Genomic DNA, 459,986 nt, shown 5'->3' on the forward strand with positions numbered 1-459,986 from the left:
TGATCTTTTAACCTATCTGAAGAACATTTGCCTCGTTAAACATTTAGCTGTTTTCCTAAGCGGCTGCAAATATACAACCCCTTTTATTTAAATTCCTAACTTTTTATTAATAAAATCGAAATAAAAATAAAGAAATTAATTAATCCTTTACTAAACAACATCTTACAATATATTAAAATTAAAGAAACATTACCTCAGTTAGAAAACCCTTATAAAATGACATTATCTTCATCTCGAGGAGAAGCCAACAAATATTTATATCGATAATACATTAATCCAAATGAAAGAGTTAAACCTGTTAATAATCCTATCCAAATCCCTTGCAAGCCTAAATCAATATACTTACTTAGTACATATGATATAGGTAAACCAATCACCCAATAAGACACGAAACATATAAGGCTAGGAATCCAGACATCTTGTAGTCCTCTTAGTGCACCTAACATTACGACTTGAAAACCATCACTAAGTTGAAAAAAGGCAGCTATTAAAAGAGCTCCTGCTGCTAGTTGCACAACCTCCCAGTCATCGATATATAAATACGGAAGTTGATTTCTGAATAAAATGAAGCACAATGCAAAAAACAGTTCAACAATAAGGGTCAACAAAAATATAGACTTGACAATCCTTTTCAACTCGTCAAATTGATTCAATCCTTTTTGATTACCGACTCTAATAGTAGCCGTCACACCTAATCCTACTCCAACCATAAAAGTTAATGCTGATAGATTCAATGCTATTTGATTTGCAGCCTGACTACTAGTCCCAAGCAATCCAGATAAAATAATCGCAGCTGTAAACAAGCCTACTTCAAAAAACATTTGCAGAGCAGTAGGAAAACCTAGGTTTAACAATTTTGTAGTAATACCTGTAGATTTGACCTTTACGAAAACGAGGTATTGTTTCAATTCCTTTTTAGTTAACAAGAATGCTAGAACTATCAACACCATTACTATTCTAGAGATAAACGTTCCAATCCCTGCACCTTCTACCTCTAATCTTGGAAAACCGAACTCTCCATATATAAACAAAAAATTCAAAAATACATTTATCAGATTAGCTATTATAGAAGCTGTCATGGAGTAGACCGTTTTTGATAAGCCATCAATAAATTGCTTGATAGCCTGAAACATCATTAACGGAATCAAAGACAATGCAACCCATCTCATATAAGGGATAGCCAATTCCACAACTTCTTTAGGTTGATCTAACATAGACAAAATAGGTTCACAAAGAAGAACCACAAAAGTCAATAGCACACCTATTATCGTACATAATATAAAACCTTGCTTAAAAATTGAGCCTATTCTACCTATATCCTTTTTAGCATCTGCTTCTGAAACAAGTGGGGTTATCGCAAATGAAAAACCTATACCTATGGAAAGAGCTATAAAAATTAATGTATTTCCTAAAGATACAGCAGCTAGTTGTGCTTTACCCAACTTACCTACCATAACATTATCTGCTAGCGCCACTAGTAAGTGTGCTATTTGCCCTACCATAATAGGTACAGCTATTTTTAAGTTTGTAGAAAACTCTCTTGTATAATCTTTTAGTGCCATCTTGAATTGTAAAGAGGCGCAAAAGTAGTGAGATTCAAGATCTATACAACCATCTAATCCATGCTATTATCAACCACTCCATACTGGTCAAAAAGATAAATTAAGCTAGTCATTGTAGCCGCTCCTAATTCTAATTCTCTTTTATTAACCGCATCAAAAGTATCATTTGCAGCGTGATGAAAATCAAAATATCTTTGAGAATCAGGGCGTAGACCAGCCAGTACTGTACCACTATCTTTTAGTGGACCTACATCTGCACCACTACCTCCTTTTTCAAAGTAATGAATTAGGTAAGGTTTGAAAAGCTTTTTCCATGAATGAACGACCTTCATTTGATCCTCTGTCGCATCAAAGCTAAAACCTCTAGGCGAAAAACCACCTGCATCACTTTCTAAAGCAAAAATATGATTTTCGTTTTTTGCCTTTGCTTGTTTTGCATATTCACGAGCTCCTTTTAATCCATTTTCTTCATTCATGAATAACACGACTCTTATTGTTCTCAAGGGCTGGTAATCTAATTTTTTCAATGTTTCTAAAACCTGCATAGATTGCACTACACCAGCACCATCATCATGACTACCATCACCTAAGTCCCAAGAATCTAAATGACCACCTACTATAATTACTTCATTAGGGTACTTAGTTCCCTTAATCTCTCCTATTACGTTATAACTTTCTACATCACCCCAAACTGTGCAGTCTTGTTTTAAGAAAAACTGAAGATTCTTATCTAGAGACAAGTAAGTATGCAACTTTTCAGCGTCGTTTGTACTTATTGCTGCAGCCGGAATATAATTCTCTACATCTAGGTCTCCATAACTCATTGAACCTGTATGTGGGTAATCGTCCAGTCTCAAATTCATTGATCTAACTATGACACCTACAGCACCGTATTTACCAGCTTCTTCTGCACCACTGTATCGTTGATCTACACAGCCACCGTATGCCTCAAAAGTTTGAATTTTTGTAGGATCCATAGGTCTGTTATAGAACACTATTTTACCTTCTATTTCTTTTCTCCCTATTTGGGCTAATTGCTCTAAAGAAGTAACCTCTACCACTCCAGCCTTTATACCAGCCTCTCTAGTGGGAATAGAACCACCTAATGCACACACATTAACATTAATAGTTGAAAAATCATTTAATTGTATGTATGCAAATTCTGGAGTACCTCGCGTCCATTTAGGCACCATTACAGATTGTAATTCTGTACGAGAAGCAAATTTTGCTATTTCCTTTTCTGTATACTCAACAGCTCTTTGAGCTTGTATAGAACCAGATAATCTTCCTCCTATATTATTAGAAAGATAATCTAACCACTCATAACTTTTGGACTCTGTAAGGCTATAGTCATAAATACTCTTAAGCATTAATGAATCTGCTTGAGATGTTTGTACTAGTTGCGCTTTCGCGTAAGCGGAACACAACAAAATAAAGAATCCAATAGTATGTAGTTTATTCATTTTCTAGTTCTTCAATGTATTTTTTGATATTTCCTGAAACCTCATCATCTATTTGAGGTGGCTGAATATACTCTTTTTGAGTAAGAGCATCCACCAGTATTTTTGCGACTAATAATCTCGCCATAGGTTTATCGTCTGCAGGGATAATGTGCCATGGAGCAACGTCTGTATGCGTGTGCCTAATAGCCTGTTCATAACAGTACATGTATTTATCCCACAGTTTACGTTCTTTAAGGTCATCTTTTGAGAATTTCCAATTCTTTTCTGGTGTTCTCAATCTTCTTAACAAGCGTCTCTTTTGTTCTTCTTCACTTAAATTAAGGAAAAACTTAAAGATAAAGGTCCCGTTTTGAGTTAGTTCCTTTTCAAAATTATTGATCTGATTGTAACGCATTTGCCAAAAGTCTTCTGTCGCGTCTTCTGGCCCATTAAAATCAGGCAAATTCTCTGCCATGAGATATTCTGGATGTACACGAGTAACTAAGACATTTTCATAATGAGTTCTATTAAAAATCCCAAAATGCCCCTTAGAAGGTAGCGCGATATAATGCCTCCACAGATAACCGTGAGATAATTCTAAATCTGTAGGGACTTTAAAACTGTGTTGTACAACACCTCTTACATTAAAATCTTTAAACACCTCTCTTACCAGACTGTCTTTACCAGAGGTATCCATACCTTGAAAACACACCAGTACTGCATGTTTATCATGAGCATAGAGTCTCGCCTGAAAATCTGCAAGTTCTCTTCTTACTTTTTCTAGTTCCTTTTTTGCTTCTTTTTTTGAAAGCACCTCCTTAGGTAACGTAGAATGTTCTTTAAGCTGCAACTTTGTAGATGCCTTGAATTCTTCTGAATGAATTTTATACATATTATTTACTTGCAAAAAGTTTTACGTCGGACTCGCTTATTTCTTCACCACCTAATATAATGAGTCGTTCTACAACGTTGCGCAACTCTCGTATATTACCTGTCCAATCGTATTCTTGTAATAATTTAAATGCTTTGTTCTCAAATTTCTTTGCTGCATTACCTTGCTCTTTGGCAATTTTTGCTGCAAAATGATTAATGAGCAACGGTATATCATCACGTCTATCATTAAGAGCAGGTACATTAATTAATATTACTGCTAGTCTATGATATAAATCTTCTCTAAATTTTTTATCCTCTATCTCTTGTTTAAGGTCTTTGTTAGTCGCTGCAAGAATTCTTACATCTACCTTTATATCCTTATCACTACCTACACGTTGTATTTTATTTTCTTGCAAAGCCCTTAATACTTTGGCTTGCGCTTTGGCACTCATGTCCCCTATTTCATCTAGAAAAATAGTACCACCGTTTGCTGCTTCAAATTTTCCTGCTCGGTCTTTATTTGCACCAGTAAAACTACCCTTTACATGACCGAATAACTCGCTTTCTATTAACTCGCTAGGTATAGCAGCACAATTTACTTCTATAAAAGGGCCTTTTGAACGGTCGCTTTTTTCATGTAACCAGTGGGCAACAAGTTCTTTACCTGTTCCGTTTTCTCCCGTGATTAAAACTCTTGCGTCTGTAGGCGCTACTTTTTCAATGATATTTTTGATAATAACGATTAACTCGCTTTCTCCTATCATCTCATAGTTTTTACTTACTTTTTTCTTGAGACGTTTATTCTCTACAACTAGCTTTTTATTATCTAGCGCATTGCGTACCGTGTTTAAAAGCCTATTTAAATCTGGCGGCTTTGAAATGTAATCAAAAGCTCCTAAACGCATCGTATTTACTGCCGTATCTAGATCTCCATGTCCTGAGATCATGACGATAGGGATTTCTGGCTTTATTTTCTTAACAGCCTCTAGAACCTCTACACCATCCATTTTAGGCATTTTTATGTCACAAAGAACAAGATCATAATCGTTATCCTTTATTAACTCTATACCTTCTAGACCATCTACTGCCTCTACTACATTGTAATCTTTACTTTCTTCAGATAATATTTTACTTAAAACGCGACGTATCGCGCCTTCATCTTCTATAAGGAGAATATTTGCCATTATTATATTTTAAACTTTATTCCTATTCTAGAATAAAACGTATTAGTATCATTAAGTGTTACCACATCATCACCATTATCATCTCTAAGTCTGATGTCATTGATAAATGTATAACCTGCATAAATATAAGCCGAAATATGCTTAGTAAAATTATGCTGATAACCAGGCCCGAACATTGCAACGGTCATTGAAACATCTTCTGCAACACCTCTTGTGGTAGGCTCGTCATTTTGAATATTTGCATAAAAACCATCTAGACGCGCATATAATTGCACATCATTTTTTTCATTGAATCTATATTTAAGATTCATTTTAGGAGCACCTAATGTAAAACTCCAGCTTTCATTAAGTTCTCTATAGTAATTAAGATACGGTAATGGGAAAGGTCTACCAGCTGTGGTGGAGTATTGCACTCCTACCACTAGTTGCCATGGTTTACCACCATCTTCTCTTTTCTTCTCGTTTTTAATAAAATAAACACTACCTACAAAAAAGTAGTCGTCGCTACGTGCTTTTCCCTCATCAAAATTTGATGCTACTAGAACACCGGTTCTAGATCCAAAACGCCAGTTATTTTTCATAGGAAATGTATAGCCCAGCGCCACTTGAAAACTCTCGTATCTATCAGAACCAAAATCTGTGGCTCTAAAATTATCTTTAACTAAATATTCTACGTTTCGGTATTCTAGGTAAGGAACGAGATAACTGGCCTCTCCTACTTTGAGTGGTACATTTACAAAAGTCCTGAATCTTCTAAAACTGTTATCAGAATTACTCTGAGGAAAGTATGTGTACTCTGCTCTAAAAAGATCTGTTCCTTGTGAGTACGCTTTCGCGAAAGCGAAAACACAAAATACTATACAACTAGTTCTAATAATCTTATTTAATCTAGTCATTTTTCCTATTGTTAGATTCTTCATTTATTGAAGATTTATTTATAATATGAATATCTCTTTGTGGGAAAGGAATACTCACGTTGTTTGCTCTGAACGCTTTATCTATATCAAATCGTATAGCACTTTTAATACGAGGCTCTGTAAAAGCATCTTTTACAAAAAAATAAACCGCAAAATTTAATGAACTGTCGCCAAATTCATTGAACATGACAAATGGCTCGGGACTTTGCAGTACTCCTTTTTGATTACTGACACATTCTATAAGTAATTTTTCTATTAATCTGGTATCACTACCATAAGCAACGCCCACATTTACTTGCTCTCTGGTTTTAGGATGGTTTTGAGTATAATTATAAACTATTTCTGACATAAAAAGATGATTAGGTATAATCAATATTTTATCGTCACGAGTAATTATTCTCGTACTCCTTAATTTCACCTCAAAGACACGACCTACTTTGTTATTAATTTCAATAACGTCATTTACTAGAACAGACCTATCTGTTAAAATAGTTACCCCAGCAATTATATCTTTAAACAGATCTTGCAGTGCAAAACCTAAACCTACAAATAAGGCGGCACTAGCTGTTAAAAGCCCTGTCAGGTTTACACCACTAGAATGCAAGACTGATATAATTACAATTATATAAACAATGTAATTAAAGAATTTAAAGGCACTCTCAAATTTAAGTTTATCTGGAATATCCATCTTGCGTGTAACTACTTTTCTAATACCTCTCAATATTAGTGTGGTTACTAAAATGGCTAATACAGCAAGAATAAGCATCCAGGTATTTAAATGAAAACCTCCATTCTTACCTGATGATATAATCTCATAAGTGAGAAACTCCTGTATCTTATCCCAATTCAAACTCATAATTAGTATCGCAGCCATTTATACAGCTCTTTCCAATTTGTCTTTTTACCGTACATTAAAATTCCTATTCTATAAATTTTTGCAGCTAGCATCGCTACACCTATTATACTTATGTATAACAACAACATACTTAATGCTATTTCCCACCACGCGATCTCGCCAAAAGGTATTCTCATTAACATCACTATAGGTGAGGTTAATGGAATGTATGAAAATATTACTGCCACAGTACCATGAGGATTATCCATGACTGAAAAGAAACCTACATAAATTGCTAACATTAATGGTAAAATTACCGGCAACATAAACTGCTGTGTATCTGTTTCATTATCTACAGCGGCACCTATCGCTGTATAAATAGATGCATATAAAAAGTAACCTCCCATAAAGTAGATAAAGAAACAAATCAATATTTTGAGAATAGGCAGTTGAACAATGTCATTTGCAATTAACTGAAACTTATTAGGATCTTGTGCTTGTGCAAGCATGTCTGCATTTGCAGGTGTAGAAAATGCGTCTACTCCAAAAAAGGTGGTCGCAACTATCATTAATATAAAACCGACTATTACCCAAATTATAAATTGGGTGATACCAGCTAAAGAAGTTCCTGTTATTTTACCTATCATAAGATAGATAGGTTTCACACTACTTACTATAATCTCAATAATACGATTTGTTTTTTCTTCTATCACAGATCGCATCACCATATTACCATAGATGATAATGAACATCATTAACAAATAACCAGCGATACCACCTGCAGCTATTTTAATCCAGCCAGACATTTTACTGGTCTTTTCTCCTGTAAAATTTTGTACTTGAATCTCCTTAGTTACTTTACGACTATTGATCACATTAATATCAATACCAGCATCTTTCAGATTATTAGCGGTAGCCTCTTTATTAATTTTATCTTCAATAGATTCTAAAAAACCTTGAGATGGAGAGTCGTCCGAGTAGAAACTTAGGTCAGCTAATTGTCCTTTTTGCGCTTCTATTAATATCAAACCATAGTAATCTGCTTCTTTACTTGCAGTTATCGCAGCTTCTTTAGAAATACCATTAAGTTTAATATACTCGTTGCGGTTATTTGATTCAAATAATGAAATATAATTATCTTCTGTTTGATCTAAGATGGCAATTTTTCTACTCGTATCAGAATTTATACTTGTTAACCATCCTATCAATAAAGCAACACCCACAAATATTAACGGACTTACAAAAGTCATGATAATAAACGTTCTATTTCTTACTTTATTAAGGTATTCTCTTTTAATAATGAGCCACAATTTATCCATGTTGCTGTACAGTTTGAATGAAGATATCATTAACGCTAGGAATTACCTCACTAAAATGGGTTAATTCTCCTAATTGTGTTAATCGATTTAATGCACTAGGTACATCTATATGAGTAGGTATTTGAATTTGAACATCTAGCGTATTATCTAATCCAGATAAAACTATAGGTTGCGCATTAAATTCTACCGGTATTTGTTGAAAAGCAACGTCATTATTTTGACAAATTAAAGACACCGCATATTTGCGATCTCTATAGCGCTGTTTTACATCGCTTAGCTTGCCTTGTAAAACAAGGTTAGATTTATTAATAAGTGCTATATGGTCACACATTTCTTCTACACTTTCCATACGGTGAGTAGAAAAAATGATAGTTGCTCCATCATCTCTTAATTTTAAAATTTCGTCTTTAATAAGATTTGCATTTACTGGGTCAAAACCAGAAAATGGCTCATCAAAAATCAATAAACTAGGCTCGTGCATGACAGTAACAATAAATTGTACCTTTTGCGCCATTCCTTTAGAAAGTTCTTCTAGTTTTTTATTCCACCAGCCTTCTATACCTAATCTGTCAAACCAGTATGTCAGTCTATCTTTTGCCTCTGCTCTTGACAGACCTTTAAGCCTGGCTAGATAAATGCACTGCTCACCTACCTTCATAGATTTATAAAGCCCACGCTCTTCTGGCATGTACCCTATATCTTCTATATGATTAGGTTTTAATTGCTCGCCATTAAGAAGGATCTTCCCTTCGTCTGGCATTGTAATTTGATTTATGATTCTTATAAGTGAGGTTTTACCAGCACCATTAGGTCCTAACAAACCATAAACACTTCCTTTGGGTACTGAGATAGATACATCATTTAATGCTGTATAATCCCCATATACCTTTTTTATATGTATTGCTTCTAATGCGTTTACCATCTATCTATTAATTGCGCTAAATTAACAAGAACGCTACGGTATTGCTAAAGATTTAGAATAAATTAATAGGAATGCCAGTTAAAAAAAATATGTAGATCATGTAAATATGTAGATTCTATAATTTAAAACCCTATTAATTACAAAAGGTCATAAAAAAACCCACCTCCCTAAAAATAGGGAGGTGGGAAAAATTGCTATGAAAAAGAAAAATAACAAATGGTTGGTTGACCATTCGTTGGCATAAATATATACTATTTTTTCTAATTCATTAAGTTTTCTTTAAGAAAACATGTCTTTCACTTTTTCAAAGAAAGATTTATCTCCTTTTTCAGGAGCTGGATCAAAATTTGAATCTGTCATCATGCTTTCAAAAAATTCTTTTTGCTCTTTAGTTAAATTACGAGGCGTCCATACATTTACATGTACTAACAAATCTCCGGTAGCATACCCATTAAGATTAGGCATTCCTTTACCACGTAATCTTAAAATCTTACCACTCTGTATTCCTGCTTCTACCGGTATGCGTACTTTTCCTGTTACTGTCTGGATTTCTTTAGAAGTTCCCAAAACAGCTTCAGGTACACTTACATATAGATCATAATGAAGATTGTTCCCCTCACGCTGTAACTCTGCATGTGGTTTAACTTCTATATCAACAAGTAAATCTCCACTAACTCCATTTCCTGGTGCGTCATTTCCTTTTCCAGAAACTTTAAGACGCATGTCCGACTCTACACCTGCAGGAATTTGAATAGTTACTGTTTCTTCAGTAGCTATCATTCCTTGAGCATCTGCTCCAGCTGGTTTGTTATTTAAGATTTGTCCTGCACCACCACATGTATTACATGGCGCAGCAGTTTGCATGCGACCTAGTATAGTGTTTTGAATTCTAGTAACCTGACCGCTACCATTACAGGTAGTACATGTTTTATAAGAAACTCCAGGAGCTTGTTTTTTACGTTTTACTTTAACTTTTTTATCGACACCGTTTGCAGCTTCTTCTAGTGTAAGAGAGACACGTATACGTAAATCTTTTCCTTTTACTCTGCGCTGGCCTCCACGACCACCGCCGCCGAAACCACCAAAACCGCCGCCGCCGCCGCCGAAAATATCACCGAACTGACTGAAAATATCGTCCATGTCAAAACCTCCAGCACCGCCACCGCCGCCGAAACCGCCTGCGCCTCCAGAAGTATATGCCTGGTGACCTAACTGGTCATAACGAGATTTTTTTTGTGGATCACTTAAAGTTTCATAAGCCTCTGCAGCTTTTTTAAAGTTCTCCTCTGCTGCGTCATCTCCAGGGTTTTTATCAGGGTGGTATTGAATTGCTTTTTTTCTATAAGCTTTCTTTATCTCTGCCGCTGTTGCACCTCTTTGAATATCTAATATGTCGTAGAAATCTGCCATAATTATTGTCCTATAACTACTTTAGGAAAACGTATAATTTTGTCTCCTAGTTTATATCCTTTTTCAATCACGTCTACTATTTTACCTTTCATATCATCACTAGGTGCTGGTATTTGAGTAATTGCCTCGTGTACGTCTGCATTAAAGGTATCTCCTGCTCTCACGTCAAATTCTTCTAGACCTTTATTATTTAAGGTATTAGTTAATTTGTTTGCAATTAACTTTACACCACTTGTCAGTTGCTCGTCTTCAGATTTATTGATCTCTACCATTGCTCTGTCAAAATCGTCTAAAACTGGCAGCATGTCTTTTAAGACACCTTCTCCTGCGGTTTTAAATAACTCTATACGCTCCTTTGCAGTACGTCTTTTAAAGTTCTCAAACTCTGCAAACAGACGTAGGTATTTTTCTTTTTCTACTTGTAATTGATCTTCTAGAATTTCTACATCGCTGCGCTCGTCTTGTACCTCTTCAGTTACTTCTTGCTCCACAACCTCAGGTGCTTCCTGATCTTTCAAGTCTTTTTCGTTTTTATTCTTTGCCATCTTCTGACGATATATTTTAAATAAATTCAACACTTTTTTATCGAGGTGTTTTTAAGGGTTACGCTTTCGCGAAAGCGAGATAGCCACAATAATTTTCACCTACCTAGACGCGATAAGGCAAAAGTGTTGCCATTTAAATTTGTGTGTCAAAATGTCACCGAGAATAATTAATATAGATTTAACGATGTTATTTGTCTATACATTTAGTTTTGTGATTCAATTAAACATAAGAATAATGAAACGTAATTTATTGAAAATCGCAGGTATGGCTCTAGTTGTTGCTTTTACCGTAGCTTGTAAAGAAAGTAAGAACGAAGTAGAAGCAATGGATAGTGAAGAAGCTGCTGTTGCAACTGTAGAGGCTGTTACTTTTAATGTAGATACTGAAGCTTCTAACATCGCATGGATAGGTTCTAAGCCTACTGAAGATCATACTGGTAACATTTCTCTTGCTAGCGGTATAGTTAAAGTAAATGGTGATGTTGTTGAGAGTGGTGAATTTACTATAGACATGACTTCTATCGAGGTGACTGACCTAGAAGGAGATGCTGCCGGTAATTTAAAAGCACACTTAGAAGGTACTGTAGAAGGAAAGGAAACTGACTTTTTTAATACTCCTAAATACCCTACTGCAAAATTTGTAGTAACAGGTCTTAAAGCGACTGATAACAATACGACTCTAGAAGGAAACCTTACTCTTAAGGATGTTACTAAGAAAATCGCTTTTGACGTTACTGTAAAGTATGATGGTGATAAAATGATGCTTACTAGTGAAGACTTTACGATAGATAGAACAGACTGGGGTATCCAGTATGGCTCTAGTAACTTTACTGATATAGTTGCTAACAAAGCAATATCTGATGATATTACATTAACTTTAAACATAGTTGCTACTAAGTAATTATTCTTTTAAAGTCTTAATTTTAAAAGCCTTGCAATCTTAGATTGCAAGGCTTTTTTATTTATGGGTAAGATGGTATTTTTACTCTCTCAACTTTTTCCATGAAAAACTTTTTACTCTCCACGCTTTCCATATTTTTCTTTATCACTACTACTGCACAAGAAGTAGAGTTTATGGATCCTGATTTAATCAACACGTTATATGATTATGAGCAGGTAGAGATAGACTCTGTTCTCACTATAAAATTACCGTCTGATTTTTTTGAAACTACCGAGAGTGAAGATGGAATTGAGTCTCACTACTGGTTCGGTTATGGAGAGAATGACGTGGTTTATATGGTACATCGTGCTAGAATAGATGAGAGAATATGTCTATCTAACAGGCGTGAGTTAAAGAGTTACTATGATAACACCTTAAATGACTGGACCAAAGATGAGGAAATCAAAGTGGTCAAAGATAAACGTGTTGTAGAGAACGACGTGTACCAAGCTTATTATATCTATAACGAAATGGATGAAGACGGAGAAGAGATGATCCAGAATTCTTATCGATTAGTCCAGATTAAAGAAACTCTTTATCAGATAGGCGTTACACAACCTTTAAAAACTAAGGACAGATCTGTGGATGAAGATTTTTTTAATAGTATAGTGATACAACCAAATTTTGCTTTAAAAAATCAATATACAGCGTGTGGCAATTTTGATTTAATTTTTGGTGATGAAGATGACGACTCTTCTACTACCGCTTATGAAATAGGTGAAATTTTAGGTGGCTTTGCTTGTGTTGCTATATTCTTATTACTATTCGGTCTAGTAATATTTTTTATGGTTAGAACTAATAGAAAGAATAAGCAAAAGGAATGGGATCAATTTAATAGTTAAGCTATTGCTTTACTTTAAATAACTCCTTAAAGCTGCTTCTAATTCTGGGTATTTAAAAGAATAGCCTTTTTCTTCTATTCTTGAACTACTAGCATGCTGACTAGCAAGAACTATAGAAGACATTTCACCTAGCATTACTTTCATTATAAATTCTGGTACGTTAGGGAGAAACACTGGTTTACCCATCACTTTTCCTATCCTATTCATCATAGGTCTATTTCTTACAGGATGTGGAGCAACACCGTTATAGACGCCTTCTAGATCGTGATTAAGTATGTGGATGAAAATACCAGATAAATCGTCTATAGCGACCCAACTTTGCCACATTTTACCGTTCCCAAATCCTGATCCTGCATAAAACTTAACCGGTTTAGACATTTGCTCTAACGCACCACCTTTGCCAGAAAGTACTATTCCTATGCGCACGATGGCATGAGTGAGGCCTAGTTCTTTAAATTGAGTTCCTATTTTTTCCCAAGCGATACAAACATCTGCTAAGAAATTTGTTGCCGTAGGTGGTATCTCATCTTCTCTCAATGCTTTACCGTCTTGATCATCTGGATAAATACCTATAGCGCTAGCTGTAACCACATGCTTTACTTGATGTTCATTCTCTTTAAGTAAATTTAAAAGCAAGTTAGTGCTGTCTATACGACTGTTGAGTATGCGTTTTTTTGCTGAGTCTGTCCATTTTTGAAAAACAGTCTCACCTGCTAGATGCACGATAGCATCTACACCATCTATACACTTTGCATCTATAGTCATCTCTTTTACATTCCATAAAAAGCCTTTATGATTACCGCTGCTTTTTATGGCGCTCTTTCTGGTAGTTAAATAATGAACCGTATGTCCTTGAGACAATAAATCTTCTGATATTTCTGAGCCCACTAGACCTGTTGCTCCTGTAATAAGTATAACCATGCTACGAAGTTAATTCTCAAACTAATGCGATAACATTATGTTTTAAATTAATTAACAACAAATAATAATCCTGACCCAATGTGCTTTAATAAAGGTAGATGGGTCAGGTGTAAGCATATTATAATCGCACTGCAATTTCTTTATCACTTTCTATAGTAATTTTTGCATCATCCCAAGAAGGTGGGCCGTAACTCATAGGGTTATTACTCATACCATAAGCCTCCTTAGGCATTCCTTGATCTGTAAAATCCATTTGATTATTACCGTTTTTATCATGTAATACCATAACCGCATATTCTCCAGCTGGAATATTTTCAAATATCGCAACAGCAACACCGTCTTTAATTTCTACGGTTGCAGATTGTAATGGGGCAGCTTTCATGAATTGGTTTTCGGTACTTAGACTGTAAACCATAGTACCTTGGTCATTCTTTGCATTATCGACAGTAACTTTTAAAGTAAAAGTCTCTTGTGCACTTAGAGCCATAGAAAATAATAAAACGATAATAGTAGTAAAAAGAGTTTTCATAAGTAATTATTTTAATTTGTTAGACAGGACAAATATGCAGCACTTTTCTAGTTGAGAATAATTGCATTAACTCAACTGTAGTATTTCCTTACTCAATTGTAAAAAGAGGATACCAACAATAGTATCAACAGTTTAGTTTTAAATTAATGACATGATAACATAGAGATAAAACCAATGGAATAAAAAACTGCTTATTTTGAATAAACCGATTTTGTGAAAAAACGTCCCGTAGAACTCGTAGTAATTTCTGACTCACATCTAGGTACTTATGGCTGTCATGCGTTAGAGCTTAATCAGTATCTCAAATCCATACAACCAGCACATTTAATTCTCAATGGAGATATTATAGACATATGGCAGTTTAGAAAAAGTTATTTCCCTAAAGAACACCTTAAAGTCATTAAGAACATTATTAAACTAGCCAGCAAAGGGACTAAAATCACCTACATCACTGGTAATCATGATGAGATGTTACGCAAATTTTCTCCTACCATAATCGGTAATATTACACTAGTGGATAAAGTAATTCTAGATCTAGACGGTAAGAAAACTTGGGTTTTTCATGGAGATGTATTTGACGCCAGTATACAGCACAGTAAATGGCTAGCAAAACTAGGCGGTTATGGTTATGATTTTCTAATAGTTTTCAATCAGCTTATAAATTGGTTTTTATTGCGGCTAGGTAAAGAGAGATATTCATTATCTAAAAAGATCAAAAACTCTGTAAAAGGTGCTGTAAAATTTATTTCAAATTTTGAAAAGACAGCTACAGATCTTGCGATAGAAAATGGATATGATACGGTAATATGTGGGCATATCCATCAACCACAAAAAAGAATGGTTTATAATGACAAAGGAAAAGTACTGTATTTAAATAGCGGTGACTGGATAGAAAACCTTACTTCATTAGAATACCATAATGGAACCTGGCAAATCCTTACCCATCCACCTTACCATAAAAAAGAATCATCTATAGAAGTCGATGATATAGAAGAAATTAATCTGCCTAGTCTTATCGCATCTATAAGTTCTCCACATTGATTATAGAATATTATTAAATAAACCGACTATTTTCATTTTTTAAATAAGGCATCTAATATCTTTACCTTATGAATAGATATGTGCTCGTTTTACTTTCCCTTTTTACTTTGATTTCTTGTCAGAATCAAGAACAAAAGATAGATACATCTACCGTATTTAGATATAATGAGCATGCAAATGTGACTAGTCTAGACCCAGCTTTTGCAAAGGACCAACGTAATATATGGGTTTGCAACCTGCTTTATAATGGCTTAGTAAAACTAGATAATCAGCTAGAAGTGGTGCCCGATCTTGCTAGCCACTGGGAAATTGATAGTACTGGTACTTCTTATAAATTCTATATTAAAGAAGGTATTTATTTTAATGACGCTTTCGCGAAAGCGAGAACCGTAACAGCAACAGACTTTAAATATTCTCTAGAACGATTAACAGACCCAGCGCTAGCTTCTAATGGTGCCTTTGTTATGAAAAATGTGACAGAAATCAATGTTTTAGATCCATTGCAATTAGAAATTAAATTAAAGCAACCATTCCCTGCTTTTTTAGGCTTGCTTACCATGAAGTATTGCAGTGTCGTACCAGACGGAAGCTCTAATTTAAGAGAGCAACCTATAGGCACAGGACCTTTTTATCTAAAAAAGTGGCAAGAAAATGTAAAGATGGTATTGCGTAGAAATAATAACTATCATGAAAAAGACATAGACGGTAATGCCCTACCCTATTTAGAAGCCGTTGCGATTACTTTTAAAACAGATAAGCAAAGTGAATTTCTAGAATTTGCTCAAGGCAACTTAGATTTTATAAATGCCATAGACCCTAGTTACAAAGATGAATTGTTAACTACTAGTGGTGATTTAAAAGAAAAATACATTCCTACCGTAAATTTAAAAAAAGCTCCTTTTTTAAATACCGAATACTTAGGCTTAAAGATAGATTCTAAAACTACTGAATTACAAAGTCAGCAATTGCGCCGAGCAATTAATATGGGATTTGACAGAAAAAAAATGATCAAATACCTGCGTAATAACATAGGTACACCAGCAGTGCATGGTTTTATACCTAAAGGAATACCTGGTGGTGGCATAGTAAAAGGCTACTCCTATAACCCTACGCAAGCTAGAAATCTAGTGCAAGAATACATAGCAGCATCTGGTAACCAGTCTCCTTCTATAACTATAAGCACAGGTGCTAATTATCTAGATTTATGTGAGTTTATTCAAAAAGAATTACAAAAAATAGGTATCAACACTGCCGTAGATGTAATGACACCATCTACATTAAGAGAAGCTAGAAAAGCTGGGCAATTAGACATTTTTAGAAGCAGCTGGATTGCAGATTACCCTGATGCCGAAAATTATTTATCGCTCTTTTACTCTGGTAATTTTGCTCCTAACGGTCCTAATTATACCCATTTTAAAAATAAAACTTTTGACTCCTTATATAAAGAAGCGTTATCTACCGCAAGCGCTTCTACTAGAAAACAGTTATACATTAAAATGGATAGTATAATTATTAAAAATGCGCCTATTGTACCCTTATATTACGATCAAAGTGTACGTTTTATATCAAAGAATGTAGAAAACTTAGAGAGTAATGCCGTGAACATGCTCGATCTGACTAGGGTAAAAAAGAAATAATTATAAGTTACATAATCTATAGGAAAAAACGCACATTTAAGTTGATCTCATAAAGTTATAACAACTATAAAGGTCTAATCAATTCAAATTTAGATATTTGTATCCTTAATGTGTTTCTACACATTTACTTTTGAATCATTTTAAATCTTTAATCTTACCGATAGCAAGACCTAAAGAGATAATAATGGATAAAAAAGAGCTTAAAATAAGAAACTGTAAAGCAATCTATACCTTATCTTTCCGCCTATGATGGTCAACAATGTATTATTTGATTTTGATTCTAAAAGCGATTTAGAAAACTGGAGTGTCTTAAACGATACGGTAATGGGAGGTACTTCAAAAAGTTCTTTTGAACTTAATGAAGAAGGTCATGCTGTTTTCAGTGGTAAGGTTAATCTTAAAAATGATGGTGGTTTTGCATCGGTAAAATACGATTGTCCTGACACTAAATTAGGAGACACATCGATTGCTGTCTTAAGAATCAAAGGTGATGGTAAAAATTACCAGTTACGTTTTAAAGAAACTGAATCTGACTATCATTCTTACATCATCTCTTTCCCTACTACTGGAGAGTGGGAAACTATAGAGTTAGAAGTAGATGAGATGATACCATCTTATAGAGGCCGTCAGTTAAATATGGAAAACTTTCATCACACCATGATAGATGAATTAACGTTTTTCATAGGTAATGGTGAAGAAGAAACTTTTGAACTTCTTATAGATAAGATAGAGTTTAAGTAAAATCAAGTTGAGAGATTTATTTTATAGCACATTAAATAACTATACAAATGATATAGATTACGTTAATGATTGCTATAGTTATATCATAAATCAATACAACTCTAGCTCTAGGTTTTACCACAATATAGATCACTTAACATTCATGTTCAAGGAATTAGCTCAATCGAGTATTCTTCCTTTAAACCGTGATGCATTAATCTTAAGTATTTTCTACCATGATGCTATTTATAAATCTACCAAAAAAGATAATGAGTATCAAAGTGCGTTGATTCTTGAAAAGCACTTTGCTAAAACTAATTTTAAACATGTAGAGCTCTGTAAAAATCAAATTAATGCCACTAAGAATCATGCAACCAGCTTAATAGATCCTGACACTAATCTACTTATAGATATAGACCTTGCCATATTAGGCCATAAAAAAAACGTTTATCAATTATATACTGAAAACGTAAGAAAGGAATACAGCATATACCCTAAATTCATTTACAACCCTGCACGTAAAAAAGCGATGCAGCATTTCTTAGAACAAGATCGCATCTTTAAAACCGACGAGTTTTATAACCTTTATGAATCTATAGCTAGAGATAATTTAACTAGAGAAATAAATAATTTATAAGAGTCCGCCCTAAGACAGACTCTTATTATAAATTAAGTTATAATTTAAAGCTTAAAGCAACAATAATTTGCTCTGGTCTAGTATCTATGGTTACCGGTCCTCCTATAGATATATTATTATTTATAAAAGAAACCTCGTTGTCATTAAAACCACGTTCATATCGCACGTCTATACCTAGATTACCTAGATTTACTCCTACACCAAATTGGGCTCCTACAGTAAAATCTTCTGACACATCACTTAGTTCTACGTCTTCTAAATCTGTATCAACTACATACTGTAAAGATGGACCTGCAAATACATGTAGTGGACCTATAATATTAAACCCTACTAAAATAGGAGCATCTAGTTTCTGTAAGTCAAATGTTACTCCATTATATTCATTACTCAATTTTGTATATTGTATTTCTGGTCTTAAATAAATAGGCCCTAAATCTAGCTTACCGAATACACCTATATGATATCCCAACTTTTCATCTGGGTTATCGATTATAGTACTTCCATTTTCTTTTAAATCTCCAGTAGATCCATAGTTTAATCCAGCTTTGATACCAAAACCGTCATCTGTTTGTGCTACACCTATCGTCCCGATAAGCAATAAGCAAATCATTAAAAATTTCTTCATAGTAGTTTAGTTTTAATTATAACGCAGTAAACATCTTTATTATTGAGTAAATGTCATAATCAAATTACGCAATATTTCTTGACATTTTTGTAAAATCAACTTTAACATTTTCATATACTTAAATCAATTATTCTTAAATACATTTGTACCAACAACTAATACAATAGTAAATAACTAATATGATTATAAATGATTCTTCTGTTCCGCTTTCGCGAAAGCTAATAACTACCATCATAAAGAAAGGAGCCAAAGTCACTGAGACCATAAGTTCTACAGTTAAGGAACAAGGCATCACTTTACAACAGTTTAACGTATTGCGCATCCTGAGAGGTCGCAAAGGGAAAGCTGCAAGTTTACAAGACGTAAGTAAAGATATGATTCACGCAAATTCAAATACAACAAGAGTTATCGATAAACTAGTCGATAAAAAATATGTAGATCGCATACAATGTCCTAATGATAGAAGACAAATAGAACTTACTATCACAAAGAAAGGACTAGATGTACTAGCTATTCTAGATAATAAAGTAAACAATGCCGAAGCCGAAATAACTAAAGGTCTAAATGAAGAATCTATGACCTCTTTAATTAATGAATTAGAAAAAATATAAAACATTTACCTTAATACTTGTATAAACAAATAACATATAAACAATTAATTTAATACCTATGAACATTATCCTAAAATCAGCTATGATACTTGCCGTTGTTGCAGGAACTAGCTTAATCACTAAAGAAGTAAAAACAGTAAACGTTGAGACCAGCACAGCAGTATGGACAGGTAAGAAATTTGCCGGTAGCCATAGTGGTACTATTGACTTAAAATCTGGACAACTAGAGTTTAACAATAAACAGCTTACTGGTGGTGAATTTATTATAGATATGAGCAGTATAGAAGTTACAGACCTATCAGGTGGTACTAAAGCTAAATTTGAAGGACACTTAAAAAGTGATGACTTCTTCTCCACTTCAACGCATGAAACAGCTACTTTAAAAATAACCAAAGTAGATAACACAAGCTCTCCTTATAAAGTTAGTGCTAACTTAACTGTAAAAGGCATCACAAACCCCATCACCTTTGACCTTACTACTACAGAAGACACTGCTACAACACAAATAGTGATCGATCGCAGTAAATACGACGTAAAATATGGTTCTAAAAGTTTCTTCTCTGGTTTAGGGGATAATTTTATATATGATAATTTTGAAGTTGATATCACTTTAAAATACTAACAATACGATTATGTAATTATAAATCTCAAGAGCAATCTTGAGATTTTTTTTTGTTTACCACTTACCTTTCTTTTAGAATACCACTTCCCTATCTTTGATGTTTAACCTAAATTATGATTCCGTTTTTATTCATTAGTGGAATGGCCGTGTTGTATTTTTTAGGCACTGCTAGTAACAATGCTTTTAAAAGATCCAACAAGAAACGAGATTATAAGAAGAGATTTTATAAACGACGCAATGAAAATATATACTAAAACAGGAGACAAAGGTACTACAGCACTATTCGGTGGTACACGAGTACCTAAACATAATTTAAGAATAGATAGTTACGGTACTGTAGATGAGCTCAATTCATGGATGGGACTTATAAGAGATCAAGAAATATCAGTACATACCAGTAAAATCATCAACCTCATTCAACACCATTTATTTACACTAGGTGCTATTCTTGCTACTCCTCCAGAAAAGGAAACGCTTAAAAACGGCAAAGACCGACTTAACATCTCAAAAATTAGTGATGAAGAAATAAACATGTTAGAAACCGAAATGGACGATATGGACAAGGAATTACCACCTATGACTCATTTCATCCTTCCTGGCGGCCATCCATCTGTGTCATATTGTCATATTACAAGAACAGTTTGTCGTAGGGCAGAACGCTTAGCGTCAGAACTTAATGAGATCACACCTATAGACCCACAAGTTTTAAGATATCTCAACCGACTATCTGACTACCTATTTGTATTGGCACGTAAATTGTCTAAAGATTTACAAGCCGAAGAGATAAAATGGATCCCAAATAAATACTGATTTTCATTTTATTCAGAAACTGTAACTAGCGCTCGTAAGTCGCGATAACAGTAACATCTGTATAAAAGAAAATAACAATGTGGGGCAACTGATGAGCATTTTCAGCAAACATTTTGATTTTCAAAAGCTTAGACGCTCTTGTAAATCTTGAAATCAAAGTAAAAATAACTTGCATAAATCGACGAGAAGTTTATTTTTGCAAAAAACTTAACGAGTAAAAATATGTATTGGACACTAGAACTGGCATCTTATTTAAGTGATGCGCCTTGGCCTGCAGAGAAAGATGAATTGATAGATTATGCAATTCGTACTGGAGCACCTTTAGAGGTAGTGGAAAATTTACAAGCCATTGAAGATGAAGGTGACTTATATGAGTCTATTCAAGAGATCTGGCCAGATTATCCTACAGACGACGATTACCTCTGGAATGAGGACGAATACTAACGATCAGAGTATCGGATAAAAAGTCTCCAAAAGAGGCTTTTTTTTTGCTTTAATTTCAGATATTAGCACGAGCAGTTTGCATTTTTTAAACTGTTATAAATCAAATAAATAAAAACCATGGGACTATTAGATTCCGTTTTAAAAGTATTCGTAGGCGATAAGTCTAAGAAAGATATAAAAGAATTACAGCCTATTGTAAACAAAATTCTCAAATTTGAGCCTCTTCTAGAGCAACTTACCATTGATGAATTAAGACACAAAACAGTAGAATTTAAAGAAAAGATTGCTGCTGCAAAGGCTGACACGCTATCTAAAATAGCATCACTTAAAGAAACTGCAGAGAACGAAGAAGACATCGATAAACGTGAAGAAATCTATAATGAAATAGATCAATTACAAGATGTAGCTTATGAGCAAACTGAAGCCGTTCTTAATGAGATCATGCCAGAGGCTTTTGCTGTAGTTAAAGAAACTGCAAAACGTTTCTTCCATAATTCTGAATTAAGAGTTGCCGCTACCGCTAGAGATCGTGAATTATCTGGTACAGTAGACTATGTTAGTCTAGATAACGACCATGCTATATGGCAAAATTCTTGGGATGCGGCTGGTAAAGCAATCACATGGGACATGATTCATTATGATGTTCAATTAATAGGTGGTGCAACTTTACACAGTGGTAAAATAGCCGAAATGCAAACTGGAGAAGGTAAAACACTTGTTGCTACCTTACCTGTTTACCTTAACGCACTTACCGGTAATGGTGTACACGTAGTTACTGTAAATGATTACCTAGCAAAACGTGATGGTGCATGGATAGGACCTCTATTTGAATTCCATGGTCTTACTATAGACTGTATCGATTATCACAAACCTAATTCCGAAGAAAGACGTCAGGCATATCTTGCAGATATTACTTATGGTACGAACAACGAGTTCGGTTTTGATTACCTGCGTGATAACATGGCACATGCTACTAAAGACCTAGTACAACGCAAGCACAACTACGCAATTATTGATGAGACCGATTCTGTTCTTATAGACGACGCTCGTACTCCATTAATTATTTCTGGACCGGTACCACAAGGTGACCGTCAAGAATATGATGTATTAAAAGCTCCTGTAGATAACATCGTTAATGTACAGAGAAAAGAACTGGTACAAACTCTTGCACAAGCTAAAAAGCTTATTGCAGACGGCGATGCAAAAGAAGGTGGTAAACAATTACTACGTGTATTCCGTGGATTACCTAAAAACAAAGCATTAATTAAATTCTTAAGTGAAGAAGGTATCAAAACGTTACTTCAAAAAACAGAGAATTTCTACATGCAAGATAACAACCGTGAAATGCCTAAAGTTGATGAGGCACTTTACTTTGTTATAGATGAAAAAAACAACCAAGTAGAACTTACCGATAAAGGTATAGAATTCTTATCTGGTGAAGACCAGCCTGACTTCTTCGTTATGCCAGAAGTAGGTATGGAAATTAACCGTATCGAGAATGCAGGCCTATCTGCAGAGGAAGAAGCTGAGAAGAAAGAAGATCTTTTCCGTGAATTCTCTGTTAAGTCAGAGCGTATTCACACCCTTAACCAATTACTTAAAGCCTATACTCTTTTTGAAAAAGATACAGAGTATATCGTACAAGGTCAGGATATCAAAATTGTAGATGAGCAAACTGGTCGTGCTATGGAAGGACGTCGTTATAGCGACGGACTGCACCAGGCTATTGAAGCAAAAGAAAATGTAAAAATTCAAGATGCTACTCAAACCTTTGCCACTATTACCTTACAGAATTACTTCCGTATGTATAGAAAGTTATCTGGTATGACTGGTACTGCGGTAACTGAAGCTGGTGAATTCTGGGAAATCTATAAACTAGATGTAGTAGAAATTCCTACTAACAGACCTATCGCACGTGATGACAGACAAGATCTTGTTTATAAAACTAAACGTGAAAAGTACGGTGCAGTTATAGAAGAAGTAACTAAACTTAAAGCAGCTGGACGTCCAGTACTTATAGGTACCACTTCTGTAGATATTTCAGAGCTTCTTAGTAGAACACTACAAAGAGCAGGAATAGATCATAACGTATTGAATGCAAAGCAGCACAAACGCGAGGCAGACATCGTTGCAGAGGCTGGTAACCCAGGACAGATAACTATTGCAACAAACATGGCCGGTCGTGGTACAGATATTAAATTATCAGACGAGGTAAAAGCAGCTGGTGGTCTTGCCATTATAGGTACAGAGCGTCATGACTCTCGTCGTGTAGACAGACAGTTACGTGGTCGTGCTGGTCGTCAGGGTGATCCAGGAAGTTCTCAATTCTATGTATCTCTAGAAGATAATTTAATGAGACTATTTGGTTCTGAGCGTATGGCAAAGACTATGGATAGATTAGGAATGAAAGAAGGTGAAGTAATTCAGCATTCTATGATTTCTAAATCTATTGAACGTGCACAATCTAAGGTAGAAGAAAATGCCTTCGGTGTTCGTAAAAGATTATTAGAGTATGATGATGTAATGAATGCGCAACGTGAAGTAATTTACAAGCGACGTCACAATGCATTATTCGGTGATCGTCTTGCGGTAGATATCGCAAACATGATTTATGATATATCAGAGAACATTACTAACGGTAATAAACAAGCTCAAGACTTTAAAAACTTTGAGTTTGAATTAATCCGTTATTTCTCAATGAGCAGCCCTATTACAGAAGAAGAATTTGCTGCCAAAGATGATAAGACGATAACAGATATTATATACTATGCAGCTTATGAACACTATAAGCAAAAAATGGAGCGTACTGCTGCAGAGGTATATCCTGTTATTAAGAACGTAATGGAAAATGACGAGCGCAACTATGAGCGCATCGCTGTTCCATTTACAGACGGTATTAAAACTCTTAATGTTGCAACTAATTTACAAGAAGCATATGATTCTGAAGGACGTTCTTTAGTAACTGACTTTGAGAAAAACATTACTCTAGCCATTATAGACGAAGCGTGGAAAACACACCTACGTAAAATGGACGAGTTAAAGCAGAGTGTACAACTAGCTGTTCACGAGCAAAAAGACCCTTTACTTATCTATAAGTTTGAAGCTTTTGAATTATTCAAAGTAATGATTGACAAAGTGAATAAGGACGTAATAGGTTTCATGTTTAAAGGTGATTTACCATCTAGAGATGCCGCAGCAATAAGCGAGGCAAGACAGAAACAAGCAGAAAAGACGAGTACGCAAAAAGAAGAAGTTCTTAATAGTGACGAGCAAGCTGCAAAAGCTAGAGCCGTAGGCGCTGGCGCTAGTCAACAGCAACAACGTCCTCAAGTAACAGAAACGATCACTCGCGACCAACCTAAAATAGGTCGTAATGATAAGGTGATTATCAAAAACGTTATGACAGGAGAAACTAAAGAAGCAAAGTACAAAGCTGCGCTACCTTTAATCAATTCTGGACAATGGGTTTTAGATAAAAAAGCATAGTTAGAATATATTTCCGCTTTCGCGAAAGCGAGAACAAAAAAATGCCTTACTGAAAAGTGAGGCATTTTTTATGTAAAGAAAACTGAAGTTATCTAACCAGTTTATTTCTTGAATAAATTATCTAAAGACCAACTGTTTAAATGTAAAAACCAAATAAGAAAAGCAAAAAATGCTGCATGGATCAATTGCGAATTTATAACCGCCCAGTTTTCTACCAAACAACTCCCAAAAATTAAAGAGATCATTACCACCATACCACCCACTGAAGCTTTTTTAGTAAATAAACCTAGTACTAATAGAATCCCTATTACAAACTCTGCAACGGTAAGTGCATACCCAAAAGGAGAAACAAGAAAATCAGGCAACATAGAGTCGGCAAATTTCTTTACCATTCCTTCACTAAATTTTGCGATTTTAGGCAACCGCACCAGCCCATGGCCCAGCATACTTACTCCTATAGTTATTCTAGTTAAAACGTAGACAAGGTTTTTATTTTCCATCATATTTAAAATTTAAACAGCAACAATACCTGTATTTAATCCTAGCTAATAAATCTTCTTGTTCTATAACATACAAGAATTAAGCTTGGTCTTATCCGACAATCTGTAAAACTGTTTTATCAATACATAAAGTTAAAACAATAATGCTTTCAAAGTTTCATCATTAACATTATGGTATGATTTTATAACAGTTCGCTCTGTCCTCACACATCCCAGAAATTTGCTCAAGCAAATTATCAGGGACTAAGGCGAGGAGCAATTAAAACTCAAAATACTTAAAAGCTCCTTTCCTTAGACAAGGAAAGGTGGGCAAAACGAGCCATTGCGAGTTTTGCTCGGAAAGGTTGAGGCGATGTTTGAAATGATTCTAAGACCTTTCTTAATACCAGCACTTTTCAACCACTCCTGATTGCATCACGGCTGGTGCCGCGAGGCCAATCTGTCCTCGCCTTTTCTAAGGCGAGGAGCCATTGAAACTCCAGATACTCAAAAGCTCCTTTCCTTAGGTAAGGAAAGGAGGGCAAAATGAGCGGTAGCGAGTTTTGGTCGGAAAGGATCGACACGATGTTTGAAATGAATCTAAGACCTTTCTTAATACCAGCACTTTTCAACCACTCCTGATTGCATCACGCTTGGTGCCGCGAGACCAATCTGTCCTCGCCTTTTCTAAGGCGAGGAGCCATTGAAACTCCAGATACTTAAAAGCACCTTTCCTTGGATAAGGAAAGGTGGGTCGCGGCATAGCCGAGAGTCGGAAAGGATCGACGGGATGTTTGAAATAATCGCGACGATTTTATTATATTCATATCATGAAGCAAAGGAAACCTATTCATGATTTACCACATCTTAAAAATCATCGTAAATCTTTGCGTAAAAACTTAACACCGGCTGAGGCATTTTTATGGACTGAATTAAAAACTCAAAAATTTCATGGTTTAAAATTTAGAAGACAACATTCTATTAAAAATTATATTATTGATTTCTATTGTGCTAAATTTAAATTGATCATCGAGTTAGATGGTAATTATCATGATGAACCTAATCAATTTCAGAAAGATGAAAAAAGAGATGCTGATTTAACCAATTTGGGTTTCACTATTTTAAGGTATGAAAATAAGTATGTCTTTGAAGAATTAGATCATGTACTATCAGATATTAAGAAGCATTGTGGTTTAAAATGAACTTAGTTAGTGATTTCCATCATTTTTCAACCACTCCTGATTGCATCACGGCTGGTGCCGCGAGACCAATCTGTCCTCGCCTTTTCTAAGGCGAGGAGCCTACTATATTCTTGACATTTAAAAGCTCCTTTCCTTGGATAAGGAAAGGTGGGTCTCGGCATAGCCGAGAGTCGGAAAGGATCAATGCGGTGTTTTAATTAAATCTTAAACTATGAAAAAGAAAAGAGCTATTTTTAAATCCTGAAACCAACTATTATGAAACCTCTTTTTAGAAATATAATAGCCGTAATAGCAGGCTGGCTTATAGGTAGTGCCATAAATATGGGCTTCATTACTTTAGGTCACAAGATTTACCCTATAGAAGGTTTAGATCCCAGCGACATGGAGGCTTTTGCACAAGTTATGCCTACTCTAGACGCTCAATATTTTACATTTCCATTTCTAGCACACGCATTAGGCACTCTGGTAGGTGCTATCATTGCAGCACTTATCGCGGCAAATCATAAAATGAAATTTGCTCTTGCTATAGGTATATTGTTCTTATTGGGTGGTATTGCCATAAACATCATGTTGCCTGGACCGCTATGGTTTACCGTGCTAGATATAGTAGTAGCTTATATTCCTATGGCTTTTATAGGTGGGAAAATCGCTTTAAGTTTTACTAAAAATTAATAACACAACTCTTATGAAGAAAAGGACGGTTCTTATCTCGCTTTCGCGAAAGCGGAATCTAAAAAACTCTTTTAAATCTGTAAAATCTAATTACTTAGATCAAGCAAATTTTTCTTTCAACTTAGAAATATTACAAGCCAATTTAGGAGTAAACTGTGACTGTGCATATTGGGTATAGAAATGATGATTTTCTAGAAAGGACAGGTTTAAATCTAACCATTCTTGATCTGTAAAATTTAAAGACATCGTGTGCTGCCACTCTGCACGTAAACTGCTGTTTAAATCCATAAAATTCACACTACCTAAATGACTTAAATCAGAATCACACATGATTTGTTCTAGGTGATTTTGAGGAGTCTGCGGTAGTTTAGTCACTTTAATTAAATTCTTTATGGTAAGAATTTTATCTTCTGGATAATCATGCTTTTTGAGAAATCTCTCGGCAAATGTGCAACTCAACTCTTCGTGACCTTCTATAGTTATCGCATTACCTGTATCATGAAAATAAGCAGCAATAATCAGTAACTCTCTAGAGGTATTATCCATTTCTTCTTGCTGTGCAATTTGAGAGCAAGCAAGAGCGACATTGCGAGTATGCAACCAGTTATGAAAAGAATAGTTTTTACAATGACTATTCTCGATAAGGTTTTTACAATACTCTTTTACTATTTCAATTAATTGATCATTCATAAAAATGTACTTTATAAATTGGCCTCGTCTAGTTATGGATAATAAGACCACAATTTTAACGGCCGTTAAAGTCATATATTATTTAAAATGGTGGATTTTATCGTAAGAATTTACGCTGTAATATTCAAGTGCCTATAAGTATTGTATAGAAATTTTAAAGTGCGTCATTTAATTTTATAACTTCACTTAAATTTGTTAATCAATCAGCCTTTAAACACCACCGACTTGTCTCAAAATTCTCATATCAATCCTAATTTAAAACGTAAGAAAGAAGCGGTAAATGTGAATCGCCTTTTTAACGACCTACATTCAGGACAGGTAAGCGCATTGAGTCGTGCGATAACTCTAGTGGAGAGCACAGCTGGTGGTGATTCCGCTTTCGCGAAAGCAATAATTAAGCAAGCTCTACCCTACTCAGGAAACTCCTTTAGATTAGGAATTACCGGTGTGCCAGGCGTGGGAAAATCTACCTTTATAGAATCGCTGGGAAGACAGCTTATAGAACATGGCAAGAAAGTAGCCGTGCTCGCCATAGATCCATCCAGTAACATCTCACGAGGCAGCATTCTAGGCGATAAAACCAGAATGGAAGAACTGGTTAAAAGCGACCAAGCCTTTATCAGACCGAGTCCAGCAGGAACCACATTAGGCGGCGTGGCACGTAAAACACGTGAGGCTATTATTTTATGTGAGGCAGCAGGATACGACTTTATCATAGTAGAAACCGTAGGTGTAGGACAAAGCGAGACCGCAGTCCACTCCATGACCGATTTCTTTTTACTCCTAAAACTGGCAGGCGCCGGCGATGATTTACAAGGTATAAAACGCGGTATCATGGAAATGGCAGATGCCATAATCATCAATAAAGCCGATGGCGATAACCAACTAGCCGCAAAACACGCCAGACGCGAATTCAAAAATGCCGTTCATTTAATGCCTAGCAAAGATCACAACTGGCCTACTCAAGTACTTACTTGTAGCGGTTTAAATGGTGTCGGAATTACAGAAGTCATAGAAGAAATCAACAACTATAAAGCACACGCAACCGATAACCAAAGCTTTACCAATAAACGCAACGCACAAGAACTCTACTGGTTCCACCAGACCATAGAAGACGCCATTAAAACCAACTTCTACAACCGACCAGAAGTGATTGCAAAACTGGCTGTTTTAGAACAAGAGGTTTTGAGTAAAGAGAAAAGTCCTTTTGATGCTGCTGGAGAATTGTTGGGGTTGTGAAAGATTAAACCTCATTAAAAGGTAATATATTTGTAAAATACTAGAATAGTTTCTAAAATTATAACATGAGCGAGAAAAAAACATATATTGATTTGTTTGCAGGATGCGGCGGACTCTCGTTAGGGTTATTCAATTCAGGATTATGGAAAGGTCATTTCGCCATTGAAAAAAGTCCAGATGCTTTTAAAACATTTAATCACAATTTAATAGAAAATAATAATCATTTCGATTGGCCTGATTGGTTACCTAAGTCAAATCATGACATCAATGAGATCATAAAGAATTATCCTTCTGAACTTAAAGAATTAAGAGGCAAAATAGATATGGTAGCAGGTGGCCCACCATGTCAAGGTTTTTCAACCGCCGGAAAAAGAAATGAAAATGACCTAAGAAATAAATTGATTAAATCTTATATCAGGTTCATAAGACAGGTACAACCTAAAGTAATCTTCTTTGAAAATGTAAAAGGATTTACGCAAAAGTTTGATAAGAATAAGATGAAAGGATTAGTTTATTCTGAATATGTAAAGAGAGCTTTGCGTTATACACCAAAAAATAAAAATTATTTTGGTTATAAAGTAGAAGGAAGACTTATAGATTTTTCTGAATATGGAGTGCCACAAAAAAGAACGCGATTTATTCTAGTAGGAATAAGAAAAGATATTGCAGAGCAAACAAGCCCAGAAGAATTCTTTGCTTCTATAAAAAAAGAAAGAGATCAATTTCTCGTTAGAAAGGGAATTGGCTTAACAAATACTCTTGAAGATGCTATTTCTGATTTACTCAGAAAAAATGAAGCTATTTCACCAGATACGGCATCGTTTAAAACTAGTTTGTATAATAAAACCAACTCAAGTTATCAGAAACTTTTAAAAGGAGATATAAACACAAGAATACCTGATAGTCATAGGTTTGCAAAACATACAGATCATACTGTTAAAAAATTAAAATACATCTTAAAGTATGCAGATAAAAACAGAACGCTATCTGATGAAATAAAAGAAAAATTTAATCTTAAAAAACGCACTATAATTCCATTATCTGGAGACTCTCCTTCTCCAACCATTACAACTTTACCAGATGACTACGTGCATTATTGTGAACCTAGAATTTTCACAGTTAGAGAATATGCGAGAATTCAATCCTTTAACGATTGGTACGAGTTTAAAGGTAAATATACCACAGGCGGAAAGAGAAGAACACAAGAAGTTCCTAGATATTCACAAATTGGAAATGCTATACCACCTTTGTTTGGAGAACAAGCTGGACATATTTTAAACTCAATTATATAATGGCTAAAGTTAGTTTTAGAACAAATATCCTCTTAAAAAGTATAATTGGAAAAGATTTAATTACAGATGATAATATCGCTGTTTTAGAGTTAGTCAAAAATTCCTTTGATGCAGGTTCAAATCAAGCAAAACTAATTTTCAGAGATTTATTAACTGGGGTATCTACAAAAGATTTTAAAAAACATAACGAGTCTAAAATTATACTTCGTGATACTGGCTCAGGAATGTCAGAATATGACCTTATCAACAAATGGTTAAACATTGCTTATTCCGAAAAAAAATCAAAAAAAGAAGAGTTTAACAGGCAGTTAGCAGGTAATAAAGGAGTTGGTAGATTTTCCTGCGATAGATTGGGTAAATCCTTGGTTATTTACACTAAGAAAAGTGGAAAACCATTATTAAAACTTTCAATAGACTGGACTGAATTTGAAAAAGTTGATGACATTGAAAAAAACATTCAGGATGTAGATTTCGAACTAGATGAAATTTCAATTGAACAATATGTCAACGAAACTAAGCTTGAAAAATTCGTTACGGGAACAACTTTGTTCATCAGTAACTTAAGAGAAGAATGGGACTTATCAAAAATTCAATCACTAAAAAGGCAGCTTGAACGTTTTATTAATCCAAATCAAAACTTTGAAGCTGAATCTTTCGATGTAGTAATTGAAGCTGATGAATTCAAAAAAGTTGAATTGGGTTTGTCAGAAAGTGAAAAGGTAAATGGTATTGTTAAAAATAGGATTTTTAACAAATTGGACTTTAAAGCAACCTACATAAAGGCGAACATTTCAAAAGATGGAAAAACTATAACTACCACATTAAGAGACCGAGGTAATGAAATATTTACTCTAACAGAGAACAACGTTTACAGCTTATTAAAAGATATTGAGATTCATATTTATTACCTCAATCCATATTCAAAAGCCTATTTCAAAAGACAAACAGGAATAAGGTCAAAAGAATTTGGTTCTATTTTTCTATTTATAAATGGTTTTAGAATTCCACCCTATGGCGATGATGGCAATGACTGGTTAGGCATGGAATTAAGAAAAGGGCAAGGGTATAATAGATTTTTAGGGACACGCGAAGTAATTGGAAGAATTGAAATAAATGGAGTTGAGTTTGATGAAGATGAGGATAATTTTTTCATTATTTCAAATCGCTCTGGCGTTGATAACAACAGACATTTCGAACAACTTACTAAAAACGATTCCCCTTACGGTCTTTATTTTAAAACTTTTAGAAGATTAGAAAGATTCGTAGTTGAAGGGATTAATTGGGATAGTGTTCCAAAAGAAATTGAAAATAAAATTGAGAGTAAAGTTCTCAATGATAAAAATTGGAATGAAGAGAAAGAAGAATATAAAGAAGATTTATTAACCAGAAATAGACGTGTAATCTCTGTTATAGAAAAAATCATTAATAGTAAAAGTGATGAAATAATTTCTTTGTCAATCAACAAAGGTTTAGTTTCTGAATTAGCTAATGAACAAGCAAAAAAGGCAAAAGCAGAAATAGACTCAATTGTAGGGCAACTGAATAATAAAGCTCTTTCGTCTGAACAGATTTCTAAACTAATAAATGAATTAAGTAGTTCTGAGAATGAGATAGAAAGTTTCCCTGGTAAAGAGAATCAAATCGAGCTTCTCAAAAAGGAATTAGGCACATTGAAATCGGAACTTCAAAAGAAGTTTGGAGAAACAAAAGAACTTGAAGACGAAACCAAGAGATTGGAAGATGAAACAATAAAACTTCAAGAAGAACTAGAATTAGAAAAAGAAAAAAACACCTACTTAAAAACATCATCTAGAACGCTTACCGAAGATGCTAAAGGTCTCGTACATAACATAAAAATTACTTCGAGAAAAATTAGTAGTAGTATAGATAATTTATATGATAAGATATTAAACAATTCTTATACTAAAAATTCCTTACTAAAATCTTTAGGTGCAATTAAGTTTCAATCTGAAAAGGCAAATAAGATTAGCAAAATTATTACACGCTCCAACTTTAAAACAGATAGAAATGCTCAAATAGCTGATGTTGTACTTTATATTAAACAGTACATTGAAATTTATTCTGATATCTACCCAAGAAACGAACTTGGGTTTCAAATTATTGAGGAGAATGCGACATTAACGAAGAAATTTAGTGTTTTAGATATGTCTGTTGTTCTTGACGACCTAATATCAAATTCTGAAAAAGCAGATGCTAGTTTAATTGAGATTGAAATGACTAATCCTTTAAAAGAAGAATTAAGAATTCTCTTTTCTGATGATGGAAATGGTGTAGCTGAAAATTTTTTGGAAAATGAAAAGTCAAAAAATAAAATCTTTGAACTAGGTATAACAACAACAAATGGCGGTTCTGGAATTGGTTTAAACTCAGTTAGAGAAGGTTTAAAATCTATGAATGGAACTATTAAATTAATTGGCAATAATATTAAACTTAAAGGTGCCTGTTTTGAAATTATAATTAAATGATAAAAAGAAGTTGTTTAATCATAGATAACGATGACCAAACTGAAGAAATTAAGCAATTGGTTAGAGATGCAAGCCATAAAGGAATTGATTTAGATTGCAGACAATTTGATGTTGGGAATACCGCATTTACTGAAGTTCTTTCTTTAGGGAAAATTGATATCGTTAAAGTAGAAAAAGAAGCAAAAAAAAGGTACAAAAATCTAGTATTCGACATTATTGCTTTTGATTATGAATTAGATGATGAGGATATTAATGGAGTAGAACTTTTACGCAATTTTAATAACAAAAGATTATTTAGGTACACACCTAAATTAGTTTACTCTGGTGTTTTAGACCAAGTTCTTAAAAATATTATTGAACCTAACTTAGGAATTCTAAAAACACCGAGCGAACCAGACAGAGCAATAATAAAACAAAAGGGATTAGGAAAAATAAAGTCATTAATTAAATATAGTGTACACGAATATTTAGATAGAGATGACAGGGATTCCATAATTTTAAAGTTTCTAAAAGATGATATTCAATCTACAGAATTAATTGTAACACAAGCCTTAAGATTATATCCTGATTTTGTTTTTGAAAATAATTTTATAGCCGAAAAATTTAATGGGATGTCTTACGCAGAAGTTGCAGACATCTTAGAGAAGGATGATATTCTTGGAGTTGAGTTTAAAAGAGAAATCATTCAGCAAGTCATTGCATATCTTACAGAAAAGATTTAAGTATGAGCAAAAAGGTTTTAATTATTCATCCTTATGATAAATCAACTAGTTTCTTAGATAGAATAAAAAATCATTTACTTGCTGAATTTCATGATAGCGTACATTATTTTAGTATTAAGCCTAATGAAAGGTCTCACAAGGAATGTTTAGAAGTTATTAAAAAATTTTCTGGAAATGGATTATTACTTTTTATGGGACATGGAAAAAGTAATTGTTTGTATGGTGCTAAAGCAGATAATTACGGCACTTTAGAAAATGAACTTATTAAAGCTGAGCAACCAGACAGTTATTTTTATGAAGACAATTTCATAAACATCCATAATATTGAGGTTTTTAATGAAAAAAAAATAATTTCTTTGTCCTGTAATTCTAATGCTCAATTAGGAAAAAAATCAGTTGAAAATGGAGCAAAAGTTTTTTTAGGATTCGGAGATCTACCTACCTCGATAGAGGAACTTAAAGAACAAGGTGAAGAAAGCAAAAATGGTATTTCTCTTGGAAAGATTGAACAAGCCCTAAAAACCGAGATTAACGACATTATCAAAAAGAGTATTAGAATAGGGATCAATAAAGACTACAACTTTTTAGAATTGGTTAAACTTATCCAATTTATTACTAATCAAAAAATAAGTCACTACTTAGTTAATCAAAAAAAGTTAAGTGAAAGAAAATTAATAGCAAATTATCTTTATACATTTAAACAAGAAATAAAGGTGTATGGTGACGGTAATGAAAAATTAATCTAAGATTTTATACATTTTATAATCTTAAGCCTTTTTAAAAATGAAAAACCTAATAACCCTAATAACCTGCCTATTCATCGTAACATCTTGCTACCAACCCAAAGAATATAATGAAGTTGAAGAAATAGGTAAAACCTACCTAGAAGAATCCCATTCCTACGCACAACCTAATGATGCAGTAACTACACATCTAGATCTCGATATTAATGTAGATTTTGAAACACAAGTAATTAGCGGTACGGCAACTTATGAAATTTTCAATAATGGTGCGACGCAAATCATTCTAGATAGCAAATTCTTAGAAATTGAAAGCGTTACTCAAAATGGTGAAGAAACTGATTTTGAATTAGGTGATTTTGATGAATCATTAGGACAACCGTTAACCGTTGTTATTAAAGAAGACACTAAACAAATTGCTGTCACCTACTCTACCACGGCAAAAACAGAAGCCTTACAATGGCTCAACGCTCAACAAACAGCAGACAAGACGAATCCATTTTTATTTACACAAGGTCAAGCCATTTTAACTCGAACATGGATTCCTATTCAGGACAGTCCGCAAGTGCGTATTACTTATGATGCGACTGTAAAAGTTCCTGCACAGCTTATGGCAGTTATGAGTGCTGAGAACCCTAAAGAGAAAACAGCAGATGGCGTTTACAAATTCAAGATGGAACAACCTATTCCGGCATACCTCATCGCTCTTGCCGTAGGTGATATAGAATACAAAGCGATAAGCAAACGTACTGGTGTTTATGCTGAGAAATCAATGCTGGACAAGGTGCACGAAGAGTTTTCTGATATGGAAAAAATGGTCGTTGCAGCAGAGAATTTATACGGAGTTTATGATTGGGAACAGTTTGATGTGATTGTGTTGCCGCCTAGTTTTCCTTTCGGTGGTATGGAAAATCCGCGATTGACATTTGCTACGCCTACAGTTATTGCAGGAGATAAAAGTTTGACTTCTCTTGTGGCACATGAGTTGGCCCATTCTTGGTCCGGTAATTTAGTGACTAACGCGACATGGAATGACTTCTGGCTTAATGAAGGTTTTACCGTTTATTTTGAAACTAGAATTATGGAAGCGCTTTACGGTAAGGACCGAGCTAATATGCTTGCATTAATAGGTCGTCAGGATCTTGAAGACGAGTTAGAAGCATTGAGTGAGTCACCTAATGACACAAAGTTAAAACTAGATCTAAAAGGCCGCAATCCAGATGATGGTATGAACAGCATCGCTTATGACAAAGGCTATCTGTTTTTACGCACGCTAGAAGAAAGCGTAGGGCGAGCAAAAATGGATGCTTTCTTAAAATCATATTTTAAGAAAAATGCATTCTCCACTACAAATACAGAAGACTTTATCACTTACCTCAACGAAAATTTACTGGAGAAAAACAACGTTACTTTCAATACTGAGGAATGGATTTACCAGCCTGGTGTGCCAGAAAATGCAGCAATCATAGAGTCTGATGCGTTTTCTAATGTAGAAATTACACTAGAGCAGTTCTTAGAAACAAATAAAATAGACACTGCCGTAACACAAAACTGGACACCACAAGAATGGGTGCATTTCGTACGTAATTTCCCTCCAGGTATAACTTTAGAACAAATGAAACAGCTAGACGACACCTTTGATTTTACCAACTCTAGCAATTCATATATCAGTATGGTATGGTTTGAACAGTCTATTTTAAACGGTTATGATGGTAATAATGTTGATTCTAAAATTTCAGAATTCTTGAATACAGTAGGAAGACGTTGGTATGTTACTACTCTTTTTAACGCTTTCGCGAAAGCGGACAGAATAGACGAAGCCCTAGAAATTTACAAAACCGCTAGAGGCAACTATCACAGTGTGACCGCAAATACGGTGGATGAGATGTTGGGGTACAAATAGTTTATTTCCAAATTCACTATTTATTCTAACAGCTCATTTTCTAATTTAAGGAAAGGTGGGCAAAACAAGCGGTAGCGAGATTTGGTCGGATAGGTTGATACGATGTTGGTAATTAAATCTAAGCTTTTCTTTATACAAGCATCCTTCAACCACTCCTGATTGCATCACGGCTAGTGCCGCGAAGCCAATCTGTCCTCGCCTATCCCAGAAATTTGCTCAAGCAAATTATCAGGGACTAAGGCAAAGAGCCTATTACATTCTTAACATTTAAAAGCTCCTTTCCTCAGATGAGGAAAGGTGGACAAAACGAGCGGTAGCGAGTTTTGGTCGGATAGGTTGACACGTTGTCGTAATTAAATCTAAGCTTTTCTTTATACAAGCATCCTTCAACCACTCCTGATTGCATCACGGCTGCTGCCGCGAGGCCAATCTGTCCTCGCCTATCCCAGAAATTTGCTCAAGCAAATTATCAGGGACTAAGGCAAGGAGCATCTGGTATTCTTTATATTTATAAGATCCTTTCCATAGGTGAGAAAAGAACTCAATTCATAGAATACGTTAAATGTTGGTTCATAATTAATTTTTAAAGTATCTTTTATCATTCTTAAATCGCATTGATAATTTAAAATTAAAAGCATGTCAGTTTCCATACAAGATCCCTTATTACCATTCTTACCTTTATTATATATCGCATGGGCTGATGGTGTTCTGGAAGAGACCGAAATAAATTTTATCAATAAAAAGATTAATGAGAACAAAACCATAAAAAAAGAAACCAAAGATATGGTTTGTAAATGGTTGAATCCTCAAAATCCACCATCTGCTAGAGTACTGGCTTATTGGAAAAACTACATAAAACAAAATGCAGATCTTTTAAATCCATCTGAAAAATCAGATTTATTTTCCATTGGTGCACAACTTGCAAAGAAGGAAGACACAGAGGATTGGGTAAATGATGAAACTAAAGAATCGCTCCATTTAATAGAAGATTATCTAGGGATAGTAAGTCGTGAAGCACTGCGATCTGTTTATGAAAACGATCCTGTCACCTCAACATACTTACCTACAGAAAACTTATCTGAAAAGGCATATTCTAAACCTTTAAAAGCTCTTTTACAACATGGTTATCCGGACATTAAATCTAGAGTCCAAAGTATTCTTGACCCTCATAAAGAAGCTATAGAAAGTTATGACGACGATTTAAAAACGCGCAAAGAAAAAGTACTAAAATGGTGTAAAGAACTAGCAAACGCAGGTTTAGGAAACCTAGCCTATCCGCCAGCTTATGGTGGATCTGGCTCTATGCCAAAATACGCTGCTGTTTTTGAAGAGGTATCTAAGTATGATTTGAGTTTAACAATCAAGTTTGGAGTTCATTTTGGATTATTCGGTGGTAGTGTAGAATCTTTAGGTACTAAAATCCATCATGATAAGTATTTAAAAGATATAGGTACGATGGCATTACCAGGTTGTTTTGCCATGACTGAAATGCACCATGGTAGTAATGTAAAAGCATTACAGACCACAGCTATTTATCAACCAGATGATAAGACCTTTATCATTAATACTCCATCACAATACGATAGAAAAACATACATAGGTAATGCTGGCATGCATGCTCAAATGGCAACCGTGTTTGCTCAACTTATAGTGAATGAAGAAGAGCACGGTATTCATGCTTTTCTAGTGCCTATTAGAGATAGTAAAGGAAATACCTTAGATAATATTACAATAGGTGATAATGGTCATAAGATGGGATTAAATGGTGTGGATAATGGTACGTTACATTTCAATGCTGTAAAAATTCCAAAAGAAAATTTGCTGAATAAATTTGGTGATGTGGACGAAGACGGTAAATACAACAGCCCTATAAGCAGTTCTTCAAAACGTTTCTTTACCATGCTAGGAACTCTAGTGGGTGGTAGACTTTGTGTCCCTATTGCAGGACAATCTGCTGCAAAAAAAGCTTTGAATATGGCTGTTTATTTTGCACTAGAACGCAAACAATTCGGACCACCAGGAAAAGAAGAGCAATCTGTTATGGATTATCCTACACATCAAAAGAAATTGATGCCGTTAATTGCAAATGTCTTTGCTTATGACTTTGCTCATGATTTCTTATTAAATGATTATTCAAATAATAAAGAAGCAGATAGCCAGCAAGTAGAAGCACTAGCTGCAGGATTAAAAGCACTGAGCACATGGAACACTACAGAAACTATACAGATATGTAGAGAATCTTGTGGAGGAAAAGGCTATTTAAGTGAAATGTATTTTGATCTACTTAAAGCAGATACAGACATATTTACCACATTTGAAGGAGATAATACCGTGTTGTTACAATTAACAGCTAAAAGTCGTTTGACCTATTTTAAAAAGCAATTTGGTAAAATGGACTGGTGGGATACTCTCAAATATATATCTAGTATTGCTTCCACTAATTTAAGTGAGTTGAATCCTCTCGTGACTAGAGACACGTCTGAAGGTCATTTATTAAGCAACGAGTTTCAGATCGATGCCTTTACGTATCGAGAAGAGTTCTCTTTACGCACACTTGCTATGCGATTAAGTAAGAAAATTAAAAATGGAATGGATAGTTATGATGCCTTCCTAGATGTTCAAGTACATTTAATTGATATGGCGAGCGCCTATATAGATCGAGTGGTTCTAGAACGATTTATCGTTACTATTGATGAACAAAAGGACGATAGTGTTAAAGAAGTACTGACATCACTTAAAAACCTATATGCTTTACACCTAATTGAGAAAAATAAAGGCTGGTACTTAGAACATGATTACATATCAGGATCAAAGTCGTTGGCCATAAATAAGCTTGTTGCAAAGCTTTGTAAAGAGTTAAAAGAAGAAAGTCAGCAGTTAGTTGATGCCTTTGATATACCTAGACACATGACAAAAACAGCTTTGAAGTTTTATTAAAATCTGAAAATCCATCTTTAAAAACGAGTATTAAATCTTGTTCTTAAAGATGGATTATATAATAAGTAATTAAAGATTATTGTTCGTTTTGTAATGTCTTTACATCTGCTATAAGATGGTTAATCGATGTGGTGTTTAAACCATTATAAATACCTCGTATATGTCGGTTTTTATCTACTAGAATAAAGTTCTCTGTATGTAAAAAATCATCATTACTTTTTATTTCTCCCAGATCTTCTTCTACAAAGTATTCATTTCTTCCTAGATTATAAATGACTTCCTTATCTCCAGTGACTAGATGCCATTTATTAGGATTCACCTTTTTTCTTTCCGCATATTTTTGTAAAACCTCTGGTGTATCAAAATCTGGAGTTACAGAATGAGAAAGTAACATAACATCGTCACTTTGTAAAAACTCCTCTTGAATACGAGTCATATTTTCGGCCATTTTAGGACATATACCTGGGCATACTGTAAAAAAGAAATCTGTGATATAGATTTTATTATCAAAGGTCTTATTAGTAACGATTTGCCCATTTTGATTAGTCAACTCAAAATCAGGAATTTTATGAAAATCTTTTAGAGAATCGCTATCACTAGAAAACCATTGTGGAGTAAAACTAGCCTCACCATAATATGGCAGTGCCTCTACTCTACTTTCATTTTTTTGTATTCTTAATGTCGTTGTTTTTTCAGGTTCTGTTTTACAGCTAGAAATAAATAAAACACTACAAAGTATCAGACACCACAGACTGGTTCTCGAGGTTAAAGCAAAGAGTTGCTCTTTTAAGACCAAAGATTCTGCCATTTTTTGCTTCATAATTATTGTAGATTTTTCCGTTTTCGCGATAAGCGGTTTGCATGCCGTCTTCACGTCCATTAAGTAGATTCATTTCTTTAAAAATAGAACCAGACTTGTAATATTGGGTCTGTTTACCTTGTGCTATACCATTTTCAAATAAAGCTACAGATCTTAAATTCCCATTACTCCACCACGATCTAGTGGTTCCATCTTGTAAACCGTTTTTATAATTAGATTCAAAACTGAGCAATCCTGTTTCAAACCACTTTTTATAAATTCCATTACGTTTACCATTAAGGTAGGCGATCTTCTCTGCCATGACATCTTTATTATAATGTTGCACCGCATATCCTGTAAAGGGCTGCTCTTTAAAAAGAAGAAGCCCTTCATTAGGTTTTAAAGTCAATTCCTTTTTATCCACTTCTACCAGCTGTATTGAATTCTCCATTTGAGAATCATTTTTACAACCTATCGTTAAAGCGATAATAAATAAGAATATACTACTGTATGTTATTTGCTGTACCTTGATAATCTCCTGGGAATATGATGTAATACTGACTTAAATATAACTCGTTTTGAATGTGGTAATGATACTCTGCAGTAGTTGTGTGCTGCGTTGTAGATGTATGACCGCCAGACGCATCAAGATCTGTAGGATATGTACCTGTAGAGTTACATTTTCTACCGTAGATAAAGAAACCATCAGATATAATACCTATTAACGCATCATCATCATCAGAAAAAGCCTTAGGTTCTAAGTGGTAATGATAACTCTGTGGACCTGTGTGTGCAGCTGTATAATCTAGAGAACCTACTGCATTATCAAGAGGTACATTAGGACCTTCTTCATCATTATAAATAACAGAACCACTTACAGCAATTCCTATAGCACCTAATCCTGTAGCAGATGAACTAGAAGCTAACGCTGGAGATGCAGGAACTGTTAATGTGTAAGAACCATTAAAATCGTCAATATTACCAGGTGCCATTTCTGCCTCACTAGTTACAGTAGGGTCTACATATAATACGTGATCTGTAGCCGCTGGCCCAGTTACTACCACGTTTCCATCTGGACCTGTTAAAGAACGTGTGTTAGTATTAGACCAGTATGGAGAAGTATGATTAGGCAAACCGTTAGTTTCTATAACAAAATTAGAACCACTTACCATCGCTGTCACATTATTAGAATCAAAGTCTGCAAAGGCAGCGTGTAATTCTGTAGTGGCAACACCACCGTCATCATCTGTTGGAGTGCCTGATGACGCATCGTCGTCAGACCCACATGAAGTTAATAGAGCTCCTGAAGTTAACCCTAGTACTAGTAGGTTCAACATTATTTTTTTTGAAAGTAATTTCATAGTCAATAATTTTAAGTGAAAGAGGTACTTCCCGTACGTCATTAAACTATTAGACTTACAAAATACATAAAGGTTTAATTAATTCTTAAATAAATTATAAAATATTAATCTTAACAGTTATTTTAATCTTAAAATTAATAGAATTTGCAATAAAACAAAGTTGGTGTGCTTTTTCATGCAAGCTTATCGCTAGAGATTTTTGATCGTTATTTTTAATAGTAACTACAGGATTTAACTGGACTGTTTTAAAACCGCCACTAGCATCGGGATGTAACTCGAGTATTCCACTTGCTGTGTCTTTATAACCCATAATTTCTATCCCTTCCTGCTGGCATACATAGAAGTAAGACATCATATGACAGGAAGAAAGTGCGCTAAGTAGTAAATCTTCTGGATTACGTTTATCTGGCTCGCCTTTAAATTCTCTAGCGGCGCTGACGTTTATACTCTCCTTTCCATCAATTGTAGAAGTATGAGTTTTAGGATTAACAAATTGATTTTTTTGCCATTGGGTATGGACTTCAAAATGAAATTCCTTTTTCATCTATTTTTAAATTATCGTTGTAGATATTCCGTATCTCGCTTTCGCGAAAGCGTACAACCAGACAAAAATTAAACCTAAAATAAGCCCCATAAAAGCGCCCATAAGCACATCTCCTAAATAGTGAACCCCTAGGTAGACACGGCTATAGGCTACTAATACTGACCAGACGATCATAACGGTACCTATCGTTTTATGTTTTCTCTTTAATAGAAACCACAAGAATGTGGCTAGCGCAACGGCGCTGCTGGCATGACCACTATAAAACCCATAAGTACCGCCACTCTTACCTACTTTAGAAATAAGTCCTTCTAATGCTGGCTCTCTAAAAGGGCGGAATCTTTCCATGCTGTCTTTAAAGAAACTAGCTAGTTGATCGCTACAGGTTATTAGTAACGCTATAGCTATTAATGCAATAACTAGATTGCGTGTACCCAGTTTCTTATATAAAATATATAAAACAAAGAGATATAAAGGAATCGCGTACAGCTTATGAGTGATAACGTTAAAGAATAAATCTACAGCATCATTACCCCAATCGTTAAGAAAAAGTGTCGCGTCCCAGTCTAATTGTTTGATATCTTCCATTTACTTTTCGTAAAGTTCCATTTGCTCATCATAGAATCTGCTCGCTTCTTCGATAAGATTTTTAGTTTCTTCTTCTAGCTCCTCAGCATCTTCTTTAGTCACCTCTTCTAGAAACTCTACCTCATCATCTTTAAGGTTGATGATAAATCTTGGGTAATCTAGGTGAATGACAAAAATATCTTCAGGATAATGAACGTTATCGCCCATAAGAAATCTAGGAAGTTCCATTAGTTGTTTTTATTAGGTAAAAATATCGTTTTAGTATCGATTAATCTCTTTTAAAACCAGCTTTACCTTATTTAATGATGCAATCTAATAAATTCTGAATATAGAATTCACTATATAGAATTGAAAAAACTAAATTTGTTCCATGCGAAAGAAACTAAGAGCTGATAATTTACAGAAATCCTATAAAGGTCGTCCGGTAGTTAAGGGCGTGTCTTATGAAGTGAATCAAGGAGAAATAGTAGGATTATTAGGACCTAACGGTGCTGGTAAAACCACTTCTTTTTACATGACAGTAGGACTGGTAAAACCTACTGGTGGTGACGTGTGGCTGGACGATAAAAAAATCACACAATACCCTATGTACAAACGTGCGCAAAATGGTATAGGTTATCTAGCACAAGAGGCTTCTATCTTTAGAAAATTAACCGTAGAAGAAAATATACTAGGTGTATTACAACTGACTGACCTTTCTAAGAAAGAACAAAAAGAACGTTGTGAAAAACTTCTAGAAGAATTTAGTTTGCAAGACCGTCGCAATAGAAATGGTGATTTATTAAGTGGTGGTGAGCGACGCCGTACAGAAATAGCTCGCGCGCTAGCAACAGACCCTACTTTTATATTACTAGATGAGCCGTTTGCAGGTGTAGATCCAGTTGCGGTAGAAGACATACAGAGAATAGTTGCACAACTGACTAAGAAAAATATAGGTATTCTTATTACTGACCATAACGTGCAAGAAACGCTCGCTATTACTGACCGTACGTACTTAATGTTTGAAGGTAAGATCCTAAAACACGGTTCTCCAGAAGAACTTGCTGAAGATGAAGTGGTACGTCGAGTTTATTTAGGACAGAATTTTGAGTTGAGAAAGAAGAAGATTTTTGAGTAGAATTTATATCTAATCAAAAGTTTACAGAAATTGATTTCTCTTATGCATTTCAGAAATCCGAATGCGTTGATCAATTTTCAAATCATGAAAATCTGGATATTTATAGTCTAAAATTTCCTTTCCTATTTTTTGATTGTTTATCAGTTCCTTTCTTTTAGTTTCAAAAATCACTCCCCATTTTTCATATTCCTCATTATCATGGAGTATCAAAGAATTAATAGCATTAAGAGAAACAAAAGAGATATCATTGTTGATTGTTTTACAAATTTCTTTATATACCAAATCATTATCCTTTGCAAATTTTGATAATTCAATAACCGATTGAACTCTTATTTTAAAGTCTTTAGATTTTAAGCCTAGAAATAAAAAAACAATATCACCATCCTTTGATGCGTCTTCAATAACTGAACTCGTAATTTTCAAAACACCTTTCTTATATAAAAATCTAATAGGTTTAATCATGCTTAACGAGGTTTCAAGACTTCATACTTTTCTCAACTATATTTTGAAAGCTTTTCTACTCATCACATTATTCACCACACTCATCAAGATATAAATCACGATAATGCAAGGCACTGCATAAATTTGAAGTGTTGCTATCAATGTAATACACAAAGCGATAAAGATCCAGCGTATTTCATTTCCTTTCCAGCCGAAGTTTTTAAACTTTAAAGCAAATAGAGGCAATTCTGCATTGAGAATATAAACACTTAACAATGTTATAACCGTTAAAACATAAGGATTAGTCAGCGCCTCTGTAACCCAGCCAGCGTTGTAATCTTGTGCGATAATACCTAATGAAATAATCAAAATCGCATTTGCCGGTGTCGGTACTCCTATAAAAGAATCGGTCTGTCTGGTGTCTATATTGAATTTCGCCAGTCGGTAACAACTACCTAAAGTGATTAAAAAACCTATTACTGGCACAAATGGATGTGCATACCACTGCTCTGGTGGTGCTGCCTCAAAACTTGTTATCGTATTTGTCAGGTTATATCCTACAGCATCGCTCAACATTTGATACATGACTATTCCTGGTACAAGACCACTAGTAACCATGTCTGCAAGAGAGTCCAGTTGTTTACCTAGCTCGCTAGAAACGTGGAGCAATCTCGCGGCAAGACCATCAAAAAAGTCAAAAAATATTCCAGCTGCTACAAAAATCCCAGCCAGAATAAGCTGGTCATTAAACGCATAAATAGCTCCTATACATCCACAAAGCAGATTCAATAATGTAATAATATTAGGTACCCAATTCTTCATGATACAAATATGCAGTTTTTTACTGATGTGTTTTGCCTACTTTTGAGGCAATATCCACAGATTATCATAGTTATTAACTCAGAAACTAAGATATTTGTGACTTACTAAAATTTGTACTTGAAAAATTATTACTTTTTACTATTTGCTTTATGCTCTGTATGTGCCCAAGCGCAGACATCTAGAGCCTATTCTAACGAATTTTTAAATATAGGAGTAGATGCCGCAGCTCTAGGAATGAGTAATGCTGTAGTCGCAAGTACAGATAATGTAAACTCTGTTTACTGGAATCCTGCTGGATTAATAAGAATGGAAGAGCAAGAACTATCCTTAATGCACTCGAGCTACTTTGCAAACATTGCTCAATTTAATTATGGAGCATATGCCATGCCTATAGATGATCAAAGTGCTTTTGGCTTTTCTGTCATACGATTTTCTGTAGATGATATTTTAAATACCACACAGCTTATAGACGATCAAGGAAATATAAACTACGATCGTATTTCTACCTTTTCTACCGCAGACTGGGCTTTTACATTCTCCTATGCTAGAGAGTCAAAACTAGATGGTTTTTCTTATGGAGCAAATGCCAAAGTTATACGCCGTGTCATAGGTGAATTTGCAAGCTCATGGGGTTTTGGATTTGATGTAGGGTTACAATTTAAACGTGGCGACTGGCAGGTAGGTTTTATGGCACGCGACATTACAACTACCTACAACACATGGGCTATTGATGAAGAGAAGTTTGCCGAAATAAGCGGTGCTGTAGAAAATCAGAATCAGGAATTACCAGAAACTACCGAGATTACATTACCTAAATTACAATTAGGACTAGCGAGAACATTTACATTTCACTACGACCACGTTCTTACTGCCGAGGTTGATCTGAACATGCGATTTATACAAACTAACGATATTATTTCTAGCAGTGCCGTAAGTGCTACACCAGCGCTAGGTCTAGAATATGGATTTACCGACTTAGTATTTGTGCGTGCAGGAGTAGGTAATTTTCAAAACGTGCAACAACTAGACGGTAACGACAGTGTCACCTTTCAACCTAATATAGGTATAGGTTTTAAGTACAAAGGAATCGCAGTAGACTATGCACTTACCGATATAGGAGATTCTAGCGAGGCGTTGTATTCTAATGTCTTTTCAGTCAATATCGACCTATCTGTTTTCAGTAAGTAAGAGATTAACTTCCTATTCGATTTTTAATTATATGCAAAGACCTTAACTTAGCAACAGATTAATTTATACATGAAACTTACCAGCATATTACTAGCCATTTTATCAGGAATTCTATTATGGTTAGGATGGCCTACTTATGGGTTTGCAGGGCTATTATTTGTCGCATTTGTGCCATTACTTATTTCAGAACGTAAATTGCGTTTAAGCGATGGTAAAAAAATCGCTGGAAAAGTATTCTTACACTCCTATCTTACTTTTTTCATTTGGAATATCGCAACAACATACTGGTTGTATTTCTCCACGCCATTTGGTATGTGGTTTGCTGTTTTAGTAAATACAGCGTTAATGAGTCTGGTTTTTTTAGGTTATCATTACCTAGCTAGAAAAGCAACACAAGGCGCAGCACTTACCTTTCTCGCCTGTTTATGGATCAGTTTTGAGAGATTGCATTTGGACTGGGATTTTTCATGGCCTTGGCTCAATTTAGGTAACGGTTTTAGCGAGACTACCTCTTGGATTCAGTGGTATGAGTATACTGGTACCTTTGGCGGTTCTTTATGGATATGGCTGGTTAATATATTTATTTTTATTGCTCTGTTACGCTTTCGCGAAAGCGGACTTACCACAAAGCGCAAATTCATTATCAAACGCTCTATAGTACTTACAGCTATAGTCATAGTTCCTATACTTATTTCACAGGCCCTAGTCATAGATAGTATATCCTTTCAAAAAGGTGATGGTACAAATGTCGTGATCGTACAACCTAATATTGATCCATATGAGGAGAAATATTACCTCACTAACGATAGTATTATTCAAACTATCATGAGTCTGGCAAAACCAGAAATGGACCAGTTTACCGATCTAATTATTACACCAGAAACCGTACTAGCAGATGACGTACGGCTGAATAACCTCACTCAACTTAAATTCCACCCTACAGTACTTTCCGTAAGACAAGAATTATACGATTACCCTAATACCAATTATCTAGGTGGTATTTCTATAGATGAAGTGTTTACAGATAAACGTAGAGCGACCGGTCAGACTAATTTATTTAGAGATGGGAGAACGCTTTACAACAGTTACAATAGCGCTATGTTTCTATCTGCTAGTGGCTCTTTAGGATTGTATAATAAATCAAAACTAGTCGTAGGTGTTGAAAATTTCCCCTACAAGAGTATACTGCAACCTATTTTAGGTGACGCTATGCTAGATTTAGGCGGTACCGTTTCTACTAAGACTACTCAAGAAGATAGAACTGTATTTACGGCTATCGATTCTACCGTGGTTGCTCCGGTAATATGCTACGAGTCTGTTTATGGAGAGTATGTTACTGATTATGTGAAAAATGGCGCACAAATTTTAGCCATTATCACCAATGATGCCTGGTGGAATGATACACAAGGACACAAACAACATTTAAGCCTGGCTAGATTGCGAGCGATAGAAAATAGAAGATGGATAGCGCGTAGTGCAAATACCGGTATAAGTGCTATCATAGATGATCGTGGTGCTATTAAACAATCATTAGGTTATGAAGATCAAGGTGTTTTAAAGGGAACTTTACTGCCTAAAACAGAGCTCACATTTTACACCACTCATGGAGATTATATTGCTAGAATAGCCACAGTAATGGGATTGTTTGTACTTCTCTTCAGTATTTTTAGAAGAGGAAAAATGAAGCGAAAATAACTACTGACCTTTAAAGAAGATTACTGTACTTAGTGTTTTTACTATTATTCTTATATCTAAAAACACACTGCGTTTTTTGATATAAAATAGATCGTACTGCAGTTTTCTTAAGTGATCTTCGTCAGTAACACCATATTTAGTCTTTACCTGTGCCCAACCTGTTAAACCTGGTTTTACGACATGGCGCGTTTCATAAAAAGGAATTTTTTCTGACAGTTGTTCTACAAATATCTCTCTTTCTGGTCTAGGGCCTATCACACTCATATCCCCTTTTAGGATGTTTAAAAATTGAGGGAATTCATCAATACGTGTAGCTCTCAAAAACTTACCGAACTTTGTAATACGTGCGTCATTTACAACAGCAAATTGTGCTCCAGATTTTTCTGCATCAGTAACCATTGTTCTGAATTTAATAATCTTGAATAGTTTTCTATTAAGACCTACTCTTTCTTGTGTATAAAATAAAGGACCTCTATTGCCTATTAAATTCCCTAAAAAAACAAATGGAACTAATGCTATACCTATAAGGATACCTAAAACAGAAGCTACTAAATCAAATAAACGATGGTATACTAAATACAATCTATTTTGATTATTACGTGCAAATGGAAAGTACCTATAAAAATCTTTACCTACATATTGTACAGGTACTCTATCTGTCATTTCTTCATACACTTGAGTGTATTCTCTAACAGAATAGCCGTTTTCTACTAGTTCAATAAGCCATTTATAAAGATTAGAAGTTATTCCTTCTACCTCATTACTAGCCACGACTATCTCTGTAACCGACTGATCATGTAATAACTCGTGAGCATCTTTTATACCTATAGATTTAACTCCTACTATATGACCTTGCTCTATTGCTGGACCTGTATTTATAAAGCCGCTTATATTATAATTAGGATCTACGTCTTGCAAAGTTTGAGCTACCAATGCTGCATCACTGGAGTCTGCAATGATTATGATATTCTTGTTAAATCTAGAACTAGCAAATAACTTTATATAAACAGCTCTCCATAAAAGCAATGGTAAGGTAACTGCTAGATAGAAGTATAAAATCTGTATTCTATTTTCTGGTAGTACCGGTGTAAAAAACGGTGTCAGTAAATACACTAACGATGTTACCGATCCTGTACTTACAGCACTTCTTAGAGTACCAGTAATACGACTGGCTCTTTGAAGGTTATACATTTCAAAAACTGTAGCAAAAAACAATAAATAACCTGCGAGAATCACAGACCACATCCACTGTCGCTCATTGATCAAAAAATAATCAAATTGAAAAATGATTCCTAATAAATACAATGCACTTAAAACCACTATAACATCAATAAAACGCAACAGTATTTTGCGTTCAGACATTTCAAAATGAATAGGTTTTGACACTTTGGTTAAGCTTTAAGCATGTAAATATACATTTTTATACGTCTAGCAATGCTCTCCAATCTTTACTTACTTCACTCCATGAAAATTGATGAGCGTACTTTTTTGCTGTTTTAATGATGGTGTCACACTCTAACGGACTAGTTATCAACTCATCTACCGATTTCACCATCGCATTAACATCATTATCCGGAATTAATTTACCAGTAATTCCATTATCAATAAGATAAGAAATACCACCTACATTAGTGGATATGATAGGTAAACCTACTGCCATAGCTTCTATTAAACTTACCGGTAAGTTGTCAAAATGCGTCGTATTGATAAAAATGTTCTGTGATTTACTTAATTCTACCCATTGTTTTTTAGATAATAATCCTGTAAAAGTCACTTTTATATCTAGACTATTAGCCAGTCTTTTACATGCCACTTGGCTACCATCTTTATCTGGACCAACCATAGTTAGACTAGCTGTGGGATATTTTTCTTTAAGTTCTTTTAAAACCAGTACTGCCATTTGCGGATTATAAATTTCGGCAAATGAACGTACCCAAAGTAATTTAGGCTCTGTTATTGATCTTTCTGTAAAAGGATAATTTTCTATTTCAATAAAGTTATTGATCTTAATAATATTATTAAACCCTGCATTTATAAATGCTGAACTTAAAAAATCACTTGGACTTATTACTTTATAAGCGTTATCAAGAAAATGTTTAATGGCTTTAGGATTTTTCTCTATCCTGCTAGGTAAATTACCTCCATGTAATATAGGAATGTACTTAATATTTAAGGACTTACAAATACGCGAGATAGTGATTGCATACCAAAAGTTCTTAGTACTATACGTATCAATTAACACCACGTCTGCCCATTTTCTATTTAAGTAGGTCATGCGCATCATGTGCAACATGCGTTTGCTTATGTTTTTTACAGAAGAAGCATACCTTACCTGATAACCTTCTTTTTGTAACAATGGCCCTAAGGTATCTATAGTTGTAGCTGTTGCACCGTGTTGTGCTAGTTTGTTACCTATGTAGAGGATATTCTTCATTAAGCTACTGCAATAATGGGAGATTCTAATTCAGTTTTTTGTTTTTTCTTAACCTTAGGTTTAAACACATAAAGTAGTGATAATCCATAGAAAAAAGCAGGGGCTGCAATACGCATCGCACTGTGATTAATAGTAGCAATCCAGAAAATCAGGAACGCATAAAAATAGATATTTCCTTTATGTGAAAGCCGGAATATGAGTGGTGTAAATATTAAAACCAGTAAAGACAGTATACCTATACTGCCATGCTCAGAAAGTAATCTACTGGTCTCGTTATGAGATGCGGCCAGAATACCATCTTTTTTTGCCCTATAGTATTTTACCTGACCTGCTCCTATACCTGCAATAGGATTCTCTAAAAAGGCCTCAATTTCTATCGATATTAATTTTGCCCTTCCTGTAGATAAATCAGACTTAGCCCTTCCTGCCGCATCTTCATTTGCATATCGTTTATCTATAAGACCATTAGTTACAAGAGAAGTAAAACCCCATGCTAGTAATAGCCCTAAACCTATTACCGCTAACTTGGGTAAAAATGAAATCCTAAACTCAGATCTTTTTAAAATAAATAAGGTCCCTATAACGGCTATAATCATTAAGAACGCCGTAATAACTCCACCACGTGAAAAGGTAACCCAACCTCTATATGTCATTCCTAATAATAGAGTAATATCCATGATATTATACCACATATTTTTAATACGTAAAAAACGTACAAAGCAAATAAACATACCTATACCTAATGCTGTTGCGACCTGATTAGGCCCATAACCACCAGAAGCTGCAAAGTTAGAAGCCGTATCTGTAATCACGTCACGTATATCTGGTGTCACCACAAATAGATAAAACATGAGCATGACTATAGGCCCTACACTCAATTTTAAAATCTCGTCTAGTCTATCAGTACTTATTCTACGCTGGAAACAGTAAATAGCGACTATACCTAGCGTTACCGGACCACTTAAATTAAAAGCTACCGCTTTTCTTAAAGACTCTGATATAGGTATATTTTGTGATGCAACCACGATACTGGGGACCAACAGTAGTAAGTAGAACACAAAGGGAATCGATTTCAGTGAAAAACCACGCAGCAATATTCCAGCCAGCATAAAGGCTATCACTAGATATTTAATCATCTCATAGAAAAACAGCGCACTATTCATACGCAAGAAAACCTCTAAGCAGGATAGATAACAACAGGCCAGTATAACCTCCATGTTCTTATCTGCACTTGTAAATAGTCTTAGTATAAAATATATAATTGCTCCATAAAAAAACACCTTAATTAAAAATGGAAAAGCGATCATAAAGATCGTGATCAGAATATGGCCTGCTATTATAAACGGATAAGGCAGTTTCTCAAACTTGATCATTAAAAATGGGAGGAATTAAGTGTCATCACAAAACGCAAATTTACTGTAATAAAAATAAGGCTTATTATTTTTGGTAAATCTAGATTATAACTGTGCTTTAATTTTAAGCAACTCGGCTTTAACATGTTCTAGTTTGCTTATTATTTCAAAGGTATTAAGCTCATTTTTATGATTTTTCATATAATCTTGAGCACCATCTAGTGTAAAACCTTTTTCTTTTACTAGATGATAGATGGTTTTAAGGTTTTCTATATCCGTTTTAGAAAACTTGCGATTACCTCTTGAATTTTTTTTAGGCTTTAAAACGTCAAATTCTTTTTCCCAAAAACGCACCAAAGATGCATTTACTTGAAATGCTTTGGTTACTTCTCCCATGGAGTAGTATAATTTTTCTGGAAGTTCTATATGCATGATATGCTTATAACGTGTTTAAATATACTTTCATATTAATCTAGAGAAATATTTTCCTGTTGCGATTTTTGTAGCAACGCATTGAACTCATCTGGTGTTAGATTACCATAATAAAAGTTGATAGGGTTAATACGTTCTTTGTCCTTAAACACCTCATAATGTAAATGTGGCGCTTGTGACCTACCGGTACTACCTACATAACCTATAATATCACCACGTTTCACCTTTTGTCCCGGACGCACATTATAAGGTTTGGACCTTCTTAAATGCGCATAAAGCGATACATAACCAAAACCGTGGTCTATTCTTATATGGTTTCCATAACCAGAGCTATTAGCATCTGCTCTTTCTACCACACCATCTCCTGTTGCAAATACTGGTGTCCCTCGTGGCGCTGTAAAATCCATCCCAAAGTGAAATTTTCTAGTCTTGTTAAAAGGATCTGTACGGTAACCATAACCACTCGCCATACGAGTTAAATCTTGATTACGCACCGGTTGTATAGCAGGTATAGATGCCAGTAATTTCTCTTTATCTTCTGCAAGAACTGCTATTTCTTCTAGCGATTGTGACTGTATTGCTGTTCTTTTTTTAAGTCTATCTATAGATTCTCTTAACGCAATTATCTTTTTTGCACTAGGTTCTCCCTCATATTCCTTATAACGATTCACCCCACCAAAACCTGCCTGACGCTGCTCTGCAGGAATAGGGTTTGCGTCAAAGTAAATGCGATAAATATTATTATCACGATCTTCTATATTTTCAATAACTGTAGACAGTCTAACCACATCATCCTGTACATCATCTAGTTGCAGCTCTAGATATTCTATTTTATCGCGTGATTTTTTTAATTCTGGAGATTCTAAGAAAGCATCAGCAAAGAAAAAACACCCCAAACCGAAACAAAAACTCACTACTAAAAACAGCAAGCTGCGGAAAAAAAACCTCCTTTTCTTAGTCTCTACCTTACGGTAAGAAAGCGTTTCAGAATCGTAGTAATACTTGACCTTTGACATATGGTTTATTATGCTATTTTTGTGACACTCTACGAGATAAAAATAAGTAGAAAAAAGTTAGTAATTATTCCGCTTTCGCGAAAGCGAGATCATAACCTACTTTATCACGTATAGCAAAAATAAGAAAATTGAATTAACCGCTAGTATAGCCAGAATGAAGTCAAAACAAATACGCCAAACATTTCTTGAGTTTTTTGAAAACAAAAAACACCAAATCGTTCCAAGTGCACCCATGGTGATCAAAAATGATCCTACCCTGATGTTTACTAACGCTGGTATGAATCAATTTAAAGAATACTTCTTAGGAAATTCTGATCCTAAAAATAACCGTATTACAGATTCTCAAAAATGCTTGAGGGTAAGCGGTAAACATAACGATCTAGAAGAAGTAGGTGTAGATACGTATCACCACACGATGTTTGAGATGCTGGGTAACTGGAGTTTTGGCGATTACTTTAAGAAAGATGCGATTTCATGGGCGTGGGAATTACTGACTGAAGTTTATGGTATCGATAAAGACTGCCTTTATGTAACCATTTTTGAAGGTGATAAAAGTGAAGGCCTAGAACGTGATACAGAAGCTTATGATTACTGGAAAGAACTTATTGCCGAAAACCGTATTCTTAACGGTAATAAAGCAGATAACTTTTGGGAAATGGGCGCACAAGGACCTTGTGGACCTTGTTCTGAAATTCACGTAGACATAAGAAGTAAGGAAGAAAAAGCAGCTGTAGATGGCGCTACTCTTGTTAATATGGATCACCCACAGGTGGTAGAAATATGGAATCTAGTTTTCATGCAATACAACCGCATGGCAGACAGTTCTCTTAAAAATCTACCTAACCAACATGTGGATACCGGTATGGGCTTTGAGCGTCTTGCGATGGTATTACAAAATGTACAGTCTAATTATGATACAGATGTTTTTACACCTCTTATTAGAGAAATAGAAACCATAACTGGACATACGTATGGAAAAACAACTCAAGAAGATATCGCAATACGTGTTATTGCAGACCATTTGAGAGCTGTTTCATTCTCTATTGCAGACGGACAACTGCCTTCTAACAATGGTGCTGGTTATGTAATACGTATGATATTGCGTCGTGCGATACGTTATGGATTTACTTACCTAGGTAAAAAAGAACCATTTATTTACCAGTTAGTAAATACACTTTCTAAGCAAATGGGTGATGCGTTCCCAGAGCTTAAATCTCAAAAGAACTTAATACTTAATGTGATTAAAGAAGAAGAAGCTTCTTTTTTAAGAACACTAGAAAATGGACTTACTCTTCTAGATTCTATGATCTCGGGCATGAAGTCTGCTGGTTCTAAAACTCTAGATGGTAAAAAAGCATTTGAGCTTAATGATACTTATGGGTTCCCTAAAGAACTGACTCGTCTTATATTAAGCGAGCAAGGTCTAGAAATGGACGAAGAAGGATTTGCCATTGCTCTTAAAAAACAACAAGACGACTCTCGTAAAGCTAGCGCGACAGAAACTAGTGACTGGACTGTTCTAGTAGATGACGATACACAAGAGTTTATAGGTTATGATAAACTAGAGGCAGATGTGCGTATATCTCAATACCGTAAGGTAACGAGTAAGAAAGATGGCGAGTTATACCAAATAGTATTTAACATGACTCCGTTTTATGGAGAAAGTGGTGGACAGACAGGTGATAAAGGTTATCTAGAAAGTGCTAGTGGTGACACGGTTTACATCATAGATACTAAAAAAGAAAACGGCCAGACCGTACATTTAACTAAGAACCTACCTAAAGAAATAGGTGGTACTCATAAAGTAGTGGTAGATGCAAAGCAACGTGCACGTACTGCTGCAAATCATACAGCTACTCACCTACTGCACCAGGCGATGCGTAAGATATTAGGTACTCATGTAGAGCAAAAAGGTTCTATGGTAAGAAGTGCTAGTTTAAGATTTGACTTCTCACACTTCTCTAAAGTAAGTGCAGAAGAACTAGTAGAAATAGAAAACTTTGTAAACGCACGTATTAGAGAACAATTATCTCTAGAGGAAAATAGGAACAACACCTATGACCAGGCAATGGAAGATGGTGCTATAGGATTATTTGGTGAGAAATATGGTGACGTAGTTCGTACCATTAAATTCGGTGAGAGTAACGAGCTTTGTGGTGGTACTCATGTAAAAAACACTGGAGACATCTGGCATTTTAAAATCACTAGTGAAAGTGCTGTTGCATCTGGAATACGACGTATAGAGGCAATTACTAGCGACGCAGTAAAAGATTTCTTTACAGAGCAATCAAAAAGCTTTGAAGAAATTAAAGCCGTCTTAAAGAACCCTACTAAAAACCCAGCAGAATCTATTGCTGCGCTACAAGATGAAAATGCTTCTTTGAAAAAAGAAATCGAGCAACTTCTTAAAGCAAAAGCTGGAAACCTAAAAGGTGATTTAATAGCAAGTGCAAAAAGTATTAATGGAGTGAACTTTATCGCTACAAAAACTGATCTAGATTCAAAGTCTGTTAAGGAGCTAGCTTTTGATATTGAGAGAGAAATGGAAAATCTTTTCTTAATTATAGGAGCAGCAAACGGAGAGAAAGCAACTCTAACGGTAATTCTAAGTAAGAATCTAGTAGAAGAAAAATCACTAGACGCTGGTAAAATAGTTAGAGAATTAGGGAAACACATTCAAGGTGGTGGCGGTGGCCAGTCTCATTTTGCAACGGCTGGTGGTAAAAATGCTGCTGGAATAGATGCGGCACTTGTTGCTGCTGAAGGGTTGATATAATTTTCTTTTTATCATTACAAAATGAAAGAAGTAGAGATAAATTATAGAGTTGAAAAGAAGGAGTTTGTTAATCATAGGATGCGCATGCTCTTAAAACCAAGAAATATCATAATTTTCGGTTTATTTATAGTACTCTTACTATCATTCAAATTTATCGTACCACTTATTAGTCCAGTGCAAAATGTGGCTCCTGAGCAAGATTTCACCTCGATAATGATTAGTGTTTTACCACTTATTATTGTGCCCATTCTGATTGTTCTGTATTTAAGGTATCAGTTTAAAAAAGTATACGATAATACCGCAGACTTTCAGCAAGACGTAAAGGTCGTTATGGATGAGAACGGTTATTTTGGAAAGTCTGCCTCTTCAGAAGGAAGAAAAGATTGGAGCGCTATCCATAAAATTATTCAACAAAAAGAAATGTTAGATATATATTTTTCTAAACAACTTTGCGCTTCTATTCCTATGAGGTTTGTGAGTTCTGAAAAAATAAAAACCTTGAAAGAAATTCTTAATAAAGCTCAGGTAAACAACAACCTATAAAACAAATGGTCTATTTAAATTTAAATGGACCATTTGTTATTTCACGTCACAGACTGTAACATTTCTTCATTAAAAGCTACTCATATTATATGGGAGTAGCCACTAAACATTTACTAGATAAAATAGACCGCATACGTGCAAAGGGCGACCAGCGTAGAGCAGACCGTATACATGATGCTCGTTTTGCTACTGCATCTTTGTATAAGACAGCTGGCAAATGCAAGGTTTTTACTCCACAAGAAGTAGCAGCTGCCAAAGAAGTATACCAACAGAAATTACAAAAAAGTAGAATAAAACACAAAATCATCTGGATCTTAACCATAATCCTAACACCAGTGTGCTTTTATCTAGGTTATTTATTTCTATTCATGTTTGACTTTTAAAATTATAGAATATGGGATCGCTAGCATTTATTACAGCCATAAAAACTAATGCAAAACAGTTAAAATCTAGGTCTAAATTTAAAGGACTAGATGCTGACACTGGCATCTACAAAGGAAATATTAATAAAAAAGACTTTTCACCAGAACAAATACAGGCCGCAAAAGATGCCTTTCAATTGCAGGTAAAAGCAGAGAAAAAGAAAACACTTATAGTACTACTCCTTACCATAGTATTAGTCCCTATTTTGATATATGGACTTATAAAACTCTATCTATTTACATTTGTTTAAACCTTAAATTAAGATCGTACCTTTGAATGAATTGATCTTAATACCCCATGAAACTTAGCACACCTGTTCCTATTTTAAAACTATCCAACCCTATAGATTACAACTCTAAAGTGGTTCTATTAGGTAGCTGTTTTACCGAGAACATAGGTTCTAAGCTATCCTATTATGGCTTTGATACGAGTATAAATCCTTTTGGGATTATTTTTAATTCCACTAGTTTAAGAGTTTTAACAGAACGAGCTATTCACCATAATCCGTTTACACGAGAAGATATAGAAGGTGATTATTCTTATCTAGCGCATTCTGATCTTAATAATAAAGATCAAAACCTACTATTAAATCAATTAAACACCGCTTTAAAAAAACTGGAAACAGATTTAAAACAAGCTTCTCATCTATTTATAACTCTGGGTACTGCATGGGTCTATCGTCATATAGAAAAGGATATAATAGTTGCCAACTGTCATAAGCAACCGCAACAGTTATTTACTAAAGAACTGCTCGATACAGAAACCATAAATAAGGATCTAACGTATATTTATCAATGGATAACAGAGGTGAATCCAAAAATAAACATCACCTATACCCTATCGCCGGTGCGTCATATTAAAGACGGTTTTATAGAAAACACACGTAGTAAATCGAGATTACACGACGCGATACAGACTCAAGTAGATTTAAATAACGCCACTTATTTCCCTGCTTATGAAATTGCGATGGACGAGTTGAGAGATTATAGATTCTATGCTCGTGATATGATACATCTTAATGAAATAGGTGTGGATTTTATATGGTCTCGCTTTCGCGAAAGCGGACTTAATAACAACACCCTAACACAACAAAAAGCGGTAGAGAAATATAGAAAACTATCTCAACATCGTGCTACAGATACAGAGGCACATCAACTGCAAATGCAACAGATGCATGCTAAAATAAGTGCGCAATATCCTGATATAAAATTATAATGAAAGACATATTTAAATACATTATAAGTGGTTTAATAGCAGTTGCTATATTTTATTTGGGCTCTAGATTGCTAGATAGAAATGAAGATCGTGAGTTATTACTAGCGCAAACGGCACTGATACAAAAGGAAATTAACAACACGAGTAAACTGGTGGTCACAGAAATGAAATATGCTAAGGTATTTACCTATGAAGGTACAAAATCCTATGGTTGGGACTTTTTTAGAAGTCAAAAAAGCGCGATAATAATTTCAAATGCCGAGGCTCAGATATCATATGACCTTAAGCAGTTAAAACATGAACTAGATCCTGAATCAAAAACTATTTTTATTACTTACATACCTCAACCAGAAATTAAGGTTAATCCCCATTTAGATTATTTTAAAATGGATGACGGTATCTTAAATAAATTTGAAGCTAAGGATATCAATAAGATAAACAGACAGATAGAGACTCAACTTAAAGAAGATATTCTAGATGATGAAGTTATAAAAAATGCTCAAAACAGATTATTAACTGAATTGAGCAATATTTATATATTGAGCAGTTCTATGGGCTGGAAAATGGTCTACAATGACACAGAGATTAACAGCACAAAAGAAATGAATACTATCTTATTCTAGATCGTATTATTCTTTGATCTCATAAGCCTCTGCAGCTTTATCAAATTCTGCTTCTAGTAACTGGTAATATTTATTATAGATCTCTTTTTTAATATTACACAACTTACCATTGCTCTCTAATGCGGTAGAAAACTCTTCTTGAGTAATTTTCTTATCCATAAAGTCTGTAGTTAACTGCGGGCGTTCTTGTTTACACGCTGCATAATTGTTGTATGCCTGTACATATAACTTATACGTTTCACTGCTTTTTATAGGATCTTGTGTATCAGTTTGAGAATCTGATGGTGTTGTGTTGCAACTAGCAAATAATGCAATACAAAGAATGATAAGAACTCTTTTCATAGGTATAGTTTTATGCGTTAAAAATAAAGAGTTGTTATTTTTTATCAAAATTAGAATTGCATAAAATAGGTCCCAAAAGCGAAAATCCCTTTCTGAATTAACAGAAAGGGATTTTCTAAACTAACCAAACCAAATTATTTATTACGTCTGCGCTCTTTGTATTCTCTAATCATTTTACGCCTGAAATCTAATTCGGCCTTTTTTAATTTAAGAAATCGCTTTGCGCCTATTACTTGTATTATTTCATTGTGCTTGTAATCTAAATTAGTAGCACCTATTTTTTGATCTAATTGAACCATCTCATCCACATAAGCAACTGCTTGCTTCTCTGTCATGGTATCAAATTCTCCTTCTAGTTTTTTGATAAGATTTTTCTTTACTTTTTCTAGACGAGAGCGTTCATCTTTTACCTCATTATATAAAGGCCAGAATTTTTCTGCTTCTTCAGAAGATAGATTTAACTCCTTATTAATGTGTGCTATGGCAAGACTCTTAATCTTATCATGCATTTCTTTATTGCTGTGATTATCACGACCTCCTTCTGGGCCTTGTGCTTTTACCACAAAGGAAAAAAGCAGTACGAATACTATTATTAAATTTTTCATTCTCTTATAATTTGATCTAATGTTGCGTCTTCCATAAGGTAGTCTAACAACTCGTTATCTGTAAATTCTTGTTCTATTTCAGTATCGTTAAGTATGCTATTATCTGCATATAATATCTCTACAGACTCTTCATCTTGTAAAAAATTAACGTCTACTATGTAATCTCTCAACTCTTGATCATTAAGGTCTGCAAAAGTAACCTCGTCTGTAGAAAACAGACCATTAATAGTTACAAAACCTATAAATATAGCTGCCATTGCTAACAATGGATACACCCATGTATTATTTTTTGAAGTTTTTAAAGTAACTACTTTTACCTCCTTATCTTCTTGTACTTCTTTTAAAATACGATCTTCTAGAGTAGAAAAATAATCTTTAGGAACACTAAAACCAGCGTGTTCTACGATCTCGTCTTTTTGTGTGTTTTCTAACACACGATCTGTAAGTGAATCAAAGTAACCTTCTGGCACTTTAAACCCTGCTTGTGTATGTTGATTATTGTTTTTCATATCCTTATGACTGTGTTTAAGTCAATTAGTTTAATTCACTTTAATAAATTGTTCCACTTTCTTTGCTGCTATGTGGTACGTACTTTTCACAGCACCTTCACTTAAATCCAGTATCGTCGCAATATCTTTAAATTTAAGATCGTCATAATACCTATAGTTAAATACCTCTCGCTGTCTATCTGGTAATTGTGCAAGTGCTTTTTTAAGAGCTAGCTCTATCTCATCACTTGTAAAATAAACATCTGCCTCTAGTTTTTCAGTTAAATGATCTTGCAGTTCTTGAGAAGATATTTGTAAAGTCTTTCCTTTCTTAGTTAAAAAAGTCATGCTTTCATTATAGGCTATCCTAAACATCCATGTAGATAATTTACTATCACCTTTAAAGTTTTTTACTCCTTTAAAGATTTTAATAAACACATTTTGCAACACATCGTCAGCGTCATCATGGACTATTACTATTTTCCTAACCTGCCAGTATAACTGTTCTTGATATTGAGATACCAGCAGTCTGAACCCTTTATTAGCCGTAGCCTCATTAAGGATCAAAGAAATTATTTCTTGGTCTGGTGTTTTACTCATATATCTAAGACTCGCGCAAAGTGTAAAGGTTTAACAACTATAAAAATAATTTAAATCATTCATTAACATTAGGATAAAACATAATAATTATCTTCACGTTTTAATATAACTATGAATCAAGACCACACACCACATTACGACACCTCTTTCCAGCCACTATCTATAGTGAATGACGAGGCAAGAGCAATTTTTTATAAGAAGACCTATGGACATGTTGCTATCGCTACATTACTATTTGTGATTATAGAAGCAATTTTATTGCGCATAGAACCCCTAGTTAATTTTATGTTTAGTCTAACACAAGGCTGGACATGGTTGCTAGTATTAGGTGCATTTATGATGGCTACCTCTTATGCAGAAAAGATGGCGCATAAATCACATGACCGTACGCAACAGTATCTAGGCCTGTTATTATTTGTAGTTGCAGAGGCTGTTATATTCCTACCGCTTATTGCGATGGCTCTAAAATATCAAGAAGCTTTGTCTGGCACATCAGACTCTCACCTTATTAGTCAAGCGGCGATACTCACATTATCTTTATTTGCAGCATTAAGTGCGGTAGTTTTAATTACTAAAAAGGATTTTTCTTTCCTTAAAAGTATTTTATCTGTAGGTTTTATTATCGCAATAGGATTAATTATCGCAGGAATGATTTTCGGATTTGATTTAGGACTTTTCTTTAGCGGTGCTATGGTACTTCTTGCTGCTGGTTCAATACTTTACCAGACATCTAATCTGGTACATAAATACCACACAGATCAGTACGTAGGTGCAGCCTTAGGTTTATTCTCTTCTTTGATGTTACTTTTTTGGTACATCTTAAGAATTTTTATGTCTCGCGATTAATTTCTTAAATCTCATATCGCTTCAAGCAAATCCTAATAGTGAAACATTATGGATGGGACCCTACGTCATAGCTGGTATGATAATAGGGCTAGTTCTAGTAATAATTCATTTAAGTCTACGTGTTCTTCAAAGAAAGCGCGACTTTATATGGTACAGACAGTTATGGAGCAATGCACGGTTACCGCTTTCGCGAAAGCGAGTCCTAGAAACATATCCTTTTTACATCCATCTCTCTGAAAAATATAAAAAGCAATTTGAACATAGGGTGGCCACCTTTATAAAACAGAAAGATTTTAAACACAGGTATCAAGACACGGTAACTGATGAACAAGTGGTTTTAATAGCTTGTGTTGCATGTCGTTTAACCTTCGGTAGGCGCAATTACCTTTTTCCCAGGTTAAATACTTTATTACTTTTTCCAGAACCGTTTAAAAGTCCTGCTACACAAGAATACCATAAAGGTGAATACAATCCTATAGCAAAAGTTCTTGCTTTTTCATGGCCCGATTTTAAAGAAGGAATGGATATCGTAAATGATAACCTGCACTTAGGCCTGCATGAATTTACACACGTACTTCATATAGAAAGTGAGCGCAGTAGTGAGATAGATGCTTTACGTTTCAAAAAATTTACACGCAATATTCTTAGAGAACTCATGAAGCCGGCAGTGCGCAGCAAACTAGACAACACAAAGTTTTTTAGGGATTATGCTTTTACAAATCAGTACGAATTCATGGCTGTTCTTATAGAGTACTACTTTGAATCTAATAAAGATTTTAAAGAACAATTTCCATTAATGTATAGTCATCTAACTAAGGCACTTCTTTATGAAGAAGAATGGATTATTTCTTAATAGGCATTTAAAATATTAAGATTGTAAAAAAATCGACCGAGTAGACTTACTCTATTTATAAAAGATCACCTAATAACGTCGCATATCATTACGTCCTAAAAAGATAGCTCCTAGACCTGCTATAATAGGTGTGCTTATCAACCATGTACTTAAACCCTTACTTAAAAAAAGAGATATAACTGGTAATAATAAACCTAGAACAACAGCCACTATACCTCCATAAAATAATGCTTTACCTCTACTATGCAGGCCTTTTAATTGATCTAGACGTATAGCTCTTTTATCCACTCTTTTAACTATGTGTGCTATATCTTTTTGATCTGTGCCTTGTTCTTTTAGTGTATTGCGCAATTTTGAAAAATCCATTCTCTTTTCAGAAATTTCTTTTGCATAATGTTCTATCTGTACTGAAATGTCGGTATACTTATCAACCATTATTTAAACTATTAAGGAGTAAATCTAACTTATTAATAGAGAACCTAATTTAATATTAATGCCAAATAGTCTCATTAAAAAACCCCAAAGGTTTTAAAAACCTTTGGGGTAGTTATATAACAACTAAGAAAAGAACTAGTCTCTAGTTAATTTCTTATAACGTATTCTCTTAGGAGCGTGATCACCTAAACGTTTTTTCTTATTCTCTTCATATTCTGTAAAACTACCTTCAAAAGAATAGATTTGAGAATCTCCTTCAAATGCAATGATATGCGTACAAACTCTATCTAAGAACCATCTATCATGCGATATAATTACTGCACAACCAGCAAAGTTATCAAGACCTTCTTCTAGTGCTCTCAAAGTGTTTACATCTAGATCGTTTGTAGGCTCATCAAGAAGTAAAACATTTCCTTCTTCTTTAAGCGTCATGGCTAGATGTAAACGGTTGCGCTCTCCACCAGAAAGCGTTGCTACCTTTTTGTTTTGCTCACTACCTGAGAAATTAAAACGACTTAAATATGCTCTAGAATTAACCATTTTACCACCCATCATGATCATGTCTTGACCATCAGAAAAGTTTTCCCAAATAGATTTATTTGCATCTATATTAGAGTGCGATTGATCTACATAAGCCAGTTGTACTGTTTCTCCTACCGTAAAAGATCCTTTGTCTGGTTGTTCTTGATCCATGATCATTTTGAAAATGGTCGTTTTACCAGCACCGTTAGGTCCTATAATACCTACTATACCATTTTGTGGTAATACAAAGTTCAAGTCTTCATAAAGCAATTTATCGCCAAAGGCTTTACTCACTCCATTTGCCTCAATAACATTTGTACCTAAACGTGGTCCATTAGGAATATAGATCTCTAGCTTTTCTTCTTTAACTTTTTGATCTTCATTTAAAAGCTTATCATAATTACTTAGACGTGCTTTTTGTTTCGTCTGGCGACCTTTAGCTCCCTGACGTACCCAGTCCAGTTCTCGTTTAAGAGTTTTTTGTCTTTTAGACTCTGACTTTTCTTCTTTTGCAAGACGGTCTCCTTTTTGCTCTAACCAGCTAGAATAATTCCCTTTCCATGGAATACCTTCTCCACGGTCCAGTTCTAGAATCCATCCTGCTACGTTATCTAAGAAATATCTATCGTGAGTTACCGCAATTACAGTTCCTTTATATTGAGCAAGGTGTTGTTCTAACCATAATACAGATTCTGCATCAAGGTGGTTAGTAGGCTCATCCAGTAATAGAATTTCTGGTTGTTGTAATAATAATCTACAAAGTGCTACACGACGTCGTTCACCACCAGACAGGTTTTTAATTTCTGCATCTCCAGGTGGAGTACGCAATGCATCCATGGCTATTTCTAGTTTAGTATCTAGTTCCCATGCGTTTAATGCATCTATTTTATCTTGAAGAACAGCCTGACGATTCATCAATTTCTCCATTTTATCTGCATCAGTATAAACCTCTTCTAGACCGAAGTCGTCGTTGATTTTATTATACTCATCTAGTACAGCAACAGTCTCTGCCACACCTTCACGTACTATTTCCATTACGGTTTTAGTCTCGTCTAATTGTGGTTCTTGTTCTAGATAACCTACATTATAACCTGGCAAGAAATTAATATCACCTTGATAGTTCTTTTCTATCCCAGCGATAATCTTCATCAGTGTAGATTTACCAGAACCGTTCAGTCCTAGAATACCTATTTTTGCACCATAGAAAAAACTAAGGTGAATATTTTTTAAAACTTGTTTTCCAGTACTTTGATAGGTCTTTGAAAGACCTGACATGGAAAAAATTACTTGTTTATCGTCGCTCATTTGATGTGCTTTTTTCTTGTAATATTTTATGTAATTGGGTTAAGGAATTGTCTTGATATCGCTTTCGCGAAAGCGTAACCGCATCCATCCCTTTAGATTTAATATAAAGACCTTTTTCAGAAAGATCCAGTTGTTCTAATTCTTTAAAGGTAAAACCAAAAGTTTTTCTACCTATTAATTTTACCGTAATCGATTTAAGACTGTAAGAAACAGAATTGCGTGTGGTAAAACCATCAAAATTAAGAAAGTAAAATAAAGTTACTGCTATAAGTGCTGTTATAGAACTGTACATTCTTAAGTCATTAAAGAAGAATACCGCAGCGCAAATAAGCATTATAAAGGCTAGCCCTAATATAACTTTATGACGCAAGGTGTTTAAATCTTTAAAATGAATAACTTCTCTCACTTACACTCTACCTTTAAGTGCATTAAAAACCCAGGCTATTGCAAAGAAACCTAGTCCTATTGCTGCAAATCCAAATCCTACATCTGTATAACGGTATGCGCCTAATGCTATTAAACCTATTCCTATAATTATCATGACTAACGTAGCCCAACCTAATACCCCATTCTTGTTCAATGCCATAGTTCAAAATTAGTTTGCAAATATACACAGTAAACTAAAGCTTTAGGCCTTTTAAGCAATCGTTAAACGGTAGTTTATGCCGATAGACAGAAATACGTTGAACTTGTTTTGAGGTTTTATTAGAAATGTAGATGTAAAATAAATTTACCAGCTACCACCAGCGCCACCGCCACCAAAACCACCGCCGCCGAAGCCGCCAAAACCACCACCGCCAAAGCCACCTGAAGAGCCACCACCGAAGCTACCGCCGCCAAAACCGCCGCGCCCCATATTACTTAAAATAATAATGTCGAGTAATGAACCACCAGAACCACCTCTACCTCCATTATTGTCATTTCCTTTGTTTTTAACATTCATAATAATGAAAAATAAAAACACTGCAAATATTAACAAAACACTCCATGGAAATGGTTGTCCACTGCCAGCTGTACCTTGAAACTCGCCTTGTAGGGTTTCAAAAATAGCGTCTGCACCTAGGTTTAAACCGTTGTAATAATTGCTATTCTTAAAATTAGGAATTAAAACTCTATTTACTATACGCTCTGCATCTCTATCTGACATTATAGATTCTATACCATAACCTGTATTGATATCTACCTGTCTATCATTTATAGCTAGAATGAGCAATATTCCATTATCCTTACCTTTCTGGCCTATACCCCATTCTTGTCCCCATCTAGCGCCTAAACGATCTAGCTCTTCACCATTTGATGATTTTATGGTTGCAAAAACTAGTTGAGTAGATGTGGTGTCTGCATAGCGTTTCAGTTTATTATTGAGAGATGTTCTTTGAACAGGTGTAAGCACCTGGCCAGCATCATAAACATATGGTGTTTGTGAACTGCTACCTGGCTTTGCTGGAATGGTAAATTGTCCAAAAGCAAGATTTGAAAATCCTATGAATACGATTAAGATTTGGAATAAATACCTCATTAACTTACAGATATTTCGTCAGGCAATTCATTAACATCATTTACATCCCATGGAAAATAGGTCGCAAGTTTTTCACCCACGAGCTCTATTCCTTGAACAAGTCCGTTTTGGAATTCGCTTTCGCGAAAGCGAGACAATACAACATCTCTAACAGACGTCCAGAAGTCATCACCTACTCTAGCGTGTATTCCTTTATCACCTATGAGGGCAAATTTCTTATCATCCACGGCTACATAGAAAAGAATCCCATTCTCTTCTTTAGTATTATCCATTTTTAATAAATGAAACAATTCTTGTGCGCGAGTGATAGGCTCATCACAGTGCGATTCTAGATGCACACGTATCTCACCACTAGTTAGCGACTCTGCTTTACGTATGGCATCTACTATTGCTTTTTCTTGTGATGCTGTAAGGAAATCTTCTACTTTAACTGACATGATTAATCGTCGCCAAATAAGTCACCTACATCTGGAGCTTTTTCTGAACCTGCGTCTGCCTGATAGAATCCTGAAGGATTAAAATCAAAAATGCCTGCTAGTAAATTACCAGGGAATTTTTTAATGTGAATATTATAAGATCCTACAGCGCCATTATAGCGATTGCGCTCTACGTTAATGCGGTTTTCTGTGCGCTCTAATTCATTGATCAATTCAAAGAAATTTTCATTTGCTTTTAAATCTGGATAGTTCTCATAAGTAGCAAGTAATCTTCCTAAACCAGAACTTACCTGACTCTGCGCCTGTGAGAATGCCGCAAGGTTTTCTTCAGTAAGATTAGTTGCATCTACATCTATAGCTACTTGAGTAGCTTTGGCTCTTGCTTCTATAACACCTATTAAAGTTTCCTGCTCAAACTCTGCATATTTCTTAGCTGTAGAAACAATGTTAGGAATTAAGTCGTTACGACGTTGATAACTACTCTCTACATTTGCCCATGCGCCGCCTACACCTTCACTTAAACTTACTGCACTATTGTACCAGTAAATACCATAAATAACTATTAATCCTAGTATTATTCCAGCTAGACCTAATCCACCACCTATTTTTTGCATCTATATATTTTTTAATTCTTTTGTTAATACTAAAATCAAAGTTACATGAAAATTAGAAATCTGTTTTTCTTAAATAGTTAAGTCGGTATTTTTAGGTTGTAAACTTTGTAAATACTCTGGCGTTTTTAACAGTCTAGAACCGTACCAAGAGAACAATTCACCATCTACCACCTTAAAATCTGGTGTAACGTTAGGTTTTATAGGGTCCTGAGATGGTGCTGTTAGAAAGGCTAGTTTCATCTCAGCAATATCGTCTGTAGTAAATGGATAAGGTTCTGAAGATAAGAAAACAGCATCTGGCTGTAACTTAATCATCGCCTCCATATCAAGTTCTGGATATCTGGTAAGATCTTGAGCCGCATTAGAAAAACCTGCTCTTGCTAGCATGTCATTAATAAATGTACCTGTACCGACTGCCATGTATGGCTTTTTCCAGATAAGGTAAAGAGCTTTATGATTTACTTCTGGCTTAGGCAATGTTTTAAATGCGCTAGAAATATTACGTATCAGGGATTTTGCTTTAAACTTAGTTCCTGTTATTTCTCCTACATCTGCTATCATCTCTAGAGCTTGTTCTAGAGTGTCAATGTCAGAAACATAGGTAGGTGCTATGTGATCACAAAATTCAACGATCTTCTGATTATTTTCTTCTCTATTACAAATAATAAGATCTGGCTGTAATTCTATAATGCGAGATTCTACTATTTTTTTAGTTCCACCTACTACGGTTTTCTCATCTATTAATCCTGCTGGGTGTATGCAGTAACGAGTCACACCTACCAGCCTGTCTGCTAGACCTAAGTCTATAAGTAATTCTGTCTGAGATGGTACTAGTGATATGATACGTTGTGGTAGCTGATCTAACTCGATCATTCTACCTAATTGATCTGGTATTTTACAAAACATTAATCTAGTGCATTTTTAGTTACCCATAATTTGTATCCAAAAATTGCCATTTGCAATTTACTTGCTTTAGCTAGATCTAATCGCTTTTTTGTAAAGCTGGGTAAAACCGCTTTATTTAATCGAGCTAGTATTTTGAACACATCTTTCTTCATACATCAAATGTAAGGTTTTGTAAGCCTTTACTTAAGTATTAAATAGTAAAACCCATTCTAAAGGCTAGAATGGGTTTTACAGGTAATCCAAATGAAGTTTTAATTACTTAAACGGCACCATGCTTATAGATGGCGAGTCTGATCCTTCTTTAAAGACAATTTTTAATTCTTTATAGCCAGCAGTAGATTGATATGCATATTGAGAACCATCGATATCAAACTTTAATTTCACTAAGCGATCGTTTTTCATGCGATGTGTTTTTAGTTTAAAAGTATGCCCAGCATCTTCTAGATCTTTTTTAAGGCTATCAAATTTCTTTTCAGAAACATCGGTAAGGTAAAATGTTTTTACAGCAGCGTTATCAGTATCTGTCTGTGGAAAATCTCCTTGAACAGAGTTCTTAACAACTCCAACTTGATAAGAATATCCTGTTTCTGGTCTTAAAGCATTCAATACCTCTTTAGGCGTTTCTTGCATAAAAACAGGTTCTTTTATCACCTCTGCTTTACCATTGTAAAAATTACCCTCGTTATCATATAAGGTGATGAACGCGTTGTGCACTTCTACATTTAACTCTTTATTTTCTAAAGTTATTGAATCAGAAATATCATTTTCCCCATTCATTACACCATCTATAGAAAATATTTTAATTCCCCAACGATTATAAATTTCGGTACTTTTTCCTTTTACTCGATAATAATGAACTTGACCGTTTATATAAGCATAACTTGAACCTTCTGGTTTATTTACATCATTACTTGAAGATTGATACTGAACATCACTACTATATTTAACCGTACTCTTCTTCATTTCTGCTCGCTTCTCTTCCATCTCTGCACGTCTCGCTTCTTTGATTTCTGTCCTTTTATTAATTAAAGAATCTCTTCTTTGTTGGTATTGTAACCTTCTTCCTTCTTTAACTTCTGTCCTTTTATTTATTAAGGAATCTCTACGAGCGCTGTAGTCGGCTTTCATTTCTTCACGTCTCTGAAGCATTTCTTGTTTTTTGGACATTATCAAGGCTTGACGATTATCCATATCAGTATTTTTAGTGGTAATAAGAACGACACCATTTGTTGCTTTCTCACCATAAAGAGAAGTAGCTTCTTTATTTTTAAGAACAGAAACACTCTCAATAAGCTTAGGGTCGATAAGATTTGCAATTTCTGCATTGGTCTCTTTTCCATTAACTATCATTAAAGCTGAATTTTCACCTAGATCTAACTTTTCAATACTGACGTTTTTTGTTATAGTAGTAGAAACACCGTTCTTACTCGTGTGCACAGTTTTTGGATAATCAAAATAGATAACATTTAAAGAGTCTAGCTGAACGTTTTTCAATCTTGCCTGTATCTTATTTTTAAGAGAATCTACATCATCAAATTGAAATGAATCAATGTTTAACAAGCTATCTATATTTTTGCCATTAGTAGATTCCATCATTGAAAAAATAACTGCATTCCTTGCTTCTTCTCGAGCAATCAGCTCTTCCATTTGTGCTATTGTTATTAAGCTGTCACCACTTTTCACTAAAGAATCAGAATCTGATGTATACGTGTAAGATGAGGTAATGGTAGAATAAGAGTTTTTATTTGCAACACCTTTACAGTCTCCCATACTCCACGACTTAGAATCTCCCTTAATTACTCCTTTCACACAAATTGATTTTATACCACTTGTAGCACTGTATTCCTGAGAACCTTTGTAACCGTTATTGTCATCTAGCGAAATCTTGATTCTTACTATTTCCCCTCTTTTGATTTTTAACTTACTGTAATTAAAATCTACATTGTATTCTTTCTTTAAATAAGTCTTCTTTTCATCAAGATATTCTTTTGTAGAAGTAGGTTCTATTGAGAAATTTATGGTGTGGTCAAAATCTAAAATAGGATCTTCACTCCACAGTTCTTGTGCTATTCCTACCTCTTCTTCTGAAGTAGTTGTTGCATTTTCAATTGTATCAATAATAGAGGATTCATCATTATTATTTGTGACAGAATCCATTTGTAGAGCATTTTCATTTTTAACATACTCTATTTCTTCTACGACATTAAAGCTGTATAAGAATAAAACTATAACTGGTAAGATGAGTGCATATTTATAGGCATTCCAGTTGGCAGACGCTTCTTTTTGTAACATAACAATTCGTTTTTTGATAAATGGTGTGAAAAAATTATTAGCCAGTGCTGGTTGCATATGACTTGCAGCAGCACTTAATAAAGTGCGCTCGTAGCTTATTCCTGTAGTGTTTTTAACTTTGGCTTTTGAGTCGGCAATAAATTCTAAGTTCTCACCTATCTGCCTCTTTAACAACCACACTAGTGGATTGATCCAGAATAGGGCTTTAAAAAGATGCGACGCTATTAAATCTATAGAATGCCATTCTCTAGCATGGACTTTCTCGTGTTCTAGAATTAAATCTAGTTCTGGCGATTGCTGGTCTGACGTAGAGTAACATATATAGTTAAAGAAACTGAAAGGTGTCAGCTTTCGCGAAAGCGTAACTATAACAAACTTACCAGATCTCTTTTTATCACCAGAGCTTATTAAGCTGCGCAGCGAACTTAATTCTACTATCATTTTACCTATAAAAAATATAGAAATAGCAATGTATAGATAGAAGAATAGCAGGGCATAGTCAAAGGCTACTGCAGTTTCTTCTACCATAGACTGCTGTAAAACAGATGCCATAGGTGTTGCTAGTTGTTGGGGCAAATAGACCACTTGTTCTGGTTGCTCTACATAAACGGTTTGGGTAATTTCTACTAGCGGAAACAATATACTTGCTGCTATACCTGCCAGTAAAAACCATCTGTTTGCGTTAAAAAATGTGAGCCTGCGTAGTAAGAAATGATAAACAAGTACAAATATGCTAAGTACTCCGGCGCTTTTTAAAAGATATTCTATAGCTGTTTCCATCTTATTTTTCTTTAGATTCTATCATTTCTAAAATCTCTCTCAACTCTGTCGCGCTTATTTTCTCTTCTTTGGCAAAAAAGGAAACCATGTTTTTATAAGAGTTATTAAAATAACTGGTCATGGCATTATTTACAAACTTGTTGCGATAGTCATCTTTTTTTACCACTGGAAAATAACGATGTGTTTTACCGAATGCCTCATAACCCACATACTTCTTCTCTTCTAGCTTGCGCACGATAGTAGAAACAGTATTGTAATGGTTAGTCCCTTTTAAATGAGGTACTATTTCTTTTACAAAGGCTTTTTCTAGATGCCAAAGCGCCTGCATTACCTCTTCTTCTTTTTGCGTTAATTTTTCCATTTCTATATGATTTACTTTGAAACTACTTTTATTGATGAAACAAACATATAACTATTATTATAGTTATCAAACTATTTATTTAGTTATTAAACTAATCGCATAGTTAATTATTGTTGTTAAAACATAAAACATGTAAATCTTGTACTACTTTATGTAAAGTTTATTTTACTTTTAATCAACTTTACATTACTTTTGGACTTAAATAATTTAATCATGAAGAAAACATATTTATTTCCAAACAAATTTAAATTACTCGGTATGGTATTGTTTATATCTAGTTTTACATTATTTATTCTAGCATTTATAATGCAGTACGATATAGAGCTATCTTTCTTTGATGTCACGATGCCTGTTATTAGTTCAAACCCTATTTTTGGAGATCGAGAATTTTTTACTACGGTAGACACTAACATCACTATTCATCTAATCATCATGTTAGTAATAATAGGTGGACTTGTTTTTGGGTTTTCTAAAGAACGTATAGAAGATGAATTGATAAGTGATATCAGAAAAAACTCATTGATATGGGCTGTTTATTTTAACTATACCTTATTGATAATATCTTTATTTCTACTCGCTGATTTAGACATGATCGCAATGATTGTATTTAATGTTTTTACCTTATTATTAATTTTTATTATAAGATTTGAATGGAAAAAACATCAACTTAAATCAGCAAGTAATGAAGAATAAACTCAAAGTATTACGTGCTATGCAAGATCTCACACAGCAAGAATTAGCTGATAAAATTCAGGTAAGCCGTCAGACTATTAATACTATAGAAAAAGGAAAATACATTCCTTCTACTTTGCTAGCTTTAAAAATGGCAGCTGTTTTTCAAGTCAATGTTTTAGAAATTTTTGAAATTGAAGAAAGTGATTGGAGTAAAAATTAATATTGATTAAGATTATATATTGATTTAAGTTTTGAACAAAAGTTACTTTACGTTAATGATTATTAATTAATCATTAATCATTAATCACTTATCATTTAATGTAACTTTGCATTAAAATCAAGTATCGTGCGCATAGACATTATAACCGTATTACCAGAATTAATAAGAAGTCCCTTTGAAGCATCCATTTTAAAACGTGGTATAGAAAAAGGTCTAGTAGAAGTGCACATGCATGATTTAAGAAAATACGGACTTAATAAATACAATCAAGTAGACGACTATCAATATGGTGGTGGCGCTGGTATGGTAATGATGATTGAGCCACTGGATAAATTAATACATGAGCTTAAAGAAGGTCGTGAGTATGATGAGATTATCTATATGACACCAGATGGTGTGACTCTTAATCAAAGAATGGCAAACCATTTATCCCTTAAAGAGAACATCATGATTATTTGTGGTCATTATAAAGGAATCGATCAACGTGTGAGAGATCTTTATATTACCAGAGAGATTTCTATAGGTGATTATGTACTATCTGGTGGCGAGTTAGGTGCAGCAGTTTTGTGCGATGCGCTGATAAGATTAATTCCTGGCGTGATTAGTGATGAGACTAGTGCATTAACCGATAGTTTTCAAGATGGTTTACTTGCTCCACCGGTTTACACGCGTCCTGCCGATTATAAAGGACATAAAGTGCCGGATATTTTATTAAGCGGTCATTTAAAAGCGATAGAAGAATGGAGAGAAGAAAAAGCCTTTGAAAGAACACGTGAACGAAGACCTGACCTTTTAAATGAGGATTAGTATCAAAAATCGGTTAAAAAGTTTTAACTTTACGATACAATATTATTATGAATAGAATTTTACTCTTTATTTTATTAAGCGTTTTTACGTTATCACAGAGCACTGCTACTTTGCAAAAAGACAGTAATGACTCTACTATTACTGTGAAAACAGATAAGGAAAAAGAAAAATTAACCGTTCTTACTAATCCTGTAAAGGATGGCTATTTAAAAATAACTTTTACTAGTGCTCATAGTAACGACATTACTCTTACTATAATTAACTCCTTAGGTAAACAAGTGTATAATGCAAAAAGAGGTGTAAACAGCGATGTACAAACCTTTGATGTATCTAAGCTTACTGCTGGTATATACTTCTTAAGAGTGAGTACTTCTTCTTCTAACTTTGTGAAAAAGCTGATCATACGATAATTGATATTTAAAAACTCTTGTTTTTATTTGTCAGTTTATAACAAGTTTGTATTTTTGCAGCTCGTAAAAATTAACCTCTGACGATAATCGTGCATGTTATTCATTACTCAATCTAATTAATTCCTATTTACATGGAAAAGTTAATAAAATTCGTACAAGACGAATTCGTAGAAAAAAAAGATTTACCTAAATTCTCAGCTGGAGATACTATCACTGTATACTATGAGATTAAAGAAGGTGAAAAAAGTCGTACTCAGTTCTTCCGTGGAGTTGTTCTTCAATTAAGAGGTACTGGAGCTACAAAAACTTTTACAATTAGAAAAATGTCTGGTAACATAGGTGTAGAGCGTATCTTCCCATTAAACTTACCAGCTATTCAGAAAATCGAAGTGAACAAGTATGGAGCTGTACGTAGAAAGCGTATCTTCTACTTCAGAGAACTTACTGGAAAGAAAGCACGTATCAAAGAAGCGCGCAGAAAGTAATCTTTCTACCACATATATTAAAAAGCTGTCCACATCGGGCAGCTTTTTTTGTGCTCTAAATTTAAATATAGAAATCTTATCGCCAATTTTAACTGTGGCATGATGCTGTTATACTCTAAAACAAACCATCTATTTAATTTATTCTCACGGTAAAAAACCTATATAATCACACATCGATAATATATATAGAATTAAACCGCTCTTATTTTCAAATTAATAAAATAAAGGTATTTAATTTATCAATTTCGCAATCCAGTTTACTATGCTAAGGATAAGCTAAATCTGTTTTAAAAACCTAGTCAAAACCTTATATTTGTGTACCGCATATTTACATCGCAAACGATTGAATATGCTACATTAATTTTTAACCTTAACCCTATACAACATGGCAGATCAACCTAAGATCATATATACAAAAACAGATGAAGCACCAGCACTAGCAACTGCTTCTTTCTTACCTATCATTAAAAAATTTATCGCTCCTGCAGGAATTGATATTGAGACTAGAGATATCTCACTTGCTGGTAGAATACTTGCTGTTTTCCCAGAAAGATTAAAGGAAGATCAAAAACACGATAACGCTCTAGCAGAATTAGGTGACCTAGTTAAGCAACCTGATGCTAATGTTATCAAATTGCCTAACATATCTGCATCGGTACCTCAACTTAACGACGCAATAGAAGAATTACAGGCAAAAGGATATGATATTCCTAACTATCCTGAAGATCCACAAACTGACGAGGAGAAAGATGCTAAGTCTCGTTATGATAAAATAAAAGGTAGTGCGGTAAATCCAGTATTACGTGAAGGAAACTCTGACCGTCGCGCTCCTAAGCCAGTGAAGCAATACGCAAGAAATAATCCACACTCTATGGGTGCCTGGAGTAGTGATTCTAAATCTCATGTTTCTACTATGACAGCAGGGGATTTTGCACACAATGAAAAAAGTTTTACAACTAGCAAAGCTACTACTGTAAATATACAACTGGTAGATAAAGCAAACAGAACTCACGTACTTAAAGAAGGCCTTGAATTATTAGAAGGCGAGATTCTAGATGGTACCTTTATGAGTAAAGATGCTTTAATAGAATTTCTAGAAGAACAAATAGATGACTCTTTAGAGAAAGATGTACTTTTCTCTCTACACATGAAAGCAACTATGATGAAGGTCTCTGACCCTATCATCTTTGGTCACGCAGTAAAAGTATTCTTCAAGCCGTTGTTTGAAAAATATGCTACAGTATTCAATAAATTAGGAGTTGACGTAAATAATGGATTTGGTGATCTATTAAGTAAACTTCATGAATTACCTGAATTAGAAAGAGAAGAGATTCAAGACGAAATACGTAAAGTATTAGAACACAGACCATCTCTTGCTATGGTAAATAGTGACCATGGTATTACTAACCTACACGTACCTAGTGATGTAATTATTGATGCTTCTATGCCAGCAATGATTAGAAACTCTGGTCAGATGTGGAATAAAGAAGGTAAGTCTCAAGATACTAAAGCCGTTATCCCAGATAGCTCTTATGCTGGTATTTATGACGCAACTATCGAATTTTGTAAAAAGAACGGTGCATTTGACCCTGTAACTATGGGAACAGTACCTAACGTAGGGCTTATGGCTCAAAAAGCTGAAGAATACGGTTCTCATGATAAGACGTTTGAAATAGGTTACGGTGGTAAAGTACAAGTAGTAGACGCAGATGGTACTGTATACCTAGAGCACGATGTAGAGGCTGGAGATATATGGAGAGCATGCCAGACTAAGGACGCACCTATACAAGACTGGGTAAAGCTAGCTGTTTCTAGAGCTCGCGCGACTAATGACCCTGCTATTTTCTGGTTAGATGAAAATAGAGCTCACGATGCTGAAATCATTAAAAAAGTAAATCTTTATCTTAAAGATCACGATACAGAAGGACTAGACATAACTATCGCATCTCCTATTAAAGCAACAGAGCGTACTTTAAGAAGAATGAAAGATGGTGAAAACACAATCTCTGTAACTGGTAATGTATTAAGAGATTATAATACAGATTTATTCCCTATTCTAGAAGTAGGTACTAGTGCAAAAATGCTTTCTATCGTACCATTAATGAATGGTGGTGGTCTTTTTGAAACTGGTGCTGGTGGTAGTGCTCCTAAGCACGTACAGCAGTTTGAACAAGAAAATCACTTACGTTGGGATTCTCTAGGAGAGTTTCTTGCACTAGCGGTTTCTTTAGAACACCTTGCTATTTCTAATAAAAATGAAAAAGCACAAATTATTGCTGACGCACTAGATAGAGCCACTGAAAAATTCTTAACTAATAGAAAATCTCCATCTCGTAAAGTAAACGAGCTAGATAATAGAGGTTCTCATTATTACCTTGCAACTTACTGGGCACAAGAACTAGCAGACCAAGATCTAGATGAAGAACTTGCTGCACAATTCTCTCCTCTTGCAAATAAACTTGTAGAGAATGAAGAAACGATTACAAGTGAGTTAATCGCTGTACAAGGAAAACCTATGGACATAGGTGGTTATTACTTACCTAATTCAGAAAAAGAAGAAGCTGCAATGAGACCTAGTGCTACATTAAATGCTATCATAGACTAATTATAAAAGTATAAAAGCTTTTTAATTATCAGTTTTAAAAATCCTCAAGCTTTGCTTGAGGATTTTTTTTATCTCTCGATATGACAATTCAGTAATCTATTTATACAAGTCAGGTAATTATTAAATATCAAAGCTACTCCATACATTTATATTTGATAAAAAATCTACCAACATGGAAAACCACTACACCACGTTATATTACACTTTAATGTACATACATTTAATCACGGTAATCCCATGTGTATTTATAGGCGCATACCTTCTACTCTTCAGTAAAGGGACTATCTGGCACAGAAATTTAGGTAAGTATTACATGATCTCTATGATGGTAACCGCGATAGTTTCTCTTTTTATGCCTGCCATGGTAGGACCGCAATTCTTAAACCACTTTGGTTACATTCACTTATTCAGCCTTCTTACTCTATGGTCGGTTCCTACTGCCTACATCGCAATTAGAAAAGGACAGGTTAAAAAGCATAAATTGAAAATGATTTTTCTTTACATAGGTGCATTAATCATAGCAGGCGGCTTTACATTCATACCTGGTCGTTTTATGTACGAAGTCTTTTTTGGGTAGTATGATTTTATAGAACTCGCTTTCGCGAAAGCAGAATAAACATCATTATCCTATTAAAAATACTGCCCTATCCCAAAGACAAAACCCTGCGTAGCGTCAGGCGTGACTCCTACACCATAATCTATTCTAAAAATAGTATTGAAGATACGTTTATGAATAAAACGCAAACCTATACCTGGATATACTCTTATGTTTTGAGACTCACCAAAATCGGTTAATTCTCCTCCTGGATTTCTCCACGTCCCAGCATCTACAAAGGCATTTCCTTGCAGTACAAACCAGTCCTTATCTATAAAAGAATGACGGTATTCTGTATTTAAAACAATTGCCGCCGTACCTCTATCGATGGTATTACCGACACCGCGTATATTCAAATTATTATCTACCGCAAATGGCGCAAAAGGAGAATCGTCATTAGTAGAAAAACCTACTCTTAAACGATTTGCCCAGTTACCACGCTCTCCTATTCTATGAAAATAGGTGAAATCATTTCTCCATATAGTAAAACTAGGCAACGCACTATCAGAACTATCTACATATTGTAAATTAAAGAGACTCTTAAATCCTTCATGATACTGGTAGTAACTATTTACACCATTGTATTCATAAATTAACTTAGCCAAAAATTTACTTACCTCTAAGTTTTGTGGGACCGCAGTAGATGTGGCACCACTTAAATAATTGTATTTCTCAGTAAAGGTGCTCAACGCTATTTCGGCACGATGATTTAAACTTAACTGATGTAAAACACCAGCGGTAAAAGAGACATTATTATATTTATACTGCGCTACCTGATTATTAAAAAAAACAGGCTCTTCAGTTGTGAGCGATTGTGCCATAAAGGATAATCCCCAATTTTTATTAATTAAATAAGGTGCTCTTACATTAAGACCATAAGAATCAAAGATATCTTTTTGATAAAAAATACCTACGGCTACACCTTTACCAAATGTATTGAACTCGGTAACACCTAATCGGTAAGCTACCTCATCTTCATCTGTGGTATAAAAATTAAAATATGGGATAATGGTAAAATTCTCTTGTACACCGTAAACTATTTTATAATCACTATCTACTTTATGCACTTGATAATAAGCATGTGCAATCCCAGCTTCACGTTTTAATCTTATAATATCATTTTCTAATAGTGTGCTATCTAGTTGCTGTCCTATCTTTAAATTAATGATAGATTTTATATAAGGTGTTTTAGTCTTTTTATTATCCTGTATTACTATTTCTTGGATAGTCTGGCTATAAGAAAAGACACTTACCACTAGCATCGCTAGAGTGATAAATGTCTTAAATTCTTTATGAAACAATGTTTCTATTTTTAAAGTACAAGTCGCAAACCTAAATTAAAAGTCTCTCCTAGTCCTGTATTATTACCTCTTACAAAGTTAGTATAAAGTGTCTCTACATTAAGCTCTTTAGTTAATTGATATTTAAGACCACCACCTAATGCCGTAAAATCCTGTTCAAAATTATTTCCTAAATCGATACGTTGCGAGTGTTGTGCTAGTGCTAGAATAGTAAATTTAGAAGACGGGAAATAACTCAAGAATATACCTGGTGTTAAGTTTAAACTGTTATTTGCAAAACTACCATCTACTTGTACACCATCGCTATTAAACTCTGCATCTTTACCTAAGCTGAATTCAGAATTCAACTCAGCAAATATTTGCCAGTCTTTACTTGGGAAAGTGTAATCGTAGAAAAATCTATTCTGAATACGGAAACTTTTCTGAGCTAGAAAAACACCATCCTTTACCTCATCTTTAACGAGCGGTATAAACACAGAACTCTGAATAGAAAAATTATTTATAGATTCAAAAGGAACGAATTTTACAGAAGGTGCAAATGCAGTAAGACCAGATGCTCGCTCACCTTCTATATTCTGAAAACGTAAAGTTTCTAACGGCCATTTATCTCTTATTACATTACTACGCAATTCTAGAATTACACCTACATTCCATTTCTTATTATTACCTACTCCGGTATATGCCTCTAGAGTAGAAGTAAAAAATGTCTGTCTTGCTTCTCTCCCATCACTGAAGGTACTTTCTGTCTGAGTATAAAGGTTATTGAACCACTTTATATCATATTGTCCTTTACCTATCAACTTTGATGGTGTTAGTGTCTGTATTACAGACCCTTCTTCTTCACTACTCTCTTGTGCCTGTACATTTACACATAAAGAAATTACAAATGCTGCAAGCAGCCATAAGTTGGTTGTTTGAATTTTCATGGTTTTATTTTTTATTGATTTTCCAGTTATATGGGTAATATGTGATTTTTGTTTTAGCGGCAAAAGGCTCTTTTCTATACTTATTTATAAAATCTATAGTTTTGCCATCTTGCTCAAAGTCTGCCTTGTACCATTCAAATATTTGAGATACTGCTACTTTCTTACCTGGCTTTATAAATTTATCGTTATTAATTGCAAGCTTAGTCTGTTGCTCTAATTGTGCATTTAATGTAGCCGGCAAATAAGCCTTAGATATTAAAGGTGGACAACCTACAGCGCCACAAACTAATACAAAATGAAATCTTGCATCCTTAAATTTTGCACGCAGCATCTTATTCTCAATATCATTTAAAGTAATGTTCTCACCAGCGATGGAGTACTTTGTCTTATCAAAAAAACCAGACTTATCTAGTGGTGAAGAAATAGGATAATTATCTACCAGACCTTTTATTACATGTAGATTATAAGCATTAATCCAGAATGCTTGAAAATCACTCGCACTAGATGTCTTAACTCTTATCTCCTGAGATAAAGAAACTAATTGATCTAATTCACTTCTATCAGCATGTATAGCGCTATAATCTACTTTACCACTTTTTACATGTTTCCCTAAAAAGGAATCTAGTTTATTGTGAAAAGAACTTAAATTCTGTGCGGTTCCCGTACTTGCTATGAGCAGTATTATTAAGAAACTATATAATTGGTTTTTCATGTTTTTAATTTTTATCAAAATTAGACTTGTTTGTTATAATTAGCGTTCTTTAAGTTATCATTTAAACTTCAAGTATTATCACAAGATTATAACAGTTAGTTACCACCTTGCTTATAACGCTAGATTACACTGCAAACATAGTTTCATATACCGGTTGCTATTTGACATATTATGCCTTTACGATGCTATATTTTTCCCGTTTAATGGTTTATGACTATGTAATTTTAAGATATACGCTTTCGCGAAAGCGAGAACAACACTATCAATACCACATATTAAGACATAAAAAAAAGGGAAACACCACTAGAGCATTTCCCTTTTATTTTAAAGCTTAAAAATCCTAAACTATTCTGTAGCTGCAGGATACCAGTTTAGAAGAGTTACCTCTATATCACTGTTGGTATCATTAATCATTTGTTTAAATTTTTCTACATCTTGAAAACCGTCTGTACCGCGGTAGTGATATGGCACTACTTCTTTAGGCTGAAATTCTAAAACAGCATTTGCCGCCTGATCTATGTCCATAGTGTATGGTAAATTCATACATACAAAGGCTTGGTCTATATTTTTCAAAGCTCTCATTTCTGGAATATCTTCTGTATCACCAGATATATAGATACGGTATCCATTTTTCTCTAGCACATATCCATTACCTCTACCTTTAACATGTTTATCTAATCGACCTTCAGTAAGGTTATACATAGGTATCGCTTCTATAGTTAATTCATTAACCGTAGTAGTATCACCATTATTAAGTACAAATGCAACCTGATCTTCTTTAATCTTTTCATTTACAGCGCTAGGCACAACTAGCTCTGTACCGTCAGTTCTTACTGCCGCTAGAGTTTCTGCATTGAGATGATCTCCATGAATATCTGTTACTAGAACAAGGTCTGCGGCAGGCATTCCTTCAAAGGCAGCAGCGCCACCTATTGGGTCTATATAAATAATTTGCCCATTCCAGTCCAGTACAAATGTAGCGTGTGATATAGGTGTCACTTTTACATCATTAGTCTTAACAGCATCCTTCATATCTACTTGCTCCATCGTAGAAGTTGCGTCTTCTATAATTGTTTCTTCCTTGTTTTCTTTACAAGAGATTGCCATTATAGAAACAGCTGTTAATGTGATCCATACTTTTTTCATCGTTTCTTTTTTTAAGTAAATCAAATTTAAGAACAGTACAATTGGTTTTACATAAAAAAAACTAAAATGATTGATTCAACAACTAACACTTTAAGATTAAGTAAGATAAACACATTCTATAAACCTTAAATTAAAATAGATAACCATTCTATAACTTTAAACAGGGCGATCGATAACAAATTTGTAAAACAAGCTTCATCTTGAGTTCTCATGTTTTAAATCAGTTAAAAATAAATTTGGCCAACTAAAAAACAACTAATAAAATGAAAACAAAATCTTTACTTTTTGCTGCTGCAGGAATAATAGGACTAACAGCATGTAATGATGACGATAATCAAGTTATCAATACACAAGCTGAAAACGTAGAATTAAGAGCACACTCAATTACACCTAATTTCTTAAAAACTACTTCAGATTTTTCTTCTGTAAATGTTTACCCTATACTTTCCAGTGAAGATCAACTAACAGAAACTCCAGAATTCGTTTACGGTTCTATGGCAGACGGTCTAGGATTAATTTATAATGCAGACCAGCAAGACTACACTCTAATTAACAATATAGAAGCTGACTATTCTATAGCACGTATAACATTAGATAACACATTTAAACCAGTTGCTGGAGAATATATATTAAATGAAGAAGCAACAGGTTCTACAGCACAATGCTCTGGTTCTTTAATTACAGTAGACGAGCATGGTTTCGGTCCTCTTTACCTTTCTGGTGGAGAATGGGGTGGCGCATCAAAAGGTGTTTTTGCAACTGAAATCACTAAACACACTTCTTCTAGAATGTTTCCAGAAATGCTTACCGCAATGGGACAGTGGAGTACAGAAAACGCAGTAGCAATAGGTAAAGATGCTTATAATGACAAAACTGTTGTATTTATAGGTGATGACCACTCAGATAACAACACACCATCTGGACAGTTAGGTATGTATGTAGGTGATCGTGGTGATTTATACAATGGTAGTGTTTATGGTTTAAAAGTAGATACTGCAGGCATCAACTTTGAGATGGATATGGTAGAAGGACAGTCATATGACGCTTCTTTTGTTGAATTAACAGAAAAAAACATAGACCTACTAGATGCTGAGGCAAAAACTAAAGGCGTTATGGGCTTTTCTAGACTAGAAGACATAGACTGGAGACGTGGCGATGACGGTAATCAAAGAGAGATTTACTTTGCAGTAACTGGACGTAAACAAGACGCTCTAGTAGGTAAAGGTTCTTTATACGGTCGTGTATATAAGGTAGAATTAAATGAAACTGATCCTACTGGACCTGCAAAAATTACTTGCGTTCTAGATGGTGATAAAATAGGTGGCGCTGCATGGGGTTTCCATAGTCCAGATAACATTCTTGTGACAGAGAACTATGCTTATATTCAAGAAGATCCTAATGGTTATTTTGATGATGCTGTAAGAAATCACTACGCTAGATTATATCAATATAATTTAAACACTGGTGAACTTAAAGTAGTCTTAGAATGTGACCAGGTTAGTGCAACTGCAGCAGGAATAGGTAGTGAAACAAGTGTATGGGAAATAACTGGAATGATAGACGTATCTGAACAGGTAGGAATAGACGGTACTTTTATGGTAGTTACCCAAAATCACGGTTGGGAGCCTGCAGACGGTAGTTCTTTTTCTGACCCTAATGCGGTAACTAACGTTGCTAGCAGTAGAAAAGAAGGTAGTATGTTATATGTTCTAACTGGATTAGATAGATAAGATGACACTATTTTACTTAAATGTAATAAAGAAGACCTGCTTTACCGCAGGTCTTCTCTTATTAATGATATCTTGTAAACAAGAGTCACCTCAATACGTTACACAAGTAGAGCTGCAGCCTTCTTTACAACTGCAAGAACTATTTATCAATGACCTTACCACGTGCAACAGCTATATAGATTCTCTTAAATCAACGACTCATACAGACAGCTTAAAATTCTATTTTAAAAAAGCGCGTGTAGAGTTTAAAAAGATGGAACCTATTCTATCTTTTCAAGATTTAAATAATTATAATTTTTTAAACGCTCCTAATATTGTTAAAGTAGAAGAAGAAGATCTTACTGATATAAAAATCAGCAACCCTAGTAGCTTTCAGACACTAGAAGAAAACATCTTTAGCGATGCTCCAGACGTTGCATCTATTCATAATACAGCTGCTAAATTACAGTCTAGATTACAGGTTCTAATAAGAAATACCGACATAAAATTTTTTAAACCTTACCACATTTTATGGTTGATACGTAAACAGTTTATACGCACCGCGACTACTGGGGTAACCGGTTTTGACTCACCTGTTTTAGAAAACAGTTTGATGGATGCTGTTACCGCTTTCGCGAAAGCGGAACAAATATTAAACCTTTATGATCATAACTTTAAAAACGACCAATTAAAAAGAAGCTGGAAGCAAAAATTTCAAGATTCAAAAGAATTCCTAGAAGCTAGTAACTTTGAGGAATTTAATAGGTATGAATTCATAAAACTACACATAGATCCTATGTTGGTATTATGGAACAAAACCGCAAAAGACTGGCAGGTGCAATTCCCTTTACAAATGGCCATAGATAATAACGCCACTAGCTTATTCTCTAAAGAAGCTCTCTCTATAGATTATTTTGCAGGGCATAAAGTAACACCATTAACAGAGGATAAAATAGCTTTAGGAAAACGTCTTTTTAATGATAATCAATTATCTACTTCTAAAGAAATAAGCTGTGCCACTTGCCATAAAAGTGATATCGCTTTTACTGACGGACTAGCCATACCCAAAGGTCTTACTCGCAATAGTCCTAGCCTCACCTACAGCTCTTATCAACAAGATTTTTTCTATGATAAAAGAGCCGGTAGTCTAGAAGGACAAATAGTATCTGTTATTAATAATACACAAGAATTTCATTCAGATTTAAAACGCTTTACAGAGCATATTAATGAAGATGCAGCATACATAACAGCCTTTAAAACCGCTTACAACACTACTATCGATCAAAATACGGTAAGAACAGCTATTGCAAACTATGTACGCAGCCTTAATTATTGGAATTCAAAATGGGATCGCAATATCAGAAATGAGGTCAATACGCTTACCTATTCAGAAATTAATGGTTTTAACCTCTTTAATGGTAAAGCAAAATGTGCTACCTGTCATTTTGCCCCTGTATTTAACGGCACCGTTCCACCAGATTTTATGGAAACCGAATTAGAACACCTAGGTGTACCTACAAAATCTGTGACCGAAAATGCTGTTATTGATGAAGATCTAGGAAGATTTAATGTCTATAAAACAGAGAATAGAAAACACTTCTTTAAAACACCTAGCCTTAGAAATGTTGCTATTACTGGACCATATATGCATAATGGAGCTTATAAAACTCTAGAAGAAGTTATTGAATTTTACGATCTAGGTGGCGGTTATGGAATAGGCATTACAGATCAAGAATACCAGACACTCCCGACAGACCCATTGAACTTAACAGATCAGGAAAAAACAGATCTTATCAACTTCATGAATACACTGACTGACGAAGAGTTTTTAAAAGAATCCTACACAACTAAGTCGATCTAACTTATTCAAGAAGCGCAATTCAAAAAATTGCGCTTCTTTTCTATCACTTCAATATAAAGTAAACAGCTATATATAAAAGTATGCCGACTATAAGCGCTATAATAGAACGCCATATATATTTCTTCTTTAAATCCTCGAGCAGCAACACACCTAATTCTGAAGATCTATCTCTCCTCTCCATCTTTTGAAACTCTTTTCTAAAAGACGACAGATTCCTTAAAACATAAAGCAACCAGAAAACAATTAAAAAAACCGGCAAAAACATAAACTGCCATTCTTCAATAAGCGTAGTAGATTGCATCATATTATGGAAGATCATTAACTAGAGTAGCAAGTGCTTTACCTACCTGATTTGGGTAACCGTACTTTGGTGCAGCCTCACAAATATGAATGTATCTAGGTAATCGATTTGATTGTTTAATTATTTCATTAATCATACTTCGCATTTCCTGAAAAGAATATCCCACAGGTGATTGCGCACTAGATGGAAAATTTGCAACGGCATCCATGTCTACTTCTAGAGCAAAATAATCAGAATCTATATGCTGTAACGCCATTTTTACTTCTGCATTCACATCCACATGTTGATGATTAAACTTACTGTAATCGATAACATCATTCTTACTAATTAGATCAATCATGGGCTGGCTCAAATAATTCTCTTGAATCCCTATCATAAAATAAGATTTCAAATATCCTTCTTGAATCGCGTGACTAAAACCGTTACCACTATGCCTTCCTTTTGCTGCTCTCAAATCTGTATGAGCATCTATATTGATACAGTCTATAGGTCTTGTATAACCAAATGCTCTCAATAAGGGATAACTATTATTATGTCCACCACCTATTACAACTGGTATTTTACCTGCCTCTATAATTCTAATAACAACCTCACTTACTCGCTGATCTAGTGTTTTTACTAGATGACTTAATTGCAGCCTATCATTATGTAACGAAGCATCTAGACCTTGAGCTTGCAGCATAAGATCTTCGGTAATTACATTTCCTAAAACGCAAAATCTACTCACAGCATTTAAAGATGTATTCTGTAAACCTAGAAAGGAATTTAAAAAAGAAGACCATGCCTCACTCGCTCCTGCTCTACCTAAATTTGCTCGCACTCCTATATCTTCAGGTATTCCTATTATAATATAAGTAGCTTTTAAATCAGCTAGATTTTCTAAATCATCACTGATTTCTATTTCTTGGGCATAAGTTCTAGAAGTATCTTCTAATTCAGAAACACCTTCTTCATTAAGGTCAAATCGCTTAGAAACAGATTGATCTAAATTTTCTCTGGTAAATAACTCAAAATGCGACTTCATAGACTTTAAATAAATTCACTATCAACAACTACCTGATCAATAATCACCTGACCAAAGTTATAAGGTATAGCAGCAATACCATCTATATTTTTAAACACCATTAAATTAGCTCTTTTACCTATCGTTATACTACCCAACTCATCATGAACTTCTAGCGCATGTGCTGCATTTACAGTCAGCGCATTAAAAGCACGTTGTGGTGTCATTCTCATTTTAATACAAGCAAGAGAAAAAACAAAGTTCAAATTACCTGATGGTGTACTACCAGGGTTATAATCACTCGCAAGAGAAACAGCTACATTTTGATCAATCATTTCGTTCACTGGAGCATAATCTAACCCCAAAAAAAATGAACAACTAGGTAAAGCTGTGGCAATAGTCTTTGCCCCAGATAACGCAGTAAAGTCTTCATTTCCCATTACTTCTAGATGGTCTACACTTACCGCACCTGCTTTAACAGCTGCATCTATAGCACCTAATGATGTGAACTGATTCACATGTACCTTAGATTTAAGACCATAAGCACTACCTGCCTCTATAATACGCAACATTTCATCTACAGTAAAATAATTCTTTTCACAAAACACATCTACATAATCTGCCAGTTGCTCCTCAGCTATTTTAGGCAGCATTTCTTCAATTATCAACTTAATATATTCTTCACGATTTTCTTTGTATTTGACTGGAAAAGCGTGTGCTCCCAAGAATGTAGCTTTAATAGGTATGATACAATTATTACTAGTACCACTTTTTTTCAATCGTGATACGACTCTTAAAATTTTTAATTCACTTTCTACACTTAAGCCATAACCACTTTTAATCTCTATGGCAGTTGTTCCTTGCGCCACTACATTATCCAGCCTCAGGCGTGCTTGTTCATAAAGCTCATCTTCCGTCATTTTCTCTAACGATGCAGCACTATTTAAAATCCCTCCACCGCGAGCAGCTATTTCTTCATAAGTAAGACCGTGAATTCTATCCTCAAATTCTCGCTCGCGTGTAGCTGCAAAAACTAAATGGGTATGACTATCCACATATCCAGGTGTGATGATTTTATTTGTACAATCATAAACCTCTTCTGCAGGATGTGGTAAAAAGTCGTCCATGCTCCCATAATCCTTAATTAAACCATCTTCTAGCCATAAATAAGCATTTTTAATAGACGGTAAATCATCCATCTCTTTCCCTCGTAAAGGTTCATTGGTATGTTCCCTTACTTGTAATAGTTCTTTTATATTTGTAAATAGTATACTCATACTGTGAAGATAATTAACTCTTCAAGAAATCAAGGAATATTCTACCAGCTTTTATTTGCAATTATTTCAATTATATATTTCACTTTTAATTTACATTTAGCAAGAACTATCTTATTAATTTCGGCAACATGAAAGAAAAACACAACTATAACTACCTCTGTGTTCACGCAGGTCAGCTTAAAGATGACGTTTACGGTGGTGCAACTGCTCCTATATACACCTCAACTGCTTATGATTACCGCGGCGAGGGAACAAATTTATACCCACGATATTTCAATACGCCTAATCAAATCGCATTAGGTAAAAAAATGGCCGCTCTAGAAAATACTGAATCTGGTATGATATTCGGTAGCGGTATGGCAGCTATCAGTGCCGTTTTCTTAGCGTTTCTTAAAACAGGTGATCACGTAATTATTCAACGTGCTATTTATGGTGGTACTGCACATTTCATATCAGCCGAATTTAAAAATCTCGGCATAGAGTACACCATGATGGAACATGTAGATCAACAGAGTTTAGATGCTAGCAAGCAGCCTAACACAAAAATGATCTATATGGAGACACCTAGTAATCCTTTGTTAGAAGTTACAGACATGGATTTGGTTTCCGCTTTCGCGAAAGCGAACTCCTTAACAAGTGTTATAGATAATACATTTGCCTCACCTATTAACCAGAATCCTGCAGATTTTGGAATCGACATAATCATACATAGTGCTACTAAATATTTAGGCGGTCACAGCGATATTTGCGCCGGTACCGTTAGTTGCAGTCAGGTAAACATGGATAGAATATGGAATACTGCAAAAAATTATGGTGGTAGTTTAAGCGATCAAACTGTGTGGCTTTTAGAACGCAGCATAAAAACTCTTGCTTTGAGAGTTAAAAAACAATCCAAAAACGCTAAGAAAATTGCTAAGTTCTTAGAAAAACATCCAGATATTAAAACGGTTAATTATCCTGGTTTAAAATCTCATCCACAATATCAACTGGCCAAAAAGCAAATGAGAGCATTTGGTGGTATGATGTCTTTTGAGCTGAAAAACCATATAAATCAAACTGAGTTTTTAGAAAATCTCAACATTATATTCCCAGCACTTAGCCTTGCAGGTGTAGAAAGTACAATTCTAGCCCCTAGCACAACATCTCACAGTTTATTAACTCCACATGAAAGGTCAGAACAAGGCATTTCAGATAAATTACTTAGGTTTTCTGTAGGTATTGAAGAGGTAGATATTCTTATTGAAGATTTAGAAGGAGCCATGGAAAAGAGTCGTAAAAAAAAATAATATGAAATTAGACATACTTGCCATAGGCGCACATCCAGATGATATAGAATTAAGTTGTTCTGGTGTACTACTTAAAGAACAGTCTTTAGGAAAAAAAACAGGAGTACTAGACCTAACAAGAGGTGAATTAGGCTCAAGAGGTAGCGCTGAAATAAGAGATCAAGAAGCTGCTGCTGCTGCAAAAATCCTTAAACTATCAGTTAGAGAAAACCTAGCCTTCAAAGATGGTTTCTTTACAAATGATGAAGCACACCAATTAGAAATTATCAAAATAATTAGAAAGTACCGTCCAGAAATCATACTCTGTAACGCTGTTAAAGACAGGCATCCTGATCATGCTAAAGGTTCTGAATTAACTAGTGTTAGCTGTTTTCTATCCGGATTAAAAAGAATAGAAACTACATTAGATGGTATAGCACAAGAACACTGGAGACCTAAGCATGTCTATCATTATATTCAGTGGTTAGATATAGAGCCTGATTTTGTAGTTGACATATCTGGATTCATGGATCAAAAAATGGCATCGGTTCAAGCTTATGGAACACAATTTTTTAATCCCAATGATAGTGGACCTAAAACACCTATCAACTCAAAGAACTTTTTAGATTCTATAATGTATCGCAGCGCAAATTTCGGTAGGCTTATAGGTACTGAATATGCAGAAGGCTTTACATCTGAAAGACATCCTGCAGTGAATAGTATTTTTGATTTGAAATAATTTTCAAAAAAAAACAAGAAATTCGTTCACAGTATTAAGAATTATATTAAATTTGCATCCGCTAAACGCGAGTGGTTGAATTCTAGAGTTCCACTTTAAAAAACTCACATTGATATGGTGGTTGTAGCTCAGTTGGTTAGAGCGCTGGTTTGTGGTGCCGGAAGTCGCGGGTTCGAATCCCGTCTTCCACCCTAAAAGGTCTTAGTTTTTACTAAGACCTTTTTTTATTTTATAGAATCTCAAACTATAACATTGTACTTCTACTCTATTAAAAAAATAAATTAGAACATAATACAGTTCTTTTATTGCTACATAAATACTCAGTGATTTATTATAAGATTCTTAATATTATCAGATAAACGTAAACTATCCTTAAAACAAAGTTATAAAGCAATAAAGTGCACAAATGATAATCAAAATAAGCACTATTTATTCTACATTAATTCATTGCCACCACAATTCAATAAAATAACATTTGTTAAAATTTATTACATGTGGATCATATTTGCGTTTACAATAGGTATTTAAAATCGAACAAAACATACACTATTAAACCCCTTAAAACTTCCTATTAGAGCTTTATTGATAGAATTCTCGGTTCTAACCAACTTAACCCTACTAAATTAATAGGGAATTAAACTTAAATCTGTTAACCATCGATAAATTTTAACACACTTATCGATCGTATATTTTAAATCAAAAATGCATTTCATCGAAAAAAATCGACGTTTAAAAGCATAAAAAAAACCTCTGATCCATGACTATCAATAGGAATATGATAATATTTACGTTAAATAAGACTATTTCAAGTTTTATTTAAATATCTAGAATCATATGAAATTTCCTATACTTTTAAATCACCAAATAAATAATTTTTCAAACCCTTAAATCTTTTTATTATGAAAAAATCACTAATCAAACTTTCATTAATCGGACTAGCATCCTTTGCAATGCTATTTACTTCATGTGAACAAGATCAAGAAATCACAGTTGATCAAAAGGAAAGTACCTTAGAATTAGCTAAAAAACACGCTGAAAAAATAGGTTATAATCCAGACGATATTGACATCCGTGATTTTCACTATCCAGACGGTACCATTGAAAAAAGAATCTATATAGAAGATGACATCGCTCTATTAGAAGAACAGTTTTTTGCACTAGAACAAATTAACAGTTTCACAAAACAGTTCAGAACTAACAACCTTGTTACAGGTAATAACAGGACTATAGACATAGTAGGCTATACAGGTAATAATCAATACGGTCTTTCTAGCAAAGCTCAAACAGGTCTTAGATGGGCAGTAGCTAACTACAACAGACTTAACAATGTGACCCTAAATTTCAGATTAACTTTCGGAACTAATTTAAACAATGCAGATATGTATGTTTACGACACTTCGTTTAACACTTCTGATCAGGGTGGTGTTGCAGGTTTCCCTGATTCTAGCGGTAGACCTCATGATGCTATTCAAATTTACAACCTAGAAAGCTTTTCAACTAATGTAAATGAACACGTTATCACTCATGAAATAGGTCACTCTATAGGCTTTCGTCACAGTGATTGGTTTTCAAGACAGTCTTGTGGACAGAGTGGTGAGTCTGCAGGGTCTAATGGTGCAAACTACATCAGCGGTACTGTCAATGGATGGGACCCTACTAGTTTAATGAATGCTTGCTTCTCTGCTCAAAGTGATGGAGAATTTAATGCTAATGATAAAATTGCATTAGATCAAATGTACTAATCCAAAAACTATCATTCAATTAGCCTCAAGCTCGACCCTCACAGGTCGAGCTTTTTTAATTCCATTAATTCACATCCAATAAAACAATTTATCTATTTTCATCCTAATACTAATAACTTTAAGAGACATTTTTCAATAATCAACACTTCATTGACACACTGAAAAACCTTAAATAATCACACTAAATAACTTTTTTAACAATACCTTATATCTTAAAGGTTCGGTTTGTTCCGAACTTAATTAATACTTTTGTACCATAAATATTGAACTTATAAATAAGTTTTAAAAATGGAAAGTAACGTTTGTAAAAAAAGAATGGATTTAGTTGAGAAGCTAGGTGTACATTTAGAAGGTAGAGAACAACTTGCTCCTGTTGCGGCTCGCATCTTATCCTACATTATTCTAACTGGTAAAAAAGGAACCACATTTGAAGATATGGTACTTACACTTTGCGCTAGTAAAAGCACAGTTTCAACTCATTTGAATCATTTACAAGATTTAAATAAGATTAAATACTTCACTAAAACTGGCGATCGTAAAAAATATTTCGTGATTAATAAAGATACCATCATCCAACACATTGATAAAATGGTAAAACATTGGCGAGAGGAACGTGAAATTCATGAAGAAATAAAGGTGTACAAGGAATTACAAAACACCGATAAAATCGAAAATGAAGATGAAAAATTCGATTTGAGCTTTCATGATAATTATATCAACTTCATAGAAGATGCAAGCGCCTCTATACAAGCTTTAAGAAAAAAAATAACTGAAAATAAAATCAATATTTAAATACAAATAATAATGAAAAAGAATAATATATATTTCATACTAATGCTTAGTGTATTTTTCACATTAGCAGGTTGTGGTAGTAAAGAAGACCAAGCACCACCACAAGCACCACCTCCTAGCCTACCAATTACTACATTACAATTAAAGACAGTGACAGGCTACACGGATTACCCAGCAACTATAGAAGGTATAGTAAACAGTGATGTGAGAGCAAAAACATCTGGGTATATTGAAAAAGTATATGTAGATGAAGGTCAAAAAGTGCGTAAAGGCCAGCTATTATTTAAACTAGAGACACAATCTCTAAGTCAAGATGCTGGTGCTGCTAAAGCACGAATTAACGTTGCACAAGTAGAAGTTGATAAACTAATACCTCTTGTTGAGAAAAATATCATTAGCCCTGTGCAATTAGAAACAGCTAAAGCAAATCTTGCTCAAGCTAAAGCTAATTATAGTGGCGTTGCAGCAAATATTGGTTACGCAACAATAAAGAGTCCTATAGATGGATATGTAGGTTCCATTAACTTTAGGGAAGGGGCATTAATAAGCCCTAATGATGCAACAGCGTTAACTACAGTAAGTGAAATTGATCAAGTTTATGCTTTTTTTAGTTTTAACGAAGCTCAATACATAGATCATTTACAAAGATCTAAAGGAAAGAATAAAGAAGAACGTATTAAGAACTCACCTGACCTAAGCCTAATCTTAGCAAACGGAAAAGAATATTCTGAAAAAGGACGTATTCAAACTAGCACTGGGCAGATTAATCAAAATACAGGTACTATTCAAATAAGAGCAGCTTTTGCTAATCCTAATGAAATATTAACCAACGGTAATAGTGGTAAAATTAGATTCCCTATAGAATATAAAGATGCGATAGTAGTTCCGCAAAGTGCAACTTTTGAACAACAAGGAGATGTTTTAATATTCAAACTAGGTAAAGACAATACAGTTTCCACTACTATCTTAAAAGTACAAGGTAGTGTAGACAATTTATACGTTGTTGAATCTGGCTTAGAGATTAATGATAAAATCGTTATTTCAGGCGCTAGTAAATTGAAAAATGGAATGACCATTTCTCCGGTGGAAACTTCTTTTGAAGAAGCTACTAAACCTGTACCAACCTTATTTAGAAATTAGATTATAACTAAACATATTTATCATGTTAAAAACATTTATTGAAAGACCAGTACTTTCAACAGTTATTTCTATAATCATAGTTTTGTTAGGTGCAATAAGCATCGGTACATTACCTATAGAAGAATATCCTGATATTGCTCCTCCTACTATAAAAGTAACAGCTAGTTACACAGGGGCAAATGCAGAAACCGTATTAGAAAGTGTAATCATACCGATAGAAGAACAAATCAACGGTGTAGAAGGTATGACCTACATCACATCAACTGCATCAAACAATGGTACAGCAGAAATCACTGTTTACTTTGATCAAGAAATCGACGCAGATATTGCAGCTGTTAACGTTCAAAACCGTGTTGCTAGAGCAACACCTTTATTGCCACAAGAGGTTACACAAACAGGTGTAATTACTCAAAAGCAAGAAACGAGTGCATTAATGTTTATATCAATGTATTCTGACAGTGAAAATTACGACGCTACTTTTATTCAGAATTATTTAAAGATTAATGTAATTCCTGCTATGCAACGTATTAGTGGTGTTGGTGATGTTTCTGTATTCTCACAACAAGATTATGCAATGCGCATCTGGTTAAACCCAGAAAAACTAGCTTCTTATAATTTAATTCCTTCTGATATTTCTGCTGTATTAGATGAACAGAATCTAGAAGCTGCCGCCGGTTCATTAGGTGAAAATAATGGAGCCTCATTCTCATATGCTTTAACTTATAGCGGTCGTTTTAAATACGAAAGTCAATACAGTGATATTGTAATAAAAGCACTTGGAAATGGTGAGTTTTTAAGACTAAAAGATGTTGCAACCATAGAGTTAGATGCACAATCTTACTCTTCAAATGCAATGAGTTTAGGCCACCCTGCCGTTTTCATGGGAATCTTTCAAACTAAAGGTTCTAATGCACAGGAAATCATAGAAAACATAAAAATAACATTAGATGGGATTGAAAAAGATCTTCCTGATGGCTTAAATATTTTTGTACCTTATGATACTAGTTTATTTTTAAATGCATCCATTGAAAAAGTAATTCATACTTTACTAGAGGCATTTGTACTTGTATTCTTAGTAGTTTTCTTATTCCTACAAGACTTTAGATCTACTCTAATTCCTGCGATTGCCGTACCAGTTTCTATAATAGGTACTTTCTTCTTCCTAAATGTTTTTGGTTATTCGATTAACTTACTAACGCTATTTGCATTAGTCCTCGCGATAGGTATTGTGGTAGATGACGCCATTGTTGTTGTAGAAGCGGTTCATGCTAAACTAGATGAAGGTGAAAAGAATCCTAAGAATGCTACTCTAACTGCGATGAATGAAATCTCAGGTGCCATTATATCGATCACATTGGTAATGGCTGCTGTATTCATTCCAGTAACGTTTATAACTGGTCCTACTGGAGTATTTTATGAGCAATTTGGTGTTACTCTAATTATTGCAATTTTAATTTCTGCTGTTAATGCATTAACACTAAGTCCTGCTCTTTGTGCGCTATTATTAAAAGGCCACAATGAAGATGAAGAACTGAAAAGCAAAGGTCCTGTAAAACGTTTTTACGCTTTATTTAACCGTGGATTTAATGCTACTATAGAAAGGTATGGAAGATCAATTCAGTTCTTATATAAAAAGAAAATCATATCTGGAATATTATTGATTATTGCTGTGGTTGGAATCTATTGGGCTGCAAACACTACACCTACTGGTTTTGTACCTAATGAAGATAGAGGTATAATCTTTGCCAATATAGAACTTCCTGCTGGAGCATCATTAGATAGAACAGATGCTGTTGCGAGACAATTGTATTCTAAAATTGAAGGTTTAGAAGGTATAGTAGGTGTTAACTTTATTAAAGGTAGAAGTATCATTAATGGTTCTGGTAGTAATTATGGTTTTGGAATTATTAAATTAGAAAACTGGAGTGATAGAGAAGATCCATCACTATCTGCTCAAGCTATTACTGGAAAACTATTTGGAATTTCAGCAAGTATACCTGAAGCAAATATCATTTTCTTCTCACCACCTAGTATTCGTGGGTTTGGTAATGCTTCTGGTTTTGAAGTAAATTTATTAGATAAATTTGGAGGTGAATTCAAAGACCTGGATCAAGCAAATAAAGATTTTGCTGCCGCGTTAATGCAACATCCAGAAGTGAAATATGCACAATCTGCATTTAGCACTAACTATCCACAATACGAAATGGAAGTTAATGTACCATTAGCTAAAGAAAAAGGAGTGTCTGTATCGAGTATATTTTCAACACTACAAGGTTATATAGGTGGTGTTTATGCCTCAGATTTTTCAAAATTCGGTAAACAATTCAGAGTATATATTCAGGCATTACCAGAAGATAGAGCTGATGTAAGTGCATTAAATAGCATGTATGTTAGAACGGACTCTGGCGAAATGACACCTATTACACAGTTTGTAAATTTAAAACGTGTTTATGGCCCACAGTCGGTAACTCGTTTCAACCTATTTAATTCTACAAGTATTACTGGTGCTACTAACGATGGCTTTAGTACAGGTGATGCAATTAGAGTTATTGAAGAAGAAGCTGCAAAATTACCGAGTAATTATACCATTGCTTATTCTGGTTTAACTCGTGAAGAGGTGAGCGCTGGAAGTCAGACAATATTCATATTCATTTTAAGTATTGTATTTGTTTACTTCTTGCTTAGTGCACAATATGAAAGTTACTTATTACCATTTGCAGTCGTACTATCCCTACCTTTTGGAGTATTCGGAGCTTATATAAGTACTAAGTTGTTAGGACTGGAAAATAATATATATTTTCAAATAGCATTAATTATGCTTATCGGTTTATTAGCTAAAAATGCCATACTTATTGTGGAGGTTGCGTTACAAAAACGTAGAAACGGTGAGTCTATAGTAGACGCAGCTATCGATGGAGCAAAATCTCGTTTACGTCCTATTCTAATGACATCATTTGCCTTTATACTCGGACTAATGCCTCTTGTACTAGCATCTGGAGTAGGATCAGAAGGAAATAAATCAATAGGTACTGGTGCAGTAGGTGGTTTACTTATAGGTACCCTAATAGGTGTATTTGTTATTCCTATCCTATTTATATTATTTCAATGGTTACAAGAAAAAATTTCTGGTCAACCACAGGTAAAAACTATTGAAGATTAAAAACTATGAAATTTAAAATATCACATAGAATTGTAAATAAAGGAATCTTATTATTAATCATCTTGGTAACACTGCAAAGTTGTTTTGTTGCCAAGGATTATGTAAGACCTGAACTTACTAAAGAGACAGAAGCTCTTTATAGAACTGAAAACCTACCTTCAGATAGTGTCTCTATTGCAAATTTATCTTGGAAAACCTTGTTTAAAGATCCATACCTTCAACAGTATGTTGAAGATGGTCTTAAAAACAACATGGATGTACGTATAGCAATACAACAAATGATTGCCGCACAAGCTTATGCAAAACAAGGAAAAGCAGGGTTCTTGCCTACTTTGAATGTGGGTCCTAATTACACGAGACAGGAGTTCTCTGAAAATAGCCAGTTTGGCTCTATTTTTAGTGGAGGGTTAGACACTTATGACGTTACTGCAAATTTATCTTGGGAAGCAGATATCTGGGGTAAAATAAGAAGTAATAAAAGAGCCACTCAAGCATCATATTTGCAAAGTGTTGCAGCTCATCAAGCAGTTAAGACCCAGCTTATATCTAGTATTGCAAATACTTACTATAACTTATTAGCTCTAGACGCTCAATTAGAAATAACTAAGAAGACTATTGAAACTAGACAAAGTGGTGTAGAAACTATAAAAGCATTAAAAGATGCTGGACAGGTAACGCAGGTTGCTGTAGATCAGAATATTGCACAATACAATAATGCAAGAGCTCTACAAGTAGATATTGAAACAGCTATTTTCAAAACTGAAAACATGCTTAGTATATTGCTAGGGAGATCACCTCAACATTTTGAAAGAAGCTCACTCGATCTTCAAAATCTAGAACAAGAAACCATGTTAGGTGTACCAGCTACATTGTTAAGCAATAGACCAGATGTAATGGCAGCAGAGTATAGTCTAATTCAATCTTTTGAGTTGACTAACGTAGCTAATAGTAGTTTCTACCCATCTTTAACATTAACTGCATCAGGAGGTTTACAAAGTTTACAGCTAGAAGATTTATTTAAAACTAATTCTTTATTTGCAAATATAATAGGAGGATTAACACAGCCTCTTTTAAACCAGCGTAAACTTAAAACTCAAAAAGAAGTAGCCCTAGCAAATCAAGAAAGCGCTCTTATTAATTTTAAGAAAACGCTATTGACTGCTGGTAATGAAGTATCAAATGCTTTATATAGTTATGAAAACGAGGTCAAAAAATTTGAGTTCAGAAAAAACGAAGTCGAGGCTTTGAGAACTGCCGAAACAAATTCTGAAGAGTTACTCAAAAATGGGTACGCTACCTATTTAGATTTATTAACAGCTAGAGAAAGTGCCTTAACGGCAGAGCTTAATGTAATCGACAGTAAACTATTACAGCTTACATCTATAGTAGATCTATATGAAGCTCTGGGAGGTGGATGGAGATAATAACTACTAAGTGAGTAGTATATTTATTGTACTAGCAATAATATAAAAGGAGGATTGGGGTATGATTAGTCACACTCAATCCTCCTTTTTTTTTACTTTATTTCAAGTTTTATAAGATTACTTATATGAAAGAGCATGGCTTATATTAAAATGACCACTCACTTTCATTGAAAATTACATTACAATGATTCCAAGAATCAATATTCAAGACATAAAAAAAGACTTATCATTTTAAATGATAAGTCTTTTGTTGTGACCTCGACAGGATTCAAACCTGTAACCTCTTGAGCCGTAATCAAGTGCGCTATTCAGTTGCGCCACGAGGCCATTTTTAATTACTTTAAGGTAGCAATTTAAAATAAGTTTTAAACTTATCACCTTTGCCTCCGAACATATCATTCTTTAGCGGCTGCAAATATAGTTTAATTTAAAAATACAACAAGGCTTTTTTTGAATAAATTTTAAAAAATAAATTTTAGAGTATCAATAACCCCTTCTACTTCTAATTAAATACCACTTCATAACCTAATACAGTAAACCCTTTTTTATATTTATCGCATGAATAACACAACTCTCTCTAAATTTATTAAAGACATACCTAACTTTCCTAAAGAAGGAATCGTTTTTAAAGATATTTCTCCTCTACTAGCCTCAAAAGAAGCGAGGGAATCGATGACTCAATCTCTTATTGCGCCTTATAAGGATAAAAATATAGACGTAGTAATAGGCATAGAATCTAGAGGTTTTCTTTTTGGAATGTTAATGGCCGATGCTCTAAACGCAAAATTTGTAATGATGCGTAAACCTGGTAAATTACCAGGAGAGATCATATCTCAAGAATATCAATTAGAATACGGCACAGATACTCTTGAAATACAAAAAGACAGCTTATCATCACGCGATAATGTCTTGATCCATGATGATGTACTTGCCACTGGTGGTACTGCAGCAGCTGCCTTATCATTAGTAGAACAAACTGGTGCCACAACAGTAGGCTACAGTTTCATAATAGAACTGGACTTTTTAAAGGGTAAAAATCTTTTAAAAAATCCTAACGTCCATTCTATTTTACACTATTAATTAAGAGCCAGACTATTCCAGCTAGACTGAAAATCTTTATCAAACAAAATAGCTTTGTGCTTTGCGGTTCTTAAACCCTTATATCTTTTATATTGTTTAGGGCTTAAGAATTGTATTGCATTATTTTTCATCCCCAATGCGCTATTAATTTTGGTACGTTGTAATTCACTTAACGGTAAGTATTTATAATCGCTATGCTTGAGGTAATAGTCCTCATCTTTGCTCGATGCATAATAGGATTTATCAAGGCCTATTAATTTCATATCTCTACGGCTGGCAAATTGATCTAGCTGCTCATTACTAGTCACTGTATCATCATAAGTTACCTTTACGACCTCATATCCCTTCATAAAACCAGCCTCTGTATTTAACACCCCTAGTTGTGAACCCAGTTCTTTCTCTCCAGTCCAGAAACAGTACATACTATAATAACGATCTTGTTGACTAGCACTACTCACATGCAGCTCTTCTCCTAACAGTTTCATATAAGCAGGCACTTCTTTCTTATAAATAACCAGCGCCTCTTCCATAGCGGTGTAAAGTCCTTGGGCTGTATAATTACCTGCTACACGTTTTACCATTTTATCTCCTTTATCATTTACAATGTTAACCACAGGATTGTTCCAGGCACTTTCTGTATATTTTTCTAAAATTACACGATCCTTACCTCCTTTATTATTATAAATGGCAAGTGGTACAAATTCATTTTCGATAACTTCCGTCATTAAGGGATTACTCAATACATCCTTACCATAGTTTTGGCAAGTAGAACAGCCTGGTACCTCTTGAAATAAAATTAAAACTGGCTTTCCAGACTCTTTAGAGCTTTTAAGAGCCTGATCATAATCTCTATACCATGAAACTTTACCTAACTCTGTAGGTTGATTAGATGGATTTGTACGTGTTTGCGCTGTGGACATTGCTATACCAACTAATAAAAATGCGCAACATTGAATTGTCTTTAAAATATTCATATCTTTTTCCTTTGATTTAAAGGTAAATGAAGAATATATAAGAAGTATCACGGTAGTATAAACTTTGTACTATCTATTATGTTTATTGGGTTTCCGCTTTCGCGAAAGCGAGAATCAAACTAACCCTATTCACCTAACACTTCTGATGCCCACTCAATAGCTTCTAAAACAGTAGAAGCCACCATAAATCTCTTTGCATAAAATTTACTCTCAAAAAGTGCTGTTTTCTTACCTATTAAGGAAGTAGTGATAATACAAACTCCTAGTAGGTTATCAATTTTTGAAGTTTCTAAGTAGGTTATAGGATTTACAGTATACTCCAGCGTACGATTAGAAATGTACACCCAATTTTTATCTGTAAAATGATTCAAGATAATGTCTCGCATCTCGTCATTATTCTCTGGCTTAAGAACAACACCTTCATTTATTTGAGCAATTACATAATTCCCAAATATAAAAAGCTCACCATAATCTAGATTATGATATAAAATTCGTGACATAAATAGGTTAGTTTATTGCCGGCAAAACTAACATTAACTTTTATCACCAACTCCATCTACTATACTAAATAGCAATTAATTAACATTTAAGATTACCGTGATCGATTTTTTTCAAGGACACGATCCATACAATTAATCCCATCTATTCCAGCACTAATAATACCACCGGCATATCCTGCACCTTCTGCACAAGGATAAAGCCCTTTAATATCAACATGTTCGAGAGTTATAGGGTCTCTAGGTATATTGATAGGTGAACTGGTTCTACTTTCTGGGGCATGCAATACAGCATCATTAGTATAATACCCTTTCATCTTTTTACCGAATGCTACAAAAGCAATCCTTAAACGACTCGCTAACATGTCTGGCAATACTTTATTTAAATCTACACTAGTTAATCCAGGATGGTAAGAAGTTTTAGGGAAATCTGTAGATACCTTTCCTTCTACAAAATCCATCATGCGTTGTGCCGGTACTCGTTGCGTTTTTCCTGCTGCAACCCAACAATCGTATTCTACTTGTTTTTGAAAATCTAGTGACACAAATGGATCGTTAGGGTTATTAGGGTCATAATTAGGAAGATCTTCTGGAGAGACGCTTACCACTATCCCACTATTAGAATAAGGATTATTACGTTTACTAGGGCTCCAGCCATTAGTAACTACCTCTTCTGTATCTGTAGCACATGGAGCAATTATACCGCCAGGACACATACAGAAAGAGTAAACACCCATACCATCTACCTGCTCTACTAGGCTGTAACTAGCTGGAGGCAAATATGGATTTTGATCGTCTCCATGGTATTGAATCTGGTCTATAAGCTCTTGTTGATGCTCTATTCTTACCCCTATTGCAAATGGTTTTGCAAGAATCTTTACATCTCTTTTATGCAGTAAATTGAATATATCTCTAGCAGAGTGTCCAGTAGCTAGAATTACATTATCGTACTCCTTCCACTCTACATCATTAACTTGTATCGCTTTGATTTTATTATTCTCATGACGTAGGTCGGTCATTTTGGACTCAAAATGCACCTCTCCTCCAGCCTCAAGAATAGCTTCTCTCATAGAGGTAATAATTTGTGGCAGTTTATTAGTCCCTATATGTGGATGCGCATCTACTAGAATATCTGGCGTCGCACCAAAATCTACAAACCACTCTAACGCTTTAAGAACGTTACCTCGTTTCTTTGATCTAGTATATAATTTACCATCACTATAAGTACCTGCTCCACCTTCTCCATAACAGTAATTTGATTCTGGATTAACAGTATGATCTTTATTAATCGCAGCGAGATCACGTCTTCTAGAACGTACATCTTTACCTCTTTCATAAACTATAGGTTTAAGACCACCTTCTACAGCTCTTAAAGCGGCATATAACCCAGCTGGTCCAGCACCTATTATAGCTACTTCAGTGGCAGCAGCAACATCTTGTATTTTATAGACTTCTCTTTCAGGGATTTCTTCTCCTGTAAGCCATAATTCTATTTGCAAGTTGTACTTTACTTTCTTCTGTCTCGCGTCTATAGATCTTTTTCTAACGTTCCATTTTTGAACGTCATCCATACGCAGGTCTATTTTTTCAAAAACCTTATGTAGTATATGATCTTCGTCTTCAAGGTGATGCGGTAAAACAGAAATTTGCACTAGTTTGCTCATGTGACAAAGGTAATAGAGAACATACCAATAAAAGGAAAACATATAAATGAAAAAAAGCCTTTTCCACAAATATGAAAAAGGCTTTTATTAAAACAGTATATAGATTTATTTACTGTACTTCTTTAAATTCTCTATTTGTGTTTCTATGGCTGTTTTAAATTCTGCCTTCATTCTATTGAGTAAGTCAGTTACTGGTACCGAATCCTTAATGGTAGCACTACCTTGTCCTGCGCTCCATATCGTTTTCCATGCTTTGGCCTCGGTATTCATTTCCTTACCAAAGTCAATTTTTACCTTGGCCTTCATTTGCTCTTCTGTAATACCAGCTGCATTTAAACTAGCGCCTAAAAAGTTTGCACTAACTCCAGAAATAGCAGCTGTATAAACTATATCGCTGCAACCAGCCTCGATAATCATATCACGATAATCATCTGTCGCCTTAGACTCATCTGTATTTATAAAACGTGTACCCATGTAAGCGAGATCTGCACCCATTTGTAATGCACTAGCTACATCCTGACCAGAGCTCATCGCGCCAGAAAGTAAAATAGTTCCTTTAAAAAACTCTTTAGTCTCTCTTATAAAAGGCATAGGATTATTAGTCCCAGCATGACCACCTGCTCCTGCACAAACTAATATTAATCCGTCCACACCAGCTTCTTGAGCTTTTTGAGCATGACGTTTCTTAATTACATCATGAAATACAATTCCTCCATAACTATGTACAGCATCTACCACATCGCTCACAGCACCTAATGAGGTGATAATAAGTGGCACTTTATGTTTTACACACAGTCTTAAATCTGCTTCTAATCTTGGATTACTTCCATGAACGATAAGATTAACACCAAAAGGTGCCGCCGTCTTTCCTGTTTCTTTTTCCCATTGGGATAATTCCTCTTTTATCTGTATCAACCATTCTTCAAAACCTTCACTAGAACGCTGATTAAGTGCTGGAAAAGTACCTACGATACCATTTTTACAGCAAGAAATAACTAATTCTGGTCCAGAAATTAAAAACATAGGTGCTGCAACAACTGGCAACGATAGTTTATTTGTGAATTGTGAAGTGGTCATAAATATTGTTTTCATCAAAGTTAACAAAGTATTACTATGTATGCATAATAAATTAAACAGATCTTTAAAAAACTACCTTCTGCACGAACTAATCACAATAGACATTACATTTGTAACAAATTGATTGTGCCTCCGTTATTTTATAAATTGTAACCTCTAGCCATTGAAAAAGTTTATATTATTAAGTGTTTTTAGTGTTCTCGCTTTCGCGAAAGCGCACTCACAAAAAGCAACTCTATCAGGAACTATTACCGAAGAAGCATCTGGGGAAACCATGCTTAACGTAAATGTTATTATCACAGATTTACAAACAGGTACGATAACAAATGAATATGGTTACTACTCTATCACACTGCCTGTAGGAACCTACAACATTCAATTTACCAGTATAGGTTATGCTACGATAGAACGTAGGGTTTTACTAGAAGAAAATCTCAAATTAAACATCTCTCTTAAAGAACAAGGAGAAGAATTAGATGCGATTATACTGACTAACGATGTAGAAAAATTAAGCACAAAATCACCTCAAATGAGTGTGAATGCTCTTTCTATAGAAACTATAAAAAAAATACCTGTCGTACTAGGAGAGACGGACTTAATAAAGTCTCTTACTTTATTACCTGGTGTTACTAATGCTGGCGAGGGCGCAAGTGGTTTTAATGTACGAGGTGGCGCTGCCGACCAAAATCTGGTTCTACTTGATGAGGCTACTCTTTATGGAAGTGATCATTTATTTGGTTTCTTCTCTGTATTTAACCCAGACGCTATTAAAGATCTTAAACTGTATAAAGGTGGTATACCGGCTAGATATGGTGGTCGAGTTTCTAGCGTGCTGGACATCTATCAACGTGATGGAAATAAAAATAAACTGAGCGGTACTGGTGGTATAGGACTAGTGGCAAGTAGATTGCTATTAGAAGGTCCTATTATTAAAGAAAAAGCATCTTTTTTAATAGGCGGTCGCAGTAGTTATGCTCATTTATTCTTACCACTATTCGACGTGGATAATGTCGCTTATTTCTATGATTTAAACGCTAAGGCTAGTTTTAATCTGGACGATAGTAACCGTTTGTATATGTCCAGTTATTTTGGTCGTGATGTTTTTAATGTAGATAATCTTTTCAGTAACACTTTTGGTAATAGTTTTGTAAACCTGAGATGGAACCACCTTTTTAATGATAAGTGGTTTTCTAACGCATCGCTTATTTACAGCGATTACAATTATGGATTAGAATTAGACTTTGTTGAATTCACCTTTGACAGCGGTATTTCTAATCTTAATGCAAAGTATGACCTCACCCATTTTGTAAATGATAAGGTGAAAATGAGATATGGAATCAACACCATTTACTATGAATTTGACCCAGGAAAAATTAAACCTACCAGCTCTACCAGTGGCATCAATGAAAGACAACTCGTTAAAAAATATGCGTGGGAAAACGGCATCTATGCAGACGGCGAGTTTACCCTAAGCGATAAAATTAATATCAATGCAGGTTTAAGAATAAGCAGTTTTAATAGATTAGGGCAGGAAAGCCTTAATATTTATGAAAATAATGAAGCACTTTCTTATAATGAAGAGTTAGAAATCTATGAAAGTGAAGATGCCGTAGATACTTTTTCCAGCAGTCGCAGTGAGACACTAGAATCCTTTATTAATCTAGAACCTAGATTTTCTATAGCCTATTCTATAGATGACGACACGAGTATTAAAGCCAGTTACCAGCGTATTAATCAATACATACATTTAATCTCTAATACTAATGCACCTACCCCATTTGACTTATATGCACCTAGTGGTACATTTATTAAACCACAAAAAGGAAATCAAGTAGCTGCAGGTTTTTTTAAAAACATAGGTGATTATTCTATTGAAACAGAGGTTTTTTACAAAACAGTAAAAAATAGACTGGATTATATAGACGGTGCAGATCTTATTGCAAACGATGCTGTAGAACAAATACTATTAGAAGGCGAAGCCAGAGCGTATGGTCTAGAATTTTTATTCAGAAAAAACGAAGGGAAATTACAAGGCTGGATAGCCTACACACTCTCAAAAAGTGAACAGCGCACTCCGGGAAGAACAGCCGTAGAACCAGGCATTAATAATGGTGAATGGTATAATGCTGCGTGGGATAAAACCCATGATCTTACCATAACAGCAAATTACGACCTGAATAAAAAATGGGACCTTGGCGCAAATTTCACTTTACAAACAGGACAGCCAGTCACCTATCCTAATGGACAGTATGAGTTTAACGGTTTATTTGTTCCCACATTTGAGTCTAGAAATAGTAGTAGACTGCCTATCATTCATAGACTGGATTTTTCGGCAACTTACACACCTCAACCTAATAAGAAAAAAGGATGGCAATCGAGCTGGGTTTTCAGTTTATACAATGCCTATAATAGACGCAATGCAGTAAGCATCTCATTTGCCGAAAATGAAGATACTGATAGAAATGAAGCTACACGATTATCCATTTTTGGTGTCGTACCAGCCGTCACTTATAATTTTAAATTTTAAGAAAATGAAAAAGTCACCTTACATAATTATCGCTCTACTTTTTCTCATATCCTGCTCTGATGTGGTAGAATTAGATCTTAATAATTCAGACCCTAGACTAGTTATAGATGCTAGACTAGAACTACAGGAAGACGGCACCACTAGTTCTATTGTAGAATTAACTCGCACGGCAGGCTTTTATATAGAAGAAAATCCTAGCGTTACTGACGCTACCGTTTTTATAACTGAAGATAACGGTACAGTACACAATTTCACAACCACAGGTAATCAAGGCATCTATACTAATAACACTATAAACCTGCAGGATAGCAACATCTACACACTAACCATTGTGGACCAAGGAGACACCTATACCAGCAGTGAGCAACTAGAGCGCACTTCTACTTTTACAGGTGTAGAGCAAGAATCTTTTGACGGTTTTGATGACGAGTTTTTACAAATAACGGCATCCTTTGATGATCCTGCAGGACTAGGCGACTTTTATCTATTTAAGTATGACGACATAGATAATGACCAGGTAGATATAGGTGATGATGAATTTATAGACGGTAATAATGCTGATACCATATTCTTTGTAGAAGATGCTGTACCAGGTACAGTTGCAACTATAAAAATAATGGGAATAGACCAGAGATGCTTTAATTTTTATGAGGTATTATTACAACAGGCCGGAGATAGCGGCAGTCCATTTGCTACTCAACCTGCAGTAGTCAGAGGTAATATTATTAATTCTACAGATTCAGATCGTTACCCATTTGGATATTTTAGAATATCCGAAGTTTTTGAAGTAGAATACACCATTCAATAAATAACTAAGTTACTCGCATATTACATAAGGCACATAATTCTAAACAAAAAAAGAGTGACTTATTAAAAGTCACTCTTTTTATTATTTAGTCTCATGTTATAATTGACAACTTATAATCTGAAAATAGATTTATTCTCATCCATAAAACGCCAGTGATAGCGAGGGTCATTACCACTAAAACGTTCTACTCGATTGCGTTCTGAACCTCTATAATCTAGAGCGATTATAGTTGGATACTTTACTTTATATTTATCTGAGAGTTTTTTATTGGTCTTTTTCTCATTCTCTGAAATGATATCATCGCGATAAGGATTATCTAAATACACGATATGATATTTTGCAGATTCTTCTACAAACTTATCGGTGTGAAAAAAGTATTTTTCTAGTTTAACACATGGTGTACACCAGTCACTACCTGTAAAATAAACCAAGATAGGTTTTTTAGTTTTTCTAGCCTCTTTCTTAGCTTCGTCTAGACTAGTTAACCATTGTAAATCATAAGTCACTTCTTCACTATTAGCAACTTGAACATCGTTAGAAGCCTCGTCTTGCGCACTAACGGCCATGGAAAAAAGTAAAAACGGAAGAATAAAAAGTAGTCTCATTTGTTTAAATTTTCAATTCAAAGGTAAATTAATAGTAGATAACAGACAATTATCTTGCCACTTTCTAAACGTATGAAATCATTTCTTGTTGCGGCTTGCGCACTTTTTTAAGTTGAGCCATAAAATCGTCAGTAGAGCGATGTCCCACAGGAAGCAATAACACACTTTTTAATCCTTTACTTTTTAGGTTCAAAAGCTCATCCATTTTCTCTGGCACAAAACCCTCCATAGGACAGGAATCTATCTGTTCATGGGCACAAACTGTAAGTAGATTACCTAAAATAAGATAAGCCTGACTCCTTGCCCATTGCTCAATTTCTAATGTATTTTTATTTGAAAAACTATCTATTAAAAACTCCTTAAAAGGATTTAAAATCTCGTCTGGAGTGTTGCGTACTTTTTTAACCAGCTTAAAATAAGAATCGATAAACGGTTCATCTACCTCTGTAATGCATATCACAAGTACCGCGCTAGCGCCCTTAACCTGCAACTGGCCATAAGAATGTGCCACCATTTGGTCTTTTACCTTTTGGTCTGTAACGATAACTAACTTACAAGGTTGCAAACCATAAGAAGTTGCTGTTAAGTTAAATGCCTGCGCTAGTACATCTAACTGTGCAGACGATAACTTTTTATCAGCATCAAATTTCTTTGTTGCATACCTCCATTGTAAACTTTCTATACTATCCATATGTATGATGCGTTATATTTGTGATCGAGAGATGGATGTTAGTTTCGCTTTCGCGAAAGCGGAATCTACATCAAACATCTTCCTTATTTAAACGTAAAAATAACCTACGGAAAAGATCTTTTATTAGCTTTCCAATAACTTATTTCAATGCAAGACATCGATACACGTATTAAAGAATCAGAAACAAGTATTTTTAAAGCCGTTTTTCCTAATACAACAAATCATTACGATACCCTTTTTGGTGGTACCGCGTTGCATCTCATGGACGAAGTTTCTTTTATATGCGCTACGAGGTTTTCTAGAAAAAAGGTAGTGACTATTAGTACTGATAAAATAGATTTTAAAAAACCTATTCCTCAAGGTAGCATTATTGAGCTGGTAGGGAAAATATCTAAAGTAGGTAACACGAGTTGTGTGGTAGAAACCAGCATTTATATGGAAGACATGTACAGCTACTCTAGAGAAAAGGTAGTAACAGGTACTTTTACATTTGTCGCAATAGACGATAATAAAAACCCTACCTCCATCCTATAATATGCGCAGACTCTTAAACATACTAGTATTCGGTATTATAATAGGTCTCGCTGGTATACTTATTTTACAATTACATGTAAAACGTACCTCTAGAGACGTTATCACAACTCATGTTAGCGAGTTAAAAACGGCTTATACCGGTATCGTTCTAGGGGCTAGTGTAAAACCAGACAAGACACTTTCTCCTATTTTACAAGATCGTGTAGATGCGGCACTACTAGCCTATGAAAATAAAAAGTTTAAGAAATTTCTACTCAGTGGTGATCATGGTGAGAAAAACTATGACGAAGTAAATGCCATGAAAAATTATCTAAATGATAAAGGCGTACCAGACGAGGATATCTTCTTAGATCATGCAGGTTTTGACACCTACGACACCATGTTTAGAGCACGCGATGTTTTTAAAGTCGACAACGCTATCATATTCACACAAGAATTTCATTTACCACGTGCTGTTTACATCGCAAAAAAAATGGGGTTAGATGTTCAAGGTTATGTTGCAGATAATCGTGAATACCCTGGCAACAGTCATTTTGCAAGAAGAGAATGGCTTGCTAACATAAAAGCATGGATGGAACTTAATATAGATAAATCACCTACGTACACAGGCAAGGTGATCCCTATTACAGGAGAAAGCAGCTTATCACACGATAAAAATTAAATTTCACGTTTTTTCCCCTTATAATTAGGTGAGTGAAGAATCTATCGTATTTATTTAAACAAATCACCTGGTTACAACCTTTTAACTATCAACCCATTAATAATAAATTAAAATTAAAACCTTTATTTTATTTCAAAAATAGCCGATTTTTAAAAGTTTAATTATATATTTGCAACCGCTAAAACAAAAAGCTTTTTTTTTGTTTTAATAGACTGGAGAAGTGGCAGAGTGGTCGAATGCACTGGTCTTGAAAACCAGCGAGGGTCACACCTCCGGGGGTTCGAATCCCTCCTTCTCCGCTGCAACCCTGATAATCTTTTGATTATCAGGGTTTTTTATTTTCTATCTATTTACAATTTAATTAGACATTCCGCTTTTGCAAAAGCGAGACAAACATCCATCTACTCATTAAGGTAAAACCACCTACTTATTATCTATCTTTAGAACAACAATTTCTACAGGAATGAAAAATAAAGATTACGACCTTATATGTGTAGGCGCAGGAATAATGACTGCTACACTAGCTTTAATTACCAAAATATTAAAACCAGATCATAACATATTAATTCTAGAACGTCTAGATGACGTAGCCCTAGAAAGTAGCGCCGCATGGAATAATGCCGGTACAGGACATAGTGCACTATGTGAGCTTAATTACTGTCCCGAAAAAAACGGAACGGTAGACATTAAAAAAGCGGTGGATATTTGTACACAATTTGAGATGTCTAAGCAATTCTGGAGTTTTCTAGTAGATCAAAATCTTATCAAAGACCCTCAATCTTTTATCAATCCTGTACCACATAACAGCTGGGTTCACGGTAAGGATAACGTAGAATATCTAGAGCACCGATATGAAAAAATGAAGGAACACTTTATGTTTAACACCATAGAATATAGTACCTCCATTGAAAAGATGAAAGAGTGGTTTCCGTTAATTATGGAAGATAGAGATGGTAGCGATATTATGGCTGGATCACGTATAGATCGTGGTGCAGAGATGAACTTTGGAGCGCTGACTAGACATTTATTTGACATTTTAGAAAACGAATATGGCATTACTGTTAGTTGCAATGAAGAGGTACAAGATGTAGATCCTGATGATAATATAGAATGGGATGTCATTACAAAGAATACCATTACTGGTAACGAGAGACATTTATGTGCTCATCATGTATTTATAGGCGCTGGTGGCGGTAGTTTATTGCTACTTCAAAAAGTAGAAATAGATGAGAAAGAAGGTTATGGTGGTTTTCCAGTAAGTGGTGCATGGCTAGTCTGTAAGAATGAAGAAATTATTAAACAGCACCTAGGTAAAGTATATTCTAAGGCAGGACCTAACGATCCACCTATGAGTACACCGCATCTAGACACTAGGTATGTGAATGGAAAACGCGAGTTGCTATTCGGTCCATTTGCTGGTTTTAGTCCTAAGTTTTTAAAGAAAGGTTCTTATCTAGATCTGTTTAAATCTATTAAAACAGGTAATATCAAACCTATGCTAGATACCTTTTGGGACAACCTACCTCTTACCCAATACCTGATCCATCAAGTATCCATGTCTTTTGATGACCGTATGGATGATTTGAGAAAATTCTATAAAAATGCAAAAAATGAGGACTGGGAATATAAAGTTGCCGGACAGCGCGTTCAAATAATTAAGAAAGACGATTATAAAGGCGGACAGCTACAATTTGGTACAGAAGTAATATCAAGTAAGGACGGCAGCATCACTTGCTTACTAGGCGCCTCTCCAGGAGCATCTACATCGGTAAAAATAATGCTAGATGTTCTAGAAAAAGCTTTCCCAGAAATAGCAGAAGACCCAAAATGCTTAGAAAAACTACAACAAATGATTCCGTTTTATAAAACAGATGTTACTGAAGAATTGTTCCATCAAGAACTAGTAAAAGCACAGCAACTACTAGAACTAGACAAATCAATAGTATAGATTCTTACCTATCTTGATTTAATAATAAAAAAGGAAAGCTGTAACTAGCTTTCCTTTTTTTCTATAACTCGCATTTAAAAATACGAATGACTCAGACTATTAAACATTACGATAAGGAATCTCACTTTGTTTTAATAAAATCTTTCCATTTTTTTTATTAAGACTTAGTTTCTTGCCTTTTTGATTTAAAATTAAATTTAAAGAAGTTTTCATTTTTTCCAAACTTAAACAAGGCCCCAAAATAATTTCAGTTAAACACTCAAAAGGAAATTCAATCTCTTTATAAGGCTTATAAATACTATCAGTAACCTGAAATTTTAAACTTGATAACTCACTAATCTTATTAGGAATAATTAATCTGCATTCTTTTTCATATGCATAACCTTTATCTTTTAATATTGGGAGGTATTTAAAATGATCCTGAAGTATGCTAGAATCAAAATCTTGAGTAAAACCTATACTATAAGAATCAACTTCTGTAGATTCATGAAGCTTCTGTATATTTTGTTTTAAATATTCTTCATATCGTGAAGAGTCATACTCACATTTTTCTAAGCGATAATCCTCATTCAATTCTGCTAATAGACTTTTATCAAATCCCAAAGCTATGCCTTTAGACTTATCTGCGTAAGTATTCCACATAGGCAAACTATCACCACATTCCGAAAAAGATATAATATGCGGATACAATTCATCAATTTCTTCATTTCTAAAAAAACTCATCCTCTTATCATTGAGGGTTTTTGAAAAATTCTTCGAATCATTGGACAGAGTATTATCGTAAGATATTAATTCTTTCTTCAATAATCCAACTGCAATAGTATGTTCTGTAAAGTCATTTAAAAAATCAACATGTGTTGCTCTTAGAGTTAAAGAGTTTACAGTTGATTGATTAATTATATGGAATAATGTTTCTAATGTGGTATAATGATAAACAGTTTCCTCTCGCATCAAATTAAATTTAAATAAACAGTAATAAAAATTATTATCAAGTCTTTTGCTTCTTCTTTCTAGCGGCAGGGAACAATACGTTGTTTAAAATCAAGCGATATCCAGGACTATTAGGGTGCAAACTCAATTCTGTAGGTGGGTCTCCTACTCTATGCTGGTAATCTTCTGGATCGTGACCACCGTAAAAGGTAAAGAATCCTTTACCGCGTATTCCATGTATGTATTTTGCTTCTTTGTTGGCTCTATTTTCTCCTAGAACGAGCACATTTTTCTTTACTTCAGGTCTGTAAAAACTAGTGGTCTGTCCCATAAAACCTTTAACTAGACTGGTGTGATTTTGATTTAACATGGTAGGAATAGGATCCCATTTTGCGCTAAAATCCATTAAAGAAAAGTAATCCAACTCTCTTTTAATATCACGCTTTGTAGTCATGTCTATAGAGCTAAATTCATACACCATAGGAGAACGCTCTAGTTTATAATCGGTAAAGGCAAACGTCTTAGAATAGTCTATCTTATTTTGATAACCGGCCTCACTTGCATCGCCATCAAACATAGGCTCTGCAATATCGACACCTTCAGCACCTAGCGCTATGTCAAAACTGTCTGTTGCACTACACATCGCAAACATAAAACCACCACCTACTACGTAATCTCTAATTTTAAGAGCTACATCTCGCTTTTCTTCACTTACTTTATTGTAACCTAATTTTTGAGCTAGTTCTTCAGCCTTTTTCTTTTCTTCTATATACCATGGTGCTGCTCTATAATTGCGGTAAAACTTACCATACTGACCAGTAAAATCTTCATGATGTAGGTGCAACCAGTCGTATAACAATAGCTCGTCTGACAGTACTTTTTCATCATATACCTTTGTATACGGTATCTCTGCATAGGTAAGAACCATGGTGACCGCATCGTCCCATGGCAATTTACCGCTAGGCGTATAAACAGCTATTTTAGGTGCTTTTTCTAGCAAGACTTCTTGCATATTTTGCGATGGACTAGCGACTAGTTCTAGGATAGAGCTAACCTCTGCCTCAGACATCTCTTCATAGCTCACACCTCTCACTATCAGCTCGTTTTTAATCTCTTGCACGTTAGGCACTAGAAAAGAACCACCACGATAGTTGAGCAACCACTTTACTTTGGTCCCTTTAGAAAGTACCCAATAAGAAATCCCATAGGCCTTTAAATGGTCCGACTGTGTGTCTGCATCCATTGGGATAAATAAATATTGTGCCTGTGCAAATAGCCCACTTGCACATAGTAATAACAGTAAAAAATATCTTTTAAACATTCTTGATAATTATGTTGATCTCGCTTTCGCGAAAGCGGAATTATAACCCACTAATTCCTAAATTATAAAAGCAGTCCACTAATATAAGAATTGAAAACGAGATGTAAAGCAATAATTAAACCAAGTCTTAGAACTAGAAAGGCATGTCGTCGTTAGGGATGTCAAATGCATCTCCTGGACTTGCAGCCTTAGGAGAGTCAAATGCGTCTGGTTTAAATGTGTCGTCGTTTGCGGCATTCATTTTAGAACCAAATTCTTCTGGAGCTCCAAAAAACTGATCGAGGTTATCAAACTTACCGAACTGACCTAAGAACTTTAAACGTATAGAGTCCGTCGCACCGTTACGGTGTTTTGCTACTATAAATTCACCTTGATCCTTAGTCGGACTGCGGTCATCGTCATCCCATTCTTCTAGGCCATAATATTCTGGTCTATAGATAAAGGATACAATATCTGCATCTTGCTCGATCGCACCAGATTCACGCAGGTCAGATAGTAGTGGACGTTTAGACCCACCACGAGATTCTACCGCACGAGACAGCTGTGATAGTGCTATTACTGGTACAGAAAGTTCCTTAGCTAGTGCTTTAAGGTTACGCGAGATAGTTGAAATTTCTTGTTCACGGTTACCACCTTTGGCACCTGTTTGCGCGGTCATTAACTGCAGGTAATCAATCATGATTAACTTGATACCATATTGAGAGGCAAGTCTTCTACATTTTGCACGCAGGTCAAAGATAGAAAGCGATGGTGTGTCATCAATAAAAATAGGAGCACGTTCTAAATCTTTTACTTTTACGTTTAACTGTTCCCACTCATGCGCTTCTAACTTTCCTGTTCTAAGCTTTTCAGAACTCAGTCCAGTTTCTGAAGATATTAAACGTGTAATTAACTGTACCGAACTCATCTCCAGAGAGAAAAATGCCACCGGTATATTACTACCTACAGCCACATTACGAGCCATACTTAGTGTAAAAGCTGTTTTACCCATACCTGGACGTGCAGCGATAATAATTAAATCGGACGGCTGCCATCCACTCGTTAATCTATCTAGATCTGTAAAACCGGTAGGTATACCAGATAGACCATCACGATTTGCAATTTCTTCAATACGTTCTTTTGCCTGACGTACTAAGTCCATGGCAGTTTCTGTACTTTTTCTTATGTTACCTTGGGTAACCTCGTATAGTTTTGATTCTGCTTTATCAAGTAAATCAAATACGTCTGTAGACTCTTCATAAGACTCGTTAATAATCTCTGTAGAGATCTTAATAAGACTACGTTGTATGAATTTTTGAAGAATAATTCTTGCGTGGAATTCAATGTGCGCTGTAGAACTTACTAATTGAGATAACTGTACAAGATAGTGGTCACCACCAGCAGCCTCTAGTTTTTCAATTTTACGCAATTGAGCACTAACGGTTAATAAGTCGACTGGTTTTCCTTCTTTAAAGAGTAGATCAATGGCTTCAAAGATAAATTGATGGCTTTTTTGATAAAAAACATCTGGAGAAAGCAGGTCGATAACCTCATCTACTCCTTTACCATCAATCATCAACGCTCCTATCACAACCTTCTCTAAATCAACTGCCTGAGGCGGTATTTTACCTTTCTCTAGGGTGACAACAGAGGTGTTTCCTGATACATTATTAGCGCGTGCTTGAACTTTTTCCATAGAACTCAAAAGTAGGTTTTAAATAAGGTTTATTAGAATAGGGTTATGATAAGGTAGTCAACAATCGCACCATAAAACACGTTGATAACATGTTGATAACCACGATTGTTTTTTGAAAGCTAGTAAACTTCACTACTACCAAAAAATAATTATTGATTTATAATACGCTTGTTAAGTTGATAAGTCTTTTAACTTTAAAATTAAAAACAAGCGGTTAAAAAAGCTACAAAATTATAGATATAACTTTGTAGCTTTATGATATAATATGGTTTTGTAAAAGGAAGGATTATCCTTTATAAACACCCATGTTTGCATATTTATCCATACGACTATCTACTAGTTCTTTTGAATCTAGATCTTTAAGGTCGTCGTACTGTCTAAGAATACAATCTGCAACAGATTTAAATATAGTCTCTCTATCTTTATGCGCTCCTCCTTGTGGCTCGCGTAAGATCTCATCTACTAGCTTCAACTTTTTCATATCAGTTGATGTCAGTTTAAGAGCATCGGCAGCTTTTTCTTTGTATTCCCAGCTTCTCCATAAAATAGAAGAACAAGATTCTGGTGAGATTACAGAGTACCATGTATTTTCTAACATGACTACTTTATCTCCTACACCTATACCTAGTGCTCCACCACTTGCACCTTCACCTATAATCATAACGATAATAGGTACTTTAAGGCGTGTCATTTCAAGAATATTTCTAGCAATAGCCTCACCTTGACCGCGCTCTTCAGCTTCTAGACCTGGATAAGCTCCTGGAGTGTCCACTAATGCTACGACAGGCACACCAAATTTTTCGGCACTTTTCATTAATCTAAGTGCCTTGCGGTAACCTTCTGGATTTGCCATACCGAAGTTGCGGTACTGACGTGTCTTTGTGTTAAAACCTTTTTGCTGACCTATAAACATGAAACTTTGCTCGCCTATTTTACCTAGACCACCTATCATCGCTTTGTCATCTTTAACATTGCGATCACCGTGTAGTTCTAACCAGGTATCACCACATATAGCTTTTATGTAATCTAAGGTGTATGGACGGCTAGGATGACGTGACATTTGTACACGTTGCCATGCCGTAAGGTTAGCATATATATCTTTGCGAGTTGCTTTAAGCTTTTTCTCTATTTGTTTAATGGTTGCACTAACATCTACATCACTTTCCTGTCCTATCGCTAGTGTTTGCTGAAGCTTTTCTTCCAGCTCTTTAATCGGTAATTCAAATTCTAAATACTCCATATTAGGGAATTCATATTTTGGGTCAACAAATATAGTGATATGAGTTGAAGTATACGTCTAATTGATTTTGAAACTATACCTAATTCTAAAACAATCATGACTTCTACACTTTAAAATAACACACTAAAAAACTGATTTAAAGATATTTGAACTTCAAAACAACAACTTTTCAAAACGATATAAAATAGCAATGAATTCTTTACTTAAAACGGAATGACCCTAGATGAATAATAAAGCTCAATATTCACTAAAGACGTAAAGTCTCCTACTATAAAAGAGTACTGCCTGCCTATGTCATTAAATAGGAAACAACCTCTATTTCTTAGCCAGTCGTGTTTTCAATATTCCATTACTTATGATTACCGCTAGAATAACTAAGGCACCTATATAGAATTGTGGTGTCATTTCTTCAGAATCTCCTAGAATAAGATAGGCTAGAAAAATCCCATAAACCGGTTCTAAATTTGTGGTTAACATAACCGTATAAGCACTCAACACCTTCATCACTTTTACACTTGCTATAAAAGCATAAGCAGTACAAACTGAAGCTAGAATACCTAACCACAACCAGTCCATTTGAGTAAGTGCTGTAGGTAGTACAAAATCTACTGGCAAGAATATAAAAAAGGTAGAAAGCAATACCACACCGCTAGACAATTCATAAAATGATATCAACGATGGCGGATGATCCTTTGCCCATTTTACATTCATAATAGAAAATACAGCACTCAAAAAAGCACTTATTAACCCTAATATCATACCTGTTACATACTCCGTCTCTATCTGGAAAATATAATATAGTGCACCTATTATCACTGCTCCAAAAATAAGCTCGTACCACACAAATTTCTTAGAAGTAAATATAGGTTCTAGCAACGCTGTGAAAAACGCTCCCATACTCAGCATAGCCAGTGTTACAGAAACGTTAGATTCTTTTATTGCACCAAAGAAAGTAACCCAGTGCAATGCTATTACCACGCCTGCTAATAAGAAACCTAGAATACGTTTGCGCGGTAAAGCTCCTTTACCTATTAACTGTAATGGAATTTTTTTCCATTTCATATAGATAAATATGAGTGCTACTGCAATACTCATGCGCCACCATACTAGCGGTATAGAGTCGATACTTATTAATGCACCTAATACTGCGGTAAAACCCCAAATAAATACTATAAGATGTAAGTGAAGGTAATTGAGTAGTTTATCGTCTCGCATTTCTTATCAGGAAAAGTGCCACTATGGCAAAGAATATATTAGGAAACCATACGGCTATCCATGGATCAAAGGTACTTTTCTCTGCAATGGTACCGAATACCTTATCGAGAAAAACATAAGTCATCGCTATCACTATACCTATAGCAAGATTAATTCCCATACCACCACGCTTTTTAACAGATGACACTGCGACTGCTATTATGGTAAAAATAAAAGCACTTACCGGTATCGAGGTACGCTTGTACTTCTCTACATAGTAAATATTCATATTTGCATTACCACGCTTTTCTTCTAACTCTATAAATTCATTGAGCTTTGCATACTGGTAGGTTTCCGCTATATATTCTGATGGTGTGAGTTCTGCAATGTCAAAATCAAAGAGCGTGTCTTTTTTCTGCTCACGTTCTATTTTCTCTCCATTTTCAAGAATGATTCTTTTCTTGTAACCACTCAAGGTATACATACTGTCCTTAAACTTTATACGGTTGGCATAGATTTTATACTTCAACTCATTTTCTTCAAAATGTTCCAGTGTAAAATCAAAACCTGTCTGACTAGAAGACTGGTAATTACTTACATAAATGTAATCGTTATCATTTATTTGCCTAAAAACATTGGTCGTTTTTTTATCACCTCCACGTTTAAAGTATTTGTACTGAAACTCATTAAACCCTGCGGCAGAGTCCGGTACAAATACAGCACTAAAAATCAACGCACCCACACAGACTATACTCGCACCTATTATATAAGGACGTAAAAATCTATTAAACGAAACACCAGAACTTAAAAAGGCAATTATCTCTGTATTCATCGCAAGTTTTGATGTAAAAAACATGGTAGAAATAAAGAGGAATAAAGGAAATAAGAAATTAGAAAAATACACAGTAAAATCTAACAGATACACAAAAACCTCACCAGCAGGAACATCCTTACTTATGATTTTCCCCACCTTTTCTGCAATATGCACTGTTACCATAATAGGTAAAAACAATGCCAGTAAGAGCAAGAATGCACCTAAGTACCTTTTTAATATGTATTTATCTAATATACTTAACACTAGAGTCTGTTATCTAATTGTTTTACCATTTTATCCTTCCACGTAGAGAAATCTCCAGCAAGAATATGCTTGCGCGCCTCTCTCATTAACCATAAATAGAAAGAAAGATTGTGTATGGTACAAATTTGTCTACCTAGCATTTCATTAACCGTAAATAGATGACGCACATAAGCCTTAGTATAAGCCGTATCTACCCATGCATAATTTGCAGGATCTAGTGGAGAAAAATCTTCTTCCCACTTCTTGTTCTTCATATTCATAGTACCGTGAGCCGTAAAGATCATACCATTACGACCATTACGAGTAGGCATTACACAATCAAACATGTCTACACCTAATGCTACGTTTTCTAATAGATTAATAGGCGTACCTACACCCATAAGGTAACGTGGCTTCTCTTTAGGTAAAATAGCAGTAACCACTTCAGTCATGGCATACATTTCTTCAGCAGGTTCACCTACAGAGAGTCCACCTATGGCGTTACCAAATTGCTCTGTTGCTGCGATAGCCTCGGCACTTTGCTTTCTTAAATCTATATAAGTACTACCTTGTACAATAGGGAAAAGCGTTTGCTTGTGTCCATAAAGATCTGGCGTCTCGTCAAAACGAGTTATACATCTCTTCAACCACCTATGAGTCATATGCATACTACGACGTGCATAATTATAATCACAAGGGTAAGGTGTACACTCATCAAAAGCCATGATAATATCTCCACCTATACTGCGCTGTATATCCATCGCACGCTCAGGAGTAAACGTATGGTAAGAACCATCGATGTGAGACTTAAACTTTACACCTTCTTCTTTTATCTTTCTATTAGAACTTAAAGAATACACCTGGTAACCACCAGAATCAGTTAGAATAGGTCTATCCCAATTCATAAACTTGTGCAGTCCACCAGCTTTTTCTAGAATATCAGTTCCTGGGCGCAAGTACAAGTGATATGTATTACCCAAAATTATATCTGGATTAATCTCTTGTTCTAGCTCTCGCTGGTGAACTCCTTTAACCGTACCTACCGTACCTACCGGCATGAATATAGGCGTCTCAATTTTCCCATGGTCAGTGTGGATTACTCCAGCTCTCGCCTGACTCTTTGGATCGTTTTGTAATAAATCAAATTTCATGAATGGCAAAGATACTATTTGTTAGTTATGAGTTAAGAATTAAGCGTTAAGAGTTTTTGATATGTTTCGCTTTCGCGAAAGCGAGAACAACATCCAGCCCATTCACTACCTTATAACTAGCATACTTTTTACATATTTACGTTCTATTGTTCACAAAACCTATCATATCGTTAATAACTGACCAAAATATTAAACCATCTTATAAGTCAATAGTCTTATTTTTGAAGGATCATTTAAAAACTCCAAAATGGCTGATACACAGCACTTAAAAGATTTAGTAACGCAAGTACGTCGCGATATCGTTAGACAAGTACACGCCGTAAGTAGTGGACACCCAGGTGGATCGCTAGGTTGCACAGAATTTCTAGTAACTCTATACAACGAGGTTATGGATCACGACCCATCTTTTAACATGGATGGTGTTAATGAAGACTTATTCTTCTTATCAAACGGCCACATATCTCCAGTTTTCTATAGTGTATTAGCTCGCTCAGGATATTTCCCTGTAGAAGAGTTAAGTACTTTTAGAAAATTAAACACAAGATTGCAAGGTCACCCAACTACACATGAAGGTTTACCTGGTGTACGTATAGCAAGTGGCTCTTTAGGTCAAGGAATGAGTGTTGCTATAGGTGCAGCTGCTGTAAAGAAATTAAACGGTGACACAAAAACTGTCTTTACTTTACACGGTGATGGTGAATTACAAGAAGGTCAGATCTGGGAAGCTGCTATGTATGCTGCGGCAAACGATATAGATAATCTTATTTCTACTATAGACGTTAATGGACAGCAAATAGACGGTAGCACAGACCAAGTTCTTGCTCTAGGCGATCTAAGAGGTAAATTTGAAGCCTTTGGCTGGAAAGTAGTTACGGTTACAAAAGGTAACGATGTAGACGCTGTTCTTGCAGGTATAAAAGAAGCTCTTACTCTTACAGGTAAAAAGCAACCTATATGTATTTTATTACACACTGAAATGGGTAATGGAATAGACTTTATGATGGGATCTCATGCATGGCATGGAATTGCTCCTAATGACGAGCAACTTGCTGAGGCATTAAGACAGAATCCAGAAACCTTAGGCGACTATTAATTTAAAAGAGCATCTGCCCGGCAGATTTTAGATATGAAAATTTACGAAAACACAGGAAGTAAGGACACGAGATCCGGATTTGGAGATGGACTTACTGAACTAGGACAAAAAAACGAAAATGTAGTAGCACTTTGTGCAGACCTTACTGGATCGCTTAAAATGAATGCTTTTGCAAATAATCATCCAGAGCGTTTTTTCCAAGTAGGTATTGCCGAAGCTAACATGATGGGAATGGCAGCTGGTATGACTATAGGTGGTAAAATACCTTTTACTGGTACGTTTGCAAACTTTTCTACTGGTCGTGTATATGACCAGATCAGACAAAGTATCGCTTACTCTGACAAGAATGTAAAAATATGTGCTTCTCACTCTGGATTAACTCTAGGTGAAGATGGTGCAACACACCAGATTCTTGAAGATATAGGATTGATGAAAATGCTACCAGGCATGACAGTAATCAATACTTGTGATTATAATCAAACTAAAGCGGCAACTCTAGCTATCGCTGACCACCACGGACCTGTTTATTTAAGATTCGGTCGTCCTAAGGTAGCAAACTTTACTCCAGAAAACGGAGAGTTTAAAATAGGAAAAGCTGTCTTACTACAAGAAGGAACTGATGTAACTATTATCGCTACTGGACACTTAGTTTGGGAAGCGCTAGAAGCTGCAAAAGCTCTTAATGAAAAAGGAATAAGTGCAGAGGTAATTAACATTCACACGATAAAACCTCTGGACGAAGAAGCTGTAATCAAATCTGCTAAGAAAACAGGTTGCGTAGTGACTGCTGAAGAACACAATTTCTTAGGCGGTCTAGGTGAAAGTGTTGCGAGAACTTTATCTCTTAACCATCCTACTCCACAAGAATTTGTCGCGACTAACGATACCTTCGGTGAAAGCGGAACACCAGCACAATTACTAGAAAAATATGGCTTAAATGCTGAAAATATCGCTCTTAAAGCTGAAGCGGTAATTAAAAGAAAGTAATTTACTTACACTCATAAATCAAAAGAGTCTTTAATATGTTATTAAAGACTCTTTTTTATTTAGCCTATTTTAAAAACGATAGGCTATTTTTGGAACTATAGAAAAAGAATTTAAATCTCTAGTAACAGCTCTCTCCATCTTAAATGGTGTGTATTGAACGTCCATAGAAAATTGCACCATAGAACTATCATTAAAGGTATGGTCCCAAGATAGACCAGGTGCTATCAATACAGAGTTGATACTGTCATAATTTAGCGCTTGCGTTCCTGCAGTTTCTAGCGGATCAACAAATATAGAAGCTATCCCTAGAGCAATACCCAAACCTAGCTTATCATTAGATTTTTGATAGATATACTTATTAAACTTTATATATCCATTAATAATAGATGTTGCTTCTATCTCAAATTGTTCTATTCCATCTGTTATTAGAAAAAACTCTATTTGCTGTGGTACAGCCAGCTGTATTCCTAATTCAAAAGATCTATTTCTTTTTAAATCTGGCACAACGTAAGCCAATTCAAACAGAGGTGAATTATCAATAAATTGAGATAACTCTCCATTGGGCAACCAATAACCTACACCTATTTTCAAAAATGAGTTTTCTAAAGAAGATTCGAGAGCATCAACCTCATCATAGTCATAATAATCTTGAGCAGATAAGGAACATGCAGCTAGTATAGCTATCGTAGTAATAAGAAATGCTTTCATAAGTTGTAATTTTATAATTCAAACTTATAGCGATAATCACATTTAAATTTGCAATAAATCAAACCTAAAGAAATATTATTTGCGATAATCACAACTGAATTGAAATAAAAAAAGGAGCTTCATGTAGAATGAAGCTCCTTTTTATAAAGTCTTTTATGAGAAGTATTATCTATGAATCTGCATCTAGATAATCAGGGATACCATCACCATCAGAATCTAAAGCGTCATCTGGATTTCCATTACCATTAGGATCTGCATTTTCTAAAGCTGTAGGTATTCCATCACCATCATCGTCATCATCTAGATAATCTGGGATACCGTCTCCATCTGTATCTTGTGCATCGCTAGGATTACCATTACCATTAGGATCTGGACCTTCAAATCTATTTTGGATACCATCACCATCTATATCGATATTTACCTCATTAGAGTCTAAATAACCAGGTATTCCATCGCCATCAAGATCTTCAGCATCGCTAGGATCACCATCACCATTAGGATCTGGGTTCTCAAAGATAGTAGGCACTCCATCTCCATCATCATCTGCATCTAGATAGTTAAAACCACCTATTAAATCTTCATCAGTATTATCTCTATCGTCAGGAGATTGTAAATCTAAATCACCATCCAGGTCTTCAAATCTTGAAAGAATACCATCACCATCATGATCAGACAAATTAACTTTTCTTAATTGGTAAGTAAAAATAATAGGAGAATAAGCAGGTATACCTGTAAGAGATGTACTAAAATAAGCCAATCCAGAAGGCATAAAAACTGCTCCTACTCCAGAGTCTGTAAAAGAAAAAGTACCATCAGCATTTGCTGTTATGGCAGTTGCCTCATTCAATTCTGACACACCAGCAGCAAATCCATCTACCACACCACCAAAGACACTTGCTCCAGGTAAATCAAACCATATAGAATTAGTAGACCCATCAAACACACTGTTATCCAATAACAACCCTTCATAAGAAACCAGCGTACTGTCTGCAAACGTAGGACTCAAAGCACCACCACCCTGACGTACGTTTAATGTAAAGTAAGTATAATCTATACCATCTCTAGTTAAAACCCTAGAGTTAACCTGGCTTGCAAGTGGCGTTTTACCAGCATTTACATCTGCTATAGTGTCAAATACTATATTAAAATCTGCACCTGCAGGGTTAGTTGCAAATTCTTCATAGTTATAAAAATGAGTATTTAAATACTCCTGCAATTCTGCAAGATCTTCTGTATACACCTCATTCCTATCTCTTATTACAACATCGTTATCATCATCAGACCCACAAGAGACCAACACCATTCCTATTGCAAGAAAGGATAATAAATACTTAATTTTTTTCATCATCATTTTTTAAAGCGATCAAAGATAGTATTTTCAACTATTTTTGTAGTGATGTGATAACGTTTAATAACAAAGCTTCTTATGCGAGTAGACAAATATTTATGGAGTGTACGATACTATAAGACCAGAAGTAAAGCGACAGATGCCGCAAAAAAAGGTCGTATTAGAGTAAATGACTCTATTGTAAAACCTGCTAGAGATGTATATCCTGGCGACATTATTCAATTGCGTAAAGATCAAATAGAATATAAGGTAGAAGTACTAGATCTACCAGACGGCCGTGTGGGTAACAAGATTGTTAGCCTATATAGACTAGATCGTACGCCTCAAGAAAATTTTGATGCAAAGAAACTTATAGCCTTAAATCAGGATTACTACAGGATTAAAGGAGAAGGACGACCTACTAAAAAAGATCGTAGAGATCTTACTAATGTCTTGAACCAAGAGGAAGAAGAATGAAACACAGTAAAATTTATTGGGAAAACAGATATAAGAACAACTCTACCGGTTGGGATCTAGGCCATCCATCTTTACCGCTTACCCATATTATAGATAATTTGCGTGACAAGAACAGTAAAATACTAATTCCTGGAGCTGGCAATTCTTATGAAGCGATTTATTTAATAGAATCAGGTTTTAAAAATGTTACCGTACTCGATATTGCTAGCCAGCCTTTAGAGTCGCTTAAAAAGAAGTTTTTACTTAATGATAACCTTAAAACGGTGCAAGATGATTTCTTTCAACACACTGGGAAGTATGATCTAATATTAGAACAAACGTTCTTTTGTGCTTTGGAAACTCGCTTTCGCGAAAGCTATATAGAAAAATGTCATGATCTATTAAATGAGAATGGTCATGTAAAAGGTGTTCTATTTGATTTTGACTCTCAAAGAACGGAACCGCCATACACAGGAAATAAAGAAGAATATATCAAGTTGTTTGAGAAAAAATTTGATATCATTGAAATGAATAGATGCCAGACATCTGAAGATTCTAGAAAAGGAAAGGAACTCCTAATAAATATGAAAAAGAAATGATTAAAAATGAAATTCTAGACCATAATCAGGTACAACATAAAATAAGAAGAATTGCTTATCAAATAGCCGAAGTATATTTAAACCACGACCGCATCATACTAGCAGGAATAGTGGGCGGCGGTTATACATTTGCAAAAGAGCTTAAAAAGGCTCTATCTAAAATAATAGACACAGAAATTGTTTTGTGCAAAGTAACCATAGATAAGACCAACCCACTTGCAGCTATTCAAACCAGTATACCTACTAGTGACTACGAGAACAAAGGTGTAATTATTTGTGATGACGTCCTGAATAGTGGTACTACCTTAATATATGCGGTAAAGCACTTCTTAAATGTACCACTAGATCGTTTAAAAACAGCTGTATTAGTAAATAGAAACCACAAGAAATACCCAGTAAAAGCAGACTTTAAAGGCCTTTCTCTTTCTACTACTATAGAAGAACATATAGAGGTACAGTTAGAAAAGAAGCCTTTTAGTGTGATGCTAGAATAAACTAGTCGCTATTTGCTGTGCAACTTCACTTGCAGTTTCTTCATCTACTTTTATTTTTAAACTGGCCTGATTATAAAATGGTCTACGTTCAAATAAATGCTTTCCTATAAATTCTAACATCTCTTCTTCAGAATTCACATTCTGTAGAAGAGGTCTTTGGTCTTTCTCTTTCATCAACCTATCAGATAATATAGGTATAGGAATATCTAAATAAACCGTCTTTACATCTTCTAGATTATTTAGAAAATTCATAGAATCAAAATAACATGGTGTACCACCACCTAATGATAAAACCATGTTTTTATCTAAACTCATTAATTTTTCTAAAACTTCTTTTTCCTTCTTTCTGAAGTAAATTGCACCTTTCGTCTGAAAAATTTCAGAAACTTTAATTTTTTCTTCTTTTTCTATTTCAAAATCTAAATCTAAGAAATCAAAAGAGATATCGCTTGCAAGATACTGACCTACAGTAGATTTGCCCGACCCCATATATCCTAATAAGATTATTTTAAACGCCATTTTTTATATTTTTCTAATTAAAAATAAGATTTTTTAAAAATAATCTAAAAAAAATTAGGTTGGAAGAAATAAAAAGCGGTATATTTGCAGCCGCTAACACGAAGATCTGGTAGCTCAGTTGGCAGAGCATCTCCCTTTTAAGGAGAGGGTCCTGGGTTCGAGCCCCAGCCAGATCACAACAATTGTTAACGAGAAAGTCCTTAATTTATTAAGGACTTTTTTTATTTACCTGGGTGCTGAAATTGGTAGACAGGCACGGTTGAGGGCCGTGTGTACTTTGTACGTGTGGGTTCAAGTCCCATTCCAGGTACAACACAAAAGCTAGATAATATTTATGTTATCTAGCTTTTGAATTTTAATACCTTTTCTTAATCATTTTTACATAAGCCCCTGTCGCATTCCATATCTATTTTAAGAACCATAGAGACACTTTGTGATTTTATAAAGTTAATAACGTAACATATGTTAATTAAGCGGTTAAAACACCTTAAACGCTCTGCATACATAAATACTCATTCCTACCAATAGATCAACCTGCTTTATACTATCATCTATTTAATAATTGATTGCTTTTAAATGAAATCGGTACTTGATTTTTGCTAGGTAAAATAGAGAATCATAGATAAAGAAATACTTGCAAGAATCCGGTTTACCATCACCCTGTTAGTAATAGGACTCCTCTAGTACGAGGCTAGACCTTCATTATACATAGAGCATTTGCTTAAAAAGTACAGTTAGACGACTATAGTTACTAATTGAGTTACGCTTTCGCGAAAGCGAATTCAAAACCATCACTGCACCTAATTATATAGCAAGGCCTTTTTTACTCTAAACAGAAAACCAGTTCATGCAGAATCAATAAAAATGAATCGCATATAGTTTATCAATAATTTACTTTAATAGTTAATTAAATATCAATTTAGTTCGTGATAAGTAATTTTGTTTAACTTTACCGAGTAATAAGTAAACAAATTAGTTTTGATAAAAAGTAAGTTCAGTATTAAAGACCTAGAGAATTTGAGTGGTATCAAATCTCACACGATAAGAATCTGGGAGAAACGATACAATCTATTAGAACCAGACAGAACAGAAACTAATATAAGAACTTATGACCTCAGTGCATTGCGCAAGATTTTAAATGTTAGCTATCTTAAAAATGCTGGTATAAAAATTTCTACAATTGCTAGTTTAACGGGCAGTGATATTGAAAATCAGGTGCGTAATCTAGCTATAAGAAATAATAAAAACGACCACGCCATACAAGAGTTAAAACTTGCGATGGTTAACTTTGACCAGACCATGTTCAGTAGAGTTTATGACTCTGTACTGCAAGAGGTAGGTTTTACAGGTGTTTTCTATGATTTGTTCATTCCCTTTCTAGAGGAATTAGGTTTCTTATGGCAGTCTAAAACTATCAATATTGCGCATGAACATTTTATCAGTCATTTGATTAAACAAAAGGTTCTTATCAATTTAGAGAAAGTTCAATATCGATCTAAAAATGATAGCGACAGTGTTTATGTCCTATTTCTACCTGAAAATGAAATGCATGATCTAGGATTATTATTCTTAAATTATGAGTTATTAAAAAGAGGCCATAAAACTATTTACCTAGGTGCCAGCATGATACTAGATGATTTGCCTTTCTTCAAAAACAAAGGTGTTAATCCTACGTATATAACCTACGTAACTGTACAACCTGTAGAAAAAGAGCTGCCATCTTTCTTAAAGAAATTTAACCGTAAAGTGAACCGAGATAGTGATATAGAACTTTGGATTTTAGGACAAATGGCTCAAAAAATAAAATCAGAACAGTTATCTGATAATCATAAGGTCTTTAAAGGCATATCAGACGTTATAAATAATATACCTCAATTAGTAGAAGCATGAACAAAGTAGCAGTTATAGGATCTGGGTTTTCATCACTTGCAGCAGCTTGTTATCTAGCAAGAGACGGCTACGAAGTTACTATCTATGAAAAGAACGACACTGTCGGTGGTAGAGCGCGCAGGCTTGTTAAGGATGGTTTTACCTTTGACATAGGTCCATCATGGTACTGGATGCCAGATATTTTTGAGAGATTCTTTGCAGATTTTAATAAAAAACCTTCTGACTATTATCAGTTAGATAAGCTTAACCCTGCATACTCTGTTGTTTTTGAAGATGATAAAATTGAAATAGCAGATAATCTAGAAGACATTAAATCTACTTTTGAAAAAGTAGAAAAAGGTAGTTCAAAACCTTTACAACAATTTATGTCTAAGGCTGAGGAAAACTATGAGATCGCGATTAAAAATCTTGTTTATAGACCTGGAGAGTCTCCACTAGAATTAATTACCCCACAAACTGCTCAAAAAGTAGGAGCTTTTATAGGCAACGTTTCTAAAGATGTAAGAAAGAAATTTACTAACCCTAAATTAGTTAGTATATTAGAATTTCCTGTTTTATTTCTAGGGGCTACACCACAAAACACACCTAGTTTTTATAACTTCATGAACTATGCAGATTTCGGTCTAGGTACATGGCATCCTAAAGGTGGTATGTATGAAGTAATTCTAGCTATGAAAAAACTTGCCGAGGATCTAGGTGTAGTAATTAATACAGAGAGTCCTATAGAAGAGATTCTTGTTGATGAAAAAGGTAGAATAGAAGGACTAATTACTAAAGGACAAAAACACCTTTACCCTATTGTTCTTTCTGGTGCTGACTATCATCACTCTGAAACACTATTGCCTAAAAAACACAGACAGTACTCTGAATCCTATTGGGATAAAAAGACTTTTGCTCCTAGCTCATTGATCTTTTATGTAGGTTTTGATAAGAAGTTAAAGAATATAGATCATCACAATTTATTCTTTGACACTGATTTTACAAAACATGCAAATGAAATATACGAAGACCCTAAGTGGCCAGAAGAACCTTTGTTTTATGCAAATTTCACGTCCCTAACAGATCCTTCTACAGCACCAGAAGGCTGCGAGAATGGTTTTTTCCTTATTCCGCTAGCACCAGATTTAGAAGATACTCCAGAATTAAGAGAAGAGTATTTCAATAAAATCATGAAAAGATTTGAATTGCGAACAGAACAAAATGTAACAGATCATATTATATTTAAAGAATCATTTTGTGTTAATGATTTTATATCAGAGTATAATAGCTATAAAGGTAATGCCTATGGAATGGCAAACACTTTATTACAAACTGCTTTTCTTAGACCTAATTTAAGAAGTCGCAAAGTAAAAAACCTATATTTTACAGGTCAGTTAACAGTACCAGGTCCTGGAGTGCCACCGTCACTTATATCTGGAAAACTAGCAGCTGAACTTATTAAAAAAAATGACCACTAATGAAAAGCTTATTTGATAAAGTTTCAAGAGAATGCAGTAGAGCTGTAACACATAATTACAGCACATCATTTTCACTAGCCAGTAAAATGTTAGGACCTAGCATACGTCAGGATATCCATAATATTTATGGATTTGTAAGATTTGCAGACGAGATCGTGGACACCTTCCACGATTATGATAAACGTGACTTGTTAGATCGTTTTGAAGAAGATGTAAAAAGAGCTGTCGACGATAAGATCAGCCTAAATCCTATTCTTAACTCGTTTCAAGAAACAGTTAATAAATACGATATTACACCAGATATGTATGGTGCCTTTATTCACAGTATGCGTCTGGATCTAGATAAATCCATTTATCTAACTGACGAAGAATATAGAAATTACATCTATGGAAGCGCAGACGTCGTAGGACTTATGTCTTTAAAAGTCTTTGTAAAAGGTGATATGGAGAAGTACAACGATCTTAAAGATGACGCCATGAGATTAGGTAGTGCCTTTCAAAAGGTGAACTTTTTGAGAGACCTTAAAGCAGATCTTGACACGCTAGAAAGAAGCTATTTCCCAAATACAGATCTTCATGATTTAAGTGAAGAGGACAAAGCCAGACTTATTCAGGAAATAAAGGAAGACTTTGATGCTGGTCTCAAAGGTATTCAAAGATTACCTATAGAAGCAAAATTAGGAGTTTATACCGCATACACATATTATAGAAGACTTCTTACTAGATTAGAACGCACTCCTTCTAAAGAAATTAGAAACGCAAGAATACGCGTGCCTAACTACGAGAAAATATTTTTATTGTCCAAAGGCTATATGGCCTATAAACTCAATATGATCTAAACATGGATGTACTATACTGGATAGCCATATTTATTGCCACATTTTGCATCATGGAATTTAATGCCTGGTGGATGCACAAGTACGTCATGCACGGTTTTTTATGGAACCTGCATGAAGATCACCATCATAAACAACACGATAGCTGGTTTGAAAAAAACGACTTCTTTTTTGTCTTTTATGCTGCAATAAGCATAGGTTTAAAACTAGTCCATAGTTTTTATGACATCTGGTGGACGTTGCCTTTAAGTGCTGGTATACTAGCTTATGGTATTGCATACTTTGTGGTGCACGATGTTTTTATACATCAACGTTTTAAGTGGTTGCGTAAAGCAAATAACAAATATGCCAAAGGATTGCGACGTGCTCATAAAATGCACCACAAGCACTTGGGTAAAGAAGATGGTGAAAACTTCGGTATGCTAATTGTCCCGTTCAAGTATTTTAAATAATTTATGAAAACAGCCATAGTTATAGGCGCTGGAATAGGTGGTCTTGCCATAGCATTAAGGCTTAAAAAACAAGACTATCATGTTATAGTAATTGAAAAAAATGACTATGCAGGTGGTAAATTACATGCCATAGATCAAGATGGATATCGATTTGATTTAGGTCCATCTTTATTCACATTACCTCACCTTATTGACGATTTATTACAACTGTTTCCAGAACATGAAAACTTATTTTCTTACCGTTCTAAACAAATAGCTTGTCATTATTTTTGGGAAGACGGCACCGTTTTTAAAGCCAGTACAGATTCACAAGAATTTGTCGGTACTGCGGCTGCCATATTTAATGAAAATGAGAAAACGCTATACTCCTATCTTCAAAAAAGCAAAAAGAAATACAATCTTACCAAAAGTCTATTCTTAGAAAAATCACTTCACAAAGCATCTACTTATCTGTCAATGGACACGGTAAAAGCTTTGATCAACACCCCTTTTTTAGGGATTTCAAATACACTAGATCAGGAAAACCGAGTTTTCAAAAACCCCAAACTGACTCAGCTATTTAATAGATATGCCACTTATAATGGATCTTCTCCTTATCAGACACCTGGTATTATGAGTATGATTCCTCATTTAGAATTGGGTCTAGGCACCTATTATCCGCACGGTGGTATGCACAGCATTTCACAATCATTGTTTGAAATGGGTGAAAAGGTGGGAATAGAATTCCGCTTTCGCGAAAGCGTAACTCATATCAATCACCTCGATAATCAAGTAACAGGCATCACAACAGATCGTGCAACTTATGAAGCAGATCTCGTTGTTTCCAACATGGATATTTATCCTACCTATCGCAATTTAATGAAGGATATCAAGGCTCCAGAAAAGACACTCCAGCAAGAGCGATCTAGCAGTGCACTTATTTTTTATTGGGGAATCGATAGAGTTTTCTCAGAACTGGACCTGCACAACATTCTATTTTCTGAAGATTATCATACAGAATTTGAACATATATTTGAGCTCAAGACCTTGTCAAAAGATCCTACTGTTTACATTAATATAACTAGTAAAGAATCACAAGAAGACGCTCCTGCAGGACATGAAAATTGGTTTGTGATGATTAACGCACCTGGAGATTATGGTCAGGACTGGGAACAAATCGTGCAAGAAGCAAAACAGGACATTATCAAAAAAGTTGAAAAATGTCTAGGTGTAAATATTTCAAATCATATTAAAACAGAATATATCCTGACACCTCAAGGTATCGAGGCTAATACTAGTTCTTATCGTGGTGCTCTTTATGGCGCAGCTAGTAATGATAAATTTGCTGCATTTTTAAGACATCCTAATTTTAATAAAAGGGTTAAAAATCTGTATCACGTAGGTGGATCTGTGCATCCAGGCGGTGGTATTCCCTTATGCCTGTTAAGCGCACAAATCACATCAGACCTTATCTCTAAAGCTAATTCATGAGAATAGCAATCATCTTTTTATGGATCATTCATATAGCTGCCATTATAGGCATCGCTTTAGGATATAAAGATTTTTTCTTACCTAAGTCACCGTTTACGATGATTTACTTGTTATTTCTATTGATATTCTTTTTCAAGATAGAATCACGTAAGGCTGTACTGTTATTTATCGCTTTTATGTTCACCGGCATTCTCGTAGAATGGATAGGTGTGCATACAGGTAGCTTATTCGGTGATTATTATTACGGTATAAATTTTGGTCCTAAAATAGATGGAATCCCTGTACTAATAGGTGTCAACTGGGCTTTGCTTACCTTTACCACACATGTTATTTCAAAGAAGTTTTTTACATCACCTATAGCCATTATAGCTAGTGGCGCGGCACTTATGGTAGGTCTAGATTTCTTTCTAGAACAAATATGTGATTTTGCTGGATTCTGGCATTTTAAAAATGGTGCCGGCTGGTATAACTATATTTGCTGGTATGTGGTAGCTGCTATTTTACATGCCATAGCGTTACATTTTAAACTTAAAGGAAATAAAATTCTTTCTTATCATTTATATGGTGTACAACTACTTTTTGCAATAGGTCTATGGATAGTCATTACGATATAGCCATAATAGGCATGGGGTGCGCTGGCAGCCACATTGTGCAAGAATTACTGCGCCGTAAAACCGATCTTAACATCGTTATTATAGATGATTTTAAGGCTTTGTCGTTAGATAAAACTTGGTCTTTTTGGGAAAAAGGAAATGGTAAATGGGATCATTTAATCTCTCACAATTGGAAAAAAGGCAGCTATATAATGCCTGATGATTTTATACCTCTCGATCTCGATCCTTATGTGTACAAGACTATTGAGAGTCGTGATTTTATCGCTTTCGCGAAAGCGGAATTACAACAAAAATCTAATTACACTTTAATTGAAGAGAAAGTTCAAAGCGTGTCCGGCGCCGAGATTAAAAAGATAGTTTGTGAACAAGCTACTATCAACGCTTCTATAGTTTTAGACAGTCGTATAGATCCCAAGTTTTTTAAAGATACTGAAGCCACAACTTTACAGCAACATTTTAAGGGTTGGGTGATTAAAACAGAGCGACCTACTTTTGATCCAGAGGTGTTTACCATGATGGATTATAGATTAAGAGATGCTGGCACGACTAGCTTTACCTACGTCTTACCTTATTCTACAACACAAGCTCTTATAGAATTTACCTATTTTTCTAAAGATGTGGTAAGCGATGATACTTATGAAAAGTATCTCCAAGAATATATTGCAAAGTACTTGCAGCTTACTAACTTTTCTATTGAAAAAACAGAGCAAGGTGTTATACCTATGACCTCCTATAAATTTGAGCAGCACCATAGAAAAAACCACTTAAAAATAGGCACCGCTGGTGGTTGGGTAAAACCATCTACTGGTTATAGTTTTAAAATGAGTGAGAAAAAAGCAGCACAATTAGTAGATAATATTATTTTAAAACGAGAGCTGAATCATGGTATGATTTCTAAGAAATTTCGCTTTTATGATGATATCATGCTCGATGTATTACACAGTTATAATGCTCGAGGACCTGAGGTTTTTCATACTTTATATAGAAAAAACAAGATACAGACTATATTCAGTTTTCTAGACCAAGAGACTAGTTTAAGTCAGGAGCTAGGTATTATGCTGCCCATGACATCAGTACCATTTTTAAGTGCTTTCTTTAAAAAGTTATTTTAAGCTTTGAGGTATTTCAAAATCTGCCCATGTTCCTTTAATACTATAGGGTTGGAATCTAGTAAATAACTCTTCTTTATACCATTGCAATGCCTGTGTTTGTTGTACTGCATGTCTATGATTCTGACTGCGGTAAGCAAATTTCTTTAAAGCTCTTGCGTCGTTCCAAAGGCTGAAAGTAGCCATTTGAGTTACTGGTCGTTCTCCTACTCCTGCAGTGAATAGTAAGTTAGGGTTATCAATTAAATCTACTTGTGATTTAGGCACATAATCCCAAAACTTCTTAAGCATATTTAGTTTAATAGTGGCTCTAGTAATAACGGTTATAAACTCGTTATATTCATCTAAGTTCTCACTCACCTTAAACGGATTTTTCTTAGACCACTGTCCATGCGCTTTTATACATTTCATATAGAAAGTAAGCTCATTAGAACTGTGCTTTAAGTATCTACTGTATAAATTTGAATTGGCAAAAAAGCTTTTTGCAGACTCTTCATTCTCCCATACTTGTAATAATCCATAAACACTCCAGTCTGGTTTTGGATCAAAATTCTCCTTTCCTGAACCTAACAACTTATAGAACTCTAGTCCAGCTGTCTTTTTTAATGGACCGTGTGTAAATTGCATCATTCCAAAAGCCCAAACTTTTTGTTTAAAGCTAGGATATTTAAAAAAAGTAAGCGTTGTGATTTGTTGAGACATAAGAACAAAGATAGATGCCTCTTACTTTAAATGAATAAAATGTTGTGGTAAATTAATATTTGGAAATAAAAACTTATAGCACCGTCTTTTATAAGTCTGCCTTCATTAATTGATAATCAACTGATCTATTACTTCTCTTATTTCGGTACTATTCCAGTCTACCGCACCTTGTTCTTTAATTATAACTTTACCTGTTGCATCTATAATATAGCTGGTAGGTATGCTAGATTCATAAAGTTCTTCAGGTGTATTCATTTGTGGTAACACAACTGGTATATCAAACTCTTTTTCTTTTAAAAATCGTTTTACTATTTCTGGATCTTCATTAGTAATTAAAAGAAAATCTATTTCATTACCATAATCTTTAAACAATTTATCGATACTAGGAAATTCTGCAATACAAGGAGGACACCATGTCGCCCAATAACTTATAAAAGTCACACGTCCTTGTCCTATTTCAATTCCTTTGGAAATTCCATCGAGCGTTCTCAAATGATAAGTAAAAGGCTCAAGCTGTTGTTGATCTTCTTTATCTAACTTAGTAGGAGAAAACAACTGTACTCTTATTTTTTGAAGCGCTACCTGAATAGGCTTTCTAGTTTGAGGAATAATAAGTAATGCTATTACAACAATAAAAATTATATTACTGAGAGAAAGCTTTTTCATAAACTATTCTATAGATTGCTATTACTTAGCTAACAAAGATAAATGGCTGTACAATTAAAATCGTTAATTTACTGTTGTAAATATGAACCATCCTTTTAAATAATGAAACACATATTGATAGTAATAGTACTGTTTTTACTTTCTTGTAAACAATCTGATAGTGACAAAGAACCTATTTCCGTTATACATGAAACTGTTGTTATAAAAAAAGAATTGATAGTAGAACGTAAGAAATCGATTCCGACTGCAACTCATTTTGATTATCCGGTAGGCAAACCAAATGCAAAGGGATACTACAATGCACAAAAATTTAGTGAAAACGATCATTTAGGTGATGACTGGAATGCTATAACTGGTGGCGATTCAGATTTAGGAGACCCTATATATGCAATAGCAAATGGTCAAGTCACTTTTGCAAAAGATATAGGCAGCGGTTGGGGAAAAGTAATTAGGATATCACATAAATTACCAGACAGTACTTATATAGAATCACTTTATGCTCATTGCGATCAAATTTTAGTTTCAACAGATAGCATCATTAAACGTGGAGATCAAACAGGTACTATAGGAACTGCAAATGGTGCTTACCTCGCACACTTACATTTTGAAATTAGAGATAGCCTAGAAATGCATATCGGTGGTGGTTATTCCGAAACTACGGAAGGTTATTTGAATCCAACTAAGTTCATTAAGGACCATCGATGAAATTAAGTCAGGTTGCAAGGCATAGTGAAAGCGAATACAACAATCAACAAAAAAGCCTTTTGGTTTCTCAAAAAGCTTTTTTTTTGTAGCGCGCGTTTGCAACGCGTTCTCAACAAGCTGAGCATTTGTAATGCGATTCACAATAAGCTATCTTGCTACTATGTCGGAACGATACAAAGTAAAAGATCAAGAAGAAAATTATTTTATCACATTAACGGTTGTAAAATGGATTGATATATTCACTAGAGATCGATACATTCATGTTTTAGAGGACTCATTAAATCATTGTATTAAAGAAAAAGGACTTATTGTTTATCCCTATGTCATAATGCCCAGTCATGTACACATGATAGTAGGAACTACTGGTAAACCAATAAATGATATTATTAGAGATCTTAAAAAGTTCACTTCTAAAAAAATAATTGTTGCTATCAATGAACCTGGAGAAAGTCGCAAAGAGTGGTTGTTAGGTACTTTTTCTTTTCTCGCTGATAAGTCCAAAAGACATTCTAATTATAAAGTTTGGCAAGATGGCTTTCATCCTAAAATAATGGATAGAGTTAAAAAGTTAGAAGCCGCTTTTAACTACATCCATTACAATCCTATAGAAGCAGGTTATGTGAAGGAAGAACGCCATTGGATTCATAGTAGTGCTAGTGCATATCTAGATGATGGAACTAGTAATGTTGAAATTACTAAATGGTATTAAAAGTTGAATTAACTTTGTGAATCGCATTGCAAATGCTTAATTAAAACGAACGCGTTGCAAACGCGCGCGACGAGAGAACCAGAAGATTAAAATTTGATCTTTAAAAATGTCTTTAAATTTATTCCGCTTTCGCGAAAGCGGAACTACAACAAACAAAAATGCCTCTTGAAATCTCAAGAGGCATTTTAATATAATAGAAAACGTGGTATTAAGCAGCGTTATCTTCTTTAATTTTATTCAATGCACTTCCTTTACGGTACCACTCAATTTGAGCAGCATTATAGGTATGATTAACTTTTATGGTATCCTTAGAACCGTCTGCATGAGTTACCTCAATGGTTAATGGCACATCTGGCGTGAAGTCTGCAAGATCTACAAAGTTGAAGTTATCATCTTCTTGGATCAAGTCATAGTCTGCCTCGTTTGCAAACGTAAGACCTAACATTCCTTGTTTTTTCAAGTTCGTTTCATGAATACGTGCAAATGATTTTACAATAACCGCAACTACACCTAGGTGACGTGGTTCCATTGCAGCGTGTTCACGAGAAGATCCTTCTCCATAATTGTGATCTCCCACTACTACTGAAGGGATCCCTGCTGCTTTATAAGCTCTGGCAGTTGCTGGTACAGCTCCATACTCGCCATCTAACTGATTCTTAACAAAGTTAGTCTGCTTATTATAGGCATTTACAGCACCTATTAAACAGTTGTTTGAAATATTATCTAAGTGACCTCTATAACGCAACCATGGTCCTGCCATAGAAATGTGATCTGTGGTACATTTACCAAATGCTTTGATCAATAATTTTGCTTCAGAAACATCTGTCCCAATAGGTGTAAATGGTTCTAATAATTGAAGACGATCAGAGTCTTCGCTAACTTTTATCTCCACACCACTTCCATCTTCTTGTGGAGCTAGGTAACCATCATCTTTTACTTCAAAACCTTTAGGAGGCAACTCCCATCCTGTAGGCTCGTCTAGCATTACTTCTTCTCCATCTTCATTAATCAACTTATCCGTGATAGGATTAAAGTCTAGTCTACCTGCTATAGCAATGGCAGCAACCATTTCTGGTGATGCTACAAAGGCATGTGTGTTAGGATTTCCATCGGCACGCTTTGCAAAGTTTCTATTAAATGAATGTATGATAGAGTTTTTGGGCGCGTTTTTGGGATCTTCATAACGTGCCCACTGACCGATACATGGCCCACAAGCATTGGTGAATATCTTAGCATCTAGATTTTCAAATATTCCTAAAATACCGTCACGTTCTGTCGTGTAACGCACTTTTTCTGATCCAGGATTTATACCAAAATCTGCTTTAGTTTTTAATTTTTTATCAATTGCTTGTTGTGCTATCGAGCTTGCACGAGAAAGGTCTTCATAAGAAGAGTTCGTACAAGAACCTATAAGTCCCCATTCTACTTTAAGTGGCCAGCCATTTTCAGTTGCTTTTTCATTCATAGAACCAACTTCAGTCGCTAGATCTGGAGTAAATGGCCCATTTAAATGGGGCATTAAGGTATCTAAATCGATTTCAATTACTTGATCAAAATATTGCTCTGGGTTTGCATACACCTCATCATCACCAGTAAGATATTCTTTAACTTCATTTGCAGCGTCTGCAATATCAGCTCTATCAGTTGCGCGCAGGTAACGTTCCATTGAGGCATCATACCCAAATGTAGAAGTCGTTGCTCCTATCTCTGCTCCCATGTTGCAAATTGTTCCTTTTCCTGTACAAGAAAGGTTTGCAGCACCATCACCAAAATATTCTACAATTGCGCCTGTACCACCTTTTACGGTAAGGATTTCAGCTACTTTAAGAATTACATCTTTTGGCGCTGTCCAACCTGATAATTTACCAGTTAGTTTAACACCTATAAGTTTAGGGAATTTTAATTCCCAAGCCATTCCTGCCATAACGTCTACAGCATCTGCTCCACCTACACCTATAGCTACCATTCCTAATCCACCAGCATTTACGGTGTGAGAATCTGTCCCGATCATCATACCTCCTGGGAATGCATAGTTTTCAAGGACTACTTGATGAATGATACCTGCTCCTGGTTTCCAAAAACCGATACCATATTTATCTGATACGGACTCTAAAAAATTAAAAACCTCGTTAGAAGTATTCAAAGCATTTTGAAGGTCAGAACTAGCGCCGTTTTTTGCTTGGATCAAGTGATCACAATGTACTGTGGTAGGTACAGCAACTTCTGTTTTACCAGCTTGCATAAATTGCAATAAAGCCATTTGTGCAGTGGCGTCTTGACATGCGATACGATCTGGTGCAAAATCCACGTAATCTTTTCCTCTAGTGAAGGGTTTTCCTGGAATTCCATCCCAAAGGTGTGAATACAAAATCTTCTCAGCGAGTGTAAGAGGCTTACCAGTTAGTTCTCGAGCTTTATTAACACGAGACGGTATCTCACTATACACTTTCTTAATCATATCGATATCAAATGCCATAAGGTATATTATTAGTTTTATTAGTGTTTTAAATATACAAAATTATAGAAGTACTATTTATAATATAAATATAAAATTGACCACTGCACTGATAGTTAAAATTAATAACAAGTAGAAATAATAGTAATCAAAAAAGCCTGAATCTAATGATTCAGGCTTTAATTCTATTAAATAGTTTGTTGTTTTAAGCAACAACTAAGTTCTTAGTAGAAGGCTTGAATTTAGTTAAAACTATACCTTCAACTGCTGCTTCATATTCTTCCATTGTAGGTGTTCTTCCTAAAATTGTAGATAATACAACTACTGGAGTAGAAGATAATAAAGACTCACCTTTTTTACCATCTGTATCTCTTACCACTCTACCTTGGAATAAACGAGTAGAAGTAGCCATTACCGTATCACCTGGCTCTGCCTTTTCTTGGTTACCCATACAAAGGTTACAACCTGGACGCTCTAAGTATAACATATTTTCATACTTAGTACGCGCTAGTCCTTTAGGCGCGTTATCATCAAATTCAAAACCTGAATATTTAACTAAAACATCCCAGTCTCCTTCTGCTTTTAATTCATCTACGATATTGTATGTAGGAGGAGCCACAACTAGAGGTGCATTAAACACTACTTTTCCTTGTTGTCTCTCGATATTCTTTAACATCTGAGCTAAGATTTGCATATCTCCTTTATGAATCATACATGACCCTACAAAACCTAAATCTACTTTCTTAGTACCACCATAATAAGATAGTGGTTTAATATTATCATGCGTATAACGTTTAGAAACGTCTTCATTATTTACATCTGGATCTGCTATCATAGGCTCTACAACCTTATCTAAATCGATAACTACTTCAGCATAATACTTTGCATCTCCATCTGGCTTTAAAGCAGACTTCACACCTGTTTTAATCTCAGTAATACGGTTATTTGCTTTATCAACTAGACCTTTAAGATCTTGTTTTGGGTTATCCATACCCTTATCAATCATAATCTGAATACGATCTCTAGATATTTCTAACGATTCAATTAAAGTCTCATCTTCAGAAATACAGATAGAAGCTTTTGCTTTCATCTCTGCTGTCCAGTCTGTAAACGTAAATGCTTGATCAGAAGTTAAGGTACCAATATGTACTTCAATAATCTTTCCTTGGAAAACGTTTTCTCCTTCAAATTGATCTAACATTTGCTCTTGAGTAGCATGCACTACATCACGGAAGTCCATGTAAGATTTCATTTCTCCCTTAAAGGTAACCTTTACTGATTCTGGAATAGGCATAGTAGCCTCTCCTGTAGCAAGAGCTAAGGCAACGGTTCCTGAATCTGCTCCAAAGGCAACACCTTTTGCCATACGAGTGTGAGAATCTCCACCGATAATAACATCCCAGTCATCAACTGCAAGGTCATTAAGTACTTTATGAATAACGTCTGTCATTGCATGATACTTCCCTTCTGGGTGACGTGCTGTTACTAATCCGAAGTCGTTCATGAACTTCATTAATCTAGGGATATTAGCCTTAGACTTATCATCCCATACAGAAGCTGTATGACAACCAGATTGATAACCACAATCAACGATAGGAGAAATAACAGTCGCTGCCATCATTTCTAATTCTTGAGAGGTCATTAAACCAGTAGTATCTTGAGAACCTACAATGTTTACTTCTACTCTTACATTAGAACCAGCGTGTAACGTTTTTCCTGGTGTTGAACCTACTGCATTTTTATTGAATATTTTTTCAACTGCAGTTAAACCTTGTCCTTCTACAGATACTTCTTTTGCAGTAGCATATACTTGAGGAACGTCTATATCTAAAACTTTACAAGCAAAGGTTTGTAATTTTTTACCAAAAACAACTGCATAAGACCCACCAGCTTTGATAAACTCCATTTTAGGTGGAGTTAAAGCTGTAGAGATATCTTTTAATTCTTTATCTCCGTTATATAATTTCTTGGTTTTTGTATTGATAGTAAGAACCGTACCAGTAGCTACAGAATATTCTTCTTTAAGAATAGCCTCACCATCTTCATCGACTATCGTATTACCGTCTGCATCTTTTTGCTTAACCCAGTTTTTTAAATCGATACCTATACCACCAGTTACTCCTACGGTAGTTAAGAAAATAGGTGCAATACCGTTAGTACCTGCGATTACTGGAGCGTAATTAATAAACGGTACATATGGACTAAAAGGAACACCAGTCCATAGCGCTACATTATTCACACCAGACATTCTAGAAGAACCTACTCCCATAGTTCCTTTGTCAGCGATTAACATCACTCTTTTATCAGGATGTTGCTCTTTTAAAGCTAACAATTCATTCTGCATGTCTTTATTATGCTCAAACATACACTGACCATGTAATTCACGGTCTGATCTTGAATGCGCGTCTGCACCAGGGGATAATAAATCTGTAGAGATATCACCTACACCTGCAACAAAAGTTACGATCTCTATTTCTTCTTCTACATCTGGTAACTTAGTAAAAAACTCTGCCTGTGCATAGCTCTCTATAAGTTCCTTAGCAATAGCATTACCATCGTTAAAAGCTTTTTCTAACTTTTCAGTATCTGCTTCATATAAGAATACTTGAGTTTTTAAAACTTTGGCAGCATCTTGAGCAATTTGAGCATCATTACCTAAAGCAAGATCTAATAAAACCTCTACAGAAGGTCCACCTTTCATATGAGATAATTGTTCAAAAGCAAAAGCTGGTGTAATTTCTTTTACCGCTTCCTGACCTAAAATAATTTCTTTTAAAAACTTAGCTTTAACAACAGCAGCACTAGTCGTACCTGGTAAAACATTATAGATAAAAAAGTTAAGAGACTGCTCTCTAAACTCGTTATTTACGTCTTTAATTTGCGATATAATTTCGCTTAATAATTCAGCTCCATCTATAGGTTGTGGGTGAAGTCCTTGTTCTTTTCGGTCTTCAATTTGCTGAAGATAGTTCTTATAAGTATTCATATATTTTATAATAGTATTCGGTTCAATGTAAATTAAGATATGTCTTTATGATGTAAACTTTTTCTTACTGACAGTCTATCATCAGAAGCCATAATCATAAAAATAATTTATCATTTTTAATGGATTGCGAAGCTACAAAAATGAGCCGTTAAATGAAAGTTTAACACAGTATCACAGTAGTTTAGACATTATCAAAATAGCGAGGTTTTAAAAGGATAGATTTTATCAAATTGACAATTTAAACAACCTTAAATTATCAATTTGATAAATAACTATATCGATAGTAGTATTTTAGCTTTCGCGAAAGCGTAATTGTTTATGCTTATACCGCTATTAAATAATATTGAATATAAAAAAAGCACCTCGTAAAAGGTGCTTTTTTATAATTTAAGTCAGAAAACTGATTATAGAATCTGCGCGATAATACTTTCTTCTGTATGACCTTCCGCTTCTGCTTTGTAATTTTTAATAATTCTATGTCTTAAGATACCTGTAGCAACCGCTTTTACATCCTCAATATCTGGACTGTATTTACCGTTAACCGCAGCATGTGTTTTTGCAGCTAGAATTAAATTTTGCGATGCTCTAGGACCGGCACCCCAATCTATATATTGCTTAATAATTTCTGGAGCCTCATCACTTTTAGGCCTCGTTTTACCCACTAATTTAACTGCATACTCAATAACATTATCTGCAACAGGAATGCGCCTTACTAGTTGTTGAAAATCTACTATTTCCTTTGCCGTGAACAGTGCATTTATCACCGGTTTTTTATCACTAGTAGTCGCCTTTACTACATCCACTTCTTCTTGATAAGAAGGATATTGTAAAAAGATAGAAAACATAAATCTATCTAACTGTGCTTCTGGCAATGGGTAAGTACCTTCTTGCTCAATAGGGTTTTGTGTAGCCAGTACAAAATAAGGTGCATCTAACTTATACTTATGACCAGCAACTGTTACAGATTTCTCTTGCATCGCTTCTAGAAGAGCTGCTTGAGTTTTAGGTGGTGTACGGTTAATCTCATCTGCAAGGATTATGTTAGTAAACACAGGTCCTTTAATGAATTTAAACGTTCTATTCTCATCGAGAATTTCACTTCCTAAAATATCACTAGGCATTAAATCTGGTGTAAACTGTATACGTTTAAAATCTAATCCTAGAGCTTGCGATATCGTATTAACCATTAAAGTTTTAGCCAGTCCTGGAACACCTACTAGAAGTGCATGACCACCAGAGAAAATAGAAATCAATATTTCATTGATTACGTTCTCTTGACCTATTATTACTTTGGCTATTTCTTTTTTAAGTTCCTGATGTTTTTTTACCAGGTTATCAATCGCAGCTACATCTGACATGTGGTGGGGTTGGTTTATTAACTATTTAGTTCCAGGCATTCAGAATATCGCACTCATTATATTCTGATCCTATTTTAATATAAGTATCGGCTATTTTTTCATTACGCCATTTATTGATAGCTTTTACTTGCTTATCTTTTAATGCAAGATCCTTAATCTTTAAATAATCTTGAGCATAATTTGCTTTATGGTCTGGAATTTTATCGATAACATAAACTAGCTTAAAAGATTTTGCTCCTGTTGGACTTTTTTCTTCTATAATACCACTTACATCTCCTTTTTCAAGAAATTGTAATGTGGATGCCATATCAGACTCAAGTCTAGTGATCTCTACTCTACCAGTTCCTGTGTTAGGATTAATAATTTTACCACCATTTTGAGCTGTTCTTTCTTCGTCACTTATTTCTTTTGCAGCCTCGCCAAATTCGATCTCCTTAAGAATGATACGATCACGCATAGCATTTAATTCTGCTTTTGCTTTTTCTATCTGACTTACCGATATATATGGTATTAATAGAATGTGTCTCACCTGTCTTATCTGTCCTATAACTTTCTCTACATAAAGAATGTGCCAGCCGAATTGAGTCTCAAAAGGCTCACTGATTTCTCCTTCTCTTAATGAAAATGCTTGATCTTTAAATTCTTTTACAAATGGACTAGATCTTTGTAATTCTAAAACACCACCAGCACGTTCTGTCCCAGTATCATCAGAATAAAGAGTTGCCTTTGCGGCAAAATCTGCACCATTATCAAGAACATCTTCTCTATATTCTTTAAGTTTATTAACGACTATATCTATTTCACTTTGTTCAGCCTCAGGAATAACGACTATTTGCGCCATTTCTACTTCTGTATTAAAAAGAGGCAATTCTTCTTCAGATATTTTACTGAAAAACTCACGCACTTCTTCTGGTGTAATCTCTACCTGCTCTGTAATTCTTTCTTGCATGCGCTGTGCTAGCAATACATCACGATTTAATCTATTAAGAGCTTCTCTTACCTGAGCTATATTATCCTTTTTATAGAAATCGGCTACTTTTTGCTCATCAGTAGTCTGTAAACCATTCTTAAAATATTGAATAGTTTGCTCTGTTCTACCTTCTATCTCACGATCGCTTATGGTTATACTATCTTGAATTGCATGGTGGGCATACATTTTTTCTGACAGTAGGCTTTCCATTAATTCACAATTTGAAATATTAGCTATTCCAGACTGTCTATTTGCTTGCTGCTTAGCACTTACAATATCAGATCCTAAGATTACATAATCTCCTATCACACCAGCGACACCTTCTATAAGGAATCGTTTCTTTACAGGTTTTACACTATCCATAGCGGCTAGAGTTTCTGCAACGATCTGGTTATCTACATCTACAACATCATTATCTGTCGTAGTTGTTTGTGCGGTTACCGCTTTCGCGAAAGCGAGAACGATAAAAACACCTAGGTATTTAATTGTTGATTTTAAGTTTATCACTGTTAATAGCGTCATTTAATAAATCTTTTTCTAATTTTTTAATATAGGCAAGCTTGCTTTTATTGAGCAAAACCTGTTTTACTGTAGGCTTAACATAAGATAAAGGCGCACGATCACCGCGTTTGAGCACTTTATTGAAGCGCACCAAATATACACCAAGACTATCTTCTAGTTTCCAAATTTTATTCTCTTTTATATATAACTTTTCATTTACAGGGTTGATTACATTCATGGCGTCAAAAAGATGGCTCTTTTTAACCCATATGCTATCATTTAAAAAGTAATTGCGGTACGATAATTTTAAACTATCGATCTTTCTCAACGAAGGTACATCTCCTTTATTGAACCATTTAGTTATTTTTTGCAAATCAGTGTTAAGAGGATCTAATTGCAGGTATCTAAACTGTACTAAATCTTCATTTAATTTAAAGTCTTCTTTACGTAATTCATAAAATGCTTTAATTTGATTTTCTGAAATTATAGTATCCAGATTTTGCTTAGTTAGATCTTTTAAATATTCTTGAGCATATAATTCTACACGATAATTCTCTACTAACTCTTCTAATTCTTGCTGGCGGTTTTGACCTATATTATCTCGAGCATTATCTAACAACAGATAATCTGTAGCCCATTTATTGATATAAGCATCCATAATTCTTGTGCTATCTGCCACGGTATAATCAGATGGCAGGATGCGCATTACATCACTTTTATCTAAATAATGCTTTCCTAAACTAACTACAGCGTCTGGCTCTGTTTCTTTTTCAAAAAACTGACAGGATGCTAGACTAGCTGCTATTAATATGTATATAAATCTTTTAATCAAGTTGATTTTCTATTGCTTTTTTTACTTTTTTAAACACTTTTTTACTCACCTTAATTTGATGGCCATTTCTTAAATTATCTAACCAGTTCTTTTCTAGTTCTTGCTGGTAGTCGTTTACCACACTACCTCTAGCCTCTTCTAGTGTTTTATTTGTAGGCTCTTTAATTCCTTTAACATCTATCACCTTATAAAAGCTATCGCCGGCATCGTGATAAACAGAAGAAACTCCCAGTTTTATTTCAAAATTATCTGGCAACCTATTATAAGTTTCTTCTACCTCTCCACTAGAAACAATAACTTGAGTCTTATTATCGATATTTAATATGCTTTTTATATCATCTATCGCTACTTTTTTAATGAGCTGCTGACGTACGTTTTCAGCTATATCACGAGACACATTTTGAGTTAATACGATGTCTAGTCTTCGTTTCCATTTATAATCCTCTCGGTGATTATTAAAATATTCGTTTAAACCTATAGAATCGTTTTTTGCCTTGTTCCATATTTCTGTCTCAATGAGATCAAAGACTAGAAAACCCTCTTTAAATTCATTGTACAAAAATCTAAATTCTTTATTATCTCTCTCTAGATTTTTATCGTAGTAAGACATTATTTGATCATTGCTATATTCTGTACAATAGGCATCTAACTTTGCTTTCTTAGATGGATAAGGTTTAAAATCCTTAGCCATTTTAGTTTCTACATACTTTAAGAAATCTCCTATTTTATAAGAAACCTCGTTGATAGTAAATAGCTTTTGATCCAGACCTGTTAGCTGATCATCAAATTTATACTTTCCAGAAAGTAGTAACGTATCGTTTACCATCGTATACACGTTTTTTGGCAACGCATTTTGACCTTCTATGTTATAGAGGGTCTTTAATTTATTTATAAAGCCTTCTGTTATTTTTCTAGATCTTGGAGATTTTTTAATTTTATTCTCTAACTCCTTTTTTAAATCATCATAAGATTTAACAGGATGTTTTTCTAACAATTTAATAATGTGCCAGCCAAATTTAGTTTTTATAGGCTCACTATAATCTCCTACATTTTTCAATGCAAACGCAGCGTTTGCAAACACCTCGTCCACACCACCTGTGCCAAATTTATTTAATTTACCACCACGAGCAGCGCTATTACCATCGTCAGAGAATTCACGAGCTAATTGTTTAAAATCTTTGCCCGATTGTACCTGTTTATAAATCTCTAGAATACGCTCTTGAGCATTTTTACTATCAGAATCTTTTTTATCAAAAGCCATGATATGCGCCACTGTTAACTCACCAGGGTTAGGTCTTGTATCATTAACATAAACTATATGATAGCCAAAGTCTGTTCTAAATGGTTTAGAAAAACTGCCTTTTTCTGTTTCAAATGCAGCATTTTCAAATTCATATACCATTCTAAAAGAACCGAACCAGCCTAGATTACCTTCATTACCTGCGCTAGGGCCCTCACTTTTAGTTCTTGCTAGAGAAGAAAAACTAGCACCATCTTTTAATTCTTGTTCGACATCATGGATTTTATTCCATGCCTTTAACGTGTCTGCAGGTGAAGCTGCACGATCTACTTTTATGAGAATATGACTTGCATTTACCTCTTTATTACCTCGCTCATAGGCCTCTCTCACTAACTGATCTGACACCTCGTTATCAGTTAAATATGCCTGTGCAATACTAGAACGAGTGCTCTCTATTTCTTTAAGGTAATCTTCTTTTTTATGTAAATCTAGGCTATAAGCCTGCTGCAATTTAAGACGATAATCAATATAAAGATCGAGATAATTATCAATGTTTTTTTGATCTTCATCTTGTACTATATCTATGTTTTTAAAGTAAAACTTCATAAATGTTCCAGCGTCATAATCTGTACCATCTATGGTAAGCAACGTTTTATCTCCTATGTCTTGTGCCGTTGCTTTTACCGTCAGAAAAAAAACACTTATCAATAATAGACTACTTATATACTTCATATAGTTCCTTTTCAAGGATTGCAAAAATAGTTATTTAAGATTGCCTTTCAAAACGCTAGAAACTAGCAATTATTTTAAGGTTACCGTATAAGTTTTAGATGCATTTTACGACTGCTCTTCCATGATAAAAAGTGAGAATGTAATCGAGATACTTTTACCCATTAATCAGGTGATGGAACTATTTAAAAATGAAGACTTTTTTCAACACTGGCAAAAAGGGTTAGTAAGCTCAAGACCTCTATCTGGCGAGCCCGGAAAAGTAGGTAGCACTCGTGATATGAAAATTATGGTAAGCGGTGCTATTATTAACATGAAAGAAGAGATTACTGCTGTAGACTTGCCACATCTCTGGGAAGCCACTTACCGTACTAGTGGTGTACTTAACTTACAGAGTAATCGCTTTCGCGAAAGCGAAACTATCATAAAAAACAAAGTAGTAAAATCTACCCTATGGAACGCTACCAGCATTTTTAAATTTACAGGTATGATGAGAGTAATAGCTAAAACAAGACCACAACTCTTTACTAACCAAACCTATCAACACATGAAAGATTTTAAGATATTTGCAGAAAGTAAAATACCAGTAAAGCAATACTAATTTATGAGACAACTAAAATTAATTTGGGATTTTAAGGGTCCTGATGCTCAAAAAACTGCAGCTCACCATCTTATTCATCTAGATGAATATGTAAAGGAAAATAAAGTAGAATCTCTAGCAACTGGTACGGAACAAATAAATAAGAATCATTTTATAGCATTTCTAGCGCTAGAAGAGTTATTCATGCCAGCAGTGCGAGATGCACTAAAACCACACCGCGGACAATTATGGCAACCGTCTAATTAAGTTTATTCACTTCTAATTTAGAAAAATGCTCAACTGCTCGTCTCCCCAATAAATGGACTAAAGATCCCCATACTAAAAGATAGAAAATACGAGTGAGGTAATAAAAATCTATGATATCGCTGTAAAAGGCCACTAGAAGAAAAGTGTTAGACAGTAAAAAGCCGAATGATATATATAGATAATTACCATTTCCTGTACGGTCATCTACTTGTAAAAATGATATTATTGTAATAGAACAATATATCATTCCTGTTATCGCATAAATATTATACAGATGCAATAGCCAGCCCTCTATATCTAGAACTACAATTTCTAATAAGTAGTTTAAGAAATAATACAACCCTGCATTAGTTAAAATTAAAAGTAATACGGTAGTCTTACTGATTGATTTCCATTTAATAAATTGATTAATAGAAATAACAAACAATAAAAATGCCGCCGTAGAAGCTACTAAATACAGTAGATGCGTTACTGTGAAATTGAGATAGATGTAAAAAACATCGGTAAGCACTAATAATAATGTACCTAATAGAAATCTGGGTATTAAATATATTTTATACCTAGACACCAAATAACCGCACCCCACAACACTTGTTAATAACCTACTCCATCTTATCAAAGATAAATCTTCAATATAAACGGAAGCAAAGTTTAATAACAATAAGGTTGCTATTATTACTATAAATTCTTTATGTAAAAACTTGCTAGGCAACTATTAATTCCTTTTGGACAAAAATAAATTATTAATCCTTTGTGTGGTAAATTACATATAAAACCTGAATTAAACATCGTTTAAAAACCTATTTTAAAGATTAAACGTTGATAAAGATTTATTACACACTCTATAGTCATTAAAATTTTATAATGAAATATACAAACTTAATAGATAAGCTTGATTTTAATTGAACTATAGAGTATTCTAAAGAGTCTTGTTTTAATTAATAAACTTTAGATTTGAAACTATATTATATTTTCATACGTTTCATAGATTTTCCGTTTATTTAATTACTTTTCTCAAATGTCTATTACCTCCTTATTCACTACCATTTTAAAATCAGATCAGATTTTAGGGCCTGATGATCTATCACATCGATATCATCATATATGGCACATGGATCAACCATTAAATGCTCTATGCGTTCTCCTACCAGAAACAACGCAACAAGTAAGCGAGATCATGAAAATTTGCTATGCACAAGAGCTGCCGATAGTCGTTCATGGAGGCCTAACTAATCTAGTAGGTAGTACAGAGACAACAGGCAACGAGGTAGTTATTTCTACAGAAAGATTAAATAAAATTGAGGAAACAGATACAGCAAGCCGAACTATGACTGTACAAGCAGGTGTTATTCTAGAAAATATACATAACGCAGCTACAGAAGAAAGCCTCTTATTCCCTTTAAATTTTGGAGCAAAAGGGAGCGCACAAATAGGTGGCATTATTTCTACTAACGCTGGTGGATTAAGGGTTCTCAAATACGGCATGACTAGACAACTTGTATTAGGCCTCGAGGCAGTAACCGCAGACGGGACTATCATCTCTTCTATGAAAAAGATTATTAAAGACAATAGCGCTTATGATCTAAAACAATTATTTATAGGTAGTGAAGGGACACTAGGTGTTATCACTAGAGCTATACTTAAACTAGAAGAAGCTCCACAAAGCCGTAATGCAGCCTATATCGCATTTGATGAATATGAAGATGTGGTAAAATTTCTTAAATACATGGATAGCCATCTAGCAGGAAAAATGAGCGGCTTTGAACTGATCTGGAAAAACAGTTATCAGCAAATGACAAGTGTAAGTGATGCAGTAAAACCACCACTACCTTATGATTATAATTATTATGTACTAGTTGAAGCCTTAGGTAGTGATCAAATAAAAGACCAGGAAGAGTTTCAACAAATTTTAGAAAACGCATTAGAAAATGATCTTATTCTAGATGCCGTAATGGCGCAATCTCCTAGTGATATAGAATGGTTTTTTAGAATTAGAGAAGACGTTAATAATCTAGTAGACTTCATGAAACACGATCAACACTTTGATATAAGTCTACCTATACCATTAATAGGTTCTTATATAAAAGAAAGGTATGAGACGCTTGCATTAATAAATGGCGTTGAGCAGGTATATGCCTTTGGCCATGTGGCAGATGGTAATATACATTTCATGATAGGCAAAGAGAATTTGAGTGTCGATCTGAAAAAAGAAATCGACCACTGTATCTATGGTGGTTTAAAGGAAATAGGTGGTTCTGTAAGTGCAGAACATGGTATAGGAACGCACAAAAAAGATTACCTAGAACTATGTAGAACAAAAGAAGAAATATCTTTAATGAGATCACTTAAAACATTAATGGACCCTAAAGACTTATTGAATCCTGGGAAGATTTTTTGAGTATTGCCACCGCTTTAGCTGCTTCTTTTTGCAAATATGCCATATAAGCGTGTCGTACTAAAAAGAACAATGCAAACAAATAAGCTGCTCTATCGATTAGAAAAAACAGTTTAGGCTCAATTTTATAATAAAATGCAAGCATTGCAACAAAATCTGAAAATATTAAACCAAATAAAGCATACATAAAGTAAGCTGTTCTAAAACTCAGACGCGTTGCATTCAGAAACGCAGACAATAGACAAGAAATCAATCCTGTATAACCAGTCATCTTTATTAAATAATAAGCTAGTCTAGTTTCAAATAATTCCCTTATATCTGACACTGTGAATTCTAAAATGTAAATATTAAAAAGAAAAACCAATATAAAAACAATGTAATCTAAGCTAGTAACACGCCTCCATTGTATTTTTCTCAAAGCAGAAATACTTAACGTTAGATAAATAGCGATAGACCACAAAGTATATGTGATTAAACCCAAATAATGCTCATAAAAAACCATGGAAACATCAGAACAGACTAACATGATGAAAATACTGTATATAATTCTGTTTTTATAACTTATGTAGAAATGAAAGTACAGTAATGCGGTAATTGAAGATAAGAGTCTAACTAACCTAAATTCAATAAGCTCAAAAAAGAATATGGTTATGATGTTTAAAACAATGAAAATCATTGCTATATAAAGCATCTGTTTATTTTTAGATAGTCTAGCTAATCTATTCATGGACCTCTGTCTAATAAACAAAAATAGTCATAAAGTGATATAAATTACATGAATACAAAGTGCTTATTTACCCTTTAAGATTATTAAGAAACATTCTAAACCTAACGCTGCATTATACCTCTTTTCTATAATAAAATAGTCTTTTTAAAAATTACCGTTTATCCGACTTTGTGTTTTTAGGCGATAAAAAGAATCAACTCTAGCCACATAAACAGCTCAAATAATTAAACAAAAAAAAAGGATGTCTCTTATAAAAAAACATCCTTTTTTTTGATTTATTAGGATAAATCTACCCATTAAAACCTCTCAGCTTTATAGCCGTAAGAACTTTCTTTGTGTATAGAGGGAAATCTGCATTCTGAATCCAGCTGTAGTAACCAGGTTCTTTTTCTAGAACATCAACAATTCTTTTTCCTTTATGTTTCCCGAAGTTAAAACACTCTTCTCCTTGATCATTAAACGCAAGCATCCCAGCAAAATCAACAGGTTTTCTACGTGTAGAGAATTCTGCAAGCGATTTCATATCGTTATCTAATTCTGGATAGCGATCTAACTGTCCTTTAAGAACCTCATAAGTAGCGATGGTATCAGCCTCTGCACTATGTGCGTTAGTAAGATCTTTGTCACAGTAGAATTTATAAGCAGCCACTAGTGTACGTTGTTCCATTTTATGAAAGATGTTTTGCACATCTATCGCATTGCGATTACCCATATCAAAATCCACACCGGCGCGCAGCATCTCTTCAGCAAGAAGTGGTATATCAAATCTATTAGAATTGAAACCTGCAAGGTCAGAGTCTTTGATAATATTATGTACCTCGTGCGCTCTTTCTTTAAAAGTCGGTTCATCTTTAACCATATCATCGCTTACACCGTGTATAGCAGTAGTTTCTGGCGGGATAGGAATAGTAGGATTCACCTTAAAAGTATACGTTTTTTCTTCTCCATTAGGAAAAACCTTATGTATAGAAATCTCAACGATTCTATCTTTAGAAATATTGGTTCCTGTTGTTTCTAGGTCAAAAAAGCAAATAGGTCTGTTGAGTTGTAAATTCATAATAATACTGGATATTTATTTTAAAGGATCCGCTTTCGCGAAAGCGGAACAACCACTATCACTGATACAGAAATTAACTAACTTTACAAATATAAGTTTGTGTAAGGCAGCTAGGCATAAAATTTGAATGCATTTATTAAAATATTATCATGAAACTCATTACTATTCTTTTTTTACTATTATTCATTACACCAGAACAAAATTCTCATAAAGGCATAGATATCACTGTGCGCAATGAGCGTAAAAGTATTGTGTATGTAGCAGAGAATACGACTGGAAAGGATATAGACCTATTCTTCAGGGTAGAGAGTTCTGGTTTTAGACGCAGTGCAGACCGACCTATGATTACCACCATACCAGCAAAAAAGAAAATAGACCTAATAGAATTAATACCTCTTAAAGGTGCTGACACTGTACATTCTTACATGGCAATAGTTACTGAAAAGGATAACAGCATGATGTTTAAAAAATCAGACACAGTGGTTAAACAAATAAGACGCGAGGCATCTAATGGTAATTAAACTACTTTTATTTTACTAAATAGTTCTTTGCGCAGTAAAACTAACAAAACGACTAGATAGAATAAATAATTACCTAAATAGGCTATTACCACACCTTCTTCTTGATAAATAGGTATAAAGTATATTGATAGCAAATAAAAAGATAGAATACTTAAAACCTCAGCAGTTAAGTAACGCCACAAGTCATTAATCGCAATAAATCTGAAAGCGATTACTGTGGTGATTACTCTTATAAAATCTCCTAATAATTGCCATTTAAATAAGGGTTGGGCACCATTAAACTCTTCAGTAAAAAGTATGGAAAGAATTAAATTTCTAGAAAGATAAATAGTCACTAGTCCTGCTATAACTATAGGTAGCATCGTTTTATAAAAATGTACTATCGTTATTCTATAATTCTTAAGGCTGCTATCTTTACTTAGATTAGGTAATACATAAAGACTCACTAGGCTGGTTACAAAAAGCATGTAATAACCAGAAATACGCACTACAGCTTCCCACCACCCTGCAGCTACATCACTCACCTCTACCCTAACCGTATTACGTACTAGAATATTAACAAAAGGTATAAGCAATGTACTAAATAATGCCATCGCACTATATTTTAATAGTTGCCCACTTGTGCGTTTATCAAAATTTAAAGCTAGCAATTCTTTAAGTGCTATTTGAGCTTTTACCCTAGTAAACCAAAACAAAACTCCTACTAAACATTGTGTAAATGGAACTAACGCAATAGCATAAAGTGCTCCAGTTAAATTATGCTCAAAGCTTAAATAAGCTGATATTAAAAAAACAATTAAGCTAATTATAATATTGAGCGTTATGAATTTCTTATACCATTCATATCCTTGCATTAAGCTAGTTATAAAAATGAAAAGAACATAAAATGGCAACCCTATGGCAAACAATTTAAATACTAGAGAAAAATCTGCATCTACAGCAATGAGTTCTTGATCCAGCCATCTTGCCGAAAAAAAAATAACAATAGCAGCAACCATGCTTGTTATAATAGACATGGTCCAACCAGTATTTATAACCTTTTTTAAAACTACTGGATTCTCCTTATGTTCTGCAGTGTTTTTAACGAGTCCATTTTCAAGACCTAAAGAGGCAAAGCTCCATACTCCTTGTGTAAAATTGCGCAAATTACCTAAAACACCCATTCCTGCCGCACCTACATAATTTGCAAGAACCCAAGACATAACGGTACCAGTTCCTATTTTTATAAGTATATAAATAGAATTGAATCCTGCTACTTTAAGAAGTAGGTTTTTATTAAGTTTATCGAGCAGTCTTCTCATTTAATAAGCATTTACTGCTTTTACAATAAACTCTACATCTTCATTACTCAATAAAGGATGACATGGTAAACTCACCTCGGTACGATGTAATTCTTCGGTAACAGGAAAACTAAGATGATTCAACTCTTTAAATGCCGCTTGTTGATGTGGCGGTATTTCATAATGCACACTTGTTCCTATTCCTTCATGATCGAGGTAATCCATAAAAACTTTTCTATTAGCAACATATACAGGAAATACGTGTGACACACAGTTGTTCAAAAAATCAGACGGTAATAGTTTTACTTTTACGTTATTGATATGCTGGTAATAATAGGTAGCTATTTCTATTCTTCTGGTATTATCTGCATCCAGCATTGGTAATCTGTTATATAAGAAAGCCGCTTGCAATGGATCTAATCTAGAATTAACACCTATAATATTATTTACAAATCTACTCTCTCTACCATAATTAGCCACTTTACGACACATGTTTGCTAGTTCAAAATCGTTGGTAGTTATTGCACCTGCATCACCTATTGCACCTAAATTTTTAGTAGGGTAAAAAGAAAAGGCACTAGCCCTAGCTAGATTTCCAGATCGTTCACCTAATTTATTTGTAGCACCATGAGATTGTGCGGTGTCGCAGTAAATGGGTAAAGAATTATCTTTTGCAAAAGCATACACCTCATCATCTACTAATTTTCCATAAATATCAACAACGATGATCGCATCATACTCTAGAGTTACCTTGCGCAACACATTTGCAGTTAAGGTAAGTTCTTCTACATCTACAGGCACAGGTCGCATACCTGCATGGATAACACTTAAAAACGTAGCTATGTACGTATGTGCTGGTACCAGTATAGAAGCGTTTTGTGGTAAGTTACCTAGAGCAACTTCGGCCTTTAAAATAATAGTTAAAGCATCTAATCCATTCCCAGTTCCTATACAATGACTAGTACCACAATAGACTGAAAACTCTTTTTCAAATCGGTCTACATATTCACCTCCTATAAATCTGCCAGAAGCATGAATTTCTTTAAATGACAAGAGGTCTTCCTGAGCAAACCTATCGTTTAAAGGTTTGAGGTCTAAGTATGGAATGTGTGTTTTAATAATTTTTAAATTTACTTTTCATTAACCTTATAACGTGATTCGGATAATTTTTGCCCAACTATTGTATAGTTTTCAAAATTTAATTGAGCTTCAAGATCATAATCCCAACTATTAAAAACCAATTGCTCCAATTTACCTTTTTCTTCATAAGATTCAGTATTAAGTAAACTAGACAGTATAACTCTAGATGCAATAAAAGCTAGAATTATCGAATTAGAATCTAAATGTAAACCTATAACTTTATCTATAATAACTTTCAAACCTATATATTTATCGTCAAGCTTACTGTAGGCATATTCTATTCCATAAAAAACTCCTTTTTTCCAATCCTTGTATCCTTTTGAAGGTATTGACTCAATCATTTCTGACTCTGTTCCTTTAAAATAATCATAAGGGTAATTCTCTATTATTTCTAATACAGGTTCCTTAATGAATAAAATTCTCACACCAATTACTCCAAAATGAAGAAGTCCATTTTTAAATTCCTTTATTTCATGCTCTAATTCTATCATCACAATATCGTAAACTTAAAAACGAATATATCAAAACAAAAGTGCTTTAACTAAAAGCATTTACTATGTCTACCAGATTACCCAATAATCCTATGACTAATAAAATGAAGAAAAAAGTATTGATCCCTATACCCACGTACTTTTTCCAATGGTACTTTTCTTTAATACTCAACAAGCTTAAAACAAAACCCATAACCACAGTAACAAAAAACAAGGTCATCAAATAACCTGTAATATCATTGATATTATTTCCTGCAGTTCTAGTCGTATAAGATAGTAAAGTAAAGACTAACAGTAGCACACTAGAAATAATGGCCATGTGAAAAGATCGCTTTGTATTCTTCATTTGTTAATATTCTGTTGCAAACATAACTGCTTTTTTCAATTTTATAGATAACACTACTTAACATTGCTTAACGACACGTTAGCATCTTAAACTTGGTCATTGCATTAAATTTGTACCATCATAAGATAAGAAGTTCTTGTTTAGATTATTGAATTAGCCTTTAATTAATTATAAACACCTCGATATATTATGAAAAAGAAAAATAAGTTAAGTTTGGTTGGTAAACCGCTAGTGAATAAGTGTCTGATAGCACCTTTTTACTAGTGGTTTTTATCATTTATAGAGTTTTTAAAGCTCAATCACCCATCTTTTCCACTCTTCTTCTACACAACCCAATTGCTTCTTAAAACGCAACAATCCCTCATTAATAGCTCCGTCACGTTCATTTACAGGCCCATAATCCATTATAGAAAATCCTTTTTCTTTAAACTCTTTCATCGCTTCCATATAAATAAAACCCACTGCATCGGTTTTCATACCTTTTAATGAACTAGATGCATATTGCGATTTCACTACTTTATCTTTTATAAAAAATGTAATTCCGGCCAGTAATTCTCCATCTCTCCATGCGTTGTGTTGAATTATTTGTTCAGGAAATCTAGAGTGCAATAATTCTATCTCTTCCACATTATGTACTGGCTTAGATGCATGTCTAGATTCTAGTTGTGGTACAAGTACAAAGTCCCAAAAAGATTTAAAATCACTTCCTTTATGAATTGATAAACCATCAAATTTCCCATTACGGTAACCTATACTCTTTTTAGGAGAAACATTAACCTCTTCCTTTAGGTTCACATATTGATTATGTAAAACACGATTTATCTTAAACCCATAATTTTTTAAAGATTTTACTATTTCACTATTTATAGTTTTGTAGGATAAAGGTGGCGGTTGTAATTCCGCTTTCGCGAAAGCGTGCCCCTTAACATACTCCACAAATAACTCTAACACTAAGTCTATATTCTGGGCGCTGATTTTGTTTAAAATCAAACCTCCATAACTCAAACCACGATGGCTATAAATAGAATCCTCAACCGTATGTGCAGGAATACAACAAATTAATGCGTCCTCATTAAAAACCAACAGACTATGATCTTTAAACCGATCGTGATGGTAGTCCATAAAATCTCTATGCAATAAAAATGTCCCATTGATAGAATGATCTATAAAATCATTCCATACTCGTTTAAGATCAGGATGGTATTGTTGTATCGTTAAAGTCAAAAACTAGTGTAATTTAATGCTAAGATAAGAGAATGCTACACCTTTAAACAAGCTTAGTAGTTAGTAAAAGTATAGAGCAAAAAAAAGCAGATTCTTGCGAATCTGCTTTTTCAATATAATTAACTTAATCCGAGATTAAGAAAGTTGTTTTCCTGCGCGTTTACGCTCACCCTCATCAAGAATAACTTTACGTATTCTCAAGAAGTTAGGAGTAACCTCAACATATTCATCTTTCTGGATGTATTCTAGAGCTTCTTCTAGAGTAAATTTCACTGGTGGAGCGATCTTTACTTTATCATCATTACCTGCACTACGCACGTTAGAAAGTTTCTTAGTTTTAGTAAGATTAATTGCTAGATCATCTGGCCTAGAATTTTCACCTACTACCTGACCACCATAAATCTCTTCACCTGGTGCGATAAAGAATCTACCACGATCTTGTAATTTATCCATAGAATAAGGAATAGAAGTTCCTTTTTCCATAGAGATCATAGAACCGTTGATACGACCAGCGATTTCACCTTTATAAGGTTCAAAACCTACAAAACGGTGATTCATAATAGCCTCACCAGCAGTAGCAGTGATCAATTGGTTTCTTAAACCTATAATACCACGAGAAGGGATTTTAAATTCACAAACCATACGCTCACCTTTAGGAGCCATACTGGTCATTTCACCTTTTCTTAAAGTAACCATTTCAACAGCTTTACCACTTACCGCTTCTGGTAAATCGATAGTAAGCTCTTCTACTGGTTCACATTTAACACCATCTATTTCTTTTATGATAACCTGTGGCTGTCCTATCTGTAATTCATAACCTTCACGACGCATCGTTTCAATTAATACAGAAAGGTGTAATACCCCACGACCGAAAACCATAAATTTATCTGCACTACCAGTATCGTGTACCTGTAGAGCAAGATTCTTTTCTAATTCTTTAGTAAGACGGTCATTAATGTGACGAGATGTTACAAATTTACCATCCTTACCGAAGAAAGGAGAATCATTAATAGTAAACAACATACTCATTGTAGGCTCATCGATAGCGATAGTTTCCATCGCTTCAGGATTTTCAAAATCAGCAACACTGTCACCTATTTCAAAACCTTCTAGTCCTACTATAGCACAAATATCACCAGCCATTACTTCTGTTACTTTGGCTTTTCCCATACCATCAAAGACATAAACTTCTTTGACTTTAGTTTTAGTTTGAGAACCGTCACGCTTACAAAGAGTCACGTTTTGACCTTCTTTAATAGAACCTCTTTTAATACGTCCTATCGCGATACGACCTGTATAGTTAGAGAAATCTAGAGAAGTAATTAATAACTGAGTAGTTCCTTCTTCTACAACAGGTGCAGGAACATGCTCGATTACCATGTCTAGAAGAGGCTCGATGTTAGTCGTCTCATCTTTCCAGTCATCAGACATCCAGTTATTCTTTGCACTACCGTAAACAGTAGGGAAATCTAGTTGCCATTCTTCAGCACCTAATTCAAACATTAGATCAAAAACAGACTCATGTACTTCATCAGGAGTACAGTTTTCTTTATCTACTTTATTTACAACAACACAAGGTTTTAAACCTAAGTCTATTGCTTTTTGTAACACAAAACGAGTTTGTGGCATCGGTCCTTCAAATGCATCTACTAGAAGTAGCACACCATCGGCCATATTTAATACACGTTCTACTTCACCACCAAAATCGGCGTGACCAGGAGTATCAATAATATTGATTTTAGTTCCTTTGTACATTACCGATACGTTCTTTGCTAGGATAGTAATCCCGCGTTCACGCTCGATGTCATTGTTATCAAGGATCAATTCTCCAGTGGATTCATTCTCACGGAAAATCTCACAGTGGTGTAAAATCTTGTCTACTAACGTAGTCTTACCGTGGTCTACGTGAGCAATAATTGCAATGTTTCTAATGTCTTTCATAAAAATAACGCTTGTTAGCGGCTGCAAAAATAGGCTTATTTATTGGTTTTTAGCGGTTTATTAGCATAATTAAGCCATTTCTCTCAAATACCTGATTTTCAACCATATTTATTGTTATTAGTTTCGCTTTCGCGAAAGCGGAAACAACATTTAAACCATTCTCATTTTTACAAGTCACAGTATCATAATTATTTCTTAAAATCGAATACTATGAAAAAGTTAACCTTGAAATTATTGAGCTTACTACTATTAGCAACTGTACTGTATTCTTGTGAATCTGACGATGACACTACTACTGATGGTACTACAGATACAGGTGCTGACGTCGCAACTGTAATAGATGTCGATTCTTCTTTATTCATTACCTCTACAGTTACTTCTATAGTCACAACACCTTGTACTCTGTCTGACGGTACTGTGACAGACTGTTATGAGATCACCACCACTAGCCTAGCAGATGATCACAACATGGGACCGTGGTGTCCTGATAATATAAACGACGACGCTAGCCAAGGCGGAATATGGCTGGAAGGTGGAGAAGTTTATGATGTCGATGGGGCATTTATACAAAATCTAGCTACATTTTATAACGATAATACTTGGAATATGTACGACGCAAATGGTGATATTCAAAAAACAGAGACTCTACAAGAATGTGAAGAAGCAGCAAATCCTAATGTAGGTGCGCAGTATGAGAATTATTGTGTAGAATGCCTACCGTCTTATGTGGCAAACCTAACGCAAACTTATTTAATACCTATCACACCTATAAAAACTACTACCGCTACACAATTCGGTATGGGAGGCGGCGGTCCTGGTGGGCCTGGCGGTGGAATATCTCAAAGAGGTCTGGCTTTTAATGGTGTGGTATTTGACGCGCCTGCTCCTACTAATGCGATATTGAGCGCTTATACTCTAGCACCTTTTGATGATGCTGGTGGACATATTAATCTTACTGCTGGATATCACTATCATGCAGCAACCGGTTTAACTACTCAAATCGCTCAAAATGATGGACACTCTGCCATGATAGGTTATGCGATGGATGGACATGGATTATATGAAAGACTAGACAGTAATGGCGTAGAACCTACTGACCTAGATGAATGTAGAGGACATTATGACGAGATAAGAGGTTATCATTATCATGTAGCTGCTCCTGGAACTAACAGTTTTATAGACTGTTTATATGGTGCAACGGTTAACTAATATAAAAACAAGTATAAAAGTGGTCCTATAACTTATCGTTTTAGGACTACTTTTTCTTAGATTAAAAAATATGAAATTACTCAAAATCACCATAGTATTTATGTTGATGAGCTTAACGGCAGCTGCCCATCAACCTACTACATCTACCACTATGTTTTCTAAAACTGAAAACGGCACGTGGGTACTGCAAGTAAACTCTTCATTAACGGCTTTTGAAAGTGAAATTCACTATCATTATGGAAAGGATAGCTATAAAACAGCACAAGAATTTGAAGAGTTAGTAATAAAATATCTTAAAAAACACATCGTAGTACTAGCTAATAATAAAATCGTGATTAAATTAAATCAGGCTTATGTAAAATTAGGTCATGAGACTAATGTTGTTTTTGAAATAGATGCCATCCCAACTCCCCTAAAATCGATGATGGTTACTAACAATAGTTTTAAGGATATTAACCGTAGTAAAAGTGCTTTTATAATTTTAATGGATGGTTATGAAAAAGATCATTTTGTTCTAGAAAAAGACAACAATTTCACAGCTTCAATAATCAATACTGGTTCAAAGTTTGAATTAAAAGAGGTTTCTGAAAAACGAAATAGAAATGTTATAATCTATTCCTTATTAGCTATTTCCCTTATAATATTAGTATCTTTATTTACATATTTTTACTTTAAAAACAAAAAATAAACCGTACCTACTCAACCATTATAATTATGAAATTAATAATTAAAATAGTACAGCTAATTTCACTGGCATTGATTACAGTTTCAATAACTAACTGCAAGAGCAATACAGGTACAGATAAAGTAATAAGCAGTGAAGCACAAGTCGATAGCTCTCTCTTTTTAAAAGAAAGTGTTTTATCAATAACAAAAACTCCTTGCACCTTATCTGACGGCACTATTACAGAGTGTTATGAAATAGTCACCAACAGCACACCACAAGACCATCAAATGGGTCCATGGTGTCCTACATCCATAGATGACGATGCTAGTAAAGGTGGTATATGGTTAGAAAATGGAGAGGTTTATGATGTAGATGGTGATTTCGTTAAAAATATGGCGACCTTATATAACGACAGCAAATGGAAAATGTATGATGAAGACGGAATTATATATAGAACCAAAACAATAGAAGAATGTAGAGAGGCTGCTAACCCTAACGTAGGTGTAGAATATGAGAACTTTTGTGTAGAGTGCTTACCTTCTTATGTAGCAGACCTTACACAAACTTATTTAATACCTATCTCTCCGGTAAAATTAGATCAACCTTATTCTCTAGAATCCAGAGGCGGTGGTCCGAGAGCAGATGGACATCCTCCAGTGGATAGAGAAGGAAATGGTCCACCACCAGAACGTCCAGAAAATGGCGCTAGACCAGATTTTAATGCTAGAGGTCTTGCCTTTAACGGTGTCAGATTTGACGCACCAGCACCGACTAATGCTATTTTAGGTGCATATACACTTGCTCCTTTTGATGATGCTGGAGGACACATCAACCTGAACGCAGGTTACCATTATCATGCTGCCACAGGTATATCCACACAAATAAAACAAGAAGATGGTCACGCCACAATGATAGGTTATGCCATGGACGGTTACGGCATGTATAATCAGCTAGATGAAAATGGCAAAGAACCTACAGATCTAGACGATTGTAGAGGACATACCGATGAAAAACGCGGCTACCATTACCATGTAGCTGCAGCAGGCTCGAACAGTTTTATCAATTGTTTTACAGGTGCCACAGCCATGAACTGAATCTATAAACCAATTAACAGGTCTTACTAGCTAGTAATCGTTGTACTTTATAAACATCTACACCTTTTGAAAATTTCTTACTTACACTAGGTAAATTTTCACTGCTTATCCATATTTTAAGTTCGGCATCTAAATCAAATGTACCAGCAGTTTCTAGCGAAAACCTAGAAACACTCTTATAAGGCATGGATTTCATTTCTATTTTCTTACCTGTTAGACCTTGCTTATCGATTAAAATAAGTCTGCGACTGGTAAACATGAATACATCTCTCATAAGAATAAATCCCATTTCTATAACCTCTTCATTGATTAACAAATGTCCATACTCTTTCATTAATTTATCATGCTCTACCTCTCCAGCATTGCCTAAAATCTTATCAAATAATCCCATCTTAATTTTATTTCTAATCTACCATAAAATAACAACATCTCACAACCACTATTTTCATAAATAAGACCTAATCGTTAAGTCTTTATTAATCTAAGAAGATTGTATGCAGATAGTTTTTCTTAGGTATTTGTAAATCATACCTTTGCAGCTGATACAAAAATATCAATTTTTATGAGTCAAGTTAAAGCAGATGACACTATCAAAGTGCATTACACAGGGAAATTAAAATCTACCGGACAGGTTTTTGACAGTTCTTTAGACAGAGAGCCATTAGAGGCTCAACTAGGTCAAGGAGCGTTGATACCAGGTTTTGAAAAAGGTCTTGTGGATATGAAGGTTAATGAAAAGAAAACTATTGAAATCCCTAAGGAAGAAGCTTATGGAGAAATCATTCAAGAGCTTTTCCATAAAGTACCTAAAGACCAGCTACCTCAAGAAGTAAAGCCAGAAGTAGGTATGGGATTGATTTCTCAAAACCCTGATGGTTCTGAGCGTCAGTTGCGTGTTGCACAGGTAGAAGAAGATCACATTATAGTAGATGCAAATCACCCACTTGCAGGTCACGACCTTGTATTTGAATTAGAGGTTTTAGAGATTAACTAATTCTCTATTTATTTCATAAAAAATCCCATCGAGTTTATTCTCGATGGGATTTTTGTTTTTTTTTTTATAATTGACCTTTTTCTAAAAAAACTTGTTATGGAGTGAAAAATTAAAGAAACATCCCCTGTAAAGGGTATTTTTAGACAAATAAAATCAATGTAACTTTAGAGCCCTCTTAAAACCTTTTAAATTATGAAAAAATGGATTCTTACAGCATTAATTATATGCTTGGCTAGTAGTAATATTTATGCGCAGGCAAAGAACTTTGATGGACTATGGGAAGGAAATATTGAAAGTACGGATGGCGAAAGTGTTTTCATACGACTCTTTATAGAGGATAATAATGTCTACCTGACAGATACAGATGAGGATGGTGACCTAGCCAAAAATTTTTCTAAAGAAGTTATAGTAAGTAAAGGTTACGGCGGTCAACTTAACGCATTCTGGATGGATTCTGGTGGTGTATGGACAGAAACTCAATTCTATTCTTTATCATGGACCTCTAGTAATAAATTATCCATCTATCACACTAGACATGTTTCTAATGAGTCTGACGATACAAATGGCTATACAGACTGGGGCTACTCTGCAGTTGGGACCCTTATCAGAAATGATGATTATTAAATAAAATTAATTAAGAGCGTTTATAATGAATATAAACGCTCTATTTTTTTTACTCAAATAACATATTTTATACTTGTTCCGCTTTCGCGAAAGCGAGATTAAAATAAAAAAATCTTAATAGACACGCATTGAGAACACGTATCCATTAAGATTTAAAAATTGTATTGGATTAAATTTAATCAATAACCGTTGCTCTTGTTATAGGAGTATCGCTTTTTACAACAACAAAAGAAGATATAGGATAAAAAGACTCATCTGTAGTAGTGTTAGTCCAGTCTTCAAAATCATATTCAAAAGTAAACGTAGTCCCAGCCATACTCGATGTAAAATTATCTATTCTAGTAGGCACTTCCATACCGGGACACCATCCTGCTCTATCTGGCATCCAGTTTCCTGGTGCCTGGTTATTCACAGGGTTACTGGCACAGCCTAATGGTGCTAGGTCGTGTTGAAACATATTTGCTCCATTAATTAATACGTCATGAGTTCTGAAACACCACTCAGCACAGGTACGACCGTCTGCATCTCCAGATGCTGCCTGTCCCCAACCTGAGATAATGGTTCTTAAATGTGTGCTTTGTGCATTTGCAGGTACAGAAATGGACCTAGTTAAATCTTTAGTATGTGCCACTCCATAAGGAACACCTGCTGCAGAGCCGTTATCATAATTCAACACGCGTGTAATACCATAATAAGCATAATCTGGAGTACCTTCTATATAATCAAAATCAACACTTACCTCATAACCTCTAGCATTCCAGCATTCTGTTCTTATTCTTAATTCTACATTACCATTTAATAAAGACTTAAAATCGGTAACATCAAATTCAAAACCTCTAGCAAGTTGGCTATTATCATTCCAATAAGGAGTAATAAATCGCGCTAACTCATAACGCTCTCCAGACGCTACATCAGTCACTTTTACATTTGCATAAACATCCCACTCATCACAACCACCTGTTGGACAGGTTAGTTTTACATACATTTTAATTGTCTCAATATTAGTAAGGTCATTATGTAAGTTATATGACTGCACTGAAGTTTGAGAAAAACCACCACCGAATGCCACACGCTCTCTATTAAAGGTTTGGTAATTATGGATAACAGGTACTCCATTACCACTTAATGCCACTTGTAAATCGGTAGAAACATCAGCACTTTGAATGGTTACAACACCTTGAAAAGCACCTATCGCATCAGGAAGGAATTTAACATAAATCGTGCTAGATCCATTTACATCGTTAGGAACGATACTTAGATTGCTAGAAAAATTAACCGCATCACTAGAAATTTCAAAATTTCCAGTAGCAGAAAGATCTATTTGTGACACAAGAGAAGAACCAGTTATAGAAAAAGATCGATCTTGTGAGGTTTCATTTGCAGCTGTGTCACTAAAATTTAACTGACTTACTGATGTTGTTAAGGTAACACTGTCTGTAGTACCATCACCAGCAGTGTCGTCATCACCACTACAGTTTATAATTATGAAACAAAGAGTGAGTAAACTGAGTAAATTAAAGGCTGTTTTGAGAGTTTTCATTATAGTTTTTTAAGTTTCTGCAATATACACAAATTAAGTTTTTTAACATTTATTATAAGTATTCTTCAATAATTTAAGAGTACCATTTCGTTTTCAAAACTCACTTATTCTCAATAAAAACCTCATTAAAAATTACTAGTTTATTTAAGATGAATTTATAATCGCAACAAAGACATCTTATTCTCTTTTATTTCATTGATAACAAAGCACTTTAAAATCTTGAACTTAAAGGCATGAAATAGTATCTTTGCTATCTTCTAAAATTGAGTCAAAAAATATGTTTGATAATTTAACTGACAAACTCGATAAAGCGATGCACGTCCTTAAAGGACATGGAAGCATTACCGAAGTTAACGTTGCAGATACTCTTAAAGAAATACGTCGCGCACTAGTAGATGCCGATGTTAACTATAAAATCGCAAAAGAATTTACATCTAGAGCTAAAGAAAAAGCTATAGGTCAAGGTGTATTAACTACTCTTAAACCAGGACAGCTACTTACAAAAATTGTAAAAGACGAGCTTACTGAATTAATGGGTGGTGATGTTGCTGGAATTAACTTAAGTGGTAATCCTAGTATTATTCTTATGTCTGGTTTACAAGGTTCTGGTAAAACTACTTTTTCTGGTAAACTCGCAAATTTTCTTAAAACTAAAAAGAGTAAGAAGCCTCTTTTAGTAGCCTGTGATATCTATCGCCCAGCGGCAATAGACCAGTTACACGTAGTTGGAGAAAGTGTAGGTGTAGAGGTTTTTTCTAATCGTGAAGAGAAAAATCCGGTTAAGATTTCTGAAGCGGCTATCGCATATGCAAAACAAAATGGCTTTAATGCTGTAATTATAGATACAGCTGGACGCCTAGCTGTTGACGAGCAAATGATGACCGAAATTGCTGACGTACACGCAGCGATTAAACCACATGAAACTCTTTTTGTAGTAGACTCTATGACAGGGCAAGATGCTGTAAACACAGCAAAAGCCTTTAATGATCGTCTTAACTTTGATGGTGTAATCCTTACAAAGTTAGATGGTGATACTCGTGGTGGTGCTGCACTTTCTATTAAATCTGTTGTTGATAAACCTATCAAATTTATAGGTACTGGTGAGAAAATGGAGGCTATCGACATTTTCTATCCAGAACGTATGGCAGACCGTATTCTAGGTATGGGAGATGTTATCTCGCTGGTAGAACGTGCCCAAGAACAATTTGATGAAGAGCAAGCTAGAAAGCTGAGTAAAAAAATCGCAAAGAACCAATTCGGTTTTGATGATTTTCTTTCTCAAATCCAGCAAATCAAAAAAATGGGTAACATGAAAGATCTTATGGGTATGATTCCTGGTGCAGGAAAAATGCTTAAAGATGTAGACATAGACGATGACGCATTTAAAGGTATTGAGGCTATTATACACTCTATGACTATAGAAGAGCGTACAAAACCACAAGTAATCAATGGTTCTCGTAAAAAACGTATCGCAAAAGGTAGTGGTACTACAGTTACAGAAGTAAATCAACTGCTCAAACAATTTGACCAGATGAGCAAAATGATGAAAATGATGCAAGGTGGTAAAGGAAAAGCGATGATGAATGCTTTAGGAAAAATGAAATAAACAACATTCTTTCACCCTTATCAAATAAAAATTCAATCCCAAGTTAACGCTTGGGATTTTTTTTATCTCATTTATATAGTAACGCAAACCTTATCGTTAACAAGTAGATAATAAGTGTAGACGATTAAATTTCTTAATTTCACTCTTATTAACCAATTTTACAACGGAATTAACCATCACACACAACTTATGATTATTCTCGACGGAAAGAAAACAAGTAATGATATTAAGAACGAGATCACAGATACCGTTCAAGCAATGAAAGATAACGATGAGAAGGTACCTCACCTAGCAGCTGTTATCGTAGGGAATGATGGCGCAAGTCTTACATACGTAGGTTCTAAGGTACGCGCTTGTGAACGTGTAGGTTTTGAAAGCACTATGGTGCGCATGCCTAACACAACTAGCGAGACAGAGCTACTTAAAGAAATTAAAAAGTTAAACGATAATCCAGAAATAGATGGGTTTATTGTACAACTTCCTTTACCTAAACAAATTGATACTCAAAAAGTATTAATGGCAGTAGATCCAGATAAAGATGTTGATGGCTTCCACCCTACTAACTTTGGTAGAATGGCACTAGACATGAGTACTTTTATCCCTGCAACACCATTCGGTATTCTAGAATTATTAGATCGTTATGGTGTAGACACACAAGGTAAACATACCGTGGTAATAGGTAGATCTCACATAGTAGGAAGACCTATGAGTATCTTAATGGGTAGAAAAGGATTTCCTGGTAACTCTACAGTTACCCTTACACACAGTCATACAAAGAACATTACTCAAATCACCTCACAAGCAGATATTATCATAACAGCATTAGGAGTTCCTGGATTCTTAAAGGCAGAAATGGTAAAAGATGATGTAGTTATTATAGATGTAGGTATTACTCGCGTACCAGACGATTCTCGTGAGCGTGGTTATTATATCACTGGTGATGTAGATTTTGAAAACGTATCAAAAAAAGCTAGTTACATCACACCTGTTCCTGGTGGTGTAGGCCCTATGACTATCGCCATGTTATTAAAAAACACGTTGCTTGCTAGAGAACGTCACAGAGCAGCAAACAGATAATCAACAAGAGTTTTATACAAAGTGCCTGTCTAGAAATTATTATAATTCTAGACAAGCATTTTTATTATTATAACTTACCACATGAATTGAAGGCACTGAATAAAATCAAATTACACTCATTAACGTGATTTATCAACTCTTTATCGCTATAACCACTACTTATACCGATTAACAGAATAAAAAGAATAAATACTCACCTATAGTGCTCCATTAAAATTATTTTTGTCCTCAACACATTTATAATATGAAAAATACTTTTAAACTCATACTAGCTTTATTATTTGTAACCACTCTTGCCAGCGCGCAGAAAAAAGAATCTTATCAATCTCTAATGATGGAATACTTTTCTGTCAGTGGTATTGATGCAGAATATGAAGGTGCTTATGATGGTATGGTTAAAATGGTACAAGATGCCTATCAAACTCAAGAAGTACCAGCAGACACATGGCAAAAATTTTACTCCAACAAAAATGCATCTGTTGCAAAATTTAAAGGAATTCTAGCATCAGAATACCGTGCTGTTTTTGAAGATAAAGAAGACCTACGCAATTTGATTAAGTTCTACTCTTCTGATACTGGTATCCAATACAGAAAAAACAGAGAAGGAATGACAGATAGTCAAAGAGCAGAATTGCAAACTTTCAAAAAATCTAATACAGGATTAAAACTATTCGGTCGTATTGCTCAAATTAATAAAGCAAAAGAAAGTGCTAGTGTATACTGGTCTAGAGAGTTAATTTGCTCTGTTACCACCCAACTTAAAGAGCAAGGTTATCAAAGCTCTATGCACATGCCTAGCTGTAATTAATGGAAGATTTTCTTAAGAAACTGCCACATCTAGCGCAGCAAAACAAAAAAGAAAACACAGATTACTTTAAAAAACTACGCAAGAAAAAACCTAAAGGTCTAGACGGCGCAGTTCAAGAAATACACAACGAGGTATTTGAAGAAGTTGATTGTTTAAAGTGTGCCAATTGTTGCAAAACTACTGGCCCACTTTTTACGCATATAGATATCAATAGAATTTCAAAACACTTCAGAATGAAACCTAGTGACTTCATCGATCAGTTTTTAAAAGTAGATGAAGATCAAGACTATGTCTTACAACAAACTCCATGTCATTTTTTAGGCGCAGATAACTATTGCTCTATTTATGAAGTAAGGCCTAAAGCATGCAGAGAGTACCCACACACAGATAGAAGAAAAATTTATCAAATAGGAACACTTACCGTTAAAAATACGAGTATTTGTCCAGCTGCTTATAAGGTCGTAGAACTTATGAAATCACGTATTAAATCCTGATTACAAGAAGTTTCGGACATTTAAAATGTTATATTTTTTCTAAAACATAGCTAAGAATAGTTAAACCATGATTAATTATTCGATCACAGCGCTATATTTGTTTAGATGAACAAATTACTAACTCTTTTTGTACTCCTAACTATTTGCACAGCCTGTGACAACAGACCTATAGCAACAGTTACAGCTATTGGTCAAGACGGTCTTAGAGAAACAGTTTTACCTGGTGATAAGGTTAAAGTGATTAACTTTTGGGCCACATGGTGCGCACCTTGTGTAGAAGAATTACCTTATTTTGAAAGTATAGGAAGTTCTTACCTAGAAGATGTAGATATGATATTTATCTCTCTAGACGAAAAGAAAAATATTCAAACTGCCGTAGAGCCATTTCTTAAAAAGAAAGAAATTAAATCTACGGTCCTCCTATTAGACGACCCATATGCTGCAGAATGGATCCCCATAGTAGACCAGCATTGGGATGGTGCAATTCCTGTGACTTTAATCGTTTCAAAAAATAAAAAACAATTTTATAATAAAGCTTTATCAAAAGCTGATTTAGAAAAAGCTATAAAGGAATTCTTATGAAAACTTTAAAAATATTAACTGTCGCGGTGGTAGGCGCCATTGCCATCGCAGTAGTGTCGGGCATGTTAGACACGCACGAGCGTACTAACCTATTTGCTGAGCGTCCAGTGCCTAATCAAAATAAAAAGCAAACTCCTGTAAAAGAAAAAGCAACTGTTCTTAAAGGATATCATATAGGTGATGCTGCAACAGACTTCTCACTAATAAACATAGATGGAGAAAAAGTTTCCCTTAAAAATTATGACGATGCTAAGGGTTTTATGGTCATCTTTACCTGTAATCACTGCCCGTACAGTGTCGCATATGAAGATCGCATTATTGCACTAGATAAGAAATACAAAAACCTTGGCTATCCGGTAATAGCAATTAACCCCAATAATCCTGATGAATATCCTTCAGATAGTTTTGATGCAATGAAGGTTAGAGCAAAGCAAAAAGGGTTTACCTTTCCTTATTTAGTAGATGCTGGTCAGAAGATTTACCCACAGTACGGCGCCACAAAAACCCCACATGTTTTCTTACTTAAAAAAGAAGGAGATCAAAACATCGTTAAATATATCGGTGCGATAGATGATAATTATCACGATGAAAATGCAGTGAAAAACAACTATCTAGAAGACGCCCTGCAGTCTCTAATACGTGGAGAAAAAATAGCTGTAACCACCTCAACAGCCATAGGGTGTCGCATTAAGTAAACAACTATAATTAATTTCTATACTAGCCCATGATGTACTCATGGGCTTTTTACATTTCTGAGCGTTATAAATCGTATTTTTGCATAAAATTTAACTAATGATTCTTGAACAGTATTATACGAAGTGTCTCGCTCAAGGAACCTACTATATCGCTTCAAATGGTGAGGCTGTAATCATAGATCCTTTAAGAGAAGTACAACAGTACATTGATCGTGCAGCACAAGATGGTGTAAAGATTAAGTATATTTTTCTGACACATTTTCACGCAGACTTTGTTTCTGGTCATGTAGATCTAGCAGATAAAACAGGTGCTACCATTGTAATAGGGCCTAATGCTGTTACTAGTTACGCTTTCGCGAAAGCGGAACACCTACAAACTTTTAACGTAGGAGACATAACTCTTCAATTACTGCACACCCCTGGACATACCATGGAATCTTCTTGCTATTTATTAAGAGATGCCGAAGGAAAGGAACAAGCGCTTTTTAGTGGAGACACTCTATTTATAGGCGATGTAGGAAGACCAGATCTTGCTGCAAAATCAGATCTAACTACTGAAGATCTAGCCGGTCATTTATACGACTCTCTTAGAAATCATATCATGCCGTTACCAGATCACGTGATTGTATATCCAGCACATGGTGCAGGTAGCGCTTGTGGTAAAAGCATGAGTAAAGAAACTAGCGACACGTTAGGTAATCAAAAGAAGACCAACTATGCGCTTAATCCACAACTGGACAAGCAGGCTTTTATAAAAGAAGTAACCGACGGTATCGCGCCTCCACCAGGCTATTTTCCAAAGAACGTATCCATGAATAAAGGGGTAAATTCTAGCATAGATGAGATTATCGCTAGAGGAATCACTCCACTTAAACTGAACTCTTTTAAAGCACTGGCTGAAGATGATGACTATCTAGTTCTAGATGTGAGATCACCACAAGAATACACCGCTGGCTCTATTCCAGGATCATGGTTTATAGGTCTCGATGGACAGTTTGCTCCATGGATAGGAGCTCTTATTGAAGACATAGATCAAAAGATAATAATCGTTGCACCTAGTGGTAGAGAAGAAGAAACGGTGACTAGACTTGCTCGAGTAGGTTATGATAATGCTCAAGGTTATCTAGAAGGTGGTTTTGATACTTGGAAAAATAGTGAGAACGAAATTTCTAAAATAGAAAATATTACAGCTCAAGATTTTATAGACGGCCTAGAAGATGGCAGTATTAAAAATCCTATCGACAGTCGCAAACCTGGAGAATATGAAGCTGGCCACATAGGTAATGTGCCTATGCATACTCTAGACTTAGTTCATGAAGAGGTGAAAAAACTTAATTCTCAAGATACCTATCACGTACATTGTGCTGGTGGTTATCGCTCGGTAATTTTTTCTAGTATAGCTGCAGCTAACGGTATACCACATATGGTAAATGTAGAAGGTGGATACGGAGCAATCAAGAAAACAAATCTAAAAAATCAAAAAATAGTTGCTACGAGCAGCTGTTCCCTATAAATTATGACAAATTTAAATAACCAAGAGTGGAAAGAGCAAACAGCTCAAGATGATAATTCTATTATACTAGATGTGCGTACCGATGACGAGGTGAGTGAAGGTATGATTCCTAATGCGCTACATTACGACATCTTTAAACCACAAGAGTTTATGGAGGCCGTTAATGGAATGGACGCAGATAAAAATTATTATGTGTACTGTCGTGCTGGTAGTCGCAGCATGCAAGCCTGTCAGATTATGGAACAACTTGGGATTAAAAATACATTTAATCTAACAGGAGGTTTTAGTAACTGGGATGGAGATACTGCAATGAAATCATAATGAAAAGGTTACTCAACTTCATTATTGTATTACTGCTAGCGCTAGCATTTCACAGCTGTGTAGAAGAAAAAGATGGTACCATTAATAAAGTATCTATACAACAAGCTGAAGAAATTATCGCTGTAGAAGGTGTAAAGGTCGTGGATGTAAGAACTAAGTCAGAGTTTACTGAGAAGCACATCAAAAATGCTGTAAATATCGAGGTAGAAAATGACGATCTTAATTCCTATCTAGACACTATGGACAAAACCCAACCTCTATTAGTGTATTGTAATAAAGGTGGTCAAAGCGCTAGATGCGCAAAAATCTTGCAGGACAAAGGTTTTACTCTCATATATGATATGAAAGGTGGTATAACCAAATGGGAAGAAAGCGGTAGAGAAGTTATCGTTAAAAACTAATAAAAAGCATTTATGGAACTTAATAAAATACCTAATATAAAACATACAGATTCAGACAATTTCTTTTTACTTGCTGGACCTTGTGCCATAGAAGGTGAAGAAATGGCACTGCGCATTGCAGAGAAAGTCTTGAAAATTACAGACGATCTTAAGATTCCTTATGTTTTTAAAGGAAGTTTTAAAAAAGCAAATCGCAGTCGTATTGATAGTTTTACTGGAATAGGTGATGTAGAGGCTTTAAAAATATTACGTAAGGTTTCTGAAACTTTTCACATACCTACAGTTACCGATATCCACGAGGTAAGTGATGCCGCTCTAGCAGCGCAGTATGTAGATGTATTACAAATACCTGCTTTTTTAGTTAGACAGACAGACCTAGTGGTTGCAGCCGCAAAAACTGGTAAAGTAGTAAATCTTAAAAAAGGTCAATTCATGTCTCCTGAGGCTATGAAACATGCGGTACAAAAAGTAAAAGATTCTGGTAGTGATAAAGCATGGATCACAGATCGTGGTACTATGTTCGGTTATCAAGATATGATCGTAGACTTTAGAGGTATTCCTACCATGAGAGAGTTTGCTCCTACTGTACTAGACGTAACGCATAGTTTACAACAACCTAATCAATCTAGTGGTGTTACCGGCGGTAGACCAGATATGATAGAAACTATAGCAAGAGCCGGAATTGTAAATAACGTAGATGGGCTTTTTATAGAGACTCATTTTGATCCTGCAAATGCAAAAAGTGATGGTGCAAACATGCTAGACTTAAAACATTTAGAAGGATTATTGTCTAGATTAGTTACTATTAGAAAAACGATTAATTCGTTTTAATAAAAACCTTGATTTTATTAAGCGGTGCTATTTAACTTATTAAATAGCACCGCTTTTTTGTGCTTATTATTCTCAAAAAGTAACATTAAAAATTATGTTAAATAGAATAGAACTAGCTTAAATCTGCCGTTTTGATAGTTTTCTGCCACCTAAATGCGCTGACTTTTATTATAAAAAAGAAGTGTAAACCGCATATTTTAAACATTTTAACAACTTTTAACAAATCACCTGAGCCTCACTAAAATAAGGTGTTTAACATTTCATTTGTTGCTAATTTCACATAATAACGTGAACAAATTGTAAAGCTCTTACACAACGATGAAACAAAAGAGATATTTGCATGTCTATTAAGTAAGCTATTAACACTTAAAACTTTAAAACATGAAAAAGCTAATTTTATTAACCGTTATTCTTTTCGCAGGTATATGTACTGCACAATCTATTCAAGAAGTAAGTAACTTCTCAAAAATCAAAATTGATACCGATGCACAGGTAGAGATAGTTTACTCTTTCAAAAATCAAGTTGCTATCAATAAAGATACTCAGGATCTAAGTATTTCAACAGAAGGTAAGTCCTTAACAATAAAGCAAAATTCTAATGCTAAAATTGAAGACTTAAAAATCAGAATCTACACAAATGATTTGATAGCTCTTTCTGTAACAGGAGATACTAAAGTAACGTTATCAAAATTCAAGTATCAAAATAAAATGGTAATTCTTGTAAAACAAGGTGCTATAGTTGATACCGGAGATACAGAAATAAAAGATTTACAAATCATACGTACTGACGACAGTAAAGTTATTGCAGCAAATGCAAAAAACACTAAAGAAACAGTAGATGGTGTTCTAGTTGCGTTCAACTAGAAATAAATACTTATTCTTAATTAAAGGCTTCTTGTAAAATCAAGAAGCCTTTTTTTGTTTAGAAAATTTTAACAAACTTAAGCTTTTCATTAAATGGTGAGTCATAATAATAAATGACACCATGAAGGCCTTCCCTATTTTATTATTAGCTATTTTATTTCTCACTACTTCTTGTGAAAATGATGAGGAAGAATACATCGCTACAGATCAATCCATTCTCAACGCTGTTTTTGGTGATAACATAGATCTAGAGCATACAGTAGAATATCAAAATTTTGATGTTCCTTCTTATATCAGGTTTACTGCTAGTGGCAATACAATAGATAATAAAAAGGCTCTTTTGGGGCGTATTTTATTTTATGATCAACAGCTTTCTGTTAACAACAGTATTTCTTGTGCAAGCTGTCATCATCAAGAAAACGCTTTTGGCGATACGCCAACCGCTAGTGTCGGTGTAAATGGACTCACTGGCAGGCATAGTATGCGATTAATAAACGCTGGTTTCCAGCCTAGCACAAACTTTTTTTGGGATGAAAGAGTAACATCATTAGAAGAGCAGGTGACACAGCCCATAAGAGATCATACAGAAATGGGATTTAGTGGTGAGCAAGGCAGTCCTAGCTTTGATGAGTTGCTTTTAAAATTATCACTTATAGATTATTATCAAGTTTTGTTTAATGAGGTTTATGGAGATCAACTAGTTACCGAGGCCAGACTACAAGAAAGTTTATCACAATTTGTATTAAGCATTCAGTCTTTTGATTCTAAGTACGACGCAGGTTTAATGGCTACCGGCAATTTAGGAGGTATATTCCCTAATTACAACACATCAGAAAACAGAGGTAAATTTTTATTTACGACAACTCCACAAAACGGTGGGGCTGGTTGTGTAAGCTGTCATGTCCCACCAGAGTTTGCCATTAAAGATAATATTCAAAATAATGGTGTTATTACCACTATCCAAGATGCATCTGTTTTTGATCATTCTAATACTAGATCTCCTAGTTTAAGAAATATTACAAATCCTGATGGAGCATTAAATGGTCCACTCATGCATAACGGTTCTTTCACCACTATTATGGATATGATAGAACATTACAACGCTATCGATTTAACAAACCAGCAGTCCATAGACCCTATTTTATTACAAAACAATGGAACTACTGGGCAACAATTACGCTTATCAGATACCGATAAAACAGCACTGGTAGACTTTTTAAAAACATTAAGCGGTGATGATGTATATACTAATGTAAAATGGAGCAATCCATTTCTAAATCGATAATATTAAGGAACGAGCAAAGCGTTATATTTATTTAAAGAACCCCTAAACACATTGGCATCTACTAAGGTTTCTACTCCATTTATTAGCATGCGATCTGTATACTGCCAGAAATCCCAGTCTGCGTCAGGTAAATCCACACGATTATAATTTGCAATCCACAAATTAGGATACGATTTAAAATAACTGTCTGGTTCTAGAAAAGAATTATAAAAACTATCGCCCGTATATATAATTGGTTTTACTCCATAATGATCTTCTACCAGCTGTATCCAGTTTTTCAATCCTTTTCTTAACGAAGTCACATTTTGAATAGAACTTATATCTTCTATATCCAGCACTGGTGGCAAATCTCCTTTTACTAGTTTTACCGTTTCTATAAAATGATTTGCTTGCGTGGTACTATTTACATCGCTCCAGTAATAATGATATGCGCCTCGTGATAATTGTGTATTACCAGCGCCGTTCCAGTTTTCTGTAAAGCGATTATCCCTATCTATTCCTACTGTGGCTCTTATAAACACAAATTTTAATTCTTGTGTAGTATCAGGATGTTTTATCTCATCCCAGTCTATCTCTCCTTGATGGTGTGAGATATCTATCCCTTGAATTTTATATTTTTTAATACGGCTATGCAAATAAGCATTCGTCGGTTTTCTAGAAGAATTGTGGTACGAGTAACGCTCCATGACCACTATCGCAGTAATAGTTGTAAAGATTAAAAACACAACAACCAGCAAGATCCATTTACTTCTACTCATTTCTTTTTCATGGATTTGCGTATGACACTTAACTCTTGTAAAGTCTCAATAATAATAGTGTCATTGATATCCTCTAGATTTTTAAATCTTAGAGATCTCAACATTTTTCTACCTTCTCCAGCCATTAAAACACCGTGCTGATTACTTAATCTATCTCCATAACTCAGTCCCAAATCAACAAAGGTCTTCCTAAAATTAAAAAAACAAAACATCGTTTTATCGTCTAGATAATAAAAAGGCATGCGCCATTTATACTTCAGTTGTATCTCAGGAAAATTTGATTCTATTAAAAACTGCAAGTGTAGCATTACCGCACGATACGGCTCTGGTTTGTTATTGATATACTCTTCGGCTGGATTCATGGTTTAAAGTTAGAAGTTATTCCGCTTTCGCGAAAGCGAGATCTCAACAAACTTTACTCCACTTAAAATAAATAATAAAAAGCTTTCATACTATCCTGAAATACATTTACTTTGTATTTCAAAGTACTTTAATTATGACAACAGATAAATATCTAGACGACATTAAAGAGATTAAATCGCTCATGAATAAATCTACTCGGTTTATATCATTATCTGGAATGAGTGGTGTTATGGCAGGAATTTATGCTTTGATAGGTAGTGTTTTTGGATTTTTCATCATAAATAAGGCACGAATGTGTTATACTTGTGAATATCCTTACCAATGGAATAGATTCTTTACATATCCATGGGATCATAATTATCCTTTGCAAATATTATTGATTGCTGCTGCTGTTTTATTCATGGCTGTACTTACTGCATTTTTTCTCACTAAGGCAAAAGCATCAAAACACAAACAAAAAGTATGGACCAAACAGTCCATAAGACTGGTGGTTAATTTTATGGTACCACTTAATATAGGAGCCTTATTCACACTGGCTTTATTACAATATAATTTAATAGGTCTAGTAGCGCCAGCCATGTTAGTTTTTTATGGACTAGCCTGCATGAATGCAGCACAATTCACTTTGGGAACGGTAAAATACTTAGGCTTGAGCTGTGCAATTTTAGGGTTAATCAACACACAATATATAGGCTACGGATTGTATTTCTGGACAGCTGGTTTTGGATTGTGTCACATCATTTATGGTGCAGTGATGTATTATAAGTATGATAAAAAATAAGTTAAGGGTTAAAAGATATGTTTAAAAAGATAACTTTTACAATCATTATTATAATGGTATTGAGTTTTTTAATATATGTTGGTTATGTAATATTTGGCTTCATATCCTTTAGTAATACGTTTGATAAATGCGGTATGAACGACGGTCCTTTTACAGCCCAAAAAATAGAATCTGAGTTTATCGAAAATAAAAATGATATTAATTTAAAATTGGAAAACAAATACACCTTAATAATTCAAAATCGGACAGATTCCTTATCACCATTAATCACATTAAAAAAAAGCGATAAGGTAGAGTGGACACTTGATACAAACGTTAGATTTACCCAAAGTTTTGAATCTTCATTTTTATCAAGAATTGAAAATGTCACCGTGGAGAAATCAACTGAATTTATAGAATTGAGATTTACTGGCTATTGGACCTATGGAGCCGAATCAGGATATATAAGAATCAATAGAAATACTGCCGAAAACTTTTTCTGCCTAAGCTGGTAAAACTTAAAATTAAATATAAAGAATTTGAGTCTCATAAACAAACTAAATAAAGCATTTGATCACCGTATACGACTGGGCATTATGTCTGTGCTCGTAGTAAACGATCATGCCGATTTTAAAGAACTCAAGGAGCTACTCGATGTGACAGATGGTAACCTGGCCAGTCATACTAAAGCTCTTGAAAAAGAGGCATATATAAGAGTAGAAAAGAGCTTTATAGGTCGTAAACCGAACACTAAATATATCGCTACAGATGTAGGTAAACTAGAGTTTAAAAAACACATCGAGGCGTTGGAAAAATTAATAAGTGGTTAAAGATATATGAATACTTTAAAGCAAGTATCTGTTCCATAACATTAAACAGTGAGATATCTGTGAAACTTAAAATTAGAAATAAAACTGATTTAGTTGTACTGCCCATAAGACTCGGATCAAAAACTATAACCCAAATTAAAACAGCATGAAGAATCCATCACACATACCTAAAATTATGAAAACATTTTTTTTACACCTTTACTTTGAAATTCAAAGTACTTTAGTAGTGTTAAGGGAAGTCTTCGTTAATTTTTCTTTTGAGCTAGCCAGTACGGTTTATATAAAATTTAAAACAGGTCCGTCATGGAATGTGCATACTAAGCAACTACTCTCCTATCCGCCAGATAGTTTAGGATATCACTTAGGCTGCTTTTTAATTCAACATAAATTAGAACCTCAACCTAGATGTGAAGATCACGATGTCTTTCATGTTCTCACAGGTTATAGAATAGATACCGCTCAAGAAATAGCCATGCAATACTGGTTATGGGGCAATGGAAAGCGCAGTCCTTTTGTAGTGCTTGCCATGCTCGTAGGTGTCATTCTTTATGTAGATCAATACAGCTTATTCATTATTGCCATCGAGGCAGGACATAAAGCATCTCCTATTCATGATATAGATTTTAAACAAAATTTATACTCTCCTATATCTCTTATCAAACCCATTAGTATCACTTCAAACTAAAACCATGAAAAAAACAATTATCATCATTCTAGGCGGGATCGTATTCTCGACCTTATTTTACACACAAGATTTAGGAATTAACGCCTTCATTTATTCCCTATTCCTCATCATTGCATTGGCTATTTCTAGGCATCAAATACTATTAAAAAGCACCATTATATTAAGTGCATTAGGAATGCTGGCCAGTGCCGTTGCTATCACCATCCATGGTTCTGCATGGAGCATAACCGGTTATTTTTTAAGCACCTTATTATTTATAGGTTATGTTGCCAGTCATCAAACCAGTATTTATTTGAGTTGGCTCAATGGACTTTACAATACCATTCTGGGTGTTTTTCATTCGTTTTTTTATCAAATAGAAGAACCTGAAATCACAACACCTAAAAAAGCCGTAGATGTAGAACAACTAGTTAAAGTGATTTTTGTTCCTCTAGTTCTAGTAGTAGTCTTTACTCTTTTATATAGTACAGCAAATCCTGTTTTCAGTGATTTCCTTACGGCTATAGACCTATCGTTTATTGATATATTCTGGGTGTTTACCGCAGCTTTAGGCGCTTTAATTATGGCAAATATTCAATCGCCGCAACCTATAATCGAAATTACAGATCAGGATATTAATTACCCAAATGAACTGGCTCCTAAAAAATTAAACGATCTACAACTGCTCACTGTAAAAAACGAAAAGCAAATAGGCTTTATCTCTATCATCTGTCTTAACATCTTACTAGTAGTTGTATTAATAACTGAGGTTTTATTTATAACCAACATGTCTGGATCTAGTAAAGCCAGTGTACTATCTGACGCAGTACATCAAGGTGTGTATGCTTCTATAGTCAGCATTATACTCGCTATAGGTGTGATAGCATTTATATATCGCGGTGACTTAAATTTTATTAAAAACAATGAAAAACTAAGAATACTCACCTACAGCTGGATAGCTCTTAATGCATTACTAGTAATCAGTATTTTTATTAAAAACTATGCCTATATCACAGACCATGGATTAACCCATAAACGTATAGGTGTGCTGGTGTATTTACTACTTACCATTATAGGGTTAGTCACCACATACTTAAAGGTTAGTTATCGTTTAAACTTTGTTTATTTAATAAGACGCAACATGGCCATAGGATATACAGTCATCGCTATCTACGGACTCATAAACTGGTCTGCTATCATTACAGATCACAATATTAACGTACAACAGGTAGACCGTCCTTATCTAGAGAGTCTATTGCCTCAAAATGCGCTAGTCCTTAAAGATCATGGCCTTTATGAAGAGTACACAAAACAAGTATACCGCAGTGGTAGCAGTCGCGATAGATATTATGAGTCTAAATTTTTAAATCGCAACTGGCAAGAGTTTAATTATATCGCTTATAAAATTAAACAAGACCAGCATGAGATTACTAAATAGATTAACTAGCGTTAGTCGCTTATCGTTACAATTTGCTATAGCTTCTTTTACTTTAGGAACCTTAATTCTAGGACTCTATTTAATTACGGCAAATAATGTATTTGCCGTCCTAGGATTTGGTTTTCTAGTAATTGCCGTACCGTTTAATTCATTAATACTATTAAGCGTTTTTATACAATTATTGACAGGTAGATTAAGTATCAAAGAGTTCTTTTTCAGCAGTTATGTATTATTACTTAACGTACCTATCGCCCTGTTTTATTTTCACATAGTCACCACATACACACGTTTATAAAATGAAAGAATTTATCTCACATCGGTTTACAGAGTTTAAACAAATTAGTTTACTGACCCTATTAAGTGTTTTTCTACTCGCATTGCGCATGAAAATTACACACGACTTCTTTTTACTTTTCTTAATCTGGAATTTGTTTCTTGCTTTTATTCCTTATTTAATGGTGGTTAGGTTACGCTTTCGCGAAAGCGTATCTACAACAAACATCATTCTTACTGGCATAGTATGGCTCACCTTTTTACCTAACGCGCCTTACATCATTACCGATTTAATTCATGTACGACATGCGAGTAGTGAGTGGATGGTTTATGAAGTATTAATGCTAGTTAGTTTTGCCATTACAGGATTATATCTAGGATTTTTAAGCCTGAGAGATATGAGCGCCGTTCTCCAACAAAAAGGCTGGATTACTACCTCACAATACCGCTCACTTTTTGAATATACTATTCTTGCACTGTGCGGTTATGGCATTTATTTAGGACGTGTATTGCGATGGAATAGTTGGGACATTATACAACGTCCAGAAAAATTATTTTATGACATGGGAAATCTTTTTATACATCCCTTTTCAAATCAAAGAGCATGGTTGCTTATTATAAGTATGAGCTTATTTTTAATCGTTATATTTTCACTTTTTAAAAACAACACCATTGTTACTAAAACTGCACCGTAAACAAAGATGGCTGTACATAGCTGCTGCCGTCTTTTTATTAATTATAGAAGTACTTATAGAACGCTATGTGCACGATAATTTTGTAAGACCTTATTTAGGTGATCTACTTGTAGTGATATTGATCTATGCCATAGTCATGGCCTGTAGTAAAATTAAAGTATGGACCGGTGCGATAGCCACCTTACTATTTAGCTATGCCGTAGAAACAGCACAATATTTACAACTAGTGAATCTATTAGGACTAGAAGAAAACAAATTTGCCCGTATAGTTATAGGTACAAGTTTTTCTTGGTGGGATATGCTCATGTACACTCTAGGTTTTATAACGGTTATTATACTAGAGAAAACTATTTCTATGAACAGCTACTAGAACTGTGCAACACTCTTAAATCAAAAAGCGAGTTACTTAACAGTAACTCGCTTTTTCAAATATCTTGAAATAATAGTTTTAGAACTTAGTCTGCTCTCCATAAACATAATCGTGTAAATATGAAAAACGCTCTGTTAGTTTACCATCGCTAGTAGTCATTTGTGCTCTCTCTAGAATACCATCTTTATCGCCATTAAAAAATGACGGTATCACATACTTTTCAAACATCTCGCCAAAACCTTCACTCGCATCCTTAGGTAACTCACATGGTAAATTATCTACCGCCATGACCGTAATCGATCCTGGAGTTTTAAATGCGACCTCTTTTTCACCTTGAGCGTCATAACCATAAATAGGGTCGGCTATGGTGCTAGGTCTTAAAGTAGACGCAATAGGACCATCTATATCACAACTCACGTCTGCCACTAGGCTTATTTTAAAATCAGATTGTTTTGCATCTTCTCTTGTAAACAAATAAGGTGCGTTATTTCCATAAAAATGCCCAGTGATTAACATATCAGTCACTTTGGCAAATTTCACAAAATCACTTGCCAGTAATTCAGGATTATTATAACACTCTGTTTTAGTAGGTTGCAAACCGTCTTTGCGAGTATAATAATCTTCTACGTCTAGTATGGTAAAAGTAGTTTGATCATTTTTAAACTGACCTAGTTGTAAATATTCCTTAGGCTTTAATTCTTTAATTTCTAGCTCTTGTAAAATCTCTAGAATACCACCGGCAACTTTTCCATTACCTGTCATTGCTATATTAATAGCTGGCAATAGATTTTTAATGCTTTTTAATTGTGCTTTAAGAGCGGCATAATCTGGCAAGGATTCTACCTTAGGTAAATCATATAAACCATCTCGCAAACCTAGTGCTCTAAAACCGTTGTACGCTCCTACTATACCAGCATATCTACCAAAACCGATTAATCGCGCACCATTTTCTCTAGTAATGGTTTCATGATCATACAGTTCTATTTTTTTATCCAGTATGGTTTTAAGCAACTCTCTATTATAAGGTTGCTTTTTAATAGTATGAGAAAAGAAAAAATACTTTTTATTGGGTATCAACGCCTCTTTAGGTACTTCCTTTACACCTATCATAACATCAGCCGCAGTTACATCTTCTTGTACTGCAATACCATGAGATGCGTACTGACTATCTGGAAAGATTCTTATCGGTGAGGATTCTACTATAAATTCCGCTTTCGCGAAAGCGAGATCTAAACGACTCAATTGCTCTGGAGTAAAGACTACTCTTCTATCCGGCGGGCTCTTTCTTTCTCTTATGATCGCAAATTTCATGGGCTAGGTTTTATTGCAGCAAGATAAGGAAATAGCTCAAAAATTGCGAGTAGGGAAAAAATGAATAGTAGTAGGGAAAAAAGACCCAATATCGCACTGGTAAAGCGTCGCATCTTTGCCATGTAAATAAAAACAATAATTAAAATAAATAAATCATGAAAAAATTAATCGCACTAGTAGTAATCGCTTTAGGAATGGGTATGACATCACAAGCTCAAGATAAAATGATGAAAGAAAAAATGATGGACCAGACGGTAAAGACTATCGCTCTAGAACAAGTAACTGGAGAATTTGTACAAAAACAAATTACGGTAGACGCTGGTACATATGTATTTGACATTAAAAACAACAATGTAGGTCACAATGTAGGTTTTGTACTTGTAAAAAAAGGACAGGATATTTCTAACCCAAAGAATCACATTAAAACTGCTTATGTAACTGAGCAAGTTGCAAATAACGGTACACAACATTCTAATGCGACAAAATTAGAAAAAGGTGAGTACGTATATTTTTGCCCATTAAATCCTACTTCTACAGATAACTTACTTATCGTAAAGTAATACGAGTGAAGTAATAGCTTTCCCCTCGATTGAGACTATTAGTCTGTTTAACTAGTTTCAATTTTAAATCCCAGTTTTAATTAACTGGGATTTTTTTTATGTAAGTATTTGGCATAGTTTTTACAGTAGTATGTGTGGTAGATTCTTATATTTGCCATCCGTGTTTTGAAATGTAAGTTTTATACGAGCATTTTAAAACAGGTGATTCATTTTCTTTTTATCATTAATGAGAATGAAAAAAAAATGGGGTCGACTGGTTTTGACAGCGAGACCGACTTGATTGTAAGCATGTAGAGCGCTGGGAAACAGCTCTTAAATCTCATTTTTCAAACTTTTTTAAACGGCGAGAATAACTACGCCCTAGCTGCATAATCCGAATTACAGTAGGATAGTGCCTCGGTCTACTAGGTAGACAAGCAGGAAATCTCTCGGGAGCCTTGATTTACGGCGACTGATTTTGAGATTTCGTAAAAGTAAATCTATTCTCATCAGGGCTTTGATGGTGAGAAGAAACTCAATTGAAGACAAGCGTAAAATTGGTAGTTCTTGACCGGCTTTACGACTGAAATTAATTAAGAACTAAACATGTAGAAAGCGATGAATTCGCTCGTTTGGACGAGAGTTCGATTCTCTCCGACTCCACTTTAATAAACCTTAATTAGTTAATTATTATCTAGTTAAGGTTTTTTTTACGCTTTAAAATGTACGATTATTGTACGGTAAGATGTTTTAAAGTAACACTATTAAGTTTTTGTATAAACAAAATATTCTTTTTTGAGCACCTTTGCTACACTTGGTGCATATGTATAGAGATATTGAACTTCTATCTTCTCTTACAATAATATTCAGGACGCACCAGTAAATTATTCGTCTTAAAAATTCTCTTCACTACTATTTTACTTTCAGTACATTATACCCTATTTCTATAAACACTAACCCATTGGATTCAAGCTAAAAACGTGCATGCATCTAGAGACATTTAGATAAATACGCAACTTATTTATTTAAAACCCCATTTTATGATAACTTTTGTAACAGCTGTTAAAGATTCATTAAAAGTGGTCATTAAGCTAGTTTTAAACACAAACGGTGCTGTATCAATATATATATTTGCCTTTCTCAAAAAACAACCAAGTAATTTATTATCAAAGTTTTACGCTTTAATATAAATTAAAACAGCCGATATGAAAGCCAAACTCCTAAACTTTACCCTGTCATTCTTACTGTTATCCTTAATAGGTGTTTCTACTTGTTTTGGTCAGGAAATAAAAAGGTATGACGGTAATTTAAAAATTGCATCTTATAAAGGAAATGCCTATTATAATTACTTCCTGAAAAATGGTGACTCCATTAAAACAGGTCCATTTTTGTTTAATAGCAAACAGGGAACAGAGTTGGACACCAATCCCTTTATGATTAGTGGGTCCTTTAAAGAGGGTTTGCCAGATGGAAAGTGGGAATTTAAGTTTGGCAACTATTCGCTTCAAGCAGAAAAAAAGTTCGTAGATTATCAATATGTGGTTCAGGTTAACGGTGTGCAACGACACATTACAGGTTCTTTTAAAAACGGAATTCCCACAGGAGATTGGTTTATAGAAATAGACAGTCTTAAAAACTCTGCAAAAACCACTTCTCTTTTTAAAAGTAAAGTTTCTTTTAAGGACGGTATTCCACAACAATCTTTCCGTATAGAGAATACAGATAGTTACATGATCGGTAGGTTATTAAGAAATGGTGATGCACATGACTCCTGGTCTTTATTTACCAAAGATGGTATAGACGAATTAGAAAATTGGAAATTTGACAAAGGCACACTGCAAGAAATTACACAGTATCGCGATAGTGTAGAAAATAAACTATCCATACCTGCAAATATCAAAGTTGCCGAGAAAAGTATTTATCTAGACCAACATTATATAGAAGTATTAAAGTTGAGCTTAATGGACAAAAACAGTGGACTCCAACTGGACGCTGGTCTTAGTAAGCTATTAAAAACTAATGCACGACACTACCACCATATAGAAGATATATTTAAAAATTTAGACCTTAATATTTTGCTGACTAACATTTCTGTTAATGTCCCAGAATATCCTATCGCTGAGCAGGAAGAACAACAATTTTCAAAAATCAACACTAACTATAAACAGTCTAAAGAAATAATAGACTTCCTATTATCAGACACTCAGGTCAACTTACTAAAATTAAGGGATTCCGTTATTAAAAACCAATACGAATATGTAGGTCATTTACAAGAACAGTATGTAAACCCTATAGAAAAACTAATGGTTTACCATAATGAAAGCATCACTAAACATATTCAAAGACCTGTTTTAATAAAAGGACTATTTAACGATGAGCAATCTCTAGCTTCTACCATGGTTATGGGAGACCCTGAACTACCTCATCTTAAATTAGAAAAATATGACCTTACCGAGGTGACTGATTTGAGTGATCGATTACTAGAAACATTGCGCATCCTACAGCAAAAACTGGACGGTCAGGTTTTAAAAACTAACAAAGAAGACAAATACATCCACCAGGAAAAAGGACTTATTGAACAAGCAAATCTGGTGAAAAATGCGGTAGATTCGGTACAAAAAAAGGACCATTCTAAGAACGTCAGAAAAGCACTAGAATCAGTTAATGAATTTATAGACCAGACCTTAACCGCCTATTCTGTCATGTCAGAAAGTGAACAGAAGATAAGAAGATCTGAAGAATTAATCACCTGCTATAAAAATGCTATAGAGCTTACACATACGCTATCACAGCTAGATCAAGAGCACAAAAAGATTAAAAAGCTCTATCAAGATCAAGTATGGAATCCATTTACCGCCACTATAATGGATGAAGACGTAAAGAAAAAAATCACCAAAGCTTATTTTAAAGAAATATCTCCCTATTTAATTTCAATAGTAAAGAAAGACATGTCCTGCGAGGACATCACAATGATAGATAATACCTTTAAGGAACTCGACGCTCGTTTAACTCTGTTAAGAGAAGAAGATACCGAACGACTAGAGAGAAAAATAAAACGAACTAAAGACCCTACTAGCCTACTACAGCTTTTTGGACTTATACAGCAACAACCATAATGAAAAGTACTCTATATATGCACACAAAAAACATAATGGTCGTGATCTTGTTGCTATGTTTCGCTTTCGCGAAAGCGCAAGAAGAACAAATTGAACCGACAGAATCTAAGTTTAAAGAGCCTAAAACTAAATATTGGGTAAACACCTATGGCAACATGAGAATATCCAAAAGACTTTTTTGGGTTGCTCAAACGCACTTTAGGTTTGAAGAGACTAAGGACACTCCATTTGTAGGACAACTTGGGCAAATTTATAATCGACATGCCATAGGTTACATCTATAATGAGAAAGCAAACTTTGCACTCGGTGGTGTATTAAGGCTTAATTTTAATACCAGTGAAGATGGTAGCGGTCCTAATATGATCCCAGAATACCGTATCTGGCATCAATATCAATTTGCAGTTCCATTATGGACTTCTATGGCTTATCATAGACTGCGTGTAGAACACAGGTGGACAAAGGGATTTGGAGAAGATGATGATTTTATCTTTAGAAATAGATGGCGCTACATGTTCCGTCTCAAAATACCGCTCAATACACCTAAGTTGCAATCAAAAACACTGTACATCGCACCAGAGTCAGAATTGATCTTACAAAGTGGTAAAACAGTCATAGGTAGCCCGCTAGAAGATCTACGTCTCAACGCCACAATAGGTTACATCATAAACCCTAGGCTCACTGTAGCAGCCGGATTTATGTATTCCTTTGGACAAACTCTAGAAGATGGAGGTATATATAATCAAAATTATACCGCACGTATGCACATTTACTTTTCTCCAGATTTACGTAAAAGAAAAAACAAACTGCCTGAAATCCATTTCAGAGACTAAAAACTATGAAGATGAAGAGATTTTTGCCTTACCTATTAGTACTTGTATCCATTGCCTTCGCCATTTATTACATGATGCGATCAAATGATTTGCAGAGTGCACTGAATGAAAAAGAAACCACCGCACATATACCAACCGTAACTGACAACCAGCTAGAACTAGAAATTGCAGATTCTCTATTGGCTGTAGGTAATTATCGTGAAGCTCTACACATGTATAGCAGCATGGAGAACACTACTAGTACAGATCTAGAACTTAGAAAAACTGCTTCTACAGCATTATTACAACTTCAAGAAGATCAAAACAAGAAGGCTGTTAACGTGCAAAGCACAACTTCATCAAACGATGAGAAAAGTAGGATTTCCACGCCAGAAATCATGCAGTACGACTCACTTTCTTATGCATTAGAAAAAGCACAATTGCAGCTTAAAAGTATAAAAGGCCAGTTGCGTCAGAAAGCCTTTGGAGAATACCTAACCTTTAAAAGTAAAAAAGGCAACCGACTCCATTACGTAGGTCAGGTAAAAAACAAAAAAGCAAACGGACAGGGAATTGCCATATTAGATTCTGGTAGCCGTTATGAAGGTGACTGGATGAATAACATGCGCCACGGACAAGGAATCTTTTATTGGATCGATGGAGAACATTATGAAGGCAGTTATGTTAACGATCAACGTAGCGGTCTAGGAACATATTACTGGACTAATGGAGAAAAGTATGAAGGCAACTGGAAAGACGACCAGCGCAATGGTCGCGGTACTTTTTATGATGTAAATGAAAAAGTAGTCACCAGCGGCATATGGAAAGATGACAAGCTGGTTGAGGAAGATTGATTTTTTCATACTTCTCTAGTCTGTAAATAATTGTTTTAAAATTTCGCTTTCGCGAAAGCAAGATGAACACTAACATTCCTAAAATTTCACAAACAGTCAAAAGTTAGAAAATCATCACAAAAAAGATTCCTTTTTAAAATGCTAAAATTTTAACTACATACTTTATTGAAAAAATTCAAACTCTTTAGTTGAAAACCAAAAATTAACGCCGCTATCTTGATGATAGCAGCGTTTTTTAATTATTGTTTAATTAGAAGCGTTTATTTTCAATTATTCTGACACGAGAACCTTTTCACCAGACAAGTCAGTAGCGAGAGCTACACCGTTGTAAAACGGCTCTAATAATAAATACCTTTCTCTGTATATAGGTTTACCTTTTAAGTCGATATGACACCAGCCCAAATTATCTTTCGCACAAGCATGCCCTTTATGATATACGTTTAGATCCTTAAAAAGTTTGTTATGTACTCTTGAGCCATCTTTATAAATGTGAGTGAAAAGGTTGTTATAAAGCTGTACACAAGCTATATTTTCTCTGAAATCTCCAGCATATTTATAATTATCATTATACAGCCTTTCTCCTTTTGAATTGATATGATAATAATTTTGTGAACCGTCTTTTACAGTGCAGATTTCCTGTTGATAGTTCCCTGTCCACAGATATTCTTCCTTATAAATGCGATTTCCTTTCATGTCTATATGAAAAGCCTTTCCTTTTAATAAAACAGCAGCTTTTTCATAATAATAACCGAAAGTTCTAGTGTAACGTTGCGTATAAATGGAATCACCATTCATATCAATATGATAAGCTCCAGAAGCATCCTTTACCGCGGCTAAACCTTCTTTATGAAAGTTGAGTGCGTTTAAAAACTGTTTTTCAAATAAAGTTTGCCCGTTAAAAGAATAACCTGTTTGATCTTCATTTAACTCTATATCTTTCCAATTCATTGCCTAGTAAATGTTAATATGGTTTGTAAATCATTTAAGGCTGTTGCTTTTTGAAAAATGAAACCTGACTTGTTAGCCATTGCTATGTATTCATAAGATGTTCTTTCAAAGCTTTCGCACATTGCTAGCATATTTAGTGATAAAAGTGAAAGATCAGCTGCTATTTTATCTGAGCAGTTTTCGATAATATACAGGTATCCACTTTTTGGTAAAGCGTCATAAGTATTCTCTAGTATTTGATGTGCTTTTTCATCATTCCAATCGTGTAAAATTCTCGAAAGAATAATTGCCTCAGAAACTTTTGGTATCTCATCAAAGAAATTACCTGGTTTGAGTATTATGTCGTTGTCAATATCACAATTATCAATTACTGATGGAAGGTCAAATAAATAACAATCTAGTGAAGGAAAACTATCTTTAATTTGCGATATCGCTGCTCCATAACCTGCTCCAACGTCCATTATACTTTTATGATGGCTAAAGTCGATTTTATCAGTAATGTTTTGGTAATCGTCTTTCGCGTAAGCAAACATAGCATTATGATAATGATCTAATTTTTCGTTATCCTCGTTTATATATTTGAAAAAATTTACTCCATAATTATTCTGAAAAAAGCTTTTGCCAGTCTTAATTGACTTATCTAAATCCATCCAAGCTTTTAAATGATCTCCAGACCAATTGAGACAAGCATATTTCATAGTCTCTGGATGCTTGCCAATAAGTAATTCTGACAATTCACTCAAGGTATACCTGTCATCAACCTTGAGCAAAAAATTGATACTTACTAGACCATTTAGAAGTAAATCTAAATTCTGCTTGGGTACATTTAAAAGTTCTGATATTTGAACAGATGACTTTCCTATAAAGTCTAAAGAGTCAAATAGATTTAGTTTACAAGCTGCACTCACGGTCATGTATTTCCAATGCTCCGTAAAAAATGATTTTAAAAACTCCTTGTTAGTCATTTCGTAATTTGCCTTTTAGGTTAGAAATTTGATCTATAGTTAACCCACAAGACTTCAAGTAATCAGAAATCCCTCCTTGGTTCTCAATGATATCTATAGCAATATTCAATTTATCCATGGAGACATCCATTTCACTAGCTAGATAATCTGCGGTTAAATTATCTTCTGATGATTCTAGTAATAAATGTAACATTGAAAACAGTATGCCTGTGCGATCTTTTCCTGCATGGCAATGAATCGCAATTGCACCTTCCTCATGACCTAAAATAGTTTCAAACACTTTCTTTACAGAGTCTTTACATCCCATTGCAAAAAACCGATAAGCAATCTCGTGATTAGAGCCTTCATTATGCTTTTCTTTAAACCATTCTGGTTGATCCCAAGGATCGAATTGAGCTTTTACATATTCTACATTTTTTATAAGATCTTGGGAATATGGGATTTGTTCTATCTCTCTATCAGCTCTTAAATCAATGATAGTTTTAATGTTATGCTCTTTTAATAAATCATCCAACTGTAACGTATTTTGAAACAACGATAATGTAGATGTTCTATAAATCAAACTTTTTTTAATCTTAGGATTATATAAATTAGAATCTCTAAAATTCCAGAAAAAATCTCTTTTATAAATCCACTCACAAAATTCATTTAACTCTTTATACTTATCATTTGAAACAAGACGCTCTACAGAATTGTAAAAAAAGTCTAGTAACGCTCTTTTCCGTTTGTTAGCCTCTGGTAAAAAAACGGTCCCGCTCAATTCTCTAAAATTAGCTTGCTCTGCTGACGATAATTCAGCAGTCATGAAGTTTTTAGGTAAGAAGTAATATTCCTTTTTCCCTTTAGCTAGATAATGAAGTTGAACCGCTAGGTGAAAAGCGATATTATAGAAGTAATAAAATTGATAGCCATCACTACGACCATGTTTTGAAGAACAACTTTCAAATTCATAAACAAACTTATCAATGAGGTCGTTTATTGTATGTTTATCTATTTCTATATTTCTTTTTAAGGTTATGAGGTGTTTTAAATAGGCTTCTATTTTAGTTGTTTTAGGGTTCCTTTCAAATAAAATAATATCTTCAATAATCGTTATTTCAGATCCTAAAAAATCTCTTTTTATAGATTCAGTGTCATAACATATTCCGAACTCTAACTTTGGTGCGTCATTGAAATAAATAACAATTTTATTTCTTAATTCTATATGTTTTATACTTACAAAGCGTCCCTTAAATTCATTCTGTAATAGAGAAATAAAACTTCTCGAATCAAAAGTTTTATCTACGATTAGTTTGACATCTAAATCTGAATTTCCACTAAAATCCTTTCTGGCATAAGATCCATATAGTAGTGCTGCATCTATATCTTCAACCTTAGTTAGAAAAGTTCTCAAGGTTTCTATGGTTTTAATATGTCTCATATTGCCATTGGTTTTCTCATTACACAAGTTTTACATACTTCTTTTGTTTTATAATTAGCAACTAGATCTAAGTAGCGCTCACTATTTAAAACCTCCTCAATAGAGTAATCTTTAATATTACCAAAATCTCCCAACGATTGCCTTAAATTATCTGGTGCACAACAAGGCGATATTTTTCCTGTTGCAGATATCCATAACTCTTGCGTTAAGAATGGGCATTCATAATCTATGGGCACTTCTGTGATTTCACTATCTTCTATGGGAATAACATTTTCTAATAATACCTTCTCTCCATTTGGTTTTCTATACGTATCTGCGGCACTATGAGCTTCCTTAACGTATGTATTCCATTTTGCCACACTTTCTGCAGTTGCTCTCATAGAAAGTGACTTAATCTCGTCAAAATGGTCCCATAATTGGTGCCCTTTAACTCGATCCACTCCTAAGGATGCTGCTAGTTTTACAATATCTGCTAGCTCATGCATGTTATTTTGCATGAAAGTGAGTTGAAGTGTTACTCTACAAAACACCCCAGTTTCATTGAAGTATGAGTCTCTATAAGCTATAAATTCTTTTACATTTTCCACCGCTTTCGCGAAAGCGAGACCTAACATAATCTTTGCACTAGTCTCAGCAGTTGCACCATTCCAACTGATTTTAATATCTGACGTATGTGGCACGATTAATTTTGCCCATTCTAAGACGCTCTTTTTAGGGAAAGTTCCATTTGTAGTTAAGTTAATCTTAATGTTGTGCTGCTTCGCTAGATCAAATATCTGGTCAAATTGTTTATACAGTAGCGGTTCCCCCATAGTAGATGGAATTATCTCTCCAACTCCTAATGATGCTGCTTGTTCAAAGATTTGCTCAACAGTTGCAAAATCCATGCGTCTACGTTTTACACCAGTTTCTTTATATAAGTTTTCAATAAAATTGCTATAAGGGCTGTGTTCTTCACACATGATGCACTTTAAATTACAATCCTCTGGATTAGTATCAATGGTTACTCTCCAGAAGTTTTTCGGAATAGTAAAGCGGTTGTATATATTCATTAATTGATCACAATGTTCTTTAATATCTGGAACATTCCCACTGTCTGAATACAGATAACCTCGCTCTCCTAAAATCTTCATTTGATCAGGATGAGTAACTGCGTGATTTAATTGTGCTGCCAGAGCATCTATATCTCTATGCTTAAAAAGTAATCCGTTAACCTGATGTTTCACGTATTCCTTCATTCCACCATAATCGGCTGTAATAACAGGAATTTTACAAGCCTGCGCCTCATGAATAACAAGAGGTGAATTCTCTCCCCATATAGATGGAACAACGATGCAGTCTACGTGTGCAAAAACGTCATTAGCCAGATTATGGTTGACGTATTCTCCCATAAATTCTACTTTATTTTCACTTCTCGCTGCCATCATTTTTAAAGCAGCAGTACTTTGTCCGTTCTCACGTCCATAAATCTTTAAGACTGCCGGCTCCTTAACTTTACTAAACGCTTCTATTAGCTGGTTAATTCCTTTAGCAGGAATATGAGTACCTATATAGCCAAAAGTGAAAAGCTTTTTAGTAACTGCTTTTTCAGTTTGAGTTAAATAGTGAGTAGGAAAACCGTAATCTAAATAGGTGATTTTTTCTTGTGGTATATCAAATTCTGATACAAATCTATTTTCAAGATATTTAGATGGTGCAATAAACAGGTTTACTTTATCAACTATAGATTTTGTTTCTTTCATTCTCCTAGAAACCCAGTCACTCCAGGAATCGACATCTTGTTGTCGCTCTTCTTTTTTACCACTAAAGTAAACCTCGTAACAACTCTTTGCACATTTTTGATCCTGTTGACCTGAACAAAGCTGGTTGTTATTTTCCAAGCCTATACTGCGCGTTAAAAACTGACCACGAGGACACATCAACCAAAAGTCATGAAGTGTAAAAACTATCGGTATTTCTAGTTCATTCAATTTATCAACTATACCTGTAGATAAATGATTTAAATGTCCTATGTGGGCAATATCTGGTTGTAATTTCGCTACAAGGTTTTTGAAATTATCATCAATGGTTTGATGTCTATAGCCATCTTTTCCGTTGGGGTTATTTATATAGTAAATGTTCAAATTAGCACTTACTAGCTCGTGTCTTATTTCCAAATCTGTTGCATAAGGATTCTCCTCTCTGGTAAAGACGGACACTTTATTATTCCTAGACAGTTCGTTACAAATGGACTGGCTATAAACTTCAGAACCTGCATTGTAGTTAGGAGGATAGCCATGAATTATTTTTAAGATGTGCATGCAATGTTTTTAAAATGATTAAAATAGTATTTTTTAAGTATGATTTGAAATGAAAATCAAGTTTTAATGCTCACTAATTCCAGTATCTCCGCATCTTACAAAAACGGTTATTAAAATATTTGCTCTTGTTACTACCGTTAAACTAGTCATACAAATACAATCTTTAGTAAGTAAATAACCTTGTTCTATCGCTTGTATCATCATTTCTTTGGAAAGTGTATATTCTACTTTAGATTTTTCTTTAGATTTTTTATCTCCTTTTACAAGGCACATAGAAATCAAAAATGGATCTATTTGTCGCTGTGATAATCTCTCTTTAAAATGTTTAGTCAGTTTATAATTCAAGATATTTTTCATGTCGTGAAGTTTTAATTTTGAATCTCGCCTTTAAGAAAAAGGCGAGATTCAACTAATAATTACTTATCAATATTTCTAGCCACTGCACGTTCTGCTCTAGCTGCAAAACTTCCTTTTGGTACACTTCCTGAACTTGATGTTTTTACAGTGCTTCTTTTAATTCTAGCTACTGCTGCTTTTGACATTGGTTTTTGTTTACTCATAATATTTATTGTTTTATTAATTATGTGACAAATAACAATAAAATGAGTCGTTTCATTTTAAACACGCAATTAATACATTAATTTACGCAAATAAATACATTCTATGAATATTGATAGTTTATTAAGAGAAGAAAATAGCCGAAGAAAGAAGGCTATTAAAAAATTGAATTCTTACTTGACTAATCCTGGACGGTTTTCAATTTTAGTTATAGGACTTAGAGGAACGGGAAAAGCGCACTGGTTGACGCAATTGCAAAAACATCATGAAGCTTATTCTAGAAACTTAGAGAGCATTACTTTCATTAATGCATTAAAATCTAATCACTTCACTATAACAGATTGGGAAAGCACATTTAAAAAGTCCAACAATGGTTTGCTAGTTCTTACTGATATTGAAGAATTAAACAAGGAAGGTCAAGCCACTTTATTTGAAGGTATCTCTACAGGAGAAGGTGGGAAATTTGGGTTTAATGAAAAGATATACGATATAAGAATTGCATTTACTTCTACAAAAAGCATTTCCTCATTAAGAGATAGCCAAGCCTACTTAACTCATAAATTTTTTGATCGTATCTGTCAGTTTGCAGTGAAATTTCCCTCTTATCATCAAGGAGATAGAAATACATGGAAAGATTTTAAAAAAACCTGGAGTAAAATGTCCTTTGAAGAACACAATCACCTACCAGGAATAGAATTAAAGGAGTGGTTAGAAAATGGAAGCATTATTCTTCATGGAAACTTTAGAGACCTTGATAAATTAGCGATAAATTGGCATAATTACAGACTTCAAGATGGTATTGAAGAAGAGCATATATTAGAGTTAGTCAAGTCTGATTTCAATGATTTTTATAGATTTCCAGAACATAATGACAATTTGAAAAGAGAATTTGAAATCTCAGAAGACATAACCTGGAACGACAACTTAGATAATTTCAAAGAAGTCTATACTAGATTTATAAAAGAAAAATACGGATCATTAAAACAAGGTGCTCAAAAAGCAGGGATAAGCTATAGAACAATGGAACGATGGGCCAATGGTCGTGGAAAGAAAATAGAGTAGTATGACCTTCGATTTCGCTCAAAGCCAAAAATTAACGCCGCTATCCTAAATATAGTTATATTAATATTATCTAACATTTTATTTTGAAGGCTTTAAACTATCTGATTAGCCAAACTAATCATTGATTTTTCTAGATCTATAATCTCGAGTTGAGAAGATTTTATTTCTTCTCTATGAGAAAACTCTTTGTTTTTTTCTATTTCATATGCATTGACACAAACCTCCTTTTCTCGCTCCAACTGATTTACTATTCTCTTCTGAACATCTAATTCTCTATTTTTCTCGGTAATTAATCGCATTTTTTCATTAACAAGAGATATTTGGATAGTCTGATTTTTCTCAGTTTCTTTAATTCTATTAATTACTTCTATTTTTTGAAGCTCATATTCACCAAACTTCATCAATCTTACAGCAGCGATGTACTCAAAGATTCTAAGAGCATTTTCTGTGTTACCAGTAATAATATTTTTGAATCCAGACCCTATATTTTTAACCTTGCCCCATGCTTCCTCTAAAGATTTAACATTTTTAAAAGTTTTATATAATGGAATACTCGCAAGAATAATTCCGACTGGACCTATAGCATAACTTATCACTGAAGACATCGCTGTATAAAATCCAAATGAAAGAGTTGCCCCAAAAAAACCAGCTACTGCACTAACTGTAGAACTAGCTAGCATATATACACCAAAGCCTGAAAGTTGAGCAACTGCAATAGTCGATAAAGAAGCTACTGAACTTGCTTCAGCAGGTGACATTCCTTTCTTAATTAATTGCTGTTGAAATTCTTTCTTTTCTTGATCTGTTTTCCTCTCATAACCTTGTTGGAATAATTTTAAAAAAAGCTCTTTCTCTCTCTTGGCTTTAAAACTTTCTTTTAAGTTAATTCCCTTTTTTGTTGCTAAGTAATCGATTAGTTCACTGTATTTTATACCTTCTTGTAAAAAACCACCAACAGATAATGTTAGTTTAGATATTTTATCATCAACTTTTCTAAGGCAATCATTATTGTTGGAATCAACGTCAAACGCTTTATAAAGAACATTTAATTCTTCAACAGTAAAATTTGAAATAGGATTTTTAAGATTAGAATTGATTCTATTACTCTGAATTATTTGTGGTAAATCTGAACTCATATTTTAATTCGGTTATATATAGCTACCAAGATTCATCATATGATCATGGCCAGGCTGTTTTAAATGGCATGATAAGCGAGGAGCTTTTAAATTTCTAATTCTGTTATTGCTTTTATCTCAATCAAAGTGCTGATACAATAATGATTTCCTTTTTCGCTCTTAGAAAACCATCTTCTATGAGATCATTTAATTTATCTCCTGTGTAAAAGTCACTCATAATTCTATTCCTATCTATTCCTTTTAAAATTCTCTGCTTGTTCTAATATTTCTTTGCCACTTCTTGCATCTTATTTCTAGGAAACAAAATGGCTTTGACTAATCTATTGGTCAACTCTGATTCTCGTATGCTTGTAGGAGAACCGTCAGGTAAAAATATTTGTATGGTTTGTGGTCTGGTCATATTTTTTTCTCTATTTATTCTGTTTTAAAACCACCTTCTTGATACCAATTAGAATTAAATAATGCTTCATAAGTAGCAGTTTGCCAGGAATTAATATTAGCATTTTTCATACTTATCCAACTATCTTCGAGAAAATTTTTAACAGATTGAGCTCCTCCTGAGGCAAACAATTTATTTATTCGAAAATAATTCATTGCCAATTCTTCACCACTGTGTGATGCGTATAATTTTTCTAATCCAAATAATCTAAAATGATTTTCAATCCTTGCGTATTTAATGTCGTCCCAACTATCAGGTTCCACAGTATAAAATCTTAAGGAAGCAGGTTTTAACTCAATAACTTCAGCTTTTAACCATAATTCATCTTCTACATTATCAAAATATGGATGAATATGATCTGTTTCTGGAGAATCAGATATTGCATCTAATTTAATTTTATTGCAAGAGCTACAAGCTGGAAATATGTTGATTGGTACCACGGAATAAATAGGGTAATGACCTTTTGGCAAATGGTGATCTAAAGTGTCTGTTGTTCTTTGAGCGCACAAAGGGCAAATATTATTAGGAGCTGAAGCTCTCCATTTATCATAGATATAACGACCAGGAGCTGTAGCTCCAACCATCCTATCTGTATAAACTTTTTTCATTTCATCTTTAGTAACATTTCCATTAATTGAATCATGAGTAGCAATTGTATTAAGCTCAATATTTGGAGCTTTAGTTTTATAGTCAGTTTCAGCATTTACTATTAATGGCTTACAATTTTGTAGTCTCTCTTTTAAGCCAAGATTTTGGACCTTACTTATACATATATCAAATACATCTGTGGCGTCTTCAACTGGTAAATTAAGTCTTCGCATAAATTATTAGTTTTTTGTATTTAATAAAGCACGAATAATAGATTGTGCCTCCAAACCCAACTCTCCATTAAACTTTTCGTAAACTTCCAAGTAAGTATAGCTGTCATTTACAACATCAGATACCAACTTATGAAAACCTGAATCAGTTACTTCAAACCCAAATACTTCTCTTGTTAATGCGCCTAAATTTTCTCCGTAAGATTCAAGAGATAATCGTTCTGCTTTTGAATAGGTTCCTGACCTACTAAATTTCCAAACACAACTTTTAGGGACTTCTTGCAAAACAACTGGAGAATGAGTAGCTATTATAGCCATAGCATTTCTTTGCCTAAGTAAATTTGACAGCGCTTTCATAAAAGCAGATAATAAAGGTGGATGCAAATGCGTTTCTGGCTCATCTAATAAAACCAAACTTCTCTCTTCAATTGTATCAATAAGCCTCACTATTGTTAACAACACTATTTTATGGCCTGAACTTAAAGCTCTAAATAGATCTCCTATTTCCTTGTTTATATTAGACTCTATTTTCAACAAATCGTAATTCTCAATTACTTCAATAAAATTAGATTGACTAAAAACAGGATCTGATGATAAAATTGAAAGTGCCGACTTTAAACGTCTCCATTTTGCACCTTTTAAAATAGATTCTATACTTCTAATAAATTCATTTTTTAAAATTGTTGTGCTTTTAGGCGCTGTATTTTTCTCAGAACTTAATCGCTTTAACCCTATGTATGAGTAATTTATACTTTCTGACTTGTCATTTCTTTCCTCCGGTGGATCTCTATCGTCAAACGCACTAAATGAAACAGAAACTAAATTGGCAAATATTTCATCTGACTCTGTTACAGATGTAAAATATCCATATTTAGAATTTGATTTAGAATTATTAAGTAAAGCATCTATCATATTATTTAAATGATAGGTTTTACCTACTCCATTACTACCTATCAAAACATGAATGTTTGTTGTAGGTAAACTTTTTGGTACTACATCAAAAGTAATTGGAGGTCTTGAAGGAATACTCGCTTTTGTATTGGGGAAATTATATTGAAACATGTATTCAGAGAGAATAGCATCGCCATTTGCTAAACTTCTAAATTCACCAATAACATCTTCTATCGCAACACCTCTTAAAAGAGAAGTTGTAGTAACATTTTCGCTTATTACTTCATTAAAAATATCTTCATTTAAAGCAATGTCATTTAAAGCTGTTAGTATAAAATCTCTAACTGTTTCGCCTAAATTACTTAAGTTTTCATAGTAAATTTTATCAAGTCCTAATGAAAAAAAATCTTCATCTAATCTCTCGAAACTATCAGGAACAATTGTGGACCCTTCTGATAATTGTTTATTAGCAATTTTAACTGTACCTATATTTTTAAACTCTCTATTCTCATTGTAAAATTCCAAATCAAAAGTTGTCTTATAATGCCAATCATCCCAATTATCTTTAAATAAATAAAATTCATTGATGTTATAAGAACTCTGGCTTTTGTATAGATTAACTTTCATTATATATTTAGGTATTAAAATTATATTTTACCAACCTCTTTTCCATCCTCAAAAACCTCCTTCAAAACACTCTGCATCATCATCTCGCTATGTTGCTGGTTTTGTTGTACTTCTTGCTCTAACGCATCACATAAACCCATTAAAGCATTTACTTTTTCTACAATGGCTTTCTTGTTGTCTTTTGCTTTAATAATCGCAATAGGAATGTTTGATTTGTAATAAAGTATATAATCAGCTCGTTTGCTTTTACCACGAGTATGCAAATTACCTTGCACAATAATTCGACCATCCGTAAAAGAAACCTCTTCTCTTACTTGCGTGCGCATATTCCATCCTGCCTTTTGAATTGCTGGATTAATAAATTTAGTGCAAATATCTCTTTCCGATAGATTCTTTTTGTTCATAGCTGGTGGTTGTTACCGCTTTCGCGAAAGCGAAACACTTAAAATTAAAAACCCTAAAACACACTTATCCAGCGTTATAGGGATAAGTGTGTTTTAGGGGTATGTGAAGATAAGAATTTATAGTATAATTCCTTTTCCATAGATCTATAAAACGCATGCTTGCAGGAGCTGTTTTAAGGATGTCAAGTGACCGAAAATATACCATGGTTTTAAACTCTTGTTCTTTAAAGAATTTAAAATTAATCTATCTGGTTACCATTTTATTGAGGGAAACCGTAATGTGGCAGTTTTATTATTTCAGCACAACGTGATGCCGCACTTTATCAACTATGTATTTCTTAATAAAGAAGCTTTCAAATTATCTATTTAATTATGATTTAGGTGATTTTAAACAAAAAATAGAAATTCCGTAAAAAATTAACAACTCTATTTATCGAGTGTCACTTCTAGTATTGCGCCGTGGTTGCCCTTACCTTCTGTAGAGATATATAAAGTGCCGTCTGGAGCAAACGTGATGCCTTCTGGTTGTGGAAAATTCTTTTTATCTAGCTTATAGAAATTCTTTATCGCACCTGTTTTATCCATTATAATAAGTCTAGGTGTTTTACCTTCTAGCACATAATAATCTCTGGTAATGGGATGTATCGCCACGTCAGAGGGATTAAAACTTTTATAAGCTTTCTTCTTTTGATACTCTTTTAACGCGTCGTCCTTCATGCTTATTTTTAAAATGGGATTCGCGTCCATTTCTTTAGTGTCCAACGGTATTTGATACAGTCCTTTATAGTCGTCACTGTATGGATCGCGGTCTTTGGTAATAGTGATTAAACGATTGTTTTTACTGTCCATGGTAAGACTCTCCATGTTATTCTTGATGGTAAAAAGGGTTTTAAAATGGCTGGTCTCGATGGCATCACTACGGTACTGAGCTACTTGAAAAATAACGCCGTCACTTCTCAAAATATAAGCGTCTTCTTTGTCTACTGCTATACCCTCATAATCTCCTGGAGTACCAAATTTGATTTGCTCCTCGATTTTTTCTGTCTTGAGGTCATAAATAAAAATGATACCATCTTCATCTTCTATACATGCCAGCTTATTATTAGGCAACCATGCTATACCACTTATCTCTTCTAGAGAGGTAGGTAACTCCCACAATCGATTAACGGTATACTCTTTTTTATCTGAGTTTTCTGGACGCTCTACTGCCATTTTACAAGAGATCATGCTAATCATAACGGCTAAAACAGCAAAAAAACCGATGACGTATTTCTTAATCTGACTCATGATCTTTGATTTTTAAATAATTTTTTAACTTTTTTAGTTCATAAATTTACGAACTAATATTATATTTGTGCGGTAACTTAACAGTACTTTAAATTTGAAATTAGGGGATTTTATGTTTATAATCTATAAGTTACTCTTAAAATTAGTGGTTTGAACAAAAGAAAGTTCTTAAGGTCTTCTTTTTTCTTACCACTTTTTCTTTTTTATAACAGTTCTTCTAGCAGTTATTTGATGGTCTAGATAGATCTTTGCAACTGTTATAAAAAAATAGCGATCTACGTTATTTAAAACCGCAACAGCTTTCTAATTATTTTATGGAAAAGAAATTGAGCAATTCCTTATTGTACTTAATGAGTACATCTGCCGGTCTAGTAGTTGCAAATCTTTATTACAACCAGCCTTTGCTGCACAAAATGTCTGTAGAATTACAGGTAAGTGAGGCTGCAATAAGTAATGTAGCGCTAGCGACACAATTAGGATATGCCGCTGGTTTATTTTTTATCATTCCTCTAGGTGATAAGATTTCTAACAAGCAAATTTTAAAATTTGATTTTGCTTTAATGATTCTTTCCTTAATAGCAGCTTCTGTTTCTAACACACTTGTTCTATTAATTATAAGTAGTTTTTTTATAGGTTTTTCTAGTGCGATACCTCAACTGTTTGTACCCATGGCAGCACAACTCTCTGACGATACTAACCGAGGCCGCGCCATAGGAATAGTAATGAGTGGTTTACTGATAGGTATTTTAGGTAGTCGCGTCATAAGTGGTCTGGTAGGAGATCAATACGGATGGAGAGTCATGTACTATGCCGCCACTGTACTCATGGCTGCATTGTTTTTAATCTTGCATTATAAACTACCTAAAATAACACCAGTTTATAAAGGCAGCTACGGTAGTTTACTTAAATCCATAGGTTATTACTTCAGGACAGAACCTACTGTAAGACTGGCAGCATTGCGCGGTGGACTGGCTTTTGCAGGTTTAAGCGCCTTCTGGACGACATTAGTTTTTCTTATGGAGGTCAACTTTGGTTATGGTAGTGCCGTTACGGGCGCCTTTGGTTTAATAGGTATTCTAGGTGCGCTTACTGCTGCAGTGGTAGGCAAATTAAATGACCGCATGAGCAAGAATAAAATAATCATGTATGCCGCTCTTAGTCTGGTAGTTTCCTGGATTATTTTCTATTTTTCTAGCTATTCTATACTAGGTATTATGATAGGTGTAGTACTGGTAGATCTAGGTGTACAAGCCTTGCATATTACCAATCAAAATATCATTTTTTCTAAAAATCCTGACGCTAGAAATAGAGTCAACACCATTTACATGGTGAGCTTTTTTATAGGCGGCGCGTTAGGTACCACTCTAGGCGCCTATTCCTGGGAACATTATAAATGGACTGGTGTTTCTACTTTGGGTATCGCGCTATCCATTAGTATTATTGTGGTGCATCTTATGTTCAGGAAAAAGGCATTTTAAGAAATTGCTCTATTATTAAGTCATTGGATCGTAAAAGAGATGGATTATGGATCCGCTTTCGCGAAAGCGGAACAACCACCTACTTTAAGAACCTAAATAACGATAGTTCTTAAGGATAGAGTTCGCTACTTGCCGAACTAGATGTATATTAGCTTTTTTTTAGAATAAAACGATTTTAATGTCAGAGCAAACTGAACAACAATTACTGATTGAGGAATTAGGAATAGGAATTCAAGATTTATTGAACTTATCACCTCTAGCCTCGCGCATATATGCATTACTTATATTATGCTCTTATGACGGTCTAACCTTTGAAGAGATAAGAACAATCATCAAAGCTAGCAAAAGCTCTATATCTGTAAACATCAATGTATTAACACAGTTAAACTACATTACTTACCAGACTAAACCTGGTGATAGAAAACGATACTTTAAACTGGCCAGATACTCTTCTATTATATCACTAAATGCATATCATACAGCGATAGAAAAGGAAATTAAAATAGTAGGCGAGGTAAATGCCTTTAATGAAACCTACCATCCAGAAAAATTTAACAATGAAGAGTCTCTAGGAATCATCTATCAAGATTACCTTAAAGAAAAGCTGCAATTAGTTAAAAAAACAGCCGATAAAATGACTCGCTTTCTAGAAAATGAAAAATAGAATCAAGTTTTAAACAGACATCTAGCGATACTACATAAATTATGGAAGAGTTTATAACCACGTATAAGTCCCAAATTATCTGGATACTGTCTGTTATAGGTACGGTTGTTCTATTACATTTTATAACTAGATTTTTATACCGCTGGTTATTAAAAAAAGAAAAAGAACGTTTTCCTGGTGAGAAAGCTACCTCTATTAAGCTAGTGAGAGTCATACTTAATGCGTTATGGATCGTTTTAGGTGCTATCTCTATAGGTTTTGTTTTTGTGGATAAAGAGGATAATGACGCTATGGTGGCCAATTTTAAACTGGCTCTTTATCTAGGGTTTTTATCTGTCATTACTATAGTTATCGCGGCGACTATTAACATGTGGTTTCTAGGTACTATAAAAAAGAAAATAAGAGCAAATGAAGACCCTACCAGTTATAAATTCTTTAGGTATCTAGTCGTTATTATAATTTACTTTACTGGTACTCTTTTTGGTTTACTAGCCTTTCCTTCTTTAAGAGGCGTCGCACAAACCGCATTAGGTGGTGCTGGTATTCTAGCACTAGTCGCTGGTATTGCATCACAAGAAGCACTCTCTAATCTTATAGGTGGTATTTTTATAATCTCTTTTAAGCCTTTTAAAATAGGTGATATTATACGCGTTACCGACACCATGGTAGGTACGGTTACAGATATTACTTTGAGACATACCGTAATACGCAATTTTGAAAACAAGATGATCGTTATTCCTAATGCGATAATTAATAAAGAAAAGCTGATTAATTACGATCTAGGAGAGCATAAATGTTGTGAACATGTAGAGATGGGAATTTCTTATGATAGTGATGTACAAGTTGCCAAAACTATTATGAGCGAGGTGTGTGAAAACCACCGATTGAGCATTGATAACCGCACACAAGCTCAAATCATGGATGGTGTCCCTATGGTAAGAACTGCCATGACTAAAATTAATGACTCTACCTTAACTATAAGAGCCTGGACCTGGTGCCGCAATTTTCAAGACTCCTTTGACTTGAGATGTGATGTAAATGAAACGATCAAAGAAAAATTTGACGCGGCTGGTATTGATCTAGCCTACCCTACTCGTACGGTTATATTAAGTGACAGTGAGTTAAAAATTAAAGATAACAATGTGCCTATAACTAAGGATAAAAAATAAGTCTTTCTTACTTTTTAAAGCTTTTGTGTACGCTACAAAACATTGAAAATAACAAATTGTTTATTAGGCTACCGCAATGCCGTATACTAACCCTTTACTAGATAACAACTTTTACGTAAATGTAACTGCAATGTATGATCCACTAGAACTGTCATTGCTCACGATAGCATTTAATGAATAACTGATTCATGAAACATTACAAGTATATTATTATAGGTGCTGGACTATCTGGTCTTACCACTGCTTTTCAATTAAAAAGACTAGGCGAGAATGATGTTCTTATTCTAGAATCTCGTGAACGCATAGGTGGTAGAATTCTCACCCAAAAAGGCATAGACCTAGGAGCCACTTGGTTTCAAGGTCATCACACTCATGTAAAAGATGTACTCCAACTTTTAAAAATACCAGCTTTTAATCAGTATGTAGATGGTAACAGTATACTGGTTTATAACGCCATGGCACCAGCTCATTATTTTAAAAGTGATTCTAATGCTCCTGCTTCTCAACGTATAGTAGGTGGTAGTACTTCTATGATAGAAGCTTTATCCAGCTCGATAAAAGACTGTATTAAGACCAACACCACAGTCCATAAAGTTATAGAAAAGGACAACTTTCTTGAGGTGCACACGGCAAATGAAAATTTTACCGCAAACAAAGTTGTAGTAACTATACCGCCGCGCATTGTATCTCATATAGATTTTAAACCGCAATTACCTGAACGTCTACAAACTGCTATGAACGCAACGCACACCTGGATGAGTCATGCCATTAAAGCGGGAATAACTTTTAAAAAACCATTCTGGAGAGAACGAGATTTATCTGGCATGCTCATAGGACAGATAGGTCCCATGACAGAGCTTTATGATCATTGTGATCCATCAACTGGAATTTATTCTTTAATGGGCTTTGTTAATGAAGGATTAAGAGATCTCCAGCCGGCAGATAGAAAAGCTATTATCTTGAAACACATTGCGACGTACTTAGGTCCAGAAGTGTATGATTATCTAGAATACGTAGAAAAGGACTGGTCTATAGATCTCCACACATCTTCTAGAACTCTTAAAAATGATGGATTAAATCCAGGTTATGGCAACCCTATTTATCAAGAAGAATACTTCGATGGTAAACTGATATTTTCTGGTACAGAAACCTCTCCTCTAAATGGTGGCTATATGGATGGCGCTATTTATTCTGGGATTCATGCTGCAAATAAAGTTGCTGTTTCTTAAAAAGCAACTAGCAAACGTATCCATACCTCAGCTCCTTTTATTGTATAAGTGCTAGAACACTTGTAGGTATTACTTAAATAATATAGAGATAGATGGTTTTTATCTCGCTTTCGCGAAAGCGGAATAACAACAAACCCTAACTATTATTCTTCTCTCTTATTCTTTTATATAATTTAAATAAGAGCATTAAAATGACTGCAAAAACTAAAAGGCCAACCAGACCATAAATCCAATTGATAGCACTTTGAACAATGACTAAAAACACTACTGAAAATAAAATTAAAGTTGCTCCCTCATTGTAAATGCGCATACCGTTAGAAGTCCATTTAACAATATCCGTTTGCAGTTCTTTTTGAATAAAATGAGTTTTTATGTGGTAAATAAATAGTAGTAAAACAAAACCTAACTTAATATGCATCCAGCTGTACTCTAGTAATCCTGGTCTCAAAATTAATAACCAGACAGCAAAAAAAACGGTTAGAACAGCACTAGGCCAGGTGATAATAAACCACAACCTACTGGTCATTATTTTCAATTGTTTAAGAAGTATGCTTTTATCTGGTTCTGGCTTTGCATGTGCTTCAATTTGATACACAAAAAGTCTAGGAATATAAAACAAGCCTGCAAACCACGTCACTACAAAAATGAGATGTAATGATTTTACATAGTTATAAAATCTGAATTCTAATATCTCATTTAAAAAGTCCATAACCTTCCTTATCTAGTTGCAAATTTAAGTCATAAAGGGTAGAATACTGCATCTATAATAGTGGCAGTACTTTATTCTTATCTCTATTATAAATTATAATTGAATAACTTAATTAGGTTTAATAACGGTAATTTTGCAGTTCAAATTTGAATTATGGATTTTACCTTCGGTACAGAAACATTAGATTTAGTAGGATATGCAGCGAGTGTAGTCGTATTAATATCCTTTTTTATGAAAAACATCAATACATTGCGTATTGTGAATTCATTAGGTTGTGCGATATTTATACTTTATGGTTTCTTATTTGACACCGTTAACATTCCCATCATCATTACTAATCTAGGTATTTTAGTGGTGAATGGATATTATTTATTTATTAAGAAGAACGACGAAATAAAAGAAGTAAAAGAGTAAAAAAGAGTAAAATAAATGAAAATAGGTATTGCACTTTCTGGAGGTGGTGTTAGAGGTATTGCTCATGCTGGTGTTATAAAAGCACTGCAAGAGAATGATATTACTGTCCATCAAATAACTGGTACAAGTGCTGGTGCGCTGGTGGGTGCGCTGTATGCTATGGGAATAGATGTAGATGATATATTCAATTTCTTTGAGCAGTCTAATCTTTTTCACCCTAGAAAATTTGCTTTTAGACAGGCTGGTTTTATCAACTCTTCTGTATTTATAGAGAGTTTATCTCATTACATTCCAGAGAACAGTTTTAAATGTCTAAAAACGCCATTATCTGTTACGGCTACAGACCTCAATACAGGTAAACTTAAAGTGTTTAAAGAAGGAGAAATATATGCCGCAATTCTAGCCAGTGCTGCTTTTCCTGGTATTTTTACACCTATAGAAATAGATGGTAATCTCTATGTAGATGGCGGCGTTATCAATAACTTTCCCATCGATTTATTAGACGATTGTGATCTTAAAATAGGAAGTTATGTAAATAAGGTAGACCTAAAGAGTCGTAAATTAAAACACTCTTATGATGTGGCTAGTAGAGCCTATGCGATTAATCAATACCATCAAGACAAAATAAAATTTACACAATGTGATCTTCTTATAGAACCAGATAAACTATATAATTATGGTTTATTTAATTTTAAAGCCTTGCGAGAAATATTTGAGATAGGTTATGAAACAGCCTCTCTAGAACTGGAAAAAACAGATATTTTTGATAGATAAAAAAAGCGTCTTTTACAACATGTAAAAAACGCTTTTAAATATCAACAAAGTAAAGTGCTATTTATAAAAAATCTACTGCTCCTGTTGCAACATTGTACATTGCTCCTACTATTTTTATATCACCATCATCTTCCATCTCTTTAAGAACAGGACTTTCTTTACGTATTCTATCGATGGTCAGTTCTACGTTCTTTGCAGAAACGGCATCCACAAATTCTAGATTTTTAGAATTACGTTTTTCTTCTTCTTGAGGTTCTTTTACTGCGTCTACTGCAGGTTCTATCTTCTGTATTAACTTAGTAAGATTACCTAGTCTCGCATGGTCACAGGCTCCTTTTATCGCACCACAACTTGTATGTCCTAGAACGACTATTAATTTAGTACCAGCTAGTTTTGAGGCAAATTCCATGCTTCCTAGAATATCCTCATTTACAAAGTTACCTGCGATACGTACACTAAAAATATCACCTAGACCTTGATCAAAAACAAGCTCTGCAGACACTCTAGAATCAATGCAGCTTAATATGGTAGCAAAAGGAAATTGTCCCTCACTAGTATCGTTAACTTGTTGTAATAGGTTGCGATTTGCTTTTAAATTATTTTGAAATCTCTCGTTTCCTTCAGATAAAAACTGGACTGCTTTTTCTGGTGTCATGGTAGATTGAGATTCTTTAGTATGTGCTTTCATCTTTTTATCTTTTAAATTTAAATTTATCTTGAATAGGTCTTAATTTGAAAAACTCTAAGAAACTATCTGGATTCTCAATAATACCTCTTTCAGATATCAATTTAATATTAATTTTACGGTTTTTTGCCTTTTCTCTAAAATCGTCAAGTATTTCTATAACATCATGATCTAGATAATTAGTTTTTCTAACATCTAATTCTAGAAATGTATTTTGAGGTAAATTGTCCAACTCCTTTAATATAGTTGCTTTATTAAAGAAAGTAACCTCTTCTGCAAGGACCATTTTTACTTCATTTCTACCATCTTCATTACTTTGTGTAGCATGAAGAAAGTGAGAGTTTTGAAAACTCTGATAAAGTGTAACTATAATTCCTATAGCAAGCCCTACTCCTACTCCTAACAGGAAATTAAAATACAACAACACAACCGTTACAATAAATGGTATAAACTGTCTCCAGCCTGCTTTCCACATTTGTTTAAATGTTGACGGCTTTGCTAGCTTGTATCCTACTACTAAAAGTATGGCCGCAAGAACAGACAAAGGTATTTTATTCATTAAAGTCGGAATCAAAATTACTGATGCCAGTAACAAGAAACCATGTAAAATAGCACTCATCTTTGTTCTACCACCAGATTGAATGTTTGCACTACTTCTAACAATAACCTGTGTTATAGGCAATCCACCAACTAGACCAGAGAGTATGTTACCAGTTCCTTGTGCTATCAATTCTCTATTGGTAGGTGTTACTCTCTTACGCGGATCTAATTTATCAGTCGCCTCAACACATAATAAGGTTTCTAATGATGCTACAAGGGCAATAGTAAAACCAACTAAAATAACATCACCTCTTAAAGCCTGAGAAAAATCTGGAAACCTAAACTGCCCTACAAAAGAATCAAAATCTTCTGGTACGGGAACTTTTACTAAATGATCTGTAGAAATACTCCAATATCCTGCATCCATTGTAAGAACATAATATATAATCCCAACAACCACGGCAACTAATGGTCCTTGAATAATTTCAAAGATCTTTGACTTACCATTCAAGACGTTATTCCAAAGTAATAGTATCCCTAGACCTATAAAACCTACAAGCGTAGCTCCTGGACTTATAAACTCTCCTATCCTTAAAATCTCAGTAATAGTATTCTCTCCATCTTCTTGAAAGAAATCCCAAGCTCCTTCATAATTTTCATCTAGTCCAAAAAAGTGAGGAATCTGTTTAGATATAATAATAACTCCTATACCAACTAACATCCCTTTAATAACTGATGATGGAAAGTAATAACCGATAATTCCTGCTTTTAATAAGCCTAGAACAATTTGTATCACTCCACTCATCACCACGGCGACCAATAAAATTTCAAAACCTCCATTATCTAGACCACCAAAGTCCTTAATCGCAAGGGCAACTATAGAAGCAAGTCCAGCAGCCGGACCACTGACACCTATATTAGAGCCACTTATAGAACCTACTACTATACCACCTATAATACCAGCTATAAGTCCAGCAAATGGTGGCGCACCACTAGCTAGTGCAATACCCAGACATAAAGGTAAAGCAACAAAAAACACCACGACACTAGCCGGGATATCATTTTTAAAATTTTTAAACGGATTTGAATAATGCATAAAATTTGTGTTATCCCCTATAAATAAAGGAACTTTAAAAATTGATTTAACTGTAAAATCAATTCATTGATAAATATAAAATTTGAGATATTACCTCTACGGATGTTATGCTAGCATCCCTTTAGGCGGCGGTATAAGAATTTCTTGAGAATGACTTTCCCAAACTAAATCGATTAAATAATTTAAAACAATTTTATTTAGAATCTCGTCATTTGAAGCTACAAAATAGAAGTCATTAAAAGTTGACTCGTCCTCTAGCTCTTTTTTTGAGTTCTCTTCTACATCAAAATCACTGTCCACATCTGTATCGATAACGGTAATATTATTATCAAGTTTTACAAATACCTCTATCACTGGTTGACTTAAAACCAAAGCGCATATAATTATCATGCACGTATGCATGAAAAAATTAAATCGTTTTGTAGGTATTGACATATGTTATGTAAAGGGGACTATTGTATAAACAAATATAATATGGTTCTCCATCCATATTAAACAATGTTAAGAAATTTAACATAATCTACCTTAAGAAAATCCAAAAAAAAAGTCACTTCTATAGAAGTGACTTTTAAATAATAACGATTAAGTCTTAGTTAGACGGCATAGGAATACCTAATTCTCTAGCTACATCCTGACTGATGTTAGTTTCTTCAGTTGCAAAAGCGATAGAATTAATATCTACTACTACTTTATAACCTTTGGCAAGAGCTACTTTTTTAATCGCCTCATTCAACTTAATAGTAAGAGGAGTGATTAATTTGTTTTGTTTCTCACCAAGTCTTTGCTCTGCGATTCTTTTACTATTCACTAACTCGCTCTCGATAGCAGCTGCTTGTGTTTTGTAAACCTCTACTTCTTTGTTAAAAGCAGCCTCATCTGTTGCTGTTTTAGAAAGCTCTTGTACTTTTTGTTGCAACTCTGCCATTCTAGTTCTAGCATTGTTTTCTGCTTTTACATCATCAGCTTTAATAGACTCTGCATATTTAGTGATTTCTTGTTGCGCTGTTTGAAATTCTGGCATAGATTGAAGAAGAGCTTCAGATGCTACATAACCAGTTTGTGCCATTGCTGTTCCAGCGGCTAAAAATAATACTAAAAGTAATTTTTTCATTTTCTTTAAATTAAGGTGTGCAATATAGTTAAGTCCTCTTACACTTTCGGACATATTCTACCATCACTTTTCAACTATTAGACCACTTTTAAGTCGTTTAGTGTTAATTAGTGTTATGGTTGTTGAAATTCCGCTTTCGCGAAAGCGAACTTATTAAAATAATCATTTCTAATACGAGCGATAAATTAATCCACCGTCTTAACGTTTTACTGCAAAGAATCCCTTTTCTAAAACTGTAACACCATTATAGGTATATTCAAAACTATACCAATAACTAGAAGATGGTAATGGGTTATTATTATAAGTAGCGTCCCAACCTGGCCCGTCTATGGAAAGTTGCTTGAGTAATTTACCGTACCTATCAAAAATATAGATATTACTGAACTGAACGGACGGTTCTAAAACCTCTATTTGCCAGTAATCATGATACCCATCATTATTAGGTGTCATGTAATCTGGCACATGAAACAACTCAACCTCTGGCTCTGGGATAATTACATCTTCTGTTATTACCAGATTAAAACTAACCTGATCACTACAGCCTGAGGCATTTACATCATAGGCATAAATTGTAATTGGATAACTAGCAAATTCTATTCTATCTATTACATCTCCAGCATTATAAGCTGTTCCTAAGCCGTCTGGCTGTGTAAAGAACATCTCATTACCGCTCAAGTTCATACCTGTGATAGTAGGAAATGTAAATGTGGTGGTGCTGTTTTGATTATTTATTACATCAATAACTGGCACATCGATTACATTAATTGTTATGGTAGAAGTTGCCGTATTATTAGTAGTTAATCCACTATCTGTCACCGTGCATTCATAAGTAGTATTTACTAAAGGTGTTACCGTTAGAGTATTACCTGTAGATAAAACGGCCGTTGTGCCTTGCTCTACCCATTGATAGGTGTACGTTCCTTGCGCCATTGCAGGATTAGGTGTGGCAGTTAAATTTGTTATTTCTCCGGCACAAAAATCATTTGCCGTAGCGTTTATAGAAACCGTTAACGATATAGGTGTATCAAAGTTGAGTACAAAACTTTCTTGATCTTCACATGCACCGTTAGTGTCATACATATAAAGGGTTACCGGTAACGTTGTAAAATCTGACGCATTAACAATATCACCTGCATCATATACAGTTCCCATACCATTAGGTTGTGTATAATAACGCTCTGCAGTGGTTAATCCGGTTCCATTAATAGTTGGAAAAGTAAAAGTAGAAGTCGCAGTCTGATCAGTAATAGCTGTTATATCAACTGGTGTCAAGACATTGAAATCTGTCATATCAAATCCCATATCTACACCGTTTTCTACACCAGAGTCATTTACCATTACCGCTACCGTAGTATCTACTGTTGCCGTAAAAACTATAGTATCTGTATTAGGATAAACCGTGTTTTGAGAATCGGTCCAATTATAAGTGTAAGTTCCATATGCTGTTGCTGGAGTAGGTGTGGCAGTTAGAGTCACTGTTTCTCCTGCACAAATATCTTGTATACCGCCTGGTGCTATTGTTAATTGTACGTCTACAAATTCTAGATCAAACTGTCCTGTTATTTCACAACCGTTAGTCTCATCTCCATAAATATATAAAGTGACCGGATTAGTTATAAAATCAAGTTCTGTAACTACATCTCCTATATTATATAGTATCCCTGTTCCATTAGGACCTGTATAATAAGCACTGTTAGCAGGCACATTAGTTCCTGTAATTCCAGGTAGTGTATAGGTTGAGTTTACATAGATATTACCTAGTGGCGTCCATGTAGGCATAGGTTCTACAATTATAGTAATCGCATCTACTGCAAAGTTATCTGGTGGTGCAATACCACTATCTGTTATCGTACATTCATAAACAGTAGTTGTATTAATGTTTATAGGTAATGTGCTGTTAGTTCCTATAATCATAGTACTACCTTGCTCTCGCCATTCATAAGAATAAGTTCCTAATGCTACGGTAGGATCTGCATTTGCACTTAAAGTCGTAGTTGCCTGACTGCAGTAAGAAGTAGGATCAGGACTCATGCGTGTGGTATCAATAATTTCTACATTGATAGGACAAAGTATGTCTGATGTTACCTCTGCAGCTCCAAAAATATCTGAAGGTGAAAAACTAGTACAGTTATTAGTAGTATTACCGTTAGTTACATCAACAAATTTAGTAGTACGTCCACCAGTTGCAACTAGTTCTATGGTAGGTGTAGCAGAGCACGGATTTGCTGTTATTATAGTAACTACACCAAAAACATTTCCAAAACCACTGCTAGCCATACTACCTATTAAGAAAGAGGCACTTGGGTTTGCTACATTAACTTGTACCAGTTCACTATTTGTCGCACTTAGATAAAGATCTCCATCAAAGTAGGTTAAATCTCCTGCGCTATTGAAACCTGTTGCTCCTAAATTAGTGGCGGTAAGTGCGGCTACATCAATTCTGAATAATTCTCCTTGGCCATTTTTATTCACCCCTAGTAAAACACCATTTTGCTCTTTTACCAGCGAGTCTACCCTAAAGCTACCACTATGTCCTATGATTGTAAGACTACCTAATAAGGTAAAATTACCTGTATTAAGATTTATTAAATACAACTCTGTATCACGTATTCCATAAAGAGTAGTAGCGCTATCACCTTGCGCTATGTCAAACATGGACTGAGTATTTGTAGCAACTACCGTAGAACTACAAGAACTTAAATCTGCAAGAACTATATCTCCATTACTTAAACACAAATATGCCGTGTTTACAGCTTGTGCATTTACAAATGTTGCACTTAAAATTATGAAACAAAAAAATAATAGCTTCTTCAAATTAATTTAATTTTTCGCGAAAATAAGATTTTCAGACGCTTACATAAGTAGATACCTACATTAAGAAATTGTTACCAGAATAATGACACCACTTTAAAAATGAAAGTACTAAAGCATGAAGAACTATAAAATAGTATTATTTTTTACGACGTCTATTTGCTCCTTTATCACCACGCGTTTTAGGTTTTTTATATTTAGCTGCTATGATACGGCGGTAACTACCTCCTTCATTAGTCTTAGAATTCTTCTCACTTTTTTCATGAAAAGCTGCTCCACGTTGCTCTTCTATTACTTTATGAGGGTTAAAAATCTCACGTACTACAGGTTTCTCTTCTGGTGTTTTTTGTTTTGAAATCTCAACTTCTTCAGGAAACTCTATTTCAGGAATTTTATAACTCATCAATTCCTCTATGTTCTCCTTATCTTCTTTTTCTTTTTCTGTGTAGAACAAGATAGATCTACCCTTTTCTTCAGCACGACCTGTTCTACCTATACGGTGCATATAATTTTCAGGAAACGCAGGTACATTTAAGTTAATAACATGCGATATTTTATCAAGATCCAGTCCACGCGCCATCACATCTGTAGAAACTAGAATACGACTCTCACCACTATCAAAAAGTTCAATAGAACGCAATCTATAATTTTGTGTCTTGTTAGAGTGTATTACAGATATTTCTCCACCATAATGGGGACTAAGCACTTCTTGTAATCTATCTGCGCTTTTCTTATTACCCACAAAGACCAGTACTTTGTGAAACTTTTCTCTATCACTCACTAAGTGCATGAGTAGATTTGCTTTAGTGTAAAAATTTTCTACAGCATAAGCGGTCTGTTCTATATTCTCTAAACGTGTACCAGAAACAGCAATAGAAATCTTTTCAGGATTATAGAAATATTCCTTAATAAAACCTTCTATCTGATCTGTCATCGTTGCAGAGAACATTATATTCTGACGTCTCTTAGGTAAGTGATCAAAGATATTAGTTAATTGAAATCTAAAACCTAGATCCAGCATTACATCTACCTCATCTATTACTACCTTTTTACAGTTCTTTAAATTTACCGTTTGACTTATAATAAGATCATACAGTCTACCAGGTGTAGCGACTAGTATATCCACACCGTCAGCATATGCCTTTTTCTGCGTATTGATATTTGTCCCTCCATAAATCCCCAACACACGTAAATTAAGATACTTTGAATATTGATTTATATTTTCAGTTACCTGTACTACCAGCTCTCTAGTAGGTACAAGAACTAATACTCTAGGATCATTAACTTGAGCATATTTAAGTTCATGAAGCAATGGCAACATGTAACCTAGCGTTTTACCAGTACCTGTTTGCGCGATACCTATCATGTCTCGACCTGAAAGAATAACTGGAAAAGCCTCTTCTTGAATAGGCGTCATGGTCTCAAAACCTAATTCTTCTAATCCATTAATTAATGGCGTTTTAAGATTCAGATCTACAAAGGATTTCATACTGGTAATTTTTTGCAAAGGTAGTTTATTAGGTTGAAGACAGCAGTATGAGAAATGCAGTTCCGTTTTTAGTGAAATAACCAGTCTAGTATTGTTTTTTATCTTCATTAAAATTGAATGATACTAGAATAACTTTGAAGTACATTATAGGTAATAACATTTTACTTAAAGTATCTTTGCATCATGCATTTAAGAAACATACATAGATACGGTTACGACTTTAAAAAACTAACTGAATCACACCCAGAATTAGAACAACATATAATTGAAAGCCCTACGGGAGCAGCCACCATAGATTTTAGTGACGCTAGCTCTATACTAGAATTCAATACCGCTTTATTAAAACATCATTATAAAATCAAATACTGGAAACTTCCAGAACAATCCTTATACCCACCTATTCCAGGTCGTGCAGACTACATACACCACATTTCTGACCTTCTTGAAAAAGGTGATAGAACAGGTCTAGACATAGGCTGTGGTGCCAGTGCCATTTACCCTATTTTAGGTAATGCTATTTACGACTGGAAAATGGTAGGCTGTGATGTAGATGACGACAGTGTAGGATTTGCAAAAAAGAATACCTCAAAAAATGATGCTATAGAAATACGTCATCAAATTGATAAAGGAAATATTTTTAAAGGTGTTATTCTAGAAGGTGAAAACTATGATTTCACGATGTGTAACCCTCCTTTTTACACTAGTGAAGAAGAAGCTATAAAAGCAAATATCACTAAACAAAGAAAACTAGGTACTAGAGAAGAGATACGCAACTTTGGCGGTCACTCGCACGAGCTTTGGTGCAATGGTGGTGAAGCACTTTTTATAAAGCGTATGATTAAAGAATCTGTAGCTTTTAAAAATCAGGTAGGATGGTTTACGTGTTTGCTTTCGCGAAAGCAAAACCTCATCAAACCTCTCAAACAACTTAAAAAGCTCAAAGCAGACGTAAGAGTTGTAGAAATGACTACCGGTAATAAAGAATCTCGCTTTGTTGCATGGAGATTTAAAAACTAAAAATGCCCCTATTTGAAAATCTATTGAAGAAAATAAATGGACGATAAGACTATTCAAAATTTAAGAGAAGCACTAGAATTCTCTCCAGATAATATCCCATTGAGATTACACCTGGCCGAATCACTGCGACTAGCTAACATGCTAGAAGAAGCTGAGGAAGAATATGAAATTATTTTACAGTACAAGGCAGAGCCCAAAGCTAGAATAGGTCTCGCTCTTATTTCTTATAAACAGAAAAATTATTCTAAGGCCATCGTTATCTTAGAAAGCCTGATTCAAGAAGGCAATAAAGATCTAGACACTCATTTATTCTACACACGTGCATTAGTGAGGTCTAATGACACTCGACAGGCGATAGATGCTTATCAAGATTTATTGAAATTTCATCCCGATTTTAGTGATGACGAGTTAGATAAACAATTAAGAAGACCATCTACTAGTGAAGGTGATTATGAAGAAGGTGATGAATATGATGACGACTATGACGATGGATTTAATGAAGCAAGCGTCTTTATAGAAAAACCAGAAATAAGTTTTAAGGATGTAGGCGGTATGGATAATGTAAAGCGCGAGATCGATTTAAAGATCGTGCAGCCTTTATTACATCCAGAAATTTACAAAGCCTATGGTAAAAAAATAGGTGGCGGTATTTTACTTTACGGACCTCCAGGATGTGGTAAAACTTACATTGCCAAAGCTACTGCAGGACAAATCAACGCAAAATTTATATCCTTAAGTCTCAATGACATTCTAGATATGTGGATAGGTAATTCTGAAAAAAACCTACACCGCATTTTTGAAGTTGCTAGAAATAATACGCCTTGTGTTTTATTTATTGATGAAATAGATGCTCTAGGTGCTAGTCGTAGTGACATGAAACAAAGCGCAGGTAAAAATTTAATCAATCAGTTTTTACAAGAGCTGGATGGAATATCTAATGATAATGAAGGTCTACTTATTTTAGGAGCGACTAACATGCCGTGGCATCTAGATACTGCCTTCCGACGTCCAGGAAGATTTGACCGCATACTTTTTGTACCGCCGCCAGATGCTCCAGCACGTGAGGCCATTTTTGACCTAAAACTAGAAGAGAAACCTACTAAAGATATAGACACTAAAGCACTTGCTAAAAAAGCTCCAGAATACTCTGGTGCAGACATAGAAGCTGTGATAGATATCGCAATTGAGAACAAACTAGAAGACGCAATTAAATTAGGAGCACCACAACCCCTGGTTACAAAAGATCTTTTAAAATCTCTCAAACAACATAAACCTAGTACTAAGGAATGGTTTACCACTGCAAAGAACTTTGCTGTATATGCAAATGAATCTGGGCTTTATGACGACATACTGACTTATTTGAAGATTAAAAAGTAATGATAGAAGCCTTATACGAAAGAGCCTATTTACTTTTCCAGCAAAGACGCTATCCACAGGCAGAGCAGTTACTTAATCAGGCACTGACTCAAGATCCTAATAGTATATCCTGTCTGCATTTACTGGCCGAAGTAAACCTAGCTCAAGACGACCCTAAAAAGGCAAATCACTTTATAGACATAGCTATAGGGTTATCACCATCTACAGATTTATTATACGCCACTAAGGCGAGAATAATGCTAGATGTAGAGCGTTATGATGATGCCGAAGAATTACTGAAAGAAGCGATAAGTTTAAATCCACATGAACCACAAAACTATGCAATGTTGGCTCATATATCGCTTTCGCGAAAGCGGTATAAAGAAGCAGAACAACTGGCTGAAAAATCTTTATCTCTAGATCCAGCTAACTTGCTCGCTTTAAATGTAAAAAGTACGGCACAATTAAAACAGAATAAGAAAGCAGAGTCTGAAGAAACTTTAAAAGGTGCGCTGGGAGAAAATCCAGAAGATTCTTATACCCACACAAATTACGGCTGGAACAAGCTAGAAACGGGACAGCACAAAGAAGCGCTAGAGCATTTTAAAGAGGCTCTACGTTATGACCCAAATAACTCTTATGCTCAATCAGGAATGATGGAGGCGTTACAGGCTAAGTATTTTGTATATCGATGGTTTTTAAAATACCAATTCTGGATAGGTAATATGGCTGCAAAATATCAATGGTATTTTATCATAGGTTTTTATGCAGGGACTAGATTATTAAGATATGTTGCAGACTCAGTACCTGCGCTGGAGCCTTTTCTCTCTCCTATTGTAATACTACTAGCACTGGTTGCTTTGAGCACATGGATTATAGGCCCTATTTCAAAATTACTTTTCAGCTTTAATAAATATGCAAAGTTCTTATTAAGCAAGAAAGAAAAGCAAGCCGTAATATTTACCGGTATATGTGTATTCACCTCACTTAGTGGTGTGGCTGCTTATTTTGCACTAGAAGATGGTAGGTTTTTAATGGTTGCCATAGCTGGACTTATATTAATGATTCCGTGGAGCATGTTCTATCTAGAGACTAAACCTAAATACATGATGCCGCTCGCTGCTGGTATCATGACTATTATCGCTTCTGTTGCTTTATTTATAAGCTTTACTACTGGTAATATAGATAACCCTTTTGTTATCGGTTTTCTAATTAGTTTCTTTGCTTTCCAGTGGTTTGCAAATGCTGTTAGTATTAAAAGGGGTAATATATAGACCTCAACTAAAATTAAGAAAGAGCAGTACGTATATCTACACCAGATATTCTTACTGCTCTTTTTTATTGCAAAAAATGCAATAGAAAAACTTAAAAGAAAGGTATAAGAATCATCACGACTACTTTTAAAACTACACACCATGTTCGGATTATTTAAAAAGAAAACAGAAATAGAAAAACTGCAGTCTCAATATGAGAAGCTCATGAAAGATTACCACACACTTTCTACAACAGATCGCACAGCGAGTGATAAAGCATATGCAGAAGCTGATAAGGTTCTTAAAAAAATGGGCGCATTAAAATAGAGTAAAAACAGAACTAATATCCTGTTTTTAAATTCTTCTTAGAAATAAAAAAGCCTCTTCAAAACTTAATTTGAAGAGGCTTTTTAACGTTAGTAGATTTTTAAAATCTAGATACCAAATTCATATTTGACACGCAACCCTACCATATTAAGAGTCACTTTATCAAATAATGGTGCATTACCTATAGTAGAGTTTAAGCTACTGTTATTGATAAAATCTGTAGGTGTATTCTGGTTGTATTCTATCAGATTAGAGTTATTGTTTTCCAACAAATCGTTAAGTCCATACTCTGCAAATAAACCTATGTAAACCCAATTATTAGAACCAAATTTTTCCTTCACTCCTATTTCTAGAAAAGCATTAAAACTGTTCTTAATGTCTAGGTCGTTTTCAGAAAATTGAATTTCATCAAAGGTTCCAAAACCAGCAAATGCCGGTGCAGTAAGTACAGCATTGAACCTTTCAAAGTAACCACTAGTAGTCAGTCTGTTTGCCCTACCTTCTACCTTAGGGCTAAGAAACACATTTACACTGGCACCAGCTTTAGAGTAAAATCTAGTCTGACTTCCTTTAGACTCATACTGTACTCCTACAGGAATAGATAGCATGGTGCTTTTCTGCCTTTCAGAATAATTCTCAAGCCTATATCTAAATTCAAAGTTTTCACCCTCAAAATCTGTTGCAGCCGCTTGGTCACTATAATTTGAACTGTTATTGCTAGTTTCTATATAGCTTATTCCTATACCAGAATGTAAACTCCAGCTTTCATTAAGTCCATAAGATATGCCTAGATTAAAACCTGCTCCAGGATCTGTAGAGGTGTTTAATGTACTCTGGTCTGCTCTAAGTTCTGCAAAGGACATTTGCCCTCCTACAGATGCTTTCCAGTCCGACTGCGCATAAGAACTATACATTCCTAATAAAGCAATAGATAGTAATGGTAATTTTAAGAACCTTCTTTTAAACTGGCTCATAGGTACTCTGGGATTTTGTTTGTTATACATAATAAAGTCAGATTAATTTTTAATGAAGTTTACAGATTCTGTTCTTTGTGAAGTAATAAGAACAAGTCTATATAATCCCACGGGCAGACTCTCTGAAAGTCTAATTTGAGATTCTAATCCTTGAACACTCACTGCCTTAATAAACTGCCCATGAGCAGAATATATTTGATACATCGCATGGTCTAACTCTGCTGCAGGATAATCTGCTCTTACTTGTAACAAACGTCCTTGAATAACAGGATTTTCTAAAACAGTAAGTGAGAATGTATTTCCTAAACTCACACTAGATATACAAGTCTGTAAAACCTCACCAGCATCTGTAGTCATTCTTACATAGTAAGTTGCTGTAGGATCTAGAAGATCAGAAGCGTTATCACCTTCAGAAAAGAACTGTTCTGTACTTACTAGTCTACCGTTCTTAAACCATTCATAAGAAACGAAGTTATAACCTCCATTGTTATCAAAGTTATTATTAACTACTAGAGTGTTATTATACTTCTGCTCTACGATTTCATCAAACTCAAATCTTCTTTCTACTGTGATGATATAAGATCTAGTATTGCGACCATTATCTGCAGTAACCGTTACTTCTTGAGTATAGATACCTGGACGTGGCGTTGCAATACTAAAGGTTGCACCTGGAGTAAATGTTGCTCCATCAGAATTTGATAAATTCACCTCAACAGAATCTGTACCTGTACCACAATCTATAAGATAATAAACCTCACTAGCTGGGTTATTAGTAATATTACCATCTATAGATATTGAATCTAAATCTGCATTATCACCTAGATAAACCTCTAGTACTTGTTGCACTGCAGTTGCAGGTAAGTAATTTGAATTACCAGCCTGACTTGCAGATATAAGAACCTCACCTTCGGCAAGTAAGTTTACAAATCCAGTATTGCTTACCGTTGCAGCAGCTGTTGCACCTGTAAAACTGAAATTGTATTCTACTGGTAAACCTGATGTACTACTAGCCATAAGCTGGAAGTCTGGATCTACATTTAATCTTCTACGTATGAGAGAATCAAAAGTAATGGTCTGTGGTGCTCTATCTATAACCATAGTAGCGGTAAGAACTACAGAATTACAACTAGATGTTGCAGATGTAACTGTTGCTGTTACTGTATAAGTACCAGCATCTACCTGATCATTATTAGTATAAACTACCGTTGCTGTTGCTGGTATATTTTCCACTGCTATAGAATGAGTAGTACCGTCATAAGTAAAACTAGCATCGTTAAAAGTTGCTCCTAAAACATCGCTAGGTGTAATATTTACAATAAATGACGTCTCGTCGGTGCAACTACCGCTCGCATCTTCTGCATATACAAATATGGTTTGTGTCGCATCGATCACTGTACCTGGATTCATTAGTGTACCATTTCCACCAGGGAACGTGTAGTAATCACCAACACTTAATACTGGTAAAATATATTTCTCACAAATTGTGACATCAGCAATAGGGCTTAATACTGGCGACTCATTAATGGTTAATAAGAAGCTCGTTTCGGCACTACAACCTGTTGCAGCATCTACATCATAAGCATATAATGTAACTGGATATACTGCAAAGTCTAGGTAATTTAATACATCCGCTTCCGCGAAAGCGATACCATTACCACCACTTTGAGTATAGTACATTTGAGAACCAGTTAAGAAATCTCCAGAGATGTTAGGCAAGGTATATGTATCACAAACCGTTACATCAGAAATAGCATCCATAGCTCTAAGTTCTACCACCACCAGTTGATCTTGAGAACTTACATTTCCATTACCATCATCATAACTCCAATTTACTAAAGTAGAAGATGTTAAAGGGAATATCACTGTATTAGTAGCTGTAATAGTTCCTGCACAATTATCTGTAGAAGTAGGCGCTGTTAATGCAGTCACTTCACAGTTAAAATTAAGTGTAGGAAGAGCAGCTACATCTGCAACCGGTGCAGTAACGTCATCTATAACTACATTTTGTGTTTGTGTAGATGTGTTACCGTTTCCGTCATCATAAGTCCAAGTTACTACTGTTGTAGTTCCTTCTCCTGTGATTGGGAATACAGCATCGTTAGAAACAAGCACTGTTGCGTTTGCACAGTTGTCTGTTGCTGTTGGTGCAACTAGACTAGTTACTTCACATTCTGCAATTACATCTGCAAGTGTAGCAACATCTGCAACTGGCGCAGTAAGGTCATCTATAATTACATTTTGTGTTTGTGTAGATGTGTTACCATTACCGTCATCATACGTCCAAGTTACTACTGTTGTAGTTCCTTCTCCACTGATTGGGAATATAGCGTCGTTAGAAACAACAACTGTTGCGTTTGCACAGTTGTCTGTTGCTGTTGGAGCTACTAAAGTAGTTACTTCACATTCTGCAATTACATCTGTAAGTGTAGCGAGATTTGCAACTGGTGCAGTAAGGTCATCTATAATTACATTTTGGGTTTGTGTAGATGTGTTACCGTTTCCGTCATCATACGTCCAAGTTACTACTGTTGTAGTTCCTTCTCCTGTGATTGGGAATATTGCGTCGTTAGAAACAAGCACTGTTGCGTTTGCACAGTTGTCTGTTGCTGTTGGTGCAACTAGGCTAGTTACTTCACATTCTGCAATTACATCTGCAAGTGTAGCTAAATCTGCTACTGGAGCAGTAACATCATCTATGATTACATTTTGTGTTTGTGTAGATGTGTTACCGTTTCCATCATCATAAGTCCAAGTTACTACTGTTGTAGTTCCTTCTCCTGTGATTGGGAATATCGCGTCGTTAGAAACAAGCACTGTTGCGTTTGCACAGTTGTCAGTTGCTGTTGGTGCAACTAGACTAGTCACTTCACATTCTGCAATCACATCTGTAAGAATAGTAGCATCTGCAACTGGAGCAGTAAGGTCATCTATAACTACATTTTGCGTTTGTGTAGATGTGTTTCCATTACCGTCGTCATACGTCCAAGTTACTACTGTTGTAGTTCCTTCTCCTGTGATTGGGAATATCGCGTCGTTAGAAACAGTTACTGCTGCGTTTGCACAGTTGTCTGTTGCTGTTGGTGCAACTAGGCTAGTTACTTCACATTCTGCAGTTACATCTGTAAGAATAGTAGCATTTGCAACTGGCGCAGTAACATCATCTATTATTACATTTTGGGTTTGTGTAGATGTGTTTCCATTACCGTCGTCATAAGTCCAAGTTACTACTGTTGTAGTTCCTTCTCCTGTGATTGGGAATATCGCATCGTTAGAAACAACAACTGTTGCGTTTGCACAGTTATCAGTTGCTGTTGGTGCAGCTAGACTAGTTACTTCACATTCTGCAGTTACATCTGTAAGTGTAGCGACATCTGCTACTGGTGCAGTAACATCATCTATGATTACATTTTGTGTTTGTGTAGATGCGTTACCGTTACCGTCATCATAAGTCCAAGTTACTATTGTTGTAGTTCCTTCTCCTGTGATTGGGAATATCGCATCGTTAGAAACAAGCACTGTTGCGTTTGCACAGTTGTCTGTTGCTGTTGGTGCAACTAGACTAGTCACTTCACATTCTGCAATCACATCTGTAAGTGTAGCGACATCTGCAACTGGCGCAGTAACGTCATCTATAATTACATTTTGTGTTTGTGTAGATGTGTTACCATTACCGTCATCATACGTCCAAGTTACTACTGTTGTAGTTCCTTCTCCACTGATTGGGAATATAGCGTCGTTAGTTACTGTTGCGTTTGCACAGTTGTCTGTTGCTGTTGGTGCAACTAGGCTAGTTACTTCACATTCTGCAACTACATCTGTAAGTGTAGCGACATCTGCTATTGGAGCAGTAACGTCATCTATTATTACATTTTGTGTTTGTGTAGACGTGTTACCGTTTCCGTCATCATACGTCCAAGATACTATTGTTGTAGTTCCTTCTCCTGTGATTGGGAATATCGCATCGTTAGTTACCGTTACTACAGCACTACAATCATCTGTCGCAGTAGGTGCTACTAGAGTAGTCACTTCACATTCTGCAACAACATCTGCAAGAACAGTTGTGTCTGGTGTAGGCGCTACATTATCTTCGATGGTGAAACTTACCGTTGTTGATTGCGGGCAATCACCGTTAGTTGTATAAGTAACTATATAAGTACCTCTCATAGAAGTATCTAGATCTACACTTCCTGTTGCCGCATTAATAACTAACCCTGCTGTAGAAGTAAAAGTACCTCCAGCAAGTCCTGTTATAGTAGGCGTAGGATTTATAGCACTAGGACAATAAACCGTAGTGTTATAATTAAATGACGCATCATCTAACGGTAAGATAGTTACTGTAAAAGTCTCTTGATCTGTACAGTTTCCTGATACATCTTCTGCATAAACGAATAAAGTTTGCGTCGCATCGATCACCGTACCTGCATTTAACAAGCTACCGTTACCACCTGGGAAAGAATAATAAGAACCTACACTTAATACAGGTAATACATACTCATCACAAGCCGTCACGTCCATAATCGGATTTATAACTGGTGTTTCTGTAATAGTCAACTGGAAACTAGTTTGTGCACTACAACCTGACATATCAGTATCATAAGCATATATAGTCACCGGATAACTTGCAAAATCAGAGAAGTTTATAGTATCCGCTTCCGCGAAAGCGATACCATTACCATCACTTTGCGTATAATATAATTGAGAACCAGTTAAATAGTCACCGGTTATAGTGGCTAGGGTAAATGAATCACAAACTGTAACGTTTGCAATAGCATCTATAGCTCTTTGCTCGATAATTACTAATTGGTCTTGAGAGCTCACGTTACCGTTACCGTCATCAAACTGCCAAGAAACTACCGTAGTTGATGTAATCGGGAAAGTAGCTGTACCAGTTACCACTCCAACACAATTATCTGTTGCTGTAGGTGCAGTTAAACTAGCTACCTCACAATTAAAAACTAAATCAGGTAGTGAAGCAGCGTCTGCCACAGGTAACGTTACATCATCTAAAATCACATTTTGTGTTTGTGTAGATGTATTTCCATTACCGTCATCATAGGTCCAAGTTACTACCGTTGTACCTTGAACTGTAATAGGCAAAGTCACGTTATTAGTAACCGTTACTATACCTGCACAGTTATCTGTTGCAGTAGGTGCAACTAGACTTGTTATTTCACATTGAGCAGTTACATCCATTAGAGTTGTTGCGTCTGCTACTGGAGCAGTTACGTCATCTATAATTACATTTTGTGTTTGAGTAGATGTATTACCGTTACCGTCATCATAAGTCCAAGTTACTACAGTTGTAGTTCCTTCTCCTGAGATAGGTAATGTTGCATCGTTAGTTACCGTTACTGTTGTAGCACAATTATCTGTTGCAGTTGGAGCAGTTAAACTTGTTACTTCACACTCTGCAGTTATGTCCGTTAGAGTTGTTGCGTCTGCTACTGGAGCAGTCACGTCATCTATAATTACGTTTTGTGTTTGTGTAGATGTATTACCGTTTCCGTCATCATAAGTCCAAGTTACTACTGTTGTAGTTCCTTCTCCTGAGATAGGTAAAGTAGCATCATTAGTTACCGTTACTGTAGTTGCACAATCGTCAGTTGCTGTTGGTGCAATTAGACTTGTTACCTCACACTCTGCAGTTACATCGGTTAGCGTTGCAACATCTGCTACTGGAGCAGTAGTATCTGCTACTATTACCACATCAAAACTACAAGAAGCTGTGTTACCTGAACGGTCTGTTATAGTAAATGAATTTGTAGTGGTACCAACTGGAAATGTACTACCAGAAGCTAAACCTGCTGTCTGATTTATAGAGAATGACTCTACTTCTATCAGGTATCTAACAAGAGTTTGTGCTTGTATATCATTCCATCTTCCACTAGTTGTAAAACCTGTATAATCCTCTTCGTTAGCATTATTAGGTTCAAATGTATTCCAATTTGTATACGTAGAAGTTGAACCGTTTTGCCAAACAAAAGTACCTTCTGAGTTTACATCATTGAAACCAAATAATATCTCACCTCCTAAACTACTTACCTGGTTGTATAAAAAGTCATTTTCTTCAAGATTATTTATAGTAACCAAGTTATATCCATTTGTTGCAGCTGCTGCAAAAGCATCTACAGAAGAAACTGGAGTGTTTGAGATATAATATGCTTTACCATTTAGGTTACCAAGACTTGTAAAGTCTGCACCTATTTCTCTCGCTTGTAAACTACAGTTATCTGTTACCGTAGGTAGTACATAGTTTACTACGGCGCTGTCTGAACATGTAATTAAAACATCACTAGGACAAGTAACCACTGGAGCAGTAACGTCATCTATAATCACATTTTGGGTTTGCGTAGACGTATTTCCATTACCATCATCATAAGTCCAGGTCACTACTGTAGTTCCTTGAGTTGAGATAGGTAAAGTTGCGTCGTTAGTTACCGTTACTGTAGCTGTACAATTATCTGTTGCTGTTGGAGCGGTTAAACTAGTCACTTCACATTCTGCAGTTACATCTGTTAGAGCTGTTGCGTCTGCTACTGGAGCTTCACTATCTGTTACCACTACATCAAAGCTACAAGTAGAAGTATTACCGCCAGCATCTGTAACACTAAATGTATTAGTTGTAGTTCCTACAGGGAATGTACTCCCTGAAGCTAGACCTGCTGTTTGTACTATTATCGTTTGCCCTGTTGAATTAAAAGCAAAATTCAATAAAGCTTCGTAGTATCCTGAACCTGGGGTTGACCAAGAGGGGAAAGAAGTCCCTCCAAATTGGCCTGAAGATACCCAAGCAATTTCTCCACCAGCAATATCATTAATCCCCCATTCTGCGCCACCATTAGCTAATCCAGGCAGAACAACGATTACTGAAGGTAGTAAACCGTTAATATTATCTTGGTCACCATTTGGAGCGGTGATAGTCATTCCTGTAATGTTTGCAAAACCGGTCGTAAGATTATTCGGCCCTAGTAAGGTGCCATTTGAACTAGATATATCATTTCCCAAAGTACCACCTAAGAATGAAATCATTTCATTGTCAATGGGGCTAACGACAACATCATAACCCGTTACAAATACATTACCTCCATTAGCTACAAAAGCGTTTAGATTTGTGAACGTTGCTGCATTATGCGTTTCTCCAAAACCACTAGCGCCAGAGGCATGCCAGTAAATAAGGTCATAGTTCGTAAGCGTACCTTGTAAGGTTGTGTTATTCCCAGATGTATAATCATTATAAACAGAAGTAACATTATAGCCTTCCGCTACTAATGTGGCAGGAATCTCAACTGCATCACCATTATCAGACACAAATAAAATATTTGTAGAAGCTCCACCTGTAGTACAATTATCAGTCGCAGTAGGAGTTGTAAACGTAACAATTGCACCACAATCTCCTGTATCATTTACCTGAGTAATATTACTAGGACAGGTAATCACCGGAGCAGTTACATCATCTATAATTACATTTTGAGTTTGGGTAGATGTATTTCCGTTTCCATCATCATAAGTCCAGGTTACTACTGTAGTTCCTTGATTTGAGATAGGTAAAGTTGCGTCGTTTGTTACCGTTACTATACTTGCACAATTATCTGTTGCTGTTGGTGCTGTAAGAGTAGCTACTTGACATTCTGAAGTTACATCTGTTAGAGTTGTTGCGTCTGCTACAGGAGCTACATTATCAGAAATAGATAATGATACATTAGATGTATTTATACATGATCCATTAGTTGTGTACGTTATCGTATAAGTTCCTTGTGTAGAAGAACTCAAATCTACAACACCAGTATTTGTATTTATATTTAATCCTGTAGTTGAAGTAAATGTTCCACCTGACAGCCCTGAAATATTAGGAGTTGGATCTGGATCACTAGGACAATAACTAGAAGAACTGTAACTAAAAGTTGCATCATCTAATGCATTAATTAAAACTTGAATTTCTGAACGAACACTTTCACAATCACTAGCATCTGCTTGAGAAACCCAGTAACTTGTTGTACCAACACTGGCAGTGGAAGGAGTAGGAGCTGTAATGCTAGGAAAACCTCCTGTTTGAGTAGTATACCATTTTAATCTAGTTCCAGTATCAGACAAAACCCCAGTTAAAGGAGAAGCTGATTCTCCCATACAATAAGTAACGTTATTTGTGGTGGGGCCTGAGCCAGGCATTGAAGAAATAGGCGAGAGTACATTTAATTGTACACTATAAGTAACGCTAGAGATAGAAGCTCCTAAGCCAGCATAATACTGATTTACCCTAACGGTTTGAAATGGAATATAGGAATCTAAATTATAAACCATACTACTAGGAGTAGATGAAGCTCCTAAAACTTGACCACTAGCTATCGGAGTTCCATCAACTAAAACATCAAATTTTGATCTAGCACTGCCACTTGCTGTGTTAAATACATTATTATTCACCGCAACAGTTAAGGAGGAAGAGTTTTGACATTCAGATATATCATTAAAATCAAAAAAGAAATTAGAATTTACTCTATCAGTAATAGTTGAACCATAATTATGTGTAAAAGTTGTCGTTAAACTACTCTGCACATCACCAGTTAAAGAATCAAAACCATTTACTCCACAACCTCCTGCAGGAGTAGCGTCTGTCCATGTTCCTAAAGATAAGTCTGGTGGATTGGGTAAAGATGGACTCGTATTGAATTGGATCAAATTCTCTCCATTAAAAATGATAGCATCATCACCATCGTCTGCAACAAGTTCCCATCTATTATTTGTAATACTCCATGAAATCTGAAGTTCGCAAAAGCCCAAAGGACAAGATTGAATATCTGCTGGTGGTAAAGGTGTCGTTTGATATATATTTCTTCCCGTAGCGTCTGTTCCTACATTATTAAATATAAAGTCTTGATCTCCAAATACAACATCACACCCATTAAGAGTTATCTGTCCATAAGTTAATGAGCCAGTAAGAAATATCAAACCGACCCATAAGGTTTTATAAAAATTTCTCATGACTAACTTCTTGAAGGGAAAATTCCTTGTAAACAAATGATGTAATGCATACCTAAAGAAGGTTGTTTGATACTGACTGACTGACCACCACCAGTGTATCCTATCATACCTGCATGCATTGGAGTAGATGTTCCAGTTCCATATTCGTTATCAAAAACACCTGAATTTGCAGGATAAGCTCCTGAAGGAACATTAGTAGTTCCTACTTCTGACACACCATTTACCGCATGATTATGTGATGGTAAATTTGCCGTTGTTAAGGTCACAGTTTCAGCTCCTGATCTTTGTCCCCATTGGACAGGAGATAATCCTGGACCAGTTCCAACTCCTTCTGGTACTCTACCACGTAAATCTGGTAATCCAAAAGTAGTACGACCATCACCACCATAAGTGGTTCCTATTATACTAAATAAAGCTGAATTTTGAGCAATAGGTAATAATTGACCTTGACAAAGCGCCCATCCTCTAGGAGCGAAATTCCCAGCAAACATTTTCACTTCGCCTATAAAGTCATCTTGTGCACTCACATTATAAATGCTTCCTAAAAGCATGAATAATAAAATAAAAGTAGTTTTTTTCATAATAGTAATTTCAGGTTATATTTTTAAGGTTTTGAGACGCTAAAAATACACTTGAAAAATGCCTGCTATGACCTGTTATCAGGGCGATGACTTAAAATTACGTACTTACACCCATAACCTAATGGGTATAAATACCCAAATACAGCTGAAATCACATAAATTAGGATGTCATTCGTCTAAAAGATTAGACCAACTCAGTTCTTAAAACTTGAATTAAATCATCTAATTCTAGTAAATGATGAGAATAATTGAGAGAAAGAGTCCGTTCAATGAATTATCTATAACAAAAAAAGCTTCTTCTTAATTCACGATGAATTAAAAAGAAGCTTAGTACTAATATATATTAGTCTTACTATATTTTACATTTGTTCAGGAACTTCTATTCCCATGAGGTGACAAGCGCTTTTCACAACCGCTGCTGTCTTATAACATAATAACAAACGGAATTGCTTCAAGTCTGCATTATTTTCTTCTACTATTTTAGGTACGTTTTGATAGAAAGAATTGAATTCTTTTACTAACTCGTACACATAGTTTGCAATTAATGCTGGACTGTATTTATCTGCCGCAGTTTGTATCATGGTAGGATATTGCTGCAATGACATTATCACTGCGGTATCCTTATCTGTCAACTCTAAATTTGTGGCAGTCATTAATTTATTAGAATCAAATCCTGTTTTCTTTAATATCGACTGAATACGAGCATGTGTATATTGAATAAAAGGACCGGTATTCCCTTGAAAATCTACCGATTCTGCTGGATCAAACATCATGTTTTTCTTAGGGTCTACTTTCAGCATAAAGTATTTTAAAGCCCCTAAGCCTATCATATTATACAGACGTTCTTTCTCATCTTCAGAAAGACCTTCTAATTTTCCTTGTTCTTGTGCAATGGTTTTTGCAGTTGAGGTCATTTCTTCCATCAACTCGTCAGCATCTACCACCGTTCCTTCACGAGATTTCATTTTACCAGAAGGAAGTTCTACCATACCATAACTCAGGTGGTATAAGTTCTCTGCCCAGTCAAAACCTAGTTTCTTAAGTATTAAGAAAAGTACTTTAAAGTGATAATCTTGTTCATTACCTACGGTATAAACCATAGAATTAATGTTGTGATCTTTTACTCTCTGTATAGCTGTTCCTATATCTTGAGTCATGTAAACTGCAGTTCCATCACTACGTAAAACAATTTTTCTGTCTAAACCATCTTCTGTAAGATCTATCCATACAGAACCATCAGGATCTTTTTCAAAAACACCTTTATCAAGACCTTCTTGTACGACATCCTTACCTAATAAATACGTATTACTTTCGTAATACAAACTATCAAAGTTTACTCCTAGATTTCTATACGTAGTTTCAAAACCGTCATAAACCCAGCTGTTCATCTTTTCCCATAGTGCAACTACCTCAGCATCGCCTTGCTCCCATTTTTGAAGCATTTCTTGAGCTGCTAGAATAGACGGAGCTTCTTTCTTTGCTTCTTCTTCGGTTTTACCTTGAGCAATAAGAGTTGCTATTTCCTTTTTATATTCCTGATCAAATTTCACATAGTAGTTACCTACTAATTTATCTCCTTTTAAACCTGTAGATTCTGGAGTCTCGCCATCTCCATATTGCTCCCATGCTAGCATAGATTTACAAATATGAATTCCACGATCGTTTATAATTTGTGTTTTGTTTACTGTGCGTCCAGTCGCCTCAATAATATTTGCTACAGAAAAACCTAATAAGTTATTTCTAACATGTCCTAAGTGAAGCGGTTTATTTGTGTTAGGAGAACTATATTCTACCATAACACCAGGTTGGGTAGTATCTTGATTTTTTACACCATAATTTGCATCACTAAGTATTCGGTTAAAGTCTTTTAAGAATGCTGTTGCAGCAACTGTTATGTTTAAAAAACCTTTAATGACTTCTATATCGGTAACTAAATCAGTATTCTCTATTAGATACTCTCCTATTTGTTGACCTATCGCCGCTGGATTACCTTTAATATGACGTAACATAGGAAATACCATGATGGTAAAGTCTCCGTTTTGATCCTTTCGCGTAAGCGTAATTTCTACATTATCTAATTCTATAGAAAAAATAGATTTTACAGCTTCTTTTGATGCGTTCTCCAGTTGTTGAAAAAGTGTCATAATAAAAATTTAAGCCCGCAAAGATAAGGATTATGAAAGGCTTAGGGAATTACTACTACTAAGAAAGTAACTTTACGATATGCTACATAATGTCTCTTACAATAATCCTAAAATTGAACGCACTATTTCTAGCGAGGTAGGTGCTATTCTCACTTTAAAAGAAAGGTGGAAATTAAAAGGATCTGGTTCTCCTAAGCTTTTTATAACCGCATGCAGCATACAGATTCACAACCTATTAGTACTGGATAACAACATTAATTCTTGCAACATGGAGTTGAGGAAAAACGGTGTGATATTAAGATTTAGATCTTTACTAGAAACCTATGCCCTGCCTATTCCCTATTATAAACTGGTTATTTATAAAGGAAAAGCCCAAGAGTATAGCATACATAGAGATAACTACTTTATTAAAGTAAAGGCAGATCATAAGAAGATTCATAAGTTTTTTGAAAAGCTAGCTCAATTAAAATCTGACCAAGGTTTTGAATACATAGATGATTTATAATCGGCGTCTTTATAAGAGAAAAATGTAACGTATTGGATGAAGGAGACACTAACTCTTTAAATAATAAATTTCAATCACATGATTCTCAGTTTAAAGAATGTTTCTAAAACATATAGTAATGGTGTAAAAGCGCTAGATAATGTAACGATAGATATCAACGCTGGTATGTTCGGTTTACTAGGTCCTAATGGTGCTGGTAAATCTTCCTTAATGAGAACTATTGCTACTTTACAGTCTCCTGACTCTGGTAGTATACATCTAGACGGATTAGATATTTTAAATAACAAGATTGAATTTAGAAAAAACTTAGGTTATCTACCACAAGAATTTGGTGTGTATCCTAAAATGAGTGCACATGATTTATTGCATTATTTTGCTAGTTTAAAAGGAATTACCAATAAATCTGAACGTAGAGCCATAGTAGAAAAAGCTCTTGAGGTGACTAATCTTACTGATGTCCAAGACAAACATGTAGCTGGTTATTCTGGTGGTATGAAACAGCGTTTTGGTATCGCTCAATTATTATTAAATAACCCAAAACTTATTATAGTAGATGAACCTACTGCTGGACTAGACCCTGCAGAGCGTCATCGCTTTTTAAATGTTCTTAGAGAAATAGGGACTAACCACATTGTTATATTTTCTACGCACATTGTAGACGACGTAAAAGAATTATGTACCGACATGGCTATTCTTAACGGCGGTAAAATACTTGCACAAAGCACTCCTAAACAAATGGTTGCAAGCCTACAGGATAAAGTATGGACTACCACGGTAAATCGTGAGGCTATAGAAAAAATGCAAAAAGATTATAATGTTATTTCTTCTAGTTATAATGAAGACAACATGCTTAATGTGCGTGTTTATGGAGATGTTAGCCCTGGTGCAGCTTTCGCGAAAGCGAATCCAACACTAGAAGACGTTTACTTTACCACACTAAGTAGTGACAAGTTTACTACCCAACCAGAAATAGTTTAATTATGTTCTCTACCATATTTATTCACGAGATAAAAACGTGGTTTAAGAAACCGCTTTTTTATGTATTTGCTGCAATCTTTTTGATTTTAGGTATGCTAGTGATGGCAATACCTGCAGGCTTTTTTGACGGTGATAATGCAACAACCACGAGCAATTCATTTATAAACAGTCCATTTGAGATTTTAAAATCTATTTCTATAATTTCCATTTTCTGTTATTTGATGATTCCCACATTTGTAGGGAGCACCATTTACAGAGATTTCAAGAATAACATGCACAACGTGCTTTATTCTTATCCCATAAAAAAATGGGAATACTTACTGGCTAAATATTGTGCTGGTATTTCTATCTACTTAATCCTTATTTTTCTAGTAGTCGTGGGGTTAATGATAGGTGGTTATCTACCTGGAACAAATCCAGAACTTCTCGGTCCTTTTAAACTATGGAATTATGTACAACCATTTCTCATAGTTGTAGTTCCTAACGTGATTTTTTATAGTGCTATAGTATTTGCCATTATCGTTTTTACTCGCAATATGAATGTGGGTTTCATGTCTATTCTTACTCTGATTATTGCGCAATTAATAGTGACCTCTTATGTAGATCAGGTAGAAGATCCATTCTGGCTCGCTCTTGCAGACCCACTAGGAATTGTGGCTACTGGCCAGACTACAAAATACTGGACACCTATAGAACAGAGTTTCCGTATGTTACCATTTGAAGATATGATTCTATGGAATAGAGTCCTATGGGCTGGTATTTCTATACTTATTCTAGGTCTCGTTATTGCAAGATTTAATTTTGCTCAAAATGCAGCGACTTTATTTAAATCTAAAAAATCTAAAAAAGTAACTAAAGAAAACACTAGCGGGATAAGCAAAATAATCTTGCCTACTGTCTCTACAGATTTTTCTTTAAAAGGCCAGCTTTCTACTTTATGGCTTCTTATTAAAAGCGATACTAAATACATCATTTATGGATGGCCATTTATCATTATTGCTTTTCTCGCCATAGTATTAACTTTTGTAATGATGTTTAATAGTGGTCTTATTTTCAGCACGCCATTATTGCCTAAAACGTGGGTTATGCTAGGTATTCCATCTACGTATGTGCTGTTATTTTCCTTTTTATTGATCTTCTTGTATTCAGGATTTTTAATAGATCGTTCTAACTCTGCTCACATTAAACAAATAGTAGATGTGACACCTACTAAGAGCTGGTTATTTCTAGTTTCTAATATTGGTGCACTAGTCCTCATGCTAGCAGTTTTACAAGTTATTCTTATAATTTGTGGAGTAGCTACACAATCACTTTTATCCTTCCATGACTACCAGATAGACCTATATTTGTTTCAGGCATTCTTCCTTAATATCTGGAAATACATCCCATGGATTTTAATGTCTCTGTTAGTACATACACTAATCAAAAACAAATGGTTAGGACTCGCTGTATTAGTAATTCTAGGGGTGGCTATACCTACAGTAACCGGAGCCATAGGAATAGACCAAGCTATTTTTGACTTTAATTCTGTAGGAGAACCCAGCCCATCAGACTTTAACGGTTATGGAGATGCGCTCGCGCCATATTATACCTATCGAGTGTATTGGATTCTATTCGGCATCGTGTTACTTTGTGTTGCTTTATTATTCTACAGACGTGGTATGAGCACAGATGTTGCTGGTCGTATCGCTTTCGCGAAAGCGAGATTATCAAAATCAATTATAACCATTGCATCCATTTCTTTATTAGGTTTTATAGGTTTAGGTGGTTACATATGGAAAATAAACAACTATGACAATGAGCGTCTAACCGGTAAAGAACAAGAAGAACGTCGTGTGAATTATGAAAAAGATTTAGGACAATATTTAAACATTGCACAACCTAGACTGGTTGCTGTAAATACGTTTATGGATATCTTTCCTGAGACAAAGGATTTTAAAGCTGGTGCTACCTATACATTGATTAATCAGACTATGGTTGCGATAGACACTCTTCATGTAAATGTAACAGATTATCCTGTAGAATTTACACTAGACAGAGCTACTGAAGTGGTCTATGATAACGAAGATTATCAATATAGAATGTATCAATTTAATGAAGCATTGCAACCTGGTGACACGCTTATCATGAAATTTACCATGCATAATGAGGAGAATAGATTTATGGACAATAAATCTCCTATTGCTAGTAATGGTACTTTTTTAAATAACAGCATGTATCCATCTATAGGTTATAATGATGCATATGAATTGCGCAATGTAAAATTAAGAGAAAAGTATGACTTACCTCCTAAGGATAGGTTACCTGCAGCTACTAGTCCTGGTGCAACCGATAATAATTATATAGGTGGTAATAGTGACTGGATAGATTTTGAAGCTACAGTAAGTACCTCTCCAGATCAGATAGCCATCGCACCTGGGTATTTAATTAAAGAATGGGAAGAAAATGGACAGAAGTATTTTCATTATAAAATGGATTCTAAGATGCTTAATTTCTATTCGTTTTTGAGCGGTAGATATGAAGTGGTTAAAGAAGTTCACAATGGAGTGAATCTAGAAATATACCACCATCCAGATCACACCTATAACCTAGATCGTATGATGAAGGGTTTAAAAGAAGGACTGGATTATTACAATGAGAATTTTACGCCTTACCAGCACAGACAGGCACGCATTATTGAATTCCCTAAGGGATATGGAAGTTTTGCACAGGCGTTTGCAAATACAATTCCTTTTAGTGAAGGTGTAGGTTTTATAGCCGATGTTGATGATACCGATAAGGATGCTGTAGATTATCCACTAGCAATTACAGCGCATGAACTGGCACACCAGTGGTGGGCACACCAGGTAATAGGTGCAAATGCAAAAGGTGCGACTCTTCTTTCTGAAAGTATGTCTGAGTACAGCTCTCTTAAAGTACTAGAGAAGGTCTATGGTAAAAATCAAATGCGCAAATTTCTTAAAGATGCACTAGATGGTTATCTGTCTGGTCGTACTGGAGAGTCTATTAAAGAAAACCCATTGATGTATAATGAGAACCAACAATACATACATTATCAAAAAGGATCTCTAGTATTATATGCTATGAGCGATTACATAGGAGAAAAGAAATTTAATGGAGTCATTAAAAGATTTGCCGAAAAGCATCAATTTAAAAGCGCCCCTTACCCTACTGCTATAGAATTTGTAGAAGACATAAAATTAGTTACTCCAGATTCATTACAGTATGTAATAAAGGATATGTTTGAGACCATTACTCTTTATGATAATGAAATAACAGATGCAACCTACACAAAGATCAATGAAGATGAATATCTGGTGAACATAAAGAGTCTGGTAAGCAAATACAGGTCTGATAAAAGAGGTGATAAATCTTATGCATCAGTTGCCGGAGATAGTCTTAACTTTACTCCAAAAGGTAAAAAGAAAGCCATTTCTTCACTACCGCTTGCCGACTATATAGAAATAGGAATCTTTGGAGAAGAAAATGAAGAAACCGGTGAAGAAGAAGTGCTGTTCTTAAAGAAACTAAAATTTACTGATATTGAGAATAATCAATCTATACTCGTTACTAAGAAACCTGTAGAAGTAGGTATCGACCCTTACAACAAACTAATAGATAGAGGTACTAATGATAACCGTAAAAAAGTAACCGAATCTGACAGCAAGAAAAAAGAAGAGTAAAATACTTTTATAATAGTCTTAAAACGCCATCTTCACCAGATGGCGTTTTTTGTTTTAACAAACTATTGGTCGAGGTACCTATCTAGTGTAGTATCTTTAAGACATGAAAGTATTACTTACAGGTGCCAACGGTTATATAGGAGTCCGTTTATTATATGAACTTCTTAAAGCAGATCATAAAGTGGTTTGTGCAGTGCGCAATGCGGCAAGACTATCTGTGCCACAAGAAATACGCGATCAAATAGAGATTATAGAAGTAGATTTTCTAAAGGTAGAATTAAATCAAAAATTACCTCAAGATATAGATGCTGCCTATTATTTGATCCATTCCATGACATCGAGCACAGAAGATTTTGATCAACTAGAAGCGCAAAGTGCTCAAAACTTTGTAAAATTAATTAGAGAAACAGACTGTAAACAAGTTATTTATCTCTCCGGAATAGTAAACGAGGATAAATTGAGTAAGCATTTGCTTTCGCGAAAGCGAGTGGAAGACATACTTTATACAGGAGATTATAACCTCACGGTATTAAGAGCTGGAATAATTGTGGGTAGTGGTAGTTCTTCTTTTGAAATAGTACGCGACCTATGTGAAAAGTTACCTGTAATGATCACTCCTAAATGGGTGAATACTAAAACGCATCCCATCGCTATACGCAATGTGATGAGTTTTTTAATAGGTGTTTTAGGTAGAGAAGATTGTTACCGTCAAAGTTTTGATATAGGTGGTAAAAGCATTTTAACTTACAAGGAAATGATGCAGGGATATGCCAAAAACCGAAACTTAAAACTAGCTATAATCACGGTACCAGTTATGACGCCTAAGTTGAGTAGTTACTGGTTGTACTTTGTAACCAGCACGAGTTATAAACTTGCTCAAAATCTAGTAAACAGCATGGCTATAGAAGTGATCGCTTCTAAGAATGATCTTGCTCAACGATTAGGCATAGAATTATACGATTATCAAGAAGCGCTTACTATGGCTTTTGCAAAAATTGAGCAAAATCAGGTAGTCAGCAGCTGGAAAGATTCTATGGTGAGCGGTAGATTTAAATACAATCTCAATAAATATAAACAGGTCCCAAGTTATGGATGTCTTAAGGATGCTCAAAAACTAGCAGCTAATGATCCTGACGCGGCGCTGGAAAGGATCTGGTCCATAGGCGGTAAAAACGGTTATTATTACGCAACGTTTTTATGGAAAATAAGAGGTTATCTGGATAAGCTTTTAGGTGGTGTAGGCTTGCGACGCGGTCGTACAAATCCTACCACTATCTATGCTGGAGATGCCTTAGATTTTTGGCGTGTTCTTGTTGCAGACCGTGAGGGAAAAAGGTTACTACTATTTGCCGAAATGCGTGTGCCTGGAGAAGCCTGGTTAGAATTTGAAATCGATGAGAACAATGTCGTACATCAAACAGCGACTTTTAGACCCAAAGGAATTTGGGGTAGACTATACTGGTACTCTATGCTACCGTTTCATTACTTTATTTTTGCTGGTATGATGAAACATATCGCAACTGGGAAGTAGTATTAAAATACTCACGAGAGGTTAATTTAACTCTATCTCTCGTGAGCATATTTTTTTAAATAGAGGTTACAACTTTTTCCATAGGTAATCTAGATTTAGGACTACGATCTATTTGATTACTATCATTTTCATCACGGTACCCAACGGCAACAGCGACTACAGAATGATAACCCTCATGCCCTAAAATTTCATTATACCTTTCTGCATCGATACCTTCCATAGGTGTTGCATCTATTTTCATTTGAGCACAAGCGCTCAATAGTACACCTATAGAAAGATAAACTTGCTTATCAAACCATGTAGTTATATCTTTCTTAGATAATGGCTTTAAAACATCTTTATAATACTCTACAGAGCCATCTGGCAATGAGTTTTCTATTTGCTCTTCAAACAATTCTAAATTATCAACTCTGTTAAAGACAACTAGAGTATCACAATCTTTAATTTTATGTTCATTAAAATAAGAAGCTGCGGCTAATTTATTTTTTAAATCGGCATCATTTACAAATGTAAAATTCCACGGCTGGCTATTAATAGAAGAAGGTGATAACCTAAGAATCTCTTTCAATTCTTCCATTTTATCTACCGCCACTTTCTTTGAAGGATTATATCTTTTTGTTGAATACCTCCATTGCATCGATTCTAAAAAACTCATATATTAAATTTTAAGATTTATGTATTACGCTTATTTCTATGAATTTAAGCATTCCTATTATAGATGCCACAAGTTTATAAATAAACGCAACAACTTTAACAGTGGTTCTTAAAACAACATCATTTAAAAGTTAAAAAAGAGTCGAAAAAATTAATCTAGAAAATCAAAAGCATCTATACCTTAGGTAAAAACACCTCGGCCATCATACATCTTACAGAGCCACCACCTAAGGTTTCAATAGTAGAAATAGATGGATGTAAAATCTCGTTATATTTTTCTAATTTTTCAATTTGCATAGGAGTTAACGACTTATATGCCTGGTCACTCATTACTAGAATGCGATCACCTTTATCATTATGAACCTGCATCATGTTACCTGCAAACGCATTCACTTGCTCTTCGGTAATCTTTATTACTTCTTTACCGTCTTCTTTAAGGTGATTTAGAACGTTTTTAGCTTCTTTCTTATCATCAATGGAATCTAGGCAAATTACTGCATAATCTTCTCCTAGAGCCATCATTACGTTAGTATGATAAATAGATAGACGCTCTTCTCCTACTGTTTGATAAGCTTTGAAGATAACAGGTGTGTATTCAAAATCTTCACAAAATTCGATCATCAGTTCTTCGTCTGCACGAGCAGATAAACTACAGTATGCTTTACGATTTACACGATCTAATAACAAACTACCAGTTCCTTCTAGAAAGATCCCTTCGTCTTCAGCACTTGTGTAATCTATAACGTTGTTGATCTGGAAACCTTCTGCTTCCATTAACTCCATAGCGTCTGGTCTTCTCTCTCTACGTCTGTTCTCGGCAAACATAGGATATAATGCGATGTCTCCGTTTTCATGAGTAGAGATCCAGTTGTTAGGAAATATAGAATCTGGCGTGTCAAATTCTATGCGATCTTGTACTACTAATACATGAATTCCTTTTTCTTGTATTGCTATTACAAAAGCGTCAAATTCATCTTGAGCTTTCTTGTTTTGATCAATGATCTTTACGCCTTCATCTTGATAATAGTTGTTTACGGCAGTTTCTTCGTTTAAACGGAACTGTATAGGGCGTACCATGAAAATGGTATCAGTAATTTGTCTCATTAATCTCTAATTAAGGGTAAGGTAGAACATCTTAAAAGACCTTCTTGTTTTGATATTTCAGCATATGGCACTTCTTCTACGGTGATACCGTGACTGCGCAACCATGTATTTAATCTTGTAAAATTCTTTTCTGACACTACTACGTCCGGAGCGATAGAAAAGATATTTGAATTCATGTAATACATCTCTTCTTGAGATATTTCAAAGCAATTTTCTGGTCCGAAGAAATCAATTAAATATTGATACTCTTCTTCTTGTAAAAATCCGTTTCTATGTATAATACATTTACCGTCACCTACAGGCTGGAAACAACAATCTAAATGCAATGCGTTATTGTATGGATCGTGATTATCTTTTCTTAAATTAAAAGAGACCACTTTCTTATTAGGAAAAGTTTTTTCTAGCCATTCCACACCTTGCACATTAGTGCGAGCTATTATATAATCTGCATAGTCCTCTCCACGATAAGTCCCCACAAAAACATGATCGTTATATAACATAACATCACCACCTTCTATATGAACCTCTTCTGGAGGTCGTACTACGTTGTCAGGATTAATTAGGTCTATTACGTATTGTATAGCCTCTATTTCTTCCTCACGATCTGGGAGAATATTTGCCTTCACAAAAACATTATCGATTACAAAACCTATATCACGTGTAAATATCTGATTACAGTCTTCTATTTGTTCAGGTCTAAAAACCTTTACATCATATTTCTCAAACACAGCAGCAACCGCTTCCATTTCTCTTACCATATCCTCATTTTTAGGATAAGTACCTGCTATGATGTGTTCTCTAGACTTAGGGTCATAGGCATCTACTAGATCTGGCACTGGACCATTGCTTTTAGCTGTACCTAAAATTACCGACCTTAACCTTGAGGTCTCGTTATTAACATGAAGATTAATTTTTTCCATAATGCGAATTTAATAATTACCACTAGTCTTTTCTACTAATATCACAATGCTTTTATCAACTCTTTATAATCATTTAAAGATCAACTTATAAAGTTTATAAAATTAAAAAACTCCCAAAAGCATTTACTTTTGGGAGTTTTAAATATCTAATTTAAAAGAGATTATCTGTCAGATGCTTCTTTAAAAGATCTTAAGTTTTCACCTGTATAAACCTGACGTGGTCTACCTATAGGTTCTTTATTTTCTCTCATTTCTTTCCATTGTGCGATCCATCCTGGAAGACGTCCTAATGCAAACATAACTGTAAACATTTCAACTGGAATTCCCATTGCACGGTAAATAATACCAGAATAGAAATCTACGTTAGGATATAATTTACGATCTACAAAGTAAGGATCGTTAAGAGCTTCTTGTTCTAGACCTTTAGCAATGTCTAAGATAGGATCTTCTACACCTAATGCTTCAAGAACCTCGTCTGCAGCTACTTTTATGATCTTAGCACGTGGATCAAAGTTTTTATAAACTCTGTGTCCGAATCCCATTAAACGGAATGGATCATTCTTATCCTTAGCCTTAGCCATATACTTTTTAGTATCACCACCATCTTCTTTAATTGCTTCTAGCATTTCAAGAACTGCCTGGTTAGCACCACCATGAAGTGGTCCCCAAAGTGCAGATATACCGGCACTTAAACTTGCAAAAAGACCTGCATGAGAAGAACCTACGATACGTACTGTACTTGTTGAACAGTTTTGCTCATGGTCTGCATGAAGGATTAATAATTTATCTAGTGCGTTAGAGACAATAGGGTCTACTTTATATTCAGAATTAGGTTTCTTAAACATCATTTTAAGGATGTTATCTACATAACCTAGACTATCATCACCATAATCAAGTGGCTGTCCTGTACGTTTTCTTAATGCCCATGCTACAAGAACTGGGAATTTACCCATGATGTTCACGATAGCTTTGTACATATCTTCTTCACTATCTACATTTACTGAAGATGGATTAAATGCTATAAGCGCACTTGTTAAAGAAGAAAGCACTCCCATAGGGTGAGCCGTCTTAGGAAAACCATCTAAGATTTTCTTTACATCTTCATCTACATGAGATTGAGCTTTAATGTCACTGTGAAACTTCTCTAATTGAGTAATTGTAGGTAACTCACCAAAGATTAATAAATAGGCAACTTCAAGGAAATCAGCTTTATCTGCAAGGTCTTCTATAGAGTAACCTCTATATCTAAGAATTCCTTCTTCACCATTTAAGAATGTTATTGCACTAGTACAACTACCAGTATTTTTATAACCTGGGTCAATAGTGGTAAGTCCACCAGTTGCGCCTCTAAGTGTTTTTATGTCTATTGCCTTTTCATCTTCTGAGCCAGTAATAACAGGAAACTCGTATTTCTTGCCTTCAAACTCTAATATCGCCTTGTCTGCCATTTTTATTTTTGGATTTTCTGTCTACGAAAATACGTCACAAGCTTTAATTTTCATACTATATAGAAGTGAAGTTTAATTATTTAATAAATATTTAATCTTTAATACATCTATTTAGGGCGATAACTTAGAATATTCTACGAATAAGCACAGTTTTAACTTGAATTCCGCTTTCGCGAAAGCGAAACTAAAACCAGCTTAAAAACAAAACGACGACCTAAAAAGGCCGCCGTAAAGCAATTTGTAGTCCCAAAAACTAACAAAAAATTATTTCACTATAAGTTGTACAGCAGCAGCATCTACATCTGTTTCTACTTTTAAAATATACATACCTGCGCTTAACACTGTAGATGGTTTTATAGTTTGAGAACCATTAAATTCATTTGTATGGGTATAAATCCTTTGACCTAACGTATTATACAAAGTCATAGTCACTTCTTTACCACTTAAATAACTACTATTTACTTGAAACGAATTACCTACTACCGGATTAGGAAATACTTCTAGATCGTTTTCTAATAACGACTGCTCTAAGGAAAGTATCGCTGCCCCATATTCTATCTTAAATCTGTTGCTACTACTACCAGCAGCACTTACATTAAAATTAACGACATTCACACCGTTTTGTAAAATTGTGCGCGTTCCTATTTCATTATCTACTAGAGTCGCTGTTACACCACTGTTTAAATTCACATCTAATTCCATGACATAATTATTGATTCTATAATTAGAAATATGTAGTGGCGTCACATCTCCTGCCTGTGGATGTTGCGTTTTTTCTACACTTAGAATATCAACACCATTTGATATAGCAAGAGTCTCATCTAAGTTGTTAAACTTTAATGCATCACTGTTATCTACCTGGTCGTTATATGAATTATTAAAACGCATCACAGCCTGATCTAAAACAGTCCTAGTCGCTGCATTCTTTAATCCAATAATTATCTCATTATCTAAATCATAGATTCCAAATACTTGAGTCAACGGCTGGCTAACTGCTTTTTGAGATTCTTTAAATGTTAAAGCACTAGCACCGCTAGTGGACACAAACAGAGACTGTCCTGGTTGCAAGAACTTATTTGCGGTACTAGACATAGGTATCGCGTCACCATTTGCCGTACCTAAATCTACTGTGGCATAACCGCCACGTACATTTAAATTAGGGTCCCATACATAAACAAAGCTTGCATTCATACCAGTAGTTGCAGCATCTAATAAAACGCTTTTAAAATCTACGACTGCCTGGTATGGATTTGCTATCATCGCAAATTCTCCATTACTAGTTGCATAAGATGCCGAATAATCTCCTGTATGTAAAACACCACTAGACCTTAATGTCGTATTAGAAGGTGTTGCTGCATTATCTGTTAAATCTGTATTACGATCACCTCTTACTAACATTCTCATAGGTGTACCTATAACTAATTGTTCTATATTAGTATTAGGCACCGCGTTCCATAAATAATTATCATTATCAAATGTAAATAGAGAATAAGCTCCTGTAGAGGTAACATCAAAACCGTTTGCAGCGCTTGGCCCTGTAATATGAGTACCTAATCCTGTTGCAACATTCCCATCCTCTTGCCAGTTTTCTCTTATACTACCGGTAGAGTTTACTGAAGAACTGAGGAATCTAAAAGCTCGTTTTGCTGGTATATAACGCTCTACTTTTACACTGCCGTTGATAGTTGCTAGACTAGCATTATCCAGTTGTCCTGTTGTGGTTGCATTACTCTTAAACACAATATTATTATTGGCATTTATAACAGATGACTGAGGTTTTAAGACATAATAAATATTTGTAACAGCATCAAAGGTCACTCCAGCTGTGTTGTTAACCTCTAGAATATCTACGTCCAAAGATCCAGTACCAGTTACTGCCTGACTAGATGCTCCACTTATTTCTAGAACACCATCTGTTGCATCTACTAGACCATCTACAGTCAGGTTGCCTTTTACAGCAAGTGTTGCATTAATATCTAGAGTACTCATGGCACCCATAACGTCCATATTATTAATCACAGAACTAACAGCTATAGGAGCTACACCACTTAATACTTGAGCATTTAAACCTCCTGTTTCTGCATGAGGAGCAAATGGAGACCATGCACCAGCGTCATATATAAGTGTAGGATCTTCTATCGTGATAGTAAATACATCACCTAATAAAACAGTGTCTGAATTACCTAAAACTGTATATCCAAATGAGTCTTCATTAACCAACTCCATAGAGTCATGTACATATTGAATATTACTATTATTTAAATCTCCTTGACTAAATGAATCTCCTACATTAAGATCTACACCGTTTAATTGAATTTGTCCATAATCTACATCGTTAGTTACTACATAAACTAGGTTTGCATTAGTAAATCCTGTTTGAACCGATCTTAATAATGTATTATCAATGATGCTAGTTGCATTAAAAGCAGTTGTTAATCCTAAGTTTCTATTATTATCGATATCATTTACATATTGTAATCTACCACAAACGGTAACTGAAAACTCATTGAATGTTCCACCATCTTGCGTTGTAATATTTCCAAATCTATCTCTGACTGTTCCAACTCTATCGGTTGCTAAAAGCACCCATTCTCCTTGAGCACTTAACCCATTGAAACGAGTAAAAGCTTGTCCTGGTCTTTGATTACCAGTTAGGGCACCACGATAAGTTGAAGCACAGCTAAAGTTCTGAGTACCATTATCACTTACTGTAAGGTCAAAGTTTGCTCCATCTGCACATTCCCGATTATATACTTCAGAAAATCTTCCAGAAGGTGCGCTAAATTGCATTTTAATATCTCCTGTATCTGAATGACTTGCTCGCATATAATAACTCACTTGAGTAATTTCTATATCATCTGGAATATTCATACGTGCGCTTACAGCATTAACTGCGCTGTTTTCCCACACATTATCTCCGTTTTCAAAATATTCATTTTCATAAGTTCTACATACATCTTGTGCTGTTTGAAAAGAACTTATTGAATTAATAGTTCCAGCGACACAATCACTAGAAGGTGTTACTTTCCAGTAATAGATTTTACCTGCTTCTAATGCAGTAGGTTGATATGAATTCACAAAAGAAACCATACCAGATTCTGCAATAGTAGAAAAGCTAGGATTTTCTGATATTTCAACAAAATAATTAGCAGCACTAGCTAGATCCTCCCATTCTAGTAATGGATTTGCAACTTGATTTCCTGCACCATTTACCGGCGCTACTTGAAGAACATCTCCTATACTATTATCAAATAGTTTAAAAGTAAAATCTTTAACTATTGTTGCCGTAGAAGATTGTGCCTCTACAGTAAAATCATACTGACTTGCTTCTACCGAAGATGTTCCTGAAATAACAATATCTACCGTAGCGTCTACAGTAGTTGTGTTAGGGTTAAAGCTTGCTATTAATCCTGCTGGTAAACCTACTGCGCTAAATGTAACCGTATCATTAAAACCAGGCGCAGCGTTGTATTGAAAAGAAGTTGTTCCGTTACCAGGTTGACAAACAGAAAAGTCTTTTGTTACTGCAGTTAATTCAAATGTTCCTTCTTTGATCTCAAAGTTACCGTTATTCACATTAAAGAAATAGTTATCTACAGCTTCTACCATAATTCGAGCATTTGCAGTTTTAGTCCCAGTAGGAATAACAACACTACTAGATCCTGTATTACTCACATTAGATGCCAATGTAACCGGATAAGTGTAACCTCCATCTAATGATAATTTGATATTAACTTCAGTTGCTAGCTCTACTCTATTGGTTCCAGCAACATCCCAAGTTACAGTTTGTATCTCTCCTTCGTGCCATATTTCATTTAACAATGGAGTATTGACTACGAAGGGACCTACAACATCCCTAGGTTTAACTATTACTTCTCCACGATCTGTCTGACCTCCAAAAAGATTATTATCTCTTATAGTGCAAACAAACCTCATATCTCTCGACACCGAATTTAAAGTTTCCCAAGTATCATCTGTACCATTCAGCACTTCCTCTAAGTTCGGAAAATATCTAGTAGGACTAGTTGTTGCAAATTTAGTTCGGAACATAGGCCCAGTCGTATTTGTGCTGACCGGAGGTTGAGTTGATCCAGCATTTGCCGATGTACCTTCATCCCATTGCTCCCAGTTATATGTATACACCTCACCACTATCAGGAACTTGTCCAGAATTTCCAGTTAGCTTAAAAGGAGTAGAAATAGGTAAAAACTTTTCTGCTAAATCATTTGATATAGGAGCAGTAGGATTATCATTAGTTAAGTTAACTTCTACTTCGCAAGTATCTGCATCAATTGAATTATGCATTTGCTGAATACTTGCTGCATGGAAATATGCATCACTATTTTCCTGAACATTTGGAGAACAAATACCTGCGTAACCCATAATGGTTGACGCACTACCTGTCTCAAACGGCTGACCACCAGCGGAACCAAAACATGGATTATAATAAGTATGAGAAGCACCAAATTGGTGCCCTATCTCATGACATACATAATCGATATCAAAAGGATCAAATTCTGGAGTAACTATTCCCGTTACACCACGTTCCTTACCTGTGCTACAAGGACTAGTCCCAGCAATACCACCACCACCTGTAGAGAACACATGACCTATATCATAACTACCAGTACCCAAAACACTTGTTAATGTATTTGTGTTTTCAGCTAGCATATCACTTCCAGAGTAATTACTGTAGGGATCAGTAGATGGATCTGTATAAATAACATTATTATTATTTCCTACAAGACTAAATCTCATAGACATTTCTTGTTCATAGACAGAGTTAACTCTTGTAAGAGTAACGACTATTCCAGCAAGAGCATCTGACACGGCATTCCCATTGGCTATGTTACCATCATCATGGTAGGCAGTATATTCTGCAGTAGCAGCAATTGCTATTCTATATGTTCTAAAAGTAAGATCTCTAAATGATTTTGTTTGTCCAACAGCAACAGACGACTTACTTAATACGTCTAAATTATCGTCTACCTCACACGCAAAATTATCGTCACTAGCACGGTTAAGATCTTTTCTATTATAGATCATAATAGATTCTGGAGATACTTTAGAATATGGATCCATATAAAGAATCTTCTCTCCAGTGATTAAACCATGAAAACCTTTAGGTGTAATGGTAAAATATATTTTATTTAAAAGGTTTGTTTTACTCTGACCTACATAAGATTGAATCTGTGGGTATTGAGCATGTAGCTCTTCAGAAACAGCACCAGAAGTGTAGATCCTAAATGTTTCAAATTGATCATTACCTAATGGAAAGTCTACTTCTATAGCTGTGCCGCCATCAAATCTATCGACAGCTCCATCTAACTTTGTAGAAAGTGCATCTACATCAATATCAAAAATATCAAATTTATTAGGCTGTATCGGTCTTAAATCTTTAGATATCTTACCTACTATAGACATATCTGGACTTTTCCAGATCGTTTGTGAATAAGTAGAAAACGGTAAGAGAATTAAAAATGCAAAAAATAGAATTTTGTTCATTTGTTGTGAATTTTTGGGATCACAAATAAACAACAGTTCGTCTGACTTTAGGTTATTTCATCTATTAAATGCGCTTTTAATTGGCTTTTAACGCATTTAATCGATTTTAAAAACCAATGATATGAACATATATCAATAAAAAAAGCCACCTATGTTCTAGGTGGCTTGTGTTTTACCGCTTTCGCGAAAGCGGAATAATATCAATTATATTAAAACTGAAATGCTTTTCTACCTGGGTAATAAGCAGCATCACCTAACTCTTCTTCTATACGGATAAGTTGGTTATACTTTGCCATACGGTCTGAACGTGATGCAGAACCTGTTTTTATCTGTCCTGTAGATAACGCCACAGCAAGGTCTGCAATAGTATTATCTTCAGTCTCTCCACTACGGTGGGACATCACAGATGTATATCCTGCTTTGTGTGCCATAGTTACAGCTGCGATAGTCTCTGTTAGAGTACCGATTTGATTAACCTTAATTAAAATAGAATTTGCAATATCATTTTCAATACCTCTAGAAAGTCTTTCTACGTTAGTAACAAACAAATCATCACCTACGAGTTGTACTTTATGACCAGCTTTTTCTGTTAAAAATTTCCAACCATCCCAATCGTTTTCATCCATTCCATCTTCGATAGAGATAATAGGATACTTATCTGCCAGATCAGAAAGGTAAGTTGCTTGTTCTTCTGAAGTTCTAATAACCCCAGTTTCACCTTCAAACTTAGTATAGTCATATTTTCCATCTACAAAAAATTCAGCAGCAGCACAGTCAAGAGCGATCATCACTTGTGTTCCTGGTTCATAGCCTGCATTTTTGATAGCTAATAATATAGTATCTAAAGCATCTTCTGTTCCATCTAATGTAGGTGCAAAACCACCTTCATCCCCTACTGCAGTACTTAATCCTCTATCATGAAGAACTTTCTTTAAATGGTGAAAGATTTCAGTACCCATTTGAAGAGCATGAGAAAAACTTTCTGCCTCTACCGGCATAACCATAAATTCTTGAAAAGCAATAGGCGCATCACTATGCGATCCACCATTAATGATATTCATCATAGGAACTGGAAGAGTACTCGCACTCATACCTCCTATATATTTATATAAAGGCTGGTTAAGCTCACTAGCTGCGGCTTTTGCACAAGCTAATGAAACACCTAAAATAGCATTTGCACCTAAACTAGCTTTGTTAGGCGTACCATCTAATTGTATCATTAATTGATCAATATAGGCTTGTTCAAAAACCGAAGTTCCTAAAAGCTCTTCAGCAATAATGGTATTCACATTATTAACAGCTTTACTTACACCTTTACCCATAAAAGCTTTACCGCCATCGCGCAATTCTACCGCTTCATGCTCACCAGTAGAAGCTCCAGATGGAACTGCTGCTCTACCCATAATTCCGTTTGATGTAACGACATCCACCTCTACAGTAGGATTACCTCTTGAATCAAAAATTTGTCTTGCGTGAACTTCTATAATTGTACTCATATTGTTACTTCTTTTGTTGAGTTAATAAGATTGATAAATTGGTCAAATAAATAAGTAGCGTCATTTGGACCAGGGCCAGCTTCTGGATGATATTGTACTGAAAAACATGGCTTACTATTATGCTTTATACCTGCAACTGTATTATCATTAAGATGATAATGTGTGATGGAGATATCTGAATTATTCTCAGTATCTTCTCTACTTATTGCAAAACCATGATTTTGGCTAGTTATCTCACCTTTGCCAGTTTCTACATTCATAACGGGATGATTAATACCGCGATGACCATTATGCATTTTAAAAGTAGATATTCCGTTTGCTAAAGCTATTACTTGATGTCCTAGGCAAATACCGAATAATGGATCCTCAGCATTTAAAATATCCTTAGCAGTAAGAACTGCTTGCGTTAAAGGTTCTGGATCACCAGGACCATTTGACAGGAAATAACCATCTGGATTAAAAGATTTCATTTGTTCATAAGTAGAATCAAATGGAAATACCTTTATGTAAGCACCACGACTCGCTAGGTTGCGAAGAATATTCTTTTTAATACCTAAATCAAGGGCTGAAATTCTAATGTTAGAATTTTCATCTCCATAAAAATAAGGCTCCTTGCAAGAAACCTGAGAAGATAACTCTAAGCCCTTCATAGAAGGAACGGTAGCTAGTTGTCTTTTAAGACCATCTAAATCATCAATTTCAGTAGAAATAACAGCATTTTGAGCACCATTATCTCTAATATATGAAACTAGTGCACGAGTGTCTACGTCTGATAGAATTACTAGGTCCTTTTTCTCTAAATAAGATAACAAATCACCTTGTGCAGCTTCTCTTGAAAATACTTCAGAGAAATTCTTACAAATTAATCCTGCTATTTTCACAGAGTCTGACTCTTCATCGACACTAGTTACACCATAATTACCAATATGCGCATTTGTAGTAACCATAATCTGACCGAAATAAGAAGGATCTGTAAAGATCTCTTGATATCCCGTAGTTCCGGTATTAAAACAAATTTCGCCTGTGGAAGTACCACCCTTACCTACCGCCTTACCGTGAAAAATGGTTCCATCTTCCAACAAAATAATGGCGTCTTTTTTCTCTAAATATCCCATAATCAGTTTGTATTCAAAAATAATCTAAAAAAAATGCAAAAAAAAAGGATCAATGAAATAATCATTGATCCTTTTTCTACATATTATAAAGAAATTTACTCTTCTTCATTTGACTTTGTATCAGCTACAGTAGCGGCAGAAGATGACTTACTTCTTCTACTACGTCTAGTAGTTGCTTTTTTAGCACCAGCTTCTAACTTATAGATTTCATTATAGTCAACAAGCTCTATCATAGCCATGTCTGCATTGTCACCAAGTCTATTACCTAATTTGATAATTCTAGTGTAACCACCTGGACGGTCACCTACTTTTGCAGCTACATCTCTAAAAAGCTCTGTTACTGCTTCCTTACTTCTAAGTTTGGCAAAAACCAATCTTCTATTGTGAGTTGTATCCTCTTTAGACTTTGTAATCAATGGCTCAACAAATTGCTTAAGCGCTTTAGCCTTAGCCACAGTAGTATTTATACGTTTGTGCTCAATAAGAGAACAACTCATATTTGAAAGCATAGCCTTACGGTGTGCAGTCTTTCTACTTAAATGGTTTACTTTTTTTCCGTGTCTCATTTTGTATTATATTCTTGAACTAGGAAGAACCTAGTCACGGTCTAATTTATATTTTGCTAGATCCATACCAAAGTTCAAGCCTTTGACATTTACTAATTCTTCTAACTCAGTTAAAGACTTCTTACCGAAGTTTCTGAACTTCATCAAATCATTCTTGTTATAAGAAACAAGATCACCCAATGTTTCAACTTCAGCAGCTTTCAAGCAGTTTAAAGCTCTTACAGAAAGCTCCATATCTACTAACTTAGTCTTAAGCAACTGACGCATATGAAGACTTTCTTCATCATAAGTTTCAGTCTGAGCTATCTCATCTGCCTCTAGAGTTATTCTCTCATCAGAAAATAACATAAAGTGATGAATTAAAGTTTTAGCAGCCTCAGTTAATGCATGCTTTGGATGAATACTACCATCCGTTACAATTTCAAAAACTAATTTTTCAAAATCTGTCTTTTGTTCTACACGATAATTTTCAATGCTATATTTAACATTCTTAATAGGTGTAAAAATAGAATCTATTGCTATAGTACCAATCGCAGCACTTACGTTTTTATTTTCCTCTGCAGGAACATAACCACGACCTTTTTCAATAGTCAGTTCTAAGTTAAGACTAACACTACTTTCAGTATTACAAATAACCATATCAGGGTTCAAAACTTGAAAACCTGAAATATGTTTTTGCAAATCTCCGGCAGTAAATTGATTCTTACCTGAAAAAGATACATTAACAACTTCGCTATCTACCTCGTCAATTTGTCTTCTAAAACGTACTTGTTTAAAATTAAGAATAATTTCAGTAACGTCTTCAACAACACCTTCGATTGTAGAAAATTCATGATCCACACCCTCAATACGAATTGAAGTTATAGCGAACCCTTCTAAAGAAGATAAAAGTACTCTTCTAAGTGCATTACCAACGGTAAGTCCATAACCTGGTTCTAACGGTCTGAATTCGAATTTTCCTTCAAAATCAGTCGAATCAATCATGATTACTTTATCCGGCTTTTGGAAATTTAATATTGCCATAAGATTACTTAATGAATTGGTTATTATTTAGAGTACAATTCTACTATCAGTTGTTCCTTAACATTTTCAGGAATCTGTAGACGTTCTGGAACGCTAACGAAAGTACCTGATAAAGAAGCTTTATTGAAAGTTATAAAATCGTAAACACGATCATTACTTGATAAAGAATCATCGATAGTAGCTAAAGATTTTGACTTTTCACGAACTGCAACAACATCACCTGGTTTTAATTGGTAAGAAGGAATATTCACCAACTGACCGTTAACCGTCATGTGTCTGTGAGAAACAAGTTGTCTAGCTCCTCTTCTTGTTCTAGCAAGACCCATACGATAAACAACGTTATCTAGTCTTGACTCACAAAGTTGAAGTAACACCTCACCTGTAATACCTGTACTACGAACAGCTTTGTCAAACATAAGTCTGAATTGCTTTTCTAAAATACCATAAGTATACTTAGCTTTTTGCTTCTCTTTGAGCTGAACAGCATATTCAGACTCTTTACCACGGCGTCTTGCGTTACCATGCATACCTGGAGGATAGTTTTTCTTCTCCAATGCTTTACTAGGGCCAAAAATTGGTTCTCTGAATCTACGAGCAATCTTTGCCTTAGGACCTCTATATCTTGCCATTTCTATAAATTTTGTGAGTGATGTATCATGAATTCAGGTCTATATCCTTCAATGATCTAATAATCACTCGATATTAAAATTAAATTAAACTCTTCTTCTTTTCGGAGGACGACAACCATTATGTGGTAAAGGAGTAACATCAATGATTTCAGTTACTTCGATTCCTGCATTATGAATTGAACGAACAGCGCTTTCACGACCATTACCAGGTCCCTTTACGTATGCTTTCACTTTACGTAATCCCGCCTCGTGAGCCACCTTAGAACAATCCTCAGCTGCTAATTGCGCTGCATAAGGTGTATTCTTTTTTGAACCACGAAAACCCATTTTACCAGCTGATGACCAAGAGATCACTTCACCTTTTTTATTTGTTAGAGATATCAAAATATTATTGAAAGATGATGAAATGTGAACCTCACCAACACTATCTACTATAACTTTACGTTTTTTAGCTACCGCTTTAGACTTTGCCATATCAGTTACTTATTATTTAGTTGCTTTCTTTTTATTAGCAACAGTCTTACGTTTTCCTTTACGTGTACGAGAATTATTCTTTGTACGCTGACCTCTTAATGGAAGCCCAGATCTATGACGAATACCTCTATAACATCCTATATCCATAAGACGTTTAATATTCAACTGCGTCTCAGATCTTAATTCACCTTCAATAGTATATTCACCAATAGCAGCACGAATCTTACTGATCTCATCGTCATTCCAATCACTAACTTTCTTATCTACACCAACTCCTGTAGCCATAAGAACTTCTTTAGCACGATTCCTACCTACACCGTAAATGTAAGTTAATGCAATCTCTCCACGTTTATTTTTAGGTACATCTACCCCTGCAATTCTAGCCATAGCTTACCCTTGTCTTTGTTTAAATTTAGGATTCTTTTTGTTAATGACGTATAGTCTGCCCTTACGACGAACTATCTTACAGTCAGCACTTCTTTTTTTAATTGACGCTCTTACTTTCATTTTAGTATCTATAAGTTATCCTTGCTTTCGAAAGATCGTAAGGACTCATTTCTAATTTCACTTTATCACCAGGTAATAATTTAATATAGTGCATACGCATTTTACCTGAAATATGCGCAGTCACGACGTGACCATTTTCTAACTCAACTCTAAACATTGCATTAGAAAGTGCTTCTATGATAGAACCATCTTGCTCTATCGCTGATTGTTTTGCCATTATGCTACTGCTTTTCTATTCTTACCAGTCTTGATCAAACCATCATAATGACGATTAAGAAGATAAGAGTTAATTTGTTGCATTGTATCTATTGCTACTCCAACCATAATTAATAATGACGTACCACCATAAAACAAAGCCCATGATTGAGTAACACCCATTAATGAAATAATTGCAGGAAAAATAGCCACTGCTGCTAAAAACAAAGAACCAGGTAATGTAATCTGTGACATGATACGATCTAAATACTCAGAAGTTTCAGTCCCTGGTCTAATTCCAGGTATAAAACCACCATTTCTTTTAAGATCATCAGCCATCTTATTAGTTGGAACTGTTATCGCGGTGTAAAAATAAGTAAAAACTATGATTAATAGTGCAAAAGTTAAATTATACCAGAAACCAAAAATATCGCTATAAGCAGTACCAATAGACTTAGCCCAAGATGCATCCATCTGCCCAATAGCCGACGGTACAAACATAATAGCCTGAGCGAAAATTATTGGCATAACGCCAGAAGCATTAAGTTTAAGAGGAATATACTGACGAGAACCGAAAACATTCTTCTCATAACCGCCAGTTGCAGACCTTCTAGCATACTGAACAGGTATCTTTCTAACACCCATAACAAGCATAATACAAGCCGCTATAACAAGAAGCCAAATCACTACTTCTACAATAATGAGAAACCATCCACCTACTCCATCTACTCTAGAGCCTATTTCTTGAATAAACGCTTGAGGCAAAGTAGCAATAATACCGACCATAATTAATAATGAAATACCATTACCAATACCTTTATCCGTAATTTTTTCACCAAGCCACATTGCAAAAACACAGCCAGTAACTAAAATTATTGTACTAATTACTAAAAACAAAGTTTGTTGATCCTGCATCATAAATGCAGACTCAGGAACACCTAAAGAACCTAAAGACAGCATATAGCTAGGTGCTTGTATTAAACAAATACCAATCGTTAACCATCTAGTTATTTGATTAATCTTTCTTCTACCAGACTCACCTTCTTTTTGAAGTTTTTGTAAATAAGGTATAGCTATACCCATTAACTGAACAACAATACTAGCAGATATATACGGCATAATACCTAAGGCAAAAACAGAGGCTTTAGCAAAAGCACCACCTGTAAAAGCATTAAGTATACCACCAATTCCGTCCTTAAAATTAGAAGCCAAACCAACTAATTGAGTCGAATCTATACCTGGTAAGGTAATTTGAGCACCAAACCTATAAACAAGAAGCAAACTAAAGGTCATTAAAATACGATCCCTTAGCTCTTCTATTTGCCAAACATTCTTTAAATTTTCAATTAACTTCATCGAGTAAAATTAAATTGTTTGTGCTTGTCCACCTACTCCTTCTATAGCAGCTTTTGCAGTAGAAGTAAATTTATGTGCAGTTATATTAACTTTAGCCTTCAACTCACCACGACCAAGAATCTTTACCAAGTCATTTTTTGAAACCAATCTTTCAGCTACTAAATCACCTATAGTGATTGTATCCGAAAACCTACCAGCTTCATGATAAGCCTGAATAACGTCTAAATTAACACCCGCATATTCCTTGCGATTAATATTCGTGAAACCAAATTTAGGAACACGACGCTGAAGAGGCATTTGACCACCTTCGAAACCTACTTTCTTAGAGTAACCAGAACGAGATTTAGCTCCCTTATGACCACGAGTTGCAGTACCACCTTTACCAGATCCTTGACCACGACCAATAATCTTTGCAGATCTCTTTACAGAACCTTCAGCCGGTTTTAAATTATGTAAACCCATTATAAATATTTTTAAGCCTTCTCTACAGAAACCAAATGTTGAACTTTTGCGATCATTCCTTGTATCACAGAATTATCTTCATGCTCTACAACCTGATTCATTTTTCTTAGACCAAGAGACTCAAGAGTCCTCTTTTGTCTTGCAGTCCTATTAATAGCACTACGTACTTTTTTTACTTTTAACTTAGCCATAATAGAAATTATCCGTTAAATACTTTATTCATTGAAATTCCTCTTTGCTTCGCTACTGTTTCTGCACTTCTCAATTGTAATAAAGCATCAAAAGTTGCTTTAACTACATTATGAGGATTAGAAGAACCCTGGTTTTTACTAAGTACATCATGAACACCTACTGCCTCAAGTACAGCTCTAATTGCTCCACCAGCAATAACTCCGGTACCAGTTGATGCAGGCATCAATAACACCCTAGCACCACCAAACTTACCTTTTTGCTCATGAGGAATAGTTCCCTTTAGCAATGGTATGCGTACTAAATTCTTTTTTGCATCTTCAACAGATTTAGAAATAGCTTCAGAAACCTCTTTAGATTTACCTAAACCATGACCTACAACTCCATTTTCATCACCTACAACAACTATTGCAGAAAATCCAAATGCACGACCACCTTTTGTCACCTTAGTAACACGTTGAACACCTACTAAACGATCCTTAAGCTCAAGTCCTCCTGGCTTAACCGTTTCTACGTTTTTATATTTTTGGTACATTATATTAAATGTTTCAAATTAAAATTTAAGACCACCTTCACGAGCTCCCTCTGCAAGAGATAGCACACGACCATGGTACAAATATCCACCACGATCAAAAGAAACAGATTCAATACCAGCAGCTTTAGCCTTAGCGGCAACTGCAATACCTACTTCCTTAGCAACCTCCACCTTTCCAGCAGTAGATTTTAATTCACGTGATGAAGCCGATGCAATGGTCACTCCATCTACATCATTGATTACTTGAGCATAAATCTCCTTATTACTTCTAAAAACAGATAACCTAGGACGTAAAGCCGTTCCATTAACTGTTTTACGAATGCGTCTACGAATTTTTATTCTTCTTGCTGACTTTGAAAATGCCATAATATCTATAAATTATGCTGATTTACCAGCTTTTCTTCTAATAATTTCTCCAACAAACTTAACACCTTTTCCTTTATAAGGCTCTGGCGGACGGAAACCACGAATTTTAGCAGCAACCTGACCAACTAACTGCTTGTCAAATGATGTAAGCTTTACACGAGGATTTTTACCCTTCTCTGAGATCGTTTCAACCTTAACTTCAGAAGCTATATTCAAAACGATATTGTGAGAAAAACCTAAAGATAAATCTAATTTTTGCCCTTGATTTGATGCCCTATATCCAACACCAACTAGTTCTAACTCCTTAGTCCAACCTGTTGAAACACCTTCAACCATATTGCTAATTAAAGATCTGTACAAGCCATGTTTAGCTCTATGATCCTTAGCATCGGAAGGTCTACTAACTACTACTTCTTCCGCATCAACTTCAATTGATACATCAGAAAAAGGCTGAACCAACTTTCCTAATTTTCCTTCTACAACAATCTCGTTGTTTTCAACTTTTACTGTAACACCAGCAGGTATAGTTACTGGATTTTTTCCTATTCTAGACATAGCTGTATATTAATAAACGTAACAAAGAACTTCACCTCCTACGTTCTCAGAACGAGCTTGTTTGTCAGTCATAACACCTCTAGAAGTAGATATGATTGCAATACCAAGACCATTAAGAACACGTGGTAAATCATTAGCTCCTGAATACTTACGTAAACCTGGCTTTGATAAGCGTTGTAAATCTTTTATTACTGATTCCTTTGTATCTCTATCGTATTTTAAAGCGATTTTGATATTTTGTTGAGTTGTGTTATCTTCAAACTTATAGCTTAAGATATATCCCTGATCAAATAAGATTTTAGTAATCTCTTTTTTTAATTTTGAAGCAGGAACGTCAACTACTCTGTGATTTGCTCTTACAGCATTTCTAATTCTCGTTAGATAATCTGCGATTGGATCTGTATTCATAAATATATCTTTAAGCGATTACCAACTAGCTTTTTTAACGCCTGGGATTAAACCTTGATTTGCCATTTGTCTGAACATTACACGAGAAATACCAAATTGTCTCATGTAACCCTTAGGTCTTCCAGTTAATTTACAACGATTATGTAATCTAACAGGAGACGCATTCTTAGGTAACTTTTGTAGCTCCTCGTAGTCGCCAGCTTCCTTAAGTGCCTTTCTTTTAGCAGAATATTTATCCACTAATGCCTGACGCTTGCGCTCGCGCGCTTTCATTGATTCTTTTGCCATCTCTACTTAGTTCTTTTTAAATGGTAAACCTAGTTCCGTAAGTAATGACTTTGCTTCTTTATCAGTATTAGCACTGGTAACGAAAGCAATATCCATACCTGAAATTTTGTTAACCTTATCTATGTTTATCTCTGGAAATATAATTTGCTCAGTAATACCTAAATTATAATTTCCTCTTCCATCAAAACCGTCTGCTTTGATTCCTTGAAAATCTCTAACCCTTGGTAAAGCAACGGTTACGAAACGGTCCAAAAATTCATACATACGTTCTCCACGTAATGTTACCTTAACACCGATAGGCATTCCCTTACGCAACTTAAATGCCGCAACATCTTTCTTAGATAAAGTAGCAACTGCTTTTTGTCCAGTTATAGTTGTTAGTTCTTCCAATGCATAATCGATAAGTTTCTTATCTGCTACAGCAGCACCAACCCCACGGCTTAGTACAATCTTCTGAAGCTTTGGAATCTCCATTACATTCTTGTAAGCAAACTCCTTCTGTAAAACATCAGCAATACGCTCTTTATATTCTCCTTTTAATCTTGGTAAATATGACATGATTATATTACTTCTTTAGTTGTTTTAGCAAAACGAACGTTTTTACCATCCTTAGATTCATATCCAACTCTAGTATTCTTACCATTCTTATCTATTAAAGAAAGGTTAGAAACGTGTAATGCAGCCTCTTTTTCTTTTATACCACCTTGTGGATTAGTAGCGCTAGGTTTCTCATGTTTAGAAACCATATTAACACCTTCTACAATAGCTCTATTCTTTTCGATAAAAACTTTTGTTACTTTCCCTTCAGCACCTTTATGCTCACCAGCAGTTACTCTAACTGTATCTCCGGTTTTAATTTTTAACTTTGCCATAATAATTATTATAGTACTTCTGGAGCAAGTGATACAATTTTCATGAACTGTCTATCACGTAATTCACGTGCTACAGGTCCAAAAACACGAGTACCTCTCATGTCAGATGTAGGATTTAACAAAACGCAGGCGTTATCATCAAAACGGATATAAGAACCATCAGGTCTTCTCACCTCTTTTTTAGTACGCACTACAACCGCTGTAGAAACAGCACCTTTTTTTATATTACCATTAGGAGTTGATTCCTTTACAGAAACAACAATCTTATCACCAACCGAAGCATATCTTCTTTTAGTACCACCAAGAACACGTATACAAAGAACTTCCTTTGCACCAGTATTATCAGCGACTCTTAATCTCGATTCTTGTTGTACCATTACTTAGCTCTTTCTATTATTTCTACTAATCTCCAATTCTTAGACTTACTCAAAGGACGAGTTTCCATAATACGAACTGTATCTCCTTCGTTGCAGTCATTATTTTCGTCGTGAGCAACATATTTCTTAGTTTTCAAAACGAATTTACCATACATAGGATGCTTCTGTCTTTTAACTTCAGCTACGACAATACTCTTGTCCATCTTGTTGCTTTTAACAACACCTACACGTTCTTTTCTTAAATTTCTAGTCTCCATTGTCGTACTATTTATTGTTGATAGCAGTCTTGATTCTCGCGATAGTCTTACGTAACTTGGTAATCTGTGAAGGATTATCCAGCGGTGACATACTATGAGTCCTTTTCAAATCTCCGTAAGCAACTTGTGATTCTACAAGCTTATCTTTTAACTCTTCAAGAGAGTATCCTTTAACTTCTGATTGTTTCATAACTCAAATCTATTCTTGATAATCGCGAGCGACTATGAATTTAGTTTTAACTGGTAATTTCTGAGCAGCAAGCCTTAAAGCTTCTTGTGCAACTGCTTGCGGTACACCTGAGATTTCAAAAAGAATTCTACCTGGTTTAACCACTGCAGCCCAATACTCAACATTACCCTTACCTTTACCCATACGTACCTCTAAAGGCTTTTTCGTAATAGGTTTATCCGGAAATATTTTTATCCATAAAGAACCTTCTCTTTTCATAAATCTAGTCGCTGCAATACGCGCCGCTTCGATTTGTCGAGAATTAATGAAATTTGCATCTAAAGATTTAATTCCAAAAGTCCCATAGGCTAGTTGGTTACCGCGTCCTGAATCACCTTTCATGCGACCCTTCTGCTGTTTTCTAAACTTTGTTTTTCTAGGTTGTAACATTTCTAGCTATTATTATTTTCTACGACGACGGTTGCCTCCACGATTGTTTGCACCACCACCTTTATTACCTTGTTGTTTCTTTGCTAAGCCAGCCAAAGGAGATAAATCTCTTTTACCATAAACCTCGCCCTTCATAATCCATACTTTAACTCCAATCCTTCCATACGTAGTATGAGATTCTACTAAAGCATAATCTATATCAGCGCGAAAAGTAGAAAGAGGAATACGACCATCTTTATAAGATTCAGAACGAGCCATTTCAGCCCCATTCAATCTCCCAGAAATCTGGACTTTAATACCTTCAGAATTCATTCTCATCGCAGCGGCAATAGCCATCTTAATAGCACGTCTATAAGAAATCCTATTCTCTATTTGTCTAGCAATACTAGAACCGACTAAATGCGCATCTAGCTCAGGTCTTTTAATTTCATGAATATTGATCTGCACATCCTTGCCAGATATCTTTTTCAACTCTTCCTTTAAACGGTCAACTTCCGTACCACCTTTACCGATAATAATACCAGGTCTAGCAGTAGTAATAGTAACTGTAACTAACTTTAAAGTACGTTCAATAATGATACGTGAAACACTAGCTTTAGATAAACGAGCATGAATATACTTGCGTATTTTATCATCTTCAGCAAGTTTATCACCATAATCATTTCCACCGTACCAATTAGATTCCCATCCTCTGATGATACCTAAACGATTTCCTATTGGATTTGTTTTCTGTCCCATACCTTTATTAGTTAACCTCTAAATTATTAGTCTGACCTAACACAAGAGTAACGTGGTTTGATCTTTTTCTTATTCTATGTGCTCTACCCTGCGGTGCTGGACGCAATCTTTTAAGCATAGCACCACCATCAACTCGAATCTCTTTAATAAAGAGTCCAGCCTCAGCCACATCAGCATCCTCGTTCTTAGCTTGCCAATTTGCAACAGCACTAAGAACTAACTTATCTAATCTTCTTGCCGCTTCTTTAGAAGAAAACTTAAGGATATTTAACGCATCCTCAACCTTTTTACCTCTAATTATATCAGCAACCAATCTCATCTTTCTTGGAGATGTAGGACAGTTGTTTAATTTTGCAAACGCTATCTTACTTCTCTCTTCCTTTAGCCTTTCAGCCATTTGTCTTTTACGAACTCCCATAGCTTAGATTATTTTTTACCCTTGTTCTTAGCACCACCATGACCTCTATAAGATCTAGTAGGTGAAAATTCACCAAGTTTATGTCCAACCATGTTCTCAGTAACATACACAGGTATGAACTGACGTCCGTTATGAACAGCAATTGTCTGACCAACGAAGTCCGGCGTAATCATAGACGCACGAGACCAAGTTTTTATTACAGTTTTTTTACCAGACTCAACATTTTGAGCCACCTTAGATTCAAGTTTATGAAATACGTAAGGTCCTTTTTTAAGTGAACGAGCCATAATTTATTTCTTTCTACGTTCTATTATATATTGAGTACTAGCTTTATTCTTATCACGTGTACGATAACCTTTAGCAGGTATACCATTACGAGATCTTGGATGACCACCTGAAGACTTACCTTCACCACCACCCATTGGGTGATCCACTGGATTCATCACAACCGGTCTAGTTCTAGGCCTTCTACCTAACCATCTAGATCTACCAGCTTTACCACCAACAACAAGTTGATGATCACTGTTAGAAACAGCACCAATAGTAGCTAAACATTCTTGTAAAATCAATCTAGTTTCACCGGAAGGCATCTTAACAGTAGCATACTTACCATCTCTAGCCATTAACTGAGCAAAAGAACCAGCACTACGAGCGATCACAGCCCCTTGTCCAGGACGTAACTCAATACAACTAATAATTGAACCCAAAGGCATTTGTGACAACTTCATTGCATTACCAACATCGGGAGTTGCAGATTCACCAGAAACAATATTCTGACCAACCTTCATACCATTCTGAGCAATTACATAACGCTTCTCTCCATCTTGATAATTAACTAAAGCTATGAAAGCAGTACGATTAGGATCATACTCTATCGACGCAACAGTTGCAGGAACACCATGACGATCTCTTTTGAAATCAATGATACGGTAGCGTCTCTTATGACCACCACCAATGTAACGCATAGTCATACGACCACTAGCATTACGACCACCTGAACGTTTTTTCGGAGCGAGTAAACTCTTCTCCGGCTTATCAGTTGTGATAGCGTCGTAGCCATTCACAACTCTAAATCGCTGTCCAGGAGTTACAGGTTTTAATTTTCTTACTGACATTATTGTCTTTTAATTATAGATTACTATAAAGATCAATGGTTTCACCATCTTTAAGCTGTACAAATGCCTTCTTACGCGCACTTGTTTTACCAACTTGAATCCCTGATTTAGTATATTTAGTATTACGATCAATACGCGTATTCATTGTTCTAACCTTAAGAACAGTAACACCATACGTCGCTTCAACTTCTTTTTTTATCTGTACTTTATTAGCTTTTGAAGACACCTCAAAACCATAACGATTTAGAAGCTCACTATCTCTAGTTGCCTTCTCAGTAATAATCGGTTTAATTAAAATGCTCATAGCTTATTTACTTAAATTTTCTTCAATTCCTTCTAACGAACCTTCCAAAAGAACAACATTAGTTGCGTTCAAAATTTTGTAAGTACTTAATTCTGAGTTAAGTACAACATCAGAACCCTTTAAATTTCGCGAAGACAAATATACATTATTATTTGATTCCCCCAAGACAATTAGAGATTTTTTATTTTCAAGACCTAGACCTTCTAAAACCTTAACAAAATCCTTAGTACTTGGAGCATCTAAATTGAAATTCTCAACAATTGAAAGTGTACCTTCAGACATCTTTTGACTTAGTGCACTTTTACGAGCTAATCTCTTCTGACCTTTATTCAATTTGAATGAATAACTACGAGGTACAGGACCAAAAATACGACCACCACCTCTAAATACAGGAGACTTGATAGAACCAGCACGAGCTGTACCTGTTCCTTTTTGCTTTTTGATCTTACGAGTACTACCTGCAATCTCTGCACGTTGCTTAGCTTTGTGCGTCCCTTGACGTTGATTAGCAAGATATTGCTTTACATCAAGATAAATAGCGTGTTCACTAGGCTCAATACCGAATATCTCTTCAGATAATTCTACCTGACGTCCAGTTTCTTTTCCTTTTATATCTAATACTGCTACCTTCATTATTTCTGTACGATTACATAAGAATTTTTATGACCAGGTACACAACCTTTAACCACAAGTAGGTTCTTGTCAGCAACAACCTTTAAAACTCTTAAATTTTGAACTTTTACTTTTTCATTCCCCATCTGTCCAGCCATGCGCATTCCTTTGAATACACGTGCAGGATAAGATGCAGCTCCAATAGATCCTGGAGCTCTCAAACGGTTATGTTGACCATGTGTAGCTTGACCAACACCACCAAAACCGTGACGTTTAACAACACCTTGAAAACCTTTACCTTTAGAGGTTCCTGAAACATCTACAAATTCACCTTCAGTGAACATATCAACAGTAATTGAATCTCCTAATTTGTATTCCTCATCAAAACTTTTGAATTCGGCAACTTTTCTTTTGACAGCAGTTCCTGCTTTCTTAAAGTGCCCTTGAGCAGCCTTAGAAGCATTCTTGTCTGATTTGTCATCGAAACCTAATTGCAAAGCAGCATATCCATCTACCTCCTCAGTTCTGACTTGGGTAACCACGCAAGGACCTAATTCTATAACAGTACAAGGCATGTTTTTGCCGTTCTCATCATAAATACTAGTCATTCCGACTTTTTTTCCTATTAACCCAGACATATTTATATTAATTAATAATTGTTATATATAATTTTAAAAACAGTTCCGCCTAATAATAGACGGAACCAAATTTTGATTTAATAAATTAAAGTAATTACACTTTAATTTCAACTTCAACACCACTAGGAAGTTCAAGCTTCATAAGAGCATCAATAGTCTTAGAAGAAGAACTATATATATCTAATAGTCTCTTATATGAACTAAGTTGAAATTGCTCACGTGATTTTTTATTTACGTGAGGAGATCTTAATACAGTAAAAATCTTCTTGTGTGTAGGAAGTGGAATAGGTCCAGTTACAACAGCACCAGTACTTTTTACAGTTTTAACGATTTTTTCAGCAGATTTATCTACCAGATTATAATCGTATGATTTGAGTTTAATTCTGATTTTTTGACTCATCGTTTGAAATATTAATTGTTACCTTTTGTTGCTGCTATTACCTCTTCACTAATATTAGAAGGTGTCTCAGCATAATGAGAGAATTCCATTGTAGACGTTGCACGACCTGAAGAAAGAGTACGTAACGTTGTTACATAACCAAACATTTCAGAAAGAGGAACATCAGCCTTTACAACCTTTGCACCATTACGGTCACCCATGTCATTTACTTGACCACGACGACGGTTAAGGTCACCAACTATATCACCCATATTTTCTTCAGGAGTAATAACTTCAAGTTTCATCATAGGTTCTAATATAACAGCACCGGCCGACTTAGCAGAAGCTTTATAACCCATCCTAGCTGCTAATTCAAAAGAAAGAGCATCAGAATCTACAGGGTGAAAAGAACCATCTGTAAGAGTAACTTTCATACTATCCATTTCGAATCCGGCAAGAGGACCAGCCTTCATAGCTTCACGGAAACCTTTTTCAATTGCAGGAATAAATTCCTTAGGAACATTACCACCTTTAATTTTATTAACAAACTGAAGACCTTCTTCTACCTTACCTTCTTCATTTTCTTCAGCAGGTTCAATAGTAAAGACAATATCTCCAAATTTACCACGACCACCAGATTGCTTCTTATAAGTTTCTCTGTGATCAGCAGATCTTGTAATAGCTTCTTTATACTCCACTTGAGGAGCACCTTGATTAAGCTCTACTTTAAATTCACGACGCATACGGTCAACGATAATATCAAGGTGAAGCTCACCCATACCAGATATAATAGTTTGACCAGAAGCCTCATCAGTTCTTACCTGGAAAGTAGGATCTTCTTCAGCTAATTTTGCCAAAGCCATACCCATTTTATCCACATCAGCCTTAGTTTTAGGCTCTACAGCAATACCGATTACTGGATCTGGGAAGTCCATAGACTCAAGAACAATAGGATGCTTTTCATCAGACATAGTATCACCAGTCTTGATATCTTTAAACCCTACTGCTGCACCAATATCACCAGCTTCTATGTATTCAATAGCATTCTGTTTATTAGAATGCATTTGATAAATACGTGAAATACGTTCTTTTTTACCTGAACGATTATTTAATATATAAGAACCAGCATCCAAACGACCTGAATAAGCACGGAAAAATGCAAGACGACCTACAAAAGGATCCGTTGCAATTTTAAATGCAAGAGCAGCAAAAGGCTCCTTAACACTTGGCTTACGTAATTCTTGTTCTTCTGTATCAGGATTTGTACCAACAATACCTTCCTTATCCGTAGGAGAAGGCAAGTAACGACAAACTGCATCTAATAAAAATTGAACACCTTTATTTTTAAACGCAGAACCACAAATCATAGGAATGATAGACATATCCATAACAGCAGCACGAAGAGCAGCATGCACTTCATCCTCTGAAATAGAATCCTCATCTTCCATGAATTTCTCAAGAAGGTTCTCATCATAAGCAGCAACCTCTTCGATTAGCAACCCACGATATTTTCTCGCCTCCTCTTTCATGTCCTCAGGAATGTCAACTACATCAAAAGTAGAACCCTGTGTAGCATCATGCCATACGATAGCACGATTCTTTACAAGATCAACAACACCTTTGAACTCATCTTCGTCACCAATGTTCAATACAATTGGCACCGCATTAGACTTCAACATATCTTTAACTTGCTGACAAACAGCTAAGAAATTAGATCCCTGACGATCCATTTTATTTACAAAACCAATACGTGGCACTTTGTAATTATCTGCTAATCTCCAGTTAGTTTCTGATTGTGGCTCAACACCATCTACAGCACTAAACAAGAAAACCAAACCATCTAATACACGTAACGATCTATTTACCTCTACAGTAAAATCAACGTGACCAGGTGTGTCAATAATATTAAAGTGATAATCCTTCGTATCAGGAGTAGTTTGAGCATTTTCTAATGGAAACTTCCATGTACAAGTAGTAGCAGCAGACGTAATAGTAATACCACGCTCTTGCTCTTGCTCCATCCAGTCCATAGTAGCAGCACCATCATGAACCTCACCTATCTTATGAGAAACTCCTGTATAATAAAGGATACGCTCAGTAGTAGTTGTTTTACCTGCATCAATATGAGCAGCAATACCTATGTTTCTAGTAAATTTTAAATCTCTTGACATTTCTTAGAATCTAAAGTGTGAGAATGCTTTATTTGCTTCAGCCATCTTATGAGTGTCTACCTTTTTCTTAACAGCAGCACCTTCTTCCTTAGCCGCAGCAAGGATTTCAGAAGCTAATCTTACAGAAAAAGATTTTTCGTTACGCTTACGAGAGTAACTAATCAACCACTTCATTGCTGTAGATATCTTTCTATCTGGTCTGATTTGCATTGGAATTTGAAACGTAGCACCACCTACACGGCGTGAACGCACTTCAACGTGCGGCATAACGTTAGATAACGCATCTTTCCACACTTCCAAAGAAGTTTTCTCTTCATCTTGATTTTTTTCTTCTACAATATCCATTGCATCATAGAAAAGTTTGAAAGCTGTAGACTTTTTTCCGTGTAACATCATCATGTTAACGAAACGTGTCACTAGCTGGTCGTTAAAACGTGGATCCGGAAGGATAGGACGTTTCTTGGCCTGTCTTTTTCTCATTTCTTCTTGTTGAAATTGTTAATTAAAAAACCCTAACAGAGTATTGTTAGAATCTTTAAAAATTGGTTTACTTCTTTGGGCGTTTTGCTCCATACTTAGATCTACGTTGTGTACGGTCTGCAACACCAGCGGTGTCCAGTGCCCCACGCACGATATGATATCTAACTCCTGGCAAATCTTTTACCCTTCCACCTCTAACCAATACTATCGAGTGCTCTTGTAGATTGTGTCCTTCTCCTGGGATGTAAGCATTTACTTCCTTACCGTTAGTAAGTCTAACCCTTGCAACCTTTCTCATTGCTGAGTTAGGCTTCTTAGGTGTAGTTGTGTAAACACGTGTACATACTCCACGACGTTGAGGACAAGAATCTAAAGCAGCCGATTTACTCTTCTTGGTTATTTTGGCTCTTCCTTTACGTACTAATTGTGAAATCGTTGGCATATTGTTTTACGCTAATAAATTAATTCCCTTTTTTAAGAGTCGGCAAAGGTATGAATAAAAAAGAGTTATTCAAACCTCAGTTTCAAATATTTAGAATATCTTTTCAAAATACACAAGAAACAAGAAAAAATTACCGTTTACAAAATGATGAAAAACAATAAATATTAATGAAAATCAAATCCTGCATAGTCCTTATTATATATATACTAACTACCCATTCTTTATTATCACAGAATAAAGAAGTCTTACTGCAGTACAAAAGCAACACTACAAAAAAAGCAGACTCTACAAGAATTATACAATTAAATCATTCAACCACTCCTCATAAAATAACCGACAGTTTAAAATCACAATTAAAAAATCAAGGATATTTAAATCTATTAATTTCTGAACCTAAAAGAATCACAAATAATATTTCCAAGGTAACTATTAACTTAAACCGAAAATACACCCACATTAAATACTTTTTCAATATTAAAAATAAACAAGATAGTTTGATTATGCATTCGCTTTCGCGAAAGCGAGAAAACATAATAACAATTAAAGATCAAAAAAAAATCATTGATGATTACAATGAGCAATTAAAAGAAATGGGATACCCCTTTAACGAAATAAAATTATCCAATATAAAACTAAACGATAGCGATACTATAACAGCAAATTTAAATTTCAAGATAATTGAAAAACGTTATATCGACAACATCATTTTAAAAGGCTACACTAACTTTCCAAAAACAACTATATCTTCATTTAACAACAAAACAAGAAACTATAATGAAAAAACAATTAAAGAAATAGATGAAATTATAAAAAACATACCTTTTGCAAAACAAACTAAAAAAACCGAAGTCCTATTTAAAAAAGACTCCACTAATATTTATGTTTATTTAGAAAAAATCAACACCAATACTGCAGAAGGCTTATTAGGCTTTAACAACACCACAGATGGAAAACTAGAACTGAATGGATATATAGATTTAAAATTACAGAATAATTTAAATAGAGCTGAAACTTTCATTTTACAATATCGAAATGATAATGGAGATCAAACCAATTTTCAAACTAGTATAAATCTACCGTATGTATGGAAGACTCCAATAGGTATAAATACAGAATTAGATATTCAGCGTAGAGACAGCACATACCAAAGCACATCATTCAGCACTGGGTTATTTTATAAACCAAACTGGAAAACTAGCTTAGGACTTAACTACAAATCGGTAACATCCAATGCTACAGCAACAGATACAGATCTAGAAAACTACACCAAAAACGGAGTTGAACTAACATCTAACTATCAACAAAACACGACTGATCCTTTAATGCCAGAAAACTTCTATTTAAAAGCGAATTTCGGATTAATAAAAAGGACTGGAATAGAAATAAATGAAAAACAATTAAGTTTTAACGCAACCTTTTTAAAGTTATGGCATCTATCTCATAGAAGTGTATTTTTAAGCAATATCACTAGCTATTATTTGAAATCCAATAACATACAATTTAATGAGCTTTATCAGTTCGGAGGATTGGGAAGTATTAGAGGTTTTAACCAAAATAGCATTGACAGCTCTTTCTACACGACGCTCGCTACAGAGTATAGATACCGTTTAAACGATCAAATTTACCTTCACACCATTCTAGATATAGGTGTATTTGAGAATTTTAACAGTAAAAACCTTGATAAGCTTTACGGTTTTGGAGGCGGAATTGCAATTTTAACACAAGCTGGCATATTAAATTTAAGTATCGCAAACGGCCGATTTGAAGATGCTAAAGTGGACTTATCCAGCACAATAGCTCATATAAGCTTAAAAATAAACTTCTGATATGTTAGCTTAATGTTAATGAGATCTTAAGAAATAGTATAAATAGAACACAGAAAAGTTGTTTTATTAACTTCTTTTTTTGATTTTTGGAGCTGGCTAATTCAAATAAATCTAAACATGAAAACAAAATTAAATGGAATTTTGACGCTTTTACTAGCGTTAGTTGTGCAAGTAGCGTTTGCACAGCAAACTGTTATCGGTAAGGTAACTGATGCCGATGGCGGTCTACTCGGTGCGGTAGTACAAGTAAAAGGTACGAGTAACGCAACTACTACTGACTTTGATGGTAATTATACTATCGTTGCAAATTCTACAGACGTTTTACTATTCACCTTCACTGGTTATGACAGTCAAGAAATTGTCGTAGGAGAACAAAATGTAATCAACGTTACAATGTCTGTAAACGAGCTAGACGCTGTAGTAGTAAATGCTTACAAGAATACTACTACAAAGCAAAACAACGTTGCATCTTTCCAACTTGACTCTAAGTCAATTGCTGATCGCCCAAACGCATCTGCAATACAAAGACTTCAAGGTCAAGTACCGGGATTAACTGTTCAAACCAGTACTGGTCAACCAGGAGGCAATAGTTTTATTCAATTAAGAGGTCCTGTATCGATTAATGGTAATTCAGAACCATTAATTATTATAGATGGTGTACCAATTGATGAGGACGCATTTCAAACTATAAACCCTGCGGATATTGAGAGCACTACAACGTTAGTAGATGCAGCAGCAACAGCTATATACGGTAACCGTGGTGCAAATGGAGTAATCATAATTAAAACTAGAACTGCTAAATTTGGAGCTCCTTTGAAAGTTAGTTACTCTACTACTACAGGATTCAGTCAACTTATCGACAGAGATTATAATATGTTTGACGCAAGAGGTTTATTGAGATTTGAGAATAGTATAGGTGCAGGACTAGGTGTTACATTGACAACTGCAGAAATAGATGCATTTGAATCTAACACAGACTGGGAAGAAGTATTTTTCCAAACAGGTACAAATATAAATCACAATATTAGACTATCTTCTGGAGGAAAAAACATTTCTCAAACAACAAGTATTAGTTACTTTGAGCAAGAAGCTTCTTTGAGTAACAGAACACTTCAACGTTTTAACGCAAGGTCTAATGTTAACTTTAAATCTGACAACGAGAGATTTACAGCTAGCACTACCCTTGCCTTAGGATATTCCGACAGTAGATTTAATGGAACCGATGGTAGCGGCTCTGTATTTTTCAATCCAGTATGGGCAGCCTACAACGGTCTTCCATATTTAGACGTCAATGACTTTGACTCTAACAATTTAACTGGTGCAGCGGCTTTTACTTTTGCTAACGCTCCTTTTATCAATCTAGACAGTCAACAATTTGATAGAGTAGAGAATGATCAAGTTAAATTAATCGTAGGTGGTGATATGGCTTATAAAATCAGTGAAAACTGGAAAGCTAGATACAGAATAGGATTAGATTACACTCAAGACACTTCATTTGATGGCGTAAGTCCAGAATCTGCACTAGCAAGAGTACGAGCATCTTTTAGTGCTGAGCCATTTGAAGGAATCGTTAACCAAGATTTCGCAAGAGATGTAAGATTTAACTCTAACATTAACTTAGAATATGCTAAGAAATTCGGAGCAGGAGAAACTGATGAAGACAAGAAACATGGAATTATAGTAAATGGTTACTTAGAGTATTTTAAAGGACATTTTGATTCTTTTGGTTTTAGACAAGAAGGACTTGATCCAAGGACTTATACTCCAGGTGATGGTGCATCATTCATAGCGGATAATGGAAATAACGACGACTTAAGAGATACTGCCAGAGCAGATAAACTAGAGTACGGGCTGTTTTCTTACTTTGGAAATGCAGCATATGATTATGACTCTAAATATGGTGCTGAAGTAACTGTGCGTAGAGATAGATCTTCTAGATTCCAATTCAATGATGGATGGGGTACTTTCTTCTCAGGAGCTTTAAGATGGAACATTAGTGAAGAAAAGTTTTTTGAAAACTTAAGGGAAAATAATACAGTGAACTTATTAAAATTACGACTTTCATACGGTGAAACAGGAAATGATCGTATCAATGGTGGTTTTTATGATGCACTAAGAATTCCTAGACAACTATTTGTAACAGGACAAGGTTATCAAGATAACCAAACTTTTGTACCATCTGCAACTGTTCCAGATTCTAATGTAAGATGGGAAACAGTAAAAACATTAAACTTAGGTATAGATTATGTTATGTTTGATCAGAGATTACGTGGTAGTATTGAATTGTACAATCGTAGAACGGACGATCTATTTTCACCTCAACAAATCTCACTGCTTAATCCAAGTTCCAGCACCAATAGTAATGTAGGTAGCATAAGAAACAATGGAATTACGTTTAATGCAGATTACAACGTTGTAAGATCTAACGAACAAGATGGATTTAATCTATCTGTAGGCGCGAACCTAACTTACAATGACGATGAAGTGTTGGATCTTTCTCCAGAAGATGGAAGAATTGACGATGGAGGACTAACAGTCCTACAAGAAGGGCAAAGAGTTGGAGAATTTTTCCTAGCAGAATATGCAGGTGTTAATCCAGCTAACGGTAATTTATTATTCAGAGATATAGACGGTAATTTAACTGAGGATATCGACAACGCAGATCGTAAATTCAACGGATCAAGTTTGAACGCTAAGTTTTTTGGAGGATTTAACACTAGAGCGAGTTACAAAAATTTCTTCTTTGAAGCCCAATTTAGTTTCCAAACAGGAACTGGATTAATCGACAATGATTATGACAATGCATTAGATGCCAATTTTGCTGGTAACGGAAATTTATCATCTGATATATTAAGAGCTTGGACTCCAGATAACAGAATAACAGATATACCAAGTTTAAGTGCGACTAATATTAATCCGGGAGCAAACAGCGATCGTTTCTTTGTAGACACTAGCTTCTTAAAATTACGATTCTTACAATTAGGATACAATTTACCTAAGGTTCTTACCGACAGAAGTTTCTTAGAAAGTGGTAGAATTTTTGTAAACGGAGAAAATCTTCTTACATGGTCAGACTTCAGAGGTAGTGACCCAGAACAAAGAAGAACAAATACTTTTGTTGACTTTCCACAAGCTAGAATTTACTCTATAGGACTTGAGTTAAACTTTTAAAAAAAAAAAAGATGAAAAAAATATTAATATTATTAAGTATCGTATCGCTTCTAGCTTCCTGTGAAGATACTAAAGAGATTATACAACCAGGAGAACTAGGAGCTTCTGATGCATTTAATAATACAGAAGATTTAGCAACAGGTGTATTTGGTATATACAGTGCAGTAGACATGAGACAAGAAATTAGATTTACTAGTTTCTTTACTGACGAGGTTGCTATAGGGGCATCTAATGGTGGTCAAGGATTACCATTGCATGAAGGTGTATTAAATCCTAATTCACCAGAAGCAGAAGATATATGGGCAGATAACTATCTTGTTATTTTTAGAGCTAATACTTTAATAAGCGCATCAAATAGCATCGTACCTGAAGTTGGAGAAGAAGCTACATACGATCAAGCAGTAGGAGAAGCCCTAGCATTGAGAGCGTATGCGTTTTCAAGATTGTTAGCATTTTTTGGAGAAGATTTACAAGATGACAATACTTTAGGAGCCATTCTTATCGATTTCCCTGCGGATGCTTCAACTCAATTACCACGAGGAACAATAGGAGAAACTTATGATTTTATATTGGACGATTTAAATAGAGCTGAACAACTTTTAACCTCTTCTGGAGCAGCTAATGATAAATTTAGAGTTTCAGTAGATTTTGTGCGCGCTCTACGAGCACGTGTAGCAAATTACCGAGGTGATGACGTGCTTGCTACTTCAAGTGCAAATACTGTTTTAAGTAGCTTTAGTTTACCAGCTACAGCAGACCCTGCAGAATATAGTAACCTATGGGGCGATGTATCCGGAGCTGCTAGTCAAGAAATTATCTTTAACCTTGATGTTACTCGTAACACAGGACCTACTTTGGTAAATATTTACAATACTAATTCTAGTGATAGAAATGGTGGGGCACAATTTGATATGAGTAGGGAACTTTTCAATATACTTGAGGCTAATTCAAATAACTTTGGAGATATTAGAAGAGATATATTTGTAGACATTTCATCACTTATATCACCTACTTACATGACAGATGTTAACCCTAGGGATACAGATGAGATTATTATTGACAAATATCCTGGTGACCCTGTAATAGGTGGTTTAGATGGAGAATTAAGAAACGATCAAAAGGTTATAAGAACTGCAGAAATGCATTTTATCCTTGCTGAGGTTGCTGCACGAAATTCTGATTTTAATGAGGTAGCACGTCAAATCGATTTAGTGAGAAATGCGAGATATACTACTCCAGTAACAACTCCTGTATATAGTTCACAAGAAGAAGCTTTTCAAGATATTCTACTAGAAAGAAGAATTGAATTATTTGCAGAAGGTCATAGATATATCGACGTAAGACGTTTAGGTCGTTTAGCTAATGTTGGATATGATAGAGATGAAATTGATTGTACTTTATATCAATCAGCACTTTGTGATCGTCCTGCAACAGATACAGAAACAAGATACATGCCTATTCCTACTTTGGAATTTACTGGAAACACAGCAGTAGCAGGTCAACAAAATCCTGGTTATTAATTAAAAAATCATATTATCATGAAAAAAATAATTTCAATAGCATTTTTAGCGGCAGTTCTTTTCACGAGTTGTGATTCAGACAATCTGACATTTGAAGGAACAGCTGTAGGTTTAAATCAAACGTTCGCATCTGTATCAGTTCCTAGTTCTGGTGCAACAGAGACATATCCTGTTCAAATAACTAGTACATCTAGTGAAGAAAGAACATTCGGTTTAGAATTTGTAGGTGATGCTCCGGCAGCAGGTGGTGTTTCACTCGGCAGTATTACTGTACCAGCAAATTCCTATGAAGGGACTGCAACTGTAAATTTCGATTTTAATTCTATCAATTTAGCCGATGGTACAACTGAAACTTTTTTTATAAGAGCAACTAGTACTAGTACGGATATAATCGTAACTGAATTAGAAATTGAATATTTCAAAGCTATAGTATGTAATGATGCTACACTTACTATCAATACAGATAGTTTTGCTTCGGAAACTGGATTCCAAATCATAGATGATGCCGGTGTGATAGTTTATGAATTAGCTACTGGATCTTTGGCTAACGGTGTACAAACATTTACAGCAGATATTTTCTTAGCTGATGGTTGTTATACTGCTGTTATTACTGACTCATATGCTGACGGTCAAGTTGATAGCACTACTGTAGGTGACTATTCAATTACTTGTTCAATTCTCACATTTGCCTCAGGTGGTGGTTCTTTCGGTGCAAGTCAATCAGTACCTTTCTGTGTGAATCAATAATTATTGACACACATTATAAATTTAGAAACCCAAGCTTAGGCTTGGGTTTTTTTATGCAATAAACTCAAATAATTACTACTACCTTTGCAGCATGGAAAAGACTACATACATTTACGGAATAAGAGCAATTATAGAAGCGATAGAAAGTAACAAAGAGATATCTAAACTCTACCTTATTAAAGAAGCTGACGGTGTACTTATGCACCAACTTCAAAATGCAGCTCGTAAAAACAACATAGCCGTATCTTATGTACCATCAGAAAAACTTGATCACATAGCCAAAGGTGGAAACCATCAAGGGGCAGCAGCTAGTATCTCTCCTGTTAATTTTCATGATCTAGAAACGATTCTAGAAAATACAGATATGGAAACAAAACCATTGTTCTTATTACTAGATGGTGTGACTGATGTAAGAAATTTTGGTGCTATTATACGCACAGCAGAATGTACTGGAGTAAAAGCAATTATAGTATCTGAAAAAGGAAGCGCACCTGTAAACGCAGCTACTGTAAAAACAAGTGCAGGAGCTGTATTTAATATGCCTATTTGTAAAGTGAATCACATTAAAGATGCTGTGTTTTTATTACAAGCATACGGCGTTAAAACTGCTGGGGCAAATGAGAAAACTACAGATTTAATATATGATGTAGATCTCAACACTCCACTAGCCATAGTTATGGGTAGTGAAGACAGAGGTATTAACCCATCTACCTTAAAGATTCTAGATCACGTTGTCAAATTACCAATGCAAGGTGATATCGCTTCATTAAATGTGTCTGTAGCGTGTGGCGCCATGTTATATGAAGTAGTAAGACAAAAGTTATAACCCTTTACTCCTACTCCTCTTCTTCAGAGAATTCAATGAAGTTTCCATTTTCGTCAAAATGACGCATAAAAGGATCTTCATCTTCTTTATAATGATCTAACTCCCACAAATACTTTTTCTTTTGTGGGAGTTTGTTTTTAGTGAAAATTGCTAAGACAATTCCAGAGATTGCACCACTTAAATGTCCTTCCCAAGAAATACCTTCTTCTATAGGTAAAACATACCACACCATACTTCCATAGAAAAAAGCGACTAAAAAACTTAATGACAATAGTTTGTAATGACCAGTAAACAAACCCTTGAAAAACAAGAAAGCTGTTAACATATACACTACACCACTCGCTCCTATATGATAAGATGGTCTACCTATTAACCAAGTAAGAATACCAGTTAAAAGAAGTCCTATTATTAAAACAAATAAGCTAATTCTTCTATAGAAAAAAGACAAAGCTGTTATAAGTACAAGACTAGGTAAAGAATTGCTCCATAAATGTTTAAGACCTGAATGAATAAAAGGTCCAAAAACAACACCTTGTAAACCAGACACTTTCTGCGGTTGTATTCCATGACTATTGAAGCGGAAGTGATATTTAACTTCTAACCAATATACCGTCCACATAATAAGCACAAAAAGTAAGGCCGGAAAAACGGTTACTATATCAAATTTAAAATAATCAGAATCTTTCATTACAACAAAGTTATCAATATAGAAGCCAAACCTATATCTACCAAAAATGTCATGACATAAACGACAAAACTATTGTTAATCAAATTGTATGAGTAGGATAGAAACTTTAATTTAGCACCATGCAAAACACTCCTCTAGCAGAACGTATAAGACCTATTAATCTTGATCAATACCTAAGTCAGCAACATCTAGTAGGTGACAAGGGAACGTTGAGACAACATATATTAAACGGTACTACTCCATCTTTGATTTTATGGGGACCACCAGGGACAGGTAAGACTACTCTTGCACAAATTATTGCTGCAGAAAGTAAACGACCTTTCTACATTTTGAGCGCCATAAATAGTGGTGTAAAAGATATAAGAGAAGTTATTGAAAAGGCTAAAAATTCAGGAGGACTATTTACTGCAAAGAACCCTATACTTTTTATAGATGAAATTCATCGTTTTAGTAAATCCCAACAAGATTCTTTACTGGGTGCTGTAGAAAAAGGCTGGGTAACTCTTATTGGGGCAACTACAGAGAACCCAAGTTTTGAAGTCATTCCTGCACTTTTATCTCGCTGTCAGGTTTATGTTTTAGACGCTTTCGCGAAAGCGGACCTAGAAAACTTACTTAATAGAGCTATAGAAATAGATGAAATATTATCTAAGAAAAATATAGAAATTATTGAAACAGAAGCTCTAATAAGAATAAGTGGTGGTGATGCTAGAAAACTACTCAACGTTTTTGAATTAGTGGTAAATGCACAAACTGAAGATAAAATTATAATCACTAATAAAATGGTGTTATCTCAAGTCCAAGCAAACCCAGCTAGGTATGATAAAACTGGAGAACAACATTATGACATAATCAGTGCTTTTATAAAATCCATACGAGGTAGTGATCCTAATGGAGCGGTTTACTGGCTAGCCCGCATGATAGAAGGCGGTGAAGATTTAAAATTTATAGCTCGTAGAATGCTCATACTCTCGTCTGAAGATATAGGTAATGCAAATCCTACAGCATTAATCATGGCTAATAATACGTTCCAAGCAGTGTCTACTATAGGTTATCCAGAATCTCGTATCATATTGAGTCAATGTGCTGTGTATCTAGCCACCTCACTGAAGAGCAATGCTAGTTATATGGCTATAGGTAACGCGCAACGTGCCGTAAAAGAAACTGGTGACTTATCTGTACCTTTAGGTCTAAGAAACGCTCCTACAAAGCTTATGAAAGAATTGGGCTATGGTGAAGAATATAAATACGCACATGATCATCCAGGTAACTTTGCTCATTATGATTTTCTACCTACAGAAATAAGTAAAACAAAATTCTATGAACCTGGTAATAACCCTAGAGAGCAAGCACAAAGAGATTTTTTACAAAAACGCTGGAAAGATCATTATGATTATGATAATAAAGGATAAATATCCTTAAGGTGATGCACTACTACCTCTCCTTCTTTTATTTCTTCATTAGTGACATGAAACCATATAGTCGGCAGGCCTATATTCTGAGCTCCTTTAATATCTGCCTCAAAACTGTCACCTATCATAATGCTATTTTCTATCTTGGCACCTGCCATTTCTAATGCTTTATGAAAGATTTGTGGCGCAGGTTTTTTCACACCTGCTGTCTCACCTGTAAGAACTACCTTGAAGTATTTTGATAATCCAGAATTCTTCACTTTATTTTGCTGTACACCATTAAATCCATTAGTAATTAGATGCAGTTGATACTTTTCATACAGTGCATCTAAAAGTTCTATACAACCATCAAATAAATGATTATGATTGGGCAGGTATTTGATATACAAATCTGCAAAGAGATGTATTTGTTCGTCTGATAATGGGTAGTCACAAGCATCAAAAGCAGTTTTAAGTCGTTGGAAACGTAAATCTTCTTTAGTGATTTTGTTTTCTCTAAACATGCGCCAAAATTGCAGATTAAGCGGTTCATATATCCTTATGAATTTTTCTAAATCTAAATCGACATGATGCTCTTCAAAGATTTGTTGATAGGTTAATTTACTATTTAGATCAAAATCCCACAGGGTATGGTCCAAATCAAAAAAAATGTGTTCTATATTATTAAACTTCATTATCGTATATATATTCTAATGTGGTAGTCGCATGACTTTTTAATCCTTTCTCAAATTGAGCATAATTGAACATAACAATAAAATGTCCTGAAACCTCTTCTACCCTGCGCTTTAATTGTTGTACTACTTGTTTTTGTCCATTGAGCATATTGCCAGAAATACTTTTATAATGCAAAGCATATGGATATATTAATAAAGGGGTTTGTACTTCATAATCTAAATCATAGAAATAGAATGGATGACTCGTACTAGCTCTAAAACCAGGCATGGATTCATAACCCATGCTGTAATCTTCTAATTTTTCTAGGTCTACTAACCGCTTGTAATGACCAGGTGTTGCTATTTTAGAATACGCTGCCATAGTTTTATGTAAAGATCGGTTAGATATTTCTTCAAACTTCCTACCCTGTTTTAGAACCTCATTATCATTACAATAAAATGAAAAACGTAAACCTATATCTAGGTAATCACCTATTAGTTTTATAGCTTCACGGTATTTTCTAGATGTATAATTAATACCATTATCTACGCGATTATAGCTCCCTAGGTGAAAAAAGAAAATCATGTTATGCGCTGCATTAGTAGATTTCTTACCGTATTTCCATTTTTTCCTTATCGTAGAGATTAACTCTTCATAGTTTTTAAAAGGATCTACCCTTAACCCCAACAGCACCACAATCTGTTTAAAAAAAGGTCTTATTTTAAATCTTCTAAAGTGATTATAAAGCATCATAGAATTATCTAGAGCACCTCTACCACGATATTTAAAAAAGGAGGACACCTCGATAGCAACAGTAGTTTTAAGCTTCTGTTTTCTTGTTAATGAGACCTCAAAGTTTCTATTTAATATATCTAGAAGTTTTCTAACCCATAAATCTACTACAGGCATTAAAATAAAGCAGCCTTGAACTGCTACACTTTCTTTAGCACTATATCTACCTAGATCATCTTTTACTTGTGGTAAATACTCTTCGTATCTAGTGATTAAATAAAATGCTGCAGAGAATATATCAAAAGGAATATCACTCCTATCTGGTGCTTTAAAAAATATGGGTAACTCGTCCCATTTATGAAAATCTATCTCGTGATAATCTATACCAGTTTCATCCAATAATCCTTGAGACCATATAAAAAGCTCATCTCCTAATGGTTTAACTCCATAACTTAACTTAACACCAGAGTGACTTACAAATTCACTTACATCTGATGTAAGTTTAAATTCTTGCATCATCATTCTACGGAAAATATGCTTGAAAATATATTCTTTCCTAGGCGTTATATGAGAACAGTAAACTAATATCATTACATCAGGCCTTCGTCTGCAAAGCTGTAAAAGCCTTGTTGTGTTATAATTAAATGATCTAAAACTTTAATATCTAATAACTTACCTGCTTCTACCAGTTTCATAGTAAGGGCTTTATCTTGATGACTAGGTTTTAAATTACCACTAGGGTGATTATGAGATAACACCATAGCGACAGCACCGGCTTCTATAGCCTTTTTAAAAACCAATCTTGTGTCTACTAGAGTACCAGTAATTCCACCTATACTTATATTTTTTTTCTCTAAAACTTTATGGCTATTATCTAATAATAAGATCCAAAATTCTTCATGCGGTAATTCACCTAAAATAGGCTGCAATATTTTAAAAGCATCATTACTAGATTTAATCTTAGGTAATGTTATAGGCATTTCCATAGCACGACGTTTTCCCAATTCCATTGCCGCAGCAATGGTAATAGCCTTAGCCTCTCCTATTCCCTTATATTTCATAAGTTCCTTCAGGCTTTTTTTACCTAAAATATCTAATGAATTTTGAGCGTCATTAACTATAATGCGACTTAATTCTACGGCACTCATTTTACGTGTACCGCTACCTATTAAGATAGCAATTAACTCTGCCTCAGAAAGTGATGAACTACCTTTATGTAATAATTTTTCTCGAGGTCTATCATTGAGCGACCAGTCTTTAATAGAAAAATGAGCTTTTTCTTCTTCCATGAACGAAAGATAGAACTTATCTCACAAAAACTGGCTCGTTTTCTTTAACGGTTTCCTGCTCAGAGTATTTATAATCATCCATTGCAAATGACTGGATACCATTTAAAGTATCAATCTTATTTTCTACTAGATATCTTGCCATTGTACCTCTAGCTCTTTTTGCAAAGAAAGATATGATTTTTAATTTACCGTTTTTAAAGTCCTTAAAAACAGGAGAAATAATCGTACCGTGCTGTTGCTTTTTATCTATAGCCTTAAAATATTCATTACTAGCTAGATTAACTAATAACTCACCTTCTTTGATTTCTTTATTCAATGCTGGTGTGATTTTATCTTTCCAGTATTCATAAAGATTTTTATTACTTTCTATAGGTAAAGAAGTCCCCATTTCTAAGCGATAAGGTTGTAATAAATCTAATGGCCTCAAGTAACCATACATTCCAGATAGAATACGAATATTATCTTGTGCATAATCTAAATATTTAGAATCTAGATCATAAGCATTAAAACCAGTATACACATCTCCAGAGAAGGCATAGATCGCTGGACGTGCATTTTCTGTATTAAATTCTGACTCAAAACTTTTATAGCGTTGGTAATTCAGATCTGCTAGCTTATCAGAAATATGCATTAATTTACCTACCTCACCTTTACTCATGCGTTCTAACTTTGCATTTATCTTAATGGCATCTTCTACAAATAAAGGCTGTGTAGCTCTATCAGTAGGTAAATCGGTTTTATAATCAAGTGATTTTGCTGGAGAAAGTAAGATTTTCATGACTTAAATTTTGAGTCGTAAAAATACTATGGGTAATGCGATTAAGCACTCAAATTCAAGTTAAGTTCTTAATACATGTATAAGTAATGATTATAATGTATTTGTTTTTAATAATCAAATACTATAGTTTAGGTGTAATAATAACGATTGGTAAATAATTATCTCGCTTTCGCGAAAGCGAGATAATTACCATTCATTTACATATCTTTTGAATTAGTAGCATATACACGCCACTTCTCTATACATTCTACCATATCAGAGGGAACCTCGCTTGTAAAACTCATCCACTCCTTAGTATGTGGATGCTCAAAACCTAGTGTTCTAGCATGTAATGCCTGACGTGGTAAGACTTTAAAACAATTGTCTACAAATTGTTTATACTTAGTGAAGTTAGTTCCTTTAAGAATCTTATCACCTCCATAACGCTCGTCGTTAAATAAGGTGTGTCCTATAAATTTCATGTGTACACGTATTTGATGTGTACGACCAGTTTCTAGACGACAACTTATAACGCTTACATAACCTAGATCTTCAGTCACCTCATAGTGTGTAACTGCGACCTTACCTTTATAAGCATCTTCACCTAACCATACAGTGTTTTGTAAACGGTTTTTAGGGTGGCGTCCTATATTACCTTCTACTGTTCCTTTAGGCTCTGTAAAGTTACCCCATACTATAGCGATATATTCTCTCTCACTGGTCTTTGCTGCAAATTGAGCAGATAGATGCGCCATTGCTTCTTCTGTTTTTGCAACAACTAGTAAACCACTGGTATCTTTATCTATTCTATGTACTAGACCTGGTCTATTACTCGTATTATTAGGTAAATTATCAAAATGGTGAATCAGAGCATTAATTAAAGTACCTGAATAGTTACCATGTCCTGGATGCACCACCATACCTGCAGGCTTATTAACGACAACTAAATGGTCATCTTCATAAACTACATTTAGAGGAATATCTTCAGCAACAAGAAGTGATTCATGCGGCGGATGGTCAAATAAAACTCTAATATCATCATGAGGTTTTACCTTGTAATTAGATTTTACAACGTCTCCATTTACGGTAACCGCTCCTTCTTTTATCCCTTGCTGAATTTTAGAACGTGTTGCGTTCTCTATAAAATTCATTAAATATTTATCTATACGTAAAGGGTCTTGTCCACTACCAGCAACAAAATGATGATGTTCGTGTTTCATTTTCTCTTCTAAATCGTCGTGTTCTACCTCGTTATTCATTAGTTACTAGATTCTAAGGTTGAAGATGGATTACGACCATCTGCTAAGACTAGGTCTATAGTAGATGTTTTACTTAATTGTGTTCCAGGCTCAAGTTTTTTACCTTTATAACGCATTTCTAGCACTGTATTTTCTGCAATATTAGGTTTATAAGTAATATCACCTATTTTAAAGCCTAAAGCTTCTAATGTAGGTATAGCCTGCCTTTTAGTTTTATATATCAAATCTGGAACAGTAACTTTTCCATAACCAGACGCATTTAATTTAATATAAACCTGTCTATTCTCTTTTACTAACTTATCTGCTAGTGGATCTTGTTCTATTACCGTTCTAGGTGCGTAAGCAGGGTTAAAACTAGCACTATCGATAATCTTGCGACGCAGATTAAGCTGTTCTAACTGCTCATCTACCTGAGTGAGTGTCAGTTTTTCTAAATTAGGCACTTTAATTTCCTGATCGTGATTAGTATACCAGTCTAGCCAGAATAAATAAGCAAAACATAATAAAACAGTAACTAATCCAGCAATAACTACTTGGATCCAGAAGGCTTTAGTAAAAATGAATCTGAAGAAATTCATAAGGATAAAATGATTTTATAGGCTCGAAAAGATGTATTTTTCTATGACCGTTAATAAAAGAACAAAGATAAGGATAGAAAACGTTCTTAGAACGACATCTTTTTTAACTTTGTTGTTTAAGCTTGTTTATAAATTAAATTAATGAAAAACATCGCAGTTTTAATGGCCGGCTATTCTCATGAGTGGGAAATCTCTATGAAGAGTGGCGCCGTCATTACCCAGAATTTAGATTCTGACTTATATAAAGTGTATCCAGTTGCTATTTTAAAAGATAGCTGGCACTATAAAGATGCTGCTGGTAAGTGTCATGAAATAGATAAAAATGATTTTAGCCTCACCATAAATGGAGACAAAGTCTACTTTGACTGTTGTTACAACACCATTCACGGTACTCCAGGAGAAGATGGAAAAATACAAGCGATGTTAGAGCTTTTAAACATTCCACAAACATCTTGTGATTCTTATCAAAGTGCTATTACATTTAATAAGAGAGATTGTATCGCCATACTTAAACCATGGAATATCACCACAGGTAATCACATGTACTTGAATCATGGTGATCAAATAGATGCCGAAATAATAGCTCGTAACATAGGTTTACCTTGCTTTGTTAAAGCAAATCGTAGTGGTAGTAGTTTAGGCGTGACTAAGGTCTATAAGACTAAAGATATGGATGCTGCACTAGAAATAGCCTTTAAAATAGATAATGAGATCATTATAGAATCCTTTCTAGATGGTGTAGAAGTGTCTGTAGGTGCCTATCAAATAGATGATGAGATAAAAGTTTTACTACCTACAGAAATTGTTAGTGAAAATGACTTCTTTGATTACGAGGCAAAATATCAAGGTAAATCTAAAGAAATCACACCTGCACGTATTACCGATGCAAACACGCGTGTAGTTCAAGAAACAACTAGGCGTATTTACCAAGTATTAAAGCTTAAAGGTCTAGCACGTGCTGACTTTATTTTTCACAATGGCACACCTCATTTTATTGAGATTAACACAAATCCAGGAATGAGTGAAGAAAGTATAATACCACAACAAATAAAAGCATCTGGAGATACTATGAAAAATGTATTTACAGAGATTATTGAAAACACTATTAAACACCATAACTAATGAAGAGAGCCGTTTTTCCAGGGAGTTTTGACCCTATAACATTAGGTCACTTTGATATTATAGAGAGAGGTTTAGGCCTTTTTGACGAGATTATTATCGCTATAGGCGTTAATGCCGATAAGAAATACATGTTCTCATTAGAAGAGCGCAAGCGTTTTATAGAAGAGTCTTTTAAACATGAATCAAAGATTAAGGTGATGACCTACTCAGGACTTACCATAGATTTTTGTAAAAAACAAGAAGCTGAATTTATATTAAGAGGCCTGCGCAATCCAGGTGATTTTGAATTTGAAAAAGCCATCGCACACACTAACAGAAAACTATCTGAAATCGAAACTGTATTTTTACTTACTAGTTCTGGCAAAAGCTACATCTCTTCTTCTATAGTAAGAGATGTCATTAGAAATAATGGAGATTACACCAGTTTAGTACCAGACACAGTAAGAATATAAATATGAAAAAACTTATAGCACTATTTACAGCAGCACTTCTTCTCCACTCTTGTAATAAAACTACTCAAAAAGAAGCCATACAAGAAGCCAAAGAATACCCAACTGCTTTTGAGCTAGGTAACGGTAATCAAACCGCGACCTATAATGAAGTTATTAAATTTTACAAAGAACTCTCTACCGACTTTTCTAACATCGAACTAGAAGAAATAGGTCAGACCGACAGTGGGAAACCTTTGCACTTAATAAGCTTCTCTAAAAATACTATAAACTGGAATAGTGCTAATGAAGATAAAATTAAAATATTAATAAATAATGGTATCCACCCAGGAGAAAGCGATGGTATAGATGCTACCATGATGCTCATGAGAGATCTTGCTACAGGTGCTATAGACGCTCCAGAGAATTTAATCTTCAGCACCATTGCCGTTTATAATGTAGGTGGCTCTTTAAATCGCAATTCATCTACACGCACAAATCAAAATGGTCCAGAAGAATATGGTTTTAGAGGTAACGCACGCAATTATGATCTCAATAGGGATTTTATAAAGGCAGACTCGCGCAATGCACTAGCTTTTTATGATGTCTACCATAAAATAAATCCAGATATTTTTATTGATAACCATGTAAGTAACGGTGCAGACTACCAGTACACATTAACCCATCTTTTTACACAACACAATAAATTAGGCAGTACCACTGGTCATTATTTACATACACAATTACAGCCACAATTAGAAAAAAGACTGGCAGCACGAGATCTTCCTATCACGCCTTATGTAAACGTGCACAACGCATCTCCAGTAAAGGGTTTCTCTCAATTCATGGATTACCCTAGATATTCAACTGGATATACCAGCCTGTGGAACACACTAGGCATGATGGTAGAAACACACATGTTAAAACCATACAAAGACAGAGTATTAGGTACAAAAGCTATCATGGAAGAGATGATCCATATAGGATCTGAAAATGTAGATACCATAAAGAAAGCTCGCAAGAGTTCCTTTAATAACTTTGAAAACGCAACACATTACACACTCAATTATTCCTTAGATAAAACACAGGCAGACACATTAGATTTTCTAGGTTATGAAGCAGTCATAGGAAAGAGTGACGTTACAGGAAATGATTTACTTACATATGATCGCAGTAAACCATTTAATAAAAAAACAGTTTATCACAATTACTTTGTAGCAACCGACAGTATATCCATACCAGATTATTATGTAGTACCACAAAGTCAGTGGAAAGTAATTGAATTAATGCGTCGCAATAACATACAACTAGAGTTTTTAACTAAGGACACTACACTAACAGTAAGTAAATACCGCATAGCAAATTACAAAACAGCTACTAACGCATATGAAGGTCATTACCCACATAGCGGTATTGATGTAAAAGAAGATGTTGTAGAGTTACGCTTTCGCGAAAGCGATATAATCATCCCAACGCGTCAACCTGGTATTAGATATATAATTGAAACTCTAGAACCTGCTGGACCAGATTCTTTCTTTAAATGGAATTACTTTGACACCATTTTACAACAAAAAGAAGGTTTTTCTAGCTATGTATTTGAAGCTACAGCTCGTAAATTATTGAGTGAAAACAAAGCTCTAAAAAGAGAATTTGACTCCTTAAAAAAAGCCGATAAAAAATTTAAAGAAAACAATCACCTACAACTCAACTGGATTCATAAACGAAGTACAAATTATGAGCCAGCACACCTTAATTACCCAATCTACAAATGGAACAAATAATGAAAAAAACAGCCCTAATTCTATGTTGTGCAGCATTACTATCCTGTAATGAATCAAAAAAAACTGAAATAGAAAAACCACAGATAGAAGTCCAAATAACTGGAGAAATATCTCATGAAATTCTAAATAAAAAGATAGAGTGTGACGCAACATCATACGACTATTCTATTCCTAATTTTAATTCTAATACAGATGCTGACCTTGTTTTAAATCATGAAATTACCAGCTTAATTACCCAAGACTTTATAGATGTGACTTATGCAAAGGGTACTCCTTTAAAATCTCTTTTTGAAACATTCACATCGCGTAGAGAACGCATATTATGTGATGATAAAAAAAATGAGGGCTTTACCCAATTAGAGACACTATTTGTAACTGACAATACTCAATTCACTAGTTATGAAATAGAATATAGTAAAACAAATAGCAAAGGAAGAATCCTAAAAACGTATTTAAAGCCAGAGCTCAAAGAAATATATCTTAACGATCTTATCCCTGAAGAAAAAAGAAGAGATGTTAAAATAATTTTTGACGCAAATTTACAACAGGCAGTTGCAAACCTAGCACTAGAATTACCTGAAGGAGAAATACAGAATAGGTTTACTGAACATGTATTAAATAAGGTCTTTCAATTTGAAACCGCAGATTTTCAAAACACCGGTCTATCTCTTGATTTCAAAAGTGACGTTTCTAAAAAAATAAGAGTATCTAAAACAGTTGAATTGCCTAAAGAATTTGATTTTTTAAACAACACGATAGTAATAGAAATAAACGCTTTTGAGTTAAGCCATTACTTAGACCTTTCTCGCGTTATCGACTAACATATCATCAGGAAAAAGCTCTCTAATGTTAGCATAAGAATCTTTTAATGCCATGGTAGCCATTTCTTTATTAAGCCATACCGCTTTATCGATTCCCTCTTTCTTTTGAGGTTTTAATTTCTTCACAGAGTCTGTTTCCATAATAAACCAGTGGGTAAGCTTTAATTTAAGCTTGCCCTTTCTGGAAAAAGTATGATACGTATGACCTAGGTAATTAGTGATTGCTAGATTTTTAACACCAGTTTCTTCTTCCACTTCTCTTATAGAAGTTTCTTCAATAGTTTCTCCGTCTTCTGCCTTACCCTTTGGGAGGTCCCATTTTCCATTGCGGTGAATAAAAAGGAAATCATTTTCTTGATTTAAAACCAGTCCGCCTCCTGCAATAACAATAGGCAGTAGTTTATGAAGTCTCTTTAAAAGCTTAGATTTATTTTTAGAATACAATACGACATTTGTAAGTTCTTTATTTTCAATCTGTTCTACCAGTTTATGAAAATCAACCTTTTTAATTTTAAAGGTATTATGATCTTTAAAATTGCTTTTATCTGAAGTGACGATTATAGCCACCTCTTTCACAAAAACTTTATACATTTGTGCCATGGTAAGAGATAAGGATATAGCAATAAAAACTGCTGAGTTATTGTTGCAAATTAAAGCAATTAAACTGCAACCGCAAACACCATTTACTTGGGCCAGCGGATGGAGTTCACCAATCTACTGTGATAATAGAGTTACTCTATCATATCCAGTGATTAGAAACTTTTTAAGAGAACACCTTGCGGCACGTATAGAAGAACTATATGGTAAGCCAGATGTTATTGCAGGAGTTGCTACAGGAGCAATAGGAATAGGAATGCTAGTAGCAGACTACATGAACCTTCCTTTCATATACGTAAGACCAGAAGCAAAAAAGCACGGTCGCAAGAATCAAATAGAAGGACATCTAGAAAAAGGTCAAAAAGTTGTAGTCGTAGAAGATCTAATAAGTACAGGTAAAAGTAGCCTAAATGCAGTGGATGCGCTTAAGGAAGCTGGCGCTGACGTAAAAGGAATGTTAGCACTTTTCTCTTATGGCTTTGATTTTGCAGTAGAGAATTTTAAGGAATACAACATAGAGCTAACCACTCTAAGTGATTACAACCATCTTATAGAACAAGCTACACAAGCTGGTCATTTTAAAGATGAAGAAATCGAATTATTAAAAAGCTGGAGAAAAGATCCTAGCAACTGGAACGCATAATTAAACAAGATGAATCTAGAAAGCCGCATTGCAAAAACACAAAAGAATCCTGAAGATTTATATAACTTTTTAACTAAGGTAGAAAACTTCAAAGAATTAATGCCCGAAGACACTAAGTTTGAATTAAAAGGAGAAGATAAATTCTTATTCGGTCTTAAAGGCATGCCAGAAATAGCACTAGGCCTAAAAGAAAAAACACCTTTTTCTAAAGTAGTATTGGGTTCTACTAGTGATAAACTAGCATTTACATTAACTTGTAATATCGATGAAATAGCAACAGGATCTGAAGCTCAACTCAACTTTGACGGAGACTTTAATGCTATGATGGCGATGATGATTAAAGGCCCAATAAAAAAGTTTTTAGAACAGCTAGCAAACGGTATTGAAAAGATTTAATACACCCATTTCAATTCTTTAAGATCGTAAATCTTTAACTCATTATCGACTCTTAAAATTAATTTACCGTCTTTATCTGTACCTTCTACCCTGCCATTAAAAACGGCATTACTAGATTCAAAACTAATTACTTGACGGTATTTAAATAAATATTTATTATAATCTTGCGCGACCTTTAAAGGGTCGCGCAAATTGTTTTTAAGAACATTTAAAAAACTTATCAGTAAGACCTCTAGTTCAAACTCTTTGCCTGTTATATTTTTTAAAGAAATAGCCTTAGGCAATCCTTCAAATTCGTCCTGATTTACGTTAAGACCGATACCTACCACACTACTTGACAAAAAATTGCCAGAATAACTATTCTCTATAAGAATACCGGCTAATTTATGATTAACTGACAGTATGTCGTTAGGCCATTTTATTTTTGACTGAATCTGTAAATCATTTTTTAACCATTCCACTATACTGACAGATACGACTTGATTAATTAAAAAAGGGGTTAAATCTGAGACACCTTCCGTTATTAACACACTAAATGTCAGGTTTTTACCGTCTTCTGTAACCCATTGAGCACCGTGTTGTCCTTTACCTCTAGTTTGCTTTAAACTATAGATAGCAGTTAGATGTGGGAGCACGCTTTCGCGAAAGCGAGATTTCAACTCATCATTAGTAGATGTAGTGGCATGTAATTTGACTATGTTCAAAACGAAAATTTATTCGCGAGTTTATGGGATATTTAGCAAATCCAGCTCAAAAAAAGAATAAATTTGTGAATACAAAAAATATTTGATGACTAAACAAGAAGTTTCTACAGATGCCCTTATCGCACAAATCGTTGCAGGAATAGAGGATGTAAAAGGAAATAACATAACAATACTTGATTTAAGAGAACTAGAAAACACTGTTACTAGTTATTTTATAATATGCAATGGTAACTCTAACACTCAAGTAAATGCAATAGTAAACTCAGTTCAAAGAAGAGTACGTAAAGAACTACATGAAAATGCATGGCATGTAGAGGGTACTGACCAAGGAGAATGGGTTTTAATGGATTATGTAAACGTAGTAGTTCACGTATTTCAAAAACAAATCAGAGAATATTACGACCTTGAAGAACTTTGGGGCGATGCAAAATCTACAGTTATAGAAAGCACTTATTAATTAAGATCACACCACGTAATGTCAGAAAATCAAAAGAAAGATTCAGATAAAAAACGTCCTAATTTAATGCCTGGACAAGGAAAACCTAAATACAGTATATGGTGGGTAGTAGTACCTATCGCGCTACTTTTTGTAGGGTACAGTGTATTTAATAGCACGTTTAATCAAACTAAGAAATTAAATTACTTAGAGTTTTTTAAATCTATAGATGCAAAACAGGTAGACAGTATCGTTGTTGTTAGCAACAGAGGTATCGCTCAAGTATACCTTACTAAAGAGGCTTTAAAACTAGAAGAACATAAAGCTGCAAAAAAAGACCCTTCTCTAGGAGGCATTAAACTACCTAATTACACGGTAGAATTTGGTGATGCAAAGACTTTTGAAGAAAGATTAATTCTTGAAATAAATGAATCTAGCCCAGAAACTAAATTAGTTTTTGACCGTGAAGATGAAGGGATCATCGATCTATTAATTTCCTTTTTACCATTTATATTTATCATAGGAATATGGCTATTCTTAATGAGACGTATGAGTGGCGGCGGCGCTGGCGGCGGCGGCGGACAGATTTTCAATATAGGAAAATCAAAAGCTAAATTATTTGATCAGAAAACTGATATAAAAACAACATTTAAAGATGTTGCAGGATTAGAAGGTGCTAAGGAAGAAGTACAAGAGATAGTAGATTTCCTTAAAAACCCAGAAAAATACACGTCATTAGGTGGTAAAATACCTAAAGGAGCATTACTTGTAGGTTCACCAGGTACTGGTAAAACATTACTTGCTAAGGCTGTTGCTGGAGAAGCAAAGGTTCCTTTCTTTTCTTTGAGTGGATCTGACTTTGTTGAAATGTTTGTAGGTGTAGGTGCCAGTCGTGTACGTGACTTATTTAAACAAGCTAAAGAAAAATCACCTGCGATTATCTTTATAGACGAAATAGACGCTATAGGACGTGCGCGTGGAAAATCAAACATGTCTGGTTCTAATGATGAAAGAGAAAACACATTAAATCAACTCCTAACAGAAATGGACGGATTTGGTACTAACACTAACGTAATTGTACTAGCCGCTACTAACCGTGCAGATATATTAGATAAAGCACTTATGCGTGCTGGACGATTTGACAGACAGATTTATGTAGATCTTCCAGATGTAAGAGAGCGCGAACAAATATTTGAAGTGCACTTGAGACCTCTGAAAAAGGTAGAAAATGAACTAGACACGGCGTTTTTAGCAAAACAAACACCTGGTTTCTCTGGTGCTGATATTGCAAATGTGTGTAATGAAGCCGCTCTAATCGCAGCAAGAAATGGTAAAAAAGCGGTAGGAAAACAAGATTTCTTAGATGCTGTAGACCGTATAGTAGGTGGACTAGAAAAGAAAAATAAGTTAATCACACCGTCAGAAAAGAAAACTATTGCATACCACGAAGCTGGTCACGCAACGGTAAGCTGGATGACTGAACATGCTGCTCCATTAATTAAGGTTACTATTGTCCCACGTGGACAGTCACTAGGTGCTGCATGGTATTTACCTGAAGAAAGGCAAATTGTACGTCCAGAGCAAATGCTAGATGAGATGTGTGCTACTATGGGTGGTCGTGCTGCAGAGAAGGTTATCTTCAACAACATTTCTACAGGTGCTCTTAGTGATCTTGAAAAAGTAACCAAACAAGCAAGAGCTATGGTTACTATTTACGGTCTTAATGATAAAGTAGGTAACATTACTTATTACGATTCTAGTGGTCAACAAGAGTATTCTATGACTAAGCCATATAGTGAACAAACTGCTGTAGTTATAGATGAAGAAATCTCTAAAATTATAGAAGAGCAATACCAGCGCGCTATCAAGATTCTTGATGAAAATAAAGATAAATTAACTGAGCTAGCTGAAATCCTTCTAGAGAAAGAGGTAATCTTTAAAGATGATCTAGAAAAAATATTTGGAAAAAGACCATTTATTAAGGAAGAAGCCATCTCTTTAAAATCGTCTAATCGACCTGTTTTAAACAGTACTCCATCTGTGGATGAAGAAGAATAGTTTGCTAGCATAAGTAATAGTAACTATATTTACATTTCATCCCTAAATTAATGCTGTCATAGGCAATGAGTATATTTAAAAAGTTTTTCAAGAAATCCACTGAATCTAAACCTGTTGAAGGTTCTGGACCGGAACGTTCTAAATATATGCCAGAAGAAAAACCTCCTCTAGATGAGGAGTTTATTCATAATTTCCAGCATCAAGGTGGTAGATTTCTTTATGCCATAGATGAAAAAGAAATTCAGCAACATTTTGAAGATATTCTTGTAGAGCACGATTATTTTGAAAAGAATGTTTTGTGTTTTGATCACGAACTAAGCAAACGTTTTCAGGGTTTCAATCTTAATTTTTCATCTACAAAGCTAGATGGAGAATTTTTCTTAGGAACTTGTGAAAACGTTATTGCAAATAATGGAGCCATACTTTTTTCTTCTAGACAGATTAAAGAAACTAAACCAGCTGAGCTACCAGACACTTATGTAATTCTAGCCAGCACTAGTCAGATAGTCGAATCTATAGGAGAAGGATTGAGAGGTATTAAACATAATAGTAAAGCTCATATTCCTACAAATATCACGACGCTTAAAAACTTTAAAGAAAAAGTTCTTAAACAAGAAAAAGATTTAATGGACTACGGTACACCTAATAAAAGAGTATATCTTTTACTTTTAGAAGACTTGTAAATGAGAGAATTAATAACTCGTTCCATATCAGGAATCGTTTACGTTTCCTTAGTGGTATTAAGCGCTCTATTTTCTAGGGATGTATTTATCGTTTTATTTTGTGTATTTGCATTTATCTGCCTTCTAGAATTAATGCCTATGATTAGGCTTAAACAGTGGTTTATATACCCTATTCTACCTATTGCCTATTATTTCATTGTGTGGAAAAGCGTATCGATGGAATTTATTTATGTCCTACTAGGTGCTACTTTATTAGTAAACATTTACTTGATAAGAGATCTAGTACTAGTAGATAGGATTGCTTTATTTAACACAAAAAAACACATCATTGCTTTATTGTATCTTATAGGTAGTAGTTTATTTCTAGCACTCATACCAGATGTTGTAGAACAACTGGACCTAGTAACACCAAAGTATCAACCAGAATTATTAATTGGTATTTTTGCTATTATCTGGACTAACGACAGTTTTGCCTATCTGTTTGGTAAAAACTTTGGTAAGCACAAATTAATGAAGCGCATATCACCAAAAAAAACTATTGAAGGTTTTTTAGGTGGCCTAGTTATGGCAATTGCAGCAGGTGCTGGCCTTTATTACTACCTACTTTACATAGGTATCATTAACTATACTGTTTGGGACTGGATGATTATCGCATTTGTAGTAGCATTTTTTGGTACCATAGGAGACTTAATACAAAGTAAAATTAAAAGACAGGCCGAGGTGAAGGACAGCGGTAGTATAATGCCTGGACATGGTGGTATTTTTGACCGTATGGATAGTATTATATTTGCAGCCCCATTTGCTTACGCAACATTTATAATTATCAATCATGTTTCATAAAGAAGGAAGTAAAATAATCTTAATTGCATTTCTATTAACTACTGCAATAATGAGCGCTATATGGCTTGTAAGTATGCCACAATGGTTACAAATAGCCCTATCTGTATTTACTATTGGATTCTTATTTATAATTCTACAATTTTTTAGAAACCCTAAAAGAAATACAGAATTGAATGACAAAACGATAGTTTCTCCAGTAGATGGAAAAGTGGTTGTTATAGAAAAAGTTACCGATAATGAATACTTCAAAGGAGAACGATTAATGATTTCTGTGTTTATGTCGCCTATAAATGTTCATGTTACCAGATACCCTATTTCTGGTCAGGTAGCCTACAGTAAATACCACCCTGGTAAATATCTAGTAGCATGGCACCCTAAAGCAAGTGAAGAAAACGAAAGAACGACTGTAGTTATAAATCACAAAAATCAAATACAAGTAATGTATCGCCAGATAGCAGGCGCACTTGCAAAACGTATTGTAAATTATGCACAAGAAAACGAGCAAATAGTACAAGGAAGCGATAGTGGTTTTATAAAATTCGGTAGTCGTGTGGATGTTTATTTACCTATAGACACTCCAGTAACCGTAAAACTAAATGAAAAAGTAAAAGGAGGAGAAACTGTACTGGCTACATTTTAAATGACAAAAAAAGATATAGACATAGCTTTTAATAAGGCGTTTGACAAGGCATCCACTGAAGAACAATCTCTAGTGCCACCAGACTTGCAATTACATCTATACGCCTATTATAAGCGCGCGATAGACGAACCTTATGTTAACAATCGTAGCTTTGAATCTAACGACCTGAGAAGCGCATTTAAGATGAACGCACTTATACAAGTGCAATCTCTTACTAAAACCGAAGCTAAGAGAAAATACATAGAGATAATTGAAAAATTATATCCTAAACCTTGGTAAAGAATTCATCATTCTCACCACACAGAATCAATTAAAAAACCCTCAAAAGAATAATTTCTTTTGAGGGTTTTTAGTTAAAACAGGTGCAGGCAATTACTCTTTTTTTCTAAGAATATAGATAGCAAGTATTGTTAAACACAATACTGCAGCACCTAAAACAACAACTATAGTTACAAATGGATTCATATATTATTTTCTTTTATTGAGTAAATAAGTCATATACCTCATTACTATTACCACTAGTATAATAACAAAAAGTATCGCACCACCTAATATAAATAAAGCTGTAGTATCTACCGTGTCCATATAAATTACTTTAAGGCATTTATACTCGCTTCGATGGTCTCGATTTTAGCAAGAGTATCTGCTTCTTTTTTCTTTTCTATTGCAACTACTTGCTCTGGAGCACTACTTACAAAACGCTCATTACTCAGCTTCTTTTGCACACCAATTAAAAAGCCTTTAGCTCTTTTAAGCTCTCCTTCCAGTTTAACTAATTCTGCAGCTACGTCTATGTTTCCTTCTAACGGTATAAAATACTCATTAGATTTTACACGATAACTTGCAGCACCAGACAACTGTTCTGTAATCACCTCAACACTTGAAACATTACCCATTTTTTGAATTAACGGATTATAAGCTGTATCAAGGTTCTCGTTATTAATTGTTTTTAATTCAATTTCATTTTTAAAGGCAATTTGCTTCTCTTTACGTACAGTTCTAATACCAGATATCACATCTTGAACCAGTACAAAGTCAGATAACAAAGCAGTGTCAACATCACCACCTTTAGGCCATGTATTAATACATAAGGCATCTTCTACCTTACGTTCTGAAATAGTTTGCCATATCTCTTCTGTAATAAATGGAGTAAACGGATGCATCAATCTCAAATTATCTTCAAAAAGCTCGATAACCTCAGCAAGTGTTTTTACATCTATCGGTTTTTGATATTCTGGTTTAATGATCTCTAATAACCAACCACAAAAATCGTCATAGATTAATTTGTACGATGTCATTAACACATCACTAATTCTATACTTAGAGTAATGATCTTCTATTAAAGCAAGAGTTTCATTAAAACGACTTCTATACCACGCTATTGCTTGTGCACTATGCGCTGGTTGTGCAATTGAGTTATCAACTTCCCACATTTGGGTAAGTTTAAATGCATTCCACATTTTATTTACAAAACCTTTTCCTTGCTGACAAAGATCTTCATCAAACATAATGTCATTTCCTGCAGCTGCACTTAAAAGCAATCCTACACGTACACCGTCTGCTCCATATTGTTCTAGTAAACCTAGTGCATCAGGAGAATTACCTAAAGATTTTGACATCTTGCGACGTTGTTTATCTCTCACTAATCCTGTTAAATATACTTTATCAAATGGTTTCTCATCTCTTAATTCATAACCAGCAACTATCATTCTAGCCACCCAAAAGAAAAGAATATCTGGACCAGTTACTAGATCACGAGTAGGATAATAATAATTAATCTCCTCATTTTCTGGTTCAAGAACACCATTAAATACACTTATAGGCCATAACCAACTAGAGAACCAAGTATCAAGAACGTCGTTTTCCTGACGTAGATCTTCTGCTTTCAGGTTATCGTTATTAGTTCGCTTTCGCGAAAGCGTAACAGCCTCTTCTAAACTATTTGCAACAACAAAGTCCTCTTTCCCATCTCCATAATAATAAGCAGGGATACGTTGTCCCCACATTAACTGTCTAGAGATATTCCAATCGCGCACATTCTCCATCCAGTGGAAATAAGTACTCTTAAATTTAGGAGGCAATAATTCTACTATATCTTCCTTAACTGCTTTTATAGCAGGTTGAGCAAGGTCTTCCATTTTAAGGAACCACTGGTCTGATAGACGTGGTTCTATTACTGCCTTTGTACGCTCGCTGGTACCTACTTTATGAACGTGGTCTTCTTTCTTAATCAAGAAACCTTTTTCTTCTAACACAGCAGAGATTTCTTTACGCACTACAAAACGATCTTTACCTTCATAGTGAAGACCAAAACTATTTAAAGTAGCGTCTGCATTAAAGATATCTATTACTTCTAGATTATGGGTCTCTCCTATTTTCTTATCATTTTCATCATGCGCAGGAGTGATTTTTAACGCTCCTGTACCGAATTCCATATCTACATAAGAGTCTGCTATAACTGGTATCTCACGATTTACGATAGGTACAATAACAGTTTTACCTATTAAATCTGTGTAACGCTCATCTTCTGGATGCACACAAATAGCTGCGTCTCCTAAAATGGTTTCAGGACGTGTAGTTGCAATACTTACAAAATCTTCACTTCCTTTAATTTGATATTTTAAATGATACAAGTGTCCGTTACGTTCTTCGTAAATAACCTCTTCATCACTAAGAGTTGTTTTTGCTTCTGGATCCCAGTTAACCATACGGTAACCACGATAAATCAGTCCTTTATTATAAAGATCAATAAATACCTTTATGACAGATGCAGACATATCGTCATCTAGAGTAAATTTAGTACGAGACCAGTCACAACTAGCTCCTAATTTTTTAAGTTGCTCCAGGATAATACCTCCATATTCATCTGTCCAGTCCCAAGCGTGTTTTAAAAACTCTTCTCTAGACAAGTCATTTTTATCAATTCCTTGTTCTTTAAGTTTCTTAACTACCTTAGCCTCTGTCGCGATAGAAGCATGATCTGTTCCAGGAACCCAACATGCATTGTAACCTTTTAAACGAGCACGACGTATCAATACATCTTGAATAGTATTATTCAACATGTGGCCCATGTGCAAGACTCCTGTCACATTAGGTGGTGGGATTACAATGGTGTAACTTTCTCTCTCGTCTGGTACAGATTTAAAGAAATCGTTATCCATCCAGAATTTATACCACTTCTCTTCAGTAGTTTTAGAATCGTATTTAGATGCTAAGGACATGTTTGGCTTAGTTTTTGAATTTACAACGACAAAAGTACTATTAACTTAAAAATTACACGCCATTAACGGCCACTTTAAGCTCGATAGTTTACTTTTATTAACTTAAATAAATAATGATGAAAAATTTACTACTTATTTTCTTGTTTACGGGACTCGTTTCTACAAGTATGCAAGCACAAGATAGTACAACTTTAGACCCTATGACTACCGTAGAATTTGAAACTTCTACTATTGATTATGGAAAAGTTGAAAAAGGAAGTGATGGTGTCAGAACTTTTACTTTTAAAAATACTGGTGAGAACCCATTGAAGATATATAAAATATACTCTTCATGTAGTTGTGACATTTTATCAAAGCCAGAAGAACCTATTGCACAAGGCATGACAGGTGAAATAGTTGTAAAATACGACACTAAAAAGGTAGGTCCTATTGTAAAGACCATCACGGCTTATGCTAATATTGAAAAAAAATTAATCCCTTTGCGATTAAAAGGTGAAGTATTACCAGCTAAGGAAGAAGAATAATTTAATTAACGGATTAATGGAATATTTATAATCTTTACATTAAATACCGTTTCTCCTCTTTTTAATTTCATTTTCAACTTCTTATAAGGATTTTTATAAAACAGCTCACTGACATTATTTACAGTGAGCTGTTTTTTTTGTCGCCCATTAATAGAAATAATTTGATCTCCTATTTGAATGCCAGCTTTATGAGCAGGAGAGCCTTCTCGCAAATAGTCTACATATATTTTAGGGACGTATTGATAAGTCATTCTAGTCTTAGAAGTAAGCGTTATCTGACTACTAGAACCATCTACGTTTCTGTTTGTAAAATCTCTATCTAAATGTGTGAATAATTCTAACTCGCCTTTCTTAACACCTAGTCCGGTCATATTGTAATAAAAACCTTCTTCAAAACTATTATTAGGTTTCATACTGATTTTACCCTTAGGGTAATCGATCACCACGTCAAATCTTCTTAACACCTCTCCTCCTAAGCTACCATCATGAGAGGTATTTGCTTTTTCTGTACTTTGATACTTTTTAAAAGGATAGGAAACGGCCACATTTTTTAAAGTTGAATTGAATAAATGAACCGCATTCACTTTAGTCCTTAACCCAAAAATCTCTCCATTTATACCAAAACCTAAATAGTCTTCAAAACTATTCTCAATAGTCATCGCATCATCTATGTCTTCAAAAATCCATAAAGCATCGCCACTTCCTGAATCCAGAAGTAGTTTAAAATCGCCTTTTACTAACCTATTATCTAATTCTAGATTGACAAACAACCTACTATTATAAGTAGTAACATTAAACTGCTGTGCTTTTCTCAATGAAGATGGAAGATCTTCAAAGTTCTCATATATCTTTAAATAACCATTTTCATAATCTATATGTGTAACAAAATTCTCAAGAAAATTAACTCCAAGAATTCCATGTATTTCTACATCTAACTTTGGTGATATATCTATCTCGCTATCGCTTAGAACAAGAACATCTGCATGAGTATCGCTTATAAAATCGCCTATTTCTATTTTATTCCCTCTAGAATAATAAGCACTCAACGCCTCATTACTACCATAACCATTTACTGAGATATACTTACCTTCCTTAATACTAAGAGAGTCTATACCTTTTAAATTAAAAATAATAGTTCTTGCTGCACCAGTGTCTAGAATAAAGTTAAACTCTACATCATTAACTGTTACTGGCAGTACGATTAAATTAGAATATTGATCAAAAGCAATCTTATCCTTTTTTATATTCTTATTAAATGCAAAACCTTCTTGAGCAGTTGCACTACACAAACAGAAAATCAAAGAAAATCAAAGAACCGCGTTTTTCATGAACAATAAATATAAGGTTTAGTCAAAGTCTTTTGAGCATCCTTACTCAAGTAGTACATTTGTAGTAATAAAATTAAGTTATGCCAAAGATTTCTGAAAAAGGGCTTAAAATGCCTTCTTCCCCTGTTAGAAAATTAGTTCCCTATGCCGAAGCTGCAAAAGCTAGAGGTGTTCACATCTATCAACTTAACATAGGTCAACCAGATATTAAAACGCCAGAACAAGCAATTAATGCTGTTAAAGATACTGATATGACTGTTCTTGCATACAGCCACAGTGCAGGAAACCAATCTTACAGAGATAAACTGGCCGTACATTACAATAAAATAGGCATGAATCTAACTGATGAAAACATAATAGTCTCTACTGGTGGTAGTGAGGCGTTAATGTTTGCCATGGGTAGTATTTGTGATAATGGAGACGAGGTTATTATACCTGAGCCATTTTATGCAAATTACAACGGTTTTGCAACAGCAAGCGGTGTTACTGTAAAACCTATCTCAACAACCATTGAAAACAACTTTGCTTTACCTGCAATAAGCGAGTTTGAAAAACTGATTACTGATAAAACTAAGGCTATTCTTATATGTAACCCAGGAAATCCAACTGGTTATTTATACACTCAAGAAGAAATGGATCAATTAACTGCTCTAGTTAAAAAACACGATCTTTTCCTCTTATCTGACGAGGTTTATAGAGAATTTGCCTATGACGGCCGTAAACATCTCTCAGTAATGAACATTGCTGGTCTAGAAGAACATGCCATCATGATAGATTCTGTATCAAAAAGATATAGTATGTGCGGTGCACGTATAGGTTGCATGGTCTCAAAAAATAAAGAAGTAATGGCTACCGCAATGAAATTTGCACAAGCTAGATTAAGCCCTCCTACATTTGCACAAATAGCTGCAGAGGCTGCTTTAGAAACAAAACAAGAATACTTTGACGAGGTTATAGGAGAATACATAGAGCGTCGCGACGTTCTCATCGACGGTCTTAAGAAAATAGAAGGTGTAGAAGTGGCAAATCCTGGCGGCGCATTTTATTGTGTGGCACAACTTCCTGTAAAGGACACCGACGTTTTTGCACAATGGATGTTAGAAAACTTTGAACTAGATGGCGAGACCATTATGGTAGCACCTGCAGCTGGTTTTTACAGTACTCCAGGAATGGGAAAAAACCAGATAAGAATAGCTTATGTTCTAGAAAAGGAATCTCTAGAAAAAGCGGTACGTATCTTAGATCATGCGTTGAAAGCATATAAAGCATGATAGAAATTAAGCATCATTTTTCTTTAAAAAGTTACAATACTTTTGGAATATCCGCTTTCGCGAAAGCGTACTCAGCAACAACTACAACGCAACAATTAAAAGAATCTCTAGGTTACTATGTAGGTCAAGATATCTTTTTATTAGGCGGCGGAAGTAACATGCTACTTATAAACGATATTCAAAAACCAGTAATTCATGTTCTATTAAAAGGAATGGAAGTTACTAGGCGAGAAGAAAATAATGTATTTCTTAAAGTCATGGCAGGAGAAAACTGGCATGACTTTATACTTTATTGTATAGAAAATAATCTAGCAGGTGTCGAGAATTTATCACTCATTCCTGGTAACGTGGGCACATCTCCTATTCAGAATATAGGCGCTTATGGTGTAGAACTTAAAGATGTTTTCCATAGCTGTGAAGTAATTGATTTAAAATCGCTAGAAGAAAAAACACTCACTCTAGCCGACTGTAAATTCGGATACAGAGATTCTATATTTAAAAACGATGCTGCTGGTAAATATGTAATTACGTCAGTGACTTTTAAATTAACAGATCTTAATCAGACTAATGATTATGATTTTAAAATAGGCTACGGCGCGATTAAAGAAGAGTTAGACAGTTTACAAGGCGACCTTTCTATTCAAAAAATATCACAAGCTATAATTAATATAAGAAGCAGTAAGTTACCTGATCCTAAAGTATTAGGTAATAGTGGTAGTTTTTTCAAAAATCCAGTTATTAAAAGAACTGTTTATGAAGACCTTATAAGAATGCATCCTGACATGCCATCTTATCCTGTAGACGAGAATTATGTAAAAGTCCCTGCTGGCTGGCTTATAGACCAGTCTGGTTTTAAAGGAAAAAGATATGGTGATGCTGGTGTGCATGAAAAACAAGCATTAGTTTTAGTAAATTATGGAGATGCCACCGGTAAAGAAATACTTGATGTTGCTCATAAAATACAACAACATGTCATGAATCGATACGGCATTAAAATTGATACTGAAGTAAACCTAATCGATTAATAAACTATTAGAATAACTAATAATTGTATTTATAATTAAACTGTGGTTCTCATTAGAGACTTATAACCATACCTTATCTTTGCATTATGGATTTAAAACTCGTACTTATATCGTTTGTATTATTAGCTCTTGGATTTGCAGGAATAGCAATAAAAATATGGGGTAAAAAGGATGGTAAATTTGCTGGAACTTGTGCCAGTCAAAGTCCTTTTCTTAACAAAGATGGTGAAGCATGCAGCATGTGTGGTAAACTACCAGAAGAGCAAGATTGCAAAAACGAAGAGCTAACAGCTTAGGCCTTTCTTCATGGAAATAGGTGTATTCTTCTATGTGTTGACAGGCTTTGCCTTGATCAATATAATTTATTATTTCTTCTATTCAAAAGCCGGTTTTGGTAAAACACCACAACCACAGGGAGATTTAAAAAATGCTGTTTCAGTAATCGTATGTTCTAAAAACGAACAAGAAAACCTTAAAACACTAGTACCTCAACTATTAGAACAAGATCATCCTAATTTTGAATTGATTCTAATTAATGATGCTAGTTATGACGACACTAGAGATGTAATAGAAGATTTCATGTCTCAAGACGCTCGTGTAAAAATGGTAGATGTCGTGAACAATGAAAGTTTTTGGGGTAATAAAAAATATGCACTTACCCTAGGTATCAAAAAAGCCGTAAACGATCATTTAATATTTATCGATGCAGACTGTACACCTAATAGTAAGCAATGGCTTTCCCTTATGGCTGTTCATTTATCTGAAGAGAAAAAAATCGTTTTAGGATATGGCGGCTATCAAAAGGTTAAAAATTCACTTCTTAATGCATTAATAAGATTTGAAACTGGACTGACAGCTATTCAATATTTTAGTTATGCCATGAGTGGTAACCCATATATGGGCGTAGGCCGCAACCTTGCCTATACCGCTACTCAATTTTATGATGTAAGTGGCTTTATGAGTCATATGAAAATTATGGGTGGAGATGACGACCTTTTTGTAAATCAAGCAGCGACTAAAAAGAACACTATTGTCTCTTTAAATCCAGATTCTTTTACTACTAGTATAGCAAAACAGAGCTGGTCCACTTGGTGGAAACAGAAAAAACGACACATAAATACAGCGAGTCACTATAAAGGAGCTCATAAATTCTTATTAGGTTTATTTTACATATCTCAAATAGGGTTTGTTATTTCAGCTATTCTAGGATTCGTATTCGGTATTAACTGGATGATTATCTTAGGGGTTGTACTATTTAGATATTTGATATTCTGGATAGTGATGGGTAAAGGTTTATCTCGCTTTCGCGAAAGCGATATCATTATCCTACTTCCTTTTTTAGAATTATTATTAATTTTAAGTCAGCTAGCATTATTTGTTTCAAACATGGTTAATAAACCTAAACAATGGAACTAGTTAGGTATTCTTATTCAAACGACTACTTTATCACTAACTTTGTAATATGGAATCAGTAAAAACATCTGTAGCACCACCTAAGGCAAAGGGCAAACCAAAATGGTTGCGCGTTAAATTACCTGTAGGTCAAAAATATAAAGAATTAAGAAGTACCGTAGAGAAGTATGATTTACATACCATCTGTACATCTGGTAGCTGCCCTAATATGGGTGAATGCTGGACAGAAGGAACGGCAACTTTCATGATTCTAGGTAATACCTGTACACGTTCTTGTGGTTTTTGTGGTGTAAAAACTGGAAGACCGGACACTGTGGACTGGGCAGAGCCTGAGAAAGTAGCACGTAGTATTAAATTAATGGGGATTAAACACGGTGTTATCACTAGTGTAGATCGTGATGATTTAAAAGATATGGGGTCTATAATATGGAAGGAAACTGTTGCTGCCATAAGACGTATGAATCCTGAAACGACACTAGAAACTCTTATTCCAGATTTTCAAGGCAACACGCGTAATCTAGATCGCATCGTAGAGGCAAATCCAGAAGTGGTTTCTCACAACATGGAAACGGTAAGAAGATTAACTCGTGAGGTGCGTATACAGGCTAAGTATGATACAAGCCTAGAAGTATTAAGATATCTAAAACAACAAGGTATCAACAGAACTAAATCTGGGATTATGCTGGGTCTAGGAGAGCTGGAAGAAGAAGTAATCCAGACTATGAGAGATCTTAGAGATAATAATGTAGATGTGGTTACTATAGGTCAGTACTTACAGCCTTCTAAGAAACATTTACCTGTAAAAGAATTTATCACGCCAGAACAATTCAAGAAATATGAAACTATAGGTCTAGAAATGGGCTTTAGACATGTGGAAAGTGGCGCTCTAGTGAGAAGTTCTTACAAGGCACACAAACATATTTTGTAAACTCTACGTAGTTTACATAAAAACATATGGAACCTTATTAAAGATAACTTCTACTTTAATGGTATTATCTTTAATAGGTTCCACTATCTCAATTTAAAATTTCTGATAGTCATTCTGGTTTATTTTAATTTCAGGAATTTGCAGTATTCATAATTTTAACTCCAACTACTAGGAGGTTAAAAAGAAAATAATCTTATCAAATGATTAAAGTAGCCATTAATGGATTCGGTCGTATAGGACGTACTTTTTTAAGAACGGTTTACAACGACCCTCAAATTGAAGTAGTAGCTATTAATGACCTCGCATCTACAGAGGTAATGGCACACCTCTTAAAATATGATTCTATTCACGGTATACTAGATGCTCAGGTTACTTTTGACGCAAATTCTATTACCGTTAATGATCATAAAATCGCCTTTACACACCACCGCAATTTAGAAGATTTAAACTGGGACGGTATACACACGGTAATAGAATCTACTGGTAAATTTAAAACGAAAAAAGAATTACAAAAACACATTAACGCTGGCGCTGGAAAAGTAATCCTGAGCGCACCGCCTATAGAAGACGATATTAAAACAGTGGTTCTAGGTGTTAATGAGCATATATTAAATAAAGAAGATCTTATTTTCTCAAATGCCAGCTGTACGACAAATAATGCCGCTCCACTTATTAAAGTAATGAATGAGCTTTGTGGCATAGAACAAGCATACATAACCACGGTACATAGTTATACCACCGACCAGAGCTTACACGATCAACCTCATAGAGATTTACGTAGAGCAAGAGCTGCTGGGCAGTCCATAGTACCTACCACCACTGGTGCTGCAAAGGCACTAACTAGAATCTTCCCAGATTTAAATGATGTCATAGGTGGTTGTGGTATCAGAGTACCAGTACCTAACGGTAGCCTGACTGACCTTACTATTAATGTAAAACGTGACACTTCTATAGAAGAGATTAATGATGCTTTTTCCGCTTTCGCGAAAGCGAATCCTACAATATTCTCCTTTACAAATGTTCCATTAGTATCGATAGATATATCAGGAAGCCCATATTCTTGCATATACGACTCATTAATGACTAGTGTGATAGGTAAAATGGTGAAAATTATAGGATGGTACGATAATGAAAGTGGGTATTCTCACCGATTAAGAGATATGGTAGTTTACGCCAAAAGCATAAAATAAGACATAATCCCTCGTAAAAACATCGTTTAAAAGCATTTATGATAAGATTATAGTCGTTTTTTATTTGAATAGAATCAAGTCCTTTTATATTTGTCTACCTAATTAATAGATTTGTCTTCTAGAGTTTTATACTTTATTGTAATGTGTTTATGCACTATTAGTTTTCTTCAAAAAGCTAATGGTCAAGAAGATTATATATCAAAACCTAATCAACAACTTGCTGTTGATTTAATGTTAGAAAAGGCACAACTTGCTCTACAAAGAGCAAATTACATCGAAGCCGATAATTTAATCACCGGCGCTACCGACATAGCAAAAGATTCTTCCATTTATGCTCAAACTCAATTATTAAGAGTTTCTTACTTAAATAAAACAGGTCAATTAAAAAATGCTAGCGAGGTTATTAAAAGAATCGCTCCTTATTTTGATAAATCTTCTCTAGGTAATGCACAATTATTACTTTTAAAGTCAGATGTACTTATTAGATCTAACCAATTAGTCCATGCTAAGGAAGAGATTACAAATGCGCAATTAATTCTAGCACAAACTAAAAACGAAAATCTCAATGCTATTTTAAAATTAAGAATAGCACAATTAAACCTAAGGATCAATAAGGTAGATGAGGCCAGAGAATCATTTATAGAATTATTACCTCATCTTAAAAATAACAACCAGCATTACTCTACTGCACAAGTGAGTCTAGAACTAGCTCAAATAGCTGCTGGAAAAGGAGAGTTGAATTTATCCAAAGAATACACACAACAAAGTATTTCCATAGCAGAAAAATATCAATTTAACGATATCTTAAAAAATGGCTTTTACCTCTATTCAGAGTTATTAGAACAACAAGGCGATTATAAAAGTAGCATCTCTTATCTACAGAAATACACCGAGCTCACTAAGAAAGATATGAATTCTATGGTTTCTAATGAAGAGCTTCTAGAATTTAAGAAACTTAAGGAAGAGAATGAAGCCCTGGTGGTATCCAACAATGAAAAAGCGAGAGAACTAAAAGGTAAAGACACATCTTATATATTATTATGTGTTTTTATCACACTACTCTCTTTATTAACTTTATCATTATTTAAGAATAACAAATTAAGAGCAAAGAGTAATCACGTGCTAGAAGATAAAAACTCTGCTCTTATAGATGAAAGAGATAGAGCTCAAGATGCTGCAAAAATAAAGGCAGATTTTCTATCTACCATAACGCATGAGTTAAGAACACCTATGTATGCTGTTACTGGTCTTACCCATTTATTATTAGAAACAGATCCTAGAATAGATCAAAAAGAACACTTAGAAACGTTACAATCCTCAGGAGAATATTTATTATCACTTATTGATAATATACTCGATTTCAACAAGCTAGAGGCTAACAAAGTTGAATTAGAAGCCATTCCATTTGACCTAAATAAAAGGGTAAATGATATAAGCCTATCTTTAAAAGGACAAGCTACAGATCAAAGAAATAATCTTCATATTCAATATGATGATAACATACCATCTAGATTACAAGGTGACCCAGTTAAAATATCACAGATCTTAATCAACCTGATGGGTAATGCTATCAAGTTTACCAAAGATGGAGATGTATGGGTAAGGGCTCATAAAATAAACACTATTGAGGATAAATGCCTTATAAAATTTGAAGTAGAAGATAACGGTAAAGGAATTTCTGAAGAGAAACAACAAGCGATTTTTGAAAACTTTACACAAGAAGGGTCTAGTACTACTAGAGAATATGGTGGTACAGGTCTAGGCCTAGCTATTGTGAAAAACCTAGTAGAATTAATGGGCGGCTCAGTTCAACTAGACAGCAAAGTAGGAAGAGGTAGTAAATTCACATTTGAAATATGGTTTGACCTACCAGACTCTAACAGGTTCTTTAATGAAAATCATTATCCAGAAACAAGTAATATCGCTCATTCTACAACCACCACTATTACCGATCATAAAGAAGTAATTTTACCTAACATAGATTTAAATATTCCTAAAAAGAACGAATATAACGATCCTGAAGTGACAAAGTCAGAAAACACTAAGGATGAAGTGATAAGTTCTAAACCAGCGTCACCCACTGAGTTATTGAACAAACGCATATTAATAGTAGAGGACAACAAGATCAATCAAATGATCACTAGAAAGATTCTTGAAGGTAAGAATTTCACATGCGAGGTTGCTAATAACGGTGAAGAAGCGGTGATAGCGGCAAAAACCAGAAAGTACGACCTAATACTTATGGACGTTCACATGCCCATAAAAGATGGAAAAGAAGCTACTAGAGACATAAGGAGCTTTGACAGAGAGATTCCTATAATAGCACTCACAGCGGTAACTTTAAACGATTCTGAAAAAGAATTCTACGAAATAGGTTTTGATGATATTATCCCAAAACCATTTAAAATGGATGAGTTTTTTGAAAAGATTCAAAAAGCATTTTCTAATTTTGAAGTTCTATAAACTAGGTTCTTTCCCTATAAACTTAGTCTGTATAGGTAGATACATAACGTTACTTAAATCATAATTCCTTAGCCTCACGTAATCTTTCTCGGTAGTAATAACTATTTTTTTACTTCTAATAAGCTCTACTTCTTCATTTGTAAAATTATGATGATCTGTATATTTAAGATGATCTACAGTTATAAATTTCTTCAAATATTCTATGAAAGGTATAGGGTTTGCAATACCAGTCACGACCGATACTTCTAATCCTTTAAAATCACTAAGATTTTTAGAATCATTAGCACCGTAAACAAAATCATCATAGGCTATGTAAGAGAAACACAATTGCTGAGATGGCAACAATTGTAGCTTTTGTTTAATCTTAAGAGTTTCTTCAACACTAATGGAAGACGGGCATTTAGTAACTACGACAGTTTGTGCACGTTTTGCACCACTTCGAGACTCTCTTAGATTACCAGCCGGTAACAAATAATCATCTTTATATAGATTACCATAGCTAGTCAATAAGACATAATGACTCGCCTTTACATGTCTGTGCTGGTATGCATCATCTAATAAAATAAGATCTAAATCATGATTCTTTAATAGATTATTAATTCCATCTACTCGCTTTTCACAAACAGCACTCACGATCAAATTTTTAAACTTAAGTTTAATTTGTAAAGGCTCATCTCCTACTTTTTCTACCGTATCATTTAGATTTATTTCAATATAACCAGACGTCCTCCTACCATATCCACGACTTAGCACACCTAACTTTAAATCTTTATTTTTCTTTATAAAATACTCGATCATAGGTGTTTTACCAGTACCACCAGTACTTAAATTACCCACGGCTATTATAGGTATATAAAATTCATGTTGTTCTATTATACCTTTATTAAAGGCATAATTGCGCAATGAAGTAATTCCATCATAAACTATGGAAAATGGATATAATAAAAGTCTCAAATTTTGCATGAGCTCAAAAGTAGGTTAATTTTACAACAGACATAAATAGTACCATTATGAAAATTAAAGATGTTACCTCACATCTAGAACTACTTGCTCCTAGACACTATGCTGAAGATTTTGACAACACAGGCTTATTAACCGGTGATAAAAACACTGATCTATCCGGTATTCTAGTCACTCTAGATTGTTTAGAAAACGTTGTGGATGAGGCTATTGAAAATAATTGTAATCTAATTGTAAGTTTTCACCCCATTATATTTTCTGGTTTAAAACATTTACAACCTAGCGATTATGTACGCAGCGCTGTTGTTAAGGCTATTAAAAACGATATAGCCATATACGCAACTCATACCGCACTGGACGTCATAAAAGGTGGTGTAAGCTATAGAATGGCTCAAGAAATGGGACTGAAAAACGTAAAAACACTACTTCCTAAATCACAATTAATAAAAAAACTGGTAACATATATACCTGCTAACTCATTTGAAGAGGTTAAAGAAGTATTATTTAATGCCGGTGCAGGATCATTAGGTAATTATACAGATTGTAGTTTTTCTATTTCGGGAATAGGGACATTTAAGGGAAATGAAGATAGCAAACCTAAAATTGGAGAAAAATTAAACCGGGAGAATATAGAAGAAAAGATGCTTTCTATTACATTTTTACCCCATTTAGAAAGTTCGATAAAAGCCGCATTAATCCATTCCCACCCATATGAAGAGGTATCTTTTGAAATTTCTACGCTAGAAAACAGTTATCAAAACATAGGAATGGGCACAATCGGTGAGCTGCCAGAAAGCCTGAGTGTAGAAGAATTTTTACAAAAAACAAAGACCGTATTTAAAACTGGAGTTGTTAGAAGCTCGCTTTCGCGAAAGCGGAACATTAAAAAAGTCGCACTGCTAGGAGGCTCTGGAGCGTTTGCAATAAAAAATGCTATTCAATCAGGTGCTGACGCTTACATCACAGCCGATCTAAAATATCACGATTTCTTTCAAGGTCAAGACATCTTATTATGTGATGTGGGACATTATGAAAGCGAGCAGTTTACAAAAAACCTTTTACATGAATATCTTACAGAAAAATTTAGTAGTTTTGCAGTCCTTTGTGCACAAGCGCGAACAAACCCAGTTAATTATTTTTAAAAGATGGCAAAAAAGACCGAGGCTACTGTAGAAGATAAGTTAAGAGAACTTTACAATCTACAATTAATCGATTCTAGAATAGATGAGATACGCAATGTGCGTGGTGAATTACCTCTAGAAGTACAAGATCTTGAAGATGAAGTAGAAGGATTAAAAACTCGACTGTCTAAATTAGACGCACATTCTGATGAACTTAGTGAAAACATTAAGTCCAAAAAGAATTTAATTGAAGAGGCCAAAGCCCTGATTACAAAATATACAGATCAACAAAAAAACGTACGTAACAACCGTGAGTTCAATTCTCTTTCTAAAGAAATGGAATTTCAAGAACTAGAAATGGAACTTGCTGAAAAACATATACGTGAATTCAAAGCTCAAATAGAGCAACAAAAAGAGGTTATCGATAAAAGTAAGAAGCGTCTTGCTGATAAAACTGACCACTTAAAGCATAAGAAATCTGAACTAGAAGAGATCCTTAAGGAAACTCAAAAAGAAGAAGAAAACCTTATGAAGATGAGCGAGGATCATGCAAAATCAATCGAAGAAAGGTTAATCAAGGCATATACTCGTATCAGAACAAGCGTAAAGAACGGTCTTGCAGTTGTACCTATTGAAAGAGGTGCTTCTGGTGGTTCTTACTTTACTATACCGCCACAAGTACAAGTAGAAATCGCAAGTCGCAAGAAAATCATTACAGATGAGCATTCTGGTAGAATTCTTGTAGATGCTGCTCTTGCATATGAACAAGTAGAAAAAATGGATAAAGTATTTGCTAAATTATAGTAAAACTTTTTTCTTCATATTTAATCCCTTTATTTTTTTAATAAAGGGATTTTTTTTTATTTAACCCTTTTTTAATACACTTCATGAAGAGCTAATCCTATTTTTATCGTTTAAAACTTATAGTAAATGAAAATAGTATCAATTTTAATTATGATGTTCCTAGCATCTAATTGTAACGAACAAGATAATAACGCCTCTCAAACTGCTGTTAATACTGACCCTATTGAGGTTCCTTCTCAAGAAGGTATGGAAAGAGCTTATTTTGCAAGTGGTTGTTTCTGGTGTGTAGAAGAAATATATGAAGGCGTAATAGGTGTTAGTGAATCTATTTCTGGCTACTCTGGTGGCCACACTCAAAATCCTACCTATGAAGACAGTAATACTGGTAAAACTGGACATGCTGAAACTAATGAAATCATATACGACCCTAGCGTCGTTTCTTTTAAAACACTAGTAGATGTTTACTTTGCTTCTCAAAACATAGAACAAGTTAATGGTCAGGGTCCTGATCATGGTTCTCAATATAGAAGTATTATTTTTTATCAAAATGATGATCAGAAAAAAATTATTGAAGATAAAATTACCAGCTTAACAGAAGAAGGATACAGTATTGGAGCCGAGGTAAAACCTTTTCAAAAATTCTGGATTGCCGAAGATTACCACCAAGATTATGCAAAACTGCACCCTACACACGGTTATATAAGAGGAGTATCTATACCTAGGTTTAGAAAATTTGCTCAAAAAATGCCGCAAGTAATTAAACCAGAAGCACAACATTAAAAGTAAAACGAACAATTTATCTTAAGAGAAACTTGTTCCTTTCAACATTTTAATTACATTTGTCTTATGTCATTAAATAATAATATCAGAATCAATAATAATTCTTTACAAACGTAAGGGGTAGAATCTGGTATTTTAATATATTCAAAAGGTCTACCTAACGGTAGGCCTTTTTTCATTTAAAAAAACAAATTATGTGCGGAATTGTAGGAATGTTTCAGTTGAAAAAAGACAGCCAGGAACAAAGAGAAAAAGTCTTAGAATTATCTAAAAAACTAAGACATCGTGGACCAGACTGGTCTGGAATCTATTGTGGTGATAACGCCATTCTAGCACACGAGAGATTAACTATAGTAGATCCTCAGTCTGGAGGACAACCGCTTTATAGTCCTGATGGTAAAGTAGTACTTGCTGTTAACGGTGAAATATATAACCACCAAAGCCTGAGAGACAACTACAGTGATTATAAATTTAAAACAAAATCTGACTGCGAGGTAATCCTTGCTCTATATCAAGATAAAGGCGTTGACTTCATGGATGAGCTTACTGGTATGTACGGTTTTGCATTATATGATATCGAAAAAGATGTCTTTTTATGCGCCAGAGATCATCAGGGTATCATACCACTTTATTATGGTTATGACGAGTTAGGACAGTTTTATGTGGCGAGCGAGCTTAAAGCCTTAGAGGGAACTTGTAATGAGATAGCTCCATTCCCACCTGGACATTATTACTATAGTGAAACAGGTGAATTTATAAAATGGTACGATAGAGAATGGAAAGATTATGATGCGGTAAAAGACAACACAAGTTCCGTAGCAGATCTTAAACAAGCTATGGAAGACTCCGTACACAGACATTTAATGAGCGATGTCCCTTATGGGGTTTTATTATCTGGTGGTCTAGATAGTTCTATAGTAAGTGCCGTTGCAAAAAAATATGCGGCAAAACGTATAGAATCAGGTGATAACAAAGATGCCTGGTGGCCTCAACTACATTCATTTGCCATAGGACTAGAAGGCAGTCCTGATCTAGCAGCTGCTCAAGAAGTTGCAGACCATATAGGCACCGTACATCACAGTGTTAACTTCACAATTCAAGAAGGTCTAGACGCAATAAAGGACGTAGTGTATTTTCTAGAGACCTATGACGTTACTACCATTAGAGCGTCCACACCTATGTATCTTCTTGCACGCGTTATAAAATCTATGGGAATTAAAATGGTTCTATCTGGAGAAGGAAGTGATGAGATTTTCGGAGGTTACTTATATTTTCACAAAGCACCTAGCGCAGAAGAATTTCATAAAGAAACCGTGCGTAAACTAGATACTCTACATCTATATGATAACCTTAGAGCAAATAAATCGCTTGCAGCATGGGGCATAGAAGGTCGCGTTCCATTCTTAGATAAAGAATTTATGGATGTAGCTATGAGACTCAACCCTAAAGATAAAATGTGTGGAAATGGAAAAATGGAAAAACACATTTTAAGAGAGGCATTTGAAGATGACCTACCTAAAAGCGTTGCCTGGAGACAAAAGGAACAATTCAGCGATGGTGTAGGATACAGCTGGATCGACACATTAAAAGAAGTAGTAGAAGGTGTTGTGACTGATGAAATGATGGAGGCAGCTCCCTTTAAATTTAAAATCAATCCGCCACAGAATAAGGAAGAATATTACTACCGCAGTATTTTCTCAGAACATTTCCCTAGTGACGCTGCAGCAAGCTGTGTACCTTCTTTAAAATCAGTAGCTTGTTCTACTCCAGTAGCATTAGAATGGGACGAGGCATTTAAAAACATGAACGATCCATCGGGACGTGCAGTAAGTGGTGTTCATGACGAAGGTTATTAAAAAAATGTAAAAAAGTTGTGCCTTTCAAATAGCCTAACTACATTTGGCACTCAATGAAAATAACAAATCATACATGGTGGTGGAATAATACAGCTCAACAGCCGTAAAGTCGCCCGCATGTTTATTTATAAACGATAAAGGTCTACTTAACGGTAGACCTTTTTTCATTTACATTAATTAGTAAAAAATATCTAATGAACTCAGTTCAAGAATTACATAAAGCAAATACAGCTCATAAAGTCATACTAGCAGACACCCTTACCCCAGTCGCTATGTACATGAGATTAAGGGATAAATACCCAAACAGCATTCTTCTAGAAAGTAATGAGTATGGACAGCGCAGTAATAGTTATTCTTTTATTTGCTGTAATCCAGTTGCTACTTTTGAGGTAAATGAGAATGAGATAAAATCTACTTTTCCGGATAACTCTATAAGTTCACAAGATTACAGTTCTACTTTTGACCTTACTACAGGTTTAAATGAATTTAAAAATTCTTTTGAAAAAGTAACAGATGATTTCCCCTTCCCTACTAACGGGCTTTTCGGATACCTTAGTTATGATGCTGTTCAATTATTTGAAGATTTAGAGTTTCGCTTTCGCGAAAGCGATACCAACAACATACCTCTTGCCTACTATCAAGTATTTCAAAATGTAATCGTTTTTGATCATTACCATAACCAGCTTTATGTATTTGATCATCAATATGCCGATTTTGAATCAAAACTAGATGAGATCGTAGCAGTTATTAATCATCGCGATGTAGCAAACTATAGTTTTGAATGTACAGAAGAAGAGTCTTCTGAAATGACTGATAATGATTTCAAAGCACTTGTAGAAAAAGGTAAAGAACACTGTCGTAGAGGCGATGTTTTTCAAATCGTTCTATCTAGAAAATTTGAACAACCCTTTAAAGGTGATGATTTTAATGTCTACAGGCAGTTACGAGCGATAAACCCTAGTCCATATTTATTTTATTTTGATTACGGTAATTTTAGAATATTCGGTTCTTCTCCAGAAGCGCAGTTATTAATTTCAGATACTAAAGCTAGCATTCAACCTATTGCAGGTACTTATAAAAGAACCGGTAATGATGTTGCAGATTTAAAAGCTGCCGAAGAACTAAAAAAAGACCCTAAAGAAACTGCCGAGCATATCATGCTAGTAGACCTTGCAAGAAATGACCTTAGCCGTCATGCTAGAGATGTAAAGGTAGAAGATTATCAAAACATACATTTCTACTCTCACGTTATTCACATGGTAAGTAAAGTGAGCGGTACCATTAATGAAAATGATAAAATCAAACTTATAGGAGATACATTCCCAGCAGGTACATTGAGTGGTGCTCCTAAATATAGAGCCATGCAACTCATAGATCAATATGAAAAATCTTCTAGAGAATTTTATGGTGGCGCGATAGGTTATCTTGGATTTGACGGCAATTTTAACCACGCCATAATTATTAGAAGTATATTATCACGTAATAATAAGTTACTATTTAGAGCAGGTGCTGGTGTGGTTGTAGAAAGTAACTTAGAAAACGAAATGCAAGAAGTTTACAACAAGACTAACGCACTACGCAGTGCTATCAATAAAGCAAATCAATATTAATTATGAAATTAAGATATTTATCAATCGCCCTTCTTTCTTTTAATTTTCTATTATTCTCGTGTCAGGATAGCAAGAAAGAAGACTTAATCGATATTAAAATAGTTGAAAAAGATGGCGAAACGGTTTTTCAATACCTACCTAATTTAACCTTTAATAATGCAAGAGATAGCGCATCCTCTTTATTCAATAATCAAGATTACTACAGAATAATGTCTAGCGAGATTAAAGTCGCTCCACCTATTTATCAAAATGAAGTTATTAAAGTTAGAGTGTTTACTAGAAGTTTTTTTTCAAAAGATGGTTATCGACATGGATTTTTAGTTAGAACCTATAGCAAAGATGGTAAAATAAAAGATGAAATGGTAATAGCCTCTACTCTTGATGGATTACAATGTGAAGGAAAAGTAACTTCGGACCTAAGAATAATTACCAGCTGTCCAGGTGGTGAAGAAACTATAGCACAAATAGAAACTGATGGTAGTATTAAAACTTTGAAAGATGAATAAGAGATTATTATTAATAGACAACTATGATTCTTTTACGTACAACCTTGTGCACTATCTAGAAGAATTAGGCGCTCAACTCACTGTGGTGCGCAATGATCAAATCACACCTCAAGAATGCGAGAATTATGACGCGGTAGTGCTATCTCCAGGACCAGGTATACCCAATGAAGCTGGAAATTTAATTGCGATAATTGATCACCTTAAAGATAAAAAACCACTTTTAGGAATTTGTTTAGGTCATCAAGCGATAACTGAGGTATTCGGTGGAGAAATTATAAACCTAGATAAAGTATATCACGGTATCTCTACTAACATGACACATAACGGTAATGAGATATTTAATCATATCGACACTAATTTTGATGCAGGACGTTACCACTCTTGGGCTGCACAAAACAGCAGTTTTCCAGATGTTCTAGAAATAACAGCAACTGATGAAAACGGTCAAATCATGGCTCTTAAACATAAAGAACTACCTATTTACGGTTTACAATTTCACCCAGAAAGTATTATGACTCCGCAAGGAAAACAAATGCTTAAGAACTTTATAGAGACTTTATAGAATGAAAGATATTTTAAATGAATTATTTAATCATCGTACGCTTTCTAGACTAGCTGCTCATGATATATTAACTGCAATAACTAGTGGTACCGTTAATGATGCACAAATCGCTGCTTTTTTAACCGTATATGGAATGCGCAGTATCACTGTAGAAGAATTAGCTGGATTTAGAGACGCGATGTTAGAACAAGCAAACCTCATCGACCTATCAGAATTTAATCCGATAGACTTGTGTGGTACCGGCGGTGATGGAAAAGACACTTTTAACATCAGTACCCTAGCTAGTTTTGTAACTGCTGGTGCAGGTGTACCTGTTGCTAAACACGGTAACTATGGAGTAAGTTCAGTAAGTGGTTCTTCTAATGTTATGGAACATCTAGGATTTGTTTTTACAAATGACCATGATGTGCTGAGAAAACAAATTTCTGAGGCAAACATTACATTCTTACACGCACCATTATTTCACCCTGCGATGAAAGCTGTTGCACCGATTAGAAAACAATTAGGTGTAAAAACATTTTTTAATATGTTGGGCCCTTTAGTAAATCCTGCAAAACCTAAATTACAAAGTGTTGGTGTTTTCAATTTACAACTAGCGCGTAATTATGAATACTTATTTCAGTCTGAAACAGATAAGAAATACGCTATTCTCCATTCACATGAAGGTTATGACGAGGTAAGTCTTACAGGAAAAGTAAGACTTGCTAGAAACGCAGGAGTAAGCGATCTATCTGCTAGTGATTTCGGTATGAAACCATTAAAGCAGGCAGATATTTATGGTGGAGAAACTGTAGAAGAAGCGGCACATATTTTCATGAAAGTATTAGAAAACAAAGCGACCGAAGCACAAAAAAATGTAGTGATAGCAAATGCCGCAACTGCTATTTCTGTGGCTCAGGATTTAAATTTACATCAAGGAGCTATAGTAGCTAGAGAATCTCTAGAATCTGGAAAAGCATTGAAAAGTTTTAACCGCTTACAAAACGTTCAGAGGTAAACCCTAGAAGCAGTTTTAGACTGACGCTTATTAAGCGTTTAAAAGTAAGGCCAGGTGACACCTGCCTAAAAAGAAATAAAATGGAAGACATTCTTAAGAAAATAACAAATCAAACCGCTCTAGATTTAAAAGCTAGAAAGCAGGTTACCTCTCTTTCTGACCTAAGAGAAATGCCTCATTATTCTAGAGAAACGCTATCCTTAAACGATAGCTTGAAGAAAGGCAGCGGTATTATTGCCGAGCATAAAAGACAAAGCCCTAGTAAAGGCTCGTTTCAATGTCCTGCAAGCCTAACAGAAGTAGTAAAAGGATATGAAAATGCCGGTGCAAGCGCTATCAGCTGTTTAACTGATTTGCCTTTCTTTGGCGGTACGCTAGACGATTTACTAGAAGCAAGATCACAAGTTAACATACCTATCCTGCGCAAGGATTTCATGATAGATCTATATCAAATTCATGAAGCGCGAGCTTATGGAGCAGACGCTATCCTACTTATCGCAGCATGTCTAAATAATGAAGAATTAAAAACCATGTCTCTAGAGGCGATCAATCTAGGTCTTGAAATTCTTTTTGAGGTTCATGATTTAGAAGAGCTTAATCGCATTAAAGAGGTAACCACTTCTTTGAATACGTCTAAGTTTGTGATAGGAGTTAATAATCGTGATTTAAAAAGGTTTAAAACTGATATTCAAAACAGTAAAGATCTTTTACCTCATTTTCCTGAAAATGTTCTTGCCATATCAGAGAGCGGTATCTCAGATCCTGAAATAGTAAAAGAACTTAAAACACTAGGCTTTGAAGGTTTCCTTATAGGAGAAAACTTCATGAAAACAGATCTACCAGGAGCAAGCTGCGAGCAATTTATAAAAGCCATAAAGTCATGATGATTAAAGTATGCGGTATGCGCGATATAGAAAACATTAACCAGTTACAAGAACTGGATATTGATTTTATGGGAATTATACGTTACTCAAAGTCTAAACGATTTGTAGACGATTCTCAAAAAGAAAAGGTCGCCCAACAAACCATGAATAAAGGTACCGTAGGCGTGTATGTAAATGAAACATTTGAAAACATTTTAAAAGATGTTATACCATTGCAACTAGATGTTATTCAATTACATGGTGATGAGGATTCCGCTTTCGCGAAAGCGTTACTAGAAATAGACATCAAGATATTTAAAGCATTTCAAATCACAGAGGACTTTGATTTCAATAGTTTAAAAGAATGGGAAGAACTTGCAGCACAATATGTTGGTAAACTATTCTTCTTATTTGACACAGCTACTCCCAATTATGGTGGTAGTGGTAAGAAATTTAATTGGTCTATTCTCGACTCTTATAAAGGAGAAGTTCCTTTTTTATTGAGCGGTGGCATTTCAAAAGATGATGTCGCATTAGTAAAAGAATTTAAACACAATATGTTTTTAGGTATTGATCTTAATTCAAAATTTGAAACTGAACCTGGCGTTAAAAACATAGAAGAAATAAAAACATTCATAGAAAAATTAAGAAAATGAGCTATCAAGTAAATGAACAAGGGTTTTATGGAGAATTCGGTGGTGCATTCATTCCAGAATTGCTCTATCCTAATATTGAAGAACTACAAGAGAATTATCTAGCAATAGAAAAATCACCAGAATTTCAAAAAGAGTTTCATCAATTGCTTAAAGATTATGTAGGTCGCCCTACTCCACTATTTTTAGCTAAGCGACTTTCTGAAAAATATGGAGCTCAAATCTGGTTAAAGAGAGAAGATCTTTGTCATACCGGTGCTCATAAAGTAAATAACACGATCGGTCAGATTTTACTTGCCGAAAAACTAGGTAAAAAAAGAATCATTGCCGAAACCGGAGCAGGACAACATGGTGTAGCAACAGCAACCGTATGTGCATTAAAAGGCCTGGAATGCATCGTTTACATGGGCGAGAAAGATATAGAACGTCAAGCGCCTAATGTTGCCCGCATGAAAATGTTAGGTGCAACAGTTAGACCTGCAACTAGCGGTTCTAAAACTTTAAAAGACGCGACTAATGAGGCAATGCGAGACTGGATCAATAATCCAGAAGACACTCATTACATTATAGGCTCAGTAGTTGGACCACATCCTTATCCTGACATGGTAGCAAGATATCAATCGGTGATTTCTGAAGAGATTAAGAAGCAAATGGATGGTTTACCAGATTATGTCATTGCATGTGTAGGTGGCGGTTCTAACGCTATGGGAGCTTTTTATCACTTTTTAGATGATAAAGAAGTAAAATTAATAGGGGTAGAAGCGGCTGGTTTAGGTGTCGATACCGATAAGACCGCGGCTACATTAACTCTAGGAACTCCTGGTGTATTGCACGCTAGTCGTTCTATAATGATGCAGGATAAAGATGGACAGGTTATCGAGCCGCATAGTATAAGTGCTGGACTAGACTATCCTGGAATAGGACCAGCACATGCATGGTTAAAAGTGTCTGACCGCGCTCAATATATGGCTGTTACAGATGCTGAAGCACTAGAAGCTGCTGTAGAGGTAAGTAGATTAGAAGGTATCATTCCAGCTTTAGAAACTGCTCATGCATTTTCTGTCTTAAAAGACTTAGACTTAAAACCAACTGATCGTGTAGTGATTAACCTTTCTGGTCGTGGAGATAAGGATATGAATACGTATATGGAAGAATTGAACCTACTGTAGAAACAAAGTCACACTTACTATGCTGTGCGCATGCCATGTCATGCGTTGAAAATATTAAGATAGGTGGTACTTACCTAGAATAGAGCGCATGTGGATGTGCTGAAAACACAAGGATGGATTGCACATCGCCCAACTAAGCGCATGCGATGCGCTGAAAACTGAAAAAAAAATGAAAAATAAACTCACAGAATTACTTAAAAACAAGCCTCAAAACTTGTTGAATATATTCTATACCGCTGGATATCCTCAATTAGAGGACACCACTACTCTATTAACAGCACTCGAAAACGCAAAGGTTGATCTAGTAGAAATAGGAATCCCTTTCAGCGATCCACTAGCAGATGGCCCTACTATTCAAGAAAGTAGTAAAATTGCTTTAGAGAATGGAATGTCTATTGAAAAATTATTTTCTCAATTAGAAAATAATACTCCTAAAGTTCCTGTTCTTCTAATGGGATATCTCAATCCTGTGATGCAATATGGCCTTGAGGCATTTTGCAAAAGATGTCAAGAAGTAGGTGTGGACGGATTAATTGTTCCTGACTTACCTATGTATATTTATCAGACAGAATTTAAAGAAGTCTTTGAGAAATATAACATCAGCAACATATTCTTAGTAACTCCTCAAACTTCAGAAAAACGCATTAGAGAAATCGACGATAACTCTAACGGCTTTATTTATGCAGTAAGCTCTGCAAGTACTACAGGATCTAAAACAGATTTCTCTGCAGCAGCAGACTACTTAGGTAAGCTTAAAGACATGGAACTAAAAACTCCTATTCTTACCGGCTTTAATATTAAAAATCAACAGAATTTTAATGATGCCTGTAAGTATGTAAATGGAGCAATTATAGGTAGTGAATTTATAAGACAAATTACTAATGTAGAGGATATATCTAAGGCAGCTACAAATTTTGTAGCATCGATTAAATAAGTTTATCTTTAAAGCATAATCAAAACGGATAAAGTTTTAAATTAAAGTTAAATCCTATCAATAAGCTAGGATATCCTTTTAATATTCAATTTTCAGTATTATGTTTGCACCACAATGAAAACACAAAACGTACATCATCATCATTTTTTTACTTCCCGTCAGGCGAGCTAAAAATGTATTGATGTAACTCAAACATATTTTACAAAAAACCGTCTGTTTCAGGCGGTTTTTTTGTTTTAAAAAAGTTTGAAATAAAAAACAGTTTGTAAGCAGCTTAAACAACATTCTCAAAATAGAATGGCAACAAAAATTATGATCAGAATAGCAGTACAAAAATCAGGAAGACTATCAGACAAATCTTTGCAACTCTTAAAGGATTGCGGAATTAAATTTGACAACGGTGGTCGCAAATTATCTACTCAAGCAAAAAATTTCCCTATGGAAATTCTTTTTTTAAGAGATGATGATATACCACAATACGTGGCAAATGGTGTTGCAGACCTTGGAATTCTAGGACTTAATGAGGTAGAAGAAAAAGACCAAGAAGTAGACGTGATCAAGCAACTAGGTTTTGCAGGCTGTCGTTTAAGTCTAGCTGTTCAAAAAGATGTAGACTATCCAGGTCTAGAATGGTTTAACGGTAAAAAGGTAGCTAGTAGTTATACTACAATCGTTAAAAAATTCTTTACAGAAAAAGGAATCGATGCAACGACAGAAGAAATAGGCGGATCTGTAGAGATTGCACCAGGAATAGGCCTTGCAGAAGGTATTTGCGATATCGTTTCTACAGGATCTACTCTTATAATGAACGGTCTTAAAGAAGTAGAAACAGTAATGTATAGTGAAGCTGTTTTAATTTCGAATCCTAATCTAAGCGGTGATAAGCAAGAGTTATTAAATAAGCTTACCTTTAGAATAGATGCTGTGCAAAATGCACAAAAAAGCAAATACATCTTATTGAACGCACCTAATGATAAGATAGAAGAAATATCTGCCTTATTACCAGGTATGAAAAGCCCAACAGTTTTACCACTTGCTGAAGAAGGATGGTCCAGTTTACACTCTGTGATTGAAGAAAATGATTTCTGGAATGTAATCGACCGATTAAAAGATGCTGGTGCGCAAGGCATTTTAGTAAGTCCAATTGAAAAATTGATCGCATAATGAAAATTATTTCTAATCCTGACTATTCTCAACAACAAGACCTATTAGAACGTCCGCAACAAGAACGTGCTAATGTAGAGACTGCTGTAAAAGATATCATACAGCTGGTTAGAGAAAATGGTGATCAGGCGTTATTTGCTTTTGCAGAGAAGTTTGATAAAGCACAATTAAATTCTCTAAGAGTTACAGAAAAAGAAATCGAGCATGCAGCAACACTTGTAGCGCCAGATTTAAAAGAAGCGATTCAAACGGCTTACCAAAACATTTATAAGTTTCACGTCATTTGTTTTACAAAGGACTATCCCGTACTAGAAACCATGCCTGGCATGACCTGCTGGAGAAAATCTTTACCTATTCAAAAAGTAGGACTGTATATTCCTGGTGGCTCTGCTCCTCTTTTTTCTACGGTATTAATGCTAGCCATTCCTACTAAGATAGCAGGTAATAAACGTGTTGTACTTTGTAGCCCTACAGATGCAAACGGAGATATAAATCCAGCCGTATTATATACAGCAAGTCTCTGTGGAGTTACAGAAATCTATAAAGCCGGCGGTGCACAAGCAATTGCTGCAATGACTCATGGAACAGAAAGTATTCCTGCCGTTGACAAAATATTTGGCCCTGGAAACGCATTTGTAACAAGAGCTAAAGAACTTGCTCAACAACAAGGTGTCGCCATTGATATGCCTGCTGGACCATCAGAGGTTTTAGTTATTGCAGACCAAGAAGCAAACCCAGCATTTGTAGCAGCAGACTTACTAGCACAAGCAGAACATGGACCAGACTCTCAAGTAATTCTATTAACTGATTCTACTACTCTAGCCGAGGCTGTAAATGAACAATTAACTATTCAATTAAGTACGCTTTCGCGAAAGCAAACAGCAGAAAAAGCTATTGAAAACAGTAAAACTATCGTTCTAGAAAGTATAGAAGAATGCATCAAATGGTCGGACGCTTATGCACCAGAACACTTGATCATAAATACAGAAAATGCTGATGATGTAGCAGAGCAAATTCAAGTTGCTGGATCTATTTTTATAGGTTCATATACTTGCGAGAGTTTAGGTGATTATGCTAGTGGTACAAACCACACATTACCTACCTATGGATATGCGCGTAATTATAGCGGCGTGTCAGTAGATAGTTTTGTAAACAAAGTGACCTATCAAAAAGCAACACCACAAGGTTTAAAAAACCTAGGACCAGCCGTTGAAATTATGGCTACTGCCGAAGGTCTCGATGCGCATAAAAATGCGGTTACCCTTCGTTTAAATAGTATAAAAGCCAACCCTAAATCCCTTCCAGAGGAAGGGACTTTTAAAGGACGTCAAAAATACTCTTATGAAACTGCACGCAAATCGATTTACAGTACATTAAAAGAAAGAGCCTCTCAAATGCGTAAAAACCCAACAGAAACTGAAGCGTTAGTTTGGGAAGAATTGAGAAATAAAAAGTTAGACATTAAATTTAGAAGACAGCACATCATTGATAAATATATAGTTGATTTCGCATCTGTTGAAAAACGTTTAATCGTAGAGATAGATGGAGACATACATTTAAATCAAATAGAAGAGGACAGATTAAGACAAGATTTTTTAGAATCACAAGGTTTTAAAGTCATAAGGTTCACAAATGACAATGTATTAAACGACTTAGAATCAGTAATTGAAACAATAAAAAACACGAGCGCAGCGAGACCCAATTAGTTTCCCCTTTGGGGAAATGTCCGCAGGACAATGGGGCTTACACGCAATAAAATAAAATGGAATTTAACTTAGAAAACATAGTCCGCAAGAACATCTGGAATTTGAAGCCATATTCTAGTGCGCGCAGTGAATTTGATTTATACGGCAGCGATAAAAATGAGCTGACGTTACTAGACGCAAATGAAAATCCTAAGGGAGATTTAAACCGTTATCCAGATCCGTTACAGTCTTCTATCAAAGAAGAATTGGCAAAACAAAAAGACATTTCACCAGATCAAATATTTGTAGGTAATGGTAGTGATGAGGCTATTGATTTATTGTATCGCATTTTCTGTGAACCAGGAAAAGACACAGTAATTACTTGTCCGCCTACTTATGGAATGTATGAAGTTAGTGCAGCGATTAATGATGTTAGTGTTTTGAAGGTTCCTTTGAATGATCGCTTTGAGTTGAACGTTGATGAAATACTCGAAGAGATATCCGCCTGCGCGGATATAAAACTATTATGGATATGCTCTCCTAATAATCCTACAGGTAACGTATTGCTCAAAGCCGATTTAAAACACGACTGGCAAGCACAAAATTACACTCGTGGTGGTATGATGGATATGCCATTTGCTCCTGAGTTTGAGGCAGAAATGCTAGAAAACCAAAGACAATTAGATAGATTGTTCGGTAGTTTTAATGGAATTATCGTTGTAGATGAGGCTTATCAAGATTTTACAGAGAACATGAGTTTTATAAAACGTCTAGAAGACTATCCTAACCTTGTGGTGTTACAAACCATGTCTAAGGCTCATGGTATGGCTGGTGCTCGAGTAGGATTTGCCTTTTCTTCTCCAGAAATCATTGAATTATTCAATAGAACAAAGCCACCGTATAACGTAAATGAATTGTCTCAAAAAGCAGTTCTAGAGGCTTTACAAAACGAAGAAAAAACAAAAACTGAAATACAAGAAATCATCCATAACAGAGATTTTCTTGTGGAGCATTTAAACAGTTTTAACTTTATAAAAGAAGTATATCCTAGTGAGGCAAATTTTGTACTTGCCAAAGTAGAAAACGCTACGCAAGTTTATAATTACCTACGTGATAAAGGTATTATTATACGTAATCGCAGCAGTCAGATTGAAGACACCTTGCGTTTTACCGTTGGGACGATGATGGAGTGTAAAGCAGTGATTACAGCGTTGCGAGAAATTAAAGAGAATTAGATTAATTAAAACCGAAGCCGTTCTTCAATAGTTTAAAAATTATAAAAGAGTCATCGTTGATGGCATTTAATCAAATAAAGTCGATTGCGGAAAGAGGTTTCCGCCTTCGCGGAAATACATGAAAAAAGTATTATTTATAGATCGCGATGGTACCATCGTAAAAGAGCCACCAGTAGATTATCAACTGGATAGTTATGAAAAGTTAGAGTTCTTGCCTATGGCGATTACTCAACTGCATCGAATCGCTCGTGAGCTGGACTATGAACTAGTTATGGTGACTAATCAAGATGGATTAGGAACAGATAGTTTTCCTGAAGATACCTTCTGGCCAGTGCACAATTTAATGATGAATGTGCTAGAAAACGAAGGGATTAACTTCAGTGAGGTTTTAATCGATCGTTCTTTTCCTGAGCAAAATGCACCTACTCGTAAACCACAAACTGGTTTGTTGACGCATTATATAAAAGGTAATTACGACCTTGAGAATAGTTTTGTAATCGGTGATCGCAATAGCGATATGCAACTGGCTAAGAATTTAGGCTGTAAAGGAATACAGCTACCTAGTATTACTGATGATAGTGAATTTGAAGACGAACTAGTAGTTCTTAAAACGGATTCTTGGAAAGAGATTTTTGACTTTTTAAAAGGACAACCTCGCAAGGTCACGGTAAGCCGTAAAACAAATGAAACCGATATCAACATCGTTTTAAACCTTGATGGATCTGGAAACGGAAAAATTGACACAGGTTTAAAGTTCTATGATCACATGCTAGAGCAGTTGCAACGTCACGGTTCATTAGATTTAGATATTAAAGTAAATGGCGATCTTGAAATAGATGAACATCACACTATTGAAGACACGGCGATTGCTTTGGGTGACGCTTTCGCGAAAGCGTTATCCTCAAAAAAAGGAATCAATAGATATGGCTTCTTGCTACCTATGGACGACTCGCTAGCACAAGTGGGAATAGACTTCGGTGGTAGACCATGGATCGTTTGGGAAGCAGAATTTAAACGTGAGTATGTGGGTGATATGCCTACAGAGCTGTTCTTCCACTTCTTTAAATCATTTAGCGATGCGGCAAAATGCAACCTGAACATGAAAGTAGAAGGCGATAACGAGCACCACAAAATAGAGGCGCTTTTCAAGGCATTTGCCAAAGCAATAAAAATGGCGGTAAAACAAACTGGTGATGGTAAATTACCGAGTACAAAAGGAACTTTATGATTGCCATTGTAAAATATAACGCAGGTAATATAGGAAGCGTCACTAACGCGCTCAACAGACTAGGAATAGAGAATAAAGTAACTGACGATCCTGAAGAATTAAAGGCGGCAGACAAAGTTATTTTCCCTGGCGTAGGAGAAGCTGGTACCGCGATGAACTATTTGCGTGAACGTGGATTAGATCAAGTCATAAAAGAATTGAAACAGCCAGTACTAGGAATATGCTTAGGAATGCAACTCATGTGCAGTCACAGTGAAGAAGGTGATACAGAATGTCTAAGGATTTTTGATACTACCGTAAAGAAATTTCCGGCTACCGAAGGAATGAAAGTGCCTCACATGGGATGGAATAGTTTAAATACTGAAGTTGTTAATCTGCAATCTACCATCTTGCAAGGCTTACAACCAGCAGCAGATGTTTATTATGTGCACTCGTACTATGCTGAAGTTTGTGAAAACACAGTTGCGGCTTGTGATTATATTTTGCCTTTCAGTAGTGTCTTGCAAAAAGACAATTTTTATGCAACACAATTTCATCCTGAGAAAAGTGCTGGAATAGGTGAGCAGATATTAAAGAACTTTATAGAATTATAGTATGCGTATTATACCAGCAATAGATATTATAGACGGTAAATGTGTACGTCTATCACAAGGCGATTACAACCAAAAAACGGTTTATAATGAAGACCCACTAGAAGTAGCCAAAGAGTTTGAAGCAAATGGAATAAAACACTTGCATTTGGTTGATCTAGATGGAGCAAAAAGTAGTCACGTCGTGAACTGGAAAGTGCTCGAGCGCATCGCTGGACAGACTGGTTTGCAGGTTGATTTTGGCGGTGGTGTGAAAACTGACGAAGACATAAAGGTCGTATTTGAAAGTGGAGCGAAACAAGTTACTGGCGGTAGTATTGCTGTTAAGGATGCTGCAACTTTTGAAGGTTGGATTTCGACATATGGAACAGATAAGATTATCCTAGGAGCAGATGCTAAGGATGGAATGATCGCCACACACGGCTGGCTAGAAAGTAGCGAGTTAGAAGTGGTAGAATTCATCAAAGAGTGGAATAAAAAAGGAATCGAGTATGTGATTTGTACCGATATAGCAAAAGACGGTATGCTTGCTGGAACTAGTAATGAGCTGTATAAGGAAATCCTTAACACAGCACCAGTTAAATTAATAGCTAGTGGTGGCGTTGCTGTCGTAGAAGATTTATATCGCTTGCGCGAAATGAATTGCGAAGGAGCCATAGTAGGAAAAGCATTCTATGAAGGTAGAATTACATTTAAGGAATTGAGAGAATTTGTATGAGCTTAAAAAAAAGAATTATACCATGCCTTGATATTAAGGATGGACGTACCGTAAAAGGGATCAACTTTGTTGGATTGCGAGATGCTGGTGATCCTGTAGAACTTGCAAAACAATATGCTGCTCAAGGTGCTGACGAGTTATGTTTTCTAGATATTACCGCAACTATTGAGAAGCGTGACACTTTAGTACCGCTAGTTCGTGAAATCGCTGCTGTTTTAAATATTCCATTTACTGTAGGTGGCGGAATTAACGACGTAGCTCTTGCCAAAGAAATCATTAAAGCTGGTGCTGATAAAATAGCTATCAATAGTGCAGCCGTAAAAAGACCAGAACTAATTAGTGAACTCGCTGCAGAGTTAGGTAGTCAGTGTGTTGTAGTTGCGGTGGATACGAAGCATTCTCACGAAAGTGAGAATCTAGCTGATTCAAAAAGCAAGCCTAGCGAATCAACACCAACAGATTTCCGCCTGCGCGGAAATAAAGTTTATGTAGCTGGTGGACGTGTAGAGACCGAATTAGAAACTATTTCTTGGTGTCAAGAAATTGAAAGATTGGGTGCCGGAGAAATCTTGCTTACAAGTATGGATCATGATGGTACAAAAAATGGTTTTGCTCTAGAACTTACCGATGCCATTTCTAGAAAATTGAGTATTCCTATCATTGCATCAGGTGGTGGAGGAACAAGTGCTCATTTTGCAGACTTATTTAAAGACACAGAAGCGAGTGCTGGACTTGCTGCAAGTATATTTCATTTTGGAGAATTACCAGTTCCTGAGTTGAAAAAACAATTGGCTGCGGCTGGAGTTGCTGTGAGAAATTAAAATTGGATTGCGATAAAATAAAGCGATTCCGCTACGCAGCGGAATGACAAAATAAAGTCTGGCCTACGACGGCTTGACATTAAAAATGATTGCGGTGGGGAAATGAAGATTTCCGCCTGCGTAAATAAAATCGAAAGTGTTGAATCGAAGAGATTCCCACTTTCGTGGGAACAAATATGAAACTAGACTGGAATAAAGGAGAAAACGGATTATTGCCTGTAATCGTACAAGACGCTACTAACAAAGAAGTGTTGATGTTAGGTTATATGAATGAAGAGGCATTTGAAAAAACTAAAGCTGAAAATAGAGTAACTTTTTACTCACGCAGCAAACAACGACTTTGGACTAAAGGAGAATCTTCTAATAATTTTCTAGATGTAGTAGCTATAAAGATCGATTGTGATCAAGATACCATTCTTATTAAAGCAAATGCACATGGACCTACTTGTCATACCGGTACGGTGAGTTGTTTTGATAGCCAACCCTTAATCCCTTCCAAAGGAAGGGAAAATGGAAATAAGGATGAAAGTTATGAAAATAATAGTTCCACAGAGACTCCACATCAAGTACAGAATGACAGCTTTACTATTAATGATTTAGAAAAGACCATCCACCAGCGTATTGACGATCAAGTAGAAGGATCTTACACCTATTCATTAATCCAAAAAGGAATTAATAAAGTAGCTCAAAAAGTAGGTGAAGAAGCTGTAGAAACGGTAATCGATGCCATTAATGGCAAGGAGGAAGATTTTATTTATGAAGCTGGTGATTTGATGTATCACTACCTCGTTTTATTAAAAGCCAAAGGATTATCTCTAGCAGATATTGAGAAAGAGCTCGCTAAAAGGCATAAATAAATAGGATAATATTTATTTATAAATAATAAAAGCGGTTGTATCAAATTTGATGATATAACCGCTTTTTTTAATGCTCCAAAACTTTAAAAAAACTCTAATTAACGCGCTCTTAACCGTATTTACTTGTACATACAATATTTTTACTTAAAAACAGATATGAGCACGACACAACCCCTTTTAAAACCGATAAGCCTAGGAGCAATTGAATTAAAAAACAGAATTGTAATGGCGCCTCTAACTAGATCCAGAGCAACTAATGAAAACCAATCGCCAGATCAAAAACACATAGATTATTACACGCAGCGTGCTGGTGCTGGACTTATTATAACAGAAGCTAGTGAGATATCAAAACAAGCAAGAGGATATGCACATGTGGCTGGAATATTTAATGAAGCCCAAGTAGAAGGATGGAAAAATGTCGTAGATAGTGTACATAAAGAAGGCGGGAAAATAGTTTTACAATTATGGCACGTAGGACGTATTTCTTTGCCAGATTTTCATGACGGTCAGTTACCTTGGGCACCTAGTGCTGTAAATCCAGAAGTGGAACATAGAAACCCTAATGGCGAGAAGAAAATGACTGTGACGCCACACGCTATGACGGTAGAAGAAATAGAGCAAACAGTAAAAGATTATGGAAACGCTGCTGCAAATGCTAAAAAGGCAGGTTTTGATGGTGTAGAAATACACAGTTCTAATGGATATTTAATACACCAATTTTTTAATAATAAATCTAACTTACGTACAGACGAGTATGGAGGTAGTAATGAGAATAAAGCTCGTTTTTTCTTTGAAGTTTTAGATGCGGTGAAAGAATCATTCCCAGATAATAGAATAGGATGTAGATTAAATCCATCATTAAATGGAGTTTTTGGAATTGATGGAACACCAGATACTATTCCGTTTTTTGATTATCTAATTAATAGATTAAATGAATACGACCTGGCTTATTTACATCTTTCAGAGCCATTTACAGATGTAAGTAAGATCGATTTTCTGGTAAGTGAAATAGCAAAACATTACCGTCCTATTTACAATGGAAACTTGATGATTAACAATCAATTTGATCGTGAATCTGGTAATAAGGTAATTGAAGACGGTCATGCAGACCTGGTTGCCTTTGGTAAATTATTTATTTCTAATCCAGATCTTGCACATCGTTTTGAATTAAAGGCTGAAACAGCAGACTGGAATATGGAAACCTTTTATACACAAGGTCGTGAAGGTTATACAGACTACCCTACTTTAGAAGAAGAAAAGGCTAAGAACTAATTCCTGTAAGTAATATTTGAGGCAACTCTTTTTTAAGGTCGGCTACTTCGGTAGTCGACTTTTTTGGTATCCATAGGTATATGGATCTTAATGTGCTGAGAAGATTAAAAAGCATGGTTTCTACATTCAGAGATTTAAACTCACCAGCTTTTATTCCACTCTCTAATATATTTTTAAAATCTAGTTCATAGTCTTTACGCAACTTGATATATTCTTGATAAGGCACTCCTTCTAGGTGCATCCAGTCGGTATTTAATACTGCCAGTGCATCTGTATATTCTAGTGCTATTTTTATGTGTAATAGTATGAGCTGTTCCGCTTTCGCGAAAGCGGACTTATCATCCATCTCTACCGTATCCATACCAGTTGTAAATTCATGAGCAACATCTAGAATGAGTGTGGCAAGAATTTCTTGTTTCCCAGAAATATGATTGTACAAACTAGCCGCTTTCATATCCATAGCGGCCGCGAGATCGCGCATGGTGACAGCGCTATAACCACGTTCTTTGAAAAGTTGAGCAGCTGTTTTGAGAATTTGTTTTTTGCGAGACATAAGTTGCAAATATAATAGAACATGACTATCATAAAATTGATTAAAAGTCTATTCACAATAATTAGAATAATTTGTTTTAGACTAGCTTTGAACTTTACCCTACGACAATGTTAGAGAATATAGAAATTAATCCGCTTCTTGAAAGATTACCACCGCATCTAAAACAGTTTATAAAGCCTCAAAATTATGACCTTTATACCTATCAAGATCAGGCTGTGTGGCGTCATGTGATGAGCAAAAATGTAGAGTTCTTGAGTCAGGTGGCTCATGGATCTTATATTGCTGGACTTAAGAAAACAGGTATTTCTATAGATAACATACCGTCCATGTATGGTATGAATCGCATTCTAAAAGAAATAGGCTGGGCAGCTGTTGCTGTAGATGGTTTTATACCGCCAGCAGCTTTTATGGAATTTCAGGCTTATAAAATATTAGTCATTGCGGCAGACATAAGAAAGCTGGATAACATAGAATACACTCCTGCACCAGACATTATTCATGAAGCTGCTGGGCACGCTCCTATTATCGCAAGCCCAGATTATGCAGAATATTTAAGACGTTTTGGCGAGATAGGCAGCAAAGCTATTTCTAGCGCACACGATCATGAAATGTATGAGGCAGTGCGCAAGATTTCTATTCTTAAAGAAACTCGTAGCGAGACAGAAAACCCAGAGCTGGATAAAGAAATCGCAGCTGCCGAGGCAAATATAGAGCGTCTTCAAAACAAAGATGTAGAACCTAGTGAAATGTCTTTAATTAGAAATTTACACTGGTGGACGGTAGAATACGGTCTGGTAGGTACGCTAGATAATCCTAAACTTTATGGTGCCGGATTATTATCAAGTCTAGGAGAAAGTAAAAGCTGTCTAGAACCTGCGGTAGAAAAAAGACTGTATACTATTGATGCAGCTTATCAAGATTTTGATATCACGCGCAAGCAACCTCATCTTTATGTAACGCCTAATTTTGCGACCCTTAGTGAGGTACTAGAAGAATTTGCAAACACCATGGCAGTACGTAAAGGCGGACATCGTGGCTTACAAAAATTAATTAATTCAAAATCTCTTGGGACTATTGAGTTAAGTACTGGATTACAAATAAGTGGTCATTTTACACGCATGATTACTAATGATGACAACGAGGTGGTTTTCTTTGAAACGACTGGAGAGAGTGCTCTTGCATATAGAGAAAAAGAGCTTATAGGTCATGGCCGCAGTACGCATAAAAACGGTTTTTTGAGTCCGCTAGGGAAACTTAAGGGAATTAATCTAGCTATAGAAGATATGGGACCTCGTGATTTACAAGCTTATAATTTTTATGACAACGAGCGCATTGAATTTACCTATGAAAGTGGAATTAAAGTAGAAGGTTTAAACGTCACTGGACAGCGTAATTTGAATGGTAAATTAATGCTCATTCAGTTTACCGACTGTACCGTAACTTATAAGGACGAGGTTCTATTTACTCCAGAAGACGGCATGCTTAACCTAGCCGTAGGAAAAGAAATAGTAAGTGCCTATGCTGGCCCTGCAGATTATTACAGTTTTGACCTTGTTTTTCATGAGAGTGATACTAAAACTATAAAGCCAGTTTTCTCAAAAAGAGAGATTACCATTCAAGGTTTATATGAGAAAGTGCGCAATTATAGAGAAGAAGATAAAATAAATAAACCGTTACTTGAGGAATTAAAAGCTCAAGTAGAAAATGATTATCCTGAGCAGTGGCTGCTTATTGAGGAGATTGAAGAATTGATAGGTTAACTAAAATCAGTTAATGGTATAACTGCATTTACAACAGTACCATTACCTTGTGTGCTGGTCAGTTTTAAGTCACCATTTAATTCATTTACAGCTGTCGTGATTTGTTGAATACCATCACCATTTGCGACAGCTTTACGATCATAACCTAGTCCGTTATCGTGGGTAATTATATGTAAGAAATCGTCTTCTATAGATGCGATATTGAATATATAGTTAGCTTGAGAATGAATAGCTGCGTTGTGCAAGCCTTCATTAATAATAATTAATAAAGACAAGATCTCTCTAGGTTCAAAATTGAGTAATTCCTTTTCTGGAAAATTCATTTTATAGACCGATGCACCTTCTATGTTCTGGTCATACAGGTTTTGAAGTTGTTGAGTGGTATGCTCTATATCTTTTAAAGTAAATTTATTTTTACTGGCTGCGAGTTTATAGATCAATGAAACTGCCTTTGTTTTAACGGCTGTTTTTTCCGGAGACTTTTGTTCTAGTTCTTGTAAAATAGCATTGCGTTGTATTTCCAATTTATGCAGACCCTTTGCTCCTACCAGCTTTCTAGCTTGTACTTCTTTTCTATCCAACTCTTTTAAAAACTGAATAACTACTAGTCCTACTAGTAAACCGATAAAAATGTACCCAATAATTGCTCCCATGATCCTAATGTAGGTATTAAAAGTGATATGTTGTGGTTCCGCTTTCGCGAAAGCGAAATTATAATAACAATTTACTACTTTGCAGGTAAGTAAACTAAAAACAAACGTCTCAATAAAGAAAACTATGTTCGGTCTATTTAAAAATAAGAAAAAAGAAACAATACAGAAATACCTTAAAGAAGGTGCTCAATTACTGGATGTGCGTACCGCATCTGAATTTAACGGCGGTCATATAGAAGGGTCTAAAAATATACCTGTTCAAGTTATTGATCAACAAATGAATGCTCTCGATAAAGAAAAGCCATTAATCGTGTACTGTGCCATGGGAGGAAGAAGTAATATCGCTGCTGGAAAATTAAAAGCCAATGGTTATAAAGTTGTAAATGCCGGTGGTATAGGTTCTATGAGAAAATATTTGAAGTCGTGATACTTTAGTTATATATTCTTCCTATTTTTAATCTATGAAATTAGATTACCATAACATCAAAGACGAAGGAAGGTTTACTGTAACAAGTTTTCAATGTGGACCATCATTACAGCTACTTAAAGAAAAGGGTTTATATAAAATAGTCTGGTGTACAGAAGGTGAAGAACGCCTTATTGTAGATGGATATGAAGTCGTACTTAAAAAGAATCAAGTACTTTTTTGTACCCCTGTGAACATAGTAGAAATCCCAAAGGATAATTATGGATTAATAGCGTTTGTGTTTAACCGTGAGTTCTATTGCATACAGCATAATGATTCTGAGGTATCCTGTATGGGAATGTTGTTTTTCGGTTCTTCTACAGCACCTATTATAGACTTAACTGTAAAGGAACAAGCTAGTTTTAATGCGATGCTGGTTTTATTTCAGGAAGAATTTGATACTAAAGATCATATTCAGGGAGAGATGTTACGTACTTTATTAAAGAGAATGTTGATTACCTCTACCAGACTGATTAAACAAGAAAGTTACCAGCCCGATTTAACGGTAAAGCAAGTCGATCTAGTTAGACGATTTAATATACTAGTAGAACAGCATTTCAAAGAAAAGCACCAGGTAGCAGACTATGCAGACTTACTTTTTAAATCTCCTAAAACACTTTCTAACTTTTTTAAGAAGCATGATGTAAAATCACCTCTTAAGATAATCAACGAGCGCATCACTGCCGAGGCTAAAAGACTTTTACTCTACTCTGACAAAAGTGCCGAAGAGATAGCTTATGAACTAGGTTACAATGAGCCTAGTCATTTTTCTAAATTCTTTAAAAAGCAAGTGGGCACCTCTCCACTTTCCTTTAGAAAGCAATAAATTAAAAAAACAACGTATTTTAAGTACGTATAAAAGTGAGTTACTGTCCTATAAAACTAGGTGGTAACTCACTTTTATTTTTAACCATTATTTTTCAATATTAGATATAACAAAACAGGCCCGTACTCCTAAGAGACAGACCTGTTTCAACTAACCAACTATGAAAAATTTAACTCTTACCTAAATGTTATTAAGCATCTAAAGGTTGTACCGCTGGGAAATCAACTGGTACTTGAGTTGTATTGTGTAAATAGTTTGAGATGGTTTTATCACCTACTAAAACTATAGTATCTACTAGATTTTCTTGAGTATAACCTGCCGCTAGAAAAGAATCTACTACAGCCTTATCTGCTCTACCTCTATTCTCTGTAATGTTTTTTGCTAGACCTGCAAGAGCATTATAACTAGTCTGGAAAGACGCTTTACCAGCTCTTAATTCTAGTGTTTGTTCTTGAGTAAAACCATTCATTTGCGCTATAGCCGTATGCGCTGCAAGACAGTAATCACATCCGTTTACCTCACTTACTGCTAGGTTTACTACTTCTTTTTCTTTATTGTTTAAAGATGTTTTTGCTCCAGATAAAGAAAGGTAATTGTTTAATGCGTTATTAGATAATGCATAAGTGGCATATAAATTAGGAACAAAACCTAATTGCTTTTCTAGGTTATCAAAAATTCCTTGATTCACTTCGTTTACTTCACTTCTTTGTGGTACATTAAATGTTGCCATGATATTATATACTTTTAATTATTGTTATTTTCTTATCCCTTAGGACACTACAAAGATGCGACAGTAAGTAGCCTTTAAAAATGTGTTCATTTCCCGAGTACTGTTCTATTATTCCCGATACGATAAATTACAAATGGTGTAGTATCTTTATAGGAAATTTTCCTACCATGAATAAGTTATACTATATCCTATTTGCATTTGTTGTTCTCGCTTTCGCGAAAGCGGAATCACAACAATTACCAGAACCACCAGAAGAACAGAAGTTCTATGAATCGCAGGAATTTAGACTCTTGGGACCATTCCGTGGTGGACGTAGTGCTGCGGTTACCGGAGTTCCCGGAAAACCTAATCTTTTCTATTTCGGTAGTACAGGTGGTGGTGTGTGGAAGACTTTAGATGGTGGACGTACCTGGAGCAATATCTCTGATGGATTTTTTGGCGGTTCTATAGGTGCCGTAACTGTTGCGCCTAGCGATCATAACGTAATTTATGTAGGTGGTGGCGAGAAAACGGTGCGTGGTAATGTTTCCAGCGGCTATGGCATATGGAAAACAGAAGATGCCGGTAAAACATGGACTGAGGCTGGATTACCTAAAAGCCGTCACGTACCTAGAATAGTTATAGATCCTAACGATCATAATACCGTTTATGCCGCCGTGTTAGGTAACATTTATAAGCCTACTACAGATCGTGGTGTTTATAAAAGTACCGATGGTGGTAAAACATGGAGTAAAAAACTATTTACTAATGATCTAGCCGGTGCGGTAGATTTAATCATAGACCCTAGTAATCCACGTGTATTGTATGCAAGTACCTGGAGATTACAACGTACACCATACAGTCTATCTAGTGGTGGCGATGGTAGTGCTTTATGGAAAAGTAACGATTATGGAGAAACGTGGAAAGAGATCTCAAAAAATGAAGGTTTTGCAAAAGGAACTCTAGGAATTATGGGAATTACAGTCTCACCTGTAGATTCTGACAGATTATATGCCATCGTAGAAAATAAAGATCAAGGTGGATTGTACCGCAGTGATGATGCAGGTTTAACATGGAAAAAGACAAACAGTGATCGCAGTTTAAGACAACGTGCCTGGTATTATACACGTATTTATGCAGACACAAAAGATGTCGATAAAGTTTATGTCGTTAATGTCAACTATCATAAAAGTACCGATGGTGGTAAAAACTTTTCTAGCGCGAGAGCACCACATGGCGATCATCACGATTTATGGATCGCACCAGAAGATTCTGACCGTATGATTATGGGAGATGACGGTGGCGCACAAATCACTTATGACGGTGGTGAGACATGGAGTACGTATCACAATCAGCCTACAGCACAATATTATCGTGTGACTACAGATTACTCTTTTCCTTATAGAATCTATGTAGCACAACAAGATAATGGGACGATAAGATTACCTCATCGCACCACTGGACGTAGCATTACAGATAACGATTGGGAAGGAACTGCAGGTGGCGAGAGTGCACATATTGCTGTAGATCCTAAAGATAACGACATCGTTTATGGAGGTAGTTATGGTGGTTATTTAACTCGTTATAATCACAAGACTAAATCACAAAGAGCGATTAATGTATGGCCAGATAACCCTATGGGACATGGTGCCGAAGGAATGAAATACCGCTTTCAGTGGAATTTCCCTATTCTGTTCTCTCAACATGAGCCTAATAAACTCTATGCATTTTCTAACAATGTACACGTCACTACTAATGAAGGTCAGAGCTGGGAAACTATCTCACCTGATCTAACTAGAAACGATCCAACAAAACTAGTTTCTAGCGGTGGACCGATTACTCAAGATAATACAAGTGTAGAGTATTACTGTACCATTTTTGCCGCAGCAGAATCTCCTTTAAACGCTGGCGAGTTATGGATAGGTAGCGACGATGGACTCTTACACCTTTCTAAAGATGGTGGTAAAAACTGGAGTAATATTACACCTAAGGGATTACCAGAATGGGCACAAATTAACAGCATAGAACCTAGCCGTTATGACGCGGCTACTTGTTATGTCGCTGCTACACGTTATAAATTAGGCGATTTTACACCTTACTTATATAGAACTACAGATTATGGTAAATCATGGAAAAAAATAACAAATGGCATCCCATCAGAGCATTTTTCTAGAGTCGTAAGAGAAGATGATCAAGTACAAGGAATGCTGTATGCAGGAACAGAAACTGGTTTATACATTTCTACCGACGATGGAAAATCATGGAAATCATTCCAGATGAATTTACCCATCGTACCAGTTACAGATCTAGCTGTAAAGGATAACAACCTAATTATCGCGACACAAGGTAGAAGTTTATGGATACATGATGATCTAGGATTAGTGAGAGAAGCTTTTTCTAGTTCGCTTTCGCGAAAGCAAGACGAAAACAAACTTTTCAAACCTAAAACCTCTTACCGTATGGCAGGAAATGGTCGTGCAGGTTCACTTACCGCAGGAGCAAATCATCCGGCAGGAGTACAAGTACATTTTTATATTCCGACGTTGAAAGAAAAAGATAGTGTATCACTTTCTTTTTATGACGCTAAAAACGAGTTGATAAAAACCTATGCTACCTATGATAAAAAGAACAAATTAAAAGTAAAAGAAGGTGCCAACTCTTTTAATTGGAATACGGTTTATGATGGAGCAGAAAAACTACCAGGGATGATTTTATGGTGGGCAAATATGTCTGGACCTAAGGCCGTACCTGGATCTTACAAAGTAGAATTATCAGTAAATGGTAAAATGGAATCACAACCTATCACTATTATATCTGCTCCTAATAGCGAGGCTAGTGATGCAGACATGCTGGCACAATTTAATTATGTAAATGAAGTAAACGCTACGGTAGACAAGGCTCATAAATCGATTAAAAACATACGCGCATTTAATAAAAAACTAAGTGCTTTTGAAGCGTTGTATGGCGATAGAGAAGAACAAGGTGTTAAGGATATGATCGCGATGTCTAAGGAGATGAAAAAGAAATTTAGCGAGGTTGAAAAAGCACTTTATCAAACGAAAAACCGAAGTGGTCAGGATCCTTTAAATTTCCCGATAAGATTAACTAATAAACTAGCTCATTTAAATAGTCTGGCACAAATAGGTGACTTTGCTCCTACTTCACAAAGTATAGAAGTTAAAGATGAATTAACTGCTGAGATTGAAAAGCAACTAGCTATTTTTGACGAAGTTTTACAATCTGATATTAAAAAATTCAACGAGCAATTTAATGCCCTTAATTTAGAGTATCTCGTGATTGAGAAAGAGAAAAAATAATGGAAGAATTAAGCGGTTACTGGGAAGGTTATTTTATCTACGGATTAGGATTTGACCTTCCTTTCTTTGGAGAAAAAGTCAGGCTATTTACTGAAATGGAATTTAAAGACGGCATTATAACCGGTCATCATACCGAAGAAAAAGGACCATTCTCAACTGGTAGAACGGTAAATTTTACTGGGTTTTGGGAACAAAATCTAATTTCTTTAACGGTCTCTTATACCAGTAATGATGTTATTCTAGAAGATGGTTTCAATACAGAAGAGATAGAACACAATTTTGAGATCGTTTATAATGGTTCTTTTGATTATAAGAAGAAAGCCATGAATGGTATATGGTTTATGCAAAATGAAATGGATGAAAATCTAGATCTAGAAATACCTCCTGCCGAAGGTTTATGGGTATTAAAAAAAGCAAAAAAGCCCGTCAGTGATTTTGATTATTCACTTCTTGGGCTTTAATAAATAACTGTATTATTGTAGTTCTTTTATTTGGATTTATTTAATTAAATCAAATTCAGAGAAGCGAATTTCGGCTCGAGTATCATTTCCTTCTGTATAAACACCGGCTTTAAAATAGTACCCATTACTGTATGGTGTCCAGTTATTAGAAGGTGTAAAGGTTTCAGAAAATGTACCAGCTGGCGTCGTTGCTGTAAAAGACGCTGTTCCATTTGATGTACTCATAGAAACTTCTATGATATCTCCTTCTTGATATAAAGGTCCATTAATCGTCGTGTATTGAGAATCACTATCTGGGTCGTCCGTTAGTTTAAATTTAATCCTGTGGTCGTCGTCTATATAAACTCTGACTAGTGGTCTTAATACACCAGTACTTCTATTATGTACTTGTGCGATAGTCACACCGTTTTCTGGTATATTAAATATAGTAGCTGTGTAAGACAGTGATTTCACCACATCTAGAGAACGTTCTTGTCCTGGAGTTTCTTTAAGCTCTGTGCGTTTGCCATCTGGTTCTTTACTTATTAAAACCATTTCTTGATTCTCCATAAAGTAATATGCCGTCGGGCCATGTGTCGTTGCATCTTCAGAAACGGTAGCTCTATCTGCCGTGTTCCAGCTGGTTTCTATTTGAAGTGTAGCTAATGCAAAATTATCACCTGGTATATTATCGATTTCTGTTGTATCACCATCTGTAGTGTCATCATCATTAGGCACTAATTGTATAAAATTATTTTGTTCATCAGATTCTGAAGAACATGAAAAAATCCCAACAGTGGCTATAAGCAACGCGTAAAAAGTAAAATTCTTGAACATCGTTTATTTTTTTTTAAATGTAGAGCACAAACATTTACAATCGATATATTTTAACTGTTTATTTTAAAATCTGTTAATAATCGCCCCATTTCATATCTATTTAAAAACAAAACAGCTTTAAAATAAGAATTTTATAATAGCACACTATAATGTGGCCTATGAGGTAGTCTTCTTAAATAAAGGAACAAAGTCTTATTTTTAAAATAGAATTACCGTTGTCAATTCAGTATGTATGTAACTATTGTTACACATAAAAGAGGCTGCAATAAGTAGCTTTGAAATAAAAAGATGTTTAAGAAATCTATTATATACAGTATCCTTTTTTTAAAATGTCCTCAATGCCGTCAAGGGAATTTTCTTGAAGCAAATCCTTATAAAATTTCTAAGATGAATAAGGTAAAAGAAAGATGTTCAAAATGTGAATTAAAATTCAGTATTGAACCTAGTTTCTATACTGGTGCGATGTATGTTAGTTATGCTGTAGGAATCGCTTTTGCAGTAGCAACATATGTAATTTTATTATTTTTAGGTCTAGCAGATAATCCATTAACTATCTTTGTTGCTATAGTTGCCATACTTGCCTTAACATTTCCATATATAGGTGCCGTTTCTAAAGCGATATGGGCACATCTTTTTTTTAAGTACAATCCTATGATTGCAAAACAAGTCAAAAATGATACAAGAGCTTAAAGAATATTATGGTTCACAATTTGAGCTAGCACTTATAGAAGACATCAATAGCGTGGCAACTTTTATGGAAGTTCCTGCTGGACAAGATTTAATTAAGCCTGGTCAATACATTAAATCCATGCCACTTTTACTTTCTGGAAGCATTAAAATTATGCGTCCCGATGCTGATGGCAATGAGTTATTACTCTACCATCTAGAAAAAGGTAACACTTGTGCCATGACTATGACTTGCTGTGTAGGAAATACTAAAAGTGAAATTCATGCTGTTACAGAGACTCCAGTTAAACTATTAATGATACCTGTTACAAAAATGGAAGAATGGTCTTCTAAATATAAGACTTGGCGCAATTTTGTCTTTACCAGTTATCACACACGTATGATGGAGCTATTAGAAAGTGTAGATAATATCGCTTTCAACAATATGGATGAGCGTCTAGAAAATTACTTGAACGATAAAATTAAAATTCTTAATAGTAAACATATCTATACTACTCACAAAGAAATTGCTGCAGATTTACATACCAGCAGAGTTGTCATCTCTCGACTACTTAAAAAAATGGAAAATATTAATAAGATAAAGCTACACCGCAGTTTTATTGAAGTCGTGTAACATCTGTTACAAACATGCGATTAAGCTCCTTCTATATTTGAGTTTTTAAAATTTATAGAATGGAAATAATAGAAATATTAGGATTTATAGGAGCTCTTTTAATAGGCTTTGTTCTTGGGCTTGTAGGCGGCGGTGGTTCCATTCTTACTGTACCCATTTTAGTCTATGCCCTTACATTAAACCCTGTTCTAGCCACTGCATATTCTCTTTTTGTAGTAGGTACGACATCTCTCGTAGGTGCTATCAAGAATATGACTAAAGGTTTGGTAGACTTTAAAACCGCTATCATATTTGCCATTCCAGCCTTTATAGCGGTTTACCTAACTAGAGCGTATTTAATACCAGCGATACCAGATGAATTATTTACGGTAAACGGATTTATGCTAACTAAAAACCTTGCAATCATGCTATTTTTTGCTTTTGTAATGTTATTAGCATCTTTTTCCATGATACGTAATAAGCGCAAAGAAAGCGATGAAGACAGCGTCGTAACTTACAACTATCCCATAATTGTTGTAGAAGGTTTAGTAGTCGGTACCATTACTGGAATAGTAGGCGCTGGTGGTGGATTTTTAATCATACCTTCTTTAGTACTACTCGCAAAGCTACCCATGAAAAAAGCAGTAGCCACTTCCCTATTCATTATTTCCATAAATTCATTGATAGGATTTCTAGGTGATGTAAAAAATCTGGAAATAGATTGGTTCTTTTTATTACCCTTTACAGCGCTTTCTATTATTGGAATTTTCTTAGGAATCTATCTCAATAAATTTATAGACGGTAAAAAACTAAAAAAAGCATTTGGTTGGTTTGTCTTGGTGATGGGTATATATATCATCATCAAAGAACTTGTTATGTGACTTATGTTACCATTTTAAATGATCACTTTTTTTAATTTTAAACAAGAAATAAAATCATCATGAAAATAGAACAAATTTATACAGGATGCATAGCTCACGCTGCATATTACATAGAAAGCAATGGTGAAGCTGCGGTATTTGATCCTCTAAGAGAGGTGAATCCTTATATAGAAAGAGCAGCAAAAGATAACGCAAAGATTAAGTATGTTTTTGAGACTCATTTTCATGCCGATTTTGTGAGCGGTCACCTAGACCTACGTGAACGAACAGGAGCACAAATTGTTTTTGGACCTACGGCACAACCTGGCTATGACGCTTTGATTGCAAAAGACGAACAGGTTTTTGAGTTAGGTGATTATAAAATAAAAGTAATCCATACTCCAGGTCACACTATGGAAAGTACGACCTATTTATTAATCGATCAAGATGGTAAAGAACACGGTATCATTACAGGAGATACTTTATTTATAGGAGATGTAGGACGTCCAGATCTAGCTCAGCATGTTGTAGAAGATCTTACAGAAGACAAACTAGCTGGTTACTTGTACGATTCGCTGCGTAACAAAATTTTACCGTTAAGTGATGATTTAATTGTGTACCCTAATCATGGCGCTGGATCAGCATGTGGTAAAATGATGAGCAAGGAAACTACTGACACTTTAGGGAACCAGAAGAAAACCAATTATGCATTGCAAGAAATGAGTAAAGAAGAATTTAAAAAAGCACTTCTTACTGGTCTCACACCACCACCAGGTTATTTCCCTCAAAATGTAATGATGAATATTAAAGGTTATGAAAGTTTAGACACCGTTATGGATAGGGCGACAAAAGCTCTATCACCAGCAGCGTTTGAAGCTGCAGCAAATGAAACTGGAGCAATCATCCTAGATGTAAGATCTCAAGAAGAATTTGCAAACGGTCATATCCCTAGATCCATATTTGTAGGTTTAGACGGTAATTTTGCACAATGGGTAGGATCGCTAATTGCAGATGTCAAACAACCATTACTACTTATTACAACAAAAGGTCGAGAAAAAGAAACTCTAACAAGACTTTCCCGAGTAGGCTTTGACCAAACAATTGGCTTCTTAAAAGGCGGATTTGAAGCATGGAAACAAGCCGCTATGGAATATGATAAAGTGACCTCAATAACAGTTAAGCAATTTGAAGAAGAGCAAAATGAACGTCATCTGCCTATTTTTGATGTACGTAAAGAAGGTGAGTTTTTATCAGAACACGTCGTGGACGCTCACAACACTCCACTAGATTACATTAATGATCACCTAGCATCATTTCCAGAAAACACTTTTTTCATTCACTGCGCTGGTGGTTATAGAAGCATGATTGCAGCATCGATATTAAAAAGTCGAGGTATACATAATTTAATAAATGTAGAAGGAGGATTTAACGCTATTAAAGAAACTGATATCGCTGTTACTAATTATGTCTGTCCATCGACACTTTAGTAAGGTATCAAATTATGGTTGAGTTAGTTGAAAGCGGCAAGAAATTGTCGCTTTTTTTATTTGGATAGAACTAAAGTTGTCATGGCTCGTTCATCTTGCACATTAGTCGTTTTTACCGGTTCTAATAATTCTAATTGAAATTCTGAAAGCAATAAAGCAATGCGTTCTCTGGTTAAATAATAAGTCCCTTTTTGTCCATTATCTTTAAACCGTACTATTGGGGCATTACCATCTAGCCCGATGTTTGAGGCCATTCTAATTAATAGAGTGCCACCAGGTTTTAATACTCGTATTAATTCTTTAAACATTTCTGTAAATTGCTTTTCGCTTTTTGCAAAATGCAATACAGCACAACATAAAACGTGGTCAAAACTACTATCCTTATACTGTAGTTCATCCAGATTTGAATTTATAAAATTAGCTTTACTCTTTGGGTATTTCGCTTTCGCGAAAGCGAGAAAATCAGAATCTACATCATTACCATAGATCTCAAAATCATTGTCATAGAACCATTTTAAATTTCTTCCTTTACCACAACCTGCATCTAAAATAGATTGTTGTAGATGATAACGATTTTTTAAAATCTGGTCAATAATATAAATATCAATACCACCTAGCAGGTCATTTGTTTGCTCAAAATTCATAAGTGTAAATTTAATAATCTAACATTTGTAATTATAATGAATTAGTGTAACAAAGGTCACTTTTAAATAGCTTAAGGCGTGGTATTTTTATTTTGAAAAATTATATAAAAATATTATCATGTCATTTTTAAGCAGCCTTTTTAGCACAAAATCATCGTCTGATCAAATAAAGAAATTATCTCCTGCAGATTTTAAGCAGGCTATTAAAAGTATGGACAAGACAAAACAATTAGTGGATGTAAGAACACCTAGCGAATTTAAGAGTGGTCACATTAAAGGCGCCGTTAATATTGACTTTTTTAACACGTCTAAATTTATGGATGCGTTACAAAAATATGATAAAGAAAAGGCCATTTATTTATACTGTCGTTCTGGTAGCCGTAGTAATAATGCCGCTAGAAAACTTGAAAACATAGGTTTTAAAGAAATTTATGATTTACAAGGTGGTTTTATGAACTGGAGTTAGACAACTTTATCTATTTAAATAGAAAATCAGGAGAAATATAAATAAAGCTATCAGTCGATTAAATCGCAGCAATTGAGCTTAATTATTTTCTCACAAACTATCAATTACTTTACATGAACCTAAGATGTTTCAATGGATATAAATGGAGAAAATCATTGAACTATACATCTTAAATTTAAAAAGTTACACGGTGCATTAATGCAGTTAGCTGAAATAGCAGATCATGTTCTAAAGTTACTTGCAACTCCATTACATACCATTCATAAATATTTATGAATTTCCTGAAATGGAATCTATGAAAATGTGACAGATGATCCCGCTTTCGCGAAAGCGAGATTTTAAAAAATTAACGGTTTTAAGTGACTATTGTAACACAAGAAACTAAGTCTAGAACCTATTTTTGTAAAACAAAATCATGTCACGATGGATACAGAAATTCTAGCCCGTATACAGTTTGCTTTTACCATTGCCTTTCACTACATATATCCACCTTTAAGTATAGGGATAGGATTAATTATGGCAATTATGGAAGGTTTATATCTCAAAACCGGTAATAAACAATATGAGGTCCTGACTCGTTTCTGGTTAAAAATATTTGCGATCACTTTTGGGATAGGTGTTGCGACTGGTATCATCATGGAATTTGAATTTGGTACTAATTGGTCTGTTTACTCTAGGTATGTAGGAGATATTTTTGGAAGCGCACTTGCTGCCGAAGGTCTCTTTGCTTTTGGTCTAGAGAGTACTTTTCTAGGAATTTTACTATTTGGATGGAATCGAGTTTCACCTAAAGTTCACTTCTTCTCAACTATAATGGTGTTCTTAGGCTCTATGTTCTCTGCGGTATGGATTGTTGTAGCAAATAGCTGGCAACAAACGCCTGCTGGATACCATATCGTAGGTGAAGGATTTGATGCTAGAGCTGAAGTGACTGACTTCTGGGCTATGGTTTTTAATCCATCTAGTGTTGATAGAATCATTCACGTCTGGCAAGGTGCTTTTCTTGCTGGAACTTTTCTAGTTCTTAGTGTACATGCTTACTATTTATTAAAAGGACGATATGTAGAAATATCAAAAAAAGCATTTAAAATTGCGCTAGCCGTTGCCACTATTTTTTCTTTAACACAATTGCTTTCTGGACACAGCTCTGCAGATGGCGTTGCCGTTAATCAACCAGCAAAGCTAGCTGCGATGGAAGGCCATTATGAAAAATCTGCACCTGCAGATTTGTATCTATTCGGTTGGGTAGATGACGAGACCCAAGAAGTCACCGGCATCAAATTACCTGGTGGACTCTCATTCCTAGTACATCAAGATTTTGAAGAGCCTATTACAGGTTTAAACGCTTTTCCAGAAAATGAACGTCCTGGACAGGTAAATGCTGTTTTCCAGTTTTATCATATTATGATATCGATAGGCATGTTTTTAATAGGATTGACCTTATATGCTTGCTTTTTATGGTGGCGAGGCACTTTATTTGATAAAAAATGGTTGCTCAAAATATTTGCCTTCTCTGTATTACTACCACAGATTGCAAATCAAGTAGGCTGGTTTGCTGCAGAGATGGGAAGACAACCGTGGATAGTCTATGGCCATTTAAGAACTGATGAAGGATTTTCGCAAGAGGTATCATCTAATCAGATATTGTTCTCGTTAATTTTATTCTTAGTGGTTTACACAGTATTGTTTCTTTTATTTATTTATTCAGTAAATAAGAAGATAAAGCACGGCCCATATGACGAGGCAAAAAACCCAGATGAATTTTTAAAATACGTTTAAGACCAGCATTATGGAAACTTTTTTAGGTATAGATTACCCTACACTATGGTATTTAGTTGTTGGATTATTATTTTCAGGATATGCAATTTTAGAAGGCTTTGATTATGGTGCTGGCGCATGGCATTTATTTTTCAAAAAAGATTTAAGTAGACGTATCGCTATTAATGCTATAGGACCTTTATGGGATGCAAATCAAGTATGGCTTATTATAGGTGGTGGTGCCTTATTTGCAGGGTTTCCTGTGATGTACGCCACTATGTTATCTGCTATGTATATTCCATTTATGCTGTTTTTATTATTGCTGGTCCTAAGATCATCTGCCATTAAATTTAGAAGTTCTGAAGAGATGAAATGGTGGCGCACCACTTGGGACATCATCTATTTTGTATCCAATACATTAATTGCATTTTTATTAGGAGTGGTTTTAGGTAATGTTTTACAAGGTTTTGAAATAGGAGAAAACTATACTTATAAAGGTGGTATTTTCTTTGCTTTTCTAAGTCCTTATGCTATCATGGCTGGATTTACAACCTTATCATTATTTATGACCCAAGGTGCTATTTTCTTGTTGCTTAAAACAGAAGGAAGACTACACAGCAGATTAACTTTTTTACTCAAAAAAGGGATGATTTTCTTTATCATTAGTTTTGCAATAACCTCGTTATACACACTGATATTCTTACCAGGTGTGACAGATCGATTTAAGGAACAACCATTATTTTTTGCACTTCCTATATTAGCATTTCTAGCAGTGGCAAATGTGCCTCGATTGGTCTCTAAGAAAAAATATTTTCAAGCATTGATTTTTTCATCTTTAACGATGGCCTTTTTATTAATGTTAGTAGCCTTTCAACTATATCCAGTATTATTACCATCAACGATAGATCCGGCTTTTAGCGTTACTATATACAATGCAGCATCTTCTCAAAAATCATTAGGAATCATGCTTACTATGGTAGTCGTAGGAGCTCCACTTCTTGCTGGATACCTTATCTTTTTATATAAAACATTTAATGGTAAAGTTCAATTAGACGATACCAGTTACTAGTCATAAAGTGTTATAATTACGCTTTCGCGAAAGCGAGATAAATCAACAAAAAGCCATCTATTAATAGGTGGCTTTTTAATTTAAATAAGGTTGAGTAACATAGGTTACTCTAGCAAGAAAAATAGCGAGTTAAATTTGCTTTACTAATCTCTTGTAATGAAGAAAATCTTATTATTTATAACCTTTAGTATTGCGATATTAACGCAAGCGACAGCACAGCAAACTACTCTAATTTCAAAAGAAGAAGTTGCTGAAAAAGTGGTTAAAAACAACAATTCTATAAAAATATCTGAGCAAGAATTTCTAGAAGCAAAAGCAGATTTTGATCAGACTAAAGCTGTTTTCTTGCCTAATATAACCGCAAGTCATACTGGTATTATCACCACTAATCCATTGATGGCTTTTGGTTCTAAATTAAATCAAGGAATCTTAACTTCAAACGACTTCAATCCAGATCTTCTTAATGATCCAGATCAGATTCAAAACTTTGCAACTATAATAGAAGTGCAACAACCCTTAATTAATATAGATGGATTGTACCAACGTAAAGCTGCAAGAGCCTCAATGGAAGCCGTTTTACTTAAAAAACAGCGCACAGAAGAATATCTATCTTTTGAAGTAGAAAACGCATACATGCAATTACAACTAGCTTACAAAGGAATTGCGGTGCTAGAAAAAGTTCAAGAAGCCGCTCAAGAGAATTTAAAACTAGCGCAAAACAGATTAAATCAAGGATACCTGCAACGTGCAGATGTATTAAACGTAGAAGTAAGACTTACAGAAGTTCAAAACCAACTACAAACTGCGCGTAGTAACGTGCAAAATGCATCTGACTATCTTTCTTATTTAATGGATGACGATGGTTATACCATATACCAGCCTAGTGATAGCTTAACGATTAAAAGCATCACTATTAAGGATAATAACTTTTCTGAAAACAGATCAGATATTAAAGCCATGCAGCTTGCTACTACTGCTTATGAAGCAGCAAACAAGGCAGACAAGATGGCTTTTCTGCCTAGACTTAATGCATTTGGATCCTATGAATTGTATGATGAAAATCTATTTCAAGCAAGTGCAAATGGATATGTGGTAGGTGCACAATTGAGCTGGGATCTTTTTAAAGGTTCTCAACGTATCGGTCAGGCTAATAAAAGTAAAGCTACATTAGAGAAATCAAAATTACAATATGAGCAATATGTTTCTAAATCAAAATTAGAAATTAATAAAGCGCAGCGCATGCTTATAGACGCAGAGAACAAGTTGAAACTTGCGCAATTAGCTCTAGATCAATCTAAAGAATCATTACGCATACGTACCAATAGATTTAAAGAAGGTCTTGAAAAAACATCAGACCTACTAAATGCCGAAACGCAATTTGCTCAAAAACAATTAGAATATTATCAAACGGTTTTTGAATTCAACTATGCACAGGCGTATATCAACTTTTTAACCAAGTCAGAATAACAAACCCATCTAATAAAAGAGCCAAAGCTTTTTATTTATAAAATATAAAGAATGAAAAAATCATATATCCTATTAACCGCAGTCTTTACCTTACTAATAATGAGCTGTGGTGAAAAAGAATCTCAACCAGCGGTGGACAATACTCCTGCAATTCCTGTAACCGTACAGGCAGTAATTGACAACAATAGCAGTCCTTTTCTTGCGGTAAGCGGTAAAGTTCAAGCAGCAAATAGCGCACAATTGAGCACACGCATGATGGGATTTGTAAATAATGTTCTAGTTAACGTAGGTGATCCAGTAAAAAAAGGTCAGCTGTTAGTAGCCATAAATAATACAGATTTACAAGCTAAAAAAGGACAAGTAAACGCTAGTATTACCGAAGCTACTGCAGCATTTAATAATGCTCAAAAAGATTACAACAGATTTAAAAACCTGTTTGCGGATAATAGTGCGTCACAAAAAGAACTAGATGACATCACGGCAAATTTTAATATGGCCAAGGCTCGTCTAGAAGGTTCACAGCAAATGAAAAATGAAATTAATGCTCAGTTTGCATATTCTAATATAACCGCGCCTTTTAATGGTGTTATTACTAGCAAAAACATTAAAAAAGGTGACATGGCAAATCCTGGACAACCGTTACTTTCTATAGAGGCGCCTGGCGATTTTGAAGTAATGGCTATGGTACCTGAAACTGAAATCTCTCAAATTAAAAAAGAAACAGAAGTACAGGTAACGATATCTTCCATTCAACAAACATTAACTGGTAAGGTAAAAGAAGTAAGTACATCTGCACAACAAACTGGTGGCCAGTATCTAGTAAAGATAACGTTAGATAAAACAGATGTACCGGTTCTATCAGGCATGTTTGCCACTATTGCTTTCCCAGTTGAAAGAAAAGCTGCAAATCAAAATGTTCTAATTCCGTCATCGGCACTTATTACAAAAGGTCAACTTACTGGTGTGTACACCATCAGCGAGAATAATACTGCCATGCTACGCTGGTTGCGATTAGGTAGAACTCTAGGTGATCAAGTAGAAATATTATCAGGACTTAATGCCGATGAAAAATACATTACCTCATCAAATGGTAAGCTATTTAACGGTGCAAAAGTGACTATACAATAATTCAATATTGCGTTAAGGATAGTAGTGAAAATCCTTTTTGTGGTTTTTTTCGCTTTCGCGAAAACTGCCTTCAAAAAGATTGTAACGGATAGCCTGTTAAAACGCCCAAAAAATATATCTAATGAAAGAAGGATTAGCTGGTAAAGTTGCCAAAGTCTTTATGAATTCAAAGCTGACTGTGCTCTTAATGATCGTCTTTATGGTCGTAGGAGTATACAGCTCATTTTTAATACCACGTGAAGAAGAACCACAGATCGATGTGCCTATGGCAGACATTTTTGTAGGTTATCCAGGTGCTAGCCCTACTGAGGTGGAATCTCGTGTTATTAAACCACTGGAGCAACTTATTTCTAACATCAAAGGTGTCGAATACGTCTACTCTACTTCTATGAAGGAACAAGGAATGGTGATTGTGCAGTTTTATGTGGGCGAGGATATTGAACGCAGTTTTGTAAAATTATACAACGAGATCAATAAACACATGGATCAAATGCCTGAAGGCGTGACCATGCCACTGGTAAAAACACGTGCCATAGATGATGTCCCGATGCTAGGCCTTACTTTATGGAGTGAGAATTATAGTGATTATCAACTAGGACAGATGGCACATGAATTAGAAGCCGAAATAAAGAAAATAAACGATGTCGCTATCACACATAAAATAGGTGGTAGAGAACGTCAACTAAGAGTTGTTTTAGATAAGGATAAACTAGCCTCTAGTGGTTTAGATTTTATGCAAGTATCTCAAATGATCAAGGCTAATAATGTCCAACTTAACGCTGGAAAATTTGATAAAAACGACACCGAGTTTATCGTTAACACTGGTGATTTTCTAGCCAGTACTACTGATGTTGAAAATCTTGTAGTTGGTGTGCAACAAAATCAACCTATCTATTTAAAACAAGTCGCTCAAATAATTGATGGACCAGAGGTACCTCAAAGTTATGTGAGTTTAGGCTTTGGTCAAGGAAGTGATAAAAAAACCGGTTTTTTATCTGAATATCCAGCGGTAACTATATCTGTTGCAAAACGTAAAGGTGCAGATGCTATGAAAATTGCAGATGTCATTATTGCCAAAGTTGAACACCTGCGCAAGACCTTAATACCAGATGATGTGCAAGTAGAAATTACACGTAATTATGGCGAGACGGCATCTCATAAAGTGTCAGAATTATTATTGCACCTTATAGGTTCTATTATTGCTGTAACCTTTGTTGTAATGCTAGCGATGGGCTGGCGTGGTGGACTCGTTGTATTTCTTTCTGTACCGATCACGTTTGCATTAACTTTATTGAGTTATTACATGCTGGACTACACCTTAAACAGGATCACCTTATTTGCATTAGTGTTTGTAACCGGTATTGTAGTTGATGATTCCATCATTATAGCAGAGAATATGCACCGGCACTTTAAAATGAAGCGATTGCCTTTTAAGGATGCTGCCTTATATGCTATAAACGAAGTAGGAAACCCTACTATCCTAGCAACCTTTACGGTAATCGCATCTGTATTACCTATGGCTTTTGTATCTGGATTAATGGGACCATATATGGCACCTATGCCTATAGGAGCTTCCATTGCTATGATTTTATCTTTGTTTGTAGCCTTAACCATTACTCCATACTTAGGTTATATATTTTTAAGAGAAAAAGAGAAAAAAGGTGCTGTTGTAAAAACGGAGAAGCCGCTTGAAGAAACTCTTATTTATAGACTGTATAATAAATTTGAGCGTCCTTTAATGGAAAATCGTTTCAAACGATGGTTATTTCTAGGTGGTACTTTTTTGATTTTACTAGTTACCATGGGATTGTTTTTCACAAATTCTGTTGCGGTAAAAATGTTACCATTTGACAATAAAAACGAGTTTCAAGTGGTCATAGATATGCCTGAAGGTACAACACTAGAACGCACTGGTGTGGTCGCTCAAGAAATATCTCAGTATTTATCTACTAGACCAGAAGTAGTCAATTATCAAAATTACATCGGGACATCTGCACCTATCACTTTTAACGGACTAGTGCGTCATTATGATTTGCGTGGTGGTAGTAATATGGCTGACATACAAGTTAATCTAATTGATAAAGAAAAACGTAGTGCACAAAGTCATGATATCGCTAGCTTATTGCGTCCTGATATTCAAAAAATCGCTGCGAAGTATAATGCCAATGTAAAACTAGTTGAAGTACCGCCAGGACCACCGGTACTTTCAACAATTGTTGCAGAAATTTATGGTCCAGATTATGAACAGCAAATTACTGTAGCAAATGAAGTGCAAAATATTTTAAAGAACACGGATGATGTAGTTGATATAGACTGGATGGTAGAAAACGACCAAACTGAATATCAATTTACTATCAACAAAGAAAAGGCAATGTTATATGGCGTGGCACCGCAACAAATAGCCTACACCATGCACCTAGCACTATCTGATAGACCAGTAACAAATCTATATGATGAAGATGCTGTACAGCAAATAGGTATCGTACTAGCACTAGATGAAAAAGAGAAGTCAACGATTCAAGACATTTCACAACTTAAAGTTGCTTCTAATCAGGGAACCATGGTACCTATTGCAGACTTAGTAGAGATCAGTGAGTCTATAAGTGCAAAAAGTATTTATCGTAAAAATCAAAAAAGAGTCGTTTACGTCATGGCAGATATGGCAGGAGAACTAGAAAGTCCTGCATATGCTATCCTAGGCATGGAAGAAAAATTAAAATCAATTCCTATGCCTGAAGGCTACAGTATTAGCGAAATGTATTTAGGCCAACCAGATTTTGAAGATGATTATACGGTAAAGTGGGATGGCGAATGGCAAATAACATTAGAAGTATTTAGAGATCTGGGAATTGCATTTTTAGGAGCTATCATCTTAATCTACATATTGATTGTAGGATGGTTTCAAAATTTTAAAGCACCTATCGTTATGATGGTGGCCATACCGTTATCCCTAATCGGTATTATTTTAGGTCACTGGATTATGGGTGCTTTCTTTACCGCAACATCTTTTATAGGAATGATAGCCCTAGCCGGCATTATGGTTAGGAACTCTGTACTATTAATAGACTTCATTAATTTAAGAACTGCCGAAGGTGTGCCTCTTAAACAGGCTGCTATCGAAGCTGGTGCGGTACGTACCACTCCTATCTTGCTTACAGCAGGTACAGTTGTTATAGGCGCATTTGTCATACTATTTGACCCTATTTTTCAAGGGTTGGCAATATCATTAATGGGTGGAACTATTGTGTCTACTGTATTGACCCTACTGGTAGTACCATTAGTTTATTATATGATAGAAAAGAAAAATTATAAATAATAAAATCAAGCAATGTTAAATACATATTTTAGAGTAATCGTAGGTACCATGGTACTTTTAAGCGTGGTGTTAACCGTTTATGTAAACCCAAACTGGATGTGGTTTACGGTATTTATAGGTGTTAACCTTATACAGTCTGCATTTACAAAGTGGTGTTTACTAGAAACTATTCTAGTAAAATTAGGTGTTAAGAAAGAAGCAAAAGGTTGTGCTGTAAAGTAGAAATATCAATACAGCACTTAAAATTGTTGTGAAGCCCAAATAATAGCCTCATCTAGTGTAGCACAAATTATAAAAGGCTTTGATAAAAAGTTTTTTTCAAAACTAGCTGTTTTGATTTTAATTCCATTGTCTGCAACTACAGCCATACCGATTAAATTCTCAACAGCTGCAACCTTAGGGTAAATTAACGGATTTACTGAATAGGAATACACTCGGTTAGAAATATAAATGAATTTTTGATCGCTGAAATGATTTTCAATCAACGCATGGAAGATATCGATATCATCTACTTCAACAGAATATCCCTCTTTAACTTGTACAATTAAATAAAGTTTAAAAATGAATATATCTGCATATCCTATATCGTAATGTTTTATTGATTTCATAAAGCTAAGTTGGTTCTTAAAGATAGGCTTTTTATTATTTATAGCTATGTGTTTTAGGTTCCGCTTTCGCGAAAGCGGAATTATTACAAACAATTGTCTAAAAATGAGAATCTCTCTGTTTTAGTAGCTTTAAATAGAGAAATTAATGAAAACGGTACGATTCTATACTTCATTTAGGACTCTTTAAGACCTGGCTATATCGTTTTAGTAGGTATCTTGAATTCTCTTAAAACAACCTATGAAAAGAATATTTTTACTAGCGCTAGCCATAGCTTTAATCTCATGTAATGATCAAAAGCTGAATTCTATAAACGTATCAAATATAGACGAGCTGCAAAGTGCAATTGACGACTCAAAAGCCGGAGATGTTATCACCATGAAAAACGGTATCTGGAAGGATGCTCAAATCAAATTTCATGGAATGGGAACAGAGCAAAAACCTATAGTTTTAAAAGCAGAAACACCTGGTGAGGTAATCTTAGAAGGACAGTCTTTTTTAAAATTAAGTGGTGAATATCTAATTGCCAAAGATCTTTATTTTAAGAATGGATACACACCAGACGAAGCAGTTATAATATTTAGAAACTCCCCTGACTCTATCGCTTTTAACTGTCGTGTTACTGGTACAGTTATAGAAGAGTTTACACAACCTGATCGTCATAGAAAAGATCACTGGATAGAGTTTTATGGCAAACATAATGAACTAGATCACAGTTATATTGCTGGAAAATCTAATGAAGGACCTACTTTAAAGGTATATCTTAATGGTAACGAACATGTAAATAATTATCATAAGATACATGACAACCATTTCGGGCCTAGACCTAGAAAAGGTGGTCCTAAGGCTGAGACTATGCAACTAGGTGCTAGTACAACGTCTATGACACCGTCCTATACTCAAGTAACTAATAACCTTTTTGAAAAATGTAATGGTGAGGTAGAAATTATTTCTAGTAAATCTAATTTTAATAACTTTTCTAATAACGTATTTCTAGAGAGTGAAGGATCTGTAGTAACTAGACATGGTAATTATGCAACTATAAGTGGTAACATATTTATAGGTAATGATAACCCTTATGTAGGTGGAATACGTGTTATTAATACTGGTCACGTAGTAACAAATAATTATTTCTATAAAATGCGCGGTACAGAATTCCGTAGTGGACTGGCTGTTATGAACGGTATCCCTAAATCTCCTTTAAATAGATATAACCAGGTAACTGATGTAGTTATAGCGCACAATAGCTGGATAGACTGTGAACAACCTATACATTTTTCTGTAGGTGTAAACACTGATCAGGCAGAGGTTTTACCACCGTCTGAAATAAGATCTGCACGTCCTAAAAGAGTCATATTTGCTAATAATCTTGTATATAATGACCGATTTACTTCTTATCCTATTAAGGCTTATGATAAAATAGATGGTGTGAAATTTAAAAACAATTTACTGTTAAGTAATAAAAATATGGATTCTGATCGTGAAGATTTCACATTAAAATCTATCTCTAATACGTTAGGTGACGAGCTTTTTTACACTCCTGCAAAGTATGATGGTAAGTTATATGATGGTTATGGTTTTAATGATATCGATGTAGATCTTTTTGGTAAATCTAGGAACCAAGATCAAAATTACATAGGTGCTATTATCCCACCAGTGAGCGATAAAAAAGCAACGGTAGATTATTCTATTTATGGTGCAAAATGGTTTACACCTTCTACTAGAAATAAAGATATAAAAACTCATACAGTTACAAATGCGAGTGAGTTCATGGCAGCTATTAAAGATGCTAATTCTGAAGATATTCTTTCTTTAAAAGAAGGTACTTACTTGATAGATGAAACGATCACACTAGCTAAGGAGTTAAAAATAACATCTGCCAATAAAGATGCTAGAGCAACTATACAATTTGATAATTTAAAGACTGCTTTCTTAATGCAACCTAAAGGTATTTTACATTTAGAAAATTTAAATATTCTAGGTACTGCAGACCAAGATCTCGTCAGGACAGAAGATAAGGATATGTCTAAGGCATACGGTATACATCTTAATGACATAAGTGTTGAAAATTTCAAATCTGTGTTAGATGCGTCTAAAAGCTCATTTGCAGATGAGATTATAGTTAACAATTCTACTTTCAAAAACTGTATCAACGGATTTTTGCTAGACAAGGAAATAGATGATAAAGGAGATTACAACGTAGAGTTTCTAACTATAACAAAATCTAATTTTGACAACATATCTAACGAAGTGATAGATTTCTATAGAGGTGGTTATGATGAGTCTACCATAGGAGGTATTTTAAACCTTTCTGGCAACACTTTTACTAACTCTGGTAAACTAGATAAAGATGAAATTCTAATCAATACTAGAGGTATCGTAAACGTGACTTTTGAGAACAATACTTTTACTAATAACGACACTAAGTTTACAGCTGTTTTATGGGGTGCCAAAGGGCAACAACCGGTTAACAATACAGTTACTAACTCTGGTGAAATTAAAGTAGTTGAAAATATAGAATTGAAACTAGTTTATTAATTTAAAGAATATTGTAGAATTAATTTTTAATTCTCTTAAAGTAAAGCCTAATGACATTCAAATCATTAGGCTTTTTTTATGTGCTTTCATATAATCCTAAAATCTATAAACACTAGTAAAATAGCGCCCAATCTTTCTAAATAGATATATATAAATCACTTATAAAGCTCGTATCGTAAACTATTACCTGCTTTTAGTAAACCTCCCTTATATCTCTTCATAAGGACATCATTGAACATGGTCAATCATTTGTATAATCTTATTCTATGCAAATTAAGTTCATGAAACAGCTCTTTCTATAGATTTATATAGCATCATAATACAAGAACACTTTGTACAAACATGGAAGAAAGTCTCTATTTTAAGATTTATAGTTCACTATCCAATTGAAAAATAAATCTCAAAATTTTGCATAAAAAAATCCCTGATAGGAAATCTATCAGGGATAATTCTTAAACATGTTGGCTAATTTATTGAAAAATCAAATTGATTTTTCAGAATTCATAGTTTCTATTATTAGATACCTAATGCCTGACCACCACCTATTTGGATAGTTTCTGCAGTTATGAATGATGCATCTTTACTAGCTAAGAAAGAAACAACACCAGCAACATCTTCTGGCTGTCCTAGTCTACCTAATAAGATATTATTTGCCCAAGAAGCAAATACTTCTGGCTTAGTAGATTTGATTTGCGCATGGAAAGGAGTATCAATAGTACCAGGAGATACTGCATTTACTCTAATTCCATATTCTGCAAGATCCTTTGCAAGTGCTCTTGTAATAGCATGCACACCAGCTTTAGACGTTCCATAAATACCTGCACCTGGTCCACCAGCATTCCATGCAGCGTTAGAAGTATAGTTAATTATAGAAGGGTGTTCTCCATTTTTAAGAAATGGTATAGCTGCTCTTGATGCAAAAAATACAGAATCAAGGTTAAGAGCCATTACAAATCTATAAAACTCAGTAGTCATCTCTTCAAATCTAGATCTACCACCTAAACCACCAGCGTTGTTTACTAGCACATCAATTCTACCATATTTATTACCTATTTCAGTAATATTAGCAGTTACAGCATCTTCTTTAGTAACATCAAAACCTAGGTATTCAGCAGTAACACCTTCAGCAGTAAGTTCTTCAACTCTTTTTGCTCCAGCCTCATCATCTATACCGTTTAAAACAACCGTATAACCATCTTTACCTAATCTTTTTGCTACTTCAAAACCGATACCACCAGTTGCCCCAGTTACTACCGCTACTTTTCCTTCAAATTTCATATTATTGATTTAGTTTAAATTTATTTTTTTTTAATTATTTAAGCTCTTTGTAATGGCTTAATCTTAGGGATAAGTACCCAAACAGCAAACACTACGATTGCTACAAGTACAGCCCCTATAAGAAATACAAAAGAATACTTATCTGCTGGTAATTTTGAACCTATGTACCATGTTAGTCCTGCAGCAGCAAACTTTGCAGACATACCAGCTAGTCCTGATAGCGTACCAACCGATTTACCACTATATAAATCACTAGGTAAAGTTTGAATATTTCCTATCGCAGTTTGAAATCCGAATAAAACGACAGCCATGATTAAAACAGCTATTAATGGACTACCAGGATTACTTAATGATAATAATGCAGGAAGCATGATTGCACACCCTACACCTATAGTTGTTTTTCTTACTTTGTTAACATCCCATCCTCTATTAAAGAAATTCTTTGCTAGCAAACCACCGAACCAAGCACCAATCATAGCACCTAGATAGGGTATCCATCCATATTTTGTAATACCTTCTATACCCACACCGAATACGTTTACAAGATAGTTAGGTATCCAGACTACAAAAATCCACCAGATAGGGTCTATAGCCGCAGATGCTATAATAACACCCCAACTTTGTTTAAAGCCTAATAATTTACCGTAAGACATACTCTTAGGTTCTACCTCACCTTCTACAGTGGCAACTTCATTTTTCTGACCATTAAGAATACGATCTTTTTCCTCATCTGTAAGCCAAGGGTGTTTTTTAGGTCCAATTTTCACAACGACTAACCATGGTATTAACCAAAGAAACCCTAGTAAAGCGATAATCATAAAGATGACGTGCCAATGTAGTTTTTGTGCCATAAATCCAATAAGAGGTATCGATATTAACGCTCCAAAAGAAGCACCAAAATTAAATATACCTTGGGCGATTGCACGCTCATTAGTAGGGAACCACTCTGCATTACCTTTTGCAGCACCAGGCCAGTTACCAGCTTCAGCTAGTCCTAAAAGAGATCTCACAAATGTAAAACCTAGAACACCACTTACTAAAGCATGTAAACCAGTCGCTAGTGACCAAAAACCAATAGATAAAGCAAAACCAAAACGTGTTCCTAATTTATCAAAAATTCTACCGAATAATGCCTGACCTAAAGCATAGGCGATAATGAAATATGTACCAATACTTCCATATATTTTTTTTCTACCGTCTGCATCTAATTCAGGGTAAAGCTCATCAGCAATACCTCCTTCAGTTTCCCATAAAACAGAAAACGCCTGTCTGTCTATATAATTTATTACGGCTGCCAGGGCAATTAACCCTACTACCCACCATCTTAATCCTTTGACTTTCATAGATTATGCCTCTTTGTCTCCAAAATAAGATACACCACTACCATCTAAAAAATCTTCACGTACCGGTGCAAAAACATCAATTAACATCCCTTCTTCTAGGCATACTGCGCTATGTAAAAGGTTAGGTTCCATATAAACACCGTCTCCAGCGCTCACTATTTGCTTTACTCCATCAATAATAAATTCAAACTTACCAGCCGCTACATAAGTAGTTTGTGTATGAAAATGTTTGTGTGGCGCTCCTTCAGCTCCTTTTTCAAACTTTACTTGAACCATCATTATCTGGTTATCGTACCCTAAAAATTTACGAGAAACTCCACCTCCTAGATTTTCCCATTTCATTTCTTCTGTAAGAATGTACTTTTCACTATATCTTTTCATGACTTATAATTTTATTAATTGGTGTGTTCCATCCCAAGAATAGGATTTCCCATTATATTCTATTGTATGATTCTTGTTGTTATCTCGCTTTCGCGAAAGCGTGTATAAATACATAGCACCGCCAGCATTAAAGGTCACGATATCATAACCATCTTGCTGCTCATGCTTTAAGTTTGAAATTACAGATTTAGGATAAGTTACTGTCTCTTTAACAGGATCAAAGAATCCATGAGGCTCAATAACACTTGCAAATGTGTGACTAGTCTTATTCTTAGGCTGTCTGATCAAATACTGTCTCTGTAGGTTTATATTAAATTCAGGATCATTAGCACCAGTTTGGGTAATAAATAGTTGCGTACTAGCATCAGCAACACTAGTAATACTATAAAAACGTTGTGCTTGTAAGAATGAAAACTGAGTGTTAGTAGCATTTGATTTAGGAGAACCTTGTGCTAATACTTCTAGATGATTATAACCATTATCTTTTCCTAAAACCGTTTTGTTAACTGGTCTGCTATAATCAAATTGAGTATCTATAATATCACCAAAGAAAGGATAATTTAAATCCATTTGATGACTTGTTTTAGAATCGATGTGATACAAATCAATAAGGAATGGTCTGTTAGAAATTTCTGGCTCATTAATCATCGTTATAGAACGAGACAAATTAGTACCATTATATGCTGTTGAATCTGCTGCTATACTTACTTGCAAACGTTCTCCACTCATATCTGTTTTTACAACATGAGAAACATGTTCTTCAGAATATTTTACATTTCCTTTATATTGAGATTTCTCATCTAAAACAAGTGCTCCATGTGCAATGGTATGCTGTGCATATGTTTTATTTTCTGGTAGATACCTACCACCTCTTTTAGTTTCTATATTTAAAAAACGTGCCGCACCATAATCTGGCATGATCTCGTTACCATAATCATATACAGATAAACTTAATCTATCAAAGTGTCCATGACCCATTCCTTGAGTAGAAAATTTAAGAACCGCCTGTAGTTGACCTGATGTATTTTGTGGACTGCGCATTAATGCAAGACCACCGCTTTTTCCTTCTACACCATCTGCTATAAACATACTAGGTCTGTTATAGAAATCTTCTGTATCGTCTGTAATAGCATTGGCAGCTATAACACCAGCGTCAGTGTATGATATTTTATTCATCATTTTAATGACTGGTAAAAGACTTGCATCTTTATATTGCTTATAAGCTATGTTAGTGGCAAAAACTACCTCATCACTTTCCCATGTCTTACTTTTAATGGCATCATTAATAGGATAAAATCTTCCTTGCTCATCTGTAAGTTGCAGTAATGTAGTTACCGCTTTTCTAAGAATACCATCTCTATGTTCAAAGATCTTAACCTCTGGTTCATTATTTTCAATAGCTTGAGCAAATGCAATAAAGGGCAAAATAGCATACCTATGGTAATAAGGACCTTCACTATAGAAACCGTCGCTAGAGAATAAATGATCTAGTTGTGCTATAAAACCAGTTTTACCATCTTTATTAGATCCATAAATAGATCTTTGTACCATATCATCATCTCCTAACACCATACCAGTCATACCGACAGCAGCTACAGACCATGTTCCATGATTGTGGATTTTATTAAAAACCTCATAACTATCTTCACTTAAGAATTTTGCCATAGGGCGTAATAAATCTTTTTCTATTTTTAAGCGTTCATCTTCGGTTAAATAACCACGAGTAAGATCATATGATTGTATCATATAAAAAAGGGTTACTGCCTCGTTAAGACCTTGCCAGTATAATTTACCGCCTGGATGATTCTCCTTGTCTTTAGGGTGCATCCCTAAGGTAGGATACATATTTGCATATCCATCAAACATATTTCTTATGTAAGTAAGCTTATCTTCTTGAGGATCTAAACTTTGAGATAATGCTACTTTATAAAGTTCGGCATAATTTTGTTTGTGTTTTTCATGAGAATAACCACCACCTGCATCTACTGGTTGCGGTATCTCTATAGGTGCAGTAAGAATAACATCTACAGATTGTGATAATTCTTTTAAAGTGTTTTTTACAACATCACTATTTGAGGATTTAAAATCTGCTATTCCATCGTCGCTTAAAAGCAATTTTGAACTAGAGTTAGTAGCCTCTATCGTTGTAGTATCACCACCTGCAGTAGTACTGTCCTCGCAAGAGACAACACCTAAAAGGCATACAATTAAAATTAATTTCCAATTCATAATCTTCTAGAAGGTTAATTGAGTAAAAACCAATAGCATTATCAAAAGATAAAGATAAATTGGTTGACCAATCTGGTTGCCCAAATTAAAGACAATAAATGCGAATTTGCAAATTAAACTATAGTTTGTTTAAGGAATTATAGACACAAAGGCATCTATCTTAAGAAAGAGATGTATTATTTGTGAAACACTAGGAATTAACTCATTAAAAATAAGAGTGTTTTAGCTTACTTTTCTTGACTTGTAAAAGATATTAAGTAATAATCCTGCAATGACCATCACCATACCTAAAATAGCCCATATCGTATAGGTTTCCATAAACCAGAACGCGCCTATAAGGACAGTAAAAATAACTTCTAGATATTTAAGAGGCGCAACTTGATTTGTAGATGCTATTTGAAAAGCTTTGGTCATAAAAAGTTGCCCTACAAAGCCTACAACACCTAGACTACTTAAAATAATCCACTCATTACCTTGAGGAGTCCTCCAATCATTGAGAGCCAAAACACCTCCCAGCAAAGTTCCTATCGCCATAAAATAATTAATGATTACAATAGGGTGATCTTGCTTACCTATTTTAGAAATAGTTACAAATACGATTCCCATTACCAATGCAGATGAAAATATCAAGACGAGACCAATTAAACTAAGGTCGTTATCAAAACCTTTCATTACTAACACACCAGAAAAAGCTAATAGAAAGAACAACCATTGAATAGGTCTTATTTTTTCCTTGAGCCATATCACAGCAAAAATAGCTGCAAATACAGGTGATAAGTACCTAAGTACAACGGCAGTCCCTACAGGTAAATACTTTAAAGAAAGAAAAAATAATATTAAAGAAACAGCACCAGCAATACCTCTAGTTACTAATAAACTTCTTTTATTCCCTAATATTGGTATTTTCTTATAAAGTAAGAACACCATAGTAAGAATTAAAGTCCCTAGCGATCTAAAAAACACTAATTCATAGGCACTGAAATCTACCAAATATTTTACAAGTCCATTCATAACTGCAAATGCCAGTGTACTGAACAACATGTAAACGATAGCTTTTTGTAGGTCTTTCACTTTAAATAAAATAAAACATCAATGATGTTGAGTTATTAATAATATACTAGTCAATTATACAGCCGACAAAACTACAACGTCTAGTTTTATTATGACTTTTAATTCTCTAATTAAATGGATAAAAATAAATAGCCTTGATAAATGCTACTTAAATTTAAGCAAACAAAAATCCCAACGAATAAACATCGTTGGGATTAAAGCAATTGGCTATTTCAATCTTCTATTTAGTAACCTGGATTTTGAGGTAATAAATTAGGATTTCTAGAAAGTTCATCTGCTGGAAGAGGCAATAAATAATCTTGCGCTGGATCAAATCCAGGAACAAGACCTTCATAACCGGTAGATCCGAATACCTCACTACCATTTCTTAATCTAGCTATATCATACCATCTTTTAAACTCAAAAGCTAATTCTAATCTTCTCTCATCTATAATAACATCTCTTAAATCATCTTGATTTAATCCAGATACATCTGCTGGAAAAGCAGAACCATTACCACTACGAGCTCTTGCCCTAACACGATTAACATACCCCATAGCTTCATCACTACCACCACTAACTTCATTTAAAGCTTCTGCTGCGATCAAAAGAACCTCGGCATAGCGCATAAAATGGTAGTTATGGCTAGAGTTTCTACCATTACCATTACCTGTTAGACCAGTAAATCTCGTGTATTTTGCTATATGCGGTCTATTCACTGCTCGAGAATCTAAACTTTGAAAAATCGTGAAAGAATTTTCTACATCGTCTACTATGTTAGTATCATCAAAACTCACTTCTTTTCTGTAATCATTATCATCCCAGTCATTATATACAGCTAGAGTAGGCACCCCTACTGACCAACCGCCACCTGTTACATTAGGTTCATATTGCTCATCACCTCTTATTCCTGTTAATGCTGGCATGTAATCTCTTCCATCATCACTAGGACTAAAACCGTTAAAGTCTAAAGAAAAGATAGGCTCTACAGAAGAATCTACTGCATCTGCATTAAATAAGTTTTGAAAATCAGGATCCAAATCTAGGTTGTAAGCACCTTCATTACTAATTACTTCAAATGCCCAATCATAAGCAGGCTGATGCTCTCCACGTGTTAAATAAACAAGAGCAAGGTATGACTGCGCTGCAGATTTTGCCGGCAGGGATCTTGCAGGTTGTGTATCTGGTAACCACTGCTCTGCAAATTCTAAGTCAGCAATAATATTTGCGTATACATCGTCAACTGAAGTCTTACTGATACTATTGGCCGCTTGAACATCTGTTACCGGTTCACTTAAATAAGGTATCGCACCAAATTGCCTAACGAGATGAAAATAGGTAAACGCCCTTGCAAAATATGCTTGAGCAACGATAGGGTTTTTATTCTCATCAGTATCAGCTACCAACTCTGCTCCGGCGATAGCGTTATTTGCAGCAGCAATAATTTGATACGTTCTATTCCAGTATCCTGAAATCATACCATTATCTGCAGGAACGTTGAATTGGTCATGCTCAATTCTTCGGGATGAGGTTGTCGGATCTCCTATGGCAACCATGTCACTACGAAGCATTAAGGTTAAGGACATCTTACGCCCCCAAAAATCTTCATGCAACATATGACCATAAGTTCCATTTACCGCAGTCTGAATATCTTGTGTTGACTGAAAGAATCCTTCTGGAGCAAGCAGTCCTACAGGTTCCTCTTCTAGATCTGAACAACCCAATATCGACAATCCTATAACTAGGAATATATATTTATAAGCTTTCATATTTCTATTTATTTTGATGTTATTTTATTAAAATTTAATATTTGCACTGAAGTTAAACGATCTTAATGTAGGATAGTTACCAAAATCAAAACCTCTCGTTGTATTTGAATCTCTGTTTGAAACTGAGCCAGCACCGAAATAACTAGCTTCAGGATCAAGACCAGAATAATTAGTTATAGTAAACAGATTTTGCGCACTAATTGCTAACCTAAGACTACTGACCCCCATTTTTTCCACAAACGTATTAGGAAAAGTATAACCCACAGAGATATTTTTAAGTCTCACATAACTTCCATCTTCTAAGAATTGAGACGAAATTCTCTTTGTTCTTAAAGCAACACTAGGAATATTTGTATTCGTATTTGAAGGAGTCCAAGCATTTAAAATATCGGTAGAAGCATTAGAATCACCACTATTAAGTTGTAAAGCTGTTAAATTCATAATATCTCCACCGACCGCACCTTGAAAGAATATATTCATATCAAAATTCTTATAAGTAAAATTATTACTGAAACCAAAAGAAAAATCCGGATTAGGATCACCTAGAATTTTACGATCAGCTGTCGTAATCTCACCATCTATCATTCCATCTTCATTAGGTATATCAGTATACAAAGGATCTCCAGCTACAGAACCACTGAAAACTGCGGTTCCTTCAGGAAGAGCACCTCCTTGATACACACCTCTATATTCATATCCATAAAAAGCTCCAGTCGATTCTCCTTCTCTTAAAACATGAGTCTCATCAATATTAAAATATCCCGGAGAAGCGTCTAAGAAAATATCTTCACCATTAAGTAATGTGCTAACTTCATTACGATTTGTAGAGATATTAAAATCTGTAGACCAAGTAAAATTCTCACCAACAATATTCCTACTATTAATATTAAATTCAAATCCTTTATTATTAACCTCTCCAATATTACGTAAACTGGCGGTAGTCAAGAAACCTAGGTATTCTGCTTGACTGTCATCAGCAATAATTAAATCCTCTGTATCAATATTATAATAATCCGCAGATAAAGTTATTCTATCATTTAATAAACCTACATCTAGACCTACATTTGTTTGATAAGATGTTTCCCACTTAAGATTTGGATTTGCCGGCTGATCTGGAACCACATTATTAACTGCATCACCATTGATTACAGCATAAACGCTATTAAACCTAGCAAGCGATTGGAAAGCAGAAATCCCTTGATTACCTGTAGCACCATAACTTGCTCGCAACTTTAATTCAGAAATATTATTTACGTTAGCAAAGAAAGGTTCATTTGAAATTTTCCATCCAATCGCCCCAGAAGGAAAAACCGCATGCTTTTCATTTTCTGCAAAATTTGAAGCACCATCACGACGTATGGTAGCTGTTATTAAATATTTATCATCATAATCATAATTGACACGACCGAATTGCGACTGAATTTCAGAAACGGTTCTTGAAGATGATGGTATCAATTGAACAGAACCACCACCTAGATTGAAGTAAGAGAATGAATCAGAAATAAATTGCTGAGCACCAGCTGCATAATTCTGATTTGTTAAATTTTGATAAGAATATCCACCTAGTAAAGTTAGATCTCCTTTTCCTATTTCACGTTTGTAAGTAAGGAAGTTCTCACTCAATAAATTAGATCGTTTAAAACTACTTATTGCAGCTACTCCACCTACTCCACCAGCAGTAATAGTTAATGAAGATGGTCTGAATACTCCAGCAGTTTCATTTTCTGACTCATAACCTAAGGATGATCTAAAAGTTAAACCTTCAATTATTTCATAATTAAGAGACAAGTTAGCACGATATAAATCATTTTTGGTTTCATTAACACTTTGTGTTGCTACAGCAAATGGGTTGTCAATATCATCACCTACAGAATTCACTGTAAAGTTTCCATCTGTATCAAAGACACCTAAATCTGGTGCAAATCTAAATGAAGATGCAACTACATCATCTCCACCACCGTTAGCCAGATTACCGTTTGATTGAGTAGGTACACCGTTTTGAGTTCCTCTGCTTGCAAATAAATTCAGTCCTAATTTTAATTTGTCATTTACTTGAGCATCAAGATTAGATAAGAATGTAAACCTTTCAAAGTCAGAATTCACAACCACACCTTCTTGATCAAAGTAATTTGCAGAAGCATAGAAATTTATATCCTCAGTTCCTCCTGAGAATGAAAATTGATGTTGTTGAATGTTTCCATTTTGATAAATCAAATCTTGCCAATCTGTATTAGATCCATTTGAAACATATGCTGGATTAATTATCTGCTGATAAGTCGTAAATTGATCTGCATTTAATAAATCTAACTCATTTGCGGTTCTTTGGTTAGAATAATTAAAATTATATTCAACACTTATTTTTCCAACCTTACCTCTCTTAGTAGTAACAAGTACAACACCGTTAGAACCACGAGAACCGTAAATTGCAGTTGCTGACGCATCTTTTAACACCTCTATGGAAGCAATATCTGCTGGTTGTGGAAAATTAGCTCCTACAAATCCATCAACAACTATTAAAGGACTACTACTAGCGTTTATAGATGTATTACCTCTAATACGTATATTAATGGGCGCGCCAGGCTCACCACCATTATTTGTTTGCACCTCAACTCCTGCCGCACGACCTTGAAGAGCCTGAGCAGCATCTAATACTGGGAAAGCATTAAGTTCTTCTGATTTTACAGAACTAACGGCGCCAGTTACATCACTTTTTTTACGAGTACCATAACCTACAACTACTACTTGGTCTAGTAAAGCTAGATCATCCTGTAAGGTTACATTAATTACAGTCTGTCCGTTAACAGGAACATCTAATGTAGTGTAACCTATAGAACTAAACATTAATACAGCCTCTGCATTAGGAACTGTTATCGTATAATCACCATTAAAATCTGTAGATGTACCTGTAGATGTACCTTTTATAGAAACACTCACACCTAATAGCTCTTCTCCTTCAGTACTCACAACTTTACCTGTTATTGTAGAAGTTTGCGCATAGGTTAAGAATGAACCGAAAATGCAAATTAGCAAGAGTCCATATCTTAATAATTGCGGTTTGTTTTTTTGTTGCATAAGATTTTCTTTAAGTTGAAATATTTTAAGTTAGTTTTTAAAAAAATGTCCTACATCGTTTGCGAAAACCATGCGGCAGAGAACACCTCTTTAACGTTGTGATAAAATTAACTTAACCTTAGCGATCAATAATTCAGAAAAGGGTATACAAAAATCCGAAACCCTTAAAAATATAGGCTTCACGGTGAAAAATTTACATTTTCCGTAAATTACTCTGAGAATTTCTTTGAATAATTAGAAGGCGTTTCTCCATATGCTTTTTGGAAGCATTTACTGAAATATTTTGGGTTTCTAAACCCAACTTTATAACTCACTTCAGAAATATTAAGAGTTCCTAATTCAAGAAGTTGAGCCGCTCTTTTCATTCTAAAATGTTGAATAAATTCATTAGGAGTAAAATTAGTCCATGCCTTTACTTTAATAAATAACATGGTACGACTTACACCTAATTCAGAACTGAATGATGGAATATCAAATTGTTCATTAGGAATGTTCTCCTCGACTATAGCAATGGCTTTTTTAAGTAATTGCTCATCTACAGAGGTTACATTTATCTCCTCGGGAGAGAAGTCATTTGAAGAACCAAATTTTTCTTTCAGTTTTGCCTTACTATGCAGTAAGTTTTTAATACGTAATTGAAACTCATTTATATTAAACGGTTTACTTATATAATCATCTGCACCACTTTCTAGTCCCTCTAGTTTATATATTAAAGAAGATCTAGATGTTAATAGAATCACCTGTATATGGCTAGTTCTAATATCCTTTTTAACATTTGCACATAGCTCTGTACCTGCCATCTTAGGCATCACCACATCACTTACTATTAAGTCTGGACTGTTTTTAATAGCTAGTTTAAAAGCATCTTCACCGTTATCTGCCTCGATAACATTAAAATCTGGTTTTAATAAATTAACCATAAAAGAAAGTAATGAGTGGTTGTCTTCCACAACTAGTATGGTAGGCTTATCATCGTCACTTAATAGATCTAGATCTTCACTATTTGAAAATGTAGGAAGTTCACTTAACTGCGATGTATATTGAGATAGGTCGTCACTAAATTTAAAATCTTTTAAAATCTCATGATCTTCAAGGTGCTCTCTTCCTAATTTTAAAGCAACTTTAAAACTAGATCCCTGACCTTTTTCACTTTCTATGATTATCGTACCATGATGTAATTCTACTATGTTCTTTGCAATATTTAAACCTATACCGGTACCTTGATGGTATGGAGAAGGTTTTTCTCTATCTGCTTCTACCTCATAAAACCTATCAAATACTTTATCTTGTTCTACTGGTGATATCCCTATACCAGTGTCATTAATAGACACAAATATTTCTCGATCACTTTTAGTCACTTTAATATCAATGGCACCGCCTTTGTCCGTATATTTAAATGCATTAGAAATAAGGTTAAAGAAAACTCTTTCTAGCTTTTTTCTATCATAATAAACTAAAATCTCATCTTCTACAGACTCAAAGCTGTAGTCGTACTCTCCTACTTTAGCATATTCATTAAAACTAAGATAGATCTCTTCTAGAAATTTAACAATATTACCTCGAGCGCTTTGTAGCTCAAATTGATTTTGTTCTAGCTTTCTAAAATCCATTAATCTATTAATCAATTGTAAGAGATGATTTGCATTGCTCTCTACAACGAGTAATTTTTTGTACATCTTATTACTTCCCTTATAATCGGCAAGTAATTGCTGCAATGGCCCTAAAATGAGCGTAAGAGGTGTTCTAAACTCGTGAGAAATGTTTGTAAAGAATTTTAATTTTGCCTCGTTTATACCGCGATCTCTTTCTTTCTGTAATTGCTCGAATTTAAGCTCTTGCTGTAATCGAGTTTTAGATTTTAACACGTTAAGAATAAAATAAATCGCTATCCCTAGGACTAACGCATATCCTAATAAAGCCCACCAGCTCAACCACGGAGTAGGTTTAGCAGCCACATCTAGTCTAGTAATACCGCTTTTTGCTCCATCTCCATTAACACCTCTTACTTCAAAAACATAATTTCCAGAATTTTGTAATGTATAGGTAGCCGCATTTTGACTAGTAACATTCCAGTTTTTTTCTAGACCGCTTAACCTGTATTCATAAGTACTGCTCGATGCGTTATGAAAGCTAGGCATAGCAAATTCTATCGTAAAATTACGTTGATGATGATCTAGTTTTACCGCTTTCGCGAAAGCGATATTATCAACAACATCTCCCTCATATTCTAAGATCGGTTTACTATCATAACCTGTAGAAAAACCAGTTATCAAAACTGAAGGGACGAAAGAATCTTTAAACAATCTAGCGGTGTTAAAACGTGTAATCCCAGATATACCGCCAAAGAGTAAATCGCCATTAAACAATTTAATGGCAGATCCATTGCTAAACTCATTACCTACAAGCCCGTCTTGCTTACCTTTAAGTGCAATTACCTTTTGTTCTACAACATCATACTGTAACACGCCTTGATTACTACTTAACCATAAATAACCATCTTTATCTTGTAGAATAGCGTGAATGGTCGTTATATCATTTCCTTCATAATTAAGAGGCACCTGATTAAATGTGTCGTTAGATTTCACAAAAAGTCCATGAGCCTTAGTACCTACCCATAACTTATTATCAAAAGACTGGAAGACAGTTAATATATTAAAACCAGCCGCTTGATTACTGTTGTACAAATAGCTTTTTATATTTTTATTCTCATCAAGAGCATTTAATCCATTTTCTGTTCCTATCCACAAAGTTTTATTATTGTCTAGCAATAAGGTTCTCACAATATTGCTACTCAAACCATTGCTTTTATTAAAAAATGACACTTCTGCATCTAGCAGGGTAGACACCACACCTATTCCTTTACCAGCAGTACCTATAAATAACTGGTCTTGATCTTTGGCAAAAGCATAAACCCCTGTACTAAGCAAAGAATCATTTATCGCAGCAAATCTATCTTCCTTTTCAAATGAGTTGGTATTGATATTATAGATTTGAAAACCATGAGATAAAGTACCGATAAACAATCTATTTTTATCCAGATAGCTGGATTTTATATTATCATCCAACAACTCACTATTTGCTGTGGTTAGATAAGAGAAAAGTTCTGTCTGTAGATCAAGGATATTTAATCCTCCTTGTTCTGTGCCTATAAATAAATATTTATCATTTGCTTGTAACGAGCTTACGACAGAATAGTTGAGACCTGACTTTTCTCCATTGTTTATATAATTTATAAAATTACCATTTGTAGCGTTCCAAATATTTGCACCTCCATAATAGGTTCCTACCCATATAGATCCACTAGAGTCTTTATGCAGTGATTTTACCAAATTTTTTGAGAGGCTATTTTTATCTTCTAGATTATTTTGGAGATGAGTTACTATGCCGTCTTCATAAATATAGATACCGTTATCGGTACCGATCCATAATCGTCCAGAATTATCCACCCTTAATTTTCTAATTTCATCAATCTTTTGAACTTTATTGATAGGATGTGGAACTATTGCTTTGGTCTTTTTGTTATAAATTAAAACCCCAGAGCTATTAGTGGCAAGTAAATAGTCATCACCAACAGCAGGAATTAAATCTGATATATGTTCATCTTTAAAAACTGGTATTTTTTGGGCGTCATATTTACCTTTATCTTGCTTTATAATTAGCCACAGACCATTATTAGAAGCTACTAAATAAGAATCGTTTTCTAATTCTAAAACACTTTCTACTTTTATTGCAGAGTGATTTACATTAAAAACATCATTATAAAAAACATTTTCTTGAGGGTTATAGATAGAAAGTCCCTTAGAAGTACCTAACCATATATGACCATCTTTTGTAGCGTAAACTTCTTGTATTTTATTACTTAGAATAGAATTAATTCCTTCTTGTGCAAAAAATCGAGTAAACAACTCTGTCCTAGGATCATAATTATTTAATCCATTATAGGTACCTATCCATAATTTACCATCTAGACCTGTTTCTAATGATAATATGTCGCTACTACTTAAAGAATTATCATTACCATCTTCTGTTTTAAATACAGAAATTTTATGACCATCATAGCGATTAAGACCATCTCTAGTGGCTATCCATACTTGCCCTAAATTATCTTGTTCTATGGCAGTAGCGCTACTTTGAGACAGACCGTCATCTGTAGACAAATGTTTAAATTGAAAACGACCGGTCTGGGCAGTCGCAATACAAGAAAAAATAAATATAATGGCGCAAAGCGATCTACACATAAAGAGTAAAATAAGTTGGGGTTTAAAAATAGTTAAATAGTTTGATTTTAAACCATTTTACGCTAAGCTTAGATAAACTACTATGTAATAAGTTAGTTGTCTATTTTTTTTATTTAATTCTTATTGATTCCAACGGTTACACAATTGACATTACTTATGAAAATTAGTATAAATGTATTGCGCAAATAGAAAACAAATTGCGACTTTTAGGTATCTAAATTAACTAGCGTTGCCGTGTTAAAAAGACAGGTATAGCGATTAATATCATAGAATACATACCACTCTTAAGATAAACACAGAAATCGCTGTGTTATCAAAATCAAATTATCTAATATTGGTTGAGGATTAATATCCAGACACTTTAATTTTTTTGAACAACCATTTTTTACCTTGTTGTTGTACTTCTGGGTACATCCAGTGGGCAGCATCATATGCGATCTCTATGGTTTTCTTTGCTTTTATCTCCTGTAACATAGCGGTAACAGAGCTGGCCGGAACTATATTGTCATTATAACCATAAGCATAATAACCTGGCGTTTTAAGATTTCTAGCAAAATTCACGATGTCATAATATCTAGCTACTGCTCTTTTTTCTTCTGTAAAATCAAATCCTCTTTCAAAAATTCTAGGCCAGCCACCTGCGCGCCCATTATTAAAACCATCCAGATCTGCTAGAGCCGGATAAAATGCCGCAATAGCATCTACCCTATCATCTAGAGCAGCTGTCATTATAGTAAGCGCTCCACCTTGAGATCCACCCATTACTGCTAGGTTATCACCATCAAATTTATCAATCGTATGAATAAAATCTATCGCTCTAATACAAGCGGTGTACACACGCTTGTAATAATACGCATCACGGTCGTCCATTCTATTCCAGTAATATTTATATAAAGCTCCTTTATCAAGGTTATCATAAACATCGCTGCCATATAAGTTTACTGGTATACCATGAATACCTATTTGTAAAGAAATAACGTCATCACTCTTATTAGTGCCTTTATAAGAACGCACACCTGCACCTGGAACAGTTAACACAGCTGGATAAACCCCTTCTTTTTTAGGCATCATTAAAATTCCATATATGTAAGACTTCTTACCGTGATTAAATCTTATATGATAAGCAAGGTTCTTATCTGTATCCTGCTCTGGAAGTCTTGTATACTGGGGATTCAGTTCTATTTTACGGGCTTGTCTTATAGCTTTTTTCCAAAAAGAATCAAAATCTGCTGGCATTTGAGTAAAGGTCTTGATATTATCCACATCTATTCCTGCTGTGGCAGTATTAGAAAAAGTCTTGCCATTCTCTTTATAATTTACCGTTAACCTTAAAAAACCTGGTTGATCCATCTTAATTCCCTCTATAGTACCATGACCTGTTTTAAGTGTAATGGTAGAATTAATAATAGGTAGCATTTGTTCTTCAGCAATGGTATATTGAACCTTTGCATTCTTTACTAGTTTACCATATTTAAAAATAGAGATCTCAAAGTCTGCTCTTTCACCTACTTCATATTCATAACTATCACTTACCGGAGCAACTAGAATTCTAATAAGATCTTCTTTTTGTGATTGACACACTCCAGATAAACCTGACATTAATAGTACTAGTATAATATAATTCTTCATGTTTATAATTTCAAACTTGTTATAATTAAACATTCCATTTCACTTTCTCATTCCATAACCGATCATAGCTGTTGAGCATATTGAGCCTTATACAAAACCATTGTTAGTATGTAAAACATGGTCACATCTCACTACATAAACCAGTAATAATTATAGATATGGATTATGTGGGTATCTCGCTTTCGCGAAAGCGTAACCTTCAAACTACTTCTTCCTAGAATAATTAGATCCGAAAGTTTTAAATAACTTTCTGAACCTACACCTTCAATTACTCGGCACTTAACAAATATCCAATGTTTATATTTCAATAGTATCACATCGTATAAAAGTTATTACCATTGTATCTTAAATTGCTATTATTAGTTTCAAATCTCATGAATTACTAATATATTCTACAACTAGCCATTGAAATTTAAAACATCATTAAGACATATCTAGTAATCTTAAAAATAAAAACAGCCTTATCCTACTTAAAAAGTAAAGATAAGGCTGTGATTAACATCACTATTTAAGTGAACTTTATTTAACTAGAAACTGTATAGTTTCAGATCCTTGCGTTGCATTAACTTTTACAAAATATGTACCTGTATTTAAAGAAGTAACATTTACTCTTTCTGTATAGCTAGCAACATTCATTACAACCTGACCAGTTACATTATAAACTTGCAAAGTATCCCACTGACCATTATCCATAGTAATAGAAATAAAATCTTGAGAAGGGTTAGGGTATAATTTAATAGTACCTAAAGTAGCTGAAGACACACTTAATGTGTTTCTTACCCCAGGAGTACCTTGCTGTAAAGTGCTTCTACTACCATAAGTAGCGGTAGCTCTATCCCATGCTGAAGACATATCGTTTGCAACATTATCAAAAGTATTTGATTCCCAACTAGCACCACCAGAAGTACCTTGAGCAGGCCACCCTATAGGTGCTGTACCATAACCATAGTCATAAATTGCCTCATCAATAACAAGACCAGTATCAGAGCTAAGAACGATACCGTCAGTCTCATTATCTGTTTGATCTGAATCGTTAAAAGAAGATTCATTATTGAACCTAGGGAAACTAGTACCCATTAAATTTACTGGACCACCTACTGGTGAGTCAAAACCATATGCATAAGCCACGTTTGTAATCCCATCATTAAGTGTCGCGTCAGAAGTAGGTGAGAATACAGCATATGAACCTGGCGCTACTATTACTGATGTAGTAATTTCATGAATACGGCTACTAGAAGATTCATCACCTATAGTCCATCCCATCATGTCAATAGGATTAGACGTAGTATTATAAACTTCAAACCATTCCGTGTTTGCTTCAGTACCGTCTGGGTCTATCATCATTTCTGTAATAACAATATCTCCAGCATTAATAGCTGCTGTACCACCTGCAGAGAAATTTGCTAATCCTGGAGTCCCTACAGCTCCATCTGTACCATAAGAAGCAGTGCTTTCTAACCAGTTTGCAGCAACATCATTAGAAGCACTATCTAGTGTAGAGGCATCTAACTGGTAACTTGTAAACTGTGGAGCACCTTGTGCTGGCCATGCGTTAAGTCCTGCATAACCAAAACCGTAAAGAATTTCATCTATCAAAACTCCTGACGCTGTTTCTAGTCCGATACCATCGTCATTTGTAGATCCACCAGAATACGTTGTTTCATTGTTCCATGTAGGCCAGTCTGTTCCTACACCTGGAGTTGCTGGTCCACCTACTGGGCTATTGTAACTGTATACATATATAATATTATTAGTGGCAGCAGTCATACCGCCATTTAACAATACATCTGTACTATTTGCTAATACAGCATACTCTCCCGCTGGAACCATCACTGGTGTAGCAGAAGTGATAACGTGAGCTCTACCGTTACTAGATTTATCTAAAATGGTCCATCCATTCATATCAATGGCAGTAGAAGTTGTGTTGTAAACTTCAAACCATTCTCTTACTCTCTCATCACCGTTAGGATCGATCATGATCTCTGAAACAATGATATCTCCTGGAAGTTGCGCAAAAGCAAACATTCCAAAAAGCATAGCTATTAAAGGTAATTTTGTTTTCATAAATAAATATGGATTAAATTAAAATGACACCAAAATAGTATAGCTTCTACAGCATGAACTGTATAGAGTAATAATCTTTTTTTTACTTAAAGCGGCATTTTAAACAATACCGCTTTTACTATATATTTTGATTTAAAAAATATTTTCTTTTTACAATAGAGCTAAGTCTATCCTGCTGGTCTAAAGTCATCAGTTACATCTACTGCACCAAATTCAGTAAGAACTCTATCAGTAACAATCAACCAATCAAAATTGAAATAAGCTGGTACTGCTGCACTACTACTACCTGGTGTAATTCTTAATTCAAAAACATTAGCTACACTAGACTGATTTGGAATAAATCCATTAAGTCTTACGGCGTGAAGTTTCCAGTTATTACCAGTATTTGCCTCAGCTCCTTGAAGACTACGTCTATTAGCAGAACCTGTACCTCCTAGGTATATTTTAAATGCCATCTCAGTATCTTCAGTATTCATCCAGAAGTGTAGTACTGGATTATCACCGTAGTTACCAGCGTCTAGAATATTATTGAATGTTGCGCTAGTCGTAGTATCATGAATTTTTGCTCTACCTACTGTAGAACTAGTAGATGTATTCATCTCTAGCGCATAATAATTGTTACCAGGAAATGGTGGCTGAGATACATTACCGTTAACAGAAACAACAGCTAAAGGATCTTTAGAAGCATCAATTGCAAAAACAGATGCAGAATCTGAATCAAATTCATATAATTGCTCAAACTGACCGTTAATATATGGTAGACCTGTTTGCGATATAGTACCACCTCCTTGAAAGTTAAGATTAACGTCTACATATCCAGTAACGATTGAAGTAGGCACATTAAATCTTACTTCAGTAGGTGTTTGTGTTGTAAAAACAACATTAGTACCATTTACATTACCATCAGTAATAAGGTTCATATCTTGACCTGTAACGATTACTTCATTATCACGAGTTAACACAGATGGAAAACCACCTATAGTAGGCTGTGGAAGAATTACTTCAAAACCTGTTGCTATAATTGTAGATTCAGGGCCGGTAGAAGATAAATAGTTAATAGCTACATCCACAAATCCTACGTTATTAGGAACACGAATTACTAAAGCTTGATCTTCTTGAAATTCAATAACTGCTGGAGTACCTCCAAAAGAAACTTCTGTTACACCAGCTAGATCAGTACCAGTTAAATTAATAACAGAATTCACATCGCCTGCCGCAGGTAAAGTATTAGTCACTGCAGGAACAGGATAAGTAACTGTTAGACCGTCTGCGCTTTCAGCTTCTTTCCCTTGCTCTGTTACGATCTTGATCACTCCACTCGTTGCATTATTAGGTACTTGAATTTGTAATGTTTCACCTGTAATTCTAGATGTAATAACTGCTTCAACATCATTGATATAAGCTTCTGTAGCAAAGTTCAAAAATGTACCTTCTACTGTAACAATAGAGTTTACTGCAGCTGTACCAGGTGAAAAAGAAGTAATAGTAGGCTGTGCCGACTGGATCTCCTCTACTGTTTGGTCTATCTCAACATCTGCATCACAAGCGATAAACACTCCAGCAAATATGGTCAAAACAACAAGTAATTTGTATATGTTTTTCATGATTTGAATTTTTAATTTCCTATTTAATTAATCCGATATTCTTTTGATCTGTTCCTGCATTTAAAAGCTCAGAATTACTTTTTAATGAGAAAGACTCTAAGCTACCCCACTTAGGGTTAGTTCTTAATATATTATTATCTGAAGCGCCTCCCGTGATTTTCACTTTACCGCTATTATAAATAACACAATTTTCAATTTTTTGATTAGCACCTTTTAACTGAATGATACTTTCAGTATTTCTAGAATTATCAATGATTGAATTTTTAATGCTAACATTTTCTATTCCTTGGACTTTTATAATTCTACCTTTTTCAGAATCATCTACTCTATAAAAGACACAATGATCTATTAAAAGGTTTCCACCAGTAGTCCCCAATTCTTTACCTTTTCTAGAATAGTTAATTGCAAACTCTTCTATATCTGTAAACGAACTGTTGAAAATCATTATATTTTCTGCATTATACTTACCGTCAGAACTTTTTTCATAAGAAAGATTCAGACCTCTAAAAGCGTTCTTAATATGTGTATTTGAAAAAGAGATTGTATCTGCCTTAGTACCTTTATAAGCTTTATAGACAGCGCCTCCATCAGAATTATTAAAATTATCCAACCTTACATTGTGAACAAAAAGGTTATAAACTTGAGTAGTAGCATTATTAGGAGAAGTAAACGCATACTTCACAGCATCGTTTCCTTCATTAGCACCGTCGATACTAACATCTTGAACAGTCAAAGACTTTGAACCATCCATTCTAAAAATATACTGAGGTGTTTTCTCTACATTTTCAGCTATCTTAATAAATGTTTTATCTATCCCTGCACCTTTAATAGTAATTTCATTGGCTATTTTATTCCCTTTAGAAAGAGAGTAAATACCTTCTTCAAGAATAATTGTAGTGGGACCTATCGTATTTTTAATTGCTTTTTCTAGCGTACGTTCTCCTGGAGCGACTTTAACAACCACTTCAGACACTTTCTCAGCAATAGCTCTCATCTCTGCTATACTGATAAAACTTACACCTGCTTCAGACACTAAGGCCAATGGTGGCTTAAAGTTACCTGGTACAACTGCACCAGCTCTCAGATTAGATCTAAGAGTTCCTGTAGCGTCAACACGTACTTTAGGTTTCGTTTTTACTCCTACAAGTAATGAATCAAATTCTCTAGACGGCACAGCGATACCATTAACCGCAGTCATCTTAAAATCTATCGTCTTTATTCCTTTAAAATCCTGAATAACAAAGGTACTTGCGACATTACCGTCCATATGAATACCAGTTACATCTCCAAATGCAGCTGCAACTAACGATCTATCATTACTATAAAAAAGATTATTTAAAAACTTAGTATTCAGTGGTGCGGCATCAGCTCCTTTTCTGGAATTAATTGCTAGTGCAACTGGCGCAGAGTTAATGATAGTATTGTTTTGAATAATACCGTTTTCAACCTGATGGTAGCCATTCAACTCAGTATTAGGAATTCCATTCATGATAACTAAAGGTGCTCGATATTCCTTTCCTTTTATTCCTATTAAGATGTTATTCTGAACGATATTACCTTTATTAATCATTCTGATACCACCAGACTTAGGTACATTGTTACCTATAATGACGTTACCATCAATTAAATTATTATTACCATGACGTAGAGTAATAGTCCCTTCACTCTCTAGAATTAAATTGTTACGTACAATGTTATTCCCAGATTTAATAGAGATAATTTCTATTTCACCATTACACTTTTCAAAAAAATTATTCTCTACTATAGTACGAGAAGATTCCATCGAGTAAGTAGAAGTACCTATACGTATAGTCTCGCCACCATTAAACCCTAACGGTATGCGTTCACCAAAATAATTATGGTCAATCCTATGTTGATTATCGGCACCATTTTTAAGTCTAACAGCTACCGTAGGTCCCTTATTAGTTTTACCTAAAAAAGCACAATGATCTACTCTATTATTCTTACCATGTAATGCTACATAATAAGAAGTAATATCTCTTTGCTCTGGCCCTACACCTATTATGGCACAATTAGTCAGTCTACTATATCTCGCAGGCGTATCTGAGTCTGCCTCAAATCTGATGACATTATTTTTTCCGGTATCTCCACCATCAAACCATAATCCATGAACCTCTAGATAATCTCCTCCTATTCTCAATGAAGAGCTACCTGTTAATTTTACTTTACCAGGTGTTTGGGCTCTAAGAACAACTGGTTTATCAGCAGTACCATTAGATTTAAATTTAATGTCTATATCACGCCATTCTTGATCTGCCATGATAATAGTATCACCTGGCACAGCTTTTTTAATAGCTGCATTAAGAGATTGAGAATTATCTACTGGTATATTTTGCGCTTTCGCGAAAGCGAAACACAAAACAAACCATATGATTATGTTAACTCTAATCTTCATTAATAACCTACGTTTTGTGCAACTGACGGATTTAAATCGATCTCATACTGAGGAATAGGAAGCAAAGTCTGAAACTGTTGAATAGGCGCAGTATTGAAAAATGGTGCGTCTGGATCATTGTATTGAAAATCTGTTGCAAAGTGATTATTCATTACTGTAACAGCTCTATTATTACGAACTAAATCAAACCATCTGTGATTTTCAAATGCAAATTCTTTACGTCTTTCCTCTTCTAGCGCTAACTTAAATTCAAAGAAAGTATCCACATCTGTTGCAACTGCGTCAGGTTGGTTTGCTCTATTTTTCACAAGGTTTAATAAATCTACAGCTTCTGTAGTTGGACCTGAATTTTCATTGATTGTTTCAGCAAGAAGTAAAACAGCATCTGCATAGCGGCTGATAACCCAGTCGTTAGGAGCGTCATCTACATTACCAAAATCAGAATTATATTTACTGATGAAACGTTCAAAATTTGTATTACCAACATTATCAACCCATGAAGTTGAAAAGTTAACACCAGCTCTAGGATCATTTGCAGCATAAAGAGATTCCATACCTTCAGTAGGAACGTTAAACTCATCTCCACCACCGAATACTACAGAATTTTCACTCGCTCTAGGCGAGAATAAATTTGCAAATGGAGCACCTAAACCTACTAGGCCTGATTGATAACGAACTGCAAAGAATATCTCGTCATTCATTTCATTATTGGTATCAAATACATCTTCATAGTTATCTAACAGACGTCCACCACTAGAGGAAACTACATCACGTAAAACAATCTCTGCTCTTACTTTACTATCACTAGTCCCTAATGTTAGTAATGCTTTACCTAATTCTAAACCTGCAGCCCATTTGGTTGCTCTACCTGCTTGATCAGAACCATAACTGTCCGGTAAATTGTTATAAGCAAATTCTAGGTCTTCTATAATAACTGTATAAGCCTCTTCAATACTTTTACGCTCTAGGTTTCTAGCCTGAGAAGCATCAACTGTTTCTGTAACTATAAATACACCACCGTATAATCTAACTAAATTAAATAAAGAGTGACCTCTTAAAAATCTTGCCTCGCCTTCATACTGTGCTGCAAGAGTTGCATCTTCTACTACATCTATCGCTTCAATTACGTGATTACTTAAACCTATAGTTTTATAAGATGCTCTCCAGTAGCTAGAAGTAAATTCATTTAATGGGTTAGAAACGAACTGATCTAACTGACGGTAAGGTACGTTTGCATTTTGTGAATTATCAAAACTTAATTGAGTATTATCACTACGCAATTCTGTAACCACCCATTCATCAAATTGTTTTTCTTGTAAAGAATTATAAGCTCCTATTATACCAAGATTTACCTGATCTGCATTGGCATAAAAACCATCAGCACCGATGTCTGATATAGGTTCTAAATCTATAGCGTCCTCACATGAGTGTAATGCAGTTGCAATTACTATTAAGGCGGCTATTTTATAAATATATGTCTTCATCATGCTACTTTTTAAAATGTAATATCAATTCCTACTGCAAACTGTCTGCTTAATGGGTCAGCACCTCTCTGGTATCCAGAAACTAAAGGTGAAGCATACTGTCCTGACGTACGTACTTCTTCAGGATTATTACCATAATAATCATCGGCAAAAATGTAAAATAAGTTTTGTGCCGAAGCAAAGATTCTAAAAGATTCAATACCCATAGACTCTGTTACTTTATCTGTAAAAGTGTAACCTAAAACAGCTTCTCTTAATGCTACATAACTAGCATCTTGAATTAACTGATCTGTTGCTGTCCACTCACGACCTACACGACCAGTAGGCTGACTAGCTGGCACGTCTGCATGTACCCAACGATCATCTAAGAAGTCTGCATGTAATGCTCTAGTTTCAATATAGAATCCATCACCATAAAACACTTCAGCACCATGGCTACCTTGTAACAAGAAGTACAAGTCAAATCCTTTATACTTAAACGTGTTAGACACACCCCAAGTAAAGTCAGGGAAAGGACTACCTAAAGTAGTTCTATCTGCTGTTGTTATAACACCATCTTCATTAATATCTGCTACTCTTATTCCTCCTGGCGCGTCTTCTGCAGAACTAGGATTTGCATCAATTTCTGCTTGACTTTGCCATACACCTATAGATTGATATCCATAAAACTGAATAGCTTCTTCACCTACTCTAGAAATGTATTGATCTTCTCTTTCTCCATTATTAATAAATTGCTCTTCTCCACCTAGAGATATTAATTTATTACTGTTAGAACTTATGTTACCTGAGAATACCCAGTTAAGATCACCAAAATCAAAATCAGTAGAAACTGCAAATTCAATACCTTGATTTTGAATTTTACCAACATTATTTATGAAATTATCATGACCAGTAGCAAAAGAAACATTTTGATTAAGCAATAGATCTTTTGTGATCGAATAATAATAATCTGCAGTAAATCTTACCCTTTTATCTAAGATAGCTGCATCGATACCTAAATCGTAAGAATCTGTTTGCTCCCAACTGATACTTCTGTTTGCAAGAGTATTTCCACTCTCTGCAAGACCAGAAACAATCGCTCCAGGTCCATCACCTAATGAATAGTTTGATGGGAATAATAAGTTAGTAAATGAATAGTTGTCAATATTATTATTACCTACAACACCATAACTAGCTCTCATTTTTAATTGATTGAAGAAAGGAACTTTTTCATTGAAAAAATCTTCATTATGAATATTCCATCCCGCACTAGCTGAAGGGAAGAAACCATATCTATTCTCAGGACCAAATAAAGAACTACCATCTGCTCTAGCAGCAACAGAAATCAAATATTTGTTATCATAATTATAGTTTACACGAGCAAGACCAGAAAGTAAACCTATCTCTTCTTTAAGAGTAAATGTATCATTTGCATCAATAATAGTAGCTGCATTAATTGTCTCAATAAAGTCTGTTGGGAAATTGTTACCCAAAATGCTTGAAGTTTTTAAGAAAGTATACTCATAAGTACCACCTGCTAAAAAGTCAAAATTATGATCACCAGTTTTGTAGTTATAATCAAATGTATGCTCAGTTACTACACGGTTTCTTATGCTATTCACATCTTCACCAAAGGACTGCCCATTACTATTACCTTCAGATGTTCTAAAACGCTCATCAACTCTTAATCTGAAATAAGCACCTACTCTACCTTGATAATTAAAATTCTTTGCAATTTTCCAATCTAGTTTACCATCTGCTACAAAACGGTATTCATATCGTACTCTTTTATCTTCTAATAATCTAGATAATGGATTGTTATTACTAGAACCCCAAATACTAGACTGTGTAAAGTCTTGTTGTTGACCTTCGTCATCTACATAACTTAAATCTAAGTTTGTAAAATGTCTAGGGTGTGCATAACTACCTACAGGCTGTCCTGTTAAATTACTACTGAACTCATTGTGATAAGGAGCAAAGAAATTATAATTTCTAGAAAAATTTGAGAAATCTAATGCTGTACGTTGCTGTCTAGAATAAGAAGGTCTAAAGTTAACACCTAACTTCACCTTGTCGTTTAACTTAGTATTAAAACGTGCCTGAAGGTTCAACGCTTTATAATCCATACCTTTTACTAATCCTTCATCCTGTATATACTGACCAGAGAAATAGTATTTAGTTAAACGACTACCACCACCTACATCAAATTGATAATTCTGTATAGTCACATCATCTGCCTTAGCCTCTTCTAACCAGTCTGTACCATCTGTACTTCCACTTGTTCCTTGAGCAATGATACGACGAGCAAGTTCTAAATTAGAAAAACCAATTGAAGCTGGATCACGACCTTCACTCAATGCAGTTGCATTTTCTGCTATTTGTCTTTCATTTCTTGTTAACTCAGTAAACTCAGTAGTATTTAAAATCTCAGGCAATCTTAAAACAGATTTTACACCTGTAAATGCTTTGAAACTAAACTTAGGCTCACCGTCTCCATCTTTAGTAGTAACTAAAATAACACCGTTAGCACCACGAGAACCATAAAGAGCAGCAGAACTAGCGTCTTTAAGAACCTCAATAGATTTAATAGAACTAGGATTGATAAACTCTAACGCATCTGCGATTGGAAAACCATCTACCACTATTAAAGGTGTACCACTAGCAGTAATAGAAGATAAACCACGGATACTAATCTCTGGAGCATCACCTACTTGACCTGATGTGTTCTTAATTTGCACCCCTGCCAACTTACCTTTTAAAGCGTCACCGACACCTGAGTAAGTTAATTCATCAAGGTTTTCATTTTTAAGCTGACTTACAGAGTTAGTAAGGTTACTTCTGGAAGACTTACCGTAAGCGACTACTATTACTTCATCTAAAGTTTCTTCATCTTCTTGCATGATGATTTCAAATGTAGTTTTATCACCTACAATAATGTTTTGAGTCTTAAAACCCAAAGAACTAATAACCAGAACATCTTCTGGACTTGCCATAATTTTAAATTTCCCATCTAAATCTGTAACAGCAGCTCTATTGGTATTTAAAATTTGGACAGTAGCGCCTAAAATAGACTCTAAATCTGCTCCAGATGTCACAGTACCAGTGACTTCCTTACCACTTTGCGCAATCGATATAGTGGGTAAACAAAGTAAGCAGAAAATAAAAAGTATCTTTCTCATATTCATTTTTAAAATATTTGTTAAGACACTTTAACTTAAAATCATCAAAATAAGCATCACATTCTTATAAAAAATGCGCCTAAATTGTTAATTTCGCTATTAAAGAGTCTTACTCTTTTTGTTGATTATTTTAATTTTCATAAAAAGCATGAGTGGCAGCTCGTGCTTTTTTATTTTTTAATGTATTCTCTCAAGGCGGTAAAATGAATCTCCATTGCTTTTAAAGCTTCTTCTGGATTTTTATCTTTTATCCCTTTTAAAATAGCATTGTGTTCTTTATTCAATTTCACAGCCTCAGATCTATCACATATATGCTCCTTATTAAAGTGACCGATAATACCTGGAACAATAATTTTCATAAGGCCATATATTACTGTATTCTCACTACATTTAACAATAGCAAGATGAAATTTCAAATCTTCAATTACAGAAGGTTCTCCATTAAGTATTTTCTCTTGAAAATCTAATTGAGCTTCTTCTAATTCTTTTAAAGACTCTTCACTACGTCTAACAGCTGCTAGTTTTATAGCTTGCGTCTCTATAATGACTCTCGTTTCTACTAAAGATCTAAAATCTGGTAACTCTAGGTCTAGAATATCTGTCATCATACTATTGATAGATGGCATTCCTATACCTGTAATTACAGAACCACTTTGAGGCATTGTTTTAATAATACCATAAAACTCTAATTTTTGAATCGCTGCACGTATCTGATTACGTGATACACTAAGCTTTTCAGAAAGCTTTCGTTCTGAGGGTAACTTATCTCCAACCTCTAATTGATGTTTTTCAATTAGTGCTTTTATTTTATTCATAACCTCAACGTCGCGATCTACATCGTTATCGTTATCAGTTATTAAATTTACAAGTTGTAGACCGTGTTCTAGCATTCAAAAATTGGTTTACCAATCTGGTTGCCCAAATTAAAGTGAATAGTTAGAGATATGCAAATATTCTAAGCCAAAAATTTTTAGATTTAGTAATATTTGCATTTTTAGATGAACATATGTCAATAAAAGGCTACATATTTATCGTTTTCGCAACTTCTACCGCGATTGATATATCTTTTTGTAATCCTTCAAAGTCACCACTGCTTATTTTCTTTTTATCAAAAAGCTGACTTCCCATTCCTACACAATTTACTCCCGCATTAAACCATTCTCCCATAGAGTCGCTGGTAGGCTCTACACCTCCTGTAGGCATAATTGCTAAGTGAGGCATAACTGATTTTACCGCTTTCGCGAAAGCGGAACCAATAACATTTGCTGGAAATATCTTAATCATCTCACAACCTAAGTGCATAGCAGTGATCGTTTCTGTAATAGTAGCAACTCCAGGAATGTAAGCAACATTACTTTTCTTACAATACTCACCCAGTTCAATAACAAGGCCAGGCGAAACAATAAATTGCGCTCCACTCTCGATAAAAGTTTGAGCTGTTTGAGAATCATAAATAGTTCCTACACCTAGAATTAAATCGGTTAAATCAGAAAAATGCTTAGAAACCTTTTTAAAAGTTTCTAAACCATTTGTACCACGATTAACAAATTCAAAAATCCTAACTCCTCCATTATAAGAGGCTTGTATCGTTTTGATCACAACGTCACTGTTTTCATTAAAAAAAACAGGCACTATTTTATGATCTTCTGTAAGTTTTATAAAATTTTTAGTATCCATTATCTTAAAAGTCTTCCTACACTATTACCACTAACTAGTTCTTCTACTTCTTCTTTACTGCTCAAGTTCACATCACCTATTGTACTGTGTTTTAAAACAGAGGCTGCTATTGCAAACTCTACAGTTTGTTGCTCTTCTAAATTTAGTAATCCATAAATTAAACCTGCCATGAATGCATCTCCACCACCTATACGGTCTACAATGTTTTTCATTTCATAGGTCTTAGATGTATACATCTTACCGTCTTTATACATTACTGCTGTCAGTTCATTTCTAGAAGCAGACATTGCATTACGTATAGTTTTAGAAAAAGCCTTTATGTGAGGATATTTTTCCTGTACCATTTTACAATTAGTCTCCCAGTCTTCATTAACTATACCTAAACAGTTTTCTAGATCTACACGTCCACCTACTACCACATCTGTAAGTTCTACAAGACCAGGCATTACATCTAGCGGCTGCTTACCATATTGCCATAAATTTCTTCGATAGTTGATATCCCCACTAGTCGTTATACCTCTTTTACGAGCTTCTTTTAAAGCGCGTAGAGTAACATCGGCAGCTTTTTGAGAAATAGCTGGTGTAATACCACTGTAATGAAACCAGTCAGCACCTTTAAAAACTACATCCCAATTTACTTCTGACTCATCTAGATCTCCAAAAGTGGTGTCAAAACGGTCATAAACTATCCTAGAAGGTCTTTGCATTGCGCCAGATTCTAAATAATAGATACCTAAACGTCCTTCTTTACGGACCACTCCCTTATTACTTACACCATTTAATTTTAGAAAACGAGAAACGCGCTCTCCTAAATCATTATGAGGTAAAGCGGTTATGTGTGTAGCTTTTAATCCAAAATGCGCAAGAGAAACACCTACGTTAGCCTCTGAACCACCAAAGGTCACATCAAAATTGACAGTTTGAAATAATCTTTTATTATTAGGCACGGTTAATCTCATCAAAACCTCACCTAGAGTTACTACTTTTTGTGACATAATTTCTTTTAGTTGAGGCACAAACTTAAGGCATATCAATAGATTTGTGCAATAATTATACAATCCTGTACCTAATGAGTATAATTTTCTCTATCAATAATGCGTCTTAATCACCTATTAATACAAGCAATTACAGAAATTTACAAAAAAAAAGGCTGCAAGAGATTGCAGCCTTTTTTATAAAATAATTTTAAATAGGTTATGTAAGCTGTGCTTTTACTACAGTACTTATAGTTCTACCATCTGCTTTACCAGCAAGTTCTTTGTTTGCCATACCCATTACTTTACCCATATCTTTCATACCAGTTGCTCCTGTCTTAGAAATAATTTCCTTGACTATGGCAGCAACGTCCTCTTCACTTAATTGCTCTGGCAAGAATTTTTCTAATACAGCCGCTTGAGCTAGTTCTGGCTCAGAAAGATCTTCTCTATTTTGTTCAGAAAATATACGAGCGCTATCCTTACGTTGCTTAACTAGTTTTTGGACAATTTTGATTTCATCTTCCTCGGTTAATTCTCCACCTCCAGATGTTTTTGATAATAACAACTCGCTTTTTACCGCTCTTAAAGACGCCAGTGCAACTTGATCTTTTGCTTTCATGGCTTCTTTCATAGCTGCCATTATATCTTTTTCTAAACTCATAATTTTATTATCTATTCACCGCTGTACATTTAATCCGTCACAACGATTATGTTTTATATAGCTCTTAATACCTTTCAAAAATACGAATTTGAATTGCATAAAAAAACCCAAATACCATTACAGTATTTGGGCTATGTGCATTTAGGGGAAAATGCTTCTAGTCTACATTATCATGTAGAAAAGAATTATTGTTAGATCTGAACTGGATTTCATTATTCTCATCTGTAGAAAGAGTGGTTCTAGACCTTTCTCCTTCTTTAGGTAATTTATCCAATTCAACACCTTGTCTCAAATATGCTGGCTGCTTTTCTATCTCATCTAATCTATGAGAGTTTTTAAATTTATAATTATAAGCATGCATTTTACGTTTACGTTCTTCTGCTCTTTGCACTAAAACCTCATTAAGCGGTAAATCTGTAGGATCTACATCTTTATCTATTATTTCAGTTTTAGGTTCTTGCGGTGTTACAGGGGCAGTTTTAGAAACGATTTTAATCTCAGGTTCTGGCTCTACAACCACTTCCTTCTCTTCAATTCTATGTTGTGGCTTTGCATTATTTAAACGCTCTTCTTCTTCAGCATAATCTTCTAGAGAATAAACTGTAACACCTTCTTTAGTATCATCATTAACAGGGACAACATTAATCGGCTCGTTAACTTCAATATCTTCTAATTGATGATACTTCTTTGCTTGTGGCGTTTGCTCTTCTTCTTTTAATTGAGCAGATAATGGCATGTCAAAGTCTAAAAAGAACTGATCTTCATCCTCCTCTTTTACTTCAATTTCTTCCTTAATTACTATCTGTTCTTCGGTCTCTACTTTTTCTGCAGATACTTCTTTGATCACGAAGTCTTGAGTTTGATCTAAAACTTCTTCATAAACCACATTTAAGTTATTTATAAACCCTGTAGTAGGTATCAAAACATTTTCTTCAACAACTGGAATAGCGGCTTCTTCTGGCTCTTCTTCACCTAATTCATGAACAATAACTAAAGGTTTTTCAGGCTCCACTGGCACAGGAATTGGTTCTGGTTCCGCTTCCGCGAAAAGGATATCCTCAACCACCTCTTCTTCAAGATCCATGATAAGCTCACCTGCAACAATATCGCTGTTTGCCTCGTCCAGGATAGCCGTAGCACGTTGCTCTTCTTCTAGCGTATGGATAATTCTTTTTGCCTCAGTATTTGAGATCTCATTTTGCTGTTCTACATCAAAACCAGTAGCTATAACCGTAATAGAGATGGCGTCTCCCAGAGCTTCATCTTCACCTACACCCATAATAATGTTTGCGACACCACCAGCTTCATTTTGAATGTGCTCGTTTACTTCACCTATTTCATCAATAGTAATCTCTTCTGTACCAGAAACTATTAACAGCAACACGTTCTTTGCTCCAGATATTTTATTATCATTTAAAAGCGGAGAATCTAATGCTTTAAGAATCCCTTCTTGAGCACGGTTAGAACCAGTAGACTGTGCACTACCCATGATAGCAGTACCACTATTAGCGAGTACTGTTTTTGCATCACGTAAATCAATGTTTTGAGTGTAGTGATTTGTAATAACCTCTGCAATACCGCGAGAGGCAGTAGCAAGTACCTCATCTGCTTTTGAGAATCCTGCTTTGAAACCTAAGTTTCCATACACATCTCTCAGTTTATTGTTATTGATAATTATTAGAGAATCCACACTACTGCGGAATTTTTCAATTCCCTTTTGCGCTTGTTCATTACGTACTTTTCCTTCAAACTGAAACGGTGTTGTAACTATACCTACCGTAAGTATGTCCATATCACGAGCAATTTGAGCGATAACTGGCGCAGCACCTGTACCAGTACCACCACCCATTCCTGCTGTGATGAAAACCATCTTAGTATTACTATCTAATAATGCTCTAACGTCTTCTATACTTTCTTTTGCTGCATGCTCTCCTACCTCTGGATTTGCTCCAGCACCTAGACCTTCTGTTAAGGTAACACCTAGCTGTATTTTATTAGGCACAGGGCTATTATCTAGTGCCTGAGAATCTGTATTACAGATTACAAAATCCACTCCTTTAATTCCCTGCTGGTACATGTGTTTGATAGCATTACTACCACCACCACCTACACCGATGACTTTGATAACGTTAGATTTGTTTTTAGGCAAATCAAACGCGATGCTGTTAAATTCTTCACTCATAATATTGCTACTTTATGGTTTAAGCTTGTGGCTCTAACACCACGGTATTTTTCTTTTTCTTTCTTTTTCAATCTACAAAATTAACTATCAATAGATCGTTATTCTGCTTTATCTAAGAACTCTTTGAACTTAGTTGCCCAAGAATCAAAAATCCCTTTACTTTTATTTTCTTGAGGTGTGGTATTTTCTTCTTGCTCCTCTTCTACTACTTTCTCTTCTTCCTCTTCTACAACTTCTTCTACTTCAGGCTCAATCACCTCTTCTTCCTCTACCACTTCTTCTTGTTGTGCATCTAGACCTTTCATCACTAATCCTACTGCGGTTGCAAATAAAGGACTTGTGTTTTCTGTATCACTACCACCAGCAAGATGCTCGTTAGGATATCCAATTCTACTAGGCATTCCTGTTACATACTCTGCCAGTTGCTTGATATGCTTTAACTGGCTACCACCACCTGTTAAAACCACGCCGGCTATCAATTGCTTCTTAGGCTCTTCATGACCATAGTTTTTTATCTCAACAAAAACTGTTTCTAAAATTTCAATGACACGAGCATGAATAATCTTACTTAAATTTTTAAGTGTAATTTCTTTAGGCTCGCGACCTCTTAATCCAGGAATGGAAACTATTTCATTTTCTTTATTCTCTCCAGGCCACGCACTACCGAATTTAGTTTTGAGCAATTCTGCCTGCTTTTCAATTATAGAACAACCTTCTTTAATATCTTGAGTAATGATATTACCTCCTTGAGGGATTACAGCTGTATGACGTATAATACCATCTTTAAAAATAGCAAGATCTGTAGTACCACCACCTATATCGATAAGCGCAACACCGGCTTCTTTTTCTTCTTGACTCAATACAGCGTCTGCACTAGCAAGAGGTTCTAATGTAATAGCTTTCAGTCCTAAATTAGCACTTTTAACACAACGATAAATATTGCGTATAGAAGCCACCTGACCTACAACAACATGAAAATTTGCCTCTAAGCGACCGCCGTACATCCCGACAGGCTCTTTAACGTCTGACTGCCCGTCTATTTTATATTCTTGAGGTAAAACATGTATAATCTCTTCACCAGGTAACATGACTAATTTTAAAACCTGATTACATAATTTTGTAATATCCTCTTGATCAATTACCGTCTCGCTATCTCCACGTGTGATATAATCACTGTGTTGCAAGCTGCGTATGTGCTGTCCTGCTATACCTACAGTAACATCATTTATTTTTATACCACTCACACCTTCGGCCTGACTAACCGCCTGCTGTATAGATGTTATAGTTTGTGTGATGTTATTTACTACACCTCTGTGTACTCCTAAACTTTTTGACTTACCTACACCTAGAATCTCAAGTTTGCCGTATTCATTCTTGCGACCTATCATAGCTACAATCTTTGTTGTACCTATATCCAGACCTACTGCATATTCTTGTTGTTCCATTTCCCTACCTTTTTGTTACTACTACTTGATTATCAAATCTCAAGTCTATTGTTTTAATATCACCTAGTTGTTTATCTTTTTGCATTTTTGTTAGAAACGCTTTGTAATTGATCATCTTATGATCTAGTTTTTCAACTCTTCCCAGCTTCACTTTAAAATCTAAAGCTCTTACAGAAAGTGTTACTTCTTCTCTTTTATCAAATTTGATTTGAGTAAAAGATGCTTTTAATAACTCGTCATTTCTAATAAAATTGATCAGCTCAAATGTTTTACCCTGCACATTTTCACTAAAACCGTAAACAAGAGGCACATTTACAGTGTGTTCTTTTGATAACGGCATCATTAAATTATCCTGATCTAGATAAGCATCTGGCGTACCCATAATCCTTGCAATAGGCTTTCTAGGGCGCACAACAGCTTTAAGCAATCCATCGAGAGAAACGGAAACCTCTGCATCTCTGATCATTGCGTTTTGAACAAGTCGTAATTCACTCTTATTCAAATCTAGATTTTCTATCGTCAAGTTCTCTATAGAATCGTTATTTTGTATCAACAATTTATTAACGTTCTTTTCAGATATCAAAGGATCACTATAATCTGTAAATGTGATACTTACATCTTTAAGCTTTCTAGCTTCATATCTATTTGACGCAAATGCGTAAAGACTGATTACCAACACGATAACCAACACCAATTTTATGATGTTTTTTATTTTATGCATTGGACCACTTTTCAGTTAATTTATTTATCTCCACTCCTATATCTCCAGCACCTAACATAATAACAATTCTCGTGCCCATATCGTTAATAAACTCTTCTATATCGTCTTTTTCTACAACGGTAACCACCTCAGGTGATTGCTCTAGTGCATTAATCTTTCTGCATAGCAACTCTGACGTTATACCCTCTATAGGCAATTCTCTAGCTGGATAAATGTCTAGAAGAGCTACTTTATCAAACTTACTCAACGATAATGCAAATTCATCTATAAAATCTCGTGTTCTAGAAAACAAATGCGGCTGAAAAACTACTAGTTTCTCTTGCTCAGGATACATTTCTGTAACAGCTTGATAAACTGCATCTATCTCCTTAGGGTGATGTGCATAATCATCAATTAAAACCCTACGCTCATTATCAACCCTGTAAGTAAATCTACGTTTCACACCTGGAAATGATGCGAGTGCATATTTTAATTTTTCAGGATTTGCACCTTGCTCTAATGCGACAGCCATAGCTAGTATAGCATTACTCAAGTTATGTTTACCTGGTAATTTTAAAAGACATTTATCTATTTTACCTTGCGGTGTTATCAAATCAAAATGATAAGCACCATCTATGATGACCTCATCGACAGCCTCATAATCACCAGAATCTAATCCTACTTTTAAACCTTGAAGGTCTAATTTTTCATTTAATAGCAAGGTTTTACCATCCAATAATTCAGCAAAATCATGGAAAGTCTTTTCAAAAGTCGCAGCATCTCCATAAATATCAAGATGGTCTGCATCCATTGATGTTATTCCTGCAATATCCGGATCTAACTGCATGAAAGACCTATCAAACTCGTCTGCCTCTACCACCATAACATCCGTGCCAGAACACAAATAATTAGTATCGTAGCCTTCTAGAATTCCACCTAAAAAGGCAGTTACCTTAACGTCACTCTTATAAAGCAAGTGCGCTAGTATAGCACTAGTTGTTGTTTTACCATGCGTTCCTGCAATTGCCAGACAGGTCATGGTTCTAGAAATCTGACCTAATAATTGGGCACGTTTTAAGATGTTAATTCCGCTTTCGCGAAAGCGAACTAATTCTCCAAAATCTGCTGGAACAGCTGGTGTATAAATTACTTGTGCCGTTTCTATGTTTTTAAACTCTTCAGGTATTTTACCAAAACTATCAGAATAATGAATGGAGATACCTTCATCTTCCAACTTTTTAGAAAGAGCTGTCACGACGCGGTCATAACCAGCCACGTGCTTACCTTGATCATTTAAGTAACGAGCAAGCGCACTCATACCTATCCCACCGATACCGATGAAATAAAAATGCGATATGTGTTCTAGTTCTTTCATTTTAATAATTGCTCTAACTCGTTAACTATAGTTTTAGTAGCATCTGGAAGTGCTTGTTTCTTTATATTTTCAGAAAGTTTTTTCTGCAATTCTATATTTGATAATAAACCGGTCCATAAGGTTTTAAAGTTTTGATCTAGATCTACTTCTTTAATCATTAAGGCAGCATCCTGAGCAGTGATTGCTTGTGCATTTTTGGTTTGGTGATCTTCAGCAACGTGAGGTGAAGGAATAAAAACTACCGGTTTACCTACTATACATAATTCTGAAATAGAGCCAGCACCTGCTCTCGAGATAATAAAATCTGCAGCGGCATATGCCAGGTCCATTCTGTTTAAAAATGCGTGTACCTGAATTCCTGGTTGTGCCTTTTCTTTATATTCTTGATAATAAAACTTACCACATTGCCAGATTACTTGAACATTTTCTTTTGTAAACAACTCTAGATTACTATCTATTAATTGATTTACTCTTCTTGCTCCTAGACTACCACCCAGAACAAGTAATGTTTTTTTACTTGCGTCTAGATTATAATGCGATAAAGCTTCTGCTCTTAAAGAGTCAACGTTAAGTAAGTCCTGACGTACAGGGTTACCAGTTAAAACTATCTTTTCCTTTGGAAAAAATCGCTCCAGACCTGTACTCGCGACACATATTTTATTTACTTTCTTACTCAGCAATTTATTAGTAATTCCAGGATAAGAATTTTGCTCTTGTATCAATGTAGGGATCCCTTTTTTATTTGCCATGAAAAGTAAAGGACCGCTAGCAAATCCTCCAGTACCTATAGCAATATCTGGTTGAAAAGATTTAATAATCTTACTGGCGTCATATAAACTCTTTATTACTTTAAACGGAAAAGCAAGGTTCTTGAGCGACAAGCTTCTTTGAATACCACTTATCCACAATCCCTTAATGTCATAACCAGCTGCAGGGACTTTTTCCATCTCCATACGATCGCTTGCTCCTACAAAAAGTATCTCACAGTCTGCCCACCTTCTCCTGCATTCATTTGCAATAGAAATAGCTGGATAGATGTGACCACCTGTTCCTCCTCCTGATATGATTATTTTAAATGGCTTCACTAAGTACGTCTAAAGGGTTCATTTCATCTTCTTTTATTTTCTCTCGGGCTTTCACCTCTTCTCTTTGCGCGCTTACACTTAACACTATCCCAACTGCCATACAAGTCATCAAAATAGAAGTACCACCGCTACTTATTAATGGTAGCGTCTGTCCTGTAACCGGTATTAAATTTACCGCCACAGCCATATTAGTCAGTGCCTGAAAAACAATAGGGAATCCTACGCCTATAACCAGCAACTGCCCAAAAACAGAAGCAGCCTTTGTTGATATTATTATAAGCCTAAACAAGAAGAATAGGTACAAAGACAGAATAATTAAACCACCTATAATTCCAAATTCTTCCAAGATAATAGCAAATATAAAATCACTAGCAGACTGCGGTAACACATGCTTTGTAACACTTTTACCTGGACCTACTCCTACTATATAACCATTTGCGATAGCTGTTTTTGCTCGCTCTACTTGATATGTAGAATCTGAATCTCCCTCACCACCGAATGTAGCAATACGCGACACCCAAGTATCTACACGATTAGGGAATACACCAGGAAAAGCTTTAGCAGTTAAAACGAATAAAGTAAGCGCTACAAACCCTACACCTAACATCGCTAGTAAATACTTTAAAGGATACCCACCTACAAAACAAATCAATAAAATCATCGCAAAAATGAGTACAGCAGTAGACAGGTTAAAAGGAACGATAAGCATCAAAATAATCCCTACAGGAACCCATAATGGTAGTATAGATTCTTTGAACGTTACTACTTTATCTTTAATAGAGGCTAGATATTTTGCCACATATGCCATAAGAACTACAAAGGCAAACGTGCTGGTCTGAAATTTCATTCCTATAACAGGAACTGTCATCCATCTACTTGCGCTAGCACCACCCATAACGGTGCCTTGCATAGCAGTGTAACCTAGTAAAATTATCACCACCGGAAGTAGCAATACACTCAATCCTCTAAAATATCTATAAGGGATTTTATGTACAGAGTACAAAAGCCCCAAACCTATAACTACATGACCAAAATGCTTTACCAAAAATTTGGTAGTATTACCTGTTCCCTTACCTATGTAGGCAAGATTTGCACTTGCGCTATATACAGGCAGGAAAGAAAACACCAGCAATATGATTACTAGCGCCCACAAAAAGGTATCTCCAGATATGTAGTTTTTAATCCTCAATTTATAATCCTCTTACTGCATTTTTAAACTGACGTCCACGATCTTCATAGTTTTTGAAAAGATCAAAACTTGCACAAGCAGGACTCAATAATACGTTATCACCAGCCTGAGCTAATTTATAAGCTACTCTAACTGCGTCTTCCATACTACTAGTCTCTACCATTTGCTCTACACAATTGCCAAAAGCTTCTACTATCTTAGAGTTATCTTCTCCTAGACATACGATTGCTTTTACATTACGATTTACCAGACTATAAAGTTCTGAATAATTGTTTCCTTTATCAACACCTCCTACTATCCATACCGTAGGTTGCTCCATAGTATCTAGCGCATAATAAGTAGCATTTACATTAGTAGCCTTAGAATCATTGATGTATTGAACCTTATTGATTTTCAACACATTTTCCAGGCGGTGCTCCACTCCTTCAAATGAAGTAAGACTTTGTCTAATAGTCTCTTTTCTTATCTGTAAAAGTTTTGACGCAGTAGAAGCTGCCATTGCATTTGCAGTGTTGTGCTTCCCTTTAATTGATAATTTTTCTGTAGGCATAGTAAATACTGAGTTATGGGTGTTAATATGTATGTTGTTATCGAGCAAACACGCTCCTGTTTTTAATTCTCTTTCCATTGAAAAAGGAATGAGTTGTGCTTTAATATCTAATTTTTCTATAGCGTCTGTAATTGCTATATCATCGATATTGTAAATGAGGTAATCGTTCTCATCTTGATTCATCGTAATACGCATTTTACTAGCGACATAGTTTTCAAACTTGTAATCATACCTATCCAGATGATCTGGAGTGATATTTAAAATAATCGCGATGTGAGGTTTAAAACTGGTTATTCCATCTAATTGAAAACTACTCACTTCTAGTAATCTATTCTCTGATTCACCTTCAAATACTTGCTGAGCAAAACTCTTACCGATATTCCCACCGGTAGTATGATCTAACTCCGCCACATTTAAAATATGATCTATAAGACTGGTAACGGTAGTCTTACCATTTGCTCCTGTCACAGCAATAATATTTTCTTCAGTAAATCTGGACGCAAATTCTATTTCAGAAATTACTTCAATCCCTTCAGATTTAATCTTTAAAATCATCGCGGCGGTATCTGGTATCCCAGGACTTTTTACCACTAGAGATGCATCAAGAATCTTTTCCATAGAATGCCCTCCAGATTCATAGGTAATAGAATGTTTTTGTAACGCTTTCGCGAAAGCGGAACCTAAATCACCTCCATCACTTAAAAAAACATCGTAGCCTTTTTGAGCCCCTAACATTGCCGCTCCCATGCCACTGATTCCTCCACCTAGAATAACCAGGCGTTTTCTATCGATATGTTTTTGCGATTGATTCATTATCGCATTTTAAGGGTTACCACACTTATGATAGCTAGCAAAATACCGACGATCCAAAATCTCACGACTATTTTACTTTCATGAATACCACGTTTTTGATAATGATGATGTAATGGTGACATTAAGAATATACGACGGCCTTCTCCATGTCTCTTTTTAGTATACTTGAACCAACTTACTTGCATCATAACAGAAAGATTTTCCATTAAGAAAACCCCACAAAGAATAGGTATTAATAATTCTTTTCTAGTAGCAATAGCCAGTACTGCAATGATTCCACCTATAGTTAAACTACCAGTATCTCCCATAAATACTTGCGCAGGGAAAGTATTGTACCATAAAAAACCAACTAAAGCACCAGCAAATGCGGTAATAAAAACTACCATCTCACCAGAGTTAGGTATATACATAACATTGAGATAATCTGAAAAAACGATGTTTCCTGAAATCCATGCAAACAATGCCAGGGTTATCACAACTATAGCACTGGTTCCTGCAGCAAGCCCATCTATACCGTCTGTAAGATTTGCACCGTTAGAAACTGCTGTCACTATTATGATTACTACAGGTATAAAAACTAACCAAGCCCAGTTAGCAAGGCTAGGATCTATCCAATCAATTAGGCTCGCATAATCAAACTCATTATCTCTTACAAAAGGAATAGTCGTTTTTGTAGACTTTTTTGCAGCTTCAAACTCGATAGGTGAGTTTTGAGTAATTAATTCCTGTGAGTTCTTTGGGTTTACTTTTTCTTCTTTTATAGTAACCCCATCATGAAAAAACATAATAGAACCTATAATAGCACCCAAACCTACTTGACCTATTACTTTAAATATACCTTTAAGACCACCCTTATCTTTTTTAAAGATTTTAATATAATCGTCTGTAAAACCTATTAGCCCCATCCATACTGTAGTGATGATAAGCATAACCACATAAATGTTATCTAGTTGACATAATAAGAATACTGGTATTAAAGTCGCTAGTATAATTATAATACCACCCATGGTAGGCGTACCAGCCTTTTGCGCCTGACCTTCTAGTCCAAGATCACGAACAGTCTCGCCCACTTGTTGTCTTTGTAAAAATGTAATAATACGCTTACCATAAATGGTAGAAAATGCTAAAGAAAGAACAAATGCTATAGCCGCTCTAAAGGTTATAAAACCAAAGAGTGATGCACCAGGCATATTAAATTCTTCTTCTAAATATTTAAATAAATAATATAACATTTGTTACTTGTTGAGTTTATTAAGGATATCGGCTATTATTTTACGATCATCAAAATCAGATCGTACACCATTTATCTCTTGGTATGTTTCGTGACCTTTTCCTGCTATTAGAATAATGTCATTTTTATCTGCCATTTTTGCTGCCGCTTTAATAGCCTGACTTCTATCTAGAATAGTTATGGTCTTTTTATAATCTTGTGGCTCTACCCCTGCTTCCATATCATCAAGAATCAATTGCGGATCTTCTGTACGAGGATTATCACTTGTGAAAATAACTTGGTCACTTAAAGCAGCAGCTATGTGAGCCATTTTAGGCCTTTTTGATGTATCACGATCGCCACCACAACCTACTACTGTTATTACATTCTCATTTCTAGTACGTATAGAATTAATAGTTTCTAATACATTCTTGAGAGCGTCTGGTGTATGGGCATAATCTACAATGGCAGTAATTCTATTCTCTACCGTAGTAAAATATTGAAACCTACCTGACACACCTTCTAACTGGGAGATCACTTCTAACACCTCTATCTCTTCTAGTCCTAATTCTATAGCACAAGCATAAATAGCCAAAACATTATAGGCATTAAATTCACCTACCATTTTAGACCACACTTCATGCTCATTGATCTTTAACAACAAACCACCGAACTGATTTTCTATAATCTGAGCGCGATAGTCTGTAAATGTCTTTAATGCATACCCCAGCTTTTTAGCCTTTGTATTTTGCAGCATCACAGCTCCATTCTTATCGTCTAGATTTGTTAATGCAAATGCATCTTTAGGCAACTGATCAAAGAATCTTTTCTTCACATCTCGATATTCTGCAAAAGTGCTGTGGTAATCTAAATGATCATGAGTTAGGTTAGTAAACACTCCTCCTGCAAACTCAAGGCCTGTCACTCTTTCTTGCGCTATTCCATGACTACTTACCTCCATAAAACAATAATCTACACCTATCGCAACCATAGCTGCAAGATGTTTATTAATGGTCATAGGATCTGGAGTTGTATGCTTTGTCGCAACTACTTTCTCATCAATTAAAATCTCTACGGTTGAAATTAAACCTGTCTTAAAGCCTGACTTTTTAAAAAGCTGGTATAATAAAGATGTTGTAGTCGTTTTACCATTTGTTCCAGTAACTCCTACCAACTTCAGTTGTCTAGATGGGTTTTCATAAAAGTTAGCAGCCATTAAAGCCAGCGCTTTATGTGCGTTCTCAACTTTTATATAAGTCACATTTTCATCTTGATAATCTGGCATTACCTCAAGAACGACAGCTTTAGCCCCTTGTGATACAGCTTTTTCAATGTAATCATGACCATCTACAGCTGTTCCTTTAATAGCCACAAAAAGATCATTCTCTTTTACAGCTCTAGAATCAAAATGTATATCATTGATCTGAACATCTGTTGAGCCAATAACTATATCTAGACCGACTTTATATAATATGTCTTTTAGAATCATCATATCAATGTTAGAGTTACTTTATCTGATGGAGATATTTTAGTACCTGCTTTTAGACTTTGTGATTTTACTTTTCCAGAACCTTTTAAAATAACATTAGCTCCTAAATTTTCTACTATTGCAATGGCATCCATCGCTTCCATACCTATCAAATTAGGAATCTTCATGGAAGAAACTTCATTTTGGGCATGAGCTTTACTTAAATAAGAATCTGTTGAAACAACCATTTGTGTTGGTATAGCCTGTTGCAACTCTAGCTGATCTATTAAAGGATTGTTAGCATATATTTTTTGCGCAATTGTTTTAAAAACAGGTCCCGCAACTATATTACCGTAATAACCTTTTCTAACACTAGGTTTTGTTATCACCACTATACAGCTATATTTAGGCTTATCTGCCGGAAAATACCCTGCAAAAGAAGCTATATAATTACCAGAAGACTTCCAGTATTCTGTCTGACATGTCCCTGTTTTACCAGCCATAGAAAAGTTTTCACTATACAGGTTATCTGCAGTCCCTCTTTTCACCACATTCTCCATCATTACTTTTACCTTATCAATTGTATTCTGAGAACATATCGCAGGATTTATTATCTCTCGATCAAATTTTTCAACGACCTTTTCCTTTGACTTCACTTCCCTAATTAATCTAGGCTTTACCATTACACCATTATTTGCAACAGCATTATAAAATGTAAGAGTTTGCAAAGGCGTTAATTGCACCCCATAACCAAACCCCATCCACGGCAAGGATAATCCACTCCAGTTCTTATCATCTGGGTGAGGTATCATAGGAACACCTTCTCCTTTAATAGGTAGGCTCAACTTCTCGTTAAGATTCATACTATATAATCTATCCACATAATCTTCTGGATTAGATTTATAATTATTCTGTATCATTTGCACAAGTGCTGTATTTGAAGAAACCTCAAAGGCTTTAGCCACGCTTATTTTACCATAACCACCATATTTAGAATCGCGTACATTACGGCCGTAATAAGAAATCTTACCACCTTTTGTATCAAACACAGTACTGGTATCTACTACTTTATCTTCTAGCGCAGCGATAACACTCATCAATTTAAATGTAGAACCAGGTTCATGAGATTCCCATACAGCATAATTTCTCTTTTCAAAATACTTACCGTTATCTCCTCTACCTAGATTAGATAACGCCTTAATCTCACCTGTTGCAACCTCCATTACTACCGCAGTACCATGATCTGCTTCAAAATATTCTAATTGTTTTAGTAATGCATGATGCGCAACATCCTGCATATTCACATCTATGGTCGTGTATACGTCAAAACCATCATTAGGATCTAATTCATTCTCGCTATTAATAGGTTTCCATTGATTTTTACCTATTTTCTGCTCTAACTTAACACCATCACTACCTCTCAAATAAGGAGCAAAAGCACCTTCTAATCCTACAGGAGCACTTCCTCTGCGATCATAACCCACGATACGCTCTGCCATTTTACCTAACGGATGCTCACGCACTATTCTTTTCTCTACTATTAAACCACCACGGTAAGGCCCTTTTTCAAAAAGAGGAAATTCTCTTATCTCTTTATAATCTCCATAATTGAGATTTTTTGCAATAAGCATGTAACGATTTTTGTTACTATGCGCTTTTCTTAATTTCTGTAAATAATAACTTTTAGATTTGTCAAATTTCTTTCCCAACTCCTCAGCAAGAGCAGCTATATTCTCATTAAAATCTTTACTAGATGGCGCTAAAGCATCAAATCGTATATCGTACTTACTTATAGAAGTTGCTAGCAACTGTCCATTTGCATCATATAAATTACCTCTAGTAGAAGGAATAGTGTCGTTTCTAAAAACGCGTTGCTCTGCTTTGGCACGGTAATCATCTCCTTCAATAAATTGAATATTGATAATTTGAACCACTACCAATAATGCAACAACAACAAACAATGCACTCACCAAGTACATCTTGTTCAATATATTTTTATTAGTTGTTGCCATCTTTGCTTTTTACAATTACTATTTTCTGCGGTGGACTCTTAGCCGGAGCAATCCCTTTATTTCCTATTTTTCTTGCAATGGTAGACTCCATTTGCATAAACATTAATCTTCTTTCTAAATCTGTATACTCGCTATGCAGCTCTGTCACTTGTTCATTAACAGCAGCTAGCTTATGCACTTTTCTCTCATAACTATGACCAGTAAAAATCATAGCAATTGCAAGTACCGCAGCAAATAATATGAAACGCCAGTTTTTAAAAGCGTCGTCATTAGTTAAGAAACTACCCTTTAATATGTCATATACTTTGGTAGCCATTTATTCTCTCTCTATTTTTTCTGCTATACGCAACTTGGCACTTCTTGCCCTATTATTCATTTTTATCTCTTCTTTAGAAGGGATAATCATTTTACCTATCCTTTTAAAAGGAACACTAGATCTACCGAAAACATCCTTCTCTGGTTCTCCTTCAAAAAGACCATTGCGCATAAACCTTTTTACAGGCCTATCTTCTAAAGAGTGATAAGAAATAACACTCAATCTACCACCCACTTTAAGCACCTCTTCTGACTGTCTTAAAAAATCATACAGCACCTCCATTTCCTTATTCACTTCTATACGTATAGCCTGAAACACTTGAGCCATTAACTTATGCTCAATTCTCTCCGGCACAAGTGGTGAACAAATCTCTTTAAGGTCTGCGACGGTTAATATCTCAGCCTCTTCTCTAGCACTTACTATTCTTCTAGCTAGTTTATGCGCAATACGCAACTCTCCATAAGCCTTAAAAATCCTTACGAGATCTTCTTCATCATACTCATTAACTACGACTACAGCGTCTAACTCTTGTTCTTGATTCATACGCATATCAAGTCTAGCGTCAAATCGAGTAGAAAAACCACGCGCAGCCTCGTCAAATTGATGAGAACTAACACCCAAGTCAGCAAGAATACCATCCACCTCTTTAGCTCCATAAAGCCTTAAAAACCTTTTCATGTAACCAAAATTTTGATTGATCAACATAAAACGATCGTCATCAATGGCATTTGCCAGCGCATCTGTATCTTGATCAAATGCAAACAGCCTTCCATCCGGACCTAAACGTGAGAGAATCTCACGGGAGTGACCACCACCACCAAAGGTGACGTCCACATACGTTCCTGACGGATTAATATTTAATCCATCTACGGTCTCTTTTAAAAGAACCGGATTATGATAAGAGGTCGATTGTGTCATTTCCCATTACTTCTTCAGCGAGATCAGCAAAGTCATCTAGCGAGTCATCTATAGCCGCTTCATACTTTTGCTTATCCCAGATTTCTAATATATTCACCGCACTCGACACGGTTACTTCTTTTGTAATTCCAGCAAAGGTTATAAGATCCTTAGGTATAAGTAATCGTCCATTTGCATCTACCTCAACAGTTTTAACTCCTGCTGTAAAACGACGTATAAAATCATTATGCTTTCTATTGAAACGATTTAAACCGTTCAATTTTTCCATCATTTTATTCCACTGACTCATAGGATAGAGCTCTAAACAAGGCTGAAAAACAGCTCGTTTAATCACAAAACCATCCTGAACGACCGGTGTCAGTTGCTTTTTTAAAGCAGCTGGCATCATAAATCGCCCTTTGGCGTCAGTTTTACACTCGTATGTACCTATAAAATTGTTCACTAGAAATAGCTGTTTAGCGCTATTAAATCAAAAATAAGAAATTAAATACCACTTTTTACCACATTTTACCACATTGTTGATAAGTGAGCCTTATTCTGAATAACTACCCTAGTTATTAACAATTTAAGAATCGGTGCTTAATATTCAAAAAGGATGTTAATTCCGCTTTCGCGAAAGCGAGACAGCAACATTTAATTTTTTAAATAAAAACTGAATTTTCTCTTTAAAAACTAAAGAAATTGAGGCATCTTGCTACATTCAAAACAACTATATTTGCCACTTAGAATTACCCTATGACGCACGACTTAATCAAAGACGGTAAATTTGAATATTACATTACAGGAGAAGGAACACCTATAATCATACTTCATGGTTTAATGGGTGGATTGAGTAATTTCCAAGGTGTGATCGATTATTTCCCCTCAAAAGGTTATCAAGTAGTTGTGCCTACTTTACCGCTGTACACCACGCCACTTATTAAAACTAGCGTCGGTACATTTGCAAAGCACATCAACGCCTTTATCGACCATATGGGCTGGAAAGAGGTTATTTTACTAGGCAATTCTCTAGGAGGCCATATCGGACTAGTTACTACAAAGTTATTTCCTGAAAAAATTAAAGCTCTTATAATCACCGGTAGTTCTGGCCTTTATGAAAGCGCGATGGGTGAGAGTTATCCTAAAAAAGGAAATTACGACTACATCAAAGAAAAAAGTCAAGACGTATTTTATGATCCTGCTGTCGCTACTAAAGAAATAGTAGACGAAGTATTTGCTACGGTTAACGATCGCAATAAACTGCTTAAAACACTAGCCATAGCAAAAAGTGCTATTAGACATAACATGTCTAAGGATTTACCTAATATGACAACTCCGGTTTGTATCATATGGGGTAAACAAGATAGCGTGACCCCACCTGCAGTTGCAGACGAGTTTCATGAAAAACTTGCAGACAGCGACCTGTACTGGATAGATAAATGTGGGCATGCAGCCATGATGGAACATCCTGATGAGTTCAATGAAATTCTTAATAGCTGGCTAGAAAAAAGAAATTTATTATAAAGAAATATTTTTCCATTATTAATCCATAGTCATCGTGAATCAAACAGTTACTACACACTGTCTGATCATAAATCTAGCCGACTAATCATTACCTTTGCCATATGAAAATTACTAGCGCAGAATTTGTTATATCTAACCAAGACGTAAAAAGATGTCCTAACTCTGGAATTCCAGAATATGCATTTATAGGTAGATCTAACGTAGGAAAATCTTCTTTAATCAACATGCTTACGAACAAGAAGAGCCTAGCAAAAACGTCTGGTAGACCTGGAAAAACGCAATTAATCAACCATTTTCTAATCAATAAATCTTGGCACCTAGTCGATTTACCTGGTTATGGATATGCGAGAGTTTCTAAGACTAGCAAAGCAAAGTTTCAAAAATTTATCACTAAATATTTTGAACAGCGCAAGCAGTTAATCTCAGGATTTGTATTAGTAGATGTAAGACATGAGCCACAACCTATAGACGTTGAATTCATGGAATGGCTAGGCGAGAGTGGTATTCCTTTTAGTATCATTTTTACCAAAGCTGACAAATTAAAGCCTAATGCTTTAGAACGTAATGTAGAGGCTTACAAAAAGTACCTTACTGAAGGTTCTTGGGAAGAAATGCCCCCATACTTTGTCACTAGCTCTTCAAACAATCAAGGAAAAGAAGAACTATTAGAATACATAGGCGGTATAAACGATAGCTTATAAGACCGTTAAAAAACTGGTCTATCATTAACCGTATTTTTACGTATCTCACGTAAGATACCCTCGATACCATTTACTTTCATATCAAAAACAGTTGTCATATAGTTACCTAATTTACCTTTAGGAAACCCCTGCCTTCTAAACCAGACATAATACGACTCCGGTAACTCACTAAGGAATTTACCTTTGTGAGCACCGAAGGGCATTTTATACCATGACATTTCTATCAATAGATTGTGATCAAATAATGGTTCTTCCATTTATTTAAAAGAGTTACTTACTCTCTTTAAGGTTTAATTTTTCTGCAAAATAATCGCAAAAATCAATCATCGTATCTCTCATTTTATCATCATTTGTAGCACGATGATAAGTGTCTGCCATAGAAACAAGTGTCTGATGAAAAAAGACTCTCATCTCATCCACAGGCATATCTTTGGTCCATAAATCTATACGGAAAGACTCCTTCTCTACACTATTCCACATAGAAACCATCATAGCCTTAGCCTCTGCAGCATCTACACCACCATCTGGCGCACTCCATCTTATGTGTTCTGGCACTCTATTTTCATCTAGCTCGATCCCTATCTTAATAGTAGATCTATTTTTATTATCTGACATTATTGTAATGGTTTGTATTTAGATCGTTTAAAAATTTCTTCTGGTTTTAATTGAATCATTGTTTCTATATCCACCTCGTTATTCTCCATAAATGATTTCACCATTCTGTATCCTATATAGCGACCTACACCACCTGGCGTCTGCTGGTCTACCTCTAGATAGAATTTAGAAAAAGGTGCTGGTAGTATGAAACGAGATAATAATTTTGAATCTGTATCGTATAATAACTCGTTATCTATAAAATACCTCCACATCTCACCTTCATTCTCAACAGTAAAAGCATATTTCTCAGGAGTATAACTAAACAACTGATCACCAGTTGCGTTAGGCGCAAATAATTCTTGTAGATAATGTAACTTACCGTGATAAATCATATTACCCAGTAAACTACGTTCCATACTAGGCTCAACAAAGAGTCGCGCATACGCTAGAGAAGCATCAGCCGGTAGCTGTTCTATGTTTAAATTCTCCCTCTGATACTTATTAATCCCTATGTACAACTCATGATCCTTACCTAAATAAGTATCTATAGAAACTATTAATTGACTTGCAGTAGGTATCACCTTCTGTCTATAATTCACATCTGACAGGACTGTTACAACAGGAGTGGGCTCAAAATCTGGAAAATAATACACCACGTGTCGCATCACATCTTCTAACTCTTCTTCTATTTCTACATAATTAAAATCAGCATCGTCTACGGCTTTTTCTAATACATTATGTATGGAGTCTTTACCTTCCATTTTTGCCATCCACACGCTATCAGGCACTGTTACTGGAAAAAACAGTGGATACTCTCCTTTCATCGTAGACAAATCTGCTTTTTGAGCACCTGCAAACTCCTCATGAAACTTTACGAACTCTACATCTAGAGGTATATTAGAAATCTCTTCTTCTACTTTTGAACTAGATGTACATGAGGTTATCGCTTTCGCGAAAGCGACAATAACAAAAAACTTAAATAACTTAATCTTCATACCTCAATAACTCGCTATTATTTTATTTATTTTTAGGCTTGCAAAAATACGATTATGAAAACTGATAAAGTTACTGATTATATAGTAAAATGGTTAAAAGATTATGCTACGAAAGCCGGAGTTAAAGGTTATGTGGTAGGCGTAAGTGGCGGTATAGATAGCGCCGTTACCTCTACTTTATGCGCAATGACCGGGCTAGATCTACTTTGCGTAGAAATGCCTATCCACCAGCATGAAGATCATGTGACAAGAGCTCAAGAACACATAGAGCAACTAAAAAATCGTTTCAGCAATGTTAGCGATGTACGTAGTGACCTAACACCTGTTTTTGATATTTTCAAATCAAACATGCCTAGCATAGACAGCAGTCCACAGGTAGAACTTACTCTAGGAAACACTAGAGCAAGATTGAGAATGACCACACTCTATTATCATGGAGGTGTAAATGGCTTATTAGTTGCTGGAACAGGTAATAAAGTAGAAGATTTTGGAGTTGGTTTTTACACTAAATATGGCGACGGCGGTGTGGACGTTAGTCCTATTGCAGATTTAATGAAAAGTGAGGTTTATGCCATCGGTAAACTGGTAAACGTACCTGAAAGCATTATAAAAGCAGCACCTAGTGACGGTCTTTATGGAGCTGAAAAAACAGACGAAGACCAAATAGGAGCCAGTTATGACGAGCTAGAATGGGCTATGAATCAAATAGATAAAGGTCATAATGTTGAAGATTTAAGCGATAGAGAGCAAGAAGTGTTAAACATTTATTTATCATTTAACAGAAGGAATCAACACAAGATGAACCCTATTCCTGTGTGCGAAATACCCTCTAATTTTAGGTAATTTTTAACACCTAATTCTCTGTGATGTAAGGCAATACGCACACTTGATTTTGTAAGAATTACTATGAGCTGTATATATTTGTAGATACAATAATTAATAAGAAATGGACATTTTATTAGCAGACCATCATCCCATCTTTAATAAAGGGTTAAAAGCTATGATGAAAGACTATAAAGACTTTCAATTTGTAGGCAAAATAGATGACGGTAAAGATCTTATTTCTGGTATCACAAAACACGATCCCGATGTGCTAATTCTCGAAGTCGATTTACCCAATTCTAACGGTGTGGGATCCCTTAGAGAAATAAGGTCCCATTTTCCAAATATCAAAATTCTAGTTGTAAGCTGTCATCCTGAAGAAATATACGCTATAAGCTCAGTAAAAGCAGGCGCAAATGGCTACATAGCAAAAACGCGTTCTGTAAAAGAAATAAGAAAATCATTACTTACTGTTGCCAGTGGAGAAACATTCCTGTCTGAGGATATTAAAAATCAATTAAACAACAAGCAAACTAGTAATATTCTTAAATTCAAAAAACTATCTACTAGAGAGATAGAGGTCCTAAACTTATTATCTAGAGGTAAGCGTAATAAAGAAATAGCTCAACAACTATCTATCAATGAGAAAACAGTAAGTACTTATAAAACTAGATTACTTAAAAAACTAAACGTTGATAATATAGCAGACTTAATACATCAGTCACGCTTATTACAAATCACTAGCTAAACAAGAACCTACTTAAACCATCAGAAGGTATAACCGTTCTGTTTTTTAAATCAATTTTAGTCCTTAACAAATTATAATCCATTACTTGCCTTAAAGCCTCTTGATTATCAATTTCAGGTGAGTTTTTTGCTATAATCCTATTAATATTCTCCACTAGATCATAAATAAGAAACTGCCTAAAATGCAATAGAACTTGACTAGTATATTCCGACACAGACTGATCTTTGTGCTTAGGAAAAATCTGATTACGCTCCCAATCATGAAGACTATACTTATCATCTGACATTGTAATATCTGCGATAACACTTGCATATTGCCCCTCAAAAGCAGATAGTATCAATTGAACGTCCAGCTTTTGCTCTAATAGTAGAACATCAATTATTTTAGTATATATCGCCTGAAAATCAGGATTAGCAAACTTAATCTCATCAGAGTGTAGGTCCATGTATATTTTCTCATAAACACGTTGCTCTCCTTTTACTGTTTCATATTCGACTTCTACACCACTACCATCCTGAATATATTCATCTTCAAAAACTTCATCTTTTCCTCCGTATAATAACAAGATAGCAATAATAGAGCGCTCTAACAAACCTCTACGGTCTACATTTAAGTTCTCTGGAGAAATCTCCACTTTGGTCATAGGCGCTTGCGCTTTTTCTTTGACCTGCTTCTTTTTTTGCTCTATTAGTCCAGAATTGCGTACTTGTGCTAGGGTAGAAAACAACACATCTTCACCTATATCTAGAATAGCAGCACTTTCTCTAACATATATCTCTCTAGATATATCATCAGGTATTTTTGCTATACTATTTACTATATCCCTAATCATATCAGCTTTCTTAATGGGATCACCAGCAGCTTCTTCTTTAAGAAGGTTTGATTTAAACGAAATAAAATCACGAGCATTATTAGTAAGAAAATCTACTATTTCAGATTCCGTATGAGATTTTGCAAAAGAGTCTGGATCCTCTCCATCAGGAAAAGTGCAAACACGTACATTCATTCCGGTTTCTAATATAAGATCAGTACCTCTTATGGCCGCTCTCATACCAGCCGCATCACCATCATATAATACAGTAACATTCTTTGTAAGTCGCTGTATTAATCTAATTTGTTGACTAGTCAGCGCAGTACCAGAACTAGAAACCACATTCTTAACTCCTGCCTGATGCAATTGAATTACATCAGTATAACCCTCAACTAGATAACAGAGATCTTCTTTTGCTATAGCCTGCTTTGCCTCATATATACCGTAAAGAACATTTGATTTATCATAAATCTCACTCTGTGGAGAATTGAGATATTTAGCCGCTTTTTTCTCATTATTGAGAATTCTACCTCCAAAACCTAAAACTCGCCCAGAAAGACTACGTATAGGAAACATCACACGACCTTTGAATCGATCAAATTTCTTGTCCTCCTTAACAATTGAAACACCTGTCTTATTTAAAAACTCTAGTTGATAACCTGCTTTTATAGCTGCGTCGGTAAAAGCACTCCATTGATCTGGATTATAACCTAACTGAAAATAATCTATCGTTTCATCTGTAAAGCCACGCTCTTTAAAATAGCTATATCCTATCGCTTTACCTTCATCAGTTTTTAACTGCCCATGAAACCAATCTGCTGCATACTTAGAAACCAGAAACATAGACTCTTTCTCATTTTGAACCTGTTTCTGCTCATCAGTTTGTTGTGTTTCTTCGATTTCAATACCATACTTTTTTGCCAGCCATTTTATCGCTTCAGGAAACGTAAAATGCTCATGTTCCATAATAAAAGTAACCGCATTACCACCCTTACCAGAACTAAAGTCTTTCCAAATTTGCTTAACCGGACTAACCATAAAACTAGGCGATCGTTCTTCGGTAAAAGGACTCAATCCTTTAAAATTAGAACCAGACTTCTTTAATTGAACAAAATCACCGATCACCTCCTCTACACGAGCAGCGTCAAATACAGCATCTACAGTTGTTCTTGAAATCATTTGAAAAATATTCTAATATAAAAATAGTGTTTTCCCATAAAAGCGGGCCGCACTTAAATATATAAAACCAAAAAAAGCCCTTGATTTCTCAAGAGCTTTCTTTTCTTAGTAGCGAGGACTGGACTCGAACCAGCGACCTTCGGGTTATGAGCCCGACGAGCTACCTACTGCTCTACCTCGCGATTTAAAAACGATCAGTTACTTGTTTTACAACCTCAGATCATTACTCTGACAACTTCCTGTTCTAATGGGCTGCAAATATACGCAGCCTTTAAACCTTACACAAGCTTTTTTGAAAAAACTTTTACTGCCCAATCTCTCTAGCCTCAAAACCAGACATTTCACCATCAAAAAAAATTACTTTTAACTCAATAGGATTACAACACACTTCACAATCCTCGACATAAACCTGTGAATAAGCTGGATCTAATAACATAGATATCTCTTGCCAGCAATGAGGACACATGAAAAAATGTTCTATCATAAAGGGATATTAAGCAATTGACCAGCTAGTTGTAGCAATTGATACTCCGCTAGTTTTGCATCATATTTTGCTAGATTCTCAATAGTTTTTGCATTTAACAAGTTTACTTGCGCCTGTCTAAACTCGATACTTGAAACCTGTCCCAACTTAAATTGCTCTTCAGTTCTTTCAAAATTACTATTATTAGTGAGCACATTTTGCTGCTGCATTCTATAAATAGCAAGGGCATTGGTATAATTGCCTTTGGCATTTGCTATATCTCTACCTACCTCTTGCTCTACTTGCTTCTTAAAAAACTCTTCATTCTTAAAAGCTATTTTTGCATTGCGCAGTCCAGTAATACTTCTACCACCATCAAAAATATCCCATGTTAGAGTTGCTCCTACTCTCAAAGAACCACTTGTTCTAGTAGTAGCAGGAAAAAACGCACTAGATGGACTATCAGTTTGATTCCATCCATAAGAACCAGATAAACCTATATTAGGTAGTAACAGTGCTTTACTCGTCTTTATATCATAATCACTTATTTGTAAAGTAGATGCAGACTGCAATAGACGTATGTTATTTTCACTTACCTTTTCCAGATAACTATCTACTTTTAATAAATTTTGAAGTACAATAGTAGTATCTACCTTAAAATCACTTGTTAAATCTCTATTTAATAACAAATTAAGATCGCGTTTAGAATTACGCAGCTGTTGTCTAGTATTAAGAACATTTACACTATCCGTATTTATATCTACCCTAGCATTGAGCACCTCTAGTTTATTTACCTGGCCGTACTCAAACTGGTACTGTGCTCTCTCTTCTCGTTTTTTAGAAATTTCCAACGTTTGTTCAAAAACCCTTAAGTTTTCTGTAATTCTTGAAATCTCTAGGTAAACACTCATTAACTGTAAAGTCGTATTCTCTACAGTCGCTCGAGCGTCTAATTTGCTTAGACTATATTGCTCTTTTAAACGCTTGTAATTATACAACCTACCTAATCCGTCAAATAAAGTATAATTTAAAGCGATACCAGCATTGTACTGTCTAGTTTCTGCATCATTGATCTCAATGTTTGTGCGCGGCACTCCACTCGCATCTAGCGCACCGTCAAAGTCTGTAGTAGAATCTGTATCGTCATAACTAGCACTAGCAGTTCCTTGTAAAGAAGGTAGGTAACCTGAATTTAAGATACCTGCATTATTTTCAGCAATTTCAGTCGTGTTCTTTGCTATTTTAATTCCGTAGTTATTTTCTAGCATGAGCTCAACAGCCTGCTCCCTACTTAATAATGTCTCTGTGAATTGTTGTGAGTACGCTTTCGCGAAAGCGAAACACATAACAAGACCTAAACTATATAATTGCTTATTCATTTTCATTATCATCTAGTTCATTTTGCTCTGGTGCGACACCTGTCAAATCTCTTTTTTTAGCCTTTTTACCAGTACGTAACCAATATATAGCAGCCTCTGCACTATTACCAAAACTTAAAAATAGTGGCAACATAATCAAGGTTAGCACGGTAGCCATTGCTATACCATAAGAAATAGAAATAGCCATAGGTTTTAAAAACTGTGCCTGCCTACTCTTTTCTAATAATAGTGGCGCTAGACCAGCTATAGTAGTTATAGAGGTTAAGAAAATTGCCCTGAAACGGCTTTTTCCCGCCTCAAAAAGAGCATCATCAAAACTCAACCCTTCTTTTATCGAGCTATTAAACTTACCTATAAGCACAAGTCCATCATTTACCATAATACCGATCAAGGCGATAATACCAAGCAATGATAAAATATTAACCGGAAAACCATGAATCCAGTGTCCCCACCCTACAGCTACAAAACTAAAAGGTATAAGAACAATAAGCATGATAGGCTGCAACCAACTACGGAAGGTGAATGCAATCACAAAATAAATCAATAGCAAGATAACCGGACCTGCTACATTAAGGCTCGATATAAATTTATCTGCCTCACGTGCCTGACCACTCAAATAATTAGGCGATATAGTCGGATATTTGTTTTGTAGACCAGGAATAACCTCTGACTTAATATTTTCTAATATCTCTGTAGCATCCTGGCTTGGGTCTTTAAGATCTGCACTAATAAGAACCTCTCTTCTACCTTCTAGGTGATTGATGACAACATCACCTCTTTCTATCGTGTAAGACGCTACATCTCTTAGTGGCACACGGTCACCAGCAGGAGTTAATACCCTAAATTCATCTAAGTCTTTAATACTATTACGATTATCTCGATCATAACGCACCCACACTCTTATTTCATCCTGACCACGCTGAAAACGTTGTGCCTCTGTCCCAAAGAAACCAGATCGCACCTGCGCCATTACTGTTCTAGTGGTTAGACCTAGTGAATAGGCTGTCTCTTTCAATACTAGATTGATTTCTTTTATACCAGCAGGGTCGTTATCTTCTATATCTTTCAATAAAGGATTTGCCGCTAGTATTTCTTTAAACTCTGCTGTGGCGGCTTTAAGTTCTGTAATATCATTACTTAGTAAAGAAACTGCCACAGGACTACCACCAAAGTTACCACCAGAACCATAAGTAAGAGTTTCTGCACTAGGAACAACCCCTACAAGATCTCTCAAATAATTAGACACTATGGCGGCGTCTAGATCATCTGGCCTACTCTCTCCAGGCAATAGATTGATACGTAAACTAGCTGATGAGGACGATGTTTGTGATTTAATGATATTCTCAAACAACTGGATGCTATCACCATAAATCTCGTCTTGCAAATATTTTGCTGTAAATTCTTTGTTTACCTGCAGCGCTTTTACCTCTATCGAGTTAATGATCGAGTCTGTTATAAACTCTGACGTACCATTAGGCATGGCTAGTGTCACTGTAACTTGATCACTTGATATACGTGGAAAGAAGGCTCTTTTAATAACACCTCCATTCATAGACCCTACTGTTAAAAACAATGCCGCAAAGAATAGTGAGAAAACAAAAAGTTTATGAGATAATGAAAATTTCAAAACAGGTGCGTACAATTTATCACGCATCCAGTTCATAGATTTATCTCCATATTCATTAATCACTCGCATTTTTTGAAATGCCTTTGCAATACCTTTTTTAGGCTTATCCGACTTTGGCTGTAGAGCTTTAGAGTGTGCTAAGTGAGCAGGAAGTATAACCAGCGCTTCTACTAGCGACACAATAAGAGTTAAAATAACAATGACTGAGACTTCTCCAAAAATATCTCCTATTCTACCTTCTAAAAATAAAAATGTAGAAAACGCGAGTAATGTAGTTATGATAGCACTTAAAATAGGTGGAATCACCTCCATAGTACCATCGATAGCTGCTTGTACCGGTGACTTACCATCTTCATAATGTTGGTAGATATTTTCGGCTATCACAATACCGTCATCTACTAGAATACCTATTACGATAATCATCCCAAAGAGGGAAAGTACATTTATGGTAACATCAAACTGACCTGCAAATATGAACATTCCTAAAAATGCAATAGGTAAACCAAAGGCTACCCAAAATGCTAATCTAGTGTTTAAGAACACAGAAAGAAACAACAAAACTAACAACATACCGACGATAGCGTTTTCTGTCAATAGTGCTGTACGCTGATTTAAAGTTACAGAGAGATCTCTAACAATATCTAGATGTACGTTAGTAAATCGTTGATTATAATTTTCTATATATTCTTTAACATTATCTGCCGCGTCTATTAAATCCTCGGCATTTGTACTTGTTACTGTAATATTTACAGCAAGTTTATCATCAAAATAAGTAGCATTAGGTGTTTCAGAAAATCGATCTCTGATTATAGCAACATCTTTTAAAAGAACACTTGTACCGTCGGACAATGTTTTTACAGGGATATGACTTAATTCATCACCATAATAAGATCTACTATTTGCTCTAATCAGGTATTCTTCTGTATCTGTTTTAATATTACCACCAGTGGTGAGAATATTTGAACTAGATACAGCGTCAGAAATATCCTGAAAACTAAGACCATATCCATTAAGTGTATTTTCATTTACAGCGATCTCTATTTCTTCATCTGGATATCCTTCTATGGCTATTTGAGAAATACCGTCTATACCTCTTAGATCATTTTCTATCTCTCTAGCTAGTTGTTTTAAGGTTCTAAGCGGCACGTCTTCACCACTAAGGGCAAAAGATATAGTAGGCCTAGACTCTTCTCTTTTAGAAACAACTAATGGCTCCATACCAACAGGAAAAGAAGAAACGCGATCTACCGCATTTTTCACCTCTAACAACATGAAGTCTATATTATACCCCTTAAGTATCTCTACAGTAATGCTTCCTGAGTTTTCTCGAGATGCAGACGTTACCCTATCTATTCCCTCTATACCTTTAAGATTATCCTCAATCTTAAGAACAACACCTTCTTCTATCTCTTGAGGCGATGCTCCAGGGTAAGTCGCATTTATATTTATGATTTTTGAGTCAGTAAGTGGGAAGAAAGAAGATTTAAGAGAAACCATCCCAAAAACCCCAAAAATTATCATCCCTACTATAACGACATTTACAGCAACACTATGCTTTATGAAATAACCTATTATTGATCTCATGCTGCTTTTTTAGAATCTAACTCATCATTACTGGCCTTACTTGCAGTTTCTTCTGTCTCCACGATCATTCCTTGATAAGCCCCAGGCACTGATTGAGATATTATAACTGTTCCATCTTTGATACCTTTAACCACCACTGTTTTATCTGAGTAATGAATAGGCTGTACGGTTATCAAATCTAGCTTACCATCCTTAACAGCAAATAATTGATTCTCATTTTGTATTAAACTACGGTCCAACTCTACCGCGTCTTCAATTTGTTGTGCATCTAGATTTGCTGTAAGGTACATACCTTCTTTAAGGCTGTCGTTGTTTACTTCTATAACTGTAGTAATAGTTTGAGATGCTTGATCTACTTTTCCATTAATACGAGTCACCTTTCCTTGATAAGATTTTAAACTAGAAATATTGTTAAGCTCTACTTCTTCTCCTACTTTTAACAAGTCAGCAAAATCTGCACTTATAGCAACTTGCAATTCATAAGATCCTGTCTGTATAAACTCACCTAGCTGCTGCCCACTTCTTATTAGAGTACCTTCAGTCACCATAGCCTCAGTAAGCACACCTTTAAAAGGAGCGGTAATTCTATATTTACTTAAACGACTTTCTAGATTTTTAATATTATAATAAGTAGTATAGATATTACGTCCTGTAATAAAGTACTTTTCTTGCTCATTAACAGCAGTAGGTAAAGCTGGAGTACTTGCGTTACTATTCCAGTTAGAAAGATAAGACTGCCACTGCGCGAAAGAATCTGGATAATCCAGTCTTAAATCGGGCATGATTGCAGTAATTTGATTATTAAGATTACTTCTAGCACTTTGTACCTGTGCATAAAATTCTCTGTTATCCATGCTTATCATGGTCTGACCTGCGCCGTATTCTTGACCTTTTCTAAACAACTTACCGGTAGAATTAAAGACACCACTTACTTCTGCATATAATTCCACACGCTTTTTAGCTTGTAAAATTCCATTTGCTGGAATAATAATGGGTACTGTTGTGTTTTGGATCGTGTCTGTAACAACGATTTTAACATCCTTTTTTACTATAGGTTTAGGAGCTGTTTTACTATCAGCAATCATTTGTGAACCAAAATAAGCTCCAATGATAATTATAACAGCAAGAATTGTAAGAATAGCTTTACGCATTGTATTGATTTAGTGAGGCTTTGCAGCGACTCCAAATCTACTTCAGTAAAAATTCACGAATCTTAAATTATCCTTAAAGCTAGCTGTTAAACTGATCTAATTCTTCAGACACGGTTTCCCACTTTGTCATCCACTCTTCTAACTCTTTCTTTTTTGCTTGGTAACCATCAAAAAAACCTTCTTTCTTAACCAGTTCATCATAGTTTGCAGCAAGCTCTGCATCTAGCTTTTTAATGGTTTTTTCTAGGTCGTTAATCTTAGTTTCGGCTTTAGAGAGTCTATTATTAAGGGATTTTTGCTTTTTCTGATCTTCATAAGAGAGTTGTTTCTTTTCTGTTTCTTGCTTTCGCGAAAGCGAAACATCCTTAACCACATCTACTTTTTCAATCGCCCTCATATCTTCGGCCTTTCTTTTACCTAGATAATAATCTATATCACCGAGGTATAAGTTTAATTTATGATCGCGGAATTCATAAACCGTCTCTGTTAAACCCTGTAAGAATTCCCTATCGTGAGATACTACAATTAAGGTTCCATCAAATTTTAATAAGGCAGCCTTAAGTACATTCTTAGACTGAATATCTAGGTGGTTAGTAGGCTCATCCATAATTAGAACATTAAATGGCTGTAACAACAGTTTACATAATGCTAATCTATTGCGCTCTCCACCACTAAGTACTTTTACTTTCTTCTCTGCCTCGTCACCTCTAAAAAGAAAGGAACCTAACATATCACGCACTTTTACTCTATTACTGTCTGTTGCAGCATCTAGCATGATATCTAACACGGTTTTCTCTCCGTCTAAATACTCTGCCTGATTTTGGGCAAAGTATCCTAATTGAACATTGTGTCCTAAATTAATATCACCTTGAGCTTTTACATCACCCACAATAATTTTTGCTAAGGTAGATTTCCCCATTCCATTCTGGCCTACAAACGCGACACGCTTACCACGCTCTAGAGTAAGACTTACGTTATCTAAGACATCTTTATCACCAAATGATTTACTCACCTGATCGATCTCAAGAACTATTTTACCAGGCTGTATGGACTTAGCAAAATTTATATTCATCGCAGCATTATCTGTCTGCTCTATTTCCACCACATCCATACGGTCTAGTTTTTTAACTAGCGACTGCGCCATGGTGGCTTTGCTGGCTTTGGCTTTAAATTTTTGAATTAACTTTTCTGTACGTTCTATTTCCTTTTGTTGATTCTTAAAGGTAGCTTCTTGCTGCTCGCGCATCTCTGCACGTAGTGCTAAGAATTTAGTATAAGGTTTTGGATAATCATAAATACGACCTAGACTTATCTCTATAGTACGATTAGTTACATTATCTAGAAACATCTTATCGTGACTTACTATAACGACTGCACCTGGATAAGTTTGTAAAAATGATTCTAACCAAAGAATAGAATCTATATCAAGGTGGTTAGTAGGCTCATCTAATAGAAGAATGTCATGCTTTTCTAATAATAGCTTTGCGAGTTCGATCCTCATGCGCCATCCACCAGAAAGCTCATCTGTGAGCTTGTCAAATTGCTCTGGTTTAAAAGCAAGACCTTTAAGAATTTTTTCTGTCTCTCCTTTGTATTGATATCCACCTATAATTTCATATTCATGATTAAGATCTCCTATATCTTCTATTAATTTAGAATACGAGTCAGACTCATAATCGGTTCTAGTGGCTAGCTGCTCGTTGATTATCTCTATTTGAGCTTCTATTTGTCTCGCTTTCGCGAAAGCGGTATACGCCTCTTCTAAAACCGTACGGCCTTTTACAAAGTCGATGTCTTGTTTAAGGAAACCTATACTGATGTCCTTCTCGATAGCAATATTACCCTGGTCATAAGGGATATCACCAGAAATAACTTTTAAAAGTGTAGATTTTCCAGCACCATTTTTACCTATTAAACCTACACGGTTGCCCGGATTAAGCCTAAAAGTAATTTCTTCAAATAACGGTTCTCCACCGAAACTTACATGTAAATCGTGAACGTTGAGCATAGTCGTTTTGTATCTTTGCAAAGATGCGCAACTGCGCGTTAACACTAAAGCTTTCTTATGCTAAAAGGCACTAAATTATACAGCATTTTTACAGGAACATGCCCTGTATGCCAAAATGAGTCCATGTACACTAGTCACAATCTCTATTATCCTAGTAAAACGCAGGAAATGAATGAGAGATGCAGTCATTGTGATACTAAGTATAAAATCGAACCTAGCTTTTTCTACGGATCGATGTATGTGAGTTATGGAGTAGGTGTAGCTATTGCTATCGCCACTTTTGTACTGGGTTACTACGTACTAGACTTATCTCGATGGAATATATTCATAGCTATTACATTAATTTCTATAATTAGCTTACCCATGGTTATAAGGGTATCTAGAAATATATGGATCAATATATTCATGGATTATGATAAAACAAAAGACAAAAAAAGATAGCAAACTAAGCTAGTACACATATTACAAAAGCCGCTTTAAAATATTTTAAAGCGGCTTTTATAATTTTAATATATGGAACTGTGTGAATTATTTATAACACCTATCCACATTCATTTCTTCATTAATATCTGCATCATGATACATACTATCGTATAAATTTTGTGCAGCCCAAGGCGCAATTAACACTGCTCTACTGCCCATACCGTTAAACACATAATAATTCTTATAATCTTTGTGTGATCCTATAAATGGCCTCCTATCTAGTGTGGTAGGTCTTATACCGTGTTTATGATCAATAACTTCATAAGGCAAGCTCAGGAAACGTTCTAACCTAGAGGTTAAAAACTCTTTTGCGACTTCTGTAGAATTATCTGTAAGATCTTCTCTACTATATGTCGCGCCTACCCAAAACAAATCATCTACATAAGGCATGAGAAAAACAGATGATTTAACGATATGATCCAACTTTAAACCAGGAACTTTTATAGTAAGCACCTCACCTTTATTACCCTGTAAAGGCAAATCACTAAAATAAGGATTAGATCGCATTTTAAAACCCTCAGCAAAAATGATTTTATTTGCCTTAATCTCTTTATAATAAATATAATCTTCGTGATGAGACAATTGATCAAAATCAAAGGACTCCAAAATCAATGACGACATACTCTTATAATAATCTAAACTAGCATTCATAAAACCAATAGTATCCAACCAACCGGTTTCTTTTACAAGACCAAAATTAAATGGAGCATCAATACCATCAATATCGCGGTCGATTATGTCCGAATACATGAAACCCTTCAAATCCTCCTTATGAGATTTTCTTAACCATGTCTTAATTTCTTTATCGTCGTGAAATCTTCGAAGAATATTGATAGGATGTAGAAAAGAAACACCAACCATTTTTTCAATTTGAGGATAAAGAGAATTAAGAACTTCTAACTGCTGTGCCGACTTCCACACACTAGTAAACCTTTTTAGTATAGTAGGATTATAAACACCTGCTGCAACTGCTGAAGATCCTTTCTCTACATCAGAAATCATAATAATAGATTTCCCTTTTAAAATCCACTGCCAGGCAAGCGTACAACCAGCAATTCCAGAACCTACAATTACTACATCTACCGATTTTTTTAAACTCATAATATTTAATAAAGATGATATAAGTTACAAATATGATTTAAAATTAAAAGCAAAAAAAATGCCTCGCTATTGCGAGGCATTAATATTATCATACGTGAACTATTAATAGTTCCACATATCAATTTCAAAATTACGAACGATCTCCTTAAGTCTATCAGACTCTAGAAGCTGCATCATAGAGTTATCAGAAATATACTGATCGATCTCTCTATCTCCTTGAACGTTATCCATCTTATAAATAAGAGCATTGAATCTTCTTGAATTTAAAATGTGATCAAAAGAAATAGGTCTAGCAGAATTCAAAGTATTAAATGCTTTTGAATTATGTAACATCTCTCTTGCATCTGGATAATAGATCCAAAACAACTCAACACCTGTTGGATCATCTGGGAAGTTTACATCTGGAGTTACTGGACAAATACCCAATAATCTATATCTTAATTCACTTTGACGTGTATCAAAATACCACAAACCTCTGATTCTATATTCCTTTACATCATCAGCACCAATAGTTTTAGTCTCAACATACTCATCAAAGCCAGGAATATTGTAAGTAGTATCAACATCTAAAGGTCTAACACCTTCATCGAGAACAACTCCTTCTTCATTAAGAACATTAATACCTGCATCAGTTATAATCTGACTTTTTAAGGTACTCTCAATATCTTTAAACTCACGAGCTTCGTTGAAATAAGAATCACCAAAAAGAGTAATTTCACCAGACATCGCTGCCTTAGTCAAGACATGGTACAAAGAACGACGTTCCTTACCGACATAATTAGTATCTACTGGGTAGTACAATGGGAAATTAACTCTCTCATCAAGATCAATAGATTCCCATACCGTACGTTGCCATAAGATATCACGATCTCCTACAAAACCATATGGTAAAGGTTTATCGTTATCATTTTCCATTTGAGATTCAGTTTTAGTACCGAATTCAGCTGGACTTTTAGCGTTAAGGATATTGTTTTGTGCATAAGCCGTTCCTGAAAGAACAACTGCTGCTAATAAAACTATGATCTTATTCATAATTTGAATTTAAATTTTTATTAATCTGTAATTTCGATAGCAATGTCAGAAACACTCTTCACGTTTACACCTGGTAAAACCGCTTTAATTTTAGTAATCTGAACAATTGATCCTTTACGTGCTTTCTTCAAAGTGTTCTTTGCAGCTGGACTTAATTTAGTACCAGAAACAGGAACAGAAGGCTGTCCTGAAACCTTGAATGTAAACCCTGTAACACGAGGTTTCAAGTCAAAATCAAAGTCTAAAAACTCAGCAGAAACCGTTGAAATACCTAAGTTAGAACGTGTCTTTCTCACATTTTCATAAGACTTACTTATCATACCAGTAGGACGTGGTAAATCTTTAATACGGAATTCTTTTGAATCTGAAACCTTTGCTCCATCAGGTAAAGTTCCTGTTACATTGATTTTCACAGTTCTACCTGCCCCAGGACTCATCATATAACTATTACCACTCTTTCTAGTTAAACCAGGCGCAGAAGCATTAACGCTATTTCCAGAAATACCTGCAAAAGAGATAGTCATTGGGTTGGCCACACCACGGTAAACCACATTCATCTTGTCTGCAGCAATAGTTGCTGAATTAGGCTTAGGAATAGTTGCGAAAGATTGATCTACAACAACTTCTTTTTCCTCACCATCCTCGTCAAAATAAAGTGCACCAGTAATCTTATGGTCACCTGCAGACCCTGCTCCAACTTTAAGACTAATCCTACCAGACTCGATAGTATATTGATTTTCACTAAGTGTTTTACCGTCTAATTTAAGCTCTACTCTTTTAGGCTTTAAAGTTGCGTCTTTACGACCCAATACGATTTGACCATCAAAAGTTTCGCCATTATAGTAAGCTGATTTAGGAGATTCCATAAGAGTAGTATAGTTATCCATACTAACTTCTTTCTTCATCTGTCCAGCAAGTAAAGAACTAAGAACTTCAGCTTGTGTTGTTTTAACTTGACTTTGTAATAAAGTAACCTTAGCAATAGAAGCAATGATAGGATAACCTTTATAGTTATAGTCTAAATAAGACATTGTTACACCTTCACCGTTTTCTACATCACTAGGAGTAAATTTAGCACCTAATGCCGTTTGAATTTCCTTATTCTCAGGAACGATTGCTTGCATATCCTTACGGTAAGTATCCATTTTAGATAAAAACTCTTGACCATCTTCAGTAATAACACCTCCTTTAAGGAATTTTACGTCAAGAAAATCTCCTTTATCCATAGTTGCATAGTCAGTTGCATCTTCAACACTACCTTCCATTTCACCTTTAAGAGCTTCTAGATAAGAATAATAATCGTTAGAAATTTTTTCTACCTGCTCACCTTTAACTTTAAGCGGTGCATACTTCTCAGGTTGCTCACCAGCTAGCTCTGCTAATCCTGCCATAGCTGCATTATTCTTTGCAGTTGCGGCAACATTACTCTCTTCTATATTTACATTAAGTAAACCGAATGCATTAAGCACCTCTTTACTCATGTTTAATGCTAACATTGAGATAAAAACCAGATACATCAGGTTTACCATCTTCTGTCTTGGGGACTGTTTTCCTCCTGCCATAATATTCTAATTAGTTATTTTTAATAATAGTTTTAACAATAAACTAATTAAGCTTTCATAGCTCCTAACATGTTACCATAAACTCCGTTAAGAGAAGACAAGTTATTAGTAAGACCTGCCATTTGCTCTTGCAGTTTTGTTGCATTTTCTGCAATAGCTTCATTAGCTTGCGCTTGACGAGAAGAGCTTTCAACTTGAACTTTATAAAGGCTGTTTAAAGATTCCATTTGAGCAGCAGCAAGAGCCATTTCTTCAGAATATTTTTTAGTAGAAGACATTGCTTCAGCAGTTGGAGCTATTCCTTTAGCAGCACCTTCAAAAGAACGGATACTGTTACCTAAACTAGACATCAACTCACCATCAAGCTTAGCTTCTTTGAGCATAGCATCTAACTTTTGAGATAATAATCCTTGAGCATCTTTAGGCTCTTCTTTTTTAACGGCTTTTTTATTAGCTAATTGTCCACCTGCTAATTCTGGGTATACTAGAGACCAGTCTAATTCATCTTCTACTGGTTCAAATGCAGAGATAAAGAAAATAACTGCTTCAACGATCAAACCGATCATAAGAAGGTTGTTTCCAGAAAAACCGTATCCGAAATCCCAGTGAAGGATTTTAAATAATGCTCCAACAATTACTACAGAGGCTCCGATACCGTAAGCCATGTTAAATATTTTCTTTGTTGTTTTAGACTGTGCCATTGTGTTAAGTTTTTTAAATTAAGTTAAGTTAAGTTATTATTTACTTGATTGAAAATCTAGTTAGTTGCAGCGTTAAGAGTAACATCAGTACCCATGTACGACTGTACCGTACGGAAACCTATATAACTTCTTGCGCTATCTTGATATTCATAATCACGTGTACCAACTTGAAGGAAATAAGAAACATCTTTCCAAGATCCACCACGTACACCTTTACGCTTATTACTCGCATCATTCACTACAGGACTCATAGAAGACATATGCTCATATGCACCAGCTTCATAAGAAGAGTTTACCCATTCTGAAACGTTACCTGCCATGTTATAAAGATTATACTCATTAGGCTCATATGCATCAGCCTCTACAGTATACAAAGCTTGATCAGCAGCATAATCACCTCTTAAAGGTTTAAAGTTAGCTAAGAAACAACCTCTATCATTTTTTGCATAAGGACCACCCCAAGGGTAAGTCGCTCCTTCTAAACCACCACGAGCAGCATATTCCCATTCTGCCTCAGTAGGAAGACGGTACTCATTTACACGCTCTACATTTCTTTGCTTACGGTATGCATTGTGATATAACGTTCTCCACTGACAAAAAGCTTTAGCCTGATTCCAGTTAACACCCACTACAGGATAATCACTATATGCTTCATGATAGAAATAATCATTATGCATAGGCTCATTGTAGCTGTAATTAAAATCACGAATCCACACTGTTGTATCAGGATAGATTTCAACAGGAACTTGCTTTATAAAATCTTTTCTAGATTTAGACTCATCACGATTTCTAGCTGCCGCATTCATATCAAGACTTGTATAAGTAAAGATAATTTTTTTAGTATCAATCGTACGTTCTCCGTTATACGCTTCTTCAAAAGGTATGATCATATTATCATAAACCTCAGCATAGAATTCATCTGGCATCTCTTCCGTATCCCAAATCAAATCTACATCGTGATTCAACTTACGACCTTCATAACCAGTAGGTCCTAATCCTACATAATTATCTTGAACATATTGCTCCCAAGGTGTCAACTCATCACCATCTGCTCCTTCAGCATCAAGAAATGCAAACTCACCGATTCCATCATCTCCAGGAAGAGCTCCATTCTCATCAGCCATAATCGCAAGATTAGTTCTAAATAAAGAATCTCTTGTCCAGTAAACGAACTGACGATATTCTGCATTAGTAATTTCAGTTTCATCCATATAATAGGAAGGAACTGTAACGGTCTTAGTAGGCGCGTTACGAGTTGCCGCAATATCATCATCGGATTTACCCATAATAAATGCACCACCAGGCACTAACGTCATACCATAAGGTTTTTCTGGATGCCATTTCTTTCCACGCTCTCCTGTAACCATTCCTCGGTCTCCTTTTCCACAACTTGCAAACAGTGCTACTACTGCTAAAAGGACAAATAACTTTTTCATAAGGGTATTTTAAGTTTTCTTTATGAATTAAGGCCGTAAACCTATCTAAAAGATTTCGATTCCACAACTTTTTTTTATCAATAAATTAATATAAGAAAAGATACCTTCTCTATATTTCATTCTTACGCCTCGCTTTCAACCATCTATCAGGAAGAATTTGATCACATGCCATCTCATAATCTCGTCGATCGCATGGTAATAACGTATTTTGTTTTAGTTTATTATTAACATTTGAAATAAATGGTAATTCAATCCACCAGCGTCCACTATCATTAGATTTGTAAAAGGTAAGAATTTCGTCATCAATAGGTACTTTATAGATCATACATCCATTTGAGATATCGACAGGATACTCAAAACTTCGATAATTGAACCCTTCGATGAAGTACCAAATCATCTCTGCTGCAAGTTGAGCTCCAGAATTTCTCTCGCTATTAATCTCAAAAACTCCAAAAACTTTAAGCCGATCACTTATCCCTGCATATCTCGACAAACTGCATACTTGCTTTCCATCAAGTCCGTTTGGGTTTGCTTTTTTGTAAGAAAGATCTCCAGCTCTCACCACACTCATATCTACCCCAACAATATCTGCATCTCTAACAACAGGTTCAGCTAACGTAATATCATTATCCAAGTGCCCCAATCGTATTGCATCAAAATACATCCTATCTAAAAGATCTATCTCATCTTGTGAGTTAAAATAAGTCTGAAAACCTAGATTGCTATAATTAAATAAATTATAAGGTTCTAACGCAATCATTTTACCTACATAACTGCGAGAAGTAATAGGTAGCTCAATATCACCTAAATCAAATCTGCAATCTACGTTCACCACGTTTATCATGTGTTGAAATTCGTCAAAAGCACGATATATAGGATACATTAAATCCTGACTACCTCCTAAGAATATAGGAATAATACCTTCTCTTAAGAAATACTCCGTAATTTGTCGAACTACATAATACGTGTCTTCAACACTATCTCCAGCGTGAACATCTCCAAGATCTGCTAGCGCACTACTCCAGTTACCAGGATATAGTTCATATAATTTCTCACGCACATGGTCCAGACTTTCCACTTGAAAAAGTGCATTAGAATCTCTACGATTTTCTAATACGCCTATAAGAACTAACTGCACACCTTTTAAACTAGGCAAGCCATCTTGTACAGTATGCAACCTTATAGTTTTTGCTATAGTCTGACTAGGTTGCAATTCGGCATGTGTAACAACGGTATCGTTGAGAGGTTTTAGAAACTCTAAAGCCATTTACTTATTTCTTTGTTGTTTTCTTTTTAACCGGTGTTTTTTTCTTAGCAACGGTTTTCTTTTTTGCAGACGCTTTCTTTTTAGCTGCTGCTTTTTTCTTAGGAGCCTTTTTTGCGATAAGCTCTTGAGCTTTTTCTAATGTTATTTTCAACGGATCGATATCCTTAGAAAGCTCAACCTTAATCTTTCCTTTAATAACATTATGCCTACCCCATCTAGCCTTCTCAATTCGTATTCCCTCTTCTTCCCAGTCTACGATAAGCTTATCCTTCTCTTTCTGAATCTTGTCCTTTATCAAGGTTTCAATATCGTCATTAGATAGATTATCAAAATCATATTTCTTGTTTACAGAAATAAACATGCCTGCCCATTTAATATACGGACCAAAACGACCAACACCTTTAGTCACAGGCTGCTCGTCATAACTATAAATAGGAGCATCTGCTTTTTCTTTCATCTGAATCAACTCTGCAGCACGCTCAAATGTAAGAGTCATAGGGTCATCATCCTTCTCTAGACTTACAAAGGTCTTTTCATTAAATTTCACATAGGGACCAAAACGCCCTTGATTTACCTCTACTGGATAACCATTATACTCACCTACAGTTCTAGGCAATTTAAACAACTCCATTACCTCTTCTAGAGTAATCGTATTCAGGTGTTGAGTAGGTAACAAACTAGCAAACTCAGGTTTCTCTTCATCTTCTACTGTACCTATTTGCGCCATAGCACCGAATCTTCCTAAACGCACACTAATAGGCTTACCACTTTCTGGATGGACTCCTAATACACGTTCTCCCACTTCACGCTCTGCATTTTCAGCAACATCTTGTACCGTAGGATGAAAACTCTTATAAAAATGCCCCATCATGTCGGTCCATTCCTCCTTACCTTCGGCGATATTATCAAAAGACTCTTCCACATTTGCTGTGAAATTATAATCTAAAATACTACCAAAGTGTTCTACTAAAAAGCTGTTCACAACTCTACCAACATCGGTAGGAATCATTTTATTTTTATCAGACCCAGTCTTTTCAGTAAGCTTTTTCTCTGCCACCTTATCTTTACTTAAAGTAAGTTGAACATAATCACGCTCTAGACCTTCTGACTGTCCTTTTTCTATATATTTTCTATTTTGAATAGTGGTAATAGTAGGCGCATATGTAGACGGACGTCCTATACCTAATTCTTCTAACTGTTTAACTAGAGATGCTTCAGTATACCTGTAAGGTGGTCTAGTAAACCTCTCTGTAGCTGTAATTCTTTTATTTAGTAACGATTGCCCTATTTTAAGATCTGGTAATAATCCTTGCTGCTCAAGATCTTCATCATCCGTACTTTCTAAATATACTTTTAAGAAACCTTCAAACTTTACAATCTCACCACTAGCAGTAAAATTCTTCTCATGCTTATCTGCAGATATAGTTACATTAGTTCGTTCTAATTTTGCATCACTCATCTGACTTGCAATTGCTCTTTTCCAGATCAATTCATACAGACGTATCTGGTCGCGATCTGCTCCAGAACTATGGACAGCAAAATTAGTAGGACGTATAGCCTCATGCGCCTCTTGAGCACCTTTAGACTTTCCTTTATAATTACGTTCCTTATGAAATTCACTTCCATAAGCTTTATATATCTCCTCTTCAGCACCTTGCTTTGCCTCCTTACTTAAGTTAACAGAATCTGTTCTCATATAAGTAATTAAACCAGCCTCATAAAGACGCTGTGCTAGTTGCATGGTGCGACTTACGTTAAAAAACAATTTACGTGACGCTTCTTGTTGTAAAGTAGAAGTAGTAAATGGTGGTGCTGGAGATTTTTTAGCCGGCTTTTTAACAAGGTCTGCTACTTCAAATTTAGCCCCTTTATTTACCTCAAGAAAATCTTGAGCCTCTTTAAGTGACTTTAAATTGCTAGGTAGCTTTGCTTTAAGTAACGCTCCTTCTTCCGTATTAAAATCTGCATCGACTCTGAAAAAATTATCAGAATTAAAGTTCAGTATTTCATCCTCACGTTCTACGATTAAACGCACAGCTACCGACTGTACACGTCCTGCGCTCGCTCCACCTTTTACCTTACGCCATAAAATAGGTGAAATTTCATACCCAACTATACGATCTAGTATACGACGCGCTTGTTGCGCATTAACTAGGTCATAATCTATAGTACGTGGGTTATCAATCGCGTTTTGCACAGCACTTTTAGTAATCGCATTAAACACGATACGCTTAGTATTTCCTGCTTTAAGATCCAGTTGTTCTGCCAGGTGCCAGGCAATGGCCTCACCTTCTCGATCCTCATCACTTGCTAGCCAGACCATTTCTGCATCGGCAGCCATTTTTTTGAGTTTTCTAACAAGGTCCTTCTTGTCACTACTCACTATGTATTTAGGCTCAAAATTCTTATCTACATCTACACCTAATTCCTTAGAAGGTAAGTCTGCAATATGCCCAAAACTGGACGCCACTTTAAAATCTTTACCTAGAAATTTTTCTATCGTTTTCGCCTTAGCCGGCGACTCTACAATAACAAGATTCTTTGCCATTAAACTATGATTTTTGAAATGCAAAGGTATGAGTTATTTTTATGACCTCCACAAACATCTGTTAAACAAGTAGTTAAAAAGACTCTTGAAATTTTAAACCGTTCAGTTCTTGACGTTTAACCTTAGACACATATCTGTATCTTACCATTATTTTACTCTATAAAAATGTTTTTTGTGCAAAAAGATGTTTAGAATTCCGCTTTCGCGAAAGCGAGACCACATCAAAAATCGTCCTTATTATATAGTTTATTACCTCTATGAAAGGAGGCCTTAAATTAGGTTGAAAAAATATTAACCAACTTAATGCTGCCATTGTGTCATAAAACATATCTTTGCAACGTTATATTAATGATGACGATTGATGGAAAAGATTATTGAAGAAGATAAGCAAGGGACTGCTGTCGTGTTAGAACACAATGCCACCAACACACGCAAACTCTATATAGAAAGTTACGGATGTCAGATGAATTTTTCTGATAGTGAGATAGTTGCTTCTATTCTTGCAAAAGAAGGATTCAACACTACTAACAACATGGAGGAGGCTGATCTAGTATTAGTTAACACCTGTTCTATTAGAGACAAAGCCGAACAAACTGTACGTAAAAGATTAGAAAAATATAACCGTGTTAAGGAACGTAAGAACCCTAACATGAAAGTAGGTGTTCTAGGCTGCATGGCCGAAAGGTTGAAATCTAAGTTTCTTGAAGAAGAAAAAATAGTAGATATGGTCGTAGGACCAGATGCTTATAAAGACCTACCTAATCTCGTTGCAGAAATAGATGAAGGAAGAGATGCTGTAAATGTACTTCTATCTAAAGAAGAGACTTATGGAGACATCGCGCCGGTAAGATTAAATTCAAATGGAGTAACTGCTTTTGTATCTATTACCAGAGGTTGTGATAACATGTGCACGTTTTGTGTAGTACCATTTACTCGTGGTCGTGAACGCAGTCGTGACCCACATTCTATTCTAGAAGAGGTGAATGATTTATGGAATAAAGGTTTTAAAGAAATCACTTTATTAGGACAGAATGTAGATTCTTTCCTATGGTACGGTGGTGGTCTTAAAAAAGATTTTAAGAAAGCTAGTAAAATGGCAAAGGCCACTGCGGTAGATTTTGCTCAATTATTACACAAAGTAGCAAACGCACATCCAGACTTAAGAATACGTTTTTCTACAAGTAATCCACAAGATATCAGTGATGATGTTTTACATGCTATTGCAGCCCATAGAAACATATGTAATTACATACACCTGCCTGTACAGTCTGGTAGCAATCGTATCTTAAAAGAAATGAACAGACTACACACTCGTGAAGAATACATGAATCTAATAGATCGTGTACACGCTATTATACCAGAATGTGCGGTCTCTCAAGATATGATCACTGGTTTCCCAACAGAAACAGAAGAAGATCATCAAGACACTTTAAGTCTTATGGAATATGTAAAGTATGATTATGGATTCATGTTTTCTTATTCTGAGCGACCAGGAACAATGGCAGCTCGTAAACTAGAAGACGATGTACCTGAAGAAGTAAAAAGCAGGAGACTTAGTGAGATTATAGCCGTACAAAGAAGAACTGGTCATGAAAGAGCACAATACTTTATAGGTAAAACAGTAGAATGCCTCATTGAAAAGGAATCTAAAAAATCTGATCGACACTGGGCTGGAAGAAACACCCAAAACTACGTTGCTATTTTTGATAAAGAAGATTACAAAGTAGGTGAATATGTTATGGTAGAAATTACAGACTGTACAAGCGCTACTCTTAAAGGAAAAGCTATAGGGTATAGCGACATGAAAGGACCATTAACTTACGACACCGTATAATATGGAAAGTGTACAATCAGTAAAACAGCGTTTTGAATTAATAGGTAATGATCCCGGCTTTAATAGAGCGATAGAAAAGTCATTACAGGTCGCTCCTACAGATATTTCTGTACTTGTTACTGGAGAGAGTGGAGTCGGTAAAGAAAGTATACCCAAAATCATACACTCACAATCTTTTAGGAAACATGCAAAATATATCGCTGTAAACTGTGGTGCAATCCCAGAGGGAACCATAGACTCAGAATTATTTGGTCATGAAAAAGGTGCTTTTACAGGTGCCACTTCTACTAGATCTGGATATTTTGAGGTAGCAGACGGCGGAACCATATTCCTGGACGAAGTAGGAGAATTACCGCTACCTACACAAGTACGTTTATTACGTGTATTAGAAAATGGTGAGTTTCTTAAAGTAGGATCTTCTACCACACAAAAAACTGATGTACGCATAGTTGCAGCCACTAACGTAAGAATGTATGATGCGATTGAAAAAGGAAAATTTAGAGAAGACCTCTACTACAGACTAAGCACTGTAGAAATAGACTTACCGCCATTAAGAGAACGCAAGGGAGATATTCATTTGCTTTTCAGAAAATTTGCAAGTGACTTTGCAATGAAGTACAAGATGCCCACTTTGCGTCTAGATGAAAATGCTATCTCCATGCTTACCAATTATAGATGGAGTGGTAACATAAGACAGTTGCGCAACATTGCAGAGCAAATAAGTGTTCTAGAAAAAGAAAGAAATATAACCGCCGCAACTTTACACAATTACTTACCAGACGCTGGTAAAAACTTACCTGCTGTTATAGGTGAGAAGAAAAAAACAGATAGTGAGTTTGCAAACGAGCGTGAGATCTTGTACAAAGTCTTATTTGACATGAAAAATGACTTGAACGATCTCAAAAAACTCACCAATGAGTTGATGGAAAATGGTAACGCAAAAGATGTAAGAGAAGAGAATCCTGGTTTAATTAAACGTATTTATGGGAACCATAAAGAAAATGAGCAGGATTATGAAGACGTTATAGATAACGCATACGACTACACACAAGAAGAACACATAGCGCCTATTCAAAAAGCAAACATAGATAATCACTACGTAGAACCTGTACAACCTAGTAGTGACCGTTATGACTTTGCACAAGAAATAGAAGAAGAAGAATCACTTTCTCTAGCCGATAAGGAAATAGAACTGATTAAAAAATCGTTAGACAGACATAAAGGTAAAAGAAAAGCCGCTGCAGACGATCTAGGAATCTCAGAGCGCACTCTATACCGTAAAATAAAACAATATGATCTTTAAGAATCTACGCTTTTTAATTATTGGACTCGCTTTTTTAAGCTTAAGTTCTTGTGGGCTTTATAGTTTAAGTGGAGTAACCATACCGGCAGACATTAAGACCTATCAAGTAGATTACTTCGGTTATCAGGCAACGTTAGTAGAACCAGGTATAGAAAGAGATTTTAAAATAAAATTAGAAGAACTTATTCAAGATCAATCATCTTTAAATCTAGTTACTAAAAATGGCGATTACATATATCAAGGAGAAATTACTAGATACTACATCGCTCCTATGACTGCTACCGCAAATAGTACAGCCTCTCAAAACCGATTAACTATAGAGATAAATGTACGATTTACAGACACTAAGAGAGACGAAGAGAGTTTTGAAAAGAAATACAGTTTTTTCTATGACTACAGCGCAAATGTGCAATTACAAGGCGCTGCTCTAGAAACAGCCCTAGAGGTAATCTATGAGCAAATCACACAAGATATTGTAAACGACACACTAGCTAAATGGTAGATGTAAATCACATAAATAATGTACTTGCACAACCTGACCAGGTCACTGTAGATCATATAGCCTTGCTACAAGAGACGCTTATAGAGTTCCCATATTTCCAGGCGGCTCGCAGTATTTATCTTAAAGGACTAAAAAATGAAAGCAGTCCTTTATATAATAAAGAATTACAAAGGACAGCCTCACACACAACAGACAGATCTGTATTATTTGATTTCATCACGTCAGATTCATTTATACAGAATAAAGTTAGTGAACAAATAAAGCAACTTCGAGAAGAAGAAAAGGAAAACGAAAATGTTGAAAATACATTATCAACTACTCCTGAAGTACTTGCTATTCAAAAACCTATAGAAGAAGATTTTAATGCCAGCACTGATTTCACACAAGTAACAGATATAGATCTTTTTGAAAAAAAGAAAAGCACCTCTATAGCAGATGAGCCATTAGAGTTTAACAAAAATGAAACCTATAGTTTCTCTCAGTGGTTGCAATTAACCAGTCTTCAACCTATTGATAGAACAACGCAAATTGAAGATGAAAAGCAGGTTACTTCAAAAAAAGTAGAAGAAATAAATGAAAATTTAATATCTTCAGAAATAATTCAGGAAGAAGATGATCGCGCTAGAAAGATGGCTCGCATTGATCAATTTCTTGCAGAAAAACCAAAGATAAAGCCTCGTAAATCGCCCAGTCCCTCGATTAATGTAGCAAATCAATATCAAGATCCGAGTCAATTTATGACTGAAACTCTTGCTAAAGTTTACCTTGCACAAAAAAACTATTCCAAAGCCTTGAAGGCTTATGAGATTTTAGTATTGCAACATCCAGAAAAAAGTGGTTTATTTGCAGACCAAATTCAAGAAATTAAGAATTTACAAAGTAACAACACATAATGACAACATTTTATATTTTTTTAGCACTCATCGTTTTAGTAGCATTTTTACTAATAGTAGTTATCATGGTACAAAACCCTAAAGGAGGTGGTTTATCTTCTAGCTTTGGTGGTGGCGGCACACAACAATTAGGTGGTGTAAAGAAAACAGGTGATTTTTTAGATAAAAGTACATGGATACTTTCTACTGCACTTCTTGTCCTTATACTTCTTGCTAGTACATCTTTAATTCAAGGTAAGTCTGTAAGCTCTATCCAGGTAACAGATCCTACAGCTGTAGAAAGCACAACTAACAATATACCTAGCGATGCTACTAACACTACTGAAGGTACAGATACTGACAGTGAATAGTAAATCACTACATCATAAACTGACAAAATATCCAGCCCACAAGGCTGGATATTTTTGTTTACAGAAGTTTTGTCAGTGAAAATAAATTGGCATATTTATGGAACTCCCAACATCATTAATAATCAAATAAACATTTTTTAAAATGGCATTAAATATTCAACCTTTATCAGACAGAGTAGTTATAGAACCAACTGCTGCAGAGCAAAAAACAGCTTCTGGTTTATATATTCCTGATACAGCAAAAGAAAAACCTCAACAAGGTAAAGTAGTTGCTGTAGGAAATGGAAAAAAAGATCACGACATGACTGTAAAAGTGGGTGATACCGTTCTTTATGGTAAATACAGTGGTACAGAATTAAAACTAGACGGTAGCGATTACCTTATCATGCGAGAGGATGATATTCTAGCGATAGTTTAATAAAATGATCCGCTTTCGCGAAAGCGAGAACAACATCAATAATTTTAACGATTAAAAAAACAACTGTTCAAAACAGTAAATTTTAAAAAATTAAAGAAATGGCTAAAGACATAAAATTTGATATAGAAGCAAGAGACGGAATCAAACGTGGAGTTGACGCACTTGCTAATGCAGTAAAAGTAACATTAGGCCCTAAAGGTCGTAATGTAATTATAGGTAAATCATTTGGTGCTCCTGTAGTAACAAAAGATGGGGTAAGTGTCGCCAAAGAAATCGAGCTAGAAAACGAGCTGGAAAACATGGGTGCGCAAATGGTAAAAGAAGTTGCTTCTAGAACTAATGACCTTGCAGGTGATGGTACTACAACTGCCACTGTACTTGCACAAGCTATCGTAAAAGAAGGTCTTAAAAATGTAGCTGCTGGAGCAAATCCTATGGATTTAAAACGCGGTATCGACAAAGCTGTTGAATCTATCGTAAAAGATCTTGAAAAGCAAGCTAAAAAGGTAGGTGACTCTAGCGAGATGATTAAGCAAGTAGCATCTATATCTGCAAATAATGACGAGGTAGTAGGTGATCTTATCGCTAAGGCTTTTGGAAAAGTAGGTAAAGAAGGTGTTATCACCGTAGAAGAAGCTAAAGGAACCGAGACTTACGTGGACGTAGTAGAAGGAATGCAGTTCGACCGTGGATATCTATCTCCATACTTCGTAACTAATTCTGAAAAAATGACTACCGAACTGGAGAATCCATACATCTTGTTATTCGACAAGAAGATCTCTACCATGAAAGAATTAATGCCAGTTCTAGAACCAGTTGCTCAGACTGGTAAACCTCTCCTTATTATTGCTGAAGATGTAGATGGAGAAGCTCTTGCCACATTAGTAGTAAACAAATTAAGAGGTTCTTTAAAAATTGCTGCTGTTAAAGCACCAGGTTTTGGAGATAGAAGAAAAGCTATGTTAGAAGACATTGCTATTCTTACTGGCGGTACTGTAATATCTGAAGAAAGAGGATTTACATTAGAAAACACAACTCTAGAAATGCTAGGTACTTGTGAAAAAGCAGATATCAATAAAGATAACACAACTCTAGTTAACGGTGCTGGTAACAATGCCGATATTAAATCTAGAGTAGGACAGATCAAATCTCAAATTGAGAATACTACATCTGACTATGATAAAGAAAAACTTCAAGAACGTCTAGCAAAACTTGCTGGTGGTGTTGCTGTACTTTATGTAGGTGCTGCAAGTGAAGTAGAAATGAAAGAAAAGAAGGACCGTGTAGATGACGCACTTCATGCAACTCGTGCAGCTGTAGAAGAAGGTATCGTAGCCGGTGGTGGTGTTGCTCTGGTACGTGCAAAATCTGTTCTTTCTAAAGTTAAAGCTAACAATGCAGACGAAGAAACAGGAATCTCTATCGTAGCTCGTGCTATAGAAGCACCTCTAAGAACTATCGTAGAAAATGCTGGTGGTGAAGGAAGTGTTGTCGTATCAAAAGTATTAGAAACTAAAGGATCTAATGGTTATGATGCTAAAAACGATAAATATGTAGACATGCTTAAAGAAGGAATTATCGATCCTAAAAAAGTAACGCGTGTTGCATTAGAAAATGCAGCATCTGTTTCTGGAATGATACTTACTACAGAGTGTGCACTTATAGAGATTAAGGAAGAAAACGCTGGTGGCGGTATGCCTGCTGGTATGCCAGGAGGAATGGGCGGAATGATGTAAATTATTTTTCTTAACCTTATTTTAAATAAAAGCCACCTCTTAAGAGATGGCTTTTATATTTTAATTAACTCACGTACATTGGGCTATATAAAATATAGAATCCCAAAAACCGTTAATCATAAAACCGAACTATGAAATATTTAAGTATTCTTTTTCTACTAACTTTATTAGTAAGCTGTAAAGAAGATAAAGAAATCACCACTAGCCTACCTCCTGCAAATGAAAACACCGCAGCCACTTCTACTGATCAACACGCAGATAGTAACACAGTAACCTCAGCTACAAAAAGCAATGCAATAGTCGCTAGTGGCAGCGTTACTGATTTTTTAAAAGATATAAAGTCGTTTGCTCGATCTGAAAAAGGGAACTCTATTGAAAATTTTCAAAAACTTGCCGATGACACCGCAGCAGAAAAAATCGATATTTCAAAAGAAAACTTTGGAGAAGCTTTAAAAAAAGCTACAGATTTTAAATACATTTTTATCACCGTAGAAAACCATACAGTAGTAAAAATAGACGATGTCTCTAAGTGCAAACCATCAGGATCATGGGCAACATGCGTCCCTTATGCACAAGGCTATATTAAAAAAGGCGACATGATCTACCAAGAAGATTATGCTAATAATATAATAGGCCTACCTAACGATCAGAAACGAACGATGTATTTATTTAACTAGTCTTAAATAATAAAATGAGTTCAAAGTAAAAATTTTATCAAAAAAATTTAGTGAGTTAACAAAACACCCTTGTTGCTTAATCTAAAAATGAACTTACATTAAAAAAATAGAGATCTCTATTTTGAATCTCCTTACTAGAAACTCGATAATTTAATTATCGAGTTTTTTTTTGTTTTAAACTCGCTTTCGCGAAAGCGGAATGATAAAAACTTAAGACATAACTTAAATACTAAACTCTACAGCAATCAAAAAAAATGCAAAAGCACTAATTAGATTAAAACAAAAAGGGAAAAATTAATAACTACATTAAAACTATAGGGTAATAGATCATTAATATAAATGTTAATTTTTAAAAAAAATACTATCTAAATATACAAAAACGATATTTAGATGAAAAAATCAAATGTTAAAGTTAAAAACATAATTAATTCATTTATAGCATTTTAAATACTTTAAACTATTAACCCTATAAAATAACTAGGATTTAATTTGTAGGAAATTAGGTTAACAATAGTTAATTGTGATACTTTTAGCGTTTTAACCAAATAAATCAAATTGTATGAAATTATTTCTACACAAAAGACTAGTATTTCTATTGATGCTAGTTGTGCAATTTTCTTTTGCACAAGAAAAACAGATCTCTGGTACAGTATCAGACTCTTCAGGAGAAGTATTACTGGGTGTTAATGTTCTTAAGAAAGGAACTAAAACCGGAGCACAAACAGACATTGATGGTAAGTATAGTATTCTCGCTCAAGAAGGCGACGTACTTATCTTTTCTTACTTAGGACTGCAGACTAAGGAAGTTAGCGTTACTGGAGAGCCAGTACTCAATGTTGTATTAACCGATGATGCTGAAGCACTAGGAGAAGTGGTAGTTATCGCGCAAGGGATAAAAGCTAAACCTAGAGGTTTAGGATATGCCATTGCAACAGTAGATTCTGACGAGATCACAAGAGCTAAAGAGGTTAACGTTATATCTGCTCTAGCTGGTAAAGCACCTGGTGTGAGTGTAACTAACTCTTCCGGTTCTGTTGGAGCATCTGCTAACATCAGAATTAGAGGTAATAGTTCTATCGTAGGTGGAAACTCTCCCCTATTCATTGTAGATGGTGTACCTATCGACAACTCATCTACCTCTGAAGCAGATGGTGATGGAGGTTTAAGTGGTACTGACTTCTCAAATAGAGCAGTAGACCTTAACTCTAACGACATTGCTAGTGTAACTGTATTAAAAGGACTAGCAGCTCAAACACTTTATGGTATTAGAGCTTCTAATGGTGTGGTATTGATAACTACTAAAAAAGGAAAATTAGGTAAAACAACTGCAAGTATTACTTCTAACACAACATTCTCTCAATACAATAAAGTTCCAGACCTTCAAAGAACTTATGCTCAAGGTGGTGTTGTAGGTGGCGTTTTAACTTACAGAGGTCCTGAAACTTTTGAAGGAGACTCTTGGGGACCTAACGTTAACACTCTAGAATATGATGGCGCAACAGACTACCCTTTTGATAGTAACGGTAGACTAGTTGCTGCTGGAACAGGAAATGGACAAGCTGCAAATACTTACGATCATTATGATTTCTTTAAAACTGGAGTACTTCAAGAAAATAACTTTTCTGTAGCAGGTGGAAATGAAACAATAAGATACCGTGGTTCTATAGGTAGATTAACACAAGACGGTATATCACCTAACGAAGAATTTGACAGAAAGACTTTTAGAGCAGATATAAATGCAAAATTAGATGACAAATTTAGCCTAGACATGTCTGGACAGTATAGTGTATCTGGTGGTAACCGTGTACAAAGAGGTTCTAACATATCTGGTATTATGCTAGGTCTAGTAAGAAGCACCCCTACTTTTGATAACGGTAACGGCCTAACAGGTCAAGATGCTGCAGATAATTCTTCTTCTTACTTTTACAATATTGCAGGTCAAGAATTACCTGGTCAAAGAAGTTATAGAGATGGAATTTACAACAACCCATACTTTACGGTAGCACAAAATTCTAACACTGATGATGTAAGTCGTTTTATAGGTAAAGTTGGTCTTAACTACAAATTATCTGATGAAATTGAAATAAGATCTGCACTTTCTGTGGATCAATATACAGATCAAAGAAAATCAGGATTTAATGTTTTAGATGCATCATTCGGTTCTGGTAGAGTTATAAATGACCAGATTGCAAATGCTGATATTAACTGGAACATGGTTATCAACGGTTCTAAGCAATTAAATGAAGACCTAGGCTTCACTTATAACGTAGGTTATGATGGTTACTATACTAAATTTAGTCGCCGTATCCAAATAGGTGATGGATTAACTATTCCAGGATTCTTTGATGTAAGCAATGCTTCTTCTAACCAGGTACGTGAGTCTGCTGGAGGTAAAAAATTAATCGGTGCATTTGCAACGGCTAGTTTTAACTACAAAGACATGATTTATGTAACTCCATCATTTAGAAATGACTGGTCTTCTACATTACCTGTAGGTAACAATTCTTTCCAATCCTATTCTGTAGGTACTAGTTTTGTATTTACTGAACTTTTTGAAGAAAACGATTCCTTCTTAGACTATGGTAAACTGAGATTATCTTATGGATCTGTAGGAAAAGATGCTCCTACCCTAGCAACAACTACTGTATTCGGTGGATCATTCATAGGTGGTGACGGCTTTATTCAAGGCGTTTCTTTCCCTGCATATGACACGGTATCTTTTGAGAGATCTGGTCTAGCTGGTAATCCAAACTTAACTCCTGAAAAAGCAAGAGAATTTGAAGTAGGTATGGAATTAAAAATGTTCGATAACAAATTGAAATTTGACGTAACTTATTATGATAAACTTTCTTCTGATGTAATCTTACCAGTAGATGTTGCATCTTCTTCAGGTTTTACTAGTAAAATAGATAACGCAGCAGAGGTTTCTAACAAAGGTGTGGAAATCGCACTAGGTTATACACCTATAAGAACTGATGATTTTCAATGGAATATAGATGTTAACTGGACTACTTATGAGAACATTGTAGAATCACTTGCACCAGGTGTAGAGCAAGTAACTTTAAATGGATTCTCTAGCACATCTGCAGTAGCAGCTGCTGGACAGCCTTTTAGTGCGATATTCGGTAGTAGTTTTCAAAGAGACGACGCTGGTAATGTTTTAATAGGTGACGATGGTTACCCTATTCAAAGTACTGAGAATTCTATAGTAGGTGATCCTACTCCAGACTGGCAAGCAGGAATAAGCAATACTATTTCTTATAAAGACTTCTCTTTATCATTCCTTTTTGACATTAGAAAAGGTGGTGATGTATGGTGTGGTACTTGTGGTATTCTAGACTTCTTCGGTACATCTACTCGTACTTTAAACAGAGATCAAACTACTGTTTTTCAAGGTACAGTACAGTCTACTGGACTACCTAATACACAAGTTGTTCCTTATTATGATTCAACTATTAGTGAAAACAACAACTTCTATAGAAGATATGGCTTTGGTGGTACTAGTGAAAGTAATATCTATGACGGTTCATGGATAAGACTTAGAGAATTAACAGTTACTTATAACTTACCTTCTAAGTTACTAGAAAAGACATTCTTTGAAAGCGCATCTATTTCTGCATATGGTAGAAACTTATGGTTAAGTACTGATTATCCAGGAGTAGATCCTGAGACGAACTTAACAGGAGATAGTAATGGTTATGGTTTAGATTATTTCAATCAACCTAATACCAAGAGTTATGGTGTAAACCTTAATCTTAATTTTTAAAAAAAGCCGATATGAAAAAAATACAAATATTAATAGGAGTCCTATTTCTCAGCTTAGTATCCTGTGAAATAACAGACGAAAACATAGATCAAAATAACCCTAATGGCGCATCAGTAAATGCAGGTGCGGTTTACCCTGGTATGATTGCACAAACACATAGAAATATGGTTGCCATCAATGCTAGAATAGCAGGTATAGTTGCCCAGCAATATGAAGGGCTAGATGCACAGCAAATAGCATATGACCAGTATAATATTGGTGAAGATGACACTGATGACTATTGGGATGCGGCACTTTACGGTACAGGAGCAATGCCAGACTGTTATGGTATTTTCACAAGTAACACTGAAGAAGTAGGAGCACTAGCAAAGTTATATATGGCTACTAACCTAGGTCTAGCTACTACTATGTGGGGTGATGTACCTTATGATAATGCATTTATTGGAGATCAAGGAAATTTTAACCCAACATTTGATTCTCAAGAAGATGTTTATGCTACTATCCAAAGATTACTAGATGAATCTATAGCTGGAGGAGTATCTAGTGGTATCGGAGAATTTTATGGTGTTGGATCTGGTGGAGCAGATTGGGAAAAAACAGCGAGAGCATTAAAGGCTCGTTATTACATCCATTTAACTTCAGTTGATAATACTGCTGCAGCTAGTGCTCTTGCACAAGCACAGTTAGCATTATCTAGTACAAGTGAACAAGCAGATTTTGTTTATTCCTCGCCAGCGGCAAATTCAAATCCTTTGTTCTTGTTTGACAATGACAGACCAGGTACACTAGGTGTAAGCCCACAGTTAACTTCTTTAATGACGGGAGACCCAAGACTACCAGTTTACACTAACGTAGACGGTGATTTTGCAGGAGCAGGATTATTTTGGGGACAAGCAGACTCTCCTACTCCATTAATTTCTTATTGGGAAGTAAAATTCATAGAAGCTGAAGCTATCGTAAGAACAAGCGGTACCGATGCAGATGCTCTTGCTGCATTGCAAGATGCTGTAGAGGCTAACATGCTTTATGTAGGAGTATCACAAGCAGATGCAGACACTTATACTGCAGCTCTAGCTCTTTCAGGAAGTATGGATGATAAAATAGAAACGATTATTACTGAAAAGTATAAATCTTTTTATGGTAACGCACCGATTGAAGCGTGGACAGATTTTAGAAGAACAAAATTCCCTGCTTTAACACCTAATCCAAGTGCTGTAGGTGGCGTTAATCCTTCTAGAGTTATTCCTCGTAGATTTCTTTACCCTATCTCTGAAAGATTAACTAACGGTACTAATTATAATGCAGCAATTAGTGCACAAGGTGGACATTTACTAGACAACGACATGTGGGCATTTCCTACAAACTAAGGATTAGCCAACTATTTAAATTTTGATGTAAAATCACATCTTTATAATCCTTTACTAGAAACTCGATAATTTAATTATCGAGTTTTTTTTTGTTTTAATCTCGCTTTCGCGAAAGCGGAATACGTAAGAATTCATTTACAAAAATTAACTTTAACAGAAAATCCTATATCGCGTTAACGTCTTGTTAAGAAATATTGAGGTTTATGACAATATATTTAGGCATCAATAAAAAAACAAAATCAATGAGCAAAATTAAAATGTTGATGATGCTGCTACTAGCAGTCTTCATGACAACAAGCTGTTCTGTTTTCCAAGGGAAAAAGAAAACAGCGCCTAAGACAAGCGCAGCAGCTAAGAAACCTAAAAAAGGTGACATACAACCTTACTCAAAGGTAATCACTAAAAAAGCCAAAAGTGATGAAGGTTTATTTACCGTACATCAAGTAGGAGAAAAGTGGTTCTATGAAATACCTGACAGCCTTTTTAATAGAGAGATGTTAATGGTAACTCGTATTGCAAAAACTGCTTCAGGCTTAGGTTTCGGAGGTGGTAAACAAAATACCCAAACCTTAAGATGGCAAAAGAAAAATAAAGACGTACTTCTAAGAGTTGTATCTCATCAAGTAGTTGCAGCAGACTCTTTACCGGTAAGTATTGCAGTAGAAAATTCAAATTTTGAACCTATTCTTTACTCTTTCCCTATTAAAGCTATAAAGAAAGACAGTGTTACTAACAACACAGTAATAGACGTAACAGACTTCTTTACTAAGGATGTTAAGGCTATAGGTTTTCCACAAAGAGCTAGAACAAGATACAAAGTAAGTAGAGTCGACGCTACGAGATCATACATAGACACTCTACGTTCTTATCCACAAAATATAGAAACTAGACACGTAAAAACATACTTTTCTAGCGCACCACCTTCTAACAGAAGTGTGCAATCTATATCATTAGAATTAAGCAACTCTATGATACTTTTACCTAAAGTACCTATGAAGAGACGTTACTTTGACCAGCGTGTAGGATGGTTTGCTAGAGGCCAACAAGATTACGGTCTTAATGATCAGAAAACAAAAACAGTTACCTACCTAGACCGATGGAGACTTGAGGTAAGAGATGAGGACATGGCTAAATTTAAGGCTGGTGAATTAGTAGTACCTAAAAAGCAAATCGTTTATTATATCGATCCTGCAACACCTGTTCAATGGAGAAAATATATCAAGCAAGGTATTGAAGACTGGCAAGTTGCTTTTGAAGCTGCTGGTTTTAAAGAAGCTATCATAGCAAAAGATGCACCTACCAAAGAAGAAGACCCAGAATGGAGTCCTGAAGATGTTAGATTCTCAACGGTAAGATACTTAGCATCTCCTATTCCTAATGCAAATGGACCTCACGTAAGTGACCCAAGATCTGGAGAGATTCTAGAAAGCGACATCAACTGGTACCACAATGTAATGACTTTATTACACAACTGGTTCTTTATACAAACGGCTGCAATTAATCCAGATGCACGTATGAATAACTTTGATGACGAGGTTATGGGACGTTTAATACGTTTTGTAAGTTCTCATGAAGTAGGTCACACACTAGGTTTACCTCATAACATGGGTAGTTCTATTGCTTATCCTGTAGAAAAATTAAGAGACCCTGCTTTTACTAAAGAATTCGGTACTGCACCATCTATTATGGATTATGCTCGTTTTAATTATATCGCACAGCCAGAAGATGGAGATGTAGCTCTTATGCCAGAAGTAGGTCCTTATGATAAATACTCTATCAAATGGGGTTACATGCCTATACCTGATAAAACTGCAATTGAAGAAAAGAAAACACTTGATAGCTGGATTCTTGAAAAGGCTGGAGATCCAGTTTACAGATTTGGTCGTCAGCAATTTGGTGTGGTAGACCATACTTCACAAACTGAAGATCTAGGGGATGACTCTATGCGTGCTAGTGAATACGGTATTAAAAACTTAAAACGTATTGTTCCTAACTTAGGTAAATGGACAGGTGAAGAAGGTGAGAACTTTGACGAGTTAGAAGGTATGTATGGTCAACTAGTAGGACAGTTTAACCGTTATATGGGTCACGTTACTGGGAACATAGGTGGAGTTAAAGAAACTTACAAAGCTTATGGCCAAGAAGGTGCTGTTTATGAGCATGCTTCAAAGGACAAACAACAACGTGCAATGGCTTTCTTACACACTCAATTATTTGATACACCAGAGTGGTTAATCGATCAAAATATTTTCAATAAAATAGAATCTGCTGGTGGTATAGAGAGAATACGTGGTATGCAAGTACGCACACTTAATAGTGTTCTTGACTTTGGCCGTATGGCTAGACTTATGGAAAATGAAGAAGTTAACGGTAGCAATGCATATGGTTTACTTGATATGATGACTGAATTAAGAAAAGGTCTCTTCAAAGAACTACCTAAAGGTCAAACTATTGATCGTTACCGTCGTAACCTACAACGTGCTTATGTAGAAAGGCTTGAGTTTATCATGACTAATGAAGCTCCTAGAAGCCGTTTTGGTGGTACAAGAGTAGATGTAGAACAAAGTGATATTAGACCTATCGTACGTGCAGAGTTAGTTACTCTTAAAAGAGATGCTACTCGTGCAGCTAGTCGTACTAGTGATAAGTTATCTAAAATTCACCTACAAGATTTAGTAGAAAGAATTAACATGATACTTGATCCTAAGTAATTAGTTTACATTTAGAAATTCATCAAAAGCCGATTCATATAAATGAATCGGCTTTTTCTATTCAATAAAATCAACTGAATAGATATCATAATCCACACTTAAAAGCTATTTATTTATATTTGATTCCTAACCATATTCACTTTACTTCCTACTCCATCCTTAAACTATATTAAGAAGAAAACGAATATTTCAATTAAAATATGAAAGCCAAAATTTTAGAATATTTGAAAAACGACCATCATTACTGGTGGACCGTAGCTGTTTTACCAGGCATCTATTCTCTGTTATATTTATACCAAAACAACTTTACTTTAATTAATTCATGGGAGCAGTTTATAGCCTTCTTAATTTATTTTATAGTTGCCCCATCTACAGCTCTAGTTTTATTGGACTTGGTATTCAAAAAGAAAGTCTGTATAGACCGAAAACATTTATACTATTGTTTTTTAATCATTAACCTTGCTATCATTCTATCCTTATTTGTTTTTATGAGGTGGAGATGGAAACCTCTTATTCTAGTATTTATAATAACCATAGCTACTTCTAAATACTTATCTAAATTCTATAAAATAGGCGTACTACTTTTAGGTCTTATGATTATTCCAGCAGTATTACAATTTGGTAACTATTATTATCAATCTGTATACAGTCTTCAAGAATGGTCTACACCAGAAGATTTTGAAAAATTCACTTTTCAAAAAAAACCTAATATATATCTTATTCAACCAGATGGTTATGTAGGTAAACCCACGATGACTGGACAGCTATACAATTACCCAAATGATCAATTTTATGATAATCTAGAAACCTACAACTTTAATTTTAATCACAATTACCGCAGTAACTATCCCTCTACGCTATCATCTAACAGTACACTATTTAACGCACAACATCATTATTTCAACCAAGGCAAGGCAAAGAACGAGCTATTTAATGCCAGAGATAAAATCATGGGAACAAATCCAGTTTTGAGAACTTTTAAAAATAATGGATACGAGACAAATGCTATTCTACAGAGTAACTACTTATTATATAATAGACCTGATGTGTTCTATGATTATACAAACATAGAAATGGAAGACATTTCCTTTTTTCCCGTATTTCATAATGATATTGATTATTATTTTGATTTCAAAAACAGATTGAACGATAACCAAAGTATAGCACCGCAATTTTTCTTTATAGAGATATTGAGCCCTAGTCATATTAGTCACAGCAAAACATTTAGTTTAGGAATTGAAAAAGAAACTGAGATTTATTTAGAAAAAATACCTGATATCAACACAGAGGTAAATAAGCTTATAAATTTAATTACAACTCATGACAAGGATGGAATAATTATAATTGCAGCAGATCATGGAGGGTTTGCCGGCTTTGAATATACCGAGAAGGCTTATCAGGAAATTACTAATAATTTAGAATTAAAGAAAAGTATATTTAATTCTTTGCTAGCAGTTAAAGCACCTGAATCGTTTGCCCCTTATCAAGAACGAATAACCAGTTCTATCAACTTATTTCCAGAACTATTCACTTACCTATCGGGCCAGTCCCAACCTCACACCACTAGAGATGCATCTAGTTACATAATAATTAAAGAGACGAGTAATAGTGGCGTCTATCAATACTTTAATCAGGATGGAGAAAGTGTAACCATAAAAAAGCCGACTCATAAGTAATGAATCGGCTGCTTTTAAAATATAAATATTATTTATTTATTCCTCACTCTTTTTTCCCAAACCCAAGAACTACCTAATGCTTCTTCCAGATTATATTTTGATTCCCAACCCAGAATATTTCTTACTTTATCAGTTTGAGCATAAGCCTCTACCACATCTCCTACACGGCGGCCTACTATTTTATAATTTAATTTTTGTCCACTAGCTTTTTCAAAAGCAGCAATAACTTCTAACACAGTTGACCCAGTTCCTGTACCTACGTTAAATACTTCAAAGTTTTCATCAGCTTTCTTTTCTAACAGTCTGGATAGAGCCGCTACATGAGCTTTAGCTAGATCTACTACATGAATATAATCTCTTATAGCTGTACCATCTCTAGTTGGGTAATCATCTCCATAAACCGAAAGTTGCTCTCTTAAACCTATAGCGGTTTGAGTTATATATGGAACTAGATTTTGAGGTACACCTAGTGGCAACTCGCCTATTTTTGCACTTTCATGAGCACCTATAGGGTTAAAATACCTTAATGCAATCGCTTTAAGGTTAGGTTTTACTTTACATGTGTCCTTAATTATCTCTTCCCCTACTTGCTTTGTATTACCATATGGAGATTCCGCAGGTTTTATAGGTGCATTTTCAGTAACTGGCAACACGTCTGCCTGACCATAAACAGTACAAGAAGAACTAAATATGATACTCATTTCTTTATCTTGAACATTTTGTAATAGATAAACTAATGCGTTAATATTATTCTCATAGTATAATAATGGATTATTCACACTCTCGCCTACCGCTTTTGAAGCGGCAAAATGAATAATTCCGGATATATCTGGATACTGATTAAAAAATTTAGACAGACCATCTTTGTCTCTTACGTCTACATTTTCAAACGCCGGCTCAATATTAGTAATGGATTTTATATTATCTAGAACATCAATAGAAGTGTTAGATAAGTTATCTATAATTACAACCTCATAACCTTGTTCTTGTAGCTCCACCACCACATGAGAACCTATATAACCTAAACCTCCTGTTACTAATATTTTCATAGATTGTAAAGCTACATTATTTAAATAAATGACATAAAAAAAAGAGCTGTAAAAATTACAGCTCTTTAAATTATATTCTTTTAAGAATATTAGTCTTTAAGTAACCCTCTAGAGATTACTATTTTTTGAATCTCGCTAGTACCTTCATAAATCTGAGTGATTTTTGCATCTCTCATTAAACGCTCTACGTGATATTCTTTAACAAAACCATTACCTCCATGCACTTGCACCGCTTCTACAGACACGTCCATTGCAGTTTGTGAAGCAAAAAGTTTTGCCATAGCACCACTCATATCATAATTACGACCTTGATCTTTATCCCAGGCACTTTGCATAACTAGATGACGAGCAGCAGTAATATTAGTGTGCATATCTGCTAGTTTAAAAGCAATAGCTTGGTGATTACAGATCTCAGTACCAAATGCTTTTCTTACCTTAGAATAATCTCTAGCTAGCTCATAAGCACCAGACGCGATACCTAATGCTTGTGCAGCAATACCAATACGACCACCAGAAAGAGTTTTCATGGCAAATTTAAATCCAAAACCATCTTCACCTATTCTATTTTCTTTAGGCACTTTAACATCATTGAAAATTAAAGAATGAGTATCGCTACCACGTATTCCTAACTTATCTTCTTTTGCACCTACTTCAAAACCGTCCCAACCTTTTTCTACTATAAAAGCGTTGATACCTTTATGTTTTTTCTCTTTATCGGTTTGCGCGATTACAAGGTAAAAATCTGCGCTATTACCATTAGTAATCCAGTTTTTAGTTCCATTAAGTACATAATGGTCACCTTTATCTATAGCTGTAGTCTTTTGAGATGTAGCATCACTACCAGCTTCTGGCTCAGATAAACAAAAAGCACCTATAGACTCTCCAGTAGTAAGCTTAGTTAGATATTTTTCCTTTTGAGCCTCTGTACCATATGTATCAAGACCCCAACATACTAATGAATTATTTACAGAAACGATTACTGATGCACTTGCGTCTATTTTAGAAAGCTCTTCCATCACTAGTACATAAGAAATAGTATCCATACCACCACCACCATACTTAGGAGAAGCCATCATACCTAGAAAACCTAGCTCACCCATTTTCTTAACCTGCTCAGCAGGAAATCTTTGAAGATTATCTCTTTCTATAACTCCAGGTAAAAGCTCTGTTCTTGCAAAATCTCTTGCAGCATCTCTTATCATTAGATGCTCTTCTGTTAGGCCAAAATCCATTTATTCTTGTATTTTTTTAGTTATTTTTCCGTTTTGCAAATCTAATGTTATTCTACACCATTTTCAACACCTTTAACTTATGAATCATCAGTACTATAACGTTTTAGGAGTAATGTCCGGAACTTCCCTAGACGGCATAGACATCGCACACATTACATTAGTACGCAAAGATGTCTGGAGCTTTCAAATTCACAGTGCAGAAACTATAGCCTACACGCCATCGATGAAACAAAAACTAGCCGAGGCTATTCACTTTGATCCTGCGGCAATAATAGAACTAAATGAAGAATACACTGAGTATTTAGGTAACACAATAAATACCTTTATCACTAATAATCAAATCAAAGAAATAGTAGCCGTTTGTTCTCACGGTCATACCATTTTTCATAAACCACAAGAAAAATATACGCTACAAATAGGTAATCTTCTTCATCTAGCTAAAATTATTAAAGAACGCGTGGTATGCGATTTTAGAGTACAAGATGTAGAATTACATGGGCAGGGAGCACCATTAGTACCCATAGGCGATCGTTTATTATTTGGAAATTACGACTACTGTCTTAACCTAGGCGGATTTGCAAACCTGAGTTTTGAAAAACACACGCAAAGAATCGCTTATGACATATGCCCTGTAAATGTTGTTCTCAATCACTATTCCCTAAAATTAGGTAAAGAGTATGATGCAGGTGGCGCTTTCGCGAAAGCGGGAAAAATTCAAACACCTCAGTTAAAATTATTAAATCAACTAGCATTTTATCAAGAAGTCGCCCCTAAATCCCTAGGCATGGAATGGGTGAATGAACACATTTTTAAGATCCTAGACTCTATTCAAACCATAGATGCTATAGCTACATTCACAGAACACGTTGCAATTCAAATAGCAAACCAATTACAAGATAAAAAAACATTACTAATCACTGGTGGCGGCGCTTTCAACACTTATTTAATAGATTCTCTAAAGAAACATACAGCGGTAAAAATCACCATTCCAGAAGATGAAATTGTAGAAAATAAGGAAGCTTTAATATTTGCCTTACTAGGCGTTTTAAAATTACGCAACACAAACAACTGTTTATCAAGTGTTACTGGAGCAAATAAAGACCATAGTAGCGGCGTTATCTACGTACCTTAAGAAATTGTAAAAAAGTAGATTTCCAATTGTCACTATATTATATTTGTGCAAACTAATCTAGCTAAATGAAAGAACTACTTAAACGTTATGAAAACGCGAGTCCCGAAATCGTTTTCCACTGGAATGATCCAGAAACAGATGCCGAAGGATGGACAGTTATTAATAGTTTACGTGGTGGTGCAGCAGGTGGTGGTACTAGAATGAGAAAAGGACTTGATAAAAACGAGGTGCTTTCTCTAGCAAAAACAATGGAAATAAAGTTTACAGTTTCTGGTCCAGCAATAGGTGGAGCAAAATCTGGAATTAACTTTGACCCACAAGACCCTCGTAAAAAAGGCGTTCTAGAAAGATGGTACAAAGCAGTATCTCCATTATTAAAAAGTTATTATGGTACCGGTGGAGACCTTAACGTAGATGAAATTCACGAGGTTATACCTATGACAGAAGATTGTGGAGTATGGCACCCACAAGAAGGTGTTTTTACCGGACATTTTTCTCCTAGTGAAGCAGATAAAATTAATCGCATCGGACAATTGCGTCAGGGTGTAATTAAAGTTATAGAAAACCCTACATTTTCTCCAGACGTTTCTAGAAAATATACCGTTGCAGACATGATCACCGGTTATGGTGTTGCAGAGGCCGTAAAGCATTTCTATGATATTTATGGTGGTAACGTAAAAGGAAAACGCGCGGTTGTTCAAGGATTTGGTAATGTAGGTAGCTCTGCTGCTTTTTACCTTTCTCAAATGGGAGCAAAAATAGTAGGAATTATAGATCGCGCTGGTGGTTTGATTAATGAAGATGGTTTTAGCCATGAAGAGATTACCCAATTATTTTTAAATAAGGACGGAAATACTCTTAAGGCAAAAAATCTTATACCTTTTGAAGAAGTAAATGATCGCATCTGGAAAATCAAAACTGAGATTTTTGCTCCTTGTGCGGCTTCTAGATTAATATCTCAAGATCAAATAGATCAAATGATCGCATCTAGATTAGAGGTTATTTCTTGTGGTGCAAATGTTCCGTTTGCAGACAAGGAAATTTTCTTCGGCTCTATTATGGAGCATACAGATGAGCAAGTTAGTTTAATCCCTGACTTTATCTCTAATTGTGGTATGGCTAGAGTATTTGCCTACTTCATGGAGCGTCGTGTACAAATGACCGACGAAGCAATTTTTAATGATACTAGCATGACTATACGTAATGCTATTCAGAATACTTTTAATAATAACAGTTCAAAAAAACAAATCAGTTCTACTGCATTTGAAATAGCACTTAAACAATTAGTTTGATGAAATACTTTTTAGGTAATAGTCCCAAGTGGTTTAAATTAACCATGATATTTTTCTTAATCTTTAACGTGATCGGTTACTTTGCACTAAGCGGTATGGTCATGGGATGGGTTTTCATTGCAGAATTTATTTTCTGTCTAGCCATGGCATTAAAATGTTACCCACTACAATCTGGTGGTCTACTAGCCATACAAGTTTTAGTTTTAGGGTTAACGCACCCTATGTATAAAATAGACCACGACACACACAAGCCTGTTCTGGATGAGCTAGGTAATCATGTGCTGGGTGGTGTATATGCAGAGGTTGCTCAAAACCTAGAGGTAATTCTTCTTCTGGTATTCATGGTAGCAGGTATCTACTTCATGAAACCTCTATTAATGTACATCTTTGTAAAACTTTTTACTAAGATTAAATCAAAAATAGTTCTATCACTAGTATTCCTCTTATTAAGTGCGATTCTATCTGCTTTCTTAGATGCTCTTACTGTGACAGCTGTATTAATAAGTGTAGGTATAGGTTTCTATAATGTATATCACACTATTCATTCTAGTGATCTAGATTTAGATAAAGACAACAAATTAGATAGAGAACAATTAAGTGGTGAAACTCTTGAACAGTTCCGTGCTTTCTTACGTAGTTTAGTAATGCACGGTGTTGTAGGTACTGCACTAGGTGGTGTTTGTACAATAGTAGGAGAACCTCAAAACCTATTGATAGGTTCTAAAATGGGTTGGGATTTCATTGAATTCTTTAAAGTAATGTCTATTATCACTATGCCTGTACTCGTTGCCGGTGTATTGACAACTGTCTTTTTAGAAACGACTAAAACTTTTGGTTTTGGTCAAAAAATGCCTCCTGTAGTAAGATCTATTATTGAAGGATGGATGGAAAAAAGAGATGCAGAAAGAACTAGTAAAGAAAAATATGCATTAGTTGTACAAGGTATATCTGCTGTTTTATTAATTGCCGCTCTTGCATTACACCTTGCCCCAGTAGGATTTATAGGACTAGGATTAATTGTGATTCAAACTGCATTTATGGGTATCACTGACGAGCACAGTCTAGGTAAAGCATTTGAAGAAGCATTACCTTTTACAGGTTTATTAGTTGTTTTCTTTGTAATCGTTGCTATGATACATGATCAACACTTATTTGCTCCTATTATAGAATGGGCATTAAGCCAGGACGCATCTAGTCAGCCAGCAATATTTTACCTTGCAAATGGTTTCTTAAGTATGATCTCAGACAATGTTTTTGTTGCAACCGTTTATATTAACGAGGTTAGTAACGCTTATACTGCAGGAACTATCACAAGAGAACAGTATGAACATCTAGCAGTAGCTATTAACACAGGTACTAACCTGCCTAGTGTTGCTACACCTAATGGTCAGGCGGCATTCTTATTCTTACTGACATCCGCACTAGCACCTCTTATCAATTTATCATATGGTAAAATGGTGAAAATGGCTTTACCTTATACTATTGTATTGACACTAGTAGGATTAGGTTGTGTAGTATACTTTTTATAATAAAAGAGTATTATTGTAAGAGATTGTTGTGATCTCGCTTTCGCGAAAGCGGAACATTTAAAATTAAAACGCAATTTAAAAGGCAATGAAACGCCCTTAAATTGCGTTAACAACCATACAAATTACTTAATTAATGAGCCTACTTTTTCAAGAAACCGCAGACGTTACCACAGAGGCAGCACCTCTAGTAAACGAACAATCTGAATCTTTGCTAGGATTAATTACCGCTGGTGGACCATCTGGAACTATCATTATAGCTGTATTAATTCTTTTGTTATTTTTTGCTTTGTACATTTATTTTGAGCGACTTATGAAAATAAGATCTAGTTCTAAAATAGACAGCTCATTCATGCTTAACATTAAAGACCATATCTCTAATGGTAGACTAGACAGTGCAAAAATGCTTTGTGCAAAAGAAGATTCTCCAGTAGCAAGACTGACTGAAAAAGGTATAAGCCGCATAGGCTCACCTCTAGAAGATATCAATAGTGCGATAGAAAACGCTGGTAAATTAGAGGTTTACAAATTAGAGAAAAACGTGAGCATGCTAGCAACTATCGCAGGTGCCGCACCTATGATAGGATTCTTAGGTACCGTTATCGGTATGGTGCTAGCCTTTAAAACACTAGCAGATGCTGGTGGTAGTGCAGACATGGGTAGCCTAGCTGGTGGTATTTACACAGCTATGATTACTACAGTTGCCGGCCTTATAGTAGGTATCGTTGCTTATATAGGTTACAATCATCTAGTTGTAAAAACGGACAAAGTAGTACACCAGATGGAAGAGAATGCATCTGACTTCTTAGATCTATTAAACGAACCTGCTTAATTATGAATTTAAGAGGTAGAAATAAAGTTAGTCCAGAATTCTCGATGTCGTCCATGACTGATATCGTGTTTTTACTTTTGGTATTCTTTTTGCTTACATCTCCATCTATAACTCCAGAAGCTCTGGACCTATTATTACCTAGTGCTGGCGGTAAAACATCTACACAAGGTAAGGTAACTGTAAGCATCTCTAAAGAAGGTGTGTACTATGTAGATGCAACACAGGCAACAGAAGAAGATCTAGAAAGTAGAATATTGAACACCTTACAAGGCAAAGAAAAACCTACTATCATGTTGCGATCTGACAAAGACGCTGCCGTAAGTTACTCTGTCAAAGTAATGGATATTGCAAATAGGAATAAAATTCAAATAGTCCTAGCGGTCAAAAACAATTAAACATGAGTTACTTAAAGACAAAAGAACAAAAGATATCTGCAGGAATAAGTACTCTACTTATTCTGATGCTTATTCTCGTATTCAGATTTGTCTCTGTAATTAATGTAATTGAACCACCAGAAGATGCAGGTATCGCTATCAACTTTGGTAACACAGCTGTAGGATCTGGACCTGTTGAACCGGCAAAGCCAACTAAAGTAGCCCCAGAGTCTAAACCAGAAGTGGTTGAACAACAAGAAACGCCGCAATCTGAAAATATAGTCACACAAGATAATACAGACGCACCTACGGTAGAATCAAATCCTGATGCAAAACCAGATCCGAAGCCTGTAACTAAACCAGTCACCAAACCTGTAAAACCTAAGCCAGAACCTAAACCAGATTCTTCAGTATTAGATGCTTTAAATAGTGTCGCAGGAGCAGAAACTGTAGATGGAGAAACTAGCACAGGACAAGGTCCTGGAGACGGTCCTGGTAATAAAGGAGACATTAATGGAGACCCATATGCAAACACGTATTATGGAGCACCTGGCAGCGGACAAGGCGGTAAAGGGTATGGATTAAATGGTCGCGGTAAAGTTGCTGGTAGCGGCGTTACTCCTGACTGTTTTGAAAGTGGTAAAGTAATCGTAGAGATTCATGTAGATCGATCTGGAAAGGTTACACAAGCATTCCCTGGTAAGAAAGGAACCACAAATAAAGCAAATTGTTTATTACAAGCAGCAAAACAAAGTGCTATGACTTATAAATTTAGCCCTGCACCTAAAGCCCAGCCTACACAAGTAGGGTTTATAGAAGTCATATTTAAAGTAGGAGAATAACATTGCTTACTTATAAAGAAACCTTAGACTGGCTATTCTCACAGCTACCTATGTATCAAAGAGCTGGAAAAGCAGCCTATAAAGCCGATTTACAAAACACCATAAACCTAGATAATTATCTAGGTAACCCTCATAAAGCATATAAAACAATACACCTAGCAGGTACTAATGGTAAGGGATCTACCAGCCACATGATTGCTAGCGTATTACAAGAAGCTGGTTACAAAGTAGGCTTATACACATCACCACATCTCAAGGATTTTAGAGAACGCATAAGGATAAACGGTAAAATGTGTACCGAACAGTTTGTAATAGATTTTATCCACAAACATCAAACATTCTTTAAGAACAACCAACTATCATTTTTTGAAATGACCGTAGGCATGGCTTTTCAATACTTTAAAGAAGAGAATGTTGATATAGCTGTGATAGAAACAGGTCTAGGTGGTAGACTAGACTCTACTAATATCATCACTCCTATTATCAGTGCTATTACTAATATAGATAAAGATCATACTGCTATTTTAGGTAATACTTATTCTAAAATAGCAATAGAAAAAGCAGGTATTATTAAAAATTCTGTACCGGTAGTTATAGGTGAAAAAAGAAGCTATTTAAAACAGCTATTCACCCAAATCGCTAATGAGCTAGACAGCCCTATACATATCATAGACCATAGAATAACGAGCTTACCAACAGATCTTAAAGGCAATTATCAAAAGTCAAATGTAAGAGTTGCGAGTAAAATGATAGAGTTAATTAGTCCAACACACTTCACCATTACAAAAGAACACACAAGCAAAGGTTTACTGAGCGTGGCCCACAATACAGGATTAAGGGGCAGATATGATATAATTAACGAGCGTCCTAAAACAATATTAGATACCGCACATAATGTAGCAGGAATAAATCTATTGATAAATCAGGTAAAAAAGGAGTCATTTCAAGAATTACACATAGTTTTAGGAATGGTAAGCGATAAAGATGCGGATAGTGTTATCCAACTTTTACCCAAAAATGCCACATATTACATCTCAACACCAAATATTCCTCGAGGAATGAAAAAAAATATTTTAAGTTCTCATTTGCATAATCACGATTTACACAACACCATCTTTACTACTCTAAATCAGGCATTTGAAGCTGCAAAAACAGCTGCAAAACATGAAGATTTGATCCTTGTAACTGGTAGTACATTTGTTATTTCAGAAATAATTTAAAAAAAAACTTCCAAAAATTCTTTGTGTTCCAAAAAAGGGTCGTATATTTGCAACCGCTTAGGGCGCTTAGCTCAGTTGGTTCAGAGCACTTGGTTTACACCCAAGGGGTCAGGGGTTCGAATCCCTTAGCGCCCACAAAAGGTCTTCAGAAATGAAGACCTTTTTTTATGCAATAAATTTAAGCAGAAACAAGCTTAAATTAACAGCATGAAAAATTCATTAAAATCAATCATCTTATACTATTGATTTACTCTTTCCAAAATAGGTCACAACCGATTCCATAAGAAATACCCATAAAGGCTTACAGCAGCTTTTAAGCAATGTATTCACTTAGAAGAATAGGTATGCGTTAAAATAGAAAGTAAAACCTCTAAAGAGCTTAACACAGCGCAAAAACATAAAACTCATCAAGTAGAATCTCAAAGGGCAGTAACCACAAGAATATCATGAGTTAAATCAGCTATAAAAACTCATTATCGTCTTCATTTAACATATATAAGAAACTACAAGTTGATTTTACTTAAATCAATTAAACAAATATTATCTATTTATTTAGAATGATGAAGAAAGAATAATAATCAAAGAAATATAGACACATCTAAATTCTCGTCACTACAGTCTTTGAAACAAGAATAATGTACGCGCTGTTCCTCGTATCTTTTCAGATTTAATCAAATTAAAATACTTTTGATACGCTTTCGCGAAAGCAGAAATAGTATAATCATCAAATAAATGACGAGCCTCTCGCTTACTATTTAGAATAAATTCAACCCAACTATCTTCTCTATCTGGGAATTCAATAATTAAGTATTTAGAAAGCTGCGAAAAATATTGAGCACTCATTTCAAATGGAACGTTTCCACTTAAAGTAATATGATGAATTAAAGCTAACGCCATGCTCAAATCTGGTGCAAAATCAATAACTCTAGAATTAAAAGAAGCTCTCTCCTGGTTATTAAACCCTATTCCTGGAGATGGTTGCAACAGATCATTTACCAAACATGTTAACTTACTAGAATCATTTTTAATGTGTTCTAGATAACATTGATCAATAGCAGGCTGATCTATATCACACACTATGAGTTGATCTATCTGTGGTAATAATTCTTTACCAAACGTACCGTCGTTACCACCTAGATCAATAACCTTTTTGGAATTTAGTTCTTTATTCCATTTGACAATAAGATCTTTCTTAAACTCAAAAGACTTCCTATTATAGTTGGTCTCAGAATAATATTTAGACCACTCTGTGTTCTCCTTGGATTCCATACCATCTATATACATCTCCAGGGCAGATAGCATTTTTATCTGTCTAGCTTTACTAAGATCCACAGATCGGTCAGATCCACCTTCTTTATTATCATTTTCTGCTTCAGATTTAGATAATAAGTAAATATGACTGTAAACCGTAGGATTAAATCTACTAATAAAAGGTAATTGCCTTTTTACTACATTAAGATCAATACCATTGATAGAATGTTGCAGAGTTTTCAAATGTAAACTTCCATGGTACTGAGCAAGTAAAAGAGGCCCAAAAAAATGCTCATTAAACTGTTTGAGCCCTCTCCATGGCGTATTTATTTTATATTGCTCTATACTAAGAGTATCTATAAAGATTGCCTTTCCCTTTTGAAACGTTACATTAAAGGCAGTGGCATCTTTAAGGGAAAAATTATTCTCTAATAACCATATTTGCAATCTGAGAGTTAATTGCGCAGCATGTTTATATTGTGTAAAACTCCACTCATACGGATAAGTAATGAAATCTAATTGCACTGGCTCTAGTACAATTCTACTAGAATCAGAAGATATTTCCTTATGTCGGACTAACCATTTTTTATCAAATAGAGAATTATATATACCTGCAGACACCGCGGCTTTATACTCATCAAAAAATACCGGATTAATCTGTCTATAGACTTTAATATTCTCTTTAAAAATAAATCCAGAAGGATCTCTATATGATGAAGGGTGTCTCAATATTACTTAATTTCAGAGTCTTTGTTGTAATTACTTTCAAAACTACTCTCCTTTGCCGCTTTTCTTAAACCGAACCAACCCTTTATAATAGTAATAACTTTTTTGTAAAACAAAACAAAACCTGCTAGTGCTGCAATAGCTCCCTGAGCAATCATCATTCCAAGACCAGCATCAAAATAGAGTAAATTATTCATAGTGCAATTTACTTAAAAATAAACATCTTATAGTAATGTTGCCACTTGAACATTAATCCACTCTAGAAAACGCTCATCAGCTTCATTAAAAGCATTTATAGTATTACTATCTATATCGATCTGACCGATATTTTTACCATCTTTAAACATGGGAATAACTACCTCACTTTTCACATGAATACTACAAGCAATATAATTATCCTGCGCATGCACATCTTCGACAACAAAATTAGAGTTAGAGACAGCTACTTGTCCGCAAATACCTTTACCAAATGGTATTACTAAGTGGTCTGTCGGTATCCCTGCCTGGCTCCAAAGATGCAAGGTAGGCTCAGACTGATGCGCCATATAAAAACCTACCCAGTTATATGTATCGATATTACTCTGTAGTAGATCACAAATTGATTGCATAGTTTTCTTAACATCAACATTATTATTTATAATATCTGTAATTTGAGGCTTTAAGGTATCTAAATTCATATTCTAACTTTAATTAAAAGCAAAGCTAGTATTTGGTTTCCTTATAATAACTAAATTTGTGTAAAATAAATCTATTTGGAAACATTAAAACCTTATTATCCTATATTCAAGTTTGTTGCTGTTTTTTTCGGTATATACATTCTGCTTTCAATAAGTTATTATCTGTTTTTAAATTGGGATTGGAGTAGTTACAACTATCCAGACCCTATAACTTCACAAATAGCACATCAAACTAAAAGAATTCTCAACTTAATAGGACATCAAGCAGAAACCATCAATTCACCAAAGCATCCATCTGTAATTATGTTTATAAATGAAATGAGAATTTATAGAGTAATAGAAGGTTGTAATGCGGTAAGCGTAATGATCTTATTTACATCATTTATCATTGCTTTTGCTCAAAGCTTGAAGAAAACACTTTTATTTATATTATTTGGAATAGTCTTTATATACATAGTTAATTTAATTAGATTAGTACTGTTGGCATTAATATATGTATCCTATAAAGAACATGCACATTTTGCTCATGAAATAATATTCCCAACTATTATCTACGGTGCTGTTATCGCACTATGGCTATACTGGATCAAACATATTAAAAATGCATAAAGTTCAGATGATTATCTCCGTTCCCCTATTAATCGTAGCATTGATATCAGTAAGAGTTTTTGAATCAAATTTATTTTACGATCCTTTCAATTTTTACTTCAAAAGTAACTTTCAAAATTTACCAATTCCTGATTTTAACATAGTACGATTAACATATTCACTAACACTACGTTTTCTAATCAATCTAACAATCTCTTTAAGTATTATATGGGTATTATTTAAAAATAAAACTTATCTTAAAGCATCTCTCTGGGTTAATTTGACATTTTTTGCAATACTTCTAATAACCTTTTTAATATTTTCAAAATTTGAAAGTAATTGGATTAAAATGCTATTATTTTACATTAGAAGGTTTCTGATTCACCCTATATTTTTATTGATTTTGGTACCTGGATTTTATTTTATTCAATTCAAAAAAACACAAATCAAATAAATTACTATACAATTGTTCTAGTAATTCAATTTAGAAGATATTCTTGTATCAACTGAATATATTCAAATCAAAAAGAACTTAGTCTGTAGATTATTGATTTCAAAAACTTCTAAAAAATTCCAACTCTTTTAACTAAAAGCCACTAACTAGTATCTTAAAGCATATTTTAATTCACGTAAAATGAATATCAACACGAAAAACAAAACACACTTTTCATATGGTCGAAGATGGTAACAAATTAAAAGATAATAAAGACTTTAAATATTAATTTTAAACAGCTTAAGGCTATACAAATTGGCAATAAAAGTGTAATATTTATTCAAAAAAGGATTACAATCTTTAAGAACTTTTGGTAGATCATATTGAAATATTTAATAAAAATAATCTAATAGCTAATAATTTTAATATAACAAATATGATATCTAATTATAGATTTCATTTCATTTAGATCATGACAGCAATAACTAACAATAGCTTACAGTAAAATCAAATCAAGAAGACACATTCTTAATCAAGAAAACCTATTCAAAATCATCTTATCCGCCCATACCATTAACCAGCAAATACCTATATCGATAATACATTAATCCGAATGAAAGGGTTAATCCTGTTAACAACCCAACACACCCTACTCTTTTTTTTTATAATGAAGTCTTGACAGTAACAACCCTAGATGAACAAACTTATAACATTATTCATTCTAGAACGGACATGTATAAACAAAAAAAACCCTTGTCTAATTGACAAGGGTTTAAAAGAAGGCGGCGACATACTCTCCCACAAATAGCAGTACCATCTGCGCAAATGGGCTT

Annotated in this window: 424 protein-coding genes, 7 tRNA genes, 1 other RNA gene and 1 pseudogene; 211 read left to right on the top strand and 222 right to left on the bottom strand. The window is 35.0% G+C overall.

What is annotated here, in order from left to right; genetic code table 11:
- Positions 1–209: 209 nt before the first annotated feature.
- From ACJJVN_RS01045 to ACJJVN_RS01090, 10 genes are all read right to left on the bottom strand, one after another.
- On the bottom strand, positions 210–1,562 hold the full coding sequence (locus ACJJVN_RS01045; protein ID WP_405376833.1) for an MATE family efflux transporter: 1,353 nt from the start codon (positions 1,560–1,562) through the stop codon (positions 210–212).
- A 53-nt stretch (positions 1,563–1,615) separates the two neighbouring features.
- On the bottom strand, positions 1,616–3,025 hold the full coding sequence (locus ACJJVN_RS01050; protein ID WP_405376835.1) for a M20/M25/M40 family metallo-hydrolase: 1,410 nt from the start codon (positions 3,023–3,025) through the stop codon (positions 1,616–1,618).
- On the bottom strand, positions 3,018–3,896 hold the full coding sequence (locus tag ACJJVN_RS01055) for a PPK2 family polyphosphate kinase (RefSeq protein ID WP_405376837.1): 879 nt from the start codon (positions 3,894–3,896) through the stop codon (positions 3,018–3,020). Before ACJJVN_RS01055 ends, ACJJVN_RS01050 begins: the two co-directional genes overlap by 8 nt.
- A 1-nt stretch (position 3,897) precedes the next feature.
- Complete coding sequence (locus tag ACJJVN_RS01060; protein ID WP_405371208.1) at positions 3,898–5,061, bottom strand: sigma-54-dependent transcriptional regulator; 1,164 nt, start codon at positions 5,059–5,061, stop codon at positions 3,898–3,900.
- A gap of 2 nt (positions 5,062–5,063) precedes the next feature.
- Positions 5,064–5,981: a DUF6268 family outer membrane beta-barrel protein gene (locus tag ACJJVN_RS01065; RefSeq protein WP_405376839.1), complete on the bottom strand. Its 918-nt coding sequence runs from the start codon at positions 5,979–5,981 to the stop codon at positions 5,064–5,066.
- Entirely contained in the window at positions 5,950–6,852 is a 903-nt protein-coding gene (locus ACJJVN_RS01070; RefSeq protein WP_245890766.1) for a mechanosensitive ion channel family protein, read from the bottom strand. Before ACJJVN_RS01070 ends, ACJJVN_RS01065 begins: the two co-directional genes overlap by 32 nt.
- Positions 6,837–8,132, bottom strand: a complete 1,296-nt coding sequence (locus ACJJVN_RS01075; RefSeq protein ID WP_405376841.1) for an ABC transporter permease — start codon at positions 8,130–8,132, stop codon at positions 6,837–6,839. Before ACJJVN_RS01075 ends, ACJJVN_RS01070 begins: the two co-directional genes overlap by 16 nt.
- The gene (locus tag ACJJVN_RS01080; RefSeq protein WP_104516781.1) at positions 8,125–9,054 is read right to left on the bottom strand and encodes an ABC transporter ATP-binding protein; all 930 of its coding nucleotides are present in this window, start codon (positions 9,052–9,054) and stop codon (positions 8,125–8,127) included. The genes ACJJVN_RS01075 and ACJJVN_RS01080 overlap by 8 nt, the downstream gene beginning before the upstream one ends.
- 279 nt (positions 9,055–9,333) lie before the next feature.
- Positions 9,334–10,467, bottom strand: a complete 1,134-nt coding sequence (dnaJ, locus tag ACJJVN_RS01085) for a molecular chaperone DnaJ (RefSeq protein WP_405377108.1) — start codon at positions 10,465–10,467, stop codon at positions 9,334–9,336.
- Positions 10,467–11,009: a nucleotide exchange factor GrpE gene (locus ACJJVN_RS01090; RefSeq protein ID WP_104516779.1), complete on the bottom strand. Its 543-nt coding sequence runs from the start codon at positions 11,007–11,009 to the stop codon at positions 10,467–10,469. The genes dnaJ and ACJJVN_RS01090 overlap by 1 nt, the downstream gene beginning before the upstream one ends.
- Positions 11,010–11,244: 235 nt before the next feature.
- Between ACJJVN_RS01090 and ACJJVN_RS01095 the strand changes: the two genes are divergently transcribed.
- Both ACJJVN_RS01095 and ACJJVN_RS01100 read left to right on the top strand, forming a co-directional pair.
- Positions 11,245–11,910, top strand: a complete 666-nt coding sequence (locus ACJJVN_RS01095) for a YceI family protein (RefSeq protein ID WP_405376843.1) — start codon at positions 11,245–11,247, stop codon at positions 11,908–11,910.
- A 101-nt stretch (positions 11,911–12,011) separates the two neighbouring features.
- Complete coding sequence (locus tag ACJJVN_RS01100) at positions 12,012–12,791, top strand: hypothetical protein (protein ID WP_405376845.1); 780 nt, start codon at positions 12,012–12,014, stop codon at positions 12,789–12,791.
- Between the two features lie 9 nt (positions 12,792–12,800).
- Here ACJJVN_RS01100 and ACJJVN_RS01105 read toward each other — a convergent pair whose 3' ends face one another.
- Both ACJJVN_RS01105 and ACJJVN_RS01110 read right to left on the bottom strand, forming a co-directional pair.
- The gene (locus ACJJVN_RS01105; protein ID WP_405376847.1) at positions 12,801–13,712 is read right to left on the bottom strand and encodes a TIGR01777 family oxidoreductase; all 912 of its coding nucleotides are present in this window, start codon (positions 13,710–13,712) and stop codon (positions 12,801–12,803) included.
- Between the two features lie 118 nt (positions 13,713–13,830).
- Complete coding sequence (locus tag ACJJVN_RS01110) at positions 13,831–14,241, bottom strand: DUF2141 domain-containing protein (protein ID WP_405371198.1); 411 nt, start codon at positions 14,239–14,241, stop codon at positions 13,831–13,833.
- A gap of 213 nt (positions 14,242–14,454) precedes the next feature.
- Between ACJJVN_RS01110 and ACJJVN_RS01115 the strand changes: the two genes are divergently transcribed.
- The 4 genes from ACJJVN_RS01115 to ACJJVN_RS01130 all read left to right on the top strand — a co-directional run bounded on the left by ACJJVN_RS01115 (position 14,455) and on the right by ACJJVN_RS01130 (position 18,276).
- Positions 14,455–15,282, top strand: a complete 828-nt coding sequence (locus ACJJVN_RS01115) for a UDP-2,3-diacylglucosamine diphosphatase (RefSeq protein WP_405371197.1) — start codon at positions 14,455–14,457, stop codon at positions 15,280–15,282.
- A 68-nt stretch (positions 15,283–15,350) separates the two neighbouring features.
- Positions 15,351–16,919: an ABC transporter substrate-binding protein gene (locus tag ACJJVN_RS01120; RefSeq protein ID WP_405376848.1), complete on the top strand. Its 1,569-nt coding sequence runs from the start codon at positions 15,351–15,353 to the stop codon at positions 16,917–16,919.
- Positions 16,920–17,165: 246 nt separating this feature from the next.
- Positions 17,166–17,660, top strand: a complete 495-nt coding sequence (locus ACJJVN_RS01125) for a CIA30 family protein (RefSeq protein WP_405376850.1) — start codon at positions 17,166–17,168, stop codon at positions 17,658–17,660.
- A gap of 142 nt (positions 17,661–17,802) precedes the next feature.
- Positions 17,803–18,276, top strand: coding sequence for a hypothetical protein (locus tag ACJJVN_RS01130; RefSeq protein WP_405376852.1), 474 nt, complete (start codon positions 17,803–17,805; stop codon positions 18,274–18,276).
- Positions 18,277–18,313: 37 nt separating this feature from the next.
- Here ACJJVN_RS01130 and ACJJVN_RS01135 read toward each other — a convergent pair whose 3' ends face one another.
- Positions 18,314–18,901: a porin family protein gene (locus ACJJVN_RS01135; RefSeq protein WP_405376854.1), complete on the bottom strand. Its 588-nt coding sequence runs from the start codon at positions 18,899–18,901 to the stop codon at positions 18,314–18,316.
- 179 nt (positions 18,902–19,080) lie between these two features.
- On the opposite strand from ACJJVN_RS01135, the gene ACJJVN_RS01140 reads away from it, so the two are divergent.
- From ACJJVN_RS01140 to secA, 5 genes are all read left to right on the top strand, one after another.
- The gene (locus ACJJVN_RS01140) at positions 19,081–19,512 is read left to right on the top strand and encodes a MarR family winged helix-turn-helix transcriptional regulator (RefSeq protein ID WP_405376856.1); all 432 of its coding nucleotides are present in this window, start codon (positions 19,081–19,083) and stop codon (positions 19,510–19,512) included.
- A 58-nt stretch (positions 19,513–19,570) separates the two neighbouring features.
- Entirely contained in the window at positions 19,571–20,134 is a 564-nt protein-coding gene (locus ACJJVN_RS01145; protein WP_405376858.1) for a YceI family protein, read from the top strand.
- A 237-nt stretch (positions 20,135–20,371) separates the two neighbouring features.
- A complete protein-coding gene (locus ACJJVN_RS01150; protein WP_104516787.1) occupies positions 20,372–20,944 on the top strand; it encodes a cob(I)yrinic acid a,c-diamide adenosyltransferase in 573 nt (190 codons plus the stop codon).
- Between the two features lie 222 nt (positions 20,945–21,166).
- On the top strand, positions 21,167–21,388 hold the full coding sequence (locus ACJJVN_RS01155; RefSeq protein ID WP_015360681.1) for a DUF2795 domain-containing protein: 222 nt from the start codon (positions 21,167–21,169) through the stop codon (positions 21,386–21,388).
- Positions 21,389–21,505: 117 nt separating this feature from the next.
- The gene (gene secA, locus ACJJVN_RS01160) at positions 21,506–24,874 is read left to right on the top strand and encodes a preprotein translocase subunit SecA (RefSeq protein ID WP_104516767.1); all 3,369 of its coding nucleotides are present in this window, start codon (positions 21,506–21,508) and stop codon (positions 24,872–24,874) included.
- Positions 24,875–24,975: 101 nt separating this feature from the next.
- Here secA and ACJJVN_RS01165 read toward each other — a convergent pair whose 3' ends face one another.
- Complete coding sequence (locus ACJJVN_RS01165; protein WP_405376860.1) at positions 24,976–25,377, bottom strand: DoxX family protein; 402 nt, start codon at positions 25,375–25,377, stop codon at positions 24,976–24,978.
- An 806-nt stretch (positions 25,378–26,183) separates the two neighbouring features.
- Here ACJJVN_RS01165 and ACJJVN_RS01170 point away from each other — a divergent pair.
- Positions 26,184–26,555, top strand: coding sequence for an endonuclease domain-containing protein (locus ACJJVN_RS01170; protein ID WP_405376861.1), 372 nt, complete (start codon positions 26,184–26,186; stop codon positions 26,553–26,555).
- A gap of 255 nt (positions 26,556–26,810) precedes the next feature.
- Entirely contained in the window at positions 26,811–27,227 is a 417-nt protein-coding gene (locus ACJJVN_RS01175) for a hypothetical protein (RefSeq protein WP_405376862.1), read from the top strand.
- A gap of 99 nt (positions 27,228–27,326) precedes the next feature.
- On the opposite strand, the gene ACJJVN_RS01180 is transcribed toward ACJJVN_RS01175, so the two are convergent.
- The gene (locus tag ACJJVN_RS01180) at positions 27,327–27,917 is read right to left on the bottom strand and encodes an HD domain-containing protein (protein WP_405376864.1); all 591 of its coding nucleotides are present in this window, start codon (positions 27,915–27,917) and stop codon (positions 27,327–27,329) included.
- Between the two features lie 225 nt (positions 27,918–28,142).
- Here ACJJVN_RS01180 and meaB point away from each other — a divergent pair, with 225 nt between their 5' ends.
- The 7 genes from meaB (at position 28,143) to ACJJVN_RS01215 (ending at position 39,236) form a co-directional block, all read left to right on the top strand.
- Complete coding sequence (meaB, locus tag ACJJVN_RS01185; protein WP_405376866.1) at positions 28,143–29,156, top strand: methylmalonyl Co-A mutase-associated GTPase MeaB; 1,014 nt, start codon at positions 28,143–28,145, stop codon at positions 29,154–29,156.
- A gap of 65 nt (positions 29,157–29,221) precedes the next feature.
- Entirely contained in the window at positions 29,222–30,448 is a 1,227-nt protein-coding gene (locus tag ACJJVN_RS01190; RefSeq protein WP_405376868.1) for a DNA cytosine methyltransferase, read from the top strand.
- Entirely contained in the window at positions 30,448–32,934 is a 2,487-nt protein-coding gene (locus tag ACJJVN_RS01195) for an ATP-binding protein (RefSeq protein ID WP_405376870.1), read from the top strand. Before ACJJVN_RS01190 ends, ACJJVN_RS01195 begins: the two co-directional genes overlap by 1 nt.
- Positions 32,931–33,656 (top strand): hypothetical protein, encoded by a 726-nt coding sequence (locus ACJJVN_RS01200; RefSeq protein ID WP_405376872.1) that lies wholly within the window; start codon positions 32,931–32,933, stop codon positions 33,654–33,656. Before ACJJVN_RS01195 ends, ACJJVN_RS01200 begins: the two co-directional genes overlap by 4 nt.
- Positions 33,657–33,658: 2 nt before the next feature.
- Positions 33,659–34,402 (top strand): hypothetical protein, encoded by a 744-nt coding sequence (locus ACJJVN_RS01205; protein WP_405376874.1) that lies wholly within the window; start codon positions 33,659–33,661, stop codon positions 34,400–34,402.
- A 37-nt stretch (positions 34,403–34,439) separates the two neighbouring features.
- Positions 34,440–36,299 (top strand): M1 family metallopeptidase, encoded by a 1,860-nt coding sequence (locus tag ACJJVN_RS01210; protein ID WP_405376875.1) that lies wholly within the window; start codon positions 34,440–34,442, stop codon positions 36,297–36,299.
- Between the two features lie 636 nt (positions 36,300–36,935).
- Positions 36,936–39,236, top strand: coding sequence for an acyl-CoA dehydrogenase (locus tag ACJJVN_RS01215; protein WP_405376877.1), 2,301 nt, complete (start codon positions 36,936–36,938; stop codon positions 39,234–39,236).
- A gap of 76 nt (positions 39,237–39,312) precedes the next feature.
- Here ACJJVN_RS01215 and ACJJVN_RS01220 read toward each other — a convergent pair whose 3' ends face one another.
- From ACJJVN_RS01220 to ACJJVN_RS01245, 6 genes are all read right to left on the bottom strand, one after another.
- Positions 39,313–40,044: an SCO family protein gene (locus ACJJVN_RS01220; RefSeq protein WP_405376879.1), complete on the bottom strand. Its 732-nt coding sequence runs from the start codon at positions 40,042–40,044 to the stop codon at positions 39,313–39,315.
- A complete protein-coding gene (locus tag ACJJVN_RS01225; protein WP_405376881.1) occupies positions 39,965–40,486 on the bottom strand; it encodes a toxin-antitoxin system YwqK family antitoxin in 522 nt (173 codons plus the stop codon). Before ACJJVN_RS01225 ends, ACJJVN_RS01220 begins: the two co-directional genes overlap by 80 nt.
- 52 nt (positions 40,487–40,538) lie before the next feature.
- Entirely contained in the window at positions 40,539–41,396 is an 858-nt protein-coding gene (locus ACJJVN_RS01230; protein ID WP_405376882.1) for a YHYH protein, read from the bottom strand.
- Positions 41,397–41,490: 94 nt separating this feature from the next.
- Entirely contained in the window at positions 41,491–41,940 is a 450-nt protein-coding gene (locus ACJJVN_RS01235; RefSeq protein ID WP_405376884.1) for an OsmC family protein, read from the bottom strand.
- 6 nt (positions 41,941–41,946) lie between these two features.
- Positions 41,947–42,525 carry a phosphatase PAP2 family protein gene (locus ACJJVN_RS01240; protein WP_405376886.1) on the bottom strand — a complete coding sequence of 193 codons (579 nt, stop codon included), beginning with the start codon at positions 42,523–42,525 and terminating at the stop codon, positions 41,947–41,949.
- A complete protein-coding gene (locus ACJJVN_RS01245) occupies positions 42,526–42,753 on the bottom strand; it encodes a hypothetical protein (protein ID WP_104516606.1) in 228 nt (75 codons plus the stop codon). It lies immediately after the preceding gene.
- A gap of 142 nt (positions 42,754–42,895) precedes the next feature.
- Here ACJJVN_RS01245 and lptB point away from each other — a divergent pair, with 142 nt between their 5' ends.
- Positions 42,896–43,642 (top strand): LPS export ABC transporter ATP-binding protein, encoded by a 747-nt coding sequence (gene lptB / locus ACJJVN_RS01250; RefSeq protein ID WP_104516607.1) that lies wholly within the window; start codon positions 42,896–42,898, stop codon positions 43,640–43,642.
- 21 nt (positions 43,643–43,663) lie between these two features.
- Here lptB and ACJJVN_RS01255 read toward each other — a convergent pair whose 3' ends face one another.
- Positions 43,664–44,104, bottom strand: coding sequence for a hypothetical protein (locus ACJJVN_RS01255; protein ID WP_405376887.1), 441 nt, complete (start codon positions 44,102–44,104; stop codon positions 43,664–43,666).
- Between the two features lie 36 nt (positions 44,105–44,140).
- Positions 44,141–44,905, bottom strand: coding sequence for a CDP-alcohol phosphatidyltransferase family protein (locus ACJJVN_RS01260; protein WP_405376888.1), 765 nt, complete (start codon positions 44,903–44,905; stop codon positions 44,141–44,143).
- A 117-nt stretch (positions 44,906–45,022) separates the two neighbouring features.
- Between ACJJVN_RS01260 and ACJJVN_RS01265 the strand changes: the two genes are divergently transcribed.
- Both ACJJVN_RS01265 and lnt read left to right on the top strand, forming a co-directional pair.
- Positions 45,023–46,093 (top strand): PorV/PorQ family protein, encoded by a 1,071-nt coding sequence (locus ACJJVN_RS01265; protein WP_104516610.1) that lies wholly within the window; start codon positions 45,023–45,025, stop codon positions 46,091–46,093.
- Positions 46,094–46,162: 69 nt separating this feature from the next.
- Positions 46,163–47,788 (top strand): apolipoprotein N-acyltransferase, encoded by a 1,626-nt coding sequence (gene lnt / locus ACJJVN_RS01270; protein ID WP_405376889.1) that lies wholly within the window; start codon positions 46,163–46,165, stop codon positions 47,786–47,788.
- On the opposite strand, the gene ACJJVN_RS01275 is transcribed toward lnt, so the two are convergent.
- The 5 genes from ACJJVN_RS01275 to ACJJVN_RS01295 all read right to left on the bottom strand — a co-directional run bounded on the left by ACJJVN_RS01275 (position 47,789) and on the right by ACJJVN_RS01295 (position 53,022).
- Positions 47,789–49,174, bottom strand: coding sequence for a sugar transferase (locus ACJJVN_RS01275; RefSeq protein WP_405376890.1), 1,386 nt, complete (start codon positions 49,172–49,174; stop codon positions 47,789–47,791).
- A gap of 34 nt (positions 49,175–49,208) precedes the next feature.
- Positions 49,209–50,222: a glycosyltransferase family 4 protein gene (locus tag ACJJVN_RS01280; RefSeq protein ID WP_405376891.1), complete on the bottom strand. Its 1,014-nt coding sequence runs from the start codon at positions 50,220–50,222 to the stop codon at positions 49,209–49,211.
- Complete coding sequence (locus ACJJVN_RS01285) at positions 50,222–51,595, bottom strand: O-antigen ligase family protein (RefSeq protein WP_405371150.1); 1,374 nt, start codon at positions 51,593–51,595, stop codon at positions 50,222–50,224. Before ACJJVN_RS01285 ends, ACJJVN_RS01280 begins: the two co-directional genes overlap by 1 nt.
- 84 nt (positions 51,596–51,679) lie before the next feature.
- Entirely contained in the window at positions 51,680–52,006 is a 327-nt protein-coding gene (locus tag ACJJVN_RS01290; RefSeq protein ID WP_104516615.1) for a MerR family transcriptional regulator, read from the bottom strand.
- Positions 52,007–52,041: 35 nt separating this feature from the next.
- Positions 52,042–53,022, bottom strand: a complete 981-nt coding sequence (locus ACJJVN_RS01295; protein WP_405371149.1) for a M23 family metallopeptidase — start codon at positions 53,020–53,022, stop codon at positions 52,042–52,044.
- Positions 53,023–53,176: 154 nt separating this feature from the next.
- Between ACJJVN_RS01295 and alaS the strand changes: the two genes are divergently transcribed.
- The 6 genes from alaS (at position 53,177) to ACJJVN_RS01325 (ending at position 58,602) form a co-directional block, all read left to right on the top strand.
- A complete protein-coding gene (gene alaS / locus ACJJVN_RS01300) occupies positions 53,177–55,798 on the top strand; it encodes an alanine--tRNA ligase (RefSeq protein WP_405376892.1) in 2,622 nt (873 codons plus the stop codon).
- Between the two features lie 21 nt (positions 55,799–55,819).
- Positions 55,820–56,341: a YcxB family protein gene (locus tag ACJJVN_RS01305; protein ID WP_405376893.1), complete on the top strand. Its 522-nt coding sequence runs from the start codon at positions 55,820–55,822 to the stop codon at positions 56,339–56,341.
- Positions 56,342–56,430: 89 nt separating this feature from the next.
- Positions 56,431–56,724, top strand: a complete 294-nt coding sequence (locus ACJJVN_RS01310; protein WP_405376894.1) for a hypothetical protein — start codon at positions 56,431–56,433, stop codon at positions 56,722–56,724.
- A gap of 11 nt (positions 56,725–56,735) precedes the next feature.
- Positions 56,736–57,014 (top strand): hypothetical protein, encoded by a 279-nt coding sequence (locus tag ACJJVN_RS01315; RefSeq protein ID WP_405376895.1) that lies wholly within the window; start codon positions 56,736–56,738, stop codon positions 57,012–57,014.
- 47 nt (positions 57,015–57,061) lie between these two features.
- Positions 57,062–57,979 (top strand): GSCFA domain-containing protein, encoded by a 918-nt coding sequence (locus ACJJVN_RS01320; protein ID WP_405376896.1) that lies wholly within the window; start codon positions 57,062–57,064, stop codon positions 57,977–57,979.
- Complete coding sequence (locus ACJJVN_RS01325) at positions 57,979–58,602, top strand: DUF4230 domain-containing protein (protein WP_405376897.1); 624 nt, start codon at positions 57,979–57,981, stop codon at positions 58,600–58,602. Before ACJJVN_RS01320 ends, ACJJVN_RS01325 begins: the two co-directional genes overlap by 1 nt.
- Before the next feature lie 6 nt (positions 58,603–58,608).
- Here the strand turns inward: ACJJVN_RS01325 and ACJJVN_RS01330 are convergent, their stop codons facing one another.
- From ACJJVN_RS01330 to ACJJVN_RS01345, 4 genes are all read right to left on the bottom strand, one after another.
- Complete coding sequence (locus ACJJVN_RS01330) at positions 58,609–58,944, bottom strand: hypothetical protein (protein WP_405376898.1); 336 nt, start codon at positions 58,942–58,944, stop codon at positions 58,609–58,611.
- A gap of 134 nt (positions 58,945–59,078) precedes the next feature.
- Positions 59,079–59,549 (bottom strand): hypothetical protein, encoded by a 471-nt coding sequence (locus ACJJVN_RS01335; RefSeq protein ID WP_405371141.1) that lies wholly within the window; start codon positions 59,547–59,549, stop codon positions 59,079–59,081.
- Positions 59,546–60,058, bottom strand: coding sequence for a hypothetical protein (locus tag ACJJVN_RS01340; RefSeq protein WP_405376899.1), 513 nt, complete (start codon positions 60,056–60,058; stop codon positions 59,546–59,548). Before ACJJVN_RS01340 ends, ACJJVN_RS01335 begins: the two co-directional genes overlap by 4 nt.
- 30 nt (positions 60,059–60,088) lie before the next feature.
- Complete coding sequence (locus ACJJVN_RS01345) at positions 60,089–60,637, bottom strand: RNA polymerase sigma factor (protein ID WP_405376900.1); 549 nt, start codon at positions 60,635–60,637, stop codon at positions 60,089–60,091.
- A 111-nt stretch (positions 60,638–60,748) separates the two neighbouring features.
- Between ACJJVN_RS01345 and ACJJVN_RS01350 the strand changes: the two genes are divergently transcribed.
- Positions 60,749–61,483 (top strand): Bax inhibitor-1 family protein, encoded by a 735-nt coding sequence (locus ACJJVN_RS01350; RefSeq protein ID WP_405376901.1) that lies wholly within the window; start codon positions 60,749–60,751, stop codon positions 61,481–61,483.
- A gap of 52 nt (positions 61,484–61,535) precedes the next feature.
- Positions 61,536–62,336, top strand: a complete 801-nt coding sequence (locus tag ACJJVN_RS01355) for a zinc-dependent peptidase (protein ID WP_104516628.1) — start codon at positions 61,536–61,538, stop codon at positions 62,334–62,336.
- Between the two features lie 69 nt (positions 62,337–62,405).
- On the opposite strand, the gene ACJJVN_RS01360 is transcribed toward ACJJVN_RS01355, so the two are convergent.
- The 11 genes from ACJJVN_RS01360 to ACJJVN_RS01410 all read right to left on the bottom strand — a co-directional run bounded on the left by ACJJVN_RS01360 (position 62,406) and on the right by ACJJVN_RS01410 (position 71,507).
- Positions 62,406–62,771, bottom strand: a complete 366-nt coding sequence (locus ACJJVN_RS01360; RefSeq protein WP_405376902.1) for a hypothetical protein — start codon at positions 62,769–62,771, stop codon at positions 62,406–62,408.
- A 135-nt stretch (positions 62,772–62,906) separates the two neighbouring features.
- On the bottom strand, positions 62,907–64,598 hold the full coding sequence (gene ettA, locus ACJJVN_RS01365; RefSeq protein ID WP_104516630.1) for an energy-dependent translational throttle protein EttA: 1,692 nt from the start codon (positions 64,596–64,598) through the stop codon (positions 62,907–62,909).
- Entirely contained in the window at positions 64,585–65,004 is a 420-nt protein-coding gene (locus tag ACJJVN_RS01370) for a hypothetical protein (protein WP_104516631.1), read from the bottom strand. The genes ettA and ACJJVN_RS01370 overlap by 14 nt, the downstream gene beginning before the upstream one ends.
- A complete protein-coding gene (locus tag ACJJVN_RS01375; RefSeq protein WP_104516632.1) occupies positions 65,005–65,184 on the bottom strand; it encodes a CAL67264 family membrane protein in 180 nt (59 codons plus the stop codon). It lies immediately after the preceding gene.
- A gap of 144 nt (positions 65,185–65,328) precedes the next feature.
- Positions 65,329–66,117: a TPM domain-containing protein gene (locus ACJJVN_RS01380; RefSeq protein ID WP_405371135.1), complete on the bottom strand. Its 789-nt coding sequence runs from the start codon at positions 66,115–66,117 to the stop codon at positions 65,329–65,331.
- Positions 66,117–66,554: a TPM domain-containing protein gene (locus tag ACJJVN_RS01385; protein ID WP_104516634.1), complete on the bottom strand. Its 438-nt coding sequence runs from the start codon at positions 66,552–66,554 to the stop codon at positions 66,117–66,119. The genes ACJJVN_RS01380 and ACJJVN_RS01385 overlap by 1 nt, the downstream gene beginning before the upstream one ends.
- Before the next feature lie 2 nt (positions 66,555–66,556).
- Positions 66,557–67,168 (bottom strand): LemA family protein, encoded by a 612-nt coding sequence (locus tag ACJJVN_RS01390; RefSeq protein WP_104516635.1) that lies wholly within the window; start codon positions 67,166–67,168, stop codon positions 66,557–66,559.
- A gap of 69 nt (positions 67,169–67,237) precedes the next feature.
- Positions 67,238–68,074, bottom strand: a complete 837-nt coding sequence (locus tag ACJJVN_RS01395; protein WP_405376903.1) for an ABC transporter substrate-binding protein — start codon at positions 68,072–68,074, stop codon at positions 67,238–67,240.
- A complete protein-coding gene (locus ACJJVN_RS01400) occupies positions 68,074–68,226 on the bottom strand; it encodes an SsrA-binding protein (protein WP_104516637.1) in 153 nt (50 codons plus the stop codon). The genes ACJJVN_RS01395 and ACJJVN_RS01400 overlap by 1 nt, the downstream gene beginning before the upstream one ends.
- A gap of 103 nt (positions 68,227–68,329) precedes the next feature.
- A complete protein-coding gene (locus tag ACJJVN_RS01405; protein ID WP_405376904.1) occupies positions 68,330–71,146 on the bottom strand; it encodes a M56 family metallopeptidase in 2,817 nt (938 codons plus the stop codon).
- Position 71,147: 1 nt separating this feature from the next.
- Positions 71,148–71,507: a BlaI/MecI/CopY family transcriptional regulator gene (locus ACJJVN_RS01410; protein ID WP_405376905.1), complete on the bottom strand. Its 360-nt coding sequence runs from the start codon at positions 71,505–71,507 to the stop codon at positions 71,148–71,150.
- Positions 71,508–71,720: 213 nt separating this feature from the next.
- Here ACJJVN_RS01410 and ACJJVN_RS01415 point away from each other — a divergent pair, with 213 nt between their 5' ends.
- The 7 genes from ACJJVN_RS01415 to ACJJVN_RS01445 all read left to right on the top strand — a co-directional run bounded on the left by ACJJVN_RS01415 (position 71,721) and on the right by ACJJVN_RS01445 (position 77,286).
- Positions 71,721–72,200 (top strand): hypothetical protein, encoded by a 480-nt coding sequence (locus ACJJVN_RS01415; protein ID WP_405376906.1) that lies wholly within the window; start codon positions 71,721–71,723, stop codon positions 72,198–72,200.
- Positions 72,190–72,402, top strand: a complete 213-nt coding sequence (locus ACJJVN_RS01420) for a helix-turn-helix transcriptional regulator (RefSeq protein WP_405376907.1) — start codon at positions 72,190–72,192, stop codon at positions 72,400–72,402. Before ACJJVN_RS01415 ends, ACJJVN_RS01420 begins: the two co-directional genes overlap by 11 nt.
- A gap of 126 nt (positions 72,403–72,528) precedes the next feature.
- Positions 72,529–73,209 carry a tRNA (guanosine(37)-N1)-methyltransferase TrmD gene (gene trmD / locus ACJJVN_RS01425; RefSeq protein WP_405376908.1) on the top strand — a complete coding sequence of 227 codons (681 nt, stop codon included), beginning with the start codon at positions 72,529–72,531 and terminating at the stop codon, positions 73,207–73,209.
- Between the two features lie 47 nt (positions 73,210–73,256).
- The gene (locus tag ACJJVN_RS01430; RefSeq protein WP_104516641.1) at positions 73,257–73,619 is read left to right on the top strand and encodes a T9SS type A sorting domain-containing protein; all 363 of its coding nucleotides are present in this window, start codon (positions 73,257–73,259) and stop codon (positions 73,617–73,619) included.
- A 131-nt stretch (positions 73,620–73,750) separates the two neighbouring features.
- The gene (rplS, locus tag ACJJVN_RS01435; RefSeq protein ID WP_104516642.1) at positions 73,751–74,104 is read left to right on the top strand and encodes a 50S ribosomal protein L19; all 354 of its coding nucleotides are present in this window, start codon (positions 73,751–73,753) and stop codon (positions 74,102–74,104) included.
- Between the two features lie 385 nt (positions 74,105–74,489).
- Positions 74,490–76,709 carry an NADP-dependent isocitrate dehydrogenase gene (locus tag ACJJVN_RS01440; protein WP_405376909.1) on the top strand — a complete coding sequence of 740 codons (2,220 nt, stop codon included), beginning with the start codon at positions 74,490–74,492 and terminating at the stop codon, positions 76,707–76,709.
- Positions 76,710–76,881: 172 nt separating this feature from the next.
- On the top strand, positions 76,882–77,286 hold the full coding sequence (locus ACJJVN_RS01445) for a DUF2306 domain-containing protein (protein ID WP_405376910.1): 405 nt from the start codon (positions 76,882–76,884) through the stop codon (positions 77,284–77,286).
- A 53-nt stretch (positions 77,287–77,339) separates the two neighbouring features.
- Here ACJJVN_RS01445 and ACJJVN_RS01450 read toward each other — a convergent pair whose 3' ends face one another.
- From ACJJVN_RS01450 to ACJJVN_RS01465, 4 genes are all read right to left on the bottom strand, one after another.
- Entirely contained in the window at positions 77,340–78,605 is a 1,266-nt protein-coding gene (locus ACJJVN_RS01450; RefSeq protein WP_405376911.1) for an outer membrane protein assembly factor, read from the bottom strand.
- Positions 78,606–78,616: 11 nt separating this feature from the next.
- The gene (locus ACJJVN_RS01455; RefSeq protein ID WP_104516712.1) at positions 78,617–79,531 is read right to left on the bottom strand and encodes a transporter; all 915 of its coding nucleotides are present in this window, start codon (positions 79,529–79,531) and stop codon (positions 78,617–78,619) included.
- Positions 79,532–79,535: 4 nt separating this feature from the next.
- Positions 79,536–80,243, bottom strand: coding sequence for a DUF547 domain-containing protein (locus ACJJVN_RS01460; RefSeq protein WP_405376912.1), 708 nt, complete (start codon positions 80,241–80,243; stop codon positions 79,536–79,538).
- Between the two features lie 345 nt (positions 80,244–80,588).
- The gene (locus ACJJVN_RS01465) at positions 80,589–81,389 is read right to left on the bottom strand and encodes an MBL fold metallo-hydrolase (protein ID WP_405376913.1); all 801 of its coding nucleotides are present in this window, start codon (positions 81,387–81,389) and stop codon (positions 80,589–80,591) included.
- Positions 81,390–81,652: 263 nt separating this feature from the next.
- Here ACJJVN_RS01465 and ACJJVN_RS01470 point away from each other — a divergent pair, with 263 nt between their 5' ends.
- Positions 81,653–83,119, top strand: a complete 1,467-nt coding sequence (locus ACJJVN_RS01470) for a phosphatase (protein ID WP_405376914.1) — start codon at positions 81,653–81,655, stop codon at positions 83,117–83,119.
- Between the two features lies 1 nt (position 83,120).
- The gene (locus ACJJVN_RS01475; protein WP_405376915.1) at positions 83,121–84,959 is read left to right on the top strand and encodes a cytochrome-c peroxidase; all 1,839 of its coding nucleotides are present in this window, start codon (positions 83,121–83,123) and stop codon (positions 84,957–84,959) included.
- Positions 84,960–85,264: 305 nt separating this feature from the next.
- Here the strand turns inward: ACJJVN_RS01475 and ACJJVN_RS01480 are convergent, their stop codons facing one another.
- Both ACJJVN_RS01480 and hutI read right to left on the bottom strand, forming a co-directional pair.
- Positions 85,265–86,284: a formimidoylglutamase gene (locus ACJJVN_RS01480; protein WP_405376916.1), complete on the bottom strand. Its 1,020-nt coding sequence runs from the start codon at positions 86,282–86,284 to the stop codon at positions 85,265–85,267.
- A gap of 5 nt (positions 86,285–86,289) precedes the next feature.
- Positions 86,290–87,540: an imidazolonepropionase gene (hutI, locus tag ACJJVN_RS01485; RefSeq protein ID WP_405376917.1), complete on the bottom strand. Its 1,251-nt coding sequence runs from the start codon at positions 87,538–87,540 to the stop codon at positions 86,290–86,292.
- A gap of 128 nt (positions 87,541–87,668) precedes the next feature.
- Here hutI and ACJJVN_RS01490 point away from each other — a divergent pair, with 128 nt between their 5' ends.
- From ACJJVN_RS01490 to ACJJVN_RS01525, 8 genes are all read left to right on the top strand, one after another.
- On the top strand, positions 87,669–88,826 hold the full coding sequence (locus tag ACJJVN_RS01490) for a trans-sulfuration enzyme family protein (RefSeq protein WP_405376918.1): 1,158 nt from the start codon (positions 87,669–87,671) through the stop codon (positions 88,824–88,826).
- A 1-nt stretch (position 88,827) separates the two neighbouring features.
- Positions 88,828–89,544 carry a bacillithiol biosynthesis deacetylase BshB1 gene (gene bshB1 / locus ACJJVN_RS01495; protein WP_405376919.1) on the top strand — a complete coding sequence of 239 codons (717 nt, stop codon included), beginning with the start codon at positions 88,828–88,830 and terminating at the stop codon, positions 89,542–89,544.
- Positions 89,545–89,660: 116 nt separating this feature from the next.
- A tRNA-His gene (locus ACJJVN_RS01500) sits at positions 89,661–89,736 on the top strand.
- Positions 89,737–90,443: 707 nt separating this feature from the next.
- Entirely contained in the window at positions 90,444–91,286 is an 843-nt protein-coding gene (locus ACJJVN_RS01505; protein ID WP_405371118.1) for a M57 family metalloprotease, read from the top strand.
- 288 nt (positions 91,287–91,574) lie between these two features.
- Entirely contained in the window at positions 91,575–92,078 is a 504-nt protein-coding gene (locus ACJJVN_RS01510) for a GbsR/MarR family transcriptional regulator (protein ID WP_104516657.1), read from the top strand.
- A 12-nt stretch (positions 92,079–92,090) separates the two neighbouring features.
- The gene (locus ACJJVN_RS01515; RefSeq protein ID WP_405376920.1) at positions 92,091–93,218 is read left to right on the top strand and encodes an efflux RND transporter periplasmic adaptor subunit; all 1,128 of its coding nucleotides are present in this window, start codon (positions 92,091–92,093) and stop codon (positions 93,216–93,218) included.
- Positions 93,219–93,240: 22 nt separating this feature from the next.
- Positions 93,241–96,378 carry an efflux RND transporter permease subunit gene (locus ACJJVN_RS01520; RefSeq protein ID WP_405376921.1) on the top strand — a complete coding sequence of 1,046 codons (3,138 nt, stop codon included), beginning with the start codon at positions 93,241–93,243 and terminating at the stop codon, positions 96,376–96,378.
- A gap of 5 nt (positions 96,379–96,383) precedes the next feature.
- Positions 96,384–97,802: an efflux transporter outer membrane subunit gene (locus ACJJVN_RS01525; protein WP_405371115.1), complete on the top strand. Its 1,419-nt coding sequence runs from the start codon at positions 96,384–96,386 to the stop codon at positions 97,800–97,802.
- A gap of 253 nt (positions 97,803–98,055) precedes the next feature.
- On the opposite strand, the gene ACJJVN_RS01530 is transcribed toward ACJJVN_RS01525, so the two are convergent.
- Positions 98,056–98,129: transfer RNA gene (locus ACJJVN_RS01530), tRNA-Arg, on the bottom strand.
- A gap of 231 nt (positions 98,130–98,360) precedes the next feature.
- Between ACJJVN_RS01530 and ACJJVN_RS01535 the strand changes: the two genes are divergently transcribed.
- Positions 98,361–98,882, top strand: coding sequence for an adenine phosphoribosyltransferase (locus ACJJVN_RS01535; protein ID WP_405376922.1), 522 nt, complete (start codon positions 98,361–98,363; stop codon positions 98,880–98,882).
- On the opposite strand, the gene ACJJVN_RS01540 is transcribed toward ACJJVN_RS01535, so the two are convergent.
- From ACJJVN_RS01540 to ACJJVN_RS01555, 4 genes are all read right to left on the bottom strand, one after another.
- Positions 98,879–99,802 (bottom strand): VPGUxxT family thioredoxin-like (seleno)protein, type 2, encoded by a 924-nt coding sequence (locus ACJJVN_RS01540; RefSeq protein ID WP_405376923.1) that lies wholly within the window; start codon positions 99,800–99,802, stop codon positions 98,879–98,881. The genes ACJJVN_RS01535 and ACJJVN_RS01540 overlap by 4 nt on opposite strands.
- 179 nt (positions 99,803–99,981) lie before the next feature.
- Positions 99,982–100,356: a hypothetical protein gene (locus ACJJVN_RS01545; RefSeq protein ID WP_405371113.1), complete on the bottom strand. Its 375-nt coding sequence runs from the start codon at positions 100,354–100,356 to the stop codon at positions 99,982–99,984.
- Between the two features lie 92 nt (positions 100,357–100,448).
- Positions 100,449–102,017: an NAD(P)/FAD-dependent oxidoreductase gene (locus ACJJVN_RS01550; protein ID WP_405376924.1), complete on the bottom strand. Its 1,569-nt coding sequence runs from the start codon at positions 102,015–102,017 to the stop codon at positions 100,449–100,451.
- A 105-nt stretch (positions 102,018–102,122) separates the two neighbouring features.
- Positions 102,123–103,094 (bottom strand): nitronate monooxygenase family protein, encoded by a 972-nt coding sequence (locus ACJJVN_RS01555; RefSeq protein ID WP_104516688.1) that lies wholly within the window; start codon positions 103,092–103,094, stop codon positions 102,123–102,125.
- A 163-nt stretch (positions 103,095–103,257) separates the two neighbouring features.
- Between ACJJVN_RS01555 and ACJJVN_RS01560 the strand changes: the two genes are divergently transcribed.
- Both ACJJVN_RS01560 and ACJJVN_RS01565 read left to right on the top strand, forming a co-directional pair.
- Positions 103,258–105,621, top strand: a complete 2,364-nt coding sequence (locus ACJJVN_RS01560; protein ID WP_405376925.1) for a TonB-dependent receptor — start codon at positions 103,258–103,260, stop codon at positions 105,619–105,621.
- Positions 105,622–105,625: 4 nt separating this feature from the next.
- Positions 105,626–106,429 (top strand): DUF4249 domain-containing protein, encoded by an 804-nt coding sequence (locus tag ACJJVN_RS01565; RefSeq protein ID WP_405376926.1) that lies wholly within the window; start codon positions 105,626–105,628, stop codon positions 106,427–106,429.
- 110 nt (positions 106,430–106,539) lie between these two features.
- On the opposite strand, the gene ACJJVN_RS01570 is transcribed toward ACJJVN_RS01565, so the two are convergent.
- Together ACJJVN_RS01570 and ACJJVN_RS01575 are read right to left on the bottom strand one after the other, a co-directional pair.
- Entirely contained in the window at positions 106,540–107,034 is a 495-nt protein-coding gene (locus tag ACJJVN_RS01570) for a thioredoxin family protein (protein ID WP_104516691.1), read from the bottom strand.
- 64 nt (positions 107,035–107,098) lie between these two features.
- Positions 107,099–107,725: an NAD(P)H-dependent oxidoreductase gene (locus tag ACJJVN_RS01575; protein WP_405376927.1), complete on the bottom strand. Its 627-nt coding sequence runs from the start codon at positions 107,723–107,725 to the stop codon at positions 107,099–107,101.
- Between the two features lie 147 nt (positions 107,726–107,872).
- On the opposite strand from ACJJVN_RS01575, the gene ACJJVN_RS01580 reads away from it, so the two are divergent.
- The 4 genes from ACJJVN_RS01580 (at position 107,873) to mqo (ending at position 110,868) form a co-directional block, all read left to right on the top strand.
- Complete coding sequence (locus ACJJVN_RS01580) at positions 107,873–108,259, top strand: acyl-CoA thioesterase (RefSeq protein ID WP_104516693.1); 387 nt, start codon at positions 107,873–107,875, stop codon at positions 108,257–108,259.
- Between the two features lies 1 nt (position 108,260).
- A complete protein-coding gene (locus tag ACJJVN_RS01585) occupies positions 108,261–108,920 on the top strand; it encodes a vancomycin high temperature exclusion protein (RefSeq protein ID WP_104516694.1) in 660 nt (219 codons plus the stop codon).
- Between the two features lie 214 nt (positions 108,921–109,134).
- Positions 109,135–109,219: transfer RNA gene (locus tag ACJJVN_RS01590), tRNA-Ser, on the top strand.
- A 164-nt stretch (positions 109,220–109,383) separates the two neighbouring features.
- Positions 109,384–110,868, top strand: coding sequence for a malate dehydrogenase (quinone) (gene mqo / locus ACJJVN_RS01595; RefSeq protein WP_405376928.1), 1,485 nt, complete (start codon positions 109,384–109,386; stop codon positions 110,866–110,868).
- Positions 110,869–110,967: 99 nt separating this feature from the next.
- Here mqo and ACJJVN_RS01600 read toward each other — a convergent pair whose 3' ends face one another.
- The 7 genes from ACJJVN_RS01600 to tgt form a co-directional block, all read right to left on the bottom strand.
- Complete coding sequence (locus tag ACJJVN_RS01600; protein ID WP_405376929.1) at positions 110,968–111,819, bottom strand: DUF2971 domain-containing protein; 852 nt, start codon at positions 111,817–111,819, stop codon at positions 110,968–110,970.
- Between the two features lie 37 nt (positions 111,820–111,856).
- Complete coding sequence (locus tag ACJJVN_RS01605) at positions 111,857–113,119, bottom strand: asparagine synthetase B (RefSeq protein ID WP_405376930.1); 1,263 nt, start codon at positions 113,117–113,119, stop codon at positions 111,857–111,859.
- A gap of 133 nt (positions 113,120–113,252) precedes the next feature.
- Complete coding sequence (gene dnaB, locus ACJJVN_RS01610) at positions 113,253–114,794, bottom strand: replicative DNA helicase (protein WP_104516698.1); 1,542 nt, start codon at positions 114,792–114,794, stop codon at positions 113,253–113,255.
- A gap of 286 nt (positions 114,795–115,080) precedes the next feature.
- On the bottom strand, positions 115,081–116,034 hold the full coding sequence (locus ACJJVN_RS01615; protein ID WP_104516699.1) for an acetyl-CoA carboxylase carboxyltransferase subunit alpha: 954 nt from the start codon (positions 116,032–116,034) through the stop codon (positions 115,081–115,083).
- Between the two features lie 315 nt (positions 116,035–116,349).
- Entirely contained in the window at positions 116,350–117,249 is a 900-nt protein-coding gene (locus ACJJVN_RS01620) for a DMT family transporter (protein WP_405376931.1), read from the bottom strand.
- On the bottom strand, positions 117,236–118,306 hold the full coding sequence (locus tag ACJJVN_RS01625; RefSeq protein WP_405376932.1) for an LptF/LptG family permease: 1,071 nt from the start codon (positions 118,304–118,306) through the stop codon (positions 117,236–117,238). Before ACJJVN_RS01625 ends, ACJJVN_RS01620 begins: the two co-directional genes overlap by 14 nt.
- Positions 118,306–119,436, bottom strand: coding sequence for a tRNA guanosine(34) transglycosylase Tgt (gene tgt / locus ACJJVN_RS01630; RefSeq protein WP_104516702.1), 1,131 nt, complete (start codon positions 119,434–119,436; stop codon positions 118,306–118,308). Before tgt ends, ACJJVN_RS01625 begins: the two co-directional genes overlap by 1 nt.
- A gap of 247 nt (positions 119,437–119,683) precedes the next feature.
- Between tgt and ACJJVN_RS01635 the strand changes: the two genes are divergently transcribed.
- On the top strand, positions 119,684–120,529 hold the full coding sequence (locus ACJJVN_RS01635; protein WP_405376933.1) for a transketolase: 846 nt from the start codon (positions 119,684–119,686) through the stop codon (positions 120,527–120,529).
- A 33-nt stretch (positions 120,530–120,562) separates the two neighbouring features.
- Positions 120,563–121,516 (top strand): transketolase family protein, encoded by a 954-nt coding sequence (locus ACJJVN_RS01640; RefSeq protein WP_405376934.1) that lies wholly within the window; start codon positions 120,563–120,565, stop codon positions 121,514–121,516.
- 69 nt (positions 121,517–121,585) lie between these two features.
- Here ACJJVN_RS01640 and ACJJVN_RS01645 read toward each other — a convergent pair whose 3' ends face one another.
- Both ACJJVN_RS01645 and ACJJVN_RS01650 read right to left on the bottom strand, forming a co-directional pair.
- A complete protein-coding gene (locus ACJJVN_RS01645; protein ID WP_405376935.1) occupies positions 121,586–122,224 on the bottom strand; it encodes a hypothetical protein in 639 nt (212 codons plus the stop codon).
- A gap of 169 nt (positions 122,225–122,393) precedes the next feature.
- Positions 122,394–123,569, bottom strand: a complete 1,176-nt coding sequence (locus ACJJVN_RS01650; RefSeq protein ID WP_405376936.1) for a peptidylprolyl isomerase — start codon at positions 123,567–123,569, stop codon at positions 122,394–122,396.
- Between the two features lie 81 nt (positions 123,570–123,650).
- Here ACJJVN_RS01650 and ACJJVN_RS01655 point away from each other — a divergent pair, with 81 nt between their 5' ends.
- Genes ACJJVN_RS01655 through ACJJVN_RS01665 form a run of 3 tightly spaced genes read left to right on the top strand, consistent with a single transcriptional unit; the run spans position 123,651 to position 125,100 of the window.
- Entirely contained in the window at positions 123,651–124,028 is a 378-nt protein-coding gene (locus ACJJVN_RS01655) for an RNA-binding S4 domain-containing protein (RefSeq protein WP_104516707.1), read from the top strand.
- Positions 124,025–124,606, top strand: coding sequence for an SAM-dependent methyltransferase (locus tag ACJJVN_RS01660; RefSeq protein ID WP_405376937.1), 582 nt, complete (start codon positions 124,025–124,027; stop codon positions 124,604–124,606). The genes ACJJVN_RS01655 and ACJJVN_RS01660 overlap by 4 nt, the downstream gene beginning before the upstream one ends.
- Positions 124,603–125,100 (top strand): phosphoribosyltransferase family protein, encoded by a 498-nt coding sequence (locus ACJJVN_RS01665; protein WP_405371090.1) that lies wholly within the window; start codon positions 124,603–124,605, stop codon positions 125,098–125,100. The genes ACJJVN_RS01660 and ACJJVN_RS01665 overlap by 4 nt, the downstream gene beginning before the upstream one ends.
- Here the strand turns inward: ACJJVN_RS01665 and ACJJVN_RS01670 are convergent.
- Positions 125,092–125,619, bottom strand: coding sequence for a shikimate kinase (locus ACJJVN_RS01670; protein ID WP_405376938.1), 528 nt, complete (start codon positions 125,617–125,619; stop codon positions 125,092–125,094). The genes ACJJVN_RS01665 and ACJJVN_RS01670 overlap by 9 nt on opposite strands.
- Positions 125,620–125,722: 103 nt before the next feature.
- On the opposite strand from ACJJVN_RS01670, the gene ACJJVN_RS01675 reads away from it, so the two are divergent.
- The 9 genes from ACJJVN_RS01675 to ACJJVN_RS01715 all read left to right on the top strand — a co-directional run bounded on the left by ACJJVN_RS01675 (position 125,723) and on the right by ACJJVN_RS01715 (position 133,450).
- A tRNA-Lys gene (locus ACJJVN_RS01675) sits at positions 125,723–125,795 on the top strand.
- A 51-nt stretch (positions 125,796–125,846) separates the two neighbouring features.
- A tRNA-Leu gene (locus ACJJVN_RS01680) sits at positions 125,847–125,929 on the top strand.
- A gap of 668 nt (positions 125,930–126,597) precedes the next feature.
- Entirely contained in the window at positions 126,598–127,509 is a 912-nt protein-coding gene (locus ACJJVN_RS01685; protein WP_405376939.1) for a MerR family transcriptional regulator, read from the top strand.
- Complete coding sequence (locus ACJJVN_RS01690) at positions 127,506–128,966, top strand: phytoene desaturase family protein (protein ID WP_405376940.1); 1,461 nt, start codon at positions 127,506–127,508, stop codon at positions 128,964–128,966. The genes ACJJVN_RS01685 and ACJJVN_RS01690 overlap by 4 nt, the downstream gene beginning before the upstream one ends.
- The gene (locus ACJJVN_RS01695) at positions 128,966–129,805 is read left to right on the top strand and encodes a phytoene/squalene synthase family protein (RefSeq protein WP_104516533.1); all 840 of its coding nucleotides are present in this window, start codon (positions 128,966–128,968) and stop codon (positions 129,803–129,805) included. Before ACJJVN_RS01690 ends, ACJJVN_RS01695 begins: the two co-directional genes overlap by 1 nt.
- A gap of 2 nt (positions 129,806–129,807) precedes the next feature.
- Complete coding sequence (locus tag ACJJVN_RS01700) at positions 129,808–130,254, top strand: beta-carotene hydroxylase (RefSeq protein ID WP_405376941.1); 447 nt, start codon at positions 129,808–129,810, stop codon at positions 130,252–130,254.
- Positions 130,255–130,257: 3 nt separating this feature from the next.
- Positions 130,258–131,724, top strand: a complete 1,467-nt coding sequence (gene crtD, locus ACJJVN_RS01705; protein WP_405376942.1) for a 1-hydroxycarotenoid 3,4-desaturase CrtD — start codon at positions 130,258–130,260, stop codon at positions 131,722–131,724.
- Positions 131,721–132,338, top strand: coding sequence for a carotenoid biosynthesis protein (locus tag ACJJVN_RS01710; protein ID WP_405376943.1), 618 nt, complete (start codon positions 131,721–131,723; stop codon positions 132,336–132,338). Before crtD ends, ACJJVN_RS01710 begins: the two co-directional genes overlap by 4 nt.
- Positions 132,317–133,450: a lycopene cyclase family protein gene (locus tag ACJJVN_RS01715; protein WP_405376944.1), complete on the top strand. Its 1,134-nt coding sequence runs from the start codon at positions 132,317–132,319 to the stop codon at positions 133,448–133,450. The genes ACJJVN_RS01710 and ACJJVN_RS01715 overlap by 22 nt, the downstream gene beginning before the upstream one ends.
- Here ACJJVN_RS01715 and ACJJVN_RS01720 read toward each other — a convergent pair.
- Together ACJJVN_RS01720 and ACJJVN_RS01725 are read right to left on the bottom strand one after the other, a co-directional pair.
- Positions 133,442–134,149, bottom strand: coding sequence for a DUF3291 domain-containing protein (locus ACJJVN_RS01720; RefSeq protein ID WP_405376945.1), 708 nt, complete (start codon positions 134,147–134,149; stop codon positions 133,442–133,444). The genes ACJJVN_RS01715 and ACJJVN_RS01720 overlap by 9 nt on opposite strands.
- A 105-nt stretch (positions 134,150–134,254) precedes the next feature.
- A complete protein-coding gene (locus ACJJVN_RS01725; protein ID WP_405376946.1) occupies positions 134,255–134,815 on the bottom strand; it encodes a TlpA family protein disulfide reductase in 561 nt (186 codons plus the stop codon).
- Positions 134,816–134,917: 102 nt separating this feature from the next.
- Here ACJJVN_RS01725 and ACJJVN_RS01730 point away from each other — a divergent pair, with 102 nt between their 5' ends.
- Positions 134,918–135,520: a M23 family metallopeptidase gene (locus ACJJVN_RS01730; protein WP_405376947.1), complete on the top strand. Its 603-nt coding sequence runs from the start codon at positions 134,918–134,920 to the stop codon at positions 135,518–135,520.
- Positions 135,521–135,650: 130 nt separating this feature from the next.
- The gene (locus ACJJVN_RS01735) at positions 135,651–136,229 is read left to right on the top strand and encodes an REP-associated tyrosine transposase (protein WP_405376948.1); all 579 of its coding nucleotides are present in this window, start codon (positions 135,651–135,653) and stop codon (positions 136,227–136,229) included.
- 208 nt (positions 136,230–136,437) lie between these two features.
- On the opposite strand, the gene ACJJVN_RS01740 is transcribed toward ACJJVN_RS01735, so the two are convergent.
- From ACJJVN_RS01740 to ACJJVN_RS01765, 6 genes are all read right to left on the bottom strand, one after another.
- Entirely contained in the window at positions 136,438–138,705 is a 2,268-nt protein-coding gene (locus ACJJVN_RS01740) for an aconitate hydratase (RefSeq protein ID WP_405376949.1), read from the bottom strand.
- A 184-nt stretch (positions 138,706–138,889) separates the two neighbouring features.
- Complete coding sequence (locus ACJJVN_RS01745) at positions 138,890–141,670, bottom strand: bifunctional aconitate hydratase 2/2-methylisocitrate dehydratase (RefSeq protein WP_104516513.1); 2,781 nt, start codon at positions 141,668–141,670, stop codon at positions 138,890–138,892.
- 404 nt (positions 141,671–142,074) lie between these two features.
- Positions 142,075–143,028: a MoxR family ATPase gene (locus ACJJVN_RS01750; RefSeq protein ID WP_104516511.1), complete on the bottom strand. Its 954-nt coding sequence runs from the start codon at positions 143,026–143,028 to the stop codon at positions 142,075–142,077.
- A 25-nt stretch (positions 143,029–143,053) separates the two neighbouring features.
- A complete protein-coding gene (locus ACJJVN_RS01755; protein ID WP_104516509.1) occupies positions 143,054–144,520 on the bottom strand; it encodes a peptidylprolyl isomerase in 1,467 nt (488 codons plus the stop codon).
- Positions 144,480–145,331 carry a hypothetical protein gene (locus ACJJVN_RS01760; RefSeq protein WP_405371066.1) on the bottom strand — a complete coding sequence of 284 codons (852 nt, stop codon included), beginning with the start codon at positions 145,329–145,331 and terminating at the stop codon, positions 144,480–144,482. The genes ACJJVN_RS01755 and ACJJVN_RS01760 overlap by 41 nt, the downstream gene beginning before the upstream one ends.
- Positions 145,324–147,303, bottom strand: a complete 1,980-nt coding sequence (locus ACJJVN_RS01765) for a peptidylprolyl isomerase (protein ID WP_405376950.1) — start codon at positions 147,301–147,303, stop codon at positions 145,324–145,326. Before ACJJVN_RS01765 ends, ACJJVN_RS01760 begins: the two co-directional genes overlap by 8 nt.
- A gap of 121 nt (positions 147,304–147,424) precedes the next feature.
- On the opposite strand from ACJJVN_RS01765, the gene ACJJVN_RS01770 reads away from it, so the two are divergent.
- The gene (locus ACJJVN_RS01770) at positions 147,425–147,901 is read left to right on the top strand and encodes an SRPBCC family protein (protein WP_405376951.1); all 477 of its coding nucleotides are present in this window, start codon (positions 147,425–147,427) and stop codon (positions 147,899–147,901) included.
- Positions 147,902–147,904: 3 nt separating this feature from the next.
- The gene (locus ACJJVN_RS01775; RefSeq protein WP_405371060.1) at positions 147,905–148,147 is read left to right on the top strand and encodes a hypothetical protein; all 243 of its coding nucleotides are present in this window, start codon (positions 147,905–147,907) and stop codon (positions 148,145–148,147) included.
- On the opposite strand, the gene ACJJVN_RS01780 is transcribed toward ACJJVN_RS01775, so the two are convergent.
- The gene (locus ACJJVN_RS01780; RefSeq protein WP_405376952.1) at positions 148,140–148,859 is read right to left on the bottom strand and encodes a hypothetical protein; all 720 of its coding nucleotides are present in this window, start codon (positions 148,857–148,859) and stop codon (positions 148,140–148,142) included. The two genes, ACJJVN_RS01775 and ACJJVN_RS01780, sit on opposite strands and share 8 nt — an antisense overlap.
- 306 nt (positions 148,860–149,165) lie before the next feature.
- On the opposite strand from ACJJVN_RS01780, the gene ACJJVN_RS01785 reads away from it, so the two are divergent.
- Positions 149,166–150,545, top strand: a complete 1,380-nt coding sequence (locus tag ACJJVN_RS01785; protein ID WP_405376953.1) for an FAD-binding oxidoreductase — start codon at positions 149,166–149,168, stop codon at positions 150,543–150,545.
- On the opposite strand, the gene ACJJVN_RS01790 is transcribed toward ACJJVN_RS01785, so the two are convergent.
- Both ACJJVN_RS01790 and ACJJVN_RS01795 read right to left on the bottom strand, forming a co-directional pair.
- Positions 150,511–151,269 carry a hypothetical protein gene (locus tag ACJJVN_RS01790; protein ID WP_405376954.1) on the bottom strand — a complete coding sequence of 253 codons (759 nt, stop codon included), beginning with the start codon at positions 151,267–151,269 and terminating at the stop codon, positions 150,511–150,513. The genes ACJJVN_RS01785 and ACJJVN_RS01790 overlap by 35 nt on opposite strands.
- Before the next feature lie 289 nt (positions 151,270–151,558).
- Positions 151,559–152,326 carry a 3'-5' exonuclease gene (locus tag ACJJVN_RS01795; RefSeq protein ID WP_104516497.1) on the bottom strand — a complete coding sequence of 256 codons (768 nt, stop codon included), beginning with the start codon at positions 152,324–152,326 and terminating at the stop codon, positions 151,559–151,561.
- A 149-nt stretch (positions 152,327–152,475) separates the two neighbouring features.
- On the opposite strand from ACJJVN_RS01795, the gene ACJJVN_RS01800 reads away from it, so the two are divergent.
- The gene (locus ACJJVN_RS01800; protein ID WP_104516495.1) at positions 152,476–152,847 is read left to right on the top strand and encodes a hypothetical protein; all 372 of its coding nucleotides are present in this window, start codon (positions 152,476–152,478) and stop codon (positions 152,845–152,847) included.
- Here ACJJVN_RS01800 and ACJJVN_RS01805 read toward each other — a convergent pair.
- From ACJJVN_RS01805 to typA, 6 genes are all read right to left on the bottom strand, one after another.
- The gene (locus ACJJVN_RS01805; protein WP_405376955.1) at positions 152,844–154,148 is read right to left on the bottom strand and encodes an O-antigen translocase; all 1,305 of its coding nucleotides are present in this window, start codon (positions 154,146–154,148) and stop codon (positions 152,844–152,846) included. The two genes, ACJJVN_RS01800 and ACJJVN_RS01805, sit on opposite strands and share 4 nt — an antisense overlap.
- Entirely contained in the window at positions 154,149–155,180 is a 1,032-nt protein-coding gene (locus ACJJVN_RS01810; RefSeq protein ID WP_405376956.1) for a DegT/DnrJ/EryC1/StrS family aminotransferase, read from the bottom strand. It lies immediately after the preceding gene.
- Between the two features lie 77 nt (positions 155,181–155,257).
- Positions 155,258–155,758 carry a hypothetical protein gene (locus tag ACJJVN_RS01815; RefSeq protein WP_405376957.1) on the bottom strand — a complete coding sequence of 167 codons (501 nt, stop codon included), beginning with the start codon at positions 155,756–155,758 and terminating at the stop codon, positions 155,258–155,260.
- Between the two features lie 46 nt (positions 155,759–155,804).
- Entirely contained in the window at positions 155,805–156,104 is a 300-nt protein-coding gene (locus tag ACJJVN_RS01820; protein WP_104516491.1) for a hypothetical protein, read from the bottom strand.
- Positions 156,105–156,392: 288 nt separating this feature from the next.
- Entirely contained in the window at positions 156,393–157,328 is a 936-nt protein-coding gene (locus ACJJVN_RS01825; RefSeq protein WP_405376958.1) for a hypothetical protein, read from the bottom strand.
- Positions 157,329–157,463: 135 nt separating this feature from the next.
- Positions 157,464–159,269 (bottom strand): translational GTPase TypA, encoded by a 1,806-nt coding sequence (gene typA, locus ACJJVN_RS01830; RefSeq protein ID WP_104516477.1) that lies wholly within the window; start codon positions 159,267–159,269, stop codon positions 157,464–157,466.
- 210 nt (positions 159,270–159,479) lie between these two features.
- On the opposite strand from typA, the gene ACJJVN_RS01835 reads away from it, so the two are divergent.
- The 3 genes from ACJJVN_RS01835 (at position 159,480) to ACJJVN_RS01845 (ending at position 162,239) form a co-directional block, all read left to right on the top strand.
- On the top strand, positions 159,480–160,478 hold the full coding sequence (locus tag ACJJVN_RS01835) for a YHYH protein (protein ID WP_405376959.1): 999 nt from the start codon (positions 159,480–159,482) through the stop codon (positions 160,476–160,478).
- A gap of 70 nt (positions 160,479–160,548) precedes the next feature.
- Entirely contained in the window at positions 160,549–161,166 is a 618-nt protein-coding gene (locus ACJJVN_RS01840; protein WP_405376960.1) for a hypothetical protein, read from the top strand.
- A 26-nt stretch (positions 161,167–161,192) separates the two neighbouring features.
- Positions 161,193–162,239: a YHYH protein gene (locus ACJJVN_RS01845; RefSeq protein WP_405376961.1), complete on the top strand. Its 1,047-nt coding sequence runs from the start codon at positions 161,193–161,195 to the stop codon at positions 162,237–162,239.
- Between the two features lie 13 nt (positions 162,240–162,252).
- Here the strand turns inward: ACJJVN_RS01845 and ACJJVN_RS01850 are convergent, their stop codons facing one another.
- Positions 162,253–162,630, bottom strand: coding sequence for a PH domain-containing protein (locus tag ACJJVN_RS01850; protein WP_104516475.1), 378 nt, complete (start codon positions 162,628–162,630; stop codon positions 162,253–162,255).
- A gap of 171 nt (positions 162,631–162,801) precedes the next feature.
- Here ACJJVN_RS01850 and ACJJVN_RS01855 point away from each other — a divergent pair, with 171 nt between their 5' ends.
- Positions 162,802–163,233 carry a peptidylprolyl isomerase gene (locus ACJJVN_RS01855; RefSeq protein WP_104516473.1) on the top strand — a complete coding sequence of 144 codons (432 nt, stop codon included), beginning with the start codon at positions 162,802–162,804 and terminating at the stop codon, positions 163,231–163,233.
- A 192-nt stretch (positions 163,234–163,425) separates the two neighbouring features.
- On the top strand, positions 163,426–163,857 hold the full coding sequence (locus tag ACJJVN_RS01860) for a hypothetical protein (RefSeq protein ID WP_104516471.1): 432 nt from the start codon (positions 163,426–163,428) through the stop codon (positions 163,855–163,857).
- 175 nt (positions 163,858–164,032) lie between these two features.
- On the opposite strand, the gene ACJJVN_RS01865 is transcribed toward ACJJVN_RS01860, so the two are convergent.
- Positions 164,033–165,397 (bottom strand): peptide-N-glycosidase F-related protein, encoded by a 1,365-nt coding sequence (locus ACJJVN_RS01865; protein WP_405376962.1) that lies wholly within the window; start codon positions 165,395–165,397, stop codon positions 164,033–164,035.
- A gap of 277 nt (positions 165,398–165,674) precedes the next feature.
- On the opposite strand from ACJJVN_RS01865, the gene ffh reads away from it, so the two are divergent.
- From ffh to ACJJVN_RS01925, 12 genes are all read left to right on the top strand, one after another.
- The gene (gene ffh, locus ACJJVN_RS01870; protein ID WP_104516469.1) at positions 165,675–167,003 is read left to right on the top strand and encodes a signal recognition particle protein; all 1,329 of its coding nucleotides are present in this window, start codon (positions 165,675–165,677) and stop codon (positions 167,001–167,003) included.
- 189 nt (positions 167,004–167,192) lie between these two features.
- Positions 167,193–168,080 (top strand): bifunctional 5,10-methylenetetrahydrofolate dehydrogenase/5,10-methenyltetrahydrofolate cyclohydrolase, encoded by an 888-nt coding sequence (locus ACJJVN_RS01875; RefSeq protein WP_405376963.1) that lies wholly within the window; start codon positions 167,193–167,195, stop codon positions 168,078–168,080.
- 244 nt (positions 168,081–168,324) lie between these two features.
- Entirely contained in the window at positions 168,325–168,888 is a 564-nt protein-coding gene (locus ACJJVN_RS01880; protein ID WP_104516465.1) for an excinuclease ABC subunit B, read from the top strand.
- Complete coding sequence (locus tag ACJJVN_RS01885) at positions 168,888–169,382, top strand: YkgJ family cysteine cluster protein (protein WP_104516463.1); 495 nt, start codon at positions 168,888–168,890, stop codon at positions 169,380–169,382. Before ACJJVN_RS01880 ends, ACJJVN_RS01885 begins: the two co-directional genes overlap by 1 nt.
- A gap of 105 nt (positions 169,383–169,487) precedes the next feature.
- Positions 169,488–169,964, top strand: a complete 477-nt coding sequence (locus ACJJVN_RS01890) for a TlpA family protein disulfide reductase (protein ID WP_405376964.1) — start codon at positions 169,488–169,490, stop codon at positions 169,962–169,964.
- Entirely contained in the window at positions 169,961–170,659 is a 699-nt protein-coding gene (locus ACJJVN_RS01895) for a thioredoxin family protein (protein ID WP_104516461.1), read from the top strand. The genes ACJJVN_RS01890 and ACJJVN_RS01895 overlap by 4 nt, the downstream gene beginning before the upstream one ends.
- A gap of 97 nt (positions 170,660–170,756) precedes the next feature.
- Positions 170,757–172,172 (top strand): rhodanese-like domain-containing protein, encoded by a 1,416-nt coding sequence (locus tag ACJJVN_RS01900; protein WP_405371037.1) that lies wholly within the window; start codon positions 170,757–170,759, stop codon positions 172,170–172,172.
- A 3-nt stretch (positions 172,173–172,175) separates the two neighbouring features.
- A complete protein-coding gene (locus ACJJVN_RS01905) occupies positions 172,176–172,493 on the top strand; it encodes a rhodanese-like domain-containing protein (protein ID WP_405376965.1) in 318 nt (105 codons plus the stop codon).
- On the top strand, positions 172,493–172,894 hold the full coding sequence (locus ACJJVN_RS01910) for a rhodanese-like domain-containing protein (RefSeq protein ID WP_104516455.1): 402 nt from the start codon (positions 172,493–172,495) through the stop codon (positions 172,892–172,894). The genes ACJJVN_RS01905 and ACJJVN_RS01910 overlap by 1 nt, the downstream gene beginning before the upstream one ends.
- Before the next feature lie 12 nt (positions 172,895–172,906).
- A complete protein-coding gene (gene kdsA / locus ACJJVN_RS01915) occupies positions 172,907–173,725 on the top strand; it encodes a 3-deoxy-8-phosphooctulonate synthase (RefSeq protein ID WP_405376966.1) in 819 nt (272 codons plus the stop codon).
- 381 nt (positions 173,726–174,106) lie between these two features.
- Positions 174,107–174,589: a GIN domain-containing protein gene (locus ACJJVN_RS01920; RefSeq protein ID WP_405376967.1), complete on the top strand. Its 483-nt coding sequence runs from the start codon at positions 174,107–174,109 to the stop codon at positions 174,587–174,589.
- A 121-nt stretch (positions 174,590–174,710) separates the two neighbouring features.
- Entirely contained in the window at positions 174,711–175,874 is a 1,164-nt protein-coding gene (locus tag ACJJVN_RS01925) for a cytochrome-c peroxidase (protein ID WP_405376968.1), read from the top strand.
- Between the two features lie 2 nt (positions 175,875–175,876).
- Here ACJJVN_RS01925 and ACJJVN_RS01930 read toward each other — a convergent pair whose 3' ends face one another.
- Both ACJJVN_RS01930 and ACJJVN_RS01935 read right to left on the bottom strand, forming a co-directional pair.
- A complete protein-coding gene (locus tag ACJJVN_RS01930) occupies positions 175,877–176,632 on the bottom strand; it encodes a glycoside hydrolase family 25 protein (RefSeq protein ID WP_405376969.1) in 756 nt (251 codons plus the stop codon).
- Positions 176,629–176,994 carry a DUF1801 domain-containing protein gene (locus tag ACJJVN_RS01935; protein WP_405376970.1) on the bottom strand — a complete coding sequence of 122 codons (366 nt, stop codon included), beginning with the start codon at positions 176,992–176,994 and terminating at the stop codon, positions 176,629–176,631. Before ACJJVN_RS01935 ends, ACJJVN_RS01930 begins: the two co-directional genes overlap by 4 nt.
- A 134-nt stretch (positions 176,995–177,128) precedes the next feature.
- On the opposite strand from ACJJVN_RS01935, the gene ACJJVN_RS01940 reads away from it, so the two are divergent.
- The 8 genes from ACJJVN_RS01940 to ACJJVN_RS01975 all read left to right on the top strand — a co-directional run bounded on the left by ACJJVN_RS01940 (position 177,129) and on the right by ACJJVN_RS01975 (position 182,025).
- Positions 177,129–177,776, top strand: coding sequence for a hypothetical protein (locus ACJJVN_RS01940; protein WP_405376971.1), 648 nt, complete (start codon positions 177,129–177,131; stop codon positions 177,774–177,776).
- 134 nt (positions 177,777–177,910) lie between these two features.
- Positions 177,911–178,270, top strand: coding sequence for a hypothetical protein (locus ACJJVN_RS01945; RefSeq protein ID WP_405376972.1), 360 nt, complete (start codon positions 177,911–177,913; stop codon positions 178,268–178,270).
- 24 nt (positions 178,271–178,294) lie between these two features.
- Entirely contained in the window at positions 178,295–178,585 is a 291-nt protein-coding gene (locus ACJJVN_RS01950) for a transcriptional regulator (RefSeq protein ID WP_104516442.1), read from the top strand.
- 175 nt (positions 178,586–178,760) lie between these two features.
- Positions 178,761–179,270 carry a hypothetical protein gene (locus ACJJVN_RS01955; RefSeq protein WP_405376973.1) on the top strand — a complete coding sequence of 170 codons (510 nt, stop codon included), beginning with the start codon at positions 178,761–178,763 and terminating at the stop codon, positions 179,268–179,270.
- Positions 179,271–179,274: 4 nt separating this feature from the next.
- A complete protein-coding gene (locus tag ACJJVN_RS01960) occupies positions 179,275–180,687 on the top strand; it encodes a DUF4173 domain-containing protein (protein WP_405376974.1) in 1,413 nt (470 codons plus the stop codon).
- Complete coding sequence (locus tag ACJJVN_RS01965) at positions 180,671–180,982, top strand: hypothetical protein (RefSeq protein WP_405376975.1); 312 nt, start codon at positions 180,671–180,673, stop codon at positions 180,980–180,982. The genes ACJJVN_RS01960 and ACJJVN_RS01965 overlap by 17 nt, the downstream gene beginning before the upstream one ends.
- A gap of 1 nt (position 180,983) precedes the next feature.
- Positions 180,984–181,655, top strand: coding sequence for a DUF1361 domain-containing protein (locus ACJJVN_RS01970; protein ID WP_405376976.1), 672 nt, complete (start codon positions 180,984–180,986; stop codon positions 181,653–181,655).
- On the top strand, positions 181,633–182,025 hold the full coding sequence (locus ACJJVN_RS01975; protein ID WP_405376977.1) for a DUF2809 domain-containing protein: 393 nt from the start codon (positions 181,633–181,635) through the stop codon (positions 182,023–182,025). The genes ACJJVN_RS01970 and ACJJVN_RS01975 overlap by 23 nt, the downstream gene beginning before the upstream one ends.
- Before the next feature lie 78 nt (positions 182,026–182,103).
- Here the strand turns inward: ACJJVN_RS01975 and ACJJVN_RS01980 are convergent, their stop codons facing one another.
- Positions 182,104–183,336: an NAD(P)-dependent oxidoreductase gene (locus ACJJVN_RS01980; RefSeq protein ID WP_405371019.1), complete on the bottom strand. Its 1,233-nt coding sequence runs from the start codon at positions 183,334–183,336 to the stop codon at positions 182,104–182,106.
- Between the two features lie 155 nt (positions 183,337–183,491).
- Here ACJJVN_RS01980 and ACJJVN_RS01985 point away from each other — a divergent pair, with 155 nt between their 5' ends.
- The 5 genes from ACJJVN_RS01985 to ACJJVN_RS02005 all read left to right on the top strand — a co-directional run bounded on the left by ACJJVN_RS01985 (position 183,492) and on the right by ACJJVN_RS02005 (position 188,654).
- A complete protein-coding gene (locus tag ACJJVN_RS01985; RefSeq protein ID WP_405376978.1) occupies positions 183,492–183,896 on the top strand; it encodes a plastocyanin/azurin family copper-binding protein in 405 nt (134 codons plus the stop codon).
- Positions 183,897–184,141: 245 nt separating this feature from the next.
- Positions 184,142–184,541: a transfer-messenger RNA gene (gene ssrA, locus ACJJVN_RS01990) on the top strand.
- Between the two features lie 539 nt (positions 184,542–185,080).
- A complete protein-coding gene (locus tag ACJJVN_RS01995; protein ID WP_405376979.1) occupies positions 185,081–186,991 on the top strand; it encodes a hypothetical protein in 1,911 nt (636 codons plus the stop codon).
- A 17-nt stretch (positions 186,992–187,008) separates the two neighbouring features.
- Positions 187,009–187,821: a DUF2490 domain-containing protein gene (locus tag ACJJVN_RS02000; RefSeq protein ID WP_405370981.1), complete on the top strand. Its 813-nt coding sequence runs from the start codon at positions 187,009–187,011 to the stop codon at positions 187,819–187,821.
- Between the two features lie 11 nt (positions 187,822–187,832).
- Positions 187,833–188,654: an MORN repeat-containing protein gene (locus ACJJVN_RS02005; protein ID WP_405376980.1), complete on the top strand. Its 822-nt coding sequence runs from the start codon at positions 187,833–187,835 to the stop codon at positions 188,652–188,654.
- Positions 188,655–188,924: 270 nt separating this feature from the next.
- Here the strand turns inward: ACJJVN_RS02005 and ACJJVN_RS02010 are convergent, their stop codons facing one another.
- The 6 genes from ACJJVN_RS02010 to ACJJVN_RS02035 all read right to left on the bottom strand — a co-directional run bounded on the left by ACJJVN_RS02010 (position 188,925) and on the right by ACJJVN_RS02035 (position 194,847).
- Complete coding sequence (locus ACJJVN_RS02010) at positions 188,925–189,602, bottom strand: methyltransferase (RefSeq protein WP_405376981.1); 678 nt, start codon at positions 189,600–189,602, stop codon at positions 188,925–188,927.
- Positions 189,599–190,567, bottom strand: a complete 969-nt coding sequence (locus ACJJVN_RS02015) for a methyltransferase (RefSeq protein ID WP_405376982.1) — start codon at positions 190,565–190,567, stop codon at positions 189,599–189,601. The genes ACJJVN_RS02010 and ACJJVN_RS02015 overlap by 4 nt, the downstream gene beginning before the upstream one ends.
- The gene (locus tag ACJJVN_RS02020; RefSeq protein WP_405376983.1) at positions 190,560–191,987 is read right to left on the bottom strand and encodes a tyrosine-protein phosphatase; all 1,428 of its coding nucleotides are present in this window, start codon (positions 191,985–191,987) and stop codon (positions 190,560–190,562) included. The genes ACJJVN_RS02015 and ACJJVN_RS02020 overlap by 8 nt, the downstream gene beginning before the upstream one ends.
- On the bottom strand, positions 191,984–194,287 hold the full coding sequence (locus ACJJVN_RS02025) for a glycosyltransferase (RefSeq protein ID WP_405376984.1): 2,304 nt from the start codon (positions 194,285–194,287) through the stop codon (positions 191,984–191,986). The genes ACJJVN_RS02020 and ACJJVN_RS02025 overlap by 4 nt, the downstream gene beginning before the upstream one ends.
- Positions 194,288–194,350: 63 nt before the next feature.
- Entirely contained in the window at positions 194,351–194,644 is a 294-nt protein-coding gene (locus ACJJVN_RS02030) for a hypothetical protein (protein ID WP_405376985.1), read from the bottom strand.
- A 59-nt stretch (positions 194,645–194,703) separates the two neighbouring features.
- Positions 194,704–194,847 carry a hypothetical protein gene (locus ACJJVN_RS02035; protein WP_405376986.1) on the bottom strand — a complete coding sequence of 48 codons (144 nt, stop codon included), beginning with the start codon at positions 194,845–194,847 and terminating at the stop codon, positions 194,704–194,706.
- A 103-nt stretch (positions 194,848–194,950) separates the two neighbouring features.
- Between ACJJVN_RS02035 and ACJJVN_RS02040 the strand changes: the two genes are divergently transcribed.
- A complete protein-coding gene (locus tag ACJJVN_RS02040; RefSeq protein WP_405376987.1) occupies positions 194,951–195,907 on the top strand; it encodes a sigma 54-interacting transcriptional regulator in 957 nt (318 codons plus the stop codon).
- A 92-nt stretch (positions 195,908–195,999) separates the two neighbouring features.
- Here the strand turns inward: ACJJVN_RS02040 and ACJJVN_RS02045 are convergent, their stop codons facing one another.
- The 6 genes and pseudogenes from ACJJVN_RS02045 to ACJJVN_RS02070 all read right to left on the bottom strand — a co-directional run bounded on the left by ACJJVN_RS02045 (position 196,000) and on the right by ACJJVN_RS02070 (position 201,509).
- Positions 196,000–197,043, bottom strand: coding sequence for a hypothetical protein (locus tag ACJJVN_RS02045; protein WP_405376988.1), 1,044 nt, complete (start codon positions 197,041–197,043; stop codon positions 196,000–196,002).
- Between the two features lie 259 nt (positions 197,044–197,302).
- Positions 197,303–197,443, bottom strand: a complete 141-nt coding sequence (locus ACJJVN_RS02050; protein ID WP_405376989.1) for a hypothetical protein — start codon at positions 197,441–197,443, stop codon at positions 197,303–197,305.
- Between the two features lie 14 nt (positions 197,444–197,457).
- The gene (locus ACJJVN_RS02055; RefSeq protein WP_405376990.1) at positions 197,458–198,303 is read right to left on the bottom strand and encodes a hypothetical protein; all 846 of its coding nucleotides are present in this window, start codon (positions 198,301–198,303) and stop codon (positions 197,458–197,460) included.
- A gap of 6 nt (positions 198,304–198,309) precedes the next feature.
- Positions 198,310–199,818 carry an AAA family ATPase gene (locus tag ACJJVN_RS02060; RefSeq protein WP_405376991.1) on the bottom strand — a complete coding sequence of 503 codons (1,509 nt, stop codon included), beginning with the start codon at positions 199,816–199,818 and terminating at the stop codon, positions 198,310–198,312.
- Between the two features lie 161 nt (positions 199,819–199,979).
- Positions 199,980–200,222, bottom strand: a pseudogene (locus tag ACJJVN_RS02065) (restriction endonuclease subunit R); the annotation flags it as partial.
- 426 nt (positions 200,223–200,648) lie between these two features.
- Entirely contained in the window at positions 200,649–201,509 is an 861-nt protein-coding gene (locus tag ACJJVN_RS02070; RefSeq protein WP_405376992.1) for an SdiA-regulated domain-containing protein, read from the bottom strand.
- 314 nt (positions 201,510–201,823) lie between these two features.
- Between ACJJVN_RS02070 and ACJJVN_RS02075 the strand changes: the two genes are divergently transcribed.
- The 4 genes from ACJJVN_RS02075 to ACJJVN_RS02090 all read left to right on the top strand — a co-directional run bounded on the left by ACJJVN_RS02075 (position 201,824) and on the right by ACJJVN_RS02090 (position 206,049).
- The gene (locus ACJJVN_RS02075) at positions 201,824–202,987 is read left to right on the top strand and encodes an MFS transporter (protein WP_405376993.1); all 1,164 of its coding nucleotides are present in this window, start codon (positions 201,824–201,826) and stop codon (positions 202,985–202,987) included.
- Between the two features lie 178 nt (positions 202,988–203,165).
- On the top strand, positions 203,166–203,651 hold the full coding sequence (locus ACJJVN_RS02080) for a GbsR/MarR family transcriptional regulator (RefSeq protein ID WP_405370959.1): 486 nt from the start codon (positions 203,166–203,168) through the stop codon (positions 203,649–203,651).
- Positions 203,652–203,692: 41 nt separating this feature from the next.
- Positions 203,693–204,820: a mechanosensitive ion channel family protein gene (locus tag ACJJVN_RS02085; protein ID WP_405376994.1), complete on the top strand. Its 1,128-nt coding sequence runs from the start codon at positions 203,693–203,695 to the stop codon at positions 204,818–204,820.
- Positions 204,821–205,008: 188 nt separating this feature from the next.
- Positions 205,009–206,049, top strand: coding sequence for a flavin monoamine oxidase family protein (locus tag ACJJVN_RS02090; protein WP_405376995.1), 1,041 nt, complete (start codon positions 205,009–205,011; stop codon positions 206,047–206,049).
- 136 nt (positions 206,050–206,185) lie between these two features.
- Here ACJJVN_RS02090 and ACJJVN_RS02095 read toward each other — a convergent pair whose 3' ends face one another.
- Positions 206,186–206,758 (bottom strand): CopD family protein, encoded by a 573-nt coding sequence (locus ACJJVN_RS02095; RefSeq protein ID WP_104516396.1) that lies wholly within the window; start codon positions 206,756–206,758, stop codon positions 206,186–206,188.
- A 153-nt stretch (positions 206,759–206,911) separates the two neighbouring features.
- Between ACJJVN_RS02095 and ACJJVN_RS02100 the strand changes: the two genes are divergently transcribed.
- Together ACJJVN_RS02100 and ACJJVN_RS02105 are read left to right on the top strand one after the other, a co-directional pair.
- A complete protein-coding gene (locus ACJJVN_RS02100) occupies positions 206,912–207,172 on the top strand; it encodes a uroporphyrinogen decarboxylase (RefSeq protein ID WP_405370951.1) in 261 nt (86 codons plus the stop codon).
- Between the two features lie 15 nt (positions 207,173–207,187).
- The gene (locus ACJJVN_RS02105) at positions 207,188–207,946 is read left to right on the top strand and encodes a patatin-like phospholipase family protein (protein WP_405370949.1); all 759 of its coding nucleotides are present in this window, start codon (positions 207,188–207,190) and stop codon (positions 207,944–207,946) included.
- Positions 207,947–208,007: 61 nt separating this feature from the next.
- On the opposite strand, the gene ACJJVN_RS02110 is transcribed toward ACJJVN_RS02105, so the two are convergent.
- The 6 genes from ACJJVN_RS02110 to ACJJVN_RS02135 all read right to left on the bottom strand — a co-directional run bounded on the left by ACJJVN_RS02110 (position 208,008) and on the right by ACJJVN_RS02135 (position 215,678).
- Positions 208,008–208,634: a carbonic anhydrase family protein gene (locus ACJJVN_RS02110; RefSeq protein ID WP_104516391.1), complete on the bottom strand. Its 627-nt coding sequence runs from the start codon at positions 208,632–208,634 to the stop codon at positions 208,008–208,010.
- A gap of 4 nt (positions 208,635–208,638) precedes the next feature.
- Positions 208,639–210,267 (bottom strand): SulP family inorganic anion transporter, encoded by a 1,629-nt coding sequence (locus ACJJVN_RS02115; RefSeq protein ID WP_405376996.1) that lies wholly within the window; start codon positions 210,265–210,267, stop codon positions 208,639–208,641.
- Between the two features lie 105 nt (positions 210,268–210,372).
- Complete coding sequence (locus tag ACJJVN_RS02120; RefSeq protein ID WP_104516387.1) at positions 210,373–210,657, bottom strand: hypothetical protein; 285 nt, start codon at positions 210,655–210,657, stop codon at positions 210,373–210,375.
- A 199-nt stretch (positions 210,658–210,856) separates the two neighbouring features.
- On the bottom strand, positions 210,857–211,378 hold the full coding sequence (locus ACJJVN_RS02125) for an OmpH family outer membrane protein (protein WP_170034650.1): 522 nt from the start codon (positions 211,376–211,378) through the stop codon (positions 210,857–210,859).
- 198 nt (positions 211,379–211,576) lie between these two features.
- Entirely contained in the window at positions 211,577–214,192 is a 2,616-nt protein-coding gene (locus ACJJVN_RS02130; protein WP_405376997.1) for a T9SS type B sorting domain-containing protein, read from the bottom strand.
- Between the two features lie 136 nt (positions 214,193–214,328).
- Complete coding sequence (locus tag ACJJVN_RS02135) at positions 214,329–215,678, bottom strand: DEAD/DEAH box helicase (protein WP_405370942.1); 1,350 nt, start codon at positions 215,676–215,678, stop codon at positions 214,329–214,331.
- A 183-nt stretch (positions 215,679–215,861) separates the two neighbouring features.
- Between ACJJVN_RS02135 and rlmF the strand changes: the two genes are divergently transcribed.
- From rlmF to ACJJVN_RS02155, 4 genes are all read left to right on the top strand, one after another.
- Entirely contained in the window at positions 215,862–216,695 is an 834-nt protein-coding gene (gene rlmF / locus ACJJVN_RS02140) for a 23S rRNA (adenine(1618)-N(6))-methyltransferase RlmF (protein ID WP_104516380.1), read from the top strand.
- 36 nt (positions 216,696–216,731) lie between these two features.
- Entirely contained in the window at positions 216,732–218,072 is a 1,341-nt protein-coding gene (locus ACJJVN_RS02145) for an AAA family ATPase (RefSeq protein ID WP_405376998.1), read from the top strand.
- The gene (locus ACJJVN_RS02150; protein ID WP_405376999.1) at positions 218,072–219,325 is read left to right on the top strand and encodes a tetratricopeptide repeat protein; all 1,254 of its coding nucleotides are present in this window, start codon (positions 218,072–218,074) and stop codon (positions 219,323–219,325) included. The genes ACJJVN_RS02145 and ACJJVN_RS02150 overlap by 1 nt, the downstream gene beginning before the upstream one ends.
- Positions 219,326–219,466: 141 nt before the next feature.
- Complete coding sequence (locus tag ACJJVN_RS02155) at positions 219,467–219,631, top strand: Lacal_2735 family protein (protein ID WP_104516375.1); 165 nt, start codon at positions 219,467–219,469, stop codon at positions 219,629–219,631.
- A 107-nt stretch (positions 219,632–219,738) separates the two neighbouring features.
- Here the strand turns inward: ACJJVN_RS02155 and ACJJVN_RS02160 are convergent, their stop codons facing one another.
- The 4 genes from ACJJVN_RS02160 to argS form a co-directional block, all read right to left on the bottom strand.
- Positions 219,739–220,635, bottom strand: coding sequence for a hypothetical protein (locus tag ACJJVN_RS02160; RefSeq protein WP_405377000.1), 897 nt, complete (start codon positions 220,633–220,635; stop codon positions 219,739–219,741).
- 12 nt (positions 220,636–220,647) lie between these two features.
- Complete coding sequence (locus ACJJVN_RS02165; protein ID WP_405377001.1) at positions 220,648–229,581, bottom strand: HYR domain-containing protein; 8,934 nt, start codon at positions 229,579–229,581, stop codon at positions 220,648–220,650.
- A gap of 2 nt (positions 229,582–229,583) precedes the next feature.
- Positions 229,584–230,162: a phage tail protein gene (locus tag ACJJVN_RS02170; RefSeq protein ID WP_245890685.1), complete on the bottom strand. Its 579-nt coding sequence runs from the start codon at positions 230,160–230,162 to the stop codon at positions 229,584–229,586.
- A gap of 359 nt (positions 230,163–230,521) precedes the next feature.
- A complete protein-coding gene (gene argS / locus ACJJVN_RS02175) occupies positions 230,522–232,306 on the bottom strand; it encodes an arginine--tRNA ligase (protein WP_405377002.1) in 1,785 nt (594 codons plus the stop codon).
- A 79-nt stretch (positions 232,307–232,385) separates the two neighbouring features.
- Here argS and ACJJVN_RS02180 point away from each other — a divergent pair, with 79 nt between their 5' ends.
- Positions 232,386–232,811, top strand: a complete 426-nt coding sequence (locus tag ACJJVN_RS02180; RefSeq protein ID WP_104515628.1) for a hypothetical protein — start codon at positions 232,386–232,388, stop codon at positions 232,809–232,811.
- A 78-nt stretch (positions 232,812–232,889) separates the two neighbouring features.
- Positions 232,890–233,789, top strand: a complete 900-nt coding sequence (locus ACJJVN_RS02185) for an ABC transporter ATP-binding protein (protein WP_405377003.1) — start codon at positions 232,890–232,892, stop codon at positions 233,787–233,789.
- Between the two features lie 58 nt (positions 233,790–233,847).
- On the opposite strand, the gene ACJJVN_RS02190 is transcribed toward ACJJVN_RS02185, so the two are convergent.
- The gene (locus ACJJVN_RS02190) at positions 233,848–233,997 is read right to left on the bottom strand and encodes a hypothetical protein (RefSeq protein ID WP_405377004.1); all 150 of its coding nucleotides are present in this window, start codon (positions 233,995–233,997) and stop codon (positions 233,848–233,850) included.
- A gap of 13 nt (positions 233,998–234,010) precedes the next feature.
- Between ACJJVN_RS02190 and ACJJVN_RS02195 the strand changes: the two genes are divergently transcribed.
- Both ACJJVN_RS02195 and ACJJVN_RS02200 read left to right on the top strand, forming a co-directional pair.
- Positions 234,011–237,472 (top strand): ABC transporter permease/M1 family aminopeptidase, encoded by a 3,462-nt coding sequence (locus ACJJVN_RS02195; protein ID WP_405377005.1) that lies wholly within the window; start codon positions 234,011–234,013, stop codon positions 237,470–237,472.
- A gap of 103 nt (positions 237,473–237,575) precedes the next feature.
- Positions 237,576–239,003, top strand: a complete 1,428-nt coding sequence (locus ACJJVN_RS02200) for an SDR family oxidoreductase (protein ID WP_405377006.1) — start codon at positions 237,576–237,578, stop codon at positions 239,001–239,003.
- Between the two features lie 55 nt (positions 239,004–239,058).
- Here ACJJVN_RS02200 and ACJJVN_RS02205 read toward each other — a convergent pair whose 3' ends face one another.
- From ACJJVN_RS02205 to rpsL, 39 genes are all read right to left on the bottom strand, one after another.
- Positions 239,059–239,658, bottom strand: a complete 600-nt coding sequence (locus ACJJVN_RS02205) for a nitroreductase family protein (protein ID WP_405377007.1) — start codon at positions 239,656–239,658, stop codon at positions 239,059–239,061.
- A 173-nt stretch (positions 239,659–239,831) separates the two neighbouring features.
- Positions 239,832–240,761 (bottom strand): citrulline utilization hydrolase CtlX, encoded by a 930-nt coding sequence (ctlX, locus tag ACJJVN_RS02210; protein ID WP_405377008.1) that lies wholly within the window; start codon positions 240,759–240,761, stop codon positions 239,832–239,834.
- Entirely contained in the window at positions 240,761–241,681 is a 921-nt protein-coding gene (locus ACJJVN_RS02215) for a dimethylarginine dimethylaminohydrolase family protein (RefSeq protein ID WP_405377009.1), read from the bottom strand. The genes ctlX and ACJJVN_RS02215 overlap by 1 nt, the downstream gene beginning before the upstream one ends.
- A gap of 161 nt (positions 241,682–241,842) precedes the next feature.
- The gene (locus ACJJVN_RS02220) at positions 241,843–243,129 is read right to left on the bottom strand and encodes a citrate synthase (protein ID WP_405377010.1); all 1,287 of its coding nucleotides are present in this window, start codon (positions 243,127–243,129) and stop codon (positions 241,843–241,845) included.
- 264 nt (positions 243,130–243,393) lie between these two features.
- A complete protein-coding gene (locus ACJJVN_RS02225; protein WP_405377011.1) occupies positions 243,394–248,634 on the bottom strand; it encodes a reprolysin-like metallopeptidase in 5,241 nt (1,746 codons plus the stop codon).
- A 209-nt stretch (positions 248,635–248,843) separates the two neighbouring features.
- Complete coding sequence (eno, locus tag ACJJVN_RS02230; RefSeq protein ID WP_104515637.1) at positions 248,844–250,130, bottom strand: phosphopyruvate hydratase; 1,287 nt, start codon at positions 250,128–250,130, stop codon at positions 248,844–248,846.
- Positions 250,127–251,245, bottom strand: a complete 1,119-nt coding sequence (gene carA / locus ACJJVN_RS02235; protein ID WP_405377012.1) for a glutamine-hydrolyzing carbamoyl-phosphate synthase small subunit — start codon at positions 251,243–251,245, stop codon at positions 250,127–250,129. The genes eno and carA overlap by 4 nt, the downstream gene beginning before the upstream one ends.
- 95 nt (positions 251,246–251,340) lie before the next feature.
- Complete coding sequence (gene rplQ, locus ACJJVN_RS02240; RefSeq protein ID WP_405377013.1) at positions 251,341–251,811, bottom strand: 50S ribosomal protein L17; 471 nt, start codon at positions 251,809–251,811, stop codon at positions 251,341–251,343.
- Positions 251,812–251,841: 30 nt separating this feature from the next.
- Entirely contained in the window at positions 251,842–252,834 is a 993-nt protein-coding gene (locus ACJJVN_RS02245; RefSeq protein ID WP_104515640.1) for a DNA-directed RNA polymerase subunit alpha, read from the bottom strand.
- A gap of 23 nt (positions 252,835–252,857) precedes the next feature.
- A complete protein-coding gene (rpsD, locus tag ACJJVN_RS02250; protein WP_104515641.1) occupies positions 252,858–253,463 on the bottom strand; it encodes a 30S ribosomal protein S4 in 606 nt (201 codons plus the stop codon).
- An 84-nt stretch (positions 253,464–253,547) separates the two neighbouring features.
- Positions 253,548–253,937 carry a 30S ribosomal protein S11 gene (gene rpsK / locus ACJJVN_RS02255; RefSeq protein ID WP_104515642.1) on the bottom strand — a complete coding sequence of 130 codons (390 nt, stop codon included), beginning with the start codon at positions 253,935–253,937 and terminating at the stop codon, positions 253,548–253,550.
- A gap of 12 nt (positions 253,938–253,949) precedes the next feature.
- Entirely contained in the window at positions 253,950–254,324 is a 375-nt protein-coding gene (gene rpsM, locus ACJJVN_RS02260; protein WP_104515643.1) for a 30S ribosomal protein S13, read from the bottom strand.
- A 3-nt stretch (positions 254,325–254,327) separates the two neighbouring features.
- A complete protein-coding gene (gene ykgO, locus ACJJVN_RS02265; protein WP_015361145.1) occupies positions 254,328–254,444 on the bottom strand; it encodes a type B 50S ribosomal protein L36 in 117 nt (38 codons plus the stop codon).
- 1 nt (position 254,445) lies between these two features.
- A complete protein-coding gene (infA, locus tag ACJJVN_RS02270; protein WP_013549436.1) occupies positions 254,446–254,661 on the bottom strand; it encodes a translation initiation factor IF-1 in 216 nt (71 codons plus the stop codon).
- Entirely contained in the window at positions 254,661–255,995 is a 1,335-nt protein-coding gene (gene secY, locus ACJJVN_RS02275; RefSeq protein ID WP_405377014.1) for a preprotein translocase subunit SecY, read from the bottom strand. Before secY ends, infA begins: the two co-directional genes overlap by 1 nt.
- A 9-nt stretch (positions 255,996–256,004) precedes the next feature.
- On the bottom strand, positions 256,005–256,457 hold the full coding sequence (rplO, locus tag ACJJVN_RS02280; RefSeq protein ID WP_104515645.1) for a 50S ribosomal protein L15: 453 nt from the start codon (positions 256,455–256,457) through the stop codon (positions 256,005–256,007).
- Positions 256,458–256,468: 11 nt separating this feature from the next.
- Positions 256,469–256,648, bottom strand: coding sequence for a 50S ribosomal protein L30 (gene rpmD, locus ACJJVN_RS02285; protein WP_104515646.1), 180 nt, complete (start codon positions 256,646–256,648; stop codon positions 256,469–256,471).
- An 8-nt stretch (positions 256,649–256,656) separates the two neighbouring features.
- Positions 256,657–257,181, bottom strand: coding sequence for a 30S ribosomal protein S5 (gene rpsE / locus ACJJVN_RS02290; RefSeq protein WP_104515647.1), 525 nt, complete (start codon positions 257,179–257,181; stop codon positions 256,657–256,659).
- Between the two features lie 18 nt (positions 257,182–257,199).
- Positions 257,200–257,547, bottom strand: a complete 348-nt coding sequence (gene rplR, locus ACJJVN_RS02295) for a 50S ribosomal protein L18 (protein ID WP_104515648.1) — start codon at positions 257,545–257,547, stop codon at positions 257,200–257,202.
- 12 nt (positions 257,548–257,559) lie between these two features.
- On the bottom strand, positions 257,560–258,102 hold the full coding sequence (rplF, locus tag ACJJVN_RS02300) for a 50S ribosomal protein L6 (protein WP_104515649.1): 543 nt from the start codon (positions 258,100–258,102) through the stop codon (positions 257,560–257,562).
- Positions 258,103–258,111: 9 nt separating this feature from the next.
- Positions 258,112–258,510 (bottom strand): 30S ribosomal protein S8, encoded by a 399-nt coding sequence (rpsH, locus tag ACJJVN_RS02305; RefSeq protein WP_104515650.1) that lies wholly within the window; start codon positions 258,508–258,510, stop codon positions 258,112–258,114.
- Positions 258,511–258,528: 18 nt separating this feature from the next.
- A complete protein-coding gene (gene rpsN, locus ACJJVN_RS02310; RefSeq protein ID WP_104515651.1) occupies positions 258,529–258,798 on the bottom strand; it encodes a 30S ribosomal protein S14 in 270 nt (89 codons plus the stop codon).
- A gap of 6 nt (positions 258,799–258,804) precedes the next feature.
- Complete coding sequence (gene rplE / locus ACJJVN_RS02315) at positions 258,805–259,356, bottom strand: 50S ribosomal protein L5 (RefSeq protein ID WP_104515652.1); 552 nt, start codon at positions 259,354–259,356, stop codon at positions 258,805–258,807.
- A 2-nt stretch (positions 259,357–259,358) separates the two neighbouring features.
- Positions 259,359–259,670 carry a 50S ribosomal protein L24 gene (gene rplX / locus ACJJVN_RS02320; RefSeq protein ID WP_104515653.1) on the bottom strand — a complete coding sequence of 104 codons (312 nt, stop codon included), beginning with the start codon at positions 259,668–259,670 and terminating at the stop codon, positions 259,359–259,361.
- Positions 259,671–259,678: 8 nt separating this feature from the next.
- Positions 259,679–260,047 (bottom strand): 50S ribosomal protein L14, encoded by a 369-nt coding sequence (gene rplN / locus ACJJVN_RS02325; protein ID WP_104515654.1) that lies wholly within the window; start codon positions 260,045–260,047, stop codon positions 259,679–259,681.
- Positions 260,047–260,304, bottom strand: coding sequence for a 30S ribosomal protein S17 (rpsQ, locus tag ACJJVN_RS02330; protein ID WP_104515655.1), 258 nt, complete (start codon positions 260,302–260,304; stop codon positions 260,047–260,049). Before rpsQ ends, rplN begins: the two co-directional genes overlap by 1 nt.
- Before the next feature lie 7 nt (positions 260,305–260,311).
- Entirely contained in the window at positions 260,312–260,494 is a 183-nt protein-coding gene (gene rpmC, locus ACJJVN_RS02335) for a 50S ribosomal protein L29 (RefSeq protein WP_104515656.1), read from the bottom strand.
- Positions 260,495–260,503: 9 nt separating this feature from the next.
- A complete protein-coding gene (rplP, locus tag ACJJVN_RS02340) occupies positions 260,504–260,923 on the bottom strand; it encodes a 50S ribosomal protein L16 (protein ID WP_104515657.1) in 420 nt (139 codons plus the stop codon).
- A 12-nt stretch (positions 260,924–260,935) separates the two neighbouring features.
- Positions 260,936–261,661 carry a 30S ribosomal protein S3 gene (gene rpsC, locus ACJJVN_RS02345; RefSeq protein ID WP_104515658.1) on the bottom strand — a complete coding sequence of 242 codons (726 nt, stop codon included), beginning with the start codon at positions 261,659–261,661 and terminating at the stop codon, positions 260,936–260,938.
- A 7-nt stretch (positions 261,662–261,668) separates the two neighbouring features.
- Complete coding sequence (gene rplV, locus ACJJVN_RS02350) at positions 261,669–262,079, bottom strand: 50S ribosomal protein L22 (RefSeq protein ID WP_104515659.1); 411 nt, start codon at positions 262,077–262,079, stop codon at positions 261,669–261,671.
- A gap of 8 nt (positions 262,080–262,087) precedes the next feature.
- Positions 262,088–262,366 (bottom strand): 30S ribosomal protein S19, encoded by a 279-nt coding sequence (rpsS, locus tag ACJJVN_RS02355; RefSeq protein ID WP_104515660.1) that lies wholly within the window; start codon positions 262,364–262,366, stop codon positions 262,088–262,090.
- A 3-nt stretch (positions 262,367–262,369) separates the two neighbouring features.
- Positions 262,370–263,194: a 50S ribosomal protein L2 gene (gene rplB, locus ACJJVN_RS02360; RefSeq protein WP_104515661.1), complete on the bottom strand. Its 825-nt coding sequence runs from the start codon at positions 263,192–263,194 to the stop codon at positions 262,370–262,372.
- A 13-nt stretch (positions 263,195–263,207) separates the two neighbouring features.
- The gene (gene rplW / locus ACJJVN_RS02365; RefSeq protein WP_104515662.1) at positions 263,208–263,498 is read right to left on the bottom strand and encodes a 50S ribosomal protein L23; all 291 of its coding nucleotides are present in this window, start codon (positions 263,496–263,498) and stop codon (positions 263,208–263,210) included.
- A 3-nt stretch (positions 263,499–263,501) separates the two neighbouring features.
- Positions 263,502–264,131, bottom strand: coding sequence for a 50S ribosomal protein L4 (rplD, locus tag ACJJVN_RS02370; RefSeq protein ID WP_104515663.1), 630 nt, complete (start codon positions 264,129–264,131; stop codon positions 263,502–263,504).
- Positions 264,131–264,748, bottom strand: a complete 618-nt coding sequence (gene rplC, locus ACJJVN_RS02375; protein ID WP_104515664.1) for a 50S ribosomal protein L3 — start codon at positions 264,746–264,748, stop codon at positions 264,131–264,133. The genes rplD and rplC overlap by 1 nt, the downstream gene beginning before the upstream one ends.
- A gap of 94 nt (positions 264,749–264,842) precedes the next feature.
- Positions 264,843–265,148, bottom strand: coding sequence for a 30S ribosomal protein S10 (gene rpsJ, locus ACJJVN_RS02380; protein WP_008992279.1), 306 nt, complete (start codon positions 265,146–265,148; stop codon positions 264,843–264,845).
- A gap of 11 nt (positions 265,149–265,159) precedes the next feature.
- Positions 265,160–267,298, bottom strand: coding sequence for an elongation factor G (gene fusA, locus ACJJVN_RS02385; RefSeq protein ID WP_104515665.1), 2,139 nt, complete (start codon positions 267,296–267,298; stop codon positions 265,160–265,162).
- Between the two features lie 3 nt (positions 267,299–267,301).
- Entirely contained in the window at positions 267,302–267,778 is a 477-nt protein-coding gene (rpsG, locus tag ACJJVN_RS02390) for a 30S ribosomal protein S7 (RefSeq protein ID WP_041566866.1), read from the bottom strand.
- A 67-nt stretch (positions 267,779–267,845) separates the two neighbouring features.
- On the bottom strand, positions 267,846–268,220 hold the full coding sequence (gene rpsL, locus ACJJVN_RS02395; RefSeq protein ID WP_015361172.1) for a 30S ribosomal protein S12: 375 nt from the start codon (positions 268,218–268,220) through the stop codon (positions 267,846–267,848).
- Positions 268,221–268,387: 167 nt separating this feature from the next.
- Here rpsL and ACJJVN_RS02400 point away from each other — a divergent pair, with 167 nt between their 5' ends.
- The 5 genes from ACJJVN_RS02400 (at position 268,388) to rlmB (ending at position 276,310) form a co-directional block, all read left to right on the top strand.
- The gene (locus ACJJVN_RS02400) at positions 268,388–270,046 is read left to right on the top strand and encodes a hypothetical protein (RefSeq protein ID WP_405377015.1); all 1,659 of its coding nucleotides are present in this window, start codon (positions 268,388–268,390) and stop codon (positions 270,044–270,046) included.
- 117 nt (positions 270,047–270,163) lie between these two features.
- Positions 270,164–273,217 carry a SusC/RagA family TonB-linked outer membrane protein gene (locus ACJJVN_RS02405; protein ID WP_405377016.1) on the top strand — a complete coding sequence of 1,018 codons (3,054 nt, stop codon included), beginning with the start codon at positions 270,164–270,166 and terminating at the stop codon, positions 273,215–273,217.
- 11 nt (positions 273,218–273,228) lie between these two features.
- A complete protein-coding gene (locus ACJJVN_RS02410; RefSeq protein WP_405377017.1) occupies positions 273,229–274,737 on the top strand; it encodes a RagB/SusD family nutrient uptake outer membrane protein in 1,509 nt (502 codons plus the stop codon).
- 18 nt (positions 274,738–274,755) lie between these two features.
- A complete protein-coding gene (locus ACJJVN_RS02415; RefSeq protein ID WP_405377018.1) occupies positions 274,756–275,484 on the top strand; it encodes a hypothetical protein in 729 nt (242 codons plus the stop codon).
- Positions 275,485–275,575: 91 nt separating this feature from the next.
- Positions 275,576–276,310 (top strand): 23S rRNA (guanosine(2251)-2'-O)-methyltransferase RlmB, encoded by a 735-nt coding sequence (rlmB, locus tag ACJJVN_RS02420; RefSeq protein ID WP_405377019.1) that lies wholly within the window; start codon positions 275,576–275,578, stop codon positions 276,308–276,310.
- A gap of 10 nt (positions 276,311–276,320) precedes the next feature.
- On the opposite strand, the gene ACJJVN_RS02425 is transcribed toward rlmB, so the two are convergent.
- Positions 276,321–276,998, bottom strand: coding sequence for a rhomboid family intramembrane serine protease (locus ACJJVN_RS02425; RefSeq protein ID WP_405377020.1), 678 nt, complete (start codon positions 276,996–276,998; stop codon positions 276,321–276,323).
- Between the two features lie 119 nt (positions 276,999–277,117).
- Between ACJJVN_RS02425 and ACJJVN_RS02430 the strand changes: the two genes are divergently transcribed.
- Positions 277,118–278,410, top strand: a complete 1,293-nt coding sequence (locus ACJJVN_RS02430) for a replication-associated recombination protein A (RefSeq protein WP_405377021.1) — start codon at positions 277,118–277,120, stop codon at positions 278,408–278,410.
- Here ACJJVN_RS02430 and ACJJVN_RS02435 read toward each other — a convergent pair.
- From ACJJVN_RS02435 to ACJJVN_RS02460, 6 genes are all read right to left on the bottom strand, one after another.
- Positions 278,392–279,084, bottom strand: a complete 693-nt coding sequence (locus ACJJVN_RS02435) for a YjjG family noncanonical pyrimidine nucleotidase (RefSeq protein ID WP_405377022.1) — start codon at positions 279,082–279,084, stop codon at positions 278,392–278,394. The genes ACJJVN_RS02430 and ACJJVN_RS02435 overlap by 19 nt on opposite strands.
- Positions 279,074–280,318 carry a DUF7033 domain-containing protein gene (locus ACJJVN_RS02440; RefSeq protein ID WP_405377023.1) on the bottom strand — a complete coding sequence of 415 codons (1,245 nt, stop codon included), beginning with the start codon at positions 280,316–280,318 and terminating at the stop codon, positions 279,074–279,076. The genes ACJJVN_RS02435 and ACJJVN_RS02440 overlap by 11 nt, the downstream gene beginning before the upstream one ends.
- A gap of 68 nt (positions 280,319–280,386) precedes the next feature.
- Positions 280,387–281,085 carry a DNA repair protein RadC gene (gene radC, locus ACJJVN_RS02445; RefSeq protein WP_405370882.1) on the bottom strand — a complete coding sequence of 233 codons (699 nt, stop codon included), beginning with the start codon at positions 281,083–281,085 and terminating at the stop codon, positions 280,387–280,389.
- A gap of 16 nt (positions 281,086–281,101) precedes the next feature.
- The gene (yaaA, locus tag ACJJVN_RS02450) at positions 281,102–281,863 is read right to left on the bottom strand and encodes a peroxide stress protein YaaA (protein ID WP_405377024.1); all 762 of its coding nucleotides are present in this window, start codon (positions 281,861–281,863) and stop codon (positions 281,102–281,104) included.
- Positions 281,864–282,060: 197 nt separating this feature from the next.
- Positions 282,061–283,101 (bottom strand): RluA family pseudouridine synthase, encoded by a 1,041-nt coding sequence (locus tag ACJJVN_RS02455; RefSeq protein ID WP_405377025.1) that lies wholly within the window; start codon positions 283,099–283,101, stop codon positions 282,061–282,063.
- Complete coding sequence (locus ACJJVN_RS02460; protein WP_405370876.1) at positions 283,101–283,679, bottom strand: PASTA domain-containing protein; 579 nt, start codon at positions 283,677–283,679, stop codon at positions 283,101–283,103. The genes ACJJVN_RS02455 and ACJJVN_RS02460 overlap by 1 nt, the downstream gene beginning before the upstream one ends.
- Positions 283,680–283,820: 141 nt before the next feature.
- Between ACJJVN_RS02460 and ACJJVN_RS02465 the strand changes: the two genes are divergently transcribed.
- From ACJJVN_RS02465 to ACJJVN_RS02480, 4 genes are read left to right on the top strand one after another with little or no spacing between them, the layout of a single operon-like run.
- On the top strand, positions 283,821–284,801 hold the full coding sequence (locus tag ACJJVN_RS02465; protein ID WP_405377026.1) for a D-alanine--D-alanine ligase: 981 nt from the start codon (positions 283,821–283,823) through the stop codon (positions 284,799–284,801).
- On the top strand, positions 284,801–285,253 hold the full coding sequence (gene coaD, locus ACJJVN_RS02470; protein WP_104515679.1) for a pantetheine-phosphate adenylyltransferase: 453 nt from the start codon (positions 284,801–284,803) through the stop codon (positions 285,251–285,253). The genes ACJJVN_RS02465 and coaD overlap by 1 nt, the downstream gene beginning before the upstream one ends.
- A gap of 2 nt (positions 285,254–285,255) precedes the next feature.
- Positions 285,256–287,010: a M14 family metallopeptidase gene (locus tag ACJJVN_RS02475; RefSeq protein ID WP_405377027.1), complete on the top strand. Its 1,755-nt coding sequence runs from the start codon at positions 285,256–285,258 to the stop codon at positions 287,008–287,010.
- Positions 286,998–287,831, top strand: a complete 834-nt coding sequence (locus tag ACJJVN_RS02480; RefSeq protein ID WP_104515681.1) for a hypothetical protein — start codon at positions 286,998–287,000, stop codon at positions 287,829–287,831. Before ACJJVN_RS02475 ends, ACJJVN_RS02480 begins: the two co-directional genes overlap by 13 nt.
- Here ACJJVN_RS02480 and ACJJVN_RS02485 read toward each other — a convergent pair.
- Positions 287,805–288,431 (bottom strand): NUDIX hydrolase, encoded by a 627-nt coding sequence (locus ACJJVN_RS02485; RefSeq protein WP_405377028.1) that lies wholly within the window; start codon positions 288,429–288,431, stop codon positions 287,805–287,807. The genes ACJJVN_RS02480 and ACJJVN_RS02485 overlap by 27 nt on opposite strands.
- On the opposite strand from ACJJVN_RS02485, the gene pyrE reads away from it, so the two are divergent.
- Positions 288,430–289,071, top strand: a complete 642-nt coding sequence (gene pyrE, locus ACJJVN_RS02490) for an orotate phosphoribosyltransferase (RefSeq protein WP_104515683.1) — start codon at positions 288,430–288,432, stop codon at positions 289,069–289,071. The genes ACJJVN_RS02485 and pyrE overlap by 2 nt on opposite strands.
- 9 nt (positions 289,072–289,080) lie before the next feature.
- On the top strand, positions 289,081–289,467 hold the full coding sequence (locus ACJJVN_RS02495; RefSeq protein ID WP_405377029.1) for an SRPBCC family protein: 387 nt from the start codon (positions 289,081–289,083) through the stop codon (positions 289,465–289,467).
- Here the strand turns inward: ACJJVN_RS02495 and ACJJVN_RS02500 are convergent.
- Positions 289,464–290,171: a biotin--[acetyl-CoA-carboxylase] ligase gene (locus ACJJVN_RS02500; protein ID WP_405377030.1), complete on the bottom strand. Its 708-nt coding sequence runs from the start codon at positions 290,169–290,171 to the stop codon at positions 289,464–289,466. The genes ACJJVN_RS02495 and ACJJVN_RS02500 overlap by 4 nt on opposite strands.
- A gap of 85 nt (positions 290,172–290,256) precedes the next feature.
- On the opposite strand from ACJJVN_RS02500, the gene rsfS reads away from it, so the two are divergent.
- The 6 genes from rsfS to ACJJVN_RS02530 all read left to right on the top strand — a co-directional run bounded on the left by rsfS (position 290,257) and on the right by ACJJVN_RS02530 (position 295,107).
- Positions 290,257–290,628, top strand: a complete 372-nt coding sequence (gene rsfS / locus ACJJVN_RS02505; protein WP_104515686.1) for a ribosome silencing factor — start codon at positions 290,257–290,259, stop codon at positions 290,626–290,628.
- Between the two features lie 18 nt (positions 290,629–290,646).
- Complete coding sequence (ftsH, locus tag ACJJVN_RS02510) at positions 290,647–292,665, top strand: ATP-dependent zinc metalloprotease FtsH (protein ID WP_104515687.1); 2,019 nt, start codon at positions 290,647–290,649, stop codon at positions 292,663–292,665.
- A gap of 65 nt (positions 292,666–292,730) precedes the next feature.
- Positions 292,731–293,348 carry a lactate utilization protein B/C gene (locus ACJJVN_RS02515; RefSeq protein ID WP_104515688.1) on the top strand — a complete coding sequence of 206 codons (618 nt, stop codon included), beginning with the start codon at positions 292,731–292,733 and terminating at the stop codon, positions 293,346–293,348.
- Positions 293,349–294,188 (top strand): phosphatidate cytidylyltransferase, encoded by an 840-nt coding sequence (locus ACJJVN_RS02520; RefSeq protein ID WP_104515689.1) that lies wholly within the window; start codon positions 293,349–293,351, stop codon positions 294,186–294,188. It begins immediately after the preceding gene.
- Complete coding sequence (locus tag ACJJVN_RS02525) at positions 294,178–294,828, top strand: phosphatidylserine decarboxylase family protein (protein WP_104515690.1); 651 nt, start codon at positions 294,178–294,180, stop codon at positions 294,826–294,828. Before ACJJVN_RS02520 ends, ACJJVN_RS02525 begins: the two co-directional genes overlap by 11 nt.
- Positions 294,829–295,107, top strand: a complete 279-nt coding sequence (locus ACJJVN_RS02530) for an acyl-CoA-binding protein (RefSeq protein WP_405377031.1) — start codon at positions 294,829–294,831, stop codon at positions 295,105–295,107.
- A gap of 311 nt (positions 295,108–295,418) precedes the next feature.
- On the opposite strand, the gene ACJJVN_RS02535 is transcribed toward ACJJVN_RS02530, so the two are convergent.
- The gene (locus ACJJVN_RS02535) at positions 295,419–298,049 is read right to left on the bottom strand and encodes a valine--tRNA ligase (RefSeq protein WP_405377032.1); all 2,631 of its coding nucleotides are present in this window, start codon (positions 298,047–298,049) and stop codon (positions 295,419–295,421) included.
- A 116-nt stretch (positions 298,050–298,165) separates the two neighbouring features.
- Here ACJJVN_RS02535 and ACJJVN_RS02540 point away from each other — a divergent pair, with 116 nt between their 5' ends.
- Positions 298,166–298,573: a DUF1573 domain-containing protein gene (locus tag ACJJVN_RS02540; protein WP_317044694.1), complete on the top strand. Its 408-nt coding sequence runs from the start codon at positions 298,166–298,168 to the stop codon at positions 298,571–298,573.
- Positions 298,574–298,578: 5 nt separating this feature from the next.
- Here ACJJVN_RS02540 and ACJJVN_RS02545 read toward each other — a convergent pair whose 3' ends face one another.
- On the bottom strand, positions 298,579–299,862 hold the full coding sequence (locus ACJJVN_RS02545) for an aspartyl protease family protein (RefSeq protein WP_405377033.1): 1,284 nt from the start codon (positions 299,860–299,862) through the stop codon (positions 298,579–298,581).
- 119 nt (positions 299,863–299,981) lie between these two features.
- Here ACJJVN_RS02545 and ACJJVN_RS02550 point away from each other — a divergent pair, with 119 nt between their 5' ends.
- From ACJJVN_RS02550 to ACJJVN_RS02580, 7 genes are all read left to right on the top strand, one after another.
- Entirely contained in the window at positions 299,982–301,172 is a 1,191-nt protein-coding gene (locus tag ACJJVN_RS02550) for a pyridoxal phosphate-dependent aminotransferase (RefSeq protein ID WP_405377034.1), read from the top strand.
- Complete coding sequence (gene murB / locus ACJJVN_RS02555; protein WP_405370853.1) at positions 301,169–302,197, top strand: UDP-N-acetylmuramate dehydrogenase; 1,029 nt, start codon at positions 301,169–301,171, stop codon at positions 302,195–302,197. Before ACJJVN_RS02550 ends, murB begins: the two co-directional genes overlap by 4 nt.
- An 86-nt stretch (positions 302,198–302,283) precedes the next feature.
- Positions 302,284–302,493 (top strand): membrane or secreted protein, encoded by a 210-nt coding sequence (locus tag ACJJVN_RS02560; RefSeq protein ID WP_104515697.1) that lies wholly within the window; start codon positions 302,284–302,286, stop codon positions 302,491–302,493.
- Positions 302,494–302,503: 10 nt separating this feature from the next.
- Positions 302,504–303,613: a glycosyltransferase gene (locus ACJJVN_RS02565; RefSeq protein WP_405377035.1), complete on the top strand. Its 1,110-nt coding sequence runs from the start codon at positions 302,504–302,506 to the stop codon at positions 303,611–303,613.
- Positions 303,614–303,659: 46 nt separating this feature from the next.
- On the top strand, positions 303,660–304,538 hold the full coding sequence (gene lipA / locus ACJJVN_RS02570; protein ID WP_104515699.1) for a lipoyl synthase: 879 nt from the start codon (positions 303,660–303,662) through the stop codon (positions 304,536–304,538).
- A gap of 200 nt (positions 304,539–304,738) precedes the next feature.
- Positions 304,739–305,728 carry a type I glyceraldehyde-3-phosphate dehydrogenase gene (gene gap, locus ACJJVN_RS02575; protein WP_405377036.1) on the top strand — a complete coding sequence of 330 codons (990 nt, stop codon included), beginning with the start codon at positions 304,739–304,741 and terminating at the stop codon, positions 305,726–305,728.
- A 141-nt stretch (positions 305,729–305,869) separates the two neighbouring features.
- The gene (locus ACJJVN_RS02580) at positions 305,870–308,191 is read left to right on the top strand and encodes an ATP-binding protein (protein WP_405377037.1); all 2,322 of its coding nucleotides are present in this window, start codon (positions 305,870–305,872) and stop codon (positions 308,189–308,191) included.
- Here ACJJVN_RS02580 and lpxK read toward each other — a convergent pair.
- Positions 308,186–309,154 (bottom strand): tetraacyldisaccharide 4'-kinase, encoded by a 969-nt coding sequence (lpxK, locus tag ACJJVN_RS02585; RefSeq protein WP_405377038.1) that lies wholly within the window; start codon positions 309,152–309,154, stop codon positions 308,186–308,188. The two genes, ACJJVN_RS02580 and lpxK, sit on opposite strands and share 6 nt — an antisense overlap.
- A 47-nt stretch (positions 309,155–309,201) precedes the next feature.
- On the opposite strand from lpxK, the gene ACJJVN_RS02590 reads away from it, so the two are divergent.
- The 21 genes from ACJJVN_RS02590 to ACJJVN_RS02690 all read left to right on the top strand — a co-directional run bounded on the left by ACJJVN_RS02590 (position 309,202) and on the right by ACJJVN_RS02690 (position 330,576).
- Positions 309,202–310,293, top strand: a complete 1,092-nt coding sequence (locus tag ACJJVN_RS02590; protein WP_405377039.1) for a Nif3-like dinuclear metal center hexameric protein — start codon at positions 309,202–309,204, stop codon at positions 310,291–310,293.
- A 3-nt stretch (positions 310,294–310,296) separates the two neighbouring features.
- Complete coding sequence (locus tag ACJJVN_RS02595) at positions 310,297–311,076, top strand: zinc ribbon domain-containing protein (RefSeq protein ID WP_104515703.1); 780 nt, start codon at positions 310,297–310,299, stop codon at positions 311,074–311,076.
- Positions 311,077–311,202: 126 nt separating this feature from the next.
- A complete protein-coding gene (msrA, locus tag ACJJVN_RS02600; RefSeq protein WP_405370841.1) occupies positions 311,203–311,856 on the top strand; it encodes a peptide-methionine (S)-S-oxide reductase MsrA in 654 nt (217 codons plus the stop codon).
- A 194-nt stretch (positions 311,857–312,050) separates the two neighbouring features.
- The gene (gene asnB, locus ACJJVN_RS02605; protein WP_104515705.1) at positions 312,051–313,712 is read left to right on the top strand and encodes an asparagine synthase B; all 1,662 of its coding nucleotides are present in this window, start codon (positions 312,051–312,053) and stop codon (positions 313,710–313,712) included.
- A 194-nt stretch (positions 313,713–313,906) separates the two neighbouring features.
- On the top strand, positions 313,907–315,322 hold the full coding sequence (locus tag ACJJVN_RS02610) for an anthranilate synthase component I family protein (RefSeq protein ID WP_405377040.1): 1,416 nt from the start codon (positions 313,907–313,909) through the stop codon (positions 315,320–315,322).
- A 2-nt stretch (positions 315,323–315,324) separates the two neighbouring features.
- Positions 315,325–315,828 (top strand): hypothetical protein, encoded by a 504-nt coding sequence (locus ACJJVN_RS02615; protein ID WP_405377041.1) that lies wholly within the window; start codon positions 315,325–315,327, stop codon positions 315,826–315,828.
- Positions 315,821–316,390 carry an aminodeoxychorismate/anthranilate synthase component II gene (locus tag ACJJVN_RS02620; RefSeq protein ID WP_104515708.1) on the top strand — a complete coding sequence of 190 codons (570 nt, stop codon included), beginning with the start codon at positions 315,821–315,823 and terminating at the stop codon, positions 316,388–316,390. Before ACJJVN_RS02615 ends, ACJJVN_RS02620 begins: the two co-directional genes overlap by 8 nt.
- A gap of 1 nt (position 316,391) precedes the next feature.
- Entirely contained in the window at positions 316,392–317,387 is a 996-nt protein-coding gene (gene trpD / locus ACJJVN_RS02625; protein WP_405370831.1) for an anthranilate phosphoribosyltransferase, read from the top strand.
- An 80-nt stretch (positions 317,388–317,467) separates the two neighbouring features.
- A complete protein-coding gene (trpC, locus tag ACJJVN_RS02630) occupies positions 317,468–318,271 on the top strand; it encodes an indole-3-glycerol phosphate synthase TrpC (protein WP_405377042.1) in 804 nt (267 codons plus the stop codon).
- Entirely contained in the window at positions 318,268–318,906 is a 639-nt protein-coding gene (locus tag ACJJVN_RS02635) for a phosphoribosylanthranilate isomerase (RefSeq protein WP_042295463.1), read from the top strand. Before trpC ends, ACJJVN_RS02635 begins: the two co-directional genes overlap by 4 nt.
- Complete coding sequence (gene trpB / locus ACJJVN_RS02640; RefSeq protein WP_405377043.1) at positions 318,903–320,072, top strand: tryptophan synthase subunit beta; 1,170 nt, start codon at positions 318,903–318,905, stop codon at positions 320,070–320,072. The genes ACJJVN_RS02635 and trpB overlap by 4 nt, the downstream gene beginning before the upstream one ends.
- A gap of 169 nt (positions 320,073–320,241) precedes the next feature.
- The gene (gene trpA, locus ACJJVN_RS02645) at positions 320,242–321,006 is read left to right on the top strand and encodes a tryptophan synthase subunit alpha (RefSeq protein ID WP_405377044.1); all 765 of its coding nucleotides are present in this window, start codon (positions 320,242–320,244) and stop codon (positions 321,004–321,006) included.
- Positions 321,007–321,303: 297 nt separating this feature from the next.
- The gene (hisG, locus tag ACJJVN_RS02650) at positions 321,304–322,170 is read left to right on the top strand and encodes an ATP phosphoribosyltransferase (RefSeq protein WP_104515713.1); all 867 of its coding nucleotides are present in this window, start codon (positions 321,304–321,306) and stop codon (positions 322,168–322,170) included.
- On the top strand, positions 322,170–323,876 hold the full coding sequence (gene hisD, locus ACJJVN_RS02655; protein WP_405377045.1) for a histidinol dehydrogenase: 1,707 nt from the start codon (positions 322,170–322,172) through the stop codon (positions 323,874–323,876). Before hisG ends, hisD begins: the two co-directional genes overlap by 1 nt.
- A 56-nt stretch (positions 323,877–323,932) precedes the next feature.
- Complete coding sequence (locus tag ACJJVN_RS02660; protein WP_405377046.1) at positions 323,933–325,090, top strand: pyridoxal phosphate-dependent aminotransferase; 1,158 nt, start codon at positions 323,933–323,935, stop codon at positions 325,088–325,090.
- 118 nt (positions 325,091–325,208) lie between these two features.
- Entirely contained in the window at positions 325,209–326,318 is a 1,110-nt protein-coding gene (gene hisB, locus ACJJVN_RS02665; protein WP_405377047.1) for a bifunctional histidinol-phosphatase/imidazoleglycerol-phosphate dehydratase HisB, read from the top strand.
- Positions 326,315–326,911: an imidazole glycerol phosphate synthase subunit HisH gene (gene hisH / locus ACJJVN_RS02670; protein ID WP_405377048.1), complete on the top strand. Its 597-nt coding sequence runs from the start codon at positions 326,315–326,317 to the stop codon at positions 326,909–326,911. The genes hisB and hisH overlap by 4 nt, the downstream gene beginning before the upstream one ends.
- 1 nt (position 326,912) lies before the next feature.
- A complete protein-coding gene (hisA, locus tag ACJJVN_RS02675; RefSeq protein ID WP_405377049.1) occupies positions 326,913–327,626 on the top strand; it encodes a 1-(5-phosphoribosyl)-5-[(5-phosphoribosylamino)methylideneamino]imidazole-4-carboxamide isomerase in 714 nt (237 codons plus the stop codon).
- Positions 327,623–328,447: an imidazole glycerol phosphate synthase subunit HisF gene (gene hisF, locus ACJJVN_RS02680; protein ID WP_405377050.1), complete on the top strand. Its 825-nt coding sequence runs from the start codon at positions 327,623–327,625 to the stop codon at positions 328,445–328,447. Before hisA ends, hisF begins: the two co-directional genes overlap by 4 nt.
- A gap of 176 nt (positions 328,448–328,623) precedes the next feature.
- Entirely contained in the window at positions 328,624–329,304 is a 681-nt protein-coding gene (gene hisIE / locus ACJJVN_RS02685) for a bifunctional phosphoribosyl-AMP cyclohydrolase/phosphoribosyl-ATP diphosphatase HisIE (RefSeq protein WP_405377051.1), read from the top strand.
- A gap of 156 nt (positions 329,305–329,460) precedes the next feature.
- Positions 329,461–330,576 carry an alkene reductase gene (locus ACJJVN_RS02690; RefSeq protein ID WP_405377052.1) on the top strand — a complete coding sequence of 372 codons (1,116 nt, stop codon included), beginning with the start codon at positions 329,461–329,463 and terminating at the stop codon, positions 330,574–330,576.
- Here ACJJVN_RS02690 and ACJJVN_RS02695 read toward each other — a convergent pair.
- On the bottom strand, positions 330,566–331,129 hold the full coding sequence (locus ACJJVN_RS02695; RefSeq protein WP_405377053.1) for a TetR/AcrR family transcriptional regulator: 564 nt from the start codon (positions 331,127–331,129) through the stop codon (positions 330,566–330,568). The two genes, ACJJVN_RS02690 and ACJJVN_RS02695, sit on opposite strands and share 11 nt — an antisense overlap.
- A gap of 107 nt (positions 331,130–331,236) precedes the next feature.
- Between ACJJVN_RS02695 and ACJJVN_RS02700 the strand changes: the two genes are divergently transcribed.
- Complete coding sequence (locus ACJJVN_RS02700; protein ID WP_405370808.1) at positions 331,237–332,889, top strand: aromatic amino acid hydroxylase; 1,653 nt, start codon at positions 331,237–331,239, stop codon at positions 332,887–332,889.
- Here ACJJVN_RS02700 and ACJJVN_RS02705 read toward each other — a convergent pair.
- Positions 332,886–333,542 carry a histidine kinase gene (locus ACJJVN_RS02705; RefSeq protein WP_405370806.1) on the bottom strand — a complete coding sequence of 219 codons (657 nt, stop codon included), beginning with the start codon at positions 333,540–333,542 and terminating at the stop codon, positions 332,886–332,888. The genes ACJJVN_RS02700 and ACJJVN_RS02705 overlap by 4 nt on opposite strands.
- Before the next feature lie 124 nt (positions 333,543–333,666).
- On the opposite strand from ACJJVN_RS02705, the gene ACJJVN_RS02710 reads away from it, so the two are divergent.
- Together ACJJVN_RS02710 and ACJJVN_RS02715 are read left to right on the top strand one after the other, a co-directional pair.
- Complete coding sequence (locus ACJJVN_RS02710; protein ID WP_104515815.1) at positions 333,667–333,969, top strand: rhodanese-like domain-containing protein; 303 nt, start codon at positions 333,667–333,669, stop codon at positions 333,967–333,969.
- A 34-nt stretch (positions 333,970–334,003) separates the two neighbouring features.
- On the top strand, positions 334,004–334,834 hold the full coding sequence (locus tag ACJJVN_RS02715) for an AraC family transcriptional regulator (protein WP_348115980.1): 831 nt from the start codon (positions 334,004–334,006) through the stop codon (positions 334,832–334,834).
- Positions 334,835–335,024: 190 nt separating this feature from the next.
- Here the strand turns inward: ACJJVN_RS02715 and ACJJVN_RS02720 are convergent, their stop codons facing one another.
- Positions 335,025–335,564 carry a carboxymuconolactone decarboxylase family protein gene (locus ACJJVN_RS02720; RefSeq protein WP_104515726.1) on the bottom strand — a complete coding sequence of 180 codons (540 nt, stop codon included), beginning with the start codon at positions 335,562–335,564 and terminating at the stop codon, positions 335,025–335,027.
- Between the two features lie 167 nt (positions 335,565–335,731).
- Here ACJJVN_RS02720 and ACJJVN_RS02725 point away from each other — a divergent pair, with 167 nt between their 5' ends.
- Together ACJJVN_RS02725 and ACJJVN_RS02730 are read left to right on the top strand one after the other, a co-directional pair.
- Positions 335,732–338,860 (top strand): WD40/YVTN/BNR-like repeat-containing protein, encoded by a 3,129-nt coding sequence (locus tag ACJJVN_RS02725; RefSeq protein ID WP_405377054.1) that lies wholly within the window; start codon positions 335,732–335,734, stop codon positions 338,858–338,860.
- A complete protein-coding gene (locus ACJJVN_RS02730; protein WP_104515728.1) occupies positions 338,860–339,321 on the top strand; it encodes a hypothetical protein in 462 nt (153 codons plus the stop codon). Before ACJJVN_RS02725 ends, ACJJVN_RS02730 begins: the two co-directional genes overlap by 1 nt.
- A gap of 36 nt (positions 339,322–339,357) precedes the next feature.
- On the opposite strand, the gene ACJJVN_RS02735 is transcribed toward ACJJVN_RS02730, so the two are convergent.
- Positions 339,358–340,137 (bottom strand): polysaccharide lyase family 7 protein, encoded by a 780-nt coding sequence (locus ACJJVN_RS02735; protein ID WP_405377055.1) that lies wholly within the window; start codon positions 340,135–340,137, stop codon positions 339,358–339,360.
- A 387-nt stretch (positions 340,138–340,524) separates the two neighbouring features.
- Here ACJJVN_RS02735 and ACJJVN_RS02740 point away from each other — a divergent pair, with 387 nt between their 5' ends.
- From ACJJVN_RS02740 to ACJJVN_RS02755, 4 genes are read left to right on the top strand one after another with little or no spacing between them, the layout of a single operon-like run.
- Complete coding sequence (locus tag ACJJVN_RS02740; RefSeq protein WP_405370798.1) at positions 340,525–340,827, top strand: DUF983 domain-containing protein; 303 nt, start codon at positions 340,525–340,527, stop codon at positions 340,825–340,827.
- On the top strand, positions 340,811–341,437 hold the full coding sequence (locus tag ACJJVN_RS02745) for a Crp/Fnr family transcriptional regulator (protein WP_104515731.1): 627 nt from the start codon (positions 340,811–340,813) through the stop codon (positions 341,435–341,437). Before ACJJVN_RS02740 ends, ACJJVN_RS02745 begins: the two co-directional genes overlap by 17 nt.
- 59 nt (positions 341,438–341,496) lie before the next feature.
- Complete coding sequence (locus ACJJVN_RS02750; RefSeq protein WP_405377056.1) at positions 341,497–342,297, top strand: sulfite exporter TauE/SafE family protein; 801 nt, start codon at positions 341,497–341,499, stop codon at positions 342,295–342,297.
- A 59-nt stretch (positions 342,298–342,356) separates the two neighbouring features.
- Positions 342,357–343,763, top strand: a complete 1,407-nt coding sequence (locus tag ACJJVN_RS02755) for a rhodanese-like domain-containing protein (protein WP_405377057.1) — start codon at positions 342,357–342,359, stop codon at positions 343,761–343,763.
- Positions 343,764–343,819: 56 nt separating this feature from the next.
- Here ACJJVN_RS02755 and ACJJVN_RS02760 read toward each other — a convergent pair whose 3' ends face one another.
- Positions 343,820–344,407, bottom strand: a complete 588-nt coding sequence (locus ACJJVN_RS02760; protein WP_405377058.1) for a class I SAM-dependent methyltransferase — start codon at positions 344,405–344,407, stop codon at positions 343,820–343,822.
- A 118-nt stretch (positions 344,408–344,525) separates the two neighbouring features.
- On the opposite strand from ACJJVN_RS02760, the gene ACJJVN_RS02765 reads away from it, so the two are divergent.
- The 7 genes from ACJJVN_RS02765 to ACJJVN_RS02795 all read left to right on the top strand — a co-directional run bounded on the left by ACJJVN_RS02765 (position 344,526) and on the right by ACJJVN_RS02795 (position 353,833).
- Positions 344,526–344,873 (top strand): rhodanese-like domain-containing protein, encoded by a 348-nt coding sequence (locus tag ACJJVN_RS02765; RefSeq protein WP_405377059.1) that lies wholly within the window; start codon positions 344,526–344,528, stop codon positions 344,871–344,873.
- Positions 344,874–345,296: 423 nt separating this feature from the next.
- The gene (locus ACJJVN_RS02770) at positions 345,297–346,652 is read left to right on the top strand and encodes a cytochrome ubiquinol oxidase subunit I (RefSeq protein ID WP_405370790.1); all 1,356 of its coding nucleotides are present in this window, start codon (positions 345,297–345,299) and stop codon (positions 346,650–346,652) included.
- Positions 346,653–346,662: 10 nt separating this feature from the next.
- Positions 346,663–347,700 (top strand): cytochrome d ubiquinol oxidase subunit II, encoded by a 1,038-nt coding sequence (cydB, locus tag ACJJVN_RS02775; RefSeq protein ID WP_405377060.1) that lies wholly within the window; start codon positions 346,663–346,665, stop codon positions 347,698–347,700.
- Between the two features lie 156 nt (positions 347,701–347,856).
- On the top strand, positions 347,857–349,167 hold the full coding sequence (locus ACJJVN_RS02780; protein ID WP_405377061.1) for a TolC family protein: 1,311 nt from the start codon (positions 347,857–347,859) through the stop codon (positions 349,165–349,167).
- 51 nt (positions 349,168–349,218) lie between these two features.
- Positions 349,219–350,295 carry an efflux RND transporter periplasmic adaptor subunit gene (locus ACJJVN_RS02785; RefSeq protein WP_405377062.1) on the top strand — a complete coding sequence of 359 codons (1,077 nt, stop codon included), beginning with the start codon at positions 349,219–349,221 and terminating at the stop codon, positions 350,293–350,295.
- A 121-nt stretch (positions 350,296–350,416) separates the two neighbouring features.
- On the top strand, positions 350,417–353,611 hold the full coding sequence (locus tag ACJJVN_RS02790; protein WP_405377063.1) for an efflux RND transporter permease subunit: 3,195 nt from the start codon (positions 350,417–350,419) through the stop codon (positions 353,609–353,611).
- A gap of 12 nt (positions 353,612–353,623) precedes the next feature.
- The gene (locus ACJJVN_RS02795) at positions 353,624–353,833 is read left to right on the top strand and encodes a DUF2892 domain-containing protein (protein WP_405370784.1); all 210 of its coding nucleotides are present in this window, start codon (positions 353,624–353,626) and stop codon (positions 353,831–353,833) included.
- 17 nt (positions 353,834–353,850) lie between these two features.
- Here ACJJVN_RS02795 and ACJJVN_RS02800 read toward each other — a convergent pair whose 3' ends face one another.
- A complete protein-coding gene (locus tag ACJJVN_RS02800) occupies positions 353,851–354,219 on the bottom strand; it encodes a hypothetical protein (protein WP_405370783.1) in 369 nt (122 codons plus the stop codon).
- A 238-nt stretch (positions 354,220–354,457) separates the two neighbouring features.
- Here ACJJVN_RS02800 and ACJJVN_RS02805 point away from each other — a divergent pair, with 238 nt between their 5' ends.
- Positions 354,458–356,755 (top strand): chondroitinase-B domain-containing protein, encoded by a 2,298-nt coding sequence (locus tag ACJJVN_RS02805; protein WP_405377064.1) that lies wholly within the window; start codon positions 354,458–354,460, stop codon positions 356,753–356,755.
- A 516-nt stretch (positions 356,756–357,271) separates the two neighbouring features.
- Here the strand turns inward: ACJJVN_RS02805 and ACJJVN_RS02810 are convergent.
- The 31 genes from ACJJVN_RS02810 to mraZ all read right to left on the bottom strand — a co-directional run bounded on the left by ACJJVN_RS02810 (position 357,272) and on the right by mraZ (position 403,490).
- Entirely contained in the window at positions 357,272–358,033 is a 762-nt protein-coding gene (locus tag ACJJVN_RS02810; protein ID WP_104515744.1) for an SDR family NAD(P)-dependent oxidoreductase, read from the bottom strand.
- A 38-nt stretch (positions 358,034–358,071) separates the two neighbouring features.
- Positions 358,072–359,376, bottom strand: coding sequence for an MFS transporter (locus ACJJVN_RS02815; protein WP_405377065.1), 1,305 nt, complete (start codon positions 359,374–359,376; stop codon positions 358,072–358,074).
- 3 nt (positions 359,377–359,379) lie between these two features.
- On the bottom strand, positions 359,380–359,757 hold the full coding sequence (locus ACJJVN_RS02820) for a cupin domain-containing protein (protein WP_104515746.1): 378 nt from the start codon (positions 359,755–359,757) through the stop codon (positions 359,380–359,382).
- Between the two features lie 3 nt (positions 359,758–359,760).
- The gene (locus tag ACJJVN_RS02825) at positions 359,761–361,986 is read right to left on the bottom strand and encodes a heparinase II/III family protein (protein ID WP_405377066.1); all 2,226 of its coding nucleotides are present in this window, start codon (positions 361,984–361,986) and stop codon (positions 359,761–359,763) included.
- 222 nt (positions 361,987–362,208) lie between these two features.
- Positions 362,209–363,057, bottom strand: coding sequence for a DMT family transporter (locus ACJJVN_RS02830; RefSeq protein ID WP_405370775.1), 849 nt, complete (start codon positions 363,055–363,057; stop codon positions 362,209–362,211).
- Between the two features lie 224 nt (positions 363,058–363,281).
- Entirely contained in the window at positions 363,282–364,805 is a 1,524-nt protein-coding gene (locus ACJJVN_RS02835) for a RagB/SusD family nutrient uptake outer membrane protein (RefSeq protein ID WP_104515748.1), read from the bottom strand.
- 27 nt (positions 364,806–364,832) lie between these two features.
- Positions 364,833–367,877: a SusC/RagA family TonB-linked outer membrane protein gene (locus tag ACJJVN_RS02840; RefSeq protein WP_405377067.1), complete on the bottom strand. Its 3,045-nt coding sequence runs from the start codon at positions 367,875–367,877 to the stop codon at positions 364,833–364,835.
- 209 nt (positions 367,878–368,086) lie between these two features.
- Positions 368,087–372,115, bottom strand: coding sequence for a two-component regulator propeller domain-containing protein (locus ACJJVN_RS02845; protein WP_405377068.1), 4,029 nt, complete (start codon positions 372,113–372,115; stop codon positions 368,087–368,089).
- 345 nt (positions 372,116–372,460) lie between these two features.
- On the bottom strand, positions 372,461–373,744 hold the full coding sequence (locus tag ACJJVN_RS02850; RefSeq protein WP_405377069.1) for an acetylxylan esterase: 1,284 nt from the start codon (positions 373,742–373,744) through the stop codon (positions 372,461–372,463).
- Between the two features lie 519 nt (positions 373,745–374,263).
- Positions 374,264–375,808: a lamin tail domain-containing protein gene (locus ACJJVN_RS02855; protein WP_405370766.1), complete on the bottom strand. Its 1,545-nt coding sequence runs from the start codon at positions 375,806–375,808 to the stop codon at positions 374,264–374,266.
- Between the two features lie 167 nt (positions 375,809–375,975).
- The gene (locus ACJJVN_RS02860) at positions 375,976–377,412 is read right to left on the bottom strand and encodes an IPT/TIG domain-containing protein (RefSeq protein WP_405377070.1); all 1,437 of its coding nucleotides are present in this window, start codon (positions 377,410–377,412) and stop codon (positions 375,976–375,978) included.
- Between the two features lie 19 nt (positions 377,413–377,431).
- Complete coding sequence (locus ACJJVN_RS02865) at positions 377,432–379,828, bottom strand: polysaccharide lyase 6 family protein (RefSeq protein WP_405377071.1); 2,397 nt, start codon at positions 379,826–379,828, stop codon at positions 377,432–377,434.
- On the bottom strand, positions 379,828–381,312 hold the full coding sequence (locus ACJJVN_RS02870; RefSeq protein ID WP_104515754.1) for a RagB/SusD family nutrient uptake outer membrane protein: 1,485 nt from the start codon (positions 381,310–381,312) through the stop codon (positions 379,828–379,830). The genes ACJJVN_RS02865 and ACJJVN_RS02870 overlap by 1 nt, the downstream gene beginning before the upstream one ends.
- An 11-nt stretch (positions 381,313–381,323) precedes the next feature.
- On the bottom strand, positions 381,324–384,470 hold the full coding sequence (locus ACJJVN_RS02875) for a SusC/RagA family TonB-linked outer membrane protein (protein ID WP_405377072.1): 3,147 nt from the start codon (positions 384,468–384,470) through the stop codon (positions 381,324–381,326).
- A gap of 170 nt (positions 384,471–384,640) precedes the next feature.
- On the bottom strand, positions 384,641–385,360 hold the full coding sequence (locus ACJJVN_RS02880) for a FadR/GntR family transcriptional regulator (protein ID WP_104515756.1): 720 nt from the start codon (positions 385,358–385,360) through the stop codon (positions 384,641–384,643).
- A gap of 130 nt (positions 385,361–385,490) precedes the next feature.
- Complete coding sequence (locus tag ACJJVN_RS02885; protein ID WP_405370761.1) at positions 385,491–386,147, bottom strand: bifunctional 4-hydroxy-2-oxoglutarate aldolase/2-dehydro-3-deoxy-phosphogluconate aldolase; 657 nt, start codon at positions 386,145–386,147, stop codon at positions 385,491–385,493.
- A complete protein-coding gene (locus ACJJVN_RS02890) occupies positions 386,147–387,142 on the bottom strand; it encodes a sugar kinase (protein WP_104515758.1) in 996 nt (331 codons plus the stop codon). The genes ACJJVN_RS02885 and ACJJVN_RS02890 overlap by 1 nt, the downstream gene beginning before the upstream one ends.
- A gap of 199 nt (positions 387,143–387,341) precedes the next feature.
- Positions 387,342–387,785 (bottom strand): GatB/YqeY domain-containing protein, encoded by a 444-nt coding sequence (locus tag ACJJVN_RS02895; RefSeq protein WP_104515759.1) that lies wholly within the window; start codon positions 387,783–387,785, stop codon positions 387,342–387,344.
- Positions 387,786–387,942: 157 nt separating this feature from the next.
- Positions 387,943–389,967: a cell division protein FtsZ gene (gene ftsZ, locus ACJJVN_RS02900; protein ID WP_405377073.1), complete on the bottom strand. Its 2,025-nt coding sequence runs from the start codon at positions 389,965–389,967 to the stop codon at positions 387,943–387,945.
- 98 nt (positions 389,968–390,065) lie between these two features.
- A complete protein-coding gene (gene ftsA, locus ACJJVN_RS02905) occupies positions 390,066–391,412 on the bottom strand; it encodes a cell division protein FtsA (RefSeq protein WP_104515761.1) in 1,347 nt (448 codons plus the stop codon).
- 4 nt (positions 391,413–391,416) lie between these two features.
- Positions 391,417–392,133 carry a cell division protein FtsQ/DivIB gene (locus ACJJVN_RS02910; RefSeq protein ID WP_405377074.1) on the bottom strand — a complete coding sequence of 239 codons (717 nt, stop codon included), beginning with the start codon at positions 392,131–392,133 and terminating at the stop codon, positions 391,417–391,419.
- Complete coding sequence (gene murC, locus ACJJVN_RS02915; RefSeq protein WP_405377075.1) at positions 392,126–393,487, bottom strand: UDP-N-acetylmuramate--L-alanine ligase; 1,362 nt, start codon at positions 393,485–393,487, stop codon at positions 392,126–392,128. Before murC ends, ACJJVN_RS02910 begins: the two co-directional genes overlap by 8 nt.
- Positions 393,484–394,572: an undecaprenyldiphospho-muramoylpentapeptide beta-N-acetylglucosaminyltransferase gene (gene murG / locus ACJJVN_RS02920; protein ID WP_405377076.1), complete on the bottom strand. Its 1,089-nt coding sequence runs from the start codon at positions 394,570–394,572 to the stop codon at positions 393,484–393,486. The genes murC and murG overlap by 4 nt, the downstream gene beginning before the upstream one ends.
- Entirely contained in the window at positions 394,559–395,761 is a 1,203-nt protein-coding gene (locus ACJJVN_RS02925; RefSeq protein WP_104515764.1) for an FtsW/RodA/SpoVE family cell cycle protein, read from the bottom strand. The genes murG and ACJJVN_RS02925 overlap by 14 nt, the downstream gene beginning before the upstream one ends.
- 1 nt (position 395,762) lies before the next feature.
- Complete coding sequence (gene murD / locus ACJJVN_RS02930) at positions 395,763–397,124, bottom strand: UDP-N-acetylmuramoyl-L-alanine--D-glutamate ligase (RefSeq protein ID WP_405377077.1); 1,362 nt, start codon at positions 397,122–397,124, stop codon at positions 395,763–395,765.
- Positions 397,124–398,356 (bottom strand): phospho-N-acetylmuramoyl-pentapeptide-transferase, encoded by a 1,233-nt coding sequence (gene mraY / locus ACJJVN_RS02935; protein ID WP_405377078.1) that lies wholly within the window; start codon positions 398,354–398,356, stop codon positions 397,124–397,126. Before mraY ends, murD begins: the two co-directional genes overlap by 1 nt.
- Positions 398,357–398,359: 3 nt before the next feature.
- Positions 398,360–399,826: a UDP-N-acetylmuramoyl-L-alanyl-D-glutamate--2,6-diaminopimelate ligase gene (locus ACJJVN_RS02940; protein WP_405377079.1), complete on the bottom strand. Its 1,467-nt coding sequence runs from the start codon at positions 399,824–399,826 to the stop codon at positions 398,360–398,362.
- Entirely contained in the window at positions 399,823–401,814 is a 1,992-nt protein-coding gene (locus ACJJVN_RS02945) for a penicillin-binding protein (RefSeq protein ID WP_405377080.1), read from the bottom strand. Before ACJJVN_RS02945 ends, ACJJVN_RS02940 begins: the two co-directional genes overlap by 4 nt.
- Positions 401,801–402,130 carry an FtsL-like putative cell division protein gene (locus ACJJVN_RS02950; RefSeq protein ID WP_170034601.1) on the bottom strand — a complete coding sequence of 110 codons (330 nt, stop codon included), beginning with the start codon at positions 402,128–402,130 and terminating at the stop codon, positions 401,801–401,803. Before ACJJVN_RS02950 ends, ACJJVN_RS02945 begins: the two co-directional genes overlap by 14 nt.
- Positions 402,131–403,048 carry a 16S rRNA (cytosine(1402)-N(4))-methyltransferase RsmH gene (rsmH, locus tag ACJJVN_RS02955; protein WP_405370742.1) on the bottom strand — a complete coding sequence of 306 codons (918 nt, stop codon included), beginning with the start codon at positions 403,046–403,048 and terminating at the stop codon, positions 402,131–402,133.
- A complete protein-coding gene (mraZ, locus tag ACJJVN_RS02960) occupies positions 403,023–403,490 on the bottom strand; it encodes a division/cell wall cluster transcriptional repressor MraZ (protein ID WP_405370740.1) in 468 nt (155 codons plus the stop codon). Before mraZ ends, rsmH begins: the two co-directional genes overlap by 26 nt.
- A gap of 293 nt (positions 403,491–403,783) precedes the next feature.
- Between mraZ and ACJJVN_RS02965 the strand changes: the two genes are divergently transcribed.
- Positions 403,784–404,551 carry an alpha/beta fold hydrolase gene (locus ACJJVN_RS02965; protein WP_405370738.1) on the top strand — a complete coding sequence of 256 codons (768 nt, stop codon included), beginning with the start codon at positions 403,784–403,786 and terminating at the stop codon, positions 404,549–404,551.
- Between the two features lie 101 nt (positions 404,552–404,652).
- Positions 404,653–405,252 carry a ribosome biogenesis GTP-binding protein YihA/YsxC gene (gene yihA / locus ACJJVN_RS02970; RefSeq protein ID WP_104515771.1) on the top strand — a complete coding sequence of 200 codons (600 nt, stop codon included), beginning with the start codon at positions 404,653–404,655 and terminating at the stop codon, positions 405,250–405,252.
- 5 nt (positions 405,253–405,257) lie between these two features.
- Here the strand turns inward: yihA and ACJJVN_RS02975 are convergent, their stop codons facing one another.
- Genes ACJJVN_RS02975 through gldB form a run of 3 tightly spaced genes read right to left on the bottom strand, consistent with a single transcriptional unit; the run spans position 405,258 to position 406,844 of the window.
- Positions 405,258–405,509 carry a DUF3820 family protein gene (locus tag ACJJVN_RS02975; protein WP_405370735.1) on the bottom strand — a complete coding sequence of 84 codons (252 nt, stop codon included), beginning with the start codon at positions 405,507–405,509 and terminating at the stop codon, positions 405,258–405,260.
- Between the two features lie 13 nt (positions 405,510–405,522).
- Positions 405,523–405,867, bottom strand: coding sequence for a gliding motility protein GldC (gene gldC / locus ACJJVN_RS02980; protein WP_104515773.1), 345 nt, complete (start codon positions 405,865–405,867; stop codon positions 405,523–405,525).
- A complete protein-coding gene (gene gldB, locus ACJJVN_RS02985) occupies positions 405,867–406,844 on the bottom strand; it encodes a gliding motility lipoprotein GldB (RefSeq protein ID WP_405377081.1) in 978 nt (325 codons plus the stop codon). Before gldB ends, gldC begins: the two co-directional genes overlap by 1 nt.
- A 54-nt stretch (positions 406,845–406,898) precedes the next feature.
- Here gldB and nadE point away from each other — a divergent pair, with 54 nt between their 5' ends.
- Complete coding sequence (gene nadE, locus ACJJVN_RS02990) at positions 406,899–407,687, top strand: NAD(+) synthase (protein WP_405377082.1); 789 nt, start codon at positions 406,899–406,901, stop codon at positions 407,685–407,687.
- Positions 407,688–407,790: 103 nt separating this feature from the next.
- Positions 407,791–408,414, top strand: a complete 624-nt coding sequence (locus ACJJVN_RS02995) for a response regulator transcription factor (RefSeq protein ID WP_104515776.1) — start codon at positions 407,791–407,793, stop codon at positions 408,412–408,414.
- Here ACJJVN_RS02995 and dnaG read toward each other — a convergent pair.
- The 7 genes from dnaG to ACJJVN_RS03030 all read right to left on the bottom strand — a co-directional run bounded on the left by dnaG (position 408,407) and on the right by ACJJVN_RS03030 (position 418,616).
- Positions 408,407–410,404 (bottom strand): DNA primase, encoded by a 1,998-nt coding sequence (gene dnaG, locus ACJJVN_RS03000; RefSeq protein WP_405377083.1) that lies wholly within the window; start codon positions 410,402–410,404, stop codon positions 408,407–408,409. The two genes, ACJJVN_RS02995 and dnaG, sit on opposite strands and share 8 nt — an antisense overlap.
- Before the next feature lie 109 nt (positions 410,405–410,513).
- Positions 410,514–410,586 (bottom strand) — tRNA-Met (locus ACJJVN_RS03005).
- Positions 410,587–410,708: 122 nt separating this feature from the next.
- Positions 410,709–410,888 carry a CPXCG motif-containing cysteine-rich protein gene (locus tag ACJJVN_RS03010; RefSeq protein WP_405377084.1) on the bottom strand — a complete coding sequence of 60 codons (180 nt, stop codon included), beginning with the start codon at positions 410,886–410,888 and terminating at the stop codon, positions 410,709–410,711.
- The gene (locus ACJJVN_RS03015; RefSeq protein ID WP_346222334.1) at positions 410,885–412,246 is read right to left on the bottom strand and encodes a TolC family protein; all 1,362 of its coding nucleotides are present in this window, start codon (positions 412,244–412,246) and stop codon (positions 410,885–410,887) included. The genes ACJJVN_RS03010 and ACJJVN_RS03015 overlap by 4 nt, the downstream gene beginning before the upstream one ends.
- On the bottom strand, positions 412,239–415,457 hold the full coding sequence (locus tag ACJJVN_RS03020; protein WP_405377085.1) for an efflux RND transporter permease subunit: 3,219 nt from the start codon (positions 415,455–415,457) through the stop codon (positions 412,239–412,241). The genes ACJJVN_RS03015 and ACJJVN_RS03020 overlap by 8 nt, the downstream gene beginning before the upstream one ends.
- The gene (locus tag ACJJVN_RS03025; protein ID WP_405377086.1) at positions 415,454–416,608 is read right to left on the bottom strand and encodes an efflux RND transporter periplasmic adaptor subunit; all 1,155 of its coding nucleotides are present in this window, start codon (positions 416,606–416,608) and stop codon (positions 415,454–415,456) included. The genes ACJJVN_RS03020 and ACJJVN_RS03025 overlap by 4 nt, the downstream gene beginning before the upstream one ends.
- A 79-nt stretch (positions 416,609–416,687) precedes the next feature.
- A complete protein-coding gene (locus ACJJVN_RS03030; RefSeq protein ID WP_405377087.1) occupies positions 416,688–418,616 on the bottom strand; it encodes an ABC-F family ATP-binding cassette domain-containing protein in 1,929 nt (642 codons plus the stop codon).
- Between the two features lie 57 nt (positions 418,617–418,673).
- Between ACJJVN_RS03030 and ACJJVN_RS03035 the strand changes: the two genes are divergently transcribed.
- Positions 418,674–419,057 (top strand): DUF983 domain-containing protein, encoded by a 384-nt coding sequence (locus ACJJVN_RS03035; protein WP_405377088.1) that lies wholly within the window; start codon positions 418,674–418,676, stop codon positions 419,055–419,057.
- A gap of 87 nt (positions 419,058–419,144) precedes the next feature.
- On the opposite strand, the gene ACJJVN_RS03040 is transcribed toward ACJJVN_RS03035, so the two are convergent.
- The 7 genes from ACJJVN_RS03040 to topA form a co-directional block, all read right to left on the bottom strand.
- Entirely contained in the window at positions 419,145–420,200 is a 1,056-nt protein-coding gene (locus ACJJVN_RS03040; protein WP_405377089.1) for an NAD(P)/FAD-dependent oxidoreductase, read from the bottom strand.
- 102 nt (positions 420,201–420,302) lie between these two features.
- On the bottom strand, positions 420,303–421,232 hold the full coding sequence (gene gldN / locus ACJJVN_RS03045; protein WP_405377090.1) for a gliding motility protein GldN: 930 nt from the start codon (positions 421,230–421,232) through the stop codon (positions 420,303–420,305).
- 20 nt (positions 421,233–421,252) lie between these two features.
- Positions 421,253–422,794 (bottom strand): gliding motility protein GldM, encoded by a 1,542-nt coding sequence (gene gldM / locus ACJJVN_RS03050; RefSeq protein ID WP_405377091.1) that lies wholly within the window; start codon positions 422,792–422,794, stop codon positions 421,253–421,255.
- A 47-nt stretch (positions 422,795–422,841) separates the two neighbouring features.
- Positions 422,842–423,495 carry a gliding motility protein GldL gene (gene gldL, locus ACJJVN_RS03055; RefSeq protein WP_405377092.1) on the bottom strand — a complete coding sequence of 218 codons (654 nt, stop codon included), beginning with the start codon at positions 423,493–423,495 and terminating at the stop codon, positions 422,842–422,844.
- Between the two features lie 56 nt (positions 423,496–423,551).
- Positions 423,552–424,931, bottom strand: a complete 1,380-nt coding sequence (gldK, locus tag ACJJVN_RS03060) for a gliding motility lipoprotein GldK (protein WP_405377093.1) — start codon at positions 424,929–424,931, stop codon at positions 423,552–423,554.
- Between the two features lie 109 nt (positions 424,932–425,040).
- Entirely contained in the window at positions 425,041–426,198 is a 1,158-nt protein-coding gene (locus ACJJVN_RS03065; RefSeq protein ID WP_405377094.1) for a formimidoylglutamase, read from the bottom strand.
- A 4-nt stretch (positions 426,199–426,202) separates the two neighbouring features.
- Positions 426,203–428,746 carry a type I DNA topoisomerase gene (topA, locus tag ACJJVN_RS03070; RefSeq protein ID WP_405377095.1) on the bottom strand — a complete coding sequence of 848 codons (2,544 nt, stop codon included), beginning with the start codon at positions 428,744–428,746 and terminating at the stop codon, positions 426,203–426,205.
- 361 nt (positions 428,747–429,107) lie between these two features.
- Between topA and miaB the strand changes: the two genes are divergently transcribed.
- From miaB to ACJJVN_RS03130, 12 genes are all read left to right on the top strand, one after another.
- Positions 429,108–430,580 carry a tRNA (N6-isopentenyl adenosine(37)-C2)-methylthiotransferase MiaB gene (gene miaB / locus ACJJVN_RS03075; protein WP_405377096.1) on the top strand — a complete coding sequence of 491 codons (1,473 nt, stop codon included), beginning with the start codon at positions 429,108–429,110 and terminating at the stop codon, positions 430,578–430,580.
- A gap of 1 nt (position 430,581) precedes the next feature.
- The gene (locus ACJJVN_RS03080; protein ID WP_405377097.1) at positions 430,582–431,883 is read left to right on the top strand and encodes a sigma 54-interacting transcriptional regulator; all 1,302 of its coding nucleotides are present in this window, start codon (positions 430,582–430,584) and stop codon (positions 431,881–431,883) included.
- Complete coding sequence (gene lptE, locus ACJJVN_RS03085) at positions 431,873–432,385, top strand: LPS assembly lipoprotein LptE (protein WP_104515792.1); 513 nt, start codon at positions 431,873–431,875, stop codon at positions 432,383–432,385. The genes ACJJVN_RS03080 and lptE overlap by 11 nt, the downstream gene beginning before the upstream one ends.
- Positions 432,379–433,278 carry a hypothetical protein gene (locus tag ACJJVN_RS03090; protein WP_405377098.1) on the top strand — a complete coding sequence of 300 codons (900 nt, stop codon included), beginning with the start codon at positions 432,379–432,381 and terminating at the stop codon, positions 433,276–433,278. The genes lptE and ACJJVN_RS03090 overlap by 7 nt, the downstream gene beginning before the upstream one ends.
- Complete coding sequence (secG, locus tag ACJJVN_RS03095) at positions 433,278–433,628, top strand: preprotein translocase subunit SecG (RefSeq protein ID WP_405370706.1); 351 nt, start codon at positions 433,278–433,280, stop codon at positions 433,626–433,628. Before ACJJVN_RS03090 ends, secG begins: the two co-directional genes overlap by 1 nt.
- Before the next feature lie 142 nt (positions 433,629–433,770).
- Positions 433,771–434,046 carry a co-chaperone GroES gene (gene groES, locus ACJJVN_RS03100; RefSeq protein WP_104515795.1) on the top strand — a complete coding sequence of 92 codons (276 nt, stop codon included), beginning with the start codon at positions 433,771–433,773 and terminating at the stop codon, positions 434,044–434,046.
- A 98-nt stretch (positions 434,047–434,144) separates the two neighbouring features.
- Positions 434,145–435,782, top strand: coding sequence for a chaperonin GroEL (gene groL, locus ACJJVN_RS03105; protein WP_405377099.1), 1,638 nt, complete (start codon positions 434,145–434,147; stop codon positions 435,780–435,782).
- Between the two features lie 131 nt (positions 435,783–435,913).
- The gene (locus ACJJVN_RS03110) at positions 435,914–436,459 is read left to right on the top strand and encodes a hypothetical protein (RefSeq protein ID WP_104515797.1); all 546 of its coding nucleotides are present in this window, start codon (positions 435,914–435,916) and stop codon (positions 436,457–436,459) included.
- Positions 436,460–437,018: 559 nt separating this feature from the next.
- The gene (locus ACJJVN_RS03115) at positions 437,019–440,225 is read left to right on the top strand and encodes a SusC/RagA family TonB-linked outer membrane protein (protein WP_405370702.1); all 3,207 of its coding nucleotides are present in this window, start codon (positions 437,019–437,021) and stop codon (positions 440,223–440,225) included.
- Positions 440,226–440,236: 11 nt separating this feature from the next.
- Complete coding sequence (locus ACJJVN_RS03120) at positions 440,237–441,592, top strand: SusD/RagB family nutrient-binding outer membrane lipoprotein (protein WP_405370700.1); 1,356 nt, start codon at positions 440,237–440,239, stop codon at positions 441,590–441,592.
- A 242-nt stretch (positions 441,593–441,834) separates the two neighbouring features.
- On the top strand, positions 441,835–444,303 hold the full coding sequence (locus tag ACJJVN_RS03125) for a zinc-dependent metalloprotease (RefSeq protein WP_170034603.1): 2,469 nt from the start codon (positions 441,835–441,837) through the stop codon (positions 444,301–444,303).
- A gap of 200 nt (positions 444,304–444,503) precedes the next feature.
- Positions 444,504–445,979, top strand: coding sequence for a hypothetical protein (locus ACJJVN_RS03130; protein ID WP_405377100.1), 1,476 nt, complete (start codon positions 444,504–444,506; stop codon positions 445,977–445,979).
- A 32-nt stretch (positions 445,980–446,011) separates the two neighbouring features.
- Here ACJJVN_RS03130 and galE read toward each other — a convergent pair whose 3' ends face one another.
- Both galE and ACJJVN_RS03140 read right to left on the bottom strand, forming a co-directional pair.
- Complete coding sequence (galE, locus tag ACJJVN_RS03135) at positions 446,012–447,028, bottom strand: UDP-glucose 4-epimerase GalE (RefSeq protein ID WP_405377101.1); 1,017 nt, start codon at positions 447,026–447,028, stop codon at positions 446,012–446,014.
- An 89-nt stretch (positions 447,029–447,117) separates the two neighbouring features.
- The gene (locus ACJJVN_RS03140) at positions 447,118–448,260 is read right to left on the bottom strand and encodes an acyl-CoA dehydrogenase (protein ID WP_405370695.1); all 1,143 of its coding nucleotides are present in this window, start codon (positions 448,258–448,260) and stop codon (positions 447,118–447,120) included.
- Between the two features lie 79 nt (positions 448,261–448,339).
- Between ACJJVN_RS03140 and ACJJVN_RS03145 the strand changes: the two genes are divergently transcribed.
- The 8 genes from ACJJVN_RS03145 (at position 448,340) to ACJJVN_RS03180 (ending at position 455,613) form a co-directional block, all read left to right on the top strand.
- Positions 448,340–449,392, top strand: coding sequence for an anhydro-N-acetylmuramic acid kinase (locus ACJJVN_RS03145; protein ID WP_405377102.1), 1,053 nt, complete (start codon positions 448,340–448,342; stop codon positions 449,390–449,392).
- Positions 449,393–449,457: 65 nt separating this feature from the next.
- Positions 449,458–450,684 (top strand): Glu/Leu/Phe/Val dehydrogenase dimerization domain-containing protein, encoded by a 1,227-nt coding sequence (locus tag ACJJVN_RS03150; protein WP_405377103.1) that lies wholly within the window; start codon positions 449,458–449,460, stop codon positions 450,682–450,684.
- A complete protein-coding gene (nhaB, locus tag ACJJVN_RS03155; RefSeq protein ID WP_245890696.1) occupies positions 450,684–452,213 on the top strand; it encodes a sodium/proton antiporter NhaB in 1,530 nt (509 codons plus the stop codon). The genes ACJJVN_RS03150 and nhaB overlap by 1 nt, the downstream gene beginning before the upstream one ends.
- A 133-nt stretch (positions 452,214–452,346) precedes the next feature.
- The gene (locus ACJJVN_RS03160) at positions 452,347–453,042 is read left to right on the top strand and encodes a MotA/TolQ/ExbB proton channel family protein (RefSeq protein ID WP_104515804.1); all 696 of its coding nucleotides are present in this window, start codon (positions 452,347–452,349) and stop codon (positions 453,040–453,042) included.
- A gap of 2 nt (positions 453,043–453,044) precedes the next feature.
- Complete coding sequence (locus ACJJVN_RS03165) at positions 453,045–453,437, top strand: biopolymer transporter ExbD (RefSeq protein WP_104515805.1); 393 nt, start codon at positions 453,045–453,047, stop codon at positions 453,435–453,437.
- 2 nt (positions 453,438–453,439) lie between these two features.
- On the top strand, positions 453,440–454,258 hold the full coding sequence (locus ACJJVN_RS03170) for a hypothetical protein (protein ID WP_405377104.1): 819 nt from the start codon (positions 453,440–453,442) through the stop codon (positions 454,256–454,258).
- A 50-nt stretch (positions 454,259–454,308) separates the two neighbouring features.
- Positions 454,309–455,478, top strand: coding sequence for a bifunctional folylpolyglutamate synthase/dihydrofolate synthase (locus tag ACJJVN_RS03175; RefSeq protein WP_405377109.1), 1,170 nt, complete (start codon positions 454,309–454,311; stop codon positions 455,476–455,478).
- A 60-nt stretch (positions 455,479–455,538) separates the two neighbouring features.
- A tRNA-Val gene (locus ACJJVN_RS03180) sits at positions 455,539–455,613 on the top strand.
- A gap of 477 nt (positions 455,614–456,090) precedes the next feature.
- On the opposite strand, the gene ACJJVN_RS03185 is transcribed toward ACJJVN_RS03180, so the two are convergent.
- From ACJJVN_RS03185 to ACJJVN_RS03195, 3 genes are read right to left on the bottom strand one after another with little or no spacing between them, the layout of a single operon-like run.
- A complete protein-coding gene (locus ACJJVN_RS03185) occupies positions 456,091–457,458 on the bottom strand; it encodes a class I SAM-dependent methyltransferase (protein WP_405377105.1) in 1,368 nt (455 codons plus the stop codon).
- Positions 457,459–457,460: 2 nt separating this feature from the next.
- Entirely contained in the window at positions 457,461–457,652 is a 192-nt protein-coding gene (locus tag ACJJVN_RS03190; RefSeq protein WP_405370682.1) for a hypothetical protein, read from the bottom strand.
- A 27-nt stretch (positions 457,653–457,679) separates the two neighbouring features.
- A complete protein-coding gene (locus tag ACJJVN_RS03195; protein ID WP_405377106.1) occupies positions 457,680–458,132 on the bottom strand; it encodes a GAF domain-containing protein in 453 nt (150 codons plus the stop codon).
- A 75-nt stretch (positions 458,133–458,207) separates the two neighbouring features.
- Here ACJJVN_RS03195 and xrtF point away from each other — a divergent pair, with 75 nt between their 5' ends.
- Positions 458,208–458,741 (top strand): exosortase family protein XrtF, encoded by a 534-nt coding sequence (xrtF, locus tag ACJJVN_RS03200; protein ID WP_405377107.1) that lies wholly within the window; start codon positions 458,208–458,210, stop codon positions 458,739–458,741.
- A 7-nt stretch (positions 458,742–458,748) separates the two neighbouring features.
- Positions 458,749–459,174 carry an exosortase F system-associated membrane protein gene (locus ACJJVN_RS03205; protein ID WP_405377110.1) on the top strand — a complete coding sequence of 142 codons (426 nt, stop codon included), beginning with the start codon at positions 458,749–458,751 and terminating at the stop codon, positions 459,172–459,174.
- Positions 459,175–459,986: the final 812 nt, after the last annotated feature.

It is taken from the genome of Nonlabens sp. Asnod3-A02 (genome assembly GCF_045063755.1).
Taxonomy (GTDB): Bacteria; Bacteroidota; Bacteroidia; order Flavobacteriales; family Flavobacteriaceae; genus Nonlabens; species Nonlabens xylanidelens.

Bases quoted from the DNA above. Each gene is read 5' to 3' on its own strand.
- ACJJVN_RS01045 (WP_405376833.1), bottom strand. From the start codon at position 1,562: ATGGCACTAAAAGATTATACAAGAGAGTTTTCTACAAACTTAAAAATA.
- ACJJVN_RS01050 (WP_405376835.1), bottom strand. From the start codon at position 3,025: ATGAATAAACTACATACTATTGGATTCTTTATTTTGTTGTGTTCCGCT.
- ACJJVN_RS01055 (WP_405376837.1), bottom strand. From the start codon at position 3,896: ATGTATAAAATTCATTCAGAAGAATTCAAGGCATCTACAAAGTTGCAG.
- ACJJVN_RS01060 (WP_405371208.1), bottom strand. From the start codon at position 5,061: ATGGCAAATATTCTCCTTATAGAAGATGAAGGCGCGATACGTCGCGTT.
- ACJJVN_RS01065 (WP_405376839.1), bottom strand. From the start codon at position 5,981: ATGAAGAATCTAACAATAGGAAAAATGACTAGATTAAATAAGATTATT.
- ACJJVN_RS01070 (WP_245890766.1), bottom strand. From the start codon at position 6,852: ATGGCTGCGATACTAATTATGAGTTTGAATTGGGATAAGATACAGGAG.
- ACJJVN_RS01075 (WP_405376841.1), bottom strand. From the start codon at position 8,132: ATGGATAAATTGTGGCTCATTATTAAAAGAGAATACCTTAATAAAGTA.
- ACJJVN_RS01080 (WP_104516781.1), bottom strand. From the start codon at position 9,054: ATGGTAAACGCATTAGAAGCAATACATATAAAAAAGGTATATGGGGAT.
- ACJJVN_RS01090 (WP_104516779.1), bottom strand. From the start codon at position 11,009: ATGGCAAAGAATAAAAACGAAAAAGACTTGAAAGATCAGGAAGCACCT.
- ACJJVN_RS01095 (WP_405376843.1), top strand. From the start codon at position 11,245: ATGAAACGTAATTTATTGAAAATCGCAGGTATGGCTCTAGTTGTTGCT.
- ACJJVN_RS01100 (WP_405376845.1), top strand. From the start codon at position 12,012: ATGAAAAACTTTTTACTCTCCACGCTTTCCATATTTTTCTTTATCACT.
- ACJJVN_RS01105 (WP_405376847.1), bottom strand. From the start codon at position 13,712: ATGGTTATACTTATTACAGGAGCAACAGGTCTAGTGGGCTCAGAAATA.
- ACJJVN_RS01110 (WP_405371198.1), bottom strand. From the start codon at position 14,241: ATGAAAACTCTTTTTACTACTATTATCGTTTTATTATTTTCTATGGCT.
- ACJJVN_RS01120 (WP_405376848.1), top strand. From the start codon at position 15,351: ATGAATAGATATGTGCTCGTTTTACTTTCCCTTTTTACTTTGATTTCT.
- ACJJVN_RS01125 (WP_405376850.1), top strand. From the start codon at position 17,166: ATGATGGTCAACAATGTATTATTTGATTTTGATTCTAAAAGCGATTTA.
- ACJJVN_RS01130 (WP_405376852.1), top strand. From the start codon at position 17,803: ATGTTCAAGGAATTAGCTCAATCGAGTATTCTTCCTTTAAACCGTGAT.
- ACJJVN_RS01135 (WP_405376854.1), bottom strand. From the start codon at position 18,901: ATGAAGAAATTTTTAATGATTTGCTTATTGCTTATCGGGACGATAGGT.
- ACJJVN_RS01140 (WP_405376856.1), top strand. From the start codon at position 19,081: ATGATTATAAATGATTCTTCTGTTCCGCTTTCGCGAAAGCTAATAACT.
- ACJJVN_RS01145 (WP_405376858.1), top strand. From the start codon at position 19,571: ATGAACATTATCCTAAAATCAGCTATGATACTTGCCGTTGTTGCAGGA.
- ACJJVN_RS01150 (WP_104516787.1), top strand. From the start codon at position 20,372: ATGAAAATATATACTAAAACAGGAGACAAAGGTACTACAGCACTATTC.
- ACJJVN_RS01155 (WP_015360681.1), top strand. From the start codon at position 21,167: ATGTATTGGACACTAGAACTGGCATCTTATTTAAGTGATGCGCCTTGG.
- secA (WP_104516767.1), top strand. From the start codon at position 21,506: ATGGGACTATTAGATTCCGTTTTAAAAGTATTCGTAGGCGATAAGTCT.
- ACJJVN_RS01165 (WP_405376860.1), bottom strand. From the start codon at position 25,377: ATGATGGAAAATAAAAACCTTGTCTACGTTTTAACTAGAATAACTATA.
- ACJJVN_RS01170 (WP_405376861.1), top strand. From the start codon at position 26,184: ATGAAGCAAAGGAAACCTATTCATGATTTACCACATCTTAAAAATCAT.
- ACJJVN_RS01175 (WP_405376862.1), top strand. From the start codon at position 26,811: ATGAAACCTCTTTTTAGAAATATAATAGCCGTAATAGCAGGCTGGCTT.
- ACJJVN_RS01180 (WP_405376864.1), bottom strand. From the start codon at position 27,917: ATGAATGATCAATTAATTGAAATAGTAAAAGAGTATTGTAAAAACCTT.
- ACJJVN_RS01190 (WP_405376868.1), top strand. From the start codon at position 29,222: ATGAGCGAGAAAAAAACATATATTGATTTGTTTGCAGGATGCGGCGGA.
- ACJJVN_RS01195 (WP_405376870.1), top strand. From the start codon at position 30,448: ATGGCTAAAGTTAGTTTTAGAACAAATATCCTCTTAAAAAGTATAATT.
- ACJJVN_RS01200 (WP_405376872.1), top strand. From the start codon at position 32,931: ATGATAAAAAGAAGTTGTTTAATCATAGATAACGATGACCAAACTGAA.
- ACJJVN_RS01205 (WP_405376874.1), top strand. From the start codon at position 33,659: ATGAGCAAAAAGGTTTTAATTATTCATCCTTATGATAAATCAACTAGT.
- ACJJVN_RS01210 (WP_405376875.1), top strand. From the start codon at position 34,440: ATGAAAAACCTAATAACCCTAATAACCTGCCTATTCATCGTAACATCT.
- ACJJVN_RS01215 (WP_405376877.1), top strand. From the start codon at position 36,936: ATGTCAGTTTCCATACAAGATCCCTTATTACCATTCTTACCTTTATTA.
- ACJJVN_RS01220 (WP_405376879.1), bottom strand. From the start codon at position 40,044: ATGGCAGAATCTTTGGTCTTAAAAGAGCAACTCTTTGCTTTAACCTCG.
- ACJJVN_RS01225 (WP_405376881.1), bottom strand. From the start codon at position 40,486: ATGGAGAATTCAATACAGCTGGTAGAAGTGGATAAAAAGGAATTGACT.
- ACJJVN_RS01230 (WP_405376882.1), bottom strand. From the start codon at position 41,396: ATGAAATTACTTTCAAAAAAAATAATGTTGAACCTACTAGTACTAGGG.
- ACJJVN_RS01235 (WP_405376884.1), bottom strand. From the start codon at position 41,940: ATGAAAAAGGAATTTCATTTTGAAGTCCATACCCAATGGCAAAAAAAT.
- ACJJVN_RS01240 (WP_405376886.1), bottom strand. From the start codon at position 42,525: ATGGAAGATATCAAACAATTAGACTGGGACGCGACACTTTTTCTTAAC.
- ACJJVN_RS01245 (WP_104516606.1), bottom strand. From the start codon at position 42,753: ATGGAACTTCCTAGATTTCTTATGGGCGATAACGTTCATTATCCTGAA.
- lptB (WP_104516607.1), top strand. From the start codon at position 42,896: ATGCGAAAGAAACTAAGAGCTGATAATTTACAGAAATCCTATAAAGGT.
- ACJJVN_RS01255 (WP_405376887.1), bottom strand. From the start codon at position 44,104: ATGATTAAACCTATTAGATTTTTATATAAGAAAGGTGTTTTGAAAATT.
- ACJJVN_RS01260 (WP_405376888.1), bottom strand. From the start codon at position 44,905: ATGAAGAATTGGGTACCTAATATTATTACATTATTGAATCTGCTTTGT.
- lnt (WP_405376889.1), top strand. From the start codon at position 46,163: ATGAAACTTACCAGCATATTACTAGCCATTTTATCAGGAATTCTATTA.
- ACJJVN_RS01280 (WP_405376891.1), bottom strand. From the start codon at position 50,222: ATGAAGAATATCCTCTACATAGGTAACAAACTAGCACAACACGGTGCA.
- ACJJVN_RS01285 (WP_405371150.1), bottom strand. From the start codon at position 51,595: ATGATCAAGTTTGAGAAACTGCCTTATCCGTTTATAATAGCAGGCCAT.
- ACJJVN_RS01290 (WP_104516615.1), bottom strand. From the start codon at position 52,006: ATGCATATAGAACTTCCAGAAAAATTATACTACTCCATGGGAGAAGTA.
- ACJJVN_RS01295 (WP_405371149.1), bottom strand. From the start codon at position 53,022: ATGTCAAAGGTCAAGTATTACTACGATTCTGAAACGCTTTCTTACCGT.
- alaS (WP_405376892.1), top strand. From the start codon at position 53,177: ATGAAGTCAAAACAAATACGCCAAACATTTCTTGAGTTTTTTGAAAAC.
- ACJJVN_RS01305 (WP_405376893.1), top strand. From the start codon at position 55,820: ATGAAAGAAGTAGAGATAAATTATAGAGTTGAAAAGAAGGAGTTTGTT.
- ACJJVN_RS01310 (WP_405376894.1), top strand. From the start codon at position 56,431: ATGGGAGTAGCCACTAAACATTTACTAGATAAAATAGACCGCATACGT.
- ACJJVN_RS01315 (WP_405376895.1), top strand. From the start codon at position 56,736: ATGGGATCGCTAGCATTTATTACAGCCATAAAAACTAATGCAAAACAG.
- ACJJVN_RS01320 (WP_405376896.1), top strand. From the start codon at position 57,062: ATGAAACTTAGCACACCTGTTCCTATTTTAAAACTATCCAACCCTATA.
- ACJJVN_RS01325 (WP_405376897.1), top strand. From the start codon at position 57,979: ATGAAAGACATATTTAAATACATTATAAGTGGTTTAATAGCAGTTGCT.
- ACJJVN_RS01330 (WP_405376898.1), bottom strand. From the start codon at position 58,944: ATGAAAAGAGTTCTTATCATTCTTTGTATTGCATTATTTGCTAGTTGC.
- ACJJVN_RS01335 (WP_405371141.1), bottom strand. From the start codon at position 59,549: ATGAAAAATTTAATAATAGTATTCGTACTGCTTTTTTCCTTTGTGGTA.
- ACJJVN_RS01340 (WP_405376899.1), bottom strand. From the start codon at position 60,058: ATGAAAAACAATAATCAACATACACAAGCAGGGTTTAAAGTGCCAGAA.
- ACJJVN_RS01345 (WP_405376900.1), bottom strand. From the start codon at position 60,637: ATGAGTAAAACACCAGACCAAGAAATAATTTCTTTGATCCTTAATGAG.
- ACJJVN_RS01350 (WP_405376901.1), top strand. From the start codon at position 60,749: ATGAATCAAGACCACACACCACATTACGACACCTCTTTCCAGCCACTA.
- ACJJVN_RS01355 (WP_104516628.1), top strand. From the start codon at position 61,536: ATGGGACCCTACGTCATAGCTGGTATGATAATAGGGCTAGTTCTAGTA.
- ACJJVN_RS01360 (WP_405376902.1), bottom strand. From the start codon at position 62,771: ATGGTTGATAAGTATACCGACATTTCAGTACAGATAGAACATTATGCA.
- ettA (WP_104516630.1), bottom strand. From the start codon at position 64,598: ATGAGCGACGATAAACAAGTAATTTTTTCCATGTCAGGTCTTTCAAAG.
- ACJJVN_RS01375 (WP_104516632.1), bottom strand. From the start codon at position 65,184: ATGGCATTGAACAAGAATGGGGTATTAGGTTGGGCTACGTTAGTCATG.
- ACJJVN_RS01380 (WP_405371135.1), bottom strand. From the start codon at position 66,117: ATGAGGTATTTATTCCAAATCTTAATCGTATTCATAGGATTTTCAAAT.
- ACJJVN_RS01385 (WP_104516634.1), bottom strand. From the start codon at position 66,554: ATGTCAGTTAAAGTAGAAGATTTCCTTACAGCATCACAAGAAAAAGCA.
- ACJJVN_RS01390 (WP_104516635.1), bottom strand. From the start codon at position 67,168: ATGCAAAAAATAGGTGGTGGATTAGGTCTAGCTGGAATAATACTAGGA.
- ACJJVN_RS01395 (WP_405376903.1), bottom strand. From the start codon at position 68,074: ATGTTTTGTAAAATACCAGATCAATTAGGTAGAATGATCGAGTTAGAT.
- ACJJVN_RS01400 (WP_104516637.1), bottom strand. From the start codon at position 68,226: ATGAAGAAAGATGTGTTCAAAATACTAGCTCGATTAAATAAAGCGGTT.
- ACJJVN_RS01405 (WP_405376904.1), bottom strand. From the start codon at position 71,146: ATGGAAACAGCTATAGAATATCTTTTAAAAAGCGCCGGAGTACTTAGC.
- ACJJVN_RS01410 (WP_405376905.1), bottom strand. From the start codon at position 71,507: ATGGAAAAATTAACGCAAAAAGAAGAAGAGGTAATGCAGGCGCTTTGG.
- ACJJVN_RS01415 (WP_405376906.1), top strand. From the start codon at position 71,721: ATGAAGAAAACATATTTATTTCCAAACAAATTTAAATTACTCGGTATG.
- ACJJVN_RS01420 (WP_405376907.1), top strand. From the start codon at position 72,190: ATGAAGAATAAACTCAAAGTATTACGTGCTATGCAAGATCTCACACAG.
- ACJJVN_RS01430 (WP_104516641.1), top strand. From the start codon at position 73,257: ATGAATAGAATTTTACTCTTTATTTTATTAAGCGTTTTTACGTTATCA.
- rplS (WP_104516642.1), top strand. From the start codon at position 73,751: ATGGAAAAGTTAATAAAATTCGTACAAGACGAATTCGTAGAAAAAAAA.
- ACJJVN_RS01440 (WP_405376909.1), top strand. From the start codon at position 74,490: ATGGCAGATCAACCTAAGATCATATATACAAAAACAGATGAAGCACCA.
- ACJJVN_RS01445 (WP_405376910.1), top strand. From the start codon at position 76,882: ATGGAAAACCACTACACCACGTTATATTACACTTTAATGTACATACAT.
- ACJJVN_RS01455 (WP_104516712.1), bottom strand. From the start codon at position 79,531: ATGAAAATTCAAACAACCAACTTATGGCTGCTTGCAGCATTTGTAATT.
- ACJJVN_RS01460 (WP_405376912.1), bottom strand. From the start codon at position 80,243: ATGAAAAACCAATTATATAGTTTCTTAATAATACTGCTCATAGCAAGT.
- ACJJVN_RS01465 (WP_405376913.1), bottom strand. From the start codon at position 81,389: ATGAAAAAAGTATGGATCACATTAACAGCTGTTTCTATAATGGCAATC.
- ACJJVN_RS01470 (WP_405376914.1), top strand. From the start codon at position 81,653: ATGAAAACAAAATCTTTACTTTTTGCTGCTGCAGGAATAATAGGACTA.
- ACJJVN_RS01475 (WP_405376915.1), top strand. From the start codon at position 83,121: ATGACACTATTTTACTTAAATGTAATAAAGAAGACCTGCTTTACCGCA.
- ACJJVN_RS01480 (WP_405376916.1), bottom strand. From the start codon at position 86,284: ATGAAGTCGCATTTTGAGTTATTTACCAGAGAAAATTTAGATCAATCT.
- hutI (WP_405376917.1), bottom strand. From the start codon at position 87,540: ATGAGTATACTATTTACAAATATAAAAGAACTATTACAAGTAAGGGAA.
- ACJJVN_RS01490 (WP_405376918.1), top strand. From the start codon at position 87,669: ATGAAAGAAAAACACAACTATAACTACCTCTGTGTTCACGCAGGTCAG.
- bshB1 (WP_405376919.1), top strand. From the start codon at position 88,828: ATGAAATTAGACATACTTGCCATAGGCGCACATCCAGATGATATAGAA.
- ACJJVN_RS01505 (WP_405371118.1), top strand. From the start codon at position 90,444: ATGAAAAAATCACTAATCAAACTTTCATTAATCGGACTAGCATCCTTT.
- ACJJVN_RS01510 (WP_104516657.1), top strand. From the start codon at position 91,575: ATGGAAAGTAACGTTTGTAAAAAAAGAATGGATTTAGTTGAGAAGCTA.
- ACJJVN_RS01515 (WP_405376920.1), top strand. From the start codon at position 92,091: ATGAAAAAGAATAATATATATTTCATACTAATGCTTAGTGTATTTTTC.
- ACJJVN_RS01520 (WP_405376921.1), top strand. From the start codon at position 93,241: ATGTTAAAAACATTTATTGAAAGACCAGTACTTTCAACAGTTATTTCT.
- ACJJVN_RS01525 (WP_405371115.1), top strand. From the start codon at position 96,384: ATGAAATTTAAAATATCACATAGAATTGTAAATAAAGGAATCTTATTA.
- ACJJVN_RS01535 (WP_405376922.1), top strand. From the start codon at position 98,361: ATGAATAACACAACTCTCTCTAAATTTATTAAAGACATACCTAACTTT.
- ACJJVN_RS01540 (WP_405376923.1), bottom strand. From the start codon at position 99,802: ATGTCCACAGCGCAAACACGTACAAATCCATCTAATCAACCTACAGAG.
- ACJJVN_RS01545 (WP_405371113.1), bottom strand. From the start codon at position 100,356: ATGTCACGAATTTTATATCATAATCTAGATTATGGTGAGCTTTTTATA.
- ACJJVN_RS01550 (WP_405376924.1), bottom strand. From the start codon at position 102,017: ATGAGCAAACTAGTGCAAATTTCTGTTTTACCGCATCACCTTGAAGAC.
- ACJJVN_RS01555 (WP_104516688.1), bottom strand. From the start codon at position 103,094: ATGACCACTTCACAATTCACAAATAAACTATCGTTGCCAGTTGTTGCA.
- ACJJVN_RS01565 (WP_405376926.1), top strand. From the start codon at position 105,626: ATGAAAAAGTCACCTTACATAATTATCGCTCTACTTTTTCTCATATCC.
- ACJJVN_RS01570 (WP_104516691.1), bottom strand. From the start codon at position 107,034: ATGAGACTACTTTTTATTCTTCCGTTTTTACTTTTTTCCATGGCCGTT.
- ACJJVN_RS01575 (WP_405376927.1), bottom strand. From the start codon at position 107,725: ATGGATAGTATAGAAAGTTTACAATGGAGGTATGCAACAAAGAAATTT.
- ACJJVN_RS01580 (WP_104516693.1), top strand. From the start codon at position 107,873: ATGCAAGACATCGATACACGTATTAAAGAATCAGAAACAAGTATTTTT.
- ACJJVN_RS01585 (WP_104516694.1), top strand. From the start codon at position 108,261: ATGCGCAGACTCTTAAACATACTAGTATTCGGTATTATAATAGGTCTC.
- mqo (WP_405376928.1), top strand. From the start codon at position 109,384: ATGAAAAATAAAGATTACGACCTTATATGTGTAGGCGCAGGAATAATG.
- ACJJVN_RS01600 (WP_405376929.1), bottom strand. From the start codon at position 111,819: ATGCGAGAGGAAACTGTTTATCATTATACCACATTAGAAACATTATTC.
- ACJJVN_RS01605 (WP_405376930.1), bottom strand. From the start codon at position 113,119: ATGTTTAAAAGATATTTTTTACTGTTATTACTATGTGCAAGTGGGCTA.
- dnaB (WP_104516698.1), bottom strand. From the start codon at position 114,794: ATGGAAAAAGTTCAAGCACGCGCTAATAATGTATCAGGAAACACCTCT.
- ACJJVN_RS01615 (WP_104516699.1), bottom strand. From the start codon at position 116,034: ATGGAGTATTTAGAATTTGAATTACCGATTAAAGAGCTGGAAGAAAAG.
- ACJJVN_RS01620 (WP_405376931.1), bottom strand. From the start codon at position 117,249: ATGCGAGACGATAAACTACTCAATTACCTTCACTTACATCTTATAGTA.
- tgt (WP_104516702.1), bottom strand. From the start codon at position 119,436: ATGAAATTTGATTTATTACAAAACGATCCAAAGAGTCAGGCGAGAGCT.
- ACJJVN_RS01635 (WP_405376933.1), top strand. From the start codon at position 119,684: ATGGCTGATACACAGCACTTAAAAGATTTAGTAACGCAAGTACGTCGC.
- ACJJVN_RS01640 (WP_405376934.1), top strand. From the start codon at position 120,563: ATGAAAATTTACGAAAACACAGGAAGTAAGGACACGAGATCCGGATTT.
- ACJJVN_RS01645 (WP_405376935.1), bottom strand. From the start codon at position 122,224: ATGAAAGCATTTCTTATTACTACGATAGCTATACTAGCTGCATGTTCC.
- ACJJVN_RS01650 (WP_405376936.1), bottom strand. From the start codon at position 123,569: ATGAAAAAAATTAAGTATTTATTATCCTTTCTTGCAATAGGAATGGTG.
- ACJJVN_RS01655 (WP_104516707.1), top strand. From the start codon at position 123,651: ATGCGAGTAGACAAATATTTATGGAGTGTACGATACTATAAGACCAGA.
- ACJJVN_RS01660 (WP_405376937.1), top strand. From the start codon at position 124,025: ATGAAACACAGTAAAATTTATTGGGAAAACAGATATAAGAACAACTCT.
- ACJJVN_RS01665 (WP_405371090.1), top strand. From the start codon at position 124,603: ATGATTAAAAATGAAATTCTAGACCATAATCAGGTACAACATAAAATA.
- ACJJVN_RS01670 (WP_405376938.1), bottom strand. From the start codon at position 125,619: ATGGCGTTTAAAATAATCTTATTAGGATATATGGGGTCGGGCAAATCT.
- ACJJVN_RS01690 (WP_405376940.1), top strand. From the start codon at position 127,506: ATGAACAAAGTAGCAGTTATAGGATCTGGGTTTTCATCACTTGCAGCA.
- ACJJVN_RS01695 (WP_104516533.1), top strand. From the start codon at position 128,966: ATGAAAAGCTTATTTGATAAAGTTTCAAGAGAATGCAGTAGAGCTGTA.
- ACJJVN_RS01700 (WP_405376941.1), top strand. From the start codon at position 129,808: ATGGATGTACTATACTGGATAGCCATATTTATTGCCACATTTTGCATC.
- crtD (WP_405376942.1), top strand. From the start codon at position 130,258: ATGAAAACAGCCATAGTTATAGGCGCTGGAATAGGTGGTCTTGCCATA.
- ACJJVN_RS01710 (WP_405376943.1), top strand. From the start codon at position 131,721: ATGAGAATAGCAATCATCTTTTTATGGATCATTCATATAGCTGCCATT.
- ACJJVN_RS01715 (WP_405376944.1), top strand. From the start codon at position 132,317: ATGGATAGTCATTACGATATAGCCATAATAGGCATGGGGTGCGCTGGC.
- ACJJVN_RS01720 (WP_405376945.1), bottom strand. From the start codon at position 134,149: ATGTCTCAACAAATCACAACGCTTACTTTTTTTAAATATCCTAGCTTT.
- ACJJVN_RS01725 (WP_405376946.1), bottom strand. From the start codon at position 134,815: ATGAAAAAGCTTTCTCTCAGTAATATAATTTTTATTGTTGTAATAGCA.
- ACJJVN_RS01730 (WP_405376947.1), top strand. From the start codon at position 134,918: ATGAAACACATATTGATAGTAATAGTACTGTTTTTACTTTCTTGTAAA.
- ACJJVN_RS01735 (WP_405376948.1), top strand. From the start codon at position 135,651: ATGCGATTCACAATAAGCTATCTTGCTACTATGTCGGAACGATACAAA.
- ACJJVN_RS01740 (WP_405376949.1), bottom strand. From the start codon at position 138,705: ATGGCATTTGATATCGATATGATTAAGAAAGTGTATAGTGAGATACCG.
- ACJJVN_RS01745 (WP_104516513.1), bottom strand. From the start codon at position 141,670: ATGAATACTTATAAGAACTATCTTCAGCAAATTGAAGACCGAAAAGAA.
- ACJJVN_RS01750 (WP_104516511.1), bottom strand. From the start codon at position 143,028: ATGTCAGATGTAGCTGCGATTGATAACCTGGTAAAAAAACATCAGGAA.
- ACJJVN_RS01755 (WP_104516509.1), bottom strand. From the start codon at position 144,520: ATGACGCTATTAACAGTGATAAACTTAAAATCAACAATTAAATACCTA.
- ACJJVN_RS01765 (WP_405376950.1), bottom strand. From the start codon at position 147,303: ATGAAGTATATAAGTAGTCTATTATTGATAAGTGTTTTTTTTCTGACG.
- ACJJVN_RS01770 (WP_405376951.1), top strand. From the start codon at position 147,425: ATGATAAAAAGTGAGAATGTAATCGAGATACTTTTACCCATTAATCAG.
- ACJJVN_RS01775 (WP_405371060.1), top strand. From the start codon at position 147,905: ATGAGACAACTAAAATTAATTTGGGATTTTAAGGGTCCTGATGCTCAA.
- ACJJVN_RS01785 (WP_405376953.1), top strand. From the start codon at position 149,166: ATGTCTATTACCTCCTTATTCACTACCATTTTAAAATCAGATCAGATT.
- ACJJVN_RS01790 (WP_405376954.1), bottom strand. From the start codon at position 151,269: ATGAATAGATTAGCTAGACTATCTAAAAATAAACAGATGCTTTATATA.
- ACJJVN_RS01795 (WP_104516497.1), bottom strand. From the start codon at position 152,326: ATGAATTTACAACTCAACAGACCTATTTGCTTTTTTGACCTAGAAACA.
- ACJJVN_RS01800 (WP_104516495.1), top strand. From the start codon at position 152,476: ATGAAACTCATTACTATTCTTTTTTTACTATTATTCATTACACCAGAA.
- ACJJVN_RS01805 (WP_405376955.1), bottom strand. From the start codon at position 154,148: ATGAGAAGACTGCTCGATAAACTTAATAAAAACCTACTTCTTAAAGTA.
- ACJJVN_RS01815 (WP_405376957.1), bottom strand. From the start codon at position 155,758: ATGATAGAATTAGAGCATGAAATAAAGGAATTTAAAAATGGACTTCTT.
- ACJJVN_RS01820 (WP_104516491.1), bottom strand. From the start codon at position 156,104: ATGAAGAATACAAAGCGATCTTTTCACATGGCCATTATTTCTAGTGTG.
- typA (WP_104516477.1), bottom strand. From the start codon at position 159,269: ATGAAAGACATTAGAAACATTGCAATTATTGCTCACGTAGACCACGGT.
- ACJJVN_RS01835 (WP_405376959.1), top strand. From the start codon at position 159,480: ATGAAAAAGTTAACCTTGAAATTATTGAGCTTACTACTATTAGCAACT.
- ACJJVN_RS01840 (WP_405376960.1), top strand. From the start codon at position 160,549: ATGAAATTACTCAAAATCACCATAGTATTTATGTTGATGAGCTTAACG.
- ACJJVN_RS01845 (WP_405376961.1), top strand. From the start codon at position 161,193: ATGAAATTAATAATTAAAATAGTACAGCTAATTTCACTGGCATTGATT.
- ACJJVN_RS01850 (WP_104516475.1), bottom strand. From the start codon at position 162,630: ATGGGATTATTTGATAAGATTTTAGGCAATGCTGGAGAGGTAGAGCAT.
- ACJJVN_RS01855 (WP_104516473.1), top strand. From the start codon at position 162,802: ATGAGTCAAGTTAAAGCAGATGACACTATCAAAGTGCATTACACAGGG.
- ACJJVN_RS01860 (WP_104516471.1), top strand. From the start codon at position 163,426: ATGAAAAAATGGATTCTTACAGCATTAATTATATGCTTGGCTAGTAGT.
- ACJJVN_RS01865 (WP_405376962.1), bottom strand. From the start codon at position 165,397: ATGAAAACTCTCAAAACAGCCTTTAATTTACTCAGTTTACTCACTCTT.
- ffh (WP_104516469.1), top strand. From the start codon at position 165,675: ATGTTTGATAATTTAACTGACAAACTCGATAAAGCGATGCACGTCCTT.
- ACJJVN_RS01875 (WP_405376963.1), top strand. From the start codon at position 167,193: ATGATTATTCTCGACGGAAAGAAAACAAGTAATGATATTAAGAACGAG.
- ACJJVN_RS01880 (WP_104516465.1), top strand. From the start codon at position 168,325: ATGAAAAATACTTTTAAACTCATACTAGCTTTATTATTTGTAACCACT.
- ACJJVN_RS01885 (WP_104516463.1), top strand. From the start codon at position 168,888: ATGGAAGATTTTCTTAAGAAACTGCCACATCTAGCGCAGCAAAACAAA.
- ACJJVN_RS01890 (WP_405376964.1), top strand. From the start codon at position 169,488: ATGAACAAATTACTAACTCTTTTTGTACTCCTAACTATTTGCACAGCC.
- ACJJVN_RS01895 (WP_104516461.1), top strand. From the start codon at position 169,961: ATGAAAACTTTAAAAATATTAACTGTCGCGGTGGTAGGCGCCATTGCC.
- ACJJVN_RS01900 (WP_405371037.1), top strand. From the start codon at position 170,757: ATGATTCTTGAACAGTATTATACGAAGTGTCTCGCTCAAGGAACCTAC.
- ACJJVN_RS01905 (WP_405376965.1), top strand. From the start codon at position 172,176: ATGACAAATTTAAATAACCAAGAGTGGAAAGAGCAAACAGCTCAAGAT.
- ACJJVN_RS01910 (WP_104516455.1), top strand. From the start codon at position 172,493: ATGAAAAGGTTACTCAACTTCATTATTGTATTACTGCTAGCGCTAGCA.
- kdsA (WP_405376966.1), top strand. From the start codon at position 172,907: ATGGAACTTAATAAAATACCTAATATAAAACATACAGATTCAGACAAT.
- ACJJVN_RS01920 (WP_405376967.1), top strand. From the start codon at position 174,107: ATGAAAAAGCTAATTTTATTAACCGTTATTCTTTTCGCAGGTATATGT.
- ACJJVN_RS01925 (WP_405376968.1), top strand. From the start codon at position 174,711: ATGAAGGCCTTCCCTATTTTATTATTAGCTATTTTATTTCTCACTACT.
- ACJJVN_RS01930 (WP_405376969.1), bottom strand. From the start codon at position 176,632: ATGAGTAGAAGTAAATGGATCTTGCTGGTTGTTGTGTTTTTAATCTTT.
- ACJJVN_RS01935 (WP_405376970.1), bottom strand. From the start codon at position 176,994: ATGAATCCAGCCGAAGAGTATATCAATAACAAACCAGAGCCGTATCGT.
- ACJJVN_RS01940 (WP_405376971.1), top strand. From the start codon at position 177,129: ATGACAACAGATAAATATCTAGACGACATTAAAGAGATTAAATCGCTC.
- ACJJVN_RS01945 (WP_405376972.1), top strand. From the start codon at position 177,911: ATGAACGACGGTCCTTTTACAGCCCAAAAAATAGAATCTGAGTTTATC.
- ACJJVN_RS01955 (WP_405376973.1), top strand. From the start codon at position 178,761: ATGAAAACATTTTTTTTACACCTTTACTTTGAAATTCAAAGTACTTTA.
- ACJJVN_RS01960 (WP_405376974.1), top strand. From the start codon at position 179,275: ATGAAAAAAACAATTATCATCATTCTAGGCGGGATCGTATTCTCGACC.
- ACJJVN_RS01965 (WP_405376975.1), top strand. From the start codon at position 180,671: ATGAGATTACTAAATAGATTAACTAGCGTTAGTCGCTTATCGTTACAA.
- ACJJVN_RS01970 (WP_405376976.1), top strand. From the start codon at position 180,984: ATGAAAGAATTTATCTCACATCGGTTTACAGAGTTTAAACAAATTAGT.
- ACJJVN_RS01980 (WP_405371019.1), bottom strand. From the start codon at position 183,336: ATGAAATTTGCGATCATAAGAGAAAGAAAGAGCCCGCCGGATAGAAGA.
- ACJJVN_RS01985 (WP_405376978.1), top strand. From the start codon at position 183,492: ATGAAAAAATTAATCGCACTAGTAGTAATCGCTTTAGGAATGGGTATG.
- ACJJVN_RS01995 (WP_405376979.1), top strand. From the start codon at position 185,081: ATGAAAGCCAAACTCCTAAACTTTACCCTGTCATTCTTACTGTTATCC.
- ACJJVN_RS02000 (WP_405370981.1), top strand. From the start codon at position 187,009: ATGCACACAAAAAACATAATGGTCGTGATCTTGTTGCTATGTTTCGCT.
- ACJJVN_RS02005 (WP_405376980.1), top strand. From the start codon at position 187,833: ATGAAGAGATTTTTGCCTTACCTATTAGTACTTGTATCCATTGCCTTC.
- ACJJVN_RS02010 (WP_405376981.1), bottom strand. From the start codon at position 189,602: ATGAATTGGAAAGATATAGAGTTAAATGAAGATCAAACAGGTTATTCT.
- ACJJVN_RS02015 (WP_405376982.1), bottom strand. From the start codon at position 190,567: ATGACTAACAAGGAGTTTTTAAAATCATTTTTTACGGAGCATTGGAAA.
- ACJJVN_RS02020 (WP_405376983.1), bottom strand. From the start codon at position 191,987: ATGAGACATATTAAAACCATAGAAACCTTGAGAACTTTTCTAACTAAG.
- ACJJVN_RS02025 (WP_405376984.1), bottom strand. From the start codon at position 194,287: ATGCACATCTTAAAAATAATTCATGGCTATCCTCCTAACTACAATGCA.
- ACJJVN_RS02030 (WP_405376985.1), bottom strand. From the start codon at position 194,644: ATGAAAAATATCTTGAATTATAAACTGACTAAACATTTTAAAGAGAGA.
- ACJJVN_RS02035 (WP_405376986.1), bottom strand. From the start codon at position 194,847: ATGAGTAAACAAAAACCAATGTCAAAAGCAGCAGTAGCTAGAATTAAA.
- ACJJVN_RS02040 (WP_405376987.1), top strand. From the start codon at position 194,951: ATGAATATTGATAGTTTATTAAGAGAAGAAAATAGCCGAAGAAAGAAG.
- ACJJVN_RS02045 (WP_405376988.1), bottom strand. From the start codon at position 197,043: ATGAGTTCAGATTTACCACAAATAATTCAGAGTAATAGAATCAATTCT.
- ACJJVN_RS02050 (WP_405376989.1), bottom strand. From the start codon at position 197,443: ATGACCAGACCACAAACCATACAAATATTTTTACCTGACGGTTCTCCT.
- ACJJVN_RS02055 (WP_405376990.1), bottom strand. From the start codon at position 198,303: ATGCGAAGACTTAATTTACCAGTTGAAGACGCCACAGATGTATTTGAT.
- ACJJVN_RS02060 (WP_405376991.1), bottom strand. From the start codon at position 199,818: ATGAAAGTTAATCTATACAAAAGCCAGAGTTCTTATAACATCAATGAA.
- ACJJVN_RS02070 (WP_405376992.1), bottom strand. From the start codon at position 201,509: ATGAGTCAGATTAAGAAATACGTCATCGGTTTTTTTGCTGTTTTAGCC.
- ACJJVN_RS02075 (WP_405376993.1), top strand. From the start codon at position 201,824: ATGGAAAAGAAATTGAGCAATTCCTTATTGTACTTAATGAGTACATCT.
- ACJJVN_RS02080 (WP_405370959.1), top strand. From the start codon at position 203,166: ATGTCAGAGCAAACTGAACAACAATTACTGATTGAGGAATTAGGAATA.
- ACJJVN_RS02085 (WP_405376994.1), top strand. From the start codon at position 203,693: ATGGAAGAGTTTATAACCACGTATAAGTCCCAAATTATCTGGATACTG.
- ACJJVN_RS02090 (WP_405376995.1), top strand. From the start codon at position 205,009: ATGAAACATTACAAGTATATTATTATAGGTGCTGGACTATCTGGTCTT.
- ACJJVN_RS02095 (WP_104516396.1), bottom strand. From the start codon at position 206,758: ATGGACTTTTTAAATGAGATATTAGAATTCAGATTTTATAACTATGTA.
- ACJJVN_RS02100 (WP_405370951.1), top strand. From the start codon at position 206,912: ATGGATTTTACCTTCGGTACAGAAACATTAGATTTAGTAGGATATGCA.
- ACJJVN_RS02105 (WP_405370949.1), top strand. From the start codon at position 207,188: ATGAAAATAGGTATTGCACTTTCTGGAGGTGGTGTTAGAGGTATTGCT.
- ACJJVN_RS02110 (WP_104516391.1), bottom strand. From the start codon at position 208,634: ATGAAAGCACATACTAAAGAATCTCAATCTACCATGACACCAGAAAAA.
- ACJJVN_RS02115 (WP_405376996.1), bottom strand. From the start codon at position 210,267: ATGCATTATTCAAATCCGTTTAAAAATTTTAAAAATGATATCCCGGCT.
- ACJJVN_RS02120 (WP_104516387.1), bottom strand. From the start codon at position 210,657: ATGATAATTATATGCGCTTTGGTTTTAAGTCAACCAGTGATAGAGGTA.
- ACJJVN_RS02125 (WP_170034650.1), bottom strand. From the start codon at position 211,378: ATGAAAAAATTACTTTTAGTATTATTTTTAGCCGCTGGAACAGCAATG.
- ACJJVN_RS02135 (WP_405370942.1), bottom strand. From the start codon at position 215,678: ATGAAATCCTTTGTAGATCTGAATCTTAAAACGCCATTAATTAATGGA.
- rlmF (WP_104516380.1), top strand. From the start codon at position 215,862: ATGCATTTAAGAAACATACATAGATACGGTTACGACTTTAAAAAACTA.
- ACJJVN_RS02145 (WP_405376998.1), top strand. From the start codon at position 216,732: ATGGACGATAAGACTATTCAAAATTTAAGAGAAGCACTAGAATTCTCT.
- ACJJVN_RS02150 (WP_405376999.1), top strand. From the start codon at position 218,072: ATGATAGAAGCCTTATACGAAAGAGCCTATTTACTTTTCCAGCAAAGA.
- ACJJVN_RS02155 (WP_104516375.1), top strand. From the start codon at position 219,467: ATGTTCGGATTATTTAAAAAGAAAACAGAAATAGAAAAACTGCAGTCT.
- ACJJVN_RS02160 (WP_405377000.1), bottom strand. From the start codon at position 220,635: ATGTATAACAAACAAAATCCCAGAGTACCTATGAGCCAGTTTAAAAGA.
- ACJJVN_RS02165 (WP_405377001.1), bottom strand. From the start codon at position 229,581: ATGAGAAATTTTTATAAAACCTTATGGGTCGGTTTGATATTTCTTACT.
- ACJJVN_RS02170 (WP_245890685.1), bottom strand. From the start codon at position 230,162: ATGAAAAAAACTACTTTTATTTTATTATTCATGCTTTTAGGAAGCATT.
- argS (WP_405377002.1), bottom strand. From the start codon at position 232,306: ATGACACTTTTTCAACAACTGGAGAACGCATCAAAAGAAGCTGTAAAA.
- ACJJVN_RS02180 (WP_104515628.1), top strand. From the start codon at position 232,386: ATGCTACATAATGTCTCTTACAATAATCCTAAAATTGAACGCACTATT.
- ACJJVN_RS02185 (WP_405377003.1), top strand. From the start codon at position 232,890: ATGATTCTCAGTTTAAAGAATGTTTCTAAAACATATAGTAATGGTGTA.
- ACJJVN_RS02190 (WP_405377004.1), bottom strand. From the start codon at position 233,997: ATGGAAATTATAGAAATAGATTTTAAAATCTCAAATGGACTGTTTATA.
- ACJJVN_RS02195 (WP_405377005.1), top strand. From the start codon at position 234,011: ATGATTCCCACATTTGTAGGGAGCACCATTTACAGAGATTTCAAGAAT.
- ACJJVN_RS02200 (WP_405377006.1), top strand. From the start codon at position 237,576: ATGAAAGTATTACTTACAGGTGCCAACGGTTATATAGGAGTCCGTTTA.
- ACJJVN_RS02205 (WP_405377007.1), bottom strand. From the start codon at position 239,658: ATGAGTTTTTTAGAATCGATGCAATGGAGGTATTCAACAAAAAGATAT.
- ctlX (WP_405377008.1), bottom strand. From the start codon at position 240,761: ATGAGACAAATTACTGATACCATTTTCATGGTACGCCCTATACAGTTC.
- ACJJVN_RS02215 (WP_405377009.1), bottom strand. From the start codon at position 241,681: ATGGAAAAAATTAATCTTCATGTTAATAACGAGACCTCAAGGTTAAGG.
- ACJJVN_RS02220 (WP_405377010.1), bottom strand. From the start codon at position 243,129: ATGGCAGACAAGGCGATATTAGAGTTTGAAGGCAAGAAATACGAGTTT.
- ACJJVN_RS02225 (WP_405377011.1), bottom strand. From the start codon at position 248,634: ATGAACAAAATTCTATTTTTTGCATTTTTAATTCTCTTACCGTTTTCT.
- eno (WP_104515637.1), bottom strand. From the start codon at position 250,130: ATGAGTACAATTATAGAAGTTCACGCAAGACAAATTTTTGATTCAAGA.
- carA (WP_405377012.1), bottom strand. From the start codon at position 251,245: ATGGGATATTTAGAGAAAAAAGACGCCATTATTTTGTTGGAAGATGGA.
- rplQ (WP_405377013.1), bottom strand. From the start codon at position 251,811: ATGAGACACGGAAAAAAAGTAAACCATTTAAGTAGAAAGACTGCACAC.
- ACJJVN_RS02245 (WP_104515640.1), bottom strand. From the start codon at position 252,834: ATGGCAATATTAAATTTCCAAAAGCCGGATAAAGTAATCATGATTGAT.
- rpsD (WP_104515641.1), bottom strand. From the start codon at position 253,463: ATGGCAAGATATAGAGGTCCTAAGGCAAAGATTGCTCGTAGATTCAGA.
- rpsK (WP_104515642.1), bottom strand. From the start codon at position 253,937: ATGGCAAAGTCTAAAGCGGTAGCTAAAAAACGTAAAGTTATAGTAGAT.
- rpsM (WP_104515643.1), bottom strand. From the start codon at position 254,324: ATGGCTAGAATTGCAGGGGTAGATGTACCTAAAAATAAACGTGGAGAG.
- ykgO (WP_015361145.1), bottom strand. From the start codon at position 254,444: ATGAAAGTAAGAGCGTCAATTAAAAAAAGAAGTGCTGACTGTAAGATA.
- infA (WP_013549436.1), bottom strand. From the start codon at position 254,661: ATGGCAAAACAATCAGCGATAGAGCAAGATGGTTCTATCATAGAAGCA.
- secY (WP_405377014.1), bottom strand. From the start codon at position 255,995: ATGAAGTTAATTGAAAATTTAAAGAATGTTTGGCAAATAGAAGAGCTA.
- rplO (WP_104515645.1), bottom strand. From the start codon at position 256,457: ATGGGTTTACATAATTTAAAACCGGCTGAAGGTTCTGTAAAGAGATCT.
- rpmD (WP_104515646.1), bottom strand. From the start codon at position 256,648: ATGGCTAAGTTAAAAGTAAAAAAAGTACGTAGTGCTATTAATAGGACT.
- rpsE (WP_104515647.1), bottom strand. From the start codon at position 257,181: ATGTACCAAAAATATAAAAACGTAGAAACGGTTAAGCCAGGAGGACTT.
- rplR (WP_104515648.1), bottom strand. From the start codon at position 257,547: ATGGCATTTTCAAAGTCAGCAAGAAGAATAAAAATTCGTAGACGCATT.
- rplF (WP_104515649.1), bottom strand. From the start codon at position 258,102: ATGTCTAGAATAGGAAAAAATCCAGTAACTATACCTGCTGGTGTTACA.
- rpsH (WP_104515650.1), bottom strand. From the start codon at position 258,510: ATGAATACAGATCCAATCGCAGATTATCTAACGAGAATTAGAAATGCT.
- rpsN (WP_104515651.1), bottom strand. From the start codon at position 258,798: ATGGCAAAAGAATCAATGAAAGCGCGCGAGCGCAAGCGTCAGGCATTA.
- rplE (WP_104515652.1), bottom strand. From the start codon at position 259,356: ATGTCATATTTACCAAGATTAAAAGGAGAATATAAAGAGCGTATTGCT.
- rplX (WP_104515653.1), bottom strand. From the start codon at position 259,670: ATGGCAAAGTTAAAAATTAAAACCGGAGATACAGTTAGAGTAACTGCT.
- rplN (WP_104515654.1), bottom strand. From the start codon at position 260,047: ATGGTACAACAAGAATCGAGATTAAGAGTCGCTGATAATACTGGTGCA.
- rpsQ (WP_104515655.1), bottom strand. From the start codon at position 260,304: ATGGAGACTAGAAATTTAAGAAAAGAACGTGTAGGTGTTGTTAAAAGC.
- rpmC (WP_104515656.1), bottom strand. From the start codon at position 260,494: ATGAAACAATCAGAAGTTAAAGGATACTCTCTTGAAGAGTTAAAAGAT.
- rplP (WP_104515657.1), bottom strand. From the start codon at position 260,923: ATGTTACAACCTAGAAAAACAAAGTTTAGAAAACAGCAGAAGGGTCGC.
- rpsC (WP_104515658.1), bottom strand. From the start codon at position 261,661: ATGGGACAGAAAACAAATCCAATAGGAAATCGTTTAGGTATCATCAGA.
- rplV (WP_104515659.1), bottom strand. From the start codon at position 262,079: ATGGGAGTTCGTAAAAGACAAATGGCTGAAAGGCTAAAGGAAGAGAGA.
- rpsS (WP_104515660.1), bottom strand. From the start codon at position 262,366: ATGGCTCGTTCACTTAAAAAAGGACCTTACGTATTTCATAAACTTGAA.
- rplB (WP_104515661.1), bottom strand. From the start codon at position 263,194: ATGTCAGTAAGAAAATTAAAACCTGTAACTCCTGGACAGCGATTTAGA.
- rplW (WP_104515662.1), bottom strand. From the start codon at position 263,498: ATGAGCATTTTAATTAAACCGATTATTACTGAGAAGGCAACTAGAGAT.
- rplD (WP_104515663.1), bottom strand. From the start codon at position 264,131: ATGAAGGTAGCAGTATTAGATATAAAAGGAAAAGAAACTGGACGTCAG.
- rplC (WP_104515664.1), bottom strand. From the start codon at position 264,748: ATGTCTGGGTTAATAGGAAAAAAAGTCGGAATGACTAGTATTTATGAT.
- rpsJ (WP_008992279.1), bottom strand. From the start codon at position 265,148: ATGAGTCAAAAAATCAGAATTAAACTCAAATCATACGATTATAATCTG.
- fusA (WP_104515665.1), bottom strand. From the start codon at position 267,298: ATGTCAAGAGATTTAAAATTTACTAGAAACATAGGTATTGCTGCTCAT.
- rpsG (WP_041566866.1), bottom strand. From the start codon at position 267,778: ATGAGAAAAAGACAGGCCAAGAAACGTCCTATCCTTCCGGATCCACGT.
- rpsL (WP_015361172.1), bottom strand. From the start codon at position 268,220: ATGCCAACGATTTCACAATTAGTACGTAAAGGAAGAGCCAAAATAACC.
- ACJJVN_RS02400 (WP_405377015.1), top strand. From the start codon at position 268,388: ATGAAAATCAAATCCTGCATAGTCCTTATTATATATATACTAACTACC.
- ACJJVN_RS02405 (WP_405377016.1), top strand. From the start codon at position 270,164: ATGAAAACAAAATTAAATGGAATTTTGACGCTTTTACTAGCGTTAGTT.
- ACJJVN_RS02410 (WP_405377017.1), top strand. From the start codon at position 273,229: ATGAAAAAAATATTAATATTATTAAGTATCGTATCGCTTCTAGCTTCC.
- ACJJVN_RS02415 (WP_405377018.1), top strand. From the start codon at position 274,756: ATGAAAAAAATAATTTCAATAGCATTTTTAGCGGCAGTTCTTTTCACG.
- rlmB (WP_405377019.1), top strand. From the start codon at position 275,576: ATGGAAAAGACTACATACATTTACGGAATAAGAGCAATTATAGAAGCG.
- ACJJVN_RS02425 (WP_405377020.1), bottom strand. From the start codon at position 276,998: ATGAAAGATTCTGATTATTTTAAATTTGATATAGTAACCGTTTTTCCG.
- ACJJVN_RS02430 (WP_405377021.1), top strand. From the start codon at position 277,118: ATGCAAAACACTCCTCTAGCAGAACGTATAAGACCTATTAATCTTGAT.
- ACJJVN_RS02435 (WP_405377022.1), bottom strand. From the start codon at position 279,084: ATGAAGTTTAATAATATAGAACACATTTTTTTTGATTTGGACCATACC.
- ACJJVN_RS02440 (WP_405377023.1), bottom strand. From the start codon at position 280,318: ATGATGATGCAAGAATTTAAACTTACATCAGATGTAAGTGAATTTGTA.
- radC (WP_405370882.1), bottom strand. From the start codon at position 281,085: ATGGAAGAAGAAAAAGCTCATTTTTCTATTAAAGACTGGTCGCTCAAT.
- yaaA (WP_405377024.1), bottom strand. From the start codon at position 281,863: ATGAAAATCTTACTTTCTCCAGCAAAATCACTTGATTATAAAACCGAT.
- ACJJVN_RS02455 (WP_405377025.1), bottom strand. From the start codon at position 283,101: ATGAATAACGAGGTAGAACACGACGATTTAGAAGAGAAAATGAAACAC.
- ACJJVN_RS02460 (WP_405370876.1), bottom strand. From the start codon at position 283,679: ATGAATTTCTTCAGATTCATTTTTACTAAAGCCTTCTGGATCCAAGTA.
- ACJJVN_RS02465 (WP_405377026.1), top strand. From the start codon at position 283,821: ATGAAAAACATCGCAGTTTTAATGGCCGGCTATTCTCATGAGTGGGAA.
- coaD (WP_104515679.1), top strand. From the start codon at position 284,801: ATGAAGAGAGCCGTTTTTCCAGGGAGTTTTGACCCTATAACATTAGGT.
- ACJJVN_RS02475 (WP_405377027.1), top strand. From the start codon at position 285,256: ATGAAAAAACTTATAGCACTATTTACAGCAGCACTTCTTCTCCACTCT.
- ACJJVN_RS02480 (WP_104515681.1), top strand. From the start codon at position 286,998: ATGGAACAAATAATGAAAAAAACAGCCCTAATTCTATGTTGTGCAGCA.
- pyrE (WP_104515683.1), top strand. From the start codon at position 288,430: ATGGTAAGAGATAAGGATATAGCAATAAAAACTGCTGAGTTATTGTTG.
- ACJJVN_RS02485 (WP_405377028.1), bottom strand. From the start codon at position 288,431: ATGGCACAAATGTATAAAGTTTTTGTGAAAGAGGTGGCTATAATCGTC.
- ACJJVN_RS02495 (WP_405377029.1), top strand. From the start codon at position 289,081: ATGAATCTAGAAAGCCGCATTGCAAAAACACAAAAGAATCCTGAAGAT.
- rsfS (WP_104515686.1), top strand. From the start codon at position 290,257: ATGACTAAACAAGAAGTTTCTACAGATGCCCTTATCGCACAAATCGTT.
- ftsH (WP_104515687.1), top strand. From the start codon at position 290,647: ATGTCAGAAAATCAAAAGAAAGATTCAGATAAAAAACGTCCTAATTTA.
- ACJJVN_RS02515 (WP_104515688.1), top strand. From the start codon at position 292,731: ATGAGTATATTTAAAAAGTTTTTCAAGAAATCCACTGAATCTAAACCT.
- ACJJVN_RS02520 (WP_104515689.1), top strand. From the start codon at position 293,349: ATGAGAGAATTAATAACTCGTTCCATATCAGGAATCGTTTACGTTTCC.
- ACJJVN_RS02525 (WP_104515690.1), top strand. From the start codon at position 294,178: ATGTTTCATAAAGAAGGAAGTAAAATAATCTTAATTGCATTTCTATTA.
- ACJJVN_RS02530 (WP_405377031.1), top strand. From the start codon at position 294,829: ATGACAAAAAAAGATATAGACATAGCTTTTAATAAGGCGTTTGACAAG.
- ACJJVN_RS02535 (WP_405377032.1), bottom strand. From the start codon at position 298,049: ATGTCCTTAGCATCTAAATACGATTCTAAAACTACTGAAGAGAAGTGG.
- ACJJVN_RS02540 (WP_317044694.1), top strand. From the start codon at position 298,166: ATGAAAAATTTACTACTTATTTTCTTGTTTACGGGACTCGTTTCTACA.
- ACJJVN_RS02550 (WP_405377034.1), top strand. From the start codon at position 299,982: ATGCCAAAGATTTCTGAAAAAGGGCTTAAAATGCCTTCTTCCCCTGTT.
- murB (WP_405370853.1), top strand. From the start codon at position 301,169: ATGATAGAAATTAAGCATCATTTTTCTTTAAAAAGTTACAATACTTTT.
- ACJJVN_RS02560 (WP_104515697.1), top strand. From the start codon at position 302,284: ATGGATTTAAAACTCGTACTTATATCGTTTGTATTATTAGCTCTTGGA.
- ACJJVN_RS02565 (WP_405377035.1), top strand. From the start codon at position 302,504: ATGGAAATAGGTGTATTCTTCTATGTGTTGACAGGCTTTGCCTTGATC.
- lipA (WP_104515699.1), top strand. From the start codon at position 303,660: ATGGAATCAGTAAAAACATCTGTAGCACCACCTAAGGCAAAGGGCAAA.
- gap (WP_405377036.1), top strand. From the start codon at position 304,739: ATGATTAAAGTAGCCATTAATGGATTCGGTCGTATAGGACGTACTTTT.
- ACJJVN_RS02580 (WP_405377037.1), top strand. From the start codon at position 305,870: ATGTGTTTATGCACTATTAGTTTTCTTCAAAAAGCTAATGGTCAAGAA.
- lpxK (WP_405377038.1), bottom strand. From the start codon at position 309,154: ATGCAAAATTTGAGACTTTTATTATATCCATTTTCCATAGTTTATGAT.
- ACJJVN_RS02590 (WP_405377039.1), top strand. From the start codon at position 309,202: ATGAAAATTAAAGATGTTACCTCACATCTAGAACTACTTGCTCCTAGA.
- ACJJVN_RS02595 (WP_104515703.1), top strand. From the start codon at position 310,297: ATGGCAAAAAAGACCGAGGCTACTGTAGAAGATAAGTTAAGAGAACTT.
- msrA (WP_405370841.1), top strand. From the start codon at position 311,203: ATGAAAATAGTATCAATTTTAATTATGATGTTCCTAGCATCTAATTGT.
- asnB (WP_104515705.1), top strand. From the start codon at position 312,051: ATGTGCGGAATTGTAGGAATGTTTCAGTTGAAAAAAGACAGCCAGGAA.
- ACJJVN_RS02610 (WP_405377040.1), top strand. From the start codon at position 313,907: ATGAACTCAGTTCAAGAATTACATAAAGCAAATACAGCTCATAAAGTC.
- ACJJVN_RS02615 (WP_405377041.1), top strand. From the start codon at position 315,325: ATGAAATTAAGATATTTATCAATCGCCCTTCTTTCTTTTAATTTTCTA.
- ACJJVN_RS02620 (WP_104515708.1), top strand. From the start codon at position 315,821: ATGAATAAGAGATTATTATTAATAGACAACTATGATTCTTTTACGTAC.
- trpD (WP_405370831.1), top strand. From the start codon at position 316,392: ATGAAAGATATTTTAAATGAATTATTTAATCATCGTACGCTTTCTAGA.
- trpC (WP_405377042.1), top strand. From the start codon at position 317,468: ATGGAAGACATTCTTAAGAAAATAACAAATCAAACCGCTCTAGATTTA.
- ACJJVN_RS02635 (WP_042295463.1), top strand. From the start codon at position 318,268: ATGATGATTAAAGTATGCGGTATGCGCGATATAGAAAACATTAACCAG.
- trpB (WP_405377043.1), top strand. From the start codon at position 318,903: ATGAGCTATCAAGTAAATGAACAAGGGTTTTATGGAGAATTCGGTGGT.
- trpA (WP_405377044.1), top strand. From the start codon at position 320,242: ATGAAAAATAAACTCACAGAATTACTTAAAAACAAGCCTCAAAACTTG.
- hisG (WP_104515713.1), top strand. From the start codon at position 321,304: ATGGCAACAAAAATTATGATCAGAATAGCAGTACAAAAATCAGGAAGA.
- hisD (WP_405377045.1), top strand. From the start codon at position 322,170: ATGAAAATTATTTCTAATCCTGACTATTCTCAACAACAAGACCTATTA.
- ACJJVN_RS02660 (WP_405377046.1), top strand. From the start codon at position 323,933: ATGGAATTTAACTTAGAAAACATAGTCCGCAAGAACATCTGGAATTTG.
- hisB (WP_405377047.1), top strand. From the start codon at position 325,209: ATGAAAAAAGTATTATTTATAGATCGCGATGGTACCATCGTAAAAGAG.
- hisH (WP_405377048.1), top strand. From the start codon at position 326,315: ATGATTGCCATTGTAAAATATAACGCAGGTAATATAGGAAGCGTCACT.
- hisA (WP_405377049.1), top strand. From the start codon at position 326,913: ATGCGTATTATACCAGCAATAGATATTATAGACGGTAAATGTGTACGT.
- hisF (WP_405377050.1), top strand. From the start codon at position 327,623: ATGAGCTTAAAAAAAAGAATTATACCATGCCTTGATATTAAGGATGGA.
- hisIE (WP_405377051.1), top strand. From the start codon at position 328,624: ATGAAACTAGACTGGAATAAAGGAGAAAACGGATTATTGCCTGTAATC.
- ACJJVN_RS02690 (WP_405377052.1), top strand. From the start codon at position 329,461: ATGAGCACGACACAACCCCTTTTAAAACCGATAAGCCTAGGAGCAATT.
- ACJJVN_RS02695 (WP_405377053.1), bottom strand. From the start codon at position 331,129: ATGTCTCGCAAAAAACAAATTCTCAAAACAGCTGCTCAACTTTTCAAA.
- ACJJVN_RS02700 (WP_405370808.1), top strand. From the start codon at position 331,237: ATGTTAGAGAATATAGAAATTAATCCGCTTCTTGAAAGATTACCACCG.
- ACJJVN_RS02705 (WP_405370806.1), bottom strand. From the start codon at position 333,542: ATGGGAGCAATTATTGGGTACATTTTTATCGGTTTACTAGTAGGACTA.
- ACJJVN_RS02710 (WP_104515815.1), top strand. From the start codon at position 333,667: ATGTTCGGTCTATTTAAAAATAAGAAAAAAGAAACAATACAGAAATAC.
- ACJJVN_RS02715 (WP_348115980.1), top strand. From the start codon at position 334,004: ATGAAATTAGATTACCATAACATCAAAGACGAAGGAAGGTTTACTGTA.
- ACJJVN_RS02720 (WP_104515726.1), bottom strand. From the start codon at position 335,564: ATGGCAACATTTAATGTACCACAAAGAAGTGAAGTAAACGAAGTGAAT.
- ACJJVN_RS02725 (WP_405377054.1), top strand. From the start codon at position 335,732: ATGAATAAGTTATACTATATCCTATTTGCATTTGTTGTTCTCGCTTTC.
- ACJJVN_RS02730 (WP_104515728.1), top strand. From the start codon at position 338,860: ATGGAAGAATTAAGCGGTTACTGGGAAGGTTATTTTATCTACGGATTA.
- ACJJVN_RS02735 (WP_405377055.1), bottom strand. From the start codon at position 340,137: ATGTTCAAGAATTTTACTTTTTACGCGTTGCTTATAGCCACTGTTGGG.
- ACJJVN_RS02740 (WP_405370798.1), top strand. From the start codon at position 340,525: ATGAATAAGGTAAAAGAAAGATGTTCAAAATGTGAATTAAAATTCAGT.
- ACJJVN_RS02745 (WP_104515731.1), top strand. From the start codon at position 340,811: ATGATACAAGAGCTTAAAGAATATTATGGTTCACAATTTGAGCTAGCA.
- ACJJVN_RS02750 (WP_405377056.1), top strand. From the start codon at position 341,497: ATGGAAATAATAGAAATATTAGGATTTATAGGAGCTCTTTTAATAGGC.
- ACJJVN_RS02755 (WP_405377057.1), top strand. From the start codon at position 342,357: ATGAAAATAGAACAAATTTATACAGGATGCATAGCTCACGCTGCATAT.
- ACJJVN_RS02760 (WP_405377058.1), bottom strand. From the start codon at position 344,407: ATGAATTTTGAGCAAACAAATGACCTGCTAGGTGGTATTGATATTTAT.
- ACJJVN_RS02765 (WP_405377059.1), top strand. From the start codon at position 344,526: ATGTCATTTTTAAGCAGCCTTTTTAGCACAAAATCATCGTCTGATCAA.
- ACJJVN_RS02770 (WP_405370790.1), top strand. From the start codon at position 345,297: ATGGATACAGAAATTCTAGCCCGTATACAGTTTGCTTTTACCATTGCC.
- cydB (WP_405377060.1), top strand. From the start codon at position 346,663: ATGGAAACTTTTTTAGGTATAGATTACCCTACACTATGGTATTTAGTT.
- ACJJVN_RS02780 (WP_405377061.1), top strand. From the start codon at position 347,857: ATGAAGAAAATCTTATTATTTATAACCTTTAGTATTGCGATATTAACG.
- ACJJVN_RS02785 (WP_405377062.1), top strand. From the start codon at position 349,219: ATGAAAAAATCATATATCCTATTAACCGCAGTCTTTACCTTACTAATA.
- ACJJVN_RS02790 (WP_405377063.1), top strand. From the start codon at position 350,417: ATGAAAGAAGGATTAGCTGGTAAAGTTGCCAAAGTCTTTATGAATTCA.
- ACJJVN_RS02795 (WP_405370784.1), top strand. From the start codon at position 353,624: ATGTTAAATACATATTTTAGAGTAATCGTAGGTACCATGGTACTTTTA.
- ACJJVN_RS02800 (WP_405370783.1), bottom strand. From the start codon at position 354,219: ATGAAATCAATAAAACATTACGATATAGGATATGCAGATATATTCATT.
- ACJJVN_RS02805 (WP_405377064.1), top strand. From the start codon at position 354,458: ATGAAAAGAATATTTTTACTAGCGCTAGCCATAGCTTTAATCTCATGT.
- ACJJVN_RS02810 (WP_104515744.1), bottom strand. From the start codon at position 358,033: ATGAAATTTGAAGGAAAAGTAGCGGTAGTAACTGGGGCAACTGGTGGT.
- ACJJVN_RS02815 (WP_405377065.1), bottom strand. From the start codon at position 359,376: ATGAAAGTCAAAGGATTAAGATGGTGGGTAGTAGGGTTAATTGCCCTG.
- ACJJVN_RS02820 (WP_104515746.1), bottom strand. From the start codon at position 359,757: ATGAAAAGATATAGTGAAAAGTACATTCTTACAGAAGAAATGAAATGG.
- ACJJVN_RS02825 (WP_405377066.1), bottom strand. From the start codon at position 361,986: ATGAATTGGAAATTAATTTTAATTGTATGCCTTTTAGGTGTTGTCTCT.
- ACJJVN_RS02835 (WP_104515748.1), bottom strand. From the start codon at position 364,805: ATGAAAGCTTATAAATATATATTCCTAGTTATAGGATTGTCGATATTG.
- ACJJVN_RS02840 (WP_405377067.1), bottom strand. From the start codon at position 367,877: ATGCAACAAAAAAACAAACCGCAATTATTAAGATATGGACTCTTGCTA.
- ACJJVN_RS02845 (WP_405377068.1), bottom strand. From the start codon at position 372,115: ATGTGTAGATCGCTTTGCGCCATTATATTTATTTTTTCTTGTATTGCG.
- ACJJVN_RS02850 (WP_405377069.1), bottom strand. From the start codon at position 373,744: ATGAAGAATTATATTATACTAGTACTATTAATGTCAGGTTTATCTGGA.
- ACJJVN_RS02855 (WP_405370766.1), bottom strand. From the start codon at position 375,808: ATGAAAACAAAATTACCTTTAATAGCTATGCTTTTTGGAATGTTTGCT.
- ACJJVN_RS02860 (WP_405377070.1), bottom strand. From the start codon at position 377,412: ATGAAAAACATATACAAATTACTTGTTGTTTTGACCATATTTGCTGGA.
- ACJJVN_RS02865 (WP_405377071.1), bottom strand. From the start codon at position 379,828: ATGAAGATTAGAGTTAACATAATCATATGGTTTGTTTTGTGTTTCGCT.
- ACJJVN_RS02870 (WP_104515754.1), bottom strand. From the start codon at position 381,312: ATGAAGACATATATTTATAAAATAGCCGCCTTAATAGTAATTGCAACT.
- ACJJVN_RS02875 (WP_405377072.1), bottom strand. From the start codon at position 384,470: ATGAGAAAGATACTTTTTATTTTCTGCTTACTTTGTTTACCCACTATA.
- ACJJVN_RS02880 (WP_104515756.1), bottom strand. From the start codon at position 385,360: ATGCTAGAACACGGTCTACAACTTGTAAATTTAATAACTGATAACGAT.
- ACJJVN_RS02885 (WP_405370761.1), bottom strand. From the start codon at position 386,147: ATGGATACTAAAAATTTTATAAAACTTACAGAAGATCATAAAATAGTG.
- ACJJVN_RS02890 (WP_104515758.1), bottom strand. From the start codon at position 387,142: ATGTCACAAAAAGTAGTAACTCTAGGTGAGGTTTTGATGAGATTAACC.
- ACJJVN_RS02895 (WP_104515759.1), bottom strand. From the start codon at position 387,785: ATGAGTTTAGAAAAAGATATAATGGCAGCTATGAAAGAAGCCATGAAA.
- ftsZ (WP_405377073.1), bottom strand. From the start codon at position 389,967: ATGAGTGAAGAATTTAACAGCATCGCGTTTGATTTGCCTAAAAACAAA.
- ftsA (WP_104515761.1), bottom strand. From the start codon at position 391,412: ATGGAACAACAAGAATATGCAGTAGGTCTGGATATAGGTACAACAAAG.
- ACJJVN_RS02910 (WP_405377074.1), bottom strand. From the start codon at position 392,133: ATGCATAAAATAAAAAACATCATAAAATTGGTGTTGGTTATCGTGTTG.
- murC (WP_405377075.1), bottom strand. From the start codon at position 393,487: ATGAAAGAACTAGAACACATATCGCATTTTTATTTCATCGGTATCGGT.
- murD (WP_405377077.1), bottom strand. From the start codon at position 397,124: ATGAATCAATCGCAAAAACATATCGATAGAAAACGCCTGGTTATTCTA.
- mraY (WP_405377078.1), bottom strand. From the start codon at position 398,356: ATGTTATATTATTTATTTAAATATTTAGAAGAAGAATTTAATATGCCT.
- ACJJVN_RS02940 (WP_405377079.1), bottom strand. From the start codon at position 399,826: ATGATGATTCTAAAAGACATATTATATAAAGTCGGTCTAGATATAGTT.
- ACJJVN_RS02945 (WP_405377080.1), bottom strand. From the start codon at position 401,814: ATGGCAACAACTAATAAAAATATATTGAACAAGATGTACTTGGTGAGT.
- ACJJVN_RS02950 (WP_170034601.1), bottom strand. From the start codon at position 402,130: ATGGCTACCAAAGTATATGACATATTAAAGGGTAGTTTCTTAACTAAT.
- rsmH (WP_405370742.1), bottom strand. From the start codon at position 403,048: ATGACACAATCGACCTCTTATCATAATCCGGTTCTTTTAAAAGAGACC.
- ACJJVN_RS02965 (WP_405370738.1), top strand. From the start codon at position 403,784: ATGACGCACGACTTAATCAAAGACGGTAAATTTGAATATTACATTACA.
- yihA (WP_104515771.1), top strand. From the start codon at position 404,653: ATGAAAATTACTAGCGCAGAATTTGTTATATCTAACCAAGACGTAAAA.
- ACJJVN_RS02975 (WP_405370735.1), bottom strand. From the start codon at position 405,509: ATGGAAGAACCATTATTTGATCACAATCTATTGATAGAAATGTCATGG.
- gldC (WP_104515773.1), bottom strand. From the start codon at position 405,867: ATGTCAGATAATAAAAATAGATCTACTATTAAGATAGGGATCGAGCTA.
- gldB (WP_405377081.1), bottom strand. From the start codon at position 406,844: ATGAAGATTAAGTTATTTAAGTTTTTTGTTATTGTCGCTTTCGCGAAA.
- nadE (WP_405377082.1), top strand. From the start codon at position 406,899: ATGAAAACTGATAAAGTTACTGATTATATAGTAAAATGGTTAAAAGAT.
- ACJJVN_RS02995 (WP_104515776.1), top strand. From the start codon at position 407,791: ATGGACATTTTATTAGCAGACCATCATCCCATCTTTAATAAAGGGTTA.
- dnaG (WP_405377083.1), bottom strand. From the start codon at position 410,404: ATGATTTCAAGAACAACTGTAGATGCTGTATTTGACGCTGCTCGTGTA.
- ACJJVN_RS03010 (WP_405377084.1), bottom strand. From the start codon at position 410,888: ATGATAGAACATTTTTTCATGTGTCCTCATTGCTGGCAAGAGATATCT.
- ACJJVN_RS03015 (WP_346222334.1), bottom strand. From the start codon at position 412,246: ATGAATAAGCAATTATATAGTTTAGGTCTTGTTATGTGTTTCGCTTTC.
- ACJJVN_RS03020 (WP_405377085.1), bottom strand. From the start codon at position 415,457: ATGAGATCAATAATAGGTTATTTCATAAAGCATAGTGTTGCTGTAAAT.
- ACJJVN_RS03025 (WP_405377086.1), bottom strand. From the start codon at position 416,608: ATGCGTAAAGCTATTCTTACAATTCTTGCTGTTATAATTATCATTGGA.
- ACJJVN_RS03030 (WP_405377087.1), bottom strand. From the start codon at position 418,616: ATGCTCAACGTTCACGATTTACATGTAAGTTTCGGTGGAGAACCGTTA.
- ACJJVN_RS03035 (WP_405377088.1), top strand. From the start codon at position 418,674: ATGCTAAAAGGCACTAAATTATACAGCATTTTTACAGGAACATGCCCT.
- ACJJVN_RS03040 (WP_405377089.1), bottom strand. From the start codon at position 420,200: ATGAGTTTAAAAAAATCGGTAGATGTAGTAATTGTAGGTTCTGGAATT.
- gldN (WP_405377090.1), bottom strand. From the start codon at position 421,232: ATGAATAAGATCATAGTTTTATTAGCAGCAGTTGTTCTTTCAGGAACG.
- gldM (WP_405377091.1), bottom strand. From the start codon at position 422,794: ATGGCAGGAGGAAAACAGTCCCCAAGACAGAAGATGGTAAACCTGATG.
- gldL (WP_405377092.1), bottom strand. From the start codon at position 423,495: ATGGCACAGTCTAAAACAACAAAGAAAATATTTAACATGGCTTACGGT.
- gldK (WP_405377093.1), bottom strand. From the start codon at position 424,931: ATGAAAAAGTTATTTGTCCTTTTAGCAGTAGTAGCACTGTTTGCAAGT.
- ACJJVN_RS03065 (WP_405377094.1), bottom strand. From the start codon at position 426,198: ATGGCTTTAGAGTTTCTAAAACCTCTCAACGATACCGTTGTTACACAT.
- topA (WP_405377095.1), bottom strand. From the start codon at position 428,746: ATGGCAAAGAATCTTGTTATTGTAGAGTCGCCGGCTAAGGCGAAAACG.
- miaB (WP_405377096.1), top strand. From the start codon at position 429,108: ATGGAAAAGATTATTGAAGAAGATAAGCAAGGGACTGCTGTCGTGTTA.
- ACJJVN_RS03080 (WP_405377097.1), top strand. From the start codon at position 430,582: ATGGAAAGTGTACAATCAGTAAAACAGCGTTTTGAATTAATAGGTAAT.
- lptE (WP_104515792.1), top strand. From the start codon at position 431,873: ATGATCTTTAAGAATCTACGCTTTTTAATTATTGGACTCGCTTTTTTA.
- ACJJVN_RS03090 (WP_405377098.1), top strand. From the start codon at position 432,379: ATGGTAGATGTAAATCACATAAATAATGTACTTGCACAACCTGACCAG.
- secG (WP_405370706.1), top strand. From the start codon at position 433,278: ATGACAACATTTTATATTTTTTTAGCACTCATCGTTTTAGTAGCATTT.
- groES (WP_104515795.1), top strand. From the start codon at position 433,771: ATGGCATTAAATATTCAACCTTTATCAGACAGAGTAGTTATAGAACCA.
- groL (WP_405377099.1), top strand. From the start codon at position 434,145: ATGGCTAAAGACATAAAATTTGATATAGAAGCAAGAGACGGAATCAAA.
- ACJJVN_RS03110 (WP_104515797.1), top strand. From the start codon at position 435,914: ATGAAATATTTAAGTATTCTTTTTCTACTAACTTTATTAGTAAGCTGT.
- ACJJVN_RS03115 (WP_405370702.1), top strand. From the start codon at position 437,019: ATGAAATTATTTCTACACAAAAGACTAGTATTTCTATTGATGCTAGTT.
- ACJJVN_RS03120 (WP_405370700.1), top strand. From the start codon at position 440,237: ATGAAAAAAATACAAATATTAATAGGAGTCCTATTTCTCAGCTTAGTA.
- ACJJVN_RS03125 (WP_170034603.1), top strand. From the start codon at position 441,835: ATGAGCAAAATTAAAATGTTGATGATGCTGCTACTAGCAGTCTTCATG.
- ACJJVN_RS03130 (WP_405377100.1), top strand. From the start codon at position 444,504: ATGAAAGCCAAAATTTTAGAATATTTGAAAAACGACCATCATTACTGG.
- galE (WP_405377101.1), bottom strand. From the start codon at position 447,028: ATGAAAATATTAGTAACAGGAGGTTTAGGTTATATAGGTTCTCATGTG.
- ACJJVN_RS03140 (WP_405370695.1), bottom strand. From the start codon at position 448,260: ATGGATTTTGGCCTAACAGAAGAGCATCTAATGATAAGAGATGCTGCA.
- ACJJVN_RS03145 (WP_405377102.1), top strand. From the start codon at position 448,340: ATGAATCATCAGTACTATAACGTTTTAGGAGTAATGTCCGGAACTTCC.
- ACJJVN_RS03150 (WP_405377103.1), top strand. From the start codon at position 449,458: ATGAAAGAACTACTTAAACGTTATGAAAACGCGAGTCCCGAAATCGTT.
- nhaB (WP_245890696.1), top strand. From the start codon at position 450,684: ATGAAATACTTTTTAGGTAATAGTCCCAAGTGGTTTAAATTAACCATG.
- ACJJVN_RS03160 (WP_104515804.1), top strand. From the start codon at position 452,347: ATGAGCCTACTTTTTCAAGAAACCGCAGACGTTACCACAGAGGCAGCA.
- ACJJVN_RS03165 (WP_104515805.1), top strand. From the start codon at position 453,045: ATGAATTTAAGAGGTAGAAATAAAGTTAGTCCAGAATTCTCGATGTCG.
- ACJJVN_RS03170 (WP_405377104.1), top strand. From the start codon at position 453,440: ATGAGTTACTTAAAGACAAAAGAACAAAAGATATCTGCAGGAATAAGT.
- ACJJVN_RS03175 (WP_405377109.1), top strand. From the start codon at position 454,309: ATGTATCAAAGAGCTGGAAAAGCAGCCTATAAAGCCGATTTACAAAAC.
- ACJJVN_RS03190 (WP_405370682.1), bottom strand. From the start codon at position 457,652: ATGAATAATTTACTCTATTTTGATGCTGGTCTTGGAATGATGATTGCT.
- ACJJVN_RS03195 (WP_405377106.1), bottom strand. From the start codon at position 458,132: ATGAATTTAGATACCTTAAAGCCTCAAATTACAGATATTATAAATAAT.
- ACJJVN_RS03205 (WP_405377110.1), top strand. From the start codon at position 458,749: ATGATTATCTCCGTTCCCCTATTAATCGTAGCATTGATATCAGTAAGA.